The sequence below is a fragment of the Streptomyces stelliscabiei genome, from assembly GCF_014873495.1.
Taxonomy (GTDB): Bacteria; Actinomycetota; Actinomycetes; order Streptomycetales; family Streptomycetaceae; genus Streptomyces; species Streptomyces bottropensis.
Map to the genome: position 1 here is coordinate 6753807 of NZ_JADBGF010000001.1, position 461373 is coordinate 7215179.

The window sequence follows — 461373 nt, forward strand, 5'->3', positions numbered from 1 at the left end:
CTGCGGTGGTGGCGGTGTCGGTGTCGGCGGTGGTGTGATCGGCGAGGGCGTCGATGTGGGGGAGCAGGGTGCGCCAGGTGGGCCAGGTGGCGGGGGTTTCCCAGGTGGCGGGCAGGGCGGTGCGCAGGTTGGCGGTGGCCTGTTCGCGGGCCTGGGCAATGTGGTGCGGGGTGCGGTGAGGATCCTCGGGGTCGGGGGTGCGGGCGAGGGCCTGGACGAGCCGGTGGACGGCCAGGGTGCCGGTGACGTTGTCGGGGGTGATCATGCTGTAGGCGGTCAGCAGGCCGAGTGCCGCGTGTAGCGCAGGCGGGTCGGCGGGGCCGCCGTCGGCCAGGGTGGTGGGGATGAGGTTGGGGGCGTACCAGGCCAGGGTGCGCAGCAGGTCGGCGGCCTGAGGCTGGAGTTCGGTGATGCGATTGAGGGTGACGTTCCAGATGCGGGCGATGGTGCGCTCGGCCGGGGTGGTGGCCGCGCCGTGGCGGTACATCGCCGCCGGGTGCTCAGCGAGCAGGCGCAGGTAGGCGCGGGGGGTGATGAGCGGGTTCTGCGCGAGGTAGGCCGCCGCCTGCTCGATGGCCAGGGGCAGGTGGCCGAGTTCTTCGCACACGTCGGCGGCGCCGTCCAGGTCCCGCCCGGGGTTTGTGGCGGTGGTGATGCGGGTGAACAGGTCCAGGGACTCGTCCGGGGCCAGGATGTCCAGGCGGACCACGGTGGTGGCGATGGTCCAGGCGGCGGCGAGCCGGCTGGTGATCAGGAAGCGTCCGCCGGGGGCGCGGGCGAGTAAGCCGGTGATGTCGGCGGGATCGTTGACGTTGTCCAGGACGATCAGCCAGCCGGTGTGCGTGGCCAGCCACTGTGCGGCGCGTTCGGCGAGTGCTTCGGCGGTCAGGGCTTTGGCCAGGGCGGGTTGCAGGGCGGTGGCGAGGTCGGCCAGGCCCTGCTGGACGGCGACGGGGCTCTCGGCGTTGATCCACCGGACCGGGGCACGGCCGTGGGGGTGGGTGGCGGCCCAGTGCGCGGCCAGAGTGCTCTTGCCGATCCCGCCCAGCCCATGTACCGCCTGGACGACCGTTTGGCCCCCGAACGAGAGTGCGGCATCCAACCGCTCCAGCTCACGGGCGCGGCCCACGAACGTATCCGGGCGTATCGGCAAGTTGTCCAGTCCTGGTGGGGCCTGGATCTCAGCCGGGGGCACGAGCGCCTCGGGCGGCAACTGAATGGCTGTGGCGTTGTCCCCGGTCAGGGCGGTCCCCAGGAAGTCGCCGCCGCCGGTGTCGATTGCTACGGACCGCGTCCCGGATGCCTCGACGCTGGGGAGGACATCGGGCTCTGATGCCTGCGGCTGCGCGGGCTGCTTCTTGAAAGGCCACTTCACGCGGGGTCCTCGCCGAGTTGGTCGCCGGTGGAGATGGTGCCCCCGGGGTTGCCGTTGATGGCGATCGACCGTTCTCCGGACGCGGCCACCGAGCCAGGCCCAGGCTCGGGCTGGGGTGCAGGGGGGGCCGGGGCCTGGGGCTCCGGGCGGGCCGGAGAGCTGTCCGGGGCACTGCGCACCCCGGTGTCCCCGGTGGAGATATTGCCCGTCGGGCTGCCTTTGACGGCGACGCTGCGCGGGCCGGACGCTGTGACCGGACCGTCGGACGGCGGAGGCGGGGCGTCTTCCGGGTGGGCGCGGGTGGCGAAGCTCTGGCCCCACGCGACGGCCAGCGTGGCCAGCACCACCCCTAGCGCCGACGAGAGCCCCCAGCGGACCGCGGCATCTGTGACCATCGACGGCAGGAACACGGCACCGCACAGCCACGTGGGTACCGCGAAGACCACGGCCGTGACCAGTCCCGCAGTCGCCCAGCGGAGATTTCGCCGCATACTTCCCCCTCGATCCGAGCCGTCACATCCACGACCACAATGGCAGTAACTCCCCTGCCCTGGGGGCTGATCGCGTACGGTCCCCCTCCGCCGACGAGGCTGGACAGCCACGTCGCGGGCGCTGCGGGCAGCGCAACCGTCGGCCGGCTGGACGCTCGGCGAAACCGACGCCACAGAGTGAACAGGCTGACCAGTGTCCTGTCGAAGTGCAGCTGGCAGATAACAGTTCCCTGGCCTGCGGAGGAGTCAAGTTGTTTGAGAACGCCGGTGGTCTTTGTTCTCAAACAACTTGGCTTTCGCAGAAGTCTCGTACGTGGCGGGGCGGAAGACCGGGCCTGGAAAAACAACTCGAACCCCGTAAACGAAGCAAACGCCGCCGCTCGGCACGCGCCGCGATGAGAATCCGCCAACACGAACGACAACGGGGGAGAATCCGACAGCTTGAATGTGACAGGGCAACCATCCGGTCTCTGAATCGTGGCCAATCGGCCGCCGAGTGGCCATCGGCCGTGAGATTCGGCCACGGAATCTGAGATCCCACACTTCGCCTGTAGGGTCTCGCCGCTCGTGACATGTCGATCTTGCGTGACCTGGGCGTTCTTGGCTGTCTCACGGCCTTGTCACCCATGACCAGTCTCAAATCCGTTGCAATTCCTCGCGAGGGCGAGGGCGAGGTCGAGATCGGGCGGCTTGTCCGAGTCGGCCGAGTACGCCACGCGGAGCCCCGAGCACGAGGACTACATGTGAGCTCAGATCGCGCACCGATGAGTTTCCCGCGCCGCGCCGGTCTGTACGCGTGAGACCGACTCACGGAAGGCTGGCGCCATGCGGAAACTGATCTACGGCATGAACCTGACCCTGGACGGCTACATCGCCGCGCCCGGCGACGACATCGGCTGGGGCGTGCCGAGCGACGAGCTGTTCCAATTCTGGTCCGACCAGTTGCAGGCGACCGACCTGACGCTGTACGTGCGCAAGCTGTGGCAGACGATGAGCTCCCACTGGCCGCCGGCGACCAGCAGCCGGGCGCCACCCCGGCGGAGATCGAGTTCGCGCGCCGCTGGCGGGACATGTCGAAGGTGGTGTTCTCCTCGACGATCGACAAGGTCGACTGGAACACCCGCCTGGTCACCGGTGACGCGGTCGCCGAGATCACCCGGCTCAAGGCCGCCTGTCCGTTCTCATCCATCGTGTCAGGGAGCCATGTCGGCGAGCTGCGCACTGGCAACTGCCTTGAGACAAGACGGGCGAGCGATCCGGCTGGGGATCAATGGGCTTGGCCGTCACGGGGTCAATGTCCCAATGGTCTTGTCAGCTCCGGTGAGCGCCGACCAGGCAAGTGACAGAACTACAGAGAGCCCGCGCGGTGGAATCTCATCGATCTTGTCAGTTTTCCGAGCTGACACCGCCTCATCGGAACGTGGCCTGGCCGCCGAACGGGCGCTCCAACGCCGAGATCTCCGCGTTCGACATGACCCTGCTGGTGGTGCAGAAGAACCTCGACCTGTTCCGACACCGCTTCAACCGCGATGACACGGCTGAGGACATCACGCGCCTCGTCCTCGCCTCGAAGCCGTCCCGGCTCGTCGACCTGATCCGGATGGCCGAGTTCGACCTCGAACAGGCCCTGACGGTCGCCCGCCAGCGGCAGTTCTCCCTGTCGAGCCCGTTCGAGGGCTTGGGAATTCCGTAGTGGTGCCCGCCGTATGAAGGAAGCCCTGGACGATGCGTCCGGGGCTTCCTCGCTGGTCTGGCTATTGGGCAGGCGGCAGGTTGTTGATCTGGTTCTGCAGCCGGACGATGTCCTCTTCGGCCTTCGCGAGACGGGTACGAATCTTCTCGACCACGTTGTCCGGCGCCTTCGCCAAGAACGCCTCGTTACCGAGCTTGGCCTCCGCCTGGGCCTTCTCCTTCTCCGCCGAAGCCAAGTCCTTGGCCAGCCGCTTGCGCTCGGCCGCGACATCGATCGTGCCGGACAAGTCGAGCGCGACCGTGGCGCCGGCAACCGGGAGGGTCGCCGTGGCACTGAAGCCGTCACCCTCCGGCTGGAGCCGGAGCAGCTGACGGATGGCCGCCTCGTGGGCAGCGAGCTGCGTACCCGCCAGGTCCAGGCGGGCAGGGACCTTCTGGCCGGGCTGCAGGCCCTGGTCCGAGCGGAAGCGCCGAACCTCGGTGATCACCTGCTGGAGGCTCTCGATCTCCGCCTCGGCGGCGGCATCGCGGAACCCGCTGTCCGCCGGCCAGTCGGCGATCACGACGGACTCGCGGCCGGTGAGCGTGGTCCACAGCGTCTCCGTCACGAACGGAACGATCGGGTGGAGCAGCTTCAGCGTCACGTCCAGGACCTCGCCCAGGACGCGGGCCGAGACCTTGGCCGCGTCGCCGCCGGCCATGAACGTCGTCTTGGACAGCTCGACGTACCAGTCGAAGACCTCGTCCCACGCGAAGTGGTACAGGGCGTCGGCGAGCTTCGCGAACTGGTAGTCGTCGTAGTACGCGTCCGCCTCGGCCACGACGGTGTTCAGCCGGGACAGGATCCAGCGGTCCGTGGCCGACAGCTGCTCGGTCGGGGGCAGTTCGCCCTCGATCGTGGCGCCGTTCATCATCGCGAACCGGGTCGCGTTCCAGATCTTGTTGGCGAAGTTCCGGGACGCCTGGACCCAGTCCTCGCCGATCGGCACGTCGGTACCGGGGTTGGCGCCCCGCGCGAGCGTGAACCGCAGAGCGTCGGAGCCGTACTTGTCCATCCAGTCCAGCGGATTGACCGTGTTGCCGAACGACTTCGACATCTTCTTGCCGTGCTCGTCACGGACCATGCCGTGGAACGCGATGGTATGGAAGGGGATCTCGCCGTCCATCGCGTACAGGCCGAACATCATCATCCGCGCGACCCAGAAGAACATCAGGTCGTAACCGGTGACCATGGCCGAGTTCGGATAGAACTTGGCCAGGTCCGCGGTCTTCTCCGGCCAGCCCAGCGTGGAGAAGGGCCACAGGCCTGACGAGAACCAGGTGTCTAGGACGTCGGTGTCCTGCTCCCAGCCCTCGCCGGTCGGCGGCTGCTCGTCGGGGCCGACGCACACGGTCTCACCGTTCGGGCCGTGCCAGACGGGGATACGGTGGCCCCACCACAACTGCCGTGAGATACACCAGTCGTTGAGGTTGTCGACCCAGTCGAAGTAGCGCTGCGACAAGTCGGCGGGGTGGATGTTCACCCGGCCGTCGCGGACCGCGTCTCCCGCGGCCTTGGCGAGCGTCTCGACCTTCACCCACCACTGCAGGGACAGCCGCGGCTCCAGGGTCGTCTTGCAGCGCGAGCAGTGGCCCACCGAGTGGACGTACGGCCGCTTCTCCGCGACGATCCGGCCGTCGGCGCGCAGCGCGGCGACGATCGCGGAACGTGCCTCGAATCGGTCGAGCCCCTCGAACGGCCCGTGGGCCGTGATGACACCGCGCTCGTCCATGACGGTCAGCGACTCCAGGTCGTGCCGCTGGCCGATGGCGAAGTCGTTGGGGTCGTGGGCGGGCGTGACCTTGACGGCGCCGGTGCCGAACTCGGGGTCGACGTGTGTGTCGGCGACGACGGGAATCGTGCGGCCCGTCAGCGGCAGCTTGATGCGCCGGCCGACGAGGTGCTTGTAGCGCTCGTCGTCGGGGTGAACGGCGACGGCGGTGTCACCGAGCATGGTCTCGGCACGGGTGGTGGCGACGACGACCGTGTCGTCCCCCTCGCCGTACTTGATGGAGACGATCTCGCCGTCGTCGTCCTGGTAGTCGACCTCGATGTCCGAGATGGCCGTCAGACAGCGCGGACACCAGTTGATGATGCGCTCGGCGCGGTAGATCAGGCCGTCGTCGAACATCTTCTTGAAGACGGTTTGAACGGCACGGGACAGGCCCTCGTCCATGGTGAAGCGGTCGCGGCTCCACGCGACGCCGTTGCCCAGGCGCCGCATCTGCCCGGCGATCTGGCCGCCGGACTCGGCCTTCCACTGCCAGACCCGCTCGACGAACGCCTCGCGGCCCAGGTCGTGGCGGGACTTGCCTTCCTTGGCGAGTTCCCGCTCGACGACGTTCTGCGTGGCGATGCCGGCGTGGTCCATGCCGGGCTGCCACAGCGTCTCGTAGCCCTGCATGCGCTTACGGCGGGTGAGGGCATCGATCAGCGTGTGCTCGAAGGCGTGCCCCAGGTGCAGGGAGCCGGTGACATTGGGCGGTGGGATGACGATGGTGTACGCGGGCTTGTCGCTCTTCGCGTCAGCCTCGAAGTAACCGCGCTCTACCCAGCGCTCGTACAGCGTTCCCTCTACCTCGGCCGGCGCATATTGGGTCGGCAGTTCGGGGGCGCTGTTCGGCCCGCTGTCGGGGCGCTGAGTGTTGTCGGTCACGACGGCCATTCTATGGGCCCGGCGTCCCTGCACTTGCCTGGCTTTTCGTCTCAAGATCGACAGGGGGCAGGCCATGCAAAAGGCCGCACGGATACGATTCAAGTGTGACCAAGAACGCTCCCGTACGGCCACTCTCAGTTTACCGCCTTCGGGGCCGTCCTTCTGCAGGGTGGTGGCGACTCACATAGTTGGAGGAGCTCGTCGGCGGCTGCGGCTGCACGCTGTGATCCACTTGGTTCATGGGGCGGACGTGGTCGCCTCTGTTGTTCTCCTCGGCCGCTGACGCGCAGGACTGCTGCCGTGACCCCGGTCGTCAGGGCCGGGGCCCGAACAGGATCTGCGCGAGGCGCTGCCGCACCTCTGGTCGAGCGAGAGCGTTGCCGGCGCTGAAGAACGTGATGTTGCCCGAGTCGCTGATGAGCTGGGGTGCGAAGTGCTCAAGCCCAGGGTGTTTCCGCATCACGGGGCACGTCGGTTCGTGTGGCAGGCGGTGGCCTCCCCGCCTAGCGCACGACGTGCACCGGCCGGTGGCGTCTCGTCGTCGCCCGTCTTCAGGCAGCGGCGTCACTCACCCTTCGCCTTTGCAGTCCTGACAGAAGCTGCCCTTCGCAGTGCAGCTACAAGCTTCGGTGGTTTCGGCGACCTGTGACTTCATCGGGGGACGGTAGCCAACACGACTTGGCCAGAGGTGGCAGATCCGGAGAACGGTTATGACGATCTATGACAGAGGGCAAAGTTGTCCGTTCTCACCCAAGCCAGCCGCCGTCTCATCGAATCCAGTCGGCTGACCTGAAGGGCGGGCATCATGTTGCGTCATCACAGGCTCCGCAGCAGACGGTCCCGCTCGTACGCGGCCTGTTCCTCCTCACGCCGACGTGCGTACTCCGCCGAGCTCGCGACTTCTGAGGCGTCGAGGTGCACGAGATAGTCCCAGCGGCCCCGGTCGTAGCCGTCGGTGTTCTCCCAGGGCTCTGCGAGGCCGCGCAGTCGGTTCCAGTGACGCATCCGAGCCCGGAGGAGTTCGGGCGAGCCGTCGTCGTAGCGGAACGAGGCGCGCACCGGCTTGACTAGGTCCCGCAGGACACGCGCCAGAGCGGCCGCCGCGTTGTACGCGTCGCTGGAGAAGTGGTTCGCAGACCGCATCGCGTCGAACCGCGCGCTGAGGAAGGCTTCCAGTGCGTCGACGTCAGCTTTGGTGAGCGCGGCGGCATGGGTCAGCTCGCCAGCCGGGGCCGCGGACTCAGTGACGGTGCTCATCAATCCCCTATCGGAAGGACCGGCACGGACCGGCCGTCATTTCGCGATTGTCGCGTTGGGAGGTTATCCGACGCAATTGTCCGTGACTCGTGGACGCGTTCCGGGCAAGTCGGCGACGGACGTCCTCTGCGCGGCCGGACATCAATGAGACGGCGGCTGACTTGAGTGTAGGGTCCACGACTTCGTGAGCAGTGCGTCCTGCGACGATGCCGAAATCCGAGCTCCGTGAGCACTGGCTGAGTCGGTCTGGCATGAGCAATCTCGCATGTGAACGGCCGCTGGCAGTCACGGTCGGTAGGGATGCCGGTTCCGCTCACAGCTGTTCAGCAGAGAAGGCTGGTTCGGGCGGGCGGGGTAGTGTCGGACGGGTACGGCTCGGCTCATCTACAGGGATGGGGCCGAAGCTCGCTGTCCGCGCCGAGACGGGCTGTTTACACGACAGGAGTGCCGGGCTCGGCGCGCCACGGTTCGTCAGGTCCGGGGAGGCGGCAGTCGAGGACTTTCGCCGCGACGATGGCGCCATGCTGATCGCGTTGTTCCTGGGCGCTCGCATCCTGTTCGTGTTGCACGGACAGGATCGTGTGTGCCCGGTGTCGCTTCCTTCGCTCTCTTTCGTTCCAGCGGTCGCAGTCGAAGTAGCCGATGAGGTAAATGCCTGCGGTTCGGGGGGTGCGCAGGTAGTCGCGGACGAGTTGGTTGGCCAGCGCGGTGGGCAGGTCCTGGTTCCAACATCCTTTGCATTCGATGACGACGGTCAGCGGGTCGTCACCGTCGGCGGGCGGAGCGGTGGCCTGGATCTGGATGTCGGTGCGTCTGCCGGCCAATCCGGGACGGGCAACTTGGACCTCGCGGTTGATCACTACGCGGTGGCCACCGATGTCTTGGCGCAGGAAGGCGGCGACCAGGTCGCTGAAGTCTTCTTCCCAGCACGGCCACCATTCAGCGTGGTCCACTTGCCCCTTCTGGCGGTTCCACAGGGCCACTACCAGGCCGTTGGGACCTTGGAGGACCGCTTCGAGTCTTTGCAGGCTGGCCACCACGATGTCCAGAAGGTGGCGTTCATCGGAGATGATCCGGAGGCTGGCGTCCCTGGCCAGGCGCAGAAGAGTGGACGGGGCCACGGGAACGGCTTGACGGTCGGCGGCAGAGTAGGCGACCTCCTTGGCGCGCCTGCGCAGATAAGCAAGATCCGGAAAACGGGTTGCAAGGGCATCCAATTGCCGGGCTGCTGCCATGGTGTTCTTGTCGATTAGCAGGACAAGCAGGCTGTTTTGCAGCTCGCGGTTCCAGTCACGGACGGCCCCTGTTACGGAGGCACGGGTATCGGGTGATGGGCCGACGTGGTCGGTGACCATGGCATACAGGTCCGCCAGGTCAGCCTCCGGGAGGCTTGCCACCTCGGGCGGCCATTTGTCAAAGGTCGCAAAGAACTGATCCAGCAGAGCCGCCAGGACACCTGGCCGTAGCAGAATGTTCTTGAGGGTGGGCCAGAGGCTGTGCAGCCGGGGGCTTGCCAAGACTGCGGTGGCGGCACAGATCCACCGTGGGGACTCGGCGGCGCTGCGTTGCAATTCCGAGTCCGCCACGATTGCGCCCAAGGCTTCGTCGGCCTGCTGGTTGCCAGCGAGGGCGAGAGACATGAGGACCGTGTTCCACTGCCAGACCTCACGTCCGGAAGCCTGTGCCCACGTGAGCACAGCCTCGACGGCAGAGGTCGCGTCCGCTCTCTCGTAGACGTGGGTGAGGTAGCTGAGGACTGAGTAATCGCATCCGTCCAGCGCCTGCGTAAGCAGAATCGAGAGCTCTCGGCCGGCCAGGTTGTTGCAGCGGTTGATCAGCGTACGCCGCAGGGCGACGTCGTCCTCTGTATAACAGGGGCTGGCCGCAGCCGCGATCGAGGCTGCGGCCGCGCGGCGGGGATCGTTCAATGCGTCCGCCAGACGGGATGGGTTCAGCACGGCGAGCGCCGTAAGTGTGGTGACGGCCTGGCTCCAGGTGTTGACGTCCTGACTCCATTCCGTGCCGACTGGGTCGGAGGCACCTGCGCTGAGTAGCGGTGAGCGGTGAACGACAGTCGTAGCCGCGTCGAGTAGCAGGTGATGCAGCTCGCTGCCCTTGGACGGGAACGACGGAGCCGCCGCCACGAGACCCAGCCAACCGTGGTGCGTCGCCGCCTCACTGCCGTCCGAGGTGCGGTACAGCTCAGCGACAATCTCCCGCCACCGGAGCTCCGGTGACTCCTCGCTGGCGCTGATTGCGGTGAGTGCCTGCCGCATTCGGGTCTCGTCGAATGCCGAGCGGTGGTGCTGTTCTTCCTGCTCGCGCCGGTGCTCGGTTTCTTCTGCCGCGCGGGTGTCCCACCGTACGGTGGCGGCTTTAAGCTGCGGGTCGCACTCGCGCAGTTCAAGAGCGCGCGGCAGGTCCGGGTCCGCCAGGTCCGGCGATTTCTCTACGAGGAGTGCAGCGTGTCGGCGAGCCTTGGGGGCGAGCGTGGGCCATTGCAGGGCCCAGTACACCGGCTCGTCCGTGGCGAACAAGGCGGGACTGCCCGGCCGGGATATGAGCCGGGCGACCTGGTGGTCGTCGGCGCGTTCTAGGACGCGGCGGCCAAGTTCCCGGCGCAGTTTCGGCTGGTCCTCCAGTACCTCGGCCAGTTGGTGCCGGTCATCGAAATCGGCACGTCCTGCCAGGGTGAGCAGGGCCTCGGCGATCTGGGCGAGCCGCCGGTCGCGCGGTGCGTGATCGGTATTTGCGGCGTCGTCGAGGAGCGCGATCGCCCTGGCGAGTACACGCACTGGAAGCTGCACGGACAGCTGTGATTCACCGGCGGGGGTCAGGCCGGCTCGGGGGTGCCGGGAACCCAAAACCCGTGTCGCCCAGCCCACAGCATCGTCGATATCCTCCGGCCTCAGCCGGTGCAGAGCTCGCTCGATCAGAAGCCACGCGGCATGGAACTGGGTGGGCTCGCCTGAGGGCGGGATCAAGTCCAAGAAGTCGGGCAGCCGCAGGTACTGCGGCCACAACCGCTCGAGCGCGGTCGCGACAAGGTCTGCATCACCGCGCCAGGCCAACGCCCTCAGCCAAGCCACTCGCTCCGGGGCCAGCTCCTGGACCGGCGTCCGGCCCAGGTCCGCGTCGTTACGCTCGGCCAGCGCCCTCAGCCGGGTCGCGTGGCTCGCTTCGAGGTCCTCACTCAGTGCCTGGATAGCTAGCTGGCGCAACTTCGAATCGACCGTCTGCTCCTCTGCCACGGTCAGCAACTGATCGTTGACCTCCGACAGTCGGCAGGCGCGGGCAATACTGAGCGCGGCGGAAAGCACAGGACCAGCTGTATCGGGGCGTAGAAGGGGCCGCAGCTGGGCGGACAGCCCTCGATGATCCAGTCGGTGCAGCAGCCACCGGTCCAGACCCACCGTGTCATCGCTGCGCACCAGGTCGAGGAGCCGGTCCACCACATACTCGCGTTGCCCATCGGGGAGCGCGGTAAGGTCCGCCAGCAACAGCACCTCAGGGTCGTCCTGCAGGACCTCTGCGAACAGCTCAGGATCGTCCACCACCCGCCAGGCAGCGACCTCACGATGCCGCGTCACTACGTGCCGGGACGCTCCGTCACCGATCCACAGAAGCTGCCGCTGCGCCTCCCTGCCTATGCCGTGCCGAGCCAAGAACTGGGCGGCAAGGTATTCCTGGTAGCTGTCGTGGGCGAAGGCCCAGCGCCGCAGCCCGACCTCGACCATCAACCCGGAATCCACCAGCGCCAGCAGTTCCTCCGCCCCACAGCGAAACGACGTACCGGCAGAGCCCGGCTCGTTACCGCCCTCCAGGTCATGCAGCGCCACGTCGTTCAGCTTGGGGTCACCCTGGGTGTCATGCACTGCCTCGCAGTGGCCGAACTGCAGGGCCGCGGCAACGCGGGTGGCGAGTGCGGTCAGATGATCGGGCCCCACCCGGCACCTGTCGCGGTGGCCATGTGAGCACAGCTGCCTGCAAGCATGCCTGTAAGCGTCCGCCACCGTGGCGGGCAGGGCGCGTCCTGCCCGTTCCGCTTCCAGCAGCGGCTTCAAGGTGATCGGGGACCGGGCCAGGGCCACCGCGCCTTTCTGCTGGAGGCGTCGGGTGACCGTACGGCCGTCGAGGCCATCGCAGGCGGCAGCCATCTCCACGTCGGATCGGCTCAGCGGTGTCACACCTACCACCCGCACGGCTCTAGGCGCCCACAGCCGCTCAAGATCTTCTTCAAGACCCCTGGGCCACCGGCCCGAACGGCAGGCGATACGCAACCGAAGTCTCCCTCGCCGCTCCCGGCCGAGTTCCTCCAGGCAGGCGACCAGGACCTCATGCAAGACCCCGAGCCGGTCCAGGCCCTCATCAAGGCTGTCTAACAGGACGTACCCTGGCTCGGCCTCTGAAGCCTGCTCGAAAACGGCGCCCAACTCCTGGCGCGCACCACCCGCTTCGTAGAACCGGCCCCGCACTTTCAGATCGATCAGGTCCACGGTGTGTCCCTCGGACTTCAGCGCCGCGGCTTCCTGGATGAACAGGTCGCTCTTACCGCATCCCCGCTCGCCCAGTACCACGAGCAGTGGGTCCTCGCGTCGCTTGGTCAGCGGGACTTCGGCCCGCGCCCACGGAGACTCGACCACCCACCCGAAGTGGTCGACTTCGGGTGGAGAGCTGATCTCATGCACACGACGTATCCAGGGGTACCGGCTCCCGCCTCTGCTTACCTCGGCTACAGCACCCACGCCGTTCATGTCGGCCGAGAGTACGCGCCTTGTGACCCACCATGGAAGCGAGGTAGGCCGAGACTGGGAGTGCCGCACAGTCGATCACTACCGACCGTAACGGTTGCTAAGGCGGTCAGGGATTTGCTAATCCACTGCTAACGAACGGCCTTCATTGCTAACTAAGTCGCGGATCCTAGATTGAGTGAGAACGGACAAAAGTTCGCCTGGGGCAGACAGGAAAGATCACGGAAGGACTGGCCAACGCTTCCGAAGCATGTCAACGTGGACGTCTTCCCGGAAAAGCTGCAGGTCAGAGAGGTGTCGCCAGTGACCGTGGAGGTTGCCCAGTCCGGGTTCGCTACGACCGTCCATGCCCTACGCCTGCGCTCCTGGAAACTCGGTCCAGGTCAGCCGGCGCTGGTGACCGACCAGTTCACCGATGCCGACTTCAAGCTGGTCGTGGACGACCGCGCCGATGTTCATGTGAACAGCATGGACGGCCGGTTCTACCTCGGCTGGTTCCCGACGGGCCGTCCAGGCACCGATGGTGAGGGATGGGTGATCGCGGTCACCGGCACTGCTAAGACCCGCGGGTACCGGATGTCGTTCGACATCGAGACCCCGGCGGACATCGTCGCCGCCGCCGTGGCGCAAGTCCTGGCCACATCCCAGCCGTGCTGATCGGCGTACAGCCATCGCCCCACGCCTAACGGGGCGCTCGTACGCACTGCATACCCTGCCCTGCCCGACCCTTGGGGCACCCGTGTGTCCGCTACCGCAAGGAGTACCACCGTGGATCAACCGCCCATCCCGGAGATTACCGTCGGCGAACTCATCGAGCTTCTGTCCGCCTGCGACCGCGACGCGCCGGCCCAACTCGCCATCAACCCTCTCTTCCCTATGGCCCACCGCATCGGCGCAGTGATCCCTTCGCGGGACGAGAATGGCACACCGCTGGTCTTCATCGCGGAGGCCAATGACGCCGAACAGATCGGCCATCTCCCGCCCGACGTCGCCGTCGCCCTCGCCTGGCACGAGCCGACCGAGGCTCCCGCCCGCCGCCGACGCAAGGCGACCGGGCCTGACAACGGCAGCTGAACCACCCCCGAGCCCATGGAGGCGCCCCTGAACCCCTATCACCCCCTCGATCCTTCCCACCCCGATTCGCCAGACCCGGTGTACTGGGTCACCCCGCGCCATCTGGCCGGTGACGACGGCGCTCTCGCCGAGCGGATCTGCGACCTCCTGGCCGGCATGGGCTGGCGTATGTGGCCGACGTCCCGTCACACCCTGCTGTACGTGAGCCCGGATGAGCTGCGTGGAGCCGAGTGGATCCTGGCGGGCTATCCGTTCGAACTCGGCGGACTGCCCGTCGCCTGGCAACTCTCCGCCCGGACCCACTCCTTCAGCGCCATGACGGAATGGAACGCCTACTTCACCGCGGGCGTCCCGCACGAGGCGCTTGCCGACCTCCTCCTCGCGCTCGACGCCGGCGAGAGCCCCGACGCCGGATTCGACGAGCCGGAGACGGTCCTGACCGCGCTGGTCGCCCGGGGCTGGATACGGGACGTGGACCGCCCTCGCACGACGGTCACCGACCCCGGCTTCTCCTCCAGCGTGTCGCTGGAGGAGGTGCCGCCTCTGATCCAGGACGCGGACCCGCGCCCCGATCTTGCGGGCTGGCAGGCGTGGGCGGAACCCGTTCTGGGCGCCCCGTATCTGTGGTGCGCCAGCTTCAGCTCCAGCGTCCCCCACGACCTGGTCGCGGTCTTCGCCTCTTCGCTCGCCTCCTCGGCCCCCGTGCCACGGCGCACCCTGCCGGACGGCGCGGAGGGCCGCCTGACCGTCGTCCGCCGAAGCTGACGACGGCACCCTCCGCAGGCGCCCCTTTCAGGAAAGGTCACTTGACCCTGTCTGTTTCACCCATGTCCCCGGGACGCCGTGCGATCGCAGATGCCATCGCGGCGGCCGGACCGGGACGGCACTACCTGCACATTGTCCGACCAGTGATTGCCCGGGAGGTACTTGCCGAAGTCCTCTACCTGGGCGGTAACCGCCTGGCCCTCGGCCCTGTGAGCGCACAGCGGCTCGACCGCCTGGCCCACCTGGTGGATATGGCCTTGTCGGACACGACGAGTCGGTGCGGATCATTTGTGCTGTCGCTGGTCTCGGATGTGCCCACCGACACGGGCCCGGTCCGCAAGGTAACCCGCTACGTCCTCGAAGACGGCCGGTGTACGGAGGCCGGGGAGCTGAACCGGCGCGAGTACGGCGCCTGCTCCGTGACCCTCGCCCGAATGGAAGCCGAACGAGCCGCCGAGGACGTACGGGTGCTTACCACTCTGCCCAGCCGCTTCCCGACCCTCTGACGACACCACCGTCGTCACCCCATCCCACGCCCGACTCCCGGAGGTCCGCTTGCCCCTGCCCTTGATCCGGCTCGCCATCAGTGCCACCACCGGCACGGCCCACCACGGTGTGCTGCTTGACTCCGAGCCCTTGACGGCCTGCGCCACGCACTCACCCGACTTGGCGCCGATCGCCCCGGACACTGCGCACTCCCTGTGCCAGAGCTGCACCCGGGCCCGTCTCATCCTCACTACGCCGCCGCACTCCGGCGGCGAACCCGAGACCCGGCCCGCCGCCGGCACCGGCAAGGGCGCTGCCGCGCATCTGCCGATCCCGGGCCACCTGATGGGCTACTGCGGCAAATCCCTCGATTGCCGCCGGAGCATGGCCCGACGGGTGTGCGCCAACTGCACCAGCTTGCGCGCTGCCCTCGACCGCTTCCGACGGCGTGCGGGTCAGCTCCTCTTGCCCGATGCCGACCCTTGCCATGGTGACGACACCTTGCTGTGGACTGCCAAGGGGAGAGTGAACCTGGTGACAGGGCACCGGCGCAACTCCGTCACGGGCAACGCCTACTGCGAGCGGCACCTCGCCGGCCCCAACCCTGGGGCCCCGAACGAATGCGCACCGTGCCGACGCCACTATCGGGAAGCCCAGGCCGGACGCCACGCCCACACCCTGCCCCACATGCAGACGCACGCTGCAGGCTGGGCGCAGCGCGCCCTCGATGTCTTCGATGCCCCTGCCTGCTCCCTGCGCTCCGGGGACGCCTACACCCTCTCCGGCTGCTCCCAGACTCACTTCGTGGTCGCCATGACCGACCGTGCCGGTGAGAGCCACACCGACGTCCTCCTCTACCTCCCCGCCGAGGAACGCGTCACCGACGTCCGCGTACGCAGGGACCGTCTGGTCACCATCCAGCGGCCACGGCCCGGCGCCGTGCCGAACCCGCCTGCCTCATAGGCGAATTCCGCTGTCCGCCGTTCAACCGTCGTGCTCGGCAGGCCTATTCGGCCTGCCGGGCTTTTGCGTATCGGGGACCTGCGGGGCACGCTGAACGAAGCGGGCGACGCCCTCACCGGCGGCGATGTGGATGTGCAGGTGACGGTTGTGCTGCTCGTCGCCGATGCTGGTGATCGCCTGACACCCGCCGTGGCGGTCGATGACCTCCGCCGCCACGGTCTGCTGCACCGCAAGGAGCTTCACGGCGGTGTCCGCGTCCAGCTCCAGCAGCGAGCGGACGTGCTGTTTGGGGATGACGATGATGTGCTCGGCGCCGAATCCCGGCACGGGAGGGCGGAAGGCCAGCACGTCATCCGTCTCGCACACCACGTCCACAGCGATATGCCCGGGCAGAACCTGCGCGCAGTACCAGTCCAGTCCGTCTGCCATGACCTGCACCGTAGAGCCGTCACGGCGGCGCCGCGAGCACCGGATACGACAGTGCCCTCTGCCGAAGACAGAGGGCACTGCGGGTGGAAGGTGGTCAGCGTGCGGACTGGGCCTTGTCGAGCGCCTTCTTCAGGTTGGCGTCCACGAGCCCCGGCGAGCCGGAGACGATCACCACAACGGTGCCCGAGCGGAGTGCCGTCTGCTTGACGATGCTGCGCTGCCCGCCAGCGGAGAACGTGAGTAGCTGGCTCCACTGCTCGTCGCCCAGTGCCGGCGCGGCCGTCTCCTGGGTGCGCATGTCGATGGCCGTACTGCCCGACAGCACCTGATAGGCGGGGCATGACACCATCGCGTCGAAGATCTCGCCGATGCCCTTCGACAGCTTCGCCGCGGTGTCGCTGTAGAGCTCCTCGCTCAACTCGGAGCCCGTGGCGCCAGCGTAGGTGAAGGACGCCTTCGCCTTGCGCGGGAAGGCGAGGCTCGTGCCGGTGGCGGTGTCGCCGCCGAGCTTTTCCAGCGTCGGGCAGCCGATCACGGTGACGTCGTCGTGTGCCGCAGGCCGCTGCGGCACACGGGTGTAGTCCTCGCCCAGGTCGCTCTCGTCGAGGAGCCGCTTGTCCAGTGCGGCCGAGGACAACGGCGCGGGCGCGGAGGCGCTCGTGCCGTCCTGCCCTGCTGGGGAGTGGGCCGAGTGCGCCGGGCTGGTGGAGCAGCTCGCCACGGTCAGGACGGCGAGGGCGCTGAGGCTGAGGACGGTCGTGGTGGGAAGGCGCATGCGAAAACCCCTAAGTGGCCTGCGAACGGTCTGACTGGGCCGGCCCTCCGGGCGCCGACGTACGCGGGAATAAGGGGGTTGGGGTTTCGCGGGCTTTAGTGACCGAGGTGGCGCAGGCCCTCTTCGAGGGTGGGGTGGAAGTGGTCCACCGGACCGGAGTTGCGGTTGTACCAGGCCGGGTCTAGGCCGGGCTCCTTCGTCTCGTGTCCGGCGCGGCAGCGCAGCCAGATCGAGTCGTCGCGCATGCTGAAGATGATCCAGTCCCGGTACGCGCCGCACTGCGGGCAGGCACGGACCTCGCCGTCGATGACGAGCGGACGCTGCCAGCGCATCATCAGCCCCGCCACCTCCGTCCGCGACGGCACCCGCAGGTCCGGCGGCAGGAAGTCGGGCACCACCGTCTCGGCGGCCGGGGCAGGCGCGGGCGGCTCGAAGGACTGAACGGCTTCCAGCAGCGCTTGGCCCGCCTGCTGGGCCTCACGGAACTCACGGTCGGCACGACCACGTTGGAATCCGAACACCCGGTGCCCTTCTTTCGTCTGACAGGCCACAGCGAGAGTGCCTTATACGCCTGACCTGCTTCAACTCTCAGACTCCGTAATCAGCGGGCCTTGCCCGGCCCCTCGCTGCGGCTCGCCCTGGGCGTCGTCCGCCGCGGGGAGCTGGTCGAGGCGCTGCTGGTGTGGTCGGGCATCGTCGAGGCGTCGGCGGGCAGGCCGGCCGTGCGGCGCAGCCGCCACACCAGGACGTCGCTGACCGAGTCGGCGGTGTCCAGTTCCCGCCGCTCGGCGGCCTCGGTCAGGAGCGCGGCCGGGTCGTGGCCGGCGTTCTCGGCGTCGGCGAGGGTGGCCGCCAGCGCGTACCAGCCCGGCTCGGCCAGGATCTGCTCGGCCAGATGCGGCACGGTCGCCCGCAGGTAGGCGGCTTGCTTGTGCCGAAGAGGCTGCGACAGGCGTCGGCCGCGCTGGAACAGCACGCCCAGCGGAACCTCGGCCGCGGCTTGGTAGGCGACGCGCAGATACTCGGTGGCCTGGCGTGCGGCGGCGGCCTGCTGGGCATGCTGCTTCTTGTCATGCCAGTGGGCGGCGGCGGTGACCAGAAAGAACGCCATGTCGATCAGCATCGCCGTGGTCGCCCCGTCCTCTCCGCGGCCGAGCGCGGGGCCGCTGTAGACGAGGTCGCGGGCGGCCTGGCGGAGGGCGCGGTCGTGTCCGCGTTCGGCCTGGATGTGGGAGCGGGTGGCCCGCTCGAACGCGAAGGCCGCCTCGCGCAGTTGGGCACGGGTGTGTGCGGCGGAGGTCTGGGCGAGCGCGTCCAGGACTTCCCCGGCTGCCGCGATCTGCGCCGCCACGAGCGTGTCCTCACCGCCATCGATGACCAGCACCGCCTGCCACGCCGCCGCAGCGGCCCGCCGGCGTGCCGTGGCCGGTCCGCTCGGCGCGGGAGCTGCGGTGGTCGGGTCAGACAGGCCGTCGGCGTTCTGGGGTGGGGCGTCGGACGACCAGCGTTTGCGGATGCGGGGCAGGGAGAGGTCGGGGGAGAGGGTGGAGCCCGCGTAGTAGACCGGTTCCTTGTTCCCGTTGCGGTCATCGGGGAGGGCGACCTTGTATCCGAGCAGGTTGCCGGAGGGCGCGACGCGTTTGCGGATCAGCACGCCGGCGGCGGTCAGCCGGTCGAAGAACTCCTTCTCGCTGGTGGCGCCGGCGACCGCGCGGCGCACGGTTTCCCTCAACTCCTCGCGGGAGGCACGGTCCTTGCCCTGGCGTTCGGCCTTGTGGCGTTCGGCGCTGGTGGGGCGCTTGGCGGCGGTGCCGTCCCCCTTGTTGAGACGGCGCAGTCCTAGCTCGGCCTCCAGGAGGCGAGCCTCGGCCTGGACGCGGGCGGCGTCGTGGTCGAGGTCGGGCTTGTAGCCGTCTTCGCGCACCAGGGTGGCGATGATGTGGATGTGGTCGTCGGCGTGCCGTACGGCCGCCCACCGGCAGCCCGCGCCCTGGGCGGGGTCGTCGATGCCGGCGGCGGCAACCATGCGGCGGGCGATGTCGCCCCACTGCTTGTCGCTGAGCAGGGGGTCTTCGGGGGCGTTACGGACGGACAGGTGCCACACGTGCTTCTTCGGCCGGTCGTCCTGGTCGATGGCGTCCAGGGGCTGGTCCAGCAGCCGCTGCAGGTCCTTGTACGTGGCCTGCGGATCGCGTCCGGGATCGGGGGCGTTGTTGTCCCAGGACGCCACGAGGTGCGGGTCGATGTGTTCTTCGTGGGTGCCCGGCCCGTACAAGTAATACAGCAGGCCGATGGTCCGCTTCCCGCGGGCGTGGATCTTGGGAACCATTCGGTGAGGCGACTTTCTAGGACTGGGCGAGGAACTGGTCGGTGGCGTGCTGGACGCGTTGGACGGCGTGTTCGGTGGCGGCGATGACGGCATCGAGTTCGGCAGGCTGGGCACCAGAGTTGAGGGCGCGGGCGACCTGGTTGAGGTTGTTACCGACGTGGCCGAGGTGCCGGCGGGCGGCGAAGAGTTCCGTGATCAGTTCGCGGCGCCCGGCGATGGCGGCGGCACTGGCGTCGAGGTCACTGGCGGCGGCCAGCCCGCTGCGGGCGAGGAAGGCGGGCAGGCTGGTGCGCGTGGCGGTGGCGGCTGCGGTGAGCACGTACTTCTCGTCGTCGTTGAGGCGGACGCTGCACACGTGAACGCGCTTGTTGGCGTGGGACTTCGGGGAGCGTTTGCGTGAACGGTTCTTCGTGGCACGGCGCTTGCGCTGCGGCGCGGGCTTTTCCTGCTGCGATCCGCCCTCGGTCGCTGCCTGTCCGACCTGCGCCCCCCGGTGCCGGTCGGCTCCCGCCACCCCTGGGGCGGGCAAGGCCAAGGACGCCTTCCCCAACGGGGAAGAGTGTCTTGGCCGATAACTTGCTCGCACTGGGAGCGAGTTGGAGACCGGCTCACCAGGGGTGGGGGCGGGGCTTGAGCTCGGGTTCGTCACTGCCCACCGTCCTGAGCGTCGTGGATGATCTCCAGGATGTCGAGGACGAAGTCGAAGGCGTCCTCAACGTCGGTGAGGTGATGGATCTGCTCGGTGGGGGAGATCTGGACGAACCACTGTCCCTCGGGGCCGTCCACGGCCGAGTGGATCAGCCGGTACTGGAGGAAGGCGTGCAGGAACGCCCAGATCAGGCGGTTTCCGAAATGGTTGGGCGCGGATGCGCGTGTCATGGTGTTTTCCTTTTGTGGCGGGAGCGGTGGCCCGGCACGATGCCGGGCCACCGGATCGATTCAGTGGAATGGAGTCGCCTGACCTGCTTCTTTGCAGGTGTCAGCCGCACTCGCGGCAGCGTGCGAAGTGCCGACTCATCGCGCGGGCCATGTTGTGCTTGACCGTGATCGCCTGCTTCGCGCTGGTCTTGGCCGGTGGGGTGCCGGCGTTGCGCTCCGCATAGCTGATCAGGAAGCAGATGTCCTTCTCGAAGTCGGACTTGATGCGCGACATGCGCGGGCACGACTTCACCGTGCACTCCTCTTCTTCGTGGTGGACGTGGCCGTTTCACGGCGCAGACGTTCTAGGACAGGCGTCAGGCGGTCGTTGCGGATGCCGATGTTGTGGGCGCGCATGATCTCCCTGAGCTGGGTGCGCGTGACCTCGGCGTTCCCGTCCCGTTCCAGCAACCCGGGTACGTGGGGGCGGAGCTGGGCGACGAGTTGGTCCACGCTCGGCCGCGGCTGCTTCAGGGACGGCTTGCCTTGCCCGCCTCGGGACCGGTTCCGGGTCGCCTTCGGCCTCCTGCGCGTGGGGACCGCGTGGGGACGGTCCCCAGTCGGGTCGGTCCCCGTCTCGGAGCCGGAGTCTGCGGGGTCCCCATCCCTGTCGTCGGGGACCGGTCGGGGACGGTTCTCGGCGGGCTCGGTCCCCGTGTCGGAGTCGGGGGCACCACGGTCCCTGGTGGTGGGGACCGGCGTCAGGGACGAGCTATCCGCGCTTTGAGCTGCAGTTTTGTCCCCGTCGATCCGCCGGTCCCCGTGGTCCCCGGCCTCGTAATCCTCGTCCCCGTGGTCCCGGTCCCCGCCTGCGTCTGCCCGGTCCCCGGTAGCGTCGATGTCGGGGACTGGGTGCTCCTCTTGGTCCCCGTTCTGTGCGGGCGCCGTCCCCGCGACCTGATCAGGACGGTCCCCATGGGGACCGTCCCCGGCCGGTGCGGTGTCTGCGTCGGGGACCGTGCGTGGCTGGCTCGTCTGGTCCCCGGCTGCCGTCCCGTCAAGGGCGGGCCGGCCGAGGGGAGTGTGGTCCGCGCCCGGTGAGGGCTGCGTCCAGGGCGAGGGCAGGTCGATCGTGGCGAGCGCGGTGGCATGTCGGCGGGCGGCGAGCTGGTTCAGGAGCATGCGGAGCTGCTGGGGATCGCTGCCCACGCCGGAGCGTTCGAGGGCCGACTCAAGTCGGCGTGCGATCCATCGGCTCCGCCAACTGTCGCCCTGCTTCGGGGACCGTCCGGCCAGGCGGGTAGCCAGGGTGACCGCGCGGGCGGTGGCGCGGTCGCGGGTGATCTGGGCTGCGTCGCGGTCGCGCTCGGCGATGCCGAGGCGGGACAGCAGGCGCTCGCGTGCTTCCCGTCCGAGGACGGCCAGGATGCCGTGCGAGGCGGCGCCGGGCTTGCGCAGGCGCAGCTCGATCCCCATGGCCTGGTGCCACAGCATCGCCGCCATGACGGGCCCGACGAACGCCCGTACGGTGCCCCCGACCGGGCCGGATTCGGCGTAGGCGGGGATCACCTGGACGCCGGTGATCATCCAGACCAGGATCCCCGGCAGGCCCGGAGCGCCCTGGATGGTGAGGTTCTGGCGGGCCATCAGCGCGGTGGCGAACAGCGCCAGTTCGGCAGCGCCGAACATGGCGGCACGCTCGGCGGTGCCGGCCATGTCGAGGTAGTCGGCGGCGAACCGCCAGCTGGTGTCGGCGCTGTAGGCGGTGCAGCCGAGCGCGGCGAGCGCCGCGACCCACACCGCTGGGGCGGACGAGCGAACCCTGCCCGCGCGGGCACCACGGCGCAGGACCAGCCAGCCGCCCGCCAGCACGGCGAGGCCCGACAGTGCAACGGCGCCGGTGATCAGGTGCGATAGCTCGATGGAGACGCCGGCCAGACGTATGGCGGTGGGGTGGGTCATGCTGCCTTTCCTAGAGCGGTGATCAGCGCGCGGGTCTGCACCTGCCGGGGCACGGGCGAGGAGATGGCCTCGTCCTCGTCTTCGTCGGCGGTGGGGGCGGTCTCGTCGTACAGGCCCCAGTAGCGGTCGCGGTCGGCGACGGCATGGGCCGCCCGGCGCATCAGGTCGCGCGCCCAGTCGAGTTCGAGCTGGAGGGTGTACGCGAGGCGCTCAGGGCTCCATCCGCGGACGTAGGCGTGTCGGACGACGGCCTCGCGTTCGGCGTCGCTGAGGTGCACGTCGCGGCCCTGGAAGGCCGCCTTGACCCGGGCGTAGTCGAGGCGCTTGCTGACCCGGGCGTGCCAGGGGCGGCGCTCGATCTCAGTCAGCCCGCCCCACATCCCGTGGCGGATGTCGTTGTCCAGGGCGTAGTTGAAGCAGTCCTTCTTGACCGGGCACCGGCCGCAGATGGACTTGGCCTCCGCGGCGGCCTCGTGGTCGCGCGGGGCGTGGAAGAACAGCTCGTCGGCGTCCTCGGCGGGCATCCCGTGGCACAGGCCCCGGGCATGCCAGCTGTGGTCGGCGATCCCGCGCAGCGTCGGGCGCGCGGTGTCGTTCGTGGTGATAGTGCGCAAGAGGATCTCCGGGTACGCCTCAGCACTCGCGCGGCGCCGGCGTGGGTGAGGGCGGCGTGGCGCGGAGGTGAGGCGGGGCGAGGGCACGGCGATGCCGCACCGGAGGTGAGGGAGGTGTGCGAGAAGGGCCGGTTCAGCGGCGCTGGAAGCGGCGGTCCGGGCCGTCGAAGTGAACCGGGGTGCACATGCCGGACAGGCGGGACAAGATCCGGTCGCCGATCACGTCGCGCAGGACCGGCTGCCGTGGGGGCATGCCAGGCTCGCGTACGGGCGGCAGGTTCGTGGTGAAGATCGTCGGCAGGCGGTTCTGGCAGCGCCAGTTCACCAGCCGGAAGGTGATCTCCTCCGTCCACGTGCTGCTCTTGGCGGCGCCGAGGTCGTCGAGCAGCAGCAGCGGCACCCGTACGATCCGGCGCAACATGTGCTCCGGGTCCACGCCGGACTTCGGGCGCATGTCGGCGTACATGTCGGCGGCGGTGGTCGCGTGCCAGGACACACCGCATCCGGCGCCGGTCAGGGCGCGGATCGCGCCGTACGCCTGGTGGGTCTTGCCCGCCCCGGTGCTGCCCCACAGCAGCAGCGACGGGCCGTGTGCGATCCGCCGGCGTCCAGCCGTGCCGAAGTGCGGATTGAGCCCGCCGGCGTTCGGTTCGACCGCCGCCTCGGTGATGGAGCGGACCCAGGCCGTGACCTCAGGGTGCTCGACCACGGCGTGGCGGTAGTCGACCGGGATGCGCGCCTGTGCGGCCTCCAGGGCCGGGATCGGCTCCGGGGTGTCCGGCAGCGGCGCGGTCGGGTCGATGCCGCGTTCGGCCAGCTTGGCCTCCAGGCGGGCGCGGAGCCGCTCGCCGATGGCGGGCTGGGGGTCGGCGAGATGCGCGCGGGTCACAGGCGGCCTCCAAACGTCGTCGGCTCGGTCGGATTGAGGTAGGGCGTGTAACCGGAGGTGCTGGCCCATGGCCCCGCGCCGGAGGCGGACGACGGCACCGAGGCGGCCTGCGGGGCGGCGTTGACGACCTCGTTCACCAGGCTCGGCAGGACGCTCGGGTGCAGGCCCTTGGCCCGCAGCCGCTCCAGCGCGGTGCCGATGTCCTGCGGGTCGAAGCGCTCGTCCAGGAGCGCCTTGATCTTGCGCCCCAGGAGCCCGAGGAAGTCCTCAGGCGGTCGGCGCTGGCAGTCCCGGATGTACTCGGCCACCAGCTCCTTGGCGGAGACCGATCCGGGGACGGCGTCGGGTGCGGGCGCCTCGCGCCCCGTAAGGAATGATCCAGGATCCAAGATCCTAGATCCAGAGCGGGAGTCCTCCCGTAGTCCTCCGGTAGTCCTCAGTGAGTCCTCCGGGAGATCCCTCTGAGCTGGGCTTTTCGTTGGCGTTGCCGCAGTGGGGGCAGCTAGGCCAGCCAGCGGCACGGACACCGGCTCTCCAGGGTCCGCCGTGGTCCCCGCTGGCTGCGTGGCGGTCGGAACCGGGCGGTGCACCCCGCGCTGAGGGCTCCCGGAGTCATTCGGGAGGGTTCCGGGAGGCGTCATGGATGGCACTATGCGCGTGGGGCAGTCCCGGGTCTGGCACTTGCCGCAGGGGTGGTGGCCCTGGTGGCTGGGGCAGCGCGGCACTCGGGACGCCGTGGGCTTGTTGATCTTCTGGTGCTGCTCCCACGTCATCACGTGGAGCCACGTGCGCCCGTCACAGCCGGTGTAGCGGCAGATCAGCCCAGCGGCGGCCAGTTCCTCCAGGTCCTGGGCGACGTGGGCGGCGGTGTGCTCCGGGCGCAGGGCCCACAGCCGTCCGGCGATGATCGCCGGGTGGTCACGGTGTCGGCCGGAGTCATCGGCCTGCGTCAGCAGCCCGATGAAGGTGAGCATGGCGGTCACCGAGCACTCGGCCAGCGACTCCGACTCGAACATCTCGGGCTTGACGGTGCGGATGCGTGCCATCAGGCATCACCCCCACACTGCCGCACCGACGGTTGATCCGTTGCCAGCCCTTGGCGGATGGAGGTGGAGGGGGCACAGGCTGCCGCGCAGGCAAGGCCGTCGGGCCTTTTGCGCAGGGCAGATCGCATGCGAGAATCTCCTTTGGTGTTGCCGCGCTGAAACGCCCCGTGGAAGGGATCAGCGTGGTGATGGTGGCGATATCCGCCCTTGCCGGGGCGGTTTGTGCCGTGAGGCGTTCGGCGTCCGCGAGTTGCGTCTCTCGGGCGCCGTCGCTGTATGCGGGCTTAGGGAGCCCGAAGTGTGGGCATGCCGCTGCTCCTCGTGTTCGACGTGCCGGGCGGGCTGCCCGGAGGGACGACGAACATACGCACGACCCTGCGTCAAGATCCAGACTTGGCTCTTAAACCCTCTACAAGTCGCACGGTTGGGCGCGACGCGGGGCGGGTGATCATGAGTGGTCCTCGTGCCTAGGGGTGCAGCGAACGCCACGGGTAGCGATGCGAGCAGCATCCCTCGCCACGGCTGCAACACTTTGGTGTTGCCGTACCTGGAACATACGCCAAAGTGATCCCGAGCTGTCAACACCGTAGTGTTCCGTCTCGCGGGTTGGTCTCACGTCAACACTGGAGTATCGTCGGCGCCTCAGGGTGTAGATGGGAGGAGCCGAGTGATGGTGGAGTCCAGCGGATCGGCGGAGGTGCCCTCGGGGGCGTCCGGCGGTCGGCAGCTGAGCCTCGCCGACAAGCTGAACCACCTCTTCGAAACGGTGAAAAACCCGGCGACGGGCAAGAAGTTCACCAATGCGGAGGTGTCTCGCGCGATTCGTGAGGCCGGCGAGGCGGATGGCCTCACTGTCTCGGAGAGCGCCATTTCGCAGCTACGCTCCGGAGCCAAGCCGAACCCGACCGTGAATACCGTCGAAGCGCTGGCGCGCCACTTCAATGTCACGCCCCAATACTTCTTCCCTGACTTCGACGCCGAGGAGTCCGAGAAGATCCGGGCCTCCATGGAGTTGATCGCGGCCGTGGGAGACACCAAGGTGCGAGGGCTCGCACTGCGAGCCAATGGGCTCTCGGCTGACAGCCTCAAAATGATCACGACGGTAATTGAACAGGCGCGTCGCCTAGAGGGCCTTGATAAGCCTGATAATCCCTCAGTAACGTGACCTCTCTCACCCGCTATCCCGTTTTGACGGATATGCCTTCAAGATCCTCTTGGTCGCCCGGCGAGGCTGTGTAAAGCTCCGCTTGGTCGCGGGGGATTCTCCGCATGTCAGTGAGTAAGAGTCGAGTGAGAACCGCGTACTGCGCTTGCTCGGGGGTCATAGCGAGGATCTCGTTCATGTTCAATCGGCGTTATGCGCGGAAAGAAGCGCAGCTGAGGCGACTGTGCGAGGAGCAACTGCGGGGAATCGAAATATCTGACCCCTACGCGGTGGATGAAGTATGCCGCCAGTTGGCGGTCAGGCGTGGGCGCCCGCTGCACCTCCACGAATTGCCCGACCTGGGGGGTGTCAATGCACCGTGCGGTCTCATGATCTCCTTCGAAAGTGGAGATCACATATTTCATGTGACGGCCACAAGTGAGCGGCATCGCGCGCAAATAGTCCGCCATGAATTGGCGCACCTACTCCTCGGGCATGCAAGCGAGAACACGAGCGTCGTGGAGTCGCTCCTGTCGATCATGCCGCAGGGCGTCGACCCCTCGGCCGTGCTCACAGCGCTCGGACGGACCAGCTACGACAGTGAGACCGAGTATGACGCCGAGATGGCTGCCTCGTCCCTCGGTGAGCTGTTCGAGGAACTGGCCTACTCAGGCCGAGAACCAGGGCGGCCGGGCGCCATGACGCGTCTTGACGACGCCCTCGTCCATCCCCGGAGGAACCGCCGCTCATGAACACCCCGACCCTCGTCGCCGGTTCCCTGTGGCTCGTGACCGTGTGGCGTCTGCCGTCCATCCGTCACTCCCACAAGCAGCGGAGCCTTGCGCTCACGTTCGCGGCCCTGGCTGCGGCCATGACCTTCGAGGTGCCCGCCGTCAAAGCCGCTATCAGCGACAACGCCGGCGTCACCAGCCTTACTCCGCTGCTGAAGCACCTGCTCGGCGTTACCTCCGCGGCCTTCCTCCTGGACTTCATCGTCGCCGTCGTCCGCCCGCAGGGCCTGGCCCGCCGCACCAGGCTGGCAGCGATCGCAGCCACGCTCCCCCTCATGGTCCTCTTCTATACGCTGGCCAACTGGATGCCAGGTGGGCCAGTACGGGTCGGCGAGGGCGAGCGCGCCATCTATCCGGTTCTCTACACGGCGGTCTTCACGCTGTACATCGGCATCGCCATGTTCGTCGCCACCTGGCTTTTCCTCAGCGGCGTCCGGCACAGCCGCACCCTCCTGGGCAGGGCCGGCCTCGGCCTCATGGGGCTCGGCACGCTGCTCGGCAGCCTCTATGCCCTGCAGCGCATCGGCTTCGTCACGCTGGACCTCACCACCGGAGTCCGGTATTCGACGCTGGAGTACCAGATCTCCACCGTACTCAAGCAACTGGCGATTCTGTCGATCGCGCTCGGCAGTTGCCTGCCACCGCTCTCCGTGGCCGTGGAGTACGTCAGATCCTGGATCATGCTCAGGCGGCTCCAGCCTTTGTGGAAGCGCCTGACAGACGCCGCTCCCCACGTGGTGCTCTCCACATCGGTTCCAAAGCAGCGTGTCGGCTTCCGACTTGAACGATGCGTCATCGAAATCGAGGACGCGTGCCTGGCCCTACGTGAATACGTGTCAGTAGATGTCCGCGAGCGTGCTCGCGCGCTCGCCTTCCAAAAAGGCGTAAGTGAGCAGGAAGTTGATGCGGTGACAGAAGCCGCCTGGCTGCACGTGGCCGCTAGCGCCGCTCGAACAGGAAACCAACTTGAAGGTGTTGAGTACCCGCCCCTCGGTGTCACTGGAAGGGACCGGCCGAGTGAACTCGCGTGGCTCCACGCGGTATCCCGCGCCTACGCTTCTTCACCCGTCGTAACAGAATTCACCCGCCAGGAAGTCGCGCTTGCCTCCTTGCCGACAGGCGGACCGGAAAAGGACTCCTCCCATGACAACTGACGTGCACCCCGCGGAGTCCAAACTGGCGCGCCGCATCACCGACTGGCTTGAGCCGAAAAACTGGATTATCGCCGTCACCCTCCTGATCGGCTGGCACACGGCGCAATGGACCGGCGTGGCTTGGGGAGCGGTCGGCGCACTCTTCGCCGCCATCATTCCCATCACCTTCATCAAGTACGGAATTCGGAAGGGCCACTGGGGCGATCGACACGTCGGGGCCAAGCCTGCACGGCTCGTCGTCATGGCCGTCATCCTGCTCTCCGTGGCCACCGGAATCCTCCTCATGGCCGCTGCAGGCGCCCCGCGGACGATGACCGCCCTCATCGTGTCGATGCTGGTCACCCTCGCGATCCTCGCCGTGATCACGTTCGTCTGGAAGATATCCGTGCACCAGGCCGTCTCGGCAGGTGCCTGCGCGATGCTCGTACAGACCTACGGTGCGTGGATGACCCTCGGGTTCCTCCTGGTCGTCATCGTCGGATGGTCCAGGGTCGAGCTGCGGGACCACACACGCAACCAGGTCATCGCGGGCACAATCCTCGGCACCGTCGTGGCCGCCGCCGTGTTCCAGCTGGCACGCTGATCAGCCCGCCGTCGGTCTGACGGCGGGCGGTCGGCGCCCGCTACCCCACGCTCGGCGAATCTCAGGTGCCGCGGACGTCGCGTCCCAAAGCGGCCGAGATAGCGCGCTGATGGACAAGTCCGGTGCGTACCAGCCGGGCCTCCGGCGTGAAGCAGTCGACGATCGTCATGTGGTTGGCGGCCGGGCAGATGCCGCCATCCACGATCACGGATGCGCCCACGCCCGTTGTTGTCAGGAAGTGGTTGACCTCGTCGACGGTGATGGCAGGACCGGGGTCGTCCGGGCCTGCGTCGCCGGAGATGTTGACCGTGGTGGCGGCGACGGGTGCGGTGGAGAGGGACGCCAGGCGGCCGAGGAGACCGGAGTCGTAGGTGGTCAGAGCGGGGGAGCCGACGGCTGTGTACCCGGCGGCGTCGGCCGGATCGCGCCACGGCAGGAGGAGCGCGAGATCTCCGGGCCAGAACGCGTCGGCGAGCCGCCTGGCCTCCGCCGTGAGCTGGAAGCGTTGCTCGCATGCCTCAAGGGAGGGCAGGACGAACGCCAGAGACTTGCCGGGCGGGCGTTTCTTGCCGTCGAAGATGCGCTTGCAAGCATCCGCGTTTCCGGCGTCGGCGCAGATCATGTACCAGCGCTTGGTCGGCACGATCACCAACTCGCCGGCCTCGATCGCGCGTGCGGCGATGTCGAGGTCGGTGGGGTGGATCAGACGCATGGACGTGCTCCTCACGAGATGGCGGTCGGCTTTCATCGGGCGGTCGGCGCGGTAGCCGTGACGGTGGCGAGGGGCGGGTAGTCGAGCCACGGGTCGCGGAGGGCTTCGAGGCGGCGTTGGGCGTGGCTGGAATGCGACACACGGAAGTACGCCATGACTCTGGGTGTCGAGGTGTAGTTGCGGCCCACCGAGTGCGGAACGAGGTGGTGCATGAGCAGGACGTCGCCAGGCTTGCCCAGAAAGGCTGTTCCGCTCTCGGTATCGATCTGCGGGGGGACCTGCTCGGTGACGCCGAGGGACCACTCGGAACGGAACCACCGGGCCATGGCCTGGTGCCCACCGGGCAGGTACCGCAACGCCCCGCCATCCGGATCGCTGATGTCGGATAGCACCACGCCGACGAGCAGTGAGAAGGTGCGCAGTTCATCAGGATCGAGATGCGGGCAGGCGACTCCGTCGACGTGCATCGCCTTCTCGGGCTGTGACGTTGGCAGTGCGTCCTCGGGTATCCGGATCTGGATCTGCGTCGTGGTGACCGGCTGGATGTCACCGAGTAGATCGGTCGCCAGTTCCTCCGCTCCCGAATCCGAGAACAGGCCCAGCAGGTCCGGGTGTTGGCCGAGTTCGGGTGCGAAGGTGCGTTGCGTGTACGCGGAGATCTGCGAGGCGTCCATCTCCTCGCGGAACCAGGCGTCGATGAGGGACGAGGCTCGGGCGATCAGGGCATCGGGTACGAGGCCGCGTCGGACGGCAACGCCGTCCCTTGCGAAACCGGCCTTCTCTTCATAGGTGAGGGACATTGGTCCTCCGAAGGGTGTCCGGGACATCGGTATTGGGGGCCGCAAGGCGGGCGAGTACCTCCGCGCCAGCGTCCACGGCGCTCGCGATGATCGAGTGGCCGGCGGCGGCGCTGGCTTTTCGGGGATCGCCGCCGATGATGCCGAGTGAGGAGATCGCCGGGTCGCAGGATGACCACGGCCACGCGGTGCCGCGTCGGAGTATGAGCCGCTGAATCTCCTCGCGTCGGCCCGGATCGGGGGTGTGGTCGGCAGGGATTCGGCCGAGGTGCACCATGTCCGGGGCGAGGGCGAGCATCATCGAGGTCTCGCGGACACCCGCGTGGATCTCGGGCAACTCGCTGACGGTGGCCTCGGGCGACAGCGAGACGGGGTTGATGACGCAGACGGCGATGCCGTAGGTCTGCTGGAGTTCGTAGGCCAGCGTTTCGAGGACGCCGCGGTTTCCGCCGTGCCCGTTGACGATGAGCAGCCGACGGGCGGTGGTGGCGCTGACGTACTGACCGACGATGGTGTCAAGCAGGCTGCTGAATGTCGTGGTCTTCAACGAGACGACGCCGGCCGACCACGCGTGCTCCGGGGAGAGCCCGTACGGCAGGGCGGGCAGGGCCCACAGGTCGTGGTGGTCGCCGTAGCGTCCGACCAGCATCTGGGCGAATCGTTCGGCTATGACGGTGTCGGTATTGAGCGGCAGGTGTGGGCCGTGCTGCTCCGTCGAGCCGATCGGCAGGACCAGGACCGAGTGGCGGCTGAGCCGCGCCGAGACGTCCGGCGCGGTCAGCTGGTCATACGTGCGCGGTCTCCCGGTTTCCCTCATGTCCGGTTCCTGCGGCCGATCCTGAGGAGGAATTCGTTCTCCTCGCCGAACGTGTCGTCGTCGCTGAACTCGGCCAGCGTCGTCTTCACCCTCGACTCGAACTCGCCCAGGCGGGCGCCGAACAGGTGCGGAGCCGCGAAGGAGGTCGAGTACAGGTATCCGAGGATGCTGTCGGTCGTCCAGGTGCGCTCGACCGGAACCCGTACCTCCTCGACCTGGTTGAAGGGTGACTCCTCCATGATCTCGCTGTACGGCCGGTTGTGGTGCTGGAAGGTCCCCTGACCAGCGCGCCGTTCCTCGCCGAGGAACTCCTTGATGACGCTGCGGACGGCTTCCTTCCAGGGACTTCCCGCCGCCCAGAAGCTGTTGTCGCCGAAGATGGCGACAGCTCCGTCCGGGGCGACCTGCGCGTCAAGACCGGAGAGAACCGCTGCCTGGTCGAGCCAGTGGAATGCCCGGCAGATCGTCACAAGGTCCGCGCGCCAGCCGGACGGCGGCGTGAACTCCTCGGCCGTGCATTCGACGAGCGACAGACTCGCGCCTTCCGGAAGCGCCGGGCGGAGCGCCGACTCGGCGGCGGCGAGCATGTCGGCGTCGTTGTCGATGGCGATGATGTCGTCGAAGCGGTCCAGCAGCGCTTCCACGACAAGGCCCGTTCCGGTACCGACGTCCAGCAGGCGGCGCGGGCGGTCGGTGGCCGTCGCCCGGTTCAGGACGTCGGCCACCTCGGCCGGGATGCCCGGACGGTACTGCCGGTAGAAGCCGACGGTGCCGGTGAACAGGCTGCTCATGGGATTTCCTCCGTGCGTGAGAATGCTTGGACGTGCTTGGCTGCGGCCGAGAGGTCGTCGGCGACGAGCACGCCGTGATCAACGATTAGATCCGGCTCGGGAGTTGGTCGGCCACGCGATATCCAGACGGCCCCAAATCCGGCGTTGACGGCCCCGACCACGTCACAGGCCCAGTCGTCACCGATGTGGAGGATGCGCGCAGGATCCACCGCGCAGTGTTCGGCGACCGCGAGGAACGCCCGCCGGTCCGGCTTGGCGTAGCCGATACGGCACGAGGGGAAGAAGTCGCTCACCCACGGCGCTGTGCGACGCCGGAGCCCGTCGGTGTCCGCGTCCGCGCAGGTCACGTTGGACAGGGTCACGACCGTCGCCACCTCGCTCAGCACGCGCAGGGCGTCCATGGTCCCGGGGAACAGCGTGAGGGGAGCCGGTGGTAGATCCCGGGGGAAGTCGGCGGGTGCGACCTGCAGGGCCTCGCACACGTCGGCCACGACGGCGTCGCCGAGCGACGGTTGCGTGTGCAGGCGGTCGCGCATGATCTCGCGCGCCTGCTTCGCCGGCAGGGGGGATGCCGCGGTCAGCCGCATCGTGAGGCCGGGGCCTTCCGCGGTTCCCAGCGTTCCGCCGACGTCGACGCTGATGAGGTGGGGGCGCCGGCGGGTCACGCGGCACTCCTCGCGGGAGGCAGTGCGGAGACGATGGCCGCGATGCGGGCGCTACGGATCTCACGCGTCGTGGCCTCGGACAGGAAGGTGAGGGCGTAGCGCAGTTCCGCGTCGTCCAAGGCCTCGAGGATCCGCCCCTCGGCTTCGGCGGCCGACTCCAAGTCCCCTGGTGCCGTTTGCGGACGCAGGCCGTGCGGTAGGTGCAGTGTCCCGGACCAGCGTGCTCGGAGCGCGGGTACGGTTCCGGGGTTCGTGGGGTGCAGGACGGTGACGTCGTCCAGGGTCATGATGCGTACGGGGATGTTCGTACCGTCCAGGTCGAGACGTCCGGACAGGAAGGTGTCGTGCCCGCCGAGGCGTTCGGTCAGCACCAGGAGCGGTCCGTCGGGCGTGCGCCCCACGGATCCCTCGACAGGGAGGCTTACTGATGTTCGCGGCATGGTGTCCTCCTCGGGATGGTGCCGAGACCGGGAGATTCCGGCAGGCGTAGGTGTCCGTGTTCGGGGAGCCAGGTGTGGTCGTAGAGTCGCTGCCGGCCCGGCTCCCACTGAAGGCGGTACTCGATCGCGGGGGCGGCCTCGGGGAACGCGGCGGCAAGGTGGATGCCGGGGACCAGCGAGCGGCCATGCGGATAGACCGGCACCTTGCGGGCGCGAGCAGCTGCCAGGACTTCGACAGCCCTGGTGAGACCGCCGCATCCGACGACGTCGAGTGTCAGGGCCACAGGGCGGGTCGTGTCGAGCACGGTGGCGGGGTCCTCGCGGAGCGAGAGGCGCTCGCCTATGGCCACGGGCACGGGCGTCGATGCCAGTCGGTCGTATGCCCGTAGATCGTGACGTGGCAGAGGATCCTCCAGCCAGATCAAGGCGGACGGATCGACCAGTCCAGCAAATGCCATGGCCAGGGAGGGAGTCCACGTACCCACAGCGTCCACGGCGATCCGGACCCCTGTTTCCTCGGCCGCGTGTTCCACAGCCCTGGCGAGAGTCCGCGCTGCCCCCGTCGCGTCGTGTGGTGTTCGGCAGCGGAGCCCCCACTTGGTGAAGGCCCAACCGCCTGCCAGGACTTCGCTCAGGACGTCCGACTCGACAGGGCCGGTCAGCTCCTGTGTCAGCCACGACGCGTACGCCGGTACGGATCGGCGCGCGGTCTTCGGAGTCAGGAGGTCCGCCACCGGACGACCGTCAAGGCGCCCGTGCAAATCCCACGCCGCGCAGTCGATGGCACCCATGGCCCACCGGGCATGCGGGTGCGGACTCGCGATCGCAGGCCCCAACAGGCGTCGGCAGAGCGCCTGATGGTCTGTGGCATCAGCGCCGATCACGGTCGGCGCGAGGACCTTGTCCGCGTAGGAGGCGATGGCAGCGCTGACGGGGCCGTACCAGCCCGTCTCCCCAGCAGCGTGAAGCGCGATGAACGCCGTGTCATCCCCCGCAGGTTCGGCATCCCGTACGTCGACGACTTCGATCCGGTCAATGCGGATCGCGCTCATCAGGCCGCCTCCCGGGCCGCGAGAAGGCGATTCGCCACCTGGACCAGGCCGGCGGGGGTCAGACCCAGAGTGTCGGCGAGTTGCGCCTGGGGCGTCGGCCCGGTCGGCTCCTGCCAGCCGATGACCTCGGCCGGACGGCGAAGCCTTCCCGCCAGTAGGCCCCAAACCGCGGCCGGATGGCCGAGGGTGACCACGAGAACAGCGGCGTGCTGGCCGAAGTATTGATCGATGTCCGCGTCGGACAACCCTCGCGGCCATGTCGTGGGATCACCGAGCACGGTCAGGTCGAGGAGATTCACGGCCCGGACGCGGCATCCGCGGTTTCCGCGAAGCAGCGGGATGGCCTCAGCGGCGACGGCGGCCGGGAGGTCGCCCGCGGTGACGATGGTGATGTCCGGTTCGCCGTCATCGCTCAGATGCGGCCAGATGGCGAGCCCGTACGCCTGCTCTTCGTGCACCGTGTCAGTGGGGTGGGCGGTCGCGGTGTGCTTGCCCGCCACGACGACGTTGACACCTCCATCCGAATGGAGAGCCTCTTCCAATGCGACTGCGGTACGGGTCGGATCGGCGGGTGTGAGCACTCGGACAGCGGGGTCGCCCATGGCCAGGAGTGCTGTGGCGAAGGACGGATCTCCGTGCGTGAAGACGTTGTTCCAGCCGTACGACGTCAGAAGCAGGTTCAGGCTGGGCAGAACCGGCGCCCCCGCGAGGCGGCGCTGTTTGAGGTGAGCGGCGACTCCGCTCAGCAGCAGCGGAGCGAAGGCTTCGTAGGAGACCAGGACTCCGCGACGGCCGCTGGCTGTCCAGCCGGCGAGCCACTCCAGCAGGACCTCCTCGGCCAGCAACTCCTTCGTCCAGGGTTCTCTGGCCAAGCCCCCGAGACGGTTGGAGGCCAGCTCGTCCGGGCTGAACACCTGGAACCCGCCGTCCGCGGCGTGGTCGCGGATCACGGTGGTCACGGCGTCGGCGAACGTGCCAAAGCCCTTGTAACCGAGCGGCGTTCGGTGATCGGCCGGCCTCTGTTCGGCGTGCGTCGGGCGTAGCCGGCACCACCGGGCCGCTGCCATCGCACGAGCCAGTCCGCCTAGCGGGCGCCCGTCGGGATCGAACAGCTCGTGTGGCGAGTACCGGGCGAGCCACCGTTCCAGGAGTTCCAGTTGGTCGGCCACGCGTCCGGGGGCTGACAGCGGGGTCTTGTGGGCGCGCGGGGTGCCGAGAATCCGGCGGCCTTCCACCGTCTCCGGTCCACCCCAGCCCTTCGTGCACCGTAGGAAGACGGCGACACGGCGGCTACGGCTGGTCGTGTCCAGGGCCTGCTGGAACACCTCGTGAAAGGCCGCGTGCTCCTCCTGGGAGCCCTCGACGACATGCACCACTCGGGCGTCCCAGCCCTGGCCGATGGCGTACGCGCGCAGTTGGTCGTCGGTCATTCCTCCCAGCAGGCTTTGGCCGCCCATCCGGAATCCGTTGACGTGGATGACGGGGAGAACCTGTGCGCCCGGCACGACGCCTGTCGCCAGCCACGAGGCCGCCGTCGTGGGCGTCTCGCATTCACCGTCCCCGACGACGGGGACCAGAACGCGGTCGGGCGCGTCGAGCGCGGCACCCTGGGCGAACGCCAGCGCACCGCCGAGCCGTCCTCCGAGGTAGTCACCGGCCCACAGGGCGGGATGTACCTCGGCGCCGAGTCCGTCGACATGTGGGAACGCCCGTGAAAGCCGGATCAGGCCGTCCACGTCAGGCGTGAACTGGGGGCGGATCGCCTGGAGTTCTCCGCTGAGCCAGGCCATCGACAGCTGGACGATCCCCGCATGGCCGGCGCCGAGGATCGGCACCACGTCCCGCTCGGGGGACGTCTGGCCCGCGGCCAGCGCGACATGCGCCAGTGCCCAGGCCGTGCCCGGAACGGTGCCCCAGTGACCGGAGGGGTCGGGCTTCACGTGTTCGTGGGACAGGGGCTCGGAGAGCAGTACGTTCCCGCGGAGGTGCAGCTGGCACACCGAGGCGTATGTCGTGGCTCGCCAGAGGGCGTCGGCCAGGACCGCGACGCCGGTCATCGCCCACCGACCAGGCTCTCGCCGGCGAAGGTGAAGTACCACAAGGGCCGGTAGCACTCCCACGCCACGGGACGCAGGCCGCTGGAGCCCATGATTTCCTCGATGGCCCGGCGAGCCTGGAGGTAGAACTCCAGGTCCTGGGCACCCTCGGACCGCAACCCGGCCATGATCGAGTTGTGGGCCTGGTACACCTGGAAGTTCGGGAACTCCGTGACGTACGGCGCGAGAGCCGCGACACCCTCGCGGAGTGCTTTGAGGCCGTCCAGGCCGACGATGTACGTGAACGAGGTGCCGTGGCCGACGCGCAGCGCGCGCTGGAGTACCTGCGCCATCTCGGAGGTCGCGAGTGTGGCCTTGCTGGCCTTGAGCAGCAGGTCGCGCCGGGTGAAGCACTCGGCGGTGAGGCGCAGCACGAAGGGGGACGCGTGCTTGGCGAGGTCCTCGAACGCTTCCTCGGTGCGCAGCACCGAAGTGAGGAAGCCGATCCGTGCGTTGATGTTGTGCTCGGTGAGCACGCTCCGGAGCGATCGGAGGTGGTCGGTCGCTGCCCGCTCGCGTTCGAAGCAACCGGTCGAGACAGTGATCTCACGAAGTTCGGTCAGGTCGCCGTGGGGATGCTGTTCCAACATCGCGGCCAGCAGTTCGTTCAGCTCCCGCTCTTCCGACAGGCGGGGATCAGCGGCGGCCTCCAGGGTGTTGGGGCAGAAGGCGCATCCGACACAGCGGCTCCGGGCGTTCGGGTTGAGCGTCGCGGCTCGGCCGCCGTCACGGAAGTACCCGCCAACGGCCTCGTCGGCATCGATGCGTTCAATGCTCCCGATCGGCTCACCGCCGATCGTCAGCTGTCCGTCCTCCAGACGGAACGGCGAACGAGCCGCGTTCAGAGGGACGATGACCTGCCAGGGCACGGACGGAGCGGTGGCAAGGCGCACCAGCACGCGTGCCCGGTGGCGTGGGAGGTCCGACGAGATCCCGTGCAGGTTGATGGAAATGAGCAGCGCGTCCTCGACGGGAACCGCGTATCGGGCCGCGAGGCGCTCAACAGACGTGAGCGAAGCCGTCGATGCGGGTAGTTCACCAAGCACTGCGGACATGCGCACACTCCATCCCAGCCAGCTGTATGGGGGTTCTGGTACTGCATCGGCGGCCCGTTCCACCTCGGGGCCGATGAGAGAAGAGCGTGCTGGAGAACACCGGGACGGCAGAACCGCATCCCGGGACGATCCGAGGACGTCTTGGGACGTTTCAGGGGCGAGCGAACTCGCGAAGCTGAACCATGAGGGCGTCGACGTCGCTCAGGTCAGGGAGAACAAGGTGGGCGCCGGCTTGTCGTAGCTCGTCTTCGCTGTTGACTCCGGATGCCACCGCCACGATGTGCGCGCCTGATGTGATGGCGGCATCGACATCGCGGGGGGTGTCGCCGACGAGCACCACGGCGGTGTCGTCCGGAAGGTCGTAGACGGCCCGGACCCTGCTCCGCGCCACGTCCACCAACGCCGCCCTGTCAGCGGAGTCGGCACCGTAGGCGCCGACTCCGAGGTCCACGAGGGCGTCCAGTCCGAAGGCGCCGAGTTTCACCCGCGCGTTCGCAGCGATGTTCCCCGTAAGGACGGAGGAGACCATGCCGTCCTCCTCTGCCACGGCCTTGAGGGCTTGGCGAACTCCTGGCAGAACCCGGCCCCGCTGGTTGAGGTCCGCTTCACGGCCTGCCCCTGCCGCCTCCAGCGCGACCAGCGCGTCTTCCCACTCAGGCGGTTCCAGGCCGTGATCGTGGAACATGCCCGCGATGATCAACCGGTCTGTCCGACCCTCCGTGCGTGCGGGACGTACCGGCGCCCGACCGGCGAGAGCCGTGAACGCGGCGGCATAAATCTCTTTGCTGACACCGGCGTTGTCGATGAGGGTGTGGTCGATGTCCCAGAGCACGATGAGCGGCATCCTGCCAGCGTAAGCACACCGCTCGCGTACTCTCGCTGAGCCGGTCGTCCTTGCGAGTGTGACCATGGGTGCGATTGGATTATCCGAGTGAATGAACGATTGCGCTCGGCACTCGTCCAGCGGGGGATCACCGAAGAAGATCTCGCCAAGCTCTGTTCCGTCGACCCGAAGACCGTGGGCCGCTGGCTCTCCGGACGGGTGCCCCACCGCCGGCACCGCTTCGTCGTCGCGAAACACCTGCAGGTGGACGAGGTGTACCTCTGGCCGAACGATCGCCAGCGACCCGTGCACCTCGAAGCCCTGCGGTCGGAGATCGTCGAGGTCTACCCGAACCGCGCCAGCGTCCCCAGGGACGTCTGGATCTCCCTCCTGCTCGGCGCCGTGAAGCACATCGACGTCCTCGTCTTCTCCGGTACCTTCTTCGCCCAGACCAACCCACGCATCGCCCGCATGCTGCAGGAACGCGCACAGGCCGGAGTCAAGGTCCGACTGTGCTTCGGCGATCCATATGGAGAAGCGGTAGCCGTCCGGGGCCGCGAGGAAGGGATCGGCGACACCCTCGCCGCGAAGATCCGGGCCTCTCTGACGTACTACCGCGGCCTGGTCGGCGCCCCCGGCTGCGAGGTCCGACTGCACGACACGACGCTGTACAACTCGATCTTCCGGTACGACGACCAGTTACTGGTCAACCCGCACATCTGGGGCCAGCCAGCGAGCGCCAACCCTCTCTTCCAGCTCCGGCGCACGGACGGCACCGACTGGTGCGACCGCTACACCGAGAGCTTCGAAGCCGTATGGAACACCGCGCGCCCCTGGGCGCCCAACCGTCAGGAGCACCACCAGCGTGGGCAGGACTGAGTACTACAACGACCCGATGGCACCCAAGGCCAACACCCTGATCCCAGCCAGCAACCTCCTCGTCGTCAACAGCGAAGGCGCGATCCTGCTCCAGCGGCGCCGCGACACCGGACAGTGGGCCCTGCCAGGTGGCGCCCAGGACATCGGGGAGAGCCCCGCGCAGTGCGCCGTGCGCGAATGCGAGGAGGAGACCGGCATCGTCGCCGAAGTCACCGGGTTCCTCGGTGTCTACTCCAACCCGGCGCACATCATCGAGTACACCGATGGAGAGATCCGGCAGCAGTACGAAGCCGCCTACATCGGCCGCCCGGTCGGTGGCGCTCCGACGGTGAACGACGAGGCCGACGGCGTGCGCTGGGTACTGCCGGAAGAACTCGACGGCCTCGACATCCACGCCAGCATGCGGGAGCAGATCGGCCACTACCTCTCCGGCGAATACCCGTATCTGGGCTGAGCCGGGCCTATACCGTCAGCCCAGCCGCGTCGGCTCGCGCCTGCACCCGCGCCACACTCTCGTGGATGGCGGGTGCGGCTCTGCGGATGAAGCGTCCGACCACGCTGTCCGTTCCGTAGCGACCGAGGATCTCGCCCACCCGCGCATACGACGTCGTTGGCGATCCGTCGGGAGTGGTGGTCATGTCGCAGTACACCAGGGCATCCACCAGGACTTCGTCGTCCAGCTGCGGAAACTCCGCCGCCAGGATCTCCCGCAGCCCACGTTCCTCGGCTTCGAGCGGGGCGAAGGAATGGTTGGCCACCAGCCGCACGACCCGCTCTTCCACCCCAGGCAGCGTTCGCAGGTGGCGAGCCCCGTCCAGAGGGTGGAAGCCCGTCAGCGCCACGACCGGCGCATACCCGATGTCGTGCAGCACCGCGGCTGCGACCAGCGCCTCGCCATCATCTCCGAGTGCCGGCGCCAGCCACTCGGCACGGGCCGCCACCCCGCGAGTGTGAGCCCACCGGCGAGGCAGGGACTCAGCGAGCAGGGACTCCGCGAGTTCGTATGCCCAACCGACCACAGCCATGGCGCGAGCGTACCTTCCGATCACGCGGCGGAGCAGGGATCAGGTGTGTCGGCTCCGTCGTCAACCTTGCACGGGATGTCGCGCCTGGCGGGAGACGTCGTGTCTGCTCACCTCTGGGTCCTTCTCTCGGATGTCGAATCGTTCAGAACAAGGCTGGCTGGTTCAGCGGCACGTTCTCTTCGGAGTCGGCCGGGGCTGGTACACGCCCGGAGCGCTCGTTCTGCAGGTCCCACAGTTCACGGAACAAGCCGTCACGCTGGGCCAGCAGCTCGTCGGGAGTGCCCTGCTGGATCACACGCCCCTTGTCCAATACAACGACGCGGTCTGCGACGGTCACGTTGGTGAGCCTGTGGGTGACCAAGACGACTGCGCGGTCGGCGGCGAGGCGGCGCAGTCCGGTGAAGATGCGGTGCTCGGCCCTCGGGTCGAGGGCAGCCGTCGGCTCGTCCATGACGAGCAGTCCGGCCGGCCGATGGAACGCCCGGGCGAGCGCGATCCTCTGCCACTGCCCACCGGACAGTTCCTGACCGCCCCACCACTCCTTGGCCAGCAGGGTGTTCAACCCGCTGCGCAACCCATCGACGACCTCGTCGGCACCTGCGGCACGCGCTGCGGCGAGCACCGCGTCGTCTCCTTCCTCGGTGGACTGGCCGAGGGTGATGTTCTCCCTCGCAGACAGAGGCCAGTTCGCGTAGGACTGCGGTACGACCGCGACACGGTTCCAGGCGGCATACGCGTCCAAGTCCCTGGTGTCGGTGCCGTCCCAGGAGACGGCTCCTTGATCAGGTAGGTACAGCGCTGAGAGGATCTTGCTAAGGGTGGTCTTGCCTGAGCCGTTCTCGCCGACCAGCGCGACGACTTCGCCTCGCCGGACCTCCAGGGACACGTCGTGGAGAGCAGGTCGGTCGGCGCTCGGGTACTTGAAGGTGATGTTCTCGGCGCGGACGACCATGGGCGCGGTCGGCACCCGAGGGCCGCGGTCGATGCGGTGGCCGCCGGCTTCGTCGATGAAGTCCGCCCAGTCGTCCAAGTACATTCCCGTGCGGAAGAGTTGGGCTCCGTAGCCGACGATCCCGTCCAGTCCCGCGCTGACGCGGCCCAGCGCGAGGAAAGCGGTGCCGAGCGCGGCGACCGTGATCTGACCGGCGGACACCAACAACGCCAACGCCACCCACACGACCGCGTGGGCGAGACCTCCCGCGGCCCCACCCACAAGGGAGATCCTGGCAGAGCGCCAGCTGGCCTGGTCGGTCGTCGCGTCAATCCGCGACCCAGCCGTGCGGTACTTGTCGAGCAGGAACGGCGCCATGGTGCCCGAGCGGACCTGGTCGGCGGTCTGCTTGTCGACCATGTACCAGCGCAGCATGCCCAGTAGCCGCCGGTCCTTCGACGTGGCAAGCGAGGCGATGTAGCTGATACGTGCTGCCCTCACGCTGGCCAGGCCCTTCGGCAGGGCCGCCGTGACGAGCAGAGGCAGAAGGATCGGGTGCACAGCGGTCAGAACGGACGCTGAGGCGATCAGCGATGCCGATGCGGCGAGGATGTACTGGGCTTGGGTGAGAAGGTCCCTGGACACCTCCACTCCCCGGTCGGCCGCGTCCCAGCGGTCGTTGTATCCGGGGTTGTCGTACGCGGCCAGTTCCGCCTTCGTCGCCGCGTCCAGGAGCTTGAGTTCGGCCTCCCGGGCGATACGCGGGGCCAATCGGGCCGACAGCGCGGTGGAGGCAATACCCAGCAGGGCGCGCAGACCGATGGCACCCGACAGGACGACAAGGGAAGGTACGGCGGCGCGGAGCTGGTCGCCGCTGATGTGCTGCGAGGCGATCAGCGGCTTGATCACCCCGGTTGTGGCCATCAGCCCGAACGCCTCCAGCACGCCGGAGAGGAGCTGAACGCCGAGCAGCGCGATGACCGCGGTGCGGTCCACCTGCCAGCCCAATGCGAGGGAGCGGCGGATCAGCTGGGGCAGACGCTTGGCCATCGAGCGGGTCGTGATCGCGTTGGCAGCCTCGATGCGGCGATCGCCGGGGATGACGAACTTCAGTTCCTCGTCCGAGACCTCCGACTCGTCCGTCGGCGCGGTTGTCCCGGCGGGCTTTGGGATGGTTGTCATCAGCTCCAGCCCTCCATGGACTTGCGGTGCCCGACCAGGGGAGTACGGGATCCCAGCGCCGCACGCCGTTCGCGGATGAGTAACGGGTGCGGGCCGGTCACGGTTCGATGCGCCAAGACGTCCCCCTGTGTGGTGTAGGTGGTTGAGGTCGTCGCTCGTCGGTCGTTTCGTTCGGCACGGTCGGAAGCAGACGGATGGTCACGCCGTGCCTCCGCTCGCTCCGAGGGCGGTGAGCTCGTCTTCGAGGCCCTCAAGGTCACCGAGCAGGTGGCGGATTGCGATCTGGCGCTCACGCCAGTAGCGCTTCAGATCCGTCTCCGCCTCTCCGGGCAGGTCGAACTCGGCCGTGGTGGCCCCATAGAGGCTGGACAGCATGTACAGCAGGGCGATCCGAGCGGAGGCCCGCACTTCCCGAATCGGAAGGCTGGGGTGCTCCGAGCGGTAGGCCCTGGCCATGGCCAGGGCGCAAGCGGCCCACTCGGTGCTGGTCGCGACGGTGCGCGGGTCGAACGCCGCCCGCCCCAGCTCCCAGGCCGGCAGCGCGCCGGCGCAGCGGAAGTCGATTACACCGGTGACGGCATCGGCGAGGGTGATCAGATTGGTGCGGGTCAGGTCCGCGTGCAGCGCCTGTTCGACCAGCGTCTCGGGGAGATGAGCCCTCAACCGGGGGACGTGTGTGCGCAGGTCCTCACGCCGCTGGCCGAGGTCGACACGCAGTTCATCCAGATGGTCGTGGCCTTGGCGCCTGGCCCTGGCCATCACGGTGTCGCATCTCGCTACCGCGTCCTCGACGGGCTCGGTCCGCCAGCGGGTGTGCTGCACGCGCCTGGGCATCGGATACGCGGCGAGCGCACGGTGCATGCGCCCCATAACGACGCCGATGTGCTCGGCGAGCCGGATCGTCATCGCCGACGAGGTCACCCGGCCGGGAGCCTCGTCGACAACGGCCCATGCGCTGCCTCCCGCGATGGTGACCAGGTTGTCGTCGGCATCGGGCCACACCCGTGGAACGGGAAGCCTCGCGGCCCGGCAGTACTCCGACATGTCCCACGCGTTGCGTGCCGCGTCCAGGTCGGCCATCGAGCGGTACTGCTTGACGAACAGCCGCACCCCGTCGTCCGTCAGGACTCGCCGGTTGATGGTGTCCGTGCCTATGTGCACCGGTTCGACGACATCAACGACCAGCCCGTACCTTTCCTCCAACACTTCAGCGGCGAGCGTCTCGCCCCAGCCTGCTGCGTCCATTCAGATCACCGACCGCCGTGCACAAGGAGACAGCGGTCCGTGCGAACCGTTCCCGAGAAGGTGTTCACGCACGCCACCCGCCCCACACGCTCTTGCCGATCTCCAGACGCAGGTTCTCCAGCATGGTGTGTGCCTCGTCGACCAGTCCGATGGCGCGCTGCCTGATCCCCCAGTCCAGGCAGTCCAGGGCATCCAGTGCCCCGTACGTCCGGCACGCGATCTGTTCCTCCTCGGTGAGTGGGCGGCCGTATCCCTGGTGGAAGGCGGCGTTGAGGTCGGGGCGGTTGCACAGGATCCGGTAGCGCAGTCGGCTCAGGTCACGGTAGGCGGCGGGCCGAAGTTCGGCGCGTTCGAAGTCGATGACCCGCAGGCACTGCTCGGTCTCGTCCCACATCCAGTTCTTGGGCATGTAGTCGCCGTGTTGCGATACCGAAGGAAGGCGGGGAGGAGCCTCCCCGGCGAGCGTGCGCACCATCGCGACGTCGTGTTCCGGCGCGTTCCTCGCCGTACGGCCCAGCAGTCGGGCGACCGTCTCGTCCCAGGCCTCCTCGGTCACTTCCGGCATCGACTCGTCGGCCGCCGCGGTGTGGAACCGGGCGAGCAGTTCGCCGGCCTGCTCGTAGGCCGCCCGTTCCTGCTCGGCCGGCAGTCGCAGCGTGTCGAGGCCGCGTCCGGGCACGGCCGTGACCAGGACGGTGCGCGTCTGCGTGTCCGCGGAGACCAGCTCGGGGGCGCGGTCTGCGCCCAGGGCCACGGTCCACTTCTCGTACGCGGTCACCTCGCGTCGGTGGAGCTTCGCGCCCGCGTGGCACTTCCCGAACCACCTTTGGCCGCCAGGCCCGTTGACCTCCCAAACGGAAGGCCGGATGTCTCCGGGCCGGCAATGCTCGGCGACCACCGCGTACGTGTCGGTCGCCGACTCCACCAGGTGGTGGAGCGCGCTGGGCATGTCGGTCAACGGTGCGCCCTTCCGCTCGCCGGGCCGCCCGACCGCGCCACGACGAGTGACAGGTCGGACGCGCTCAGTGTCCTGTTGTGGGTGGGTAGCTTGCCAAGTGCCACTGACAATGCGCTCTGAGCTGGTCATTTGCCTGCCCGGAGGCGAAGGACGGCGCCGGAGGCCATCTCGAGGAGGGACTCGCTCAGAACTCCGTACCTCCAGCCGAGCGTCACCAGGTGCGGGTCGTTTTCCGCCTCGACGCGCTGCCGCAACGCCCGTACTCGTCCCAGGGCTTCTTCGTGGCTGATGCGGGCGCGCACCGCGTACTCCTTTGACGTCGCACCGATGGCGACCATCCGCCACGTCTCGATCTCCGCCTCCGAGAAGGCTCCCGGGAGGGTGGCCATCTCGGGGCGCCGGAGCTGCTCGGTGACAAAGCAGGCGTGGACGACTGCGGCCCGGCCACGGGTGCCGAACTTCTGTCCGCAGTGCTTCAACTGCACGTTGATCGTGCCAGCCGTGATCGTGAGGTCGGAGGCGATCGCGTCGGTGCTCTTGCCCTCCGCGACCTGGTGGACGATCCGGATCTGCGCTGGTGTCAGGTCGAGCGACGTCGGGGACGGGCGCGCCGGTCGGGCACTCACGGGAGCTCTCGGTCCTTTCGGGGAGGAACGGCGGTCAGGCGCGGGCCAGCCACCGACGCCGCTCGGCGTCGGTGACCAGGCTCCGCTCGTGCTCCAGTTCCAGTTGGGCAAGACGGGTGTAGTGCTCGACCACATCGGTTCCGAAGGCTTTCTGCGCGAGGGCGCTGTTCTGGAAGAGGACGAGGGCGTCGGCCAGGGTGGGCGGGACGGAGGTGCCGCCCACCCGGTAGGAGTTGCCCGTCTCCGCCGGACCGGGGGTGAGTTTCTGTTCGATGCCGTGGTCGATGGCCGCCAGGACCGCGGACAACGCCAGGTACGGGTTGGCATCCGCCCCCGGCACGCGGATCTCCAGATGGAGACCCTCGCCGTGGCCGACGACGCGGACAGCACAGGTGCGGTTGTCGTAGCCCCAGCTGAACGTGGTTGGCGCGAACGAGCCAGGCGTGAACCGCTTGTAGGAGTTGGTGTTCGGGGCGTAGAGGGGGACCAGCTCCGGCAGGCCGGCGAGCAGGCCCGCGATGGCGTGCCGCCCTGTCTGGGACAGTCCACCGCCGGGCTCGTCGAGCTGGCTGATGGCCTTCGACCACAGCGACACGTGGAGGTGCAGACCGTTGGCACGGCCGGTTTCCGGGGCTGCCATGAAGGTGGGCGCCAGTCCGGTACGCGAGCCGAGGGTGCGCACCGCGTGCTTGAAGAGCAGGTGCCGGTCGCAGGCGGTGAGGGCAGGCCCGTACGGGAAGGTCACCTCGACCTGGCCGGGACCGGCCTCCGTCTTGATCGCTTCCACAGGCATTCCGGCGCCCGCGAGCGCGCGCTGAAGGCGGCGGAAGAACCGGTCGGAGACCGGATCATGCTCGAGGGCGTAGTCCAGGTTCTCCGTGGCCACCGGCCGTAGGCCCTGATATCCGGCCTGCTCCGCTTCCCCGTATGTCCCCCTGTAGAGGACGAACTCGGTCTCGATCCCCGCCTTGGGGTGCAGCCCGTGCCTGGACAGCCGGGTCAGCTGCTGGTGGAGAACCTGGCGGGGCGCGATCTCGATGGGCGTTCCGTCGTGGGTCACGGCGTCGCCGAGCACGACGGCGGTACGCGGATGCCACGGCACCACCCGCAGGGTCGACAGAGCCGGCTGCACGGACAGGTCCTGAAAGCCGGTCTCCCACGAACTCAGCGCGAAGCCGTCCGCCGGGCTCATGTCGACGTCAGTGGCCAGGACGTAGGCACACACCTCGGCGCCGTGGTGCGCGACGCGCTTGAGGAAGTGGTTCGCGTCGTAGCGCTTCCCCTTCAGCCTCCCCTGCATATCGGGGACGGCGAGCAGCACCGTGTCGATGGCACCCGCTTTGACGAGGTTGCGCAGGTCCGACAAGGAGAACGCCTTGTCGGGGCGCCCGCTCCGCTCGGGTCCGGAAGCGACAGCCAGACGCGCCACGGTGCTGTCGCCGCTCGTGGTGCCCGGCATCAGACGACCTCGTCTTCGTACGCGCTCGTCGAGCGGTCGAAGTGCTGTGCCGGCACTTCGTACGAGCTGCCCTTCGCCCGCCACCACCCCCAGGCCAGGGCGAGGACCACGAGCAGAGCGACCGGCGCGTAGTTGAAGGTCTCCACCGACACGAAGCCGCCCTTGGCGGGGCGCGTCTGGGGCAGACAGAACAACACCGTCACGAACGCCACCCAGAGAACCGCGATCGTGCCCACGATCACGCCCCAGTTGCCGAGGTTCCACGGTCCGGGCCGGAACCGCCGGCGGTTCTTGACGCGCAGGAAGATCGGGATCGCGTAGGCCGGGGTGATGCCGACCACGTTGATGCTGGTGATCGCCGCGTAGGCGACCGGGCTGTACAGGCTCGGCAGGGCCAGCACAGCGGCGCACACCACGGAGAGCAGCACCGCCATGCGCGGGGTGCCGGTGCGACGGTCCACCCGTCGCCACAGGTGCGAGCCCGGCAGCGCCCCGTCACGCGAGAACGCGAAGACCATCCGGCTGGCCGCGGCGGTCTCGGCGTTGCCACAGCACAACTGCGCGACGATGACGACCAGGAGCAGTGCCTTCGCCCCGGCCACTCCGAGCGCGTCCAGGAAGATCTGCGCCGGCGGCACTCCGGTCGCGGTGCCGACGGTGCCCGTGTAGTCCTGGATCGCGAAGGTGAGTCCCGCCAGCAGGACGAACCCGGCCAGCCACGACCAGCCTATGGAATGGATGATTCCGCGGGACGCGGACACCTGGGCGTCGGTGGTCTCCTCCGACAGGTGCGCGGAGGCGTCGTAACCGCAGAACGTGTACTGGGCCAGGAGCAGACCCAGCACGGCCACGTAGAGCGGGCTCGACCAGCCCGTCTTGTTGACGAACTCGCCGAACACGAAGTCGGCGGACCGGTGGTGGGAGGGCACGATCGCGAGCGCACCGACGATCACCGTGACGCCGGCGAGGTGCCACCAGACGCTGATGCTGTTGAGGATGCTGACCAGCCGGACCCCGAACAGGTTCAGGGTGAGATGCAGGGCGAGGATGCACAGGAAGATCGCCATGATCCTGCCCGGCGTCGGCTCGAACCCCCACTGCAGGTTGAACAGGGCGCCCGTGAAGAGCGCGGCCCCGTAGTCGATGCCGGCGATCGCGCCGAGCAGGCCCAGCAGGTTCAACCAGCCCGTGTACCAGCCCCACTTCCGCCCGCCGAGTTGCTCCGCCTGGTAGTACAGGGCTCCGGAGGTCGGGTAGGCGGAGGTCACCTCGGCGAGCGAGGCGCCGATGAACATGACCATGGCACCGACGACCAGCCAGCCCCACAGCATCACCGACGGGCCACCGGTGTTCAGGCCGAAGCCGTAGAGGGTCATGCAGCCGGACAGGACGCTGATGACGCTGAAGGAGATCGCGAAGTTCCCGAACGGCCCCATACGTCGGGTGAGCACGGGCTCGTAGCCCAGTTCGCGCAGGTAGGTGTCATCGGACTTCCGTGGTGTCGCGTGGCGGTTCGGACTCAGACGGGACATAGATCGGCCTCCAGGACTCGGAGAAGTGGGCAAACTAGACAGGTTCATGCCAATAGGTTGTTGTGGTGGCGGCTGTAGATCACGGGTGCGGCCCGGCGCGTGGCCTACGGGTACGGGCATAGGAGAGGGACTCGGCACGCGCCCGAAGGAGCAGCGCCTCACCGGGATCCGGCCCAGCGGCTCCGTCATGCACCGATGCCCATGGCTCACGAGCCGCGTACGAGCCCATCGCCTCGAACACCTCGGCGGCCTCCAGGTATCGGTGTCCCGCCCACAACGCGTATGCGAGGAGGTGTAGATCGGCCACCGAACGGTGCCCGACGGATGCCTTGTGGAACCAGTCGTGGAAGGCGGTCAGTGTGTAGTCGAGCGTCGACTCCTGCGCCCACTGCCGCCGCCACAGCGGATCGGCGCGCGACTGTCGTCGCTGCTCGACCTGCGCGTACGCCGGCAGAAGCAGCAGCGGCGATCCGACCGGTCGCTGCGAGGCCACGGACCGGCCGAAGTCGAAGACCGCGGCCAGCGAGGCGCCTGACGGCCCCTCAAGACCGAGCATGCACTGTGTCACTCGGTGGTAGGCCTCGCGGTTGTACGGATCACGCTGGTTGACCTCATAGAGCAGTCCCCACGGGCCGCTCGGCAGCATCGGTTCGGCGGACGTCACGCGATGTTCGGGCCGCAGTTGGCGGGTGTCGACCTGGGCCAGGGCGACAAGACATACCCACGGCACGGGATCGTGGGGCGCACGACGGGCCGCCAGCAGCGCCGCACGCCGCGCTCGCATCTCGAACTCCAGGGTCTGCGGGTGGCGTTGGCGATGGGCACGCAACGCCCTCTCGACGGCGACACGTACAGCCATCAGCTGCGCGTCGTAGCTGTCGGGCTCCTCGGCGACCCACACGTCGACGACGTCCGACCGGGCGGCTGCCACGGCCAGCAGCTGGGTGCGGGCCGTGCGCAGTGCCCAGTGCGTACCCGTCTTCCAGAGCAGCTCCCGCGACTGCCTCCAGCGCCCCGCCTGCAGTTCGACCAAGGCCACACGAAGGTCGTCGTCGTGACCTGCCGGGTGGTAGACGAGACGCATCAGAGTCCCTCGGAGGGAACCGTGTGCCGTCGGCAAGCGGGGTCGGGCCAGTTCCTCAGCTGCGGGCGGACCGTGGGGGTTAACGTGCTCTGCGAGCTGGACGGGAAGGTCATCGGGAGCCTCTGGCAGGTTGGAGGGAGGGCCGTGAAACGCATGAAGGCGGACCGTCGGCCGAGCGGGGGGATGGGCCTCGCACGCCGGTTTCAGCTCGCTAGAAACGGATCTGTCCGATCATGTCGGCGACGCCGGTCATGAACCGGTTGATGCTCGGGGCCATGGAAGTACTCGCCAGGAAGAACCCAAAGAGCACACAGACGATCGCGGGACCGGGTTTCACGGACTTGCTGCGAATCAAAACGACCACGACGATGCCGAGCAGCACCACGAAGGAGATACTCAGAGCCATCAGGAGGCCACTTCCTCCGCGGGCCCTCGCCGCTCCCGGCGAGCCTGACTCAGGGCTCGGCGCAGAGCATCGGGCCGTGTCAGCGATCGCGGGCCTTGGGGGAAGACGTGCCAGTGCATCCCCGGAGGCGTCGTGCTCTCGGCGGACGGCACGACGACGTGGCACTTCTGCCCCAGCGCGACAGTACCCGGTTCCTCCCAGCGGGCCGCGGTGCCCACGGGAACCAGGAAGTACAGCCGGGGCTCCGGACCTCCGTGGTCCAGGATCACCGGGCCTACCGGTTCGTCACCCTCGCCGAGGATCTCGATCGCGCGTCGGCCCACGGCCTCCACGGCGCGTACGGCATCCCACCACTCCCCCGCCGAGCACAGCTCGGGCTCCTCGCCGATAGGCATCCAGCGCGGCGGGTTCGCACGGGCTGCGGGATTGTCGTCGGACATGGAAAAGGCCTCCTCACCACTGCGTGTGAAGAGACCATTCCATTCAGCAAGGTGCCCTGCGCGGACAGTCTGTCCGTGGGGTCCGTTCGCCAAAGTCCTTGACTGAGGCTCAGGTTGTGCTAATGCCCGTCCAACTACCAAACGCGGAAAGCTCGTTGGAGGGATGGGCGTCCATCCTCAGCAGTGCGGCGGTCGTCTCGCGAACGGACGGGTGGAACCGCGTGTGGTTGGGTGCGACCTTCCGTGCGCGCTTGAGGTCCGCGAAGGCACCCTCCCGGTCGTTCTCCGCGAGCTTGGCGGACGCCACGTCGATGAAATGGTGGCTCGACCGCTCGCCGACAGTCGTGATGGGCGGCGCCCACTCGCCGCCGGGAACCGAAGACCACTCGGTGAGGCGGGCGAGGGCCTGCTCCGTGTCGCCCGTGTCGATCATCGCGTGCACCTCGTGGATGCGGATGTTCGTCGGGCCGAAGGACATCTCGTACGCCAGGGAGTCGCGGTTGCCAGCCATGGCCGCGACCTGCTCCGCCTCCCTCAGGTAGTCGTCGGCGCGATCGGCGTTGTTCTCGCGGGCTTCAAGAACGGCAAGCTTCAGCAGTAGCGCGCCGTCGACGGCGAGCGAGTCCTCCGTGAAGGAGCGTTCGGGCTGGAACCGCTCCAACTCGGTCCGCAGTCCGAGGAGCTTGCGGCGCGCCGGCGAGTACGCGCCCTGGCGCAGCATCGCTCCGGCGACGAGGTAGCCGGCGGTGAACTGCAGCAGCGGATCGCCGGAGCGGTCCGCTGCCCAACGGACGCGCTCCAACGCCGTGTTCGACAGATCGTGGTGACCCATCTTGTGGGCGAGGGAGTTAACGGCGCGATAGGCGCGCGCCAGGTGCCAGAACGCCTTGGCCCGGTCGCCGTTGTCGCCGCCGAGGGCGACGTGCGTGAGTTCGGTGATGATCGGCGGCAGCAGGGGGCCCATCGGGGCGTAACGGGCGTCACGGCGCAGGGCCGCCACCTGGTCGACCTCCGAGGCGAGCACGGGAAGCGCCCGCGGAGCGACATCCAGGTCGTCGGGGCTGTCGTAGCAGAGCAGGAGACGGCGGAGCTCGGGTATGACGGCGTGGACGCCGTCCTCCGCCTCCGGCTCGCCGTAGTACGGCTGGCCGGTCAGGACCTCGGGGCCGAAGCGCAGGGCCTTGGCGAGAGCCAGCACCAGCGAGGGTGAAGCCTTGCGCGCGCCCGACTCCAACTTCTGCACGTAGCTCGGGGAGACCGCGATCTTCTGTGCCAGTTGGGCGGCAGACAGTTTCCGTGTCCTACGAGCGATACGGAGACGGTCTCCCAGCGTCAGGTTTTCACTCATCGGTGGACCTGTCCCTTCGCGATGAAGCACTTGGATCAGAGTACGGATAATGTCCAAGCCTGCGCCCTTGGTCGCCAACTGTTAACAGAGTCGATGGCCCTGCGCCCACGACGTGGATCCGCGGCACGGGCCCGAAGCGGTTTGTCGCTCCCTCCTGACCCTCCGATCGCATGAACGAATCGAGGCATATCGCCACGAAGTGGGCGAGAGATGAGTAGGTTTGTCGCCATCTTGTCAATAGGTCGGCGTCGAAATACCTACGGACAGTTTGTCCGCGCGAATTCCGCAAGTGCCCGAAACCCGCCTTCGGTATCCGGCTGCAGACAGTAGCCAAGCGCTCACGTCGACATGATGGACGGGCGTGACCCACGTACGCTCGCCGCTCCAGAGTGGTCCCGGTCAAGGGCAAGGAGTCGGGAGTGGCTGAAGCCGAACGGTCCCTCGTGTTGTGGGACATCGACCGCACGCTGCTGTACGTCGGTGAGATCGATCGGCAGGTCTACCGCGAGGCCTTCGCCGAGATCGTTGGGCGCCCCGCGGAGCGCCTTCCAGCCCGGGGAACTGGCGTCACCATGCCCCTCGCGATCCGATCCCTGCTCCTGGACAACGGCGTGTCGGCATCGGACGTCCCCCAACTGCTGCCGCGCCTGGTCGAACTCCTGCCGCAACGCCTCGCCGCGCATGAGGAAAACCTGCGCGAGCAGGGCGTCCTCATGCCCGGTGCCGTGTCGGCGCTGAAGGCGGTGCACGAGCAGACGCATTGCGTGCCGACCGTCGTCACAGGGAACCTCAAGCCCAACGCACTGTTGAAGCTCGAAGCGTTTGGCCTCGACGACTTCCTGGACACCGAAATCGGCGGGTACTCCTCCGACGACGAGCACCGTCCTGCTCTCGTCGCCGTCGCGCAAAAGCGAGCTCAGGCCAAACTCGGGGCAGCCTTCACTCGATCCAACACCGTCATCATCGGAGACTCCCTCGAAGATGTCCGCACAGGAGTTGAAGGCGGCGCTTCGGTGATTGGAATCGCGTCCGGCAAGACCACGGCTCGTGAACTGGCCTCAGCGGGCGCCGATGTGGTGCTCGACAGTCTCGAGGACGTACCGCAGCTCTTGGAGGAGATCACGACAGTGATCTCCTCCAAGAGCTGACGGTCAATCAATCATGGCTACGACTCCCCGCGCTGCCGCGTGCTCTCGTCTCCCCGCCGTTCCACGGCTCCTCCACCGGAGCGCGACTGGCCGAGAAGCGTTCGCGGTCGGGCCTCGGGCCGGTGTGCGGGGTGCCCGAGGGAGTTGCGCAGCCGGATGCCGTTGAACCCGCACGTGCTGGAGGTGATGGTCTCCCAGTACGGCCACAGGATGTCCAGAACCCGCAGCTGGATGCCGGCCTCGGCGTGCAGGGCAAGGAGGTCACCGACGGGCTCGGGTGGGCCCAGCGGCTGGACGGGTTCCTCCGCCACGTGGGCGCGTGGGACGGGCTCCCCGATGGGTCGGAAGGGTGTGGAGTCGAACCGGTAGGCGTAGAGGCGAACGTCGCGGATCTCCTCCAGCCAGTCGTACTCGATCGCGTGTACTCGATCTCCCCCGCCCGGGCCGATGATCCGCTCGCGGTCCGACGGGGACGTGTCGGGTGTCATCCATGCCATCGCCCGGGGACACTGCTTGGGGAACCAGTAGTCGGGGGAACGGACCGCGTCGACGGCCCAGACAAAGGCCCCCCGGTCCTTCGACGTCGGGGAGGCGCGCGGGACGAAGCGGGTGATCGTGGGATCCTCGGAGAAGTGCAGTAACTGTCCAGGCTCTGGCCGCATCGGGGCATCGTAAGTCCCCACGCGCGGTACTCGCCTTCCGCGTTTCCAGGCGCACCACTGCGACGCACCAGAACGAGCCGCCGGGTAACCGGTACAGGAAGCGCCGAGCGTCAGGCGCAACCAACGAGATCCGCTTCAACGACTCCGGGCTGGGCCCCTCCATCGTGATGGGCGGCAGGGTGCGGATCGATGGCAGGGCGACCGCACCATGGACGCGCGTCCCCGTAGGAGATCGTTGAGCACGCGCACCGGAGAAGTCGGGGACAGGACCAGTCGGGCGTCGAGCGCTGCCTCCCACTGCCCGGTCAGCCCGACCATCAGTCGTTTGCGCATGCCGGGCGTGACGTGGGCGTAGCGCGCCGAGACGGAGCCGTCGATGTGGCCCATCCTCTGGTCCATCAGGACCCGCTCAGTGCCGAGGTCCTCCATCACGGTCCGGTGGGTGTGGCGGAGGCCGTGGGGTGTGAGGCCCTTGGCGATCGGGAGCCAGCAGGCCTCGGCCCGATCGCTGGCCGCGCGGCCTCGGGCCGGGACGCCGGGCCACGGCTCTCCGAGCAGGGGTACGGGGCGGGCCGGCTGCGGAGCCTTCTTCGGGTACCAGCCGGAGACCGCAGGGGTGAACAGCCACGTCGCGAAGCCGTTTCGGCGCCAGTGGGCGGCGTGCTCTGGCACCGCACCGCCGCGCACGAATCCCAGGTCTGCGATGGCCTGCTCCACCCTCATCCGCTTGGCTTCGGTGACGCGGTCGGGGTGGTTGAGGACGTTGGACACCGTACCCGCGGAGACTTCTGCATGGCGTGCGACGTCGACGAGTTTCGCGCCTTGGTGGCCGCTGCCGCGAGCCGCGCCCTGCCCGCGGAAAACATAGGTCTTGCCGTGACACAGGCAGGGTCTCGGCTTCGTGCGGGTGACGTGGTTAGCGACCAGGGCCGACAGCCAGTCCATCGAGTCGATGGTCCGGTAGCTGTCGTCCTTGGGCGGGCAGCGCACCAGCTCGCCGGTGTCGAGTTCGTACAGCTGCCACTCGACACGGACGGAGCTCGGGCGGGCGAATTCCGTTTCCAGGCCGACGATTTCGCCCCAACGCATGCCGGTGTACCCCTTCAGGACGACGGCGACGAACTCGTCATCGCGGCCGGCGAGCAGGGCGGCGCGTTCGGCGGTCAGTAGGATGCCGAGCGCGTCGGTGACGACCTTCTCCGGGCCGCGGTTGCGGGAGCGGCCGGCGCGCTTGCCGCGTCCGCGCCGTCTGGCAGCTGGGTTGGTCGTGATCAAACCCTCGTAGATCGCGTCTTCGAAGATCACGTGGAGTGTCGAGCGCCAGGTTCTGACACTGGAGGCCGCGTAGACGGCCTTCTCCTTTTTCTCCCACAGGTCGACGTCCGTGTGCAGGATGCCGGCGAGCGCCTTGTCCTCGAAGGCTGGGAGCAGGTGCTCCTCGATGTGGCGCTTGTAGTTCTGCATGGTCGAGGCGGCCAGGTCCTGTGCCTCGTACCAGCGGTTCGCGTATTCGCCGAAGGTCTCCTGGCCGAGTGCCGGGTCGGGCCAACCACCGCCCCGGCCCTTGCTCTCGGCGACGGCCGCGGCCCGTCGCACCTCGCCCTCGTCCCTGGCGATTCCGAGCGTGAGCACCTACGTCCTCCTCCCGCGCGAACTTCATGGCTCACGCAGGCTCCCCGCGGAACTCCAAGGTCAACTCGACGCGCCGGAGAAGATCACGCGAAAAGACCGCCCAAGGTCACACGAAGGGTGCGGAGATCAGCCGAGCAGGTTTGCTGGCGGTTTCCAGCACTCTCTGCCTTCGGCCTGCCGAGTTCGTCCAGGCAGCCCGATAGGACCTCGTCGCGCCTGCGGAGCGCATTCGCGCGGGGTGGCGGGCGTACGCCCGAGCAATCCCTACCGGCCCGAAGCGATCATTCAGGACCTCGGTAACCCTCAACGCTCCGGGAAACAAAGCCTGTTGCTGTCAATAGGTCGTCGGCGAATTCCTGCGGACACTTTGTCCGCTCGTCGCACTCGCGGAATGGAATCGTCTCTTCACGCTCCGTTGCGCGAATCCCCGACGGACCGCACCACCAATGCGCGACCCGGGTGCCTCTCTACCCGAGCCATCGCTCTCCCCCCGCCTATCCCGCACTGGAGGAGTCTTCCCATGGCAACCCGTACGCGCAGTTCAGACGACGTAGCCTCCGTTCCGACCGCCAACACGGTCCCCCTCCAGCGTCAGCGAGGTACCGAGGGAACCGTCGAGCCGGCCGCAACCACGATCTCGCCGAAGATCGCCGTCGCACTGCATGACGGCTACTACGGGTGCACCTCGGGCACGGGCTTCAGCAACAGGGCCTTCCTTGAGGTACTCGCGCGGACGCTGCCGCGAGGACGCCTCCTGGTCATGCCCGTTCACATCTCACGCTCCGACCCCAGTTACGACCCCGTGTGGGGAGCCGAGACGGAGGAAATGCTGCGGCAGGCCGGGGCCAAGGTCGTTCCGGTTCCGGGTGGCCGAGCGGCGACCGCCACCCTCGCGGGCTGCGAAGCACTGTGCGAGCAGGTCACGGAAGCCGCCCGGGAACGTCTCGCCGACGCGCCCATGGCCCAACTGATCGGCCTGGATATCCCCTTCCTCGGGCTCGGCCCCTATCGGCGCGCCGATGATCCGTTCAGCCTCCTTCTCCTGCCTCGGTCGACGAGCGAACTCGCCTCCCCGGAGGACCGGCGACGCATCCGATGGGAGCACAAGGGGCTGACAGCGGCAGTGCGTGGCGGTGCACGCGTAGCCTCCATCTCGCACCACATGCGCGGCCATCTTGAGCAGGTCTACGGCGTCCCGCGGCACGTGGTGGTCGATCTCCCCAACGGCCTGCTCCTGAGCGACCACGAGGACATGGCCCCGGCTCCGCTGCCGCCGCAGGCCGAAGCGGGGTTCCTGCTGGCCATGGGCCGGGCGGTGGAGAGCAAGGGCTTCGAGGACCTGCTTGAGGCCGTCCGCATCCTCGGTATGCAGGGCGAACGGGTGCCGCACCTCCTACTCGCGCCCACGACGCACACAGAGACTCTGACCGGCTACCAGCAACGACTCCAGACGATGGTCCGCGACTACGCGATCGACGCGACGTTCCTGCCGCGGTTCTCCCCTCAGTACCGCTCATGGCTGCGGAGCCCGGCCCTCCGTGGAGTCGTGGTGCCCTCCCGAGCCGAACCGTTCGGGAGGATTCCTCTCGAAGCCTTCGCCTCGGGGGCCGCGCCGGTAGTGGCGACTCGGGCGGGCGGGCTCATGGAGACCGTCGTCGACGGGGTGACCGGGTTCACGGCGGAAGCTGGTGACCCCATGGACCTCACCCACGCGATCAGGCGGGCGCTTCACATCAGCGCCCAAGAACGTGAGCAGATGCGTGAACGCGGCAGGGCCCTGCTCATGGCCCGGCACGACTACGAGGCCACGATCCACTCCTACCTGCGCCAGTACGTCCCTTGGGCGATGGCCCTCAGCGCCTCCTCGAGGAGTGGAGCGTGACAACCACCGCGCTGGTCGCCATCAATTCCCCTTACCCTTTCTGGCGGTTATCCGATCGGCACGCCGGACAGTTACGGTCCGCCTTTCCCGACGTCCGCTTCCTGATCGCCCACGAGCACGACGTCCCCGTCGAGATCCGCACCGCTGACGTCTATTTCGGCTGGTCCTTCGACGCCGAGTGGTTGAAGACCTCCCCACGGCTCCGCTGGACGGCCACCCCGTCGGCCGGCGTCGATCACTGGCCGGCCGCCGCGCTCGATGCCGCGGGCATCACGCTCACCCGCGGGTACGGCTACCACGGGAGGCCGATGGCCGAGCACGCGATCGGCCTGCTTCTCGGATTCTCGCGGGGCCTGTTCACGAGTGCACGACTTCAGACCTGGTCCGTCTGGTGGAAGGACCTCCTCGCAGACAGCTTCTTCGACCTCTACGGCGAGACGCTCACGATCGTCGGCTGCGGCTCCGTCGGCCTCCGCCTCGCGGAGGTGGCGCAGGCATTCGGAATGCATGTCATAGGAGTACGCCGCAGCGCTCCTCGCTCCGAACCCGACGGGATCGAATGGGTGCCGGCACACCGCGTTCGTGAAGCACTCCCGCGCTCACGCGCCGTCGTCAACCTGCTTCCCGCGACCGACGAGACGCACGGCTTCTTCAACGAGAGCACCTTCAAGGCGTGCCACCCCGGGACGGTCTTCATCAACCTAGGGCGGGCCAGCACAGTCGACCACGACGCGCTCCTCGGCGCCCTCGATCAAGGCCCGCTGGTCGGCGCCGCCCTCGACGTACAGCCGCGTAAGCCGCCAGCGCTCGACGATCCGCTCCGCCACCACCCGCGGATCGTGCTCACACCGAAAAGCGCCGTCTTCAGCCACGCCTACATGGACCAGGCGGTCGCCTTCTTCGTCGACAACCTCCGGCTTCACCTCGCCGGCCAGCCCCTCAACGGTGCTGTCACCCCAACCCACGGAGGGACACATGCCCCCCACTGACCAGCAGTCGTCCAGGAACGACCTGTTGCGGCGGTTCGCCGAGTCGGGCCGGAACCATCCCTACCTGGCATTCACTCTCAACTCGATCTGCAATCTCGACTGCGTCTTCTGCAAGCCACGGTGCATGCCCGACTACGGGCACAAGGACAAGACGCTCACCGTCTCCGACTACGCGGGCATCGCGAACGAGGCCGGGCTCTGGGGCATCCGCAAGGCGCACTGCTCAGGCGGGGAGCCGACGCTGCGTGCCGACATCCTCGACATCATCGGAGCGCTCTCCGACGGGCTCGGCGACGAGGCGACCGTCGGCATGACCAGCCACGGCAACCTGCGCCGCGGCCTGACCGTGGACGAGTTGCACAATGCCGGGCTCACGTACCTGAACATCAGTCTGCACAGCCTCGATCCCGCACGGTCTACCGAGATCATGGGCGGCGGCGACCCACGAGTCGCCCGCGCAACGATCGGCCGCGCACTCGAACTCGGCCTCAAAGTCAAGATCAACTGTGTGCTCCAGCGGTCGTACCTGGACGACGCCTTCGGTGTCGCTGAACTCGCCAAGCGACTCCCCATCGCCGTACGGCTGATCGAACTGCAGCGCATCGGACCGGCGGAGGCGCTGTTCCCCACGGAGTTCGTGTCTGAGGCGGAGGTCCGCGAACGCCTCCACGCCTGGTTCGAGAAGGCCGGCGAGATCTCCCGGACCGAGTTGGGAGTGCGAAGCCCGGGCCAGTACCTGCGGCCGCCCGGCTGGGCGGGCTCCATCGGGTTCATCTCCAACTCCTCCTGCGCCACCTGCTCCGACGCCAACCGCATCAAGGTCACGCCCACCGGCATCGCCCGGCCCTGCATCCTGCACAACCGCGACATCGCCCTGAAGCAGCACCTCGCGGACGGCACCATGGCCGACGCCTACGCCCACCTCTTCAACGCCATGCTCGAACGGGACAGCAACGAGGCCTGGCAGGGCTTCCACTACGTCGACTACGACCTTCGCTGGGACCGCATGGAGCGACCGCAGGGCGTGCCCGTCCTTCCCTTGCTGCCCGTGGCCAGCGGTACGGGTGGGGGCTGCTCACTTCGCCGACCCGGAGGTGAATCCGAGTGACCACGGCTCGTTCCACCGCGTCGTACGCGCAGCTCGGCGTCGTCTACGCCGAGCAGTTGGCCGCCCAGGACGTCACCGCGAGCATGCTCACGCACAAGTGGCAGGCCGACGACCTCATCGCACCGCACTCGGACATCGACATCCGCGTCGTCCTCGACGAGACCCCTGCCTCATGGTGGGAGTGGAATGAGCGGCTGGCCACCGCCCACCACCGGGCGGTACTCCTGGATCCATCCCACAGCCGACTGCTCGAACATCCACCCGGGTTCGCGTTCACTACGGGCGAGCTCGATCGGAACCAGGTGTCACCAGCCGAGACCTCCACCTGGAGCCTGGTCACGGGCAGCGCGGCCACTCTCGGGCGGTGGCAGTCCCGTGCGCAGATGATGCCCTGGAGCCGCGCGGACGAGAGGTTCTATCGCGGGATCCTCGACGCACGGATCGGAGGCCGCTACCAACTCGACAAGGACAGCGCCGACAACGTCCACCACGACCTCGACGGCTACCGAAGGCACTGCGTCGCCTGGCACTACGTGGCGCCGTGCTGGTTCGCGTCGGCGGCCCTCGCCACCCGTACCCGCGGCCCCGGGAAGACGGCAGCCCTCAGCCAGTGGCATCCTGGCGAACTCGAGGTCCTTGCCGAGGCGATCCTCCGCCTGTCCGCCACGTCCTCGGATCCGGAGCCTTCTCCCACGCAGCTACTGCGCTCGGCCCACGTCGCCGTGGACGCCGTACTGCGACGCACACCGCGCCCCAGGCCGCTGCCGGAGGGGTCGGAAGCGGAGGCGGAGGCCTGGACCACCACCGCCGGCATGCTCCGCGTACGTGCCGCACGCTGGATCTACTACCTGGATCCTCCGCCGGAGACCGCGACCGGCTACTTGATCGCTCGCGAGGAGAAGGAACTCCGTTCCGCCAGGAACACCTTGACCCGCCTCGCCGACCGGACCTCCGGTGACGACGCGCTGCTCGTGAAGGCCATGACGGAGCTGCTGCCACCAGGCCCGACCACGGCGAGCACCCTTCACGACCTCCTCGCCCTGTGGAGTCGTCACCGCTCCGTCGTCGAGGACTTCCTCTCCGCCCACTCCACGTGACCAAAGGGGCTCTCCATGACGTCCTCCGTGCTGTCCAACGCGCAAAGGACCCTCAAGACCGCGAAAATCAAGATCACGACCAAGTGCAACCGCCACTGCGACTTCTGCATCTTCGCCGAAGGCGGCCAAGGCGAGAACATGCCGCTGGACACGTTCAGGCAGGTCCTCGACCGCCTCGGACAGATCCCATTCCGACAGCTGCACATCAACGGCGGAGAACCCACCGTCCACCGCGACTTCAGCGAGCTCAGCGGCCTGGCCCGTGACTGCTTCCCGGAGCAGATCATGGTGCTCGGCTCCAACGCGATCACCCTGGCCCGCAACGAGCGCCTCCTCCAGGCGACCCTCGCGCACTACGACCAAGTCCTGATCGGCTGCGACGAGGAGCACGACAACTACGACGAGGTCAGCGCCGTCGTCCCCGTACTCCGTGACGCCGGAAAGACCGTCGTCATCAACAGCGTGCTGGAGGCCATCGCCCCCGACCGCCTCAGCCAACTGGCCGCCCTGTGCGACGAGTACGGCGCCATCCACGTCACCAACCACGTCCACCACATCGACGTCGGCCAGCCCGCCAACGATCTCGGCGGCCTCTGCGACCGCAACGTCGACCAGCACCTCATGATCGAGGTCGACGGCGACTGCTACCGGTGCTTCAACGCCATGGCCAAGAACGACAGCGAGTTCACGGTCTGGGACGACGACTTCGCCACCAAGGTCTTCGCGCCGCGCCGCGAGCACTACGACTTCTGCCTGAAGTGCCATGAGTACAGGGACTCGGGCCTTCAGGTCGTCCCCTCCCTCGCCCATCGCACGGCTTCCGTCTGACCACCCTCTTCCCGGAGGTCCCCATGCCCGCAGCGCTCGGTCTGAACTTCCACCACGACACCTCCGCCTGCCTCGTCGTCGACGGGCGCATCTACGCGGCCGAGGAAGAGCGATGGAGCGGCGTCAAACACAACCGCACCACACGCAAGGGCATCCTCAGCACCCCCACCCATGCCCTCGACTGGTGCCTGCGGTCCGCCGGCATCAGCGTCGACGACATCGACCACGTGTGGACCCCGTCCATGCGGCCTTCCCCCCGGCATGGATCGTGGGTGTCCACGGAACAGACCGAACTCGCCGCCCTGCTCCCCGAGACGCTCGGGCAGCGGCTGCAGCTCATCTCCCACCACACCGCCCACGTCCTGGCCGGCTATCTGCTCTCCGGCCAGGAACACGCCGCCGGACTGGTTATCGACGCGGGCGGTTCCGTCCTCGGCACGGACATCGCATCGGGACGCGAACGGATCACCGGCTACGACCTGACGCCGGACAGCATCGACCGCGTCCACCAGGTCGCACCAGCCATCGCCCCCGGCCCGTCCGGACCCGTGCGCACCCACCCGTCCCTCGGCCACTTCTACCGCAACCTCGCGCTGCGGGTGATTCCGCCAGGCAACGAAGTCGAGGGCAGCATGATGGCCCTGGCCGCGTTCGGGGATCCGGACCGCTACTACAAGGAACTCCGCGACCTCGTCCATCTCGGCGAGCACGGACACGTACACATCGTGGCGCCTTGGGGCTCGTACGACGCCGACACCCCGCTCAGGATCGAAGGCACCATCTGGACCGCGCGGTCTGCCGACTCGAAGCCGCTGGACACCCGCGCCGACCTGGCCGCGGCGGCACAGCGGGTCTTCGCAGAGGCGGTCATCCACGTGGCCCGTCATCTGCGCCACCTCACGGCCGCCCACACACTGGTCTTCTCCGGCGGCTGCGCCCTGAACTCCCATCTCAACGGCACCCTCACCGAGGAATCCGGCTTCGAGAACCTGTTCGTCGCCCCGGCGCCGCACGACGCCGGCACCGCGGTCGGCGCCGCCCTTTACGCCTGGAACTACATCCTCCGACAACCCCTTCTGCCGAAGCCCGAGGACGCCGACTGGGGCCCGCTCCCCGGTCCGGTGCCCGACGGAGCGCTGGCGGGCGGCTACCGCAGCGTCTCCGGCCTCGGTGAACGGCTGATCCCCACCGTCGCCGCGCTCCTCGCAGACCACCACGTCGTCGGCTGGGTACGGGGCGGCATGGAGTTCGGGCCGAGGGCCCTCGGTCACCGCTCGATCCTCGCCCACCCCGGCAAGGCGGAAACCAAGACCCGCCTGAACGCCCTCAAACAGCGAGCCGACTACCGCCCGTTGGCGCCCTTGGCACTGGCCGAGGAAGCCGACGCGTGGTTTCTCGGCGACGGCGACCCGTTCATGAACCGCGTCGTACGCGCAAGGCACTGCAAGTCCGACCGGATGCCCGCGGTTGTCCACCACGACGGAACCGCCCGTCTCCAGACCGTGGGCCGAGGGCACTCGGGCGTGCGCCCGCTCCTGGAGGATTTCCACCGGCTCACCGGCGTGCCCGTCCTCCTGAACACCTCCCTGAATTTCAAGGGAACGCCCATCCTCCGCACTGCCGAGCAGGCCGTCACCGCCGCGGTCGAGCTCGGTCTCGACGCCTTGGTCGTGGAGGACACGCTGGTCCTCGCCCCACATGTGCGGCTCGACACGGCCCTGACGGCCCCCGACGGAACGGACCGCGCATGACCAGTACCCCCGCCGTGACAGACGAACTCGGCTTCAAGGACTGGCCGGAGCCGGAACGAGCACGTGGGCGGCTCGCCGCGATCCTCGCCACGACGGTCTACGCCGGTCACGTCCGTGACCAGGGATCGCCCTACATCAACCACCCAGTGCGCGTCGTGACCGTCCTGAAGGACGAACTGGGTGTCACCGATCCCCAACTGCTCATCCTCGGCTTGCTGCACGACGCGCTGGAGATCGCGCCGTCGGCTGAGCGCCTCATAGCGTCCCAGCTGGGCCCAGCCCTCACACAACGGCTGCGTTCCATGACCCCCGATCACCGGCTGGAGCAGCGCCCCAAGCAGCCGTGGGACTCGGACGTCTGGCACAACAAGATCAGGTGCCTCGGCCCGGAGGAACTGCTCATCCGTCTCGCCGACCGCATCGACAACCTGCGCGACCTTCGACACTCGCCGGACCCTGACCGCCGGGCGCGCTTCCTTGACAGCCTGACCAGCACCTACCTGCCGCTCGCCGAGGCGTCCCGCGATGTGAGTCCACCACTACGAGCCGCGTACGAGGTGCTCCACGCCGACTACCGACAGCAAGCGGAGGCGAGCAGGTGACCCCAGTCGTCCACTCCATGTCGCCGCAGGGCCGCACCGGAGGCCGCGTCTACCTCCGCATGATCCATGAGGTCACAGCCAACTCGATCGAATGGCGCACGGTGCCGGACTACAAACGCACCTACACGGTCCGCCGAGGACGGAAGGTGCGCCACCTGGCCCGCCTCGCCCCCCGCGTCCGCGAACTCAGAGACGAGCCGGGCGCGTTCCTCTGGGACGACCTGAGCATCCTGTTCTTCACCCCGGAGATGCGGGCCCGGACCGTCTTCGTCTTCCACCACTACGAGCCCCTCCAGTTTGACTCCTGGCCCCTCGAACCGCTGCTGTGGCGCAGGCTCTTCGCGGTTCTGCCCTTTTGCCGTGCGGTGGTGTGCGTCGCCCCATCCTGGGCGGCATTCCTGAGGGAGCACGGAGTGGACAACGTCCAGGTGATCTACAACGCCTTCGACCTCGCCGAGATCGACGGAGTCCGCGGCATGGACCCGGCCGAAAGTAAGGCCCGCCTCGGTCTCCCGCAGGACGAGATCATCGTCTACGCGGGCAAAGCTGTGCACTGGAAAGGCATCGAGACGGTCGCCACGGCCATCGAGGGCGAACCCGGGCTCCGTCTCGTGACCACCGGGAGCAACACTATGGGCTCCCCGGGACTCCACTTCGACCTGCCTCGTCCCCGGTACCTCGAACTGCTGCGGGCCTGCGACGTCGGGGTCTTCACCCCGCGCATGCGGGAAGGGTGGAGCCGGTGCGCCGCAGAAGCGCTGCTCCTGGGCATGCCGTGCCTCATCCAGCCGATCGCCGGACTCGGTGACCTCGCGCGTCTGACCGAGCAGCCGCCCCTGGATCCGCGTCGGCTCGCTCAGCAGATACGGGATCGGGCGGACGCTGCGCCCGCCGAGTCGAAGACCGTGTACGAGACGCTGGCTCGCTTCGACACGACGTACTTCCGCGACGCATGGTCCCGCCTCCTCGCGCAGGCGGCGGGACCATGATCAGGAAGTGATCAGCCGGCGAGCTTCGCCAGCGCGGCGTCGATCCGGGCGAGTGTGCGGTCCTTGCCGAGGACCTCCAGGGACTCGAAGAGGGGCAGACCGACCGTGCGGCCCGTGACCGCGACGCGCACCGGGGCCTGGGCCTTACCCAGCTTCAGGCCGTGCTCCTCGCCCGCGGCCAGGACCGCCTCCTTGAGGGACTCGGGGCTGGTCCAGTCGGCCGTCTCCAGCTTGGCTCGGGCCGTGGTGAGGAGAGCCACAGGGTCGCCCTTCATCGCCTTGTCCCAGGACGCCTCGTCCTCCACCGGCTCCTTCAGGAACAGGAAGTCGACGTTGGCCGTGATGTCCGACAGGACGGCCACGCGTGTCTGGGCGTGAGGGGCGATCGCCTCCCACGCGGCCTGGTCGAAGTTTTCGGGCGCCCAGTTGGCGTACGGGGCGAGCAGCCACGGCTCGCATGCCTCGACGAACTTCTCCAGCGGCAGGGCGCGGATGTACTCGCCGTTGAAGGCGGTCAGCTTCTTGATGTCGAAGAAGGCCGGCGAGGTGTTCACGTCCTCGACGCGGAACTTCTGCTCCAGCTCCTTGTACGGGCGGAGCTCGATGTCGTCCCCAGGGCCCCAGCCGAGCAGCATCAGGTAGTTGGTCATTGCCTCCGGCAGGTAACCCTCGGCGAGGTAGTCCTCAAGAGCGACCTTGTCCCGGCGCTTGGACAGCTTCTGCCGCTTCTCGTTCACGATCACCGGCAGGTGCGCCCACACTGGGGCCTTCGCGCCGAGCGCCTCCCACAGCAGCTGCTGCTTGGGCGTGTTCGACAGGTGCTCGTCGCCACGGATGACCAGGGTGATGCCCTCGTCGAGGTCGTCGACCACGTTGGCGATAAGGAAGACCGGGGAGCCGTCGCCGCGGGCGATGACGAAGTCCTCGATCGCCGAGTTCGGGAAGGAGGGCTCACCCCGGATCAGGTCCACGACGACCGTCTCGCCCTCAGTGGGCGTGCGGAACCGCAGCGCCCGGCCCTGCACGTACTCCAGACCCCGGTCCCGGCAGAAGCCGTCGTAGCCGAGGTGCTGCGAACCGGTGCGCTCCTGGAGCTGCTCACGGGTGCAGTCGCAGTAGTACGCGCGGCCCTGCGTGTAGAGCTGCTGGGCGGCCTCGCTGTGACGGTCGGCGTTCTGCGACTGGAAGTACGGACCCTCGAAGGCGGGATCGTCCTTGGAGATCCCGATGGACGCGAGCGCGCTGATGATGCCGTCGATCCACTCCGGCTTGTTGCGGGCCGCGTCGGTGTCCTCGATCCGCAGAACGAACTTGCCCCCTGACTGTCGTGCGACGGCCCAGTTGTAGAGAGCCGACCGGGCCCCGCCAACATGGAACATTCCAGTCGGGGACGGGGCGAAACGCACGCGTGTGGAGGCTGTAGACATGCCTGCAAGCCTACCGATTTCCAACGGCTGCTCGGCCGCTGCAGACGATCACATTATTCGGCCCGTCGGAGATCTTGTGATGCCGTCCGGCTGAGGTGGGCATCCACCGCGCGCGTGATGCTGCGTCCTGTGGCGATCTGCTTGTTGCTGAGCACGTCGGGAATCACCGTGAAGCCCTGCTGACGGAAGGAAGTCCTCGTCTCGTCAGTGATGGTTCGGCATGCCGTTCAGTTCACCAGGCAGCGTCTTGCCCAGCAACCAAATTGCCCTGGCTGTCCGCGCCGACAGAATCGCTCCACACAGCGCGACCCGGCACATGCATGTTCAGTCTGGAGCTGATCCACGACAGCGTTTGTAGACGTGCCAAGCCGTGGACTCACTGATGCCGAACGCGGCGCCGAGTTGGGCGTACGTGGACCCGCTCTGCTCACGCATCCCTACGAGGTCAGCTTCCTGTTCACTGGTGAGTGCATGTCGTCCGCCCCGCCCGGTGGCTGGAACAGGGGGCGGATCGGTGAGGTGACGCCAGGTTGCCCCCCGTACTGCCGCTCGGACCGTTGCGTACTCCAGGCGAAACTTGTCAGCAAGCGATCGCAAGGAAGCGCCTCCAGCATGCGCCCGCCGCATCTCTCCCACTGACGCCGCGGTCAGGAGCACACCTGGGCGACGCGGCTCTCCGGGGAGGTCCTCCGGGACCTGACCACCGACATGTCCCCAGGTGACGCCCCTGATCGCATCGTGAACAGTGTTGTAGGGAAGGCCGTTTCTCGTTGCGAGATAGCGCACCGACGCGCCATCAGCGTGCTCGCGCCTCAACCTACGCACGTGATCTTCATTCAGGACGGTCGGGCTGGGCTGATCCGGATCAGCGGGCATGGGCCGGCTGATCGGCGGTGGATCGTCCACGCGCCGCCAGGTGGCGCCATAGACCGCCTTTGAGAGCGCTCTACTGCTCACTCCGATCGCACGTGCGAGGTGATCTACCGAAGCCCCGCTTCGTACCTGCCGCCGGGCGTCACGAACCAGCTCCTCCGTGAGAACCCTTCGACCGCCGAGGTGCTCCCGCGGTGAGCCGTCGGAATGCCCATCCGAAGCATGTGGCGACACGTAAACACTCCCCACTCCCAATGCCTGAGCTGGGCAGGAGGACTCGGGCTGCGGCAGTATCGCCGTGGAGAGCGATGTGCGGCCGGAGGTCTCCGCCGCGATCAGATGTACGCAGACAACGTCTACGGGCCTACTCCGACCGTATGCGTCTTCTGCCCACGGCCGGCCACCCTGCTGGCGATGGGCGCGTTTACCGACGCACTTGCGTGATGGGGATCTCTGAAATTCGCACAGTCTCATCATCGATCAACTGGAAGGAAGTCCCAATTTGTCGAAGAATGCGCGGTTTCGCTCGGTGGCCGCGTTGACGAGACGGTTGAAGTTTATGACCTCGATGTAGGCCTTGTTCGCCTCGTTGAAGCCGAAGTAGCCCATTCCGTCGTGAGTCGCCCGCAGGTTCGCGTACTCGCAACGGCTAACCATCGTCGGCGTGAGGTCGGCGACGATATAGCAGAACGCGGGCGGCTCTTGGGACGGGGGGATCGGACGACCGAACGCGGTCCTCACCCCGCCTTTCCGTACCCGCTTCACGTAGTCAAGGCATTGCTGGATCGGATCCTTGTCTTCTGACGCGTCGTTACGCATCGGCCTCTTGATCTCGACTACGACGATGGACGGCAGGGGTAGCCTCTCGCCCTCCGCGGCTAGCATCGGGGAGTCGACGAGCCGAGTCGCGAGCACGTCGGGCTCCCTGGTCGACTCGGATCCGGTAATGGGCATGCTCTTGAGCGTCTTGTCGGAGGCGAGGTATTCGTGGAACGCAAGCCGCTCGTCGATGATCCAAAGATTCGAGGCGTCGGTGCCGATCTTGTTGGAGTCGGTCCGCATCGGGATGAGCAGGGAGTGGATTGCGTCCTCCCTGCTGTAGTTGCCCTGGTCGTCGGACCTGATCAGTCTGTCGAGGGCATCGAGCATCACTCGTCTGCGCGAGACGTACGCGGCCAGGTCGGACTGGTTGATGTCCGTCACCGTGTCGAGATACCGGGTGAGCCGTTCGGCGTAGTCCTCCGGCTGTGTGGAGCCCGCTTCGGCGAAGACGGCTTGGCCCTCGGCGATCGCGGCGGCTTCGAGCTTCTGCAGTTTGCCGTGCAGCAACAACTCAAGGTCCTGGTCCTTGATGGACGGATCCACGGTCACGCCGAGCGACTCTAGCCGCGACAGAACGGGCCGGTACCTCGGAGCACGGTTGCTCACGAAATCGTTGACCCGAGCCTTGCCCTCCTCGCGCGCCGCGCTGAGCGGGACGGCCAGGATCCTCTCGACTTCCTCCAGCACGCCCGCGCGGATGTCGTCCAGCGAAACATCTTCGGTTAGTGTCGCGCCCTGCACGTCCTCGGCGATGTCGAAGGCCGTGCGGTCGGCGCGGACGTGATCGTCGAGGAAGCTGGAGGACAGGTAGCAGACATACGTAAACTCGGTGGACGCTTCGTCCTTGAGCTTCCCGTAGAGCCCCGGCACCTTGCTCGTGAGGTTCTCCTCCACGACAACGCGGCTCGCGGCGCACCAGTGCAGCCGTGGGGCGGGATTGCGCGTCGAGGACTTGAGGCAGAGGTTGACCATGTCGAACTTCTCACCCTTGACGTCGATCGTGGTCGCCGGCATCTCGGAGTACACGAAGTCGGCCATGAGGTTGTTGAGCGAGACGGTCTCGTCGCCGTCGGTCACCGTAACGTCAGGTGCGCCGCCTGGGCGGAGGAAGTACCAGATGCAGTGCTCGAACATCTCGCGAGCGATGGCGTCGACGGTCTTCACCGCGCTTTGCTGGAAGGGCTTCTTGAACCCGTCGAGGCTCACGATCGTGCCGGCGTCTCCGAGGGCGTGCGCTTCCCCGTCCGGCTCGACATCCCGCTCGACCGAGAACCGGAACTGCTGTCCGTGGAGGCCGCCGGCGTCATCCTCATACGTGCTGCGGATCGCAACCCTGTCGAACGCCTTGAGCCAGAGCAGGCGTCCCACACCACGGCAGCCGAGGGTCTCCTTGTGGTCGCTGTCCAGTGTCTCGAACGAGGTCATGTTCTCCGGGGTGAAGCCCTCCCCGTTGTCCTCAACGCTGAAGCCGACGATGGGCTTCAGCGCCACTCGTCCGGGGCCAGCGGGACCGAGGTCGAGTTCCTCCTGCGGGCTGCGCTGGATCCTGACGCTCAGACGGCCACGCTCCACGTCGTCGCCGAATCGGGCGTCGATCGCCTGGATGCCGTTAACGACGGCCTCAAGGAGCGGCAAGAGGGCATGGCTCTTCGGCAGGCTCGTGTTCCGGACCCGGCCAGCCAGCGACGTGGTCAGCGCCATGGTTTTCCTCCTCGCTCCGACGCCGCCAACCCTATCGGCGGGCGCGGTGGGGAGGGTGCTCGGCGACGGAGATGCTCACGGAGTGGCCTCGATGTCCTCGCGGCTGCGGCTGCGGCTGCGGCTGCGGGTGCGGGTGCGCCGGTGACGGTGGGCCGGGCCGGCCGAGCCTTGACGGGTCTTCATGTTCTGCCAGGTGACACGCCTTGCACTGCAGTCAGATGAGTTGCCAGCGTCCTCGGCGGACGGATCAAGGCATGGCCGGCCTTCGAGATTGACCGCCGGAACTATGCCATCGCCGCTGGCGCCGTAGCCCTGTGGCACGGCGGCACTGGGACCCCACGTCCCTCGGCAGCACAACGGCGGAGAAAGCTCACTTCGTATGACCTCGCGCTGAGTGCCAGCGCGGGTTGGTGCCGGTCTACCTACCAGGCCGCCTGCCTCTCGCCTGCACGTCGATACAGCGGGAGCCCGCCGCCCCTTCCGGGGCGGTGGTCAAGGACGATCGCAACTGAAGCAGCCCCCAGGCAGTTCCCTGTTCGAGCGTACGAAATGCCGGCTTGGCAGAAGCGCAGGGCCCCGCGTCGTGCGGGGCCCTGCGGCTAGAACTGCCGAAGGATGAAGTCCGTCACCGCGCGGCCGGCGCCTGCGCAGAGGCCCTTCACCGCTGCCGTCACGACCCAGGAGCTGGTGGCGGAGGGGGACTTCGAGGTGTTCACTTCAGACTCTGAGCTAGATGATGAAAGCCCCGGTGGGCGGGGCTCCGGAATGCTGGGTGCGGACTCCGGCTCGGCTGGCTGCGCCTTGGGCATGTTGCCCCTCCGTAGTAGGGAGGAGCGGGATTACAACGGCCTCTGATGCGTTCCCACGGGACGGCACGCGTCGTCATCCCGCCCGAGTGAATCAGCGCGAAGACCTGAGATCCGCGCTGACGAGCGAGCGGGAAGGGCCTATGCCTCGGTAGCCCATCGCGGTCGAATCAGCGATGGTGCATCGTCCGGGGCTGTGGCTGAACATGGCCGATACGTTAGCCCGTACGGGCGACAGATCGCACAAGCAAGCGAGAGTTGAGTGTCGCGATTTACGCCACAGGCCCGTGACGGAACTCGGCCACCCAGTTGGCCGTTGTTATTTGGGCGAGTTCGTCAAGTGCGCCGGGTTGGGACTCAGCGGTGGCCCGCCAGGTGATCGTCCTTGATGCCGACGAGGCGGGGTTCCTCGACCGTCCCCAGGCAATGGGGTGGCTTGTTCCTCGGCTCAGGGCCACTCGCCCCCGCATCCACCGCTGTCCGATAGGGAGGCTGAAAGGGCACCAGAGGGCGGCTCTTCGGGACGGGCCGGAGGGACGGCAACGGCCACTGCGGCCACATGAGTCGGCGCGTTCCGGCTCCCAATACCCTCTTCCTGCCTGCGTGCCTCTCGGTCGGGCACCGCTTCCTGTTACCGATGGTGCGCGACGCGACCATCGCAGAGCCGTCCGGCTTCTCAAAGAGGTGCGCTGGCGCACCTCCCGGGCACCTGCGCCAGGGGGTGACATCAACTCACTGGCGATTGATCACGAAGGACATCGCGACTCCCACAGAAACGTACGCAGTCATGCAGGGGTCGGCAGCGTCAGGCAGCTTGATGCTGCCTCCCCGCACTTGTTGGCACGAAGGTCGACCGGGAGGTGGCCGGCGATGCCAAGCGGGCTTGGCGCTCGGTTCGTCGCGCGACATCTGCCGCCGTAGGAGGCGAAGGAGGTGCATCCGTGGAGTTGCGCTCGCCGTCGGTCGAAGGCTCCTGCGTGATCTCGAACCAGGTCGTCTTGCCCGTGGGTGCTGGTTGTGTCCCCCAGGCGTCCGCCAAGGCATCAACGAGCAGGAGGCCGCGGCCACTCTCGTCGTTGGGCCCAGCGTCGACAGCGCTCGGCAGCGATGGATCGGTGTCCGTCACTTCGACACGAAGCCGTTCGTCGGTCCGTGTCACAGCGACATCGCACGGAGCATCTGTGTAGAGGACAGCGTTGGCGATCACCTCGCTGGCCAGCAACTCGATGGTCTCCAGCATCTGGTCCGACATGGGAAGACCCAGATTCTTGGCCAGTGCAACGACTTGGCGGCGTGCCGCCGGGACGGCCTCGACAGCAGCCACAACCGTGAATCCATACGTCGGACGTTCGGGATTGCGACGCGCCATGACGACAACCTCACCTTGGGAGCGGCCTCAGAGAATGAAGCCTTCCACCCGGCAAGAGCCCTGTGAGGACAATCTGTCCACAGGTACGGAACGCAGGAGCCTTGACGTTTCGGCGAGTTGTGATGCAAGCAAGCTATCGAGCCAGTCGATACGGGGCGACCAAACGTCGCTGACACCGTACCCCGCTGAGACTCCTATCAGACCTTCTCCTTGTCCGCTCGCGACTCATGATTCGCTGTCAGTCCTCACCAGTCCAGGTCCTGAGTGACGTCAGGGTCGGGCGAGACGCACCGCGACGTCCATGCCCGTGTCCGTCCGTTGGGGACCGGGTTGCGCAAGGCTGGGCGGCAGCGCTCAGTTGAGGGGGCGTCGGCTGGTGCAGCCCCCCAGCAACTGCTCGGCCAGAGCGCCAAGAAACTGATCCAAGGGGCAAGTCGGTGCAGCCACCAGGGCTCACCAGCCGTGCGGGAAATCGATTTCGCCCACGGCAGACGAAAAAGGGGCTCACAAGACTGGAACGTTCTTGCAACGCATGTCAACGTACTATGCCCCCGAAAACACCAGGTCAGGGCACAGGGAAGGCGTGCGGGCTGTCGTCAAAAAGATCGCCAGGTCTGTCCGTGGTGCCTACCCGCGAGCCGACCCCCTGCCACTTCCGAGGCCCAACTCAAGGAGTCCCACCCCGCTGAATGCTCGACTTCGTCATCGCCTGGACGGCCTAACGGAGCTACGACTTGGTCATCCTGTCCACTATGCGCTGCCTGTGCGTGCCGTATCCGGCCTGCTCGCGGGGGACCTTCTCAACCCGACTACCGTCGTGACGGCTTCATCCTCGTCCATGTCGCGATCACCCGGTGCCTCGACCGATCCCCCTCCTCTTCGGACTCCAGGTAGTCCGGGCAAGCTGCGAGCGATATATAGCCCATGATCCCCGGTTAGCAAAACCGGGGATCGTCCAGAGCATTGATGGTGTTCGCACTCGGCTGTGCTTGGCGGTGGAGCCGTAGCGGACTCAGTAGGCAGTGCCGCAAAGACACCGAGGAGGTATTCGCGGCCCACGCCCGCTGCTGACCTGAAATCCGCAGCGCCTGTTCGCTGAAGTTCAGCGGGTCTCCGCTGAGTCGGCGTGGGATGCAGGCGTTGTTGGTTCCGCTCTGTCGCCCCGCGCGCTCCCTTGCAAGGAACACCCAGCCCATGCGCCGATCCGCAATACCCCCTACCCATTCTCGCCCCGGGATGTCAGGCCCGTATGTCTCGCTCGCCGATTTCGAGCCCACCCGCAATCGCGAGGTGGCGCCTTGACCGCCGGGGGGAGCAACCGGCTGCTCACCCCGGAAGAAGTGGCCGCGTGGTTGAAGGTCAGCGACATCACGGTGCGGAACAAGTACCGCCACTGGGGGCTGAAGGCCCAAAAGGTCGGGCGGCTCCTGAGATTCCGCGAGCGCGACATCGTCGCGTACCTCGAAGACCACTACGGATGACGGCAGCCCGCTGCCTGAACTGAGATAGGAGGCCACATGGCCGCGGTGTTTCAGAAATGCAAGACTGACCCGCAGAACAATGACTACCCCTGCGAAAAGGGGCGATGCGGACACAAGTGGACGGTCCGCTACCGAGAGCCGGGCGGGCGGACCGCGCGCCAGCGGGAGAAGACCTTCGACAAGAAGACCGGCCCGGACGGCGCTGATGCCTTCGCCTCCAAGGTTGAGCACGACAAAGGGATGGGGATCTACCTCGATCCCCAGCGCGGCGCTATTACCCTTCGCGCCTGGTCGCGGGAGTGGCTCGACAGGCAGATCCTTGCCGAGGGCACCATGCGTAACTACGAGGGGTTCACGAAGAACCACCTTGTTCCCCACCTCGGCCGTAAGACCCTGGCTGGGCTCGCGACGGGCGACTTCGAGCGCTTCATCGCCACGCTTCACCGCAACGGTGAGGGCATGGCTGCCTCCACGATCAACGACCGCCTGAAGTTCGTGGCGGCCATGCTTGAGTCCGCCGTCACCGAGAAGCGCATATCTGAAAACCCTGCGAGGGGCATCAAGATCCCTCGGACGAGTTCGCTCGCTGTGGACGAGGACGAGATCCCCGACCTCGGAGAGGTCGAGTTGCTCGCGAAGCACATCTCGCCCCAGTATCGGCTGACCGTCTACTTGCAGTCGGGGGCCGGGCTCCGGATCAGCGAGTGCCTCGGATTCGCGAGCGAGTGCCGGCGGCCGGAGTTCATCCGTGTCCGCTGGCAGGTCAGCTCGAAGGCGAACCGTGGAGACTGCCGCACCACCTTCGTGCCGCTGAAGCACCGGGCCGAGGGGGAGTACCGAGACATCCCGATCGCCCCCTTCATCGACGAGGAGATTGACGCCCACTTGGAGCTGTGGGACCCGATTCCCGTGACGTTCAAGGATCAGGCGGGCAAGGATCGGCAGCTCGACGTCTACTTCGCACCCCGCGAACGAGGCAAGGGCACCATGCCCACGGCCACGACGTACGCGTACCACTTCAGGAAGGCGTGCAAGGCTGCGGGCCTAGTCGACGTCAACGGTAAGCCGAAGTACACCCCGCACTCGCTGAGGCACTTCTTCGCCTCGACAGCCCTGGCGAACGGCATCCCGATCCACGAGGTCTCGCGCTGGCTCGGCCACAAGTCGATCAAGACCACGGTGGACATCTATGGACACCTCGTGCCAGGCGCCTGGCATCGCTGCCGAGAGGTCATGCAGAACGCCATGCGGCCCGTGCCGGTGGAACTGGCGGCCGAGGCATCCGAGTCGCCCGAGGGGTACGACAGGGCGGTGTGACGGTGGTCCGCGCTCGGCTCACCGAATTGGCCCACCCCAAGGGGCGGAGGGGGGCTAGCGCGCCTAGGTTGATCCGAGACCTGCGGCATCGGAGCACCCATGGCCCTGAGCATTGCGGAACAGCGCGACGCAGCGAACATCGTTGCAACCTGCACCCGCCTTCTGGAGCTGGACGTGATTTGGACGACCAACTTGGAGCAGGGTGTCCCGGAGGGGAAGACAGATGCTTCACGCGCCCTGATCAAAGTTGGTCTGGACATGGCGACTGGCCTGGGGCGAGTTCACGAGCGAGTGTCGCTTCTGCATCGGTTCGCCGATGAGCTTGAGGTGCTCTTTCTGGAGGAGTTCGATCACTTCAAGGGCTGGACTCTCGACATCAGCCCCACGGACGTACCCGCACTGCTCCACGATGCGGCGAAGGGGCTGGATGGGCATGCATCCGCGGAGATCAGAACCCTCCTGACCAAGATCGAAGGCCTGGAGGGTGGGCAGGCTGTGCAAGGTGATCTACCCAGAAAAATGCGCGGATGGATCTACATCGTGTGTGCAGCTGTGTCGCTGGGCTTGGGGACCCTCGCCGCCGCGGGTGGCGGCCCGCTCGGTATTGCGCTTGGCGCGGCGGGTCTGGGGGTGGCACTCGTGCTGTTGCAGCAGGGGCTCTCCGACGTACACGCGTGACGCGCCTCGGAGCTTGAGTGCTGACCTTGTGTTTCCGTGCTGATTCTGTGCTGACTTGGACCTCTCGGAACCGCGTTTCCGCAGGTGGGAGCGTTGTAGTCAACGTTCCGCTTCAATGTGTAGCGGGTGACGTACCGCCACGTCACTGATCTGGCAAACATGCAGGTCAATAGGGGTTCGGCTCTTCGGGGTCGGGCCCCTGGTTTTTTTCCGTGCTGGGATGGTGCCAGGAAACCTGACCCGTCGTCACCTGCCGTCACCCCTACTCATCCCTACCGTGCTGCGGTTGTGCCGGGATGGCGGTCGGCTCCGGTGCCGAGTCCCAGGCGCGGGCCGCAGCGCTTTTCCTACTCGTTTGACACGCTTGGGGTCATGGCTGAGACGACGTACGGCATCGCGGAGGGGCCAGCGACGCGGGTAAACCTGTCGCTGCCGGAGGGGACCGCCGAGGCGATCCGGGCGCGGGTGGGCAAGCGGGAGTTCTCCGCGTACATCGCCGCGGCGGTCGAGCGTGAGCTGCGCGGCCAGGTGCTGGACGAGTACCTGGCGGACTACGAGAACCGTAAGGAGCCGGGCTCCGAGCAAGCCCGGCAGCGGGCGCGGCACGTCTTCGACGAGGTGTTCGCCGAGGAGGCCGAGTGGCCCGCCGCAAGCTGAGTCACGAGGGGACGCTGGTCCTCGGCAGCGGGGGGTTTCGAAGCTGCTCGCCGACGACGAGCAAGTGGTGGCTCTGGTTGCCGAGGCCCGCTCGCGCGGCATGGAGGTCGTTATCAGCGCGCTCACCATCATCGAGGCCGTCCACGCCCGTACGAACATGTCTTGCCTGAACCGGGTGCTTTCCGGACTGCGCGTAGTCCCGGTGGGCGACGAGGAGGCGCGGGCGGCCTCGAAGCTGTTGATGGATGCCGGCTTGCGCGGGCACACCTACGCGATTGATGCGGCGGTCGCCGAAGCCGCGCTGCGACAGCACCGCCCTGTGGTCATGTTGACGGCCCCGGCGATGTGCTGGCTGCTTGGCCGCTGGGAGTGGTGGATTGCAGGCGGTACGGGAGTTGGTGAGCGCGATCAGGCTGCAGACGTTGCGCTTTGACCAGTGGGCGCCATGTCCGACGCCGCCGGGTTCGGCATTCAGGTGCCCGCCCATCTGCCCTGGTCCGCTACGGTGACTCGCATCTGGTCAGGCAGTGCGCGCCATAGCTGACCAGCGTCGACGCCGACGCCGACGGGATTGGCTGGCGACCGCCCAGCTGCTGCTAGAGCGAATCGAGTCACGGTGAGGGCGCGCAGGCTCCGGCCTTGGGAGACGTCGTCAGCCACACCTGCGGCCATTCCCACCTCGTCTTCCTGGAGGAGTTCGACAGCCGCCGGCACTGGCGGCCGTCGAGCAGATGCTGCGGGGCGGGGTTGTAGACGCCTCATCACTTCACTGGTGGGGGTAGAAGTTGGGGCGCTGGTCGACGTTGTCGTAGTAACGGTGGAACACGGGGGTGATGCCGCCGGAGAGCGGGGGGACGATCCAGCTCCAGTCTGCGGATACGGTGCGGCCCTGGCGTTCCTCCTTGGCCAGGTGGGCGAGGAAGCGCCGGGACTCCTCGTGGTGGTCGCTGATCCGGACACCTGCGGCCTCGAAGGAGTGCAGGACGGCGACGTTGAGCTCGACCAGGGCGCGGTCGCGCCACAGGGTTGACTCGCTGGTGGTGTCCAGCTGGAGGCAGGCGGCGACGGCGGGGAGCATGTTGTAGCGGTCCTCGTCGACGAGGTTGCGGGCGCCGATCTCCGTGCCCATGTACCAGCCGTTGAACGGGGCGAGCGGGTAGTCCATCCCGCCGATGCGTAGGCGCATGTTGGAGATGACGGGTACGGCGTGCCAGCGCAGGCCCAGTTCGGCCAGGCGTGGGACGTCGGGGTGGGTGATAGGGACCTCCAAGACCAGCTCCCGCGGCAGCTCGAAGAACCGGGGTTTGTCGTCGGGGGTGTCGATGACCAGGGGCAGGACGTCGAACGGCCCTTGGGGGCAGCCCTGCCAGCCGAGGCGGAGGATGGCCTCGGTGAGGTCGGCGGTGCGCGGGTCACCGAGCACGGTGCCGTCGTCGCGGCGGTAGCCGGCGTACCGGATGAGCTGCTCGTTCCACACCTGCGGGCCGGGCCGGCCGGGGGAGTCCGGGGCGAAGACCGAAATCACCGGCCTGATGCGCCCGCCGTTGGTCGCCTGGCGCAGGTGCGTGCACAAGTGCCGGTGGATCTCATCGGGGGCTGTGGCGTCCCGGCGGTCCAGGACGCGCAGGCTGTTCCAGTACAGGCGGCCGATGCAGCGACTGGAGTTGCGCCACGCGACGCGGGCACCGTACACGAGCTCGGCGGTGGTGTGCCGGTAGGTGCCCGTGGCGTCGATGGCGGCGCGGACCTGCTCCAGGCGCCGGGCGAGCGGGACGGGCTGATCGGACTGCTCCGCGTGGAACTGGCGCAGGAACTCCTCAGCCTCATTTGGATCGGCGACGCCGCAGGACTGCGGCGTCGCCGGTTCCGCCGACGGGACCGGGCCAAGGGACGAATCGGGCCCCAGTGCCGGGCACGCTGTCGGGGACGGGGCGGGCAAGGAAGGGCCCAGAGCGACTTCGGAGGTCACGATTCCTCGCAGGGGAGTAGAGCGCTGACCTCGTCAGCGGAGGCTGAGCGGCAGGGAGCGAAGGGAGCGGAATTCGAGGTTCTCGTTCCAGATCGGCTCGCCCGCCGTCCGGATGCCCGGGAAGCGGTTCAGCAGGGCGACGTAGAACCACTTCAGCTGCAGGGAGATGAGCTGCGCGGCGAGACAGGCGTGCACCCCTTGGCCGAACGACAGGTGCCGAGCGCTGTTGGGACGGTCGAGGTCGAAGTCGTTCGGTCGCTCGAACATGTTGGCGTCCCGGTTGGCCGAGCCCAGGAACAGGGCGAGAGTCTGCCCGGCCTCGATCCGTACGCCGCCCATCTCGACGTCCTTGGCCGCGACGCGCCAGGTGAACTGGTTCGAGGCGTTGTAGCGGAGGACCTCGTTCGCCGTGTTGTCCACGCACGCCTGGTCCGCCAGGAAGCGTTCGACCTGCCGCGGGTTGCGGGCGAACGCGAGCGTGCCGCTGCTGAGAGAGCCCGGCGTCGTGGGCGCGAACAACGCGATGAACACCAGCGCCAGCTGGTGCACGGTCTGTTCCGGCGTGGTCTCGGTCAGGCCGTCCTGGGCGGCTGCCAGGCGGGCGATGACGGTGTCCGGCAGGACCTTGCCCCGCATGCCCTGGAGGAGTTCGGAGGCGTACGTGTGCAGGTCGGTGAGCTTTTCCAGGATTATCTCCTGCGTCACCGGCTGATCCTTCGGACCGGAGTGGTACGTCATGATCGTATTCACGCGCGGGATGAGGAATCCGAGGTCCTCCTCGGGGACCCCGAAGGCGTGCACGGCGGAGCGTACGGGGAGTTCGGCAGCCAGGGCGGGGACGGCGTCGATCTCGGTGGCACCGGCCGGGATGGAAGCGACCAGGTCGTGCGCGACCTTCTGGAGGACTTGGTCGTAGTGCTGGTGCGCGGCACGGGTGAAGCCTGCGCGGACGGACCGGCGTAGCGCGTCGTGGAGCGGCGGGTCCGTGTACATCACCACGTTCTTGGTCCAGCGGTGGAAGATGTTGTCCGGCGGCAGCGGCTGTCCGGGGAACTTCGCGGCCAGCACTTCCGTCCCCCGGTCGGCGGTGAGCCGGGGATCCTTCAGCCCGGCGGCGCAGTCGGCGTACGTCAAGACCGCCCAGGCGTTCAGGCGCTCGACCCAGTGGACGGGGCGGCGCTGGGCCAGGTCGGCGTAGACAGGGTAGGGGTCGGGCACGATGGACGGGTCGGCGAGCGGCGAGGGGACGGTCACAGGGGCTTCCTTGGGGTAGTCGAAAAGGGATGCGGAGCCGGGGATCGCGGCAGGAATTCCGGGATGGGAGGCGAGCCCTCGATCCCGTGGTTGTCAGTCGCGGCGCATACGTGTTGACAGGGCGGGCGGCGCGGCATCGCCGGGCGGGATCTCCGGCGACGGGGCGAGCCCGGCCACGGAGCGGAGGAATCCTGTGGCGAGCGGCGGTGATTCGCAGGTGCCGTTCGGCGCGGAGATCGGCTTCTCCGACGAGGACCTGAGCTACTGCGTGCGAGCAACGGGGCTGCTGGATCAAGAAGCGGCCCACAGGAGAACCACGCTCACATGTGTTGCCTGTCCTGGTGACGGAGGCGCCGTGGCACCGGAATTCCTCTCTCTTGAAGATCGTGCGCCGGCACACCTTCATCATGGATAGGCATCCCCGACGAAATCTTGTCGATCGGTGACTGATCCTTAGCTGTTGGATGCCAGTTCCGCTATGCACCTTTCGATACCTTCGCGGACAGGGGACCTGCGCATGGCGCGAGGTGCCGACGAAAGCTGCCGCACCACGAGGCGCCTTGTCATATCCCGGTAAAGCCGGGAGGGAATTGGAGGTTTTCCCTCGTCCTGACAGCGACTGAGCTTGTGAGGTCGTTGGCGTGAGGGACGGACCGGTTCCGGCGAGGCATCCGTCGATGAGTGGGAAACATACCGGATTTCCTCATTCCGTTTCGATGGTCCGGCTGAGGTGCTCGGAGAGTGGTGAAAGCGGTGCGGGACCGCAGCGGCGACCAGAAGCCTTCCGCCGGGTTGAGGCCGGGTGCGTAGGAGACCAGCCGGTAGCGGGTCGGCCAGTCCTGCCGGGCGATGAACTGCCGCATTCCATAAGCGAGATGAACGTTCAGGATGCCCCGATGTTGCGGCAGGCGGCAGAAGACGAGGCGGCGAGGAAGGTGGCGGTTGCATCTGACCGTATATCTCACGGGTGACGTAGCGTCTGAGACGCCGGATGTCGATGGACCGGCTCAGCCTGGGAACACGCAAGCCGCAGTCCGGCCGCACTTTCCCCGGCCGACCCGCAGACCGGGCTCTCCTGGGTCGAGTTGGTCCGTGCCGTCGTGGCTCGTTCCGCCCTTCTGCCCGGCCCGCCGCCGGGGAAGTCGCCGCTGGTCGCCCTGCACAGGCCGGCGGTCGCGGACGAGGTGTTCCGGACGCGACCGCCGGAACCTTCCGGCCTGAGACCTGGCACCGAAGGCACTCACCGTGTGTATCCGGCCGGGCCAGGCCCTCCGGCTCCGCCGAACCGGCCCACCTGGTAGGCGCCGGCCGGCTGCCGGGTGATGACCAAGGGATCGCCGTGGAGGACCTGTCGGTGGCGGGACTGGCCCGCACGAAGCTGACCAAGTCCGTGCACGACGCCGGGTGGCCATCGTTCCTCAGCATGCTGGAGTACAAAGCGGAACGGTACGGCCGCACCCTGGTCAGGATCGGCCGGTTCACACCGACCTCCCAGACCTGCTCCAGGCCGCGAGGGAGTTGCCGTAGCAGTCGAGATGCGGATCCATGGGGATCCCCTGACCGAGTCGCAGTTACGCCCTACTGACCGCGCAGCCCCGCAACGTGGGACACCGAAGGCTGTGTGATGTGGCGGGAGTTCGCGACCGGCCCGCAGGCGGTCGGCAGTGCATGAGCTGCATGACGGCTGTGCCCAGGGCCATCGATCCGTGCCGCCTAGCCCCGGGCCGCGTAGTGGCACAGCAACGATCGAGAAGGCGGGAACCCTCCGGCTTCAGCCCGAGGTGCAAGTCACATCACCTGGCCAGGAGTGCTCGTAAGTTGCGTGCGTGCCGGTGGAGGCGTCCACGGTGTCCGATGCTTCGCGCAGTGCGGGCACGTCCCGGGTGGGCGACCGAAGAGCGCACGCGAGGAGGTGCGGCGTCGGCACTCCGGTGACCAGGACGCTCCCCTTCGGCCCGGTGGAGTGACCGAGGTGTGTCGTGTGGTGGCGTCTGAGCTGCATGGTGCGGGGGCAGGCCTCCCGTGCCGGGACCGTGCTGACTCGGCTCGTCCACGACCACGTTTCGGGGCCCTGGTCCTTTCTCGGGCCGGGGTGGCGCCGGGAACCCCGTGCCGAACCTTGGGCGACACGTCGTCCCTGCCGCCGTCATGCCCTCGCCGTTTCAGGTGAAACAGTGCTGCTTCCGGTAATCGCGGGGCGACATTCCGTAGGCGCAGCGGAAGTGTCTGCTCAGCATCGCGGCATCCAGCATCCCCCAGTCCGCCGCCAGCTCATTGATCTTCCGGTGCCCCAGGCTCGGATCCCTCAGATCGCATGCGAAACGCTCCAGGCGACGGCGTTTGACATAGCTCATAACGCTTTCCCCGATCGGTCCGAAAACTCGATGTAACTGACGCACCGATATGTTGTGTTCGGCCGCGAGGGTCGCCGGGCTGATCTCGGGGTCGGCCAACTGCCGGTCGATCGACTCCTGAACCGCGATCAGAAGTGGATCGCATCCCCCAGAGTAATGCTTTCCGAGCTCGGCATATGCGATTCGCGTCGCGGAGATCGCCAGGATGCGCACGACCTCCTCCATATACGAGGACAGAATCCCATCGGTTTTCATCATCTCCACAGCCAGGGTATTCAAGAACGAAAAAAGAAATCCGGATCCGGGACCCTTGGCAGCATCCGTCACGATAAAAGTCCCCCGAGGCGACACCGGGAGTCCATCCTTCGCTTCGTCGGCGAAACGCAGTACGAGGAGTCGCGAAGCAACGGGCACATTCATCGAAAAGGGAACGTCGCCGTCCGTCATGACCAGCGTCCCCGCGTCGATCTCCGTACCATTTCCGGTACCAGCGATGAACGCCATTCCTGACAGTACGCATATGACTGTTCTCTGCGGCGTCAAGGCCGCCTCCGAGTTGATTGCCTCGAACTCGATGACGGCTGGACCGGAATCTATGATCGTCACCTTGACCCCGCCGGCCTTGAAAGACTTTATCTGCATGCTTGAGCTCGACAAAAGGCAGTACCTTGCGCTCGGCGCGTCGGCCGGAAATCGAGTGAAGCAAGATGCTTCCCCCTTCTCGGCTCCGAGCGCGACAAACAGTTCAGAACAGGCCACGGCGAGATCCTCCGCAAGGAACGAACCCAGTCGTTCACCCGCTTAGTTTGATTGAAATTTCAACTACCAGGTCAATCGGGTCTGGCGTCGGAGGCGGGAGAACCCTGGTCACAACCCGCGGGTGCGATCGATGCTCCTCGCGCGCCGCAGACGGGTCAGGTGTGCTGACATTCCGCTGCGGACGTCTCCATCGTGGGTGCGTGGACCCTCGGATCCACGTTGGGTGACTTGCTCACCCGCTGCGTCGACCGAGGGGAGGTGTGATCTGGCAGGCCTGTGGCCAGCCGTCTCCGCCGGCTGGCGTCAGGCAGTCACCCGGGTCACTCCATCGCACCGCATAAACGCTCCTGCGCCGGAGTCCGTGGCGACGCCCGAGCGAGCCTCGCTCGCACGGCATGCCGCCGCCCGGGCCAGGGTGGCCGTAACGGTCGCGCCCCGTTTCTCCATGCCGTGGCCAGCGCCTCCGGAAACAGTGCGGAGAGAGAAACTCCGTCGCCGCGATCGGGTTTCCAGGTCTGTCCGAGGCCAATTTGTCCATCAGGTTTTCCTCACTCATCACGAGGCCACGAACGGCCGTAAGGGGAAGGGGCCGTGCGCGTCTTCGCTTACTGAGTCCGTGCGAGTCCGTCACTGCTCATCAGGAGGTGCTGCGCTGTACAAGAGAGCGCTGTGGGAGCGCTCCCGCTTATTGACAGTGCCCTGCGGGTGGCAGTCCAGTCAAGTACCTACTGATTGACCGGAGTTGTGTGTTGGCTCCTGAGGGTGCGCACACAGGAGCATTGTCTTGGCGGGCGGTGCGCAAGCCACCTGCGGGATTGTCGGCGCAGCCGTACGTGCGTTCATCGAACTCGCCCGTTGGGTTTACCTCACCAGCTACCCGCTCAACTGCACTCACTCGCTACGCCGGGGTGGTTGACTGAGGCGACGGCCCGCCGGACGGACGGAGTCGTCGAGCGCGAGCGCTGCCGACGCGGGAAGTCACAGGCAGCTCCCTGCGCTTTCCTCCGGTCGCGGAAGTCTGGTCTTCCTGTGTCGAATTTGTTTGTCGAAATTTTGCGAGGTGGCGGGGGCTGCAGGACCCCGGGCGCGGATCACCACCTCACCGTTGCCCGACCCCGCTGGATCGTCGGCACGTGGCCTCCTCGCAGTAGCTCCCGCTGCAAACGGAAGCCTGGCGTCCAGAGGCAACGACGCGGTCACTGACCGACAAGACTGCGCCGCGGAAACAACCCCATGATGCTTATGTTCCAACGTGCGAGAACCATTCACAGGGGGATTCCCGGTGCTACGACACCTGCTTCATCGGGACGGACAACACATTCTGAGAACGGTTCTCCTGCAACCGCTTCTCGATCCGGCGGCCCGTCGGCCGCACGCGGTGGCTCGGGTTCTCGTAGGAGAAGCCGGCACCCGTACCCCGTGGCCCCCCGAACCGTCGTCGCTCACCACTCCTGGCGCCACTCGGCCCCACGTAGGCCCGACGTCTTTCCCCTCCCCTGCTTCCGCTTTCCATGCCATCGGCTTGAGCACGCCCACGGGCGGCTCGACGACAGAGAGGAACGGATACCTGTGTCGCACCTGACCGGTGAAGATCTCCCGGAGGGAGCGCTCGCCACGACGTGGCCGAGTCTCCTCGAAGCGCGGGTGGCCGACACACCTGACGCCATCGCGCTCGTCGCCGGGGACACGGCGCTCACGTACGCGCAGTTCAATGCCCGTGCGAACCGGCTCGCCCGGTGGCTGAAGTACCTCGGCGCCGGGCCGGAGCGGTCGGTCGGGCTGGTGCTGGGCAGGTCCGCGGACTTCTTCCTGTGCGCGACGGCCGTGCTCAAGTGCGGGGCCGCGTACCTGCCGCTGGATCCGAACTACCCCGTGGAGCGACTGTCCTTCATGGCCCGGGACGCAGCACCCGTGGTGCTGGTGACGACGTCGGACGTCCGGGGCGACCTTCTGGGCCAGCTGCCCACCGGCAGCCTCGTGGTTCTGGACGACGAGGCCACCGAAGACGTACTGCGCCGTCTGCCGGACCACGACATGGAGGACGGGGAACGTTTGGAGCCACTGCGCCCCGCGAGTCCCGCCTACATCATCTACACCTCCGGCTCCACGGGGATCCCCAAGGGAGTCGTCGTCACCCACCAAGGCGTCGCGAGCCTGATCGCGACCCAGCGTCGTCGCCTCGCCGTCACCGGCGCCTCACGCGTGCTCGCCTTCTCGTCCCCGAGTTTCGACGCCAGTTTCTGGGAGATGTCGATGGCGCTGCTGGCCGGGGCCGCGCTCGTGGTCGGCAGGCCGGGGCGGCTGCTGCCCGACGCCGAACTGGCCGCGTTGATCGCGGACCACGGAGTCACTCATGTCACTCTCCCGCCCTCGGTCGCGGGTGCGCTGGGCCCCGACATGCTGCCTCCGAGCGTGACGCTGGTCGTCGCGGGCGAAGCGTGCCCGGCGGCTCTCGTGCAGCGCTGGCGCCCGCACCGGACGATGGTGAACGCCTACGGCCCGACGGAGTCCACCGTCTGTGCCACCATGAGCGATCCGCTGGCCGACGACGTGGCGCCGCCGGTCGGCCGGGCGGTGGACGGCACCCGGATCCATGTCCTCGACGACCGCCTCGCACCGGTTGTGCCGGGAGCGGTCGGCGAGATCTACATCGCGGGGCACAGCCTGGCACGCGGGTACCTCGAGCGGCCGGGTCTGACCGCGCAGCGGTTCGTGGCGGACCCCTTCGGCCCGGCCGGCAGCCGTATGTACCGCAGCGGTGACCTCGGCCGCTGGACCCGTTCAGGAGACCTGGAGTTCGTCGGCAGGGCGGACGACCAGGTCAAGGTACGCGGCTTCCGTATCGAGCCGGGCGAGATCGAATCCGTCATCGCCGGGTGCCGCGGGGTCCGGCAGGCCGCCGTCGTCCTGCGTGAGGACCGGCCCGGAGAGCCATACCTCGCCGCCTACGTCATACCCGAGAACGCGGCCGCCGACGAGGCGGCCGGCGAGGAACCGGACGGTCAACTCGATGCCTGGCGACGGCTCTACGACGATCTGTACGGCCGAGCCGACACCGCCGACTTCGGCGAGGACTTCTCCGGCTGGGTGAGCAGTTATGGCGGGCGGCCGATCGAGGGGATGCGCGAATGGCGTGAGCAGACCGTGCGGCAGATCCGCGAACTGGCTCCGCGCCGCGTACTGGAGATCGGCTGCGGTTCCGGTCTGCTGCTCTCGCAGCTGGCGGGTGACTGCGAAAGCTACTGGGGCACCGACATCTCCGGGGCCCTGATCGAGCGGCTGCGCGGGCAGGTCGCCGAGCGCCCCGGCCTCGCGGACCGGGTCGTCCTGCAACAGCTCTCCGCCCATGAGCTGGGGAGTCTGCCCAGCGGCGGCTTCGACACCGTCGTGCTCAACTCCGTGATCCAGTACTTTCCCTCAGGCGATTACCTGTTCGACATACTGCGCGAGGTGTCCCGGCTCCTGGTACCCGGGGGCGCGGTGTTCCTCGGCGACGTCCGTAACCTTCGTCTGCTGCGCACCTTCCACGCCGGGGGGCTGCTGGCGGCGGCCACGCACACCGACACTCCGCAGACGGTCTGCGCGGCGATCGACCGGGCCATGGCGCAGGAGAAGGAACTGCTCGTGGACCCGGAGTTCTTCACGACGGCCGTCGGCGCGCTGCCCGGTATGACGCTGGAGTCGTGCACGCTCAAACGGGGCGGGTACGACAACGAACTCAGCCGCTATCGCTACGAGGTGGTGCTGCGCAAGCATGCCGGGCCTGCCGATGACACCGGGCCCACGGACGACGCGGGGCCGGTCGTGCGACTGCGGTGGGACGGCGAGATGGCGAGCCTGGCCGACGTCGCCGATCGGCTGCGTCGTGGGAAACCGGAGCGGTTGTGCGTCACCGGGATCCCCAACGGCCGGGTGGCCGGCGAGCATGCCGCGACACTCGCGCTGTTCGACCGGCGCCCCCTGCACGAGGTGCTGTCCCTGGGGCAGGCTCCGGCGGGCGTGGCACCGGAGGACCTGCGCCGGCTGGGCGCGGAACTGGGCTACCGGGTCGACTGCACCTGGTCGTCCGAGGACGACGCCCTGATCGACGCTTCCTTCACACGCGCCGGAGCGCTCGTGCCGCGTCCCGCCCCCCGGACCGACGCGGAGCCGGACGGTTTCTCCCCGGCCCGGTTCACCAACAGGCCGGCGTTCGCCCGTCCCGACTCCCAGACGATGGCCTCTCTTCCCGGGCAGGTCGCGGCGAAGCTGCCGGCCTTCATGGTCCCGGAGGTCTTCGTCCCGCTCGACAGGCTGCCGGTCACGGTGAACGGAAAGCTCGACCGCGGCGCCCTGCCCCGGCCGCGGCGCGCCGCCCATGCCTCGGGACGTCCGCCCAGGACCGCCCGCGAGGAGGTACTGGCGGCGATCTTCGCCGACGTACTCGCGACAGCCGACGTCACAGCCGACAGCGACTTCTTCGCCGTCGGCGGCAACTCCCTGCTGGCCACCCGACTCGCCGCCGAGGTCCGGCGGCGCCTGAACACCGAGATGCCGCTGTCGTGGCTGTTCGAGTCGCCCACCGTCGGCGCGCTCGCCGCCCGCTTCGACGCGGGGGACGAGGCCAGGCCGCTGCCCGTGCCGAGCGAGTACGCCTCCGGCAGCACGGCGCCGTTGTCGGCCCAGCAGATGCAGATGTGGCACGAGTACCGCCGAAGCCTGTGTCGCGACATGTTCAACGTGCCGCTGTCGCAGCGGCTGACCGGTGCCGTCGACGCCGAGGCACTGCGCGCCGCCCTCGCCGATGTCGTCACCCGGCACGTTCCGCTGCGCACGCTCGTCCAGGACGACGGCAGCGGTCCGTGTGCGGTGATCACGGAAGCCACCGCGGACGACATCCCATGGACGGAGACCAGGACCACGCCCGAGCGGCTGTCCGAGGATCTCGCGCACGCCGCCCGCCGCCACTTCGACCTCGAGACCGAGATCCCGCTGCGGGCCGTACTGTTCACGCTCGGCCCGGACGAGTCCGTACTGCTGCTGGTCATGCATCACATCGCCGCCGACGGCTGGTCCTTCGGCCCCCTGCTGGAGGACCTGGTCCGCGCCTACCGCGCCCGGACCGAGGGGCGCGCACCACAGTGGGAGCCGCTGTCCTTCGGCTACCTCGACTACGTCGCCTGGCAGCGCCGGCTGCTCGGCGCCACGGACGACCCGAGCGACGTCGCGCTGCGCCAGGCGGAGTACTGGAGGAAGACGCTGCACGGTGCCGACGACAGGCCGGTCCTGGAGACCGACAGCCCGGCGCCGGCCCAGCAGGACTTTGCCGGCAGGTCCCTCGATCTTCCGCTCGAAGTCGGCGGCCACCGGGTGCTGACAGCCGCGGCCCGTGAGCACGGTGTCACCGTCTTCATGATCCTGCACGCCGCGCTCGTCGCACTGCTCGCCCGCAGGGGAGCAGGAGGGGACGTCACCGTCGTGACCGCGGTGGCCGGCCGGACCGACACCCAGTTCGAACCGCTGGTGGGCCTCTTCGCCAACACCTTGGCGCTGCGCACCGACACGTCGGGCAACCCCACCTTCCGCGAACTGCTGGACCGGGTCCGCGTGACCGATCTCGGTGCCTATGCCCACCAGGACCTGCTCTTCGAGCGCCTGGCCGACGTGCCACCGCCCCAGGTGTCACTCGTCCTGCGCACGGTCGCAGCTCCGCCGGCCGACCTGCCGGGCCTCACCATCAGTCCCGGCCCACGGCCGGCGAGCGAATCCGCCCGCTATCCGGTGCTGTGGACCGTGGAGCATCTGGCCTCCGCCGCGGACGGCGGGACGCTGCGCAGCCACATCCAGTACCAGAGCGGGCTGCTGCGCGACGACACGGTCGTCCGGCTCGCCCAGCAGTACGAAGTCGTGCTGTCCCTGTTGTTGAAGGATCCCGATCTCCGCGTCCAGGACCTCCCACTGCAGTGACTCCCAGGGCCAGCCCGTCCGATCCCATCATCTGTGAGGTCCACTCGATGTCCATGCTGCCGCCGGGGCGAAGCCGCACCACGGCCTCGCCCGCCGGGGCCCAGGCCGGCCCCGAGTTCACCCCCGGCCTATGGGGACGGCTCTTCGAAGCCCGTGTCGACGCCGCCCCCGAATCCACCGCGATCAACTCCGCGAGCGAGCGGCTGAGTTACGCCGAACTGAACCGGCGGGCCAACCGCCTCGCCAGGTTGCTCATCGCACGTGGCGCCGGCCCGGAGAGCCTGGTCGGTCTCGCCCTGCCGCGCTCGACCGACTTCGTGGTGGCCGTGGCGGCCGTACTGAAATCGGGCGCCGGCTACTTCCCGATGGATCCGGACTATCCTCCGCAGCGGCTGGCGTTCATGCTCGCCGACGCCGCTCCCATGCTGGTGCTGACCAGGAGTGACATCGAGCCTGAGCTGCCGGCCGAGGCGGCCTCCCGCACGGTGGTGCTGGACGACCCGGCCGTCGTACGGACCCTGGCCGACTGCTCCGCGGCGGATGTGGCGGACGACGAACGCGGCGCCCCGCTCCGGACCCGGCATCCGGCCTATGTCATCTACACCTCGGGTTCCACCGGTACTCCCAAAGGAGTGGTCCTCACCCACCACGGCATCGCCAGCCTGGTGGGCAGCCATGCGCGGGACCTGGGGATCGGGCCGTCCAGCCGGTTGCTGCTCTTTTCCTCGCCGAGTTTCGACGGCGCCTTCTGGGACGTGTCGATGGCCTTGCTCACTGGCGCCACGCTGGTGGTCGCACCGCGTGAACGGCTCCTGCCCGGACCGGAGTTCAGTGCGCTCGCCGCCGAGGAGGGCATCACCCACTTCACCCTGCCGGCCTCCACGCTCGCCGCCCTGCCGGACGGCGCTCTGCCCGCCGGGGCCACCGTCGTCAATGTGGGCGAGGCCTGCAACAGCGAGCTGGTGCGCCGCTGGTCGCCGGGCCGGCTGCTGGTGAACGCGTACGGACCGACCGAATCGACCGTCTCCGCGACCATGAGCGGACCGTTGGCCGGGGCAGGCATCCCGCCCATCGGCCGTCCGCTCTCGGACACCCGCATCCACGTCCTCGACGAGCGGCTCCGGCCGGTACCGCCGGGAGCGGTCGGAGAGATCCACATCGCCGGAGCGGGGCTGGCCCGCGGGTACCTGGGGCGGCCCGCGCTGACCGCCGAGCGGTTCGTGGCCGACCCCTTCGGGACGCCGGGCGAGCGGATGTACCGGACCGGCGACCGGGTGAGGGTGCGTGACGACGGGCAACTGGAGTTCGTGGGCCGGGTCGACGACCAGGCGAAGATACGGGGTTTCCGAGTGGAGCCCGGCGAGGTCGAAGCCGTGCTGCGCGACCATCCCGAGGTCGCGCAGGCCGCGGTGGTGGTCCGGGAGGACACTCCGGGAGACCAGAGGCTCGTCGCCTATGTCGTGCCGGACCACCCGGCCGTGCGGCAGGCCGACGACACCACCTCGGAGCACGTCGAGGAATGGCAACGGCTCTACGACGAGGTCTACAGCGCAGTGGGAGCGCTCCCCCTGGGGGAGGACTTCAGCGGCTGGAACAGCACCTACGACGGCGAGCCCATTCCCGTGCCTCAGATGCAAGCCTGGCGGGACGCCACGGTCGACAGCATCCGTGCCCTGCGACCGCGCCGGGTACTGGAGATCGGCGTGGGCACCGGGCTGCTGCTGTCCCGCCTCGCCGGTGACTGCGAGGCGTACTGGGCCACCGACTTCTCCGCCGAGGTGATCGAGACACTCGGCAAGAAGGTGGACGTCGACCCGGTGCTGCGGGAGAAGGTCCACCTGCTGCACGGTCCCGCACACGACCTCCCCGGCCTCCCCGAGGGGTACTTCGACACCGTTGTCCTCAACTCGGTGATCCAGTACTTTCCGTCGGCCGACTACCTGGTGAGCGTCCTGCGCGAGGCGGCACGCCTGCTGGCGCCGGGCGGCCGGGTGTTCGTCGGCGACATCCGGCACCTGCGTCTGCTGCGCCCGCTGCGCAGCGCCGTCCGGCTGCGCTCCGCCACCCGGCGGGAAGCCTCTGCCTCCGCCGTCCGCGCGGCGGTCGAGCAGGACCTGGTGGATGAGAAGGAGTTGCTCCTCGACCCCGCGTTCTTCGCCGCGGTACCCCGGTGGATCCCGCAGCTCCGCGGGGTACGCACAGCGGTGCAGCGCGGCACGCACCACAACGAACTGACCCGCTACCGGTACGACGCGGTGCTCATCAAGGAGCCGGTGGAAACCGGTACCGCTGCGCCGGACGCGCAGACACTGACCTGGGGCACGGATGTAAGCGGACTGCAGGAGTTGTCCGGCCTGCTGGCCCGCACCCGCACGTCGCTGCTGCTGCGCGGCGTGCCGAACAGCCGGATCCTCGGTGAGGCATCGGCCGCGACGGCGCTGACCACGGCCCGGTCGCTCGACGAGCCGTTGCGGTTGCTGCAAGAACCGGCGGCAGGGATCGACCCCGAGGAACTGCACGCCCTGGGCGGGGGCGCCGGCTGCGAGGTCCACCTCACGTGGTCGGCGCAGGACCCCACGCGACTGGACGCCTGTTTCACACCCGTGGGCGGTGAACCGGGCGCCGTCCCGCTGGCGGAGTCCGCCGACAGCGGCAGGACGTCGCCCGGTGACCACGCCAACCAGCCGACCACGCACCGGACCGGCAACGCCCTGATGGGCAAGCTCCCCGGCTATCTGGCCGCCAGGCTCCCCGCGTACCTGCGGCCCAGCGCCGTGGTACGCATCGCGTCGCTCCCCCTCACCGTCAACGGCAAGCTCGACCGCGCGGCGCTGCCCCCTCCCGCCCTGTTCCCGCGGGCTGACGGGCAGGCGCCCCGCACTCCGCGCGAGGAGATCCTCGCCAATCTCTTCGCCGATGTGCTCGGCCTGCCCGGGGTGCCGAGGGACGCCGACTTCTTCGCCCTGGGCGGCAACTCGCTACTGGCCACGCGCCTCGTCGGCCGTATCGCGAAACACCTCGAAGTCGATGTTCCGATCGCCTGGATCTTCGAGACACCGACCGTCGAGGGCCTGGCCGGGCGTACCGCTCCGGCGAGCAGGCTCCGCCCGCTGTTGCTCTGCCGCGACGAGTACCACGCGGCGGTGCCGCTCTCGCACAGCCAGTACGGCATGTGGTTCATCAACCAACTCGGCGGACCCGCGAGCCGGATCTACAACGTGCCGTACTGCCTGCGGATCACGGGCCGGGTGGACACCGGGGCGCTGCGGACCGCACTCGATGACGTCGTGGCTCGTCACGAACCCCTGCGTACCGTCTTCCCCGATGACGGTGACGGCCCCCGCCAACGGGTCCTCGCCCCCGAGGACGCCGCGGTGGTCCTTCATGAGACCGACGCCGCCGAAGACCGTCTGGCCGGCCACCTGGCGCGGGCCGCGGCGGAACCCTTCGAGCTCAGGACGGACCTTCCCCTGCGCGCACGCCTGTTCCGGCACGGACAGGACCGGTACACGCTCCTGCTCCTGATGCACCACATCACCGTGGACGCCTGGTCGCTGGCCCCCCTGACGGCGGACCTGGCGCACGCCTACCGGGCGCGGCTGGGGCAGCGGGCCCCGCAGTGGCAGCCGCTGCCGGTTCACTATCGCGACTACGCCGTATGGCACAACGAGCAAGCAGCCGAGGCGCAGGACCGCGGCAGCGGCTTCGGGCGCCAGCTCGCCTTCTGGGAGCGGACGCTGCGCGGTCTTCCGGTCGAGACGCGGCTGCCGGCCGACCGGAGCCGTCCGGCCAGACCTACCTATCGTGGCGACACCGTCCACACCCACGTCGAAGCCTCCCTCCATCAGGAACTGCTCAACTGCGCGCGGGAGACGGGCGCGACGCTCTTCATGGTGCTGCACGCCGCGCTCGCGGCACTGCTGACCCGGCTGGGCGGCGGCACCGACATCGTCGTCGGCACCGCTGCCGCGGCGCGCACGGACCCCGCGCTGGACGACCTCGTCGGGCTGTTCGCCAACAGTGTCGTCCTTCGCGTCGACACCTCGGGCGACCCGACGTTCCGCACCCTGCTCGCTCGGACCCGGGCCGTGGACCTCGACGCCTTCACCCACCAGGAGGTCCCGTTCGACCAGGTGGTGGATCGCGTCAACCCGGCACGCCACCCGGCACGTCACCCGCTCTACCAGACGGCCCTCGTCCTGCACGCACCGCCCGGCGACGGCCATCGGGCCGACTCCGTCACCCTCACCCCCGAACCGCCCCCGAACACCGGAACGGCCCGCTTCGATCTGATGTTCAACTGGGACGAGAGCCGGGACAGCGCCGGCCTCGCCCAGGGCCTCACCGGCCGTACCGAGTACAGCTCGGACCTCTTCTCCCAGGAGACAGTCGAACTGCTCCTGGAGCGGTATCTCCTGCTGCTGTCCGCCGCGGTCCGCGACCCGGACGCACGCCTTCACACCCTGGACATCCTCACCGAGCCGGAACGGCGGGCCTTCTCACCACGGCCGTAGCCGTCCGACCCCGAATCATCGCGAAAGCCACCGAAAGCACCGTCAATTCCCGGTGCCGGGCCCTCTTTGCCGACTAGGAGAAATTCACCGTGCCCTCACCCTTCGACGACCATGACGGGCAGTTCCATGTGCTCCGCAACGAGGAAGGCCAGTTCTCACTCTGGCCGAATTTCGCCGACATCCCCTCCGGGTGGCGTTCCGTGAGCGGGCCGAGCCCCCGCGGAAGCGCCCTTGAGTACATCGAGAAGGAATGGACGGACATGCGCCCGGCGTCCGTCCGTGAATGACCCGGCCAATAACATCGAGCGGGGCCACGGGTCGCCGAGAACCGGGCCGTTTACGGCTGGCTCGGCTGGGCGACCGCCGATTCCGAGGACGTGGTGTCCCTGCCGATGGTCTCGTACGGCACCGACGCCGCACCGGCTCCGGTGGTGGTCCCGAAGGCCGGCCGGGGCCGGGCGAAGCGCTTGGGCGGTGCTGGACCGGCTGGGTGGGGCACGTCGGTGCCCCACCCAGCCGAACGCCGGACGACGGAGACGGACTGTCTCGGCGCGATGCTGGAGACCTTCCGGAAACCCGGCGAGTCCGGCGTAGGTGCCGACGAGGGTTCGTGCCTGCCATCGGGTGGGCACCCGGGAAGGAGCGCGCCTGCCACGTGTCGGCTCCGCCGCCATCAAGGGTGACCTCCATTCCGCACCCGTCGCCGGTTCTGTCGTAGACGCCGTCCTCGGCGTGTTCACGGACGGCGCGCGCAGCGGTCACAAGCGTGTGATGGCCGCGTCGACCCGGCCGCGACGGCGTCCTGGCACCTGGGCGCGCAGTACTTCCTGGGCAGCCGACCGCGTCGCACAGCGCCGGCGTCTGCGGCACCTACGGCGGATTCACCGAGCCGGACCTGCAGGACTGACGTGAGTACTACCGCGACAACGCCGCCCGGCTCTCCCGGGTCAAGGCGGCCTGTGACCCGGACCGCTTCTTCAGTTTCGACCAGGCGGTATGACGCGAGACGCCGTCACGACGCCGCACGGCCCAGGCCTGCGGTCTTGGAAAGGAAACGACACCATGGAATCTCCGGCCACCCAGGTCGACCCGGCGAACTCGCCGTTGGAGCCCTATCACATCTACCCGGAGGCCAAGTCCTGCCCGGTGGCGAAGGTCGGTCTGTGGAACGGCACGCCGGCGCACGTGTTCTCCGGGTATGAGGATGTGCGGACCGTGCTGCAGGACAGGCGGTTCAGCTCGGACTCGCGCCGACCCAACTTCACCGAACTCACTCCGACGCTCCAGTCGCAGGCCGCGGCACCGCCGTTCGTACGCACCGACAATCCTGATCACCGGCGCCTGCGGGGCACCATCGCACGCGAGTTCCTGCCCAAGCACATCGAGCTGCTGCGCCCCGCGATCCGCGAGATCGTCCAGGGTGTGCTCGACGGGCTCGCCGAGACCGCGCCTCCCCAGGACATGCTCGAGGCCTTCGCCGTACCGGTCGCGTCCGCGACCGTCTTCCGGCTGCTGGGGATTCCGGCCGAGGACCGCGCGTTGCTCACCCGATGCGTCAAGGGCGTGGTCTCGGCGGTGGGGAGCGAGGACGAAGGTGCCGAGGTGTTCCGGACACTCGGCGAGTACATCGGCGGGCTCGTCCAGGACCCCTCCGAACTGCCCGAGGACAGCCTGATCCGGCGCCTGGTGACGGGCCCGTACCAGGAGAAGCAGCTCACCTTCCACGAGACCATCGGCGTGATCCTCATGCTCATCGTCGGGGGCTACGACACGACGGCCAGCACCATCTCGCTGTCCTTGGTGAGTTATGCACTGCAGCCGGAGAAGTTCTCCGTCGTCCACGAACACCCGGAGCGGATACCCCTGCTCGTCGAGGAGTTGCTGCGCTATCACACCGTCTCGCAGCTCGGACTGGGCAGGATCGCCACCGAGGACGTCGAGGTGGGCGGCGTCACGGTGCGGGCCGGCCAGATGGTGGTGGCGGCACTCCCCCTGGCCAACCGGGACGAGAGTGTCTTCCCGAACCCGGACGAACTCGACTTCGACCGCCCGTCCGTGCCCCATGTCGGCTTCGGTTACGGACCCCACCAGTGCGTCGGCCAGGCACTGGCCCGAGTCGAACTCCAGGAGGCCATTCCCGCGGTGATCCGACGGCTGCCCGGCATGCGGCTCGCCTGCGCTCTGGAAGACCTGCCGTTCCGGCACGACATGGCCACCTACGGCATCCATGAGCTGCCCATGACCTGGTGACCGGGCCTGCCGCGAGGCGAGCACCAGTGTCACGTGCCTACGACGCGTCGGCCGAGGGAGCGGCGCAGCGGGCGGTCATACCGGCGCGCCCGCCTCTCGGCGTCGCTCGAATCCTGGTTCTGGATCACTATCAGTGCCAGGGCCACGGAGGGCCGACAGTGACCCACTTGGTGATCTTCGCCCGAACCTGATCTTGATCTGAGGTCAGGAGGGAGAGGGTGATCTGCGTGGAGGACTGGGCGGAGATTCGCAGGCTGCACCGGGCCGAGCAGATGCAGGTCCGGGCGATCGCGAGGCATCTGGGCATCTCGAAGAACACGGTCAAGCGGGCATTGGCCAGCGACCGGCCGCCGAAGTGCGAGCGTCCGGCCAAGGGCTCGGTGGTCGACGCCGTCGAGGTAGAAGACGGTCCTCGGGGGGCCGTGCTGATTCTGTGCTGACTGGAATCTCTCAGAACCCCGTTTACGCAGGTGAGAGCCTTACTGTTAACGTTCCGCTTCAATGTGTAGCGGGTGACGCAACACCACTTCGCTGATCTGACAGACATGCAGGTCAGAAGGGGTCCGACTCTTAGGGGACGGGCCCCTTATTCTTTCCCGTGCTGGGATGGTGCTGGGGCGGGACGAGAACGGTGCTCACGCCGGCGAGCCGAGGGACCTCCTCGCGGCGCAGCCCCGGGGACGCGGCGCTCACCGCCGAAGACCGTCACGCCGGCCTCCTCGGGGCTGATCCGGCCTGGAGCGTGTTGGTTGGTCGGCTGTCTCAGGCACCGCTGTTCCTGGTCGGCTTCCAGAGGGTTTGATGTCCGGAACCGGGCGGGTGGTATTCCTCTGCACTGTGGTGGCGACTCGTCCGGAAGATCCGTCGGCTTGCGCGGTCCCTTCCCATGATCCGCATCCCGCCCGGGGCGGGGAGGCAACCAGCGGCGAACCCCTCTGTCCTGCGACTCCGCGCTACCGGAAGGGGCTGGCGCCGGGGCTTACTGCTGTGAGGGGTAATGACAGGGTCTCTCAGTTGGTGAGCGGCGAACCTACCCTGACCTCATGGACAACCGCGCCGAAATCAGTGCGTTTCTGAAGTCTCGCCGTGACAAGATCACGCCCGAGCAGGCCGGTCTGCCCGTGTACGGCCAACGCCGGGTGGCCGGGCTGCGCAGGAACGAGGTCGCGACGCTCGCGGGCGTCAGCGTCGAGTACTACACGCGTCTGGAGCGCGGCAATCTCAGCGGTGTCTCCGACAGCGTCCTGGAGGCGCTGGCCCAGGCTCTGCGGCTCGACGACACGGAGCGCACGCACTTGTACGACCTGGCCCGAGCGGCGAACAAGACGCCCGCCCGTGTGCGGCGCCGGACTGCCCGGCCGGCTGTGCGGCCCAGCGTGCAGCGCATCGTTGACGGGATGCCGGGGATGCCGGCGTTCGTGAAGAACCACCGATTCGACATTCTGGTCGCCAACCCGCTCGGTCGCGCACTGTTCTCGGAGATGTACGCCGATCCGGTCTGCGGGGCGAACACCGTGCGGTTCGTGTTCCTCAGCCCCGCGGCCCGGCGGTTCTACGTCGACTGGGAACGCATCGCCAGGGGCGCTGTGGGTGCGCTGCGGATCGAGGCGGGCAAGAACCCGTACGACCGCGAGTTGTCGAACCTGATCGGTGAGCTGTCGACCCGCAGCGACGCCTTCCGCGTGATGTGGGGGGCCCACGACGTACACGTCTTCCATGAGGGGACGAAACGCCTTAGGCATCCGGTCGTCGGTGAGCTGGAGCTCGACTTCGAATCGATGAACCTGCCGGACGGCTCGGGGCTGGTCGTGGCGTTGTACAACGCGGCCCCCGGCTCCGCGGACGCGGACGCCCTGAACCTGCTGGCGAGCTGGTCCGCCACGGCCGAGGCCGCGGATGTGCAGGCCGCCGAGGCGGACTCCGAGAACTGAACCGACGTCCACGACCCCGCCTTCTCCGGCTGCCGCCGGCAGTAAGGGCGGGGCTATGGCCTGCGCATATGCCGCTGGGGGTCCCTGCTGTTACCCCTCACAGCGAAGACTCCCTCATCGTGCCCGTTCCCGGTTGCATGGTCAGTGCCCCGCTTTGGGGCCGACCGGTATCGAACCTCGGCCTGATTCCCCTGCTCGTCCTCGCCGCGATACGCGCCACCCGCACCGCCGTACCTCGGGTGTCCCTGCCTGCGGCGGACGAGGGGACCTCGCACAAGGCTCAGGCCCGCCGCGTGGCGGCCTGATCACGGGACACCACGGGGTGTTCCTGCAACAAACCCACCGAATCGGTTGATTACGTTTTGTAACGGATCAAATACATAGAAAGGATGAAAGGTATGGCTGAAGAACAGACCGCCGCACAGAAGCTGCTCGGCGACTTCGCGCCCGAACTGGTCCGGCTCACCGACGACGTCCTCTTCGGCGAGGTGTGGGCGAGCGAGAGCCTGTCCCAGCGGGACCGCAGCCTGATCACCGTTGCCACCCTGGTCGCCCTCTACCGCGCCGACCAGCTCGCCTTCCACCTGCCGAAGGCGCTGGAGAACGGGGTGACGAAGGGCGAGCTGGTCGAGGCCATCACCCACATCGCGTTCTACGCCGGATGGCCCAATGCGATGTCCGCGATCACCCAGCTGAAGAACATCGTCGAGGGCGCCGACGCGAGCTGACCCCGCGCCGCCCGTCGGGAGCAACACCCCATGCGACGACGCGGACTGACCACATGTCTGGCACGCCTCACGACCATCAGGACCACACCGGCCAGGGCGTCGTCGTCGCTCGTGGCCACTCGATAAGGAGAACGGAATGAAGAAGCGTGAACTGGGAAACAGCGGGCTCGAAGTGTCGTCGATCGGGCTCGGCTGCATGGGAATGACCTTCGGCTACGGCCCGGCCGCAGACACGGGTGAGGCCATCAAGCTGATCCGGGCGGCCGCCGAGCGCGGTGTGACGCTCTTCGACACCGCGGAGGGGTACGGAGAGGCGAACGAAAGGCTGGTGGGCGAGGCCTTGGCGCCGGTGCGCGACCAGGTCTCCATCGCCACGAAGTTCGGGTTCAAGGACGGCAACCCCACCGCGGGGCTGGACAGTCGGCCGGAGCGGATCCGGCTGGTCGCCGAGCAGTCCCTGCAGCGTCTGGGGACCGACCGCATCGATCTGTTCTACCAGCACCGGGTGGACCCCGACGTGCCGATCGAAGAGGTCGCCGGCACGGTCAAGGACCTCATCCAGGAAGGCAAGGTCAAGCACTTCGGCCTGTCCGAAGCGGGTGAGGACGTCATCCGCAGGGCCCACGCGGTCCAGCCGGTCACGGCCCTGCAGAGCGAGTACTCGCTGTGGTGGCGCGAGCCCGAGGAGACCATCCTGCCGACCCTGGAAGAACTGGGCATCGGCTTCGTGCCGTTCAGCCCGCTCGGCAAGGGCTTCCTCACCGGCGCGATCAGTCAGGACACGAAGTTCGAGGCCAACGACATCCGTAACGTGCTGCCGCGCTTCGAGGAAGAGGCGCGTGAGGCCAACCTCGCACTGATCGCGCTGCTGGGCGAGATCGCGGACGCCAAGCAGGCGACCCGGGCTCAGACCGCCATCGCGTGGCTGCTGGCGCAGAAGCCGTGGATCGCACCGATCCCGGGCACGACGAAGCTGCACCGCCTCGAAGAGAACATCGGCGCCGACACCGTGGAACTGACCTGCGAGGACCTCAGGCGCATCGAAGAGGCCGTTGCCCAGGTGCAGATCAAGGGCGAGCGGTACACCGCAGCGCAGCAGAAGACCATCAACCGGTAAGTCACCAGCCTTAATCGGCCCGTTCCTGACGGAGCGTCGTTCAAGACGCTTCGTCAGGAGGGTCCTGCCCATCCCCGTCATCACCGCCCTGGCCGACAAGTACGCGAAGACACCCGCGCAGGTCGTGCTGCGCTGGCACCTCGACCACGGCTTCTGTGCGATCCCCAAGTCCGTCAGGGCCCATCGCATCGCCGAGAACTTCGACGTCTTCGACTTCGCCCTGACCCTCGACGAGGTGGCCGCGATCGACGCCCTCGACACCGGCGTACGCGGCGGACCCGACCCGGACTCGCTCAACCTGGAGAACGCCGGCTTCCCGATCCCCGACCAGGGGCTCCCCAGCCGATCAGGCAGGTCGTCAGCGCAGCTGACGCTCCACTCCGGCCGGGCCTGCGGCGCCGATGGAAAGAACGAAAGAGCGCAATGATCACGAAAGGCATTTCCATGAAGAAGTCGTTCAAGCTCGCGGCGATCTCCGCGACCGCAGCCGTCATCGTCTCGGCACCGTACGCGTCCGCCGAGACCGGACACGCGGACGCGCGGCCCGCCGTCACCCACGTGAAGACCGTGGCCGCCTTCGACTTCGCCACCGGCGACGTGCCCGAGAACATCACCGTCGCCCCGGACAATTCGCTGACCGTCTCGATGGTGGGCACGCCCGCGGGCGAACGGCCGGCACTGGTGCGGATCGCACCGTCCGGGCACCGCACGGTGCTGGTCACCGGGCAGAAGGGCGACGGAATCACCGGCAACACCCGCGGCCACGACGGCACCGTCTACTACAACGTGTGGTCCTCCGACGCCTCCCGGAACGGGGTGTGGAAACTGCCGCCCGGCGGCACTCCTCACCGCATCGCGGCATTGCCCGCGGGCGGAGTCCCCAACGGTCTGGCCATCGATCCGGCCGGGCGCACCTTGTACGTGGCCGACAGCCAGATGGGCACCGTCTGGGCCGTCCCGGTCTCCGGCGGTCCCGCGACCGCGTGGCTGGCCGACCCCGCCCTCGCGATCAAGGCGTCCGCACCCGTGCCGTACGGCGCGAACGGACTCCGTTTCCACAACGGCGCCGTATGGGTCTCCAACCTCAGCAAAGGCACCCTGCTGCGGATCCCCGTCACCGCCACCGGAGCTCCGGGCCGGGTCCACACCGTCGCCAGCGGCCTCACTGGCATCGATGACTTCAACTTCCTCAGCGACCACTCCAACGTCGTGTTCGCCGCGCTGAACACACAGAACCAGATCGCGGTCGTCTACCCGAACGGCACCACCAGGACCGTGCTGACCGCCTCGGATGGCCTCGCCTCGCCCACCGCCACCGCGGTGCGCGGCAAGCGGCTGTACATCACCGACGGCGGACTCAACGAGCCCCACGACGCGCAAGTGCAGAGCGGGAAGATCGACCTCGGCGCGCTGCTCTCCCGCTGAGCGCCCGGCAGCTCCCAGTAATGCAGAGGGCGTGGCCTGCAGGGATGCCACCTGGGGGTCCCTGCGTGTCACTGTGCGCCAAGTGGTTCGTCGAGCGTGCGGTTCAGAAGGGGTCGTCTCCTCCCGGGGGGCGGCCCCTTCGTGGTCACCGTGCCGGATGGGCGCTGGATGTGCTGACGCCGGATCGGCCGGCGTCTCCCTCGTGACGTGGGCCGCGAACGCGCGTCGAGGCCGGTGCGGGCGGTGGCAGGATGCGGGGAGGGCCGGAGAGGGGCGGGGCGTGTGGGGCGTGGCGAGCGGGACACCATCGCGAGGGGAGCACGACTCCACGAGGCCGCGCGGTCCGTGGTCGATGACCACGGAAGGGCGGTGGAGGCGGTACGGGCGGCACTGAAGCCGATCCACGACGAGGCGGTGAAGCGGGAGCTCGACGCCATCCCCGTGGCCCGGCTGCAGGACGTCACCGAAGGTCGGCTGCGCCTGGGGAGCGTCGAGAAGAGCGGACTGCGCACCCTGGGCAGCGTTCTCGAAGCGGGCCCCTACCGGTTGCGGCAGATTCCGGGTGTCGGGCAGCGCACCGTCGACCACATGCTCGCCGCCGCCCGTCGGCTCTCCGAGGCTGTGCACGAGACCGTGGCCGTCCATATCGACGTGGACCGGCCGGAACCGCGCACCACAGCGCTCGTCATGGCTCTGCACGTCCTGGTGGAGGCCGGCCCGGACGCACGGCGTGCGGTCGACAAGGCCACCGCCCTGACGCAACGGCTCGGTCCGTTGCTGGCCGACGCGAGGCCCGCCGCCGGCAGGGTCCGGATGCTCCTGGCCGGCCAGGAGAAGAAGGCTCGCGCGCGGGCGGCGGTCGCCGAAACCCGGTCGCTGGTGGACGAGGCGGACCGGGCGGGCCTGCCGGAGCTGCTCGCCCAGGCGTCGGTGGACCTGCTCCGGGGGCTCTCGTCCGACGTCGCGGCCTGGGTGGACTTCGAACTCCGTTCCGCCGAGTACTACAGCTTGCTCGCCGAGATCTCGGGGCGGCTGCCGGACGAGGCCGCCGCCGAGGGCTTCCTGCCGGACGAGGTCGCGGAGCGGGTACGGACCCAGCACCTCGACGACACGCACCGGCGCGTCTCCTTGCGCGGTTACCAGGCGTTCGGCGCACGGTTCGCGCTCGCGCAGCGCAAGGTGCTGCTCGGCGACGAGATGGGCCTCGGGAAGACCATCCAGGCGATCGCCGTCCTCGCCCACCTGGCCGCCGAGGGGCAGAGCCGGTTCATGGTCGTCTGCCCGGCGAGCGTCCTCGTGAACTGGACACGGGAGATCGAGGCCCGCAGCGCCCTGCGCGTCACGGTGCTCCACGGCCCCGACCGGCACTACGCGTTCGCCGACTGGAAGGGGCGGGGCGGCGTCGGGGTGACCACGTTCGACGCGCTGCGCGGCTTTCCCGCTCCGGACGGCGGGGAGGTCGGACTGCTCGTGGTGGACGAAGCGCACTCGGTGAAGAACCCGCAGGCCAAGCGGTCCCAAGCGGTCGCCCTGTGGGCCGAGCGTTGCGGGCGCGCCCTTTTCATGACCGGAACCCCGATGGAGAACAGGGTCGTGGAGTTCCGCAACCTGGTCCGGATGCTCGACGGCGACGTCGCGGACTCGCTCGGCGAACGTGACGCGTTGGCCGGATCGGTCGCCTTCCGCAAGGCCGTGGCCCCGGTCTACCTGCGGCGCAACCAGGAGGACGTGCTGACGGAACTCCCGAGTCTCCAGCAGACCGACGAGTGGGAGGAGTTGAGCGCGTCGGACGAGGAGGCGTACCGCGAAGCCGTGCGCGCGGGCAACTTCATGGCCATGCGCAGGGCCGCGTACACGCGTCCCGAGAAGTCGGCCAAGCTGGGCCGGCTCCGGGAGATCGTTCAGGAGGCGTGCGAGAACGGTCAGAAGACGGTGGTCTTCTCCAATTTCAAGGACGTACTGGGTGTGGTGAAGGAGGCTCTCGCGGCCGGAACCAGCGGGGCCGTTCCGGTGTTCGGTCCGCTGACCGGTGGCGTCCCGGCCGAGCGTCGCCAGGAGATCGTGGACGACTTCGCCGCTGTCCAGGGCCCCGCGGTGCTTCTGGGGCAGATCCAGGCAGCGGGTGTCGGCCTCAACATGCAGGCCGCCTCGGTGGTCGTCATCTGCGAACCCCAGATCAAGCCGACCATCGAACATCAGGCGGTGGCCCGGGCCCACCGTATGGGACAGGTCAGGCCGGTTCGCGTGCACCGTCTCCTCGCCATCGGCGGCGTGGACGAACGCCTGGTGAAGATGCTGGAGGCCAAGACGCGCCTGTTCGATGCCTACGCCCGTCGCAGCGCGGTGGCCGAAGCCACCTCGGACGCGGTCGACGTGTCGGACACCGAGCTGGCACGCCGGATCGTCGAGGAGGAACAGGCTCGTCTGGGTATGACGGACGAGAGGCTCATGCCGGCCGAGTGAACCGGGCGCAGGTCGGTACGGTCGATCAGGTGGGGCGACGAAGATGTCGTCGCAGGCGTGGGCACTTCACCGTCTGAGCGGGTGGCACCAGTCCGTCGCCGATCCGGCAGTCATGCGGGTGAGAGCGGGGGCCCGGCCTTTCGACGGCGGCCGGCGGATGTGCGTGAGCGGTGACCGCACGGGCGTCCGGGGGGTGTCGATCTCCCGGCGCGGGCAGTCCTTCAGCAGGTGGTCCGCATCGGGCTGGGAGGGGAATCCCATGTGGGTGGCACTGGCGATACTCGGCGTGCTCGTGGTGTTCAACGGTGAGTTCCGGGTGCTGGCGGTCGCCGCCGGGGCACTCCTGCTGTGGGTCGGTCACAAGCGGAGCAACACGTTGCTGACGGCGATCGGCGCGGGCTTCCTGGCGCTGATGCTGTACGCGGCGTACTGACCGCTACCGATGCCGCGACCGCGACCGCGACCGATGCCGATACCGATGCCGATACCGATGCCGGGCCCCGGTTCCGGCCCGGTCCGGCCCGGTCCGGCCCGGTTCCGGCCCGGGCGAAGTCCCGGCCCCTCAACTCCCCGCCAACCCTGTCTTCACCCCCGCGCCGCACAACGGCACCACCGCCGAGCGCGCCCCCAGCGCCCCCTCTCGTACGGCAGCCCAGCACGCCACGCCCGTGGACTCGACGTACAGGCCCCGGGAGGCCAGGTCGCGTTGGGCGTGGCGGAGTTGGTCCTCCGTGACGGTGAGGAAGGTGCCGCCGGAGTCGCGGACCGCGCGGAGGATCTGGCGGGCCCGGGGCGGGCGGGGGATGGCGATGCCCTCGGCCAGGGTGGGGGCCGTGGAGGTGTCCCCCACGAGGTCGTCGGCGCCCTCGGTCCAGGCGTGGGCCAGCGGTGCCACGGCCGCCGCCTGGACGGCACAGAGGGCCGGGCGGCGGTCGATGAGACCCGCCGCGTGCAGTTCGGCGACGGCGAGGGCCGCGCCCAGCAGCAGCGTGCCGTTGCCGACGGGGACGACGAGCACCTCGGGGAGCCGGCCGCCGAGGTCCTCCCACAGTTCGTGGACGTAGGTCTTGGTGCCGTGCAGGAAGTACGGGTTGTAGACGTGCGAGGCGTAGAAGACGCCGTCCGCGTCCGCCGCCTCCCGGGCCGCGCGGGCCGTCGCCTCGCGGCCGCCGTCGACGAGGTGGAGCTGAGCGCCGTGCGCCCCGATCTGCTCCAGCTTCTTGTCCGAGGTGCCGAGCGGGGCGTACACCGTGCAGGGCAGCGCGGCCCGGGCGCAGTACGCGGCGAGGGCCGTGCCCGCGTTGCCGCTGCTGTCGGCGATCACCCGCCGGGGCCCCAGTCGCAGCGCCAGCTCGGCGAGGAGCACCGCGCCCCGGTCCTTGAAGGAGAGCGTCGGCATCAGGAAGTCGAGCTTGGCCCGGATGCCGTCCTTCAGTTCGACGAGCGGCGTCCGGCCCTCGCCGAGGGAGACGGTGGGAGAGGCCAGGGGGAGGCATTCCGCGTAGCGCCAGAGCGAGTTCACCCGGCCGGTCAGGGATTTGAGCGGCGCCGGTGTGGGCGCGAAGTCCAGATCGAGAGGGCCGCGGCAGGCCGGGCAGCACCAGGCGAGGGAGGCGGTGGGGACGCGCGTGCCGTCCGTCGGGCAGAAGCGATCCGGCAGAGGGGTCATGGGCGAAGGGTAGTGGCGTCGGTCCGGTTGTCCGGGACGGTCGGTGACGGTGCGTCATGGCGCTGCGGTGGTCGGTGGCACGTCCGCAGCCGGTGATCCGGCCGCCGGGGCAGGGCACGATGGCGCGCCCCCGCTTTCTTCCCCGGGCCGTCCTTTCTGCGTATCGCCCACCTTCGCCGTCCGCTTACGATGCGCCAAGTCGTACGTCAGTTCCCACCCACTCGGCGCAAGGAGCAGCTGTACTCGTGGCCACACCCCCGCCCCTCGGGCCCCAGCCACCTCAGGGCGGTGGCCCGTTCCCGCCCCCGGGGCAGCCGTACCCGTACCAGGCGCCGCACCAGGTCCCGGGTCAGGCCTGGGGACAGGCCTGGGGGCGGGCGTACCCGGCGCCGAGGCCCGCGCCGCCCGTCAACGGGCTCGCGATCGCCGCGCTCGTGCTCGGGGTGCTGTGCTTCCTGCCGGGCGTCGGGCTGCTCCTGGGGCTCCTCGCGCTGGCGCAGATCCGGAAGAAGGGGGAGCGCGGCAAGGGCATGGCGGTGGCCGGAATCGTGCTCTCGACGGTCGGCGCGCTGCTGACGACGCTCGCGTTCACCACGGGTGGCGCGCGCGGCGCGTGGGAGGGCCTGCGTGACGCGGCGAACGGTGTGGGCGGCACCTTCTCGGTGGCCACGGGCGAGTGCTTCGACACGCCGAGCGGCTCCTTGGAGGGGTACACGGACGACGTCGACGTCGTGCCGTGCGACGGCGAGCACGATGCCGAGGTGTTCGCCGGCTTCTCGCTGCCGGACGGCCCCTACCCGGGCGACGACGCGGTCACCGAGGCCGCCGACGGCCGGTGCTACGCGCGCTCGGCGTCCTACGTGATGGACCCCTGGGGTCTCCCGGCCGACGTCGACGTCTACTACTTCACGCCGACCCGGGAGAGCTGGCGGTACGGCGACCGCGAGATCACCTGCATGTTCGGCAACACGGACCCCGAGGGCGGCCTGACCGGCTCGCTGCGGCAGGACGAGACCACCCTCGACGACGACCAGCTCGCCTTCCTGAAGGCCGACGCGATCCTGGACGACGCCTTCGACGGGATACCCGACACGGAGTACGTCGAGGACGACCTGGCCGGGCACAAGGCGTGGGCGTCGCAGGTGGCCGCGGCCCTGGAACGGCAGACGAGGGCGTTGCGCGCGCACGACTGGGAGCCGGGCGCCGAGCAGGCGGTCACCGACTACGCCGAGGCGCTGGACCGCGCACGCGAGGAGTGGCGGGCGGCGCACGGGGCCGACGACGCCGGGGACTTCACCGACCACTGGGACAAGGCGCACCGGCTGACCGACGGCCCGAAGGCGGTCACCGCCCGCGAGGCTCTGGGGCTGGCCACCGAGGCGCCGACGGGCGACGACGAGGGCACCGGCAGGGGCGGAGACGACGGCGAGACCGAAGCGGAGGTGTGACGGTACCCATAGTGGGGAGAAAGTGCCTGCGTAAAGCCCTCCGCGGACACATGTCATCACATCGAGTGATTCTCTGGCCTTTGCTTGCATGGCCGAACCCACGGTTGCCACGCTGTTGCTGTCTGTACATCCAGAGGGGAGCGGCCAGTGACTTTCGGTGAGCAGCCGGCGTACTTGCGTGTCGCGGGTGATCTCCGCAGGAAGATCGTGAACGGATCGCTGCCGCCGCACACCCGCCTTCCCTCGCAGGCCCGTATCCGCGAGGAGTACGGCGTTTCGGACACGGTCGCGCTGGAGGCCCGAAAGGTGCTCATGGCCGAGGGGCTGGTGGAAGGCCGCTCCGGTTCGGGGACGTACGTGCGAGAGCGGCCGGTGCCGCGCCGGGTCGCCCGCTCCGGGTTCCGGCCCGCCGGCGGCGCCACACCCTTCCGCCAGGAGCAGGCCGACATCGCGGCGCGCGGCACCTGGGAGTCGCGCAGCGATCAGGTCGAGGCGGGCCGGACGGTCGCGGAGCGGCTCGCGATCCAGACCGGCGACCGTGTGATGTGCACCCGGTACACCTTCCGGGACGCGGGGGAGGCCATGATGCTCTCCACCTCCTGGGAGCCCCTCGCCGTCACGGGCCGCACCCCCGTGATGCTTCCCGAGGAGGGGCCCCTCGGGGGCATGGGCGTCGTCGAGCGCATGGCGGCGATCGACATCGTCGTCGACAACGTCACCGAGGAGGTCGGCGCCCGCCCCGGCCTCGCCGAGGAGCTGCTCGCCCTCGGCGGCGTCCCCGGGCATGTCGTCCTGGTCGTCCAGCGCACGTACTTCGCCTCCGGCCGGCCGGTCGAGACGGCGGACGTGGTGGTCCCGGCGGATCGCTACCAGGTGGCGTATCACCTGCCGGTGAAGTGAGGTCGTGCCGCTGCCCGTTCGGAAATCGGGCTCATCGCGGGAGTAGGGGGCGGTGGTGCGGGCATGGGGCAAGTGGCCTTTGCCGGAGGGAAGTTGGGCATGTGGGGGCTTCGGGGGTACATCCGAACGTAGTTCGAATTCGGTCGTTCTTGCCGCCGGGGCGCGAGGACGTCCGGTAGCTGCCCGTTTCGTGCGACGGGCGCGGGACCGCTGCTCGTCGGAGCGCTGCGGGGCGCGCGGGTGGTGATCGGCGGCGCGCGCGACGGAGTGCGCCCCCCTCGTCTTGGCTGGTTGCGTACCTCTTTGTGAAAAGACAGATTCGCTGCGTGAAGGTTAGGCGTACGCTCGGGCATATGCGGATTGCGGTTTCCTTAGGTGACGGGGCGCGGCGGCATCCGGGGGCGGGACCTGGGCGGGCCGGGGCGGGAAGGAGCGGTGGGGGTCGATGAACGACGGCACGATCACTCTTCCCTGGCTCGTGGTGCGGCAGGACGACAACGGCAATCGCTACCGGGTGGGCCGGTACGCGACGCGCGCCGAGGCGCAGCAGATCGCGGACAGCCTCGACAGTCGCGGTCACAAGCAGCTCTACTGGGTCGAACGCATCGGGCAGAACGGGCACAACGGGCAGAACGGCCACGGTGGGAGCAACTGATCCACCCCGCCCGGCGTCCGTGTCCGCTCCCGTAGGCTCCCGCGCATGACCGAACCGATCGTGGTGGTGGGAGCCGCTCTGCTGAATGACGGGCGCCTGCTCGCGGCACGCCGCAGCGCACCGCCTGAGCTGGCCGGACGCTGGGAACTGCCCGGCGGCAAGGTGGAGCCCGACGAGTCGCCCGAACAGGCGCTCGTGCGTGAGTTGCGCGAGGAGTTGGGCGTCGAGGCGAAGTCCGCGGAGCGGGTGCCCGGCGAGTGGCCGGTGCGGCCGGGGTATGTCCTCCAGGTCTGGATCGCGCATCTGCTGTCCGGTGAGCCGCGGCCGCTGGAGGACCACGACGAGCTGCGGTGGCTGACCGTGGACGAGGTGTGGGACGTCGACTGGCTGGACCAGGACGTGCCGGCCGTGATGGAGGCGGCGCGGGTGGCCTGGGGCGACGCCGGCTGAGCAGTCGATCCCCGGGTGTCATGGCCCGTCGGGGGTCAGTGCCGGCCCCGGGTGCGGGGTGTGTTCGTCGGCCCGCTGACTGCCCGTACGAGCCGCCCGGGACACCCGCGCCACCCGCGCGGTCCGGGAGTGTCGCCCGGGAGTGCCGCCACTTCGCCCCCGGGATGCCGCGGCGGTGAGTATCGTGGCTGCGGGTCGAGTGCGGCCGATCGCGCGGTTCTCCGCGCTCCCTGCGGGCCCGTCCTGGGTGCGCTCCCTACGCCGTTCGTGCCACAGTGCGCCCTCGTGCGCGGTACTTCGGCAGGGATATCGGGTATGTGCCCATTAACCCCATGAAACCGGACAGGGTCTGCTTCTGGACTGGGAAGTGATCGGCGTGATCGACAGCGGAGACGACTGCGCCGAGTGGACCTTTCCGGCGGAGCCGGGGGCGGTGCGGGACGCGCGCGCCGTGGTCCGGAGGCAACTGCGCGAGTGGGGCCTCGATGTGCTCGGGGACATCACCGTCCTGTTGGTGAGCGAGCTGGTGACCAATGCGCTGCGGCACGCCACCGGACCCATCGGGGTGCGGCTCGTGCGTCCCTCCGGCCCCTCGGGCGCACTCCTGGTCGAGGTTTCCGATCCACTGCCCGATCCGCCCCGCGAACGCGCGGCCGATGTCGACGACGAGAGCGGCCGGGGTCTGCAGTTGGTGGCCTGTTCCTCACGGGCCTGGGGTACCCGCCCCGGCGAAGCGGGCAAGACCGTGTGGTTCGAACTCGCGGTTCCCGGCTGAGCGGGCCTGTCGGCGTACGGGCCGAAGAACCCGGTGCACGGCGGGAGTCCACGGCGTACGGTTCGAGCGGGGGCGGCTCCCCGGGGCGCGCGTGCGACCGACTTATTCAAGCCAGTAGCGCTGGCTGGAGTCTTTGATTCGAGAGGGCACCGCCTGGTTAGAAGACTTGGGAGTATGTTCCGGCCGGTCCAAAAATGATCGGGACCGTGCTGTGATCGTGAACACCGTGTTGTGCGGCGCCGTAGTGCTGGATACTGCGGGCAGCCGCCCCTGGTGACCGAAGCCGGACGCGGTGAGCTGGAGGGGACGGTTCGCGTGAGCGAGATACCAGCGAAGGCCACGGAGTCCACGGGTTCCCGGAACCCGTCGGACCGCGCGAGGCCCGAGGCCGCAGAAGATTCCGGCCTGGGCGGAGCCACGCGCGACAGCGGGGCCGCACGCGGCGAAGCGGGCGACGGCCGCCCGGGTCGCAGGTCCGGGAACCCAGGGCCACAGGGGCGGCCGTCCGGGGAGCGAACGCCCGAGGGGCGACCGTCCGACGCGCGCGCCGGTGATGCCGGCGGTTCCAGCGGTGCCGAGGGTGGCGCGAGTGTCATGGGTGGTCACGGCACCGGGGACTCGATGTGGCAGACCAGCGCGCCGGGATCCATCTACGACTACATCAAGGTCGCCTCGTTCTCGATCGGCGCCGACGGGCTCGTCGACCAGTGGAGCCTGCGCGCCGAGCAGTTGTTCGGCATATCCGCCGAGCGGGCCGTGGGGATGGACCCCATCGAGGCGTTCATCGACCCCGACCGGCGTGAAGAGGGCCAGCGGAAAATGGCCGAGGTCCTCGACGGCCGGGAGTGGACCGGTGTGGTCCCCTTCCGTGTGCCGGGTCCCGACGGGGCTGAGGGGCTGGCCGAGGTCTATGTGATGCCCACCACCGTGGACGGCGGTGAACGGGCCGCGGTGTGCATCGTCGTGGACGTCCGGACCCTGCGCCGGATCGAGACCGATCTTGCCGCTTCGCAGTCGATTTTCGGCCAATCCCCGTTCGGTTTCATTCTGATCGACACCGATCTCCAAGTGAGGCGCGCCAACCAGCGTTTCGCCGCCATCTACGGCGGCGAGGTGGACGACCACCGCGGCCGGGGCGTCCGCGACTATCTGCAGTCCCCGGAGGCCGAGCGGGTCGAGGCCACCCTGCGCCGCGTCCTGGAGACCGGCGAGTCGATCACCGACATGCACATCACGGGCTTCGTGCCCGGCTCCGAGGAACGCCGCCACTGGTCCATCAACCTCTACCGCGTGCACAGCGGCACCGGCCGCCCCATCGGCATCGCCTGGCTCGGCACCGACATCACGGCCCGTCGCTCCGCCGCCCGTGAGGCCGCCGCCGCCCGCCGCAACCTCGCCCTCCTCAACGAGGCCGGCGCACGCATCGGCAACTCCCTCGATTTGGAGACGACCGCCCGCGAACTGCTCGACGTCGTCGTCCCCGGCTTCTGCGACCTGGCCACCGTCGACCTCTACCAGGGCCTCCTGGTGGGCGACGAGACCCCGCCCGGCCTCGCCGACGGCAGCGCCGAACTGCGCCGCGTCGCCTTCGCCAGCGCCGTCTCCGACGCGCCCTTCGTCGGCGGACCCGCCCCCGTGCGGGTCGGCGCGGTCCACCACTACCCGTTCAACTCCCCTTGCGCGGACGCCCTGCGCACCGCCCGCCCCCAGGAGGTGCCGGAGGAGGGCAACCTCATCCAGTCGACGCTCGCCGTGCCGATGGTCGCGCACGACACCGTCGTCGGACTCGTGCAGTTCTCCCGCACGAAGGGCAGCGAGCCGTTCGGCGAACGCGACCGGGGCCTGGCCGTCGAACTGGCCGCACGCGCCGCCGTCTGTATCGACAACGCGCGCCTGTACCGCCGCGAGCACGAGCGCGCCCTCATCCTCCAGCGCTCCCTGCTGCCGCCGGGCGACCCCGAGGCCTCCGGGCTCGACATCGCCTGCCGCTATCTGCCGGGCAACGCGGCCACCGAGGTCGGCGGCGACTGGTTCGACGTCATCGAACTCCCCGGCCACCGCACGGCACTCGTCGTCGGCGACGTGATGGGCCGCGGACTGCGGGCGGCGGTGGCGATGGGCGAACTGCGCACGGCTGTGCGCACGTTGGCCCTGCTGGACCTCGAACCGGCAGAGGTCCTCTCGGCACTCGACGAGATCGCCCGCGGCCTCGGCACCCCCGGCGGCGGCCAGTCGGCCTCCCGCACCTCAGCCAGCCGCCCCCGCGACAAGGATCTCTCCGAGGTCTACCTCGCCACCTGCGTCTACGCCGTCTACGACTCGGTGACCCGCCGCTGCACCTTCGCCAACGCGGGCCATCTGCCGCCGGTGCTGGTCGAGCCCGGCGAGAGCGCGCTGATGCTCGACGTGCCGCCCGGCATGCCGCTCGGCGTCGGCGGCGAGCCCTTCGAGGAGGTGGAGGTCGAACTACCCGAAGGCGCACTGTTGGCGCTCTACACGGATGGACTGGTCGAATCCCGCGACCATCCCCTCGACGAGGGCCTCCAGGCGTTCGTCGGCGCGCTCACGGACCCCGCACAGCCGCCGACCGCGCTGCGCGGCGACGCCCCCCGGTCGCTGGAGGACGTCTGCGACCACGTCCTCAACACCCTCGACACCCACCACGGCGAGGACGACATCGCGCTGCTGATGGCCCGTGTCCAGGGGCTGCCGGAGGACTCCGTCGGCGACTGGACCCTGCCGCGTGAGCCGCGCAGCGTGGGCCGCGCCCGCGAGCACGCCCGCGGCCGGTTGCAGGCCTGGGACCTGGAACCCCTCATCGACACGGCGGAACTGCTGGTCAGCGAGCTTGTCACCAACGCGCTGCGGTACGGCGAGGGCGAGATACGGCTGCGGCTCCTGCTCGACAGAACGCTTGTCTGCGAGGTGTGGGACGCGGGTCTCGTGCAGCCCCGGCGGCGCCGGGCGCGTGACACCGACGAGGGCGGGCGAGGGCTCCAGCTCGTCGGCCTGCTGTCCGCCGCGTGGGGGTCCCGCCGGACGCCTCGCGGCAAGACCGTGTGGTTCGAACTGCCGCTGCCGGGTGGGGAGCACGGGCTGACGGATCCGGCGGAGGCGTTGCTGAGCCTGTTCTAGGGCGGAGTGCCGGGGACCGGGACTCGCCCGGTCAGAACTGGCCGCCCGCCGTTCTGCGGGCGCGGGTCGCCGTCCCGCCGTAGCAGGCGGGGCCCCGCAGGTCGGCCCGGCCGTCGCCGCCGGGGGGCTCGCCGAGGACGATGCCGCCCAGCAGAGCACCGGCCAGGCCGTCGCCGACGGGGCCGCCGTACGGATTGCCGTACGCCCGGACGTCCTGCTCGGCGAGGTGCCGGGCCTCCTGGGCGAGGGCGTGGGCGCGCCGGGTGTCCGCCGCCGTTTCCACGTTCTCGTCCTGCCCGGCGGAGTCCGTCGGCATCGCCTGCGTCAGATGCCGTTCCGCCTCCCACAGCCGGGTCCTGGCCCGCGCGCCCACCGCTCCCCGGTGCGTGGTGACGAAGTCCGCCGCGGTGGCGACCGCGCTGTGGGCCGGGAGGAACCAGCGGTCCTGACGGCGCAGGACGTCGAAGGGGTCGTCGTACGGGCCGGTGGAACGGCCAGCCTGCCCGGCGGTCACCGTGGCGTGCGCCAGCTCGGCGGCGAGCCGTTCCACCCCGGTCACGAACAGGTCCGCCTGGTCGATGGCGCCCTCGGCGGCCCGCAGGTGTGCGGCCGCGGTGTGCAGGTCGCCCGGATAGGCGGCCTGGCGGGCCCGGTTCAGCTCGGTGGTGGCGAAGACCAGGCGGTCCTTGGCCTGTTCGACATGGCCGGCGACGGGGAGCGAGACGGCCGGGGTGTAGTCCTCGCGCAGGGTGGTGAGGGTGGTGGCCGCTGTCGCCGTGCGGCCGGCCAGCTCGCGGAAGCGGGTCTCCGCGCACTCCAGGGCGGGGGTGATGTCCCGCTCCAGGGCTCGGAGTTGGTCGAAGGCGGGCGTCGCCGTGTCGAGCCGCCGCTGTGCGGTCGTGCACCGGGTGAGGATCTCTTCCAGCAGCGCGCGTTCCTCGTCGGGCGGCAGGGCGCCGCGCTCCTCGTCCAGCCGCAGATCCGCCCGGCAGGCCCCCGCCAGCTCCCGCCGCGCGTCCGCCAACGCCTCCACGAACGGCTGTACCGCGTCCCGGCCCGCAGGGGTCTCGGCGAAGGGCATGGCCGGGTCGAGGGGGATCGCGGCCTCCGAGCGGGGCTCGGCCGAGTCGACTGTGGGGGGTCCGGCGTCCGCGTCGGTGGGGCCGGTCGGTTGCGCCGCGTGGGGTGTGGGTGGGGCGGCGTCGGGATCGGGTGGGGTGGGGTCGGGCGGGCCTTGTTCCTCGGGTGGGGCGGAGTCGGAGACCGCCGGGCCTTCTCCGTGCGGCTGCGGCCGAGGCACGGCTTCCGGCTGCGGATCGGGCTCGGCGTCTTCGGCGGGGCCGGCCGGGGTCTTTGCGGAGGGCTCGGTGTCGTCGTGGTCCGTGGGCCGGTCCGGGGGCGGCTCGGCGGCGACGTGACCCGGGCGGGCCGCCGCGAAGCGGAGTTCCTCGGCGCTGGTACGGACACTGTCGTCGGTCTCGACGAGCAGCCGCTGGGCCCGGAGGTGGAGGTCGGACAGGGGGCTGGTCGGCGGTTCGTACGTGCCGGTCGGCGTCGTGCGCAGCTGGGCGCGGCGTCGGCGTCGTACGAGCGAGTACGCGGCCACGGCGACGGCCGCGCCCGCGGCGGCCACCGGCAGGATCAGGTCCGCCCCGGAGGCCTCGTCACCGACCGGCGCCGCCGCGCCGATGCCGGGCGCCACCGGCCGTGCGCCGGTGGCCGGGGGCGCGAGTGGCACCGCGACGGCCGGGTCGCCGGGTCCGACGCCGGCACCCTGCCCCAGGGGCCACCCGTCGATGACCGGGATCGCGGACGCTGCGGGATCGACCGGATGTGCGGGGCGACTTCTCGTACGGTCTGTCGCCCCGGGGGAGCCGTCGCTGTCCGGAGTGCCGGGAGGCCGGTCGGCGATGGGGCCGACGGTTGTCGTGCCTGCGTACTGCGTCCCGGACGGCTTGTTGTCGTGGGGTGGGGCGGGTTGTCGGTCGGCGGTGGGGTCGACGGGTGTCGTGCTTGTGTCCTGCGTCGGGGACGGCTTGTCGTCGTGGGGTGGGGCGGATTGTCTCTCGGCAGCCGGTCCGACGGCTGTCCTTCCCGCGTCCGGCGGCGCCTCGGTCGGCTCGTCGCCGTGCGCGGGCGCCGGGGGTCCGGTGGCGGTACCCCTTGCCGCTGTCCCGTTCCCGGACGGTGTTCCGGACAGCTCGCCGCCGACCGCGGGCACCACCTGGGGCGCACCCGGGGCCGTGTCGCCCGCGTGGCGTGTGTCGGCGGGGCGGTCCGTGGATCGTTGTTCGGCCGGTTGCGTGGTCGTGGGGAGCAGGAGCCAGGCCAAGGCTGCGAGCACCCCGAAGGCGGTGTGGGCCAGGCGCACGGCTATGTGCGACGTGGCGCCCCGCGCTCGGCTCCTTCTCAGACGCGACGTCACATTGGGGAGCGTATGGCCGGACTCGCGCGGTCGCGAGCGGGGTGCGGCGGAGTGGGGGAGACGAGGGCCGGCGCCGACGGCGTAGGCCTGTCAGGACCGCTTCCCTCGCGAGGCTGGTCCTGATCGTCGCCGGCTCGGTGCGGTCGTACCTCGCGAGCCGTCCCGGCCGCGTCGCCACCCGGTGACGCCCGGATGGTGACGCGCGGCGACCGCGATGCCCCGGATGACGACCCGCACAACCCCCGAGGGCCGGCCCTCACCCCGCCGAGGACCGCCTCCTGATCTTCGACCCCAGCCACACCAGCGGGTCGTACTTGCGGTCCACGGCACGTTCCTTCAACGGGATCAGCGCGTTGTCCGTGATCTTGATGCCTTCGGGGCAGACCTCGGTGCAGCACTTGGTGATGTTGCAGTAGCCGAGGCCGTGTTCGTCCTGGGCCGTCCTCTTGCGGTCCAGGCCGGTGTCCTCCGCCGCGTCCAGCGGGTGCATGTCCAGCTCCGCGACGCGCATGAGGAAGCGCGGGCCCGCGAAGGCCGGCTTGTTCTCCTCGTGGTCGCGGACGACGTGGCAGGTGTCCTGGCACAGGAAGCACTCGATGCACTTGCGGAACTCCTGCGGACGGTCCACGTCCTCCTGCATCATGCGGTACTCGCCGGGACCGAGCTTCTCCGGCGGCACGAAGGCCGGGACCTCGCGCGCCTTGGTGTAGTTGAACCCCACGTCCGTGACCAGGTCACGCACGACGGGGAAGGCCCGCAGCGGCGTGACGGTGATCGTCTCGTCCCGCTCGAACACCGACATCCGGGTCATGCACATCAGCCGGGGACGGCCGTTGATCTCGGCGGAACACGAACCGCACTTGCCCGCCTTGCAGTTCCAGCGGACGGCGAGGTCGGGCGTCCGGGTCGCCTGGAGCCGGTGGATGATGTCGAGCACCACCTCGCCCTCGTTCACCTCGACCTCGAAGTCCTCCAGGGCGCCGCCCCGGACATCGCCCCGCCACACCCTGAAGCGCGCCTCGTAGCCGCTCATGACCGCGCCTCCTCGTGGCTGTCGTAGCCGCTCACTCGTACAGCTCCTCTTCGGCGAGGTACTTGACCAGCTCCTCCTTGTCGAACAGGGCGAGCAGGTCGGGACGGATGGCTTCGGTGGTCTCCCGGGTGAGGGCGATCTGGCCGACGACGGGGTCCCAGGTCTCCGGCCCGCCCGTCGGATCGGAGAGCCGGCACAACAGATTGATCCGGCGCCAGTCGCGGTCCATCGTCGGATGGTCCTCGCGGGTGTGGCCGCCACGCGACTCGGTGCGCTCCAGCGCGGCCCGGGCCACACACTCGCTGACCAGCAGCATGTTCCGCAGGTCGAGGGCGAGGTGCCAGCCCGGGTTGAACTGCCGGTGTCCCTCCACACCCGCCCGCCGCGCCCGCACCCGCAGGTCGGCCAGCTTCTCCAGCGCCTGCTCCATCTCGCCCTCGCGGCGGATGATGCCGACCAGGTCGTTCATGGCCTGCTGCAGTTCCTGGTGGAGGGTGTACGGGTTCTCCGGCGGCCGGCCGGCCTCCAGACCCGGCTCCGGACCCTCGGCGGAGAACGGCCGCAGTGCCTCGGCGGCGGCCGTGTCCACCTCGATGTCGTCCACCGGGGGCCGGGCCCCGCTCAGGCCCGCCGTGTACGCGGCCGCGTGCTGCCCCGCCCGGCGGCCGAACACGAGGAGGTCGGACAGGGAGTTGCCGCCCAGCCGGTTCGAGCCGTGCATCCCGCCGGCCACCTCACCGGCCGCGAACAGGCCCGGCACCCCGCGCGCCGCCGCCGTGTCCGACTCGACCGCGATCCCGCCCATCACGTAGTGACAGGTGGGCCCGACCTCCATCGCCTCCGCCGTGATGTCGACGTCCGCCAGCTCCTTGAACTGGTGGTACATCGACGGCAGCCGGCGCCGGATGGTCTCCGCGGGCATCCGCGTGGACACGTCCAGGAAGACCCCGCCGTGCGGCGAGCCCCGGCCCGCCTTCACCTCGGCGTTGATGGCCCGAGCCACCTCGTCGCGCGGCAGCAGTTCGGGCGGGCGGCGGTTGTGGTCCGGGTCCTCGTACCAGCGGTCGCCCTCCTCCTCGGACTCCGCGTACTTCTCCTTGAAGACGTCCGGGACGTAGTCGAACATGAACCGCTCGCCCTCGGAATTGCGCAGGACACCGCCGTCCCCGCGCACCGACTCCGTGACGAGGATGCCCTTGACCGAGGGTGGCCAGACCATGCCCGTGGGATGGAACTGCACGAACTCCATGTTCAGCAGCGGCGCCCCCGCGAGCAGTGCCAGCGCGTGGCCGTCGCCCGTGTACTCCCACGAGTTCGACGTCACCTTGAACGACTTGCCGATCCCGCCGGTGGCGAGGACCACGGCCGGCGCTTCGAGGACGAAGAAGCGCCCGGATTCGCGCTCGTAACCGAAGACGCCGCAGACGCGGCCGCCGTCCTTCAGCACCCGGGTGACCGTGCACTCCTGGAAGACCTTCAACCGGGACTCGTAGTCGCCGGTCTCCTTGTGGTCCTCCTGCTGGAGCGCGACGATCTTCTGCTGGAGCGTGCGGATCAGCTCCAGGCCCGTACGGTCGCCGACGTGTGCCAGCCGCGGGTACTCGTGGCCGCCGAAGTTGCGCTGCGAGATCCTGCCGTCCTTCGTACGGTCGAAGAGGGCGCCCCAGGTCTCCAGCTCCCACACCCGGTCGGGGGCCTCGCGCGCGTGCAGCTCGGCCATCCGCCACTGGTTGAGGAACTTGCCGCCGCGCATGGTGTCGCGGAAGTGGACCTGCCAGTTGTCGCCGGAGTTGACGTTGCCCATGGCGGCCGCGATGCCGCCCTCCGCCATCACCGTGTGCGCCTTGCCGAACAGGGACTTGCAGATCACGGCCGTACGGGCGCCCCGCTCACGGGCCTCGATCGCGGCGCGGAGCCCGGCGCCGCCGGCGCCGATCACGACGACGTCCCACTCCTGTCGTTCGACCACGGACATCAGAAGCACCCTTTGTCTGTTAGAAGAGGGCCGGATCGTCGAAGACGCCGGACGCGACCAGGTACACGTAGAAGTCGGCGAGCGCCACGCTCACCAACGACGCCCAGGCCAGCTGCATGTGGCGGGCGTTGAGCTTCCCGACCCAACTCCACATCCGGTAGCGCACGGGATGCTTGGAGAAGTGCTTGAGCTTGCCGCCGACGATGTGCCGGCAGGAGTGGCAGGAGAGGGTGTACGCCCAGATCAGCACGATGTTCACGAGGAACACGAGGGTGCCGAGGCCCATGTGGCCCCACGCGTAGTTCTCGTCGCGGAAGGCCAGGACCGTGTCGTAGGTGAGGATGCAGGCGACGAGCAGGGCCGCGTAGAAGAAGTACCGGTGCAGGTTCTGCAGGATCAGCGGGAACCGGGTCTCGCCGGAGTACTTCTGGTGCGGCTCGGCGACCGCGCAGGCGGGCGGGGAGGCCCAGAAGCCGCGGTAGTAGGCCTTGCGGTAGTAGTAGCAGGTCAGGCGGAAACCGAGCGGGAAGATCAGGATGATGATCGCCGGTGAGATGCCCCACCAGCCGCCGAAGATCTCCCAGTTGGGGCCCCCGCGCATGGGCTCGCAGCGTTCCGCCAGACAGGGCGAGTAGAACGGCGAGACGTACGGGGCCGCGTAGTAGTGCGCGTCGGCGAAGGCCCGCCACGTCGAGTACACGATGAAGGCCAGCAGGCCGGCGGCCGTCGCGGCGGGGGCGAGCCACCAGCGGTCGGTGCGCAGGTGCGGGGCGGAGATCGCGGCGCGCGTACGGGTCCGTACGCCGCCGCGCCGGGGATGGGGTTCTGTTGCCGGTGGTTCCGTACCAGTGGCCAACGGGGGACTCCCGGTCGGGTTCTTGGCGTGTCGGGGACGAGGGCGGGGGCTGGGCTTTCGGGGTCGTGGGGTGGTCGGTTACGGCGGTCAGGGGGCGCGGCGGTCGCGGGCGCCGAGGCCCTCGTCGTCCGAGTCCGTCCACAGTGAGCTGTCGTACGGGGTGTCGGAGATCGGGACCAGGTCCGGGCGGCGTGGCTTCGCCAGGGCGGGGGCGGCCTCGCCGAGCAGCGCGACGCTTTCGCGCAGGTGGTCGGCGTCGGTTCGGACGCGGCGTATCTCCAGGCCGCTGCCGCCGAGTTGTTGCTCCAGGCGGCGTACGGAACGGGTCAGTTCGTCCAGGCAACGCCGGACTGCCGTCAAGTCGTCGTGCACGGACATGACTTGCCCTCGCTTTCAGGGGGTGGTGACCCCAAGGCGGCAATGTTCATGCGCCTGCGAGTGTCGCGCGTCACACGTGTCGCTGGGAAGTCGTGTGCGGTGTTCTTTTGCGCCGGGGGAGGGGCGGGGAGCGCGGGCGCGTTGTCGGGTGCGTTGTCGGGTGCGGCCCGGTGGGGCTTCTCGCGCAGTTCCCCGCGCCCCTAAAAACCCAGGCCCTGCGGGCCTGAAAGCCCAGGCCTCCGGCCTTGAAAGCCCAGCCCCTGCTTTCAGGGGCGCGGGGAACTGCGCGAGAAGTCCCACCGGACGAGCACCCGCCGAACAACAGAACCCACCGGGTCCCGAGGCGCCCCATCCCACTTCATGGCGCCCAAACGGGTGGGTTCAGCGGCCCCCTCGTCGTGTCGCCACCCCCACGAGAACCCCGTCCTCTTCAGTGGGCCGCATCCGTCTGATCAGCTCCATATACCGCCGAACGTGATCAGAGCCACCCCCGTCCCCGTTCTCCCACCGCGGAGCGAGGAGGTCGCAGTGATGCCGATTCCCCACGACCGCGTTCGACCGCGCGCCCGGCGCCGCACCCTGGCGTTCCTGGCCGCAGGCGTGCTCACCGTGCCCGGCCTGAGCGGCTGCAGCGAGGAGGATCCGGCGGGCAGACCCCTGGCCGGACAGGACATCGCGCCCGCCGCACGCGACCGCGTCGCCGACGGCGGCACCCTGCGCTGGGCCGTGGACGCCGTACCGGAGACGCTGAACACCTTCCAGTCGGACGCCGACCCGACCACGGCACGCATCGCCGGTGCCGTCCTGCCGTCGATGTACCGCCTCGACGCCGGCGGACGCCCCCAGCTCAACGCCGACTTCCTGGAGTCCGCGAAGGTCGTCGAACGCGAGCCCCGGCAGGTCGTCCTCTACAAGCTCAACCAACAGGCGGTGTGGAGCGACGGCCGCGAGATCGGCGCCGCCGACTTCGCCGCGCAGTGGCGGGCCCTGTCCGGCAAGGACGCCGCGTACTGGACCGCCAGGAACTCCGGCTACGAGCGCATCGAGAAGATCGAGCGCGGCGACAACGACCTGGAGGTCCGGGTCACCTTCGCCCGCCCGTACGCCGACTGGAAGTCGCTGTTCTCGCCGCTGTACCCGAAGCAGGTGATGGGCACCCCCGACTCCTTCAACGACGGCGCCCGCAAGAAGCTCAAGGTCACCGCCGGCCCGTTCGCGCTGAAGGAGGTCGACCGCAAGGCCGGCGAGGTCACGCTGGCCCGCAACCCCCGCTGGTGGGGACGGACGGCCAAGCTCTCCGAGCTGGTCCTGCGCGCCGTACCGCGCGCCGAGCGGGCCGAGGCGCTGGCCGAGGACAAGATCGACATCGCCGAGATCGACTCCGCGCAGGCCGAGCGGATCATGCTCGCCTCCCGTGACAAGAAGAAGACGCAGGGCGCCGGTCCGCCGCTCTCGCGGAGCGGCCCGCTCGGCCGGGAGGCCGGCGCGCACGGCCCCGAGTCCGGCCTGACCCCCGCGAAGTCGCTGCGGTCCTGGGCCCTCGCGCACGGCTCGGACGAGAAGGCCGCCGACGGCGAGACCCGCGCCCGTGAGAAGCGGCGCGCGGCGCTCGCCGAGTACCTCTCGCAGCAGTCCGCCCTGCGCGGCTTCGCCGTCCGCCGGTCCCTGGAACCCGCCTTCACCCAGCTCGCGCTGAACGGCTCCGACGGTCCCCTCGCCGACGAGCGCGTCCGCCGCGCCGTGGCCCGCGCGATCGACCGCGAGAAGCTCGCCGCCCTCGTCCTCGAACCGCTCGGTCTGCCCGCCGAGCCCGTCGGCAGCCACCTCGCCCTCGCCGGTCAGGCCGCCTACGCGGACAACAGCGGCGCCCTCGGCGGCCAGGACGCCGACGAGGCGCGGGCCCTCCTCGCCGACGCCGGCTGGGAACAGGGCGGCCCGCTCGAACCCCGCGAGCCCGTGGCGGAGAGCAAGAAGGCGGCCGGCGCGGAGAGGGAGAAGCGGGGTACGAAGAACGGCTCCGGTTCCGACAAGCCCGGCTCCGAGAAGTCCGGCTCCTCCGCGGACGACAGCACGTACGTCGTCGGCGGGGACGACAAGCCCTACGACGCCGACGAGAACCTCGCCCAGGACGGCAAGCAGTTCAAGCCGGGCGGCGCGCCCGGCGCGTACGCCCCGCAGGGGACGCGGGCGCCGGCCGAGGCCGCGCGAGGGCCGCTCGCCAAGAACGGCAAGCTGCTGACGCTGCGGTTCGTGCTGCCGTCGGGACCGGGGACGGAGTCGCTGCGGACCGTCGGCGAGCGGATCGCGGTGATGCTGGAGCGCGTCGGGATCCGGACGGAGATCACGAAGGTCCCGGACGAGAGCTACTTCAAGGACCACATCGCGAACGGACAGTACGACCTCGCGCTGTACTCCTGGCCGACCTCCGCGTACCCCGCCACCGACGCCCGGCCGATCTACGCCAAGCCGGTCCCGGCGGCCGACGGCTCGCTGAACGTCGAGCAGAACTACACGCGCGTCGGCACGGACCGCGTCGACCAGCTGTTCGACCAGGCCGTCTCCACCCTCGACGAGTCGAAGACCCGCTCACTGATCCGGAAGGCGGACGCCCGCATCTGGGCCGCCGCCGGGTCCATCCCCCTGTACCAGCGGCCCCAGCTCGTCGCCGCCCGCACCACCCTCGCGAACGCGGGCGCCTTCGGCTTCCAGACCCCGGTCTACGAGGACATGGGCTTCCTGAAGAAGGGCGCGAAGGGACCGGCGCGGCCCTCGCACACGTAGGCGATCACGCCCCCTCGAACCCCGGCCGCCGCCCCCGTGACGAAACGGGGGCGGCGGCCGGGGTTCGAGGGCGGCCGAGGCGGCCCGAGCCACCGCGAAAGGGTCCTGAGCTGGGGCTGAGCCGGGCTGAGCTGGGCCGGAACGGCCCGGGGAGCCTCGGTGCCCGCGGCCCCGTACCATGGGGTGAGGCCGTGGCATGTCCAGCCCGGCAGGGTCCGCGCGACACAGATGTCAGCGCAGGCCGTCCTCACACTCCGGGAGAAGCGCCTCAATATGGCCACGCGCCACGACATCCGCAACGTCGCCATCGTCGCCCACGTCGACCACGGCAAGACCACTCTGGTCGACGCCATGCTCAAGCAGGCCGGTGCCTTCGCCGCGCACGCCGCCGAGTCGCTCGACGACCGCATGATGGACTCGAACGACCTGGAGCGTGAGAAGGGCATCACGATCCTCGCCAAGAACACGGCGGTGAAGTACCACCCGAAGGATGGCGGCGACGTCATCACCATCAACATCATCGACACCCCCGGTCACGCCGACTTCGGTGGCGAGGTCGAGCGCGGTCTGTCGATGGTCGACGCGGTGGTCCTGCTCGTCGACGCCTCCGAGGGCCCGCTGCCGCAGACCCGCTTCGTGCTCCGCAAGGCGCTTCAGCAGCGCCTGCCGGTCATTCTGTGCATCAACAAGACGGACCGCGCGGACTCGCGCATCGACGAGGTCGTCAACGAGACCTACGACCTCTTCCTCGACCTCGACGCCGACGAGGACCAGATCGAGTTCCCCATCGTCTACGCGTGTGCGCGTGACGGTGTCGCCTCGCTGACCAAGCCGGAGGACGGCACCGTCCCGGCCGACAGCAACAGCCTGGAGCCGTTCTTCTCCACGATCCTGTCGCACGTCCCGGCCCCGTCGTACGACGAGGAGGCCCCGCTCCAGGCGCACGTCACCAACCTGGACGCCGACAACTTCCTCGGCCGTATCGCGCTGCTCCGCGTCGAGCAGGGCGAGCTGCGCAAGGGCCAGACGGTCACGTGGATCAAGCGTGACGGCACGATGGCCAACGTCCGCATCACCGAGCTGATGATGACCGAGGCGCTCACCCGCAAGCCCGCCGAGGTGGCCGGCCCCGGTGACATCTGTGCCGTCGCCGGTATCCCGGACATCATGATCGGCGAGACCCTCGCCGACACCGAGAACCCGATCGCGCTGCCGCTGATCACGGTCGACGAGCCGGCGATCTCGATGACCATCGGCACCAACACCTCGCCGCTGGTCGGCCGTGGTGGCACCGGCAAGGGCGCGGACAACAAGGCCGCGGTCAAGGACCGCAAGGTCACCGCCCGCCAGGTCAAGGACCGCCTCGACCGCGAGCTGGTCGGTAACGTCAGCCTCCGTGTCCTCGACACCGAGCGTCCCGACGCCTGGGAGGTCCAGGGGCGTGGTGAGCTGGCGCTGGCCATCCTGGTCGAGCAGATGCGCCGTGAGGGCTTCGAGCTGACCATCGGCAAGCCGCAGGTGGTCACCAAGATCGTCGACGGCAAGGTCTACGAGCCGGTCGAGCGCATGACGATCGACGTCCCCGAGGAGCACATGGGCGCGGTCACGCAGCTCATGGGCGTCCGCAAGGGCCGGATGGACAACATGTCCAACCACGGCTCCGGCTGGGTCCGCATGGAGTTCGTCGTCCCGTCCCGCGGCCTGATCGGCTTCCGTACGGAGTTCCTGACCGGCACGCGCGGCACGGGCATCGCCCACTCCATCCACGAGGGCCACGAGCCGTGGTTCGGCACGCTGACGACCCGCAACAACGGATCGCTCGTCGCCGACCGCTCCGGCGCCGTCACCGCGTTCGCGATGACGAACCTCCAGGAGCGCGGTGTGCTGTTCACCGACCCCGGCACCGAGGTCTACGAGGGCATGATCGTCGGTGAGAACTCGCGCTCCGACGACATGGACGTGAACATCACCAAGGAGAAGAAGCTCACGAACATGCGGTCCTCCTCGGCCGACTCGTTCGAGGCGATCGTCCCGCCGCGCAAGCTCTCCCTGGAGCAGTCCCTGGAGTTCTGCCGCGACGACGAGTGCGTCGAGGTGACCCCGGAGGCCGTGCGCATCCGCAAGGTCAACCTGGACGCCCGCGAGCGCGCCCGCGCCGCGAGCCGCGCCAAGCACGGCTGACGTTCCGTCAATTGCCTTCTGCGAAGCCCCGGTTCTCCGCCCTCGGAGGACCGGGCTTCCGGCCTGCCCGCCTGATGGGGAGGTCTTGTGGGGATACTGGGGCTTCCGGGTGATGTGTGAAGGGCCTGCGGGGGAGGCCGGCCTTCCGTCGCCGACTGTCCGATTGGCTGTCTTCGGGCTGTGAACCGCTGTTCGGATATCGGTGTCGCAGCGATCAAGTTTCGGACATGTAAACAAAAATCGTAGCGGGAATGTCCGATTCGCCGGTATCCGTTGCGGCTTGTCAAGCGCGACCAGGTGTCAATCTTTGCAATTTTTGCTCAAAATATGGACGGTAGGGAGATCCCTATGCCTTCCGCCCTTGACGCGCGTTGACCCGTTTGGCGAAAGTTCCCCCAAACCACAGAACCTGCCGGTATCTGTGCTGCGCTCAACTCTCCAACCCCCCGGGGGAAGAACAGACATGACCAGTCCAACCAAGGCCGAGGGCTCCGGGTCCGCGGTCGCCTTGGACCCCGAGCTCGAGACGGCCGCCGAGGCCGCCAAGGGTGAGCAGAAGCTTGAGGGTCGTTCCCCCGGCCAGTTGATGTGGCAACGGTTCAAGCGGGACCGTACGGGAGTCATCTCCGCGTGCGTAGTGATTTTCTTCTTCGTGATCTCCGCCCTCGCGCCGGTCATCGCGAGCCTGTACGGCAAGAACCCCTACACGCTGTACGCGCAGGAGCCGGACTTCCCGTTCCTGCTCGACGACTTCGCGATGCCCACCGGTTCCTTCGGTGGCATGTCGGGTGACTTCTGGTTCGGCGTCGAGCCGAAGCTCGGCCGCGACGTCTTCACGATGCTGCTGTACGGCATGCGGACCTCGCTGTACATGGCGGTGCTCATCACCCTGATCAGCGTGGTCACCGGCGTACTCATCGGCATGGTCGGGGGCTACTTCGGCGGCCGCGTGGACTACTGGGTGGGCCGGATCACCGACTTCTTCCTGGGCTTCCCGCAGCAGCTCTTCTTCATCGCCTTCATGCCCGTGGTCACCGCGCTGTTCGTCGACCCGAAGGACGAGACGCCGACGTATCTGCGCGCCCTGGCCATCATCCTGGTGATGTGGTTCCTCGGCTGGATGGGCCTGGCCCGCCTGGTCCGCAGCTCCGTGCTCTCGCTCCGTGAGCGTGAGTTCGTGGAGGCGGCGAAGGTCTCCGGCGCCTCGCCCTGGCGCATCGTGCGCAAGGAGATCCTCCCGAACATCGTCACCCCGATCCTCGTGCAGGGCACGTACATCCTGCCCAGCACGATCCTCTCCATCGCCTTCCTCTCCTTCGTCGGTGTCGGCTTCGTCGAGCCCACCCCCGACTGGGGCCGCATGTTCGCCATCGGCGCCGGCGTCTATGAGCAGGACCCGATGTTCATGATCTTCCCGGGCGTGGCGATGGTGGTCTTCGTTCTCTGCTTCAACCTTCTCGGCGACTCCGTCCGGGACGCATTCGACCCCAAGACCGGACGCTAATCGTCCATTGGTGGGTGGGGGGACTGCCACCCCCGATCCGGGTTCGGCCCGGACCGTCAGGCAGTACTCGTGGACAACAATCGACAGGTAGGTGCATAGGCATCATGAAGCCCATCAGAACCCGCACCACGCGCGCCGTGGCCGTCGCCATCGTGGCCGGCTCGCTGGCGCTCACCGGGTGCTCGGACAACGGCAAGACGGACACGAAGGACACTTCCAAGTCCCAGGACGACGCCGCCGAGCAGTCGAAGCCTGTCGCCTACGGTGACGCCGCCGCCTCCACCGGCCCCGCCGAGCCGGTCAAGGGCGCCAAGCCCGGCGGTGTCATCAACGTCTACGCGCAGTCGGACATGACCCACATGGACCCGGGTCAGATCTACGTCTCCGACGCCGGTCAGCTCGCCAACCTGCTCCACCGGGGTCTGACGAACTACCAGGAGGACGACAAGGGCAACCTGACGGTCGTCGGTGACATCGCCACCGACTCCGGCAAGTCCTCCGACGGCGGCAAGACCTGGACGTACACGCTCAAGGACGGCATCAAGGACGAGGACGGCAACGCCATCACCTCGGCCGACGTCCGCCACACCATCGAGCGCCAGTACTCCAAGGTCATCTTCGACGGCCCGACGTACATCCAGAGCTGGCTGTCGGGCTCCGACTACCGCAAGGCGCTGCCGGACGGCCCCTACAAGGGCAAGCACCTGCCGGACTCCGTCCTGGAGACCCCGGACGCCAAGACGGTCGTCTTCCACTTCGACCAGGCGCGCCCGGACCTCCCGCAGGCCCTCGCCATGGCCGGTTACGCCGTCGTGCCCGAGAAGCAGGACACGAAGGAGAAGTACGACAAGGCCCCCGCGGCCCTCGGCCCGTACAAGGTCTCCGAGTACAAGGCCGGCAAGTCGCTGACCCTGGTCAAGAACGACCAGTGGGACCCGAAGACGGACTCGGTGCGCCACCAGTACGTCGACGGCTACAACTTCACCACCACCATCGACCAGGCCAGCCAGACCAAGCGTCTGATCGCCGACCAGGGCGAGGCCAAGAACGCCATCCAGTTCACGGACTCGGTGGACCCGGCCCAGCTGTCGACGGTCATCGGCAACGCCGGTGCCAAGAAGCGCACCATCCAGGGCTACCAGCCCTACGTGTGGCAGATGACCTTCAACCTCGACAGCGCCAACATGAAGGACAAGAAGGTCCGCGACGCGATCACCTACGCGCTCCCGTCGCAGGCCATGGTCCAGGCCGACGGTGGCCGCTACGGCGGTGAGATCGCCGGTGGTCTGATGGCGCCGACCCTGCCGGGCTACGACAAGTCCTACGACCCGTTCGGCAAGCTGAAGAAGCCCAACGGTGACCTGGCGAAGGCCAAGGAGCTGCTGAAGGAGGCGGGTGTCAAGGACGGCACCAAGCTGACCTACGCCTACTCCAACACCCCGCGTGGCCAGGCCCAGATGGTCATCGTCAAGGACACGCTGAAGAAGATCGGCTTCGACGTCCAGGCCAAGGAGATCGACCGGGCCAGCTTCTACGAGCAGATCGGCAAGCTGGACAACCCGTTCGACCTCTACATGACCGGCTGGGGCCAGGACTGGTCCTCCCCGTCCACGGTCATCACCCCGGTCTACGACGGCACCCTGGTCGCCGACGGTGCGTCGAACTACTCGCACATCAAGGACGCCAAGGTCGACGCGCTGATCAAGAAGGCGCTGACCGAGGAGCCCGAGGCCGCGGCCAAGACGTGGGAAGAGGCTCACCACCGCATCGTGGAGGAGATCAACCCGGCCGCCCCGGTCTACTACTCGAAGCAGATCCAGCTCTTCGGATCGAACATCGGTGGTGCCCGGTACAGCACGGAGTCGAGCTACATCGACATCAACGACCTGTTCGTGAAGCAGCCGTAATCCGTCAGTCCGGCTGATCCGCGGGGGTGTGCGCCAGGCGGAGCGCACCCCCGCGGTCGGTTCCACCCCCTCCGACCGCCGCGTTTTCGAAGAGAGCATCCACCCGCCATGCTTCAGTTCCTCATCCGCAGGCTGATCGGCGCTGTCGTCATCATGTTCCTGATCGGCGCCTTCACGTTCTTCCTGTTCTATACGATCCCCCAAGACTTCGCGCAGCTGTCCTGCGGCAAGAACTGCTCCCCCGAGAACATCGCGGTCATCAGAGAGAACCTCGGCCTCGACAAGCCCATCACCACGCAGTTCTGGGACTTCATGTCCGGCATCGTCGTCGGCCGGGACTTCGCGGTGGGTCACTGCCCTGCGCCGTGCCTGGGCATGTCCTTCCAGAGCGGTGAGTTCGTCTGGGACTCCATCATCGACCGTTTCCCGCTCACGCTGTCGCTGACCATCGGCGGCCTGGTGATCTTCCTGGTGCTGGGCCTCGGCTCCGGCCTGCTCGCCGCCTGGAAGCGCGGCACCATCGTCGACAAGATCGTCAGTGGCGCCTCGATGGTGCTCAGCTCGTTCCAGATCTACTTCCTCGGTCCGATCGTCCTCGGCATCTTCGTCTACAGCACCGGCTGGATGGAGAGCCCGAAGTACGTCCCGTTCACCGAGGACCCGGTCGGCTGGGCCCTGGGCATGCTGATCCCCTGGGCCGTCATGGCGACGATCTTCACCGCCCAGTACACCCGTATGGCCCGCTCGACCATGATCGAGCAGCTGTCGGAGGAGCACGTCCGCACGGCCCGGGCGAAGGGCATGAAGCAGCGGTACGTATTCTTCCGTTATGCCTGGCGTGGTTCACTCATTCCGATCGTCACCATCATCGGCATGGACCTGAGCGCACTGCTGTCGGGCGCGGTGGTCACTGAGTTCACGTTCGACCTGGCCGGCATCGGGCGTCTGGCGGTCGAGTCCTCGACCGACAAGGACATCCCGCTGACCATGGGCGTGATGCTGTTCGGGGCCTTCTTCATCCTGCTTCTGAACATCGTCGTGGACATCGCCTACGCCTACATCGACCCGCGCGTGCGCCTCAGCTAGGAGAAATACCGTGACCACTCTGACCAAGACCGAAGGTGAGAAGGCCCCGACCGGGCCGGAGGCCTTCCTCTCGGTCCGCGACCTGCGGGTGCGGTTCTCCACCGAGGACGGCATAGTCAAGGCCGTCGACGGGCTCTCCTTCGACGTCGAGCGCGGCAAGACGCTGGGCATCGTGGGCGAGTCGGGCTCCGGCAAGTCCGTGACCAACCTGACCGTCCTCGGTCTGCACAACCCCAAGACCACCACCGTCGAGGGCGAGATCATCCTCGACGGCAAGGAACTCGTCACCGCCAAGGAGAAGGAGCTGGAGCAGCTCCGCGGCAACAAGGTGGCGATGATCTTCCAGGACCCGCTGACGGCGCTCTCGCCGTACTACACGGTGGGCCGGCAGATCGCCGAGCCGTTCATGAAGCACACCGGCGCCTCCAAGAAGGAGGCCCGGCAGCGGACGATCGAGATGCTGGCCAAGGTCGGCATCCCGCACCCGCAGACGCGCGTGGACGACTACCCGCACCAGTTCTCCGGCGGTATGCGCCAGCGCGCCATGATCGCCATGGCCCTGGTCTGCGACCCCGACCTGCTGATCGCGGACGAGCCGACCACCGCCCTCGACGTGACCGTCCAGGCGCAGATCCTCGACCTGCTCAAGGACCTCCAGCAGGAGTTCGGCTCCGCGATCATCTTCATCACGCACGACCTCGGCGTCATCTCCGACATGGCCGACGACCTGCTGGTGATGTACTCGGGCCGGGCCGTGGAGCGCGGCAGCGTCCGCGAGGTGCTGCGCAACCCCACGCACCCCTACACCTGGGGTCTGCTCAGCTCGATGCCCCGTCTCGGCGGTGACACCAGTCAGGCACTCACACCGATCCCCGGCTCCCCGCCCAGCCTGCTCAACCCGCCCACCGGCTGCCCGTTCCACCCGCGTTGCGCGTTCACCGGCGAGGTCGGCGGCAACCGCTGCAGCACCGAGCGGCCGTCGCTCGGCCAGGGGCGCGACTCCGCCTGCCATCTGACGGCGGAGCAGAAGCAGACCATCTTCATCGACAAGATCCAGCCTCGGCTGCGCTAGGGAGAACCGAGACATGAGCGACAACCTCACCCTCCCCGCGCAGCAGGGCTCCAAGGACACCCCGGCCGAGACCCTCCTCAAGGTCGAGGGCCTGGCGAAGCACTTCCCCATCTACGGCGGCTTCCCCATCAAGCGCAAGGTCGGGGCCGTCCAGGCGGTGGACGGCATCGACCTGTCCGTCGGCGTCGGCGAGAGCGTCGGCCTCGTCGGTGAGTCGGGCTGCGGCAAGTCGACCACCGGCCGGCTGATCACCAAGCTGATGGAGCCCACCGGCGGGAAGATCACCTACAAGGACCAGGACATCACCCACGCCTCGCGCAAGCAGCTGGCGCCGGTGCGGTCCGAGATCCAGATGATCTTCCAGGACCCCTACTCCTCGCTGAACCCGCGGCAGACCGTCGGCACGATCATCAAGTCGCCGATGGAGGTCAACGGGATCAACCCCGAGGGCGGCCGGGAGAACAAGGTCCGCGAGCTGCTGGAGCTGGTCGGTCTCAACCCCGAGCACTACAACCGCTTCCCGCACGAGTTCTCCGGCGGTCAGCGCCAGCGCATCGGGGTCGCCCGCGCGCTCGCCCTGAACCCGAAGCTGATCGTGGCGGACGAGCCGGTCTCGGCGCTGGACGTGTCGATCCAGGCGCAGGTCGTCAACCTGCTCCAGAAGGTCCAGGACGAGCTGGGCATCGCGTTCCTGTTCATCGCCCACGACCTCGCCATCGTCCGGCACTTCTCGAAGCGCGTCGCGGTGATGTACCTCGGCAAGATCGTCGAGGTCGCCGACCGTGACTCGCTCTACAACCGGCCCCGCCACCCGTACACCCACGCCCTCCTCTCGGCGGTGCCCGAGGTCGCGATCGACGACGAGGTCGAGGCCAAGGAGCGGATCCGGCTCGCCGGTGACGTGCCCTCGCCGATCTCGCCGCCGTCCGGCTGCCGCTTCCGTACCCGCTGCTGGAAGGCGCAGGACAAGTGCGCCTCGGAGGAGCCGCCGCTCATCCAGCTCTCCGGCAACCTGGCCGGCCACCTGACGGCCTGCCACTTCCCGGAGGACCCGACGACCGAGGCCCGCGCCGAGGACGTCGTGCTGGACCCGGCGCTCAAGGCGCTGGAGGACAGTACTTCGGACGAGTCCGGGGCGAAGATCGCCAAGGACTGACCCGACCGAGTCGTCATGGGCCCGTCGTACGACGGTGACGTTCCCGCTCGCCGGGGCCGTCACCGCCGTACGGCGGGCCCTGTCGTGTGCGGTGGGCCGCCGGTGGCGGTGGGGGCCGGGCTGCCGCGCGGGCGGTCCGTGTGTGTCATGGGGCGTCCCGTGGCGTGGCGTGGCGTCGAGGCGGGTCTCTCCTGCGTGGTCGTCGCCTTCAACCGCCCCAGCCCCTCCGACCGCCGCCCAGGAGGCCGTACGGGGCGGGGGCGCCGGTGGGGCCGCGTCTGCGCCGATGACCTGGGTGAGGGCGAGGCGTCGCCCGACGGTCGCCTGGCGTGGCGACCCGGCGGCTGACGGGACCGTGGGGCGAGGGCGGGGCCCGCAGCGAAATCGGTGGCGGCCCGTGTCCGGGGGCGGCAACCTGGGCTGTTGATCTCGGCCACTGCCGAGCGCCTCACCCAACGACTCACGACGGAGCCCCTGTTGAGCCCCACGCGCCCCGCCATCCACAGCGTCACCTTCGACTGCACCGGCGACCCCTACGACGTCGCCCTCTTCTGGAGCGAGTTGCTCGGCCGTCCGCTGGCCGACGACGACAAGCCCGGCGACCCGGAGGCGCTGATCGCGGACCCGGCGGGTGGGCCGAGGCTGCTCTTCGTGCGGGTGCCCGAGGGCAAGTCCGCGAAGAACCGGGTCCACTTCGACCTCAAGCCGCACGGCCGCACCCGCGCCGAGGAGGTCGAGCGGGCGGTCGCGCTCGGCGCCCGGGTGATCGCCGACCACACCCGTCCCGACGGTGGTGGTTGGGTGCTCATGGCCGACCCCGAGGGCAACGAATTCTGTGTGGAGCGGGGAGAGTCGGGCTGACGAGGGGCGTGCCTGGTCGTCAGGTCCGGCCCGGCGGCAGTCGGCTCGGGCCGGACCGGCGGGCTCGTGAGCGAGCCCCGGTCCGGCGGAGCGTGCAGGTGTCCGGCCGGGTGCGGTCAGGGCCGCTGGACCGGCCCCGGCCGCCCCGGCTCGCCCCCAGCTCCACCTAGCCCCCCCGCCTAGGCCAACCGCACCCGCGGATCGATCAGCGCGTACACCGCGTCCACCACGATGTTCGCGACCACGATCGCGGCGGCGGCGACCAGGACCACTCCGAGGAGCAGGGGGAGGTCGTTGTCGCGGACGGCCTTGATGGACAGGGCGCCGATGCCGTGGAGGCCGAAGGTCTCCTCGGTGATGATGGCACCGCCGAGGAGGTAGCCGATGTCGAGGCCGAGGATGGTGACGATGGGGCCCATCGCGCCGCGCCAGGCGTAGCGGAAGAAGACCGTGGACCGGGACATGCCCTTGGCGCGGGCCGTGCGGACGTAGTCCTCGGCGAGGGTCTCCACGAGCTGGGAGCGGGTCATCCGGGTGTAGTTGGCGGTGAAGATGATCGCGAGGACCAGCCAGGGGAGGAGGAGCCCCTTGAACCAGGCCGGCGGGTCCTGGGTGAAGCCGACGGCGTCCGAGGGGCGGGGCAGCAGGCCCCACTGGTCGGAGAGGTAGTACATCGCCACGACCCCGACGATGTAGATCTGGAGCGAGGAGCCCACCAGGGATGCCGAGGACGCGATCTTGTCCAGGGCACGGCCCTGTGCCACCGCCGCGACCATGCCGGTGCCCACGCCGAAGACGACGAACACGACCGTGCTGCCGAGCGCGAGCGACAGCGTGGTGGGGAAGCGGTCGGTGATCAGGCCGAGGACCGGCTCGTGGTTGGTGAAGGAGTAGCCGAGGCAGGGGGCCGGGCAGTGGCCGAGGCCGGCGTAGTCCCGGCCGGTGAACACCCCCGCCAGCCAGTGCCCGTACTGCACGGGCAGCGGGTCGGCGATACCGAGGTTGTGCCGGACCAGCGCGAGCGTCTGCGGGGTGCACAGCTTGCCGCAGGCGGAGCGGGCGGGGTCGCGCGGGGCGACGTAGAAGAGGAGGAAGGTGATGGCGCTGATGATCAGCAGGATCAGCAGCGCGCTCAGCGTCCTGCGGGCGACGAAGCGGAGCATGGCGGTTCGGGTCCCGGTCCGGTTCAGGCCTTGGCGTACAGCTTGTGGATGAGGAACGCCGAGAACAGCGGGTCGAACTGGGCGCCGCCCACCTTGGACCCGTACAGGTAGTACCGCCGCTGGTAGGTCTCCGGGATGATCGGCGCCTCCTTCGCCATGATCGACTTGTCCAGCGCGGCCCAGGCCGCGTTCTCCTTCGCGGTGTCGGTGACGGCCGCGTCCTTCTTGATCGCCGTGTTGACCCAGCCCACGTTCAGCTGGGAGACGTTGGGGGCGTTGTCCGCGATCGTGGTGCCGTCGAAGAGCGGCTGGAGGAGGGTGTAGGCGGCGGGCCAGTCCGGTGACCAGCCGTACCACATCACGTCGAACTGGTTGTCGATCTGGCCGACCTGGTCGTAGTAGCTCGTCGACTCCACGGGCTTGACCACCGGGTCGAAGCCCGCCTCCTTCAGGGCGTTGGCGATGACGACCTTGGTCTTCTCGTAGGCGTCGTTGCCGCCCTGCGGATACGTGTAGACGATCTTCTGGCCGAGCTTGCCGGCCTCCTTCAGCAGGGACTTCGCCTTCGCCGTGTCGCCGCGCGGGTTCTTCAGCTTGCCGTAGACGTCGAACTTCACCCGGCCCGCGATGTCCGGGCTGAGGATGGTGGTCGCGTAGTCGCCGGCCGACGGGCCGCCGTAGATGGAACGGATCTGCTCCAGCGGCCAGGCGTAGTTGAGGGCCTGGCGGACCCGGACGTCCTTGATGCGGCGGCAGTTGATGGCGTAGTAGTACAGGCCGGTCAGCAGGCCGTCGATGGTGCGGGACTCCAGGGCGGAGTCGCTGATCACCTTCTGGATGCGCTCGGCCGGCACCCCGCTGTACGCCATGACCGCGTACCGGTCCGTCCCCGAGTCGGCGATCAGCCGGTCGGTGGCCGGCAGGGCCTCGGGGCCGAACTCGAAGACGACGGAGTCCGGGTAGGCGTTGCGGATCGGGTCGGTCGCCGGGTCCCAGTGGGTGTTGCGCACCAGGGTCAGGGACTTGTCGACGGAGTGCTGCCTGATCCGGTACGGGCCGCAGGAGACGGGGTCCTTGTCGTACTTCTCCTTGCTGTCGTGCGCGACCGGCACGGCACCGTAGGAGTGCATCGCCAGTGCCCAGTTGAGGTCGGGGCGGGCCGTCTTCAGGTGGAAGGTGACGGTCTTCCTCGCGGTGTCCGTGACGACGGAGGAGAGGTGCTTGCCGCCGTACGGGCCCTTGTAGACCGACCGGAAGTCGTTCGAGCCGGTGAGCCAGGTCTGGACGTAGGTGGCGCCCTCGGTGGTGAAGCTCGCGAAGCCGCGCTCGATGCCGTGGCGTACGTCGTCGACGGTCAGCTCGCTGCCGTCCTCCCACTTCAGGCCGTCCTTGAGGGTGAACGTCCAGGTCCTGCCGCCGTCCGTCATGGTGCCGGTGTCGGTGGCGAGGTCGCCGACGAGCCTCATCGAGCCGTCGGAGGCGATCTTGTAGCCGGTGAGGCAGCGGACGTAGAGGTTCGCGACCGTGGAGTTCCAGGCGAAGTAGATCCGCTGCGGGTCCAGGTGCGAGAAGTCGTCCGGGCCGATCGGGCGGATCGTGCCGCCCTTGCGCGCACCCGGGACCTTCGGCGCGGGGCCGGTGGAGTCCGCCGCGGTGCCCACGGTGACCTTGGCGTACGTGGCGCCGGAGCCGGAGGCCGCGCCGCCACCCGCCGTACCGCCCCCGCCGCCGCTGCTGCACGCACTGAGGACGAGGGCGCCGCCGGCCGTCGCGACCGAGCTTGCGATGACGAAGTTTCTGCGGGAGAGCGACATGGGTGTCCTGCCTGAATCAGGGAGAGGGGTTTCGTGAGAAGGGGGAGGAGGGTGGGGCGGGCCTCCGCGGAGGGGTTCAGCGTCTGGTCTTCGGGTCGAGCGCGTCGCGGACCGAGTCGCCGAGGAGGTTGAAGGCGATCACGAAGATCACCATCGAGAGGCCGGGGAAGAGCATGTAGGTGATGTCGCTCTGGTAGACCTGCGCGCCGCGCTGGATCATCACGCCCCAGTCGGGGGTGGGGTCGCTGAGGCCGACGCCGAGGAAGGCGAGGGCCGCCTCCGTGGTGACGTACATGGGCAGCGCGAGGGTCGCCTGGATGAGGACCGGGGTCCACAGGTTGGGGAGCAGTTCCCGGAAGACGATCCGGGCGGCGGAGGCGCCGGTGACCTTGGCGGCCTCCACGAACTCCCGCTCGCGCAGGGCCAGTACCTCGCCGCGCAGCAGCCGCGCGATGGGCGCCCAGCCGAACGCGGTCATCACCGAGATCAGGCTCACGACCGTCAGCCAGGTCGGGGTGTTCTCGTCGGGCGGCACCAGGATCGAGATGAGCACCGGCCACATGGCGATGAAGAAGAGGGTGGAGGGGAAGGCCAGCAGGATGTCGACGATCCGGCCCACGAAGCTGTCGACGCGGCCGCCGAGATAGCCGGCCGTCACGCCGACCACGATGCCGAGGCCGGTGACCAGCAGGGTCGTCACCGTGGCGATCAGCAGCGAGTTGCGGATGCCGTAGAGGAGGAGGGTGAAGACGTCCCGGCCCAGCTGCGGCTCGATGCCGAACCAGAAGTCGCCGCTGACCCCGCCGTTCGGTGCGACCGGGAAACCGAACTGGTTCAGCAGGCCGGGCTGGTTCTGGCCGTACGTCGTGTACGGGTTCCTGCCGTAGAGCTTCGCGATCAGGGGGGCGGCGATCGCGGCGGTGAAGAACAGCAGCACGATGTACGCCGATACGGTGCCGGCGCGGTCGCGGCGGAAGCGGCGCCAGGCGATGCGGCCGGGTGAGCTGGTGCCGTGGCCTCCGGCGGGGCGGGGCGGGGTGGTGGGCGGCGCCTCGAAGGGTGCGGCCGTCGTGGATGCGGGCGAGGTCCCCATGACGTGACCCTTCAACTCGTCCGCGGCCGGGGTCAATGCGTTGCCGGTGCCCTTGACCAAGGGGAGGGTGATTGCCGAACCCGCTCTTACTGGGTGGAGGCTGCTCTTACCGGGTCCTCGGGGTTTCCTGGCTTTCGCGGTGGGGTGGGGTGGGGTGGGGTGGGGCGGGGCTCGGGGCTCGGGGTGCCTGGGTTCGTCGGCGGGTGCGCGACCAGCCCCCACCGAACCCGCACCCGACAACGCACCCATCCCGCCCGAACGCACCCGCACCCGACCCGCCCGCCCGCCCGCCCGAACGCACCCACCCCCAACAACGCACCCACCCCCACAACCACAACCCACCCCCCAACCCCCATCCGGCCCCCTCAGACATGCACCCTCCCCCACCCCGGCCGATATTGGCCGGTAACGGATCACTCACGAGGAGGCACCCCATGCGCGGAGCCACGCACGCTCGATGGATCGCCGGCGCGGCCGCGGTGGCTCTCACCGCGACCGCGTGCGGGGGCGGGGACGACAGCAGTGGCGGCAGCAGCGGCAGCGGTGACACCGGCGCCGTGCTCAGCTCCTCGTGGGGCGACCCGCAGAACCCCCTGGAGCCGGCCAACACCAACGAGGTGCAGGGCGGCAAGGTGCTGTCGATGATCTTCCGGGGGCTGAAGCAGTACGACCCCAAGACCGGCGAGGCCGAGGACATGCTCGCCGAGAAGATCGAGACGACCGACTCGCAGAACTTCACCATCACCGTCAAGGACGGCTGGACCTTCAGCAACGGCGAGAAGGTCACCGCCAAGTCCTTCGTGGACGCCTGGAACTACGGGGCGAGCCTGAAGAACAACCAGAAGAACGCGTACTTCTTCGAGTACATCCAGGGCTACGACAAGACGCACCCCGACGACGGCAGCAAGCAGACCGCCGACACCCTCTCCGGGCTGAAGGTCACCGACGAGAACACCTTCACCGTCAAGCTCACCCAGAAGTTCTCGACCTTCCCCGACACCCTCGGCTACAACGCCTACGCCCCGCTCCCGCAGTCGTTCTTCACCGACCACGACGCCTGGCTCGCCAAGCCCGTCGGCAACGGCCCGTACGCCGTCGACTCGTACACCAAGGGCTCCCAGCTGTCGGTCCGCAAGTGGGACGACTACCCCGGCGAGGACAAGGCGCAGAACGGCGGCGTGGACCTGAAGGTCTACACCGACAACAACACCGCCTACACCGACCTGATGGCGGGCAACCTCGACCTCGTCGACGACGTCCCCGCCGCCCAGCTGAAGAACGTCAAGGCCGACCTCGGCGACCGGTACATCAACACCCCGGCCGGCATCATCCAGACCCTGTCCTTCCCGTTCTACGACGCGGACTGGAACAAGGACGGCTCGGAGAAGGTCCGCCAGGGGCTGTCCCGGGCCATCGACCGCGACCAGATCACCGACACCATCTTCCAGAAGACCCGCACCCCCGCCACCGACTGGACCTCCCCGGTCCTCGGTGAGGAGGGCGGCTACAAGAAGGGGCTGTGCGGGGACGCCTGCGAGTACGACGCGGACGCGGCCAAGAAGCTGATCAAGGAGGGCGGCGGCCTCCCCGGCGGCCAGGTCAAGATCACGTACAACGCGGACACCGGCTCCCACAAGCAGTGGGTCGACGCCGTCTGCAACTCCATCAACAACGCCCTCGACAACGACAAGGCGTGCGTCGGCAACCCGGTCGGCACCTTCGCCGACTACCGCAACCAGATCACCCAGCGGAAGATGAGCGGCCCGTTCCGGGCCGGCTGGCAGATGGACTACCCGCTCATCCAGAACTTCCTGCAGCCGCTCTACTACACCAACGCCTCCTCCAACGACGGCAAGTGGTCCAACGCCGACTTCGACAAGCTCGTCGACGAGGCCAACGCCGAGTCGGACACGGCGAAGGCCGTGGAGACGTTCCAGAAGGCCGAGGAGGTCGTCCGGGACAACATGGCCGCCATCCCGCTCTGGTACCAGAACGGCAGCGCGGGCTACTCGGCGCGGCTGTCCGATGTCTCCCTGAACCCGTTCAGCGTGCCGGTGTACGACCAGATCAAGGTCGGCTGATCCTCCGTGGGACGGTACGTCGTCCGGCGCCTGCTCCAGATGATCCCGGTCTTCGTGGGCGCCACCCTCCTGATCTTCCTGATGGTGAACGTGATGGGCGACCCCATCGCGGGCCTCTGCGGCGACCGGGAGTGCAGTCCGGCGACGGCCGCCCAGCTGCGTCACGAGTTCGGCCTCGACCAGCCCGTCTGGCAGCAGTACCTGACCTACATGGGGAACGTCTTCACCGGCGACTTCGGCACCGCGTTCAACGGGCAGGAGGTCACCGAGCTGATGGCCTCCGCCTTCCCGGTCACCATCCGGCTGACGATCGTCGCGATCCTCTTCGAGATCGTCATCGGCGTCACCCTCGGTGTCGTCACCGGCCTGCGGCGCGGGCGGCCCGTCGACACCGGGGCGCTGGTGGTCACCCTGGTCGTCATCTCCGTCCCCACCTTCGTCACCGGTCTTCTGCTGCAACTGCTGCTCGGTGTGGAGTGGGGCTGGATCAGTCCCTCGGTCTCCTCCGACGCGCCCTTCGGCGAACTGATCGTCCCCGGGCTCGTCCTCGCCTCCGTCTCCCTCGCCTACGTCACCCGTCTGACCCGGACGTCCATCGCGGAGAACGCCCGCGCCGACTACGTCCGCACCGCCGTCGCCAAGGGACTGCCCCGGCACCGGGTGATCCGCAAACACCTGCTGCGGAACTCCCTGATCCCCGTGGTCACCTTCATCGGCACCGACATCGGTGCCCTCATGGGCGGCGCGATCGTCACCGAGCGGATCTTCAACATCCACGGCGTCGGCTACCAGCTCTACCAGGGCATCCTCCGCCAGAACACCCAGACCGTCGTCGGCTTCGTGACCGTCCTCGTCCTGGTGTTCCTGCTCGCCAACCTGCTCGTCGACCTCCTCTACGCCGTACTCGACCCGAGGATCCGCTATGCCTGAGCCGCTGCCCGAGGAGCCGCACGTGTCGGGCGGCCAGCGCGCCCCCGAGGGCGGGGCGATCGCCGCGACCGGGCAGGACGGCACGATGGACCTGGCCACCACCGAGGGGGAGACCCTGGAGAAGCGACTGGGCGACGGTCCGGCCGGCGGCGGTCCGGACGACAAGGCCCGCAGCCTCTGGTCCGACGCCTGGCGCGACCTGCGGCGCAACCCCGTCTTCATCATCTCGGCGCTGGTGATCCTCTTCCTGGTCGTCATCTCCCTGTGGCCGTCGCTGATCGCCTCCGGCAACCCGCTCAAGTGCGACCTCTCCAAGGCCCAGGAGGGCGCGCAGCCCGGCCACCCCTTCGGCTACGACGGCCAGGGCTGTGACGTGTACACCCGGACCGTCTACGGGGCGCGGATCTCCATCTCCGTCGGCGTCTGCGCCACGCTCGGTGTCGCGCTGCTCGGGTCGGTGCTCGGCGGGCTCGCCGGGTTCTTCGGCGGCCACCCGGACTCGTTCCTGTCCCGGATCACCGACGTCTTCTTCGCGATCCCGGTGGTGCTCGGCGGCCTGGTGCTGCTCTCCGTGGTCACCAGCAACTCCATCTGGCCGGTGATCGGCTTCATGGTGCTGCTGGGCTGGCCGCAGATCTCCCGCATCGCCCGCGGCTCGGTCATCACGGCCAAACAGAACGACTACGTCCAGGCCGCCCGCGCCCTGGGCGCCTCCAACTCCCGCATGCTGCTGCGGCACATCACCCCGAACGCCGTCGCCCCGGTCATCGTCGTGGCCACCATCGCGCTGGGCACCTACATCGCCCTGGAGGCGACCCTCTCCTACCTGGGCGTCGGCCTGAAACCGCCCAGCGTCTCCTGGGGCATCGACATCTCCGCCGCCTCCCCGTACATCCGCAACGCCCCGCACGCCCTGCTGTGGCCCTCGGGAGCGCTGGCGATCACCGTCCTGGCGTTCATCATGCTCGGCGACGCGGTCCGCGACGCCCTCGACCCGAAGCTGAGGTGAACCGCCGTCATGCTGCTCGAAGTGCGTGATCTGCACGTGGAGTTCCGGACGCGGGACGGGGTCGCCAAGGCGGTCAACGGGGTCGACTACGGGGTGGACGAGGGGCAGACGCTGGCCGTGCTCGGGGAGTCCGGCTCGGGGAAGTCGGTCACCGCGCAGGCGATCATGGGCATCCTCGACATGCCGCCGGGGAGGATCACCGGCGGCGAGATCCTCTTCAAGGGCCAGGACCTGCTGAAGCTCAAGGAGGACGAGCGCCGGAAGATCCGGGGCGCCGAGATGGCGATGATCTTCCAGGACGCGCTGTCGTCCCTCAACCCCGTCCTCTCCGTCGGCGACCAGCTCGGCGAGATGTTCGTCGTCCACCGGGGCATGACGAAGAAGGACGCCCGCGCCAGAGCCGTGGAGCTGATGGACCGCGTCCGCATCCCGGCCGCGAGGGAACGCGTACGGGACTACCCGCACCAGTTCTCGGGCGGCATGCGCCAGCGCATCATGATCGCCATGGCGCTGGCCCTCGAACCCGCGCTGATCATCGCCGACGAGCCCACGACCGCGCTGGACGTCACGGTCCAGGCCCAGGTCATGGACCTCCTCGCCGAACTGCAGCGCGAACTCCGCATGGGACTGGTCCTCATCACCCACGACCTCGGAGTCGTCGCCGACGTCGCCGACCGCATCGCCGTGATGTACGCGGGCCGCATCGTGGAGTCCGCCCCGGTCCACGACATCTACAAGGCCCCGGCGCACCCGTACACCCGGGGCCTGCTCGACTCCATCCCCCGCCTGGACCAGAAGGGCCAGGAGCTGTACGCGATCAAGGGCCTGCCGCCCAACCTGATGAACATCCCGCCCGGCTGCGCCTTCAACCCCCGCTGCCCGATGGCCCGCGACGTGTGCCGCACCGACGTGCCCCCGCTGTACGACGTGGAGCCGGCGGACGGGATCCGGACGAGCGCCTGCCACTTCTGGAGGGAGTGCCTCGATGACCACCACCACGGCTGAGGCCGAACCGATCCTGGAGGTCAGCGGCCTGGTCAAGCACTACCCGCTCACCGAGGGCGTCCTCTTCAAGAAGCAGGTCGGCGCCGTGAAGGCGGTCGACGGCGTCGACTTCGCGCTCGGCCGGGGCGAGACCCTCGGCATCGTCGGCGAGTCCGGCTGCGGCAAGTCCACGGTCGCCAAGATGCTGGTCCACTTGGAACGGCCCACCGCCGGCACGATCCGCTACAAGGGCGAGGACGTCACCAAGCTGTCCGGCAAGGCCCTCAAGACCGTCCGCCGCAACATCCAGATGGTGTTCCAGGACCCGTACACCTCCCTCAACCCCCGCATGACCGTGGGCGACATCATCGGGGAGCCGTACGACATCCACCCCGAGGTCGCGCCCAAGGGCGACCGCCGCCGCCGGGTGCAGGAACTTCTCGACGTGGTCGGCCTCAACCCCGAGTACATCAACCGCTACCCGCACCAGTTCTCCGGCGGCCAGCGCCAACGCATCGGCATCGCGCGCGGGTTGGCGCTCCGTCCCGAGGTCATCGTCGCCGACGAGCCCGTCTCCGCCCTCGACGTCTCCGTCCAGGCCCAGGTCATCAACCTGCTGGACCGGCTCCAGGGCGAGTTCGGACTGAGTTACGTGTTCATCGCGCACGATCTGTCGATCGTGCGGCACATCTCCGACCGGGTCGGCGTGATGTACCTCGGGCGGATCGTGGAGATCGGCCGCGACGCCGAGATCTACGACCACCCGACGCATCCCTACACCCAGGCGCTGCTGTCCGCCGTGCCCGTCCCGGACCCCGAGGCCCGCGAGCACCGGGAGCGGATCATCCTGTTCGGGGACGTGCCCTCCCCGACGAACATCCCCTCGGGCTGCCGCTTCCGCACCCGCTGCTGGAAGGCCCGCGAGCGGTGCGCGCTGGAGGTGCCGCTGCTCGCGGTCCCGGCCGAGTTCCGGCTCACCAGCGGCCCGGCGGCCCATGACTCGGCCTGCCACTTCGCTGAGGAGAAGCGGGTGGTGCCGCCCGAGGAAGCGACGGAGGATTCCGCGGGGGAATCCACGGGGGAATCGACGGATGATCATGTGAATGAGGCGGAATAAGCCTACAAATCAACACCAACCGCGTTAACACACAGGCAACTTGACCGACCCCGTTCCGATATACGGACGCGGGAATCTACTACGCGTACGGCCGTGCGGGTGCCGTAAACGGGCCGGGGCTCGCCATGTAGCCCCGGCCCGTTGCCGTGCCCGGCCGCCGTATCGGGCCGCCGCGCCTACGCCGGTCCCAGCGAGCGCTTCAGGAAGTCCACCTGGAGCAGCAGCAGGTTCTCCGCGACCTGTTCCTGCGGGGTGATGTGGGTGACCCCGGAGAGTGGCAGGACCTCGTGGGGGCGGCCGGCGGCGAGGAGCGCGGAGGACAGACGCAGGGCGTGGGCGAAGACCACGTTGTCGTCGGCGGTGCCGTGCACGATCATCAGCGGGCGGTGCGGCTCGGCGGGTGCGGACAGCCCCTCGCCCGTGATCAGCGAACTCTTGGCGTACGCGGCCGGGTCCGCCGCCGGATCGCCCAGGTACCGCTCGGTGTAGTGCGTGTCGTACAGCCGCCAGTCGGTGACCGGGGCGCCCGCGATCCCCGCGTGGAACACGTCCGGGCGGCGCAGCACCGCGAGGGCCGCCAGCCAGCCGCCGTAGGACCAGCCGCGGATCGCCACCCGGGACAGATCCAGCGGGTGCGAGGTCGCCAGGTCGTGCAGCGCGTCCACCTGGTCGTCCAGGGAGAGCGTGAAGTCGCCGTCGATCGCCTTCTCCCAGGCGGGGGAACGGCCGGGGGTGCCGCGCCCGTCGGCGACCACCACCGCGAAGCCCTGGTCGGCGAACCACTGCGAGGTGAGGTGCGCGTTGTGCGCGGCGAGCACCCGGGGGCCGTGCGGTCCGCCGTAGGGGTCCATGAGCACCGGCAGGGGGGTGACCCCGTCGTAGTCCCTCGGCATAAGCAGGGCGCACGGTACGCGACGTGCGCCCCCCTGTGTGAACCGTACGCGCGGGGACATACCGGGATCTTCCGCAAAGGACGCCACGGTCGCCACCCTCCCCCAGCCTCCGGCCGGGGGGACCCTCATCCCCCTTCGGTCGCCGTCCCGCAGTACCTGCACGCGGGTGCCCGCCCGGTCCGGAACGGCCGAGACCAGCACGGTGACGCCCCCGGCGCGCACCGCCGAGTGCACGCCGGGCTCCTGCGAGACGCGCTCCACGCCCAGCTCGTTCACGCGGTAGACGTGGATCTCCCCGGTCTCCGGGTCGGCCGCCGACGCGCCGGCCGACGCGGAGACCAGCACGTCGGCGTCGGCCACGTCGAGCACCGCGCGGACGTGCAACTGCGGTCCCGTCAGCGGGCGTTCGCCGACCGCGAGCACCCGCGCGCCGCCCTCGTCCGCGACACGCACGAGCTGCCCCGACGGACTCCACGAGGGCACCCCGGGGAAAAGATCAAGCCAATGTGGATCTTCGTCGGCGTGCACCATCCGGGTCGCCCCCGTGTCCGGGTCGACGGCCAGGAACAGCTGGCCGCACTGGTCCCGCGCCTGCACCAGGATCAGCGGGGCACCCGCCGCTGACCAGTGCACATGCGCCAGGTACGGGTAGCGCACCCGGTCCCACACGACCTCCGTGCGGGTCCCGGAGAGGTCGATCACGAAGAGGCGTACGTCCGCGTTGGCGGTGCCGGCGGCCGGATACGCCACCCGCTGCGGGTCCCGTTCCGGCTGCGCGGGGTCCGAGATCCACCAGCGGCGCACCGGCGTGTCGTCCACGCGCGCCACCAGCAGGCGGTCCGACTCGGGCGCCCACCAGAAGCCGCGCGAGCGGCCCATCTCCTCGGCCGCGATGAACTCCGCCAGACCGTGGGTGACGTTCTCCGACTCCTCCTCGGTGAGCGCCACGTCGTCGCCGCTCTGCGTCCCCACGACCCGCAGCGCGCCCCGGGCGACGTACGCCACGTACCGGCCGTCGGGGGAGGGGCGGGGGTCGATCACCGGGCCGGGAACGTCCAGTTCACGGGCTGTGCCGGCCCGCAGCTCGGCCACGAAAAGCCGCCCCGACAAGGCGAAGGAGGCCAACTCCACGGCCGCGTCGGTGGCGTGGCCGACGATCCCGGCGCCGCCCTCACGCAGCCGCTCGCGGCGTGCGCGCTCCTCGGCCGACAACTCCTCCGAGGAGCCGGCGAGCAGCGTGCCCGGGTCGGCCGCGACGCGCTCCTCGCCGTCCGCGAGGTCCAGAACCCACAGCTTCTGGGCCCGGTCGGTGCCGGACGAGGACCGAAGGAACACGACACGAGAACCGTCCGGCGCGACGGAGAACGCCCGTGGCGCGCCGAGGGTGAAACGTTGTGTCCGGGCGTGTCGGCGGGGAAAGGACTCGGGCTGGGTCGTCATGCTCCGACCATATTGGCCATGCGCCCCCTTGTGCGGCCGTGCGCCGATCGATGCGCGCGTATGGATAGTTATGATCACTACCGCTGGGTGGGTATGAACCTGCTGGCCGCTGTACGGATTCACAACTGCGTCACCCACGTCACCGGTTGACGACGGCTCCGCCGTCAGCCCTCGACAACTGCTTCGCTCCCCAGGTCCCAGGGAACTTTTGGAGGTGAGCCGCCGTGGCACTCTCGATTTCGGCGGTGGTGCTGCTGGCGATCATCGTCTTCATCCTGATCAAGAAGTCAGGGCTGAAGGCACCACACGCGATCATCTGCATCCTGCTCGGGTTCTACCTCGCCTCCTCGACCATCGCGCCGACGATCAGCGAGCTGACGACCAACATCGCGGGCATGATCGGCAGTATCAAGTTCTGACGCCTCCGGCCGCATGGACGCGTCCGGGCCCGTCCCGCCGGGCCCCGGACCCTCGCGGCCGACCGTCCCTGTGAACGGCCGCGCCCGGCACGGGCGCGGTCCGGGCGCCTCGTAGGGTGGGTCCATGACGGATCTGCCCTCCTCCGGCCCCCGGCCGGGGGGAACCCCTTCGCGCGTCGCTCGTCGACTGCTCCTGGTGCACGCGCACCCGGACGACGAGTCGATCAACAACGGCGCGACCATGGCCAGGTACGCGGCCGAGGGGGCGCGGGTGACGCTGGTGACCTGCACCCTCGGCGAGGAGGGCGAGGTCATCCCGCCCGGTCTCGCTCACCTCGCGCCCGACCGAGACGACACGCTGGGCCCGTACCGCGTGGACGAACTGGCCGCGGCCATGAAGGAACTCGGCGTCACCGACCACCGCTTCCTCGGCGGCCCCGGCCGCTACCGCGACTCCGGGATGATGGGCGTCGAACAGAACGAGCGCCCCGGCGCCTTCTGGTCCGCCGACGTCGACGAGGCCGCCGCCCACCTGGTCCGGGTGATCCGCGAGGTCCGCCCCCAGGTCCTCGTCACCTACGACCCGGCCGGCGGGTACGGCCACCCCGACCACATCCAGGCCCACCGCGTCGCCATGCGCGCCGCCGACCTGACCGCGGACCCTGCCTACCGACCCGACCTCGGCGAACCCTGGGAGATCGCCAAGGTCTACTGGAACCGGGTGCCGCGCGGGGTGCTCCTGGAGGGCTTCAGCCGGCTGCGCCGCGACCTCGCCGAGCCCGGACGGCTGCCGTTCCGGCAGGCCGCGAGCGTCACCGACGTGCCCGGAGTGGTGGACGACCACATCGTCACCACCGAGATCGACGGCACCTCCTTCGCGGCAGCGAAGGCCGCCGCGATGCGCGCCCACGCCACCCAGATCGAGGTCGCCGAGCCCTACTTCGCCCTCTCCAACGCGCTGGCCCAGCCCTTCCTGAGCACCGAGTACTACGAGTTGGTGCGCGGCAGACGCGAAGGGGGGAGCCGGGAGAGCGACCTGTTCGAGGGGATTCCCGGTATTTCTTTCGAGGAACGCCAGACTTTCGGGGAACAGCAGAACGGAACGGCCCTGTGATGCGTACGCATGGGTATGACACACGAGTGGTGCGCGCGCACGACCCCCGAGGGGCGGTCCGGCGATGAAGCGGACGGATCGGCCGACGGGCGGGCAAGGCGGCGCGCTCGCCCAGCCATTGACGTTTCCCGCGCCGGCGCGCGCCGCCGCCCACCTGGGACTCTTCGTGCTGGGAGCGGTGGTGGGGGCGGCCGGAGGGCTGCTCCAAGCTGCGTGGTTCCCCGGCGGATTGCTGCTCGCGCTGCTGGGTGCGGCCGGGCTCTTCCTGGGCGGGGCACGGGCGACGGCAAGCCGCGCGGGGGCCGTTGCGCCGGCCGTCGGCTGGATGATCTCCGTCGTCCTGCTGACGTCCACGCGTCCGGAGGGGGACTTCCTGTTCGGCGTGGGAGTCGGCTCGTATCTCTTCCTGCTCGGTGGCATGGCTGTGGCTGTGATGTGCGCCACCCTTGGAGGGGGGCGGCAACCGACCGGGCCCGACGCCCGACTTGGGAAGTGACCACCGCTTCGCCGCGGTACGCGGGTGCGGGTCCGGTGTGGGTTTCCCACGCGGTCGTGGGATACGCGCCGGAAGTGGCCAGTATGGTGGTGCGCGCCGCCGAGCTGCCCGCTGAGTTGAGGTCGTGACGGGCGGCGGAGCAAACCGGGAGAACCTGCCTTGAGTCGTGAAACTGACACTTCGTCCTCCGGGGCCAATGGGCGCGGCAGCACCGCGTACCCGTCGGGGACACCGCCGTACGGCACGCCCATGGCCACCGAGGCCGGTGCCGAGGCGGCCCGGTCGGCCGCCGCCGAGCGCCCGGACGGACCCAGGACCGAGACCACGCTGACCACACGGGTCCGGATCAACATCCCCGGCTCGCGCCCGATCCCGCCGGTCGTCGTCCGCACGCCGGTCGGCGACGGCGAAGGCGCCCCGGACGACACCGGGTCCGAGTCGGAGACCACCGGCACCACCGCCATGCCCGTGTTCACGGACACCCCCGCGCCCGCGCCGGAACCGGCCGCGCCGGGCGACGACAAGCCCACCAGCGACTGGTTCGCGCCGCGCAAGGGCGCCACCCCGGCCAAGGGCACGAGCACCGGCGGCACCAACGGCGCCGGGTTCTCCGTCGGAACGCTCGGCGGCCAGAGCGCCGCCGCGCCGGGCGTCCCCGCCACGGGCCCCCGCCCCGGCGGTACGGGCGGCACGAGCCCGCTGGCCGGCAACTCCGGTGGCACACAGCCCGGTGGTCCGCGCCCCGGCGCGAGCCCGGGCCCCAGGCCCGGCGGGACGAACGGCGCCGGCCTCCCCGGTGCCACCGGCGGTCAGCCCGTCGCTCCCGGCCACGGCGGCGGCACCGGCTCCTTCGACGTCTCGGCCGCGCTGGCCGGCACCAAGCCGGAGCGCGACGACCTGCCGTACTTCTCCGACAACGGCGGCCGCCCCGACGGCCGTCCCGGTCCGGCGGGCCCCACCGGCGGCCCCGTCACCGGTGACAGCCCGCTCGGCCCGCCGCCCGTCCAGGGCGGTCCCGGTGGCCCCGGCTACCAGGGCAACCCCTTCGGCGGCCCCGATGCCGACTTCTCGGCGCCCGGTGCCTCCAGCCCCTACGCCCGCCCCGGTGGCGGCATCAGCGACGACACCGCCGTCCTCACCCCGCAGCGCCAGGCCCCCGAGCCGGGCTACGGCGGCTCCGGCCCCGTCGTCGACAACCCCTCCGGGCACACCCTGACCAGTGGTATCCCGGTCGTGCCCCCCGGCACCCAGGGCACGCCGTTCGGCGCGGACGGCGCCGACGGAGCGGTGCGGCACACCCCGCCGAAGCTGCCCGACCCCGGTCCGCAAGCGAAGACCGCCCCGGCGAAGAACGCGAAGAACACCAAGTCCGCCAAGCCGGCCAAGAAGAAGGGCCGCAGCAAGCTCGGGCTGCTCATCGGCGGTGTGGTCGTCCTCGGCGGCGGTGTCTACGGCGCCGGTCTGCTGATGAACCACTCCGACGTCCCCAAGGGCACCACCGTCCTCGGTGTCGACATCGGCGGCGGCACCCGTGACGAGGCCGTCAACAAGCTCGACGCGGCCTTCGGCAAGCGCACCGTCCAGGCCCTGAAGCTCTCGGTCGACGGCGAGACCGTCTCCCTCACCCCCGACCAGGCCGGACTCCAGTTCGACAAGCAGGCCACGGTCAGCGCCGCCGCCGTGAGCGACTACAACCCCGTCTCGGTGATCGGCTCGCTCTTCGGCCAGCAGCGGGTCGTCTCGCCGGTCATGCCGGTCGACGAGGAGAAGCTGCGGGCCGCGCTGGAGCGCGCGGCCGGGGGCGCCGGCTCGGCGAGCGACGGCACGGTCAAGTACGAGGCCGGCAAGGCCGTCGCCGTCTACGGCAAGGCGGGCAAGGGCATCGCCGTCGGCGAGTCCACCGCCGCCGTCGAGGAGGCCTACCTCACCCAGGTCGAGACCGGCAGCACCACGCCGGTGCGGCTCCCGACCACGGCGAAGGAGCCGTCCGTCGGCAAGGCCGAGGTCGACCGGTTCATGAAGGAGTTCGCAGAGCCGGCCATGTCGGCCAGCGTCACCGTCCAGACGGACCCCGCGCACTCCGTCCTGCTCAGCCCGCAGAACTCCCTGTGGAAGTTCCTCACCGTCAAGGCCGTCGACGGCAAGCTCGTCGACTCCTACGACGAGAAGGCGCTCAAGGATCTCTACGGCGGCGCCTTCGACGGCGTGCTCATCACCCGGGGCAACGGCGAGAAGACCCCGGTCACCGTCGAGGACGTCTACGGCGCCCTCCGCCAGGCCCTGAAGAGCACGACGAACCGTACGGCCACCATCGAGACCGACCCGAGCTAGCCGGTCCGACAGCAGCGCCCAGGGGGCACCCGGCACACGCCGGGTGCCCCCTCGGCGTACACCGGTGCGGCCCGGTCACCCTCCCCGGTATGACTTCTGTCATGCCGGGGTCAGGACCGCCGACACTGCCGCGAGTGCCCCCCGCGCGCCGACGATGGTGCCCATGACGACCACGACGAGGGCCACCGACACCACGGTGGTGGGATTCGACAAGGTGACGAAGGCGTACGGCGACGTCCGGGCCGTGGACGGCCTCACGCTCGCCCTGCACCCGGGGGAGACCGTGGCCCTACTGGGCCCGAACGGCGCCGGCAAGTCCACCACCCTGGACCTCCTGCTCGGCCTGAAGAACGCGGACAGCGGCACGATTCGCGTCTTCGGCACCACCCCGCGCGAGGCGATCGTCGCCGGACGTGTGGGCGCGATGCTGCAGAGCGGCGGTCTGATGGACGAGGTGACGGTCGCCGAGCTGGTCCGGCTCGCCTGCGACCTGCACCCGAGGCCGTACCCGGTCTCCGACGTCCTCGCCCGCTCCGGCATCACCCAGATCGCCGACCGCAAGGTCCACAAGCTCTCCGGCGGCCAGGCCCAGCGCGTCCGCTTCGCCCTCGCCACGGCCGGCGACAGCGACCTCATCGTCCTGGACGAGCCCACCACCGGCATGGACGTCACCGCCCGCCAGGCCTTCTGGGCCACCATGCGCGAACAGGCCGACCAGGGCCGCACCGTCCTCTTCGCCACCCACTACCTCGAAGAGGCCGACGCCATCGCCGACCGGGTGCTCGTGCTGCACCGGGGCCGTCTGCTGGCCGACGGCACGGCCGCCGAGATCAAGGCCAAGGCCGGAGCGCGCAGGATCTCCTTCGACCTGCCCGACGGCGGGGCCGACGAGTCCGCGCTGCGGGCCCTCCCCTTCCTGACCACCCTCACGTTGTCCCACAGCGGCTCCGCAGAGGGGTCCGGCCGTACCGTCCGCATCCAGTCCACCGACGCCGACGCGACCGTCCACGCCCTCTACGGCCTCGGCGTCTACCCCCGCAACCTCGAAGTCACCGGCCTCGGCCTGGAGCAGGCCTTCGTCGCCATCACCGCCGCCGAGGAGGCGAAGACCAGGTGAACAGCCTCATCAAGCTCGAACTCACCCGTGCCCTGCGCAACCGCAAGTCCATGTTCTTCTCGGTGCTCTACCCCTCGCTGCTGTTCCTGCTGATCGCGGGCAGCGCGAGCAGCACCGAGAAACTCGGCGACACCGGGCTGACCCTGCCGACCTACATGATGGTCTCCATGGCCTCCTTCGGCGCCCTGACGGCCGTCCTGATGGGCAACAGCGAGCGCATCGCCAAGGAGCGCGAGGGCGGCTGGGTACGGCAGTTGCGGCTCACCGCGCTGCCGGGGCGCGGCTACGTGTTCGCCAAGACGGCCAGCGCGGCCGTGGTCAGCCTGCCGTCCATCGTGATCGTCTTCCTGGTCGCCGCCGGCGTGAAGGGCGTACGCCTGGACGCCTGGCAGTGGCTCGCCCTCACCGGGGCGATATGGGCCGGCAGTCTCGTCTTCGCCGCCCTCGGCGTCGCCATCGGCTACCTCGCCACCGGGGACGCGGTCCGCCCGATCACCATGATCGTCTACTTCGGCCTGTCGATGCTCGGCGGCCTGTGGATGCCGACCACGACGTTCCCCGGGTGGTTGCAGGACATCGCGAAGTGGGTGCCGACCCACGCGTACGCTGCCCTGGGGCAGGCCATCGAACAGAGCCAGGCCCCGCACGCCAAGGACATCGCCGTCCTGGCCGTCTACTTCGCCCTGTTCGCGGGCGGCGCGGCCTGGCTCTACCGGAAGGACACGCGGAAGGCGTGAGCGGCGTCGGTATCGGGCAGCGCCCGCGGAACGGCAGACAGCGGGCGATCAAGTTCCTCTGGACCGGTATCTGGCTCGCCTATCTGAGCGCCCCCGTCAGCGACCTGCTGCACGGGGGCCACAGCGACGGTGTCGTCGTCCTCGGCTGGATCGGCCTGGTGGCCTTCGTCGCCTGGTACTTCCTCCTGATCTTCCGCACCGGTCGCCGCGACACCAGCCGGACGGTGCTCGGCGCGCTCGCCGTCCTCGCCGCCCAGTCCTCGGTGCTGTCGCTCAGCCTCGGCCGCGAGTGGCTCGTCCTGTTCGTGTACGTGTCGGTCGCGTCCGGCGCGGCCCTCCCGCTGCGGTTCGCCCGCTTCACGATCCCGGCGGTGTCGGCCCTGCTCACGGCCATCGCCTTCGCGGTGCCGGACGGCGAGGCCTATCTCGCCTCCCTGCTCCTGCCGGCCCTCCTCGGCGGCTTCTCCATGACCGGGGTCCGCGAACTGATCCGGACGACGCAGGAACTCCGCGAGGCCAGGGCGACGGTCGCCCAGCTGGCCGCGAACGAGGAGCGACTGCGTCTCGCCCGCGACCTGCACGACCTCCTCGGCCACTCCCTCTCCCTGATCACGCTCAAGAGCGAGCTGGCGGGCCGGATGCTCCCCGGTCAGCCCGAGAAGGCCGCCCAGCAGGTCGCCGACATCGAACAGGTCAGCCGTCAGGCCCTGGTCGACGTCCGCGAGGCCGTCACCGGCTACCGGCGCCCCCGCCTCGGCGCGGAACTGGCGGGCGCCCGGGACGCGTTGACGGCGGCCGGCATCACGGCCGACCTGCCCGCCGACCCCGGCCCCACCCTCGCCGACGCGTCCGAGGACAGCGAGTCCGCCCTCGCCTGGGCACTGCGCGAGGCCGTCACCAACGTCGTACGGCACAGCGGCGCCCACCGCTGCACGGTGGACCTCGTCCGCCGCCAGACCCTCGACGGCCCGCTTCTCGAACTGACCGTCGACGACGACGGAACGGGCGCCCCCGGTGGCCCGGCCGGGAGCCCGGGGGACGCCTCCGGCAGCGGTCTGGCGGGACTCACCGAGCGGCTGGAGAAGGTCGGCGGCACCCTGGAGGCGGGCCGCTCCCGGCACGGCTTCCGCCTGGTGGCCAGGGCCCCTGCCACGCCCCCGGACCCGGACCCGGACCCGGACGTAGGATCCGGCGCATGACGCGCACGATCAAGGTCCTGCTCGCCGAGGACCAGTCCATGGTCCGCGAGGCCCTGGCGGCCCTGCTCGGTCTGGAGGACGACATCGAGGTCGTGGTCCAGGTGGCCCGCGGCGACGAGGTCCTGGCCGCCGCCCGCGCCCACGCCGTCGACGTGGCCCTGCTCGACATCGAGATGCCGGGCGCGACGGGCATCGAGGCGGCCGCCGAGCTGCACCGGGCCCTGCCGGGGGTGAAACTGGTCGTCCTCACCACCTTCGGCCGCCCCGGCTACCTCCGCAGCGCCATGGAGGCCGGCGCCGACGCGTTCCTGGTCAAGGACGCCCCCGCCGCCCAACTCGCGGACGCGGTACGCCGGGTCCTCGCGGGCGACCGGGTCATCGACCCCACGCTCGCCGCGGCGGCCCTGGCCGGGGGAGCGAACCCCCTGACGGACCGGGAACGCGAGGTCCTGCGCGCGGCGGCCGACGGCTCCACGAACGCGGAACTCGCCCGCACCCTCCACCTCTCCCCGGGCACGGTCCGCAACTACCTGTCCACGGCGATACAGAAACTGGCGGTGCGCAACAGGACGGAGGCGGTCAGAACAGCGAGGGAGAAAGGCTGGCTGTGACCGCTCCACCGGCGGACGGGCCCCACCGGCACCGGGGACCCCGCCCTCAGTTGAGCAGCGCCCGAGCCGCCCCCGCCTGTCGCCGCACCTTCTCGGCCGCCCCCTCGTCCACCCCGCCCACCACCTCGGCGTACTCCTCCAGTGCGGCGGCGCCCCGCACGTACTCCCCCCGCTGCACGAGCAACCGCGCCCACTCGTACCGCAGCCGCGCCGGATGCGAGGGCATCGCCAACGACAACTCCAGCGCCCACAGCGCGACATCCGTCCGCTCGGGGCGGGCGGCGGCCCACGCCCGTACGTTGTTGAGGACCCGCACCACCACGTCCAGCGGATCGGCCGGCGTCAGCATCGCGGGATCCAACGGGGCACCCGTCGCCCCCGCGACCAACAGCTCCGCATCGCTCCCGGTCAGCACGCGCCCCCCGTCGAACGGATCGGCGAGCACCTGCTCCTCGGGCGGCCCGAACCCCACCACGAAGTGCCCCGGCAGCGCGACCCCGCAGACGGGCGCGCCCGCCCGCCGGGCCACCTCCATCCACACCACCGACAGCAGGATCGGCAGCCCCCGCCGCCGTTCGAGCACCTGGTGGAGCAGCGATGACTCCAGTCGCTGGTAGTCGCCGGGCGAGCCCCGGAACCCGTAGCGCTCCCCGAGCAGTCCGGCCGTCGCGACCGCCCACGCGCGGGGTTCACCGGGCCGGTACGGCATCAGCCCCGCCAGCCGGTCCAGTTCGATCCCGGCGGCGTCGATCCCCGCCTCGTCGAGCGCCCCGTCACCCGCCGCGCCGACCAGCAGACACAGCAGGGCCAGGTCGGGCCGCTCGGCCCGCGCCTCCTCGGCGAACCGCCGCCGCACCTCGTCGGCCCGCCCCGGCTCCGGAGGACGCGGGGCCGGCACAGCCGGCTGATGCCCGCTCACGACGCCCTGTCCGGCTCGGAGCCGGAGCCGGAGCCGGAGCCCGTGCCGGTACGGGCACCCGAGGCACCACCCCGCCCGGCGTCCTCCGGCCCCGGCTCCCGGTAGTGGTGGTACGCGTGATGCGCCGAGAACCCCATCCCCCCGTACATCGCCCGCGCCCCCGCGTTGTCCGTCTCCACCTGCAGCCAGCCCGCCGAGGCGCCCTCGTCCAGGGCCCGCTGCGCCAGCGCCGCCATCACGGTCGTCGCGAGCCCCCGCCGCCGCTGGGCGGGATCGACCTCGACGGCGGAGAACCCGGCCCACCGCCCGTCCACGACGCACCGCCCGATGGCCGCGGGCCCCGCGCCCTCCGCCCCGGGCACGGTCGCGAACCACACCGAGGGCCCGCTCCCGAGCACCTTCAGCGCGACCTCGCCGAGGCCCTTGCGCTGGTAGCGGCCGAGCCACGCCTCGTCCGCGCTCCGGGACAGCACGACCCCGCCCGCCTCCCGGTCGGCGACCGGCGCGAGCGCCCCGGTCCACACCTCGGCGGTGACGGCGCTGACCCAGCCGCGCGCCGCCACCTCGGCGCAGAGCATCTCGTGGGTGCCCTCGGCGCCCGTGGCCAGTTGGAGGAACGCGGGCAGCCCACGGGCGGCGTACCAGCGGCGTACGGCCGTCAGGGCCTCGTCCAGGGGCATTCCGGGGTCGCCGAGGGGCAGCACCGAGTTGGCGCGCCGGGTGAATCCGGCGGCGGCCCGCAGCTCCCACTCACCGAGCGACTCCCGCTCGACCGGCTGCCAGGAGCGTGCCGCGACCCGCGCCAGTTCCGCGAACGAGGCGGCGGGGCCGCGTCGGCGGGCGGGGGCGGGGGGGACCACCTTCCCGGCCACCAGCGACGACTCCTCGATCCGCACCCGCTCCCCGTCCCGCCGGGTGATCAGTAGTGCGCCCTCGTCCCATGATGTGAGAACACCAACCGTGTCGGTGAATTTCCCACCCCCGGCGGGATCGTCGTCGACGCGCCGCACGGACACGCGTTTGCCCACGTCAGCGGCGGAGACACGGATCGTGAGACGTCCACCGGCAGAGATTTCCACAGGTCTGTCCACCCCTCCTGTTCGGATCATGCCCAGGAACGGAGATACTAGGTGCGGGCATCGACGACGCCGCGCTCCCGCGCGCCAGGCGGCGGAGCCTGAGGAGGCCCGCCGGCGCCCTATCGAGGAGGAACGACAGCGTGACCTACGTCATCGCGCAGCCTTGTGTCGACGTGAAGGACAAGGCGTGCATCGAGGAGTGCCCGGTCGACTGCATCTACGAGGGCCAGCGGTCCCTCTACATCCACCCGGATGAATGCGTCGACTGCGGTGCCTGCGAGCCGGTGTGCCCGGTCGAGGCGATCTTCTACGAGGACGACACCCCGGAGGAGTGGAAGGACTACTACAAGGCGAACGTCGAGTTCTTCGACGAACTCGGCTCGCCCGGTGGTGCCAGCAAGCTCGGCCTGATCGAGCGCGACCACCCCTTCGTCGCCGCACTCCCGCCGCAGGCCTGAGAGCGACGCCGCGGACGCCGGGGGTGATGCCCCGGCGGCCCGCGTCCGCGCCGCCTCGGTCCCGTACGGCCCGGTCACCATGATCGCCGTACGGGACCGAGGCGTTCGCCGTACGGGCGGTACCTACGCGCCCGTCCCACCGCCCGGGAACGCACGGACGAGACCGCACGAGAAAGCGAGCCAGATTTCGTGTCCGCAGTCAGCGACCGCCTCCCCACCTTTCCCTGGGACAAGCTGGAGCCGTACAAGGCGACGGCCGCCGCCCACCCCGGCGGCATCGTCGACCTGTCCGTCGGCACGCCGGTCGACCCGGTGCCCGAGCTGATCCAGAAGGCGCTGGTCGCGGCGGCGGACTCGCCGGGCTATCCGACGGTCTGGGGCACCGTCGAGCTGCGCGACGCGATCACGAACTGGCTGGAGCGCCGCCTCGGTGCCCGCGACGTCACCCACCACCACGTCCTGCCGATCGTGGGCTCCAAGGAACTCGTCGCCTGGCTCCCCACCCAGCTGGGCCTCGGCCCCGGCGACCGGGTCGCGTTCCCGCGTCTGGCCTACCCGACGTACGAGGTGGGAGCCCGCCTGGCCCGCGCCGAGCACGTGGCCTACGACGACCCGACGTCCCTGGACCCGGCCGGCCTGGGGCTCCTCTGGCTGAACTCGCCGTCCAACCCCACCGGCAGGGTCCTGTCGAAGGCCGAGCTGACCCGCACCGTCGCCTGGGCCCGCGAGCACGGCGTGCTGCTGTTCTCCGACGAGTGCTACCTGGAGCTGGGCTGGGACGCCGACCCGGTCTCGGTCCTCCACCCGGACGTCAACGGCGGCTCGTACGAGGGCATCGTCGCCGTCCACTCCCTCTCCAAGCGCTCCAACCTGGCGGGCTACCGCGCGGCCTTCCTCGCCGGCGACCCGGCCGTCCTCGGCCCGCTCCTGCAGATCCGCAAGCACGGCGGCATGATGACCTCGGCCCCCACCCAGGCCGCCGTCGTCGCCGCCCTCGGGGACGACGCCCACGTCCACGAACAGCGTGCCCGGTACGCCGCCCGCCGCGCGGCCCTGGGCGAGGCCCTTCGGGCGCACGGCTTCCGCATCGAGCACAGCGAGGCCAGCCTCTACCTCTGGGCCACCCGGGGCGAGTCCTGCTGGACCACCGTCGCCCACCTGGCCGACCTGGGCATCCTCGTGGCCCCCGGCGACTTCTACGGCCCGGCGGGCGACCACCACGTCCGCGTGGCCTTCACGGCGACGGACGAGCGGGTGGCGGCGGCCGTGGAGCGCCTGGCCGGGGCGTAGCGCCCGCGCCCCGCACGGCCTCGGCCGTGATGACCTCACCGCGCCAGCGGACAGCCCGAAGGGGCCCGGGAAACCCCGGGCCCCTTCGGACGGTTCGGCCGGGCGTCAGCCGAGCGGGCTCTGGGCCGGCAGCTGTCCCGTGGGCAGCCCGCCCTTGGTCGCGGTCTTCGTCGTGTCACCCAGCACGGTCCCGGCGGACCCGGCGGTCTGCCCGGCGGCCTTCTGCGCGACGGGCGTCGTCGTCTTGACGGCCTTGCCGCCGGTCTTGCTCACGGTCGGCAGCGTCTGCTTGGCCGCCTTGGTGCCGGTGTCGCTCGCGACCCCGGTGACGTTCTGCGTCGCGCCGTCCACGGTGGAGCCGGCGTTGGCCCCGTCCACGGCGGACAGACCGCCGAGGTTCGGGGTGGCCGGGAGTTCGGGCGCCGCACTCGCGGAGCCGGCCGCACCGACCACGGAGGCCGCTCCCGCTGCGGTCAGCAGCGCGGCACGGGCGATCCGGCGGGTCAGGGGGAGGGACATGGTGCTCCTTTGACGGAAGAGAACGTTGAAGTGTCCGACCGTGCCCGGGAGTTGACCGTTCCGGGCTCGGACGCAGTGACTACCGCTCGAAGCCCCTGAAGGTTGCGGCGACCCGACGTAAAGAGTTTGCAATGCGTCGCATTATCAAATGCGGATTCAGTCGGACAAACGCCACCCGGTCCGACAGTCTGCCGAATCCTTACGGCCCTGTGGCCCCAAGGCATCCCACGACATGGGGGTGAGCAGCCGGCATCCCGCGCACCCCGTCCACCCCGCGCGCCGCGCGTCCCCCGCACGGGTGAGGCTCGCGGCCTACTGTCCAGTGACGATTCGGACCTCGGTGGCGGAGCCCGCCGCCTCGCCGGCCGTCCCGCGGGCCTTGCGCCACGCACCGGCCCGGCCCTCGGCGACCCACTCCCGGCCCGCGAACGTGACGCGCTCGACGCCCAGCCGGGAGGAGTTGGCCACGGCCCAGTGCGCCAGCTCCCAGCCGCGCCGCCGGACCTGTCCGGCGTCCCCGGCGTCGGTGAGGGGGATGGTGACCGTCCCGGAGCCGGGGGAGACGCTCGGACTCGGCGACGGGCTCGACTCGGCCGAGGCGCCGCCCTCGGAACTCACCACCGCCGCGGCCGACTCGAACGCGTCGTCCCCGAAGTCCCGCGCGAGCGCGCCGCGCACCGCGGCCGGTCCGCCCGCCGCTGCCGTGCCGGTGCCGGTCGTCTCCCGGCGCCCCTCGCAGGTCAGCGAGGCCGCCGACCGTCCGGTCAGCGCGGCGGCGAGCAGCGTGGCGTCCGGCTCGTGCTTGGCGTACGCCTCCGGGTAGCCGCTGCGCTGCACCTTCTGGGCGGCGACCGTCAGCGGCAGCCGCTCGTAGTCGGCGACCTTGACGAGGTGCTCGTAGAACTCGCCCGCCGCGTACACCGGGTCCTGGATCTGCCGCTCGGTGCCCCAGCCCATCGAGGGCCGCTGCTGGAAGAGGCCGAGGGAGTCCCGGTCGCCGTGCGCGATGTTGCGCAGGCCCGACTCCTGCAGCGCGGTCGCCAGGGCTATGGTCACGGCCCGCTCGGGCAGCTTCCGCGAGGTGCCGACCGCCGAGATCGTCGCGGCGTTCGCCGCCTGCTCGGGGGTGAACTCGTACGACTGCCCGTCGTCCGTCCCGGACACGACCACGCACCGCGGTGTGCCGTTCCCCCCGGTCAGATACTGCACGGTGAGATACGCCCCGATCGCGGCGAGCACCACGAAAGCCGCCATGCACTGCAGCACGCGACGGCCGCGACGGCGGGGACGGGGACCTGGGGGGAAGGGGTACGGCTCCGACACGCGGTCCAAGGTACTGGACGGTAATGGCCCTCGTGCAGGTCTTGTGAACAGTGATGTGAACAGCGGGGCGGGAGTGACGGAGTCCCCTCGCCGGGCGGCCCCGTCCCGGCGGCGCGTTAGGGTCGGGGACATGGCCGAGACCCCCATTGACCTCACGCTGGACGCCGCGCGGCTCACCGCGCGCCTCGTCGACCTCCCCTCCGAGAGCGGCACCGAGAAGCCCCTCGCGGACGCGATCGAGACCGCCCTGCGTGCCCTGCCGCACCTCACGGTCGACCGGTACGGCAACAACGTCGTCGCCCGGACGAACCTGGGCCGGGCGGAGCGCGTGATCCTGGCCGGCCACATCGACACCGTCCCCATCGCGGACAACGTCCCCTCCCGCCTCGACGAGGACGGCGTCCTGTGGGGCTGCGGCACCTGCGACATGAAGTCCGGCGTCGCGGTCCAGCTGCGCATCGCGGCCACGGTCCCGGCCCCCAACCGCGACCTGACCTTCGTCTTCTACGACAACGAGGAGGTCGCCGCGGACCTGAACGGCCTGAAGCACGTCTCCGAGGCCCACCCCGAGTGGCTGGAGGGCGACTTCGCCGTCCTCCTGGAGCCCACGAACGGCGAGGTCGAGGGCGGCTGCCAGGGCACCCTGCGGGTCCTGCTGACGACCAGGGGCGAGCGCGCCCACTCCGCCCGTGGCTGGATGGGCTCCAACGCCATCCACGCGGCGGCCCCCATCCTGGCCAGGCTGGCGTCCTACGAGCCGCGGTACCCGGTCATCGACGGCCTGGAGTACCGCGAGGGCCTCAACGCGGTCGGCATCTCCGGCGGCGTCGCCGGCAACGTCATCCCCGACGCGTGCGTGGTGACGGTCAACTTCCGCTACGCGCCCGACCGCACCGAGGAGGAGGCCGTCGCCCACGTCCGCGAGGTCTTCGCCGACTGCGGGGTCGAGGAGTTCACCGTCGACGACCACAGCCCCGGCGCGCTGCCCGGCCTGTCCCACCCGGCGGCCGCGGCCTTCATCGAGGCGGTCGGCGGCACGGCCCAGCCCAAGTACGGCTGGACGGACGTCTCCCGCTTCAGCGCGCTCGGCGTCCCGGCCGTCAACTACGGCCCCGGCAACCCGCACCTGGCGCACCGCCGCGACGAACGCGTGGACCCGGCGCTGATCCTGGCGGGCGAGGAACGCCTGAGGTCCTGGCTGACGGCGTGAGGCGTCCCGGGTGACGGATCAGGGGCGGACACGCTCACGTCCCCCGTCCGTAACCCGTATGGATCTACGCTGAGGTGAACCACCAGCACGGCGGAGGGAGCGGACATGGCGACCGGCAACCCCGAGGGCAAGAAGCAGCCACCGGACGAGCAGCGGCTGGGGCCGGTGCTGCGCAGACGCGGTCAGGTCCAGGCGAGCACCACGGACCAGCGGCTGCTGGACGCGGGCGGCCCCTCGGACTGGGTCCACACGGACCCGTGGCGCGTCCTGCGCATCCAGTCCGAGTTCATCGAGGGCTTCGGTACGCTCGCCGAACTCCCGCCCGCGATCAGCGTCTTCGGCTCCGCCCGCACCCCGGCCGACTCACCGGAGTACGAGGCGGGCATCCGGCTCGGCCGCGGCCTGGTGGAGGCCGGCTTCGCCGTCATCACCGGCGGCGGCCCGGGCGCGATGGAGGCGGCCAACAAGGGCGCCCTCGAAGCGGGCGGCACCTCCGTCGGCCTCGGCATCGAGCTTCCCTTCGAACAGGGCCTCAACCCCTACGTCGACATCGGCCTGAACTTCCGCTACTTCTTCGTCCGGAAGATGATGTTCGTCAAGTACGCCCAGGGCTTCGTGGTCCTTCCCGGCGGCCTCGGCACCCTCGACGAACTCTTCGAGGCCCTCACCCTCGTCCAGACCCAGAAGGTCACCCGCTTCCCCATCGTCCTGTTCGGCGAGTCCTACTGGAGCGGCCTCGTCGACTGGCTCACCCACACCCTGATCGCCCAGGGCAAGGCGGCGGAGAAGGACCTGACCCTCTTCCACGTCACGGACGACGTGGACGAGGCGGTGGCGTTGGTGTCGAAGGAGGCGGGCAGGTAATCCGCGGGTTCTCCCACGCGCCCCGAAAGGGGCGCGGGGAACTGCGCGAACGGGGTCCGGGGCGGAGCCCCGAGTCCGTGACGGGGGTCGAAGGGGCGCAGCCCTTTCAGGAGGGGACGGGGAGGGGCGGCGGGGGCGAGAGAACTAGGCAAGCCCCCGCCGGGCGACGGCCGGCACCCGGTTCCCCGCGAGGGAAGCCACCATGTCCAGCACCTGCCGGGTCTCCGCCACCTCGTGCACCCGGTACACCTGAGCCCCCAGCCAGGCCGAGACCGCCGTGGTCGCGAGCGTCCCCACCACCCGCTCCTTCACCGGCCTGTCCAACGTCTCGCCCACGAAGTCCTTGTTGGACAGCGACACCAGCACCGGCCACCCCGTGGCGACCATCTCCCCGAGCCGCCGGGTCGCCTCCAGACTGTGCCGCGTGTTCTTCCCGAAGTCGTGCCCCGGATCGATCATCACGGACTCCCGGGGCACCCCCAGCGACACCGCCCGCTCGGCCAGCCCCACGGTGACCCGGAGAATGTCGGCCATCACGTCGTCGTACTCGACCCGATGCGGCCGCGTACGAGGCTCGGCCCCACCCGCGTGCGTACACACCAGCCCCACCCGGTACCGCCCCGCGACCTCCGCGAGCCGGGGATCGACCCCGCCCCACGCGTCGTTGAGGACATCCGCCCCGGCCTCGCACACGGCCTCGCCGACGTCGTGCCGCCAGGTGTCGACGCTGATGACGACCTCGGGGAACCGCCGCCGCACCTCCGCGACGAATCCCACGGTCCGCCGCGCCTCCTCCGCCGCGCTGACGTCCTCCCCGGGCCCCGCCTTCACCCCGCCGATGTCGATGACGGCCGCGCCCTCGGCGACCGCCTGCTCCACGCGCGCGAGCGCCGGCTCGTCCTGGAAGGTGGCCCCCTGGTCGTAGAACGAGTCGGGGGTCCGGTTCACGATCGCCATGATCACCGGCTCGTGCGGGCCGAACTCCCGCTTGCCCAGCCTGAGCATCCGCTGTGCCCTCCCCCCGTACGTCCCGCCGATCGGCGGTCTTGCCCGAACGCCTGCGACCTTAACTGTCAGACTCGCATGGCACGATCGGAGCCGAACACATTCGAGGGGACCCAGCGATGTTCATGTTCTTGTTCCTGGTCGTCGCGCTCGCCGTCGTGGTCGCCGCGGTGACGCTCGCCGTCGTGGGCGGCGGCGACAACGCGGTGCTGCCGGAGGCCGAGGGCGAGCGGCTCCAGGACCCGCTTCCGGCGGACCGCCCGGTCAACCGCGCGGACGTCGAGGCGCTCCGCTTCCCGGTCGCCGTCCGCGGCTACCGCATGGCGGACGTGGACGACGCCCTCGGCCGGCTCAGCGCCGAGATCGCCGAGCGGGACGCCCGGATCGCCGACCTGGAGTCCGCCCTCGCGGGCGCCCACGCGTCCTCCGTGACCTCGCTGCACAAGCCGGAGGAGGGTGAGCACCGGTGACCGACGGCACCGCCCTGGCCGGCCCCGACGGCGCACCGCGCTGCCCGTGGGCCCTGTCCACCGAGGACTACATCGCGTACCACGACGAGGAGTGGGGCCGCCCGGTCCACGGCGACGACGCGCTGTACGAGCGGCTCTGCCTGGAGGCGTTCCAGTCCGGTCTCTCCTGGATCACCATCCTGCGCCGCCGCGAGGGCTTCCGCTCCGCCTTCGCCGACTTCAAGATCGCCTCGGTCGCCGTGTTCACGGAGGCCGACCAGGAGCGACTCCTCGGCGACCCCGGCATCATCCGCAACCGCGCCAAGATCGAGGCCACGATCGCCAACGCGCGCGAGCTGTCCGGCTGGGCCCCGGGCGAGCTGGACGAGCTGATCTGGTCGCACGCCCCGGACCCCGCGACCCGCCCGGTCCCGAGGACCCTCGCGGACGTCCCGGCGGTCACCCCCGAGTCCACCGCCCTGTCGAAGTCCCTCAAGAAGCGCGGCATCCGCTTCGTCGGCCCGACGACGGCGTACGCGCTGATGCAGGCCTGCGGCCTGGTCGACGACCACCTGGAGACCTGCGTCGCCAGAAGCGCCCCCTGAGGGGCCCGGGGAACCGCGCGACCTACCGCTCGGACCGCGGTTCCCCCGCTCGCCGAGCGGTCAGCGCCCCCGGTACTCCGGCGTCTCCTTGTTCACGAACGCCCGCACCGCGATCCCGTGGTCCTCGGAGGCCCCTGCCCGCGTCTGCAGCTCGTCCTCCTTCTCCAGGGTCTCAGCCAGCGAGTGGGAGAACCCGAAGGCCATCGCCTCCTTGATCGCCGCGTACGCCACCGTCGGCCCCTCGGCCAGCATCCGCGCCACCTGCTCGGCGGCCGTGGGCAGCGAGGCCGCCGGCACGATCCGGTTCGCGATCCCCAGCTCGTGCGCCTCCTGGGCCTTGATGCTGCGCGGGAAGAGCAGCAGATCGGCGGCCCGGCCGGGGCCGATCACCCGGGGCAGGGTCCAGGACACCCCGGAGTCGGCGGTGAGCGCGACCCCGGCGAAGGATGTGTTGAAGGAGGCGGAGTCGGCGACCACGCGGTAGTCCGCCGCGAGCGCGAAGCCCAGGCCGGCGCCGGCGGCCACCCCGTTCACCCCGGCCACCACGGGCTTCGGCATCTCGGTGAGGGCCTTCACCACGGGGTTGTAGTGCTCCCTGACCGTGCTCATGACCTGCCCCGAGCCCTCGGCCAGCAGCCCGATGTGCTCCTTGAGGTCCTGCCCCACGCAGAAGGCCCGCTCCCCGGCGGCGGTCAGCAGCACCGCGCGCACCGCGTCGTCCCCGGCGGCCGCCTCCACGGCCTGCCGCAGGGCCACCTTCGTCGCGATGTCCAGCGCGTTCATCGCCTCGGGGCGGTTGAGCGTGATCGTCGCGAGTCCGTCGTGCACCTCGTAGAGCACGGTGTCGGCCATGGGGGTTCCCCTCCGGTGTCGCGGCAGGCGACGTACTGGTCAGTACGCCCTCGTCACAGCACAGCATGGCGGAGATCACGGGGGACGGCCGGGGCCGGACGTGTGACCTGCGTCAAAGAATCACCAATGGCCGAGCACCGGCCCGGGACCGTGCGGTGGCGCAGTATCGCAGTCACACCGCCGAATTGGGTGGTTTTGCTCGCGCGCGTTGCCCAAGCGATGCCGACCGATGTTGGTCATCGGGTCATGAGATGCGGGATAATGGCCTGGAAGCAATGTGTTCGATGCCGGTGTCGCGTGTCCCCAGGTGGGCCCGCGCCTGCCCTCCCGGGCCGTCGGCTTAGGCGATGAGCTGGTTTCAGGAAGGGGTACGAGCATGGCGGCCATGAAGCCGCGGACGGGCGATGGCCCGCTCGAGGTGACCAAGGAGGGGCGGGGCATCGTCATGCGAGTTCCGCTCGAAGGCGGCGGACGGCTCGTCGTCGAGCTGACCCCGGACGAGGCAGACGCCCTCGGCGACGCCCTCAAGAAGGTCGTCGGCTGACGCGCGTAGCGACCATACCCTTTCAGTCGCCCCGGCACCGCCCCACTCGGCGGTGCCGGGGCGCTGTTGTGCCGGAAGGTCCGCGGGGGCCGGACGGGCCCCGCGGGGGCGTCCCTCAGCGCTTGACCGCGCAGAGCAGACCGTCGCCCACCGGGAGCAGGGACGGCACGAGTTCGGAGCTCTCCCGGACCGTGCGCAGCAGCTCCCGCAGCCGTATGACCTCGGTCGGCTGGGGGTTGGAGTCCACGGTGCGTCCGCTGGCGAAGACACCCTCGAAGGCGACGAGCCCGCCGGGTCTGAGAAGCCGCAACGATTCAGCGAGGTAGTCGAGGCACTCCAGCCGGTCGCCGTCGCAGAAGACCAGGTCGTAGCCCGCGTCCGCGAGCCGTGGCAGCACGTCCAGCGCGTGGCCCGGGATGAAGCGCGCGCGGTTGCTGGCGAAGCCGGCCGCGCGGAACGCCTGCCGGGCGAACTGCTGGTGGTCCGGCTCCGGATCCACGGTGGTCAGCACCCCGTCCGGCCGCATACCGTGCAGCAGATGGATCCCGGAGACACCGGTCCCGGTCCCGATCTCCGCCACCGCCTTCGCGTCCACGGTGGCGGCGAGCACCCGCAGCGCGGCGCCCGTGCCGGGCGACACCGAGCGCAGCCCTGCCTCCCGGGCCCGGTCGCGGGCCCAGCGCAGCGCCTCGTCCTCGGCGACAAAGGCGTCGGCGAACGCCCAGCTCGTCAGCCGGTTGCCGGTAATGGCCCTCTCCTTATGTCCCCGTGGTTGCCTGGGCGTGACTGTATCCGTTGCCGTCGGGAACCTCCTGATGGGACCGGTCGTTTAAAGGGATGAGTGAGTGACGGGGGCCGCGACGGGGGGCACGGGATGGATCGGTCCGACGAGCGGGCGCGTGCTTCGGGGCTGGTGCTGACGGAGCCACCTGGGCCGCGTCAGCGAAATGAGCCATATCGGCGCACATCAATTTCTTATAAAACCGCTTATCCGGAGCTAACGGGCGAGGTGGCTATGGTAGGGGCTCCACTGGACACCACCAGAGCCGACAGGGGAGGTGCGGCCGCGCCCGGGGATCGGGGAGGAGTGCTACGGCGCTTCCTCGGATCGGCGGGCAAGCCGAAATCCGTGAACGACACCGCTGACCACAGCCACGCCGCCGTCGCCCAGACCGCGACCTTCACCACGGACGCGCACGCGCAGGCGTGGACTCCCCCCACCTGGGAGGAGATCGTCAGCACCCACAGCGGCCGCGTCTACCGGCTCGCCTACCGTCTGACCGGCAACCAGCACGACGCCGAGGACCTCACCCAGGAAGTCTTCGTCCGCGTCTTCCGCTCCCTGTCGACGTACACGCCCGGCACCTTCGAGGGCTGGCTGCACCGCATCACCACCAACCTCTTCCTGGACATGGTCCGGCGCAAGCAGCGCATCCGCTTCGACGCCCTCGGGGACGACGCGGCCGAGCGCCTGCCCAGCCGCGAGCCCACCCCGCAGCAGCTCTTCAACGACGCGCACTTCGACGCCGACGTCCAGCAGGCCCTCGACACCCTGGCGCCCGAGTTCCGCGCCGCCGTCGTCCTGTGCGACATCGAGGGACTGTCCTACGAGGAGATCGCCGCGACCCTGGGCGTCAAGCTCGGCACGGTCCGCTCGCGTATCCACCGCGGCCGCTCCCAGCTCCGCAAGGCCCTGGCGCACCGCTCCCCGGAGGCCCGGGCCGAGCAGCGCCGCGGGTTCACGGTGCCGCGGGTGCCCGTGCTGGGAGGAGGGGGCGCGACCGCGTGAGTGGATCCCGTCCTACGCCTGCCGAGCAGCACCTGGGAGACCGTCTCTCCGCCCTGGTCGACGGAGAGCTCGGTCATGAGGCGCGTGACCGCGTCCTGGCACATCTCGCCACCTGCGGGAAGTGCAAGACGGAGGCGGACGAGCAGCGCCGTCTGAAGAACGTCTTCGCGGAGGTCGCCCCGCCGCCCCCCTCCGAGAGCTTTCTGGCCCGCCTCCAGATGCTTCCGGCGGGCGGCGACAGCGGTTCACCGCTGTCCGGTGGCTTCGCGGGAAGAATCGGGAGCGCGGTCGGCGGGCCGGGTCTGCCCGATCCCTCCGACTCCCGTGACTTCGCGGGCTTCGGCGTCTACGGAGTCGGCGGCGACTCCTTCGGATACGTCCCGTCGGGACCTCACGGCGGCGCTCTGACACCCTCGGAGGGCCGTGGGGCACTGGGCGGCCGGGGTCTGACCAGCGGCCGTGGCTTCCTCGGTGACCGTGGCTTCCTGGGCGGGCGGGGTTTCCTCGGCGACCGCGGGACGCCGGGCGACCGAGGTTTCCTGGGCGGCGGACGCGATCTCCCCGGCGACGGGGACGCGGACGACCGTGCGGACCGGGAGGAGAGAGCCACCGACGGCACCCGGCGCACGGGTGAACGGGGCTTCCGGATCCACGCCGTGAGCCGGCCGGAGTCCGAGCGTTCGGCCTCGCGCGGCATGCGGTTCGCCTTCGTGGCGGCGGGCGCGGTGTCGCTGGCCGCGATCGCCCTCGGCGGTGTGACCGGCGGGGCTCCCGTCGAGACGGCGGACGCCCGGGGCGGTCCCGGCTCCGGCAGCAATGTCACCCCGCTGCGGACGCAGGCCGCGGGCACGGTCCCGACCCCCGAGTCGCAGCGCCGCCGGGGATCCACCATGGGGCCGCTGCTGGGGCAAGGGCAACAGTCCCTGGGCGAGACGCCCGTCGCCCCGACGGAGATCGCCGCGCCCCTGCTGCCCGGAGTTCCTGCTCCGGCCGGCCGGGACCGTCAGGGCGTACACCCGCTGAACGCGCCGGTGCCGGTCGGCGCGGCCGTCCTGTCCCCGCTCATAGGTCCGCTCACCGCCGTACCGCCGCTGCAGCTGACCGACTGGTCCTCCGCACCGGAGCTCACGGGACCGGGCCTGCTGGCGGCCCCCGACTCCACCTCGTCTCCCACACCCACCTCCCCCGTCCTCCGCTGACACCCGAGTTCTGCGCGCCGGCCCGTGAACCTGGTTGAATCCGGGGTGGGCCGTGTCCGCTCGGGCCGCTCCCGGCCCGAGGCACTCGGCGAGCGGTGGGCGGCGGGCCGGTCCTCGGGACGGGCCCTAGGTGTGGGGAGAGCATGAACGAGGGGAAGCCCACGAAGGCGAAATGGTGGAGCCGCCCCCGAGCGCACGGCCCGGGGGCCGACACGGCGGGGGACCACAAAGACGCCCAGGGTTCTGACGGACTGACGGAAATCCCCGTCGCCACGGGGACCGCCGGGGCGGGGCTCGGGGGAGCTGCGCTGCGTGCTGACTCCGCGGGGCCCGACGGGTCCACGGAGGCCGGCGGCGTCCCGGGGAGCACCGGGGCGACGACGGGGACTGTCGACGCGGTCCGTGGGGAAAACACCGAGGGTGACTTCGAGTTGGAGCGGCCGGTGACGATGACCGATCCCGGCAGGGGCGACGCCCGGGGCGACTCCCACGCCTCTTCCCGTGCGCACCGTGCGAACTCCGACAGCGAGTCCGACTTCGAACTGGCCCGCCCGGCTGCCGAAGCCACGCTCCGGGCGCGCACATCGACGGCCCCCCACCCCGCGCGCGACCCGGACGGCGACTTCGAACTGGAGCGACCGGCAAGCGCGGGCGGGAGCGGTGCGGTGGGCGAGCCGGGCGGTTCGTCCGCGGAGTCCGGGTCCGGCGAGCGGAAAACCGCCGAGCCCGGATCCGCCGTTTCCGCGAGCGCCTCGGCCGACACCGCTGTCGTCGCGTCCCGGCCCTCGGGCGCAACACGGCCCCTGGGCGCCTCTGACGCGCCCTCTGAGGGCCCCAAGCCGCTGCACGACCCCGATCCCTACAGCACCCCTCCCTACGGCGAGCCCGGCCCCTGGGCGCCCGCTCCGCCGGTCCAGCACCCGGCGACGACTCCCCCACACGGGACGACCGCCGAGACGGGACGCCCGGCACCAGCCGTGCCCACGGCAGCGGGGGCCCAGCCGCACGACGAGGTGGCTCCGGCCGAAGCGCCGACGCGCATGGTGCCGACCGCCGCGACGCTCATCGAAGCGGCCTCGGCGACACCGCTGCCCGCTCCGGTGCCGCCGGCCCACGAGACCCCCGTACCGGCGGCCGCCCAGCAGCCCGCGACGGCCGCCCTGTACGCGGACGCGCCCGGGCCCGGCGCGGCCGCGCATCCTCCGGGCGCCTCCTACGCGTATCCCTCCCAGCCGGGGCCGCCGCCTTTCGGTGACTCCGCGCAGGCCGTGCCGCCGCCCTACGCGGGCGGGGCCACGCCCGCGCCGGCCGTCTACGCGGACGGATCTCCACCGGCGCCGGCCGCCTACGCCGATCCCGCCCGGCCGCACCCCACCGCCCCGCAGGGGCCCTGGCGGAACTACGACCCGTGGGCCGGGTCGGGGTCGTTGCAGCAGAACGGTGCCGCGGTGGACGGCGGGGCGCGGCGTCGCCGACGGAGGGGACGGAGTCTGTTGGTGGGGGCCGTGCTGATCGCCGTCGTGGCCGGTGGCATCGGCGGAGCCGTGGGCGCGTATCTGGAGCGCAACGGCGGGGTCGGGGCGGTCGAGCTGCCGCAGACCGGTGACGGGGTGACCGGGCGGGCGCCCGACAGCGTCGCCGGTATCGCCGCCGGCGCGCTGCCCGGTGTCGTGACCCTGCATGTGAGCGGGGCGAGCGCACAGGGCACGGGCACCGGCTTCGTGCTCGACGAGCGGGGTCACATCCTCACGAACAACCACGTCGTCGACCCCGCCGGCACGGACGGCGAGATAACGGTGACCTTCAGCGGCGGCGAGACCGCCAAGGCCACCGTCGTCGGCCGGGACACCGGCTACGACCTGGCCGTCGTCAGGGTGTCCGGCGTCAGAGGCCTCGAACCCCTTCCCCTGGGCAACTCCGAAGAGGTGCGGGTCGGCGACCCGGTCGTCGCCATCGGCGCCCCCTTCGACCTGGCCAACACCGTCACCTCCGGCATCATCAGCGCCAAGGAGCGGCCCATCACGGCCGGCGGCGAGAGCGGCGACGTGAGCGACGTGTCGTACGTGGACGCGCTGCAGACGGACGCGCCGATCAACCCCGGCAACTCCGGCGGACCGCTCCTCGACGGCAAGGGCCGGGTGATCGGCATCAACAGCGCCATCCGGTCCGCGGGCGGCGGCTCCGAGTCGGACGGCGGCCAGGCCGGGTCGATCGGGCTCGGCTTCGCGATCCCCATCAACCAGGGCAAGCGCGTCGCCGAGGAGCTGATCAACACCGGTAAGGCGAGCCACCCGGTGATCGGTGTCACCCTCGACATGGACTACTCCGGCGACGGCGCCCGGATCGGCGCCAAGGGCGACTCGGGCGCGGCCGGGGTCACCGAGGGCGGCCCCGCCGACCGGGCGGGCATCCGGCCGGGTGACGTCATCACCGAGGTCGACGGCCAGCGGGTCCACTCCGGCGACGAGCTGATCGTCAAGGTCCGTGCCCACCGGCCCGGCGACCGGCTGGAGCTGACCCTTCTGCGGGACGGCAGCCGGCGGACGGTCACGCTCACTCTCGGTTCGTCCGGCGGCGACTGACCGTCGGCCGGCGGCCGGGCCGCCGGCGCCGTACTGACAGCAACGTCACAGGCGGGAGCCCCGCCCGGTCTCCCGCCCGGCCCCCGGCAGGCAAACAGCTGGGAAAACCGTCGTGCGGGCGCGGTCCGAAGCCGTGCGAAGGTACCGGATCGCGGGGATGGCCGGGTACCGTGGATCCGGCCCGGACCGCGGAAGACCTGCCGAGGCCCGCGAATCGGGACCGAGGACATCGCAAGGAGCTTCAGGTGTTCAATGACATAGGTGCGCTCGAGGTGGTGACGCTCGTCGTCCTCGCCGTGCTCGTCTTCGGCCCGGACAAGCTCCCGAAGGTGATCCAGGACATCACGCGGACGATCCGTAAGATCCGCGAGTTCTCGGACAGCGCCAAGGCGGACATCCGCAGCGAACTCGGCCCGGAGTTCAAGGACTTCGAGTTCGAGGACCTCAACCCCAAGACGTTCCTGCGCAAGCAGATGGACAACGACGAGCTGGGGCTGAAGGAGATCCGCAACGGCTTCGACCTGAAGAAGGAGATGGCCGAGCTGACCGACGCGGTCCACGGCCGCGAGTCGGAGTCGTCGTCCTCGCCCACCTCTTCCACCGCCGCCATCGGCTCCGGCTCCGACGGCTCCGTGTCCGGCTCGTCCGGCGGAACCATCGACATGACGAAGAAGTCCGAGCCGGCCGAGCGTCCGCCCTACGACCTGGACGCCACCTGAGCCGTACGGGCGACGCCCGTACGCAGGTCACCGCACGTCCGCTCGGCGCCCGCACCCGCTCCGGCCTGGCCTTCCGTGCCCAGGGGCCCCGGTGCCGCCGCACCCTCTGCACGTGACGCGTTTCATACCGCCGCGCACCCGCGTAGGGCCTCCGGCCGCCCGTACGCCGTCCTACGCGCCGGGCGCTTTCCCTGCTGCTCGGAGAGCTGTGGCTATGCTGCCCAGTTGTTGTGCGGACCGTAAGGAGAGCGAGCGACGACGCCCGTGGGGGGCGGGCCGCTCCGGTCCGTCGAGAGCTAGGAGGCGTCCGGCATGGAGACGACGAGTCGGGTAGGCGCGCAGGCGTCGGCCGCGGAGGGCGGACAACAGGTCCCCTCCGCCCGCCGAACGGTCGAGGGTTACCTGCTGGCGCACTTCCCTTGGTACGGCCTCGACGAGGCCTTCACGGGGCCGCGCTGGCTGATGCAGGTGGGTATGTCGGCGGAGGGAGCCGTCGAGCACGGCTCGATCGGACACGGTGACGAGCCCTCGGTGCGCAACGAGTACACGGCCTCGGCGGACGACGAGACCAAGGAGCGGTTCGCGGTCGTGGTGACCGTCGCCGCGAACGACGTACGGCGCAGCGCGGACGGCACGGGTGTGCTGGAGGCCACGTCGGTCTCCTCGGCGGCCTGGCTGGCGGGCGTCGGACTGCTGTCCTTCACCTGGCCGGGGCAGCTGGACCACACCCTGCGGGACGACTGGCTGGACCAGCAGACCGAGACGGCGTGGGTCCTGGCGGACGATCTGGCCGGGCCCGACTGGTCGACGCTGTCCCTGCCCGTGGACGGGGTGCCCACGACGTTCCACTACCGCGAGTCCGAGTTCGGCTGGGTGCTCGCCGGGTCGACCTCGGAAGGGGTGCACGTGGGGGCGTACGGGAGAGGGATGAGCGCCTACGGTCTGGGCTTCGCCGTGATCAAGGACATCGAGGCGTACGCGTAGGGGTGGAGGGCACCGCCGTGTGGTGCTGCGGTGCCCTCCCCCGCCGTAAGGGCTTCGGTGGTTCGGGGGCCAGGGGTGCCTGGCGGGCCGGCGCGCGGTTCCCCGCGCGCCCGAGAGGCGGCCCCCGCCCCCGACAGGCGTCCTAGAACTTGTTCCTCGGGGTGATTCCCAGGCTCATGCCCGACAGGCCCCGCTGGCGGCCGCCCAGCTTGCCCGCGATGGCGCGCAGGGCCGCGCCGGCGGGGGAGTCGGGGTCGGAGAGGACGACCGGGCGGCCGTCGTCGCCGCCCTCGCGCAGGCGGACGTCGATGGGGATGCTGCCGAGGACCGGGACGGTGGCGCCGGTGGTGCGGGTGAGGCCGTCGGCGACGGTCTGGCCGCCGCCGGTGCCGAAGACGTCGACCATCTCGTCGCAGTGCGGGCAGGGCAGGCCCGCCATGTTCTCGACGACGCCGACGATCTTCTGGTGGGTCTGCACGGCGATGGACCCGGCGCGCTCGGCCACCTCGGCCGCCGCCTGCTGGGGCGTGGTGACGACGAGGATCTCGGCGTTCGGGACCAGCTGGGCCACCGAGATGGCGATGTCGCCCGTGCCCGGCGGGAGGTCCAGGAGCAGCACGTCCAGGTCGCCCCAGTACACGTCCGCGAGGAACTGCTGGAGAGCGCGGTGGAGCATCGGACCGCGCCAGACCACCGGGGCGTTGCCCGGGGTGAACATGCCGATCGAGATGACCTTCACGCCGTTCGCGGACGGCGGCATGATCATGTTCTCGACCTGGGTGGGGCGGCCGTCGGCGCCCAGCATCCGGGGCACGGAGTGGCCGTAGATGTCGGCGTCGACGACACCCACCTTGAGGCCGTCGGCGGCCATGGCCGCCGCCAGGTTCACCGTGACCGAGGACTTGCCGACACCGCCCTTGCCGGAGGCGACGGCGTACACGCGTGTGAGGGAGCCCGGCTTGGCGAACGGGACCTCGCGCTCCGCCTGGCCGCCGCGCAGGGCACCCGCCAGCTCCTTGCGCTGCTCGTCGCTCATGACGTCCAGCTCGACGGTGACGCCGGTGACGCCCTCCACGGCCGCGACCGCGTCCGTCACCCGCTGGGTGATCGTGTCGCGCATGGGGCAGCCGGAGACCGTCAGGTACACGGCGACCGCGACCGCTCCGTCCGCGCCGATCTCCACCGACTTGACCATCCCCAGTTCGGTGATGGGACGGTTGATCTCGGGGTCGTTCACCGTCGACAGTGCCTCGCGCACCGCGTCTTCCGTAACCATAGGGACGATGGTACGGCGACCCGCGTGGCCCCTGGGAGCCCCGTCAGCGGTCGCCCTTGTCACGTCCGCGCGGGTGTTCCGGCGGGAATACCTTCCGGGTTCCGCGCGGACCCTCCCCGTCGTGCTCCTGCAGCTCCCTGACCAGGTCGTGCAGCTCGGAACGCAGCCAGTCACGGGTGGCGACCTCGCCGAGGCCGATGCGCAGCGCGGCGATCTCCCTGGTCAGGTACTCGGTGTCGGCGATCGAGCGCTCGTTCTGCTTGCGGTCCTGCTCCAGGTTGACCCGGTCGCGGTCGTCCTGGCGGTTCTGCGCGAGCAGGATCAGCGGGGCGGCGTAGGAGGCCTGCAGGGAGAGCATCAGGGTCAGGAAGATGAAGGGGTAGTTGTCGAAGCGCAGGTCACGCGGGGCGGAGACGTTCCACACCACCCACAGGATGATGGCGACCGTCATCCACACCAGGAACGTGCCCGTGCCCAGGAACCGCGCGATCCGCTCCGACAGCCGTCCGAACGCCTCCGGGTCCCACTCGGGCAGGAACCTGGCCCGGCGCGGCAGCGGCTGGTCGAGACGGGTCCGGGGGCGGGCGGTGGCCCCGGAGAGCGCGCGCTCCCGCTGAGGCCCTCCGGAGGAGGCCGTGCGCTCCCGGGCGCCCCCGCCGGAGTGCGCCCGCTCACGCCCCGTGTGCCGGCTCTCACGGGCTCCCGGCCGCCCTTCGCGCCCGTCCCGGTCAGGAGCCATCGGACGCTCCCTCCCCCCGGGCGGTGACGGAGTCGTCCTCGTGCAGATGGAACTCCGTCTCCCGCCAGTCCTCGGGCAGCATGTGGTCCAGCACGTCGTCCACGGTCACCGCGCCCAGCAGCGAGCCGCTCTCGTCCACCACGGGCGCCGCGACCATGTCGTACGTCGCGAAGAACCCGGCGACGGCGCGCAGCGCGGCCTCCGGGTCCAGCGGCTGGAGATCGTCGTCGAGGATCGAACCGACGAGGGTGTACGGCGGGTCCCGCAGCAGGCGCTGGAAGTGGACCGTGCCCAGGTACTTGCCGGTCGGGGTCTCGTCGGGCGGCCGGCACACGTAGACCTGGGCGGCCAGCGCGGGGGACAGGTCGGCGTTGCGGACCCGCGCGAGCGCGTCGGCGACGGTCGCGTCCGGGCGCAGCACGATCGGCTCGGTGGTCATCAGACCGCCGGCCGTCTTCTCCTCGTACGCCATGAGCCGCCGTACGTCCGCGGCGTCGGCCGGCTGCATCAGGGTCAGCAGCCGCTCCTGCTCCTCCTCCGGGAGTTCGGCGAGGAGGTCGGCGGCGTCGTCGGGGTCCATGGCCTCCAGGACGTCGGCGGCCCGCTCCTCCTTGAGCTTGCCGAGGATCTCGATCTGGTCGTCCTCGGGCAGCTCCTCCAGGACGTCGGCGAGCCGGTCGTCGTCGAGGGCGGCGGCGACCTCGGCCCGGCGCTTGGGGGAGAGGTGGTGCAGCACGTTCGCGAGGTCGGCCGGGCGGAGCTGCTCGAAGGTCGCGAGGAGGCTCTCGGCGCCCTGCCCGTGCTCCTCCAGCGAGAACCCGGTGACCGCCGACCACTCCACCGTCAGCGTCTCCCCCTTGTGGCGCCGGAACGCGCCGCCCTTGCCCTTGCGGACGAACACCCGGTCGATCTCCCAGTCCCGGCGGGCCGGCAGTTGCTGGACGGAGACGTCGAGGACCGTCACCTCCTCGCCCGTGTCCACGAGTTGTACCCGGCGGTCCAGCAGTTCGCCGACGACGAGACGCTCGGTGGGGCGCTGCTCGAACCGGCGCACGTTCAGCACACCGGTGGTGATGACCTGGCCCGACTCGATGCCGGTGACCCGGGTCATGGGCAGGAAGATCCGGCGGCGGGTGGACAGTTCGACGACCAGACCGAGCAGCCTCGGCGGCTTCCGGCCCACCCGCAGGATGGCGACGAGGTCGCGGACGCGGCCCACCTGATCGCCGCTCGGATCGAAGACGGCGACGCCGGAGAGGTGGGAGACGAAGATCCGGGGCGCCACCGCCGCCATGAGCCGCCCCTTTCCTTCGCGTCGAGAGGGGAATGTCCGCCGAGGAGGGCTTCAGGCTAGCCCGTCCCGATCGGATATGCCCTGGTGAGCGGTGCGGACGGACTGGCTCCCAGGTGCGCCGGGAGCCCCGGTACTCTGCGGTACGCCTGGACTCCCCACGAAGAGGTGCATCGCCTGTGACTGTGATTCCCCGTACCCGAAGGGCCGCACTGGTGAGCGCCGTCTGCACCCTCGTGGCCTGCGGGCTGGGGCTCACCGGATGCGGCGAGGATCCCGACGAGGGCACCAACGGGGTCGGCAAGCTGGAGCCGGCGAAGATCCAGAGCACGACCCTGGCGGCGGCCACCGCGGCGGACACGGTCCGGCTGTCGGGAGCGGTGGTGACCAGCGGCAAGACGTACCGGCTGGACATGCGCCTGAAGGAGGACGGCGGCACGGGCTCGGTGACGTCCGAGGGGTCCACCTTCCGGCTGCTGAAGGTCGGCGAGCACCTCTTCCTCAAGGCCGACAAGGACTTCTGGAAGCACCAGGACTCCGGGAAGAACGGCGGCGACCACGACGGCTCGGAGGCGGGCGCGGCGGACAAGCTGGACGGCATGTACGTGAAGGTGCCGACCGGGGACCCCGCCTACAAGCGCCTCAGCGGCTTCACCGACAAGGACGTCCTGCTCAACAGCCTGCTCACCCTGCACGGCTCGCTGTCCAAGGACGGCCACCACGAACAGTCCGGCACCCGCACGATCCGCATCACCGGCGACAAGGGGTCCGGCGGCACCCTCGACGTCTCCCTGAAGGGCACCCCCTACCCCCTGCGCCTCGTCCGCGCCGGTGACGCCGGCACCATCCTCCTCACCGACTGGGGCAAGGACTTCGCCCTGGAGGAGCCGGACGAGAAGTCGGTGGTGGACTACGGGCGGCAACTGCCGACGTCGTAGGGCCGCCCGAAGCCGCAGGCGTGCCCGGAGCCGCAGGCGTGCCCGGATCGGCAGGTCAGCCCCGGTGCGCAGGTCGGCCGGCCCGGCCCCGTCGGTCGGCCCGGCCCTCGCGGGTCAGCCCGAAGCTCCGCCCGTCACCTCAGCTCCGCCTGCGGCGGCCGAAGAGCAGGCGGGGGACCGCCGCCGGAACGGGCCGGCGCGTCGTCGCGGGGGTCGGAACCGGAGCCTGCGCCAGGTCGCCGTCGGGCACCGGCAGGGTCGATCCGGTCGGCTCCAGGCGGAGCACCCGGCACTCACGGGCCCAGCGGCCCGGCATCGCCTCGCCGTCGGGGGCGTTGAGGCGCTTGCCCTTCAGCTCGGCCACGGCGGCCTCCCACTCGGCGGACCCGGGGGCCAACTCGACCACCCGCGCGGCCCAGGCGACCAGCCGCCCGCCCTTGTCCTTGCTGCGGACGGTCACCACGGCCGGGCCCCCGTCGACCAGATCCGGCAACGGCTGCTCACCGGGCCCGTCACCGACCAGGCACGCCGCACCCTCGTGCCAGACGTGCCACAGCGCGCGCGACGGCCCCTCCCGGCCCTGGAGCGCCCCGCCACCGCGCACCCAGACGAGCCCGGACTTCTTGGTGGCCTCCTCGACGAGGGCCCGATCGAGCAGCGCGTCGCCGGTCGACGCGTCGTCCGTCGACGAACCACCCGTCGGCGCATCGGCGGTCGGCGCATCGGAGGCCTGGGAGTCGGAAGTCATGGGGGCAGCCTAACCGCGCGCTCCCCGAAGATCCCCGGCCCCGCCGCCCCGCCCCGCCCCGGCCTACAGCCACCCGTTGCGCTTCAGCGTGCGGTGGATGCCGAGGCAGAGCGCGACCGTGACGCCGAGGACCACCGGATAGCCGAACTTCCAGTGCGTCTCCGGCATGTAGTCGAAGTTCATGCCGTAGACGCCGCAGACCATCGTCGGGACGGCGATGATGGCCGCCCACGACGTGATCTTGCGCATGTCCTCGTTCTGCGCGACGGAGGCCTGCGCCAGGTTCGCCTGGAGGATCGAGTTGAGCAGCTCGTCGAAGCCGACGACCTGCTCCTGGACGCGGGCGAGGTGGTCGGCCACGTCGCGGAAGTACTTCTGGATGTCCGGGTCGATCAGCCGCATCGGCCGCTCGCTCAGCAGCTGCATGGGCCGCACCAGCGGCAGCACCGCGCGCTTGAACTCCATGACCTCGCGCTTGAGTTGGTAGATCCGGCCGGCGTCGGTGCCCCGGGGCGTGCCCTTGCGCCCGGGGGAGAACACCTCCGTCTCCACCTCGTCGATGTCGTCCTGCACGGCGTCCGCGACCGCCACGTACCCGTCGACGACGTGGTCGGCGATGGCGTGCAGCACGGCCGAGGGGCCCTTGCCGAGCAACTCCGGGTCGTCCTGCAGCCGGTGACGCAGCGCCCGCAACGAGCCCTGCCCGCCGTGCCGGACGGTGATGAAGAAGTCCCGCCCGGTGAAGCACATGACCTCGCCGGACTCCACGACCTCGCTGGTGGCGGTGAGTTCGTCGTGCTCCACGTAGTGGATCGTCTTGAAGACGGTGAAGAGGGTGTCGTCGTAGCGCTCCAGCTTGGGCCGCTGGTGCGCGTGCACCGCGTCCTCCACGGCCAGCGGGTGCAGCCCGAACTCGGCGGCGATACCGGCGAATTCGGCCTCCGAGGGCTCGTGCAGACCGATCCAGACGAATCCGCCGTCGCGGCGCGCCTGACGGATCGCCTCGTGCGGCGTCAGGTCGCGCTCGAACGTGACACGCGCGCCGTCGCGGTACACGCCGCAGTCGACCACGGCCGTAGGCGCCTCCGCCGGACGCGTGGCGTCGTACACGCCACCGTCCTTGCGCAGAGACAGCCGGGAGGGACGGGACGGGCGGACCGCGGCACGCAGGTTGTGGATCATCGACATGAGCAGGCTCCTTCGCAACGAAAGGCCGCCGACGACGGTTGGAACTACCCGGAATGGGGACGTTTTGACTTCGAATGTTTGGCACGTCCACAAAGCGGGGAGCACCGCACCGTCGCGGTGACAGCTTCGCTTGACTCGGACCGGGCGACGCCCGACTGGTGAGAGCCGGAGACGTCCGATCGGCGATGTAGATCAAGACGGGAAAGAAGTGCTCTTCCGATGCGCGACGACCGGCGAGCGGCACGACGCGGGACGAGGGTGGTAGCCGGCGGAGCGAGAAATACGGCTACGGCAGGAGCTACGGAACTCGGCGAGCGGAAGAGCGGGTGGTACTGCCAGGTCGACTTCGGTCCATCGCAGCCCCACCTCCTCCGGCCGGTCCCCCGTGAGGGACGTTCCATACCCCGTTCGGGGTTCCCCGTAGGGGAGTCAGTCTTTTCGGTCCGGGACGCGAAGGCGTGAGAAGCCTTGTGCGCGAGGCCGCTGCGTGCTGCCCGCATGCTGTCCCGACCGGCGGCCCAGACTAACAGTCGGCCGTGGTGTCAAGGTGCCCGTTTGCCGGTTCCTGACGAGTTCTATGCTCGGATCATGGCTGATGTTCTTCCGTTGGTGGAGGCCCGTCTGCGCACCGCGCTGGGCGAACCCGACGCGCGCGCCGCGGTGACCTTCCTCGGCACGGACCGTATCGAGGTGCTCCGTTTCGTCGACGGAGACGTCGTCCGGTACACCACGCTCGGCATGTCGGCCCAGCCGATGGCCGACCCCACCGCGGTCCTCGCCGACCCCGTGAAGGGCCCCCGCGCGGAACTCGTCCTGTCCGTGCGGCACGGCATCGCCGACACCGACAAGGTGCTCCGCCCGCTCGCCGTGCTCGCCGCGTCACCCCAGGTCGAGGGGGTGATCGTGGCCCCCGGTGCCTCTCTCGACGTGGGCGGCCCGCTCTGGCCGGGAGCCCCCTTCACCTCCGTCCTCGTCGCCGAGTCGGGCGGCCTGGTCGAGGACCTCGAACTCGACGCGCCCGCCGACCCCGTACGGTTCCTGCCCCTGCTGCCGATGACCGCCAACGAGGCGGCCTGGAAGCGCGTGCACGGCGCCCAGGCCCTCCAGGAGCGCTGGCTCACCCGGGGGACCGACCTGCGCGACCCGTCCCGCAGGTCGGTCTCCCTGGACTGACCGGACGGCCCCGCGCGACTTCCCCGTGTGACGGACGGCACGCCATACGTGACCGGAGGCGGCCCGAGAGGTGGCCGAAAACCGCCGCTTCCCTTGGCCGTGTGGGTAGTTGATTCCGTTGGCCGGTCCGACGGACCGGCCGGCGCCCGAAGGCCGGTGCGCGTGCGCGGAATGTGACGCGCACACGCCGGTCGGGTGATCGTCCTTGACGCGAGGAAGCACGGGGAGGACCGTTGGGCCCTATGAGGGGCGAACCCAGTTGCCCGAAGTGTGGTGGCCGGGTCAGGGCTCCCGGCCTCTTTGCCGACTCCTGGCAGTGCGCCGCGCACGGGACGGTGCACCCGCTGCAGCCCGTGATCCCGCCCAGCGTCGAGGCACTCGGCGTCGTGGTGCACCGTGCCAAGGTGCCCGTCTGGATGCCGTGGCCGCTGCCCGTGGGCTGGCTGTTCACGGGCGCCGCGTTCGCCGGTGACGACCGCAGCGGCGGACGCGCCACCGCCGTGGCCTGTTCGGGTCCCGGGCCGCTCGGCGGCGTCGGCGAACTCGTCCTCATCGCGGAGGAACTCGGCGTGGGTCTCGGTGCGCGGTACGCGGGTATCGACGGTCCCGACCCGGGGCCCTACCTGAGCGTCGAGAAACCACCCCAGGCCAAGGTGCTCGCCGCCGGCCGGCCCACGCCGCTGTGGCATGTCACCGGTACGCCGGACGACCGCGCCGTCTTCGCGGGGGAGGCGCTCGGCCTGTGGCTCTGGGCCGTCGTGTGGCCCGAGCAGACCGGGCTCCTGATGTACGACGAACTGGTCCTGACGGATCTGCGGGACGCGGGCGCGGAGGTGGAACTGCTGCCGTGCGGGGCGCTCTCTCCGCGCATCCTGGAACCGTAGGGCGCCTGCGGGCGAAGGGCGTGCGGACTCCGTAGGGCGTCTGTGGGTGAAGGGCGTGCGGACCTGCGCAGGACGTCCGCGGGCGAAGGGTGTGCGACCTCTGTAGGACGTCTGTGGGTGGGCGGGCGGACCTGCGCCCCCGGCTTTCGCCGTCCGGGGAGTCGTCGACGCGACCGGATGTCCCAGGCTGCGAGGCGTCGCCTCGGTAGGGGGCGCTCACCGGTTTCGGGTGTGACAGGTGCAGGCCGCAGGGACGCTATCCTTGACCGTCCGCTTCCGTTCCGTCTGCCCTGGAGTCCCAGTCGTGCGTATCGATCTGCACTGCCACTCCACGGCCTCCGACGGTACGGACACCCCGGCCGAGCTGGTGCGGAAGGCGCGGGCGACCGGGCTGGACGTCGTCGCGCTGACCGACCACGACACGACGCGCGGGCACGCCGAGGCGATCGCCGCGCTGCCGGAGGGGCTCACGCTGGTCACCGGCGCCGAGCTGTCGTGCCGGCTGGACGGCGTCAGCATGCACATGCTGGCCTACCTGTTCGACCCCGAGGAGCCCGAACTGCTCGCCGAGCGTGAGCTGGTCCGGGACGACCGCGTGCCGCGGGCCCGCGCGATGATCGTCAAGCTGAACGAACTGGGTGTGCCGGTGACCTGGGAGCAGGTCGCGCGGATCGCCGGCGGCGGTTCCGTGGGGCGCCCGCACGTGGCCACCGCGCTGGTCGACCTCGGCGTCGTACCGACGGTGGACGACGCCTTCGCCGAGCAGTGGCTCGCCGACGGCGGCCGCGCCCACGTGGCGAAGCACGAGACGGATCCCTTCGAGGCGCTCCGGCTGATCAAGGGCGCCGGCGGTGTCGCGGTCTTCGCCCACCCCGCCGCCGCCAAGCGCGGCCGGACCGTACCGGAATCCGCCGTCGCGGACCTCGCCGCCGCCGGGCTCGACGGCATCGAGGTGGACCACATGGAGCACGACACGGCGACCCGGGCGCGGTTGCGGGGCCTGGCGAAGGAGCTGGGACTGCTCACCACGGGCTCCTCGGACTACCACGGCAGCCGTAAGACCTGTGTGCTCGGCGAGTACACGACCGACCCCGAGGTGTACGGGGAGATCACGCGCCGGGCCACCGGAGCGTTCCCCGTCCCCGGGACCGGCGGAGCCCGCTAGCCCTCTCTCGCCCTCATCTGCGTTTGCGTCTGCGTCGCACGGCATCCGGCGGCTGCCGGCTCTGCCCGTCTTCCTCTGCGGAAACGATTGCCCACGATGGTCACCGGCCATCACACTGGGCTGCCCTCTCCCCCTCTCCCCCTCTCCCCGCGCCCCCGTCTTCCTCCGTTCGTCACTTCCCCAAGGCACCCCTGTGTTCGATCTCGCCGTTTTCGGTTCCCTCTTCCTCACCCTCTTCGTGATCATGGATCCCCCCGGGATCACCCCGATCTTCCTCGGGCTCACCGCCGGGCGGCCCGCTCGGACGCAGAAGCGCATGGCGTTCCAGGCCGTCTGCGTGGCGGGGGGTGTGATCACGGTCTTCGGGCTGCTCGGGCACCAGATCCTGGACTATCTGCATGTGTCCGTGCCGGCGCTGATGATCGCGGGTGGGCTGCTGCTCCTGCTGATCGCGCTCGATCTGCTGACCGGCAAGAGCGACGAGCCGGCTCAGACGAAGGACGTGAACGTCGCCCTCGTCCCGCTGGGGATGCCGTTGCTGGCCGGACCCGGTGCGATCGTCTCGGTGATCCTGGCGGTGCAGAAGGCGGACGGGGTGGCCGGTCAGGTGTCCGTGTGGATGGCGATCCTGGCGATCCACGTCGTGCTGTGGCTGACCATGCGGTACTCGCTGCTGATCATCCGGGTCATCAAGGACGGCGGCGTGGTGCTGGTGACCCGGCTCGCGGGCATGATGCTCTCCGCGATCGCCGTGCAGCAGATCATCAACGGGGTCACCCAGGTCGTGCGGGCCTCGTAGGCCACCACACCCGGCCCGGAACGTTGCCGAGCCCCGTACGGCGCGATGCCGTACGGGGCTCGGAAGTGTGAACGGATCCGCGTACTACGAGGCGGTCACGTCGGCCGGGCGGATCCAGAGGCGCTGCCCGATGGCGGCGGCCTGCTGCACGATCCGGTTGACGGAGGCGGCTTCCACGACGGTGCTGTCCACGGGCGTGCCGCTGACATCGTCGAGTCGTAGGATTTCGAAGCGCAAGGGCTTCTCCCTTCGTCTGGTCATCCTCCTGAGGAGAACTACTGATGGTGGTTCGCGGGTCATCGGTGCCCGTGTTCCATGAGTAGTCAACGGTATGCGTGTTACAAACATTCCTTACGCTAAGGAAATTTTTCGAGAACCTAATTACTAGCCGGTAAGCGGTGTGCACGTCTGTCTACCGGCAGGCAGGAAGACTGATTGGGACCGGTTGTGTTCGCAGCGTGACCGCCGGGACAATGGACGTGATGAACGACGACCTCACGGCGCTCGGCGCCCGCATCGACCGAACGAACGAGTTGCTGTACCGCATGCTCGCCGAGGTGGCGAAGACACCCTCGACACACGCGATCTTCGTCGATGCCGGGTACCTGTACGCGGCCGTGGGGCGGCTCGTCGCGGGGACGGAGGACCGGCGGTCCTTCGACCTCGACGCTGAGGGGCTCATCGACGCGCTGATCGACAAGGCGCGCACGATCTTCGCGGACAGCCGGCTGCTGCGGGTCTACTGGTACGACGGGGCGCGCCGCCGCATCCATACGGCCGAACAGCAGTCGATCGCCGAGCTGCCGGACGTGAAGGTGCGCCTCGGCAACCTCAACGCCAACAACCAGCAGAAGGGCGTCGACTCCCTCATCCGCAGCGACCTGGAGTCACTGGCCCGGCAGCGCGCGATCAGTGACGCCGCCCTCATCGGCGGCGACGAGGACCTGGTCTCGGCGGTCGAGGCCGCCCAGGGGTACGGGGCGCGGGTCCATCTGTGGGGCATCGAGGCGCCCGAGGGCCGCAACCAGGCCGAGCCGCTGCTCTGGGAGGTCGACAGTCAGCGGACCTTCGACCTCGACTTCTTCAAGCCGTACGTGTCACGGCGGGCCGCCGCCACCTACGACGCGCCCACCGGTGCCCGTCCCAGCCGCGAGGACGTCCGCTTCGTCGGCGCCCAGATCGCCGCGAAGTGGCTCGCCTCCCGGGGCCGGGAAACCCTCCAGGAGCTTCTCCACAGCCACCCCTACCTGCCCGGCTCCGTCGACCAGGACCTGCTCGTCGAGGCGGAGGGACTGCTCCAGTACTCGCTGCGGGGCCAGGCCGACCTGCGACGCGCACTGCGGGACGGCTTCTGGGAGCACCTGCGGGCGCAGTACTAGCGAGCGTCCCACTCGGTGTCGCGGGGCGTGCCGGTGCCGGTCCTCAGCTGGCGATCCGGTCCCAGAAGCCGATCAGGGCGTCGGCCGTCGCCTGCGGCTGATCGGTGTTCGGGGAGTGCTCGGCGTCGTGGACGACGGTGCGGTGGGCGTTCAGCCGTACGGCCATGTCGTCGAGGACCGGGATCGGCCAGGTGTCGTCCCGTTCGCCGGACAGGACGTGCTTGGGCAGGTCCAGGGCGGCGAGTTCGGCGACGCGGTCGGGCTCCGCGCAGAGCTGGCGGCCCGTGGCGATGAGCTGGGCGGGGCTGGTGGCGAGCCAGCGGCGCCGCAGGTCGGCGCGGTCGTCCAGGCCTTCGTCGAGGGCGCCCGTCTCGGCCTCCTCCGGCTCCGGCGCGTCCATCGCCTGGATGGCGTCCCAGACCTGCTCCATGTCCATCACGGCGAGGGCGTCCCGCAACAGCTTCACGCGCTCCTGCTGGCCCACCGAGATCTGGGCGGGGCCCGAGGCCATCAGGGTGAGCGAGGCGAAGGGGGAGGCGTCCAGCAGCAGGGCGGCGCGGGAGATCTGACCGCCGAGGGAGTGGCCGACGAGGTGCAGCGGGGTGCCGTCGCCCACGGCCTCCGCCTGGGCGAGCAGATCCTTCGCCAACTCCTCCTGCGCGTACGGGGCTTCGTCGTCCTCTGCACCAGGGCTCTCGTACTGCCCGCGCCCGTCCACCGCCACCGACCGGTACCCGGCGGCCGCCAACGGCTCGTGCAGCGCGATGAAGTCCTCCTTGCTCCCGGTGAACCCCGGCACGAGCAGCACGGTGCCCTTCACCGGCGCCCCCGCCTCGATCACGGCGAACTCCCCACGCGCGGTACGCAAGAGGTACGCCCTGGCATCGGCGGGCGGGGTGAAGGTAGGCGGACGGCTCATGGGGGGGAGCGTAACCGCCTTTCCTCCACTCCTCCTGGGCGCCCCTTGAGGGGCGCGAGGAACGGCGCGAACAACCGGGAGGACCGCGCCCGAAACGCCGAAGGCCCGGCCCCCGAAAGGGGACCGGGCCTTCACTCGGCCGGACGGGCTCAGCTCTCCGCGGCCTCCACGGCGGCGGCGGCCTTACGTGCGCGACGACGCGGGGCCGGGGCCTCGGTCACCGCCTCCTTGCCGACGGCCGCAGGCGCGGCCACCGCGGCCTTGCGCGTACGACGCGGCTTCGTGGCCTGCTCCTCCGTCGGCTGGGCCGGAACCGCCGCCTCGGCGGCTTCCGCCACGGTCTTGCGGGCGCGGCGGCGCGGCTTGGGCTCCTCGACGGTGTCGACGACGGTCTCGGCGGCGCTGTCGGTGGCCTCGACGGGGGCGGTGGCGGCCTTGCGGGTGCGGCGTCGGGGCGTGGCCGGGGCCTCCTCGGCGGTGGTCTCCTCGGCCACGGCCTCGGCGGGCGCGGCGACCTTGCGGGTCCGGCGACGCGGCTTGGCGGGAGCCTCCTCGGCGGCCGTCCCCACGGCGGTGTCGAGCGCGGCCTCGGCGGCGGGCGCCACGGCGGGCGCGGCGGCCTTACGGGTCCGACGACGCGGCGCGGGCGCGGCCTCCTCGGCGACGGCCTCCACCACGGCCTCGGCGGCTTCCGCCACGGTCTTGCGGGTCCGGCGGCGCGGCTTGGGCTCCTCGACGGTGTCGAGGGTGGCTTCGGCGGCGCTGTCGGTGGCCTCGACGGGGGCGGTGGCGGCCTTGCGGGTGCGGCGTCGGGGCGTGGCCGGGGCCTCCTCGGCGGTGGTCTCCTCGGCCACGGCCTCGGCGGGCGCGGCGACCTTGCGGGTCCGGCGACGCGGCTTGGCGGGAGCCTCCTCGGCGGCCGTCCCCTCGGCGGTGTCGAGCGCGGCCTCGGCGGCGGGCGCGGCCTCGGCGACGGGGGCCTCGACGGCCTCCACCGACTTGCGGGTGCGGCGGCGACGCGGCTTGGCCGCCTCCTCCACCGGCTCGGCGGGAGCGCCCGCGACGCTCTCCATCACGGCCTCGGCCGGCGTGCTCTCGACCGTCCCGGCCACGGCTTCGGCACCGGGGTTCGCCCCGGCGCGGGTGCGACGGCGACGGCGAGGCGTACGGCTCTCGCCCTCGGACTCCACGGAACCGGCGTCCGGCGTCGGCGCGGACTCCGAGGGCTGCGTGACGGCTGCGGCCTCCGGGGACACCCCGTCCACGGTGGCTCCGTTGCGCGTCCGGCGGCGACGACGCGGCGTACGCGCCGGGCGCTCACGCTCGCGCTCGGCGGACGGCGACGGAGCGGAGGAACGGCCGCCACGACCGCGCGGTCCGCGCCCGCCCGGCTCGCCCAGGTCTTCCATCTCCTCGGCGTCCAGCCCGGCACGAGTGCGCTCGGAGCGCGGCAGGACACCCTTGGTGCCGGCCGGGATGCTCAGCTCCTCGAAGAGGTGCGGGGAGGTGGAGTAGGTCTCCGGCGGGTCGTTGAACCCGAGGTCCAGTGCCTTGTTGATCAGCTGCCAGCGCGGGATGTCGTCCCAGTCGACGAGGGTGATCGCGATGCCCTTGGCACCCGCGCGGCCCGTACGGCCGATGCGGTGCAGGTACGTCTTCTCGTCCTCGGGGGACTGGTAGTTGATGACGTGGGTGACACCCTCGACGTCGATGCCGCGGGCGGCGACGTCGGTGCAGACGAGGACGTCCACCTTGCCGTTGCGGAAGGCACGCAGGGCCTGCTCGCGCGCGCCCTGGCCGAGGTCGCCGTGGACCGCGCCGGAGGCGAAGCCCCGCTGCTTGAGCTGGTCGGCGAGGTCGGCGGCCGTCCGCTTCGTGCGGCAGAAGACCATGACCAGTCCCCGGCCTTCGGCCTGCAGTATGCGCGCGACCAGCTCGGGCTTGTCCATGTTGTGCGCGCGGTAGATGTGCTGCGAGGTGTTGCGGACCGTGGCGCCCTCGTCGTCCGGGGACGTGGCGCGGATGTGGGTCGGCTGGGACATGTAACGGCGGGCCAGGCCGATGACCGCGCCCGGCATGGTGGCCGAGAACAGCATCGTCTGGCGGCGGGCCGGAAGCATGTTGATGATCTTCTCGACGTCGGGCAGGAAGCCCAGGTCGAGCATCTCGTCGGCCTCGTCGAGGACCAGGCACTTGACGTTCTTCAGGTTCAGCTTCTTCTGGCCCGCGAGGTCGAGGAGCCGCCCCGGCGTACCGATGACGACGTCGACGCCCTTCTTGAGGGCCTCGACCTGGGGCTCGTAGGCGCGGCCGCCGTAGATCGCGGTGACGCGCACGTTGCGCACCTTGCCGGCGGTCAGCAGGTCGTTGGTGACCTGTGTGCACAGCTCGCGCGTGGGGACGACGACGAGTGCCTGCGGCGAGTCGACGAGGTCCTCGGGCTTGGCGCGGCCGGCCTCGACGTCGGCGGGGACGACGACGCGCTCCAGGAGCGGGAGGCCGAAGCCCAGCGTCTTGCCGGTGCCGGTCTTGGCCTGGCCGATGATGTCGGTGCCGGTGAGGGCGACCGGGAGCGTCATCTCCTGGATGGGGAAGGGGTTGATGATGCCGACGGCCTCAAGCGCCTCGGCGGTCTCGGGGAAGATTCCGAGATCTCGGAAAGTCGTAGTCAGGGTGCTGCCTCTTCTGTGTACGCGGTGTGAGGCGAGCGCGGGGGTCGTGTCGGACCGTGCCGGGGACGTCGGCCGCCTCACGGGCGGACCGTGTGGCACGGGACCACTGCCGACGCTCTAGCGCTCATACCGCTGAGGGGTTCCCTCCGGACGCCGTACGCGATGTGCCGTACGGAGAAGGAGGGCTGTCGGGTCGGAGCCGATCGGGCCACCGACCGGGCATCCTCATGCGTGCGGCCTGTCGAGATACGGTCGAACGAGCGAACTACGTCGACGTACCAGCAGGCGCATTACCACCATACCCCGGAATCGCGCATATGCGATGGCCGATTTGGTCACGTAGTGGGTGTCACACCGAAGGCCACGCGAAATGACCGGGCCCTCCCGCGTCGCGCGGAGCGGGCTATTGTGCGCTTCATGACCACGTCTGACAAGCCTGAGAACGCCACCGGCGGCGAGCCCGCCGACACCGCCGAGGTCACCGGGATCGCAGCCCAGGACTGGCCCCGGGCAGCCGCCGACCCGCAGTACCGCGCGGCGGTGGTGGATCTGCTGGGCGCGCTGGCGTACGGGGAACTGGCGGCGTTCGAACGGCTCGCGGAGGACGCGAAGCTGGCGCCGACCCTCGCCGACAAGGCGGAGCTGGCGAAGATGGCGTCGGCCGAGTTCCACCACTTCGAGAGGCTCGCCGGCCGGCTCACCGAGATCGGCGAGGAGCCGACGCGGGCCATGGAGCCGTTCGTCGAGGCGCTCGACGGCTTCCACCGGCAGACCGCGCCGTCGGACTGGCTGGAGGGGCTCGTCAAGGCGTACGTCGGCGACTCGATCGCCAGCGACTTCTACCGGGAGGTCGCGGCGCACCTCGACTCGGACACGCGCGGGCTGGTGCTCGCCGTCCTCGACGACACGGGGCACGCCGGTTTCGCCGTGGAGAAGGTGCGCGCCGCGATCGACGAGGACCCGCGGGTGGGCGGCCGACTGGCTCTGTGGGCACGGCGGTTGATGGGGGAGGCGCTGTCGCAGTCGCAGCGGGTGGTGGCCGACCGCGACGCCCTGTCCACGATGCTCGTGGGCGGTGTCGCCGACGGGTTCGATCTGGCCGAGGTGGGGCGGATGTTCTCGCGGATCACCGAGGCGCACACGAAGCGGATGGCCGCGCTGGGCCTGGCCGCGTGAGCGGCTGCGCCTGAAGTCCTGCCCGTGAGCGCCTAGTCGCCGTGGGGTGAGGTGCCGTCCTGTGGGTGCGGGTCTCGTCGTGGCCGGTCGTCGCGCAGTTCCCCGCGTCCCTGGACGGGCGGCTTCGCCGCCGTCAGGGGGTTTTCCGCACCGGGTGGGTCCTCCGCGCGGGGTGGGTCCTCCGCACCGGGTGGGCCTTCCTCACGCCGTCGCCGAGCTGCTGTGTCGAAAGCGTTCCGTCGGGCGCAGCAGCAGGGACAGGGAGGCCGCCGCCACGACCAGGGCGCCGGTGAGGATCAGCGGGTAGTTCGCCGAGCCCAGTGCCGTGTGGGTCAGGAAGGCGCCGAAGAGGGCGCCCGCGGTGCCGGTCGGAAGGACCAGGGTGCGGGACGGCAGGCGGTGCGGGAGCCGGTAGGCGGCGGCACAGGCCAGGGCGAAACCGAGCAGTGCGGATCCGAGTGCTTCCAAGAACATGATCGGGTTCCCTCCCGCACGGCCTGGCCTGGGCAGATCGGTCGTAGCCCGTACTACCCGTGAGCCGTGGGACGCAATCATCGTCGGCGACCGGGATGTGCCGGTCGGGCACGCCTCGGCCGGTGGGAGCCATGAGAAGCGGACGTACGGAGGGGCCCGGTGGTTTTCACACCACCGGGCCCCTCCGTACGTCTCCAGAGCCTCGCGACTACAGCGCGCTGAAGCCCACCTTGCGGACGGCCGACTCGCCGATGTCGACGTAGGCGAGACGGTCGGCCGGGATCAGCACCTTGCGGCCGTGCTCGTCCGTGAGGCTGAGCAGCGCCGACTTGCCGGTCAGCGCCTCGGCAACGGCACGCTCGACCTCCTCGGCACTCTGACCGCTCTCCAGAACGATCTCGCGAGGCGCGTGCTGCACGCCGATCTTGACCTCCACGGCTATGTCCCTCCGACGGTCAGTGAAGTGCGCGGGCTTCCGCGCCGTACCCAGCACACATTAGCCCGGTGAGGGGACGTACACGCTCCGCCCGAGAACGCCAGGAGCGAACAGAGCGTGGGAACAAAATCCCGGACCGGAGCCGAGCCGCGGTGGCCGGCCCGGGGTCGTACGGCCGGTGCCGTCGACCGGGCCGACGGTCGGCGTCGTCGGTCGGCGGTGCCGATCGGTGTTGACCGGCGGTGTTGCTCAGCCGCGCCGATCAGTGCTGGTCGAGGCCGTGCAGGGGGAAGCCGGCGATACCGCGCCAGGCCAGCGAGGCGAGCAACTGGACGGCCTGCTCGCGCGGGACGCTGCGGTCGCTGTGCAGCCAGGACCGCGCCACCACCTGGGAGAGACCGCCCAGTCCCGAGGCGAGGAGCATCGACTCCGCGCGCGAGAGGCCGGTGTCCTCCGCGATGACGTCGCGGATGGCCTCGGCGCACTCGTTGGTGACCTTGTCGACGCGCTCGCGCACGGCGGGCTCGTTCGTCAGGTCGGACTCGAAGACCAGCCGGAAGGCACCGCCCTCGTCCTCGACGTACGCGAAATAGGCGTCCATCGTCGCCAGGACCCGCTGCTTGTTGTCGGTCGTCGACGCCAGCGCACCCCGCACGGCCTGGATCAGGGATTCGCAGTGCTGGTCCAGCAGTGCCAGGTAGAGGTCGAGCTTGCCGGGGAAGTGCTGGTAGAGCACCGGCTTGCTGACTCCGGCGCGCTCGGCGATGTCGTCCATCGCGGCGGAGTGGTAGCCCTGGGCCACGAAGACTTCCTGGGCGGCGCCCAGCAACTGGTTCCGCCGGGCTCGGCGGGGCAGCCGTGTGCCTCGCGGGCGCGCCGCCTCTGTCTGCTCGATGGCTGTCACGCCGCCTCCCAAGATCGTCCACGTGCGGGTGTGCGCCGCGCCGCCATCGTACTTTTCGGTAACCCGGGTGTGCGCGGTGCGAGCGCAGAATTTCACGGACCGGACGCCGGGGAAAGTGCCGCGGACCGCACCAAACAGGGGCATGGCGGGCAGAAGGAAGCCCTTTCTCGTCACCGGTCGTCGTCCCTGGTGGGGATCGGGTTACCGGTAGTCCTCCTCGTCGAGCGAGACCACGCGGGCCTGTTCGGCCAGATCGGCCTCGTTGGCGGCACCCGGGTCGGCGTCGGTCAAGGGGTCGTCCCGGTGCTGCGCGATGTCCTTGTGCTGCTCGGCGGCATCGGCCTCCGGGGCCTCGACGTCGTCGAACTCCGTGGGGTCCTCCTCGGTGAAGGTGTCGGGATCGGTCGGGTCGAAGGTCATCGTGGGTCCCCTTCCTGGTGCTGCTGTCCTGATGTCGCTCCTGGTCCCTGGCGCCGCCGGACGTCCCCCGGGCGGCCGGGTCATGTACGGGTGCCCTCTTCGCGAGCCTGGATGCCCTGTTTATGAGCCTAGGAGAAGGGTGATCGTGGCGCTATGCGATCACCGGCGGCCTCGCCGTGAGTGCGGTGGTGAGGGATCGGTGGTCCGTCCCGCACAAACGGCTGGTTCAAGTCCGTACCTGTGACGGCGAACACATGAGTCACTGCGTGATCGTCTCGTAACATTGCCCGCATGTCCTCGACCGAGCTGCCGTCCCTGCTGACCGCCACCGCGTCGCCGAAGGCGAGTGCCGTGCGTGTGGCGCCCGGCGAGCGGCTGAGAACGGTCCGCCTGCCGGGGATCACGCTGTCGGTGCGGTCGAGACCGCCGGCGCGCGAAGGGCTGCCGCCCGCCCTCTTTGTGCACGGCCTGGGCGGTTCCTCGCAGAACTGGTCCGCGCTGATGCCGCTGCTCGACGGCCTCGTGGACGGCGAGGCCGTCGATCTGCCCGGCTTCGGCGACTCGCCGCCGCCGGACGACGGCAACTACTCCGTCACGGGACACGCGCGCGCGGTCATCCGCCACCTCGACGCGGCGGGGCGCGGCCCCGTACACCTCTTCGGCAATTCCCTCGGCGGCGCGATCGCGACCCGTGTCGCCGCCCTCCGCCCCGATCTCGTCCGCACCCTGACCCTGGTGTCGCCCGCCCTGCCCGAGCTGCGCGTGCAGCGGACCGCCGTGCCGACCGCGCTGCTGGCGCTGCCGGGCATGTCGGCGCTCTTCACCCGCTTCACCAAGGGCTGGAGCGCCGAGCAGCGCGTGCGGGGCGTCACGGCGCTCTGTTACGGCGACCCCGGCCGCGTCACGGACGAGGGTTTCCGCAACGCCGTCGAGGAGATGGAGCGGCGCCTTCAACTCCCGTACATGTGGGACGCGTTGACACGTTCCGCTCGTGGGCTCGTGGACGCGTACACCCTGGGCGGGCAGCACTCGCTCTGGCGTCAGGCCGAGCGGGTCCTCGCCCCGACCCTCCTCGTCTACGGCCGTCGCGACCAGCTCGTCGGCTACCGCATGGCCCAGCGCGCCGCCCGCTCCTTCCGCGACTCCCGCCTCGTCTGCCTGCCGGACGCGGGGCACGTGGCGATGATGGAGTATCCGGAGGCTGTGGCGGCCGCGTTCCGGGATCTGCTCGCGGATGCCGGGGCGAGGGGGCCGGGGGCGGGGGGCTGGGGTGCGGACGTGTATCCGGAGTTGGACTCGTACTCGCCGGGGCAGGGGCAGGGGCAGGGGCAGGGGCAGGGGCAGGGGCGGGTGAGTGGCGTGCGTGCGGAGTCTGGCGCGGCTTCGGCTTCGGCTTCCGGTTCGGCTTCAGATCCCGGTTCGGGTTCAGATCCCGGTTCGGGTTCGGGTTCGGTCGACTCTTCGGGTGTGGGTGGTTCGGTGGCCGGTGGTGGTTCGGCCGGTGCCGACAGTGCGGGTTCGGTCGCCGACGGCCCTCCACCGGGTAACCCCGGAGGGGGGAGCTGAGGCGCGGCGTGGGACGGCACAGCCGCAAGGGGCGGGCGCCGAAAGGCGACACAAACGAAACAGAGGCGAGCCGGGCGGCGACTTCCGCCGGGTCGAGCGATCGCGTACCGGCCGCGCGCCGAGCGTCGGATGCTCAGGGGGCGCAGCGGCCCCAAGTCGGCCGGGGTGGCCGGGATGGCCAGGGCGGCCGGGACGGCCAGGGCGGCCGGGGTGGCCAGGACGGCCGGGGTGTGGGCGGGTCGGCGGCTGCTTCGGCTGCCGGAACCGCTCGGGCCGCGGCGACGGCGCAGGCGGGTGTGCGGCAGGCTGGCGGCCCGCCGCTGCCGACGCGTGGATACGACCGGGCCGGTGGCCAGGGGGCGCCGCGGTTCACCGGTAGCGCGCTCGGGCAACCGGGCGCACGTCTTCCTGAGGGCACCCCCGCCCATGGCTTCCCGCGCCTCGCTGACGGCACTCCCGCGCACGGGATGCCGCGCCTTTCCGACGGCACGCCCGCGCACGGCTTTCCCCGCCTGCCTGACGGCGCCCCCGCCCGGGGGTATCCGCCGAGTCGTGGTGAGCACCCCGAGCAGCGTGAAGCGGGCGGCGGATGGGGGCACTTGGGTGGTGACCAGCGCCGGACGGGTGCCGGGCACGGCGTGGCGCGAGGGGCTCCCACGGGGGCCCCGTATGGTGTGCCGGGCGAGGCGTCACCCCCCGGCGCCCCGTACGGCGAGCCTCCGGAGGGTTCCGGGCGCCGCATTCCCATTCCCCGGCAGCGGCAGGAGACCATGCCCCCCGGTGGCCCCCGCCAGGCATATCTGGACGCCTTCGACCAGGTCGACGACGCCTTCGACGACGTCCGCGCACCCCGTCGGACACAGCGTGCGGCGTCGGGTGCCGATGGCGGTGCCGACGGCCGGACGGATACGGCCTTCGAGGAGAAGCCGCCCCTGCGGGGGGCGCGGAAGAAGCCGCAGCGGCAGGAGGAGTCGCGGGAGCGGCCTCCGGGCGCGGAGGCCGGGGCCGTGGAGACGGCGAAGGGCGGCAAGGGGCGGGCGTTCGCCGGGATCGCGGCAGCCGCGGTCACTACTGTGCTGGTGGTCGTCGCGGTCGGCCAGATGGCCGTCGGGCAGGACGAGACCGCCCCGCAGCCGAGGGCCGCCGACGCCGGCGAGCGCGACGTGCGCGGTGCCTCACGCAGCGACAACCGGCCCACGCCGGCCCGTCCGCCGAGCCCGAGCGCGACCCCGTTGTCGTACGACGAGAAGATGGGCCGGACGTACCCGCTGGCCGCGGACCTGGAGGGCGGCGGGAAGTTCGAGGCGGTCAAGGGCTTCGACAGGGCGCCGGGGACGGGACAGAAGTTCCGGTACCGCGTCGACGTCGAGCAGGGAATCGGACTGGATCCCGCACTGTTCGCCGAGGCGGTGCAGAAGACCCTGAACGACGAGCGGAGTTGGGCCCACAGCGGCGGCCGTACGTTCGAGCGGATCTCCTCGGGCACGCCCGACTTCGTGATCACGCTGGCCAGCCCGGGGACCACCGCGACCTGGTGTGCCAAGTCGGGGCTCGACACGACCGTGGACAACGTGTCCTGTGATTCGGCCGCCACCGAGCGGGTGATGATCAACGCGTACCGCTGGGCCCAGGGGTCGGAGACGTACGGCGATCAGATCCACGCGTACCGGCAGATGCTGATCAATCACGAGATCGGTCACCGACTCGGCTATCCCCACGAGACGTGTGACAAGGCCGGGGAACTCGCGCCCGTCATGCAGCAGCAGAGCAAGTTCCTGACGTACGACGGGATCACGTGCAAGGCCAATCCCTGGCCGTATCCCGGTAGTTGACGAAGGCCGCCGGGCCACTCTTCCCCTGACACCGCGTGATCGAGTGATCCCCTAGCGCGACAAAACGCGCCCCGCTAGGGAAAGTTACGACCGTTCACCCCTTTTGGTGGTGTGACGGACAACCGTCCGTCACACCCCCGCCTTGTCCGCATACGTTCGTCCCGCTGCGAGCCGCCGGGTGAACGGCGGCTCCTCAAACGGGAGATCGGGGGTGCACGCGTGCGCATCGGACTGCTTACGGAGGGTGGCTATCCGTATGTGAGCGGTGACGCCAGGCTCTGGTGCGACCGACTCGTACGTGGGTTGGAGCGACACGAGTTCCACATCTACGCGCTCAGCCGGAGCGAGCGGCAGGAGGACGAGGGCTGGATCCCGTTGCCGTCCCAGGTCAGGCGGGTCCGTACGGCGCCGCTGTGGGCGGCGGAGGACGACGGCGTCGTCCACGGGCGCCGGGCGCGGAGGCGCTTCGCGGAGGCGTACGGCGAACTGGTGTCGGCGGTGTGCTCGGGGAGCGCGAGCGGTGCCGATGGTGGGGCCGCCCGGCCCGGTGGGTTCGGGGCGGCTTCCGACGGTGGGGCCGACGCTGAGGCGGACCGTTTCGGCAGCGCGCTGTACGGGCTCGCCGAGTTGGGCCGCGACGAAGGTGGGCTGGTCGGTGCACTGCGCTCCGAGGTCGCCGTACGCACGCTGGAGCGCGCTTGTCGCGCGCCGGGCGCCCTGCGAGGGGCGCGCGAGGCGCGCGTACCGGATCTGCTGACGGTCGCCGCCCATCTCGAACGCGCCCTGCGCCCCCTCTCGCTCGACTGGTACGAGGACGACGGGCTCGGCTCGGTCGACCTGTGCCACGCGGCGGCCGGTGGCTCGGCCGCGCTTCCCGGGCTGCTGGCCCGGTACTTCCACGGGGTGCCGCTGCTGGTCACCGAGTACGGCGTGCCGCTGCGAGCGCACTACCTCGGGGCCTCGGGAGAAGCGCCGGTGCGCGCCCTGCTCGCGGCCTTCCACCGGCGGCTGACCGCCGAGGTCTACCGGCAGGCCGCCTGCCTCACCCCCGGCAACACCCACGCCCGACGCTGGCAGGAGCGCTGCGGCGCCGACCGGGCCAGGATCCGGACGGTCTACCCCGGCATGGACGCCGCCCGCTTCGCGGAGGTCGGCGAGTCGCCGGAGTACGCCGATCCGTACACACTGGTCTGGGTCGGCCGCATCGAGCCCGCCAAGGACCTGATCTCGCTGCTGCACGCCTTCGCCGAGATCCGCCGGGCGGAACCCAAGGCGCGACTCAGGATCGTCGGCGCGGCAGCGGGCTCCGAGGCCACCGCCTACCTGGGCCACTGCCGCGCGCTGGCCGCGCAGCTCTTTCCCGACCGGGCGGACGGCGTGCACGCCGTCGGCGACAACCCCGTCTCCTTCGAGGAGATCGGCGACCCGGCCGTCCCTGACCTTGCCGAGGCCTACGCGGCGGGTGCGGTGGTCGTGCTGTCCAGCGTCGTCGAGGGCTTCCCGATCAGCCTGGTCGAGGCCATGTTCTGCGCCCGGCCGACGGTCTCCACCGACGTGGGCGCGGTCGTGGAGGTCATCGGCGGCACGGGCCTGGTCGTCCCTCCGCGCAATCCGCGGGCGCTGGCCGAGGCGTGCGTGGCACTGCTACGAGAACCCGAGCGCCGCGCGCGCCTCGGCGCGGCCGCCCGCGCACGCGCTCTCGAACTCTTCACGGTGGAACAGAACGTCGAGGCATTTCGTGGCATCTACCTGGACGTCGTCTCCCAGGCCCCGGTGCGCAAGGTCGTTGTCGACGGCACCGGTGAGCCACGTCCCTTCGGAGCCCCCGCCGAGGCCCGCGTGCCCGGCCACTGGACCGATTCCCGACTGGTGACGGGCGGCCTCGGGGTCGCCGGCGTGGCAGGGGTTGCGGGGGGCGCCGGTGTCGCGGGTCTCGCTGGGGGTGTTCCCGGGCGGCCGCGCTGGGCCGTCGACACACCTGGGCGGGCGACGACACCTGTGGTGGGAACCACGGCATCGGAGCCGGCCGCGACGCCGGCTCCGGTTACCGCACGCGCCTCGACGCCCGACGCCGCATCCGGCATGGCCCCGGGTTCTCCATCCGATCCCGCACAGGACCATGCAGCGGGCGCGACTCCGGCGGCGGCGACGCCCGCCCCGACTCCCGCCTCCACCACGGACTCTCCCTCCACCACGGACTCTCCCTCCACCGCGGACACTTCCTCCGGTTCCGCTGCGGCATCGTCCACCGCTTCGGCGGCGGACGCGGTCCCGGCCGCGGAAAGTTCTCCGGGTACGGCGGCCGGGGAGCCCGTGCCCGCGGGGGAGGGCGCGCGATGAGCGAGTCGCGATGGGACGGGCCGGACGGACCGGGTGAGCTGGACGGCTTGGACGGACGTGAAGGGCTGAACGGCTGGGAAGGGCTGAACGGACGTGAAGGGCTGAATGGACGTGAAGGGCTGAATGGACGTGAGGGGCTGGAGCGCTTGGACGGAGCCCCCGGCGCGGTCGATGTGAAGAGGTTGTCCGGCCCGGATCCCCTTCTCGGGGCCATGACTTCGGCCGATTTCCGGACGGCACATGACCTGGTCGCCTCACTCGACCCGGTCCACCGACCAGGCGACTACGACACCGCCGCGGCCGTCCCCAAGTCCTCTCCCCGCCAGGGGGCCGCCGACCCCGTGAAGGCATTGATGCACCGGCACCGGGACCTCTGCGAGCGGGCGGTGGACCCCTTGGAGATCGCCGCCGGGCTGGAGGCGCACGGGGTGACCGACCGCACGGCTGCCCGCTTTCGGCACCGGGACGTGTTCTCACTCGCCGAAGAGATGTACGCGCGTGTGTCGCGGGACGGGGAGGAGCCCACGGCGCGCGAGCCGGTGCCGCGCGCGCCCGGCGCACGAGGTGGGTGGGCCGTGCTCGCCCTCCTGCCGGGTGCCCTGTGTGCGGCGGCCGTCGTCGGCGTGCGCCTCACCCACGGCCAACCCCGTCTCGCGGTCGCAGCCGTCGGAGCCCTCGTGGTGGCGCTCGGCCTCCGTGTCGCCCTCGGCCGCGGTCCCCTGCGCGCGCCGTCGGACGCGGCGGGCCGTACCCGTGCCTGGACCTGCTGGCTGATCGCGTACGCGCTCCTCGGCGACGGCCTGCTCGCCGCCGGCCTCGACGGCGGTCCCCACGGGCCGTGGCCCCTGGCGGTCGCGCCCGTGCTCGCGCTGGCCCTGTCCTGCGCCCCCGCCGTCTGGTGCGCCGGGCTCCTCGGCGCTCGAGCTCGCCGCAAACTCGCCGCCAGCCGAGGACTCGCGGAGTTCGCCGACTGCGTGAAGCCCCTGATCCTCGGCGTGGTCGCGCTCCACCTCTGTGCCCTGGCCGCCCTGCTCGCGCTGTGCGGTGAGGTCCTGCACGAGCCCTCCGGGTACGCCGGCGCGGGCGCCCTCGGCGCCCTCCTCCTGCTCGCCCGCCTCCTCATCGCCCACGGAGCCGCCCAGGCCCCGGTCGTCGCCCTGCGCGCAGCCGCCCTGGCCGAGGCGCTCGCGCTGGGCACCGTCTTCGCGAGCCGCCTGCCCGGCTGCTCCTTCCTGGCCGTCCCCGTCGAGGCGGTCGTGGACGCCTGGGGCGCCTGGACCGTCCCCGCCCTCGTGTGCGGCACCGCCGCGCTCGTCCTGCTCGTCCACGCCACCCGCACGCTGACCCGGGCCTCGGCCCACGCCCTGCCCTCCGGGGCGCCCTGACCCACCCGGGCCCTTCGTCCGGCGGCCACACGTCGCCGTACGAAGTCCGGGCCCGACCGACGCACGGGGCTCATGTCCCGGGCACCCGTCCCGCGGGGCCGACACCGCGGGCCACCTCATCACCCACGGCACCACCCCAGAAGGAGAACGCCAGATGATCACCTCCCGAACCGGAGAACCCGCCCCGGGAGCCGCCCGATGAGGGTCCTGCTGATCGGAGCCAACGGATACCTCGGCCGCTTCGTCGCCGAACGTCTGCTCGCCGACCCGGCCGTGCAGCTCACCGCGCTCGGCCGCGGCGACGACGCCGACGTCCGGTTCGACCTCGCCACCGGCAGCCCGGGCGCGCTCACCCGCTTCCTGGACGCCGTCCACCCCGGAGTCGTCGTCAACTGCGCCGGGGCCACCCGCGGCGGCGCCCGCGAACTCACCCGGCACAACACCGTCGCCGTCGCCACCGTCTGCGAGGCCCTGCGCCGCAGCGGTTGCGGGGCCCGCCTGGTGCAGCTCGGCTGCGGCGCCGAGTACGGGCCCAGCCAGCCCGGGTCCTCCACCGCCGAGGACGCCGTGCCCCGCCCTGGCGGCCCGTACGGCGTCAGCAAGCTCGCCGCCACCGAACTCGTCCTCGGCTCCGGCCTGGACGCCGTGGTTCTGCGCGTCTTCTCGCCCGCCGGCCCCGGCACACCGGCCGGCTCACCGCTCGGCCGCCTCGCCGAGGCCATGCGCCGCGCCATGCAGTCCGGCGACGGCGAACTCAAACTCGGCGGTCTCGGTGTCCAGCGCGACTTCGTCGACGTCCGCGACGTCGCCCGCGCCGTGCACGCCGCCTCGCTCTCCGCGGCCCAGGGCGTGATCAACATCGGCTCGGGCCGCGCCGTGCGTCTTCGCGACGCCGCGGCGGTCCTCGCCCGTGTGGCCGGCTATGGCGGCGCCCTCCACGAACTCGACGCTCCACCCGGTCCCCTCAGGTCCACCATCGGCCACCCCCGCCCCGAACCGGACCACGCCGGCCCCGTCTCCTATCCGTACCCGGACGGCTGCGGCAGCTGGCAGCAGGCCGACGTCCGCACCGCCCGTGACCGCCTCGGCTGGCGGCCCAGGATCAACCTCGAGGAGTCCCTCGCCGACATCTGGATGGAGGCGGCATGCCGTATCTGACCCCGGCCCCGTCCGCCATCGCGAGCACCGGCTTAAGCCTCGGTTTCGGCATCCCCGGCTATGCCCACCCCCTCGTCGCCCCTCTGGAATGGGGTGAACTCGCCCGCCCCGGGACCCCCCTTCACTGGGTCGTCCTGAACGTCTCCGGAGGCCCCGGCACCCGCCCCGACCCGCACTGCCTCGAAGCCGCCGGACGGCTGCGGAACGCAGGGGTCCAGGTCCTCGGCCACCTGGACACGGCCTACGGGGGGCGCGCCTTCGCCGAGATCGCCTCCGACGCGCGTCGGTATCTCGACTGGTACCGGGTCGGCGGGTTCTTCCTGGACCGCTGCCCGACCGAGCGTGGTGCCCTGCCCGACATCGACCGCACGGTCACCGCGCTGCGCGCGCTCCTCGGCGGCGGCCACATCGTCCTCGGCCAGGGCACCCACCCACACCCCGGCTATGTCGAGACCGCCGACCAACTGGTGACCTTCGCCGGGCCCTGGAACGACTACCGCTGGTCGCAAGTGGCGGAGTGGACCGCCGACCATCCGCCCGAGCGCTTCTGCCACTTCGTCCACGGTGTCCCGCGCGGCCACCTCGACGAGGCGTTGCGCATCGCCCGCTGGCAGGGCGCCGCCACGATCTACTTCACCGACCGCACGGATCGCAGCGGCCGGACCGACCCCTGGGAGACGATGCCCGGCTACTGGGACGACATCGTCTCGCTGGTTGGAACGGGTGTCTCGGAATGAAAAAGGGCGTGGCAGTGTTACGCGGAGAACAACCGTAGTGATTGACCGACCAACGGAGTCCCCGTGTCGCTGCCACCCCTGGTCGAGCCCGCTTCCGAGCTCACCGTAGACGAGGTCCGCAGGTACTCCCGCCACCTGATCATTCCCGACGTGGGGATGGACGGGCAGAAGCGGCTGAAGAACGCCAAGGTGCTCTGTGTGGGCGCCGGCGGCCTCGGTTCGCCGGCGCTGATGTACCTGGCCGCGGCGGGCGTCGGGACGCTCGGCATCGTGGAGTTCGACGAGGTCGACGAGTCGAACCTGCAGCGCCAGATCATCCACAGCCAGGCCGACATCGGCCGCTCCAAGGCCGCGTCCGCGCGGGACTCCGTGCTCGGCATCAACCCGTACGTGAACGTGATCCTCCACGAAGAGCGGCTCGAAGCCGAGAACGTGATGGACATCTTCAGCCAGTACGACCTGATCGTCGACGGCACGGACAACTTCGCGACCCGCTACCTGGTCAACGACGCGGCCGTGCTGCTGAACAAGCCGTACGTCTGGGGCTCGATCTACCGTTTCGACGGCCAGGCCTCCGTCTTCTGGTCCGAGCACGGCCCCTGCTACCGCTGCCTCTACCCCGAGCCCCCGCCGCCGGGCATGGTCCCCTCCTGCGCCGAGGGCGGCGTCCTCGGCGTGCTGTGCGCCTCCATTGGCTCCATCCAGGTCACCGAGGCCATCAAGGTCCTCACCGGCACGGGCGAGCCGCTGGTCGGCCGCCTGATGATCTACGACGCCCTGGAGATGCAGTACCGCCAGGTCAAGGTCCGCAAGGACCCCGACTGCGCGGTCTGCGGCGAGAACCCCACCGTCACCGAGCTCATCGACTACGAGGCCTTCTGCGGCGTCGTGTCCGAGGAGGCCCAGGAGGCGGCGGCCGGCTCGACGATCACTCCCAAGCAGCTCAAGGAGTGGATCGACGACGGCGAGAACATCGAGATCATCGACGTCCGCGAGATCAACGAGTACGAGATCGTCTCCATCCCGGGCGCCAAGCTGATCCCGAAGAACGAGTTCCTCATGGGCACCGCCCTGGAGGCCCTCCCGCAGGACAAGAAGATCGTCCTGCACTGCAAGACGGGTGTCCGCAGTGCGGAAGTCCTCGCGGTCCTGAAGTCGGCGGGCTTCTCCGACGCGGTCCACGTCGGTGGCGGCGTGATCGGCTGGGTCAACCAGATCGAGCCGAGCAAGCCGGTCTACTAGGCACACGCCTTCCAGGGAGGGGCTCGGCATCGTGGGTGCCGGGCCCCTCTCCGCTGCGCCCGGTAGAGACGCGCGGCGGCCGTCCCGGCCTACGCGCAGACCTTGCCGTCCTTCGGCACCGTCCCGTTGAGCAGATACGCGTTCACCGTCGAGTCGACGCAGTCGCTGCCGCTGCCGTACGCGCCATGGCCCTCGCCCTTCCAGGTGAGCATCACACCGACGTCCTCGCCCAGTTCCGCGGCCATCTTCCGCGCGCCCTCGTAGGGCGTCGCCGGGTCCCCGGTGTTCCCCACCACGAGAACGGGCGCCGCTCCCGGTGCACTCACCTCCGGAGAGTCGGTCAGGCCCGGTACCGGCCAGTCGTGGCACCAGCCCGCGGTGTCCCAGCCCAGGAACTCGCCGAAGACGGGCGAGATCTCCCGGAACTCGGGCAGCAGCTTCTTCGTCTCCTCGACGCTCGGCCGCTGCTTCTGGTCCAAGCACGATATGACCCGTTGGGAGTGGGTCGTCGTGCCGTAGCGGCCCGCCGGATCACGCTCGTTGTATCCGTCGGCCAACGCGAGCAGCTCGGTGCCGTCGCCGTCCTCGGCGGCGTCGAGCGCGCTGGTCAGCGTGGGCCAGCTCTGCTCGCTGTAGAGCGGCAGGACGATGCCGGTGGTCGCCAGTGTCTGCGTGAGTTCGCGGCCGGACGTCGTCGCCAGCGGTTCGGCGTCGATCCGCTCCAGCATCTTCTCGATCTTCCTTGTGCCTGCCTCGGGGTCCTGACCGGTGGATTTCAGGTAGTTGTCGAGAGCGCGCTGGAAGCCCAGGGTCTGGTTCTTCGCGTGGCCCACCGTGTCGGCGGTCGGGTCGACCACCGCGTCCAAAACCAGGCGTCCCACGTTCCGGGGGAACAGATGGGCGTAGACCCCGCCGAGTTCGGTGCCGTAGGAGATGCCGAAGTAATGCATCTTCTCGTCGCCGAGAGCCTGGCGCATGAGGTCCATGTCGCGGGCGGTCTCGGCGGTCGAGACGTGTGACAGCAGCTTGCCCGCGGCCTTCTCGCAGCCCGCGCCGAAGTCGGCCGCGTCCTGGAGGAAAGCCGTCTCCTCTTGGGCGTCGTCGGGTGTGGCGTCCACCGACTCGCCCGCCAGGATCTCCTTGTCGCTGCGGCAGCGCACCCCCTCGCTCTCGGCCACCCCGCGCGGGTCCCAGCTCACCAGGTCGTACCGCTGGTGCAGTTCGCTCGTCAGTCCCGCGTACGACGGCAGCATGGACACGCCGGAACCGCCGGGCCCGCCGAAGTTGAACAGGAGGGAGCCGATGCGATCGTCCGCGTCGCCGGTCGCCCTGCTGCGGATCAGTGCGAGCCCGATCGTCCCGTCGTCCGGGTTCCCGTAGTCCAGCGGCACCTTCAGCGTCGCGCACTGCCAGTCGCCGCCCGGTGCCGGCCCCTCCGAAGTCGCCTCGCAGCGCCCCCAATCGAGCTTCTGGGGTGGTGCCGGTGGCGCCGACGCCGCCGGTGCGGAGGACGAGGCCTTTCCGTCGTCCGCTTCCTCACCCGCCCTGTCGCCCGTGCCCCCGCTGCAACCGGTGACCAGCACCACAGCGGCGGCCAGTGCGGCCCCCCGTACAAAGCGCGCCATGCGTACGTCCCCCCTCTGGCGGTTCCTTCCGCCGGATGTCCCGAATGGCGGTCATGCCATGGTATGCGGACTGTCGCCTCAACCGAGACTGCCTGTGGATAACGTTCTGACCTGCGAATTCACGCACAGACCCGGCCGGATTTCGGTACCTTCCCCGTGAGCAGGTAACCGTCCACGGCCGTCTGTACGCAGGCATTCCCGCTGTTGTACGCACCGTGGCCCTGCCCCTTGTACGTCAGCTCGATCCCGACCCCCGCCCCGAGCGCCTCGACCATCTTCCGGGCGCCTTCGTACGGTGTGGCCGGGTCACCCGTGTTGCCGATCACGAGGATCGGAGCCGAGCCCGGGGCCCGCACGTCGGGGTGGTCCGCCGCACCGGCGACGGCCCAGTCGGTGCAGGAGAGCAGGGACCAGGCCAGCCATTCACCGAAGACGGGGGAGGCCGCCCGGAACGTGCCCAGCCCCGCTTCCACATCCGCGGTCGTGTAGCGCGGCTTGGCGTCCGCGCAGTTGATGGAGACGTTCGCCGCCGTGAGGTTGCTGTACTCGCCGTTCTCGCCGCGCCCGTTCATCGAGTCGGACAGCGACATCAGCAGGCTGCCGTCCCCGCCGTACGCCATTTCGAGGCCTTCGGTCAGATACGGCCAGAGGTCGTGGGAGTAGAGGGCCTGGGCGATACCGCTCGTGGCGGCGGTCTGCGTCAGATCGCGGGGGAAGATCCCGTCGATCGGCCGGGTGTCGAGGTCGTCGAGCAGCTTGGTGATCCGGTTCTCGACGTCCTGTTCGGTGTCGCCGACCGGGCAGTCCTCCGCCTTCGACACGCAGTCCCGGGCGTAGTTTCCGAGTGCCAGCTGGAAGCCCTCGGCCTGTCCGAGCGTGCCCTGCTCCGACGTCCGCGTCGGGTCGACGACCGCGTCGAACACCGCGCGTCCGACCTTCTCGGGGAACAGGTGGGCGTAGACGCCGCCGAGTTCGGTGCCGTAGGAGATGCCGAAGTAGTGGAGTCTGTCGTCGCGGAGGACCTGGCGCATGAGGTCCATGTCGCGGGCCGCGTCGGTGGTGCGGACGTGCGGGAGGGTCTTGGCGGAGTTCTTCTCGCAGGCCGAGTTGAAGGCCTTGGTCGAGTCGAGGAGGTCGGTCCGTTCGGCCGCGTCGTCCGGGGTCCCGTCCTGCTGGAAGTACTCGTCGAGTTCCTCGTCGTCCTCGCACCGGACGCCCGCGCTGCGGCCGACCCCACGCGGATCGAAGCTGACCAGGTCGTAGCGGGTGCGCAGTTTCGCGTAGTCCTGGGCGGAGGCGGGCAGCGCCTTGACGCCGGAGCCGCCGGGGCCGCCGAAGTTGAACACGAGCGAGCCGATGCGCCGGCTCTCGGGGCCGCTGGTCCGCACCCGGATCAGCGCGATGTCGATGGTGTCGCCGTCGGGTTCGTCCCAGTCGAGCGGGGCCTTCATGGTCGCGCACTGCCATTTGTCGCCGTCGGGCAGCGGTGAGGGCGCGGTGCCGCCGCCCTCGGACTCGGACGGGGCCTCGCAGGTCTTCCAGTGCGGTTTCTGGGTGGTCAGGTCGCTGTCGTCCCCCTGGGCGTCGTCGCCGCAGGCGGCCGCCGACAGGGACAGCAGGACGGCGATCGTGGCCGCGGTCACGGCACGGGTCCGGGGCGAGGTGGGCATGCCCCCATGGTGGAGGTGTCCGCGGCGATGTGCCCCGGGGCACGGGCCGTGCGGGTGAGGGGGACGGGCAGCCACGCAGGCGGAGGCGAGGCGAGGACGCTGGCGCCGCCACGCGCGCGTGGGCCGAGCGAGCGGGGAGCGGGGATCCACGCGCGCGTGCACCCCTCCTACAGCGCGCCCTTGCGTGACAACTGGTTGAAGGCCAGCCAACCCGGAAGGACCGGCAGCCACAGGGTGAGCAGGCGGAACAGCAGCACCGCCGGTGCGGCGACCTCCTTGGGAAGGCCCACAGCGATCAGACCCACCGTCAGGGTGGCCTCCACCGCTCCCACACCGCCCGGGGTCGGTGCCGCGGACCCCAGCGCGTTGCCCGCGAGGAAGACGACGGCGACGCTGGCGATGCTGATCGAGACGTCCTCGTTGCCGAAGGCGCGGATCGAGGCGTCCAGGCACATCACGAAGCAGCCCGTGAGAAGCAGCATGCCGCCGATGCCGGTGACCAGCTTCTGCGGCCGCTGCAGCACGTCGAGCATGCGCGGCACGACACCGGCGAAGAGCGACCGCACGCGCGTGACGACGAACTTGCGCAGGAACGGGATCGACGTGACCACCAGGACGAGCACCGCGACCGTCAGCAGACCGGCGATGACGGTGCGGGACGGCGACAGGGACGGCGTCTTCTCCGTGCCGGTCAGGTAGCCGAAGGCGAGCAGCATCAGGATGTGGCAGCCGAGTCCGAAGAGCTGCGAAGCGCCGACACTCGCCACCGCGAGACCGGGCCGCACTCCCGCGCGCTGCAGGAAGCGTGTGTTGAGTGCCACACCGCCCACCGCCGCCGGCGCCACGATCTTGACGAAGGAGCCGGCGACCTGTGCCCCGATCGTCCGCAGGAACGGCACCCGCTCCGGCACGAATCCCAGCAGGCTCATCGCCGCCGCGACGTAGCTCAGCGCGGAGAAGAACACGGCCGCGGCGACCCAGCCCCACTCGGCGTTCTCGATGAGCGGTCCGAACTCGATGTGGGTCAGCTGGGTCAGCAGGAAGTACGCGCCGATCGCGCCGGCGAAGAGACTGATCAGGGTGCGCGGCTTGACCCGCTCCAGCCGGGCCGGTTCGACCGGTGCCTGCGGTCTGATCAGCAGCACCTGGTGGCGGATCTGGGTGAGCAGGTCTTCTTCGCGGGCCTCTTCCAGCGCCTCGTCGATCGCCCGCTTCTCGGCCCGCTGTTCGGCTCGTACGGCCTTCTTGTCAGCCTTGTCGGGCTCGGTCGCCGCCTTGCTGTGTTCCTCCGCGCGGGCCTGCTTGGCCAGGTGGGAGGCCTCCAGGACGGCCTCGCGCTCGCGTTCGGCGCGCTCCCTGGCCAGTCTGCGCAGGGTCGCGCGCGTGGAGCGCGAGAGGGCGATGGGCTGCAGCAGCGGCAGGCAGTCGGCCACGGCGTCCGGGCCGAGCACGCTCACCGCCGAGGCCACCGCGCGTTCGGCCCCCACGCGCAGGCCCAAGGTCGTCAGCAGCTGGGAGACGTCCATGCGCAGGACCAGGTCGCCGGCCGCGATCTCGCCGACGCGCAGGTCGGTCAGGATCACCGTGCCGGAACGATCCACCAGAACCGCGTCACCCACGAGCCTGCGGTGCGCGATGCGCCGCGACTGCAGTGCCTTCACCTGGTGCCAGGTGTCGGACATCAGCGCGTCGGTGACCTCGTCGTCCGCCAGGGAGTCCAGGGTGCGGCCGCCGGTGTGCTCGTAGACGAGCATCACGGCGTCCGGTCCGAGTTCGGAGGTCGCGATCAGCTTGGGGGCGTTGGCACCCGCCGCGATGGCCGCGTACGCCAGGAGGGCCTCCTGCTCCAGCGCCTGGCGCAACGACTGCAGGCTGCGGCGCGTGGTGATGCCGCGCAGCGTCAGCCGCCGCCAGACGCGGTAGAAGAACCCCTGCGCCTGCTGCTCCCGGTCGACGACGGTGACGTCCAGGGGCGGGCCGTCCTCCAGCGTCACGAAGTACCGGCGGCCCCGGTCCCCGCCCTCCACCGTGTCCGGGATCTCCTCGCGGGCCGCGCTCACCGGCTTGAAGCCGACCCGCCTGAGGCCGGCCATCAGGGTCCGGCCGGTCGGGCGTACGTTCGGGGAGCCGACCGCGTACAGCGTCCCGTAGGCGACGGTCCAGCCGATGAGCACCGTCAGGATGATCGAGAACGGTGTGGTGTAGCCGGTGACCAGCATCGAGAAGGCGTCCAGCAGCAGCACGATCCACAGCACGGCCCGCCAGCGGGGTCTGCGTGACATGCCGACGGCGGTCATGTACGCGATGACCGGCGCGAGATAGCCGTGCACGGGGTCGGTGAGGGCGTGGATGTCGCCGGGTGAGGGTTGGGTGAGAGCTTCCTGGATCGAGTCCGGCGCCCCCCTGGCGACCCACAGGTCGGTCGCCAGCGTCACCCCGTGCGCCAGGACCGCCGCGAGCACGCCGTCGGCGATGCGCAGCCCGTCCCGCTTGATCAGGCGTTCGATCGCGAAGGCGACCGGCACCAGCAGGATCGCGATGCTCGACCCGAGGCCCGCGAGTTTGATCAGCAGATCGGGCGCCTGGCCCGTGCCCTTGTTGATGTCCTGTTCGAGCCCGGAGGTGGTGCCGTGGGCGAACGCGGCGATCGCCAGCAGCAGGACGATGCCGAGGATGCCGACCGACAGTCGCATGAGGTCGGAGGGGCGGTGCACGCGCGCGGGGAGCAGCGGTTCGTCGCCCTCGACCTCCTCGGCGTGGGCCTCCCCCGGGTCGTCGCCCTCCTCGACCTGCTGCTCCTCGTCCTCGGGCTCCCCTGGGGCGGCTGTTTCGGCCACGGGAGGGGCGGTCTCGGAGGCCTTGTTCGAGACGCCTTCGGTACCCCCGTCGCCTTCCTCGGGGGTGTCCGGGCGCGACGAGGCGTCAGAGGTGCCCGCCGCGTCATCGGGGTGCACGCTCTGCTGCTTCATCGTCTCTTCTTGGTCTCGTATCACCAGTCACCGCCCGCACGATGGTGGCATGCCGGGTGGGCACACAGGGGCATCAGGGTGCAATGCGGGGGCGCACAGTCTGCCCGAAGACCGCCCCCGGAGCGAGGGACGCACGCGTCGGCCGCCTGGTCCCATTGTCGGTGGGGTGGGGCAGGATGGGGCGGATGAGCGAGGAGAGCCTTCCGGCGGACGCCCTGCCGGAGTACGCGGAGCGGGTCCTCGAGGTCACCGACCTGATCCCGCCCGGACGGGTCATGACATACGGGGACGTCGCCGAATGGCTGGGGGAGGGCGGCCCGCGCCAGGTGGGCCGTGTGATGGCCCTCTACGGGGGCGCGGTCGCGTGGTGGCGGGTCGTCCGCGCCGACGGCGTCCTGCTGCCCGGACACGAGCTGAGAGCCCTGGACCGCTACCGCGTGGAGGGCACCCCCCTGCGCGAGGCGAGCCGCACGGCCGAGGGTCATGTGCCGCGCGTCGACATGAGACGGGCACGCTGGGACGGCGGAGAGCACGCGGAAGGGCCCACCTGACGGCCGTCGGCCGCCGGCGGACCGCGGTGCGCCCGCTGCTCCGAACGGGGGAGGCGTGGCACGTCGGTGCCATGCCGTACGTTCGTGGGGCGAGGGGCGCACGTGTCGCGCGAGCCGGAAGGGAACAAGAGGAAGCCCCGCTTCCGTACCACCGGTCGGCGTAGCGTCGGCTGCGCGTGTCCCTCTCACCCCGCGGCCACCGGCCTCCCCGAGCGGCAGGCCGCGCACCCGTCTCCCGACCACCACTCCTCGGCGTCGGCGCACCGCGTCGGCAGTGACCTCTCGCACACCCACCAGGACCGGCGAACCACGTGAGCTCCTCTTTCTCCACCAGGCGCCTGTCGCACCCCCAGGTGCGACCGGGGAGCCGTGGCGCTTACCGACTGGTGCGTACCCCACCGGCCCGCAGGAACCCCCCTCGTCTGGACGCCGAGCAGCGCGGCGTGGTTGACCACCGGAGCGGCCCTCTGCTCGTCCTCGCGGGTCCGGGGACCGGCAAGACCACCACCCTCGTCGAGTCCGTGACGGCCCGCATCGCCGGGGGAGCCGATCCCGCGCGGGTGCTCGTCCTGACCTTCAGCCGCAAGGCCGCCGTGGAGCTGCGCGACCGGATGGCCCTGCGCATGGGCGCCGCCCGCGCCCCGCAGGCCACCACCTTCCACTCCTTCTGCTACGCCCTGATCCGCGCCCACCAGGACAGCGACCTGTTCGTCGAACCCCTGCGGCTGCTGTCCGGCCCCGAACAGGACGTGGCCGTGCGCGCACTGCTCGCGGGCCAGCCCGACCTGGAGCGCCTGGGTCTCGCACATGTGCGCTGGCCGGACGAACTGCGTGCCTGCCTGACCACGCGCGGGTTCGCCGACGAGGTCCGCGCGGTCCTCGCCCGCAGCCGCGAACTGGGCCTGGCCCCCGAGGACCTGCGGGCCTTCGCCGCGCGCATCGGCCGACCGGACTGGCTCGCGGCCTCCGCCTTCCTCGCCGAGTACCTCGACGTCCTCGACCTGCAAGGAGTGCTCGACTACGCGGAACTGGTCCACCGGGCCGTGCTCCTCGCCGGCCGGCCGGCGGTCGCCGAGCGGCTGGCCGCCCAGTACGACGCGGTCTACGTCGACGAGTACCAGGACACGGACCCCGCACAGGTACGACTCCTGAGGGCCCTCGCGGGCGGCGGCCGCACCCTGGTGGCGTTCGGCGACCCCGACCAGTCGATCTACACCTTCCGGGGCGCCGACGTGAACGGCATCCTGGAGTTCCCCTCGGCCTTCCCGCGCGTTGACGGCCGCCAGGCCCCGGTGGCGGTCCTGAGGAACTCCCGCCGCTCGGGAGCGGACCTGCTCGCCGCCACCCGGCTGCTCACCCAGCGGATGCCGCTCACCCGCCTCCCCGCCGAGAAGGTGCGGGCCCACCGCGAGCTCCGGCCCGTGCAGGACGGCGGCCGCGTCGAGGTCTACACGTACCCGACCTCGGGCACCGAGCTGGACAACATCGCCGACGTCCTGCGGCGGGCCCACCTGGAGGACGGCGTCGCGTGGAGCGAGATGGCCGTCCTGGTGCGCGCCGGCGCCCGTACGATCCCCTCGATGCGGCGCGCCCTCACCGCCGCGGGCGTCCCTCTGGAGATCGACGGCGACGACCTGCCCCTGCGCCACGAACCGGCCGTACAGCCCCTTCTGACGGCGCTGCGGGCGGTCGCGCGGGCGGAGCTGGAGGCGGCGAACCGCGCTGCCTCGGCCGAGGAGGGCGACGACTTGTCCGACGCCCCCGCCCACGGGCCCGACGTGTCGTCCGACGCCCCCGCCCACGGGCCCGACGTGTCGTCCGACACTCCCGACCACCCGTCCGACGCGCCCGAGTCGCAGCCCTCCTGGCTGGACACCGAGACCGCTCTCACGCTCCTCGCCTCGCCCCTCGCGGGCATGGACACCGCCGATCTGCGGCGCCTCGGCCGCGCGCTGCGCGAGGAGGAGCGCGCCGGCGGCAACCCCGTACCACCGCCCTCGGACGAACTGCTCACGCGCGCGCTGGCGGAACCGGAGCGACTGGTGGCGCACGATCCGGTGTACGCGCGGGGAGCGCAACGCCTGGGCGCGTTGCTGCGCAAGGCCCGCGAGCGACTCGCGGGCGGCGGCACCGCCGAGGAGGCGCTGTGGGAGCTGTGGGACGGCACCCCGTGGCCCAGGCGACTGGAGCGGGCCGCGCGGCGCGGTGGCGCGGCCGGGCGCAACGCGGACCGTGACCTCGACGCCGTGTGCGCGCTGTTCGCCACCGCCGCGCGCGCGGAGGAGCGCACCGGCGGCCTCGGCGCCCTCAACTTCCTGGCCGAGATCGAGGCCGAGGACATCGCCGCCGACACGCTCACCGGGCGGGCCGTGCGTCCCGACGCGGTACGCCTGATGACCGCGCACCGCTCCAAGGGCCTCCAATGGCGCCTGGTCGTCGTCGCCGGCGTTCAGGAGGGCCTGTGGCCGGACCTGCGGCGACGCGGCTCGCTCCTGGAGGCCGACCGCATCGGCCGCGACGGTCTCGCCGAACCGCTCACCCCGGGCGCCCTGCTCGCCGAGGAACGCCGGCTGTTCTACGTGGCCGCCACGCGCGCGCGTGAACGCCTCGTCGTCACCGCGGTGAAGGCACCGGCCGACGACGGCGACCAGCCCTCCCGCTTCCTCGCCGAACTCGGCGTCGAGCCCAGGGACGTCACCGGCCGCCCCCGCCGCCCGCTGTCCGTCGCCTCCCTCGTCGCCGAACTGCGCGCCACCACGGTGGACCCGCGCGTGTCGGACCCCCTGCGCGAGGCCGCGGCCCTGCGCCTGGCCAGGCTGGCCGCGCTGAGCGACGAGGACGGCCGCCCTCTGGTGCCGTCGGCGCACCCGTACCGCTGGTGGGGGATGTTCGAGCCCACCGAGAGCAAGGTGCCGCTCAGGAATCGCGACCAGCCCGTCGTGCTGTCCGGCAGCGCCCTCGACCAGCTCGCCAACACCTGTGCCCTGCAGTGGTTCCTCGGCCGCGAGGTGAAGGCGGACGCGCCCGCGACCGCCGCCCAGGGCTTCGGCAACGTCGTGCACGTCCTCGCCGACGAGGTCGCCTCCGGCCGTACCCCCGCCGACCTCGACGTCCTCATGGAGCGCCTCGACTCCGTGTGGAACGCGCTCGCCTTCGACGCGCCCTGGAAGTCGGAACAGGAGAAGCAGCACGCGCGCGTGGCGCTCGAACGCTTCCTGAAGTGGCATGTCATGGACCGCACGGGACGTACCCCGGTGGCCAGCGAGCACGACTTCGACGTCACCCTCGAAGCGGGCGACTACGAGGTGCGCATCCGCGGTTCCATGGACCGGGTGGAGACCGACGCCGAGGGCCGCGCGTACGTCGTCGACTTCAAGACGGGCAAGCAGGCCGTCAGTTCGGCCGAGGTCACCCGGCACCCCCAGCTCGCCGTGTACCAGCTCGCGGTCCGGGAGGGAGCCGTCGACGAGCCCTTCGGCGGCGTCCGGCCGGAACCGGGCGGCGCCGAACTCGTCCAGCTGAGGCAGGGCGCCGCCAAGAAGAACGGCGGCGAGGCCGTCCCCAAGGTGCAGGCACAGGAACCTTTGCAGGGGGAGTGGGTGGGCGATCTCCTGGCCACGGCCGCCGGCAAGGTCCTGGACGAACGCTTCTCCCCCACCGCGGGACAACACTGTGCACACTGCGCTTTCCGGGCATCGTGCAGTGCCCGCGCGGAGGGCCGTCACGTGGTCGAGTGAGGCCGCCCGAGGGTGACCCGGCATCCGCTGTCAGTGGCCGGCGCTAGCCTCTGTGGAATGTCCGCCCGTATCAGCGATCCCGAGCAGCTCAAGGAGCTCCTCGGCATCCCGTTCACCCCGGAGCAGACGGCCTGCATCATCGCGCCGCCCGCCCCGCAGGTGATCGTCGCCGGAGCCGGGTCGGGCAAGACCACGGTGATGGCCGCGCGCGTGGTGTGGCTGGTCGGCACCGGACAGGTCGCGCCCGAACAGGTCCTCGGCCTGACGTTCACCAACAAGGCGGCGGGCGAACTCGCCGAGCGCGTACGCAAGGCCCTGGTCAGGGCGGGCATCACCGACCCGGACGCGATCGACCCCGACCACCCGCCCGGCGAGCCGGTCATCTCCACCTACCACGCCTTCGCGGGCCGCCTCCTGACCGACCACGGCCTGCGCATCGGCCTGGAACCCACCTCCCGGCTCCTCGCCGACGCCACCCGCTACCAGCTCGCCGCCCGCGTGCTCCGGGAATCCCCGGGCCCGTACCCGGCGCTGACCCGCTCCTTCCCGGACCTGGTCGGCGACCTGCTGACCCTCGACTCCGAACTCGCCGAGCACCTCGTACGACCCGAGGACCTGACCGCCTACGACACCGCACTGCTGCGCGAACTGGAGAGCGTCAAGCTCACCAACGCGGACCTTCGCAAGGTCCCCGAGGCGGCCGCCGCCCGCCGCGAACTCACCGGACTGGTAATCCGCTACCGGGCGGCCAAGCGCGAGCGGGACCTCCTCGACTTCGGCGACCAGATCGCCCTGTCCGCCGGTCTCGCCGGGCTCCCCGAGGTGGGCCGCATCCTGCGGGACGAGTTCCGGGTGGTCCTGCTCGACGAGTACCAGGACACCTCGGTCGCCCAACGCGTCCTGCTGGCCGGCCTGTTCGGCGGCGGCACCGGCCACCCCGTGACCGCGGTCGGTGACCCCTGCCAGGCCATCTACGGCTGGCGCGGCGCCTCCGTCGCCAACCTCGACGACTTCCCCGACCACTTCGCCCCCCCCGACGGCCGGCGCGCGACCCGCCAGGCGCTCAGCGAGAACCGCCGCAGCGGCGGACGTCTCCTCGACCTCGCCAACGGCCTCGCGGAGCCCCTGCGGGCCATGCACGCGGGCGTGGAGGCCCTCCGGCCCGCCCCCGGCGCCGAACGCGACGGCGTGGTCCGCTGCGCCCTGTTGCACACGCACGCCGAGGAAGTCGACTGGCTCGCCGATTCGATCGCCCACCTCGTGCGCACCGGCAAGGAACCCGGCGAGATCGCCGTCCTGTGCCGTACCGCCACCGACTTCGCCGAGATCCAGGGCGCGCTCGTGGCCCGTGACATCCCCGTCGAGGTCGTCGGCCTCTCCGGACTGCTCCACCTCCCCGAGGTCGCCGATCTCGTCGCCGTCTGCGAGGTCCTCCAGGACCCCGGCGCCAACGCCTCCCTCGTCCGCCTCCTGACCGGCCCGCGCTGGCGGATCGGCCCGCGCGACCTCGCCCTCCTCGGCCGCCGGGCCAGGCTTCTCGTCTCCCACGCGCGCGTGGGAGACGACGACCCGGACCGCAGGCTCGCCGCGGCCGTCGAGGGCGTCGACCCGTCCGAGGTGATCTCACTGGCGGACGCGCTGGACACGTTCCTGGAAATGCCGCTCGAAGCCGAGAGGGAGGACGACGGGCTGCCGTTCTCGCCCGACGCGCGCGTGCGATTCGCCCGGCTCGCCGCCGAACTGCGCGACCTGCGTCGTTCGCTCGCCGACCCGCTCATGGACGTCCTGCACCGCGTGCTGGCCGTCACCGGCCTGGAGGTGGAACTCTCCGCGTCCCCGCACGCGCTCGCCGCTCGCCGCCGCGAGACCCTGTCGAACTTCCTGGACATCGCCGCCTCCTTCGCCGCCAACAGCGCCGGCGAGGCCACCCTGCTCGCCTTCCTCGGCTTCCTGCGGACGGCCGCCCAGTACGAGAAGGGGCTCGACAACGCGCTGCCGGGCGGCGAGAACACCGTCAAGGTGCTCACCGCCCACCGGTCCAAGGGCCTGGAATGGGATGTCGTCGCCGTCCCCGGCCTGGTCACCGGTACCTTCCCCAGCACGCAGGGCCGCGAGAAGTGGACGGCACAGGGCAAGGTCCTGCCCCACGAGCTGCGCGGCGACGCCGACACCCTCCCCGACGTCGAATCGTGGGACTCGCGCGGCCTGAAGGCCTTCCAGGAGGCCATGAAGGACCACCAGCACACCGAGGAACTCCGCCTCGGCTACGTCACCTTCACCCGCCCCCGCTCCCTGCTCCTCGGCTCGGGGCACTGGTGGGGCCCGTCCCAGAAGCGCCCGCGCGGGCCGTCCGACTTCCTCACAGCCCTCCACGACCACTGCGCGGCCGGGTACGGCGAGATCGAGGCCTGGGCCGACGAGCCCGAGGAGGACGCCGAGAACCCGGCCCTCCACGAGTCGGCGGCCGACCACGCCTGGCCACTCCCGCTCGACGACACGGCCCTGCGGCGCCGCCGCGCCGCCGCCGCGACCGTACTGGCCCACCTGGAGCGGGCCGCGTCCCACGAGGACGCACACCCGGGCGCCGACCACGCCCCGGACCCCCACTCAGCGGACCACCCGGACTGGCCACCACCGCCGGACGACGAGGAACTCCTGTACGAGGACGACGCCTTCCCGGACGACGTGCCCCCTGAGGACGACGGCCCTGCGGCGGACGACTTCGGCGGCCCCGACGAGGAGGACACCAGCGGCTGGGACTCCTGGTCGGCGGACCGCCCCGCACGGGCCGTGCACGCGCGCGTGGAGCACCCCGCGCGGGACGCGCGAACGCCGGCCGTGCCGCACGCTCGCAGGCACCCCGCCGCGTCCGGTCTCACCCCCGAGGAAGCCCGCACCGTCGCCTCGTGGGACCGCGACCTGGACGCCCTCGCCGGAGAACTCGTGCGGGCCCGCGCCAAGGTCACCGACGTACCGCTGCCCGCGTCGCTCACGGCCTCGCAGCTGATGCGTCTGGCGGCCGATCCGGACGGCTTCGCGCAGGAGCTCGCCCGCCCCATGCCCCGCCCGCCGCAGCCCGCGGCCCGCCGCGGCACGCGCTTCCACGCCTGGGTCGAGGCCCGCTTCGAAGAGCTGCGACTGCCTATGCTGGAGCCCGAGGAACTGCCGGGCAGCGAGGCCGAGATCGCCGACGAGCTGGACCTGGAGGCACTCAAGGAGGCCTTCGAACGCACCCCCTACGCGCAGCGCACGCCGTACCGCGTCGAGGAACCCTTCCAGCTGGGGATCGCCGGCCGCGTCGTGCGCGGCCGCATCGACGCCGTCTACCGCCAGAGCGACGCCGCCGGGACGACGACGTACGAGATCGTCGACTGGAAGACCGGCCGCACCCGCACCGCCGACCCGCTCCAGCTCGCGATCTACCGGCTCGCCTGGGCCGAACAACAGGGCGTGCCCCTGGAAGCCGTCGGAGCGGCCTTCCTGTACGTCCGCACCGGCGACGTCGTACGACCCGAAGGCCTCCCCGGCCGGGACGCGCTGGAACGGCTCCTCCTGGAGGATCCCGGCGCCGACGGGACCCCGGATCCCGAGGCGGAGCGGCCGGAACCGGCGGCGGACGGGCCCGGGGCGTCCATGGACGAACCGCCGGACGAGCGCGTCGGTGCGGGCCGATAGGCTCGTGAGCATGAGCCAGTCCGTTGACAGCGACGTCAGCGTCGTCCGTACGTACATCCGGAACCACCGTGCCGCCTTCCTCGACGACCTCGTGGAGTGGCTGCGCATCCCGTCGGTGTCGGCGCAGCCCGAGCACGCGCCGGACGTACGGCGCAGCGCCGACTGGCTGGCCGCCAAGCTGAAGGAGACCGGCTTCCCCACCGCCGAGGTCTGGGAGACGCCGGGCGCCCCCGCCGTCTTCGCGGAATGGCCCGCCGCGGACGCCGACGCCCCCACCGTCCTGGTCTACGGTCACCACGACGTGCAGCCCGCGGCCCTCGCGGACGGCTGGGACACCGAGCCCTTCGAACCGGTGATCCGCGGAAACCGGCTCCACGCGCGCGGAGCGGCCGACGACAAGGGGCAGGTGTTCTTCCACACACTCGGTGTCCGCGCCCACCTCGCCGCGACCGGCCGGACCGCCCCCGCCGTCCACCTGAAGATGCTGATCGAGGGCGAGGAGGAGTCCGGCTCCCCCAACTTCCGCGCCCTCGTCGAAGTGCACGCCGAGCGGCTCGCCGCCGACGCGGTCGTCGTCTCCGACACCGGCATGTGGGCCGAGGACACCCCCACCGTGTGCACCGGCATGCGCGGCCTCGCCGAGTGCGAGATCCGGCTGCACGGCCCCGACCAGGACATCCACTCCGGCTCCTTCGGCGGCGCCGTACCGAACCCGGCCACCGAGATCGCCCGCCTCGTCGCCGCCCTGCACGACGAGCACGCGCGCGTGACGATCCCCGGCTTCTACGACGGCATCGCCGAACTCACCGAGCGCGAGCGCGAACTCTTCGCCGAACTTCCTTTCGACGAGGAGCGCTGGCTGCGCACGGCCAGGTCCACGGCGGCGCACGGCGAAACCGGACACACCACTCTGGAACGGGTCTGGGCCCGCCCGACCGCCGAGGTCAACGGCATCGGCGGCGGCTACCAGGGCGCGGGCAGCAAGACGGTCATCCCGTCCTCTGCCATGGTGAAGCTGTCCTTCCGCCTGGTCGCCGGACAGGACCCGGACCACATTCGCAAGGCCGTCACCGCCTGGGCCGCCGAGCGCGTCCCCGCCGGGATCCGTCACGAGATCACGTTCAGCGGTTCCACCCGCCCCTGCCTGACACCGCTGGACCACCCGGCCCTGCGATCGCTGGTGCGGGCCATGGGCCGTGCCTTCGAACAGCCGGTCCGCTACACGCGCGAGGGCGGCTCCGGGCCCGCCGCCGACCTCCAGGAGGTCCTCGGCGCACCCGTGCTCTTCCTGGGCATCTCCGTCCCCTCCGACGGCTGGCACGCCCCCAACGAGAAGGTCGAACTCGATCTGCTCCTCAAAGGTGTCGAGACCAGCGCGTACCTCTGGGGCGAGCTGGCCCGAGGCCCTCGCGAGGCACACTGAAGAAGACTCCGCACGCCCCAGCCCGCCCGCCCGCCGCACGCCCCGCCGAACCGCCCGCCCAATCAACCGTTTCACCGGGGGAGTTGGAAGCACCCGTGACCACCTGGACCGACCACACCGCTGACCGCCCCATCGCGCTCACCGCGCCCAGCGGCATCGACCGGGCCGCCCACCACCGGCTCGACGAGGCCTGGCTCGCCGCGGCGTGGAGCCACCCCACGACCCGCTGCTTCGTGGTCTCCGGCGGCCAGGTCCTCATCGACGAGACCCCGGACGGCACCACCGAACTCGTCATGATCCCCTCGTTCGAGGCCCCGCTCACCGAGGCGCACCGCTACTTCCTGGGCACCGACACCGACGGTGTGAGCTATTTCGCACTGCAGAAGGACGCGCTCCCCGGCCGCATGGACCAGTCCGCGCGCCCGGCAGGTCTGCGCGAGGCGGGCATGCTGCTGTCACCGCGTGACACGGGTCTCATGGTGCACGCGGTCGGTCTGGAGAACTGGCAGCGCACCCACCGCTTCTGCTCCCGCTGCGGCGAGCGCACGGTCATCGCGGCGGCCGGTCACATCCGCCGCTGCCAGGCCTGCGGCGCCGAGCACTACCCGCGCACCGACCCCGCGGTGATCATGGCGGTCACGGACGACGACGACCGCATCCTGCTCGGCCGCCAGGTCCACTGGCCCGAGGGACGCTTCTCCACCCTCGCGGGCTTCGTGGAACCCGGCGAGTCCATCGAGCAGTCCGTGCGGCGCGAGGTCCACGAGGAGGTCGGCGTCACCGTCGGCCAGGTCGAGTACGTCGCCAGCCAGCCCTGGCCCTTCCCCTCCAGCCTCATGCTGGGCTTCATGGCCCGCGCCACCTCGACCGTCGTGAACGTCGACGGCGACGAGATCCACGAGGCCCGCTGGTTCTCCCGCGAAGAGCTGCGGGCCGCGTTCGAGTCCGGGGAGGTCCTGCCTCCCTACGGCATCTCGATCGCGGCCCGACTGATCGAACTCTGGTACGGCAAGCCCCTGCCGACGCGAAGTCACATCGGTTAGACCCGGTCCGCAGCGGCTACAACCCGCCGCCGTTACGCGCCGATCTTCTGCTTGACCTGCGCCAGCGAGGGGTTCGTCAGCGTCGAGCCGTCCGGGAAGAGGACGGTGGGGACCGTCTGGTTCCCGCCGTTCGCCTTCTCCACGAAGGCGGCCGAATCCGGGTCGTGCTCGATGTTGATCTCGTCGTACGTGATGCCCTCGCGGTCCATCTGGCTCTTCAGCCGACGGCAGTAGCCGCACCACGTGGTGCTGTACATCGTCACAGTGCCCGGCATGTCCCTGGCGCTCCTTCACGGTCTGAGGGGTGCTGCTCGCAGTGAGTGGAACGTACGCGACACGCCCGCCATTCCCTGACGCGGGTGGCGTCCACCACCCCGCGCGGTGCGTCCGCCGCACCGGAGACAGGGTGCCCGCCGCACCGTTACGCGAAGGCGCCTGTCGTATTGATACGACCGCAGAGGTCTGCCTGTGGACAACGCGCTCAGCCGTCTCCGGCGACCTGGCAGCATGGCCATGTGACAGCAGCAACGCACTCCACCCTCTTCCCGCGGGTCCCTGACTCGGCCGACGCGGTGCTCGACGGGCTCGACCCCGAGCAACGCGCGGTGGCGACGGCCCTGCACGGTCCGGTGTGCGTGCTGGCGGGCGCCGGCACGGGCAAGACCCGGGCGATCACCCACCGGATCGCCTACGGGGTGCGCGCCGGGATGCTCCAGCCCGCCGGCGTGCTGGCCGTCACCTTCACCAACCGCGCCGCCGGCGAGATGCGCGGCCGTCTGCGCCAGCTCGGTGCCTCCGGGGTCCAGGCCCGGACGTTCCACTCGGCCGCGCTGCGCCAGCTCCAGTACTTCTGGCCGAAGGCCGTCGGCGGCGCCATGCCACGCATCATCGACCGCAAGATCCCCCTCGTCGCGGACGCGGCCGCCGCCTGCCGCATCCGTCTCGATCGCAATGAACTCCGCGACACCGCGGCGGAGATCGAGTGGTCCAAGGTCACCCGGACCGTGCCCTCCGACTACGCCGCCGCGACCGCCAAGCACGGCCGCGACGCCCCCCGTGACCCGGCCGAGATCGCCAAGATCTACGCGACGTACGAGGACCTGAAGCGTGAGCGGGGAGTCATCGACTTCGAGGACGTCCTGCTGCTCACGGTCGGCATCCTCCAGGACCGCCAGGACATCGCCGAGCACGTCCGCTCCCAGTACCAGCACTTCGTGGTCGACGAGTACCAGGACGTCAGCCCCCTCCAGCAGCGTCTCCTGGAGCTGTGGCTGGGCGACCGGGACGACCTGTGCGTCGTGGGCGACGCCAGCCAGACGATCTACTCGTTCACTGGCGCAACTCCCGACCACCTGCTCGACTTTCGTCACCGCCACCCCGGGGCCACCGTCGTCAAGCTGGTCCGCGACTACCGCTCCACCCCGCAGGTCGTCCACCTCGCCAACGGTCTGCTCTCCCAGGCGCGCGGCCGCGCCGCCGACCATCGACTCGAACTGATCTCCCAGCGCCCCCCGGGCCCCGAGCCCCGCTACACCGAATACACGGACGAACCCGCCGAGGCCGAAGGTGCCGCCCGCCGCATCCGAGATCTCGTCGCCGCCGGTGTGCCCGCCGGCGAGATCGCCATCCTGTTCCGTACGAACTCCCAGTCCGAGATCTACGAGCAGGCCCTCGCGGACGCCGGAGTGCCCTACCAGCTGCGCGGCGCGGAACGCTTCTTCGACCGCCCCGAGGTGCGCAAGGCAGGGGCGGCGCTGAGAGCCGCCGCCCGCTTCGGGGGCAACGACACCGCCCTCGAGGACGCCGTGGACCTTCCCTCGCAGGTACGGGCCGTGCTGTCCGGCGAGGGATGGACCGGTGAACCGCCGGCGGGGTCCGGCGCGGTCAGGGAACGCTGGGAGTCGCTGGCAGCCCTGGTGAGCCTGGCTCACGACTTCGCCGCGGCCAAGCCCGACGCCACACTCGGCGACCTCGTGGCGGAACTCGACGAACGCGCGAACGCCCAGCACGCCCCGACCGTCCAGGGCGTCACCCTCGCCTCCCTGCACTCCGCGAAGGGGCTGGAGTGGGACGTCGTCTTCCTGGTCGGTGTCGCCGAGGGCATGATGCCGATCACCTACGCGCGAACGGACGAACAGATCGAGGAGGAGAGACGGCTCCTCTACGTGGGGGTCACCCGCGCCCGCGAACGGCTCTCGGTCTCCTGGGCCCTGTCCCGGTCGCCCGGCGGCCGCCCCAACCGCCGTCCCAGCCGCTTCCTCGACGGACTGCGCCCCGGTTCCACCGCCAGGGCGGGCCGGACCGGCAGCAGCGGCGCCGGGAGCGTCGAACTGGGATCGGGGGGCGGCCGGACGGGTGACGTCACGGGCGGCACCGAGGCGGTCGCGCGACGCACCAGCCGAACCCCTGCCCGCTGCCGTGTCTGCGGGCGCACCCTGCGCGACGCCGGCGACATGAAGCTGATGCGCTGCGAGGACTGCCCCTCGGACATGGACGAAGGCCTCTACGAGCGACTGCGCGAGTGGCGCGCGGCCCAGGCCCGACGCAGCGGCCAGCCGGACTTCTGCGTCTTCACCGACCGGACCCTGATGGCGATCGCAGAAGCGGGGCCGAGCACTCCGGTTGAACTGGGTCGCATCCCTGGCGTCCGTGCCCGCAAGCTGCAGCGGTACGGGGCCGATGTTCTGGACATCTGCGCAGGTCGGGAGCCTGCATGCGAGGACGGGGACGACTGATACGAACTCGTCGAAAAAATAGTTTGCGCATGCCCCAGGAATCCCCATAGGTTCTTAGGCACGAGAGCAGCGGCCTTCTCGAAGGCCCTGGTTTCGTGGTGTACTTCATATCCGTCGGATTGGCTCATGCCGGTCCCCATAGACGCCGAGAGGAGGCGAGTCCAGTGATCAGCATCAACACCAGCTTCATCAGCACGGTCAAAATGACCGATCGCTCGGCCGTCTCCCTGTGCATGCTCGGTGTCTCCAACCTGGGTACCGGTCTGTCCGCCATCAGTGGCGGCCGTCCGGCCACCTCCGTGTCTCTGGCGGGTCTCCCCGTCCGTGAGCGCAATGAGCGACCGACCAAGGCACTGGAAGCAGCAGTAGAGGCACAGGCCCAGGCCTATGCCTTCGCGGCGGCCGGTGCCGGATTCCGGAAGCAGACGACGCAGCACCACCTGATGTGGGCCTTCCGTGGGCCTGAACCCTGGAGTGATCCAGCCTGATCGACGATCAGGCCGGCGCCTTCAGGGCCGCGGAACCCCACCCGGGATCCGCGGCCCTTCTGTTTGTCCCCGACCGGGGGCTACAGAGCGAAGGGGCCTCGGGACAAGAAAAGAACCCGGTACCAGCCGCCACCGGCCAACAGGCCGGAACGACCAGACGAGGAAGACGAACCGTGCAACTCGAAGCGCACGCCCCGTCCGTACCGCCTTCCGAAACGATCCCCCCGCCCGGCCTCACGGAGGACTCCACCTTGACCCCGCTCACCGCGCTCACCGCGCTCGACGACGCCATCGAGAACCTCGGCGTACCCGTCCCCTGCCGTTCCTACGACCCGGAGGTCTTCTTCGCCGAGTCGCCGGCCGACGTCGAGTACGCCAAATCCCTCTGCCGCACCTGCCCGCTGATGGAGGCCTGCCTCGCCGGCGCCAAGGAGCGGCGTGAGCCCTGGGGTGTCTGGGGTGGCGAGCTCTTCGTCCAGGGTGTTGTCGTGGCCCGCAAGCGGCCTCGTGGTCGCCCGCGCAAGAACCCGGTCACAGCATGAACATCACCGGAACGATCGACCGCCCCCTCACGCACGACCCCAAGAAGCAGGCCCCGATGAAGCCGCCCACGAGCGAGCCCCTCGGCTCCGTGACTCCAGACTGCACCACCACCGGCGCGAACGCCTCGCGTCAGAACAGGACCCGAGAAATGCATCTCATGCCAGAAGCCCTGGCTCGTGCGCATATGCACGAGCGCCTGCACCAGGCCGAGCAGGAACGCCGGGCCATGCGCCTGGCGGTCGCCCGCCGGATGCAGCGCCGGGCCGAGCGCGCGTCGATGCGCGCCCGCCGTGCGCTCGCCATGGCGGTCATGCAGTAGCCGCCACGCGGCGACCGGCATCACCAGCCTGACCAGGCACATCAGAACCACCGAAAGCAGTCGCTCCCCGCGGGGGCCGGTCCGAACGGGCCGGCCCCCGCGGCGCGTGGTGACCCCGGATCCGTCGACCGCGGGGCTATCGTCGCCGGGTGACGAGTCTTTCCGGAGACAGCGACAACGGCGGCTCCGCCGCAGAACCTCAGACCCTCATGTGCGCCCGCTGCGGCACCACCGCCGAAGCCCCTCAGCCCCTGTGGATCTGCTCCGTGGAGAACGGCCGACGGCACTACTTCTGCGCCGCCTGCGCCCGCGAGAACCTGCGAGCCATCGAGGGCCGCCTGGACTCCGCCTGGTGGTGAGCCCCGGGCAGGGCCTCGGCGCGAGGACGGCTTCCCGGCGCCCGCCCCTGTTCCGTCGACCGCGCGAACCGGTCACGCCTCCGCGGCAGACTCGCCCTCCTCATCGTCGAGCAGGAACCCCGGCAGCCACTCCTCCAGCTCGTCGCGCATGCGGACGGTCGCGCCGAGCTGGCACAGCACGCCGATGGTGCTCAGCGTCACCCGGTGGATGAGGAGGTAGGACGGAGGCAGGTTCAGCTGCTTGCCCAACTGGTGGGCCGGGGAACGGGGGTCGGCGATGCGGGCGGCCTGGCTGCGCATCCAGCCGCGGGCGAAGGAGAACTCGTCGGCGCGGACCGGTTCGATGATGGGGTGCAGATAGTCGAGGACCGCGTCCGGGTCGAGGTCTATCGACTCCTTCACGAAGCCCTCCGTGCGGAGCATCTCGTAGACGGCCTCGGCCTCGCCCTCGATCGTCAGCCGCAGGGCCGCACCGATCGGGGCCGGCAGCCCGCCCGGCAGACGGTCCACCGTGCCGAAGTCCAGGACTCCGAGACGCCAGCCGAGCTTCTCGTCCGGCAGCAGACGGAAGTTGCCCGGATGCGGGTCGGCGTGCAGCAGACCGGTGCGGGCCGGACCGGAGAAGAGGAAGCGGGTCAGCAACTGGCCCGCCCGGTCACGCTGCTCCTGCGTGCCGTCGGTGATCACCTCGGAAAGAGGGGTGCCCTCCATCCACTCGGTCACCAGCACCTGATCGCACTGGTGCACCACGGCGGGAACGACGACGTCCGGGTCGCCCGCGAACTCCTCAGCGTGGGCCTGCTGGGCCTGCGCCTCCAAGCCGTAGTCGAGCTCTTCGGAGACGCGGTCCCGCAGCTCCGCGATGAGCGGTTTGACGTCCATCCCGGGGATCAGCGGACCCAGCAGACGAGCGAACCGGCTGAGCTGGCCGAGATCGGAGAGCAGAGCCTCGCCCGCGCCCGGGTACTGCACCTTCACCGCGACAGTGCGTCCGTCGTGCCACACCGCGCGGTGCACCTGGCCGATCGAGGCCGCGGCGGCCGGTTTCTCCTCGAACTCCAGGAACAACTCCTGCCAGTTCTCACCGATGCGTTCTCGCAGTACGGAGTGCACCGTGCTGGTCGGCATCGGGGGAGCGGCGTCCTGGAGCTTCGTCAGGGCCGCGCGGTACGGGCCCGCGACCTCCTCGGGGAGCGCCGACTCGAAGACGGACAGGGCCTGCCCGAACTTCATCGCGCCGCCCTTCAGCTCGCCCAGCACCTTGAACAGCTGCTCCGCCGTGCGCTGCTGGAGTTCACGGCCCACGAGCTCCGCCGACTCACCGACGATTCGCTTGCCGAGTCCCCAGGTGGCCCGGCCTGCGATGCCGAGCGGAAGCGCGGCGAGCTTGGCGGTCCGGGTGACCGCCTTCCGGGGAAGATCAGACATGCGCCCTCCAAGTCCCAGCAGGCCGTGCCGCGTGTGCCTTGCGGGACAACCTCGTTGACCGCTGTTGCTCCGCCATTGTCGCGCGCGCCTGCCCCTTCTTTGGGGTGTGTTCCCCGTTACCTTTCGCCGCGCCGCCCTTTTCCGCGGCTGAGCAGGAACATGCCGGGTGGGGCCACACCGGACGAGAATGCCAGTCGAACCCCGGTGCCGAGACCTCCCAGCGAGCACCCGCGCTGGACGGCAGCTGCCCGTCGAGGAACGCCAGGGCATGCCCCGCGGCCAGTCCGGCGACGGTCGCGGCCAGCGTGACATCGCAGGCCTCGAGCTGATGAGGGCGTCCGGAACGCCACTGGGCGACCAGCCGCGGCCACGTCTCGTCGCGGTCGGCACGGCTCTGGTCGAGGCAGCCCGCGCACCCCGTCTCGCCCGGCAGGACGAGGGGGCCGATCACACCCGTCCCCTCCACGACGCCGGCATAGAGGTGAGGCGTGCCCGAGTCGATGAGCGGTTCGGCGGCCGCGGGCTTCGGGGCGTGGACGTCGACACCGGCCCGCGGGGCGAGGACCACCAGGGAGAAGCCCGGCTCCTCGCGCAGGCGGTCCAGCGACAGGTCCTCGGACGGGTCCGCGGGCTTCCCGGGACCGCGGCGACGACGCGGCGGGCGATCGGGTGCCGCGTGCCGGGCGGCTCGGCGTGCCGCCATGTCCCTGCGCTCACCGATCGACTCGGCCGGCAGACCACCGGGCGTCACATCCCACGGCTCGACCCGGCCGACATCGCGTACGTCCACCTCGCCGACGCCGGCCGCCGAGAGCACGGATGCGATCATCGCTCCCACGCGGCCCGCGCCCCGAACCTGCACTCTCAGTGATCGGCGGGCCGCCAGACGTTTCAAGGCGTCTCCCGGCTCGGGCGCGATCAACGAGAGTGCGGCGGCGTCAGGACGCAGCCGCTCCATGACCTCGCGTTTGCCGCGCAGCTCGTCCGCGGCCGGACCGCCGCCCGTCGCGTCGTCCAGCAGGCCGGATCGGGTGAGGCGGTCCACCAAGCCGTCCACATGACCGTCCGGCAGGCCCATCCGTCGTCCCTCCTCCCGCAGGAGCGGCAGTCCGCGTGTCCCGTCGAGCAGGGAGAGAAAACTGCCTGTCGTCGTGTCCATCGGACCCAGCACCATGGCGTGCGCCGGTACCAGACCGAACTGCACGGTGTTGAGATCCCGCCAGCCGCGCCGGAGCGCGGGCTTCACCATCGGATGCATGATCGGCCCCCGTCAGCCTTGGATAGGTCCCTGTGTGTCGACGGTGCGTGGGCACGGTCCGCCGACGAGTGCCAGCATGCACGGACCGCGACGAAGCCTGTCGAGAGTTGTCCACAGGCGGCGGCATCCGTATGACAAATCGGCGCTCGGAGTGCGGATCGATATCGAACCCTTCCGGAGGCGGGACTTCCCCCGTGTGCAGCGGGTAACGTCGGGACGTGCCCGCCGACCCACTGCACCGCGCCGGAAAGCCACAGCGCAGCACGACGAGCCAGCCGCCGAGCGGCTCACGAGCGAGCGCGATCGAGGTCCGCAGGAGCGCGCGACGGCGTAGAACCGTCTCCGCGTACCGCGAGGGCGATCGCACCGTCGTGCTCATCCCCGCCCGGATGTCCGAGGCGGAGGAGCAACGCTGGGTGACCGTCATGCTCGACAAGCTGGCCGCGCAGGAAAGCAAACGGCGCCTCGGCGACTCCGAGCTGACGGAGCGCGCAGCGCTGCTCTCGGACCAGTACTTCGGTGGCCGCGCCCGGCCCGCCTCCGTCCGGTGGGTCACCAACCAGAACACCCGCTGGGGCTCGTGCACCCCCGCCGAGGGCAGTATCCGCCTGTCGCACCGGCTGCAGGGCATGCCCGAGTACGTCGTCGACTACGTCCTCCTCCACGAACTCGCACACCTGCTCGTACCGGGGCACGGGCCCGGGTTCTGGCGGCTGCTGGAGGCCTATCCGCGCACCGAGCGGGCGCGCGGCTACCTCGAAGGAGTGGTCGCCGCCGACCGGCTGCCGCATCTGCCGGTCGCCCCGGACGAGTGACACGACCCACCGGCCGACATGGCGCACACGGGCCGACCCGGCGCACGGCCGGTGGCCGTAAGGCGCGAGGGGGCCCGCGGCCCCAGGTGAGGACCGCGGAAGGGGGGATCCACGCGCGTGTGTGTGCGTTTGTGAGATCGGTGACCGAAGTCGCGCTTTTGTACCGGCTCTGTACCAGCCTCGTACGCTTCACGACTTTGCGGTTAGCCTGACGCGACGCACTCGCAGGCGCACGCACATTCGGGATGGGGGACGGTCGTAACGCATGGCCAGGGAATTCCAACGCGGCCACAAGGCCAAGATCAGTGACCTCACCGCGGGCACGGATCTGTACGTAGGCGTACAGATCTCCGGCCCCGGGCTGACCTTCGACATCAGTTGCTTCGGTCTGGACGCCGACGAACGGCTGTCCGATGATCGCTACTTCGTCTTCTTCAACCAGCCGAAGTCCCCCGAGGAGTCGATCCAGCTCCTGGGTGCCCAGTCGGGTGACACGGAGTCCTTCCGCGTCACTCTGGACAGGATCCCGCCCCGGATCCAGAAGCTGTCCTTCACGGCGACCCTCGACGGCAACGGCCAGATGTCGCAGATCAGCCCCGGTTACGTCCGTATCGTCGCAGGTGGCGAGGAGGTGGCCCGGTACCCGTTCGACGGTTCGGAGTTCTCCACCGAGCGTGCCGTGATGCTGGGCGACTTCTACCTGAAGGACGTGTGGCGGTTCGCGGCCGTCGGACAGGGTTTCGACGGAGGCCTCGACGCGCTGCTGAAGAACTTCGGCGGCGAGGTCGCCGAGGAGGAGCCCGCCCCCGCACCGCAGCAGCCGCCGACCGGCGCCGCGCCAGGCTTCGCCCCGCCCGCGTTCGGTGCCCCCGCCGCTCCGGCGCCCGCACCGGCCCCGGCGCCCCCGCAGGGATACGCGCCCCCGGCGCCCGCGCAGGGTTACGCGCCCCCGGCGCCCCCACCCTCCGTGCACGCCGCGCCGACCATCGTCGCTCCCCTGCACACGCCGCCCGGCGGCACTGTTCCGCCCCCGGCACCGCCCGCCCCGTTCACCCCGCCCGGCGCGCCGCCCCAGGGCGGACCCTTCACTCCTCCGGGTGCCGCGCCCCAGGGCGGACCCTTCACACCTCCCGCCGCGCCCCCGCAAGGCGGACCGTTCACGTCCCCCGGCGCTCCCGGAGCCTTCCCGGGGCAGGCCCAGCCCTTCGGCGGCGGCACCCAGCTCGCGCCGGTTCCGCCGGAAGCGGGACTGCGGGCCGTACTGACGAAGTACTCCGAGGCACCCGTCGGCGACCGCTGGACCGAGCAGAACCCGCAGCTGGTTCGGACGACCCTCACCAAGGGCGCCAACATCCTCGCCAAGCAGGGCAGCATGGTCGCCTACCAGGGCGACATCGACTTCGCCCACAAGGGTTCCGGCCTGCTCGGCAAGTTGACGGGCCAGCTGACCGGTCAGGGCATGTCCCTCATGCGCTGTTCCGGAGACGGTGAGGTGTTCCTCGCGGACGAGGGCAGCCGCCTCTTCGTCATCCGCCTGGAGAACGAGCAGCTCTACACCAGCGCGCCGGGCGTCCTCGCCTTCGACGAGTCCCTGGACACGGAGGTCCGCCGGATCGAGGGCGCGGGCCTGCCGGGCGGTGGCCTGTTCAGCATGCTCTTCTCCGGCACGGGAGCGGTCGTCGTCAAGACGCGCGGCGTTCCCGTCGTCCTGCCCGTCGGCCCGGCCACCTACGTCGACGGCAACGCCGTCATCGCCTGGTCCGCCGGCGCGCAGGCCGTCACCACCACCTCGCTCAGGCTGCGCCGCTCCGGGTACGCCCGGCAGACGCAGGAGGCCATCAACCTCCAGTTCCGCGGCGCTCCCGGCAACTTCGTCGTCGTCCAGCCCTTCGAGGTGTGAGGCAGAGCATGGACCTCCAGACACTCAACGCACACCGCTCCACCGCCACCGGCGTCCGCATGAGCGTGCACAGCTCCAAGACGCTCAAGGTCACCATGGTCACCGGCCAGGACCTCCTGGCCAAGGCCGGCTCGATGATCGCGTACGACGGCTACGTGCAGTTCGACGGGCCGCCCGCCACGCTGCGGCGCAGCGCGGAGGAGATGGTCAGCGGCGAGGGCGGCAAGCTCATGCTCTGCCGGGGCGACGGGGACCTGTACCTCGCCGACTACGGCGGTGACGTCCTCATCCTCCATCTGAACAACGAGGCGCTGTCCGTCAACGGCCCCACCCTCCTGGCCTGCGACGCCTCGCTCCAGCTCTCCATCGAGCCGGTCAAGGGCCTCGCCAAGCTCTCCGGCTCGGGCCTGACCAACCTCGTGATCCGCGGCACCGGGTGGGTCGCCCTGGTCAGCCGGGGCGTGCCGATCTCCCTCGACTGCGCCGAACGGGAGACGTACGTCGACCCGGACGCGCTGATCGCCTGGACCGACGGGCTCGACATGAAGGCCCGTCGCACGATCAAGGCCAGTGCGCTCATCGGCCGGGGCAGCGGCGAGGCGTTCCAGATCGGTTTCAAGGGACGTGGCTTCGTGGTCGTCCAGCCCAGCGAGGACTCCGGCGACCGTTTCAAGATCCGTGGCTGACCGGGGCTGAGAGGAGAACAGCACACCATGCACAGCACGCTCTTCGCGCACATCCCGGTGAACCACACCGAGCGCTACACGCTGCAGAACCCACAGCTGCTCAAGACCGACGTCACCATCGGCAGCAGCCCCGTCCTGGCCCGCCAGGGCGCGATGGTCGCCTTCGAGGGGCAGGTCGACTTCGACAGCCAGTACCGCAACCGCAGCTGGCGCAACGCCGAGCGGATGACCGGCGAGCGCCTCGAACTCATGCGCTGCAAGGGCAACGGGATCGTGTATCTCGCCAACTTCGCGCAGTACCTGCACATCATGGAGGTCGGCAGCGGCGTGACCGTCGACTCCTCCGCCGTCCTCGCCTTCGACGGCTCCCTGAACGTCGGCATCGTCGCCGTGGACAGCGCCGTCGAGGTGGCCTCGGCCGGGGCGTACAACCTGGAGCTGTCCGGTGGCGGCAAGGTCGTCCTGATGACCTCGGGGGAGCCGCTCGCCCTGGAGGTGACGCCGGAGAAGAACATCTGCGTCGACTCGGATGCCGTCATCGCCTGGTCCACCTCGCTGCGGACCCAGTTGCAGGCGCCGACCTCGACGTCCGCCGTATGGCGCCGCAGGGGCTCCACCGGTGAGGGCTGGGAGATGCACTTCGGGGGCCATGGGCACGTCCTGGTGCAGCCGAGCGAGCTGCTGCCGCCGCAGCATCTGCGCACGTCCGGAGTGCTCGGACAGTTCGGCATGGGGGGCGGCGGACTGAGCGGGAACTCCCTCGGGGGCAGTCGCAACTGATCAGCGGGCACGTGTGCCGGCACATGGGTAAGGGGCGTCCGCCATTGGCGGACGCCCCTTACCGCGTCCGTCCCCCCGGCGGGGGCCTTCCCCACCCCCGGCGGCAGCACACCGCCCGACCGCGCACTCCCCGCGAAAGAGCGAGGTCAGAGCCGTGCTCGTGTGGCTTCCAGCAGGCGTACGACCGAGTCGTCGGCCACGGTGGGCACCTCGTCGTAGGCGAACCAGCGCAGGTCCAGGGACTCGTCGCTGATCGCCTCGACGGCGCCCACGGGGGCGAGGGCCGCGTACTGGACGTCGAGGTGCCAGGCGCACGGAGTGTGGTGGCGGTCGAGACGGACCGGCCCGCCGGGCAGCAGCGTCAGGCCCGCGATGCCGGACTCCTCCGTGACCTCGCGCAGGGCCGAACCCGCGAGGGTGCCGTCCCCGGGCTCGCAGTGGCCACCCATCTGGAGCCACATGCGCAGCTTCCGGTGGAGAGTGAGCAGTACCCGGCCGCGCTCGGGGTCGATCACCAGGCCGCTCGCCGTGATGTGCCCGTCGCCGCACGCCTTCCACATGCCGTCCGGGTGGGCCGCCAGATGGTCGAGGTACGCCTGACGCAGCTCAACCTGGTCCTCGTAGCTCTTCAGTACGAGGACCGCGTCGTCGTGCAGGCTCACTCGGTGTCGTCGTCCTTCTTCTTGAGGTCCGGCTTCTCGGTGGAGCCGCCCGCGGCCTCGCCGAGCATCTTGTCCAGCTCGGAGAAGTCCAGCTGCTCCCGGTGGACGAAGCCGTCCGGGTCGTCCAGGTCGGAGGCGGTGGGCAGCATGTCGGGGTGGGCCCACAGGGCGTCGCGGCCGTCGACACCGCGCGCGTCCGTGAGGGACGCCCACAGCCGGGAGGCGTCGCGCAGGCGGCGAGGGCGCAGCTCCAGCCCGATCAGTGTCGCGAAGGTCTGCTCGGCCGGGCCGCCCGTGGCGCGACGGCGGCGCAGCGTCTCGCGCAGCGCGTCCGCGGACGCCAGGCGCGGCTTCGCGGCGGCGTGCACCACCGCGTCCACCCAGCCCTCCACCAGCGCCAGAGCGGTCTCCAGACGGGCCAGGGCGGCCTTCTGGGCCGGGGTGTCCTCCGGCTGGAACATGCCCTGCTGGAGCGCCTGCTGCAGCTCCTCCGGGTTCTGCGGGTCGAACTGGCCGACCACGTCCTCCAGCTTGGCCGTGTCGACCTTGATCCCGCGCGCGTAGCCCTCGACCGCGCCGAACAGGTGCGAGCGCAGCCAGGGGACGTGGGCGAAGAGACGCTGGTGGGCTGCCTCGCGCAGGGCCAGGTAGAGGCGTACCTCGTCCTTGCCGACGCCCAGGTCCTTGCCGAACGCCTCCACGTTGATCGGCAGCAGCGCGGCCTTGCCGGCCGGGCCGAGCGGCAGGCCGACGTCGGTGGAGCCGACGACCTCGCCCGCGAGCACGCCCACGGCCTGCCCGATCTGCTGGCCGAACATGGCGCCGCCCATCGACTTCATCATGCCGATCAGCGGGCCGGCCATGGCCTGCATCTCCTCCGGAAGGATGTCGCCCATGGCGCCGCCGACACGCTCGGCCACCGGATCGACGAGCTCCTTCCAGGCGGGCAGGGTGGCCTCCACCCACTCCGCGCGGCTCCACGCCACGGCGGAGCCCGCGCCGGACGGCAGGGAGGTGGCGTCGTCGAGCCACAGGTCGGCCAGGCGGACGGCCTCCTCGACGGCGGTGCGCTCCGCGGGGCCGACACTCGCGTCCTTGGTGCCGTCGGTGGTGCCCTGGGCGACCGTCTGGCGGGCGATCTGCTTGGCCATGTCCCAGTTCACCGGGCCGCCCTCGTACGAGAGCATCTGGCCCAGCTGCTGGAAGGCGGCGCCCAGGTCGGTGGGGTTCATGGAACCGAACATCGCGGCGAACGGATTGTCGGCGCCGGGGCCGCCGGCCCCGGGAAACCCGAAGCCGAACGGGTTGGCCGGTCCCTGACCACCACCGCTCTCCTGGTCCTTCTTCTTGCCCTCGTCGCCGTCGTCCGGCTCCTCCGGCGGAAGGCCGAATCCGAATGGGGTGTCACTCACGGGATTCCTCGGCTGATAGGGCCATCGGTTTTCTCCGACGGCACGGCTGCCCGAACACCACCCAGCCTAGACACCACGGCGGGTTAAGGCCTCGGTGCTCCGCCGATCGATGGCCTGCGGCAGGATGGATGCCACCTGGTACGCACGCGTCGCCCGCGTTCGTACTGAAGACAACCGCTGGAGACGCCCGGTGAGTTCCCCAGATCCACAGGTTCGCGCAGCGCGAAACCACTCAACCAGTCCCGCCGCGCGCGGGCCCGTCGTCGCGGTCACCGGTGCCGCGTCCGGCGTCGGAGCGCTGCTCACCGAGCGGCTCGCCGAGTCCGACGAGATCCGGCAGGTCATCGCCATCGACGAGCGGCGCGGCGAGTGCGCGGCCGCGCAGTGGCACATCCTGGACGTGCGGGACCCGGCGATCGCCGAGAAGCTGCGCGGAGCGGACGTCGTGGTGCACCTCGCCGTCGACCTCGACCTGGGCACCGATGCGGCGGCCCGCAGCGCGTACAACGTGCGTGGCACGCAGACCGTGCTGACGGCGGCCGCCGCGGCCGGGGTGCACCGGGTCGTGCTGTGCACCTCGGCGATGGTCTACGGCGCGCTGCCCGAGAACGAGCTGCCGCTCTCGGAGGACGCCGAGCTGCGGGCGACCGCCGAGGCCACCGGGGTCGGCGACCTGCTGGAGATCGAGCGCCTCGCACGCCGGGCACCGCGCGCCCATCCGGGCCTCAATGTCACCGTCGTCCGCCCGGCGACTCTTGTCGGGGGCACGGACACGGCCCTGACCAGGTACTTCGAGTCGCCTCGGCTGCTGGTGGTGGCCGGGTCGCGGCCCGCCTGGCAGTTCTGCCATGTCGAGGATCTGTGCGGTGCGCTGGAGTACGCCGTGCTGGAGAAGGTCGACGGGGAGCTGGCCGTCGGGTGCGAGGGGTGGCTGGAGCAGGAGGAGGTCGAGGAGCTCAGCGGGATCCGGCGCATGGAGCTGCCCTCCGCCGTCGCCCTCGGGGCCGCCGCCCGGCTCCACCGGATCGGGCTGACGCCGTCGCCGGCCGGGGATCTCGCCTACACGATGTATCCGTGGGTCGTCAGCGGGAGCCGGCTGCACGACGCCGGGTGGCGGCCCCTGTGGACGAACGAGGAAGTGCTGGCGGAGCTGCTGGAGGAGGTCGCCGGGCGGCACACCGTGGTCGGGCGGCGGCTGGGGCGCAAGGACGCGACCGCGGCGGGTGCCGCGGGGGCGACGGTCGCGTTGCTGGGTACGGCGGCGTTGGTGCGGCAGGTCCGGAGGGCTCGGGGGCGGCGCTGAGGTCGGCCCTGTGCCCATGGAGGTCGCGCCAAGTCGCCACGCGCGCGTGACGGCGTTATCGACCAAGTCGGTCGGGAGACGAGTGGGGCACGATGGGGGTATGGCAGTGAATGAGGATCATCCCGGTGAGCAGGGGGCCGAGGAGCCCGTCAAGCTGATCGGGATTCGGGAGACGGCGCTCTCCCTGGACGAGGTGTTCCGGGCGGTCGGGGACGACGCCGCCGGGGGGACCGCGCTGTTCGTGGGGACCGTGCGGAACCACGACGGGGGAGCGGATGTCGACGAGCTGGGCTATTCGTGTCACCCGACGGCCGAGGCCGAGATGCGGCGGATCGCGGAGAAGGTGGTCGCCGACTACCCGGTGCGGGCCCTCGCGGCCGTGCACAGGGTGGGAAACCTGAAGGTCGGGGACCTGGCGGTGGTCGTCGCCGTGTCGTGTCCGCACCGGGGCGAGGCCTTCGAGGCGTGTCGGAAACTGATCGACGACCTGAAGCACGAAGTGCCCATCTGGAAGCACCAGAAGTTCTCGGACGGTACGGAGGAGTGGGTGGGAGCCTGCTGAGGCGGGACCGGAACGCGCCTGTACGCGTTCCGGTTGCGTAACCTGCCCCCCGGCGCGAGCGTTGACGGAGCGGACGGATAATCTGCTGATCAGTCAGTTGTGGTTGTTTGATAGGGGTTGGGAGGCCGGCATGGCGGCGCTCGCCTGGTTGCTGATTCCGCTCGTGGCCGCGATCGGTGCCGGACTGTGGGGCGGCTGGGCCGGCCGGAACCGCAGGAGCATCGAGGACGGCACCGAGCTCGCGGGGTACTCCCGCTTCCGCGAGGCCATGGAGCGGTCCCACTCCGGCGGCTAGCGGCCGCTTCGCCCGCGCCCCGGACGGACGGCCCCGACAGTGCTCCTACAGGCCTGTCCCGTACTGTCGTTCCATGCCACGCCGCACCGCGACGATGCTCGCCTCCACCCTGATGCTGATCGCGCTCCTGTGCGCGGGTGTGATCATTCCCGTGCCCTATTCGGAGATGTCACCGGGGCCGACGGTGAACACGCTCGGCAAGCACGACGGGGAGCCGGTGCTGCAGATCTCCGGGCGCAAGACGTACGCGACGACCGGCCATCTGAACATGACCACGGTCCGCGTCACCAGCGCCGACTACCGGATGAACCTCGTCGAGGCCGTGTACGGCTGGCTGGCGCACGACAACAAGGTCGTCCCGCACGACACGCTCTACCCGGACGGCAAGACCAAGGAGCAGTCGACGCAGGAGAACGCCGAGGAGTTCAGCCAGTCCCAGGAGAGCGCCAAGGTCGCGGCCCTGAAGGAGCTGGACATCCCGGTGCGGTCCTGGGTGATCGTCTCCACCGTCCTCAAGGACTCCCCGGCCGAGGGCAAGCTGCACGCCGGTGACGTGATCAAGTCCGTCGACGGTACGGCGGTCAAGGTGCCCGAGGACGTGGCGAAACTGGTCACCAAGCACAAGCCGGGTGAGAACGTCGACTTCGTGATCGTGCCCGCCAAGGCCCAGGCCGCCGCGGAGAAGGCGAACAGGACGGCGACCGAGACCCGGAAGGTCACCATCACCACGGGCACGTCCGACGACACGGGCGAGGAGCGGGCGATCGTCGGCATCTCCGCAGGGACCGACCACACCTTCCCCTTCACCATCGACATCAAGCTGGCCGACGTCGGCGGCCCGAGCGCCGGACTGATGTTCGCCCTCGGTATCTACGACAAGCTCACGCCGGGCAACCTGACGGGCGGCAAGTTCGTGGCCGGCACCGGCACGATCGACGACCAGGGCAAGGTCGGCCCCATCGGCGGCATCGAGATGAAGACGGTCGGCGCGCGCGCCAAGGGCGCCCAGTACTTCCTGACGCCCGAGGACAACTGCGTCACGGCCGCCGGGGACGTCCCCGACGGACTCACCCTCGTCAAGGTCGGCACCATCGAGGACGCGCTGGGAGCCCTGAAGGACATCCGCGCCGGCGACACCGCCGACCTGCCGAAGTGCACCACCAAGGGCTGACGGAAACGGACGTACGCGCGCGTGGGGGCGCTCCCGAGGACCCGGGGGCGCCCCCACCGCCGTACGGCGGGGATCAGTCCACGAAGGTCGCGGACAGGGCCTCCGCGAGGCCCGGTACCAGTTCGGGGCCGGTGAGGACCTCGGTCGGAGAGTCCTTCTCGCGCAGACGCAGGGCCGCGTCGCGGGAGCCGTCGCGGAGAACGGCGACGGTCATACGGACCTCCTGGCGCTCCGGGTGGGAGGCGACCCACTTGGCGAGACGGGCCTCGTCGAGGTTCTCGGGGACGGACGCCTCGGCGGACGGCGGCAGCATCAGCCGCTCCACGGTCAGCGCGCAGCCGACCACCGCGTCGGGCCAGGCGATGGTGCCGAGGAACTCGTCGAGGGCCTTGCCCGCGGGAATCTCGTCCTGCTCGATCGGGGTGAGACCGACGGTCTCGGACTCGTCCTGCAGACCGAGCTGAGCCGCGAGGGCGGGTTCCTGGGACCGCAGACGCGCGGTATCCACCAGGGCGAAGAGGCGAGCGGGCTGGTCCCAGCCGAGGCCCGAGGCGTACTCGTCGATCTCGAGGACGGCCCGGGTGAGGGGGTTCGCTGCCATGGGAGTGTTGGACATGGTCACAATCCTGCCTCGTTCGTTCCCCGAAGCGGGAACCGAGTAAAGCGTGAGTAAGTTGCATAGGTGAGGCCCCTGCGATCACGGGGCCCGCTGGAGGGTCCGTAGACGCGGGCCTGACGTATCGACAGCGAACTTCGAGGTGCGCACCTTGGCTTTCCAGATGCCGGACCGCGGCGGAGGCCCGACGGGGCCGCGGATCAGAGTGGGCCGACCGTCCCGACGTGTCCGGACGCTGCTCATGACGTTGGGCGTCCTTGCCGTCCTCGGCATGGCGTTCGTCATGTTCGCGGGATTCTGGACGGACTGGCTCTGGTACCGGTCGGTGAAGTATTCGTCCGTCTTCACCACCACACTCTGGACGAAGATCGGGCTCTTCTTCGTCTTCGGCCTGCTGATGTCGGCCTCGGTCGGCTTCAACATCTGGCTCGCGCACCGGCTGCGGCCACCGCTGAGCGCCATGTCGATGGAGCAGCAGAGCCTCGACAGGTACCGCATGGGCATCGCGCCCTACAAGAAATGGCTGCTCCTCGGGATCACCTCCCTGGTGGGCCTCATCGCCGGCGCCTCCGCCTCCGGGCAGTGGCGCACCTGGCTGATGTGGGTCAACGGTGTGTCGTTCGGCCAGAAGGACCCCCAGTTCGACCTGGACGTCTCCTTCTACGCCTTCGACCTGCCCTGGTACCGCTTCCTGCTCGGCTTCGGCTTCGCCGCCGCCGTGCTCTCGGTGATCGCCGCCGCCCTCACGCACTACCTGTACGGCGGCCTCAGGGTCACCTCCCCGGGTGCGCGGGCCACCGCCGCGGCCACCGGACACCTGTCGGTGCTCCTCGGCATCTTCGTCGCCCTGAAGGCGGTCGCCTACTGGCTCGACCGGTACGGGCTGGCCGTGAAGTCCAGCGACTTCAAGGCGACGGGGAACTGGACGGGCCTGAGGTACGTCGACGCGAACGCGTACCTGCCGGCCAAGACGATCCTGTTCTGCATCGCGGTGATCTGCGCGCTGCTGTTCTTCGCCACCATCTGGCGGCGCACCTGGCAGCTGCCGGTCATCGGCTTCGGCCTGATGGTGCTCTCCGCCATCCTCATCGGCGGGCTGTATCCGGCGATCGTCCAGAAGTTCCAGGTCCAGCCGAACGAGCAGGCCAAGGAGGCGCCGTACGTCGAGAAGAACCTGGCGGCGACCCGCCAGGCCTACGGCATCGACGGGACCGACGTCGAGGAGTACTCGGGCGTCAGCGACACGGACAAGGCCCAGCTCCGCAAGGACGCCGACACCACGGCCAGCATCCGCATGCTCGACCCGAACATCGTCTCGCCGACCTTCCAGCAGCTCCAGCAGATGAGGAACTACTACGCGTTCCCCACGAACCTGGACGTCGACCGGTACAGCAACGAGGACGGCGCCGAGCAGGACACCGTCATCGGTCTGCGCGAGCTGAACCTGGCGGGCATCCCGAAGAACAACTGGATCAACGACCACTTCCGCTACACCCACGGCTACGGCGTGGTCGCCGCCAAGGGCACCGAGGCCACCTCCGGCGGCCGCCCGGTGTTCACCGAGTCCGACCTGCCGTCCAAGGGCGATCTGGGCAAGTACCAGCAGCGGGTCTACTACGGCGAGAAGACCACGCAGTACTCGATCGTCGGCGGTCCCCAGAAGGAGATCGACTACTCCGACGACAGCGGGGAGAAGACCACCAGCTACAAGGGCAAGAGCGGGGTCAACCTCTCCAGCCCGGTCAACCGGGCCGCGTACGCGGTGGCGTTCAACGAGCCGCAGATCCTCTACTCCGGTGCCATCGGCGAGGGTTCGCGGATCCTGTACAACCGCACGCCCAAGGAGCGCGTGGAGGCGGTCGCCCCCTGGCTGACCATCGACGGTGACGCCTACCCGGCCGTCGTCGACGGGAAGATCCAGTGGATCGTCGACGCGTACACCACCACCAACGGCTACCCGTACGCCTCCCGCACCACCCTGGGCGACACGACGGCCGACTCGCTGACCGCCGACAACAGCCAGCGCGCGGTGGTGGCCCAGCAGAACCAGGTCAACTACATCCGCAACTCGGTGAAGGCGACCGTCGACGCGTACACGGGTCAGGTCAAGCTCTACCAGTGGGACACCGAGGACCCGGTCCTGAAGACCTGGATGAAGGCCTTCCCGAACACGGTGGAGCCGAAGGGCGACATCTCCGACTCGCTGCTGGCCCATCTGCGGTACCCGCAGGACCTCTTCAAGGTCCAGCGCGAGCTGCTCACCCGCTACCACGTGAAGGACGCCGAGACGTTCCTCAGCGGCAGCGAGGTGTGGCAGGTCCCGGACGACCCGACCAACACCTCGGGCAACGCGGTGCCGCCGTACTACCTGAGCATGAAGCTGCCGGGCCAGACGGCACAGGCGTTCTCGCTGACCACCACGCTCACGCCGAACGGCCGCGACAACCTCAGTGCCTTCGTGGCGGTCAACGCCGAGGCGGGCACCAAGGACTACGGCGAGATCAGAATTCTGAAACTGCCGACGAGCGAACCGATCGACGGACCGAAACAGGTCCAGAGCCAGTTCAACTCCGAACAGGACATCGCCGAGACCATCAGCCTCCTCAAGAGAGGTGACTCACAGGTCGAGTACGGCAACCTCCTGACGGTCCCGCTCGACGGGGGGCTGCTCTACGTGGAACCCGTCTATGTGCGAGGCGGCGGACTCAAGTACCCGCTGCTGCGCAAGGTCCTGGTCACCTACGGCGGCAACACGGCCTTCGAGGACACCCTCGACGCCGCGCTCAACAAGGTGTTCGAGACCGAGGGTCCGCCCACGGAGCCACCCGTGGACGACGGCGACGAGGGCACCGACGAGCCGCCGAAGTCCGGCGACCCGACGGTCCAACAGGCCCTGGAGGAAGCCCAGAAGGCGTTCGACGAGGGCCAGCAGGCACTCAAGGACGGCGACTGGGAGGCGTACGGCCGGGCCCAACAGGACCTGGAGGACGCGCTGAAGCGTGCCGAGGACGCCCAGGCCAAGGCCGGCGGGACCGGCGGCAGCGGCAGTGCGGACAGCGACAAGAGCGGCGACGGAGGCTCCGGAAGCGGCTGATGCAAGGCTCCCTCCCGCGCCGTGGTACGGTTGCAACACAACGGCGCGGGGTGGAGCAGCTCGGTAGCTCGCTGGGCTCATAACCCAGAGGTCGCAGGTTCAAATCCTGTCCCCGCTACTGAAGTTGAAGGCCCGGATCCTCCAAAGGATCCGGGCCTTCGACGTGTTGGCGGGGGGATCCGGGAAATCTGTGTTTGACTTGTCGCTCTGTGGGCAAGTCGACAAAACGCTGTAGTGACCTCAATGGCTGCGGTATACCAGGTGTACCCAGGTTGCAGGTGGTGCGACGATGGACGTTATGGGGGACAAGGCAACTCTGTTGGAGACAGGGCGGTTTGCGCAGCCTGCCGACTTTGCGCTGCCTGCCGACTTTGTGGTGCCCGCCGAGTCCGCCGCGTCGGTCGAGTCCGTGCGGGCGGAGGACGAGGACGAGACGGGGGACGCCGTAGAGGAGGCGCGTCAGCGGCTCGCCGCCGAAGCCGGTGACGCCGAGGCGATGAGCGTCCTCGGAGCCATGCTGCTGCGCCGAGGCGACCTCGACGGGGCCGAGCCCTACCTGCGGGGCGCCACCGCCGCCGGAGACCGTGCGGCCGCCAACAACCTGGGTGTCCTGCTGCACCAGCGCGGATACGCCGACGACGCCGCCGGCTGGTGGCGGGTCGCGGCCGTCGCCGGTTCGGCCGCCGCCGCGCACGCGCTCGGCCGGCACCACCGCGAGCGCGGTGACGAACCGGCCGCCGAGTACTGGCTGCGCCAGTCCGCCGAGCAGGGCCATGCCCTCGGTGCGTACGCCCTCGCCGACCTGCTGGAACACCGCAGCGACCCCGCCGCGGAGCGGTGGATGCGGGTCGCCGCCGAGCGGGGGCACCGCGAGGCCGCCTACCGGCTCGCCCGGGCGCTGGACCGGCTCGCCGAGCTGGAGGAGCGCGCCGCGGTGCGTGAGGGGCGCAGAATCGCGCGCGCGGCGTTCGAGAGTGCAGGCGCGGGCCGTGAGGCCGCCCGTGAGGGCCGTCCCGTCGTACGGGAGGGCCGCGTCGGCGTGCGCGCGGGGGAGTCCGGTGCCGACAACGGTGTCGGGGCCGCCGCCGAGGAGGCCGAGCAGTGGTACCGCCAGGCCGCCGCGCGCGGGCACCGGCGGGCCGCGCTGCACCTGGGGGCGATCCTGGAGCGGCGCGGGGAACTCAAGGAGGCCGGCCGCTGGTATCTGACCTCCGCCAAGGACGGTGAGCCGCGCGCCGCGTGCGCGCTCGGGTTCCTGCTGCGGGACGCGGGCGACACCGAGAGCGCGGCCGTGTGGTGGCTGCGGGCCGCCCAGGACGGAGACGGCAACGCGGCGAACGCGCTGGGCGCGCTGCACGCCGAGCGCGGTGAGACGCAGACCGCGGAGCGGTGGTACCGCGCCGCGATGGACGCCGGTGACGTCAACGGGGCGTACAACCTCGGGCTGCTCTGCGCCGAGCAGGGACGGACCGCCCAGGCCGAGCAGTGGTACCGGCGGGCCGCGTACGCCGGGCACCGCGAGGCGGCGAACGCCCTGGCCATCCTGCTGCTGCAGGTGGGGGACGCGGCCGGGGCCGAGCCGTGGTTCTCCAAGGCCGCGGAGGCCGGCAGCGTGGACGCCGCCTTCAACCTGGGCATCCTGTTCGCCGGGCGGGGCGACGACGTGACGGCGCTCGTCTGGTACGAGCGGGCGGCTGCCGCCGGGCACACCGAGGCGGCGCTCCAGGTCGCCATAGCGCGGCTGCGGGACGGCGACGAGCGGGCCGCCGAGCGGCATCTGCGGCGTGCCGCCGGCGGGGGCAGCGCGGAGGCCGCGTATCGCCTGGCCGCCGTGCTCGACGCCCGCCGGCCGCCTGTTCCCGCGCATGAGCTGGGGGAGCCGGTGCGGGAGAAGAACGAGTGCGAGGAGTGGTACGAGAGGGCTGCCTCCCAGGGCCACCGGCGGGCGCAGGTGCGGGTCGGGATGCTGGCGGCCGGGAGGGGTGACGTGGCCGAGGCGGCTCGGTGGTACCGGGCCGCGGCGGAGTCCGGGTCGCGCAACGGGGCGTTCAACCTGGGGCTGCTGCTCGCCCGCGAGGGGAGTGAGCCGGAGGCCGCGTTGTGGTGGGCCCGGGCCGCCGACGCGGGGCACGGGCGGGCGGCTTTGCGGCTCGCCCTCGTCTACGCGCGTCGGGGGGAGCTGGTGGAGGGCAAGCGGTGGGCCGACCGGGCCGTGGCGCTCGGGCCGGCGGAGGTCACCAAGCGCGCGGCGCGGTTGCGGGACGCGTTGCGGGACGAGTTGTCGGCGTAGTCGCCGGCCGGCTCCGGACAGGGTCCGCAGGCTGGTCCTTCAATGGATTTGCGCTGGTCGATGGGCGTGACGTAGTGTTCTGTTCATCGCCGCGGGGTGGAGCAGCTCGGTAGCTCGCTGGGCTCATAACCCAGAGGTCGCAGGTTCAAATCCTGTCCCCGCTACTGAAAACCCAGGGCCCGGAACCGATCAGGTTCCGGGCCCTGGGTGTATGCCCCCGGCCGCTCGGCGCCGGGGGCTTTGTCATGTGTCGCCGGGGGCTAGGCCGTCGCGCAGGTCGGGCACACGCCTCGGTAGGTGACCTCCACGTCGGAGACGGTGAAGCCGAAGCGCTCGGCGGCGGGGAGGTCGGCGAGGGGATTGCCGGTGGGGTGGACGTCCCGGATCGTGCCGCACCGGGCGCAGACCAGGTGGTGGTGCGGGCGGTGCGCGTTGGGGTCGTACCGCTTGGCCCGCTTGTCCGTGGCGACTTCGAGCACCTCACCGAGGACGACCAGCTCACCCAGGGTGTTGTAGACGGTGGCCCGGGAGATCTCCGGCAGCTTGGCGACAGCTCGCGTGTGCACCTCGTCGGCCGTCAGGTGGACGTGTTCGCCGTCGAGGACCTCGGCCACGACACGCCGCTGTGCGGTCATGCGCCATCCGCGTCCGCGCAGCCGCTCCAGAAGGTCACTCATACCGGTCAGCGTAACAGTCTGGGCGAACAGTTCCCGAACAGGTGTGACTTTAGAGCTTGCCTTGACCTGGAATTGGTCCAATGTAGGATCGGACGCGATGTGAGCAGGATTCTGCTCGGCCGAGGTGCTCGTCGACGCGTCGGCCAAGGCTTCGGCAAGCGCCTGGAGGCCGCCGTCCAGGCCCTGTGCGGCCCACCGGGGTTGGACCGCTTGTCGTGGGGGAGGGGCCGGGATCTCGTCCGAGGTCCTGGCCCCTTCGCGCGTGCGGGGGCCGGTCAGGCCGTCGCGTGCTGTCGGGCCGGGGTCCAGCAACGGATGATGTCGCGGACCGAGACGATGCCGATCGGGGCGCCCTCGTCGAGGACGATCAGATGGCGGAAGCCGCCGTGGGTCATGGCGCGGGCCGCTTCCTCCAGAGTCCAGGACGGCGTGGCGAACACCACGTCGGTGGTGGTGTGGGCGTGGGCGCGCTCGGCGTCGGGGCTCTGGCCCAGGCCGACGGAGTTGAGGACGTCGCGTTCGGTCAGTATCCCGAGTCCGCCGGCGTCCGGGTCGAGGACCACGGCCGCACCGATCCGGCGGGCCGACATCAGTGCGGCGGCCTGCCGGAGAGTGTGATCGGGACCGATGGTGAGGACCACTGTGCTCATGGCGTCGCGGACGAGCATGGAGTTCAGCCACCTCCTAGGGCACCCCGGTGACGATGAGTTCAGGCCCGGCGCCGGAGGCGCCAATTGAGCACTGCACAAGTTCACAAGTGGGGGGACTCTCAATGTGGCAGGTAAAGCGGAGGTCAACAAGGGGGCGTGCGTGGTCAGTTCGGGGCGCTCCGGGATCACTCCGGGATCCCGGAGCGCGCCGGACGGTGACGGCGGGAGGGGACAGGAAGCGACAGAAGGCGGCGGGCCGTGGCACGACGTGGGAGGAGGCCGGAGGGCGCGGCAGAGCCGGACGAGGGCGGCGGAAGGGGTCTAGTAGCGCTGGTTCAGGTACCCCAGCAACTCGTCGTGGAGCAGACCGTTCGAGGCCGCGGCGTTGCCGCTGTGCGGGCCGGGACGGCCGTCGAGGCCGGTGAAGGTGCCGCCCGACTCGGTGACGATGATCGCGTTGGCGGACATGTCCCAGAGGGACAGTTCGGGTTCGGCGCAGATGTCCACCGAGCCTTCGGCGACCATCATGTACGGCCAGAAATCGCCGTACGCGCGCGTCCGCCACACCTCGCGGGTCAGGTCCAGGAAGCCGTTGAGGCTGCCGCGCTCCTCCCAGCCGCTGAGGGAGGAGTATGCGAAGGACGCGTCCGACAGCTCGGCGACGCAGGAGACACGCAGGCGGGAGGCCGAGCTGAGGCTGCGGCCCGTGAAGGCGCCGTGCCCCTTCGCCGCCCACCAGCGGCGGCCCAGGGCCGGTGCCGAGACGACGCCGACGACGGGCTGGTAGCCGCCCTCGGCCGCCTCCATCAGGGAGATCAGGGTGGCCCAGACGGGGACGCCCCGGACGTAGTTCTTGGTGCCGTCGATCGGGTCGACGACCCAGCGGCGGGGGCCGGTGCCGGCGAGCCCGAACTCCTCGCCGAGGATGGCGTCCCGGGGGCGGGCGCGCTGGAGCTGGCCGCGGATGAGTTCCTCGGCGGCCTTGTCGGCCTCGCTGACCGGGGTCATGTCCGGCTTCGTCTCGACCTTCAGGTCGAGGGCCTTGAAGCGGGCCATGGTGGTCGCGTCGGCGGCGTCCGCGAGGACGTGGGCGAAGCGGAGGTCGTCGAGGTAGTCGGCCATGTGGCGAACGGTATCTGTCGAGGTCGGTACGGGGCTACAGGGGGCCGGGGGTCGCTCGGGGCAAGGGGGCGGGGCGGCCGATCGGCCGGCGCTCCGGCGGGCGGGAGCGGGGGTGGGCGCGGTCGGTTCGCCGGCCCGCAAGCATGGTCGGCCCGCGAGGGAGGAGGCCGATGCCCCGTTCCGGGGTAGGGCCGGGTCCGTGATCATGTGGGCTCCGGCGTGAATGTTCCCCCGTGGCCGTGGGCACACGAGGGGGAGCCGCCGACGGGGGTGGAGGTGGCTTTGTCGAGGTGGGGTCGGTGCGTGCCGCGCGCGCCGGCCGACGCGCGCCCCAGCGGGCCGCCGCGAACTCTTGACAGTGACTTGATGCGCGTCAAATCTGAGGGCCAGAGCCGCCCGCTCGCTTGGTAGGGAGGCGATGATGCCTGCAGCGCGGGAATCCTTGTTGGACGCCGCTTACACGGCGCTGATGCGCCGGCCGTGGTCCGCCGTGCGCATGGTGGACGTGGCGGCGGTGGCCGGAGTGTCACGTCAGACGCTGTACAACGAGTTCGGCAGCAAGGACGGACTCGCCAGGGCGCTGGTCCGCAGGGAGGCGGACGGCTATCTGGCGGGAGTCGACCGGGCGCTGGCCCTGCCCGCGGACACCCGGGACAGGCTGGCCGCGACCGCCGAGTGGACCGTGCGGGCCTGCCGTACCAACGTGCTGGTGCGGGCCATGCTCACCGGTTGCTGGAGCGAGCGGCTGCCCTCGCCGTCGCTCACGGCGGTGGCCTCGTCCTCCATCGTGCCCGCCCAGCGTCGCGCGGACGGACCGTTGCCCGCGCCCGCCGACTTCGTGGCACTGGTGCGCGAGCGGGCCGTCGCCGCCCTGGCCACGCCCGGCACTCCCCGGTCGGACGCGGGGGAGTTGGCCCGATCCTGCGAACTCGCCGTGCGGCTCGCCCTGTCCTGTGTGGCGGCGCCCCCGGGAGAGGGCGGGGTCGCCGAGCTCGTGCGGACCGCGCTGCCCCGCCAGCCCAGCAGGTCCCTCAACCACCTGTAGCCGACGCGGGATCGGGCCCGCCCCGTCGCGAACTACTGCGCGGATCCCGACAGTTGCAGACCCACGACCCCCACGATCACCAGGCTGATCGAGACGATCTTCAGGGTCGAGACGAGGTCGCCGAGGAAGACCATTCCGTAGATCGCGGTACCGGCCGCGCCGATGCCGGTCCAGACGGCGTAGGCGGGGCCGACGTCGAGCTTCTTCAGGGAGAGGGTCAGCAGACCGAAGCTGCCGAGGGCGAAGACGCAGAAGGCGACCGTGGGCCAGAGTCTGGTGAAGCCGTGCGAGAGTTTCAGACAGACGGCGAATCCGGTCTCCAGGAACCCCGCCACGACCACCAGCAGCCACGCCATGTCTCGTCCTCCCGTGTCCCCACGTTCCGTGACCGCTTGGTCCGTTCCCGGCCGATCTCGTCTGGTCCGGGTCCGACTTGGTGCGATTATGCACTTACCGGGTGGGCGCGGGCGCAAACAACGCGGAGGTCAGTCGCCTTCCCGTCGTTCGCGTGTCGCGAGGAGCCTGCGCAGGGAGTAGAGCCGGGCCGGGTCCGCGTGTCCGTCCGCCACCCACTGGTCCAGGGCGCAGTCCTGCTCGTCGTGACTGCACGCGCGCGGGCAGCCCTCCGTGCCCGGGACCAGGTCCGGGAAGGCGTTGATGACGCGGGACGGGTCGACGTGGGCGAGGCCGAACGAACGGACGCCCGGGGTGTCCACCACCCAGCCGCCGCCGGAGTCCGCCAGGGGCAGCGCCAGCGCCGAGGTGGTGGTGTGCCGGCCGCGGCCCGTCACCGCGTTCACATGGCCCGTCGTACGGCGGAGGTCCGCGGGGACGAGGGCGTTCACCAGGGTCGTCTTGCCGACGCCGGAGTGGCCGACGAACGCCGTGACCTTGCCGTCGAGGTGTTCGCGTACGCGGTCGGCGGCGCCGCCCGTCTCCAGCTCCTCGCGGCTCGTCACGACGTGCGGGAGGTCGATGTGGCCGTAGGCCTCCAGGAGTTTGTCGGGAGAGGCCAGGTCCGACTTCGTGAGCACGAGCAGGGGGGCCAGACCCGCGTCGTACGCCGCCACCAGGCAGCGGTCGATCAACCGGGGGCGGGGTTCGGGGTCGGCGAGGGCCGTGACGATGGCGAGCTGGTCGGCGTTGGCGACGACGACGCGCTCGTAGGGGTCGTCGTCGTCGGCCGTGCGCCGCAGGACCGAGGTGCGGTCGGCGATGCGGACGATCCGGGCGAGGGTGTCCTTCTTGCCGGAGAGGTCACCGACGAGGGCGACGTTGTCGCCGACGACCGCTGCCTTGCGGCCCAGTTCCCGGGCCTTCATCGCGAGGACGACGCGGTCCTCGACGAGACAGGTCAGCCGGCCCCGGTCGACGGTGAGGACCATGCCCTCGGCGGCGTCCTCGTGCTTCGGACGGATGTGCGTACGGGGACGGTTGCCCTTGCGGTTGGGGCGGCTGCGGATGTCGTCCTCGTCGGTGTGCTTGCCGTAACGGCGCATGATCCCGGTCCGCCCGTCAGTTCTTCCCGAGCATCCCGGTCCACAGGTCGGGGAAGTCCGGCAGGGTCTTGGCCGTCGTCTCCACGTTCTCGATGCGCACACCCTCCACGGCCAGGCCGATGATCGCACCGGCCGTGGCCATGCGGTGGTCGTCGTACGTGTGGAAGACACCGCCGTGCAGGGTGCGGGGGCGGATGTGGAGGCCGTCGGCGGTCTCGGTGACGTCGCCGCCGAGTTCGTTGATCTCCTTGGTGAGGGCGGCCAGCCGGTCCGTCTCGTGCAGGCGCAGGTGGGCCACGCCGCGCAGCGTCGAGGGGGAGTCGGCGAGGGCGGCGACCGCCGCGATGCCCGGGGTCAGCTCGCCGACCTCGCTCAGGTCCACGTCGATGCCGTGGACCGAACCGGAGCCGGTGAACACCAGGCCGTACTCGGTGAGTTCGCAGGTGCCGCCCATCTCCGTGAAGATCTCGCGGAGTTGGTCGCCGGGCTGGGTGGTGCGCGAGGGCCAGTCCGGGACGACGACCTTGCCGCCGGTCACCAGGGCCGCCGCCAGGAACGGCTGGGCGTTGGACAGGTCCGGCTCGATCGTCAGGTCGCGGCCGAGCAGCGCGCCCGGCGTGACCCGCCAGACGTTCGGCTCGCCGCCCGACTCCGGGGTGTCCACCTGCGCGCCGACCGAGCGCAGCATGTCGACGGTCATGCGGATGTGGGGCAGGGAGGGGAGGGTCGCGCCGGTGTGGCGGACCTCCACGCCCTGGTTGAAGCGGGGGGCCGACAGCAGGAGCGCCGAGACGAACTGCGACGACGAGGACGCGTCGATCGCCACCGGGCCGCCGTCCAGCGCGCCGCTGCCGTGGACCGTCAGCGGAAGGGCGCCGCGGCCGTCGTCGTCGATCCGGGCGCCGAGGACGCGCAGGGCGTCGATCACACCGTGCAGCGGGCGCTCGTAGGACCGGGGATCGCCGTCGAAGCGGATGGGGCCGTCGGCGAGGGCGGCGACCGGGGGGAGGAAGCGCATGACCGTGCCGGCGTTGCCGACGTCCACCGTGGCCGGGCCCTGCAGGCCGGTGGGCAGGACGCGCCAGGCCTCGCCGGAACCGCCCGCGCCGGAGGAGCTGGACGACACGGTCTCCTCGATGCCGACGCCCATCGCGCGCAGCGCGGCGGCCATCAGGAGCGTGTCGCGGGAGCGCAGGGGGCGGCGCAGCCAGCCGGGCTCGCTCGCGAGCGCGGCGAGGACGAGGGCGCGATTGGTGACGGACTTGGACCCCGGGACGTGGACCGTCGCGTCGACGGCTCCGCTCGCGTAGGGGGCGGGCCAGAGGGCGGGCTGTGCGTTCAGGGCCATGCGGCCCACTTTAATGGGGGTTGGCTCCGCCCGGATCCGCCGGTTGACATGCGTCGCGGGTCCGGTGCGCCTCCGTCGTGGCAGGTCGGGTGGTTCCCCGCCGCCCGCGCGCCCCCCGGCCGCCGGGGTCACAGGTTCAGCAGCCAGCGGCCGCCGCCCGTCAGTGCGCACAGCGACACCACGTGGAACATCACGAGCCACACGGTCGCCGGGACGTGGGTCAGGCGGGAGAGCTGGTCCGCGTCGGAGTCACCGGCGCCTCCCCGACGGCGCTTGGCCTGGAGTTCGAACGCCGGGCGTACGCCTCCCAGCAGCAGGAACCAGACCACCGCGTAGGCGAACGCCGCCTGGATCTGGGGGCCCGCCAGCCAGGAGACGACCACGAAGGTGCCGCCGGTGAGGACGACCGTGAGGGCGCCGTAGGCGTTGCGGATCATGACCAGCATGGCGATCAGCAGGATCGTGGCGAGCCACAGGAGGAGGGTGATGCGGCCCGATCCGAGGAGGGCGGCGCCGCCGAGGCCGAGGAGCGGGGGAGCGGTGTAGCCGGCGGCCGCGGTGAGGATCATGCCGATGCCGGTGGGCCTGCCCCGGCTCACCGTGAGGCCGCTGGTGTCGGAGTGCAGCCGGATGCCGGTCAGGGTGCGGCCGGTGAGCAGCGCGACCAGACCGTGGCCGCCCTCGTGCGCGATGGTGATGGCGTTGCGCGAGAGCCGCCAGACGCCGTGCGGGACGATCGCCGCGAGCGCGGCGACCGCGGTGGCTATGACGACCCAGAGGTCGGGGTCGGGCTGGGTGCCGAAGACCTCGTCCCACAGGCCGGCCAGCGAGGTGGCTGCGGTGCTTTCCATGTTCTGCGGTGGCTCCTCGGGGTCGCGATCGACGGGGGCCGGCGGGTGGCGCCGTCGTCGGGGTGGTGGTCGGGTGACGGGTGGGCCTGGCAGTGTGGCACTTATGTGCGGACGGTATGCGTCGAGTCGTAGGCCCGAGGATCTCGCAGGAGTCTTCGAGATCGAGAAGTGGGAGCCGGAGGAGTCCTTGGAGCCCGACTACAACGTGGCTCCCACCAAGGAGGTCTACGCGGTTCTGGACCGTCCTGTGAAGGACGCCGACGACAAGCGGCCGGTTCGCCAGCTGCGGAAGCTGAAGTGGGGGCTCGTCCCCTCCTGGTCCAAGAGCCCCGAGGGCGCCGCCCGGATGATCAACGCCCGCGCGGAGACCGTGCACGAGAAGCCGTCGTACCGGCGGGCCTTCGCCACCCGGCGCTGCATCCTGCCCGCCGACGGGTACTTCGAGTGGGTCACCGGCACGGGGGAGCGGGAGCTGGAGGTCGAGGGGAAGAAGAAGCGGCCGCGCAAGCAGCCCTACTTCGTGCTCCCGGCCGACGGGTCGGTCTTCGCGATGGCCGGGCTGTACGAGTTCTGGCGGGACCGGACGCTGCCGGACGACCATCCGCGGGCCTGGTGGGCGACCTGTTCGGTGATCACGACGGAGGCCGAGACGTCCCCGCTCGCCGTGTCCCCCGAGGACGGCCCGCGCGCGCTGGCCGAGATCCACCCCCGGATGCCGCTGATGCTCACCCCGGACCGCTGGGACGGCTGGCTCGATCCGGCCCGTACGGATCTGGACGATCTGCGCCGGCTGCTGGAACCGCCGCCCGCCGGGCTGATGCGCGCCTACCCCGTCTCCACCGCGGTCAGCAACGTCCGCAACAACGGGCCGGAGCTGCTGAAGGAGCTGGAGGGGCCGGAGGAGGGCACACTCTTCTGACGTGAGCGAGATCGAGGCAGCGGCGAAGGAAGAGATCGACACGGAGGCCGGTACCGGCCGCGTCAGCTGGTACGAGGCGGAGTCACCGACCTGCGTCCTCGCTGTCGGCCACGGTGCCGGCGGTGGTGTCGAGGCCCGTGATCTGCGGGCCCTGGCCGCCGTGCTCCCCGCGCACGGAGTGAGCGTCGCCCTGGTGGAGCAGCCGTGGCGGGTGGCCGGGAAGAAGCTGGCGCCCGCGCCGAAGACGCTGGACGTGGGCTGGCGGGGACTGTGGCCGGCGCTGGCGGAGCCGGGACTCCCGGTGATCGCGGGCGGGCGCAGCGCCGGGGCCCGGGTGGCCTGCCGGACGGCGACGGAGCTGGGCGCGGTGGCCGTACTGGCGCTGAGCTTTCCGCTGCACCCGCCGGGCCGGCCGGAGAAGTCGCGGGCCGACGAGCTGCTCGGTGCCGGAGTGCCCACCCTCGTGGTCCAGGGCGGGAACGATCCGTTCGGGAAGCCGGAGGAGTTCCCGGAGGGCTCCTACGGGCTCGTGGAGGTGCCGTACGGCGATCACGGGTTCGCCGTGCCGAAGCGGGCGCCCCTCGGGCAGGAGGAGGCGCTGACGGTGATCACGGACGGCGTCGTGGAGTGGATCGCGTCACTCGGATGACGGTGCGGATGGGGGGCGGGAATGCCGAGCGGCGTGCCCCTGTTGTGCGGATCAGACAGCGCGAAAAGACCGTGCTGACCGCCGTAGGAGAGGAAGTCCGCCGCATGGGTTCGACCTATTGCCCGAGCCGCAGCAGCCGCGCTGACCTGGACTGGACGGTGCTGCACGCGGCCAAGAGCGGCCCTGTTCGGGCGGCGGCGGGCATGGATCGTCGTCTATCCTCCGATTCTGGTGGTACCGGTTTCGGTATCGCACAGACGCTGGAGGAGGTGGGTCCGGTCACTGGGACCGACGCAGGGACCGAACGGGGCCAGGCGGAGCAGCCCGAGGGCACCGAGACCGCCGCGGAGCGCAGCGCCCGGTTCGAGCGGGACGCCCTGGAATTCCTCGACCAGATGTACTCGGCCGCGCTGCGCATGACGCGCAACCCGGCCGATGCCGAGGACCTGGTGCAGGAGACGTACGCGAAGGCGTACGCGTCCTTCCATCAGTTCCGTGAGGGCACCAACCTGAAGGCCTGGCTGTACCGCATCCTCACGAACACCTTCATCAACTCGTACCGCAAGAAGCAGCGCGAACCCCAGCGCTCCGCGGCCGAGGAGATCGAGGACTGGCAGCTGGCGCGCGCCGAGTCGCACATGTCGACCGGCCTGCGTTCGGCCGAGTCACAGGCGCTCGATCACCTGCCCGACTCGGACGTGAAGTCGGCGTTGCAGGCGATCCCCGAGGAGTTCCGCATCGCGGTCTATCTCGCGGATGTCGAGGGCTTTGCGTACAAGGAGATCGCCGACATCATGGGGACACCCATCGGTACGGTGATGTCCCGGCTGCACCGGGGCCGCCGTCAACTGCGCGGCATGCTCGAGGACTACGCCCGTGACCGCGGGCTCGTCCCGGCCGGCGCCGGAGAGTCGAACGAATCGAAAGGCTCGGGCTCATGAGCTGCGGAGAGCCGCATGAGACGGATTGCAGCGAGATCCTCGATCATCTCTACGAGTTCCTCGACCGGGAGATGCCCGACGCCGACTGCACCAAGTTCGAGCACCACTTCGAGGAGTGCTCGCCCTGTCTGGAGAAGTACGGGCTCGAACAGGCCGTCAAGAAGCTGGTGAAGCGGTGCTGCGGGCAGGACGACGTGCCCACGGATCTGCGCGCCAAGGTGATGGGCCGGATCGATCTGATCCGGTCGGGGCACACCGTGCCCGAGCACGACGTGACGGCGGCCTCGCCGGTCACACCGCGGGAGAGCTGAGCACGCGAGCCCGCCTCGCGCACGGCCGTGGGGCCGTTCGCGAGGCGGGCTCCGTCATGGGCACGCGGTGGGGTGGAGCGGGCTCAGACCTCCAGGCCGTTCTCGATGCGCTTCAGGCCGTGCCGGGCCAGTGCCAGGTTGCTGCGGGAGCGGTCCAGTGCCAGGTAGAGGAAGAGCGATCCCTTGCTGCTGGTCAGCGGGCGGATCAGGTGGTACTGCCGGCCGAGTGTGATCAGGATGTCCTCGATCACGTCGTTCATGTCCAGCGAGGCCAGCGTGCGCATCTTGGCGCGCACCACCTCGGTGTTGCCGGCCGCCGCGAGCTCCAGGTCGAGGTGCTGCCCGCCGCCGAGGGTGCCGAGCGACATGCCGCTCTCGTAGTCGACCAGCGCGACACCGACCGCACCGTCGAGAGCCATGGCTTCCTTGAGCGCCGTCTCGATGTTCATATTGCTGCCCCAATTCCTCAGTGCTGCTGACCGGTCACTGTCCGGCCAACTACGATCGACGCCAGTGACCTACCGGTCACAAACATCAACTTTTCGCCTTGTTACGGAAGTTGGCGTTCAAAGTACTGCGCGGCGCGTGAACGTGGAGGGCGAATGGGGGGACTTGAGGAAACGAAGCCTGCGCTTCAGACCTCCTTGGACCGGCTTCTCGACTCTCCCGGCGTCGTCGGCGTCGCCCTCGTCGACGCGGTCACGGGTCTCACCTATGCCACGGCGGGTGACGCCGCCGAGACGGGGACGGGGGCGGAGTGCTCCGATCTCGCCTCCCTCATCTCCGAGCGCCTCGGCGCGGCGGGAGCCGAGGGGGAGTTCGAGAGCGTGGTCATGACCAGCGGACGTCGCCATCAGGTGCTGCTCACCGTGGACCGGTCGGCCGGAGACCCGCTGTTGCTGGCGGCCGGTCTCGACCGCGACCGGGCGAACGTGGCCCTGGCGCTGCGCAGCCTCGGCGACCGGGCCCGTGAGGTGCTGGCGTGAAAACACCCTCGGCGCGCAACGTACCCGCGCTTCTGCAGGCCCTGCACCAGGAGGGCCATACCGGCACGGTCCGGGTCTCGGGCTCCCCCGGTGGCACGATTCACCTGCGGGACGGCCTGATCGGCGCGATCGAGACACCGGGCGCGCCGACCGCGACATCCGCGCTGCTCTCCTCGGGCCGGATCGACGACGACGCCTGGCTGGCGGCCTGCGCGGCCGAACCCGACGCCGACCTGCTCGACGCGCACCTGGCGGCCGCCGGTCTGATCGGCGCCGCCGAACTGGAGGTCGTCTGCACGGCGGCCGTGTTCGACGGGGCCTTCGCGATGGCGCTCAGCCCGCCCGGCGGCTGGGAGTTGACCGAACGGCAGCCCACACTCCTCGCCCGGCCCGGCATCGAGCCGCGACGGCTGGCGGAGGAGACCACCCGCCGCATGGCGCTGCTGACGCGTATCTGGGGCCCCGCGAGCGAACTGGCGCGTGCCCGGCCCGAGCCGGTCACCGGCCGCGGCTTCGCGGAACACGACGGCCGGCTGACCCGGCGCCGTCGCGACCTTGTCGAGAGCGCGAACGGCCGCCGTACTCCGCGTGACATCGCCTTCGCCCGGGGGCGCGGCCTCTACGCGGTCATGCTGGACCTCGTCCGGCTGGAATCGCTGCAGGCGATCCGCTGGCAGCACAGGGCCGAGCCCGACGGCCGGCCCAGCACGGCGCCCCGGATCCCGCAGGGTCCGTCGGCGTCCGAGGAGCCGTCACCGAGAGCCGGCCCCCTGCCCAGACGCAGGCCCGGCGGAGGCTCTCCGATCGGAGACCTCGGAGCGAAGGACGGGTAGTGAGCCCCGACAAAGACCCGGCCCGCAAGCGCCGCATACGCAGCAAGGCCGCACGCCTCCGACGGCGTTCGGCCCCCGGAGCGGCCGCGGACGACCGCCCACCACCTGCCGGAGCCCGGCCGGCCACCGCACCCGTCCCCACGACCGCTGGACGACCGCCGGCCGCCGAACCGGGTGGCGCGACGGCCGGCCGGCCGCCCGACGTGTCCGTCCCCGCGACGGCGGAGACCGGCGCCGGTGGTGGCGCCACGACCCCGGCGACCGGCGCCGGTGGATCCGCCACGGCCGCGCGGACCGACGCCGGTGGCGGTGCGGCGCAATCGCCCCCGTCACCCGTGCGGGGGGCTGCCGCGGGACCGCCCCCGTCACCCGTGCGGGGCGCTGCCGCCGGACTGCCCCCGTTACCCGTACGGGGCGCCGTGCCGGGCCCCGTGAACGCCGGGGAGGGGGCGCCGGACGACCCGGCCGTACCGCCGCCCTTCCCACCCCTGTCCCTGCTGTCGGCCGAGGAACTGCTCGCCGACCAACCCTCCGTCGACATGCTGCGGCGCGTCCGCCGCGGGCTGCGGGCTCTCCCCGAGTCCGACGGGCACCTCTCCGACTGAGGGGTGCCGTGACCCTCCCGCACGGCACCCACCGTGCCCGGCACACCCCTGCCGGCCGGACCGCACACCCACCGCAGACATCTGGACCAAGGAGCACGTGCCCATGACCGCACACGCATCGACCGAATCGCTGACCGGCATCCTGGCCTCGCTGCGTGACCGGGTGATGGGCGTCGCCGAGAGCGTCCTGTCCACCGTGGACGGACTCCTCGTCGTCGCCGACGTGGACAAGGTCCACCCCGAGTCCGTCGCGGCTCTCGCCGCCGCCACCCTCGGCGTCAGCCGCCGCATGGCCGACCAGTCCGGCGTGGGCGCGCTCCGCGAGGTCGTCGTCCGCTGCGGCTCCGGGCACGTCATCGTGGTCGCGGTCGGTGAGCGCACGCTCCTGACCGTCATGGGCGACGACGGCCTCGACTTCGCCGCCTTCCAGCGCGAGTCCCCGGCGACCGTGGAACAGCTCACCAAGGTGCTCGCGGCGGATGTGGCGCACTGAGACGAGCGGTGTCGACGGTGTCGTCGACCGCCGGTGCGGTGCCGGCCGTCGGATCCCGTCGTCGCCCGCGGGGACCGGCCGCGCGCGCCGCCGGTCCTGAGCGCTTCCCTCCCGCTCACCGAACGGCGGTCGTTTCGCAGGCATACGAGGCGAACGTCCGGGCAGCAGGGCCGGAGGGCCGCTCGCCGCGGGTGAGGGAGGGCCGTCGCCGACGGGAGGCGCGCGACTTTCACCCGGACGTGGTGGAATCGCTCGCGCGGTACGGTCGAGAGACTGTCTGACCCTTCCCGCGGTGGGGTAACCCATGGGTAATGAGCGGCCCTCCACGCGGTCGTGGTTGGATGCGAGGGAGAGGGTGTACCGGGGGCGACGGCCAGCCCACTCCGACGGAACTGGCAGGCGGGAACCGTAACTGGCAGGCGGGAATCGTGAGGATCTTCGGCAAGGGACGGCATCGGCCCTCCGCCTCTTGGCGGCAGGCCACCGATCGTGCGTTCACGCTGATCGGTGACGGTCGGTACGAGGACGCGGGCGCACTGTTGACACGTGCCGCGGACCTGGAGCCGTGGCTGTCCGAGTCCTGGTTCAACCTGGCCCTGCTGCACAAGTTCCGGCACGACTGGGAACAGGCGCGGGCCGCCGGTCTCAGGGCGGTCGCGCTGCTCGACCGGGAGACCGGGGCGCCCGACTGGTGGAACGTGGGCATCGCCGCGACCGCGCTGCAGGACTGGCCGCTGGCCCGCCGCGCCTGGCAGGCGTACGGCCTGCGGGTGCCCGGTGGCGCGTCCCGGCCGAGGCCCGGCAGCGGCCCCGGGGACAACGGCGAGCCGGTGGGCATGGACCTCGGCAGCGCGGCCGTACGGCTGTCACCGGAAGGTGAGGCCGAGGTCGTGTGGGGGCGGCGGCTCGACCCCGCCCGGATCGAGGTGCTCTCCATTCCGCTGCCGTCGTCCGGGCGGCGCTGGGGCGAGGTCGTCCTGCACGACGGGGTGCCGCACGGGGAGCGGACCACGGCCGTGGGGCACGCGTATCCGGTGTTCGACGAGATCGAGTTGTGGGCGCCCTCTCCCGTGCCGACGTGGGTGGTGCTGCTGGAGGCCGCGACCGAGGCGGACCGGGACGCGCTGGAGCGGCTCGCGGCGGACGCCGGGTTCGCGGCGGAGGACTGGTCGTCGTCGGTGCGGTTGTTGTGCCGGCTGTGCTCGGAGTCGCGGATGCCGTCCGACGAGGGGGACGGGGAGCATCTCGATCCGCACGACCACAGTGAGCCGGGGCATCCCGGGCCGCTCGGGCATGTGACGGACGGGCAGCTGTGGGCGCCCGAACGGGAGTGCGGGGTGGCCGCGCCGGCCTCGCTGGTGCGGGGGCTGCTGGACGGGTGGGTGGCCGACAGCCCGGATTCCCGGGACTGGCGGGATCTGGAAGAGGTTTGCTAGGGGCTTGGCTGGCGGTTCACTTTCGGCCACGGGTTCGTCGTGGTCGCTCGCGCGGTTCTCCGCGCCCTTACGGGGCGCCCCCCTGAGCGGCGCGATCCCCGTACCCTGTATCAGCATCACCACCCCCTGTTTTTCTAGGAAGGCGTACGTCTGTCATGGCCCAGCAGGACACCGATCAGCAGCGCGAGGGCGTGCTCCCCGTCGACGACGAGGGGTTCGTCATCGACACGGAGGACTGCGAGGAGCGCGAGCAGGCGTACCGCGAGCGCGGCACCTCGCTGCCGATCACCGTGGTCGGGAACCCGGTGCTGCACAAGGAGTGCAAGGACGTCACGGAGTTCGGTGACGAGCTGGCGAAGCTGGTGGACGACATGTTCGCCAGCCAGCGCACGGCGGAGGGCGTGGGCCTGGCCGCCAACCAGGTCGGCGTCGACCTGAAGGTGTTCGTCTACGACTGCCCGGACGACGAGGGCAAGCGGCACACCGGTGTGATCTGCAACCCCAAGCTGGTCGAACTGCCCGCCGAGACGCGCCGGTTGGACGACAGCAACGAGGGCTGCCTGTCGGTGCCGACCGCGTACATGCCGCTCGCCCGCCCCGACTACGCCGAGGTCACCGGGCAGGACGAGAAGGGCAACCCGATCAAGGTGCGCGGCACCGGGTACTTCGCGCGCTGCCTGCAGCACGAGACCGACCACCTGTACGGCTACCTGTACATCGACCGGCTCTCCAAGCGCGACCGCAAGGACGCGCTGCGGCAGATGGCCGAGAACGAGCCCCGCTACCCCGTGGTCGCGAACGACTGAGCCGTGCGCTGGGCCCGCACCGTGTGCCGGTCCCGGTCCTCAGGCCGCCTCCGGGCCCCGGAAGGTCCGGCGGTACGCCTGCGGGGTCGTGCCCAGCGACTGCACGAACTGATGGCGCAGGGCGGCGGCGGTACCGAAGCCGGCGCGCCAGGCGATGCCGTCCACCGTCTCGTCCGTCGCCTCCAGCAACCGCTGGGCCAGCAGCACCCGTTGACGCAGGATCCAGCGGTACGGCGTGGTCCCGGTCTCCTGCTGGAAGCGGCGGGCGAACGTGCGGGGGGACATGTGCGCGCGGGCGGCGAGCTGCTCGACGGTGACCTCCTCGTCGAGGTGCTGATCCATCCAGACGAGCACCTCGCCCACCGTGTCGCACTGAGAGCGGGGCAGCGGTCGCTCGATGTACTGCGCCTGACCGCCGTCCCGGTGCGGCGGCACCACCATCCGCCGGGCGATCTTGTTGGCCACCTCCGGCCCCTGCTCCTTGCGGACGATGTGCAGACACGCGTCGATGCCGGCCGCCGTGCCCGCCGAGGTGATCACCGGATCCGCGTCCACGTACAGCACGTCCGGCTCGACCACCGCCCGCGGATACTGCCGGGCCAGCTCCTCGGCGTGCTTCCAGTGCACCGCGCAGGGCCGTCCGTCCAGCAGCCCGGCCGCGCCGAGCACGAACACCCCCGAACACACGCTCAGCACCCGCGCGCCCCGGTCGGTGGCCCGCCGCAGCGCGTCCAGCAGTTCCGGCGGGTAGTCCCGGTGCACATAGCTGTCGCCCGCCGGTACGACGACCAGGTCGGCCTCTTCGAGCCGGTCCAGCCCGTACGGCGTGGAGACCGTGAACCCGGCGGGCGTCCGCAGGGTGGCGCCCTCCGCCGAGGCGACCGCGAAGTCGTACACCGGCAGGCCGTCGTCGCTGCGGTCGAGGCCGAAGACCTCGCAGACGACGCCCAGTTCGAAGGGATGCACGCCCTCCATGAGGACGGTGGCCACGTTTTTCAGCATGCTGCCAGTGTGCATCGGAAGTGGCAGGAATTCGAGGGGGTGCGGCAGTCCTGCCACTGTTTGCCAGGAGCGTTCGGCGCGAAAGTGGTGTCCATGGATACGACACAGCTGCAAGGACTCATCGGAACACTGGCCGTCATCGGACTGCTCGCCCTGGTCGCACTGCCCGCGATCGTCGGCGTGGTGCACGACCGTCGCGTCGACCGCCAGCTCAGGCGGGCGCAGGAACGACGGGCGTCGCACCACGTCGCCCGCGCCGCCTGAGCGGCGGCCCGGTGCCGCTGATACGTCCCCGGCACGACGACGACCGCGCGGGTCACGCCGGCCGGGGACGAGGTCACAGCGCTGACCCGGGCGGCCTAGAAGTCCTCGTCCAGGTCGACGGTGCCCTCCACCGCCACCTGGTAGGCCGAGGGACGCCGCTCGAAGAAGTTGGTCAGCTCCTGGACACCCTGTAGCTCCATGAAGGAGAACGGGTTCTGCGAGCCGTAGACCGGCGCGAAACCGAGCCGCGTGAGCCGCTGGTCGGCGACGCACTCCAGGTACTGCCGCATCGACTCGGTGTTCATGCCCGGCAGACCGTCACCGCACAGGTCGCGCCCGAACTGCAGCTCGGCCTCGACGGCCTCCTTGAGCATGTCGGTGACCTGCTGCTGGAGCAGATCGTCGAAGAGCTCCGGCTCCTCCTTGCGGACGGTGTCCACCACCTCGAAGGCGAAGGACATGTGCATGGTCTCGTCGCGGAACACCCAGTTGGTGCCCGTCGCCAGACCGTGCAGCAGCCCCCGGCTGCGGAACCAGTAGACGTACGCGAAGGCGCCGTAGAAGAACAGGCCCTCGATGCAGGCGGCGAAGCAGATCAGGTTGAGCAGGAAGCGGCGGCGGTCGGCCTTGGACTCCAGGCGGTCCAGCTTCTCCACCGAGTCCATCCATTTGAAGCAGAACTCCGCCTTCTCCCGGATGGACGGGATGTTCTCCACCGCCGCGAAGGCCGCCGCCCGGTCCGCCGGGTCGGGCAGGTAGGTGTCCAGCAGGGTCAGATAGAACTGGACGTGCACGGCCTCCTCGAAGAGCTGACGGCTCAGATAGAGCCGCGCCTCGGGGGAGTTGATGTGCTTGTAGAGGGTCAGCACGAGGTTGTTCGCCACGATCGAGTCGCCCGTCGCGAAGAACGCGACCAGGCGGCCGATCATGTGCTGCTCGCCCTCGGACAGCTTCGCGAGGTCCGCGACGTCCGAGTGGAGGTCGACCTCCTCGACGGTCCAGGTGTTCTTGATCGCGTCCCGGTAACGCTCGTAGAAGTCCGGGTAGCGCATGGGGCGGAGAGTCAGCTCGAAGCCGGGGTCGAGCAGGTTCTGGTTGCTGGGCATCACTGGCAGGCCTCGCAGGACTCGGGGTTCTCAAGGGAGCAGGCGACGGCCTCTTCGGAGGTGGCCTGCTGCAGGGGGATGGTCGTCTCGGGCTGCCGGGCCTGGCCCTGCGCCGCGCGGGCGATCCGGGTCGCCGGGCGCGAGCGCAGGTAGTACGTGGTCTTCAGACCCGACTTCCAGGCGTACGCGTACATCGAGGAGAGCTTGCCGATGGTCGGCGTCTCCAGGAACAGGTTCAGCGACTGCGACTGGTCGAGATACGGGGTGCGGGCGGCGGCCATGTCGATCAGGCCGCGCTGCGGGATCTCCCAGGCCGTCCGGTACAGGGCCCTGACGTCCTCCGGGATCCACGCGAAGTCCTGCACCGAGCCGCCCGACTCGCGCAGCGCCTCCCGGGTGCGCGCGTCCCAGACGCCCAGCTCCTTCAGGTCCTTCACCAGATACGAGTTGACCTGGAGGAACTCACCGGACAGCGTCTCGCGCTTGAACAGGTTGGACACCTGCGGCTCGATGCACTCGTACACACCGGCGATCGAGGCGATGGTGGCCGTCGGCGCGATGGCGAGGAGCAGCGAGTTGCGCATGCCGGTCGCCGCGACGCGCTCGCGCAGGGCCGCCCAGCGCTCCGGCCAGGCCGGCTCGACGTCGTAGTGGTCGGGGTGCAGCACACCACGGGCCGTGCGGGTCTTCTCCCAGGCCGGCAGCGGGCCGTTGCGCTCGGCGAGGTCGGCGGAGGCCTCGTACGCGGCGAGCATGATCCGTTCGGCGATCCGGGTGGACAGTGCCTTCGCCTCGGGGGAGTCGAAGGGCAGGCGCAGCTGGAAGAAGACGTCCTGGAGGCCCATCGCGCCGAGGCCGACCGGGCGCCACCTGGCGTTGGAGCGGCCCGCCTGCTCGGTGGGGTAGAAGTTGATGTCGACGACGCGGTCGAGGAAGGTGACGGCGGTGCGGACGGTCTCGTCCAGCCGCTGCCAGTCCATGTCGCCGGCCGCCCGGTCGACGAACGCGCCCAGGTTCACCGAGCCCAGGTTGCAGACCGCCGTCTCCCCGTCGTCCGTGACCTCCAGGATCTCCGTGCAGAGGTTGGAGGAGTGGACGACGTGGCCCCGCTCGGCCGTCTGGTTGGCCGTGCGGTTGGCCGCGTCCTTGAAGGTCATCCAGCCGTTGCCGGTCTGCGCGAGGGTGCGCATCATGCGGCCGTACAGATCACGGGCGGCGATCGTCTTCCTCGCCAGGCCGTTCGCCTCCGCCTTGCGGTAGGCCGCCTCGAACTCCTCGCCCCACAGGTCGACCAGCTCGGGCACGTCGGCCGGGGAGAACAGCGACCACTGCTCGTCGGCGTTCACCCGGCGCATGAACTCGTCCGGGATCCAGTGCGCCAGGTTCAGGTTGTGCGTACGGCGGGCGTCCTCGCCGGTGTTGTCGCGCAGCTCCAGGAACTCCTCGATGTCGGAGTGCCAGGTCTCCAGGTACACCGCGGCCGCGCCCTTGCGCCGCCCGCCCTGGTTCACGGCGGCGACCGAGGCGTCCAGCGTCTTCAGGAACGGCACGATGCCGTTGGAGTGCCCGTTGGTGCCCCGGATCAGCGAACCGCGCGAGCGGATGCGGGAGTAGGACAGACCGATGCCGCCGGCGTGCTTCGAGAGGCGGGCGACCTGGTGGTAGCGGTCGTAGATGGAGTCCAGCTCGTCCAGCGGGGAGTCGAGGAGGTAGCAGGACGACATCTGGGGGTGGCGGGTGCCGGAGTTGAAGAGTGTGGGGGAGGAGGGGAGGTAGTCGAGGCGGCTCATGAGGCGGTAGAGCGCGGCGACCTCGTCCACGGCCCTCGTGGTGTCGTCCTCGGCCAGGCCGCTCGCCACCCGCAGCATGAAGTGCTGGGGCGTCTCGACGACCTTGCGGGTGAGGGGGTGCCGGAGCAGATAGCGGCTGTGCAGGGTACGGAGGCCGAAGTAGCCGAAGCGGTCGTCGCCGTCCGGGTCGACCAGGGCGTCGAGACGCTCGGCGTGCACGCGCGCGAACTCCGCGGTGCGGTCGGCGACGAGACCCTCCCGGTGGCCCACGGTGATGGACTCGGTGAACGTGGTGACGCCCTGCGAGGCGGCCTCGTCGCGGATGCCGATGGCCAGCAGCCGCGCGGCGAGCTTGGAGTAGGCGGGGTCCTCGGAGATCAGACCGGCGGCCGCCTCCGTGGCCAGCTCGCGCAGCTCCACGACCATCTCGGCGGAGGCACCGCGTGAGGACCGGCCGCGCAGCGCGGCGGCGACGACCCGGCCGGGGTCGGCGTCGGGGAGGTCGACGGTCAGCTCGGTCAGGATCCGCAGCAACGCGGAACCGGGACTGTCGGTCTCCGTCGCCGGGTCGGCTGAAGCCAGGTCGGCTGCAACCGGGTCGGCTGGCGCGATGGTCACGTGGGGCTCTCCCTCGCTCGGCAAGAGGCCTGGCGGAGGGCGGGCGGCAGCTCACGAGCGCACGGGGGCGTCGCGTCCACCGGCCCATTCCACGAGGCCCGGACGTCAGGCACCCGGACCGGACGGCCGGGCGCGCTGTCGACAGGTGTTCGGACTGAACAGGCGTGCGCGAAAGGGCATGAACGCACGCGAGTACACCGTTGCGGGACAGTTCCGGATTCGCACCGGATTCCCCTGTGGCGACAGCGAGCATGAGCATACATCTAGTGCCGGTGCGCGGTGTCACCCCCACATGTTGTGTCGCATTCGGCTGCGCAGGGTGTCGGAGCGTCAACTCATAGGTGATCGGAGTGATGTCGGGGGCCTCGGGGATGGGGCTCCGTTCGCGCTCGGGTGTGCGGGTGAAGCCCGGGCGTTCGTGGAGGCGATGGCCTCTCCCGCGTAAGTGATCGTGATGTCCATGCGTCGCAGTGTGCATCAGGGACGCCTTGGCGCGGCCCGGGTTGTCCACAGAGGCTGTCGCCTGTCGGATGATCTGATCCGGCGGCCCACGGCGCCCGGTCGGGAGGGGACGAGCCGGTCAGGCCACCGCCGGCCACAGCGGCAGCGTCGCCACGAAGTCCTCGCTGAAATCGCGGGTGCCCGGCCCCAGGGCCACGCGGCCGGTGGCGCGCAGGCGGGCGGTCAGGGCGGGGGACTCGGAGTAATAGACGCGCCGGGCGGTGGCCGGCACGAACACGGTCTGACCCCGGGTGAGTTCGCTCGCGCATTCGACGACGACGGCGCCCTCGGCGGCCGCCACGAACGCCTCGTCCCCGCACACCCCCACGGCCAGCGGATCGTGCAGCGGACAGGTGCCGTCTCCGCCGTGGCGGGTGTAGGCGTCCATGTACGTGCGCATCAGCCGGGCGGCGAGTGCCGTGCCCGGGCCTGCCGCCTCCAGCGCGGCGAGGTCGGCGGGGCGGAACAGCCAGCGGTGCGAGGCGTCCAGGTCGACCATGGTGAACGGGATGCCGGAGGAGAGCACGATCTCGGCCGCGTCGGGGTCGGCCCAGATGTTGAACTCGGCGACCGGGGTGATGTTTCCCGGCACCTGGGCGGCGCCGCCCATGAACACGAATCTGGCGACGCGGTGGGCGAAGTGGGGGTCTTCGAGCAGGGCGACGGCGATGTTCGTGAGGGGGCCGGTGGCGCACACCGTCAGCTCGCCCTCGTACGCGCGGGAGAGGCGGAGCAGGGCCTGTGCGGACGACTCCGTCGGGTGCGGGGCCGTGGAGTCGGGCAGCGTCTCGTCGCCGAGGCCCGCCGGGCCGTGGAAGGCGGATGCCTCTCGGTAGGGGAGGGAGGAGAGGGGGCGGCCCGCGCCTCGGTGCACGGGGATGTCGCCGTCGATGCGGAGGGCTCGGGAGAGGGCTCGGGCGTTGGCGTAGGTCGCTTCGGCGGGGAGGTTGCCGCCTACCGAGGTGTAGGCCTTGAGGTCCCACAGGCCTGTGCCGAGGAGGTACTGCAGGGCTACGGCGTCGTCGATACCGGGGTCGCTGTCCAGGACGATCGGTGCGCGAACGGTCACGTCGTCAGCGTAGCCGGGCGTTGTGCGCCCCCGCCGCCCCTACCCGTCCCTTCACCAGGGGCGCTGCCCCTTCGACCCCGAGGTGAGTTCCACGGGTGCGGGTGGGTGGGGGCTGGTCGCGCAGTTCCCCGCCCCCCTGACAAACCAGGCCCTGCGGGCCGGGGGCGAAAGGGCAACCTTCCCGCCCCGCGCCCCCGCCCCGACCTAGTGGCTCGTCCCCGCCGTCGCCGGAGGCAGTTCCACCTGGACGCCACGGTCGCCCGCGTCCGCCGTGTAGTCCTCGGGGCTGGTCTCGTCGATGCCGTCCGGGGCGTTGAACGCGCGCAGGGCGAAGGTGAGGACCACCGTGACCACGACGTTGAGGACGAAGGCGGTCAGGCCGATGTAGCCGATCTCGCCGATGCCGGGGATCTCCGCGGACGAGCCGCCGAAGTGCTTCTGCGTGGGGGAGGCCACGCCGTACGCGGCGATCGTCCCGTACAGCATGCCGACGGCCCAGCCCGCGAGCAGGGCCCAGCGGTGGCACCAGCGGGTGAACAGGCCGCCCACGAGCGCCGGGAAGGTCTGGAGGATCCAGATGCCGCCGAGGAGCTGGAAGTTGATGGCGACGGTCTTGTCCATGGTGAGGACGAAGGCCAGGGCGCCCACCTTCACCAGCAGGGACACCAGCTTGGAGACCTTGGTCTCCTGCGCGGGTGTGGCGTCCGGCTTGATGAAGTCCTTGTAGATGTTGCGGGTGAAGAGGTTCGCCGCCGCGATGGACATGATCGCCGCGGGGACCAGCGCGCCGATGCCGATGGCCGCGAAGGCCACGCCCGCGAACCAGTCGGGGAACATCGTCTCGAACAGCTGCGGGATCGCCAGTTGGCCGTTCTGCACCTGGATGCCGGCCGCGATCGCCATGAAGCCCAGCAGGGCGAGCAGGCCCAGCATCAGCGAGTACAGCGGCAGGATCGTCGTGTTGCGGCGGATGACCTCGCGGCTCCTGGACGACAGCGTCGCCGTGATCGAGTGCGGGTACATGAAGAGCGCCAGCGCGGAGCCGAGGGCCAGCGTCGCGTACGTCCACTGGTTGGCGTCGCCGGGGACGAGGGCCCCGCGGGGTTTGTCCGTCGCCGGGTTGGTCTGGCTGTACGCCTCGCCGGCCTTGGCGAAGATGTCGTCGAAGCCGCCGAGCTTGATCGGGATGTAGATGATCGCCACCGCGATGACGAGGTAGATCAGGGTGTCCTTCACGAACGCGATCAGGGCGGGCGCCCGGAGGCCGGAGGAGTAGGTGTAGGCCGCCAGGACGCCGAACGCGATCAGCAGCGGCAGGTCCTTCACGAACCAGTTCGTGTTCTCGCCGCCGCCCACGCCCATCACGTCCAGTACGGCCTGGATGCCGACGAGTTGGAGGGCGATGTACGGCATCGTCGCCAGGATGCCGGTGAGGGCCACCGCCAGCGACAGGCCCTTGGACCCGAAGCGGCCGCGCACGAAGTCCGAGGTCGTCACATAGCCGTGCTTGTGGGAGACCGACCACAGGCGCGGCAGGAACGTGAAGATCAGCGGGTAGACCAGGATCGTGTACGGCACGGCGAAGAAGCCGGCCGCGCCCGCCGCGTAGATCGCCGCGGGGACGGCGACGAAGGTGTACGCCGTGTAGAGGTCGCCGCCGAGCAGGAACCAGGTGACCCAGGTGCCGAACGACCGGCCGCCGAGGCCCCATTCGTCGAGGCTGTGCTCGTTCTCGGCCTTGCGCCAGCGCGCGGCCAGGAAGCCCATGACCGTGACGGCCAGGAAGAAGAAGATGAAGACGGCGAGTGCCACGCCGTTCACGCCGTCCTTCACTTCGCGACACCCCCGCCCCGCGTCGCGGACCTGCGGGCGCGCTGGTCACGCTGCCACAGCACGTACGCGGTGGCCGTGAGCGCGGTGGAGACGAGCACCCAGGCCATCTGGTACCAGTAGAAGAACGGGATGCCGATGAACGCCGGGTCCGTCTTCGCGTACGAGCCGACCCAGAGCATCGCCACGAACGGGGCGAGCAGACACAGGGCGATGACGACTCTGACAGGTGTCACCACCGGTGGTCCCACTTCAGGCGCTTCTGACATGTCCCGGTTCCGTCCCCTCGCTGGTCGCCATTGATCGCCACTGATCACGTGCTCGACGCGCAGGAAATGTAAGGGACAGGTTCCGTCGTCCGGAACCCCTTGTCCGGATAACGGATGCGGAGGTTGTGTGTTCAGCGGCGGCGGAACTCCTGGCCGGGGCCCGTTTCCTGGCGATCCGTCCGCGGACGCTCGGACTGCCCTCGGGGCGCGACACCACCGTGCCGGGATCGCGCGCGGGTATACGCACAGCGGGGCCTCCGTGTCGGTGGGGCGACGCAAGGACCGTAGAACAGGAGCGGCGCTCGCGCCACACCGCGTGCACCACCTGTGGCGCGCGCTGCCGGGCACCACCGGTCACGCGCGCCGCCGGGGACCCGAGAGGCTCAGCCAGGCGGGCGCCCCGAGGGGCTCAGCCGGGCGGGCGCCCCGAGGGGCTCAGCCAGGCGGCGCGCCCAAAGACTCAGCCACCGCGGCCGCCCCGACCGGTTCAGTCCTGCGGGCGCTTGAGCCTCGCCACGAACTTGTAGCGGTCGCCCCGGTACACCGACCGCACCCACTCCACCGGCTGGCCCTCCATGTCCAGCGAGTGCCGGGAGAGCATCAGCATCGGCAGGCCGACGTCCGTGCCCAGCAGGCCGGCCTCGCGCGGGGTGGCCAGCGAGGTCTCGATGGTCTCCTCGGCCTCGGCGAGACGGACGTCGTACACCTCGGCGAGCGCGGTGTACAGGGAGGTGTACTTGACCAGTGATCTGCGCAGGGCCGGAAAGCGCTTGGCGCTCAGGTGGGTCGTCTCGATGGCCATCGGCTCGCCGTTGGCCATGCGGAGGCGCTCGATGCGCAGGACCCGGCCGCCGGCGGTGATGTCGAGCTGCCCCGCGAGCGTGTCGTCGGCGGTGATGTAGCCGATGTCGAGCAGCTGGGACGTCGGTTCGAGGCCCTGGGCGCGCATGTCCTCCGTGTACGAGGTGAGTTGCAGTGCCTGGGAGACCTTCGGCTTCGCGACGAACGTGCCTTTGCCCTGGATGCGCTCCAGCCGCCCCTCGACCACCAGCTCCTGCAGCGCCTGCCGCACGGTCGTGCGCGAGGTGTCGAACTCGGCGGCGAGGGTGCGCTCCGGCGGCACCGGCGTGCCGGGCGGAAGCGTCTCGGTCATGTCGAGCAGGTGCTTCTTCAGGCGGTAGTACTTGGGCACGCGTGCGGTACGGACGGTCGCCCCGTTCTCGTTCTCCGCACTGCTGACGTCGGTGCTCATGCTCCGCCTTCCCGGTCTTCGTGGCGTGATCCCTCTGTATACCCCTGCGGGCCCCGCTGGTCTAGTCCACGAAGGAGTCCTGACTGGTCCACTCCGCAGCGGTGCAGTGGTCTACCCGAAGAGTGTGGCTCAAGCGGCGCTGTTTTCGCTGGCTTATTACATAAAGGTTCCTGCATATGTAGGTCGCATAACGGCTGGTGAGAGGGGGTTCGAGCGCTCTTGACACAGCGAATGGTCTGAGCCAAGCTCCGCCTACTGGTCTACACCATTGGTCCAGGTCCTGGCCCCAGGGGCGGTACGTCCTGTCACCGCGGGGAGCAGGGGGGTTTGTGGCATCCCTGAGCAATGGCATCCCTGAGGAGGGTGGCGTGAAGAGGAAGCTGACGACCGCGATCTGTGTCGCGGGCATGATGGTCTCCATCGCGGCGTGCGGGGGCGGCGAGAAGAAGAGCTCGGACACCGGCGCCGACACCAAGGAGCTGACGGTCTGGCTCACGGTGGACGCGCAGAACAACTGGCCCGAGCTGGTCAAGGCCGCCGACGCGGCGATCGAGAAGAAGCACCCCGGCATCACCATCACGCACGAGTACTACGGCTGGCCCGACAAGAACGCCAAGCTCGACGCCGTCCTCGCCACCGACAAGGCCCCCGACGTGGTCGAGATGGGCAACACGGAGATGCTCGCCTACATGGTCAAGGGTGCCTTCGCCCCCCTCGACGCGGCGAAGTTCGACAACGCGGACGCCTGGCTCGACGGCCTCAAGGCCTCCGTCACCTACGAGGGCAAGACCTACGGCGTCCCGTACTACGCCGGTGGCCGCGTCGCCAACTGGCGCAAGGACGTCTTCGCCGCCGCGGGCGTCAAGTCCCCGCCGAAGACGTACGCCGAACTCACCGCCGCCCTCGACAAGGTGCAGAAGAAGCAGGGCGCCAAGTTCAGCGCCTGGTACCAGCCCACCCGCGACTGGTACGCGGCCATGTCCTTCGTGTACGACGCCGGCGGCTCCATCGCCGTCGAGTCGGGCGGCAAGTGGAAGGCCAACCTCTCCTCGCCCGAATCCCGCAAGGGGCTCGGCGAGTTCAAGAACGTCGTCGACACGTACATGCACGGCGACAAGACCAAGGACGAGTCCGACCGGTACATCGTCTACGGGCAGGGCAAGTCCGGCATGATCTTCGCCCCCGCCTGGGAGGGCGCGACCGCCGCGGCCAAGGAGAACGACAAGACCGGCAAGCTCGAAGGCAACGTCGAGAACTTCGTGATGCCCGGCCCGTCCGGGAAGAACCTGCCCGTCTTCCTCGGCGGCAGCGACCTCGCCGTCCCGGTGAAGTCCGACGCGCAGACCGTCGCCGCCGAGTGGATCAACGCCTTCACCGGGCCCGCCGGCCAGAAGGGGCTGATGGGGAAGGGCAACCTGCCCAACAACAAGACCGACCTCGCCACGCTGAAGGACGACCCGGCGACGGCGGTTCCGGCCACCGCGGCCGAGTCCAACTGGTTCGTCCCGATGGCGCCCGGCTGGGGACAGGTCGAGAAGGCCCAGATCCTGCAGACGATGCTGCAGTCCATCGGCACCGGCAAGAAGTCGGTCGAGGAGGCCGCGAAGGAAGCGGACGCCGAGATCGACAAGGTCATCAACAACGAGTGACGGTGACCCGTCGGTCGGGGCCCGGCCGTGGTGGCCGGGCCCGGCCGGGGGTGGCCCGGCGGTCGGCCGGTGGGGGACACCGGGTTGGCCGCCGGTCGAAGACATCAGGTCGCCCGGTCGAAGACATCGGGTCGCCCGGTCGAAGACATCGGGTCCGCCGGTTGCGGACACCGGGTCGACCGGTTGCAGACACCGGTTCGGCCGGTGGGTGATCTACGAAAGTGCCGCGATGGGGTGTCGGTTCGGTGCCGGTGCGTCGTGGCTGGTCGCGCAGTTTCCCGCGCCCCTTCGGGGGCGCTGCTGCCGGCCCCTCCTTCATCTGCTTAGGAGTGCGCGATGAGTGCCGCAGACACGACCGCCCCCGCGAAGGTGCCGCCCGCGCGGCCGGCGCCGCCCGCGCCACCTCCGCCGGTGGTCACCGGGCGTTCGGCCAGACGTTCGGCGGGAGGAGCCGCGGTCCCCTGGGCCCTCCTCGCCCCCTGCCTGCTGATTCTCGCCGTCGTCCTCGGCTACCCGCTGGTCCGCCTCGTCACCCTGTCCTTCCAGGAGTTCGGCCAGTCCCAGCTGTGGGGGTTCAAGCCCGCCGAGTCGGTCGGGTTCGACAACTTCTCCAAGGTGCTGGAGGACGGCGAGTTCTGGTCGGTGGTCGTCCGGACCATCGTCTTCGCCGCCGCCTGCGTCGTGTTCACGATGGTCATCGGCATGGCGGTCGCCCTGCTGCTCCAGCGCGTCTCCGGCTGGGTCAAGACGCTCGTCAACATCGCGCTCGTGGCGAGCTGGGGCATGCCCATCATCGTCGCCACCACCGTCTTCAAGTGGCTGTTCGACTCCGACTACGGCATCTTCAACGCCCTCCTCAGCAAGCTCCCCGGCGTCGACATGATCGGCCACAACTGGTTCGCCAGCGGCCCCGAGGGCCTGGCCGTCATCACGCTCCTCGTGGTGTGGGGCGCGGTGCCGTTCGTCGTCATCACCCTCAGCGCCGGACTCACCCAGGTCCCCAAGGAGTTGGAGGAGGCCGCCCGCCTCGACGGCGCCGGCGCGTGGGGCGTGTTCCGCTACGTCACGCTCCCCATCCTCAAGCCCATCATCGTGATGCTCACGACCCTCTCCGTCATCTGGGACATGGGCGTCTTCCCCCAGGTCTTCGTCATGCGCAACGGCCACCCGGAGGCCGAGTTCCAGTTGCTCACGACCTACTCGTACGACAGGGCGTTCGTGGTCAACGACTACGCGCAGGGCTCGGCCATCGCACTGCTGACCGTGCTGCTGCTGCTCGGCGTGATCGGTGTCTACATGCGCCAGATGCTGAAGATCGGAGAGGTCGAATGAGCGGCACGAGCGCGATCGCCCCCACGAAGGGCCGCTCCGGCCCCCGGAAGCCGAAGCTCGGCTGGAACCTCCTCGGGCTGTTCGTCTTCGTCACCGCGGGCTTCCCCGTCTACTGGATGCTCAACACGGCGTTCAAGCCCGCCAAGGACGCGATCGACCCCGACCCCAGCCTGCTGCCGACGTCGATCACCTTCGCCAACTTCGGCCGGGCGCTGGACATCGCCGACTTCTGGGGCCCGGTCGGCCGCAGCCTCATCGTGTCCCTGACCGTGGTCGTGATCGGCATCGTCGTGGGCATGCTGGCCGCCCTCGCCATCTCCCGGTTCGCCTTCCGCGGCCGCAAGGTGGTCATCGTCGGCATCCTGGCGGTGCAGATGGTCCCGCTGGTCGCGATGATCATCCCGGTCTTCCTGCTCCTGAACGACCTCGGCCAGTACGACCGCCTCACCGGCCTGATCATCACCTACCTGACGTTCATCCTCCCGTTCACCGTGTGGACCCTGCGCGGCTTCATCGTCAACATCCCGCGCGAACTGGAGGAGGCGGCCATGGTCGACGGCTGCTCCCGCACCACCGCCTTCCTCCGCGTCGTGTTCCCCCTGCTCGCGCCGGGCATGGTGGCGACCTCGGTCTACGGCTTCATCCAGGCGTGGAACGAGTACCTCTACGCCCTGATGCTGATGAGCCAGCAGAACCAGACCGCGACCGTCTGGCTCGGCAACTTCACCACCAAGCACGGCACCGAATACGCCCCGATGATGGCCGGCTCCACCATGATGGCCGTGCCGATCGTCGTCCTCTTCCTCCTCGTCCAGCGCAAGATGGCCGCGGGCCTCACCGCGGGCGCCGTGAAGGGATAACCGCCCCGATGACGACATTCGCCACCGGCTCGCCCGGCTCGCCCGGCTCGCCCTCCGGACAGGACGCCCTCGCGCGCGACGCGCTGACGGTTCTGCAGCCCGGTTTCACGGGCACCACCGCCCCCGACTGGCTGCTGCGCCGCCTCGGCGAGGGCCTCGCCTCCGTCGGCCTCTTCGGCCGCAACATCACCTCGCCCGGACAGCTGGCGGCCCTCACCGCCCAGTTGCGCGCCGAGCACGAGGACGTGCTGGTCGCGATCGACGAGGAGGGCGGCGACGTCACGCGCCTGGAGGTGCGCACCGGCTCCTCCTTCCCGGGCAACCACGCCCTGGGCGCGGTCGACGACGTGGACCTGACCAGGGGCGTCGCCTTCGCCCTGGGCCGCCGCCTGGCGGAGTGCGGCGTGAACCTCAACTGGGCCCCCTCGGCCGACGTGAACGCCAACCCGTCCAACCCGGTCATCGGGGTCCGCTCCTTCGGCGCCGACCCCGACCTGGTCGCCCGCCACACGGCCGCCTACGTCACCGGTCTCCAGAACGCGGGCGTCGCCGCCTGCACCAAGCACTTCCCGGGCCACGGCGACACCGCCGTCGACTCCCACCACTTCCTGCCCCGGATCGACGCGGACCGCTCGCTCGTGGACTCCCGGGACCTGGCCCCCTTCCGCGCCGCCATCGCCGCCGGTTCGCGCGCGATGATGAGCGCCCACATCCTGGTCCCGGCCCTGGACCCCGACCTTCCGGCGACGCTGTCCCCCGGCATCCTCACCGGCCTCCTCCGCGGCGAACTCGGCTACGACGGCCTCATCGTCACCGACGGCATGGAGATGCGGGCCATCGCGGACACCTACGGCATCGAACGAGGCAGCGTGCTCGCCCTGGCCGCGGGCGCCGACGCCATCTGCGTCGGCGGCGGGCTCGCCGACGAGGAGACCGTCCGCCGCCTGCGCGACGCCCTGGTCACGGCGGTCCGCGACGGCGACCTCGCCGAGGAACGCCTGGCGGACGCGGCGAGGCGGGTCCGGTCCCTGGCGAAGTGGACCCGGTCGGCGGCCGGGGGAACGGGAGACGGCGGTGGCGGCCACGAGACCGACGACGCCACCGGGGACGTCGGTCTCGTGGCCGCCCGCCGCGCCCTGACCACCACCCGCGCCCGGCCCTACGAGCCGCCGACCCAGTCCCTCTACGTCGCGGCCTTCACCCCGGTCGCGAACATCGCGGTGGGCGACGAGACCCCGTGGGGCGTCGGGGCGGAACTGGCCCGCCTCCTTCCCGGCACCGAGACGGGCACCTTCGCCGGCGACAGCGCCGGAGCCTCGGCCCTGTCGGTCGCCGGCACCCGTCGCGTCGTCGCCGTCGTCCGCGACGAACACCGTCACCCGTGGATGACCGCGGCCCTCGACCTGCTCCTCGCCACCCGCCCCGACACGATCGTCGTGGAGATGGGCGTCCCGCAGGCCCCGCCCCGGGGCGCCCTCCACATCGCGACCCACGGCGCGGCGAGGGTCTGCGGAAGGGCGGCGGCCGAGATCATCGCCGGGACGCGCTAGCGACTCCCGACAAACCCGGCCCGTCCGGCGAACCCCCACGCACAAAGGCGCCACGGCCCCCACCGGGCCGTGGCGCCGTCGTGTACCCCCGCCGCCTAGATCCCCTGCCAGTCGGGCTTGTTGTCGAACGTGTGCCGGAAGTAGTCCGCCAGCTTCAGCTTCGACGCGGCGCCCTCGTCCACCACGACCGTCGCGTGGCGATGGAGCTGCAGCGCCGAGGCCGGGCAGACCGCCGCCACCGGCCCCTCCACGGTCGCCGCGACGGCGTCGGCCTTGCCCTCGCCCGTGGCGAGCAGGACCAGGTGCCGTGCCTCCAGGATCGTGCCGATGCCCTGGGTGATGACGTGGTGCGGCACCTGCTCGATGTCGCCGCCGAAGAACCGCGCGTTGTCGATCCGGGTCTGCTGGGTGAGCGTCTTGATCCGTGTCCGGGAGGCGAGCGAGGAGCAGGGCTCGTTGAACCCGATGTGCCCGTCGGTCCCGATGCCGAGCAGTTGCAGATCCACGCCCCCGGCCTCGGCCAGCGCCCTGTCGTACGCCTCGCACGCCCCCGTCACGTCCTCGGCGGTCCCGTCGGGTCCCATGAAGGCGTCCGGATCCAGCCCCAGCGGCTCCAGCACCTCCCGCCGCAGCACCGAGCGGTACGACTCGGGGTGCTCGGCCGGCAGACCCACGTACTCGTCGAGCTGGGCGACCCGCGCCCGGGAGGCGTCCACGGCACCGGATCGCACCTTCGCCGTGAGCGCCGTGTAGATGGGCAGCGGGGTCGAGCCCGTGGCCACCCCGAGCAGCGCCTCGGGCTTGCGCCGGAGCAACTGCGCCATCGCCTCGGCTATGAGTTCGCCACCCGCCTTGGCATCCGGAACGATGACAACTTCCACGCTGGGCCTGCCGATCTGGAAAGAAGGACTCTAGGGGAACCCGACCCGGAGCGGCCAGGTAGCCTCGTATGTGGTGTAGACCAATCTAGCAGGGGTGTCCCCGACGCCACAGGGGTCGCCGGGCAGGTACCTGAGGCGGCCACCGCGGTCGCCACCGTCGTCCGGCGTTCCGGCCCGCCCCCGGCCGGAAGCGGGCTACTCTGCGTGTGGGTCGTCGGCGGATGTCGGACAATGGAACAACAACAAACATCCGCCAACGCATGGACACACGCAGTGGTCTAGTCAACAATGCGTGGTAGGCATGTGATCGATCAACGGCTCCGGCCGCCGACGATCGCCCGTCAAGAAGAAAAAGCCTCCGTCTTCCCCGCACAGGAAGGCGGACCGAGGACCCGGCGCTCTCTGCCCTGACTGCTCCGGATCCTCGCCTTCGGCCGACTGGGACCGCACACCCCACGGCCGATGTTGCTCCGGGCTGCGGTGCCGGGAGGGTTGAGGGTCCCTCTCAGGCGCCGCGGCCCGCGGGTGTTCTCCGGAGCCGACCACGACGGCCACCGGCCCTTTCCGGTCATCTTCGTATCGCCAGGTACGCTCGCACACGTGCCCTCCATGAACGAACTCGTCCGCCAGCACACCGCTCTCAGCGACTCCGACCTGGAGTGGCTGCATCTGCTGGTGTCGGAGTGGCAGCTGCTGTCCGACCTCTCCTTCGCCGACCTGGTCCTCTGGGTCCCCACGCGCGACGGCACCCGCTATGTCTCCGTGGCCCAGATGCGCCCCAACACCGGCCCCACCTCCTACCAGGACGACATGGTCGGCCACTTGGTCCCCCGAGGTCGCCGCCCCCTGCTGGACGCCGCCCACGACGAGGGCCGCATCGTCCGTGAGGGCGACCCCGAGTGGCGGGAGGAGGTGCCCGTACGGGTCGAGTCCATCCCCGTGCGCAGGGAGGGGCGGGTGCTCGGCGTCATCGCGCGCAACACCAATCTGCTGACCGTGCGGACCCCCAGCCGGCTGGAGCTGACGTATCTCCAGAGCGCCTCCGACCTGGCCCAGATGATCGCCGGGGGCGCGTTCCCGTTCCCCGACCAGCAGGTCGACATGGACGCCTCACCGCGCGTCGGCGACGGCCTCATCAGGCTCGACGCCGACGGGATCGTCCAGTACGCCTCGCCGAACGCCCTCTCGGCCTACCACCGCCTCGGCCTCGCCGCCGATCTCGTCGGTTGCCATCTCGGCCGGACGACCGCCGAACTCGCCCCCTCCCGGGGCCCGGTGGACGAGGCGCTGGCCAAGGTGGCGAGCGGATGGGCGCCGCGTGAGTTCGAGATCGAGTCCGTGGAAGGCGTGATCCAGTTCCGGGCGATCCCCCTCAAGCCCAAGGGGCCGCGCATCGGTTCGCTGGTGCTGCTGCGGGACGTGACGGAACTGCGGCGGCGCGAGCGCGAGTTGATCACCAAGGACGCGACCATCCGGGAGATCCACCACCGGGTGAAGAACAACCTCCAGACCGTCGCCGCGCTGCTGCGCCTCCAGGCGCGGCGCATCGAGTCCGAGCGGGGCCGCGAGGCACTGGAGGAGGCGGTGCGACGGGTCGGATCGATCGCGATCGTGCATGAGACGCTGTCCCAGAACCTGGACGAGCGGGTGGAGTTCGACGAGATCGCCGACCGGGTGCTCGCCATGGTCGCCGAGATCTCACCGGGCAAGGTCGTCGGCCGGCGCACCGGACGCTTCGGCATCCTGGACGCGGAGGTCGCGACCCCGCTCTCGATGGTCCTCACCGAGATCCTGCAGAACGCCCTCGAACACGGTTTCCGTGAGGGCGACACCGGCACCGTCGAGGTCTCGGCCGTGCGCGGCGGCACCAGCAAGGAGACCCGCCTCCTCGTCACCGTCCAGGACGACGGCGTCGGCCTCCCCGAGGGCTTCGACCCGCACCGCTCGGGCAACCTCGGCCTGCAGATCGTACGGACGCTGGTCGAGGGCGAGTTGGGCGGCACGTTCGACATGGTCCCCGCCCCGGAGCGGGGCACCCAGGTGATCCTGGACCTCCCCGTGCGGGCCCAGAAGTAGCGGCGGACACGACAGCCGCGGTCGTCGTGACGACCGCGGCTTTCCTACGGCGGACAGCACAGAGCCCCGGACCACCATGTGGTCCGGGGCTCGGCTCGTGGCTGATTAAGCGCACCGGGGGTACTGCGCGCTGCGGCTCGGGGGCGGGAGAAGCGCACTCGCTGTGCGCGCCGCCAAGCTCAGGCTATTGCTGGGGTGGGATGTCAGGCGGATGCCTGACGGGCCCGGTTGCGGGCGGCGCGGCGCTTCATGGCGCGGCGCTCGTCCTCGCTGAGACCACCCCAGACGCCGGAGTCCTGGCCGGACTCAAGCGCCCACTGCAGACACTGCTCGATAACCGGGCAGCGACGGCAGACAGCCTTGGCTTCCTCGATCTGCAGCAGCGCAGGACCGGTGTTGCCGATGGGGAAGAAGAGCTCGGGGTCTTCCTCGCGGCAAACGGCGTTGTGACGCCAGTCCATGGCTGCTACCTCTCCTTGGTATTACTTGCACGTTGCTTGTGAATGTGAACGCTTTCACGAATCCCTCAACAAGTGAAGGGCCGATCACCAGACGGACTGGTGTGGTCCTGTGGATTGAGGAGGGGTTCTGGCGCTTGCTTGAGCCGGGTGTTGCGGGCTGTCCCGAGCGCCACGTAGAGACTCGCAAACCTCAGCGGCGGATACAACCCCTTCCGGAAAGTTTTTTTTGATTCCTCGGTGTCGACTGTGTCACAGCCGTACTTCCATGGGGTGGACCCTGGCCTAAACGTTCGAGTGGAAGGACTTTTGCCCGTTCCGCTCACACAATCACACGCAGTGCACGGCGTACGCCTGTGAACGTCACGCTCGTACGCAGTCCGAGGTGGTCGCCGTCCATCTGGAGGGGGAGAGGGACCTTCGAATGCAAGGTGAAGTCGGTCAGGTCGTGCAGGGTGGTGGCGTGCTTGCCGCGGGGTCCCCGCTCGGGGGACGAAGTGAGCAACTGTGTGCCATATCGGGCGAGCGCGGGCGTCGACATGCGGGTCAGGCCGAGCACGTCGAGGCCTTTATCGAACGAGGCCTTAGGCGACGCGTACACCGGGCGATTACCCAGAAACGTCCACGGGGACGTGTTGCAGACTATGGACAGCACAAGATCGGAAATCGGATCCCGGCCCGGCTGCTCCACGGTGATCGTGCCGAGTCTGCGATGCGGCTCTTCCAGGAACTGCCGAAATGCCTGACGCAGGTAAAGGGCGTGTGTGGATTTCCGTCCGCGTTCCCGTTGTTGCTCGACACGGCCGATCACACCCGCGTCGAATCCGAGGCCGGCGCAGAAGGTGAACCAGCGGGACGGCACCGCCTCGTCCTCCGTACCCGGGGTGCCCGAGGCCATGCCCAGTCCGACCGTGCGCTCCCGGCTCTCGCGCAGGGCGTCGAGCAGGACGCCGGTCGCCTCCACGGCGTCGTTGGGCAGTCCCAGCGCACGGGCGAAGACGTTGGTGGAGCCGCCGGGGACCACGGCGAGACGGGGGAGGCGGTCGGGATCGGGGCCGTGGTGCAACAGGCCGTTGACGACCTCGTTGACCGTGCCGTCGCCGCCGAGCGCGACGACCAGTTCGATGTCGTCCTTGCCCTCCGCGGCCTGCCGGGCGAGGTCCCGGGCGTGACCCCGGTACTCCGTCGTGACCGCCTCGAGCTTCATCTCGCTCGCGAGGGCGTGGATCAGGACATCGCGCGTACGTGCGCTTGTGGTGGTTGCCGCCGGATTGACCACGAGAAGTGCACGCATGGGTTGCAGCGTACCTACTGGGTGGTACCCGGCCCATACCGAGGTGCGGATCAAGGGGGAGATCGGGTAGTGACGATGAGCACGCGGGGGCGTGTGGAGGGGCGGCTACCCTTCACGGGTGAGCCCTGAGCAGACCCCCACGCCGGACACCTCCGACGCCGAGCCCCGTCCCGGGCGGCTGACCGCCGCCGCGGCGCTGGCCGCGCTGGAGGGGGTGGCCCTGCTGGTGGGCGGCGGTGCCATGCTCGTCCTGGGCCTCGGTGGCGACTCCGACGACCTGAGCACCGGCGTCACCGGAGGGATCACCCTCTTCGCGCTGGCCCTGCTGCCGCTGATCGCCGCGCGCGGGCTGCTGCTGCGCCGGAGCTGGAGCCGGGGGCCCGCCGTGATCACCCAGATCATGGCGCTGCCGGTGGCCTACAACCTGCTGCGCGCCGACAGTGTGGCGATCTGGGCGGGCATCGTCCTGGCCGTGGTCGCCGTCGCCGCGCTGGTCCTGCTGATCAATCCCGCTACGACCCAGGCCCTGGGAATCCAGGGGCCGGGCCGGGCGGAGGAGACGAAGCGGTAGGTCCTGACGGGGCGCGGGAGCTACTCCTCCACGAGCAGCTTCTCGCGGAGCTGGGCCAGCGTCCGCGCCAGCAGCCGTGAGACGTGCATCTGCGAGATGCCGACCTCCTGGGCGATCTGCGACTGGGTCATGTTGCCGAAGAAGCGCAGCAGCAGGATCCGCTTCTCGCGCGGCGGGAGGTCCTCCAGGAGCGGCTTGAGGGACTCCCGGTACTCGACGCCCTCCAGCGCCTCGTCCTCGGCGCCGAGGGTGTCCGCGACGGCCGGGGACTCGTCGTCGGTGTCGGGGACGTCCAGGGACAGCGTGGAGTACGCGTTGGCCGACTCCAGGCCCTCCAGGACCTCCTCCTCCGAGATGGCCAGCTTCTCGGCCAGCTCGTGCACCGTCGGCGAGCGGCCGTGCTGCTGGGACAGCTCGGCCGTGGCCGTGGTCAGCGAGAGTCGCAGCTCCTGCAGCCGGCGCGGGACCCGCACCGCCCAGCCCTTGTCACGGAAATGCCTCTTGATCTCGCCGACGACCGTCGGGGTCGCGTACGTCGAGAACTCCACGCCGCGGTCCGGGTCGAAGCGGTCCACCGACTTGATCAGCCCGATGGTGGCGACCTGCGTCAGGTCGTCCAGCGGCTCCCCGCGATTGCGGAAACGGCGCGCGAGGTGCTCCACGAGCGGCAGATGCATCCGGACCAGCCGGTTGCGCAGCTCCGCGTACTCGACACTGCCGTCCGGCAGGGCGCGCAGCTCGATGAACAGGGCTCGCGCCCCGCTGCGGTCCTGCGGATGGTGCTGGGTGCTGCGCACGGTCTGCGCGTGCTGCGCGGCCGTCTCGTCGTGTCGCTCGTGCTCGCTCATAGTCCCGCCCGCCGTCACCGTTCCCCCAGCTCCCGACTGTGCTCGTCGAGCGGGGGAGGCCCCAGTCCGCCCTCGTGAGGACGTGGTGATCCGCAGGGCACCCTCCGGATCCCGTTGCCCGCCGGAGGGCGCCTCGCGCTCCTCGCCGTCGGCCGGCTCCGTCCACCGAGACGCTCCGGCCGCCGAGGACTCGTCCTCCGGGTGCGGCCTGGCCTGCTCGGGGATGCCGTCGACGCCGTCCGCCAGAGGCGCCGGCCCACTCGGACCGCCGTCGTCCTCCGCGGGAAGTTCCCGTGTGCCGCGTTCTTCGTCCCGCACCGGCCCGTCCCCGTTCCTCACGCCGGCCCGGGTCCCGCGCCGCGCTGTTTGTAGAGGCTGATCGAAACGGTTTTGTCGTCGGCCACCGCGGAGGAGACCTTCCCCGCCAGGGCCGACAGCACGGTCCAGGCGAAGGTGTCGCGCGCGGGGGCGTGACCGTCCGTGGTGGGGGCCGAGACCGTGACCTCCAGTGAATCGTCGACCAGACGGAAGACACAGCTGAGCACCGAGCCGGGCACGGCCTGCTGAAGCAGGATCGCGCAGGCCTCGTCGACCGCGATGCGCAAATCCTCGATCTCGTCGAGGGTGAAGTCCAAACGGGCCGCGAGGCCGGCCGTCGCCGTACGCAGCACCGACAGGTAGGCACCCGCGGCCGGCAGCCGGACTTCCACGAAGTCCTGGATCCCGGGCTCGCCTGCGATCTGGGACACCCTCACCTCCAAGGTGGTACAAGCTTTTTCGGGGGCCGAGGGTCGCCCCCCGGGGTAACGCGCTACGTGGTTCAGCGGTGACGCTATCGCGCTACCGAGCGTCGTGTCCTCGGGGTCCTGAGGACCCCACCCCATGCTGTCACTCATAGTAAGCCTATGAATACGCTCGGTGGCTAGAGGTCTGCGGGCCTCAAATAGGAAGAGCGCGCGCCGGATTGACGTACCCAGGCGTCGGACTGCCGAACCGTGTCACACGAGTACGTCGACGTGTCACGGGGTGACATGGTTCCGTCGTGCGACGACTCCGCTCCGGTAGTCATATCGGCACAGGGGCTGTCATACGAGTACATGGTCGACGAAGCACCAGCGCCAGGTCTCGCCCGCCTCGAACGTACGCATGATGGGATGGCCGCTCTCCTTGTGGTGCTCGGTCGCGTGCCGCATCGGCGAGGAGTCGCAGCAGCCCACGTGCCCGCACTCCAGGCACATCCGCAACTGCACCGGATGACTCCCGGCGGCCAGGCACTCCGGGCAGGTGTCGCTCAGCGGTTCGGGCTCGGGGTGCGGCAGCGCCTCCGTGTGCGTGCACTGTTTCATGATTGCCAGGTTACGACGGGTGCGCGGAACCCCGCGCGGAAACGAAGGCGGCGCAAGCGATGCACTTCCTGCCCTTGCTGTTGCTGGTCGCCGGGAGCGCGACGGTGGCCGGGGCCGCCCGGCGTACGCCGGTGCCCGCCCCGCTGCTGCTGGTCGCGGCGGGGCTCGCGGTGTCGTATCTGCCCGGAGTGCCGCACTACGAACTCGATCCCGAGATCGTCCTGCCGCTGATCCTGCCCCCGCTGCTGTACACGGCCGCCAGCGACAGCTCGTACCTCGACCTGCGGGCCCAGCTGCGACCCGTGGCGCTGCTGTCGGTCGGCTACGTGCTCTTCGCGACCCTCGCGGTCGGCTGGGCCGCCTACCTGCTCGTGCCGGGGATGCCGCTGCCCGCGGCCCTGGTGCTCGGCGCGGTGGTGGCCCCGCCGGACGCGGTCGCGGCCACGGCGGTCGCCCGGCGGGTGGGCCTGCCCTCGCGGATCACCACCATCCTGCAGGGCGAGTCCCTGGTGAACGACGCGACCGCGATCACCGCCTACCGGGTGGCCCTCGCGGCCACCATCGGCGAGGGCGCGAGCTGGTCGGGCGGGACGGTCGACTTCCTGGTGGCGGCGGTCGGCGGCGTCGCGGTGGGCCTGCTGCTGATGGTGCCGATCCACTGGCTGCGCACGCACCTGAAGGAGGCACTGCTCCAGAACACCCTCTCCCTGCTGATCCCGTTCGTCGCCTACGGCCTCGCCGAGTGGGTGCACGCCTCCGGGGTGCTCGCCGTGGTCGTCGTCGGCCTGTACCTCGGCTACCGCAACTGGCAGGTCGACTTCGCCACCCGCCTCCAGGAGGAGGCCGTCTGGAAGATGGTCGCCTTCCTGCTGGAGTCCGCCGTGTTCGCCCTCATCGGCCTGCAGCTCCCGGTCGTCCTCGAAGGGCTGGGCGAGTACGAGGGGGTCCGCGCCTCCTGGTACGCCGTGGCCGTCTTCCTCGTCGTGGTCGCGACCCGGTTCGCGTGGGTCTATCCGGCCACCTTCCTGCCCCGCTTGCTGTCGCGGCGCATCCGGGAGCGGGAGGCCAACCCCACCTGGAAGGCGCCCTTCGTCATCGCCTGGGCCGGCATGCGCGGTGTCGTATCGCTGGCCATCGCCTTCTCGATCCCGCTCACGGTGAACGGCGGGGACGACTTCCCCGGACGGAACCTGATCCTCTTCCTGACCTTCACGACGGTCATCGGGACGCTCGTCATCCAGGGGCTGACCCTCCCGCCGCTCATCCGCGTCCTGAAGCTGCCGGGACGCGACCAGCAGGCCGAGACCCTCGCCGAGGCCAACGCCCAGGCCCAGGCGTCCCGCGCCGCCGAGGCCCGCCTCGACGAACTCCTCGCCGACGAGCGCAACGAGCTGCCGCCCCCGCTCGTCGACCGCCTCCACACCGTCCTGGAACGCCGCCGCAACGCCGTCTGGGAACGGCTCGGCGCGGTCAACCCGGTGACCGGGGAGAGCGTCGACGACACCTACAGCCGCCTCTCCCGCGAGATGATCGGCGCCGAACGCGAGGTCTTCGTGAAACTGCGGGACGGCCGGTACATCGACGACGAGATGCTGCGCACCCTGCTGCGCAGGCTGGACCTGGAGGAGGCGGCGGTCTTCCGGGAGGCGTCCTGAGACGGTCCCGGGGCGTCGGTCCGCCTAGGGCGCGTGGTCCTCGAAAGGGCGTCCGGTGATCACCGCGGCGAGCGTCGTCCCGCGCGCGAAGGCGCCCTCCGACACCAGGGCGACAAGTCCGTAGAGCGACTTGGCGACATAGAGACGCTCCACGGGCAGGGCGTGGCGGGCCTCGAAGTCGACGGCGAAGGCGTCCAGTTCGGGGGTGGTGCGCGCGTAGCCGCCGCAGTGGAAGCGGTCGTCGAGACGCCAGTCGCCGCGCGGTCCGCCGAAGGCCCGCTCCTGCAGCCTTCGTATCTCCTCGTCGAGGAAGCCCCCCTTGAGGACCGGAATTCCGAGGGCGCGCTGGCCGGGGGCCAGACCGGCGGCCAGACCCGCGAGCGTGCCACCGGTGCCGCAGGCGAGGGCCACGACGTCGGCCCGGCCGCGCAGTTCCGCGCCGAGGTCCTGGCAGCCGCGCACCGCGAGACTGTTGCTGCCGCCCTCGGGGACGACGTACGCGTCCCCCGCGTCGGCGGCGCGCAGGACGGCGGCCAGGGTGGCGGGGTCGGACTTGCGGCGATACGTCGATCTGTCGACGAAGTGCAGCCGCATGCCGTCCGCCGCGCAGCGGGCCAGGGACGCGTTGAGCGGGCGGTCGGCCAGTTCCTGGCCGCGGACCACGCCGATGGTGGGCAGGCCCAGGAGGCGGCCCGCCGCCGCGGTGGCGCGCAGGTGGTTGGAGTAGGCGCCGCCGAACGTGAGCACCGGCCGGCCGGCCGCCGCGCGCAGGTTGGGGGCCAGCTTGCGCCACTTGTTGCCGACGAGCCGCGGATGGATCAGGTCGTCGCGCTTGAGGAGCAGCCGGACGCCGTGGCGGGCGAAGCGCTCGTCCACCACCTCCTGCAGAGGGGACGGCAGCACGGGGTCCAGGGCGGCGACGGGGTCGGGGGCGGAGGGCTGGCCGGTCACGTGCCCATTGTCGGACACATGACCGGTCGGCGTCGGGTGCGCCGGCGCTCCTGCCCTATTTCAGGCGGTCCCGTACCCGGTCTCTCATGTGGGCCATGGTGAAGCCCCGGGGGTCGACCTTGCCGGGCTGCCATTCGAGGTGGCCGATGACGGACCGCTGGTTCCAGCCGTGGTGGCGGCAGATCGCGGCGGAGACCCGCTCGATGGCTTCGAGCTGGGCCGCCGGCCAGGGGTCCTGGCCGTCGCCCAGGTTCTCGCACTCGAAGCCGTAGAAGTGGCGGTTGCCGTCGGTGTTGGACTCGTTGTCCGGCGGGAGCGCCTTCTCGGCGATCACGGCCCGCAGTACGTCGTCGTCGCCGAGGCCGGCGTGGTTGGCGCGGCCGTAGCCGACGAGATGCACCCGGCCGTCCTTGGTGATGACGCCGTGGCACAACGGGCCGGGCAGGCCCTCGTAGCCGTTGCGGCAGACGCGCACGGTGCGTTCGCTGCCGGAGGTGACGGTGTGGTGGATCATCACGCCGTGGACGGGGCCCCAGGGGCCCACGTGGTTGCGGTTGTGATGCTCCCAGTCGCCGACCTCGACGACCTGGACGCCCTCGTTCCTGAGGACGGTGAGGAACCTGCTCGCGGACATGGGTGGGGCCATGGCCGACTCCTTCGTGCTGTCCGGCGGCCGCTGGTCGTGGCCGCCTCGTACGCAGGCTTGTACCCCCCTCGCGCGGCGCGGGCGAGTTGTCGGCGGGGCGTGCGGGTGGATCCGGTCAGATTCGCGCGGCGCTCGGACAGACGCGCGAACGGGTCGACAGCGGCGACGGACATGCCCAGTCTCCCTAAGATCCATTCCCGCTCTTTCGGGTAATAGCACCAACACGCTCCGTGATGCGAGGCTGGTCGGGAGATCGGTGACCGCGATATCAGTGCACACCCGGAGGGGAAATCCGTATGTCGGTAGGCGAAGAGGTTCGCTCGCAGCAGGACAAGCCGCAGCAGAGTCTCGGCACGGCGGCTGCAAGGAACCTGGCCACCACCACGAAGTCCACACCCCAGATGCAGGAGATCAGCTCGCGCTGGCTGCTGCGCACCCTGCCCTGGGTGAATGTGCAGGGTGGCACGTACCGGGTGAACAGGCGGCTCACCTACGCGGTCGGCGACGGCCGCGTCACCTTCGTGAAGACCGGCGACCGGGTCGCCGTCATCCCCGCGGAGCTGGGCGAACTGCCCGCCCTGCGGACGTACGAGGACATCGAGGTGCTGGGCGAGCTGGCCCAGCGGTGCGAACAGCGGGAGTTCGCCTCCGGTGACGTACTGGCCGAATTCGGCAGCCAGGCGGAGGAGGTGTTCCTCCTAGCCCACGGCAAGGTCGAGAAGATCGGGACGGGCCCCTACGGCGACGACGCGGTCCTCGGCGTACTGGCGGACGGCGCCTACTTCGGCGACCAGGCCCTGCTCGACCCCGAGGCGATCTGGGAGTACACGGCCCGCGCGGTCACCGCGTGCACGGTGCTCGTCCTGCCCCGTCGCGCCGTCGAGCAGCTCGCCGAGCGGGCCGAGACCCTGAGCGAGCACCTTCAGGAGCTGCGCGCGATCCCGTCGCAGCGCACCAACAAGTACGGCGAGAAGGAGATCGACCTCGCCGCCGGCCACAGCGGTGAGCCGGACATCCCGCACACCTTCGTCGACTACGAGGCCGCGCCGCGCGAGTACGAACTCAGCGTCGCCCAGACCGTCCTGCGCATCCACACGCGCGTGGCCGACCTGTACAACCAGCCGATGAACCAGACCGAGCAGCAGATCCGGCTGACGGTCGAGGCGTTGAAGGAGCGCCAGGAGCACGAGCTCGTCAACAACCGCGAGTTCGGCCTCCTGCACAACTGCGAGTACGACCAGCGGCTCCAGCCGCACGACGGTGTGCCCAGCCCGGACGACCTGGACGAACTGCTCAGCCGCCGCCGGGGCACCAAGCTGCTGCTCGCCCACCCGCGCGCGATCTCCGCGTTCGGACGCGAGCTGAACAAGCGCGGGCTGGTCCCGGAGACCATCGACATCGCCGGAAACCGCATTCCCACCTGGCGCGGTGTGCCGATCTACCCGTGCAACAAGATCCCGGTGACCGAGGCCAGGACCACGTCGATCATCGCCATGCGTACGGGCGAGGACGACCAGGGCGTGATCGGTCTGCGGGCCGCGAGCATCCCGGACGAGATCGAGCCCAGCCTGTCCGTGCGCTTCATGGGCATCAACGAACAGGCGATCATCAAGTACCTCGTGACGGCCTACTACTCGGCCGCGGTCCTGGTCCCCGACGCGCTCGGCGTTCTGGAGAACGTCGAGATCGGCCGCTGGCGGTGACCCTGTCCGACCGGGTTCCGTGTCCCCGTCCCCCAGGGCGGGTGCACTCCGGGACGCGCCCCTCGGCAGCGACACCACCACCGACCGCCGGCTCTCCGGGGCGGCCCCATGGGTGAGTTCCTGACGGAGACGAAGCGGGGCCCCGCCGAGACTCCGGCGAGGACGGCGACGCCGGCGTACGCCGAGGAGACGGCGTGCGCCGACGGGGCGGCCGGGGCCGGGGGGCTCGCGGGAGCGAGGGCCCCGGTGCGGGTCGTGCCACCGGCGGGAGTCGTCCGGCCGGCGGGTCCGGCGGGCGACCGGGGCCGCGAGCGGAGGGGAGTGCTGGAGCCGAAGGGGGGCGGGGAGCCGGTGAGGGCTGGGTCTCCCGGCGGTGACCGGGCCACGGTCGGCCCGGCGGGCGGGCGGAATCCGCTCGACGGGCGGGAGGCGGCGGGAATCCTGGAGCAGGCCCGGGTGTCCGTCGACCCCGAACTGCGCCGGGCCGTGGAGACCCTGCCCCTGTCGATGCGCAGGGTCGCGCGCTACCACTTCGGCTGGGAGGACGCGCACGGCACCCCGGCCGCCGGGAACGCGGGCAAGGCGATACGTCCGGCGCTGGTCCTGGCCGCCGTCTCCGCGCTCGGCGGGCACGAGTCCACCGCCGTGCGGGCCGCCGCCGCGGTGGAACTGGTGCACAACTTCACCCTGCTGCACGACGACGTGATGGACCGGGACACCACCCGTCGGCACCGGGCGACCGCGTGGACCGTGTTCGGTGTCCCCGACGCGATCCTCGCCGGGGACGCGATGCAGGCCCTCGCCCAGCAACTGCTCGCCGAGGACCCGCACCCGGCGTCCGCCGCGGCCTCCGCACGGCTCGCGTCCTGCGTCATCGAACTCTGCGCGGGTCAGCACACCGACACCGAGATGGAGGGACGCCGGCCCGAGGAGGTCACTCTCGACGAGGTGCTCGCCATGGCCGAGGCGAAGACGGGCGCGCTACTCGGCTGCGCCTGTGCCGTGGGAGCGCTGTACGCGGGCGCCGGCGAGGAGGACGTCGAGGCTCTCGACGCGTTCGGGCGGGAGGCCGGGCTCGCCTTCCAGCTCATCGACGACGTGATCGGCATCTGGGGGGACCCGAGCCGTACCGGAAAGCCTGCCGGGGCGGATCTCATGGTCCGCAAGAAGTCCCTCCCGGTGGTCGCCGCGCTCGCCTCCGGCACCCCGGAGGCGACCGAACTCGCCGAGCTGTACGGACTGCCGTACGAAGAGGGAGATCTGGAGCGCACGGCACGCGTGGTGGAGCGGGCCGGCGGTCGCGACTGGGCGCAGGTCCAGGCCGCCGACCGGATGGCCCGCGCCATGCAGGAACTGTCCCGGGCGGTCCCGGACCCGGAGTCGGCCGGCGGACTCCTCGCGCTGGCCGAGTTCGTGACGCGCCGCAGCAGCTGAGACCCGGCTCCCGGGGCCGGCCGATGCTCCGGAGGTGTCGGCGCCGTGCCGACCTGACCCCGCGTGGTTCCGGCGCCTCCGGTCGACCGGCGGGTCCCGCACATCCCCACGGTGTGCGGGGCCCGTCGGTCTTTTCGCGCGGTCAGTGGTCCGCGCGGGTCAGTGCTCGGGGACGATCGTTTCCACGAGGCGTTCCATCAGGCCCCCGGGGGCCCGCACGCCGGGAAGGGCGCCGTCGAGGACGTCCGGCAGGGTGAGGTGTTCGAGGAGAAGGCCCTGCATGGCCAGGTAGAGGACCATGACCGTCTCGTCGCCGCCGGGGAGACCGGCCTCGCGGTGGAAGCGCATCCCGAACTCCAGCTCTCCGCGCACCGACTCGGTGTACGAGGCGTACAGGGCGGGGCGGCGGGTGGCTTCGAGGCGCAGTTCCAGATGGGCGAGGTAACCGGTGCGGTCCCCGGTGACGCGGGCCAGCAGGTCGCGCATGAAGGCGGTGACCAGGGTCCGGTCCTTCGGTGACGCGAGCAGGTCCTCGACCACGGCCGGGTCGGGTGCCAGGCGTTCCTTCAGCCGGGCGTCGATCTGGTGGAGAAGGGCGTCGCGGTCGGCGAAGTAGTTCGAGGCGGTGCCCACCGGCACCCGGGCCTCGGCGTCCACCGCCCGGAACGTCAGCCCGCGCGCCCCCTCACGCGCCAGCACCTCCACCGCCGCGTCCAGCAGAGCGGCCCTGCGCTCCGGGTTCCTGACCATCCGGGCTCCCTCGTATCCGAAACCGTCTTGCAACCACTACGACTGAAGTACTATAACTGAAGTGGTTGCATGGTGGTCACGCGGTGATCCACCTGTCGGACGAGGAAAAGAGACCGGTTTGCGCAAGCTCACGTACGCCATCGCCTGTTCCATCGACGGCTTCATCGGGGACCCGGAGGGTGACGCGTCGTACATGTATCCCTTTGTGGTGGGGGAGTACGCCGAGTACCTCCTCACGGAGCACCCGGACATCAACCCGAGCCATGTGCGTCGGCTCGTCGGCACGGACGGCCTGCCGAACAAGCACTACGACACGATCGTCCAGGGCCGCGCCAGCTACGACGTGGCACTGAAGGACGGCATCACCAGCCCCTTCGCCCACCTGCGCGAGTACGTGGCCTCGCGCACGCTGAAGGAGTCGCCCGATCCGCACGTCGAGATCATCTCGGACGACCTGGTCGGCAAGGTCCGTGAACTCAAGGCGGAGGACGGCGAACTCGGCATCTACCTCTGCGGTGGCGCGGCCGTCGCGGGCGCGCTGATCGACGAGGTCGACGAGCTGATCATCAAGACGTACCCGGTGGTGCAGGGCAGCGGGACGCCGATGTTCGGCTCCGGCTTCGACATCCGCGAGTTCACGCTCGACGAGGTGCGCGGCTTCGACAACGGGGTGGTCGTCCGCAAGTACACCAGGAAGCGCTGACGGGCGGACCCCGCGCGGTGGAGGCCCGACGCGGTGGAGGCCCGCGCGGTCCGTCCGGGCGCCGTGCGCGCGTGACCGGTCGCCGATCGCCCGCGCACGCGGGGAGCGCCCCGGCCCTGTCGGTCATACCCTGAGGGCATGGGCATCGACGAGCATGTCTGCCCGGTCTGCGGACAGCCTGTGGCCACGGTCGTACGGCGGCACAAGACGCTGGGCGCGTGGGTACCCGTATGGAGTCCGGGTCCGTGCAGGAATCACGAGTGTGCGGCGTACGTCGACGAGGCCGTCGAGGCCGAGGAGGCCGCCGCGGAGAAGCCCCGGGCGGTGGCCCGGCGCACGCACGGCAGCCATGGAGCGCACGGTGGTCATGACGCGCACGGTGGTCATGACGCGCGGGCGGGCGGAGCGGGTGAGACCGCCGAGGTGAGGGCCGAGGAGAAGGCCGAGGAGAAGGCATGACGGGTGCGGCCGCCACCGAGGCAGAGCGGCTCCGACGTCTCCTGCGCGAGCTGCCTGGACCGGGGGCCGAAGGAGCGGACGCATGAAGTACCTGCTGATGGTCCTGGGCACACAGGCGGACTACGAGGGCATGCGCGGCAAGGCGTCCGCGGGCTCCCCGGCCTGGACGGGGGAGCAGTTGCAGGCCATGTACGCGTACATGGGCGCGATCAACGAGGACCTCGCCCGTACCGGGGAGATGATCGACGGGCAGGGACTGGCGGAGCCGGCGCGGACCCGTTTCGTCACGGCCGGCACCGACGGCGAGCCGGTGGTCACGGACGGGCCGTACCCGCGGACCGAGGTGCTGCTCGCCGGCTACTGGCTCCTGGACTGTGCCGATCTGGACCGGGCCACGGAGATCGCGGCCCGCGTCGCCCGGTGCCCCGGCCCCGCGGGGCTCACGGAGTATCCGGTGGTCATCCGGCCGGTGCTCGACGGCGCGGGGGACGTCTGAGCCGTTCGTCCCTGTCCCCGCTCCGCTGAGTCACCCTGTCGTCGGTGGCAGTCCGCCCGTCTCCGGGGACCGGCCCGTCAGGCAGTACGTGCCGCCCGCCGGGTCGCGCATCACCGTCCAGTGGGAGTGGCGGGCCACGACGGTGGCGCCGAGGGCTTCGTGACGGGCTCGGACGGTGTCGATGTCGGCGCAGGCCAGGTCGAGGTGGGCGGAGGCGGGGCGAGGGGCGTCCAGACGTTGGAGGAGGACACGGAAGGGGAGACCGGCCGGCGGGCGCAGGACATGGAACTCCGGGAGTGAGCCCGGGTGCGAGTCCCAGCCCGACAGGGCCGCCCAGAACGCGACCTCGCCCGCGAAGTCGGCCGGCGCCATGTCCAGACACACCTGGTCCAGCCGGCTCCCGTCGACCACTGGCGGCCGCATGGACTCCCCGTGCCACGGCACCGCGCAGAAGAGGTGCCCGGCGGGGGAGCGCAGCACCGCCCAGCCGTCGTTCGGGGCGACCACCTCGGCGCCGAGCCGGACCGCCCGGTCGACCAGGGCGGGGACGTCGTCGACGGCCAGATCCAGGTGGGCGCCGCCGTCGCCGGACGTCACACCCTGCGCCTTCACGCACGCGTCGCCGGTCTCGGGCAGCAGGGTCACGAACTCACCCCGGTCGCCCCGGGGTGCGGACAGCCGGGTGGCCGTCACCGCCGTCCAGAAGGCGCACGCCCGCTCGAACCCGGCCGTCGGCCGGTCGGCGAAGGCATACGTCCACCGAATCGCCCCGCGCGCCGCGTCCGCCCCCTCTCCCTGCGAGCCTCCCTGCGAGCCGACGCCCGCGCCGCCGCCGCTGCCGTCCCCGCGCACTCCGCCCACAGCACCGTTCCCTCTCGGACTCCGGCCCCGCGGCCGAACGACTCGTACGTTCTCCCGCCCAGCCGCCGACCGTCTACCCCCGGCGCTCCATGAAGCGCAGCATGTTCCCCGCCGGGTCGCGGAAGGCGCAGTCGCGGACACCGTAGGGCTGGTCCATGGGCTCCTGGAGGACATCGGCGCCGGAGGCCTCGACACGGGCGTAGAGGGCGTCGCAGTCGGTGGTGGTGAAGTTGACGCCGCGCAGGACGCCCTTGGCGAGGAGCGTGGCGATGGTCTCGCGGTCGGCGGGGGAGATGTCGGGGTCGGCGGCCGGGGGTTCCAGGACGATCTCGACGTCCGGCTGGAGCGGGGAGCCCACGGTCACCCAGCGCATGCCCTCGAAGCCCACGTCACCGCGGACCTCCATGCCCAGCACGTCACGGTAGAAGGCGAGCGCCTTGTCGTGGTCGTCGACGGCGAGGAAGCACTGGGCGAGCCGCACTTCCGGGGCCGGAGGTCTGTTCGGGGCGTGTGTGACGTTCGGATCGTTCGTGGCCATGCCTTCACGCTAGGGCGCTTCGCCCGGCACCGCCGTGCGTACGCGGTGCCGGGACGGGCGGGTCAGGCGTTTCGCCACGCACGCGGGGATCGCCGCGCTCTCCTCGTGCGAGCGCGCCCGGTACGCGCTCGGTGTCTCGCCGACCAGCTCGGTGAAGCGCGAGCTGAAGGACCCCAGGGACGTGCACCCGACCGCGATGCACACCTCGGTCACCGTCAGGTCGCCGCGGCGCAGCAACGCCTTGGCACGCTCCGTCCTGCGGGTCATGAGATAGCCGTACGGGGTCTCGCCGTAGGCCGCGCGGAAGCTGCGCTGGAAGTGTCCGGGGGACATCAGCGCGGTGCGGGCGAGGGCGGTCATGTCCAGCGGCTCGGCGTACTCGCGGTCCATACGGTCCCGCGCCCGCCGCAGCCGCACCAGGTCGTCCCGGTTCATGCCGCCCAGCATCGCACCGACCCCGGACAACGGGCCACGCGCCGCCCGGCCCCCGTGATCACCCCTTCACCGCCGAGTTGGCCACCCCCTGGACGAACCACCGCTGGAAGAAGGCGAAGACGATCAGGACCGGGAGGACGAGGAGGACGCCGAAGGCGAGGATCTGACCCCAGTCCGGGGGCTGCTGGCCCTGGAAGACGCTCATCTCCAGCGGCAGCGGGCGCACCGACGGGTCCGAGACCATCAGCACGGGCCACAGGAACGAACCCCACTGGGTGAGGAAGGTCAGGATCGCGACCGACGCGAACGCCGGCTTCGACATCGGGACGATGATCGCGAAGAAGGTGCGCCAGGGGCCCGCGCCGTCCAGCCGGGCCGCCTCCTCGATGCTCGGCGGGATCGAGCGGAAGAACGTGTGGAACTGGTAGACCGAGAACGCGTTGGCGATGAACGGGAGCGCCTGGATGAAGAGCGTGTTGCGCTGGTCGTTGAACAGGTAGAACAACGGCACGGCCACCGACTCGAACGGCACCAGCATCAGCAGCAGGACCAGGGTGAACACGGCCTCCCGCCCCCGCCACCGCAGCCGCGAGAGCCCGTACGCCGCCATCGAGTTGACGAAGAGACCGCCCGTCACCACCACGAACGCCAGCAGCAGCGAGACGCCCATGAACTGCCAGAAGTGACCCGTGCTGTCGGAGTTCAGGCTGTCCAGGACGGCGGCGTAGTTGTCGAAGGACAGATGGGTGGGCAGGAAGCCGGACAGACCGTTCAGGACCTCGTCGGACGGCTTGAGGCTGCCGAGGAGGAGGTAGAGGACCGGCAGTGTGAAGACGAAGGCCAGGACGGAGAGGACGGCGTAGTCGAGGAACCGGCGCAGCCCGGTGCGGGACGGGCCGGCCCCCGCGCTCGTCCCGGCCCGCGTGCTCGTCCGCGTACGCAGACTCGTGCTCGTGGTGGTGCTCATGCTCAGTCCTCGTTGTCGGGCCGGACGACGCGGCGCTGGATCAGGGTCAGGACGACGACGATCAGGAAGAAGACGACGGTGATCGCGGACGCCTGACCGACGTTGTTCTGGTCGAAGGCCGTCGTGACCGCCTGGTACATCACCGTGCGCGCGGCGTCCTCGTCGAGGCCGCCGCCCTTGACCAGCACGTACACCTGGTCGAAGACCCGGAAGGACAGCACCGAGGTGAGCATGGCGACGAAGACGAGCGTGCCGCGTATGCCGGGCAGCGTGATGTGCCGGAACTGCTGCCAGGCGGAGGCCCGGTCGAGCCGGGCGGCCTCGTAGCGCTCGCCCGGGATCTGCTGGAGGCCGGCGAGCAGGATGACCATCTGGAAGCCGACACCCTGCCAGACGGAGAGCACGATGATCGAGGCCATCGCCGTCAGCCCGTCGCCGAGCCAGTCGAACGCGCCCCAGTTGCCGAGACTCACCGCCTCCAGCACCGAGTTGAGCATGCCCTGGTCGCTGCGGGCGAGGATCAGCCGCCAGATCACGGCCACGAGTGCCATCGGGAAGACGACCGGCAGGAAGAACAGCGAGCGGAACAGGCCGATCGCCTTCAGCTTGCGGTTCAGCAGGATCGCCAGGCCCAGGGCGAGACCCGTCTGCAGGGGGACGACGACCACGGCGAAGGTCAGGTTGTTGAGCAGCGCCCGCAGGAACGGGCCGGAGAGGTCGGGGTCGGTGAGCAGCCGCCGGTACTGCTCGATCCCGAAGAAGGTGGGTTCCAGCGGGGAGCCGAGGCGCACGTTGTAGAAGGAGAGCACCACGGCGTAGCAGAAGGGGATGCCGACGAAGGCGATGAGCCCGGCGACGGCCGGCGCGGACATGAGCAGTCCGTGCAGCCATTCGCGGTTGTGGCGGGACGGCCGCCGGGCGGCCGGGTCACCGACGGGGGAGGCCTGCTTCCGGCCTGGCGCCGCCGCGGGCGCGGGTTCCACGGCTTTCACGGTTTTCACGGGAGGGTCCTCTTCCCTGCGGGGCGGGCGGCCACGTGGTGTGCGCCCGCCCCGGCCGATGGGTTCGACTGAACCCGATGGGTCGTGTGGGTCCTGTAGGTCGTGTGGCTACGGGTGCTACGGGTGCTACGGGTTCCAAGGGGCTACGGGATCGCGTAACCCGCGTTGTCCGCGAAGTCGCGGTCGATGGCGCGGGCGGCCTCGGCCAGGGCGTCCTCGGGATCGGCGCCCCCGTAGATCGAGTTGAGCGCCTCGCCGAACTTCGCGGTCACCACCGGGTATCCGGCGGTCACCGGGCGGGTGACGGCGACACAGGACTTGCTGATGTCGATGTCGCCGCAGGGCTTGGCGAGCTGGTCCGCGAAGAGCTGGAGCGGGCCGCCCTTCTTGTACAGCTCGCTGGCGGCGAGCGCCGACTTGGTCGCGGGCGGGGCCCCGTTGGCCTTCGTCATCGCGCCGACGTTGGTGTCGTCGAGGAGGAAGTCCAGGAAGGCGCCGGAGGCCTTGGCGTTCTTGGAGTTCGCGCCGACGCCCCAGGCCCACGAGCCCTGGCCGGTCTTCGGGCCGTCGCCGAAGTCGGGCAGCGGCAGCACGACCAGGTCGTCGCCGAGCGCCTCGCTGTAGGCGGGGTACATCCAGTGCCCGACCCAGCTGAGGGCGACCCGGCCCTTGGCGAAGGCGTTGCCGTCGGTGTTGGCGTCGACGGTGCTCTTCCAGGACTGGAAGGTCTTCATGGCCGAGACCACCGCCGGGGTGTCGAGGGCGCCCGCGGCCTTGCCGTCCTTGAGCAGGGAACCGCCGGCCGACCAGACCACCGGGGCGAAGCCGTAGGTGCCCCACTCGGTGGCGTAACCGTTGCCCTCCTGCAGGTCGAGGACCTTCCCGTCGGAGTCCTTCGCCTTCAGCGCCTTCAGCGCCGCGTCGAACTCCTGCGCGGTCCAGGCGTCGTCCACACCCTTCGGATACGTCACCCCGGCCGCGTCCAGCAGCTTCTTGCTGCCGTACATGCCGAGCCCGGAGTCGAACATGCCCAGGCCGTAGTGCTTGCCGTCGATCTCGCCCTGCGCCTTGCTCGCGTCCGTGGCGTTGTCGAGGGTCCCGGCGGAGACGTAGTCGTCGATCGGGGCGAGCTTCTTGGTGTAGACGAAGTTGGCCATGGTCGGGCCGTCGAACTCCATGACGTCCGGCAGCTTGTCGGCGTTCGTCGCGGTGATCGTCTTGGTGTAGTCGGTCTCCGGTATCAGCTTCAGCTCGACCTTCACCTTGTCCTGCGAGGAGTTGAACGACTTCACCGCGTTCTGCAGCGCCTCCGACTCGCTCTTCTGCCCCTGGTGGGCCCAGACGCTGATGGTCCCCTCACCGCTGCCGGCCTCGGCGGACGTGTCGCCGCCGCCACCGCCGCAGGCGGCCAGGGCTGCCAGGGGGAGGGCCAGGGCCAGGCCCGCACGGGCCGTGCGGCGGAACCTCTTGCTGGTCGAGCTGGGGGTCGGGCTCATGGTGTGTGCCTCCGTGCGGGATGAGGGTGCGAGGAGCGGGTGGCGCCGAGAGGTGCGAGGTGTGGGGTATTCGGGGGGTGGGGCCGGCGGGGGTGTCGCGGCGTGCGGGTGCGCGGCCCCGGGGGTGAGGGCGCCGGTGGATGGGGGCGTGGATGGGGGCGTGCGTGGCCGGGTAGGCCGGGGCGGACGGGAGGTCACCGCGGTCCGGCCGGAGGTCACTGGGGTCCGCGTGGGCGGGGCGGTGCCGTCGTCTCGCGCAGGACCAGCCGGATGGGCATCTGCACATGGCCGGGCTGTTCGGTGTCCGGCTCGTCCAGCCGGCGCAGCAGCAGCCGGGCCGCCTCCGCGCCCTGGCCGGCGACGGGTTGGGCGACGGTGGTCAGGCCGACCACGTCGGCGAGTTCGTGGTCGTCGAAGCCGACCACGGACACGTCGTCCGGCACCCGCAGCCGATGCCGCCTGAGCGCGCGCAGCGCGCCCATCGCCATCTCGTCGGACTGGGCGAACACGGCGGTCGGCGGCCGGGACGCGGCCAGCAGCTCGGTCATCGCCCGCTCCCCGCCGTCGACGGTGTAGTCGCCGTCCGCGACCAGGGCCGCGTCGTGCTCGATCCCGGCCTCGGCGAGGACGTGCAGATAGGCGGCGCGACGGTCGAGGGGCGTGGTCCAGTGCAGCGGACCGCTGGCCCCGGAGATCATGCCGATCCGCCGGTGACCGAGGTTCACCAGATGCCGTACGGCGCTCTCCGCGCCCGCCCGGTCGTCGATGCCGACCACGGTGAAGCCGGGCCGGGGACCCCCGACCGTGGAGGCCAGCGGCACCCCGAGCGAGCGCAGGGCCGCCGACTCGTCCTCGTCCGGGATGAGCAGCGAGAGCACCGCGTCGACCCGCTTGCGCACGGGCAGCTTGGTGAAGAAGCGCTTGCGTGCCTCGGGCGAACCCAGGTTGTACAGCAGGACGTCGTACCCGGCCGCGCTGAACACCTGCTCGGCGGCGTCCAGCACGGTGCCGAAGAACCAGCGGCCGATGTACGGGGCGACGACCCCGATCGTGTACGTCCGCCCGCTGGCCAGGCTGGACGCCGAACGGGAGGCCGTATAGCCGAGTTGCGCGGCGACGGCCGCGATCTGCGCCCGCACCTCGTCCGAGACTCCCGGCCGGCCGCGCAGCGCGCGGGACACGGTGGACGCCGAGACCCCGGCGGCGGTGGCGACATCGGTGATGCTGACCGTCACGGCGGTCTTCTCCCGTCGGTAGGGCGTGGGTCGGCGTCTCGCGTGGAATCCCGCGCCGGTTTCACGTCGGTGTGAGCTGTTGGGGTGACGTGACCGTAAACCCGCCTCCTCTGTTGCGCAAGCGTTTGCGTTCAGATTTACTTGCGCTGATTCTCCAGCGACACCCTCCGGAATCATGGTCAGCGCACGCGTTTGGGCGCTGTGAGCGACAGGACTGCTGCGCATGCGATACGCCCCGCCCGGCCTCTGCGTGAACGACTTCGCCCTGCTCCGCGACGACGACGGCACCTACTCCGTGCTGCACCTCCAGGGCCCCTGGACCGACGACTTCGACCACCTGCGCATGGAGACCTCCTACGGCCGGGCCACCTCGGCCGACCTGGTCGCCTGGTTGCCCGAGGGCAGCGTGTTCGGCAACGGCCTGCCCGGCCGCTTCGACCAGCGGGCGGTCTGGACGATGCACCCGTTCCGCCACGGCACCGGTATGGCGATGCTCTACACGGGCGTGCGCGGGCTGACGCCGGAGGGCTGGCCGTTGCAGGCGGTGGGCCTCGCGTACTCCGACCGCACGGACGGCACGGGCTGGCGACGCCACGGCACGACGCCCGTCGTCGAGGCGGACCCCCGCTGGTACCGCACCGCCGACCGCATGGGCTGGCGGGACCCGTTCGTCGTGCGCGACGACGAGGGCGACGGCTGGGCGATGGTGATCTGCGCGAGCGACGCCTCCCTCCCCGTGGAGACCGGCGGCTGCGTCGCCCTCGCCACCTCCGACGACCTGGAGCACTGGACGGTCCACCCGCCCCTGATCTCCCCCGGCGACGTCGACGAACTCGAATGCCCGGTCCTGGAACGCCTCGACGACGGAACCTGGCTTCTCCTCGGCTCCATCGGCGCGACCCGGGGCTTCGAGGCGTGGACGGCCCCGCGCCTGCGCGGCCCGTGGACCCGCCGGGGCGTGCTCGGCCCGACGGGGGCGTACGCCCCGCGCGTCATCCTCGCCCCCGACGGCTCCCGGGTCGTCCTGCACACCACCCCCCGCCGCGTCGGCCTGACCGACACCGGCGACCACTGCCGAGGCATGCTCGCCCAGCCCAAGTCCCTGGTGACGGGCGAGGATTCGGCCCCGCGGCTGGAGTGGTGGCCCGGCCTGGACGCCTGGCTGGGCGAGGAGACGTACGCCCCGACCCCGCATGCCGTCGGCGACGTCGAGGTCTCCGGCCACCCCGTCGAAGTCACCCTGCGCACCGACTCCTTCGGCCCCGACCGCGCGCACCCCGAGCACGCGGAGAGCCCCGAGCACGCGGAGAGCCCCGACCGCGCCGAGAGCCCCGCCCTGACCGTAGGCTGCGACGGCAAGAACCTGCGGATCACCGGCGCCGCCGGTACCCCCCTCGCCGAGACCGTCCTCCCCGAAGCGGCCGACACCCTGCGCATCCTGACCGTCGGGGAGTACGTCGAGATCTACGCCGACGGGGTCTTCGCCCTCACCACGCTCTCCTACACGGGCCGCCCCGCCCCCTGGACGGCGGTCACCGAGGACGGCACGAGGACCGTCCCCGTCCGCCCCCTCCGTCTCCCGGCCCCCGAGCGCGACGACGCCTCCGCCATCTGGCCCGGCCCCGACGGGAGTTGACCGGCGCGCCGGCCCACGCGCCACCGACGTCCGCCGGCCACTCCTGCGAGTGCGTCCGGCCCTGCGGGTGAGCGGTCGGCGAGAGCCCCTCCCCACTCAGGTGCCGTTGCACGCCGCCGACGGGATTCCCGAGCGGTACGTCTGCTCGTACACCACCACGCTGAGATCCCTGGCCCGGGCACGGCGGCGGCAGAACGACGGGGGCCCGTCGACGGGGCCCACGGCCGACGGGTCCTGCGAAGTGCAGGCAGGAGTGGTTCGGCAGGGCCCGGCGGACGGTGCGGCACGCCCGCCACGATCCGGTGCGTCCGGGCCCGGGTCGAGGCCCGGGGCCTCGGCTCGGCCCCGGGTGTCCCGGCCTCGCGGCCCGCGGCAGAGGGTAGTGGGTGATCCATCCGCTGGTCGCCCTCACGACACCGGACGACCGGACGGTCCAGCGCGCCGTCGACGGCCACGGTGTGCGCGGCCGCGCCTGCTCCGCACTCGACTTCGGCGTCTCGCTGACCGTCATCGCCCTGCTGTCGCTGAGCCGGGTCACCTGAGCCGGCCGCCGCCGCGGTCCGGGCTCCGGCCCCCGGACCTCACCGGACGGCTCCGGAACACCACCAGGGCCGCGGAACCCCACCGCACGGCCCCGGAACACAACCGCACCCGGCCCGTGACACCGCCGTGCGGGACGGCGGCATAAGGACCGGGTGCGGTCGAGAGGGGCCGGGTCAGGCCTTCTTGGTCTCCCAGAAGATCTTGTCGATCTGGGCGATGTAGTCCAGCGCCTTCTGGCCCGTCGCCGGGTCGGTGGACGCCTTGGCGGCCGAGAGGGCCTTGAGGGCGTCGTTGACCAGCTGGTGCAGCTCCGGGTACTTCTCGAAGTGCGGGGGCTTGAAGTAGTCGCTCCACAGCACCGAGACGTGGTGCTTGGCGAGCTCGGCGCGCTGCTCCTTGATGACGGTCGCGCGAGCCTGGAAGTGAGGGTCGTCGTTGGCGGCCATCTTGTCCTGCACGGCCTTCACCGACTCCGCCTCGATGCGGGCCTGGGCCGGGTCGTACACACCGCAGGGCAGGTCGCAGTGGGCGCTGACCTTGACCTTGGGGGCAAACAGGCGGGAAAGCATGGAGCGTTCCTTCCTCGTGATCGTCTTCTCAGGTGGGACATTACTCCCTGCGAGAGTGGTTTTCTCGGGTGCCCCCATGGGCTTAGGACAAAAGTCCGGGGTCAGACTGGGACTGGTGGAGGAACGAACCGGGGAGGTGCCGGGGATGCCGGAGCTGTCGCAGGAGAGCGAGCGGGAGCGGGCCCTCCTGCCCTTCGGAGTGGCCGAGGTCACAGGACCGTCCATGGTCCCGACACTGCGCCACGGGGACCAGCTGCTCGTCCACTACGGGGCCCGCCTCAGGGTCGGCGACGTCCTGGTGCTGCGGCACCCCTTCCAGCAGGACCTGCTCGTCGTCAAGCGGGTCGCCGAACGGCGCGACGGCGGCTGGTGGGTGCTCGGGGACAACGCGTACGCGGGCGGGGACAGCACCGACTACGGGGTCGTGCCCGACGAACTCGTCCTCGGCAAGGTGCGGTTCCGCTACCGGCCCCGGCCCGGCGGTCAGCGCTCGCCGTTCGCGCTCGCCCGCTGGGTGGTCTCGGCCGCCCGGCCCGTGTTCGGCGACCGGTCCGCCTCCAGGCGCTTGCGGGCCCGATAGGCCGCCACGTTGGCGCGGGTCGCGCAGCGGTCCGAGCAGTAGCGCCGGGAGCGGTTGGTGGAGGTGTCGAGGTAGGCGTTGCGGCAGGGCGCCGCCTCGCACAGGCCGAGCCGGTCCACGCCGTACTCGGTGAGGTGGAAGGCCAGGCCCATCGCCGCGATCGCCGCGTAGCCGGCCGTCGCGTTCGAGGGGTGGTCCGCCAGGTGCATGTGCCACAGCGGGCGGCCGTCGTCGTCGCGGAAGTCGTGGCCGGAGATCTGCGGGTTCACCGGGAACTCCAGCAGCAGTGAGTTCAGCAGGTCCACGGCGAGGGTCTCGTCCCCGTCGTTCGCCGCCTCGAAGACCGAGCGCAGCCGGGCCCGTACCGACCGGAACCGGGTCACGTCGGCGTCCGTCGCCCGCCGGGCCGCCTGCCGGCTGGGCCCGAAGAGATCACGGACGGCCTCGACCGAGGTGAGCGTGTCCTTGCCCCGGTCCGGTTCCTCGGTGTTCACGAGGCGTACGGCGTAGTCCGAGTAATGGGCCAGTTCCACTTGTAGTCCTTACGAGGGCGCTCTATTGTCGTGATGCGGGTCAGGTAATGGCTGCTCGTGCTTACAGGGTATTACGCAGTGGCGGACAACGCGGTACACGGAAGAAGGGGCCTCATGACCACCACGGCCGGCACCGACTGGCATGCCTGGCAGGAGAGCTGGGACCGGCAGCAGGAGTGGTACCTGCCGGACCGTGAGGAGCGGTTCCGGGTGATGCTGGACATGGTCGAGGCCTTCGCCGGACCCGAGCCCCGCGTCCTGGACCTCGCCTGCGGTACGGGTTCCATCACGTCCAGACTGTTCGCGCGGTTCCCGAAGGCCGTCAGCACCGGTGTGGACCTCGACCCCGCGCTCCTGGCGATCGCCGAGGGCACGTTCGAGGGCGACCCCCGGGTCACCTTCGTCACCGCCGACCTCACCGACCCCGACTGGACGACCCGGCTGCCGTACGACTCGTACGACGCCGTGCTGACGGCCACGGCCCTGCACTGGCTGCACAGCGAACCCCTCGCCGCCCTCTACGGTCAGGTCGCGGAACTCGTCCGCGACGGCGGTGTCTTCATGAACGCGGACCACATGATCGACGAGTCGACGCCCCGGATCAACGCGGCGGAGCGGGCGCACCGGCACGCGGGTATGGAACAGGCCAAGGCGCGCGGCGCCGTCGACTGGGCCGCATGGTGGCAGCTCGCCGCCCAGGACCCCGTGCTCGCCGAGCCGACGGCCCGCCGTTTCGAGATCTACGGGGAGCACGCCGACGGCGACGTCCAGAGCGTCGACTGGCACGCCCGCGTCCTGCGCGAGAAGGGCTTCGCCGAGGCCCGCGCGGTCTGGTGCTCGCCCTCCGACTCACTGGTGCTGGCGGTGAGGTAGACCGCCGCGCGCACGGACGGGTGCACGAGCGAGGGGCGGTACGGAGATCCGTACCGCCCCTGCCTGTCGTGCCGCGGCGCTACAGCACCTTGGACAGGAACGACTGGGTGCGCTCCTCCTGGGGGTTGGTCAGCACGTCACGGGGGTTGCCGGACTCGACCACCACACCGCCGTCCATGAAGACCAGGCTGTCGCCGACCTCGCGGGCGAAGCCCATCTCGTGGGTGACGACGACCATCGTCATGCCGGACTCGGCCAGGTCGCGCATGACGTCGAGGACGTCGCCGACCAGCTCCGGGTCGAGCGCCGAGGTCGGCTCGTCGAAGAGCATCAGCTTCGGCTCCATGGCCAGCGCCCGGGCGATGGCCACGCGCTGCTGCTGGCCGCCGGAGAGCTGGGACGGGTAGTTGCCCGCCTTGTCGCCGAGGCCGACGCGCTCCAGCAGCTCACGGGCGCGGTCGCGGGCCTGGGCCCGGCTGACGCCCTTGACCTGGACCGGCGCCTCCATGACGTTCTCGGCGGCCGTCATGTGCGGGAACAGGTTGAAGCGCTGGAAGACCATGCCGATGTCACGGCGCTTGAGCGCGACCTCGCTGTCCTTCAGCTCGTACAGCTTGTCGCCCTTCTGGCGGTAGCCGACCAGCTCGCCGTCGACGTACAGCCGTCCGGAGTTGATCTTCTCCAGGTGGTTGATGCACCTGAGGAACGTGCTCTTGCCGGAGCCGGACGGGCCGATGAGGCAGAACACCTCGCCCGTCTGCACCTCCAGCTCGATGCCCTTGAGGACCTCGACGGGGCCGAACGACTTGTGGATGCCCTCGGCCTTCACCATGGCGGTCATGCCGAGACTCCCTTCGGGCGGCGCACGGGCAGCACGGCCGTCTTGAAACGCTGCATCGGTGTCGGCGGAAGGGTCCGGGAGGAACCCTTCGCGTAGTGCCGCTCCAGGTAGTACTGCCCGACGCTGAAGACGCTGGTCAGGATCAGATACCAGGCGGCGGCGAGGAACAGCATCTCCACGGTGGAGCCGGAGCCCTGGCCGATGTCCGTGGCTGCCTTGAGCAGATCCACGTACTGCACCGTCGAGACGAGCGACGTGGTCTTCAGCATGTTGATGACCTCGTTGCCCGTGGGCGGCACGATCACGCGCATCGCCTGCGGGATGACGATCCGGCGCAGCGTCTTGGAGTGGCTCATGCCGAGCGCGTGCGACGCCTCGGTCTGGCCCTCGTCGACCGAGAGCAGACCGGCGCGGCAGATCTCCGCCATGTACGCGGCCTCGTTGAGACCGAGGCCGAGCAGCGCCGTCAGCAGCGGCGTCATGAAGGAGGACCAGTAGTCCTTGTAGATCGGGCCGAGGTTGATGTACTCGAAGACCAGACCCAGGTTGAACCAGACGAAGAGCTGGACCAGGACCGGCGTGCCGCGGAAGAACCAGATGTAGAACCACGCGACCGACGAGGTCACCGGGTTGTTCGACAGCCGCATCACGGCGAGCAGGATGCCGCCGACGATGCCGATCACCATGGACAGCACGGTGAGCAGGAGGGTGTTCAGAACGCCCTCGATGATGCGGTCGTCGAAGAAGTAGTCGGGGACGGCGCCCCAGTTGATCTTCTTCGCCTGCGCGAACGCGTAGATGATCGAGCCGAGCAGAGCGAGCGCGATGGCCGCGGACACATAACGCCCCGGGTGCCGGACCGGAACGGCCTTGAGGGCCTCCGGGCCGGCGGGGGGAGTGTCCGAGGGACCGTCCGTCTTGCTGACGTCAACAGTCACGGGTGGAGCCTTTGCCTTTCAGAACCGAGCCGAGAATCAGGAGCCGCCGTTGACCTTGGCCTCGGTGATGGCGCCGTCCTCGACGCCCCACTTCTTGATGATCTTCTCGTACTCACCGTTGTCGATGATCGCCTGGACGGCGGCCTCCAGCGCGTCACGCAGCTCGGTGTTGTCCTTGGCGACGGCGATGCCGTACGGGCCGGCCTCGACCTGGTCGCCTACGATCTCGAAGTACTTGCCGCCGCCCGAGGTCTTCACCGAGTACGCGGCGACCGGGTAGTCGGCGGAGACGACGTCCGCGCCCTTGGAACGCATCCGGGTCTCGGCCTCGGGGTTGGTGGCGAAGTCCTCGATCTTGAGGGCCTTGCCGCCGTCCTTCTTGCACTTCGCCGCCTGGTCCTTGGCGAGGTCGTGCGAGAACGTGTTGCGCTGCACGGCGATCGTCTTGCCGCACAGGTCGTCCCAGGTCTTGATGCCCTGGTCGTCGCCCTTGTTGGTGTACAGCGAAACGCCCGCGGTGAAGTAGTCGACGAAGTCGACGCCGGCGCCGACCTTCTTGCCGGTGTCGGCGTCGATGCCCTCCTGGCGGTCCTTGGTGTCCGTCATGGCCGACATGGCGATGTCGTACCGCTTGGCCGCGAGACCACCGATGAGGGTGTCGAAGGTGGCGTTCTGGAACTTGAAGTCCACGCCGAGCTGCTTGCCCATCGCCGCGGCGATGTCGAGGTCGATGCCGACGACCTTGCCGGACTCGTCCTTGTACTCCACCGGGGCGTACGCGATGTCCGAACCGACGTTGATCACGCCCTTGTCCCGGAGGGCCGCGGGCAGCTTGTCGGCCAGCGGGGCACCGCTGGCCGAGGCGGTCTCCGAACCGTTGTCCTTGCTCTTGGTCTGGTCACCGCAGCCGGTGAGCAGCAGGGCGCCCGCGACCGCGATCGCTCCGACGGCGGCGGTACGGGAACGCAGGCCGGTCGTACGACAGGTGGTGCTTGCGGTCATGGTGGGTTCCTCCGGCGGGGGTGGTGTGGAGTTGCCGACAGGTCGACGATTAACACGCGTCTTCGAGTGTGGCGACCTCGTGTGATTACGGCATCTTGCCATTCGGGCATGTGCAATCAGATGACCGGCCATGTCAAAATCGGATAACGGGTGACCCCCCGATGACCTACGAACCGCCGCGGACCAGGTGATCACACCGGATCCTGTGCGGGAATTCCTCCTTCCGGCCGGAAGATCTTCGGCGCATCTCAGGATGCGGTCGGCCCCGAACTCCGCACACGTGGCTGTACGGGACTTGTCGTGACGTGTACCGACTTGCCCCGTTATCCGTCGATGAATCGAACGGTCCATGATCGTCTTCAAATGACCTACGAGTTGTGACCTTCGAGGTATCAAGACGTGTGGACTCGTCGTCGGCACCGTCCGTCCGGTAAGAAGGTTCCTTACACCCCTCATCCGGGGCCCAGGGCGCGTGTGCGGCGCGCCCGTCGCGTCTGAGCCCGCAGGCGTCGCCGTACGTATCGGTGACCTGGGACTTACGCGGTGCCCGCCCGCTTGCGAACCGGAAGCGGAACACCCTCAAACCATGAAGACCTAAGGGGTAACACCAGTGGCAGCGGAGATTGTCAATCCTCGCACCGACAGTGGCGACGGCAGTACGGGTCAGGAGGGCGGGGGGGAGCCTCTCAATTCCCTCGACTCCTTCGATCCCGCCTTCGCCCTGCACCGCGGCGGCAAGATGGCCGTGCAGGCCACCGTGCCGATCCGGGACAAGGACGACCTGTCCCTCGCCTACACGCCCGGCGTCGCGCGGGTGTGCACCGCCATCGCCGAGCAGCCCGACCTGGTCAACGACTACACGTGGAAGTCGTCGGTCGTCGCCGTCGTGACGGACGGTACGGCGGTCCTCGGACTCGGCGACATCGGCCCCGAGGCCTCCCTCCCCGTGATGGAGGGCAAGGCGATCCTGTTCAAGCAGTTCGGCGGCGTCGACGCGGTGCCGATCGCGCTCGCCTGCACCGACGTCGACGAGATCATCGAGACCGTCGTCCGGATGGCGCCCTCCTTCGGCGGCGTGAACCTGGAGGACATCTCCGCGCCCCGCTGCTTCGAGATCGAGAAGCGGCTCCAGGAAGCCCTCGACATCCCCGTCTTCCACGACGACCAGCACGGCACGGCGGTCGTGACGCTGGCGGCGCTGCGCAACGCGGCGAAGCTGACCGGGCGCGGGCTGGGCGATCTGCGGGCCGTCATCTCGGGCGCGGGCGCGGCCGGTGTGGCCATCGCCAAGATGCTGCTGGAGGCCGGTCTCGGCGACGTCGCGGTCGCCGACCGCAAGGGTATCGTCTCCGCGGACCGCGAGGACCTCACGCCGGTCAAGCGGGAACTCGCCGAACTCACCAACCGGGCCGGGCTCTCGGGCTCCCTGGAGGACGCCCTCGCGGGCGCGGACGTCTTCATCGGCGTCTCCGGCGGTACGGTCCCGGAGGCGGCGGTGGCCTCGATGGCCAAGAACGCGTTCGTCTTCGCCATGGCCAACCCCAACCCCGAGGTGCACCCGGACGTCGCGCACAAGTACGCGGCGGTCGTCGCCACCGGGCGGTCCGACTACCCGAACCAGATCAACAACGTCCTCGCCTTCCCGGGGATCTTCGCGGGGGCCCTTCAGGTGCGGGCGTCCCGGATCACCGAGGGGATGAAGATCGCGGCGGCCGAGGCGCTGGCGTCGGTCGTCGGGGACGACCTCGCCGCGGACTATGTCATTCCGTCGCCGTTCGACGAGCGGGTCGCTCCTGCCGTGACCGCGGCGGTCGCCGCGGCGGCTCGGGCGGAGGGTGTGGCTCGGCGCTGAGCCGAGTGCCGGGGCGGTGTGGGGTGGTCTCGCCCCCGCCGCCCCTCTACCCGTCCCCTCATCAGGGGCGGTGCCCCTTCGCCCCCCCGTGCAGGTCCGGTGGGGGCTGGTCGCGCAGTTCCCCGCGCCCCTGAAAAGCAGGGGCTGCGCCCCGTGTTTCCAGGCCCGCAGGGCCGTGGCTTCCAGGCCCGCAGGGCCTGGGCTTCTAGGGGCGCGGGGAACTGCGCGAGAAGCCCCACCGGACCCGCGCCCGACAACGCACCCCGACGTCCGCATCCGACACGCGGGAGTCCGGGCGACGGGACGCGTGTCACAGTCGGTGGCGGTTCCATCGCCTCCGGCGTCCCCCTATGGTCAGGCGCATGTTCGCTGCCTACGCCGCCCGTATCGACCGTGATCGACCGCTCGACGGACTGGAGTTGGGTGACCGCCCGGCCCCGGAACCGAGGCCCGGCTGGACGACCGTGAGGGTGAAGGCCGCCTCGCTGAACCACCACGACCTGTGGTCCCTGCGCGGGGTCGGCCTCGCCGAGGACAAGCTGCCCATGATCCTCGGCTGTGACGCCGCCGGTGTGGACGAGAACGGCAACGAGGTCGTCCTGCACTCGGTGATCGGCCAGACCGGTCACGGGGTCGGCCCCGACGAGCCCCGCTCGATCCTCACCGAGCGCTACCAGGGCACCTTCGCCGAACTCGTCTCCGTCCCCACCTGGAACGTCCTCCCCAAGCCCGCGGAACTCTCCTTCGCGGAGGCCGCCTGTCTGCCCACCGCCTGGCTGACGGCCTACCGCATGCTCTTCACCAACGCCGGCGTACGGCCCGGTGACTCCGTCCTCGTGCAGGGCGCCGGCGGCGGTGTCGCCACCGCCGCGATCGTGCTGGGCAAGGCGGCCGGACTGCGGGTCTTCGCCACCAGCCGGGACGAGGCCAAGCGCAAGCGCGCCCTGGAGCTGGGCGCGGTGGAGGCGCTGGAGTCGGGGGCCCGGCTGCCGCAGCGTGTCGACGCGGTCATCGAGACCGTCGGTGCCGCCACCTGGTCCCACTCGGTGAAGTCGCTGCGCCCCGGCGGCAGCCTCGTCATCTCGGGCGCCACCAGCGGCGACCGCCCCTCCCACGCCGAACTGACCCGCATCTTCTTCCTCGAACTCAAGGTCGTCGGCTCCACCATGGGCACCAAGGACGAACTGGAGGACCTCCTCTCCTTCTGCGCCGCGACCGGCGTCCGTCCCGTCATCGACGAGGTGCTTCCCCTGGACCGTGCCCGCGAGGGCTTCGAACGACTGGCGGCGGGCGACCAGTTCGGCAAGATCGTGCTCACCAACCCCTGACGAACTCTCTCGCTACAGCTACAGCTACAGCTACAGCTACAGCTAGAGCTACAGCTACAGCGACGGCGACGGCGACGGCGACGGCCGGCCCGGATCTCCGGGCCGGCCGTCGTCATGTCAACCGGGGTTGACGCGACAGCGGATGTCAACATAGGTTGACATCATGACCGAAGCAACGGATCTCGCCGAGCGCGCGGGCGACGGCGACCCCCGGGTCGGGCTGCGGGCCGTCGCCGCGCTGCGGAGGCTGCTGGAGCGACTGGAGTCGGTGCAGGTGCGCAGCGCCCGTCGGCAGGGCTGGTCGTGGCAGGAGATCGCCACGGAACTCGGAGTGAGCAGGCAGGCCGTGCACAAGAAGTACGGGAGGCATTGATGTTCGAACGGTTCACGAAAGACGCCCGTGCCGTGGTTCTGGGAGCGGTGGACCACGCCGAACGCACCCGTGCGACGGAGGTGACCGAGGAGCACCTCCTTCTCTCCTTGCTGGACCGCGAGGCCAGCCGCGCCTCGTTCGCCCTGGCCGCGCTGGGGCTCGCCGGGGCGGACCGCCGGGAGACCGTCGAGCGTGCCCTCGCCGAGGCCCGCCGCCGGGGTGGGCTCTCCCGCGCCGACGTCGACGCCCTCTCCGGCCTCGGCATCGACCTCTCCGAGATCGTCTCCCGCGTCGAAGAGGCTCACGGCGTGGGGGCGTTGGCGTCGGAGCGGAAGGGCTTCGGGAGCGGCTGGGCACGCCGCTCCGGCCACCGGCCCTTCACCCGCGACGCCAAGGACGTCCTGACCCGCTCCCTGCGCGCCGCCCACGCCCACCGCGACCGGCCCATCGGCGACGAACACCTCCTTCTGGCCCTCACCACCCGCCCCGGCATCCCGGCCGAGGTCCTCGCGGACCACGGGGTGACGTACGCGGCGCTGGAGCGGGTGCTGTACGGGGCGGGGGAGGCCAAAGCGGGGTGAGGGCGCCGGTGAGTGCACCCGGGTGAGCCGCTGGGTGAGCGCGCCGGGGTGCGGCGAGTGCCGCCCCGCCTCACCCCTTGGGTGCCCGCAGCACCACACCGATGTGGGCCGCCGCCGTCGACAGATGGCGTCGGGCGTCGCGGAGCTGCTCCTCGGTCACGCCGTGGTCGCGGGCCGCGTCGCGAATGTCGTCGCGGAAGCGGTCCAGGAGACGGTCGAGGTCACGGGCCGGTTCACCCGTGGGCGGCTCGTGCACCCAGGCGGGTTCGTAGCCGGCCGGGAACTCCTCGGAGGTGGCCGAGTACTCGGGCTCCCCGGCGCCGGTCGCCGCGCCCGTGCGCCCGAAGCCGAAGTCCTTTCCGAACTCCTTTCCGAAGTCCTTCCCGAACTCGCCGAACTCCTTGGCCAGTTCGGTCAGCCCCTCCCGGACGCCCGTCGGCCAGTCGCCCCGGGTGAAGTGGTCCTGCACGTGGTCCTGGACTCGTTTGGCGATGCGCTGCAGCTCCTCCTGGGCCTGGGTGCGGGCATGCTCCTGCGCCTCCTTGGCCTGGCGGCGGGCACGCTGGGCCTCCTCACGGGCACGCCGGCTCTCGTCCTTCGCACGGCGTGCCTGCTCCTTCCACTCCTGCTTGACGCGGCGCATCTCCTCCTTGGCGGCCCGCCAGGACGCGTTGTCGGCATACCCCCCGAACTCCCCGGGCGTCCCCTGCTCCCCCTCGCCCGTCCCGCCGCCCCTGCGGGCCTCGGACGCGGCCGCCCGCATCTCGCGGCGCAGGTCGCCCGCCGCGCCCCGTACGTCGGCCCGGATCTCGGCGGCCAGCTCCGCCACCGATTCGCGGATCTCCAGCTCCAGATCGGCCAGCTCGCCGCCGCGGTCGGCCAGTTCGGCGCGGCCCGCGTCCGTGATCGCGTACACCTTGCGGCCGCCCTCGGTGGTGTGGGTGACCAGTCCCTCCGCCTCCAGCTTGGCCAGACGGGGGTAGACGGTGCCGGCGGACGGGGCGTACAGGCCCTGGAAGCGTTCCTCCAGCAGTCGGATCACCTCGTAGCCGTGGCGCGGCGCCTCGTCCAGCAGCTTCAGCAGGTACAGCCGCAGGCGTCCGTGGGCGAAGACGGGAGGCATGTCAGAACACCTTCTTGTCGGTCGTGCGGTCGGTCGCGGCGTCGGCCGGCCGGTCGGCCCCGGGGGCGTCCGGTCCGTCGTCCGGGGCGGGCGCGTGGCCGGACGGCTCCTCCGCCGGGGCGGAGGAGCCGTCCGACGGATGGTCGCTCATGCCCTCGGGCCGGTGGGCGGGCGGGGGGCCGCCGTGGCCGTCGGTCGGGTCGGTGGGCGAGGGCTCGCCCTCGTCATCGGGTCGGTCGGCGGCCGGGAGGCCGGTGGAGACGGACCCGCTCGGTGTCGCGTCCGGTGTGCCCGGAGGTGGGTCCTGCCGCGCTCCCGGGTTCCGCCCCGCCTCCGCCGCCTTCTCCGCGCTGTCGCCCCGCTGAGGCCCACCGGTCTCCGCCCGGCCCCCGCTGCCCGGCTCCCATGGTTCGTCCTCCGACGGGGGCCTGCGCAGGAGGGCGATGGACCCGGAGACCGTGGTGGCCCTGAGGCGGCCGTTGCCCGCGCCCAGGCGGCCGGTGATCTTGTGGGCGCCCCAGGGCCCGCTGACGCGGAGGTCCTCGAAGGCGTTGGAGATGGTGCCGCTGGCGGTGTTGGCCTCGACCTGGGCGTCGGTGGGGTGGGGGAGACGGATGGCGATCTCACCGGAGACGCTGGTGAGGCCGACGTCGGTGGGGCCGCCCGTGGGATCGAGGTCGAGGATGATGGAGCCGCTCACCGAGTCGGCCTTCACGGTGGGGCAGGACCCCTCTATGACGGTCAGGTCTCCGGAGACGGAGCTGAGCCGGAGGTCGCCGCTGAGGGACTGCGCCTCCACGTTCCCCGACACCGTCGTGGCGCGCACCGGGCCCGCCAGACCGACCAGGGTGGCGTCGCCCGAGACGCCCTTCACCTCGGTGTGCCCCTCCAGCCCGGTCACCACCGCTGTCGCGCCGACCACGCCCACCTCCACACGGGTGGCCGCCGGGACGGCCAGCGACACCAGGACGTTGCGACGCCAGCCCTTCCGGTCGAGCCACTTGAGGAAGCCCTTCCAGGGCAGGTCGTCGTAGGCGACGGTCAGGGTGCCGCCCTTCTGTGTCACCGTCAGGGGCGGGCCCTCGACGGCGGACACCTCCAGACGGGCGGAACTCTCGTCGGTGCCCACCACGTTGACCGTTCCGTTGACGACGCGCACATGCAGTGCCGTCACCGGTTCGTCGAACGTGAGCCTTTGCGGCTCGGCGACGGACCACTCGGACATGGTGCTGACCCCCTCGGCATGACAGACGGGCAGGACGAGAAGGCGTAGGACCACACACGCACTATCGCGTTCTCGTTATTCACGATATATCGCGGTCACGGAAAGTCAAGACACCCGTTCTGGTGACTCCGCACGTACATAGGGGGCAAATCGGCCTAGCGTGGAGGTCATGTCGACGGAACGCTCCCCGGGACCCCGTGCCCCCCGGCCCACCCCCGCCCCCGGCGCGCTCCTGCTCTGCCGGACGGATCCCGACTCCGTCGCCCCCGTCGCCCAACTGCTCCGCGAGCGCATGCTGCTCACCCCCGCCGGAGCCGAGTGGACCGCGCTCGTGCCCGAGGGAAAGCCCTGGCTGCAGGGCGGAGAACCCGTCGACCGCGTGCTCACCGGCTGGGCGACCGCCCTGGCCGTCGGCGTCCCCTGGCCCGTGCTCGCGCTGTGGTGGGACGCGGACCGCAGCGGCTACACCCTCGCCGCCGGCTTCCGCCGCACCGTCGGCTACGTGTGGCTCGCGAACGGCACCCCGGTCGGCGAGGACGAGGCGATGCGTACCTTCGCGGCCCGTCTGGGCCTGGACCCGGTGCTCGACGCGCAGGCTCTGGACGGCCTCACACGACCCGATCCGGCGGCGGACGCCCGCTCCCGGCTGCTGGGCCTCCTCGCCGTCCTCGCCCGCGCGGGCGTGACGCTCCCCGCCGGCCTCGGCCCGGGCGAACCCGCCGACCGGCTCCGCGAGGTCGCCCGTGTCCAGCCCGGCGTCCAGCGCATCGAATGGACCGGCTGGCGCGGTGCCGTGCGTACGGAGCTGGACGCGCTCGAACGCGGCCGCCTCGGCCCCTGGCTCCCCTGGGCCGGCACCCCCAGAGCCCGCGCCCTGGCCGCCGCGCAACTCCTCGCCGGGCTACCGCTCACGGCCTGGGGCCTGCACCGCCGGAGCCTCGGCTGGCTGACCGCGGGCAGCCTGCTGATCGCGCACGGCGCCGTGGGCCTGCTGTACGACCTGTCCCACCCGCGCGACTGAGTGCCCTCGCTCCTGACCGAGTGCTCCCACTCCTGCCGAAGGGGGCGGCTACTCGTCCTCGTCCTCGTCGTCCAGCCGCGCCAGCCAGGTCGCCAGCCGCTCCACCGGCACCTCGAAGTCCGGATTCAGATCGACGAACGTCCGCAGCTGCTCGGCCAGCCACTCGAAGGTGACCTCCTCCTCGCCGCGCCGCTTCTCCAGTTCCTCGATGCCACGGTCCGTGAAGTACATGGGTCAAGGATAAGTGCGGGGAAACGGCCGGGCCGCACCCCTGGGGAGGGGTGCGGCCCGGTTGCGTACGGTCGTCGAGGGCTGTTACGCCTCGAACACCTCACGCACCAACTGCTCCTGCTCGGCCTGGTGCCGCTTGGCCGAACCCACCGCCGGCGACGAGCCGTGCGGGCGGGAGATGCGGCGGAGCCGCTCGCCGTGCGGGACGTCCGCGCCGACCGCGAGGTCGAGGTGGTCGATCAGGTTGAGCGCGATGAACGGCCAGGCACCCTGGTTCGCCGGCTCCTCCTGGGTCCACAGGTACTTCTCGGCGTTCGGGTACTTGTTGACCTCCGCCTGGACCTCGGCACCCGGCAGCGGGTAGAGGCGCTCGATGCGGATGATCGCCGTGTCCGTGATGCCGCGCTTCTGCCGCTCGGCCTCCAGGTCGTAGTAGACCTTGCCGGCGCAGAAGACGACCTTCTTGACCGCGTTCGGGTCGACCGAGCTGTCGCCGATGACCGGGCGGAACTCACCGCTCGTGAACTCCTCCGCCTTCGACGCGGCGGCCTTCAGGCGCAGCATCGACTTCGGGGTGAAGACGACCAGCGGCTTGTGGTGCGGGTTGTGCACCTGCCACCGCAGGAGGTGGAAGTAGTTCGACGGGGAGGTCGGCATGGCGACCGTCATGTTGTTCTGCGCGCACATCTGCAGGAAGCGCTCCGGGCGGGCGGACGAGTGGTCCGGGCCCTGGCCCTCGTAACCGTGCGGGAGCAGCAGGGTGACGCCGGACGTCTGGCCCCACTTCTGCTCCGCCGACGAGATGAACTCGTCCACGACCGTCTGGGCGCCGTTGACGAAGTCGCCGAACTGGGCCTCCCACATCACCAGGGACTCGGGACGGGCGAGCGAGTAGCCGTACTCGAAGCCCATCGCCGCGTACTCGGAGAGCAGGGAGTTGTAGACGTTCAGTCGCGCCTGGTCCTCGGAGAGGTACATCAGCGGCGTGAACTCCTCGCCCGTCTCACGGTCGATGATCACCGCGTGACGCTGGCCGAAGGTGCCGCGCTGCGAGTCCTGGCCGGCCAGGCGGACCGGGGTGCCCTCCAGGAGGAGGGAGCCGACCGCGAGGGTCTCGCCCATGCCCCAGTCGATCGTGCCGTCCTCGACCATGGCCGCCCGGCGCTGCAGCTGCGGCAGCAGACGCGGGTGGGCGGTGATGTGGTCGGGGACGTTGACCTGGGACGCGGCGATGCGCTTGACGGTCTCCGCGGTGATCGCGGTGTCCACCGCGACCGGGAAGCCGTCCTGCGGGTCGTGGACCTCGCCGGACACCGGTTGCGAGGTGGCCTCGCGGACCTCGGTGAAGACCTTCTCCAGCTGGCCCTGGTAGTCCTGCAGGGCCTGCTCGGCCTCTTCCAGGGTGATGTCGCCGCGACCGATGAGGGACTCGGTGTAGAGCTTGCGCACCGAGCGCTTCTTGTCGATCAGGTCGTACATCAGCGGCTGGGTGAAGGCCGGGTTGTCCGACTCGTTGTGACCGCGGCGGCGGTAGCAGATGAGGTCGATCACCACGTCCTTGTTGAACGCCTGGCGGAACTCGAAGGCCAGCCGCGCGACGCGGACCACGGCCTCCGGGTCGTCGCCGTTCACGTGGAAGATCGGGGCCTCGATCATGCGCGCCACGTCGGTGGCGTACATCGACGAGCGCGAGGACTCCGGGGCGGCCGTGAAGCCGACCTGGTTGTTGATGACGATGTGGACCGTGCCGCCGGTGCGGTAGCCGCGCAGCTGCGACATGTTCAGGGTCTCGGCCACCACGCCCTGGCCCGCGAAGGCCGCGTCGCCGTGGATCGCCACCGGCATGACCGTGAAGTCCGTGCCGCCCTTGTTGATGATGTCCTGCTTGGCACGGACGATGCCCTCCAGGACCGGGTCGACCGCCTCCAGGTGGGAGGGGTTGGCGGCCAAGGAGACCTTGATCTGCTCGCCGTCGAGGCCCGTGAAGGTGCCCTCGGCGCCCAGGTGGTACTTCACGTCGCCGGAGCCGTGCATCGACTTCGGGTCGAGGTTGCCCTCGAACTCGCGGAAGATCTGGGCGTACGACTTGCCGACGATGTTCGCCAGGACGTTCAGGCGGCCGCGGTGGGCCATGCCGATGACGACCTCGTCGAGACGGGACTCCGCCGCGCTGTCGATGACCGCGTCGAGCAGCGGGATGACCGACTCGCCGCCTTCGAGGCTGAAGCGCTTCTGGCCGACGTACTTCGTCTGCAGGAAGGTCTCGAAGGCCTCCGCCGCGTTCAGCCGGCGCAGGATGCGCAGCTGCTCCTCGCGCTCCGGCTTGCTGTGCGGGCGCTCGATGCGGTCCTGGATCCAGCGGCGCTGCTTCGGGTCCTGGATGTGCATGAACTCGACGCCGGTCGTACGGCAGTACGAGTCGCGCAGGACGCCGAGGATGTCGCGGAGCTTCATCAGGGACTTGCCCGAGAAGCCGCCGACCGCGAACTCCCGCTCCAGGTCCCACAGGGTGAGTCCGTGCTCGGTGATGTCCAGGTCGGGGTGCTTGCGCTGGCGGTACTCCAGCGGGTCGGTGTCGGCCATGACGTGGCCGCGGACCCGGTAGGAGTGGATCAGCTCGAAGACGCGGGCGGCCTTGGTGACGTCGTCGTCGTGCGAGGCGTCGATGTCCTTGAGCCAGCGGACCGGCTCGTAGGGGATGCGCAGGGCCTCGAAGATGTCGTCGTAGAACCCGCCCTCGCCGAGCAGGTAGTTGGCGACGACCCGCAGGAACTCGCCGGAGGCGGCGCCCTGGATGACCCGGTGGTCGTACGTCGAGGTCAGGGTCATGACCTTCGAGATGCCCAGCTTGTTCAGGGTGTCCTGCGAGGTGCCCTGGAACTCGGCCGGGTAGTCCATGGATCCGACGCCCATGATGACCGACTGACCGGGCATCAGACGCGGGACCGAGTGGACGGTGCCGAGGCCGCCGGGGTTGGTCAGGGAGACCGTGACACCGGTGAAGTCGTCCATCGTCAGCTTGCCGTCACGGGCGCGGCGGACGATGTCCTCGTAGGCCTGCCAGAACTCGAAGAAGTTCAGCGTCTCGGCCTTCTTGATGCCCGCGACGACCAGCTGGCGGTCGCCGTTGGGCTTCACCAGGTCGATGGCGAGGCCGAAGTTGACGTGCGGCGGCTTGACGAGGGTGGGCTTCCCGTCCTTCTCCGCGTAGTGCCAGTTCATCGACGGCATCGTCTTGATGGCCTGCACCATCGCGTAGCCGATCAGGTGCGTGAAGGAGATCTTCCCGCCCCGGGCGCGCTTCAGGTGGTTGTTGATGACGATGCGGTTGTCGAACAGCAGCTTCACCGGGACGGCGCGCACGGACGTGGCCGTGGGCAGCTCCAGGGAGGCGTTCATGTTCTTCGCGACCGCGGCGGCGGGGCCGCGCAGCGTGATGAACTCCGGGCCCTCGGTGGCGGTGGCCTGCTTCGCGGGGGCCACGGCCGCCGGCTTGGCGGGCGCGGCCGGAGCGGCGGCGGGCTTCGCGGCGGCCGGGGCCGGTGGCGCCGCGGCGGGCTTCGGGGCAGCCGCCGGGGCGGGCGCGGCCGCCTTGGCGGGGGCGGCCTGGGCCGGAGCGGCGGGTGCCGCGGGCGTGGTGGTCGCTGCGGCCCCCGCGGCCGCAGTGCTCGCCGGAGCCGAGGCGGCAGCGGCGCCCGGCTTGTAGTCGGCGAAGAAGTCCCACCAGGCTCGGTCTACCGAGTTCGGGTCCTGGAGGTACTGCTGATAGATCTCGTCGACGAGCCACTCGTTCGGACCGAAGGCCGCGGCGGGGTTCTTACCCGCTTGGTCTGCGTCGGTCGAGATGCTCGAGTTACTGGGGGACTGTGGCGACACGGCGGCAACCGCCCTCTTCCGCTTCACAAGGTGATGGACAGCGGGAATCAAGGCTACGCCCCCGGGGCCGGGTAGGTCAGGCCGAGTCCGCTCTTCGTCGCGTAAGTCACATCGGAAAGCGCGTTTCGGGGGTGGAAATGGCGGGAAACAAGCGTGGTTCCGGTCCGGAATGGGGGTGGGGGGTGTGTGCCGGGCATGCGTCGGGCGGGGCCTGCGGGTATGTGTCCGCGGCCCTCTGCCTGAACGCACCTGATCACACGTGTCCGGCTGGGCGGAACGGGCGTGGATCTTGTGGCTCCGCTTCGAACTTTACGTCAACTTGGGGGAGATGTAAGCACCGGGAGGATGAGCGATATTCGGCAATGGTGGGGGGATTCAGCCATGTGTGATGTGGGTACCGGGGGATTTTTGCGCCCCCGCCGCCCCTACCCGTCCCATCCCGTTCCTTGGGGGCTGCGCCCCCAGGCCCCCGGGGGGTGCGTGGGCGGGGGTGCGGGTCGGGTGGGGTTGCTCGCGCAGTTCCCCGCGCCCCTGAAAAGCCGACGCCCGGCCCGCTGCCACAGAACCCCCGTCAGCCTGTTGCGTACGCCGCCGGTCATCCCGCTGCCGCAGGCTGCCAGTCGGCCTGCTGTCACGGGCCCCAGCCATCCTGCTGCCGAAGGTCCCCGTCGGATTGCTGCCACAAGCCCCCGTCAGCCGTCAGCCGTCAGCCGGCCCGCTGCCGCAGCCCCCGGTCAGCCCGCTGCGGAAGCGTGCGGGCGGTGTTGCTGAAAGTGTGCGGGCTGCCTCTGCTTTCGCCCGGGGAGCCGGCGTTCTGGAGCGGGGGGCTCAGGTTCAGGTCTGCAGCTGGCGTTGTGTGGCCTGGGGCGGGACGCCTGGCAGGAGTACTCGGATGCGGCAGCCCTTCGGGGACTCGGCCACTCCGATGCGGCCGCCGTGCAGGTCCACGGCCCAGCGGGCGATGGCGAGGCCCAGGCCGGTGCCGCCGTCGCTGCCGGGACCGTGGGGGGAGCTGACGGCGCCGCGGTTGAAGCGTTCGAAGACGCGGTGCCATTCGGATTCGGGGATGCCGGGGCCCTCGTCCAGGACTTCCAGGTCCAGGGACTCGGGGCTGGGGCCGCGGCGGGCCTTCACCGTGACGCGGCCGTGCGCCGGGCTGTGCTTGACGGCGTTGTCGATGAGGTTGGCGACGACCTGGTGGATGCGCTCCGGGTCGGCGTTGGCGGTGAGCTCCGGCGGGTGGACGTCCAGGTGCAGGTGGACGTCCTTACGGGTGTGGTTGCCGGAGCCCGAGGCGATGCCGCCCCGGGCCGAGGAGACCATCTGGGCCTCCTTGAGGACGCCCGAGAGGTACGGCCACACCTCGAAGCGGCGCCGGCGCAGCGGGACCACGCCGTTGTCCAGGCGCGAGAGGTCGAGCAGGGTCTCCACCAGGCGGCCCAGGCGCTCGGTCTGCTTCAGGGCCGTCCGCATCGTCTCGGGGTCGGCCTGGGTGACGCCGTCGACGATGTTCTCCAGGACCGCGCGCAGACCGGCGATGGGCGTACGGACCTCGTGGGAGACGTTCGCCACGAGCTCCTTGCGCTGACGGTCCTGCGCCTCCAGCTCGTCGGCCATGAGATTGATCGTGTGGGCGAGGTCGCCCAGCTCGTCGCGGCGGTTCTCGCTGACCCTGCGGGTGTAGTCGCCGCGGGAGATGGACCGGGCGACCGCGTTCATCTCGTCCAGGGGGGCGGTGAGCGAATGCGCGACGAACTGCGTAATCAGAAGTGTGGCGATCATCGAGAACACCGTGATGAAGCGCAGCTCCGTCTTGGTGTGCACGGCGATCATCGACAGACCGGTCGTGATCAGGACCGAGATGACGACGAGCGCGCCGAGCTTCGTCTTGATCGAGAAGGGGCGCAGACCGCTGAGCGGTCCCGCGCCCTTCCGCGACCCCGGGTCACCGACTCCGCTCATGACGCCACCAGCCCTCTGTCCCTCTGTGCCTGCGTGTGCCCCGCGCGCACGGTGCGGGCACGGGATCAGGGAGTCGGGGTCTCCAGGGCGTACCCCACGCCGTGCACCGTGCGGATCCGCTCCGCGCCGATCTTCCGCCGCAGCGCCTTGATGTGGCTGTCCACGGTCCGCGTCCCGGACGCGTCCGCCCAGTCCCACACCTCGGTGAGCAACTGTTCGCGCGAGAGTACGGCACGCGGGGTGTTCGCGAGACACACGAGGAGGTCGAACTCGGTGGGCGTGAGGTGCACGTCCTCGCTGCGCACCCGCACGCGGCGCTGCGCGTGGTCGATCTCCAGCTCGCCCAGGCGCAGGATGCCCGAGCGCGGCGTGGTCGCGGCCAGCGCGGCCCGCTCCACCCGGCGCAGCAGGACGTGCACGCGGGCGGCCAGCTCACGCATGGAGAACGGCTTGGTCATGTAGTCGTCGGCGCCTACGCCGAGCCCGACCAGCATGTCCGTCTCGTCGTCCCGGGCGGTGAGCATCAGCACGGGGACGGGCCGCTGGGCCTGGACGCGCCTGCACACCTCCAGGCCGTCGAAGCCGGGCAGCATGATGTCGAGGATCAGCAGGTCGGGCTGCCAGGCCTCCGCGGTGTCGACCGCGGCCGGCCCGTCGGTCGCGGTCTGCACGACGAAACCCTCGGCGCGCAGGCGGGCCGCGATGGCGTCGACGATCGTCGGGTCGTCCTCGACCACGAGGACCCGGCGCTGTGCGCCCGGGGTCGCCGTGGTGCTGCTGTGGGTGGTGTGTGTCTGCTCCATCGCCCGCCCCTGTGTTGCTTTCCGGAATCAGTGGGGTGATCCCTTGACTACGCATGGCTGCGCATGACTGCGATTGACGCTTGAATGATCGGCGTCAGGCAAGCAGGGTACGGGCAGTCGCCGCACCACGGCTATCCAGGTCGGATCGCGAGGTGCACCACGTCCGGAACTCCCCGGGCAACCTCGATCTCTTCGGTACGCACCTGTTGGAACCCGGCATTCCGCAAGGTTTCCTCGAATTCCGCAGAAGGCTGCGCAGACCATACGGCGAGCACCCCACCCTGCCTCAACACCCGTGCGCAGCTTGCCAGTCCGGCAGGTGAGTACAGGTTTCCGTTGGCCTCCGAGACGGTCCAGCCTGGTCCGTTGTCGATGTCCAGGCAGAGTGCGTCGAACGTGGCGGATGTCTCATTGACGTACGCCACGAGATCGGCTTCCACGATCTCCGTACGAGGATCCGCGAGCGCTTCGGCGGACACCTCTGCCAAGGGACCCGCGCGGTGCCACTCGATCACGGAGGGTTCGCGTTCGACAACTGTGATCGTTCCCCAGCGCCGATCCGCGGCGGCGTGGGCGAGCGAGAAGCCGACGCCCAGGCCCCCGATCAGCACACTCGGCCGGGAACGCCCGCCCAGCGCGTCGAGGGCGGCGTCGACCAGCAGCCGTTCCGAGCGGCCGTCCGAAGTGTCCATCAGGAAGCAGCCGTTGGCGATGATCTGCAGCAGCTCCCCGTGCCGCCGCAGCACGACCTCGCCGTAGGGGCCCTCGCGCCGGTCGATGACTTCGGGTTCGTCGGTGATGGGCATCCGCCCATCCTTACCCGACCGGGGCGCCGGCGGCCGCCGAATTACGTCGGCCCGGCGTCGGCCCGGTGACGACCTGGCGTGATCGGAGTGGGGCGGGCGGGGGCTCAGAGCGTCAGACCGTGGCCGTAGGGGAAGACCGGGTCCTCGGTGTCGTTGGGCACGTCCGGGCGGGACGCCGCCACCGCCGCCATGGAGCGCGGCAGTTCGAAGGGCAGCCGCCCCTCGGCCCGCGCCCGTCCGAAGGCCACGTCGAGCAGGGCCTCGTCGTGGGCCCCGTAGTCGGCGACGAGCGCGGCCGCCTTCGCCGCGATCTCCGGGAGTACGGCGGGCCGCTCCAGATTGACGCAGACCAGCGTGGGCACGGCCGCCAGCAGGGCCAGGATCTCCTTCAGCCGTTCCTCGCCGAACGCCAGTGACCCGGCGTGGAAGAAGGACTCGAAGAGCCCGGGCCGCTCCTCGTACGGCGTGCGCAGCCGCAGCACGGCCACGTCCGCGTGGGCGGGGTCGTCCACGACGTTGCCGTACAGGGACGCCGTCTGCGCGCACACGCCCTCGACGTACAGGTTGGGGCGGTCGGTGAGCGGGAGGAGGGAGTGGTTGGTCAGGACGGTGAGGGAACGGCGCTGGGCCGCTTCGCCGAGGGCCGTGAACTCGCTCGCGCCGACGGTCTCCTCGGCGCGGTCCGGATCGACGTAGCGCCGCTCGAAGAGGCCGAGGACGAACTTCTCGCGCAGGAGGCGGCGTACGGAGGCGTCGATCCGCTCCTCGGGGATCCGGCCGGAACGGACCAGTTCGACGATCACCTCGGGGCACTGCTCGCCCCCGAACTGGTCGGCGCCCGCGTCCAGGGCCTTGGCCGCGCGTTCGGCGACGGTGAGGTGTTCGACGCCCCAGGCGTGCGCCTCGTGCGGTTCGCCGCCGATGGACGCGTCGGTGAGCAGGCCCCAGTCGGTGCAGACGATGCCGTCGAAGGCGAGCCGTTCGCGCAGCAGGCCGGTGAGGACGTCCCGGTTGAAGCCGAAGCCGACCTCCTCCCAGTCCTCGACGCCGATCGGCTGACCGTAGTACGGCATCATCTGCGAGCAGCCCGCCTCGACGGCCGCCCGGAAGGGCGCGAGGTGGTAGTCGCGCATGCCGCCGGGATAGACCTGCTCCTTGCCGTACGGGAAGTGCGGGTCCTCGCCGTCCCGCTGCGGGCCGCCGCCGGGGAAGTGCTTGACCATGGCGGCGACCGAGCGCGGGCCGAGCCGGGGTCCCTGCAGACCGCGTACGTACGCCCGGACCAGCGCGCTCGTGACCTCGGCGGACGAGCCGAAGGTGCCGGACTGGCGCGACCAGCGGGGCTCGGTGGCGAGGTCGATCTGCGGGTGCAGGGCGACGCGGAAGCCGACGGCGAGGTACTCGCGGCGGACCGTGTCGGCGAACCGCTCCACCAGCTCCGGTTCGCCGATCGCGGCCAGCCCCAGGGGTTCGGGCCAGGCCGAGAAGGCACCGTGGCCGGACGCCGTGCCCGGGTGGTCGGTGAACGAGTGGCGCGGGTCGGTGGACAGGGTGACCGGGATACCCAGCCGGGTGTCCGCCGCGAGCGCCTGGAGCCGGTTGACCCACTCGGCGGTCTCGCGGACCCCGTACTGGCCCAGGAGGTTGAAGTGGCTCAGATGCCCGTCCGTGACCAGTTCGGCGGTGCCGCGACGCGGGGGCGTTCCGTCGGCGGCCCCGGTGAGTGACCCGTCGGGGTTCATGGTCAGCATGGAGTGGAAGAGCTGGCCCGCCTTCTCCGCGAGGGTCATCCGGCTCAGGAGGTCCGCCACGCGCTCGGCGGCGGGGCGGCTGGGGTCGCGGTACGGGAGCATGCGAGGGGCTTCCTTGTGCGGGGGCTCTGGCGGGGCTACTCGACCGAACGGACGAACTGGACGGCGAGGGCGCCCGCGATCGAGGCGACGGCGCCGAAGAGGAACAGGGCGCTGTAGTTGGAGCCGCCGCCGACGGCCAGCAGGCCCGGGGCGATGATCGGCACGAGGGACTGGGGCAGGGCGTTGCCGATGTTGAGGACGCCCATGTCCTTGGCGGACTCCTCCGGGTCGGGCAGTACCGCGGCGGCCAGCGCCATGTCCACGGAGAGATAGAGCCCCTCGGCGAAGCCGAACACGACCATGGCGAGGAGATACGCCCCGAAGGTCTGGGCGGTCGCCACGAGCGCGAGACCGACGGCCATCCCGAGCGAGGAGCCGAGGACGTAGGGCTTGCGGCGGCCCGACCGGTCGGAGAGCCGGCCGCCGACGATCGAGCCGACGACGGTCGCGGCGACCATGACGAGGGTGCCGACGAAGAACCGGTCGGCGACCTCGACCCCGTCGTAACCCATGCGGTCCATCAGGAAGTAGACGGAGTAGCTGGTCACGCAGGCGGCGCCGGTGAAGACCAGGAAGCGGCCGACGAAGTTCCACATGAAGTCGGGGTGCCGGCGCGGATCGACCCAGAAGCTGCGCAGGAACTCCTTGACGCCGTACGGCTCGAAAGCGCCGGCGCGCGCCGGGCGGTCGCGGTCCTTGATGACCACGGTCAGGAAACCGACGGAGGCCAGCCCGATCAGCCCCGGCACCAGGAACGCCAGGAAGAGCGAGCCGCTGAACAGCCGGGCGAGGCCCGCGCCGGCGACCAGGGACAGCGACAGGGTCATGCCGACGATCCCGGAGACCGTGGCCCGCTGCCGGTCCGGGATCAGGTCCGGCACGCAGGAGGTGAGCGCGGCGAGGGTCGCGTTGATGCCGAGCTGCGCGAGCGCCCAGCCCAGCATCAGGGCGGGGAGGCCGGTGCCGAGGGCGACCACCAGCAGACCGGCGAGCCCGGCCGTCATACCGCCGAGCAGCCAGGGGCGGCGCCGGCCGAAACGGCTGGTCGTGCGGTCGGACAGCGCGCCGAACACCGGGTTGCCGACCATGGCGAGCAGCGCGCCGACGGACAGCACCCGGCCGAGGGCCGCACCCCGGTCCGCCTCCGGCACGATCTGGTTCACGCGCAGGGCGAGGGTGACGACGACGGGGGTGAGGACCGCGAGATAGGTGCCGAACTGGGCCAGGGCGAGGCCGAACACGAGTCGGGCGGGAGCCGTCTCGCTCCGGTCGGCGGGGCGGGGGGACGCGGGGGGCAGGGGGGACGCGGGGGAGTGAGCGGTCGCCTCGCCGAGCGGGACGGCGTCCGGGGTGACGGCCATGGGCTCTCCTGGGGGACGAGGGCGGCGGCGTCGCCGCGCAGGCCCGTTCAGGGAAGCAGCAAAACCGAGTGGGTACTAGGTTTTGGACAAGTGGCCACCATCACGCGGCAGATGGCTTGAACGGACGGGTTGATTACTCGTGTAACCGTCGGTCCGCGAGGGACCTGGGGGCGGTCGGGCGGGGGCTAGGGTGACGGCCATGGTGCGGAACCGGAGGTCAGCGGGGTCCGGCGAGGGTGGGTCGGCGGAGGCCGGCGGGGGCGGGCCGGAGGGGCCCGGCGCGCGGGGCTCGTACGCGGTCGGGGACGAGCGGAGGCTGCGCATCCTGGACGCCGCCGTCGAGAACTTCGCCCGGCGGGGGTTCCACGCCGCCTCGCTCGCCCGCATCGCCAAGGACGTCGGGATCACCCAGGGCGGGCTGCTGCACCACTTCCGCAACAAGGAGGATCTGCTCGTCCAGGTGCTGGAGCGCATAGACGAGAGCGACCGGGAGCGGTTCTTCTCCCGGCGGTTCGAGTCGGCGGCCCAGATGTTCGCGGCGCTCGTGAAGCTCGCCGAGTACAACGGCACACGGTGGGGCCGCACCCGGATGTTCAACGTCCTCGCCGCGGAGGCGGGTGACCCCGAACATCCCGCCCACGGGTACTTCGTCCGGCGGTACGCCGAGGTCGTGGACACCGTGGGCGGGGTGCTGCGGCGGGGGGTGGCCTCCGGTGAACTGCGGGCCGGCACGGATGTCGTGGCCGTGGCGCAGGAGTTGGCCGCCGTGATGGACGGGCTGCAGATCCAGTGGGTGCTGGATCCGCGGGGGTTCGACATGGCGGGGCGGTTCCGGGCGTACGTGGAGCGGGTGTCACGGGGGATCGGCGCGGAGGGTTCGTAGGGCGGGCGGGCACGGGCGCGGGGCCGGGGTGCGAGGGCGTCGCTGCTGTCGAGTAGCTGTGAATCGGGCCGAGGGTGGCGGAGGTCACAGACAGGGGCGTATCGGAACGTCGAGGGTGGAGCGCAACGGAAGGAGCGCCTCGCTTTGGATGCCACCGAGGCCGTGAAGCCCGTGAAGCCCGTGAAGCCCGTGGAGTTCCTGAAGTCCGCTGAGCCCTTGGAACCCTTGGAGCCCTTGGAACCCGTGCGGCCCGTGCGGTCCGTGGGGCCGGACGAGACCGTGGCGACCGGGGCGGGCGTGGCGCGGGCCGGCGTGCCCCAGTCGGTGAACGGGCCTGCCCTCGACGGCATCCCGAGGCAGCCCGGCGCGGCAGCCGCCCGCGCCCGGGTGCCGGAACGGGACGCGGAGCCCACGGGGCGGCAAGAACCCGCGCCCACCCCGCTCCCGCGTTCCCGGCTCCCGCGCCTGCCGCTCCCGCGTTCCCGGCTCCCGCGCCTGCCGCTCCCGCGTTCCCGGCTCCCGCGCCTGCCGCTCCCGCGTTCCCGGCTCCCGCGTCCCTGGCGTCTGCTCCCCACCCCCGTCGCCACGCCCTTCACCTTCTTCTACGCCTCCGTCCTGGTGGTCACCTCGATCGTCGCCGAGCACGCCGGCCCCGCCCTGGTGCACGCGCTCCACCAGGGCTCCAGCACGGATGTGGCCCACCTGGTGCGGGCCCCGGCGCTCGTGCTGTTCGCAAGCGCGTTGTGGGTGGCGGGCGGGGTCGCGTCCGTCTATGCCGTGGGGTTCCTGCTGGTGCTGACCGCGCTGGAACGCCGGATCGGCGGGTGGCGCACGGCCGGGGTCTTCCTGCTCGGCCACGTCCTCGCCACCCTGGCCACGGAGCTTCCGGTGGGCCTCGCCGTCCTGGCCGGCCGTCTTCCCGGCAGCTCCCTCCACCGCCTCGACTACGGCATCAGCTTCGGGGTGGCGGCGAGCGCGGGCGCGCTGGCGGGGCTGCTGTCACCGTGGCTGCGGTGGCCGATGCTGCTGCTGTTCGGCGGGATGCTGCTGAACGACCTGCTCGCCTTCACGGACCCGATGACGAACTGGGGGCACCTGCTGGCCCTGGCGATCGGGGTGGCGACGTGGCCGGTCGTGCGGCGGTGGGGCCGGGCGGCGGACCGGGGAGACCGGGGACGCCGGGGTCTGCCGGAGGCGGATGCGGGGCGGTCCGGGGCCACGACGGTCGGCGGCGCGTAGCCGGGTCGGTCGCGTCGTGCGTGGCCCCGCCGGGCGTCGGCGCGTTCCCGTGGCCCGACCGCCGGGAGGCGCCGCGCTGATCGCCCACAGCGAACGCCCCGCCCCTCGGGGAACATTCCTCGGCTCATGTGCATTGAGTCGGCATAGCTCAACTTGACTGCCGAGGGAGAGATCATGGCTTCGACGTCCGCACCGCTCACCCTGCCCGTGTTGCCGCTCGACGGGGAGGTCGTGCTGCCGGGAATGGTGGTGCCGCTGGACCTCAATGACACGGATGTACGGGCCGCGGTGGAGGCCGCGCAGGCGGCGGCGCGGGCGGAGCCCGGGAAGCCGAAGGTGCTGCTGGTGCCGCGGATCGACGGGTCGTACGCGGCCACCGGTGTGCTCGGGACCGTCGAGCAGGTCGGACGGCTGGCCGACGGGGACCCCGGCGCGCTCATCCGCGCGGTCCGCCGGGTGCGGATCGGGGCCGGCACCACCGGGCCCGGCGCCGCGCTGTGGGTCGAGGGGACGAGCATCGACGAGAGCGTGCCGGAGCCGCTGCCCGGCCAGGTCGCCGAACTCGCCAAGGAGTACAAGGCACTTGCCACCAGCTGGCTGCGCAAGCGCGGCGCCTGGCAGGTCGTGGACCGGGTGCAGGCCATCGACGACGTCTCCGCGCTCGCCGACAATTCCGGTTACTCGCCCTTCCTCACCGTCGAGCAGAAGATCCAGCTCCTGGAGACCGGCGACCCCGTCGCCCGGCTGAAGCTCGCCACCCAGCAGCTGCGGGACCACCTCGCCGAGCAGGACGTCGCCGAGACCATCGCCAAGGACGTCCAGGAGGGCGTCGAGAAGCAGCAGCGCGAGTTCCTGCTGCGGCGTCAGCTCGAAGCCGTCCGCAAGGAACTGCGCGAGCTGAACGGCGAACAGGACGGCGAGGAGTCCGACGACTACCGGGCCCGCGTCGAGGCCGCCGATCTGCCGGAGACCGTGCGGGAGGCCGCGCTCAAGGAGGTCGACAAGCTGGAGCGGTCGAGCGACCAGTCCCCCGAGGGCGGGTGGATCAGGACCTGGCTCGACACCGTGCTCGAACTCCCCTGGAACGAGCGGACCGAGGACGCCTACGACATCCGGGGCGCCCAGCGGGTACTCGACGCCGAGCACGCCGGCCTGGAGGACGTGAAGGAACGCATCACCGAGTACCTCGCCGTGCGCAAGCGGCGTGCGGACCGGGGGCTGGGCGTCGTCGGCGGGCGGCGCGGCGGCGCCGTGCTCGCGCTCGTCGGGCCGCCCGGCGTCGGCAAGACCAGCCTCGGCGAGTCCGTGGCCCACGCGATGGGGCGCAAGTTCGTCCGGGTCGCGCTCGGCGGCGTACGGGACGAGGCGGAGATCCGCGGGCACCGGCGTACGTACGTGGGTGCGCTCCCCGGCCGGATCGTGCGGGCCATCAAGGAGGCCGGGTCCATGAACCCCGTCGTCCTGCTCGACGAGATCGACAAGGTCGGCTCCGACTTCCGGGGCGACCCGGCGGCGGCCCTGCTCGAAGTCCTCGACCCCGCGCAGAACCACACCTTCCGGGACCACTACCTGGAGGTCGAGCTGGACCTGAGCGACGTCGTCTTCCTGGCCACGGCCAACGTGCTGGAGTCGATCCCCGAGGCGCTGCTCGACCGCATGGAGCTGGTCCGGCTGGACGGATACACGGAGGACGAGAAGGTCGTCATCGCGCGGGACCACCTGCTGCCCCGTCAGCTGGACCGGGCCGGGCTCGGCGCCGACGAGGTCGTCCTCGACGAGAGCGCGCTGCGCAGGCTGGCCGGTGAGTACACACGTGAGGCGGGCGTCCGCAACCTGGAGCGGTCCGTGGCGCGGCTGCTGCGCAAGGTCGCGGCCCAGCACGAACTGGGGCAGCGCGAACTGCCGTTCACCGTCACCGACGAGGATCTGCGCGGGCTCATCGGGCGCCCGCACCACGTGCCCGAGTCGGCCCAGGACCCGGCGGAGCGGCGTACGGCGGTGCCGGGTGTCGCGACCGGGCTCGCGGTCACCGGCGCGGGCGGCGACGTGCTCTACGTCGAGGCGTCCCTCGCCGACCCGGAGACGGGCGCCGCGGGGCTGACCCTCACCGGCCAGCTGGGCGACGTGATGAAGGAGTCCGCGCAGATCGCCCTCTCCTTCCTCCGCTCGCACGGCGCGGAGCTGGAGCTGCCCGTCGCCGACCTCAAGGACCGGGGCGTGCACATCCACTTCCCGGCGGGCGCGGTGCCCAAGGACGGGCCGAGCGCCGGCATCACCATGACGACGGCCCTCGCCTCGCTCCTGTCCGGGCGGCTGGTCCGCACGGACGTGGCGATGACCGGGGAGGTCTCGCTGACCGGGCGGGTGCTGCCCATCGGCGGCGTCAAGCAGAAGCTGCTCGCCGCGCACCGGGCGGGCGTGACGACCGTCATCATCCCGAAGCGGAACGAGGCCGACCTCGACGACGTGCCTGCCGAGGTGCTCGACAAGCTCGACGTCCACGCCGTCACCGATGTCCGCCAGGTGCTGGAACTGGCGCTCGCCCCGGCGGGTGTGGAGGTGCCGCTGGCGGCGTGACGGGTGGGGTGCGTTGTCGGGTGCGGGTCCGGTGGGGCTTCGCGCAGTTCCCCGGCCTCTGCTCGTCAGGGGCCGGGGAACTGCGCGACCGGCCCCCACCGGGCCCGCGGGCGACCTGGACGGTGTCCACTCCCCACCTGCGAAATACTGACCGGTGCTGCCCCAAGGCGGCCCTCGCAGGTACCCGGAATCAGAATCAGGAGCACCCACGTGCACGACGTAGGCGGAAACGGCGACGGCGGCGACGGCAGTGTCGGTGCCGACCTGCCGGCGAGCGGCATGGACCAGGCGTTCCTGGCGCTGGAACGGGAGCTGACGGTCCTGCTGCGGCGCGCCCGCGCCAAGTCCGGGGAGATGGCCCGTGCCGTCCACCCCGACCTGGAGTCCGCCGCCTACGGCCTCCTCGCCCGCCTCGACGAGACCGGCCGCCTGCGTGCCACCGAACTCGCCGCCTACATCGGCGTCGGCAAGGCCACCATGTCCCGTCAGCTCCGTGCCCTGGAGCACCTCGGCCTCATCGCCCGCGAGCCCGACCCCGCCGACGGCCGCGCCTGGCTCGTCCACCTCACGGAGGAGGGCCGGGCCCGCTTCCGGGCGGTCCGGGACGCCCGCCGGGTCGCGTACGTACGGCAGCTCGCGGGCTGGGACCGGGACGAGGTGGCCCAACTGGCGCATCTGCTGCACCAGTTGAACCGCGGAGTGGAGAGCTGAGCGGCGCGGCGCCCCTCACTCCCGCACGAAGACCACGCTCGCGTCGTCGTGCCGCTTGCCCCGGCCCAGGAACTCGCGTTCCGCGTCGGTGGTCTCCAGCTCCCGCACCCGCTGCACCAGGCCGTGCGCCCCGGTCTTGCGGACGAGGGTGAGGCAGGCCGTCCAGTCGCCCTCGCGGAACGTCTCCACCCACCGGCTCGCGCCGTCCGTCATCGCCAGGAGCGAACGGACCTCCTCGCGGGGCAGGGTTCCCGTCACCGCCCGTGCCGCCACGGCCGGGTCGGCGGCCGCCGTCCAGAAGCCGCCCTCCCTGTTGCGCACGGTCGAGTCGACGATCGCGGCCGAGGCCAGGGCGGCCCGGGGCAGTCGGGACAGACGGTCGTCCAGGACGGCCGTCACCGTGCCGTCCGGCCGTTCGAGCAGCAGGGCGGAGTCCGACAGCACCAGGTACTCCACGGCCGTCGGCGACCAGCGGGCGAGGGTCACTGTGGCCTGTGGGGTTCGTGGGTGAGAAAGGTCACAGGTTCGGACGTGGGCCCGGGCGGTACGGGAAATGGCCTGTGAGAGCACGTCGGGCAAGGGTGAATCCCGTTCCGAAACGGACAGTTCGGTCAGGGTGCCGCCGAGGCGGGAAGTGAACCATGCGACCGAATGTCGACAGCCGTAGCCGTCGGGCGGCGGAGTCACGCCGTCGAGGACGACGAGGGCGCCGCCCTGTCCCCCCGCGGGCAGGGCCACCGACGCGAAGTCCTCGTTGGGGCGGAGCGGGTCGCCGGGCTCCGAGACCAGTTCGGTGCGCATTCGGCCAGTCTGCACGAGCCCGCCACAGGATCCGCGACAGGCCGACGACGGCCGCCGTACGGTCCCGACCCTCCTGAAGGGCCGCCGGGTTTGGCATGGAATGATCGTGAGCGGTGAAGCGCGGCGGCGAATACTGTCAAAGCGCGTCGCCGACGTCCAACCGGCCCGACGCGCGGGGCCTTCCCGCGAGCCGGAGGAACTTGCCCGCCAACTCCCCGGGGATGTTCACTCCTTCGGGTGGCGGGACTGATGATGCGGGACCGCTGCCCACCGGCACTGGGAGGGTCGGGAGCCGTACCGGGGGGACGGCCGTATTCGACGAGTTGACGGATCGTCACCCGGGCCCATGGGTACACGAGTCAGGAATGCGAGCACCGGTGCAGAAGACGCGGCCTCGGCGCGCAGACAAGCAGGCAGCTTCGAAGGCCTCCGCGGCCTCCCCGAACCAGCAGGGGACGGCGCAGGCCCCGGCCGTCGGCACCGGGCGGAAGGCGCACGTACGCAACCGGCTCATCGTCGCCGTGGCAGTCGTGGCCGCCGCCATAGCGGGTGCCGGGGCACCGTCGATCCTCGCCGCCTCGGAGCAACTGCGCGACACCCAGAGCCTGGTCACGCTCGCCGGGCAGACCCAGGAGACGCTCACCCTCGCGCACGCGCTCGCCGACGAGCGGGACGAGGTCACCGCCTACATCGCCGCCGGGCGGCCCGGTTCGGCCGCGCCCAGCAAGCAGCGCAGCGACCGCGTCGACACCCAGGTCGCGGAACTGAGCGCGGACCCCGGCACCTCCGCCGCGATGCGGAGGACCGTCGAGACCGCCGAGTCCATCGCCGGTGTACGGCAGGCGGCACTCACCGGGAAGAGCAGCGCCCTCGAAGCGCACACGGCGTACACCGCCGTCGTCACCGAACTCCACGCCCTCGCCGAGGAGCTGGCCGAGCGGCTGCCGCCCCGCGCCGGCGGCGGCGCCCACGCGCTCGCCGAACTCGACACCGCCGTCCAGCAGGCCGCCGCCGCCCGCGGGCTGCTCGTCGCCGCGCTCAGCGTCCCGACGACCACCCGGACCGTCGTCGACCCCGTCACCGGGCTGCCCACCACCACGACCGGCACCTCGGGCGCCGACGCCAAGCAGCGCGACGCCCTCACCGTCGCCGCCCAGCAGGCCCGCGTGCGCTCCGACGCCGCCCTCGCCGACTTCCGCGAGACGGCGCCCGCCACCGGCCGCTCCTCGTACGACGCCACGGTCACCGGCCCCGAGGCCGGTACCGCCGACACGTACCTGGCCGACCTCACCGACCAGCCCACGCTCTCCGACAGCGAGGCCGGCACCAGCGCCAAGAAGGTCGACGCCGCGCTCTCCGCCCGCGTGGACCTGATGCGCGGCGCCGAGTCCTCCCTGTACGACCGGCGCACCAAGGACCTCGCCCGGCTGCGTGACGAGGACGTCACCGCGCTGGAGATCCGGGTCGCCGTGCTCGGCGCCCTGATGCTCCTCGCCGTCGGCGTCGCCACCGGCATGGCCCGCTCCCTCACCCGCCCGCTCGCGGTGCTGCGCATCGGCTCCGCCCGCGTCGCCGGCGACCCGGCCACCGAGGAACCGGTCAAGTTCACCGGCCGCAACGACGAGTTCGCCCAGGTCGTACGCTCGGTCAACACGCTCCACGCGCACGCCCTCGCCCTGCACGAGCGCCTCGCGCCCCTGGAGGGCGACCGCAAGCACCTCATCGGCCAGCGCCAGACGATGGCCGACGACCGGGACCGGCTGCGCGCCGAACTCGCCGACGCCACCGCGTATCTGACGAAGGTGCAGCACAGCGTCCACGCGACCTTCGTGAACCTCGCGCTGCGCACCCTCGGCCTGGTCGAGCGGCAGCTGGCCGTCATCGAGTCGCTGGAGGAGCGCGAGCAGGACCCCGACCGGCTCGCCACACTGTTCCGGCTCGACCACTTCGCGACCGTCATGCGCCGCCACAGCGAGAACCTCCTCGTCCTGGCCGGCCACGAGCACATCCAGCACCACGCCGGACCCGTCCCGCTCGTCGACGTCGTCCGGGCCGCGGTCAGCGAGATCGAGCGCTACGAACGCGTCCGCATCGCCGCGCTGCCGCCCGGCGCGCACGTCGCCGGGTTCGCCGCCGACGACCTCAGCCACCTGCTCGCCGAACTCCTGGAGAACGGCACGTCGTTCTCGCCGCCGGAGATGTCCGTCGAGGTCTCGGGCCGGCTGCTGGACAGCGGCGAGATCGCCCTCTCCGTCCAGGACGGCGGCATCGGCGTCGCCCCCGACCGGCTCGACCGGCTCAACGCCCGCCTCACCGACTTCGACCCCGAGGCGCCCTACGAGCAGGAGGACGGTCAGGGCCTCGGCCTCGGCCTGTACGTCGTCGCCCGCCTCGCCCACCGGCTCGGCACCCCCGTGCGGCTCCAGCCGCACGGCTCGGGCGGCACCGCCGCGGTCGTCGTCCTGCCCAAGGCGCTGCTGGCCCCCACGCCCGCCGTGCCCGTGGGAAGCCCGGTCTCGATCACGCCCTCGCTCTCCCTGCCGGGCGCCGACGCCGAGGCCAACTCCCATGTCCTGCCCGGCCGTTCCGTCGCCGTCCGTGAACCGGAAGGCGCGGGAGACCCGCTCATCGAGGCGGCCGAGCGGGCACTGCTGGCGAGGGAGGCCGTGGGGACGGCCGCCGACGCCGCCGAGGCCACCGGGAACGTCGTACCGGAAGACGACGAACCCGGGGCCGACCCCGCGAGCGGGGCCGAGTCCGTGTCCGAGACGACGATGGAGCTCTTCGCTCCGGTGGCCCCGGGGAAGGGCACCGGCGAGGAGAGCGACGCGAGCGTCGCCGCCGACGACACCGACGCCGACGATCCGGACACGATCGAACCCGACACCCACGAACGTGCCGCCGACGAAGGGAACACGGCGCGCACGGCGGAGGTGTCACGGGCCGGGACGGAGGGGCCACGGGACGAGGAGACCCCGCGCCTCACCGACAAGGGGCTGCCCAAGCGCACGCCCCGGATCACCGCGCCCACCCCGACGGCGCCCCGGCCCCGCGCCGGGGGCGTGAACGCCGAGGAACTGCGCCGTCGGCTGGGCGGGTTCCACCAGGGGGCCAAGGAGGGGCGCCGCGACGTCGAGGCGGAGATCGCCGAGCAGTCGGGCGAGACACGGATCCCCGTGGCGCACGAGTACCGGACAGAGGCAGTTGACACCACGGGGGGCACTTCCGAGGAGGAAAGCAGTTGACCGCGCCCATGACCTTCGGACTGAGCAGTGAAGCCCGCAACCTGCACTGGCTCCTGACCAACCTCGTCGAGGAGGTGCCGGGACTGCTGTCGGTCGCGGTGGTCTCCTCCGACGGCCTGCTGCTGCTCTCCTCCGACCCCGGCAGAAACGCCGAGGCCCGCCAGGTCCGCGAGGAGCGGCCCCAGGGTCCCCGGGGCTCCGCCGCCGACCTGGCCACCATCGTCTCCGGCATCGGCAGCCTCACCATCGGCGCCGCCAAGCTGATGGAGTCCGGCGGGGTCAAGCAGACGATGGTCGCGATGGAGGCGGGCAGCCTCTTCGTGATGTCGATCAGCGACGGCTCGCTGCTCGGCGTGCACGGTGCCCCCGACTGCGACATGAGCGTGGTGGCGTACCACATGGCGCTCTTCGTCGGCCGCGCCGGACACGTCCTCACCCCGGAACTCCGCAGCGAACTCCGCAAGTCCCTGGAGGCCGAGGCGGCCGGGAGCCCCCGATGAACAGCGGCCAGAGCCAGAGCCCGGGGCACGGGCGGAAGCGGAAGAACAAGGCACGCGCCCATGAGCCCGGCCAGGCCAAGCGGCCGGTTCTGCCGAAGGCCGGCGCGACGAGGCAGTCCGTGAAGCTCCCGGTGCGCGGCGGTGACCGTAAACCCGCTCGCGTACGCCCCTACTCGCTCACCGGCGGCCGTACCCGCTTCGGGCACGTCCTGCTCGTGGAGACGTTCGTCGCGGTTCTCGAAGCCCCGGCCGAGCGACGGGAGTTGCCTGGGGGCACCGCCCACATGTTGAGTAGTGGGGGAGGGTCAACCCACTCCAAGGTGATGCCCGAGATGCGGGCCATCGTCGAACTCTGCCGCCGTATGCGGACAGTGGCGGAGATCTCCGCGCTGCTGAAGATGCCGCTCGGTGTGGTCCGCGTCCTCCTCAGCGATCTCGCGGACCAGGGAAAGATCCGTGTGTACGGAACAGGTCACGGACCGGGACAGCCGGACCGCGCTCTGCTGGAAAGGGTGCTGAGTGGACTCCGCCGTCTCTGACGCCGCCTCGGCCGGCGTCACCTCCGACGCCCCGGCCGGCGTCACCCCGGGCGTCGACGACGACGCCCCCCGCGTCGAGGTCGACGCGAACGCTCCCCGCCTCGACGAGGACACCGTGCGCGCCGGGCTCGGCGCACCCGGCGTCGACGTGGGCGTGCCCCCGCCCGGGGGCTACGCCCGCGCCGCCTCCCGCGGACCCGACCGGCTCGCCGACACCGCGGCGGCCGGGCCCGGGGCGGAGCCCGAGGAGGAGCCCGAGGAGGAGCTGAAACCCTGGCAGTCCGACCTCAGCCGGGCCCCCATCGCCACGAAGATCGTGGTGGCGGGCGGCTTCGGCGTCGGCAAGACCACCTTCGTCGGCGCGGTCTCCGAGATCACCCCGCTGCGGACCGAGGCGCTCATGACCGAGGCCAGCGCCGGTACGGACGACCTCTCCGCGACCCCGGACAAGCTCACCACCACGGTGGCCATGGACTACGGCCGCATCACCCTCGACGACGACCTCGTCCTGTACCTGTTCGGCACGCCCGGCCAGGAGCGGTTCTGGTTCATGTGGGACGACATGGTGCGCGGCGCGATCGGCGCCGTCGTCCTCGCCGACACCCGCCGCCTCGACGACTGCTTCCCCGCGCTCGACTACTTCGAGAGCTGCGGACTGCCGTACGTCGTCGCGGTCAACGCGTTCGACGGCAGCGTGCGCTACGAACCCGAGGACGTCCGGGACGCGTTGACCGTACCCGCGCACGTACCTGTCATGATCATGGACGCACGCAAGCGGGCCTCGGCGATGGAGACCCTGCTGGCGCTGTGCGGGCACGCGATATCCCTCAGCCCCGAGTAGTCCCTCCCCCGCGGGAGGCACACGGGACGCCACGGACGAACCAGGAGACCTGTCCGGATGCGGAAGATTCTCGTCGTCGGAGCAGGCCAGTCCGGGCTGCACCTGGCCCTCGGACTCCAGTCGCACGGGTACGAGGTCACACTGATGTCCAATCGGACCCCCGACGAGATACGCGCCGGCCGGATCATGTCCACCCAGTGCATGTTCGACTCGGCGCTGCGCCACGAGCGCGACCTCGACCTGAACTTCTGGGAGTCGCAGGCTCCGAGGATCGAGGGCGTCGGCGTCTCCGTCGCCGGACCGGACGGGGAGCGCGCCGTCGACTGGGTCGGCCGGCTGCGGGGATACGCGCAGGCCGTCGACCAGCGGGTCAAGATGGCCGGCTGGCTGGAGACGTTCGCCCGGCGCGGCGGTCAGCTGGTCGTCCACGGCGCCGCGGTCTCCGACCTCGACTGGTTCTCCCGCGCCTACGACCTCGTGCTCGTCACCGCGGGCAAGGGCGAGCTGGTGCGGATGTTCCCCCGTGACGCCGCCCGCTCGCCCCACACCGAGCCGCAGCGCGCGCTCGCCGCCGTGTACGTGCACGGCCTCGGCCCCCGTCCTGAGCACCCGGAGTTCGACGCGGCCCGCTGCAACCTGGTGCCCGGTCTCGGCGAACTCATCGTCCAGCCGGTCCTCACCACCTCCGGCCGCGCCGACGCCCTGTTCTGGCTGGGCCTGCCCGGCGGCCCGCTCGACGTCTTCGACGGCGTCCGCGGCGCCGAGGAGCAGCTCGCCCTGACCCTGGACCTCATGAAGCGCTACGTCCCCTGGGAGTACGCGCGCGCCGCCGGGGCCGAGGTGACCGACGCGGGAGCGGCGCTGACCGGCCGCTACACCCCCGTGGTCCGGCACCCCGTCGCGGAACTCCCCGGCGGCGGTCTGGTCCTGGGCGCCGGGGACGTCGTCGTGGCCAACGATCCGCTGACCGGGCAGGGCGCGAACTCGGCGACCAAGTGCGCGGCCGTCTACCTCGCGGCGATCCTCGACCACGGGGACGGGGACTTCGACGAGGCGTGGATGCGGCGGACGTTCGCACGGTTCTGGCAGGTCGCGGGGCCCGTCACCAAGTGGACCAACACGATGCTGGCACCGCCGGCCGAGCATGTGCGCGGGCTGGTGGGGGCGGCCGAGGCGCTGCCGGTGGTGGCGGATCGTTTTGCCAATGGGTTCGACGATCCTGCGGATTTCGAGGGCTACTTCTACGAGGCGGAGAAGACGCGGGCCTACCTCGCGGAGGTCGCCGGTTCGTAGGCGCGGTTCCCCTCCGACTTCCTGATGCCCGCCAGCTGTTCCGGGGTCAACGAGGCGAGGAGCCGCTCGATCTCGGACAGGCGGTCGCGGGCGGTGTCGTGTTCGCGTCGGCGGCGCTCGGCGAGCGTGAGCTGACGGTCCAGGGCCACCCGGGCCCTGCGGGCGAGGGCGTCGGTGTCCTGTTCGTCGCCGACCAGCCGTTCGACCGTGTCGGCGCGGTCCCGGGCGACCTGTCCGATCACATGACCCTGCTCCAGGGCCCGGTGCGGGTCATCGGTCATCAGCAGCCGTACGTACGGGGAGAGCGCGGTGCTGCTGTTCTGGTACTGCTGCCGGGCCAGCCGGCCGGCCGCGCCCCGGCTGTCGTGCAGGGAGAGGCGGGCCGTCACGAGCCGCCGGTCGAGGCCCGCCACGACGGCCCGCTGCTTCGTCAGCTCGCGGTCGGTCGCGGTGTACGCCTCGGTGGCCCTTACGGTCTCGTGGTGCAGACGCCGGAGATCGGTGAGGAGGTCGGCGACCGGGCGTTCGCCGGGGGGTTCCGCCGCCGCCACGAGCGGTGCATGGGCCGCGGTGAGGAGGGCGCCGGTCGTGAGCGCCGTCACCGTCGCCGTACCGAACAGGCGCAGCAGCCTTCCTGACATGTCATCACCTCCCGTGCGCAGGTGGGCCGTCCACCTCGCACCGGCAGGATGGGAGGAGCCGGGGGAGGGCGCGCGCCGGGTGGACCGTTCGGCGCGCGGGTGTCACTCGTCGGTGGGGCGCGGCCGCGCGGGCGGCGTGGCGGATTGCCCGGCGGCCGAGGAGCCCGGCTTGGACCAGGGCCACCTCGGGCGGCGGCTCGGGTCCGCGTCCGGGGCGTACTCGTACTTCCACAGCTGGTGCATGAAGCCGCCCCGGCCGGCGTCGACCCGGCGGTAGACGAGCACGGTCGGTGGACCGCCCGCCGTGCCCGGGACCGGGACCCGGTACGTCTTCGGGGGGTGGCCGGTGATGCCGAGCAGCACGGGCAGGACGCGCCCGTCGAGGGGGCCGCCCACGAAGGGGGTGTCTTGGCTCTTCACCGGACCAGTGTCACAGCAGGTGCCCGGCGTCGGCGACGACGGGCAGGACGCGGCGGGCCAGTGTGCCGACGGCGCCGGCGGAGGTCTCGACGGTCAGGGCCCGCCGTACGGCGGCGGCGGTCTGGGGGTCGCGGCCGGCGGTCGCGGTCAGGCAGGCGACGAACTGCTCGACGAGCCAGTCGCGGAGTTCGCCGACGTCCGGCTGCTTGCCCTCGTCGAGCCAGATGAGGGAGGCGGCCTCCACGGAGGTGATCCACATCCGGACGGTCATCCGCAGCCGCAGGCCCGGTTCGGCCACGTCCAGGTGCCGCAGGATGTGGTCGGCGGCGGCCCGCCGGACCCCGTCCACGATGGCCGTGGCCCGGGAGGTCTCCACGACGCTGCCGCCCTGGAGGAGGGCGCTGAAACCGGTGCCGTGCTCGTCCACGAAGGTCAGGTAGCGGTCGAGGGCGCGGGCCAGGCGGCTGGTGAGGGGGCCCTCGGCGGGCTCGTCGAAGCAGTGCTCCAGCTCCTCGGCGGCCGAGCGCAGGGCCGCCTCGTAGAGCTGCTGCTTGCCGCCGGGGAAGTAGCGGTAGACGAGGGGGCGGGAGACGCCGGCCGCCTCCGCCACGTCGTCGAGGGAGACGTCCTCCGGCGCGTTGTGCGCGAACAGCTCCAGTGCGGCGTCCAGCAGCTGACTGCGCCGCTCTTCCACGCTGAGCCGGCGGTACGCGCGGGTGGGGGCCTCGGACGTCATACCTCGCAGAGTAGTCGTGCCCGGGGGCACGCCGCCCTCTTCGCGTCAGGGGGCGGGACCCCGGGTGTGCCTACGGGTGCGGGCCGGGTGGGGCTTCTCGCGCAGTTCCCCGCGCCTCTGAAGGACCAGGCACTGAGGGCCTGGAGCCGCGGTGCCGGGGGTATGGGGGCGGGTGCGGGTCCGGTGGGGCTTTTCGCGCAGTTCCCCGCGCCCCTGAAGACCAGGCCCTGCGGGCCTGGAGGCCGAAGTGCCCGGAGGCGACGGGATCACGGGTTCGGCCGAAAAGCACGGGGCGCAGCCCCGGCTTTTCGGGGGCGCGGGAACGGCGCGAGAAGCCCCACCGGGCCTGCACACACCCATGTGCCGAACCCCCACCACCCCGTCGCGACCGGAGCCGCACCGCTACGCCAGCAGTCCCGACGACCTCCACATCCGCCGCCCCACCCCCTGCAGAACCCCGATGTCGTCCAGGAAGTCCGTCAACCGCTTCGCCCCGGTCTGCATGATGTCCCGCCGATGCGCACTCGCCCGCACCTGCGCGACGGCCACCCGCCGGTCGAGGCCGACGTTCGTGTAGACCTCGGGGTTGATGAACGCCACCGCGAAGACGCGGGCGAACTCCCCGGAGGTGACCCGCGTGAAGCTCCGGGACAGTCGCGGAGCGGTCACCATCTGGCGCCGCAGCTCCTCGCGGGCGTACCGCACGTGCCGGGCCTCCTCGACGACATGGATCCGGGTGACGCCCCGGACGAGCGGCTGGACCCGCTCGTCCGGGAAGGTCAGCCGCTGCATCCAGTCGAGGATCTCCTCACCGAGGAGGGTGGAGGTGAAGGACCCGGGGGTCGTCGAGATCGTCTTGAAGAGGCGGCCCAGATTGTGGTGCAGCCGGCTCACCGGGTAGTACGGGGTGTCCCCCTTGCTGATCAGCCGGGCGAACATCTTCGAGTGCCGGCACTCGTCCTCGATCTCCGTCAGCGCGTAGCGGACGTGCGCACTCGTCGCGGCCTTGTCGTAGATGTGCCGCACGAGCAGCTGCATGAGGATGATCTCGAACCAGATGCCGAGGGAGGCCAGCGCCGCCGCCTCGTGCTGGGACAGCGCGATCCGCTGCTCCTGCGACATCTTCCGCCACATCGGCGTCCCGTACAGGGACACCAGCTCCGGCGGCCAGAACCACTTCCCCTCCTCGAAGGGGGCGTCCCAGTCCAGCTCCTTGTCCGGGTCGAAGGAGTGCTTCGCGGAGGACACGAGCAGCCGCTCGGCCACCTGTTCCCGGTCCTTGAGGAGCCCGAGCGCGTCGCGCAGCACCTCCGCCTCCGACACCGGGTTCGTCGTGTTCACCGAGGGCACCGTGGTCATGGCTGTCGCAGCTCCTCGTACGGAAGTTCGTACCGTTACCGGCGGTCATCGCTTATGAGACTACTTGTCAGCAAGGCCGTCAATCCTTTGCGCGCCACTTGTCGACGACCGACGGACCGATCGGCCGGTTCCCCGCCATGACGGCCCGTGCAGTAGCGTGCTGGCGTGTCCATGCCTCCACCGCAGCACCAGCCCCAGCCCTACGGCCGGCAGCCCCAGCCGTACGGTCAGCAGCCGCAGCCAGGCCCGTACGGCCAGCAGCCGTACCCGTCGCAGCCGCAGCCGTACGGCCAGCAGCCCTACCCGCCGCAGCAGCCCGGCCCGCCGCCCCCCGGCGGCTGGCAGCCCCCGCCGCCGCCCAAGAGCCGCGTGGGTCTGATCCTCGGGATCGTCGGCGGGGTCGTCGCGCTCGTGGTGGTCGCCGCGGTGGGGCTGTGGGTCGTCGGGACGCAGAGCACGAGCGGATTCCCGGAGGCCGAGTACAGGCTGACGCTGCCCGACACCGTGCTGGACGACGAGTACAAGCTCGCCCAGGACCTGTCCGACACCTCGGGGCAGCAGGTGGCCGAGGAGGCGGAGGGTGCCTGGGACGCCCGGGACGTCAAGGCCGCCGTCGGGCAGTACACCTCGGCGGACGGGGCCCAGGGCGCCCTGGTCGTCTCGGGCATGTACGGCAGGTTCAAGAACACCGACGCCGCCCGCGACAACATGCTGAAGGGCGCGGCCGAGGTCGACTCGATCACGGTCGTCGTACCGCCGAAGGACTACACCCCCGGTGACGGTGACCTCACCATCAGCTGCCAGGTCGTCACCCAGAAGCAGGCCGGCAGCGAGATCACGTACCCGATGTGCGCCTGGGCCGACGGCAACACCGGGGCGTCCATCGCGGAACTCGGCGCGTCGAGCGTCGGGCAGGACCCCTCGAAGGTGGACGTGAAGGCCTTCGCGGAGCGGACCCTGGAGGTCCGCTCCGAGATCCGGCAGCGGATCAGCTGACGGCGGCGTCCGGCACGACCGGCACGTCCGGCACGTCCGCCACGACCGGTCCCGCCGGGAACGACGTGCGCAGCGTGAAGGCGTAGGGCGTAGGACCGTGGGTGCGCAGGTGGAGGAGCCGTTCCTCCGCCTCGGCCACGGTGGGGCGGTGACCGGCCGGCACCCACCACAGGGTGGCCATCGCCTCGGCCACCTGCTCGAAGAACTCCCGCCTGCGGGCCAGCAGTTCCCGGTGCTGCCCCTGGTACATGAAGGCGGTCAGGGCGTCGGTGTCCCGCCACACCGACATGTTGATGATCAGCCACTCGTCGCCGAGGACGGGCACGTCCGTGGCGTTGCCGGAGTCGCTCTGCAGACGCCAGACGAAGCCGGCGGAGGAGTCGGCGACCGCGTTCACGGGATCGAGCCCGTCAACGAAGTCCTTCAACCGCGGTGAGTCCAGCGGGGCTTTGAGACGGGCGATGTTGACCTGGGCGAGTTCGTACGGGGCGGTCGTCATGGCCGCACGATAGGTCGGGGCCGCTCGGGGATCACACCCCTTATCTCACCTGGTGGTCGCGCGGGGAGGCCACCGTGTGCCCCCGTCAGCCGGAGGCCCCGAGCACCGCCCGCATCACCTCCCGCGCGATCGGCGCCGCGTCCCCGCCCCCGCTGATCTCCCCCCGTACCGCCTCCGCGTCCTCCACCACCACCGCCACGGCCACCTCGGGTTCGAGCGCGTCGTCGGACTGGGCCCAGCCGATGAACCAGGCGAAGGGGGTGCCGGAGTTGCCGATGCCGTGCTGGGCGGTGCCGGTCTTGCCCCCGACGGTGGCATGGCGCAGGGCGGCGTTGGCGCCGGTGCCGTCCTCGACGACGCCCCGCATGAGGTCACGCAGCTGCCGCGCGGTGGCCGGGTCCATGGCCCGACGCAGGGTGCGCGTGCCCGAGCCGGCGACCGTGCGGCCGTCGGCCGTGGTGGTGCGTTCGACGAGGTACGGCGCCCGCACCGAACCCCCGTTGGCGACGGCCGCCGTGACGAGCGCCATCTGCAGGGGCGTGGCCCGGGTGTCGTACTGGCCGATGGAGGAGAGCGCGAGCTGCGCCCGGTCCATCTCGGTGTCGAAGGTGCTGGGCGCCACCCGGAACGGGATGCGCAGGCCCGCGCCGTCGAAGCCGAAGGCGCGCGCCGTGTCCGTCATGGCGCCGAGGCCGACGTCCACGCCCAGCTTCGCGAAGACCGTGTTGCAGGACCACTCGAAGGCATAGCGCAGGGAGGCGTTCTCGCACCCCTCGACCTCGTTGGACAGGGACGTCGTGGTGCCCGGCAGGGTGTACGGGGCGGGGGAGCGTGTGGGGGCGTCCACGTCCCCGACCACCCCGGCGTCCAGCGCGGCGGCGGCCGTCACCACCTTGAACGTCGAACCCGGCGGATAGGTCTGCCGCACCGCCCGGTTGAGCATCGGTCTGCTCGCGTCCGCGTTCAGCCGGGCCCACGCCTCGGTCACCTCGGGGCCGTTGCCGGAGAGCACCCCGGGGTCGTACGACGGGCGTGAGACCAGCGCCAGGACGCGCCCGGTGGCCGGTTCGAGCGCGGCGACCGCTCCCCGGCGGGCGCCGAGCCCGAGGTACGCCGCCCGCTGGGCGCCGTCCTGGAGGGTGGTGACGACCTCGCCGCCGGCGTTCCGGTCGCGGGTGAGGTCGTTCCACAGGGGGAGGAAGGACAGCAGCGGGTCGCTGCCGTCGAGGAGGGAGTCCTCCGCGTTCTCCAGGAAGGTCGTGCCGTACACCTGGGAGGCGAAGCCCGTGACCGGCGCGTACAACGGGCCGTCCCGGTAGGTCCGTTCGAAGCGGAGCTGTTCGCCGGTGTCCGTCGAGCCGGTGACCGGGCGCCCCTCGACCACGATGTCCCCGCGCGGCTGGCCCCAACGGGCGATCACCGGGCGGCGGTTGGCGGGACTGTCGTCGTAGGCCCGGGACTGCAGGACCTGGACGCGGGTGGCGTTGACGAGGAGCGCGACCAGCAGCAGGGCGCAGAGGGCGGCGGCGCGGCGGATGTACTTGGTCATGTGCCCCGGACCTCCGGGCCGGTGCGGGGGTTCTGGGGGAGGGTTCCGGGGTCGTCCTGCCTCCTGGCCGAGTCGCTCAGCCGGATCAGCAGGGCCACGATGATCCAGTTGGTGACGACGGAGGAGCCGCCCTGGGCGAGGAAGGGCATCGGCATACCGGTCAGGGGGATGAGGCCGGTGACACCGCCCGCGATCACGAAGACCTGGAGGGCGATGATCGAGGCGAGGCCGGTGGCCAGGAGACGGCCGAAGGGGTCGCGCAGGGCGAGGCCGGTGCGGAAGCCGCGCTCCACCAGCAGGGCGTAGAGCAGGAAGATCGCGGCGAGGCCGGCCAGGCCCAGCTCCTCGCCCGCGGTGGCCAGGATGAAGTCCGACTTGACGGCGAAGCCGATCAGGACGGAGTGGCCGAGTCCGAGGCCGGTGCCGAGCAGGCCGCCGGCGGCGAACGAGAAGAGGGACTGGGCGAGTTGGTTGGGGCCCCGGCCCGCCTCGATCGAGGCGAAGGGGTGCAGCCAGTCCTCGACGCGGCTGTGCACGTGCGGTTCGAGCCAGCCGACGGCCACGGCGCCCACACACGCCAGCAGCAGCCCCACCGCGATCCAGCCGGTGCGGCCCGTGGCGACGTAGAGCATGATCACGAACAGTCCGAAGAACAGCAGTGAGGTGCCCAGGTCCCGTTCGAGGACCAGTACACCGACGCTCAGCAGCCAGATGGTGACGATCGGGCCGAGCACGCGCCCGGTGGGCAGCTGGAGGCGCTTGAACCGCCAGATCTGACGCCCGGCGTACGCAAGCGCGTTGCGGTTCGCCGCGAGATAGCTGGCGAAGAACAGCGCGAGCAGCACCTTCGCGAACTCGCCCGGCTGGAGGGAGAACCCGGCGAGCCGCACCCAGATCCGGGCCCCGTTGACCGGCGGGAACAGGATCGGCAGCGCCAGCAGGGCCAGCGCGGCCACCACCGAGACGTACGCGTACCGCTGCAGCACCCGGTGGTCGCGCAGCAGGGTCACCACCGTGAGGAACAGCGCCACCCCGAGCGTCGACCAGTTCAGCTGCGCGGGCGCCGCGTGGTCGGCCGGGGTCTCCAGGTCGAGCCGGTGGATCAGCACCAGGCCCAGGCCGTTGAGGAGCACCGCGATCGGCAGCAGCAGCGGATCGGCGTACGGCGCCCGCAGCCGGACCACCAGATGGGCCAGCAGCGCGAGCACGCCGAGCCCGGCGCCGTAGTCGGTGGCGCCGGGCGGGACGGTGCCGTTCTTCGCCAGACCGACAGCGCAGTAGCCGTACACGGAGAGCAGGACGGCCACCACGGTGAGGGTGAACTCGACGCCTCGGCGCCGGAGCGGGCGTGCGGCGGGCGGGGACGGGTCCGAGGGACCCGCCGCCAGGGTCGTTCCGGCCTTGGTGGTCATGCCCGGAACTTACCCAAAGGGGATGCCTTGCGGGTCTTGTCGCTCAGGCGCACGTGCGTGGCGTTCTGAAGGCGTCGATGTAGCGGGCCGACCCCCAGGCCCAGGTGCCGTCGACGAGCAGGTACCACTGCCTGTTGCCGTTGACGGTCTGCCCGTCGGCCCGGCAGTAGATCTTGACGATCTCCCCGTAGGGCGCGACCCGGACGACCGCGCCGCCGCGGGTCGGCGCGCTGCGCAGGATCAGACCGGTACGGGCGACGACCTCGCCCTTGACGATCTGCTTGCTCTTCCGGGGGTCCTCCTGTCCGGCGCCCACGGCGGGGGTCGTGGCCGCGAACGCCACGAGGGCGCCACCGGCAGCCGCTATACCGAACCGCATGAGCAGAATCCGCAGGGACATCTGACGCTCCTCCAGGAAAAATGGGGGTGAAGCTGACTATTCGCCACGTTAGGAGGAGGGAGGGTGGGGCGCCTTCTGCGATGGTCCATCAGGGCGGGCCCGGCTTCCGGGGCGCGGCAGCCCGGCCTTCAGGGGCGCGGGGGAACTGCTCCGCCAGCCCCTACCGACCCGTCCACCAGCCCCTACCGACCCGCAGCCGACACCGAACGCTCTTGCCGGCCAGGAACGCTCATGTCGACCGACACCGTGCGCCCTTGTCGACCGACACCGTGCGCCCTTGTCGACCGACACCGTGCGCCCTTGTCGACCGACACCGTGCGCCCTTGTCGACCGACACCGTGCGCCCTTGCCGGCCGACACCGTGCGCCCTTGTCGGCCGACACCGTGCGCCCTTGCCGGCCGACGACGAAGGCCCTTGCGTGCGGACCCAGGTGGCTTCGTCGCGCGGGTGCGATCAGTCCCCGCCGACCGGCAGCCGCAGAACGGCCGACGCGCCCCCGCCCTCCGCGTTCTCGAACGCCAGCCGCGCCCCCAGCACCTCCGCCTGCCCCACCGCGATCGTCAGCCCCAGCCCATGTCCCTTGCGGGAACCCTCCGTACGGAACCGCTGCGGCCCCTCCGCCATCAGGTACTCCGGAAACCCGCCGCCGTGGTCCCGCACGGTCACCACCGCCTCCTCGGCCGTCGCCTCCACGGTCAGCACCACCGGAGGCCGCCCGTGCTTGTGCGCGTTGGCCACCAGGTTCCCGAGCACCCGCTCCAGGCGCCGCCGGTCCGTCTCCACGCACGCGTCCGCGACGACCCGCACCACCGTCTCGCCGCTCGCGTGCGCGGCCACCCGCTCCGCCAGCCCCCCGAGCCGGATCGCGTCGGGGTCCAGCCGCTCGCCGCCCGCGTCCAGCCGTGAGATCTCCAGCAGATCCTCGGTCAGCGTCCGCAACGCGGCGACCCGGTTCCGCACCAGTTCCGTCGGCCGCCCCGGCGGCAGCAGTTCGGCCGCCGCGTGCAGCCCGGTCAGCGGTGTCCGCAGCTCGTGCGCGACGTCCGCGGTGAACCGCTGTTCACCGATCAGCTTGCGCTGCAGCGTGGACGCCATCGTGTCGAGCGCGGCGGCCACCGCGGCCACCTCGTCGCGGTACCGCGCCGGGTCCGTCGTGCGGGGGTCGCCGACCCGCGCGTCGAGGTCGCCCGCGCTGATCCGCCGGGCCACCTGCGAGGTCGTCCGCAGCCGCCGGGTCACCCCGGTGACGCCGATCGCGCCCACGATCAGCGTCACTCCGATCGCCAGCGCCGAGGAACCCAGGATGGCCCGGTCGAGGTTCTCGATCGTGGTCGCGCTCTGCGCGTAGTCGATCCGCACGGCGAGGGCGCGGCCGTCGGCGGGGGCGGCCGCCCACATCGCGGGGTATCCGCCCGCGACCCCGACCATCGTGCCGCGCCGCCCGCTCATCGCCAGCTCGCGCAGCGACCCCGGCAGCTCCGGCGCGTCGATGCCGGCCTCCGGCGGCAGCCGGTTCCCGGCCTCGTACGCCCGCGCAGCCTCGTCGAGCCGGTCCAGCGCCCGGGAGCGGGCGTCGCTCACGGTCCGGTCGGTGACGGAGACATGCACGAGGGCGCCGAGCAGCGCGGCCAGCCCGCAGCACATGACGGTGATGGAGGCCAGCGCCTTCCAGGTGAGCGAGGACGTCCAGCGGCGCAGGCCGAACCGTTTCCGCGCGGTCTTCGCCGCGGTCCTCGCCGCGCTCTCGCGCTGCACCGTGCTCATCGTGGGCCGCCGGACGACGAGGGCCGGGGCGTGGCGGCCGACGTCGTCCCGCCGCCGGGGGACGGGCGCGCCGATCTGCCCACGCGCAGGATCTCGTCGCGGGTGAGGAGCATCGCCAACTGGTCCTCGTCCCAGGTCCACTGGGTGCGGTACTCGTAGCCGACGATCGCCGCGGGCGAGCGGATGATCACGGTCCGGCCCGCCAGCTCGACCGCGAGCACCGCGTCGTCACTGGCCAGCACCTGCACCAGCCGGTCCGTCCGGACGGTGTACATCCGCACCGCCGTCTGATTGCCGGGCAGCAGCCGGAAGCCGAGCACCATGTCCTCGCGCCCGTCGCCGGTGAGGTCCCGGTAGTAGGCGTCGAGCACCGGGCACCGGGAGCGCTCCGCGCCCCCGCCGCAGTCCGCCATGCGCGCGGTCGTGCCGGCGTAGACCGCGTCGGACCCGGAGTACATCTCGGGATGCGCGGCGATCTCGGCGCGTACGACCGCGACCGGGTCCACCTGGCGGATGTTCCCGCCGGGAGCCTTGACGCCCTTGACGACCTCCGTCTCGGCCTCGCCGTAGTCGTAGGCGGGGGAGGAGGCGGGCGGTTCCCCGGGCCACAGCCGGGTCGGCCCGCTCGCGGTGGCCGTCGCGCCCGCGCTCACCAGGCCACCGGAGTCGCCACAGGCAGCCAGGAGCAGGCCGGCGGCCAGGGCGAGCGAGGCGCCGGCGACCGCACGCGCGGGGCGGCTGGGGAACACGGGACTCCTGAGGGTGTCGATTCGGTCCAGTACACCCTATTCGTGCGGAAGTACCGCACCCGCCCGCCCCGCTACTCGGCCAGTTCCTCCAGCTCCTCCAGGAACCGGACGGTCGCCAGCCCCGTGCGCAGATACTCCACGAACAGCTCGTTGTGCAGCGCCCACGGTGAACGGCGGGTACGGATCAGCCGGATCGCCTCCTCGGCGGAGTGTCCGTCGCGGATCAGCGCGTGCGCCACCACCAGACCCGACCGGTTGTACCCGCTGTAGCAGCGGACGAGGACCCGCTTGCCGTCCTCCAGCGCGTCGCACGCCGCCTGCCCCAGCCGCATCACACCCGCCAGCTGCGTACCGTCCAGCGGCCCGTCCGGGATCGGCCACACATGGTGCTCGACGCCGTCGTCCGGCCCGTACCCCGGCAGCCGCAGCAGGGTCAGCACCAGATCGAACTCGTCGCGTACGACCGCGAACTCGATGTCCCCGGTGCCGGTCCGCCCCGCGAACTCGTGCCCGCCCATCCACAGACCGGGCACGATCTCGCTCCACGGTTCGCCCGGAGCCGGCACGTCGGGTTGCTTCCTGCGCGTCCGCAACGGCGCCTCCCCAAGCCCCTGACGACAGGTCGTCACCCCAAAGGTAACCGGGTTCTTGCCGATGGAGCACCCCGCCTGTTCCCATGGTCGTGGGGTGATGGTGCATGAGCGGACTGCGCGTCGTACCGACCTGGCGGCACGGACAGCGACGCCTGTACGTGTGCCGGACCGACGGGAGGAACGTCGCCTGGTACGACCGTGAGACGGGCCGGGTGAACCTCCTCAGCGAGGAGCTGAGGCAGGACGTGCTGGCCGTGCTCGCCCCCTTCGTCACCGGCCCGGTCGCCGTCGGCCCGCCGCCCGTCCCCACCCCCGCCGAACTGGCCCGGCTGAGCCTCCACCCGGACGACGACCTCGCCCCCAACCGCCCCGGCGAGGCGCTGCTGATCGCCCTCGACCGTGCCCCCGGACCACCGCGTCGGCTGCGCCCGGACCCGCGCCGCCGCGCCCTGGCCGCCGAGCGGACGGTCGGTGACGCCCTGGACCGGCTGGAGGGTGCGGGCTGGCACACCCTGCACTCCGTGCCGCTGCCCGGCGGCGACCGCATCCACCATCTGCTGATCGGCCCCGGGGGCCTGTTCTGCGTCAGGTCCCTGCCCGCCCGCAGGCAGCGCGTCGTCGTCACCGACCCGATGGTCGCCGTCGGCCGCCACGAACCCCGCGCCCTGCTGCGCGCGCTCCGCGCCGACGCCGACCGCGCCTCCTACGCCCTCACCGCCGAGGTCCGTCCCGTCCTGGCCCTCGCCGAACCCGCCGGCCTCGACATCACCACGCCCCCGCGCGAGGTCCGCGTCCTGTGCGACACGGACCTCGCCGAACTCGCGCGCACGGGCGGGCTGCTCAAGCCGGCCGACGTGGAGGGCCTGCACGCGATGGCCCGGGACCGGCGGACGTGGACCCGCGTGTAGACCGTCACGGCGCAGCCACGGTATGGACCGCCATGGTGCGGACCGCCATGGTGCGGACCGCCATGGTGCGGACCGCCGCGGTGCGGACCGTCACGGCAGGGAGTGCGCGGCCTCCGGGTCGAGGAGCGGCGCCAGCAGGTCGCCGTGCTCCCGGAGGCGGGGGGCGATGTCCGGGGCGCGGAACACCAGCTGCGCGGGTGAGACGCACTCCTCGACCTCGGCCCAGGTCACCGGGGCGGAGACGGTCGGCTCGGCGCGGGCGCGCAGCGTGTAGGGCGCGGCCGTGGTCTTGCGGGCGGCGTTCTGGCTCCAGTCGACGAAGACCTTGCCGGGGCGCAGGCTGCGGTTCATCCGGTGGACGACCTGGCGGGGCAGCGCCGTCTCGGCCTCGACGGCGAGTTCCTTCGCGTACTCCGACACCCGCTCCGAGGACGCCCCGCGCACCGCCGCCAGCAGATGCAGTCCCTTCGACCCGGACGTCTTCACGTACGCCTCGATCCCGTCCGCCGCGAGCCGCTCCCGCAGCCAGCGGGCGACCTCGCAGCACTCGACGATCGTCGCGGGCGCCCCCGGGTCCAGGTCGAAGACCAGCCGGTCCGCCTCGTCGGAGGAGTCGACGGTCCACTGCGGTGTGTGGAACTCGGCGACCTGGTTCGACGCCCACATCAGGCTCGCCAGGTCCTGCACCAGCACCATCCGGGCCGGGCCCTCCATCCGCCGCACCTCGGCGGTGGTGACCCAGTCGGGCGTGCCCGGGGGCACGTTCTTGGTGAAGAAGACCTGTCCCCCCGGCCCGTCCGGGTAACGGAGGAACGAGACCGGCCGGTCACGCAGATGCGGCAGCAGGGCGTCCGCGGCCGTGGCGTAGTAGTGCAGCAACTCACCCTTGGTGAATCCCGTCGCCGGGTGGAGCACCTTCTCCAGATTGGAGAGGACGACCCTGCGGCCCTCCACCTCGGTGATCGGTGTCATGGCAACAAGAATCCCATGATTCGGGGGCAGAACGGTCACGACGTCCGGGGGTGAGCGATGAGGGGCACGCCGGGCGCCCGCGCGGGGGTCGGGGACCCGCACGGCCGTCCGCCTGCGGGGTGTGGGGGGTGTCCGGGGTGTGCGTGTGCGGGGGGTGATCGCGTACGCGGTGGGGCGCCCGTACGCGATGGTGTCCGCCCCGTCGGCGTACGCGAGCGCCCGCATGCCCCCGCATGCCCCCGCGCACGTCTGGCAACGGCGGACGCCGCCCGCGCGACCCGGCACCGGGCGCCCGCCCGCGTGCGCGGCCGGGCGACCCGTACGCAGGCAGCCCCGCGTCCGCGCGCTCACGCCCCCACGTACGCCGCCAGGTGTTCGCCGGTGACGGTCGAACGGGCCGCGACGAGGTCCGCCGGCGTGCCCTCGAAGACGACGCGGCCGCCGTCGTGGCCGGCGCCCGGGCCGAGGTCGACGATCCAGTCGGCGTGGGCCATGACCGCCTGGTGGTGCTCGATGACGATCACCGACTTGCCCGCGTCGACCAGCCGGTCGAGCAGCCCCAGCAGTTGCTCCACGTCGGCGAGGTGCAGACCCGTGGTCGGCTCGTCGAGAACGTAGACCCCGCCCTTCTCGCCCATGTGCGTGGCCAGCTTCAGCCGCTGCCGCTCGCCGCCGGAGAGCGTGGTGAGCGGCTGGCCGAGGGTGAGATAGCCGAGCCCCACGTCCGCCATCCGCTCGATGATCCGGTGGGCCGCCGGCGTACGCGCCTCCCCGGCGCCGAAGAACTCCTCCGCCTCGGCCACCGACATCGCGAGCACCTCGCTGATGTCCCGCCCGCCGAAGCGGTACTCCAGCACCGACGCCTCGAACCGCTTGCCCTCGCACTCCTCGCACGTGGTGGCGACGCTCTGCATGATCGCCAGGTCGGTGTAGATGACGCCGGCGCCGTTGCAGGTCGGACAGGCCCCCTCGGAGTTGGCGCTGAACAGCGCCGGCTTCACCCCGTTGGCCTTGGCGAAGGCCCTGCGGATCGGGTCGGCCAGCCCGGTGTACGTCGCCGGGTTGCTGCGCCGGGACCCGCGGATCGCGGTCTGGTCGATCGAGACCACACCCTCGGCCCCTGCCTGGCGGGCCATCGAGCCGTGCACGAGCGAACTCTTGCCGGAGCCGGCCACCCCGGTGATGACGGTGAGCACGCCGAGCGGGATGTCGACGTCGACGTCCTGGAGGTTGTTCGCGTTCGCCCCCCGGATCTCCAGCGCACCGGTGGGCTCGCGCACCGACTCCTTCAGGGCGGCCCGGTCCCCGAGATGACGGCCGGTGACGGTGTCGCTCGCCCGCAGCCCCTCCAGCGTCCCCTCGAAGCAGACGGTGCCGCCCGCCGTACCGGCACCGGGGCCGAGGTCCACCACATGGTCGGCGATCGCGATCGTCTCCGGCTTGTGCTCCACGACGAGCACGGTGTTGCCCTTGTCGCGCAGCCGCAGCAGCAGGTTGTTCATCCGCTCGATGTCATGCGGGTGCAGCCCGATGGTCGGCTCGTCGAAGACGTACGTGACATCGGTGAGCGAGGAGCCGAGGTGACGGATCATCTTGGTCCGCTGCGCCTCGCCGCCGGAGAGCGTGCCCGAGGCCCGGTCGAGGGAGAGATAGCCGAGGCCGATCTCCACGAACGAGTCGAGGGTGTAGTGGAGCTTCGCGAGCAGCGGCGCCACCGACGCGTCCTCGATCCCGCGGGCCCATTCCGCCAGGTCCCGGATCTCCATCGCGCAGGCGTCGGCGATGCTGACCTTGCCGATCCGTGAGGAGCGGGCCAGCTCGCTGAGCCGGGTGCCGTCGCAGTCGGGGCACTCGGTGAAGGTGACCGCCCGGTCCACGAAGGCCCGGATGTGCGGCTGCATCGACTCGCGGTCCTTGGCGAGGAAGGACTTCTGCAGCTTCGGGATCAGCCCCTCGTACGTGAGGTTGACGCCGTTGATCTTCACCTTGGTCGGCTCGCGGTACAGGAAGTCGTGCCGCTCCTTCTTGGTGTACTGGCGGATCGGCTTCTCCTTGTCGAAGAAGCCCGACTCCGCGATGACCCGCACCACCCAGCCGTCCCCGGTGTACGTGGGGATGGTGAACGGGTCCTCGGAGAGCGACTTGGAGTCGTCGAACAGCTGGGTGAGGTCGATGTCGGAGACCTTGCCCCGGCCCTCGCAGTGCGTGCACATTCCGCCGGTGCGGCTGAAGCTGACCTTCTCCGTCTTGGTCTTGTCGGCACCGCGGTCGACCGTGAGCCCGCCGGTCGCCGAGACCGAGGCGACGTTGAAGGAGAACGCGCCGGGCGGCCCGATGTGCGGCTTGCCCAGCCGGCTGAACAGGATGCGCAGCATCGCGTTGGCGTCGGTGGCGGTGCCCACGGTGGAGCGCGGGTCGGACCCCATCCGCTGCTGGTCGACGGTGATCGCGGTGGTCAGCCCGTCGAGCACGTCCACCTCGGGCCGCGCCAGGTTCGCCATGAAGCCCTGCAGGAAGGCGCTGTACGTCTCGTTGATCAGCCGCTGCGACTCCGCGGCGATCGTGTCGAACACCAGCGAGCTCTTCCCCGAGCCGGAGACCCCCGTGAACACCGTCAGCCGGCGCTTCGGGATCTCGATGCTGACGTCCTTGAGATTGTTCTCCCGCGCCCCGTGCACCCGGATCAGATCATGGCTGTCGGCGGCGTGCGGCCCGGGAGACTGCGCCTGCGTCCCCGCCCTCGTGGCCTTGGTCATCGTTCCTCCATCTGTCGTGCGGAGCCGCGCCCGCGGCCCCGCCGGCGTCGCCCGACCGGGTCCGATCCGCTGGGAAGGGTATGTGCGGTGGTGTGGGTTCCGGATGTATTTCCGCGGGGTCATGACGAAGCGGGCGCTCACCCCGCCGGGGGGTCACAGCTCACGCCGCCGGGTGTCATCGGGCCAGGGCCCACGCTAGGCGCGCCCCACCCACCCGCGCTTCTCGAATCCTGACCGACCCGCCGACCGGCGCGCACGGGCTCACCGACAAGGCTTCCGGCAGCCGACGCGCAGCCCACATCGGTCCGCGTTACGGTGTGGACAAACCGGAAGCAGGGACCCGAAAGGTGCGTGCTGCCCGTGCGATCGATCTGGAACGGCGCCATCTCCTTCGGCCTGGTCAGCATCCCCATCAAGCTGGTGAACGCGACCGAGAGCCACTCCGTCTCCTTCCGCCAGGTCCACCTGGAGGACGGCGGCCGCATCCGTTACCGCAAGGTCTGCGAGCTGGAGGACCGTGAGGTGACGCAGGGGGAGATCGGCAAGGCGTACGAGGACGCGGACGGCACGATGATCCCGATCACGGACGAGGACCTCGCGTCGCTGCCCATCCCGACGGCCAAGACCATCGAGATCGAGGGCTTCGTCCCGGCCGAGAGCGTCGACCCGCTCCAGGTGGACGCCGCGTACTACCTCGCGGCGAACGGTGTTCCCGCCGCCAAGCCGTACACCCTTCTGCGCGAGGCGCTCAAGCGCAGCGGAAAGGTCGCCATCTGCAAGTACGCGCTGCGCGGGCGCGAGCGGCTGGGCATGCTGCGGGTCGTGGACGACGTCCTCGCCATGCACGGGCTGCTCTGGCCCGACGAGATCCGTACGACGGACGGGGTGGCCCCCGACGCGAGTGTCACCGTGCGCGACAAGGAACTCGACCTCGCGGACGCCCTCATGGACACCCTCGGCGAGGTCGACTTCGAGTCCCTGCACGACGACTACCGCGAGGCCGTCGAGGAACTCATCGCCGCGAAGGCCTCCGGCGAGGAACCGCCCACCGCTCCCGCCCCGGCCCCGGGCGGCAAGGTCCTCGACCTCATGGCCGCGCTGGAGAAGAGCGTCCGCGAGGCCAAGGAGTCCCGGGGCGAGGACGTCGCCGACATCACCCACCTCGCGTCCCGCCCCACCCCGAAGCAGCCCCCGGGCAAGAAGTCCACCACGACGACCCGCAAGACGGCCGCCTCGCCGAAGAAGTCCGCGACCGGGTCCGCCGAGCCCGCGAAGAAGACGGCCGCGAAGAAATCGACGGCCAAGAAGACGACGACGGCGGCGACCAGAACGGCGGCGACGAAGTCCACCTCGGCGAAGTCCACCCCGGCCAAGGCCACGACGGCGAAGAGCACCGCGAAGAAGACCCCGGCGAAGAAGACGACGCCCCGCAAACGCTCCGCCTGACGGGCGCCGTCCAGCCTGACCGGCCCGCACACAGTTCGAGCACGGGCACGACTCCCCGAGCCGGACGCCCGAGGTGTGTGCGTCTGGGGTGCGCCCCTGCTTTTAAGGGGCGCGGGGAACCGCGCGACAAGCCCCCACCGGAGCGGCGGCCGGGGACCGACGGCCCGGACCCGCGGCCGGGACCAGCCGCCGAGAGCCGTGCAGCCGGGATCCGGGGGCGGCCCGGGGGCCGACGGGGGCGCCCCTAGGGGCACGCCGGAGGCCCCCGCTCAGAGCACCTTCGCGCGCACCAGTGCCGACAGGACGAGCGTGCCCGGGAGGAGGGGGATCCAGACGGTGAGGACCCGGTAGCCGATGACCGTGGTGGTGGCGAGGCTCGCCGGCGCCCCGAAGGCGACGAGGGCGAAGACGAGCGCCGCGTCCATGGGACCGAGGCCGCCCGGCGCGGGCACCGCCCCGGCGGCGGTGCTGGCGACGAGGTACGCGAAGAGCATCTGCGTCCAGGACACCGGCAGCCCCAGCGAGGTGCCGACCGAGGCGACCACGGCCCCCTGGCACAGAGGGAAGGCGGCGGCCCCGCCCCACAGGGAGAGCGCGCGGACGGGACGGCTGTGCACCCGCCGTGTGTCGGTGAGGGCGGACCGCAATCCGCCGATGAGGGGGCGCCGCAACGGCCGTACGGTCGTGATCAGTGTGACCACGGCGGCGAGGCTGACGCCGGTGATCGCACCGGCCAGGGCGAGGGTCTCGCCCTCGGGGAGGAGTTCGGTCAGGCGGAGCGTGCCCGGGAACGCGACGACGAAGGCGACGATCACCAGTGTCTTGGCCACCGGCTTGACCGCCGAGTACAGGGCGAGCGAGGAGGTCGCCCGGGACAGGGGGATGCCCCGGCGTCGCAGGAAGCGCAGAACGACCGCGTGGGCGCCGATGTTGCCCGGCAGGGCGTGTCCGGCGGCACCGGCGGCGAACTGCGTCGCCAGCAACTGCCCCGGTGGCAGCCGCTCCGGCACGGCCCCCTGGCGTACGCAGGCGGAGGCCACCGAGCACAGGGCCGTGAAGAACGCGCCGGCCAGCAGCCACCAGGGGTTGGCCGAGGCCAGTCGGACGGCCCCGTCGTGGACCGTCCGCCAGTCGAAGGCCGCCCAGCCCGCGAGCAGCACGAGCGGCAGCAGCGTCAGCGCGAACCGCAGCCGCCGGGCGTTGACGGCCGACCGGGCGGGGAGCAGCGCCCGCAGCCTGGGGGGCAGGAACCCCCCGGGACCGGCGGCGCAGACAGGCTCCGCGAGCGGCTCGGGCTCGGTGTCAGGGCCGCCGGCCGTGGGGCGGGCCGGGACGTGGGTGAGGTCCGGGGGCCGGGCCGGGCTCGGTATCAGGGGGAGGGGGTCGGTGACCGGGGACGGGGTGGGCCGCGAGGGGGGCGGCGCGTCGAGCGGGAGCGGGAACAAAGGGCACGTCGTCCTTCCGCGTCGCGTCGGTACGGCGGGGGACCGCTCCGACGGAGGCAGGGCAAGTCAAGAACGAAGGGAACCCCAGGACCGTTCCCACCCCAAATGACTCCCCGGTATGCACCACCCGAACTCCTGCCACCGCCAGAACGACGACACCGCTTCCCAGCAGCGACTCTGCCGTCGGCGCCGACCCGGACCCCACCGCCCCTCGTGAGACACAAGTCACTTCCCTGCCACCCCCGGCGCCCGTTCTCCATCAAGATCACACGTCGCCCTCACTGTTTGCCCCCCGACCCGCTCACTCCCGCACGCCCCTGCGCACGCCCCTGCCTCACTGTTGTGATGCGCGTCACCCCGGGTCTACGGTTGTAGCGCCTGGCAGGAGACCCCAGGAGTGCGTCCGGGTGGCGGTGCGCGGCGGGGCCGTCCACAGGCGAGGGAAGTGATCCCGTTGTCCGTCTCCTGGGACGACATCGGCGGTCTCGTCGATGCCCACGAGCGCTTTCTGGCCGGCGCGCGGGTCGACTCGGATGTCCGGCACCCGGTGCTCGACTCCTGGAAGCGCTGCCGTTCCGCCGGGCTGGAACCCCACCGGCTGGTGAGCCCCTACGCCCCCGACCTGGCCCTGGAGGAACCCTTCCTGCGCGCCGCCGACCCCGTGCTCGCACGGCTCACCGCCTCCCTCGCGAACGTGAGCATGAGCATCGTGCTCTGCGACGGACAGGCCCGCATGGTGCAGCGGCACGGCGGCGACCGGCACCTCCTCACCCGCCTCGACGAGGTCAACTTCGCCCCCGGCTTCTGCGCCTCCGAGGCCGCCGCGGGCACCAACGGCGTCGGCACCGCCCTCGCCGAGCGCCGACCCGTCCACGTCCTCGGCCGCGAACACTTCGCCGACTGTCTCTCCCCGTTCGCCTGCGCCGGCGCCCCCGTCCGCAACCCGCTCAGCGGCCGCGTCGAGGCCGTACTCGACCTGACCTGCCTGCGCGACGACGCCGACCCCGCGATGCTGCGGTTGGTCCGCGATGCCGCCCACGACATCGAGGCGGGTCTCCTGGAACAGGCCACGGAACGGGAACGGGCCCTCCTCGCCGCGTACCGCCGAGCCCCCGCCCTCACCGCCGACACCTGGCCCCGACAGCCCGGACGGCAACCGGTACGGCAGTCCGAACGACAGTCCGAGCGGCAGGCCTGGGCGCGGGGCGACGACGGCCGGTACGGCGCCGACCTCGGCCGCGTCGACCTGGCCGTCCTCCGCGAGAAGGCCGAGGAACTCATCGCCTCGCCCCACCGCACCCTCGACGAGGTCACCCTCTCCGCCGGCCGCGTCGCCACCCTGCTCCGCCGCGCGATCATGGGCGAGTCCGGCGAGACCGGGGTGGTCATCGAGGCCCGTCTCCTCGGCGGCCCCCGTCTCCACCACACCCGGCCGACGGCCCAGCCCACGCCCCGAACCACGCGGCAGCCGACGACCGCACCCCCTCCGCCCGGCACCCCGTCGCGACCCGCACCACCCCCGACCGTCGTCCTCCGCACGGTGGTGCCCGCGTCCCCGCCCCAGCCGAGAGGCAAGGGGCCGCTCGAAACGGACGAGCCGCCCGACTCGGCCGCCGACACGTGGCTGCTCCTCGTCGGCGAACCCGGCGTCGGCCGGCTCGCCGTGCTCGCCCGCCGTCGACTGGAACTGCTGCACGACGCCGGAACCCGCATCGGCACCACCCTGGACGTCACCCGCACCGCCGAGGAACTGACGGACATGGCCGTCCCCCGCTTCGCCGACTTCGCGGCCGTGGATCTTCCGGTCCCCGTCCTCCTCGGCGAGGAACCGGAACCCCTCGGCCCCGGCACGGCACTGAGCCGCGTCGCACTGGGCGCCGTACACGAGCAGTCGCATCTCTACGAGGTGGGGGACCCGGTGCGCTACGTCCCCTCCACCCCGCAGGCGCGCAGCTGGGAGAGCGGACGTCCGGTACTCGAACCGGTGCTGGCGGAAGCCGGCGGCTGGCTCGCGCAGGACCCGGCCCGGCTGCGACGCGCCCTCGCCGCAGGCATCCACTCCCTGATCACCGTGCCGCTGCGGGCACGCGGCGCGACCCTCGGCGTCGTCAGCTTCTACCGAGCCGAACGCCCCGAACCGTTCGAGGACGACGACCTCGCCCTCGCTCAGGAACTGGTCGGCCGCGCGGCGATCTGCATCGACAACGCCCGCCGCTACACCCGTGAGCACAACACCGCCCTCGCGCTGCAGCGCAGCCTGCTGCCGCGCGGCCGGTCCGAACAGGGCGCGGTCGAAGTCGCCTACCGCTACCTCCCCGCTCAGGCGGGCGTCGGCGGCGACTGGTTCGACGTCATCCCGCTCTCCGGCGCCCGTGTCGCACTGGTCGTCGGCGACGTGGTCGGCCACGGCCTGCACGCCGCCGCGACCATGGGACGGCTGCGCACCGCCGTGCACAACTTCTGCGCCCTCGACCTGCCCCCGGACGAACTGCTCACCCAGCTCGACGACCTCGTCGGCCGCCTCGACCGGGGCGAGGGCTGGGCGGTGGAGAACACCCACCGGGACTCCGGCATCGTCGGCGCGACCTGTCTGTACGCCGTCTACGACCCGGTGTCCCGGCGCTGCGTCCTCACCCGCGCCGGACACCCGCTGCCGGCGGTCGTCGCCCCCGACGGAACGGTGGACTACGTCGACCTGCCCTCGGGACCCCCGCTGGGCCTCGGCGGCATGCCCTTCGAGACCGCCGAACTCGAACTGGCCGAGGGCAGCCGACTGGTCCTCTACACCGACGGCCTCGTCGAGGACCGGCACCGCGACATCGACATCGGCCTCGACAAGCTCCGTACCGTCCTGGCCCGCACCGACCGCGCCCCCGAGGCCACCTGCGAGGCGATCCTCGCCGCCCTGCTCCCGGCCCGGCCGGCCGACGACGTGGCACTCCTCGTGGCCCGTACCCACGTCCTGGGCCCGGACCGGGTCGCCCAGTGGGACCTGCCCGGCGACCCGGCCGTCGTCTCCCTCGCCCGGCGCGCCGTCACCGGCCAACTGGCCGACTGGGGCCTGGACGACCTGGCCGTCACCACGGAACTGGTGGCCAGCGAACTGGTCACCAACGCCATCCGCCACGCCACCGGCCCCGTCCGGCTCCGCCTCCTGCGCGACCGCGCCCTGATCTGCGAGGTCCACGACGGCAGCAACACCTCACCCCACATGCGCCGCGCCCACACCGAGGACGAGGACGGCCGCGGCCTCTACCTGGTGGCCCGCCTCACCGAACGCTGGGGCACCCGCTACACCCCCCACGGCAAAACGATCTGGACAGAACAGCCGCTGCCCCGGCCCACCCCGCCGAGGCCATGATCCGCATGGCGAACGAAACAGCGACGCTAGGGGTGCTGCCTCACCCGGTCGACGACCGCCCCGTCGGACGACGAGCCCCGCTGAGGGCGGGCTCTCCCTTACACGCTCCACGGCATGCTCGGTGCTCTGTGGGCCCGGTTCACCACCTACCTGCGCCAACAGCTCGCGGCGGGACGCAGCCCCTGGGGAAGCACCGGCCGTTTCAGGAGCTCACCGAGCATGAAGTAGGCGTTGAACCATGCGTCTGTGGTGAAGTCGCTGATCGACCTGCTCGACGGCCCGGCGCCGGCGATGTACGGAACGAGTTTCTCCGGGCCGGTGGGCGGCTTCTTCAGCTTTCTCCACTCCCGAGGCGGCCACACGCTCTCGCCCTTCTTCAAGGGCGCCTCCCGGATCACCCGGCCGAGTTCCATGGTCAAGGAGCTGCCGAAGGTGACCAAGGAAGTAGAACCGCCGAGTCGTGGTGAACCCGCGGCAGGCTGCTGAACTCCCACCGTCGGCAAGCGTTGGACCGGAACGGGTGAGGTGCACGACAACCGAGGGCTCAAGAACCGGCCCACGAACGAGACCCGCATCGTCCGTCAGACACTCCTGTTGACCGTCGCTGACCGGTGCATCTGGCACGGCAGGCACGAACCTCAGCCAACGACAGCCAGCGCCACGACAGCGGGTGCGCTGGCGGACCAATCGCGAGTAAGCCTCGCTGCACCCCCACAGGTCTCAGCCACGCTACCTGTTGCGTTGTCGACCGTTTGCCGTACCTGTGCGCCAGTGCCGTAGCCATGAGTTCCTCGCAGGGCATCCGACCTGAGCGGCCCCGCTCGCGTGGGCGACCCTAGACATCGCCCAGAACTCCTGCATCGGGGTCTGGGCGACGACGATCAGCATAGCTACTATGAGCATGTGAACAGTTACGAGGCGCTACTGTGGGCGCTGGGTGGGGCTGTATTGGTCGAAGCGCAATCCGCCTTTACTGTCTATCTGCGAGGAGATGACTATCTCCCTGCACTCCGCACGCGTGCAACGGGCTTGGCGTTCTTCTCGCTGGCCATCTTGCTTCGCCTGGGCGTGGGTGTTGGACTTGGATTCGCCTTGTGGGCCTCCGAGCAGATTCAGGGTGCATTCGCTCTTTTGGTCACGGGGGCTACAGGGCCGCTGATTATCGAACAGTGGGCGCGAGCGGGATTCTCTGCCGTGAATGACGGACATGGCGAGGTTTCAGTAAGGGGCGTCACTGTCACTGGTCGGTCAAACAGTATCGACCAGGTCATTTCAAATAGTGCATTTATTCATAGTAGTCAGATCGAGCGCCGCCCACCACCTGCAATTTCCCGTGACGGCGAGGTGGATGCCTCAGGGCGATCGGGGATCGACAGTGACTGACTGGGCTTTCTCGGCGCTACTTGGTGCACTCGTGGGAATCGTTGAGCTGCTTAGCCGCTACAAGGATGACCCAGCCCGACTTCTGGCGATCTTCAGCGCCTACATCTATGCCGCACTCAACGCGCTCGCCAGCGTGGCGTCCTTCTATGCCATTCGAGCGCTGAACTGGGACTTTGGGGCGACTGAGCCTGGCACTGCAGAGATGTTGCAGGTGTTGGTTTCCGGGATAGCAGGGATGGCGGTGTTGCGAAGCTCGGTATTCAATCTAAGGATTGGAAACAGCTTCGTCCCGATTGGCCCGAGTGTGATGCTCATCACGCTTCTCGCTGTTGCCGATAACGGCGTCGGCAGAGCCCGCGTTCAGCGGCGCGCACCCATCGCACAAGAAATCATGCAGGGAATTTCTTTCAGCGACAGCGCTAACGCTCTGGTCTCATACTGTGTCAGATTGATGCAGAACCTGACGCCGGAAGACGAGGCCGATATCAGGAAAGGTGTTGAAGCAATCGCAAAAGAGACTGTCGATGATAGCGACAAGGCGGTCATGTTGGGGCTTTTCCTCCTTGATTATCTTGGCCCAGACGCCCTTAAAGCCGCAGTGAAGCTTGTAAGGAGCAGAGAAATCGCGTGAAGACCTTTCGAGCATGACCGCACCGAGGGGCGACCTAGGCCTCCAGAGTGGCTCGCTATCGGCCCCGATATCCAAGGGGGCGCGGTCTGCAAGGCGACTGTCGTCAAACGGTGCCGTTAAAACAGTCCGGACCATGATCGGTCCGGACCGCTTGGTTGGTGCCCCCGGCAGGATTCGAACCTGTGACACCTGCTTTAGGAGTTCGATCCAGGGCCGATCGTACTTCGGCCAGCACCAAGGGCGTCGGTCGTCGCTGGTGGCTCAAGTCTGCCGATGTCCGCTGTCGTTGATGTCAGGTGTGGCTGTCAGCCGTCCATCAGGTCCGGGTAGGGACAGAGTTCCAAGGGGGCGGTCGGACGGTCGGCCCACTTCCACCAGACGTGTTGGTGAGGAACTGACCGCGTCCCGGACAATGGGACAGGGAGGGCGGCAGCGCCTGATCACACCCTCGACCGACTGGTGCTTCACGCTGCGCCCGGCCGTCGGCCCGCCGGCGTCCGGTCAGAACTCCAGCACCTCGCGGTCGAGCGGATACCGCGCACGGTGACGGCCGTCGTGCGGCGAGGGCGTGATCGGCAGGACACCGGTCTGCTGCAGGCCCAGGTTGTCGTCCCAGATCCGGGGTTCGACGTGTCCGACGACGTGGAAGTGCCGGAAGGTGAACGGCGGGCTGTCGGTCGGGAAGGACTCGGCTGTGGTCATCACCTGGAAGTGCAGGTGCGGCGTGGCGGAGTTGCCGCTGTTGCCGATCAGCCCGAGGACCTGGCCGGGTTCGACCCGGTCCCCCTCCCGGACCCTGAGCGAGCCGGGTGTCAGGTGGGCGTAGAGCAGGTAGCGGCCCGGCGCGACTTCCACGGTGACGTGGTTGCCGACGGTGTCCTCGATCGGCGGGGTGGGCGGTGTGACGGGTGGCGTTTGGTCCGGGAGTCCGTCCTGGACCTCCACCACTCTGCCGCCGGCCGAGGCCACGACCGGCTGACGGTAGCTCAGGTAGCTGGTGAGCCGTGCGGGGTCGCCCTCCCAGGTCTGCCCCTGCTCGCCGACCCGGTACCAGTCGATCGCGAAGCGCTGCGGCACATAGAAGCGGCCGTTGATCGGGGCGAGGCCGCGCCGGTGGTGGGTGTTGCCGCAGCACGACTCGCTGGAGTACCAGGTGCCGGGACGGACCGGCGGGCTCAGGTTCACCGGCGGAGTGCGGGCGATCCGGGTGGCCTGCACCGTCTCCTCGAAGGCGGCGGAGGGGCCGGAGGGGGGCAGGACGGCACCCGAGAGCTGGTGTTCGAGGACCTTGGGCACCCGCTGACCACGGTCGAGGATCAGGTCGAGCCAGATGATCCACTGCTGGGAGCCCTGAATGACGGTCGGCGTCGGTCCCGGAGGCGCCGGGGTGTCCCCGTCTGCACCCGTCAGCGGATCACCCACCGGATTGGCGGCATCGGCCAGCGCCTGCCCGCTCAGCGAGCCGACGACCTGGTGCGTGCGGGCGTCGCGGACGTCGACACGGTCGAGCCGCAACGGCGTGCTGCTGGGCAGGGAACTCGTGGTGAGCAGTTCGTACGAGATGTGCGTCTTGCCGTCCGTGGCGACGAACGGCGTCGGTTTGGTCAGCACAGCTGCCGTCAACGGCGTGAACTCTGCGCCGGGCGCCGGAGTGGCCGCGCCGGTTGCGTGTCCTTGTCCCGCTGAGGTCACCAGCATGCTGGCCGCGAGCACGGCAGCGGCGAGCCCGCGAAGTAGCGGGCGGCGGCCAGTGCGGTTGCGAGGGTCGCGCTCTGCCATTGCGCTCTTTCGTTCGTTGGATCCGGGGCCGTGAAGGACGCCGGCACGCCCCGCGCCGAGACGCAGGCCTATGTAATCCGGCGGCACACCGCTCCGGGCGGAGGGCGCCGGAGTCAGGTGCCGAACTGCACCCGTCCAGCCGCACCGACCACCGAGTTCTCGCCTCACGGCAGCTTCGCGACGCTGCACGTACGGTCAACGAGGTCCGGAAAATGTCGAACAGTGGGACCCGTCGACATCGTGCCCGGTGAAGCACTGGCGGAGGATACGACCGTCTCAACCTCAGCCGACGAAAGCCCGCCACGACGGCGCGTCAGCCGACCGACCAGGCGCGCGTGTGCCTCGCTGGCGGCGCTTCTCCATCTACCTCCGCCGTGAGGTCGCCAAGCGTGCCGGCCTCACCCAACGCGCCTTCCGCGACCATGCCCGCACCTCCTTCGCCAAGGTCGCCGAATACCAGAAGCGCGGGGCCGTCCACTTCCACCACGCCGCCGCGACTGCCGCGCGTGTGAGCGGTCCGACCGTCGACGGCCGGGCACACCGCTTCGTCTTCGGCCGTCAGCTCGATGTCCGTGCGATCCGTTCCGCCGACTTCGACAGCGGCCAGGAGCTGACCGACCGGGCCGTAGCGGCGTACATCGCCAAGTACGCCACCAAGGGCGCCGAGACGGCGACCGGCACCCTTGACCGGCCGATCCGCTTCCTTGCCGAGCTGGCCGGGGCCCGGATCACCGACCACGCCCGCCGCATGATCCGAACCGCCTGGACCCTCGGCGCACGCCCCGAGCTGGCAGACCTCCGCCTACGGGCCTGGGCCCACATGCTCGGCTTCCGCGGCCACTTCTCCACCAAGTCCCGCCGCTACTCCACCACCCTCGGCGCCCTCCGCGACGCCCGCGCCGACTGGCGCCGCGCTCAAGCCGCCCCGCCCGCGCCCCAGGACGGCGGAAGCACGCTCGTCCTCGCCCACTGGGTCTTCGCCGGAACCGGCCTCAGCGCGGGCGAGACCTGGCTCGCTGCATCCCTCGAACCTGCCCCCGGAACGGAAGGAGAGCCGACATGGACCACCGCCGCGACGAACTCATGACTGTCCCGCAGGTCCTCGACGAACTTGGCGGCGTGTCCCGGCGGACGTTCTACCGATGGCGCGAACTGGGCTTGGGGCCTGCCGCTTTCAAGCTCCCCAACGGTGAGCTGAGGGTGTGGCGGAGTGATTTCACGACGTGGCTGCGGCAGTTGGAGGCAGCGGCGTGAAGTCTCTCGACGTGAAGGTCTGGGGCGTTCGAAAGCGTGACACCAAGACGCCCTCGTACGGTGTGCGCTGGTCTGTCGCGGGCAACGTCTTCTCCGACAGCTTCCGGACCAAGGTGCTCGCCGATCATTACCGCGCGAAGCTGATGCGGGCCATGCGGGCCATGCGGGCCATGCGGGACGGCGCGGAGTTCGACACGGAATCCGGGCTCCCGGCGTCCATGGAGCAGCAGAAAGCCACCGTGTCTTGGTACGACTTCGCTCTCAGGTATCTGGCGATGAAGTGGCCGCACGCCGCTCCGAACACGCGTGATGGCATCAACGAGTCACTGACGAGTGTGACCGTGTGTCTCCTCGATGAGCGCGCGGGCCGACCGTCTGATGAGGCGCTCCGCAGGGCGCTGCGGAACTGGGCATTCGTACTGCCGGGCCCCTCTGGTCGGGAGCTCCCGGACGACGTGCGGAACGTGCTCCACTGGGTGTCCAGGGCTTCTCGACCGCTCGCTGATCTTGCTGAGCCCGCTTCGGCCCGCGCGGTCCTGGACTCGCTGAAACTGAAGCTCGACGGCACGGCAGCCGCGGCGGAAACCGTTCGGCGTAAGCGTCGGACACTGGTCAACGCCGCCAACTATGCGGTCGACCTGGGGGAGTTGCGCGAGAAACCCGTCACTGCTGTCCGCTGGCAGAAACCGAAGGTGTCCAATCAGGTGGACCCCCGCATCGTCGCCAACCCTGAGCAGGCTCGCAACCTCCTGGCGGCCGTCTCCTATGTGGGCGGATTTCGGCGTTCCCGCGGCCGTCGCCTCGTGGGTCTGTTCGCTGCCATGTATTTCGGTGGCCTTCGGCCGGCGGAAGCTGTCGGCCTCGTCGAGACGGACCTGGCCTTACCCGAACGGGGCTGGGGCTCGGCTCTCCTCCACCGGACTCGCCCCTCGGTCGGCAAGCAGTGGACCGATTCGGGGGAGACCCACGACGACCGCGGGCTGAAGAACCGGCCGACCGATGACGTGAGGAGGGTGCCGATCCCGCCTCACCTCGTCGCCGTGTTCCGCGAACACCTGGTCACCTTCGGCACGGCGGACGATGGACGGCTCTTCTGCAGCGAGAAGGGCTCGGTCGTCCCGTCCTCGACCTACTACCGCGTGTGGCAGGAGGCCCGGCTCCTCGCGCTTCCGCCGGCCGTCGCGTCCTCGCCGCTCGCGAGTCGGCCGTACGACCTCCGTCACTCGGCGCTGTCGACGTGGCTCAACGCGGGGGTCGACCCGACCGAGGTGGCCGAACGCGCCGGCAACAGCGTGGAGGTCCTGCTGACCCGCTACGCGAAGTGCCTCGACGGAGGGCAGGACGTTGCCAACCGGCGTATTGAGGAGCTCCTTCGCGAATACGAGTGAGACACCCTGCATCCCACTTGAGGCTCCGGACATCTTGTCCGGGGCCTCTCTCGTCTTTACGCCTTACCTGCTGCGATGCTTCGGCCGAGAGCGGACGAGGGGGCTCGTGGAGCTGAAGGCCACGCGCTGGAAGCGGTACGGACATGATCGCCTGTATGCGAATGTGCCGGACGGAACCGCGGTCGGCTGGGCGGACTTGATTACGGGGGACATCACCGTCTTAGTCGACGAGTATCGCGACGACGTGATCGCCGTGCTGGCACACCACTTACGGAACTACCCCAAGCCGGTCTTGCCGCAGGAGGCACCTGAAGCTGAAGCCCGCCCGATGCTGCCGCCTCTGACGCCGGCAGACGACCTGTCCACCAACCGTGCACTGGCGCCGCTTTCAGGGGTGCTGACGGCTGAGCAGGTTGAGCGGGTGTACGGCGTCGCTTGTCATCGTCAGGCTTGGAGTCTGGCCTGAGCCGGTTCTCTCAGAAGGTCCCGGTCTTCCTCGCGGGGGCTGTGGGAACCCCCAGGGGGTGACCGTCGCCTGGGTGGCCTGTCAGTGCCGTCTCTTACTCTCCGCTCCTGAGTAAACAGTTCGAATGGAGAGGGGACGCGGATGGGCGGCGACGCATGGACCCACACGGGCCCGTACCAGCGTGATCTGGCGGCAGCGTTCCGGCAGGCTCAGGAAGACGAGCTGGCGCGGGACAACCACGGCTTCGAGGGCCGGTCCGTCGAGCAACTGTGGCGCGACCCGGAGTGGCAGGAGTACATCTTCACCGGTGGCACGGGCACCGTGCTGGACTTTCCTCTCATGATCGAGGCCGCGGACACCGACGACGGTCCGTTCATGCGGCCGCTGACCGATGATGAGGTGCGTGCGTGGGCTCCTCACGGCCGGCCCACCTACGAGGAGTGGGACGCCGCTCTCGATTCCGAGCAGTTGGACTTCCCGAGCCGCGCCCAGGGGAACTGCACAGTGCTCTACCGCGACGGCAGGCCCGTACAAATCGGTTACTGGGGGGTCACCGCCGATTAGGAGGGAACCGCTACCGACTCGCGACGTGGTCCCTGCGTCTGACCCGGGCCACATCGATTTGCGGGCCTCACCTGGCGTGATGCTTCAAGATCCCGTCCACGCCTCGTCCACAGGCGCCGACATACGGCCGCTCCGAGCGGCACACGTCTGCACACGTCTGCACATACGCGAAGACCCCGTCCTCAGCGAAACCGCTGATGGCGGGGTCTTTGGGCACCTCGTGCAAGGTGCCCCCGGCAGGATTCGAACCTGCGCACACGGCTCCGGAGGCCGCTTCACTCCCAGGGAACGTTGCTGGTCAGAGCTTGGAAGCTGATCGGTCGGTTGGGAGCAGTCCACAGATAGTCCACAAGAATCTGACCACCTCTACCAGCAGAACCCACGGCGGGAGGCACCGAAAAGGACACTGGCCCCTCTCCCAGCACCCTACGGATGACCGCCTCGGGGCGACGAGCGCGAGGTGTGAGCGATCCACGCGTGATTGCGGCGCTGAGCTGCTAAGAAGCACCGCTGCAACTAGGTTGGACACAGTGTCGGAGGTGTTGTCGGGAGCCCATGCAACTCGCCCTGATGATCCGTGGCGCGCCACCAGATTCCCTTGGTCCCACCGCTCCTGTTTGTCAGTGGTTACGGATAGGTTCGCGGCATACAGCGTGAGAGGACATGCCTTGGGCGAGAGTTCGCCGGCTAGATCGGACGTGGGTGGGAGCGCGGGGGCCGGAGGCTTCCGCTATCAAGACCGTGTGGCTGCATGGTTCGCCGTGGCAGCTCTAGCCGGCCAAGCTGCTGCTGCGGTTCCTGGTCTCTGGTCGGGCCAAGTACGACGGATTGCGTGCGAAACCGGCGATCCTGTGGACGACTGTCGGGTGGAAACAGCTGACGGTACCGCGCTGGCGATTCAGGCAAAACGCACCATCCGCCTCTCCGCCAAGGACAAGAGTGAGTTCGCTAAGACGGTCAAGCAGTTCGTGCAACAGCACCTCCTCCCTGACCATGAGGACGACCGGCTTGTTCTCGTAACGACATCCGAAGCCTCCGGTTCGGTCAGAAACGACCTGAGGAGAGTCCTGGAACTCATCCAGGGCGCGGCACCGAGCACCAGCACGGCTGACTTGCGGTTCACAAAAGGCCAACAGACCGCCTATGACACTTTTGTCACTCATGCCTACAAGGAATGGGAGCAGCGGTGTGGTGCACTGCCGACCTCTGCTGAACTCGAGAGCCTCCTGCGGGTGAGCCACGTATGGGTTTCGGACGTGGAAAAGGGCATGTTGGGCGAGCGGGAGGCGTTGGACCGGCTTCGCGCCATGGTGATCATGGAACCCGGCCAAGCTGGCGCCGCGTGGGAAGTGTTGGTGGGTATATGCGCCGAACTGGCCATCTCCCGGACAGACTCCGATCAGCGGCGGTTGCAGGCATCGCTCATTGAGTCCGGTATCGCACTGGCAACGGTACGAGACTTCACTGCGGACGTGGAGCGACTGTCGGACTGGACCAGGGAGAACCTGGACCGGTTGGAGGACGGACTCACAACCATTCCGACGCCCCAGGGACCGGTAGAAATTCAGCGCGGAGCGTCGGCGGACCTAATCTCACGGTCAGTGCAGGAATCCTTCCTTGTGGAAGGAGATCCGGGCGTGGGGAAAACTGTGGTTCTGCATGATCTCGCCCGTGCAGGGCTTGCTGGGCAGCGCCCTGTGCTGTTTCTCGCGGTGGGCGGACTTGCCGCCACCAGTAATGGGTCGCTGCAGGCTGAGCTTGGACTGCGGCACGCGTTGATTGACGTGCTGGCTCAGTGGTCGCCGGGGAGCAACGGACTTCTGGTTATCGACGCCTTGGATGCGGCACGCACTGATTCAACAGCTGAGCTGTGGCGCACGGTGATTGCGGACGTACGCAGGCGATGTCCCGACTGGCGTGTGGTGGCCTCGATTCGTACGTGGGATCTGCGTCATTCCAGGCAATGGCGCGCTTTGTTCCCTGCTTCAGCGGCGTCGGTGGGAGACCTGAGCGATCAAGAGCTTGAGCAGGCCGGAATTTCTTTCCAGCAACTGGGCGACGTGCTCGGCAGCACCACTGCCGCACAGCGGCAACTCCTTCGCAACTCATTCAATCTGCGCTTGGCGGCCGAACTTCTGTTGGACGGCGCCACAGCACGTGAGTTGACTGGGGTGGGAAGTCGACTGGATTTGCTGGAACGTTACTGGGAGGCACGGGTTATGAGCGGTGAGGGAGGATTCGCGCGAGCTAATGTCCTTTCCCGTTTCTGCGCCTTGGCGGCGTCCGATCGCCGCTTGCGAGTTCCTTCCTTGCAACTGCTACAGGGCGACTCCGCCGCTGAGAGCGCCATGCAGACACTCCTGTCCAGATCGGTATTGGTTCCCGTGCCCGGCATCGCGGCCGGTGCCGGGTTGGGGCCAGTGCAGTTCGCCCACCACGTGCTGTTCGACTACGCGGTGGCCGTGACACACCTCGCGTCGTTCAGTGATGCATCGTCCGGAGAAGGCTTGGTCGGCTGTCTGAGCGTCGATCCAAATCTGATGCTGTTCGCCCGTCCCAGTGTGGGAATTTACCTCCAACTGGCTTGGGAGCGGGGGCCCGAAGTGTTCTGCGCCTTGGCCATGCAATTGGCTGATGCACAGATTCCGTCGATGGCGGTAACCGCCATGGCGGACGTACTGGCTCGTGGTACCAAAGACGTCGCTGACCTGGAACCTCTCCTTGCAAGTGTTGACGAGGGTTCTGCGGAGGCACAACGCATCCTCGGAATGGCAGCAGTTGCGGTGTCATTGGCGTTGAAAAAAAACGCGCCGACAGATCGAGACGTGTGGGCCGCTATTGCCGAGCGGCTCTCTCGAAGGGCAAACAGCGCCGGTGCTGCCTTGCGTATCCTGGTATACGACCTGTCCGCTGAGGCGGACAGTCTGGGCGGCGAGGCATTGGGTTTGTGTGGGGTGGCGGCTCGACGGCTGCTGGAACAGCTGTGGGGGCAGCCGTCCTCAGTACTGACCCGCCTGGCGATCACAGCAGTGATTGCCACGAGTTCTAGTGACCAGGAAGCCGTCTACTCCCTCCTTCGTCGTGCGTTGGAACCCGCGCAGTTGCAAGAGCGTGGCTACAACGACCTTTTTGCCCTTTCAGACGGCGTCTCCCGGCTGATTGCTCAACTTCCGGATATGGTGTCGGAGTTGTATGTCGCGACGATGAGCTACGAGGAGGAATCAACCGAAGCAACTCTGCTGGGCTCAGGTGTGGTGCTGTCCATGCGGTCCAACCGTCGCCAAGACTTCGGTGCCTCCAAATATCATCTCGTTAAGGCTTTCCCTGATGTCCTGCGCTGGGATACGGGGAAGGCGGCAGCGATTCTGACCGAGCTGAGTCGGCACGGACGACCGGAGCTGCTCATGCACCAGGCGGATCTTGCCGGCGGAACGGCGGAGATCCTTCTCGACGACTCACGCGCCTGGGACTACGGGAGCAGCTACACCGATGAGGACCTGCTTGCACTGCTTGATGCATTCCAGAGTCACGTTTCTGCCACGGAGAGCGCTGACTTTCCAGCTTTGATCCAGGCAGTCATCTCTGCCCCCCAAGCGGCATGCGTTTGGCGTCGACTCCTCAAGACTGCTGTCAGTAATCCGGCCCTGCGGGAGACTCTATTTCCTCAGCCCGAGGCTATCGTCACCCAACTGCTGGTTCCTGACCTTCTCGGATATGCCGTCGAACTCGTTCACCAGGTGCACCCTGACCTAGAGCCCCATGTGCGGACGGCATTTGAAGCGGCACTCCTTACTCTTAAACCGCCTGTCCCGGAGGTTGAGAACACAAAGGAGGGGCGGCTCGCCTTCCGGCGGTACCGCAGGTTTGTAGAAGCACTGTCTCCCGACCACGTCGCGACGCCGGCACTTCGAGCCGACCGGTCCTCTCGCCCCTACGTTCAACCCGTCCAGGATTGGGAGTGGCAGGTGGGCACCGACCAGGACGTGGACGCGAACCAGGATGAGGGTGGCGCGGGATCTGTTGTGCGATCCCTGACCGCACAGCTCAAGAAGTTCGCCGATGCCCACCTCAACGAGACACCGGACGCCGCCGCAATCACCACGTGTGAGAATGCAGTCACCGAACTCCAAAATGCCGTGCCCGAAGTCAGCGGCCAGCTCAGTTCCGATGCAGAGGACGTCATCGCACTCGCGGTAGAAATCTGGACCCGCAATACTCAAGCCCCAGTGGAAGTACTAACCCGTGCACGCGATATTTTGCTGACGATGGCAGCTAGCCCCCGGCCCCAACCGACTGACCAGAACTCCAATTTCGACATGCTCATCCCGGCGGGGCCCCGGGGGGAAGCAGCACGTGGGCTACTTCAAGTAAGCCGCGTTCCTGAGGCATACTCTCCTTCGGTCGCAGACGCCCTCAAGGCGCTGGCCGTGGACCCCGTTGCCTATGTAAGGCATGTCATTGCTCGCGCGGCCGGATACCTCCGCGGCACTGAACCCGAAACTGCTTGGGAAGTGCTAGACGGCATTGCAGATTGTGACGGCGACGAGGCGGTGCTTGCCGCCGCCGTGACCTCGGCTTGCTTCTACATGGGCGACCCGGAGCGCGGCATTGTGCTCCTTGCCAAGGTCATGGAACGCGTCGCGCCGAATCAGCATCGCGACTCCGCTGCCGCAGCTTGTGCAACCGCTGCTGGGGCGTTGTGGGTCTACCACGCCACGCCCGGAGCGGATACCGCACTCACCTACATGACTAATACTTGGTCGGGCGTCAATGCCTGGTCGTCCTGCCTTCACCAGCTCCGCGACTCCGGTGCACTCACCAGTGCTGACGATTCCGTTCGCCTGCGTGCACTGGGCTTGTTCACCAGCATCAGCCAACCTGCATTGGCCACCACCGAGCGTCTTATCAGCTTGCAGCCATCATTGGCTGAAGCCGACACCGTGCGTCTCAAGGATGAGCTGCATCTGCTCGACACCCTCGCCTTCCAGCTGTACGCCGCGAGCGGGGCCATCGACCACGCCAAACAAGAGCCCCTCGCCGAACAGGTCCGGCTCGTCGACGAAGCCTCTAATTTGCTTCAAAATCTTGCAGCGGTGCCCGTCCCGACAGTCGTGCACCACCTCGTTGAGCTCTATGAACATGTCCTCGACTTTCGTCCCCAGATTGCCCTGCTCGCCGTCCGTGACATACTGACCCAGGTTGGCACATCCAGCGGTTACACCGGTGACTCCCTCGGTATCGCCATCTGCGTGCGCTTCGTCGAACGCCTTGTCGCCGATCACCGCGGAATCCTTCAAGTGCCCAGCAACCTCACCGCGCTCCGTGAAATCTGCGACACCTTCATTGACGTAGGTTGGCCGCAGGCGTACAGCCTTGTCTTTGGGATTGAACAGATCTTCCGCTAGTCAGTCCCTATATCCGACACGGAGAATCTCGGGGCAGGGCTAATCACCTCGGAAGTCGCCTTCGGCTTGCTGCAGCTGCGCTCTTTTCTGCTCCCAATCATGCGCCCGAGTTCTCAGCAACACAGACGTACGTGGGGGCTGCGCACCGCCCTCGTTCGGAAAATCGAGGACGCCCGGGTAGGTCATCCTGGTGCCTGGGTAGGACCTCGCAGGACTGTGGACCGTCCGAGAATACCGAAATGCCGTCCGCTTGGATCGCCTGTCCGTCTGAGCCGACCAGATACGCATCACTTTGATAACCCGGCCGCGTTCATCAGAAGGGCGGCGCCCCTTCTTGTGCCGTCGCTGTTGCCCGTCCACGCGAGACAGCGGGGTGGGGGCACCCTTGGTTGCCGACTGTCAGCATTGGTCAACCTCGCACGGCCCAGGGACGGCCAAGGAGGCTCGGGGTGCCGCGATCACTGCGTCAGTTCAGTGACCTCGCCAGTCATGAAGGAGTGGAGCGTGACACGGCGAAGATACGTACAGCTAGGTCGATATTCCTGAGCGAATCGACAAAGGAATTCCTCCCCCGGGTAAATATATCCCTCACGGTCCGGACCGCCCACTGTAATCAACAGATGATCAATGTTCTCTTGATCATGCTGGCCGATCACCCGAGACAGTTCCTCGAAGGTGGCCTCCTGTGTCACCTCGAAGGTCATGCCTAGGGCGCACTCGAATCCAGTTGCCTCGTAGAATGAACCAGCTAGGGACCCATTCGGAACTACATTGACGGAAAATGAAGCCAGGCCATCTGCCGATTCGGCCGTCATCATTTCGAGAGGCAAGCGCTCCGGCATCCCCCCTTGCGCCACAATACCCTGGACAAATTGAACTACTTCGTGACGCCGGTCCGGAAATTCCGAAATTGCCTGCACAACCTTAGCTAGAGCTTTCTTGTCTCCACGTCTTGGCGGAAGTCCAAGGCCCTCACTGAAGGTGATTTGCAGAACGCATCCGCCCACATTCCCAAAATCGATCGAGTCAGCGCTCTGCATAATCTCAGTACGAAGACTGCGGAATAGCCTGTAAGCCATACGCCTCGTCTGAAGAGTAAGTGCTGCGCAGTCCAGGCGACTTTCCTGCCCATTGACGAGAACGGCAAAGTCAGGAGGATCTGAGCCTTTGAGTACATCCTCAAACGGCACTTCACCAGACTTAAGCACGGAATCGAATCGAAATTTCTCCAATTGGATGCGTTCCAAGGAGTCCTTGCTTATCGGCGAGTCATTCCTGAAAATCTGCATTGGAACATCACAGCCTAGGATGATTACAGAGTTACCGCTTTCAAGCGTTCCATCCAGAGCAACGGTTACGCCCGGTCCGCTCAATCCGACGTCCATGCACTCGCCTCTCAGTTAGCAGTGAGAGCACATTAGCGGATGGGTCTCGTGCGGATGGGGTCATTTTCAGCACAGGGAAACCGTCAAATCATGCGCGGCTCGCAGCCGCTTGGATTGAGGGTGTTCCTGCGCCAAGGCCGCCAGGTCGGCGGAGTCTCAATGGGCGAGTCATGACCTGTCTTCTTGCCCTGGGTCTTGCCGGGGATCTTGGTGAGCTGGGTTTTTGCCGGTCAGGGACGCTGGGATCGTGCGCCTGGTGGTCGTCGTTGGTCGTCATTGGCCACTGTTGAGCGGCCTTGGACGGCCCAGGGACGGCCCAGCTGTGCCCGGTGCGGGCCTCGTTCGGCTGACGCCGGCACCTTCGTCGCGGTCCGTCTCAGCCTCAGCCGACGAAAGCCCGCCACGACGGTGCGTCAGCCGGCCGACCAGGCGCGCGTGTGCCTCGCTGCACCCCCACCGGCCTCAGCCACGCTATTGGTGCCGTCGACCAGAGCAAGCCGCGACTGCCGGCCCGTGACGACGGTGCGCGCCCTCAGCTTGGGAAGCTAAGGGCATTGAGGGCCTACTCCGTGGCTGATCTGCGGCTCAGCGGTCTTGGCGCATGGTGCGAGGTCGGCTGACTCCCTGGTGTTCCCCGTGGTTCTCTGCACGATCTGGCACGGGTCTGGCACGACCTTTTCGTCCGGAGCTACTGACTTGAGATGGCCCGTCACTGCCGCGTATGCCCGCCCGACCTCGCCCAGGTACTGCTCCAGGCGGAAGCGAACCTCCTCGACTGGCCTGTCATCGGGGCCTGGGTACATCAGCTCAGACCAGATGACTGTCTTGCCCCCGGAGCCGGACCTGGATGCTCAGCCTGTCCGGCCCTGGCTCGGGTTGCTCTTGCGTTGCCACATCCACCGTGCAGGGCATATCGGTCGGATAGAGCGGTCCGCCTGGGCGGAGTAGTCGACTTGGATCGCGGCCGGCCATTCTGCTGTCGCTGCGCGCGACTACGTCGAGGCCATCGACGAAGAGCCGACCGTGAGAGGGGGTGATTCGCCGACGGCGGTTCAGAGGTTAAGTGTGCGTCCAAATGGGCCAACACTGCAGGCCGACGACTCTGATCTCAGAGAGAGTAGGAGCGTGAACGGAACGGATGAGACCGGGGCGGAGCCTCGAAGAGCACGATTCGAGCATGTGCACACGTGGGCCGCCACGCTGGCCGCTGTTGTCGCACTTGCTTTGTCGATCTATAACTTCACTGAAGTCCAAAAGAAGCCAAGAATCGATGTGTCACTACCTCACCTTTTGCGCACTGGACCAGTGGATAACGGAACCGTCTTTCAAATTCAGCCGACGGTGTCCACCAGGTTCAAGACCCAGGATGTCGAAGTGATTCGTGACGCACGTTTGCAACTGGCTCCCGTCGGCTCAATTTCGTCTCAAAAGAAACCAATTTTTTACTGGCACGAGACCGGAACATATGTATATGATTTCGATTCGGATCAGGTCAACTATAGCTGGAGCAGTGATCCTGCCCCATTCATCGTCAGTCAAGATAAACCTCAGCAACCGACGCTCGTATTCTGGGCGGATAACTGGAGATTCGAACCCGGCCAGTACGAGGGATCACTTCATTTGAGCCGGTCAGGGAATCGTAGCCCTTTGATCAGGAAATTCTGCCTCACTGTTTCAAGGAGAGCCATTGACGAAATCAACGGCGCAGACCAAAGGCAGATCTTCTTTTTCCGTGATGATCTGCCCAAGTTCCACTCCTCTAACAGCTCTTCAGGCTGCTACCGGAGGGAAACTGATTAGGACTATTACTTGGTTGCTCTGAACAGGCGGCTGATGTCATCACGGGTCCGCACCCTGGCATCGTCGAGTTCTGGTCTGCTGTATGTCTTGGACAGCAGACGCAACGTCTGCGAGCACGTCCGCGGCTGGCTCAGCGTCGCGTCCTCGGTGAGTATCTGTACCCGAAGGAGTGCCTCTTGGGCGTTGCAACGTAGGTCGTAGGCGCCTCCACGGACGGCTAAGGGCTGTCCCGTAGCTGCTGGTCACGGGTGAGACGATCTAGCGAGTACTACATGGTTCGCTCCGCCTGGTCACGATTTAGGCACGACCTGCACGAGAAGGCCTCTCCCGAACCCTCAGGGGCCTACACAATGTGTCCATGCCTGGTCCCAGCGAACGCACCGAGAAGCGATTGGTTTTCCAGAACTGTCGGCTCGGTAATAGCGAACTGAAGCGTGTTTTCGCTGTTGCTGTTGAAGGGATTCCCGGCGATCGGGTTGAGGTTTCCACGCAGAGAAACGTCACACGCTATCGAGCGCAGGATCTCGATGAGTTGATAGACTCGCTCAACTCTTCGACCGCGCCGGGGGACTTGAGTCGCTGGACGAACCTTCGCCTGAAGGCTGATGACACAAATGGCACTCGCAGTGTCGTGATCAACATTGACCTTCAGCGAACAGAGGTTAATCTATCCGGTGAAGATGCGACGTGGGCCCTAGGTCAAGCTGCTCGACTACAGATCCTTCTAGAGGGTGCAGGTGGGCGAGTTCCGGTAGTCAGTCAGGTCAGTCCGTGGTTTTACATATCGACACTTATTGGATTCTTCTGGTTCATGCTGGTGCTCTGGGCCACGCGAGATATCTCTCGCAAAAACGATGTCGGGCCGGACTTTTGGTTTTACGTAATGCTTCCCTCTTTTGGTCCCGTTATTGTAGCCCTAGTCACCTATGAATCTGTCAGGCGCAGGTCAGCGCGGCCTGTACTTCTCGTGGCAGGGGAAGTGCCAGCTGGATCTCTGTGGCAGCGTATGGCGACTGGAGAACGAATCGCAGTGATCTCGGTATCAGTCTCCACTGTGCTCGGGCTCGCGGGACTAGCTCTCAGCATCTTTAAGTAGTTTTCGCGTCGCGCAACTTCCAGTTCAGGTATTGAACGAGATGCTTCAAGGTCGCGGTCGGTGGAGCGGCTTTGGGGTAGCGCTGCTTTAGCGCGAGGGGTCATGGCCCCGTAGGCTTCCGGCGCGTCGGGCAGTCTGTGGAACTGCCCGGTAAAGCACGACGTTGGGGCCATGATCTTCGAGGCTCGTGCCAAAGTGGCTCCGTAAAGCCGTGGAGCCGACCGCCCCAGCCACGACGTACCCCTTCTCTGGCGTCAGGTGGCCGATTGCTCAGTGCGCGGCACGGGCGCCGGCCGGGCTGGAGCGGGACGAAGGCAGGAGCGCAGGCCCGGCCGGGGGCCGGGCCGCGCGCGGGGAGCGGAGCGAGCCGCCTTGAACCAGTAGAGAAAGTTTGAATCACGCGCTCCTGGCACTTTGTTGATCTTGGTCGTTGCTCCTGCGCTGGAGGCCTCGCCCTCGTGGTGTAGAACCCTGGGTATGGGGAGTGTGCGGCGGGAGCGAATGAGTGCGCTTGGGGCGCGTCTTCGTGCTCTGCGGGCGGATGCCGGTCTGACGGGTGCTGTTCTGGCGCAGCGAGCCGGTGTTGGGCAACCGACTGTGTCCAAGGTCGAGACCGGGCGGATGGTACCCAGCACTGATGTACTCGACCGGCTCTCTCGGGCCCTCGGTCTAGATGAAGCGACCTCGGGTGAGGTGCGGGAGCTCCTGGCCGCTGTGGAGACGGCAGTTGACGAGGTCCTGCAGCCCGAAGCGAGTGTGCTCCCTGGCGTGGCATTGGATGATGCGATCCGCGGGGCCCGGCTCGTGCGGTCGTTTCAGTGCGTGGTTCTGCCAGCCATGCTTCAGAGTGCCGAGTACGCCCGTCACGTCTTCGCGAGTGCTCCCGATGCTGACCCCGAGTCCGTCGGCCGCGCCGTCGCCGCCCGGGTGGAGCGGCAGAGCGTTCTCTACGAGCCGGGACGTGAGTCCGTATTCGTCGTCACCGAGGGCGTGTTGCGGACCTGGCCCGGAACCCCGTCGCTCATGCTCGCCCAACTTGACCGTCTGCTCGCTGTCGAGAGCCTGACTACCGTGCGGCTCGGAGTGATCCCATGGGATCGGCCGGTACCGGTCATGCCCCGGCATGGCTTCACCCTGTGCGACCGGGGGGCCGTCGCGGTGGAGGCGTTTCGGGATGAGCGGGTCTCGCACGACCCGGATGAAGTCGCCTCGTACGAGGAAGTGTTCGGTTCCTTCGACGGCGCGGCCGTCTTCGGTGGTGAGGTGCGGGAACTGCTGTTGCGGGTGATGAAGGAGTTTCGCGGTCTGGCGGACGCCGTCACTCCATAGAGGAATAATTCCTATGGATGCCTTGGTTGTTGGTTCACTCGAGGAATACTCTGCCTCTGTGCTGTCTAGCCCTCTAGACAAGGAGTCTTCCCATGTTCACCAAGTGGTGCCGCGCTTTCCCCGGGCTGCCGGATCAGGTAGCCGAAGCCCGTCACTTCGTCGCCGCCCTCCTCCACGAACGGGGCGTTGCCGATGACGCGGTCCTGGTCGTGAGCGAGCTGGCGACCAATGCCGTCCGGCACACCCTCAGCGGTTCGGCCGGCGGCTGGTTCCTGGTGGTCGTCGCCTTCAGGGCGGACGGCGTGCGACTCGAAGTGGTCGACCAGGGCGGCGACAACGTCCCCGAAATGTGCGACGTGGTCAGCCAAGGCAACGGCGGTCGCGGCTTGTGGCTCGTCTCGGCCTGCGCAAAGGACTGGGGTGTGAAGGATGTCCCGAGCGGGCGCACCGTGTGGGCCGACCTGATTGGGGACGGCGCCTGATGGGAGTCGGCCTGGCTCCCGCCATCCGCTGCGGCGTCGGTGGTAGCGGGTGAGCCCTCGGGGTGTACCTCGACGCAGATCCGGCTTCTACGTGATCGGCGCTCACTCGGGCCGCCTGCTTCCGCCTTTTCTGTCTAGGGGCCTAGACTTCGGAGGAGTCCTAGGAGGTGAAGGCATGTCGGACGAGTTGCGACGGATCATGTCGATTGATGATCCGTACCTGCTCCTGCGTGAGGTCACGACCCGGTTGGCAGACGCTCAGCGGGAGGTGACAGAGCTGGCGCGGCTTCGCCGGCGGGTGGTTCAGGACCTTCACGCGCAAGGGCTCTCGTACGCGCAGATCGCCGAGAAGGCTGGTCTGAGCCGTGGCCGGATTCACCAGATCCGCCACACTGGCCCGGCCCCCGAAGGTGCCTTCTTCGGCGCGGGCATCGTCACGGTGGTCACTCCGCTGCGGGCGGACGACGCGAAGAAGCGCACGGTCGTCGCCATGGACGACATGAACTCGGGCAAGCGTCTTGAGGACCTGGCGAAGTCGTACAGCCTCGATGTCGCCACCGGCAACGTGCTCGTGAGCGGTGAAGTCAACCTCAACCGAGACGGCCTGATCGTCGTCTGCGGTCCAGGCATGTCCGAGGACATGCGTGAGCTGTACGCCCAGGACCCGGTACTCAGCTGGCAGCACGACGACGGCGAGCCCTGGACGCTGCTGGACCGGCGCACTGGCACCATTCACCGCTCTGGGCAGGACGGTGATCCGGCTCGCCCGCACGACGTGGGATACCTCGGCCGGCTGCCCCGCCCGGACGGCAAGGGGTCGGTGCTCGCCATTGCCGGTATCCACACCCAAGGCTCCCTCGGCGCGGTCCAGTTGCTGGCATCGGATCTCAATGCCCTGTGGGGGCAGGTGGGGGAGCGCCGGTTCTCCACGCTGGTCGGAGTCGAGTACGACCCTGAGACCAGCGAGCCGCAGTCCGTAGAGCTGGTCTGCCCCCTGTACCTGCACGACGAGGAGACCGGGGCGTGAGAGTCGCCCTCGGCTCCCTCCCCTCCGAACCCGGCAAGGAGAGCGAGGATTTCGCCGCTCTCGCTCCCGGTGCTGCCGTCCTCCTCGACGGCGCCGGGGTGGCGGGGGCTGAGACCGGATGCGTGCACAGCATCGCGTGGTTCTCTGGGAACCTGGGCGCGCTGTTGCTGCGAGCCGTCACCGCGGATCCGCGCCGCCCCCTCGCCGACTGCTTGGCCGACTCCATCGCCGCGGTTCGAGCCCTGCATGGCGACAGTTGTGACCTGACCTATCGGGCCAGTCCGACCAGCACAGTCGTGGCGGTCCGGGCCGGTGACAAGGAACTGGAGTACCTCGTTCTAGGCGACTCCTCCCTACTGCTCGAAGAGAAGAGCGGGGGCTGCGCGGTCGTCACTGACCGCCGCCTGGACGAGGTCGGCAAGTCGCTTCGGGGCCCGGTCGACGCGCATCCCACCGGCTCACCCGAGCACGCTGCCGCACTTGCCGAGTACCGCGACGCGCTGACCGGTCTGCGTAACAGGCCGGGCGGCTTCTGGATCGCCGGCCCCGACCCCCGGGCGGCTGAGCACGCACTGACCGGGTCCGTGCCGCTCGACTCCCTCAACTCCGTGAGTCTCCTGAGCGACGGGGCCACGCGACTCGTGGACCGCTTCGAACTCGCCGACTGGGCAACGGTGTTGGACACCCTCAACACGTCAGGGCCGAACGAGTTGATCCGCATGGTCCGGGACGCTGAGGCCGGGGACCCGCATGGTCGGCGCTGGCCGCGTGGCAAGGCTCAGGATGATGCGACGGCCCTTCACTGGGTGCTGACGTAGGGCCGTTCGGGTCTGGCCGCAGCTCTCCTCGTATACCCCCCTAGACAGTTGATGGATCGTCGGGTTACTGTTGGCGTCAACCCCCCTAGACAGTTCGGGTGGGGCCTCCTCCTGCTGTCTAGGGGGGTATCCAGGCCGGATCGGCGTCGAGAAAGACGCCACCAACCAAGTGAGGTTCGAAGAATGCGTGTCATCCCCGTAGACACTTCCGCCGCGACGCTGCTTGTCACCAAGCTGCCCGAGACCAAGGTCAAGGACCGTCAGACCGGTGAGATCGCCGTGGACCCGGTGACCAACGCCCGGCTCATGGTGCTGGAACTGGTGTTCATCGCGTCGGGCGGTTCCGACATGATCAAGGTGACGGTGCCGGAGCCGGGCATCGGTGAGGGTCTGGTCATGGGCGCCCCGGTCGTCCTGTCCGGCCTGGTGGCCCGGCCCTGGGAGAGCGAGTTCGGCGGCCGGGCCCGCCACGGCATCGCCTACCGGGCCGACGCCGTCATGGTCAACGTTCCGACCTCGGTGCAGGGCTGAGCACCATGACCGATTCCGTCTGGACACTGATCCTGGTGCTGCTGGCACTGGCCGCGCTGCTCGTGATGCGTCGGCGGACGCCGGTCCTGTTCTGGTGGCTCATCGGGTACCCGGTCATCGCCCTGCGCGTACTCGCCTCGTACCGGGCGACCATGGACGCCTGCGGCCTGACGGTTCCGGCTTCGGCCGTCCGTCGGGCCACGGCCCGGATGATCGGGCGGGAAGCGGCTCCGGTGCCGCCTCGCCGGTCTCTGCCCCGCCCGACCGGGGCCGGCCTCGTGATGCAGTTGCGTATGGCGGCCGGGCAGGCGCCCGAAGACTTCACCGCCTCGGCCGACCGGCTACGCCACGCCTGGGGCGCGCACGCCGTGCACATCCGCCCCACCAAGCCGGGACGGCTCGAACTGCGCCTGATCGGCTGGGATGTGCTCTCCGACGTACGCCCCGCCCGTCGCTGGCGGGGGAGTGGACCGCTCACTCTCCCGCTGGCATTGCGGGAAGACGGTCACTGGCACGTACGGGACTTCCGCACCGTGCCGCACGAACTGATCCTCGGCGCCACGCAGTCCGGCAAGTCTGTCTACCTGCGCAACCTGTTGTGCGGACTGGCCCGGCAACCCGTCGCCCTCGTCGGCATCGACTGCAAGTGGGGTGTCGAACTGGCGCCTTTCGCGCCCCGCCTGTCGGCCCTCGCCGACACCTCGGACCGTGCCAACGACATCCTTGACGCCCTCCTGGAGGAGATGGAGGCACGGTTCCGGCTCATCGGCCTGTCGAGCGTGGCCGGTCCGGACGCCGTGCTCACCTCCGACGTGTGGGGGCTGCCGGACGAGGTACGGCCGGTGCCGGTCGTGGTCGTCGTCGACGAGGTCGCGGAACTCTTCCTCGCCGCCAGTCGCGACGACGAGAAGCGACGCGATGCCATGGTCACCAAGCTCATCCGCCTCGCCCAGCTCGGCCGCGCGGCCGGCATCTACCTGGAGGTCTGCGGGCAGCGCTTCGGCTCCGAACTCGGCAAGGGCGCCACGATGCTCCGCGCCCAGCTCACCGGCCGTGTCTGCCACCGCGTCAACGACGAGACCTCCGCCAATATGGCGCTCGCCGACATTGCCCCCGAAGCGGCCCTCGCCGCCACGTCCATTCCGGCCGTACGGCCTGGGGTCGCGGTCGTCGGCGACTCCTCCGGCGGCTGGTGCCGCGTCCGCTCGCCCCACCTCACCCTCGACGAAGCGGCGGCCATCTGCCGCGACACCTCGGCCCTGGTCCCGGACCTGCCCCGGCTCGCCTCCTTCCGCCCCGCCCTCGCCGCGACGCCGGTCGAGTCGGCCCCGGCCGCCGTACCTGCCCCGCCCACCACGCGCCCGGTCACCGAGTAGCGCACCCCCTCCTCCCACGGTCGGCGTGACCGCCTCACGCCAAGGTCCCTACCCCTCCCATGCCGAAAACAGGAAGGAAGACGAGCCGATGCGCGCCCAACTTGCCCGCCTGGACGCCGTGATCGTCCAAGCCGTCATCGCGGGCGCCCTGTCCTTCTCCCACCTCCACGACCTCGCCGAAGCGGCCGGACAGGGCGGCTGGAAGGCATGGGCCTACCCGATCAGCGTTGACCTCCTGCTGGTCGCCGCCTGGCGTCGGATGCGCGAACAACAGGGGGCCGGACAACCAGCCGGGGGCCCACGCCTGTGGTTCCTCGTCGCCCTCGCCGCATCCCTCGGCGCCAACGTCGCCACCGCCGGGCTCCTCGACCTGGACCACGTACCCGCCTGGCTCCGCGTCGTGGTCGCGGGCTGGCCGGCCGTCGCCTTCTTCGGCGGAACCCTCCTCGCCCACGCACCACACCACCCCAAGGAAGCACCAGAGGTCCCGGCCCCGTCGACGACCGGCCTGCACGACCAATCGACCACCGCCCCCGTCGCCGTCGACATGGCCGACCGGGACGCGCTCCCGGCATTGCCCACTGAGCCCGACCCCACCCCTCAGCCCACCGCCGAACCGGTGACCGATCTCGTCCCCGCTCCGGCCCCGGCGCCCGTGCCCGCCGTCGCGCTCCCTCCCGCCCTCGTCGACCGCGTCCGCGCCCTGGCCGACGAACACCACTCGGCCACCGGCCACCCGGCCGACCCCGACGCCGTACGCGCCCGACTCGGCCTGCCCCCGTCCATGACCGCGTCCGTCGCCGCCCACCTCTGACGAAGGGACACCGCCATGAACCGCCGCTTCCGCAACGTCCGCCGTATCGGCCCCGTGAACGTCGCCTCGTTCGTCGAGCGCGGCAAGAACCGCCACTTGGCCGCCTGTACCGCGCCCCGCTGCGACTTCTCTGCCGAGTACGACTCCCGCGCCGCCGCCGAACTCGCCGCCCGAACCCACCGCTGCTCGCCCTGACCTGACAGGAGATCAATCCCATGGACGTTCCGCTCTGGCTCGCCCTGCTCTGCGTCGGGGTCCTGGGCGTCAAGCTCATCCGCCCGCCCTGGTGGCTCATCACCGTGCTGCTCCTCGGCGGCTACCTCATCGCAGACAGCCTGCTCGCCCCCGTCATCAACTCCCTCGTCAAGTAGCCACCGAAGGAGACCCGCCCATGTTCCAGCCGAAGATCCCGACCATGCCTCAGCCGACCGGCCTGGTAACTCCGCCCGCAGTCGTCGAGCCGGCCACCGTCACCCCCGCCGCCCATATCCCGCAGCTGGCTCCCGGCGCCGCTCCGGCCCTCTCCCGGCCCGCTATCCAGCTCACCCCCGGGACCGCACTCGCCCTCGTCGGCGGCGGCACCGCCGTGGTCCTAGTCGTCGGCGCCGTCCTCGTCTCCATGCTCCTCGCCGTCGCCGTCACGGCCACCTCGACCGCCGTCTGTGCCGTCGTCATCCGCTCCCTCCTCACCCGTCGCTGACTCAACGGCTCCACCTGTGCTCAGCCTGCCCACACTGTCTAGCCCCCTGGACGGCGTGGGCGGCGGGCGCGAAGACCCTGATCCCTGGCAGGAGGAACCCGCGCATGCACCCCCCGGCTCCCCTCGGAGCCATCCGTCACCTGACCACCCTCGCCCGACACGGCGACCTCGGCGCCTACGCCCGCCAGATTCAGCGCCTCGGCGGCTGCGAGCGGCCCGTACGGATGGAGGGCCACCGGCTCGACGTCCACGCCGCCACGGGTGAGATCGTCCGCGAGATCGTTGACACCGACCTTCCGGCCGGACAGCTCCTCATCCGCTGCAACAACCGCCGTGCCACCCGGTGCGCCACCTGCGCCGAGGTGTACCGCAAGGACACATTCCAACTCGTCACGGCCGGGCTCAGTGGCGGCAAGGGCATCGGTCCCGCCGTCGCAGAACACCCCCGCGTCTTCGCCACCTTCACCGCCCCCTCGTTCGGTCCTGTGCACAACCGCCCCGGCGGCGGCCGGTGTCGCTGCGGCCGACTCCACCCCGACGACGACCCCGCACTCGGCACACCCCTGGACCCCGACCGCTACGACTACCGCGCCGCAGTCCTCTGGAACGCCCACGCTGGCGCGCTCTGGGCCCGCTTCACCACCTACCTGCGCCAGCAACTCGCCGCCCGTGCGGGCCTCACCCGCTCGGAGCTCCGCGACAGCCTCAAGGTCTCGTACGCCAAGGTCGCCGAGTACCAGCAACGCGGTGCCGTCCACTTCCATGCCGTCATCCGCCTCGACGGCCCCGACGGCGCTGAAGACACCCCACCGCCCTGGGCGACGACCGAACTCCTCACCGACACAATCCGCACGTCGGCGCGCCTCGCCGAAGCCCCCGGCCCTGTCCTCGACGCACGCCCCTACACCTTCCGCTTCGGCAAACAGCTCGACGTCCGCCCCATCCACTCGGCCGACTTCGCGGGCACCTCGGAACTCTCCAGCCGCGCCGTCGCCTCGTACATCGCGAAGTACGCCACCAAGGGCGCCGAGACGGCCGGCACCCTCGACCGCCCCATTCGCAACCCGATCACCGACCTGATCGGATCCGGCGTCACCGACCACGCCCGACAGCTGATCCTCACCTGCTGGCACCTCGGAGCCCGCCCCGAACTCGAAGACCTACGCCTGCGCAAGTGGGCCCACATGCTCGGCTTCCGCGGCCACTTCTCCACCAAGTCCCGCGCCTACTCCGTCACCCTCGGCGCCCTCCGCCAGGAACGCGCCGACCACAACGAAGCACTCACCCGCGCACGCGCTGCCGAAGCAGGCCACCCCCTGCCCGACCCGGACACCGTGCTCGTCCTCTCCCACTGGCGCTTTGCCGGAACCGGCCTGACCGCTGCTGAGACCTGGTTCGCCACCTCACGGCGACCCGCTGTCCCCGACACCGACACGGAAGGAGACTCGGCGTGGATCGCCGACGAGACGAACTGATGACTGTCCCGCAGGTCCTCACCGAGCTGGGCGGAATCTCTCGCCGCACCTTCTACCGCTGGCGTGAGCTGGGACAGGCTCCAGAAGCGATCAAGCTTCCGAACGGTGAACTCCGCTTCTGGCGCAGTGACTTCACTGCCTGGCTTCACGGACTCGGGGAGGCGGCGTGAAGTCGCATGACGTGAAGGTGTGGAGCATCCGTAAGCGGCCGTACAAGACGCCGTCCTACGACGTGCGATGGAAAGTCGGCGATGTCCCGCCGTTCTCCGAGACCTTCCGGACGAAGGCGCTCGCCGACAACTTCCGCGCGAAGCTTCTCCGGGCTGCTCAGAAGGGCGAGGCGTTCGACACGGAAACCGGGCTGCCGGACTCCATGGCACCTGCCAAAGAGTCCCGCACCTGGTACGACTTCGCGCGGGCGTACGTCGCCATGAAGTGGCCGCACGCCGCTCCGAACTCCCGCGACAGTCTGAACGAGACCATGACCCTCGTCACGACTGAACTCCTGGGTGATCGGCCTGGGCGTCCGGCCGACGACATCTTGCGGCGTGCTCTGCGCGGCTGGGCCTTCGTCGTCCAGGCCGGGGACGAGGACGAGCCCCCGGTGGACATCGCGAACGCTCTTCGATGGGTGGCCAAAGCCTCGCTGCCGCTTGCCATGCTCAAGAATCCGGCGGACATCCGCCGTGTCCTCGACTCGCTCAAGCTCAGGCTTTCCGGGGATCCGGCGGCTGCCGAAACGGTGCGGCGAAAGCGAGCGGTCCTCTTCAACGCCCTCGCCTACGCGGTCGAACTGGGGGAGCTGCCTGAGAACCCCGTGACGCTCGTGAAGTGGAAGCTGCCCAAGGTCACCAAGGAAGTGGACCGCCGGGTTGTGGTGAACCCTCAGCAAGCCCGGGACCTCCTCGCTGCGGTCTCGTACGTGGGCGGCTACCGCCGGGCCCGTGGGCGCCGCCTCGTCGCTCTCTTCGCCTGTATGTACTTCGGTGGGCTGCGGCCGGCGGAAGCCGTGGGTCTGCGACGCCCGGACTGCACATTGCCGGATGCGGGTTGGGGTTCGCTGATTCTGGAGAAGACCCGCCCGACCGTCGGAAAGCGCTGGACCGGGACGGGGGAAGTGCACGACAACCGGGGCCTCAAGAACCGCCCCGCGAACGAAACCCGGATCGTCCCCATCCCGCCTCGCCTCGTCCGCATACTCCTCGCCCACATCAAGGAGTTCGGCACCGCCAAGGACGGACGGATGTTCGCAAACGAACGCGGGGGAGTGGTCGCTTCCACTACCTACTGGCGCGTCTGGGACGAGGCTCGGCACCTGGCGCTCACGCCCGAGCAGGTGGCCTCGCCGTTGGCCGCTCGACCGTACGACCTGCGGCACGCCGCGCTCTCCTCCTGGCTCAACGCTGGTGTGGACCCCACCGAGGTAGCGGAGCGCGCGGGCAACAGCGTCGAAGTGCTCCTGAGCCGGTACGCCAAGTGCCTCGACGGTCGGCAGGACGTCGCCAACCGTCGGATCGCCGAACTCCTCGGCGAGGATGACGGCCAGGAGGACCGGCCCGGCGTCGGGCCCTGACCCACGCACTCCTCACGCACACCTGCGGCATGATGGCCCCTGGACTCCGGTCCGGGGGCCTCGTCGTTTCCCGGGCCCCACCTGCGGATTCGTGCTCTGCGGCCAGTCCACACATAGTCCACAGCCCCCGACATACGGCCGCTCCGAGCGGCACACGGCTGCACATACGCGAAGACCCCGTTCTCAGCGAAAGCGCTGATGGCGGGGTCTTTGGGCACCTCATGCAAGGTGCCCCCGGCAGGATTCGAACCTGCGCACACGGCTCCGGAGGCCGTTGCTCTATCCCCTGAGCTACGGGGGCGTGTCGGGCGCCTTGTGGGGCGGCGACGGGTAGAACCCTACCAGCTCTCCGAGGGAGATCATGAACGGTTTTTGGTGGGTGGAGGGTGGGGTTGAGCTGGGGGAGACCGCCCGCAGGGGGTGGAAGTGGGGAAAACCCGGACGCGGCGGTGGGGGCGGACCTACTCTCGAGTTGTGTCAGGCGCGTCCGGCCGGGTGCTTGTTGTAGACGACAACAAGGTCATCCGGCAGCTGATCAGGGTCAATCTCGAGCTGGAGGGCTTCGAGGTGGTGACCGCGGCCGATGGTGCCGAGTGCCTGGACGTCGTTCACCAGGTGCGGCCAGACCTCATCACCCTCGACGTGGTCATGCCCCGTCTCGACGGCCTCCGCACCGCCGCACGGCTGCGCAGTGACCCCCGGACGCGGCGCCTTCCGCTCGTCATCGTCAGTGCCTGCTCGCAGTACGAGGTCGAGGCCGGGCTCGACGTCGGCGTCGACGCGTTCCTTGCCAAGCCCTTCGAGCCAGCCGAACTCGTAGCCCTGGTACGGCAGTTGGTGGAGAGTGGGACCTCCGGCGACGGTGAGGCCGAGCCGTCGTACGGGATCGGTGGCGACGGTCCCGCCCCAGTCGGTGGCACCGAGCACGCCGAGCACGCCGAGCACACCGAGTGCGCGGAGCGGGCCGGTCGCACCGGCAGCTGAACTCCGCGTGCATGGGAGTTTTCGGGACTGCGGGACTGCGGGACGGCGGGTTGCGGGGCCTCGGAACCTCCGGGAGCCGTGGACACCTCGAAACGCCGGCCCTGCCCGTCAGCCAATGACGCGTCGCCCCGTCGCCGTCCCCTCGTAGACGCCTCAGCCGCAGGCGCCCCACCCCACCCTGTCCACATCCCGGACCTCAGGCCAAACCGGCTCGCATACCCACCCCCCTCCTCCCATACCCTTGTCCCGTGACCCCCGTCGAGCTCTCCCGTACCGTGCTGCGCGCGGTGCGTCGTGCTGTGGACGAAGGGGAGCTGAGCGTCGCCGTGCCCGCACATGCCGTCGTGACTCCCCCCGGGCCCGGGGGGAGCGGGGACTACGCGACGAACATCGCGTTGCAGCTGGCCAGGCCCGCCGGGCGGCCGCCGTTGCGGGTCGCCGAGATACTGCGGCCCCACCTCAGTGAGACCGCGGGCGTCGCCGCCGTCGAGATCACCGGCCCCGGGTTCCTCAACTTCCATCTCGAACGGGTGGCCGTCACCACGCTGGTACGCCGGATCCGAGGGACGGCGGGCAGCGTTCAGGGAGCCGGGGCCACCCAGGGCGGCGAGGGCTCCGATCCCCTCCCGTACGGCCACGGCGACGCCCTCGCCGGGCAGGTCGTCCGGCTGCGGATCCCGTACGACATCCGTGCGGAGGTCATCGCCGACGCGCTCGTGCGGATCGTCGCCAGCCAGGGCGGTCGCGTCGAGGTCGATCACATCCGGTCCCAGGCCGTCGCCGACGAGGGCAAGTTCGACGGTCCCCAGAGCCCCGACGGCCCCGCGAACGCCGACGATCCAGACCTCGCGCACGAACCCCCCGCCCCTGATCGCCCCGGCGGGACCATCACCCCCACCCCCAGCCCCACCCCCAGCCCCACCCCCAGCCTCACCCCCATCGACCTCCGCCCCGTCCCCGCCCCCGAGGACCCCACCCCCCTCGGCCCCGACGCCCTCCGCTGGGCCCTCCTGCATCCGGCCGCCCACGACCGCCCCCGGATCACCGCCGACCTCCTCGTGCAGCGGGCCGCGAACCCCCTCTTCCGGGTCCGTTACGCCCACGCCCGAGCCCGCGCGCTCACCCGCAACGCCGCGGCCCTCGGCTTCACCGCCGCTCCGGGGCCCCTGGACACCCCCTGCGCCCCGGGCGACCTCCGTACCTCCTCCATCAACACCAAGCGCACCGCCGACCCCACCGACCCCACCGCCACCCCCGACACAGCCACCCCCCTCGTCACCGCCCTCACCACCTACCCCTCCGCCCTCACCCGAGCCGCCACCCTCCGCGCTCCCGATCGACTCGCCCGGCACCTGGTCGTCCTCGCCGACGCCCTGCTCGCCTTCCAGCACACGGTGCTGCCGCGCGGCGACGAGAAACCCTCGGCCGCCCACCGGGCCCGGCTGGCGCTCGCCGAAGCCGCCGGGACGGTGCTGGCCGGCGGCCTGTCCCTGCTCGGCATCGACGCACCCGAATATCTCTGAGCGAGCCCGCGAAGCCCCAAGCCACCGAGCAGACAGCCGAGAGCAGACAGCCGAAAGCCGAAAGCCGAAAGCCGAAAGCCGAGAGCCGAGAGCCGAACGGCGACGCCCACCGCCGAAGGCCCACCGCCCCCAGCGGAAGCCCGAGCCGAAGCCCAAGCCCAGGCCCGGCCCGAAGCCAAGGCCCAGCCAAGGCCACGCCCCGGTCGCCGGCCCTCCGCGCCGCAGCCCAGAGTTCACAGAAAGCCGTACTGACATGAGCCGTTCCGCACACCCCGCCGGTCCCCGTCACGCCGACGTGCTTCCCGAGGGGCACTACGCCGCCCCGCCCGCCGACCTGAACACGCTGGACCCGAAGGTGTGGGCGCAGACCGTCACCCGCGCGGACGACGGGGTCGTCAGCGTCGGTGGGATCGATGTGAAGGCGCTCGCGGAGGAGTTCGGTACGCCGGCGTACTTCGTCGACGAGGCCGACTTCCGGGCGCGGGCGCGCGCCTGGCGTACGGCGTTCGGGCAGGACGCCGACGTGTTCTACGCGGGGAAGGCGTTCCTGTCCCGGGCCGTCGTGCGCTGGCTGCACGAGGAGGGGCTCAACCTCGACGTGTGCTCAGGCGGTGAGCTGGCGACCGCCCTGTCCGCCGGGATGCCCGCCGACCGCATCGCCTTCCACGGCAACAACAAGTCCACCGACGAGATCCACCGGGCCATCGAGGCCGGCGTCGGCCGTATCGTGCTCGACTCCTTCCAGGAGATCGTCCGGGTCGCCCACATCGCGCAGTCGCTCGGCCGGCGCCAGCGGGTGCAGATCCGGGTCACCGTCGGCGTCGAGGCCCACACGCACGAGTTCATCGCCACCGCCCACGAGGACCAGAAGTTCGGGATCCCGCTCGCCGGCGGACAGGCCGCGGAGGCCGTGCGGCGGGCGCTCAAGCTGGACGGGCTCGAACTCATCGGGATCCACTCGCACATCGGGTCGCAGATCTTCGACACGTCCGGGTTCGAGGTCGCCGCCCACCGTGTCGTCGGCCTGCTCAGGGACATCCGTGACGAGCACGGCGTCGAGCTGCCCGAGATCGACCTCGGCGGCGGCCTCGGCATCGCCTACACCAGCGCCGACGACCCCCGCGAGCCCCACGAGATCGCCAAGGCACTCACCGAGATCGTCAACCGTGAGTGCGACGCCGCGAAGCTCCGCACTCCCCGGATCTCCGTCGAGCCGGGACGCGCGATCGTCGGGCCCACCGCGTTCACGCTGTACGAGGTCGGCACCATCAAGCCGCTGGACGGGCTGCGGACGTACGTCTCCGTGGACGGGGGCATGTCCGACAACATCCGCACCGCGCTGTACGACGCCGAGTACAGCGTCGCGCTGGTGTCCCGGACCTCCGACGCCGAGCCGATGCTCGCGCGCGTGGTCGGCAAGCACTGCGAGAGCGGTGACATCGTGGTGCGGGACGCGTTCCTGCCGGCGGACCTGGCACCGGGTGACCTGATCGCCGTGCCGGCGACCGGCGCGTACTGCCGTTCGATGGCGAGCAATTACAACCACGTCCTGCGCCCGCCGGTCGTCGCCGTCAATGATGGACAGGCCCGGGTCATCGTCCGCCGGGAGACGGAGGAGGATCTCCTCCGTCTCGACGTCGGCTGAACGGCTCCTTCGGGCAGGAAAAGCACCGGGCCGAAAGAGTTCCGCGGGCCGAAAGATCTCCGTCTTCCGGCCCGGTGAAAATGAAATAGATGTCTCACGATCCGGACGAGGGATAGAAACTCCCGTCCGGTGAGTGAGACTGGTTCCACCGTATTCGGTATGTCGGTATGTGAGGAAACGAGGTCGGATGATGCGTACGCGTCCGCTGAAGGTGGCGCTGCTGGGCTGTGGGGTAGTCGGCTCAGAGGTGGCGCGCATCATGACGACGCACGCCGACGACCTCGCCGCCCGCATCGGTGCCCCGGTCGAACTCGCGGGCGTGGCCGTCCGGCGGCCCTCGCGGGTGCGTGCGGGCATCGACCCGGCACTCGTCACCACCGACGCGACCGCCCTGGTCAAACGGGGGGACATCGACGTCGTCGTCGAGGTCATCGGTGGTATCGAGCCCGCCCGCACCCTCATCACCACCGCGTTCGAGCACGGTGCCTCCGTCGTCTCCGCCAACAAGGCGCTGCTCGCCCAGGACGGCGCCGCGCTGCACGCCGCGGCCGGCGAGGCCGGCAAGGACCTCTATTACGAGGCCGCCGTCGCCGGCGCCATCCCGCTGATCCGTCCGCTGCGCGAGTCCCTCGCCGGCGACAAGATCAACCGGGTGATGGGCATCGTCAACGGCACCACCAATTTCATCCTCGACAAGATGGATTCCACGGGCGCCGGGTATCAGGAGGCCCTCGACGAGGCCACCGCCCTCGGATACGCGGAAGCCGACCCGACCGCCGATGTCGAGGGGTTCGACGCCGCCGCCAAGGCCGCGATCCTCGCCGGCATCGCCTTCCACTCGCGTGTGCGGCTCGACGACGTGTACCGCGAGGGCATGACCGAGGTGACGTCGGCCGACTTCGCCTCCGCCCGGAACATGGGCTGCACCATCAAGCTGCTCGCCATCTGCGAGCGGGCCGCGGACGGTGGCTCCGTCACGGCGCGCGTGCACCCCGCGATGATCCCGCTGACCCACCCCCTCGCCTCCGTGCGCGGCGCCTACAACGCCGTGTTCGTGGAGTCGGACGCCGCCGGGCAGCTGATGTTCTACGGGCCGGGCGCGGGCGGCGCCCCCACGGCCTCCGCCGTGCTCGGCGACCTCGTGGCCGTGTGCCGCAACCGGCTCGCGGGCGCCACCGGCCCCGGCGAGTCCGCGTACGCCGCCCTGCCGGTCTCGCCGATGGGTGACGTGGTCACCCGCTACCACATCAGCCTTGACGTCGCCGACAAACCGGGTGTTCTCGCCCAGGTGGCGACCGTGTTCGCGGAGCACGGCGTATCGATCGATACGGTGCGGCAGCAAGGACGGCCGGACGGCGGCGGCGAGGCCTCTCTCGTCGTCGTCACGCATCGCGCCTCCGACGCCTCCCTCAGCGGGACCGTCGAGGCACTGCGCAATCTCGACACCGTGCGGGGTGTCGCCAGCATCATGCGGGTTGAAGGAGAGTAACCAGCAATGACCCACCAGTGGCGCGGAATCATCGAGGAGTACCGGGACAGGCTGCCCGTCTCCGCCAGCACGCCGGTCGTGACGCTCCGCGAGGGCGGCACGCCCCTCGTGCCCGCGCAGGTGCTCTCCGAGCGCACGGGCTGCGAGGTCCACCTCAAGGTCGAGGGTGCCAACCCGACCGGGTCCTTCAAGGACCGCGGCATGACCATGGCCATCACGCGGGCGAAGGAGGAGGGTGCGAAGGCGGTCATCTGTGCCTCCACGGGCAACACCTCCGCCTCCGCGGCCGCCTACGCCGTCCGCGCGGGCATGGTCTCCGCCGTGCTCGTCCCGCGCGGGAAGATCGCGCTGGGCAAGATGGGCCAGGCCCTGGTGCACGGCGCGAAGATCCTCCAGGTCGACGGCAACTTCGACGACTGCCTCACCCTCGCGCGTGAACTGAGCGACAACTACCCGGTGGCGCTGGTCAATTCGGTGAACCCGGTGCGCATCGAGGGCCAGAAGACCGCCGCGTTCGAGATCGTGGACATGCTGGGCGACGCCCCCGACATCCATGTCCTGCCGGTGGGCAACGCGGGCAACATCACGGCGTACTGGAAGGGCTATACGGAGTACGCGGCCGACGGCATCGCGGCCAGGACCCCGCGCATGTGGGGATTCCAGGCTTCCGGTTCCGCGCCCATCGTGCGCGGCGAGATCGTCAAGGACCCGTCGACGATCGCCACCGCGATCCGCATCGGCAACCCCGCGTCCTGGAACTACGCCCTGGCGGCGCGGGACGAGTCGGGCGGCTTCATCGACGAGGTGACGGACCGTGAGATCCTGCGCGCCTACCGCCTGTTGGCCGCTCAGGAGGGTGTCTTCGTGGAGCCCGCCTCCGCCGCTTCCGTGGCCGGTCTGCTGAAGGCCGCGGAGAACGGCAAGGTCGACCCGGGCCAGACCATCGTCTGCACGGTCACCGGCAACGGACTCAAGGACCCCGACTGGGCCGTCGCGGGCGCCCCGCAGCCCGTCACCGTCCCGGTGGACGCGGCGACGGCGGCCGAGCGCCTCGGCCTGGCGTAACCTTCGTCCAGCCGTTCGAAAAGACCTGGGAGTCGCGCGTAGACGACGATTCCCGGGGGATAACCCTGACAGGACCCGACAGGGGGTGCACGGGGGGCTTACGACACGCATCGTGCGCCTCTTGTGCGCCCTATGTCGCCACAGAACCTTCCTTCGATAGGCTGTAGTGAACCCGCCCGCCGCATATGCCCCCCAGGGGTGCGGCGCCGCGCCGTCCTGAACGGCCGCAGGGGCCTCACGTACGCATCGAATGTCATTCGACAATCGTCAATCCCGCAGTTCAAGGAGAGTCATCGAGCGATGGCCGGTCCAGCGTTCCGCGCCGCCGCCGTACGGGTGCGCGTCCCCGCCACCAGCGCCAACCTCGGTCCGGGCTTCGACGCCCTGGGCCTGTCGCTGGGGCTCTACGACGACGTGGTCGTCCGGGTGGCCGACTCCGGCCTGCACGTCGACATCGCGGGGGAGGGCGGCGAGACCCTCCCGCGCGACGAGCGGCACCTGCTCGTCCGCTCCCTGCGCACCGCCTTCGACCTGCTGGGCGGACAGCCCCGGGGCCTGGAAATCGTCTGCGCCAACCGTATTCCGCACGGCCGCGGCCTCGGCTCCTCCTCCGCCGCCATCTGTGCCGGCATCGTCGCCGCCCGCGCCGTGACCATAGGCGGCGACAACCGGCTCGACGACGCCGCGCTGCTCGAACTGGCCACCGAGATCGAGGGGCACCCCGACAACGTGGCGGCCTGTCTCCTCGGCGGCTTCACGCTCTCCTGGATGGAGGGCGGCGCCGCGCGGGCGATCAGGATGAAGCCCGCGGATTCCATCGTTCCGGTGGTTTTCGTGCCCGGGAAGCCCGTTCTGACCGAGACGGCGCGCGGACTGCTCCCGCGCACCGTCCCGCACGTCGATGCAGCGGCCAACGCGGGCCGGGCGGCCCTCCTCGTGGAAGCCCTGACCAGGCGCCCCGAGCTGCTGCTGCCCGCCACCGAGGACCGGCTGCACCAGGAGTACCGGGCGCCCGCCATGCCGGAGAGCGCGGCCCTGGTCGAGCGACTGCGGGCCGACGGCATTCCCGCCGTCATCTCCGGCGCGGGACCCACCGTCCTGGCCCTGGCCGACCACGCGAGCGCCGACAAGGTGGCCGATCTCGCGGGTGCGGGCTGGGCCGCGAACCGGCTGGACCTCGACGCCCGAGGGGCGTGCGTCCTGCCGCTCACCACCACCGTCACCGGACCCGGCGCCGACGGTGCCGAGGAATAGCGGAGTCCGGTTGCGGGATTTCGAGAGGGGGAATGTTTGTTGGATCCGGTAGTGTTAACCTCAAGTCTGCACCTGCCCCAGCCATGGCGAGGTGCTTATCGTCCCCGTCAGGGACAACCTTTCTTCCGGGAGTCTCCCAAGCCGCACTGTGCTTCGTACGTCAAGCTGTACGCCGTACGCAGGCACTGAGCGGTCTGCCGAGCAGGCTCCGGAACCGGCGCGTTGCCGAGCCGCGTGACACAGACACTCAGTGCCACGGCCCGGAAAGCGCCGAATCATCAGAAATTTCCTCCGCCGCCTTTGGCGGACCACCGCCCCGGCACGGTCCACCCGAACAGGGCCGAAGCCGGACAGCACAAACGGTCGCCGAGCCAGAAGGCCGACGTCCGCTCCAGGGAAGGACCCTTCGTGAGCGACACCACCGATCTGATGGGCGCACGTGTCGAGGACACCGCTGCCGCGCCCGCCACGGACGCCGCGCCTGCCAGCGGTGCCGGCTCCCGGCGGCGCCGCGGCACCGGCCTAGAGGGCATGGTGCTGGCCGAGCTGCAGCAGGTCGCATCCGGCCTCGGCATCAGGGGCACCGCGCGTATGCGCAAGAGCCAGCTGATCGAGGTCATCAAGGACGCGCAGGCGGGAGGGGGCGCCCCGGCCAAGGCCGAGGCGGCCACCGAGACCAAGCCGAAGCGCCGCGCCACCTCCAAGGCGCGCACGGGCGACGACGCCGCGCCGGCCGAGAAGGCCGCCGCCAAGAAGGCCGAGGCGCCCGCCGAGAAGGCCGTGGCCCAGCAGCAGATCGAGATCCCCGGCCAGCCGGCCGGCGGTGACGAGGCGCCCACCGAGCGCCGTCGACGCCGTGCCACCGCCGACGCGGGCAGCCCGGAGACGGTCACCGCCGAGGCGAAGACCGAGCCCAAGGCCGAGACGCCGGCCCAGGCCGAGGTCAAGGCCGACGCCGGTGACCAGGGCGAGGGCCGTCAGGGCCGCCGCGAGCGCGGCCGTGACCGCGGTGAGCGCACCGACCGCACCGACCGCACCGACCGCACCGAGCGCGGCCGTCGGGGCAAGGGCGACGAGCAGCAGGGCGGCGGCGGTCAGCCGCAGCGTGACCGCGGCCAGCAGCAGGGCCAGCAGCAGGGCGGCGGCCGCCAGGACCGTGACCGTCAGCGTGACAACGGCCCGCAGGACGACGACGACTTCGACGGCGGACGCCGTGGGCGTCGCGGCCGTTACCGGGACCGTCGTGGCCGTCGCGGCCGTGACGAGATCGGCACCCCCGAGCCGCAGCTCGCCGACGACGACGTCCTGATCCCCGTCGCGGGCATCCTGGACATCCTCGACAACTACGCGTTCATTCGGACCTCCGGCTACCTGCCGGGCCCGAACGACGTGTACGTGTCGCTCGCCCAGGTCCGCAAGAACGGCCTGCGCAAGGGTGACCACGTCACCGGTGCGGTCCGGCAGCCCAAGGACGGCGAGCGCCGCGAGAAGTTCAACGCGCTGGTCCGGTTGGACTCCACCAACGGCATGGCGCCCGAACACGGCCGTGGCCGCCCGGAGTTCAACAAGCTGACGCCGCTCTACCCGCAGGACCGGCTCCGTCTGGAGACCGACCCGGGCGTGCTCACCACCCGCATCATCGACCTCGTCGCGCCGATCGGTAAGGGCCAGCGCGGTCTGATCGTGGCCCCGCCGAAGACCGGCAAGACCATGATCATGCAGGCGATCGCCAACGCGATCACGCACAACAACCCCGAGTGCCACCTGATGGTCGTCCTCGTCGACGAGCGTCCGGAAGAGGTCACCGACATGCAGCGGTCGGTGAAGGGCGAGGTCATCTCCTCGACCTTCGACCGCCCGGCCGAGGACCACACGACGGTCGCCGAGCTGGCCATCGAGCGGGCCAAGCGGCTCGTCGAGCTGGGCCACGACGTGGTCGTGCTGCTCGACTCGATCACGCGTCTGGGCCGTGCGTACAACCTGGCGGCGCCGGCCTCCGGCCGCATCCTGTCCGGTGGTGTCGACTCGACCGCCCTGTACCCGCCGAAGCGCTTCTTCGGTGCGGCCCGCAACATCGAGGACGGCGGTTCGCTGACCATCCTCGCCACCGCGCTGGTGGACACCGGGTCACGCATGGACGAGGTCATCTTCGAGGAGTTCAAGGGCACGGGCAACGCCGAGCTGAAGCTCGACCGGAAGCTCGCCGACAAGCGCATCTTCCCGGCGGTGGACGTGGACGCGTCCGGTACCCGTAAGGAAGAGATCCTGCTCGGCAGCGACGAGCTCGCCATCACCTGGAAGCTGCGCCGTGTGCTGCACGCGCTCGACTCCCAGCAGGCGATCGAACTGCTCCTCGACAAGATGAAGCAGACGAAGTCGAACGGCGAGTTCCTGCTGCAGATCCAGAAGACGACGCCGATGCCGGGTAACGGCGACTAGTCGATCCGTCGACCGGACGAAGCGCTGGGGCCACCCTCCATGTGAGGGTGGCCCCAGTTTTCCGTAGGGGACACGTGTACGATCACGGTCTTCATGCTCTGAACAAACGTTGCACTCCCAGGGGGGAATCGAGTGGCTAGACCCTTGTCCGGAGCCATTGCCGCCGCGATAGCGGGGGCGTTGCTGCTGACGTCGGCGAGCGGGGTCTCCGCCGACACCGGCACGACGCCCGACGCGTTGGACGTGCGGATCGCCAAGGCCATGGCCGCGGACGACACCGCGAACGCGAACCTGCCGGAGCGGGAGCCGTCGTCGAGCACGAGCTCCGACAGTGGCCTGCAGCAGTCCGCCCAGATCATCGGCGGCTCGACGACCACGATCGGCTCGGCGCCGTGGATGGCGCAGCTCTGGTACTACGACCCGACCCAGGACCTCGGCTTCTTCTGCGGCGGCTCGGTCGTCTCGCCGACGAAGATCCTCACCGCCGCGCACTGCGTCGACAAGGACTACTACAACTGGGTCGAGTACGGCGAGATCATCACCGGCACCGACCAGCTGCCCACGGCCGTCTACAACGACGACGGCACCCTCGACCACGTCGACTACCACGGCGGCACCCGCAGCACGCTGTCGCGCCAGTGGAACCACTCCTCGTGGAACGAGGACGAGATCGACAACGACGTCGCCGTCCTGACGCTGTCGGCGCCGGTCAGTGCCACGCCGATCAAGATGACGTCGTCGGACGACACCGCCTCGTACAAGGCCGGCACCTCGGCCAAGGCCTACGGCTGGGGCCGCACCAGCTCCAAGACCGAGGACATCTCGCAGACGCTGAAGACGGCCACGCTGCCGATCGTCAGCGACACGACCTGCGGGAACACGTGGGGCGACTACTTCATCAAGGGGCACATGGTCTGCGCGGGCAAGCCCGCCGGCGGCACCGACGCCACGACCACGGCCACCTGCAACGGTGACTCCGGCGGCCCGCTCGTCGTCAACAACAAGGTGGTCGGCGTCGTCTCCTGGGGCGTCACGGACTGCGTCTACAAGGGCGCCTACCCGGTCTTCGCCAAGGTCAGCAAGTACACCGGCGCGGCCTACCCGCGCGTCGACGACGCCGCCATCACCCGTGACGGCAAGGCCGACGTCTTCCTGCGCAACAAGGAGACCGGCACGGGCTACGTCCGCGCCTCCACGGGCTCCAAGCTCGGCGACCGCCAGTCGCTGAGCTCCAACGGCAGCTGGACCGGCTACAACCTCGTCCAGCAGACCGACCTGAACCGGGACGGCTACCAGGACTTCGTGCTGCGCCGCTCCTCCGACGGTGACGTCTTCTGGCGGCGGTACGTGCCCTCGTCCAAGACCTGGACGACGACGCAGATCTTCGACGACTGGAAGACCCGCACCCGGATCGTCACCCCCGGTGACGTCACCGGTGACGCCCTGCCCGACCTGCTCTCGGTCGACTCGGCGGGCGCCCTGTGGATCTACCCGGGCAAGGGCACCGGTTCCTTCGGTACCCGCGTCAAGGTCGGCACCGGCTGGAGCCAGTACAACGCGGTCGTCGGTCACGGCGACTTCAACGGCGACGGCAAGGCCGACCTGATCGCGCGCACCAAGACCGGCTCGAACGTCTACCTCTACAAGGGCACCGGCAAGTCCGGTACGGGCGCCTTCGCCACCCGGATCAAGGTCCGCTCGGACTGGAGCGCCTACAACACGCTCCTCACCCCCGGTGACGTGAGCGGCGACGGCAGGGCGGACCTCCTGGCCCGTACGCCGGCCGGCACGCTGTACCTCTACAAGGGCACCGGCAAGGCCACGAGCGAGATCTTCGGCACACGGGGCTCGGTCGGAACCAGCTACGCCCAGTACGACCTGCTCGGCTGAAACACCAGGTGAGCCCGGCTCCTCGGGCGCACCGGTCACCCACGGTGCCCATCGCGTTCCACGCGATGGGCACCGTTCGTCGTGCAACCCTTTCCCGGATTACTCCGTCTGACCGAACGGAGTGACCATGGAGCGGTATGGCCACATCCGTCCCGGCAGGCCTGGGCCTGAGCGCAGGGGGTATCCGACCGGAAAGAGAACCGAGGAGCAGATGTCCGCCGAGAACACGCCGGCAACCGGCAACCTGGGCAGTCCCGGCACCAGCGGCCCGCGCCATCGCGCGACCGGGCGCCGCCGCCGCACCACACGCGGCGGGCACAGCAGGGCGGCGGTCGCCGTCGTCTGGACCGCGGCGGGCGTGCTCGTGCTGGGCGGCACGGGCATCGGATACCTGTACTTCAAGCTCAACGGCAACATCAAGAGCGTCGACATCAACCAGGCCCTCGGCACCGACCGACCCCTCGACGTCGACAACGGCTCGCAGGACATCCTCGTCCTCGGCTCCGACACCCGCTCGGGCAGCAACAAGAAGCTCGGCGGCGGTGTCGACGACGGCAGTGCCCGCTCCGACACGGCGATGGTCGTGCACGTCTACGAGGGCCACAAGCGGGCCAGCGTGGTCTCCATACCCCGGGACACCCTCGTCGAGCGGCCGGAGTGCACCGACGCGGACGGCAAGACGCACCCGGCCGCCTCGTACGCCATGTTCAACTCCGCGTACTCCACGGGAGGCGCGGCCTGTGCGGTGAAGACCGTCGAGTCCATGACCGGTATCCGCATGGACCACTACGTCGAGGTCGACTTCGCGGGCTTCGAGAAGCTGATCAACGTCCTCGACGGGGTCGACATCACGACGACCAAGGACATCAAGGACCCGGACAGCCATCTGAACCTGAAGGCGGGGGAGCACACGCTCACCGGCAAGCAGGCGCTGGGCCTCGTCCGTACCCGGCACGGGGTCGGCGACGGGTCCGACCTCGGGCGCATCCAGCTCCAGCAGGCGTTCATCAAGGCCCTCATCGAGCAGGTCAAGGACGTCGGCATCCTCAGCGACCCGAAGAAGGCCTACGAGCTCGCGGTCTCCGCGACCGACGCCATCACCACGGACTCCGACCTGAACACGGTCAAGGACCTCGCGTCCTTCGCGAGTGGTCTCAAGGGCATCGGATCCAAGAACATGACCATGGTCACGATGCCGGTCCAGTACGACCCCGCCGACCCCAACCGCGTCCTGGTGGACGAGCCGAAGTCGAAGCAGGTCTGGGCGGCCCTGAAGGCCGACAGGGCCATCCCGAAGTCGGCCGTCAAGGGAACGGCGACAGGTACCGCCGAGGGCGTCGTCACCGCCGGCCGAGGCTAGTCAGGGGGCCCGCGGAACCACGCGCCCGGCCACGACGGTCCCGCAGCCGCCATGACGGCCGTCGGCGCACCCCGTGGCGCGTGCCGGGGACGGCGGTGCGGGAAACCCGGTGGGAATACCTGAGCCCACCCCCTGGTTTGGGGAGATGGCACCAGTGCTGGCAGACTGGTACGTCGGCTCCGGTTCACGCCCTCGCATCCCGCGGCGGCGACCCGGCGCCCTCCCGAACCTAGGAGACACCTTGAAGCGCGACATCCACCCCGAGTACGTCGAGACGCAGGTCAGCTGCACCTGTGGCGCGTCGTTCACCACCCGTAGCACGATCGAGAGCGGCACCATCCGCGCCGAGGTCTGCTCCGAGTGCCACCCGTTCTACACGGGCAAGCAGAAGATCCTCGACACCGGTGGCCGCGTGGCCCGCTTCGAGGCCCGCTTCGGCAAGGCCGCCGCTGCCTCGAAGTAGCGAGCCCCCAGCGCCGGTCCGCGGTGCCCCTCACGGGGGCATCGGGACCGGCGCTTTGCGGTGCAGCGCACAGGCACGGCCCACGGGCGACGCCCACGGGAGCGGCCCACTCACAACGTTCGTACAGGGAGCCGGAGAGATGTTCGAGGCGGTCGAGGAACTGGTCGGGGAACACGCCGATCTGGAGAAGAAGCTCGCCGACCCGTCGGTCCACGCCGACCAGGCCAACGCGCGCAAGCTGAACAAGCGCTACGCGGAGCTGACCCCGATCGTCGGCACGTACCGCACCTGGAAGCAGACCGGCGACGACATCGACACGGCCCGCGAATTCGCCGCGGACGACCCGGACTTCGCCGCCGAGGTCAAGGAGCTGGAGAAGCAGCGCGAGGAGCTGACGGAGAAGCTGCGGCTGCTCCTCGTCCCCCGCGACCCCAGCGACGACAAGGACGTCATCCTGGAGATCAAGGCCGGCGCGGGCGGCGACGAGTCCGCCCTCTTCGCCGGTGACCTCCTGCGCATGTACCTCCGGTACGCCGAGCGCGTCGGCTGGAAGACCGAGATCATCGACGCCACCGAGTCCGAACTGGGCGGCTACAAGGACGTCCAGGTCGCCGTGAAGACCAAGGGCGGCCAGGGCGCCACCGAGCCCGGCCAGGGCGTCTGGGCCCGGCTGAAGTACGAGGGCGGGGTGCACCGCGTCCAGCGGGTGCCCGCGACCGAGTCCCAGGGCCGGATCCACACCTCCGCGGCCGGTGTGCTCGTCACCCCCGAGGCCGAGGAGGTCGACGTCGAGATCAACGCCAACGACCTGCGGATCGACGTCTACCGCTCCTCCGGGCCCGGCGGGCAGTCCGTCAACACCACCGACTCCGCCGTGCGCATCACGCACATTCCGACCGGAGTCGTCGCCTCCTGCCAGAACGAGAAGAGCCAGCTGCAGAACAAGGAGCAGGCGATGCGTATCCTGCGCTCCAGGCTGCTCGCGGCGGCACAGGAGGAGGCGGAGCGGGAGGCCGCCGACGCCCGCCGCAGCCAGGTCCGCACCGTCGACCGCTCCGAGAAGATCCGCACGTACAACTTCCCGGAGAACCGCATCTCGGACCACCGCGTCGGATTCAAGTCGTACAACCTGGACCAGGTCCTGGACGGCGAACTCGACGCGGTGATCCAGGCCTGCGTCGACGCGGACTCGGCCGCGAAGCTGGCAGCCGCGTAAGGCACGTACGAGCACGAAGAAGTACGACGGAGGACTTGCGTGAACCTGCTGCTCGCGGAAGTGGCCCAGGCCACCCAGCGCCTGGCCGACGCCGGCGTGCCCTCGCCGCGCAACGACGCGGAGGAGCTCGCCGCGTTCGTGCACGGTGTCAAGCGGGGCGAGCTGCACACCGTCAAGAACTCCGACTTCGACGCCCGCTACTGGGAGGTCATCGCCCGGCGCGAGCAGCGTGAACCGCTCCAGCACATCACCGGACGGGCGTACTTCCGCTACCTCGAACTTCAGGTCGGGCCGGGGGTGTTCGTGCCCCGGCCGGAGACCGAGTCGGTGGTCGGCTGGGCCATAGACGCCGTGCGCGCGATGGACGTCGTCGAGCCGCTCATCGTCGATCTGTGCACCGGGTCCGGCGCCATCGCGCTCGCCCTCGCCCAGGAGGTGCCGCGCTCGCGGGTGCACGCCGTGGAGCTGTCCGAGGACGCCCTGACGTGGACCCGCAAGAACATGGCGGGCTCCCGCGTCGACCTGCGCCAGGGCAACGCCCTGGACGCCTTCCGCGACCTCGACGGCCAGGTCGACCTGGTCGTCTCCAACCCGCCGTACATCCCGCTCACGGAGTGGGAGTACGTGGCGCCCGAGGCCCGCGACTACGATCCCGAACTCGCCCTGTTCTCGGGGGAGGACGGCCTGGACCTCATCCGGGGCATCGAGCGCACCGCACACCGGCTCCTGCGTCCCGGAGGTGTCGTCGTCATCGAGCACGCCGACACCCAGGGCGGCCAGGTGCCCTGGATCTTCACCGAGGAGCGGGGCTGGGCCGACGCGGCCGACCACCCGGACCTCAACAACCGGCCGCGGTTCGCGACCGCCCGCAAGGCGCTGCCCTGATGAGCACGAGCACGAGCACGAGCACGGGCACGCGCCCCACGACAACCCCCCAGCAGCAGTACGTGTACGAGGAGGCCCGCTAGATGGCACGGCGATACGACACCAACGACGCGACCGACCGCGCCACCGGTCTGCGCGAGGCCGCGTCCGCCATCCGCCGGGGCGAGCTCGTCGTGCTGCCGACGGACACCGTGTACGGCATCGGCGCGGACGCCTTCACCTCCGAGGCCGTCGCCGACCTCCTGGAGGCCAAGGGCCGGGGCCGCAGCATGCCCACGCCCGTGCTCATCGGCTCCCCGAACACGCTGCACGGCCTCGTCACGGACTTCTCCGAGATGGCCTGGGAACTCGTCGACGCCTTCTGGCCGGGCGCGCTGACCCTCGTCGCCAAGCACCAGCCGTCGCTGCAGTGGGACCTCGGCGACACCCGCGGCACCGTCGCCGTGCGCATGCCGCTGCACCCGGTCGCCATCGAACTGCTGACCGAGGTCGGCCCGATGGCGGTCTCCTCGGCCAACCTGACCGGGCACCCGGCGCCGGAGAACTGCGACGCCGCCGAGGCGATGCTGGGCGACTCCGTCTCCGTGTACCTCGACGGCGGCCCGACCCCCGGCAACGAGCCGTCCTCCATCGTCGACGTCACGGGCAAGGTGCCGGTCCTGCTGCGTGCGGGCGCCCTGTCGGCGGAGGAGCTGCGCAAGGTCGTACCCGACCTCGAGGTGGCGAATTGACGGCCCCTGACGCGGGGCGTGGCATATGGGACGGGGAAGAGACGCGGACCTTCACGGGGCTGCCGCGGGACACCTTCCGCATCCTCCACGTCAGCACAGGCAACGTGTGCCGCTCGCCGATCACCGAGCGGCTGACCCGGCACGCCCTGGCCGACCGGCTCGGGGACCCGCTGTGGGGCGGTCTCGTCGTCGAGAGCGCCGGGACCTGGGGGCACGAGGGGGCGCCCATGGAGGCGAACGCGGAGGCGGTCCTCGCCGACTTCGGCGCGGACGCCTCCGGCTTCACGGGGCGTGAGCTGCTCGACGAGCACGTCATCCGCGCCGACCTCGTGCTGACGGCCACCCGGGACCACCGGGCCCAGGTCATCTCCATGGGGCACTCCGCCGGGCTGCGCACCTTCACCCTGAAGGAGTTCACCCGCCTGGTCCGCGCCATCGACCCCACCACCCTGCCCTCCCTGGAGGAGGGCATGGTCGTCCGCGCACGCGCCCTGGTCCGCGCCGCCGCCGCTCTACGCGGGTGGCTCCTCGCCCCCACCGCCGAGGCCGACGAGGTCTACGACCCCTACGGGGCACCCCTGCCGTTCTTCCGCTCGGTGGGCGACGAGATAAACCAGGCCCTCGATCCGGTGGTCACCGCTCTCACCGGGGTGCCCGCGCGGGCTTGATCCCGGGCACGGGGTGGGTCGGCGGACGGAGTCCGGCGCAGCGTCTCGAAGCCGGGAGGCCCGCCGGGGTGCCCGTCCGGGCGTAACAGCACCGGCGACACCGGGCGCCCGGAGCACGGCGGGCCTACATTGGTCGTACGTCACCGTCGACGCCCCGGAGCCCATCATGTCGGTCACCCCTGTCCTAGAGGCCGATGTCCTGCGACGGCAGGACCCCGAGCTGGCCGACATCCTGCTCGGTGAGCAGGATCGGCAGGCGACGACGCTGCAGCTCGTCGCCGCGGAGAACTTCACCTCGCCCGCCGTGCTGGCCGCCCTGGGCTCGCCGCTCGCCAACAAGTACGCGGAGGGCTATCCGGGGGCCCGGCACCACGGCGGCTGCGAGATGGTGGACGTAGCCGAGCGGCTGGCCGTGGAGCGGGCGAGGTCGCTGTTCGGGGCCGAGCACGCCAACGTCCAGTCCCACTCCGGCTCCTCGGCCGTGCTCGCCGCGTACGCCGCCCTGCTGCGCCCCGGTGACACCGTGCTCGCGATGGGCCTGCACTTCGGCGGCCACCTCACCCACGGGTCGCCCGCGAACTTCTCCGGCCGCTGGTTCGACTTCGTCGGATACGGGGTCGAGGCGGAATCCGGCCTCATCGACCGCGAACAGGTGCGGACCCTGGCCCGCACGCACCGCCCCAAGGCCATCGTCTGCGGGTCGATCTCCTACCCCCGGCACATCGACTACGCCTTCTTCCGCGAGGTCGCCGACGAGGTGGGCGCCTATCTCATCGCCGACGCGGCCCACCCGATCGGGCTGGTCGCCGGGGGAGCGGCGCCCAACCCGGTGCCGTACGCCGACATCGTGTGCGCCACCACGCACAAGGTGCTGCGCGGGCCGCGCGGCGGAATGCTGCTGTGCGGGGACGAGCTGGCCGAACGCGTGGACCGGGCGGTGTTCCCGTTCACGCAGGGCGGCGCGCAGATGCACACCATCGCCGCGAAGGCCGTCGCGTTCGGCGAGGCGGCGACACCCGCGTTCACCGCGTACGCCCATCAGGTGGTCGCGAACGCCCGCGTACTGGCCCGGGGGCTGGCCGAGGAGGGGCTCGTGGTCGTCACCGGCGGCACCGACACCCACCTGCTCACCGTCGATCCCGCGCCACTCGGCGTCGAGGGGCGCACTGCCCGAGGACGGCTCGCGGCCGCCGGGATGGTCCTCGACTGCTGCGCCCTGCCCCACGGCGACGCCCGTGGCCTGCGGCTCGGTACGGCCGCGCTGACCACCCAGGGCATGGGCGAGACGGAGATGGCCCGGCTCGCCGTGCTGTTCGCGGGGGCCCTGCGCGACGGCGGGGACGGCAGGCGGACACGTGAGGAAGTGCGGGAGCTGGCCGGAAGATTTCCGCCGTATCCGCGCTGAGGTGGGGTAGACGCACCACCAGGCACAGCATCACGTGCAACCATCGTCGCTACCCGGATGTCCTCACCCTTATGCGCGCCTCGCTAGGGTGTGGGGCTGTGATGGCCAGCGAGACCTGTGGGGAAGCCCGTGCGTGAATACCTCCTGACGCTCTGCATCACGGCCGCGGTGACGTACCTGTTGACAGGACCGGTACGGAAGTTCGCGATCGTGGCCGGAGCCATGCCGGAGATCCGTGCGCGTGATGTCCACCGAGAACCGACACCGCGCCTCGGCGGCATCGCGATGTTCTTCGGGCTCTGCGCCGGTCTGCTGGTCGCCGACCATCTGACCAACCTCAGCGAGGTCTTCGCCAAGTCCGACGAACCGCGCGCACTGCTCTCCGGGGCCGCGCTGATCTGGCTCATCGGCGTCCTGGACGACAAGTTCGAGATCGACGCCCTGATCAAGCTAGGTGGCCAGATGATCGCCGCCGGCGTGATGGTCATGCAGGGTCTGACGATCCTCTGGCTGCCCGTCCCCGGTGTCGGCATCGTCGCGCTGACCCAGTGGCAGGGCACGCTGCTCACGGTCGCCCTGGTCGTCATCACCATCAACGCGGTCAACTTCGTCGACGGCCTCGACGGTCTCGCGGCAGGCATGGTGTGCATCGCCTCCGCCGCGTTCTTCATGTACGCCTACCGCCTCTGGTACAGCTACGGCATCGAGGCCGCGGCCCCCGCCACCCTCTTCGCGGCGGTCCTGATGGGCATGTGCCTGGGCTTCCTGCCGCACAACATGCATCCCGCCCGGATCTTCATGGGCGACTCCGGCTCGATGATGATCGGCCTGGTGCTGGCGGCCGGCGCGATCTCGGTCACCGGGCAGGTGGACCCGGACCTGATGAACCTGTACGGCTCGGAGCGCAGCACGGTCTACTCGATGGTCCCCGTCTACATCCCGCTGCTGATGCCGCTGACCATCATCGCGATCCCGGCCGCCGACCTGATCCTCGCGATCGTGCGCCGCACCTGGCGTGGCCAGTCGCCGTTCGCCGCGGACCGGGGACATCTGCACCACCGGTTGCTGGAGGTCGGGCACTCGCACAGCCGGGCCGTGCTGATCATGTACTTCTGGTCGGCGGTGATCGCCTTCGGCACCCTCGCCTACACCGTGAACGCGGCGTCCATGTGGATCGTCCTCGCCATCGCCATGCTCAGCGGGGTCGGTCTCTTCCTCCTGCTGCTGCCGCGCTTCACCCCGCGTGCCCCGCGCTGGGCGCAGCGCTTCGTCCCGCCGCGCTACCGCCGCCGCGCGGTCGTGCCGGCGACCTCGGAGCCGGTCGCGGACTGGACCCCGTCCCTCAACGGCGCGACGGCGATCGGCGGGCGCGCCCACGACCACGACCACGAAGCGGAACGCAGCCCGGCGGGTGCGCGCCACTGAGGCGCGGCCCGCTGTGGCGCGCGCCGTCGCGGTGCGCCGAGGATCTTCGGGAAGCGGCCGGGGGCCGTGTGCGTACGTCGCACACGGCCCCCGGCCGTCCGTCGTGCGGGCGCCGGGGCCGGGCGTCGTGCTGACGGCAAGGTAAGAATCTGACTAACGCTTTGCCGACGCCATGCAAGAACCTGACGGTGCAAAACGGCCTTATACCAGACAAGTCGGCCTGGATTTTGCACAGACGGGCGGGTTCACTCTCATGTGTGACACCTGGCACAGCATTCAGGTAAAGACCTCATCAAATAGTTTGTGATACGGTTCACGAGAACCCGGGACAGAGTCGAAGGACCGCAATAAGACGGTCCGACGGCGCGAGATTTCCGCTCGCCCCCGGGGTCTACGCTCGTCCATGACGACACCCTGCCCCCTCAGTAAGCGGAGTTGCCGCCATGCCGTCCAATGACGTCCGGACCCTCCTTCAGGCTGCCGTACCCACGGCCGCCGCCGGCGCGATCGCCGCTGTCATCAGCGCTGTGGTCGTCGGAGGCAAGGGGGCTCTCGGTGCCGTCGTCGCGGCAGTGATCACGATCGTCTTCATGGGGATCGGGTTCTACGTTCTGCAGCGCACCGCCAAATCGCTTCCTCATCTGTTCCAGATGATGGGCTTGATGCTCTACGCGGCACAGATTCTGCTGTTGTTCATCTTCTTGTCCGCGTTCAAGAACACCACGCTGTTCCATCCCAAGGCTTTCGCGTTCACGCTCGTCGCCACCACGCTCGTGTGGATCGCGGCACAGACGCGCGCACATATGAAGGCCAAGATCCTCTATGTCGAACCCGATGCGTCCACGGGCAACAAGCCCGAAAAATCGGGGCACTCGTCGTGAGGAGTAGGGCCGGGATAAGGGCGTGTACGAACTCCTGCTATCGTCCGGTGCCAACTGCGGCATCGCGGGCGCGGGCATCTGAGCTGACGCCTGCTCAATCGCGAGGCTTGATGCCCCCCAGCCGCCCCCACATCCGTAACACCAGTCCAGTGCCGACCCGCGGCTGCGCGCCGCGCCGACACAACGAGGTTGCCGTACCCATGCGTCACGCCGAAGGAGCCCGTGGTGAGTGCTGACCAGACCCAGCTCGCCTTTGACTGGAGCTGTCGGATCATGTCCGACAACGGCTGTGGCTTCCCGGCTCCGGGCCTGCACTCGTTCCTCTTCAAGCCGATCGCCACGGTCGGGGGGTTCGAGTTCAACAAGGTGATGCTGCTCGCGCTCATCACCACTCTCCTGGTGATCACCTTCTTCACGCTCGCCTTCGGCAAGGCGAAGGTGGTGCCGGGCAAGCTGCAGATGATCGGTGAGGCGGGCTACGACTTCGTACGCCGCGGCATCGTCTACGAGACGCTGGGCCGGCGCGAGGGCGAGAAGTACGTCCCGCTCATGGTCTCGCTGTTCTTCTTCATCTGGGTCATGAACATCTGGTCCGTGATTCCGCTGGCCCAGTTCCCGGTGTCGTCGATCATCGCGTATCCGATGGTCCTGGCGGCCATCGTGTACGTGGTCTGGGTCTCGCTGACCTTCAAGAGGCACGGCTTCGTCGGCTTCTTCAAGAACGTCACCGGCTACGACAAGTCGCTCGGCCCGGTGCTGCCCCTCGTGATGGTCATCGAGTTCTTCTCGAACCTGTTGGTCCGCCCGTTCACCCACGCGGTGCGACTGTTCGCCAACATGTTCGCCGGCCACCTGATGCTCGTCATGTTCACCGTTGCCTCCTGGTACCTGCTGAACAGCTGGATGATCCCGGCGGCCGGTGTCTCCTTCGTCATGACCATCGTCATGATCCTCTTCGAGCTCTTCGTGCAGGCCGTCCAGGCGTACGTCTTCGTGCTCCTCGCCTGCTCGTACATCCAGGGCGCGCTCGCCGAGCACCACTGAGCCCCGCGCGCCACCAGCCCCCAGAACGTCCGGTGGCCAACCCCCGCCGGTCCATGAAAGAGAAGGAAGAATCAGCATGGCTGCCATGGAGACCCTCGCCGCCCTTGAAGGCAACATCGGTTCCGTCGGCTACGGCCTCGCCGCCATCGGCCCCGGCGTCGGCGTCGGCATCATCTTCGGCAACGGCACCCAGGCCCTGGCCCGTCAGCCCGAGGCTGCCGGTCTGATCCGTGCCAACCAGATCCTCGGCTTCGCCTTCTGTGAGGCGCTCGCCCTCATCGGCATCGTCATGCCGTTCGTCTACAACTGACGAGCCCTGACGAGCAAACCTTTCAACGAAAGGCACTGATGTGATCGCCAACCTGGTACAGCTGGCGGCCGAGGAAGAGCAGAACCCGCTCATCCCGCCCGGCCCCGAGCTGCTCGTGGGCGCCATCGCCTTCGCCATCGTGTTCTTCTTCTTCTGGAAGAAGCTCCTCCCGAACATCAACAAGGTTCTGGAAGAGCGTCGCGCGGCGATCGAAGGCGGTATCGAAGAGGCCGAGGCCATGAAGGTCGAGGCCCAGAGCGTGCTCGAGCAGTACAAGGCTCAGCTCGCCGAAGCCCGGCACGAGGCCGCGCGTCTGCGCCAGGAGGCGCAGGAGCAGGGCGCCACGCTCATCGCCGAGATGCGGGCCGAGGGCCAGCGGCAGCGCGAGGAGATCATCGCCGCCGGTCACTCGCAGCTGGAGGCCGACCGCAAGGCCGCCTCTTCGGCGCTGCGTCAGGACGTGGGCAAGCTCGCCACCGACCTGGCCGGCAAGCTCGTCGGCGAGTCCCTGGAGGACCACGCCCGGCAGAGCCGCGTCATCGACCGATTCCTCGATGATCTCGAGGAGAAGGCCGAGGCCGCGCGATGAACGGAGCGAGCCGCGAGGCCCTGGCAGCCGCACGTGAGCGTCTCGACGCGCTGACGGACTCCACGTCCGTCGACGCGGCGCGGCTCGCCGACGAGCTGGCCGCCGTCACCGCTCTGCTCCACCGCGAGGTGTCCCTGCGTCGGGTCCTCACCGACCCGGCGCAGTCCGGCGAGGCCAAGGCCGAGCTGGTCGGCCGTATCCTCGGCGGCCAGGTCGGTGCGACCACCGCCGACCTGGTGTCAGGACTGGTGCGTTCCCGCTGGTCGCAGCCCCGCGACCTGGTGGACGCGCTGGAGCAGCTCGCCGACGTCGCCGACCTCACGGCCGCGCAGCAGGCGGGCACGCTCGACGACGTCGAGGACGAGCTGTTCCGGTTCGGCCGGATCGTCGCCTCGAACACCGAGCTGCGGGCCGCGCTGACCGACCGTGCCGCGGGCGCCTCGGCCAAGAGCGAGCTGCTGCGCAGCCTGCTCGGCGGCCGTGCCAAGGCCACCACCGAGCGTCTGGTGACGCGCCTCGTGGCCGCGCCGCGTGGACGTAGCCTGGAAGCGGGACTCGACTCCCTGTCCAAGCTCGCCGCCGAGCGCCGGGACCGCATGGTCGCCACCGTCACCTCGGCGGTTCCGCTGAGCGACCCGCAGAAGCGACGCCTCGGCGCCGCCCTCGCGAAGCTCTACGGCCGTGCCATGCACCTCAACCTGGACGTGGACCCCGAGGTCCTCGGCGGGATCAGGGTCCAGGTCGGCGACGAGATCATCAACGGCTCGATCGCGGACCGACTCGAGGACGCCGGCCGCCGCCTGGCGAGCTAGCACCAAACTTCATAGCAGTACGTACGTATGTCTGCGGCCCGGTTGGGCCGTGCAGAGGATTCACCTCTTTCAGGGGGGAGTCCCCATCCCCCCAAAGTGAAACTTCGGGCCCAACAAGGAGAGCAGGGAACCCAGATGGCGGAGCTCACGATCCGGCCGGAGGAGATCCGGGACGCGCTGGAGAACTTCGTCCAGTCGTACAAGCCGGACGCGGCCTCGCGCGAGGAGGTCGGTACGGTCACCCTTGCCGGCGACGGCATCGCGAAGGTCGAGGGTCTTCCCTCGGCCATGGCCAACGAACTGCTGAAGTTCGAGGACGGCACCCTCGGCCTCGCGCTCAACCTGGAAGAGCGCGAGATCGGCGCCATCGTCCTCGGTGAGTTCAGCGGCATCGAGGAGGGCCAGCCGGTCACCCGTACCGGCGAGGTCCTGTCGGTCGCCGTGGGCGAGGGCTACCTCGGCCGCGTGGTCGACCCGCTCGGCAACCCGATCGACGGCCTCGGCGAGATCGAGACGTCCGGCCGCCGTGCCCTGGAGCTGCAGGCTCCCGGTGTCATGGCCCGTAAGTCGGTGCACGAGCCGATGGAGACCGGCTACAAGGCCGTCGACGCCATGACCCCGGTCGGCCGCGGCCAGCGTCAGCTGATCATCGGTGACCGCCAGACCGGCAAGACCGCCCTGGCCGTCGACACGATCATCAACCAGCGCGACAACTGGCGCTCCGGTGACGTGAACAAGCAGGTCCGCTGCGTCTACGTCGCCATCGGCCAGAAGGGCTCGACCATCGCCTCCGTGCGTGGCGCCCTCGAAGAGGCCGGCGCGCTGGAGTACACGACCATCGTCGCCGCCCCGGCGTCCGACCCGGCCGGCTTCAAGTACCTGGCGCCGTACACCGGTTCGGCCATCGGTCAGCAGTGGATGTACGAGGGCAAGCACGTCCTCATCATCTTCGACGACCTCTCGAAGCAGGCCGACGCCTACCGCGCCGTGTCGCTGCTGCTGCGCCGCCCGCCGGGCCGTGAGGCCTACCCGGGTGACGTCTTCTACCTGCACTCCCGTCTGCTGGAGCGCTGCGCGAAGCTCTCCGACGAGCTGGGTGCCGGCTCGATGACCGGTCTGCCGATCGTCGAGACGAAGGCCAACGACGTCTCGGCGTTCATCCCGACCAACGTCATCTCCATCACCGACGGCCAGTGCTTCCTGGAGTCGGACCTCTTCAACGCCGGTCAGCGCCCCGCGCTGAACGTCGGTATCTCCGTCTCCCGAGTCGGTGGTTCCGCGCAGCACAAGGCGATGAAGCAGGTCTCCGGCCGTCTGCGCCTCGACCTCGCCCAGTACCGTGAGCTGGAGGCGTTCGCCGCCTTCGGTTCCGACCTGGACGCCGCGTCGAAGTCGCAGCTGGAGCGCGGTCAGCGTCTGGTCGAGCTGCTCAAGCAGCCGCAGTACCAGCCGATGCCGACCGAGGACCAGGTCGTCTCCGTGTGGGCCGGTACCACCGGCAAGATGGACGACGTTCCGGTCGCCGACGTGCGCCGCTTCGAGAAGGAGCTGCTGGAGTACCTGCACCGCAAGGAGCAGGGCCTCATGACCTCCATCAAGGAGGGCGGCAAGATGTCGGACGACACCCTCACCGCTGTCGCCGACGCGATCGCCGAGTTCAAGAAGCAGTTCGAGACCTCGGACGGCAAGCTGCTCGGCGAGGACGCCCCGGCCGTCAACGTCTCCAAGTGACGTAAGGAAGGGACCTGACTCATGGGAGCCCAGCTCCGGGTCTACAAGCGTCGCATCCGATCCGTCACCGCGACCAAGAAGATCACCAAGGCGATGGAGATGATCGCCGCCTCGCGTGTCGTCAAGGCGCAGCGCAAGGTGGCGGCCTCCGCGCCGTACGCGGCCGAGCTCACCCGCGCGGTCACGGCGGTCGGTACCGGTTCGAACACCAAGCACCCGCTGACCACGGAGGCGGAGACGGCGACCCGTTCCGCGGTGCTGCTCCTCACGAGCGACCGCGGACTGGCCGGCGCCTTCAACTCCAACGCCATCAAGGTCGCCGAGCAGTTGACGGCGCGCCTCCAGGCGGAGGGCAAGGAGGTCGACACGTACATCGTCGGCCGCCGCGGTCTGGCCCACTACAACTTCCGCGAGCGCAAGGTCGTGGAGTCGTGGTCGGGCTTCACCGACGAGCCCACCTACGCGGACGCGAAGAAGGTCGCGGGTCCGCTGATCGAGGCCATCGAGAAGGACACGGCTGACGGCGGCGTGGACGAACTCCACATCGTCTTCACCGAGTTCGTCTCGATGATGACGCAGTCGGCGCTCGACGCCCGTCTGCTGCCGCTCAGCCTCGACGAGGTGGCGAAGGAGGCGGCGCCGAAGGGCGAGATCCTTCCGCTGTACGACTTCGAGCCGTCGGCGGAGGACGTCCTCGACGCCCTGCTGCCGCGCTATGTCGAGAGCCGTATCTACAACGCGATGCTTCAGTCGGCCGCTTCCAAGCACGCCGCCACCCGCCGCGCGATGAAGTCGGCCACCGACAACGCGGGCGAGCTGATCAACACGCTCTCCCGCCTTGCCAACGCGGCCCGCCAGGCCGAAATCACCCAGGAAATCAGCGAGATCGTCGGTGGCTCCGCAGCCCTCGCCGACGCGAACGCGGGGAGTGACAGGTAATGACGACGACAGTTGAGACGGCCGCTGCCACGGGCCGCGTCGCCCGGGTCATCGGCCCGGTCGTCGACGTGGAATTCCCCGTCGACGCCATGCCGGAGATCTACAACGCCCTTCACGTCGAGGTGGCCGACCCGGCCCTCGACGGTGCGAGGAAGACGCTGACCCTGGAGGTCGCCCAGCACCTGGGTGACGGCCTGGTCCGCACCATCTCCATGCAGCCCACCGACGGTCTGGTCCGCCAGGCCGCCGTCACCGACACCGGCACGGGAATCTCCGTCCCGGTCGGCGACTTCACCAAGGGCAAGGTGTTCAACACCCTCGGTGAGGTGCTGAACACCGACGAGCAGTACGAGGGCGAGCGCTGGACCATCCACCGCAAGGCCCCCAACTTCGACGAGCTCGAGTCGAAGACCGAGATGTTCGAGACCGGCGTCAAGGTCATCGACCTTCTCACCCCGTACGTCAAGGGTGGAAAGATCGGCCTGTTCGGTGGTGCCGGCGTCGGCAAGACGGTGCTCATCCAGGAGATGATCTACCGCGTCGCCAACAACCACGACGGTGTCTCCGTGTTCGCCGGTGTCGGTGAGCGCACCCGTGAGGGCAACGACCTCATCGAGGAGATGGCGGAGTCGGGCGTCATCGACAAGACCGCCCTGGTCTTCGGCCAGATGGACGAGCCCCCGGGCACCCGTCTGCGCGTGGCACTCGCCGGTCTGACCATGGCGGAGTACTTCCGCGATGTGCAGAAGCAGGACGTGCTGTTCTTCATCGACAACATCTTCCGCTTCACCCAGGCCGGTTCCGAGGTGTCGACCCTGCTCGGCCGTATGCCCTCCGCGGTGGGCTACCAGCCGAACCTGGCCGACGAGATGGGTCTCCTCCAGGAGCGCATCACCTCGACCCGCGGTCACTCGATCACCTCGATGCAGGCGATCTACGTCCCCGCGGACGACCTGACCGACCCGGCCCCGGCCACCACCTTCGCCCACCTCGACGCGACGACGGTTCTCTCCCGTCCGATCTCCGAGAAGGGCATCTACCCGGCCGTGGACCCGCTGGACTCCACGTCCCGCATCCTGGACCCCCGCTACATCGCGGCGGACCACTACAACACCGCGATGCGCGTCAAGACGGTCCTGCAGAAGTACAAGGACCTCCAGGACATCATCGCGATCCTCGGTATCGACGAGCTCGGCGAGGAGGACAAGCTCACCGTCCACCGTGCCCGTCGTGTGGAGCGCTTCCTCTCCCAGAACACCCACGTCGCCAAGCAGTTCACCGGCGTCGACGGGTCGGACGTGCCGCTGGACGAGTCGATCACCGCGTTCAACGCGATCATCGACGGTGAGTACGACCACTTCCCGGAGCAGGCGTTCTTCCTCTGCGGTGGTATCGAGGACCTGAAGAAGAACGCGAAGGAGCTCGGCGTCTCCTGACGCCCGGCGACTCGTGAACAGTGGGGGGCGAGGCCACACCTCATGGGGTGCGTCCCGCCCCCCTCTGTACTCCCACTAGAATTGAACCCAACACCCGGCCAAGGAGCCGGGTGGTGACCCGAGGAGCCATCTTGGCTGCTGAGCTGCACGTCGCGCTGGTCGCGGCCGACCGAGAGGTCTGGTCGGGCCAGGCCACCCTGGTCGTCGCCCGTACCACGTCCGGCGACATCGGCGTCATGCCCGGTCACCAGCCGCTGCTCGGTGTGCTGGAGTCGGGCCCGGTGACCATCCGTACGAGTGAGGGCGGCACCGTCGTCGTCGCCGTGCACGGCGGTTTCATCTCGTTCGCGGACAACAAGCTGTCCCTGCTGGCCGAGGTCGCCGAGCTGGCCGACGAGATCGACGTCCAGAGCGCGGAGCGGGAGCTGGAGCGCGCGAAGGCGGCGGGCGACGCCGCCGCCGAGCGCCGCGCGGATGTACGACTGCGTACGGCGGCGGCGCGCTGAGCCCGCACGTCGTGTGATGCTGTACCTCAGCCGCGGCTGGGTCTGGATGTCTTCATCCTGATCCGGCCGCGGCTGAGGCAAATGTGGGTGTTTTTTACGTTCCATTACCTAGCAGTGGCATTACCTAGGAGACGAGGAGGTCGGTGTCGATGGTCCTCGCTCTGACTGTGTGCGGGTCGGTGATCGCGCTCGTGGTGGTGGGGCTCTTCGTCTTCGGACTGCGCCGGCGCCTCATCCAGCGCTCCGGCGGCACCTTCGACTGCAGCCTGCGGTGGAACGCACCCGAGAAACCCGGGGACGACAAGAACGGCAAGGGCTGGGGCTACGGGGTCGCCCGCTACAACGGCGACCGCATCGAGTGGTACCGCGTCTTCTCGTACTCCATCCGCCCCCGCCGCGTCCTGGAGCGTTCGTCGATCGAGGTCGCCGGGCGCCGCACCCCCGAGGGCGAGGAGGAGCTGGCGCTCCTCTCCGACGCCGTGATCCTCGCGTGTCTGCACCGCGGGACCCGGCTGGAACTGGCGATGAGCGACGACGCGCTGACCGGTTTCCTCGCGTGGCTGGAGGCAGCCCCGCCCGGACAGCGAGTGAATGTGGCGTAGTCACATCCACTCGCTGGGTGGGGGTCCCCCCGGACGAAGTCCGGGGGGAGCGTCAACGTGGCGTGATCCTTCAGTCGGTCACTTCAGCCCGTTGCTGATCGCGCTCACCAGCTCCCCGTTGCCCGTGTCGCCGCTGAACTCCCAGAAGAAGGCGCCGCCCAGGCCCTGGTTCTTGGCCCAGGTCATCTTGGAGCCGATCGTGGCCGGGGTGTCGTAGGACCACCACTGGTTGCCGCAGTGCGCGTACGCCGTGCCGCCGACGGTTCCGTTGGCCGGGCAGGAGTTCTTCAGGACCTTGTAGTCCTCGATGCCGGCCTCGTACGTGCCGGGTGCCGCCCCGGTCGCCGTGCCGCCGGGGGCGGACTGGGTGACACCGGTCCAGCCGCGTCCGTAGAAGCCGATGCCGAGCAGCAGCTTCGAGCCGGGGACGCCCTTCGACTTCAGCTTGGCGATCGCGTCGGCGGAGTTGAAGCCCGCCGCCGGGATGCCGGGGTACGAGGTCAGCGGCGAGTGCGGGGCGGTCGGACCGTCCGCGTCGAAGGCGCCGAAGTAGTCGTAGGTCATCACGTTGTACCAGTTCAGGTGGGTCGCGGCGCCGCCGTAGTCAGCCGCGTCGAGCTTGCCGCCGGAGGAGCCGTCGGCGGTGATCGCGGCGGTGACCAGGTAGTTCGAGCCGAACTCGGTGCGCAGGGCCGACATCAGGTTCTTGAAGGCCGCGGATCCGCTGGTGTCGCAGGTCAGCCCGCAGGCGTTCGGGTACTCCCAGTCGATGTCGATGCCGTCGAAGACGTCGGCCCAGCGCGGGTCCTCCACGACGGCCTTGCAGGACTTGGCGAAGGCGGCCGGGTTCTGCGCGGCCTGACCGAAGCCGCCGGAGTAGGTCCAGCCGCCGAACGAGTACAGCACCTTGATGTGCGGGTACTTGGCCTTGAGCTGCCGGAGTTGGTTGAAGTTGCCCCGCAGCGGCTGGTCCCAGGTGTCGGCGGTGCCGCTGACGGACTGGTCGGCGGTGTAGGCCTTGTCGTAGGCGGCGAAGGTGTCGTCGACCGTGCACTGGCCGTTCTTGACGTTGCCGAACGCGTAGTTGATGTGGGTGATCTTGGACGCGGAGCCCGAGGTCACCAGGTTCTTGACGTGGTAGTTCCGGCCGTAGACGCCCCACTCGGTGAAGTAGCCGAGGTTGACCTTCGAGCCGGGGTTCGGGTTCGTGCCGCCGGTGGTCCGTACGGCCGTCGCGCCGCTCACGGGGCCGGTCTGGTCGGCGGTGTCGCGGGCCTGGACGGTGTACGAGTAGTCGGTGCCGGCGCTCAGGCCGGTGTCCGTGTAGGTGGTGCCGGTGACGGTGGCGACCTTGGTGCCGCCCCGCAGGACGTCGTAGTTCTTGATGCCCTTGTCGTCGGTGGCGGCGCTCCAGCTCAGCTTCACCGAGGTGTTGGTGACGTCCGAGGTGGTCGGGGTGCCCGGGGCGGAGGGTGCCGCGTCCCCGGGGACGCTGGGGCCGCCGTCGCAACTCCCGCCGTTGAGCTTGCAGTTGGCCGGGGAGCCTGAGCCGCTCCCGTTGAAACCGAAGGAGACGGAGGCGCCCGGGGCGAGGGTGCCGTTCCAGGACTTGTTCTTGGCGGTCCAGTGGGTGCCGGAGGAGGTGACGTCCGCGTCCCAGGCGGAGGTGACGGAGGTGCCGGAGGGGAAGTCCCATTCGACGGTCCAGGAGCTGATCGTGGTCGTCCCGGTGTTCTTGACGGTCCACTTGCCTTCGAAGCCGGTGCCCCAGTCCTGGGGCTTGGCGTAGGTGGCGGTCGCTTGCGTGGCCGCCTGCGCGGGGCCGGCGAGGCCGACCAGTCCGGCGAGGGGGAGGAGGAGGGTGGCGAGACCCGCTATGGCTCTGTGCCTGAAGCGCATGTGCGCCTCCTTGTGGGGTGTCTTGAGCATGAGGCTCTTGAGCATGAGCATGACGTGGCGCAGTGTGGCGAGAATAGAAAGGTCTGGACCATAGGTCAATGGGTCTGGACCAGTGCGCTCATGCGGGACACCCCGGTGAGGTCAGACCCCCAACTCCTGGGCCAGCACCGCCGCCTGCACCCGGCTGCGCAGATCGAGCTTCCCCAGCAGACGGCTGACGTGCGTCTTCACCGTCGCCTCGGCCATGTCCAGCCGCCCGGCGATCTCCGCGTTCGACAGCCCTTCACCCAGACAGGACAGGACCTCCCGCTCGCGCCGGGTGAGCGAGTCCAGGACGGACGGATCGACGGCGGGCTCGCGTACGGGCTTGGCGGCGAACTCGGCGATCAGCCGCCGGGTGACGGCCGGGGCGATCAGACCCTCGCCGCGCCCCACCGCCCGTACCGCCTCGATGAGGTCCCTCGCCTCCGTGTTCTTCAGCAGGAAGCCGGCGGCACCGGCCCGCAGCGCCCCGAAGACGTACTCGTCGAGGTCGAACGTGGTGAGCACCAGCACATCGGCCAGACCCTCGGCGACGACCTGGCGGGTCGCGGACACCCCGTCCAGCCTCGGCATCTGCACGTCCATCAGCACCAGGTCGGGCCGCAGCTCCCGGGCGAGCGCCACCGCCCGCTCGCCGTCCGGCGCCTCGCCGACCACCTCGATGTCCGGCGCGCTGCGCAGGATGAGGACCAGTCCGGCCCGTACGGCGGACTGGTCCTCGGCGACGAGCACACGGATCACGCGGGTTCTCCTTCGATGACGGGGAGGGCGGCACGGACGCTCCAGACCTTGCCGTGGGCCATGCTCTCGGGGCCCGCCTCGAACGTGCCGCCCAGCAGGGCGACCCGCTCCCGCATCCCGACCAGACCGGCGCCGGAACCGGGGGCGCTCGGGCGGTCGCGGTCGCCGTACGGGCTGGTCACGGCGATGCCGAGGGCTCCGTCCGTCTGGCGCAGGGCGACGGTGACCCGGCCGGGGCAGGCGTGCTTGAGGGCGTTGGTCAGCGATTCCTGGACGATGCGGTAGGCCGCCATCTCGACGGGGGCGGGGAGGGGACCGTCGTGTTCGGCGTCGAGGGTGACGTCGAGGCCGTTGGTGCGGGCGCCGTCGACGAGGGAGCCGAGCCCGTCGAGCGTGGGCGCGACGGACGGCTCGGTGTCGTCGCCTGCGTCCCGCAGGATGCCGATCAGCCTGCGCATCTCGGCCAGGCCCTCGACGCTGTTCTCGCGGATGACCCCGAGGGCCTTCTGGGAGGTGTCCGGGTCGTCTATGGAGAGCGCGGCCGTGGAGTGGATCGCGATCGCCGAGAGGTGGTTGGCGACCATGTCGTGCAACTCCCTTGCCATGCGCGCCCGTTCGGACACCACCGCCTGCGCGCGGTCCATCTCCGCCAGCAGGGCGGTCTGTTCGGCGCGCAGCCGGGCGGCCTCGGCGGCGTCGCGGTGGTTGCGGACGATCCAGCCGGTGGCGGCGGGGGTGAAGCCGACCAGCCCGACCACCACACCGGTGAGCAGTGCCTCCGGCCGCCGCCACACGGCGAGGGGGACGACCGTGGCGGCCACGGTCATCAGTCCGGCGATCCAGGGGACCCGGCGGGCCGTGGCGGGTGAGCCGTACAGCACGGCCGAGTACACCAGATCGGTGAACATCAGCACGGTGAGCAGACTGCCCCGGGTGATGGTGTCCACGGTCAGCGCGGCCCATCCGACCAGCAGGGCCGTGCGCGGCATGGCGCGGCGCAGCGTCTCGCAGCCGGCGGTCACAACGAGCGGCAGCAGGATCCACCACTGGCCGTGGAGCAGCACGATCGCCTCGTCGGAGGGGCGGGTGTAGAGGCCCAGTCCCCACAGCAGCAGGCCCCCGAGCAGTCCGGCGAGGGCCGCGTACAGGTCGAAGCGGTGCGGGCGGGGCGGTCGTACGGCCATGACTCCATCCAACACGTCACGGATGCCCGGCGCCTGATCCCCGCGAACGGTCCTGGACTGCATCCTTCGATGTACCGCGACTTCCTCACCACCGACGACGCGTCGGCGGCCGCCCGCCGGGAGCCTGGAAGGGTGACCGAGAGGAGCGAGTCGTGATCGTCGCGTTGATCATCGCCTGTGAGGTCGGCTTCTGGGTGCTGCTGGCGCTGGCCCTGGCCGTCCGCTACCTGCTGAAGAGGCGCCGGACCAGTGTCGTGCTGCTGCTCTGCGAGCCCGTGCTGGAGCTGGTGCTGTTCGTCGTGACCGCGATCGACCTGAAGAACGGGGCCGAACCGAGCTGGGAGCACGGGGTCGCGGCCCTCTACATCGGCTTCACCGTGGGCTACGGCCACTACATGATCAGTCGGCTGGACGCCTGGGCGGCGCACCGGCTGGGCGGCGGGCCCAGGCCGCCGGCACCGCCGAAGTACGGCCTGGCCCGCGCCCGGCACGAGGGGAAGCTGTGGACGCGGACGGTGGTGTCGGCCGCGGTGGCGCTGGCACTCCTGCAACTGGCCGTCTGGTACGTGGGCGACGACGGGAACGTCGATTCGCTGAGGTCGTTCCAGTGGGTCGCGCTCCGGGCCGCGGGCATCCACGGCCTGGTCGCCCTCACCTACACGATCTGGCCGAAGAAGGACCCGGGCGTCGCGGAGGGCGAGGACCGGGTCACCGTCGCGAAGGAGAGGGCCGGGCGATGAGCGGGACGGCGGTCGGGGCGTCGAGGAACGTGTGGGAAGGGGCCGGCACCTTCGTGATCGGCCTGGTGCTGTGGCTGTTCACGGAGGGGGTGGAGGTGCCGTTCGTCACTCTGACCAAGGTAGGCGTGGTGATGATGTGCGTGGGTGGCGTCCTCGTCGCGACGGGCCTCTACCAGCGGGCCCGCGGCACGACGGGCGGGTAGCGCCCCGGCGCGGCGGTCACCGCTGCCCGCCCGGCACCCACAGCACGTCGCCGACCTCCTTGTTCGCCGTCCTCGCCAGGATGAACAGGAGGTCGGAGAGTCGGTTGAGATAGGTCGCGGTGAGGGGGTTCATGTCCTCGCCGTGGGCCTCCAGGGCCGCCCACGTCGAGCGCTCGGCGCGCCGGACCACCGTGCAGGCCTGGTGCAGCAGGGCCGCTCCGGGGGTGCCGCCGGGCAGGATGAAGGAGCGGAGCTTGTCCAGCCGCTCGTTGAAGTGGTCGCAGTCCGCCTCCAGCTTGTCGACGTAGAACTGCTCGACGCGCAGCGGCGGGAACTCGGGGTTCTCGACGACGGGAGTGGAGAGGTCGGCGCCCACGTCGAACAGGTCGTTCTGGACGCGGGTGAGGACCTTGACGATCTCCTCGTCCAGCCCGCCGAGCGCGATCGCCGTCCCGATGGCCGCGTTGGCCTCGTTGGCGTCCGCGTACGCCGAGATCCGCGGATCGGTCTTGGGCACCCGGCTCATGTCGCCGAGGTTGGTGGTGCCCTTGTCGCCGGTCCTGGTGTAGATGCGCGTCAGATTGACCATGCGACCAGCGTAGTTATGCCCCGGCCGTCCGGAAGACACGTGTGCCCACCGTCACGGCGAGCCCCGCGAGACCGACGGCGACCAGGACGCCGTACAGCATGGCAGGGGTGGTGTAGGCGCCGACGTACGCGTCGCGCACGGCGTCCACCAGGTAGCGGAACGGGACCAGGTGGGAGAGGATGTCGAGCCAGGCGGGCGCCAGGGACATCGGCAGCATCAGGCCCGACAGCAGCATCGACGGCATGGTGAGGGCGTTCACCGTCGGGCCGAACTCGTGCTGGGAGCGCGCCTTCATGGCGAGCGCGTACGACAGCGAGGCGAGCGAGACCGTCAGCAGGGCCACGAAGGCGAAGCCGATCAGGACGCCCGCGAGCGGTGCGCGCAGGCCCATGAGCAGGGCCGCGAGGACGAGCAGGACCGCCTGGAACACGAAGACCGCCGCGTCGCGCAGCACCCGGCCCAGCAGCAGGGCGAGCCGGCTCACCGGAGTGACCCGCATCCGCTCGATCACCCCCGTCTGCTTTTCGAGGATCACCATGAAGCCCGCGAACGAGGCCCCGAACAGGCTCAGTTGAAGCAGCAGGCCCGGCACCAGCACCTGCCAGGAACTGCCCCGCGAGCCGAGCGGGACGCCGGTGAGCAGGGGGCCGAAGAAGAGCAGATACAGCAGCGGCATCAGCACGCCGAACAGCATCGCGAAGCGGGAGCGCAGGGTCTGGCGGGCGTATCGCCCGAAGATCAGCGCGGTGTCGTGAAGAAGCATCGAAGTCCTCGGACCGGTTCTAGACGGCTACGGGGGTGGTGTCGGCGGGGGAGGGCCCGCGCCCGGTGATGGCCAGGAAGGCGTCCTGGAGCGTGGCGTCGGCCGAGCCGCCGTGTCGCAGTTTGAGCGCGCTCGGGGTGTCGTCCGCCACGACCCGCCCGTGGTCGACGACGACGATCCGGTCGGCGAGGGCGTCCGCCTCGTCGAGGTAGTGCGTCGTCAGGAAGACGGTGGTGCCGTGCTCGTCGCGCAGCCGCCGGACCAGCTCCCACAGACCGGCGCGGCTGCCGGGGTCGAGTCCGGTCGTCGGCTCGTCCAGGAAGAGGACCTGGGGGCGGTGGGTGAGCGCCATCGCGATGTCGAGGCGGCGCCGCTGCCCGCCGGAGAGGGCGGCGCACGTGCGGTCGAGCAGTTCGGTCAGGTCCAGCTCGCGGGCCAACTCCTCGGCGCGCTCGACGGCCCGGCTTCTCGTCAGGCGGTAGAGCCGCCCCTGGGTGACCAGCTCCTCCCGCACGGTGATCTGCGGGTCCACCCCGCCCGTCTGGGCCACGTATCCGCAGGCCCGGCGCACCCCTGCCGGGTCGGTCGCCAGGTCGTGGCCCGCGACCGTGGCCGCGCCGCCGGTCGGCGGGAGCAGGGTCGTGAGCATCCGCAGGAACGTCGTCTTCCCCGCGCCGTTCGGTCCGAGGAACCCGAGGATCTCGCCGGGCAGGACGGTGAGATCGATACCGCGCACGGCCTCCAGGGGGCCGCGTTTCGTCCGGAAGGTGTGGGCCAGGCCGGCCGTACTGATGATGGGCATGACCTCAGAAAAACAGAGTCTCCCAAATTTTGCAATGGCCCCAAACTTTAAGAGACTGCAGGGAAATCCCGTCGGCCGACGCGGCGACCTACGATGTGGCCATGGCAGAGGGGCTCAGGGAGCGCAAGAAGCGCGAGACGCGGCAGCGGATCTCGGACATCGCCACCGGGCTGTTCCTGGAGCACGGCTTCGTGACCGTCACCATCGCGGAGGTGGCCGAGGCGGCCGACGTCTCCGTGAACACGGTCTACAACTACTTCCCGGCCAAGGAGGACCTCTTCTTCGACCGCAGCGCGGGCATCGTCGAACGCCTCGCCCGCTGGGTGCGCGCCCGCGACCGGGGCGAGTCGGCCGTCGCCGCCGTCCTGCGCGAACTGCGTGCCGAGGTCGAGGCGGTCTCGCCGCGCGTCGGCCTGATGGAGGGCTACGACCGCTTCATGCGCGCCATCCACGAGGCGCCCGCCCTGCGGTCCCGGCTCTGGAGCATCCAGCAGGAGGTCCAGGACAACCTGGAGGCGGCCCTGCGGGAGGAGACCGGAGCGGCCCCCGACGACTCGATGCCCACCCTGATCGCGGGTCAGATCAACTGGGTCCACCAGACGGTGATGGCCGTCATCGGGCGTGAGATGCTCGCCGGGCGCAATCCGGGCGAAGTGTCCCGAGAGGTACTTCTTCTCCTGGACGGGATGGAGGGCCTGTTGAGCGAGACGGTACTCAACTACGCCGTACGACCCTCTGAGTGAGCGCTGCCGGTGTGACGTCCGCCCCTTGAGACGTGACTCGCGTTACTAAGCGGTCACACGACCCCTCACGAGCGCTAGTGTCCGCCGGAGAGGTAACCCATCGACAGCGCGTACCAGGGGAGTCGCACAGTGGCACGGAAGCTCGCCGTCATCGGAGCCGGGCTCATGGGGTCCGGCATCGCCCAGGTGTCCGCGCAGGCGGGCTGGGACGTCGTCCTGCGCGACGTCACCGACGAGGCGCTGAACCGTGGCATCGGCGGCATCACGGCGTCGTACGACAAGTTCGTGAGCAAGGGCAAGTTGGCCGCCGAGGACGCCGAGGCGGCGCTGGGCCGGATCACCGCCACCACGGACCTCGACGCGGCGGCCGACGCGGACATCGTCGTCGAGGCCGTCTTCGAGAAGCTGGAGGTGAAGCACGAGATCTTCCGGGCGCTCGACAAGGTCGTCCGCGAGGACACCGTGCTCGCCTCGAACACCTCCGCGATCCCGATCACCAAGATCGCGGCGGCCACCGAGCGCCCCGAGCGCGTCGTCGGCGTCCACTTCTTCTCGCCGGTGCCGATGATGCAGCTGTGCGAACTGGTGCGCGGCTACAAGACGAGCGACGAGACGCTCGCCACCGCGCGGGAGTTCGCCGAGTCGGTCGGCAAGACCTGCATCGTCGTCAACCGTGACGTCGCCGGCTTCGTGACGACCCGTCTCATCTCCGCCCTCGTCGTGGAGGCCGCGAAGCTGTACGAGTCGGGCGTCGCCACCGCCGAGGACATCGACCTCGCCTGCAAGCTGGGCTTCGGCCACGCGATGGGGCCGCTGGCCACCGCCGACCTGACGGGCGTCGACATCCTGCTGCACGCCACGAGCAACATCTACACCGAGTCCCAGGACGAGAAGTTCGCCCCTCCGGAGCTGATGCGCCGGATGGTGGACGCCGGTGACATCGGACGCAAGAGCGGGCAGGGCTTCTACACCTACTGACGCCGATCCACGCGTCACGGGCGGCACTTCCCACGCATGTGAACGCATGAGCCTCTCCGGCCTCACCCCTTGAGGTGAATTCGGTATCGGTTCGCTCACAGACGGCAACCTGACGGTGTCAAACGCCGTCAGACGTTGCATCACCCACATCACGGAGTACGAGACGCACTCACGGGGAGCGCTTATGTACATCAGGGGCGACCACGCCGAGCTGGTCGTCGGGGGCCGCCTCGACGTACGCAGCGCGGCGGACGCCCGTACGGTCCTGCACTCGGCCGTCGACGACGGAGCCGGCGACCTGGTGCTCGACCTGTCAGAGCTGGACTCCTGGGACGCCACCGGACTCGGGGTGATCATGGGAGCCCACCGGCGGGCGGGACGGTGCGGACGGCGGCTGGTGCTGCGCGACGTGCCACCGCAGATGCAGCGGCTGCTCGTGGCCACCCGGCTGCACCGCATCCTGGCGATCGAGGGCGGCATCGGTCTGGAGTCGTTGCCCAGAGTCTGAACGCGTGTGCGGGTCTCTACGTATGCGTCGGTGTGTGCGGGACACCCGGTCGGCATGACCCACCGGTCGGCACGGCCCTTCGGCCGGTTTGAACCCTTCCGTCGTCACGGACCCCGAGGGCTGTGGAGACGCAGGGGGCCATGGGGACATGAGGACCATGAGGGCGAAACGCACCACACGCGCAATCCTCACGAGACCGTGATGTCTCGGACGGCGCGGGACCCCGGACTGTCGGAGATACTGTGCAAAGGTTTAGGGTTCGGCTGCCCGCTGCCAGCTACCCTCGCGCGGGTTCCGGACCAGAAGCGACAGCGCGGTGTGCGGCAAGGCCGGGAGGGGCTCCAGCACACGAGACGCTTTTGGGGGGCTTGAACCGATGGACCCGAACAACCGGGGACCCGAAGAGCACGGCCACGACGACGGACAGGCGCAGAGCAAGCGTCCACCACGGGACGCGCTGACGCAGGACTTCGACCGGCACGCTCCGGCACTCGCCCGCACCGTCCAGCTCGTCTCGGGCGACTTCCTGCTCACCGTCAACCCCGTCGACGGCAGTGAGATAGAGACCTGCCCACCGGCCGAACTGCCTGGTCGGCCCGTGAAGCACACGCCGGACGAGCGCGCCGCGCTCGACCGCGCAGCCCGTCCGCCGGTGCCCCCGGGCCCCTCGCTGCCCCGGCTCCCCCTGCTCCAGCGCGACGAGGAGAGAGACCGGCTCGTACGGCTCCTCGCCCGCGGCCGCTCCGTCCGCCTCACCGGATCCCCCGGCTCCGGTCGCACCACCCTCCTCGACACGGTCGCCGAGGACTGCGCGGACCTGGCCCCCGACGGCGTCGTCCGGCTGAGCGGTTTCCGGCGTACGGCCGACGACCTGCTGTACGAACTGTTCGCAGCCGTGTACAGCACACCCCTGTTCCGGCCCGCCCGGCAGCAGATCATCGACATCGTGCGGGACATCGGCGCGGTCGTCGTCCTGGACGACCTGGAGTTCGGCGGCATCGCGCTCGACGAGCTGCTCGACGCGACCCCCGAGTGCGCCTTCCTCGTCGCCGCCACTCCAGACACCCCCCTGCCGTCCCCCGACGCGCCCCTGGAGGAGATCGTCCTCGGCGGTCTCGACCGGGCCGGCAGCGAGCAGCTTCTGGAGCGCGCCGTCGGGCGGCCGCTCACCGAGGACGAGTCGAACTGGGCCGGCGACCTCTGGTTCGAGTCCGAGGGGCTGCCGCTGCGCTTCACCCAGGCCGGGGCGCTGCTCAGGCAGCGGGACCGGCAGCGGGCCGGCGAGGACGCCGTCGACGAGTTCGGGGTCTTCCAGGAGGCACCGCCCGTCGACGCCCCCTACGACGCCGCGGGCGAGCACGACGTCCCCCTGCCCTCGCTCGCCGAGGGAGCCGCCCCCGCCGCGCTGCTCGCCTCCCGGCTGGGCGCCTCGGCCCGCGAGACCCTCAGGTTCGCGGTCGCCCTCGGCGGGGAGATCCCGCACCAGGCGCACCTGCCCGCGCTCGTGGGCGACACCCACGCCGACGCGGCCCTCGGCGAGCTGGTCGGCTGCGCGCTGGTGACACCTGTCGGTACCCGCTACCGGCTCGCCGCCGGGGTGCGCACCCAGCTGGAGGCCGCCGGGTACGCCGACGACGCCGAGACACGCGCCGGCGCCGCCGCCCAGCACTACGCCTGGTGGGCCGGGCACCCCTCGGTCACTCCCGAGCGGGTCTCGGCCGAGGCGGACGCCGTACTGGCCGCCCTCGCCGCGCTCGTCCCGGGCACGACCCCGCCCGGCGAGGACGACGAGAGCGCCGCCCTGGTGCTGGCCCGGCAGGCCGCGCCCGCGTTCGCGGCGGGGCAGCGCTGGAGCGCCTGGGAGCGGGCGCTGCGGGCCGGCGCCGAAGCGGCGGCCCTCGCCGCCGAGACCGGCGAACAGGCCTACTTCCACCACGAGCTGGGTGTCCTCGCGCTCTGCTGCGGGCAGCTGGAGCGCGCCCGGGCCGAGCTGGAGGCCTCCATCGGGCTGCGCAACGTCCTCGCGGACAAGCGCGGCACCGTCGCCGGCCGCCGGGCACTCGCCCTGGTCGCCGACCGCTCCGGGGCGACCCCGCCCGGCGGGCGTACGGCGGCGGGGGAGGAGGTGCCGGGCGCCCGGCACGAGGAGTCGGCCTCACCGCCCGGGGGCGTGCCGTCCGCCTACACGCCGATGGGCTTCGGCGTGGTCGGCCCGGGGGCGACGGGCGCGGCAGCGGCGACCGGCGGCGGTGGACCGTCGTCGCGTCCCCCGGCCCACGACAGCACGCTCGTCACGCACCGGTCCGACGGCGCCTCGCCCGCCCTCCGGTTCGGCGGCTTCAAGAGCCTCGTGGGCGGCGCCCGGCGCAACCTGGTCGCCACGGGCGCGGGGGCCCTGCTCGCCGCCGTCCTGGGCACCGTGGTGATGCTCGGCGCGACCTCCGACCGGGGCGGCGACACCCCGGCGGAGAGGGTCGGCGTCAACCCCTCCGCCAGCGCGGGCGTCGACGACGGCGGGCTCGTCGCGGACCGCCCCAAGACGGGCGAGGACGGGGACGCCCCGGGTGCCGTGCCCGAGCCGACCGATCCGGGCCCCGACGGCACGTACGGCACGTCGGACGACCCGACACCCACGGACAGCGCCGACCCGTCGGACGACCCGAGCGATACGGAGGGGCCGACGGGCAAGCCGACGCCGTCCCCGACGAAGTCGTCGCCGAAGCCGACGCCGTCGGAGTCCGAGGACGAGTCCGGCTCGCCCACGCCGACCCCGACACCCACCCCGACGCCGACTCCCACGCCCACCCCGACGCCGACCGGTGGCGGGAGCCAGGATCCGCCGCCGCCGGACGACACCAACAGCGCCAGTGCGCCGACCTCCGGGCGGGCCGTCGAGTCCACCGGCGCCGCGGGCACTCCGGTGGCCACCGCCGAGTCACGGGGCGGGACGCCCGCCTGAGCTTCCGTGCCGTCCGTCCGACGCCTCGACGGCTCGTTCCAATGCTTCGTTCGACGCGGGAGGGCCGGGTCCGTCCACCGGACCCGGCCCTCCCGCGTGTTCCTCGAAGGCGCTCAGAACAGCCGCAGCTTGTCGTCCTCGATGCCGCGCAGGGCGTCGTAGTCGAGGACCGCGCAGCCGATGCCGCGGTCGGTGGCGAGGACGCGGGCCTGGGGCTTGATCTCCTGGGCGGCGAAGATGCCGCGGACCGGCGCGAGATGCGGGTCGCGGTTCAACAGCTCCAGGTAGCGGGTGAGTTGCTCCACCCCGTCGATCTCGCCGCGCCGCTTGATCTCGACCGCGACGGTCGCGCCGTCGGCGTCCCGGCACAGGATGTCGACGGGGCCGATGGCCGTCATGTACTCGCGGCGGATGAGCGTGTAGCCCTCGCCGAGGGTGTCGATGCGGTCGGCGAGGAGTTCCTGGAGGTGCGCCTCGACGCCGTCCTTGATCAGGCCCGGGTCGACGCCCAGTTCGTGCGAGGAGTCGTGGAGGACCTCCTCCATCGTGATGATGAGCTTCTCGCCCGCCTTGTTGACGACGGTCCAGACGCCCTGCTCGTCCCCCGACCCCTCCTTCAGGGTGCAGGGCGGCGACATCCAGTTGAGGGGCTTGTAGGCCCGGTCGTCCGCGTGGATAGACACGCTGCCGTCCGCCTTCACGAGGATCAGACGGGGGGCCGAGGGGAGATGGGCGGTGAGCCGGCCCGCGTAGTCGACGGAGCAGCGGGCAATGACGAGACGCATGGTCGGCAACGCTACTCGACGCCGACGGGTGCGCGCGATTCGACCGTCGTGAGGGCTCGGCCGGAGGTCACCCCGCCGCCGACGCGTCCGGCAGGGGTCCGTTCGACCGTCAGGCCGATCCCGTGCGGTCGCTGTCGCCCTCCGTCACCTTCCTCAACCCCCTCACGTGGGCTTCCGTCGTCCTCCGGCATGTGCCTCTGTCAACTCCTGTTCGGCATTGGCTGATTGTGTGCGTCTCGCGCCGTGTCGGTGCGCGCAATCTCCTGGTGCGGCCCCGTTCGGTTCCTTACCGTAGAAACTGGAGGTCGCGAACCATGCACTCTGCGTGTTCGGCGTGCGCCCTCCGCCCTTGTCCGTCAACCCCTGTTGTTGTGGGGGTGCGAGAGGAGAACCCATGTCGCTCGACGTCTCACCGGCCCTACTCGAACAGGCCGAGCGAGGCGAGGTCGACGAAGCCCACTTCGTCGACTGCGTCCGGACCTCCCTGCCCTACGCGTGGGAGATGATCAGCTCTCTGGTGGCCCAGCTGAAGGTCGACGGCGGAGAGTTCGCCGACAACCAGACGCCCCCGCCGGACGAGCAGGCACGCGGACAACTGCTGCGCGCGCTCGCCAGCGACGCGATCCGCGGCGCGCTGCAGCGGCACTTCGGTGTACGGCTGGCCTTCCAGAACTGCCACCGTGTGGCGGTGTTCCCTCTGGACCCGTCCGTGGACGACAGGCTGGCCCGCTTCACCTCGATCCGCGGCCAACTCCTCAACCAGTCCCCGGAACTCAGGGACTGCTGAGGTCGTGACGCAGCACGGCTTGCCGCTCCAACCGCGGGAGGTGCATCAGTGACCGGGGCGGCAAGCTCCCCGTAGTGGCTCAGCCGAGGTGAGGCAGCACCTCGGCACCGAGTCGTCGTACGTTCTCCTCCGTCGCCGCCAGATCGCCGGAGCCCTCGACGAGCAGGGCGAAGCGGGAGATGCCCGTCCGTTCGCTGGTGGCCGCGAGGCGGTCGGCGCACAGCCGGGGGGTCCCCACCGGGTGCAGCCCGCAGAGCAGTTCGGTGTACGCCAGCGGGTCGCGCATGGCGCGGGCGCGGCCGTCGACGGTCACATGGGCGTCGAGGCCCTGCTTCAGCCAGCCCGGCATCGCCTTGGTGAGCGCCTCCACGGCGTCGGTGCGCCGGTCCGCGATCTGGCAGACGCCGGCCGACACATGGGCCGCGCCGGAGATCTCCTCCGGTGAACGGCCCGCCGTCCGGGCGTGCTCGCGCCACAGGGCGACCATCTCGGACTTCTCCTCGTCCCCGACGTGCATCCCGAGGAGCATCGACAGCCCCCGCTCGGCGGCCAGCCGTACGCTCGTCGGTGAGGTGCAGGCGACGACGACCTCCGGGCCGGGCGTCTCGTCCAGGTCCTCGGCGGGCCTCGGGACGACCGGGACCTCGCGGAAGCTGAATCGTTCCCCCGACGCCGACACCGACGGCTCACGCAGCCAGCGCATGAGCAGATCGAGTGATTCCGGGAACCCCTTCTCGTAGGCCTCCAGTCCGGCGCCGAACACCTCCAGGTCGACCCACGGGCCACCGCGTCCGACGCCCAGGGAGAAGCGTCCGCCGGACGTCACATGCAGCAGGGCGGCCTGCTCGCCCAGGGCCACGGGATGGACGGTGGGCAGCACGCTGACCGCCGTGCCGACCCGGATGCGCCGGGTGCGGCCCAGCAGCAGCGCGGCGAGGGTGATCGCCGACGGGCAGGTGCCGTACGGCACGAAGTGGTGCTCGGCCAGCCAGACCGCGTCCAGCCCGGCCTCCTCGGCCACTTCCGCGGTCCGTACCGCCCGGTGGAGCGCCTCCCCCTGGCCCTGGCCGGGGAACTGGGCGCCCAGTACAAATGTTCCTACGTGCATCGCTCTTCCTGCTTCCTCGGCTCCGAATCGGGAGCTCCCCCACCGGCATAACCGTGTGACACGTGCCGAAGTCACGGCCTGGCGGCGAGATTTGCCGATTGTCTGCAGAATGGGCCGAGCGGAGGGCGATCTGGGGGGTTTGGTGACGTACGCGTACCCCTGCCGGGCGCGCGTAGGCTGGACACCAATCCTGCTCCCTGTATAGCCCCGTGAGGTGTCCCGTGTCCCCGCGTCGCAACCGCCCCAAGGACCAGGGTCCGTCGGGTCCGTCAGGCCGCAGCGCGGAGGACGACCGGTCGGACCGCTACGGCGGCTGGCAGACCAGCGAGCCCTGGCGGGGCGAGGAGTGGAGCGTGCGTCATGTGGCGGGCGCGAGCGCGGCGGGCAAGACCTACCGCTGCCCCGGCTGCGACCAGATGATCCCCTCCGGGGTGCCGCACGTCGTCGCCTGGCCCGAGCACTCGGGTGTCGACGAGCGCCGCCACTGGCACAAGGCGTGCTGGAACGCGAAGGACCGCCGCACCTCGCGGGTGCAGCGGTCCCGTAACGCGCCGAGGTTCTGACACCCCTCGGTCCCCGGTCACACGTCCCGCTGCTCCAGCAGCGCGTAGGCCCCGACGAACGCCGCCCCCGTCAGCGCGAGCATGATCCACAGAGGCTCCCAGCCGGACGGGCCGGACTGGCTGAGCTCCGCGCCGTAGAAGACGCTCAGCTGGCTCGGGATCGAGTACTCCAGCAGGAACTCCTGGACCTCCTTCAGCGACTCCGAGAACATGAAGATCGCGATGACCAGCGGGGCGAGGAAGACGCCGAGCATGAGGGTGATCGCGCCCGCGGAGTGCCGGATCAGCGAGCCCATCAGCAGCGCCAGCAGCCCGAACAGCGCGAGGAACAGGCTCACGCCGACGGTGGCCTTGAACCACTCCTGGCCGTCGGGGCTCGTGGCGCCGTTGCCCTCCAGGATCGCCACCTGGGCGAAACCGACGAACGCGGTGGTGACCAGGGTGACCGTGAACGTGAGCGCGAAGAACACGATCGCCTTCGCGGCCAGGACCCGGCCGCGGTTCGGGCACGCGGTCATCGTGGTCCGGATCATGCCCGTGCCGTACTCGGAGGCGGTGGTCAGCACCCCGAGCGTGAGGATGCAGACGCTGCCGATCATCAGTCCGAACAGACCGAGGCCCAGCGGGGACTCGCCCTCCAGGTTCATGTCCGTGGAGGAGGCGATCAGGGCGAAGAGCAGACCCAGGCCGATCACCAGGACGACGAAGACGCCGAGCGTCCAGATCGTCGAGCGGACCGACTTGATCTTCGTCCACTCGGAGGAGATCGCGTGCCCGAGGTGGGTGCGCACCACCGGGATCGGCGAGGTGTACGACGTGCCCGGCGCGCCCTGCCACTGGGGGGCGGGCGGCTGCTGCGTGAGGGGCGGCTGGGGCGTGCTCATCGGGCGTCCTCGGACTTCGTCAGGTCGGCGGCGGGCGCGGCGGGGGCGGCCGGTGCCGGGGCCGGCGCGGCGGCGGGCTGCGCGGGGGCCTGGGGCGCGGCCTGGACGTACGGGTTGGGCGGGGACTGGCCGGGCGCCGGAGCCGGGGCGACGGGCGCAGGAGCCCCGTAGGGACCGGCAGGCGGCAGGCCCTGCTGCCCGGGCGCCACGGGCTGGCCCTGCGGCGCGTACGGCTGGCCGTTCTGGGGCGCCGGCGGGGCGTACCAGCCCGGCTGGCCCTGTCCGGGCACCGGCATCGGCGGCTGCGCGCCGGGCGGCAGGGGCTGCTGGAGGCCGGCCTTCTGGTCGGTGGTCGAGCGGTAGTCGACGGCGCCCTGCGTCATCCGCATGTACGCCTCCTCCAGCGACGCCTGGTGCGGCGACAGCTCCCACAGGCGTACGTCGGCGCCGTGCGCGAGATCGCTGATGCGGGGGAGCGGCAGCCCCATGACCCGCAGCGCGCCGTCCTGCTCGGGCAGCACCTGGCCGCCCGCCTCGGTCAGCGCGGACGTCAGCTTCTCGCGCTGCTGCGGCTCGGCGTCCGGCGTCCGGACCCGCGCGAAGTCGGCGGAGTTGGCCGAGATGAAGTCCTTGATGCTCATGTCGGAGAGCAGCTGTCCGCGCCCGATCACGATGAGGTGGTCGGCGGTCAGCGCCATCTCGCTCATGAGGTGCGAGGAGACGAAGACCGTACGGCCCTCGGCGGCCAGCGCCTTCATCAGGTTGCGGACCCAGAGGATGCCCTCGGGGTCGAGGCCGTTGACCGGCTCGTCGAAGAGGAGCACCTGCGGGTCGCCGAGCAGGGCGGCGGCGATGCCGAGCCGCTGGCCCATGCCGAGGGAGAAGCCCTTGGAGCGCTTCTTGGCCACGTCCTGGAGGCCGACGACACCGAGCACCTCGTCCACCCGGCGGGCCGGGATGCCGGACAGCTGGGCCAGGGACAGCAGGTGGTTCCGGGCGTGGCGGCCGCCGTGCACCGCCTTGGCGTCGAGGAGGGCGCCGACCTGCCGGGCCGCGTTCGGCAGTTTGCGGTACGGATAGCCGCCGATCGTCACCTGCCCGGAGGTGGGGTTGTCCAGGCCCAGGATCATGCGCATCGTCGTCGACTTGCCGGAGCCGTTGGGCCCCAGGAAGCCGGTGACGGCACCCGGCCGCACCTGGAAGGAAAGGTTGTACACGGCCGTCTTGGCGCCGTAGCGCTTTGTCAGGCCGACTGCCTCGATCATGCTCCGCACCCATCGAACGGTTCAGGACGTCCGAGGACGTCGGGGCGCACGCCCCCGTATGGATGAGGAGCTTATCGGGGCGTTGACGGTTCCGCCCAAGAGCGAGTAAAACCTCGCAGGTCACCGCGGCATCGGCTTGGCATGTGCGTAACCGCTGGTCAGGCCGCCGGTCAGGTCGCCGGCTACGGGGGACGGCCGGTGCGCGACGCTCACGCGTCCCGTTGCCTCAGCATCAGATACCCGCCGAGCAGGGCCGCGGCCACCCACAGCGCCATGATGGCGAGACCGCCCCACGGGCCGTACGGTGTGTCGTCGTCCAGGGGGGTGACGACCTGCATGATCTTGCTGCCGGCCTGGTCGGGCAGGTACCGGCCGACCTTCTCGGTGGCGCCGACGTTGCCGAGGATGTTGGAGATCAGGAAGAAGAACGGCATCAGGATGCCGAGCGACAGCATCGGGCTGCGCAGCATCGCCGCGACGCCCATGGAGAACATGGCGATGAGGGTCATGTAGAGCCCGCCGCCGAGGACCGCGCGCAGGACGCCCGGATCACCGATCCCGGCGCGGTGCGAACCGAGCATCGCCTGCCCCAGGAAGAAGGTCACGAAGCTGGTCACGAGCCCCACCGCGAAGGCGAGGGCGGTGGCCACCGCGATCTTGCCGAAGAGGAAGGTGCCGCGCTGCGGGACGGCGGCCAGTGAGGTCCGGATCATGCCGGTGCTGTACTCGTTCGACACGACCAGCACCCCGAACACGATCATGGCCAGCTGTCCGAGGGTCATTCCCGCGAAGCTGATGAACGTCGGGTCGAACGACAACCTGTCCTGGCGGCTCAGGTTGTCGAACTCGTTCTTCGACAGCAGCGAGATCAGCACGCCGAGGACGACGGTGACGACCCCGGCCAGCGACAGCGTCCACACCGTGGACGCCACCGACCGGATCTTGGTCCACTCCGAGCGGACCACCTGGGTCGCGGCCATGGTCAGCCCTCCCGCTTCCAGGTGCCGCCCCAGCCGGCGACGGGGGCCGGGGTCCGCGCCGGGGTGCCGTCGTGCGCGTGGTACTCCACCGACTCGGCCGTCAGCCGCATGAACGCCTCCTCCAACGAGGCCTGTTGGGGGCTCAGCTCGTGCAGCACGATCTGGTGCTGGGCGGCCAGCTCGCCGATCTCCTCAGGTTTCCCGCCGTCCACCTCCAGCGTCCCGTTGCCCGTCTCCACGACCATCAGGCCGACCGCGTGCAGCACGTCGAGCAGCCGCTCTCGCTGAGGTGTGCGAATGCGTACGTACGAGCGTGAGTTCTGCCGGATGAACTCCGCCATCGAGGTGTCGGCGAGCAGCCGGCCCTGCCCGATGACGACGAGGTGGTCGGCGGTCAGCGTCATCTCGCTCATCAGATGCGATGACACGAAGACGGTCCGGCCCTGTGCCGCGAGGGACTTCATCAGGTTCCGGATCCAGTGGATGCCCTCGGGGTCGAGGCCGTTGACCGGTTCGTCGAACATCAGGATGCGGGGGTCGCCGAGCAGCGCGCCGGCGATCCCGAGCCGCTGCCCCATCCCGAGGGAGAACCCCTTGGCCTTCTTCCGCGCGACCGTGGTGAGGCCGACCGTGTCCAGCACCTCGTGCACCCGTGCCCGGGGGATCCCGTTGCTCTGGGCCAGACAGAGCAGGTGATGGAAGGCGCTGCGGCCGCCGTGCACCGCCTTGGCGTCCAGCAGCGCGCCGATGCGGGTGAGCGGATCGCGGAGACCGGCATAGTGCGTGCCGTCGATCCGTACGTCCCCCGCGGTGGGCCGGTCGAGCCCCAGGATCATCCGCATCGTCGTCGACTTCCCGGCCCCGTTCGGCCCGAGAAACCCGGTCACGATCCCGGGCCGCACGGCGAAGGTCAGATTGTTCACCGCCACCTTCTCGCCGTACCGCTTGGTCAGCCGGTCGATCTCGATCATGTGGCCACGCTAGAACGGGCCCCGGAGCCCTGCCACCGGAGCACCTGCCGCCCACCGCCCAGCCCTCCAGGGGCTTGCACGGCCCAGCGACTCCGCCGCCCCGCCCCCCGGGGGGCGCGAGGAACCGCGCGCCCAGCCACACACGACAGTCACCCGCGAGACAACAGACACCCCCGACCGCACAGGCGCAGCACGACGCCGGCAGCAGAGGTACAGGTCTTCGCCGCCGGGACACCAAAGACCCGCGCCCCCCGGAGGGGAGACGCGGGTCCGTTGCCTCGTCCGGCCGCTGCCGACAGGCGAAGGCGTTACCGGGACTGCTGCGCCGGAACCCCACGCGAGATCGGCTCGTCGTCGGCGACCGGCGTGCCGGCCGCGGCGACGGCCGCACCCGTGAGGGTCGCCAGCATCTCGCGCACGTTCGTCAGCTGGGCGTTGATCGAGTCGCGGCGGTTGGTGAGCGCCGCCAGCTCGCGCTCGGATTCCGAACGGATCCGGTCGGCCTTGGCGTTCGCGTCCGCGACGATGTCCTCGGCCTGACGCTGCGCGGTCTCCACCGTCTGGCGGGCGCGGCGCTCGGCGTCGGTGCGCAGCTTCTCGGCCTCCAGGCGGAGCTGCTCCGCGCGGTGCTCGATCTCGGCGAGACGCTTCTCCGCCTTCTGCTGACGCGACGCCAGGTCCCGCTCGGACTGCTCGCGGCGCTTGGCGAGGTTCGTCTCGAAGTCTGCGGCGGCCTGCGCGGCCTTGGCGCGGGTCTCCTCGAAGAGGGCGTCCGCCTCCTCGCGCTTGGACTGAGCGTCCTTCTGCGCCTCGGCACGCAGCTGCGAAGCGTCGCTCTTGGCCTTCTCGACGATCCGGACGCCCTCGTCCTCCGCCTTGGCCTTGCGCTCCGCGGAGAAGGACTCCGCGTCGTTGCGCACCTGCTGGGCCGCCGACTCGGCGAGCTCGCGGTGCTGCTCGGCGGCGCGGCGGGCCTCTTCGCGCAGGTCCTTGGCCTCCTCCTCGGCGAGGCGGAGGATCTTCTCGACGCGCGCGCCGAGACCGGCGTAGGACGGCTCGGCGTCGGTCACCGCGGCCTGGGCGTTCTGCGTCTCGAGGTGGAGCTCCTCGATGCGCTTCTCCAGAGCGGTGATGCGGGCGAGAGCGGAGTCACGGTCGGAGACGAGCTTGGAGATACGGTCGTCCACCTGAGCGCGGTCGTATCCACGCCGCACAAGCTCGAAGCCGTAGGGGGAAGTGTCGCTCATGGGGTTCCTGTCGAATGAGACCGGTGAGGTGATAGGTGGAATCCTAGGGGGCGAAGCGGCGTGTCATCGAGCAGATGCACGTTTGATCTGGAGAATGACACCCCTTTTGGGTGGCCGACCATCGGAATACTTGCCAGAAACTTTGCATAACCGCCTTGGCAAGCACAGAACGGGCACGAACAGGTGTCCGTAGCGCCCGAGGAGGGGCGGGCATATACCCGCAACGCCTCGGTATCGCTAGCCGTCTGACGACTTGCCACCCGAACGGGTCGCACCCGCCGTGGCACCCGTCTTGACTCCACCGTCCTTGCCGCCCGACGGGGCCTCAAAAGACTCCAACGCCACCAGGACGTCCTGGACACGGGAGATCTCCGCATTGATGTCCTCGCGGCGCCGGACCAGCACCTCCAGCTCGCGCTTGCCCTCCTCGACCGTGCGGCGCGCCTCGCGGATCGCCTCGGCCTTCAGCTCCTCGGCCTCGCGGATGAGCGTGGACTTCTTCTGCTCGGCCTCCTTGAGGAGACCCTCGGCCTTCTTCACCGCGGCGATACGGACCTTGCCCGCCTCGGAGTTGGCCTCGGAAACGATCTCCTTGGCCTTCGACGTCGCCTTCTCCAACTGCTCCTCGGCCGCCTTGATGAGCGCGTCACAGCGGTCGCCGGTCGATTTCATCGTCTCGGCGGCCTCGCGGCGGGCCCGTGTGTGCAGCGCCTCGATCTCGGCGGTGATGCGGTCCCGCAGCTCCTCGGCCCGCTCCCTGATGGCGGTCGCGTCCCGGCGCGCCCCGACCAGCAGCTCGTCGGCGTCCGTGCGGGCCTTCTCCACCGTGGAGTTGCCCTCGACGGTCGCCTCGGCGACCAGCCGGTCGGCCTCCTGGCGGGCCGCGCCGACCATGGAGTCGGCCTGCCCCTCGGCGTCCGCGGTGGTCTTCAGGGCCTGCGACTGCGCCTCGGCGAGCAGCTTGTCGGCCTCGGCCGCCGTCTCGGTGATGAGCGTGTCGACCTGCTCGGCGGCCTCGGAGCGCCGCTTGTTGGCGTCCTTGCGGGCCGCGTCGAGCGTGTTGTCGGCCTCCTCACGGGCATGCGCCATGAGCCGGTCGGCCTCCGCCTCCGCCTCGGCCCGCACGCGCGCGGCGTCGGCCCGTACCCGCTCGGCGTGCTGCTGTGCGGAGCCCACCGTCGCGGCGGCCTCGGCCCGCAGCCGCTCGGCCTCGTCGGTGGCCTCGCCCATCAGTCGGTCGGCCTTGGCGACGGACTCGGCCCGGACGCGCTCGGCCTCCTCGTTGGTCTCCCGCGTCAGCCGCTCCGCCTCGGCCGTCACCTCGGTGATGAGGGTGTCGGCCTGGGTGGCCGCGTCCGACCGCATGCGGTTGGCGTCGTCGCGGGCCTCCGCCCGGGTGCGCGAGGCGTCCTGGTCGGCCCGCGCGATGGCGTCCGAGGCCTCCGTACGGACCCGCTGGGCGTGCTCGGACGCCTCCGAACGGATGCGCTCCGCCTCGCTGATGGCCTCGCCGACCGTGCGCTCGGCGAGCGCCTTGGCGGCGTCCGTCTCGTCCCGCGCCTCCCGGCGGACCCGGTTGGCGTCCTCGGTGGCCCGCTCCCGCTCCGCGTAGGCGTCGGCGCGGACCCGGTCGGACTCCTCCTCGGCCTCCCGGCGCATACGGTCCGCCACGTGCTCGGCGGTGTTGCGCAGCCCGGCGATCTCCTCCTGGGCCTGCTCGTGCAGCCCGGCGACCGACTCCCGCACCTGCTGGGCGTGCTGCTCGGCCGCCGACACCATCTCGCCGGCGCGCCGCTCGGACTCCTCGACCAGCCGTACGGCCTCGGCCTGGGCCTCCTCCACGCGGGTGCGCGCCGAGGCCAGCAGCTCCTCGCTCTGCTCGCGGGCCCGACGGCGCTCCTGGTCGGCCTCCTGCCGGGCCGCGCCGAGCAGCTCCTCGGCCTCGCGGCGGCGCCGGGCGGCCTCCTCCTGCGCGGCGGCCAGGGTCTCCGAGGCCTCCGTGGCGAGTCGCTCGGCCGCGGCCTGCGCCTCCGCCCGTACCCGGTCGGCGGTGTCCTTCGCCTCGGACTTGAGCCGCTCCGCCTCGGCCGCGGCCTCGGAGCGCAGCCGTACGGCGACGGACTCGCCCTCGGCGCGGGACACGGACGCGTCGGCCGCGGCCTCGTCGCGCAGCCGCTCGGCCTCGGCCTCGGCCTGCGCCTGGAGCGTACGGATGCGCTCGGCGGCCTCGGAACGCAGCCGGTCGCTCTCCTCGCCGGCCTCGCGGCGGATCCGCTCGGCCTCGGCGCGGGCGTCGGCGAGCGCCTCCTCGGCCGAGGCCAGACGGCCCTCGGCCTCGGTGTGCAGTCGGGTCAGTTCCTCGGCGGCCTCGGCCTTGCGGGCCTCGACGCCCCGCTCGGTCTCCTCGCGCAGCTCACGGGCGGCGCGCTCGGCCTCGGCCTTCAGCTCCTCGGTCTGCTCGGCGGCCTCGGCGCGGTAGCGCTCGGCCTCCTTGCGGGTGCGCTCCAGGGTCTCCTCGGCCTGGCGGCGCAGCGTGGACGCGCGTTCGATGGCCTCGGTGCGGACCTTCTCGCTGTCCGCGGTGGCCGTCTGCCGCAGTTCGTCGGCGTCCGTGCGGGCCTTGGCGAGCAGCTCCTCGGCGGTCTTGGCCGCCTCCTCGATCTGCTGGACGGCCTCGCGCCGGGCCTCGGAGCGGATCCGCTCGCCCTCGGCGACCGCGTCGGAGCGCAGCTGCTCGGCCTCGCCGCGCAGCCGGCGCGCCTCCTCCTGCAGCTCGACCGTCTTGGCGCGGTACTCCTCGGTGTCGTCCTTCGCCGTGCCCTTGAGCTGCTCGGCGAGGTCGTGGGCCTCGGCGCGCAGCCGGTCGGCCTCGGCCTCGGCCTCCGCGCGGATGCGCTCGGCCTCCTCGACGGCGGCCTTGGTGGTGCTCCTGGCCTCCTCGGACGCCTTGTTCAGCACGTCCTCGGCGGTCTTGGCCGTCTTGGCGAGCTGGGAGGCGGACTCCTCCGCCGTGATCGAGCGGGCCTTCTCGGAGGCCTCGGCGACGATCTTCTCGGCCTGGGCCCTGGCGTCCGCGACGGCTTCCTCGGCGGCCGCCTTGGTGGCCTCGGCCTCCTTCGTGGCCTCCGTGACCAGCCGGGCGACCTGCTCCTTGGCCGTACGCGTGCGCTGCTCGTTGGTCGACTCGGCGCCGGCGACGGCCTTGGCCGCGTTCTCCTTCGCCTCCGTGACCAGTTTCTCGGCCTCGGCGCGAGCCTCGCGCAGGGCCGTCTCGGCCTCCGCCATGCGCTGCTCGGCGGTCCGGCTCAGCTCGGAGGCCTGACGGCGGGCCGAGTCCGACTCGGTGGCGGTGGAGGTGCGCAGCTGCTCGGCGTGCTCGGTGGCCTCCTGGGCCTGGGAGGAGGCCGCGTTCAGCAGCCGCTCCGCCTCGGCACGGGCCCGGCGCAGGATCTGGTCGGCCTCGCCGCGGGCGGCCTCGGCATCGCTCTGCAGCCGCTGGCGGGCCTCGGTGGCGAGCCGCTCGGCCTCGGCGCGGGCGGCGGCCAGCGCCTGCTCGGCCTCCGCGCGGGACTCGTCGACGAGCCGGCGGGCCTGGGCCTCGCTGCGGGCGCGCAGCTGCTCGGCCCACGCCACGTTCTCGTTGACGTGCGACTCGACCGTCTGGCGGCGCTCGGAGAGCTCCTGGTCCAGCTGCTGGCGGCGGGTGACGGCCTCCTGGTGCAGCTCCGCCTGGAGCCGCGCGGCCTGCTCGGCGTGCTCCTGCAGGATCCGCTGGGTCTGCGCCCGCGCCTGGCTCAGCTCGCGCTCGGCGTCCGTGCGCAGCTGGTCGGCCTGCATCTGGGCCTGGCGGAGCATCTGCTCGGCCTGGTACCCGAGGTCGCCCCCGGTGTCGTAGGCGGGCCGGGACATGAGGGTGCGGCGCGCCTCGTGCAGCTTGGCGCGCAGCACCTCGACCTGGTAGCCGAGGTCCTCGGCGTGCTGGATCGCCTTTTCCCGCTCGGTCTTCAGCCGCTCCATCTCGGCCTCGAACCGAGAGAGGTGGTCGACGTCAGCCGCCGGCTCTCGCTCCTGGCGTTCGTAGCCCCGCACTGCGCGGTCCCATCCGTCCCCTGGTCGCAACCTCTGGCAAACGGGCTCCGTCCAACCGCCGAACGGTGCCCCCCGGGGAATGGTGTCAGATCAACGGCGGAGCACGGGCTGCCGCCCTCACCCTCGTCCCCCGAAACCTGGACCCCGGCCCTCGGGCAGCCGCTGATGGATCGCCGCGGTGCCCTTGGATCCCGCTCGTCGGAAGGCGGCGGAACCCGGGCCGTCCCCCTCGAAGGCGACGGCCGACCCCAACCCTACCGGCCCATATGTACGGGGGTCAGTGCTCAGGTGACTCAACTGGCGCCGAAGTGACCAGTTCTGTCAGTACGCCATGGCAATCCTTGGGGTGCAGAAACGTGATCCGTGACCCCATGGAGCCGATGCGCGGCTCCTCGTACAGGACGCGTACGCCCTTGTCCTTGATCGCGGCCGCCTCGCCGTCGACGTCCGCCGTGCCGAAGGCGATGTGGTGGACCCCCTCGCCGTTCTTGGCCAGCCACTTCGCGACGGTGGAGTCCTCGCGGGTGGGCTCCAGGAGCTGCAGGTAGGAGGCGCCGCCGTCGTCCGTGCTGTTGATCCTGAGCATGGCCTCGCGCACGCCCTGCTCCTCGTTGACCTCGGAGTGGTACACCTCGAAGCCGTAGGTGGCCCGGTAGAACTCGACAGTCCTGTCCAGGTCGAAACAGGCGATCCCGATGTGGTCGATTCGCGTCAGCATGGTGTCAGTGCAGCGCCCCGGCGCCGGTTACGCAACGTGCGCGCGATCACACCGACAGCCCGGTGACGGCACGGAGTGCCACTCAGTACATTCGAAGTAAACCCTCGTTCACTCACTTCTCGGCTGTGCAAGCTGGAAGGGGATCGCACCTCATGACTGGAACGAACGGCAGGACCTCGGTCATCGTCGCGGGCGCCCGTACGCCCATGGGACGACTGCTCGGTTCGCTGAAGTCCTTCTCCGGAGCCGACCTCGGCGGATTCGCGATCAAGGCCGCGCTGGACCGCGCGGGCATCGGCGGCGACCAGGTGCAGTACGTGATCATGGGCCAGGTGCTCCAGGCCGGGGCCGGGCAGATCCCGGCGCGCCAGGCCGCCGTCAAGGCGGGCATCCCCATGAACGTGCCCGCGCTCACGATCAACAAGGTCTGTCTCTCGGGCCTCGACGCCATCGCCCTGGCCGACCAGCTGATCCGCGCCGGCGAGTTCGACGTGATCGTGGCCGGCGGCCAGGAGTCCATGACGAACGCCCCGCACCTGCTCCCGAAGTCCCGTGAGGGCTACAAGTACGGGGCGATCCAGATGCTCGACGCGATGGCGCACGACGGGCTCACGGACTCCTTCGAGAACATCGCCATGGGCGAGTCCACGGAGAAGCACAACACGCGCCTCGGCATCCTGCGCCCCGAGCAGGACGAGATCGCCGCCCTGTCCCACCAGCGGGCCGCCGCCGCCCAGAAGAACGGCCTCTTCGAGGCGGAGATCACGCCGGTGGAGATCCCGCAGCGCAAGGGCGAGCCGGTCGTCTTCAGCCAGGACGAGGGCATCCGCGGCGAGACGACCGCCGAGTCCCTCGGCAGGCTGCGGCCGGCCTTCGCCAAGGACGGCACGATCACGGCCGGGTCGGCCTCGCAGATCTCCGACGGCGCGGCGGCCGTGGTCGTCATGAGCAAGGAGAAGGCGCAGGAGCTGGGCCTCACATGGCTCGCCGAGATCGGCGCCCACGGCAACGTCGCGGGCCCGGACAACTCCCTGCAGTCGCAGCCCTCGAACGCGATCCTGCACGCCCTGAAGAAGGACGGCCTGGACGTCGCCGATCTCGACCTGATCGAGATCAACGAGGCCTTCGCCGCGGTCGCCGTGCAGTCAATGAAGGACCTCGGCGTTTCCCCGGAAAAGGTGAACGTCAACGGTGGCGCGATCGCCCTCGGGCACCCCATCGGCATGTCCGGCGCCCGTCTCGTCCTGCACCTGGCCCTGGAGCTGAAGCGGCGCGGCGGCGGTGTCGGCGCGGCCGCGCTGTGCGGTGGCGGCGGGCAGGGTGACGCGCTGGTCGTGCGGGTGCCCAAGGCCTGAGCCTCGGTGCACGACGTACGGCCTTCCTCGTGAACGGAGCTGTGATGCAGGACGTCTCCACTCTGGTGGCCCAGGCCCGGGAAGGCCGGCCGCGGGCCGTGGCCCGGCTGATCTCCCTGGTGGAGGGGGCGTCCCCGCAGCTCCGTGAGGTCATGGCGGCGCTGGCCCCGCTGACCGGCGGGGCGTACGTCGTCGGTCTCACCGGCTCGCCCGGCGTGGGCAAGTCCACGTCCACGTCGGCGCTGGTGACGGCGTACCGGCGGGCCGGGAGGAGGGTGGGCGTGCTCGCCGTCGACCCCTCGTCGCCCTTCTCGGGCGGCGCCCTCCTCGGCGACCGGGTCCGGATGTCGGAGCACGCCTCCGACCCCGGCGTGTACATCCGTTCGATGGCGACGCGCGGCCATCTGGGTGGTCTGGCGTGGTCGGCCCCGCAGGCGATCCGGGTGCTGGACGCGGCCGGGTGCGAGGTGATCCTGGTCGAGACGGTCGGCGTGGGCCAGTCCGAGGTGGAGATCGCCTCGCAGGCGGACACGTCCGTGGTGCTGCTGGCGCCCGGCATGGGGGACGGCATCCAGGCGGCCAAGGCCGGAATCCTGGAGATCGGTGACGTCTACGTCGTCAACAAGGCCGACCGGGACGGCGCCGACGCGACCGCGCGCGAGCTGAACCACATGCTGGGGCTGGGCGAGTCCCGCCGTCCCGGGGACTGGCGCCCGCCGATCGTCAAGACGGTCGCGGCGCGGGCCGAGGGGATCGACGAGGTCGTCCAGGCCCTGGAGAAGCACCGGGCCTGGATGGAGGAGCGCGGGGTCCTCGCGGACCGCCGGCGGGCCCGGGCCGCGCGCGAGGTGGAGACCATCGCGGTGACCGCGCTGCGGGAGCGGATCGGGGACCTGCACGGCGATCGCCGCCTGTCGGCTCTCGCCGAGCGGATCGTGGCGGGGGAGCTGGATCCGTACCGGGCGGCGGACGAACTGGTGGCGGGCCTGACGGAGGGCTGAGCCCGGCCGTCGCCCGCCCCGCACCCACCCGAAATCCCCTGGGCCGTGTCGTGGGCGGCTGCTAGTTTGCCCGCATGTTCCTTCACCGTGCGTAGAGGCGGACCCTCCCGCCGGCGACGTGTCGTCGCCGCGCGGGACATCGGTGTCCCCCTTTTCGCCTCCAGGTGAGGAACATTTCGCATGTCCGCGACCATTCCGCGGCCGTCGTACGCCTCGGTGCTCCGCATCCCGTACGCCCGCCGCACCTTCGCCGCCGTGCTCGTCGGCCGGCTCTCCTACGGCACGGTGTCCATCGCCGTGCTGCTCGCCGTGACCCGGACGACCGGGTCGTACGCCGTCGCCGGCACGGTGATGGCCCTGTTCGGGGCCACCAGTGTCCTGCTGTCGCCCGTGCGCGCGGCGCTCGTCGACCGCTTCGGCCCCCGCCGCGCGCTGCTGCCCATGGCCTCGCTGTACGCCGCGCTGCTCGGGGCGCTGGCCGTGGCGAGCTGGCGGCCGGGGGCGTCGGGGCCGGTGCTGGGGGCCGTCGCGGTGGCGGCGGGGGCCTGTACGCCGCCGCTCGGCCCGACGATGCGGACGGTGTGGAGCGAGATCGCCCCGGACCCGGGGCTGCTGCGGCGCGCGTACAGCCTCGACGGGGTCGCGGAGGAACTGCTGTTCGTGTCGGGGCCGCTGGTGGTGGGCGGGATCGTGCAGGTCGCCGCCCCGGCCGCCGCCGTGGCCGTGGCGGCGCTGCTGGTCGTGGCGGGAACGTTCGGGTTCGTGACCTCCCCCGCCGTGGCGCGTGTGCCGGGGCGGGCGCCCGCGCCGCAGAAGGGGGCCCGGAAACGGACGCCCCGGACGGTGACCGGGATCGTGCCGCCCGTCGTCGCGGCCGGCGGGGTCGGCCTGTCGCTCGGCGCACTCGACCTGCTGGTGCTGGCCTTCGCCGAGCATCAGGGGCGCGGGGACACCGTCGTGGCCTGGATCTTCGCCGCGCTGTCCGCCGGAAGCGCGGTGGGCGGCCTGGCGTACGGCGCGATCGAGTGGCGCTCCGGCGCCCGCGTACGGCTGTCGCTGCTCACGGGAGGCCTCGGCCTCGCCCTCGCCGCCGCCGGGCTCGCCCCGAACCTCGCGGCACTCACCGGCGCCGTCGTCTGTGCCGGCCTCTTCGTCGCACCGGCCCTGACCACCGCGTACCTCGTCGCCGACGCCTCCGCCCCGTCCACCGCACGTACCCAGGCCGGTGCCTGGGTCAACACGGCCGTGAACGCCGGTATCTCGGCGGGCGCGGCCGCCTCGGGCCTGCTGGTGGCCCACTTCCCCCCGGCCCTCGGCTTCGCCCTCGCGGGCGGCGCGGCCCTGCTCGCGGCGACCGCCGTCGGCCTCGGGCTCCGTACGGCGGGGGAATCCGGCTGAAACGGCGGTAGGGGCACCCGGTGCCATGCGCCGGGTGCCCCTACCTGTGGGGGGAGAGTGAAGCCTGGTGGCCGAAGGGTGCGGGAGGTCAGTCCTCGGTGCGGTCGGCGGTGAGCTTGCCGGAGTCGAGGGCGACCCTCCAGTCGCTGCCGGTGCCGTCGGCGGCGGTGGTGTCGACCTCCCACGCCCGGTCCGTGCTCTCCTCGTCGAGGTCGACGGAGGTCACGGTGCCCTTCGCGGCGGCGGCCTCGGCGGCCTCCGCTGCGGTCACCTCGCTGCCCTTCAGCGCGGCGCGGATCTGCCGGGTCTCGGCGGCGTCGTCACCGTCGTCGTCGCGGTCGGCGTGCGAGCCGAGGACCTTGCCGTTGCCGGGGTCGACCTGGACGCTGAACCACTTGCCGCCGTCGGTCAGCACGTCGACGTCCCACACCAGGGTCGTGCCCTCGTCGTCGAGGTCGGCGGAGACCGCCGTACCGGACTTGTGCTTCAGGGCCTTCGCGATCGCGTCGGCGGCCGTGACCTGACCCGCCTTCGCCTCGGCGGCGTTCTCGGCCTTGTCCTCGGCGTCCTGGTCCGTGTCGCGGGCGGCCTTGTCCTCGGCCCTGTCCTCCGCCTTGTCCCGGGCCGAGTCGTCGCGGTCGTCCGGGTCGTTGACGTCGTCGCGGTCGTTGTCGTCGTTCGCCACCGACACGGTCTTCTTCGCCGGCGCCTCGTCGTCACCCGCCACCGCGATGGCGGTCGCGGTGCCGCCGCCGATCAGCGCGACGGCCGTGAGGGTGGCGATGACGATGTTGCGCTTCATGGGTTTCCTCCAGAATGCGACTGGCTGCAACCAGTTACGGATGATCTCGCCGGTTGCAGGCGGCTTGTCGGCCTCGTCTGCTTTCGACGAGGACCAATCTGGCGGACCGACGCTGAAGCGGACCTGAAGCCCCCTGAAGACCGCTTCAGGTTCGGTTTGCCAAGCTGAAGGCATGCGCCTGTTGATCGTGGAAGATGAGAAGCGGCTCGCGGTGTCGCTGGCCAAGGGGCTGACGGCCGAGGGGTACGCCGTGGACGTCGTCCACGACGGAGTCGAGGGCCTGCACCGGGCGAGCGAGGGGGCGTACGACCTCGTGATCCTCGACATCATGCTGCCCGGCATGAACGGCTACCGCGTGTGCGCCGCCCTGCGCGCCGCCGGCCACGACGTACCGATCCTGATGCTCACCGCGAAGGACGGGGAGTACGACGAGGCGGAGGGCCTGGACACGGGCGCCGACGACTATCTGACCAAGCCGTTCTCCTACGTCGTCCTCGTCGCCCGGGTGAAGGCGCTGCTGCGGCGGCGCAACGCCTCGGACGGCGCCTCGCCCGTGCACGAGGTCGGCGAGCTGAGGCTCGACACCGCCGCCCGGCGCGTGTTCCTCGCCGAGGAGGAGATCACCCTCACGACCAAGGAGTTCTCCGTCCTGGAGCAGCTCGTGCTGAGAGCCGGTGAGGTCGTCTCGAAGGCCGACATCCTGGAGCACGTCTGGGACTTCGCCTACGACGGCGATCCGAACATCGTCGAGGTCTACATCAGCACCCTGCGCCGCAAGCTCGGCCCCACGCTCATCAAGACCGTGCGCGGGGCCGGTTACCGACTGGAGGCCCGCCCGTGAGACGCCGCCTGGGTTCGGTGCGGGCCCGCGCCACCCTCGCCGCGACCGTCGTCGTCGCCGTCGCCCTGGTCGCGGCGGGCACCGCCGTCCTGCTCTCGCTGCGGTTCACCCTCGTCGACAAGGCGGACACCGAGGCCGACTCCGTGGCCCGCAACGCCGCCTCGGCGCTGGCGAACGGGTTCGCCTACGACGAGCTGAGGCTGCCGGACGGCGACGAGAACCCCGTCGAGGTCCTGGACCGCGCGGAGAAGCCCGTCGTGGTCGGCGAGGACGTCGAGGGCATGAACGTGACCGCCGTCGCCTCGGACCGGCTGAACTCCGAGAGCAACGACGACGCCGACGACCGGGCGGAGGGCGACCGGGACGCCGAGGACGACGGCACGCTCGGCGCCCGCGAGGTCGCCGACGAGACCTGGTACGGCGAGGGCACCGCGACCGTCGAGGGGGTGACGGCGGACTACCGGTTCGCCGCCGTCGACGTGGTCACGCCCGCCGGCGTGCCGCTCACCGTCTACGCGGGCGCCCCGCTCTCCACCGAGGAGGACGCCGTCGGCACCACGCTGACCACGATGCTCATCGGGCTGCCGCTGCTGCTGCTCACCGTCGGCGGGGTGACGTACGCCGTCACCCGGCGGGCGCTGCGCCCCGTGGAGGGCATCCGGTCCGAGATGGCCGCCATCACCGCCTCCGAGGACCTCTCCCGACGCGTCCCCGAGCCGGACACGCACGACGAGATCGCCCGGCTGGCGCGGACGACGAACGAGACGCTGGCCGCGTTGGAGACCTCCGTGGAGCGGCAGCGGGCGTTCGTCGCGGACGCCTCGCACGAGCTGCGCAGCCCGATCGCGTCCCTGCGCACCCAGCTCGAAGTGGGCGCGGCACACCCGGAGCTGCTGGATCTGGAGGGGGCGGTCGAGGACACCGTACGGCTGCAGAGCCTCGCCGCCGACCTGCTGCTGCTCGCCCGGCTGGACGCGGGGGAGAAGCCGCCGCCGGAGGCGCGGTTCGACCTGGCGGAGGTCGTACGGGAGGAGGTGGCGTCCCGGGAGGGCGTGACCTGGGACGGCGAGGAGTCCGTCGAACTGCGCGGCTCGCGCACCCAGATCTGCCGCGTCCTCGGCAACCTCCTGGACAACGCCCGCCGTCACGCCCACGACCGGGTCGCCGTCACCCTGCGCACCACCCCGCAGTGGGCGATTCTCCAGGTCACGGACGACGGCGCGGGCGTCCCCGAGGCCGACCGCGAGCGGGTCTTCGAACGCTTCGTCCGGCTGGACGAGTCCCGGGCGAGGGACGACGGCGGCGCGGGCCTCGGCCTGGCCATCGCCAGGGACATCGCCCTGCGCCACTCGGGCACCCTGACGATCGGGGACGCGCCCGGCGGGGGAGCGCTGTTCGAACTCCGGCTGCCCCGCGAGAGCCAGGGGCGCGGGGCGGCGACACAGGAGGCTCCGCCCCGGGGGCGCGAGCGGCGACGGGGGACCCGCGGCCGAAGCTGAGGCCGCGGTCCCCGGCGTCTCACCGAAGGAGGGTCACGGCCTGCCGCGATGGCTCCGGAGGTGATCCGCGATCGGTGTCAGCGACTTGTGCAGTTCCTCCAGCGACTCCTCCGGCAGCAGGTCGATGAAGTGCCGTCGTACGGAGGCGACATGATGCGGCGCGACCCGCTGCATCGTCTCCAGGCCGTGCTCCGTCAGCACGGCGAACAGTCCGCGCCGGTCGGACTCGCAGTTCTCCCGGCGCACCAGGTCCGCGTTCTCCATGCGGGTGACCTGGTGCGAGAGACGGCTCTTGGACTGGAGGGTGGCGGCGGCGAGGTCGCTCATCCGCATCCGGCGGCCCTCCGACTCGGAGAGGTTCACCAGGATCTCGTAGTCGTTCATCGTCAGGCCGAACGGCTGCAGGTCCCTTTCGAGCTGGTGGGTCAGCAGCCTGTTGACGTCCAGATGGGTGCGCCAGGCGCACTGCTCCGCATCGGTCAGCCAGCGTGTGGCCGTTTCGGTCTCCATGAATGAAGTCTACCTAAAATGTTGAAAGGCGAACTAGTGAGGGTGGGGTCGTTCCGGTCGTACGGACAGGTCGGGTCTTACGGGGGTGGAGCATGACAACGCGCACACGTTCGACGTCACACTCCGCAGACTACCGCTCACAGCCCGAAGCGACGCTGGAGGTCCCCCAGCTGTCCGGGAAGGCGCGGTGCCCCCGCCGGCTGTCCGTGGTGACCGGGCACCCCACCGCCACCGGGTACGCCCGGCTCGTGCGGAACCACGCCCGTGGCCTGCTCGGCCATGAGGGTCTCGGAGGACTGGAGCAGGACCGTGCCCGCCCCGACGAACTCGAACTGGTGCTCCTCCCCGGAGGCGCCGCCGAGGCCCGTCATCGCACGTAGACCGCCCATGAGACCCGCCATGTAGCCGTGGTCGTAGTGGTGGCAGGGCGAGGGGCAGTCGGCCCACCCGACCAGGGCCTGCGGATCCACCCGGATGGGGGGTTCCATGAACACCACCGGGCCGTTGGAGGCCGCCACGAACTTGCCCGTTCCGATGAGGGTCAGGAAGCCCGGAACGATCGACTGCTTGAGCGCGAGACTTGGCTGAAAAGCGAGGAGATTGCCCGAGCGAATGGTCAGGTTGCCGTCCTCCAAGTCATACGAATTGACGTCGAAGGCCCGGTCGGCGAGGAGCATCTTGCCCGACCCCTCCGCCACGACCCAGTCGCTCGCGTGCAGAGGCGAATGGAACGACGTACGGACGAGACCGCCGAAACGGCCGTGCCCGATGCCGTTGAACTCCATCTGGCCGTAGTAGGCGATCATCTTGCCCTTCTGCAGGAACCACTGGCTCCCCTTGAGCTCCACGCAGAAGGTGTAGTTGTTGACGTTGTCGTCGGACGGCAGCGTCATCGGGTCGAAGACGGTCGGGCCGGCGACCGGGGCCCCGTACATGCTCACAGCTTCTCCTCCGAGGCCTGGACGTACACCGCACCACTGCCGCTCAGCTCCAGCTGGAACGCCTCGCCGGAGCCCCGGCCCACCATGTCGCGCCAGCCGAGCGCGGTGGAGAGCTTGTTGCGTACGTCGCCGTGGTGCGCCACGTACGCCTGCGGGTCCACGTGGACCGGGCGCTGGGGGGTGATCGGCACCTCGATGACCCCGCCGTGCGCCATGACCGCGACCGCCCCGTGCCCCTTGAGGGTGGTCGTGAACAGGCCCTGGCCCGTCACCTGGCCGCGCACCATGCCCATGACGCCGCCCTGGGAGCCCATGAACATCGTGCCCTGCTGGAGGGTGCCGTCGAAGGCCAGCAGACGGTCGGCCTCCACGTACAGGGTCTCGCCCGTCAGGCTGATCACCTGGATGTGGTGGCCGCCGTGCCCGAACAGCACCGTGCCGCTGCCCTCGACGGTCATCAGCGGGGTCGCCTCGCCCGCCACCCGGCGGCCGATCATCGAGGCGATACCGCCCTGACCGCCCTGCACGTTCGGAGTGAAGGACACCTCGCCCTTGTAGGCGAGCATCGCGCCGCGCTGGCTGAACAGCCGCTGGCCCGGCATCACGGTCGCCTCGATCATCTTCGAGTTGATCTCACGGAAGGCCATGTCACACGTCTCCCGCCACCGTGTTGCGCTCGCTGGGCTGGACGTAGACGAGTCCGTCGCCCTCGAAGCGGATCTGGAAGGCCTCGCCGCCGCCCTCGCCCATGAGCGTGCGGAACGTCACGCCGGACTGGAAGGACTGCTGGAGATTGCCCTGGTGCGCGATGTACGCCCCCGGGTCGACCGTCAGCGGGTACTGGTGACTGACCCGCAGCACCACCGCCGGGCCGTCGGACATGATCGCCGCCTGGCCGTGGCCCTCTATGGTCGTCGTGAACAGGCCGTTGCCCTGCGAGGCGCCGCGCAGCCCCGTGAAGCTCGTGCCCGTCCGCAGCCCGGAGTCCGTCGCGAGCAGATTGCTCGACTCCACGAACAGCTTGTCCCCCTGAAGATTCACCAGGTTGATCTCGGACGCCCGGTCCGCGAACCAACAGGTCCCCTGGCCGGTCACCTCCATCAACGTCATCTGTTCACCCGTGAGGCGCCGCGTCACCATCCCGCGCAGACCCTCACCGCCGCCGCTCAGTTTCTTGAACGACATCTGACCGTCGTAGGCGACCATCGAGCCGGTCTTCGCCTTCACGGCGTCCCCGGTCATGTCGACGGCCAGCACTTTGCTGCCTTGAAGTCGGAACATTGCCACGGGGTGACGGTAACCGGCCGAAGGGGGGACAGGACAGGTCCCAGAGGAGGATCTCGACCCTCAAGGGACCCCTGGGACATCCGGAGGTCGGCGGATGCCAGAATGGACGTCGCTTGTGCTTCCTTTCACAAGGATCCCCGGGCGACGCGACGACTCCACCCGCCGACCCCGCCGACCTCACCGAAGGTGACCCGTGGACATACAGACCGCCTCCGCCCTCCGCCGCCTGCGCCTCGTCTCCGCCCCCGAGGCCGTCTCCTTCCTGCTGCTGCTCGTGTGCTCGGTGCTCAAGCGCACCACGGAGTTCAACGCGGTGCCGGTGATGGGCTGGGTCCACGCCGTCCTCTTCCTCCTGTACCTGCTCTTCTGGGCCGACGCCTGGAACCGCACCAAGTGGCCGCTGAAGACCGCCGCGCTCTACTTCGCCCTCTCCGTCCTGCCCACCGGTGGCTTCTTCGCCGACCGCAGGCTCCGCCGCGAGGCCGAGAGCGCGGTCGGCGTGGCGCTCGCGTCCCGCGCGCGCGGCGACGAGAGCGAAGGAGCCGTGAAAGCGTGATCGTCGCCTTCTCCGTGACCCCGCTGGGCGTCGGCGAGGACGTGGGTGAGTACGTCGCCGACGCCGTCCGGGTCGTCCGTGACTCCGGTCTGCCGAACCGGACCGACGCCATGTTCACCTCGATCGAAGGTGAGTGGGACGAGGTGATGGACGTCGTGCGGCGCGCCGTCGCCGCCGTCGAGGAGCGCGCGCCCCGCGTCTCGCTCGTCCTCAAGGCCGACATCCGGGCCGGTGTGACGGACGGCCTCACGTCGAAGGTGGAGACGGTGGAGCGCCACCTGTCGGCGTAGCCGCCGTCCCGCTGCCGCGAGACCCCGGTCCTTGTGGGCCGGGGTTTTTTGCGCGCCCGCTGTTTGAGCGATCGCTCAAAACCGTGTACCGTCCTGTGCCAGAGGGGTTGAGCAGTCGCTCAAAAACGTCACCGACCTGGGGGAACGGGCATGGGGCTCTATGTGGAGGTACGGGTACGGGCCGATCTGGAGGAGCTGTGGGCACGCAGCCAGGACCCGGCCCGCCATCAGCGCTGGGACCTGCGCTTCACCGAGATCCGCTACCTCCCGCGCGCGCAGGGCGAGCCGCAGCACTTCCGGTACGCCACCCGCGTCCTGCCAGGCCTCGCGATCGCAGGGACCGGGATCTCGGCCGGCGAGCGGGAGCGGCCGGACGGCACCCGGACCTCGGCGCTGCGGTTCGCCTCCCCGCACCCCCTCTCCCTGATCGCCGAGGGCAGCGGCTACTGGCGTTACGTACCCGACGGCGACGGGGTCCGCTTCCTCACCGGCTACGACTACCGCCCCCGCTGGGGCCGCACCGGCGCCCTCGCCGACCGGCTGCTGTTCCGCCCGCTCATGGGCTGGGCCACCGCCTGGTCCTTCGACCGCCTGCGCCTCTGGCTGGAGCGGGACATCACCCCCGAGCGGGCCCTGCGGCGCTGGCTCGCCGAGGCCGCCGTCCGCGCGCTGACGATCGTGGCCGCCTGCGCGGGGCTGGCGTACGGGGCGCTGGTGGACCCGGCCGGACCCCTCGCTCCCCTGGCACTGTTCGCCACGCCGGTCCTGGCCGTGTCGGCGGTCCTGGCCGCCCTGATCGTGCCCCCGCTGCCCGGCACCCCGTCCGCCCGCCGCTGTCTGCGGACCCCGCCCCCGCGCGCGCGTGCGCCGCGTCTGCTCGCGACCCTGAAGGGATAGCCGCCATGCACGGAACGGCTGCGAGGACCTCTCCCTCCTCTCCCTCCTCTCCCTCCTCTCCGTCCTCGATCTTCCGGACGGTCATGGGCGCGGACTTCGACCGGCTCCATCCCGAGCTGCGCCGCCGTTTCTCGGTGGGGCTGGCGAGCGGTGAGGCCTGCACCGGCCGGGGCACGATGGAACGGATCTGGCACGGCCGGGGCCTGGTGAAGCCGTTCCTCGCGCTCGGCGGCACCCGCAACATCCTGGTCCCGCGCGAGGGGCGGAACGTCCCCTTCACCATCGAGAACGTGCCGTACGCCGACCGCTTCGGGCGTGAGACGGTGACCTTCGTGCGTACCTTCGACCTGCCCGGCCGCTCCCGCCGGTTCGACGCCCAGATGGTGCTGAGCCCGAAGGGCGACCGTGTCCTCGACTATCTCGGCACCCACCAGCACCTGGCCAGCGACCTGTACTTCGGCGCGGAGGCCGACGGGTCGCTGCTGATCCGCTCCGGGGAACACCGGTTCCGGGAGGGGCCCGTCGACGTCCGGGTCCCGGAACTCGTCGGCGGCCAGGCGGATGTGCGGGAGCGGTTCGACGAGCGGACGGGGCGTTTCCGGATCCGGGTGCGGGTGGTGAACCGGCACTTCGGGCCGCTCTTCGGTTACGAGGGGTCGTTCGCCGCGACCTACGAGGACGTCCGGGTGCGCGGGGTCCGGGCGGGGCTGCGGCCGGTCCGTGAGGAGGCGCGGGCGTGAGCGAGGCGACCCGGGCGAAGCTGCTGGAGGGCGCGCTGCGCACGCTCGTCGAGCAGGGGATCGCCAAGACGTCCGCCCGCTCGATCGCCGCCACCGCCGGGGTGAACCAGGCGCTCGTCTTCTACCACTTCGGGTCCGTGGACGAACTCCTCGCGGCGGCCTGCCGGTTCGGGGCCGAGCAGCGGGTCGCCCGCCACCGGGAGCGGCTGGCGGCGATCGGCTCGCTCGGCGAACTGCTGGCCTTCGGGCGGGAGATGCACGCGGAGGAGCGGGCGCAGGGGCATGTGGCCGTGCTGGGGCAGCTTCTCGCGGGGGCGCAGACCCAGCCGCGGCTGGCGCCGGCCACGGCGGCGGGGCTGGAGCTGTGGATCACGGAGGTGGAGGGGGTGCTGCGGCGGGTCCTGTCGGGCTCGCCGCTCGGGGAGTTCGCGGACGCGGGCGGGCTGGCCCGGGCCGTGGCGGCGTCGTTCGTGGGTCTTGAGCTGTACGAGGGGGTCGATCCGGAGGGTGCGGAGGCCGCCCTCGGCGCGCTCGAACAGCTCGCGGCGCTCGCGGCCGCGCTCGACGGTCTGGGACCCGTGGCCCAGCGGGCGGTCCGTCACCACCTCCGGAAGACCGCGGGGCGATGAGGTCCGGAAGGGCTGACCGCAGGGGTCTGGACGTCGGCCGGAAGCGGTGGTGCGGGGGCCAGGTGTACCGAAAGGCGAGACGGGGCTGACCAGCATGTGACCGGCCGGTAAGGTCGATGCCGTGCCGAAGCCGCTCAGCCTCTCCTTCGACCCCATCTCGCGCGCCGACGAGCACTGGAAGCAGCGCTGGGGAAGCGTCCCGTCCATGGCCGCGATCACCTCGATCATGCGCGCCCAGCAGATCCTGCTGGCGGAGGTCGACGCGGTGGTCAAGCCGTACGGGCTGACGTTCGCGCGCTACGAGGCCCTCGTGCTGCTCACCTTCTCCCAGAAGGGCGAGCTGCCGATGTCCAAGATCGGCGAGCGGCTGATGGTGCACCCCACGTCGGTGACGAACACCGTCGACCGTCTGGTGAGGTCCGGCCTCGTGGACAAACGCCCCAACCCCAACGACGGCCGCGGCACCCTCGCCTCCATCACCGACAAGGGCCGTGAGGTCTGCGACGCGGCGACCCGCGACCTCATGTCCATGGACTTCGGCCTGGGCGCCTACGACGCCGAGGAATGCGCGGAGATCTTCGCGATGCTGCGACCGCTGCGGGTGGCCGCGGGGGACTTCGAGGAGAGCTGACCGCCCCCGTCGACGGGCGGATTTTCTGGCAACGGCAGGCCGAGCGCCCTCGGGTCCGTCCCGGCTCAGGCCGCGGCGGGGTCCGGGACCGCTTCCTTGATGATCAGCGGCTCGACCTCGCGGCTCACCTGGCGTTCCACGAAGAAGGCGGCCGTGGGGACGGTGCCGGCGAGCAGCACCCAGGCGAGGCGGCCCAGCGGCATCTTCGCCTTGCTGCCGAGGTCGAAGGCGAAGACCAGGTACAGCACGTACAGCCAGCCGTGCGCGAAGCCGACCACCGTGACGAAGCTGTCGAAGCCGTCCAGGTCCAGCAGACGCTTCCCGATCACGCCCGCCGTCAGCAGGATCAGCAGGACGGCGGTGACGTAGGCCATCACCCGGTAGCGGGTCAAGACGCTCTTCTTCATGGCGTCGAGCGTAACGGGTGCTTTTCGGTGCCCCGCGCGCGCGTCCCGGCCCGCGTCCCCGGCGTTTACTAGGACGTCCTAGTAAATTGGAGGCATGGACGCTGACGCCATCGAAGAGGGACGCCGACGCTGGCAGGCACGTTATGACTCCGCCCGGAAGCGGGAGGGGGACTTCACGAGCCTTTCCGGGGAGCGGGTGGAGCCCGTGTACGGGCCCCGGGGCGGGGACGTGTACGAGGGCTTCGAGCGGATCGGATGGCCGGGGGAGTATCCGTTCACGCGGGGGCTGTATCCGACGGGCTACCGGGGGCGGACCTGGACGATCCGGCAGTTCGCGGGGTTCGGGAACGCGGAGGGGACGAACGAGCGGTACCGGTCGATCCTCGCCAACGGGGGCGGGGGACTGTCCGTCGCGTTCGACATGCCGACGCTCATGGGGCGGGACTCGGACGATCCGCGCTCGCTCGGTGAGGTCGGGCACTGCGGGGTGGCCGTCGACTCCGCCGCCGACATGGAGGTGCTGTTCCGGGGGATCCCGCTCGCGGACGTCACCACGTCGATGACGATCAGCGGGCCCGCCGTCCCGGTCTTCTGCATGTACGTCGTCGCCGCCGAGCGGCAGGGTGTCGACCCGGCCGTCCTCGACGGCACCCTCCAGACCGACATCTTCAAGGAGTACATCGCGCAGAAGGAGTGGCTCTTCCCGCCCGAGCCCCATCTGCGCCTCATCGGCGATCTGATGGAGTACTGCGCGGCCCGGATCCCCGCCTACAAGCCGTTGTCCGTCTCCGGCTACCACATCCGCGAGGCCGGGGCCACGGCCGCGCAGGAGCTGGCGTACACGCTGGCGGACGGGTTCGGGTACGTGGAGCTGGGGCTCAGCCGTGGGCTGGACGTGGACGTGTTCGCGCCGGGGCTGTCGTTCTTCTTCGACGCGCACCTCGACTTCTTCGAGGAGATCGCCAAGTTCCGCGCGGCCAGGCGGATCTGGGCGCGGTGGATGCGGGACGTGTACGGGGCGCGGACCGACAAGGCGCAGTGGCTGCGCTTCCACACCCAGACCGCCGGGGTCTCGCTGACCGCGCAGCAGCCGTACAACAACGTGGTGCGTACGGCCGTGGAGGCGCTGTCCGCGGTGCTCGGCGGGACCAACTCCCTGCACACCAACGCCCTGGACGAGACGCTGGCGCTGCCGAGCGAGCGGGCGGCGGAGATCGCGCTCAGGACGCAACAGGTGCTGATGGAGGAGACCGGGGTCGCCAACGTGGCCGATCCGCTGGGTGGTTCGTGGTACGTCGAGCAGCTGACGGACCGCATCGAGGCCGACGCCGAGAAGATCTTCGACCGGATCAGGGAGCGGGGTCTGCGCGCGCGTCCCGACGGGGTGCATCCGGTCGGGCCGATGACGTCCGGGATCCTGCGGGGGATCGAGGACGGGTGGTTCACCGGGGAGATCGCGGAGGCCGCGTTCCGGTATCAGCAGGCCCTGGAGAAGGGGGAGAAGCGAGTGGTCGGGGTCAACGTCCACCAGGGGTCGGTGACCGGGGATCTGGAGATCCTGCGGGTCGGGCACGAGGTGGAGCGGGAGCAGGTGCGGGTGCTGGACGGGCGGAAGGCGCGGCGGGACGGTGGGGCCGTGCGGGCGGGGCTCGACGCGATGGTCGCCGCCGCTCGGGAGGGGGGCGACATGATCGGACCGATGCTCGACGCGGTGCGGGCCGAGGCGACGTTGGGGGAGATCTGTGGGGTGTTGCGGGAGGAGTGGGGGGTGTATACGGAGCCGGCGGGTTTCTAGCGGGGCTTCTTCAGGCGGGCTTCACAGGCGGGGTGGGGGTCGGTGGGCGTCACGGACCCGGGGCTCCGTCCCGGACCCCGTTCGCGCAGTTCCCGCGCCCCTGCTCAGTCCTCGGCCGGAGTCGCTGCCGTGCCGTTCAGGCCCGTCAGCAGCAGCCTGGTGAAGTCGTGTACCCATTGTTCGTCCGCCGGGCCCGCGCTGATCAGGGTGCGGTGGACCACCGCGCCGGCCACGACGTCGAAGATGAGGTCGACGGTGCGGGAGGCGGTGGTGGGGTCGGGTTCGGGGGGCAGTTCGCCGCGGGTCTGGGCGCGGGTGCGGCCCTCCAGGACGAGGCGTTTCTGGCGGTCGACGATGGACGCGCGGATGCGTTCGCGCAGGGCGTCGTCGCGGGTGGACTCGGCGATGACCGCCATCAGGCCGCTCCTGGCCTCGGGCCGGGCCAGGAGCGCCGCGAACTGGAGCACGACGCCCTCGATGTCGGCCGCGAGGCTGCCCCGGTCGGGAAGGCGCAGTTCGTCGAAGAGTTCCGCGACCGCGTCCACGACCAGTTCGTTCTTGCCCGCCCAGCGGCGGTAGAGCGTCGTCTTCGCGACGCCGGCCCGCGTGGCCACGTCACCCAGGGTCAGCTTCGACCAGCCGAGGTCGACCAGCGCCTCCCGGGTCGCCGCCAGGATCGCGGCGTCCGCGGCGGCACTGCGCGGTCGGCCGCCCGTGGCGCGGGAGGCGGGGGTGCGGCTCTGCATCCGCCGACCATATCCGGCCGTTGTCGAAATCCTGGGTGGTGGCGTGAGACAGATCACTGCGGAGTGGGTAGTGAGGGGTGCAGGGAGGCGTCCGGGGCAGTTACGCTACGAGTCGTAGCGAAAGCCGGGGGCGGACACCTGGCTCTCGGGACGCTTTTCACCCGCGTGCTCGGAAGGGGGAGGATGTACTCATGCAGCCACGGAACATGTCCATGAGCGGAGTCGTCGACCTCGCCGCGGTGAAGGCGGCCCAGGAGGCCAAGGCGAAGGCGGAGCAGGCGCGCGCCGAAGCGGCACGGCAGGGCGGCGGAGGGGCGGTCTCCCCGGCCGACCTGGTCATCGACGTCGATGAGGCCGGGTTCGAGAGCGAGGTTCTGCAGCGGTCCACCGAAGTGCCCGTCGTCATCGACTTCTGGGCCGAGTGGTGCCAGCCCTGCAAGCAGCTCAGCCCGGTGCTGGAGCGGCTGGCCGTCGAGTACGCCGGCAAGTTCGTCCTCGCCAAGATCGATGTCGACGCCAACCAGATGTTGATGCAGCAGTTCGGTATCCAGGGGATCCCGGCTGTGTTCGCCGTAGTAGCCGGGCAGGCGCTGCCCCTCTTCCAGGGAGCCGCCCCCGAGCAGCAGATCCGCTCGACCCTCGACCAGCTCGTGCAGGTCGCCGAGGAGCGCTTCGGGCTCACCGGCCTCGTGGTGGACCCGGACGCCGAGGCCGGCGCCCCCGTCCAGGCGGCCCCGCAGATCCCGGCCGGCCCGTACGACCACCTGCTCGAAGCCGCCGTGCACGCCCTGGACGCGGGCGACTTCGGCGGCGCGGTGCAGGCGTACAAGAACGTGCTCAGCGACGACCCGGGCAACACCGAGGCCAAACTGGGTCTCGCGCAGGCCGAGTTGCTGCAGCGTGTCCAGGGAGCCGACCCGCAGGACGTGCGCAAGGCGGCCGCCGACAACCCGGGTGACGCGCAGGCGCAGATCGCCGCGGCGGACCTCGACCTCGTCGGCGGACATGTGGAGGACGCGTTCGGTCGACTCATCGACACCGTGCGGGTCACCGCGGGGGACGACCGGGAGGCCGTACGGACGCGGCTGCTGGAGCTGTTCGAAGTGGTCGGCGGTGACGATCCGCGGGTGGCCACGGCGCGGCGCGCGCTGGCGCGGGCGCTGTTCTGACCCGCTGGTGAACCCCCGTCCCGGCCGAGCGCCGGCTCCGCCGGGCGGGGGGGTTCGGGGGGCCGGGGGGCCTTCGTCCCGGAGTGCCGGGACGTGTGTGGCGCGAGTGAGAGATTTGGCGACACAGCGACACCGCGGCCGCGTTTTGCCAAATCTTGGTAAACGCGGCCGCTGTTACTGGCAGTAAGAGAATCTCGTCGATCTGTCGGACTCTGTCCATCTGTCAGCCGATGTGTCACCTCACTCGGCGACACCCTGGGTCGCTGGTCGATGCCGATGGGTCGTTGTTCGGTTATCCGTCCGTTACTAGCCAGTAACGACCCCCCTTGCGGGGGCGGCGAGAATGCACCACGATCGGCGACGCTCGGTCCTTCCCCGTACCCCGCCAACCAGTCGGGTCAACGGGTTTTCTGGGTCCCCACCGAGTAGAGCGGGCGACAGTGGCGCCCTGCTCTTGGACAGGGGGGTCTCCGCCCGAGGGTGGAGCCTGTCCAGCAGGTTGTGCGTGATGCGTGTCAGGCGCGACCAGTGGTTGTCGCTCGGGGGTGATCGCCGGTGAGTTCGGGCGCTGTTCGCGCCACCGAGCGCGGGCGCTCTCCTTCCCGAGGACGTAGCACTTCTCCCATCCCTGCCTGGCTGAGCCGCCGTGCCTATGGGGGCGAGTCGGTGTCAGGAGATGTACGTCCGAGAAGGAGGAAATATGGAGTCCCAGGTGCGTGGCGGGACCAGATGGAAGCGGTTCGCTGTGGTCATGGTGCCCAGCGTCGCCGCCACGGCAGCGATAGGTGTCGCCCTCGCGCAGGGTGCTCTCGCAGCGTCGTTCAGTGTGTCGGGCCAGTCGTTCAAGGTATCGGCTGACCAGCTCGACGGTACGGGCTTCTCGCAGTACGGAGCGCTCGACGAGGGGTACACCCTCAAGGGCGAGAAGACGGTTCACCCCGTCGCCGTCTCGGCGTTCAAGTCCGCGTCGATCACCAACATGTGCCAGTCGGTCGTCACCCCGGGCGTCCCGTTCCTCGGTAGCGTCAGCCTCAAGCTGACCGCCGGTACGGGCGGCAAGAAGGTCGAGGCCGAGAACCTCTACATCGACGTCGAGGACCTCTCGGCCGATGCCGTCTTCCGCGGCATCGACATCGGTGTGGCGGCCAAGGACGCCAACAAGGGTCCGGGCATGAAGGGTGGCTCGGAGCAGGCCAACCCCTACGGGTTCGCCCAGCAGGCCGACTCGGCCACGCTGACCGACGTGAAGCAGACGGCGTGGGCCACCACTGCCGGAACCTTCAAGCTGAGCAACCTGAAGATGTCGCTCCACAAGGGCACGGTGGAGTGCTACTAGGCACTCCCTGGGCGGGTGAGGGGGCCTGTGCTTCTTCGCCCGCCCGTCCCTCAGCGCCGTGCGCTCCGCCGCGCACGCGCAGTCCGTACGTGAATTCCGTACGCGCGCTTCGGCGTACGTGAACTTGTCACAGCAACACCGTTCCAGGGAGCTGTTGTCCATGAGCGCCGAGTCAACGGGGCAGAACGAAGACTATCTCCGCGTCCTCCGGCGGCGCTTCCGCGACTGGAGGGGCAGCCGTCCCTTCTGGGCGGGCCTGTTGGTACTGCTCAGCGGCTTCCCGATCATGTACTTCCCGTACGCGAACCTGCAGCTCGGTCACCTCACACTCGCCATGGCGACGACGGGCGGTTCGGGCTCCCTCATCATCGGCGTGCTGCTGGTGGTGCTCGGGGTCAGCCTGTGGTTCCAGCGGCATGTACGCACCTTCGCCGGTACGGCGGCGATCCTCCTGGCGCTCGTGTCCATCCCCGTCTCCAACCTCGGGGGCTTCGGCTTCGGCTTCCTGCTCGCCCTGATCGGCGGTGCGCTGGCCATCGCCTGGGCGCCCGGTCACGACGAGGCGACGGTGCCGTCCACGTACCGCACCCCGGCTCAGGCCGGGGCCGCCCAGGACGCGACCGCCGGGAACACGACGGCTGAGAACACGGCACAGCAAGGTGCGGTCCTCCTGCACAAGGGCGACGCCCCCGAGCCCGCGACAGCGGGTTCCATGAGCGGGGCGGCGAACGGCGAGGGCGACGACCTGTCAGGTACCACCCCCACGAACGGGACGAACGGGAGGCACAGTGCCGGCTGACGAGGTGACCCACGGGACTTCGGTGGGAGAGTCCCGTGCGAGATCCGGACCGCGGCACGCGGCACCCAGGAAGCCCCTTCTCACCCGGCTGAACATGCCGGCGGGCAAGGCGATAGCCCTGGCGGCCATGCCTACGGCGGTCCTCATGGGCATGGGCTTCACCCCCACTCTGGCACTCGCCGAGGACCCCGCGTCCAAGAGCCTGACGGCCGACGAGTACAAGGACTGCGTGACGGCCCTGGAGGCCGCCGAGGACGGCAAGGACACCTCCGCCTCCCCGACCCCGACGCCGTCCGCCTCCGCCACGGAGAGCGCCGACTCCTCGGACGACGAGGCGAAGGACGAGGACAAGCCCGCGGGCGACGACGCCGCGGACGACTCCGCCTCCGACGACACGTCCTCGGACGACTCCTCTTCGTCGGATTCAGGTTCCGACGACAAGGACACGGGGGACGACTCCGCGCCGACGGACACCTCCGACAAGCCGGCCTCGGACGACGCGGCCTCCGACAAGGCGGCCGCGGACACGGCGTCGGACTCCGCCCCGGAGAGCGGCAGCGACGGCAACGTCCTGGAGGACATCGGCAGCGCGCTCGAGGACCTGTTCACGCCGGACGACAAGGAGTCGGGGAGCGACACCCCGTCCCCGTCCACCAGCCCGTCCCCCTCGCCCTCGGCGGCGGACGGCGGCTCCGGCGAGGACAAGGGCGACGACAAGGACTCCGGCAAGGACGGCAAGGGCTCCGTCGACGTCACCGACAAGGTCGAGGACTCCGCCAAGGACGTCACCGGCACCGCCGACGACAAGACCGACGGCAAGGCCGACAAGGCCGACGACGCCGAGGACACGGCGAAGGACACCGCCGCCGACGCCACCGCCACGCCGAGCCCGTCCCCGAGCGAGAGCACGGACCTGGACGACTGCTTCGTCGCCACGGACGACGAGAGCGGCGTCGAGAAGGGCATCCCCGCGCTGCCCTCCGACCCCTGGTACCTGAACGCCAGCTCGCTGACGCTGAAGGGCGCCGACTACAAGGGCGTCGTCAAGGTGCGGACCGCCGACGGCAAGGTCAAGGAGGTGCTGAAGTACGTCATCTCCGACGGCACCGACATCGGCGACCTCCACCAGACGGTCGACGACAAGCAGGCCGGCGTGACCTACCACGTGCAGGCCGGCAAGGGCACGACGTCCACCATCCGCGGTGGCCAGACGATCATGTACACCGAGAGCATCTCCGGCAACCTGCTCGGTCTGATCCCGGTGACCTTCGACCCGAAGCACCCGCCGCCGCTGAACATCCCGCTGATCTACTTCACCAAGGTGAAGGTCGTCCAGGCGGGCCAGTTCGGCGGGACGCTCACGGTGCCGGGGCTGCACCAGTTCACCACCAAGTGAGCACCCGTCTCCCCGCGGCCCGCTGAGCGCCGCACAGGACCCTTCCGGGAGCCGCACAGACCGAGGGCGCCCCCTGTTCCAGGGGGCGCCCTCGGCGCTCTTCCGGACGGCCTCCGGCCCGCGTCAGTCGCGGGCGCCGCCGCCCAGGTGGTGCACCCGGACCATGTTGGTGGTGCCCGGGACACCGGGGGGCGAGCCGGCGGTGATGACCGCGATGTCGCCCTCCTGGAAGCGCTTGAGCTTGACCATCTCCTGGTCCACCAGGTCGACCATCTCGTCGGTGCTGTTCACGAACGGCACGACGTGCGACTCGACACCCCAGCTGAGCGCCAGCTGGTTGCGGGTGGACTCGTCGGTGGTGAACGCGACGATCGGCTGGGAGGCGCGGTAGCGCGACAGCCGGCGGGCGGTGTCACCGGACTGCGTGAAGGCGACCAGGGCCCGGCCGCCGAGGAAGTCGGCGATCTCGCAGGCGGCACGGGCGATGGAACCACCCTGCGTCCGCGGCTTCTTGCCCGGCACCAGCGGCTGCAGGCCCTTGGAGAGCAGCTCCTGCTCGGCCGCCGTGACGATCTTCGACATCGTGCGGACCGTCTCCAGCGGGTACGCGCCCACGCTGGACTCCGCCGACAGCATGACCGCGTCCGCGCCGTCCAGGATGGCGTTGGCGACATCGGACGCCTCGGCGCGCGTGGGGCGGGAGTTGGTGATCATCGACTCCATCATCTGGGTCGCCACGATCACCGGCTTGGCGTTGCGGCGGCACAGCTCGATGAGCCGCTTCTGCACCATGGGGACCTTTTCGAGCGGGTACTCGACGGCCAGGTCGCCACGGGCGACCATCACGCCGTCGAACGCCATCACGACGTCCTCCATGTTCTCCACGGCCTGCGGCTTCTCCACCTTGGCGATGACGGGGACCCGGCGGCCCACCTCGTCCATCACCTTGTGGACGTCCCGCACGTCCTCGGCGTCCCGCACGAAGGACAGCGCCACCAGGTCGCAGCCCATCCGCAGCGCGAAGCGCAGGTCCTCGACGTCCTTCTCGGACAGCGCCGGCACGTTGACGGCCGCGCCGGGCAGGTTGATGCCCTTGTGGTCGGAGATGACCCCGCCCTCGATGACCTCGGTCCGCACCCGCGGGCCGTCGATCTCCAGGACCTTCAGCTCGACGTTGCCGTCGTTGATGAGGATCTGGTCGCCGGGGGAGACGTCACCGGGCAGACCCTTGTACGTCGTACCGCAGATCTGCTTGTCGCCCGGCACGTCCTCGGCGGTGATGGTGAACTCGTCACCGCGCACCAGCTCCACCGGGCCCTCGGCGAAGGTCTCCAGGCGGATCTTGGGGCCCTGCAGGTCGGCGAGGACACCGAGTGCCACGCCGGTCTCGGCGGAGGCGGCCCGGACCCGGTCGTAGCGACCCTGGTGCTCGGCGTGGCTGCCGTGGCTGAAATTGAAACGGGCCACGTTCATGCCGGCCTCGATGAGGGCGACCAGTTGCTCGTGGGAGTCGACCGCGGGGCCGAGAGTACAGACGATTTTCGAACGGCGCATGGGACGATCCTATCGGTTTGTTTCGCTGCGGAATATTCCGTCTGATGGAATAGCAAATGTGCGGCTATGCGCTCAGGCGTGTTACCGGTGTGTATTTCTCGGCTGTTCTCCGCTCGCTCACGTCCTCTTCGCTCATGTGACGACCAGGGCATACGTTTGTGTCGCGATCTCCAGCTCCTCGTCCGTCGGCACCACCGCGACCGCGACCCGGGCGCCGGGCGGCGAGATCAGCCGGGGCTCCCCACCGCGTACGGCGTTCAGCTCGCCGTCGACCGCGAGGCCCAGCCCCTCCAGGCCCGCCACGGCGGCCTCCCGCACGGGCGCCGCGTTCTCGCCGACACCGGCGGTGAAGGCGAGGGCGTCCACCCGGCCGAGCACCGCGCAGTAGGCACCGATGTACTTCTTCAGCCGGTGAATGTAGATGTCGAAGGCCAGCTTCGCCCGCTCGTCGCCCTCGTCGACGCGGCGGCGAATTTCCCTCATGTCGTTGTCGCCGCACAGTCCGATCAGACCGCTCTTCTTGTTGAGGAGAGTGTCGATCTCGTCCGTGGACATTTCGCCAACGCGCATCAAATGAAAGATGACGGCCGGGTCCAGGTCCCCGGAGCGCGTACCCATCACCAGTCCCTCCAAGGGCGTGAGCCCCATGGAGGTGTCCACGCACCGCCCGCCCTCGACCGCCGAGGCGGACGCCCCGTTGCCGAGGTGCAGCACGATCACGTTCACGTCCTCGGGCGCCCTGCCGAGCAGTGCGGCCGTGGCCCGGGAGACGTACGCGTGCGAGGTGCCGTGGAAGCCGTAGCGCCGGATGCGGTGGGCGTCGGCGGTCTCCACGTCGATCGCGTAACGGGCCGCGGACTCCGGCATCGTCGTGTGGAACGCGGTGTCGAAGACGGCGACCTGGGGGAGGTCGGGCCGCAGGGCCCGGGCGGTGCGGATACCGGTGAGGTTGGCCGGGTTGTGCAGCGGCGCCACCGGGATCAGACGCTCGATCTCGGCGAGGACGGTGTCGTCGACGACCGTCGGCTGCGTGAAGCTCTGCCCGCCGTGCACGACACGGTGCCCGATGGCGGCCAGCTCGGGGGAGTCGAGGCCGAGCCCGTCGGCCGCCAGCTCCTCGGCGACGGCCTTCAGGGCGGCCTCGTGGTCGGCGATCGGGCCGGTGCGCTCGCGGGAGACGCCGCCGCCGGTGAGCGGGGTGTGCTTCAGCCGGGAGTTCTCCTCGCCGATCCGCTCGACCAGCCCCACGGCCAGCCGGTCCCTGTCGCGCATGTCGAGCAGCTGGTACTTCACCGAGGAGGAGCCGGAGTTGAGGACGAGTACGCGGGTGGCGGTCACGGTCTGCTTCCTGACGGGGTTCACTTGCCGGGGGTGCCGAGGGCGGCGGTGGTCTGCGCCTGGATCGCCGTGATGGCGACCGTGGTGACGATGTCCTGGACGAGCGCGCCCCGGGACAGGTCGTTGACCGGCTTGCGCAGCCCCTGGAGGACCGGCCCGACCGCGAGCGCGCCCGCCGACCGCTGCACGGCCTTGTAGGTGTTGTTGCCGGTGTTGAGGTCCGGGAAGATCAGCACCGTCGCCTGGCCCGCGACCTCGGAGTCCGGCAGCTTCGTCGCCGCGACACTCGGCTCGACGGCGGCGTCGTACTGGATCGGCCCCTCGATCAGCAGATCGGGCCGCCGCGCCCGCACCAGCTCGGTGGCCTGGCGCACCTTGTCGACGTCGGCGCCCGAGCCGGAGGACCCCGTGGAGTACGACAGCATCGCGATCCGCGGTTCGACCCCGAACTGCCGTGCGGTGGCGGCCGACTGGACGGCGATGTCGGCGAGCTGCTCGGCGTTCGGGTCCGGGTTGACCGCGCAGTCCCCGTAGACCAGCACCTTGTCGGCGAGGCACATGAAGAACACGGACGAGACGATGTCCGCGTCCGGCCTGGTCTTGATGATCTCGAAGGCCGGGCGGATGGTGGCGGCGGTGGAGTGCACCGACCCCGACACCATCCCGTCGGCGAGCCCCTCCTGGACCATGAGCGTGCCGAAGTAGTTCACATCGGACACCACGTCGTACGCCAGCTCGACGCTGATGTTCTTGTGGGCGCGGAACCGGGCGTACTTCTCGGCGAACATGTCCCGCCACGTGGAGGTCGCCGGGTCCACCAACTGGCTGTCGCCCAGGTCGATGCCGAGGTCGGCGGCCTTCTTGCGGATCTGCTCGACCGGGCCGAGCAGCGTGAGGTCGCAGACCCCGCGCCGCAGCAGCACCTCGGCGGCGTGCAGGACGCGTTCCTCGGTGCCCTCGGGCAGCACGACGCGGCGCTTGTCGGAGCGGGCCTGTTCGAGGAGCGTGTGCTCGAACATCATCGGCGTGACCCGGTCGCTGCTCGGCGCGGAGACCCGGCCCCGCAGCTCGGCGGTGTCCACGTACCGCTCGAACAGGCCGAGCGCGGTCTCCGCCTTGCGCGGTGTCACCGCGCTCAACTTGCCCTCCATGGAGAACAGTTCGGAGGCGGTGAGGAAGGAACCCGTCTCGACGGCGACCACGGGGGTGCCGGGCGCGAGCCGGGACGCGAGGGTCAGCACCTCCTCGCTGGGCCGCTCGTTCAGGGTGAGCAGCACACCGGCGATCGGCGGGGTGCCGGCGCTGTGGGCGGCGAGGGCGCCGACGACGAGGTCCGCGCGGTCGCCGGGGGTGACGACCATGCAGCCCGGGGTCAGGGCGTTGAGGAAGTTCGGCAGCATGGCCCCGCCGAAGACGAAGTTCAGCGCGTCGCGGGCGAGGCCCGCGTCGTCGCCGAGGAGGACCTTGCCGCCGAGGGCGTGGGTGATCTGGGCGACGGTGGGCGCGGAGAGCGCCGGCTCGTCGGGCAGGACGTAACAGGGCACGGGCAGGGGCAGCCGGGAGTCGCCGAGCCGCTCGGCTATCTCGGTGCGGTCGGCGGGCGCGACCCGGTTGACGACCATGGCGAGCACGTCGCAGCCGAGGCTCTCGTAGGCGCGGAACGCGTTGTGCGTCTCGGCGGCCACCGAATCGGCGGGCTGCTTGCGGCCGCCGACGACCGGGATGACGGAGGCGCCGAACTCGTTGGCGAGCCGGGCGTTGAGGGAGAGCTCGTCCGGGAACTGGGTGTCGGCGAAGTCCGTACCGAGGACGAGGACGACGTCGAAGTCGCGCGCGACGGCGTGGAACCGGTCGACCAGCGTCGACACCAGCTCGCCCGTGCCGTGCTCGGCCTGGAGCGTGGACGCCTCGTGGTAGTCCATGCCGTACACGGTCGCCGGGTCCTGGGTGAGCCGGTACCGTGCGCGCAGCAGATCGAAGAGGCGGTCCGGTCCGTGGTGCAACAGCGGCCGGAACACCCCCACCCGGTCGACCTGGCGGGTCAGGAGCTCCATGACCCCCAGCTCGACGACCTGGCGGCCGTCGCCGCGGTCGATCCCGGTCACGTACACGCTGCGCGTCACGTGTGCTCTCCGTTTCATGTGGGACGTGTAGGACGTGTGGTGCGGTTGGTGGGGGTTCGGTCGGCAGGGGTGAAAATCACCGTCGCGGCGGACAGAAACCCTCTTGACAATACCCTTGGCCATGGATAAGGCGCCCATCAGCCCGTCGTGGTGCCGGGCGGGGGCGGACGGGCGCGGCGACCCCCTGGGAGCCGTGAAACAATCGGACTGGCTCATCAGTACCAGCACCGAGCAGGACCGATCAGGACGATCAGGAGACACAGCACGATGCGTATCGGAGTTCTCACCGCAGGCGGCGACTGTCCGGGCCTGAACGCAGTGATCCGGTCGGTCGTGCACCGAGCGGTCGCCCAGTACGGCGACGAGGTCATCGGCTTCGAGGACGGCTACGCCGGCCTGCTCGACGGCCGCTACCGCGGCCTCGACCTGGAGTCCGTCAGCGGCATCCTCGCCCGCGGCGGCACCATCCTCGGTTCCTCCCGCCTCCAGCGCGACCGCCTCCGCGAGGCCTGCGAGAACGCGCAGGACATGGCGAACCAGTTCGGGATCGACGTACTGATCCCGATCGGCGGCGAGGGCACGCTGACGGCGGCGCGGATGCTGTCGGACGCGGGCCTGCCGGTGGTCGGCGTCCCGAAGACCATCGACAACGACATCTCCTCGACGGACCGCACGTTCGGCTTCGACACGGCGGTCGGGGTCGCCACGGAGGCGATGGACCGCCTGAAGACGACCGCCGAGTCCCACCAGCGCGTGATGGTGGTCGAGGTCATGGGCCGCCACGCGGGCTGGATCGCGCTGGAGTCGGGGATGGCGGCGGGTGCGCACGGCATCTGCCTGCCCGAGCGCGCGTTCGACCCGGCCGATCTGGTGAAGATGGTCGAGGAGCGCTTCGCGCGCGGCAAGAAGTTCGCGGTCATCTGTGTCGCCGAGGGCGCCCACCCCGCCGAGGGCTCGATGGACTACGGCCACGGCGCGATCGACCAGTTCGGCCACGAGCGCTTCCAGGGCATCGGCGCCGCGCTGGCGTACGAGCTGGAGCGCCGCCTCGGCAAGGAGGCCAAGCCGGTCATCCTCGGTCACATCCAGCGGGGCGGCACCCCGACCGCGTACGACAGGGTGCTCGCCACGCGCTTCGGCTGGCACGCGGTCGAGGCCGCGCACCGCGCCGACTACGGCCGGATGACCGCGCTGCGCGGCACCGACGTGGTGATGGTGCCGCTGGCGGAGGCCGTGACCGAGCTGAAGACGGTGCCGAAGGACCGGATGGACGAGGCGGAGTCGGTGTTCTAGACCGGTTGCCGGTGAGGAGGGCGTCCCGGCCCCTTCAGTGGGCCGCCGTTCTCCGCACGAGTGCCCAGAAATGGCCGACGACGTGGTCCAGGTAGTCACGGCCCGCGTCGCCCGAGTCGGTGGCGGCGGTGCCGTTGGCCCAGGTGAGGGTGGCGGTCATCAGGTTCTGGTAGTCGGTGTGCATCTCCCGCAGGACGTCCTCCAGCAGACGCCGGTCGAGGTGTCTGTCGAGGGACAGCAGCTTGAGGGCGGGCCGCACACACGCCTGCCAGCGGGTGGTCACCGCGCTGTGCAGCAGTTCCCTGAGCCGTTCCTCGCGTCCGGTGGCGACGACGAGTTCGGGGATCGTGAGGTCGAGTGCGACGCCGAGGGCGGCGGACTGGCGGTCGGTGCCGCGCCACTCCTCGCCCTCCTCCATCCCCAGATAGGCGGAGAGTTCGAGCCCGACCGCGCGGGCGACGTCCTCGGCGGCGACGCCCCGCGCCGTGCGGTGCTCGCGCACGGTCCGGGGCGTGCCGATGAGTTCGCTGGTCGAGCACCACAACACACCGGCGAGCGCGGTGAGTTCGGGGCCGGTGGGCGCGATGCCGCCGCGCTCCCAGGCGGCGACCAGGTCCGGGGTGACATGGGGGAGCCCGTACGAGGAGCGCATGCCGTACGCGACCTGCTCGGGCCCCATGCCGAGGGCGATACGCAGTCGCCGGGCCGCGGGGGCGTTGAAGGGCGGAGTGGGGGTGTCGGCTGTCCGGAATTCCGGGGGCGGCTGGTGGAGCTGCCGTTCGGGTTCGTGGGCTGAACGTCGGTGCACGCGCACACCGTAGGACCGCCGCGGCGCCGATGACTACGGGCTGTTCGGCCACAATCACGGATGGTGGGAAGCCATGCCCGGTGAGAAGTCCGTGACTCGTGGGTTCCGGGGCGCCCCGGCGAGGATGCCCGGGTAGGAATGAGCGCATGACGAAGCTGGACGGACACATGCGCGAGCGCCTACTGGCGCCGAACTTCTGGCACTTGGCGACGGTCGGGCCGGACGGCGCGCCTCAGGTATCACCCATGTGGGTGGACATCGAGGCCGCCGGCGACACCGAACACGTCATGGTCAACACCTCCGTCGGGCGGGTGAAGGAGGAGAACCTGCGCCGCAACCCGCTGGTGTCCCTGTCCCATCACGACCCCGAGAACCCCTACGACCGGGCCGAGATCCGGGGGCGGGTGGTGCGCTTCGTGGAGGGTGACGAGGCGCTGCGTGCCATGGACCGGCTCACCCGCAAGTACATCGGGCAGGAGCGGTATCCGTGGCTGCTGCCCGGGGAGCGGCGCCTGATGATCCTGATCGAGCCGGTTCGGGTGCGGCGGGTGGTGGGGGTGGAGCCGTTCCGGGCGGGGGTGCTGCCGCAGGGGTGAGGGAGGGGACCTGAGGCCGGCCGCGGAAGCCGGCCGGCCTCACCCCTTGACCGCCCCGCCCAGCGCGAACCCGCCGCCCAGCCGCCGGGCCACCGCCACGTACAGCAGGATCACCGGCGTCGAGTAGATCACCGAGAACGCCGCCAACTGGCCGTAGACCACCGTCCCCCGGTTCCCGAAGAACTCGTTGACGCTGACGGCCGCCGGCATCTGTTCCGGGGTGAGCAGCAGCATGAACGGGACGAAGAAGTTCCCCCACATCATCACGAAGGAGAAGACGGTCACCACGGCGACGCCCGGTCCCATCAGCGGGAGCACCACCCGCAGCAGCGACTGGAACGACGACGCGCCGTCCGTCCACGCCGCCTCCTCCAGTTCCTTCGGCACTCCGTCCATGAAGTTCTTCATCAGCCAGATCGCGAACGGCAGTTGAGATGCGGCGAAGAAGAAGATCGT

400 protein-coding genes, 3 tRNA genes, 8 pseudogenes and 1 riboswitch (2 of these 412 running past the window's edge) are annotated in these 461373 nt (G+C 70.2%); of the genes and pseudogenes, 238 read left to right on the top strand and 173 right to left on the bottom strand.

Going from position 1 to position 461373, the window contains the following annotated elements:
* Together fxsT and H4687_RS30150 are read right to left on the bottom strand one after the other, a co-directional pair.
* Positions 1–1213, bottom strand: partial view of an FxSxx-COOH system tetratricopeptide repeat protein gene (gene fxsT / locus H4687_RS30145; RefSeq protein ID WP_159392240.1) — the 5' portion only. 1061 nt of this gene lie to the left of the window's left edge; only the first 1213 of its 2274 coding nucleotides appear in the window; its start codon is at positions 1211–1213; its stop codon lies beyond the left edge, outside the window.
* Positions 1214–1371: 158 nt separating this feature from the next.
* Entirely contained in the window at positions 1372–1866 is a 495-nt protein-coding gene (locus tag H4687_RS30150) for a hypothetical protein (protein ID WP_050399601.1), read from the bottom strand.
* Positions 1867–2691: 825 nt separating this feature from the next.
* Here H4687_RS30150 and H4687_RS30155 point away from each other — a divergent pair.
* Both H4687_RS30155 and H4687_RS30160 read left to right on the top strand, forming a co-directional pair.
* Positions 2692–3035, top strand: a pseudogene (locus tag H4687_RS30155) (dihydrofolate reductase family protein); the annotation flags it as partial.
* 251 nt (positions 3036–3286) lie between these two features.
* Positions 3287–3559 (top strand): hypothetical protein, encoded by a 273-nt coding sequence (locus tag H4687_RS30160; RefSeq protein ID WP_046912673.1) that lies wholly within the window; start codon positions 3287–3289, stop codon positions 3557–3559.
* A 61-nt stretch (positions 3560–3620) separates the two neighbouring features.
* On the opposite strand, the gene H4687_RS30165 is transcribed toward H4687_RS30160, so the two are convergent.
* The 3 genes from H4687_RS30165 to H4687_RS30175 all read right to left on the bottom strand — a co-directional run bounded on the left by H4687_RS30165 (position 3621) and on the right by H4687_RS30175 (position 12199).
* Positions 3621–6254, bottom strand: a complete 2634-nt coding sequence (locus H4687_RS30165) for a valine--tRNA ligase (RefSeq protein WP_046912688.1) — start codon at positions 6252–6254, stop codon at positions 3621–3623.
* A gap of 816 nt (positions 6255–7070) precedes the next feature.
* Entirely contained in the window at positions 7071–7511 is a 441-nt protein-coding gene (locus tag H4687_RS30170) for a hypothetical protein (protein WP_050399602.1), read from the bottom strand.
* 431 nt (positions 7512–7942) lie between these two features.
* Positions 7943–12199: an NACHT domain-containing protein gene (locus H4687_RS30175; RefSeq protein WP_046912671.1), complete on the bottom strand. Its 4257-nt coding sequence runs from the start codon at positions 12197–12199 to the stop codon at positions 7943–7945.
* A gap of 366 nt (positions 12200–12565) precedes the next feature.
* Here H4687_RS30175 and H4687_RS30180 point away from each other — a divergent pair, with 366 nt between their 5' ends.
* The 5 genes from H4687_RS30180 to H4687_RS30200 all read left to right on the top strand — a co-directional run bounded on the left by H4687_RS30180 (position 12566) and on the right by H4687_RS30200 (position 15550).
* Positions 12566–12919, top strand: a complete 354-nt coding sequence (locus H4687_RS30180; RefSeq protein WP_046912687.1) for a DUF317 domain-containing protein — start codon at positions 12566–12568, stop codon at positions 12917–12919.
* A gap of 111 nt (positions 12920–13030) precedes the next feature.
* Positions 13031–13336, top strand: a complete 306-nt coding sequence (locus H4687_RS30185; RefSeq protein WP_233443721.1) for a hypothetical protein — start codon at positions 13031–13033, stop codon at positions 13334–13336.
* A 15-nt stretch (positions 13337–13351) separates the two neighbouring features.
* Complete coding sequence (locus H4687_RS30190; protein ID WP_046912670.1) at positions 13352–14101, top strand: DUF317 domain-containing protein; 750 nt, start codon at positions 13352–13354, stop codon at positions 14099–14101.
* 41 nt (positions 14102–14142) lie between these two features.
* Positions 14143–14607, top strand: a complete 465-nt coding sequence (locus tag H4687_RS30195; protein WP_159392241.1) for a hypothetical protein — start codon at positions 14143–14145, stop codon at positions 14605–14607.
* A gap of 667 nt (positions 14608–15274) precedes the next feature.
* Positions 15275–15550 carry a hypothetical protein gene (locus H4687_RS30200; protein ID WP_159026059.1) on the top strand — a complete coding sequence of 92 codons (276 nt, stop codon included), beginning with the start codon at positions 15275–15277 and terminating at the stop codon, positions 15548–15550.
* A 21-nt stretch (positions 15551–15571) separates the two neighbouring features.
* On the opposite strand, the gene H4687_RS30205 is transcribed toward H4687_RS30200, so the two are convergent.
* The 11 genes from H4687_RS30205 to H4687_RS46730 form a co-directional block, all read right to left on the bottom strand.
* The gene (locus H4687_RS30205) at positions 15572–15979 is read right to left on the bottom strand and encodes an HIT family protein (protein WP_052768265.1); all 408 of its coding nucleotides are present in this window, start codon (positions 15977–15979) and stop codon (positions 15572–15574) included.
* Between the two features lie 94 nt (positions 15980–16073).
* Positions 16074–16754, bottom strand: coding sequence for a hypothetical protein (locus H4687_RS30210; protein ID WP_046912667.1), 681 nt, complete (start codon positions 16752–16754; stop codon positions 16074–16076).
* 95 nt (positions 16755–16849) lie between these two features.
* Entirely contained in the window at positions 16850–17275 is a 426-nt protein-coding gene (locus tag H4687_RS30215) for a hypothetical protein (RefSeq protein ID WP_233443722.1), read from the bottom strand.
* Positions 17276–17355: 80 nt separating this feature from the next.
* The gene (locus tag H4687_RS30220) at positions 17356–19083 is read right to left on the bottom strand and encodes a relaxase/mobilization nuclease domain-containing protein (RefSeq protein WP_046912666.1); all 1728 of its coding nucleotides are present in this window, start codon (positions 19081–19083) and stop codon (positions 17356–17358) included.
* Between the two features lie 16 nt (positions 19084–19099).
* A complete protein-coding gene (gene mobC, locus H4687_RS30225) occupies positions 19100–19612 on the bottom strand; it encodes a plasmid mobilization relaxosome protein MobC (RefSeq protein WP_225966876.1) in 513 nt (170 codons plus the stop codon).
* Between the two features lie 116 nt (positions 19613–19728).
* Positions 19729–19962 carry a hypothetical protein gene (locus tag H4687_RS30230; RefSeq protein ID WP_046912664.1) on the bottom strand — a complete coding sequence of 78 codons (234 nt, stop codon included), beginning with the start codon at positions 19960–19962 and terminating at the stop codon, positions 19729–19731.
* A 100-nt stretch (positions 19963–20062) separates the two neighbouring features.
* Entirely contained in the window at positions 20063–20254 is a 192-nt protein-coding gene (locus tag H4687_RS30235; RefSeq protein ID WP_046912663.1) for a hypothetical protein, read from the bottom strand.
* Complete coding sequence (locus H4687_RS30240; protein WP_046912662.1) at positions 20251–21903, bottom strand: hypothetical protein; 1653 nt, start codon at positions 21901–21903, stop codon at positions 20251–20253. Before H4687_RS30240 ends, H4687_RS30235 begins: the two co-directional genes overlap by 4 nt.
* Positions 21900–22517, bottom strand: coding sequence for a WhiB family transcriptional regulator (locus tag H4687_RS30245; RefSeq protein WP_046912661.1), 618 nt, complete (start codon positions 22515–22517; stop codon positions 21900–21902). Before H4687_RS30245 ends, H4687_RS30240 begins: the two co-directional genes overlap by 4 nt.
* A 133-nt stretch (positions 22518–22650) precedes the next feature.
* A complete protein-coding gene (locus H4687_RS30250; protein ID WP_046912660.1) occupies positions 22651–23406 on the bottom strand; it encodes an ATP-binding protein in 756 nt (251 codons plus the stop codon).
* Positions 23403–24452 carry a hypothetical protein gene (locus H4687_RS46730; RefSeq protein WP_046912659.1) on the bottom strand — a complete coding sequence of 350 codons (1050 nt, stop codon included), beginning with the start codon at positions 24450–24452 and terminating at the stop codon, positions 23403–23405. The genes H4687_RS30250 and H4687_RS46730 overlap by 4 nt, the downstream gene beginning before the upstream one ends.
* A gap of 670 nt (positions 24453–25122) precedes the next feature.
* On the opposite strand from H4687_RS46730, the gene H4687_RS30260 reads away from it, so the two are divergent.
* From H4687_RS30260 to H4687_RS30275, 4 genes are all read left to right on the top strand, one after another.
* Positions 25123–25617: a helix-turn-helix domain-containing protein gene (locus H4687_RS30260; protein WP_046912658.1), complete on the top strand. Its 495-nt coding sequence runs from the start codon at positions 25123–25125 to the stop codon at positions 25615–25617.
* A gap of 368 nt (positions 25618–25985) precedes the next feature.
* Positions 25986–26348 (top strand): hypothetical protein, encoded by a 363-nt coding sequence (locus H4687_RS30265; protein ID WP_225966877.1) that lies wholly within the window; start codon positions 25986–25988, stop codon positions 26346–26348.
* A complete protein-coding gene (locus H4687_RS30270; protein ID WP_046912657.1) occupies positions 26345–27541 on the top strand; it encodes an MAB_1171c family putative transporter in 1197 nt (398 codons plus the stop codon). The genes H4687_RS30265 and H4687_RS30270 overlap by 4 nt, the downstream gene beginning before the upstream one ends.
* Positions 27531–28124: a phosphatase PAP2 family protein gene (locus tag H4687_RS30275; protein WP_046912656.1), complete on the top strand. Its 594-nt coding sequence runs from the start codon at positions 27531–27533 to the stop codon at positions 28122–28124. The genes H4687_RS30270 and H4687_RS30275 overlap by 11 nt, the downstream gene beginning before the upstream one ends.
* Positions 28125–28185: 61 nt before the next feature.
* Here H4687_RS30275 and H4687_RS30280 read toward each other — a convergent pair whose 3' ends face one another.
* The 10 genes from H4687_RS30280 to H4687_RS30325 all read right to left on the bottom strand — a co-directional run bounded on the left by H4687_RS30280 (position 28186) and on the right by H4687_RS30325 (position 37393).
* Positions 28186–28836 (bottom strand): L-threonylcarbamoyladenylate synthase, encoded by a 651-nt coding sequence (locus H4687_RS30280; protein WP_046912655.1) that lies wholly within the window; start codon positions 28834–28836, stop codon positions 28186–28188.
* A gap of 32 nt (positions 28837–28868) precedes the next feature.
* Positions 28869–29636 carry a phytanoyl-CoA dioxygenase family protein gene (locus tag H4687_RS30285; RefSeq protein ID WP_046912654.1) on the bottom strand — a complete coding sequence of 256 codons (768 nt, stop codon included), beginning with the start codon at positions 29634–29636 and terminating at the stop codon, positions 28869–28871.
* Positions 29620–30450, bottom strand: a complete 831-nt coding sequence (locus H4687_RS30290) for a creatininase family protein (RefSeq protein ID WP_050399606.1) — start codon at positions 30448–30450, stop codon at positions 29620–29622. Before H4687_RS30290 ends, H4687_RS30285 begins: the two co-directional genes overlap by 17 nt.
* Positions 30447–31241, bottom strand: a complete 795-nt coding sequence (locus tag H4687_RS30295) for a class I SAM-dependent methyltransferase (protein WP_046912653.1) — start codon at positions 31239–31241, stop codon at positions 30447–30449. The genes H4687_RS30290 and H4687_RS30295 overlap by 4 nt, the downstream gene beginning before the upstream one ends.
* Positions 31238–31906, bottom strand: a complete 669-nt coding sequence (locus H4687_RS48165; RefSeq protein ID WP_050399607.1) for an HAD family hydrolase — start codon at positions 31904–31906, stop codon at positions 31238–31240. The genes H4687_RS30295 and H4687_RS48165 overlap by 4 nt, the downstream gene beginning before the upstream one ends.
* The gene (locus tag H4687_RS30305) at positions 31903–32307 is read right to left on the bottom strand and encodes a hypothetical protein (RefSeq protein WP_050399608.1); all 405 of its coding nucleotides are present in this window, start codon (positions 32305–32307) and stop codon (positions 31903–31905) included. The genes H4687_RS48165 and H4687_RS30305 overlap by 4 nt, the downstream gene beginning before the upstream one ends.
* Before the next feature lie 20 nt (positions 32308–32327).
* A complete protein-coding gene (locus H4687_RS30310) occupies positions 32328–33398 on the bottom strand; it encodes an enolase C-terminal domain-like protein (protein ID WP_046912651.1) in 1071 nt (356 codons plus the stop codon).
* Positions 33398–35455 carry a phosphoketolase family protein gene (locus H4687_RS30315; RefSeq protein ID WP_046912650.1) on the bottom strand — a complete coding sequence of 686 codons (2058 nt, stop codon included), beginning with the start codon at positions 35453–35455 and terminating at the stop codon, positions 33398–33400. Before H4687_RS30315 ends, H4687_RS30310 begins: the two co-directional genes overlap by 1 nt.
* Positions 35452–36549, bottom strand: a complete 1098-nt coding sequence (locus H4687_RS30320; RefSeq protein WP_046912649.1) for a hypothetical protein — start codon at positions 36547–36549, stop codon at positions 35452–35454. Before H4687_RS30320 ends, H4687_RS30315 begins: the two co-directional genes overlap by 4 nt.
* A 151-nt stretch (positions 36550–36700) precedes the next feature.
* Positions 36701–37393 (bottom strand): HAD family hydrolase, encoded by a 693-nt coding sequence (locus H4687_RS30325; RefSeq protein WP_046912648.1) that lies wholly within the window; start codon positions 37391–37393, stop codon positions 36701–36703.
* A gap of 87 nt (positions 37394–37480) precedes the next feature.
* Between H4687_RS30325 and H4687_RS30330 the strand changes: the two genes are divergently transcribed.
* Complete coding sequence (locus H4687_RS30330) at positions 37481–38251, top strand: helix-turn-helix transcriptional regulator (RefSeq protein WP_046912647.1); 771 nt, start codon at positions 37481–37483, stop codon at positions 38249–38251.
* On the top strand, positions 38238–38705 hold the full coding sequence (locus H4687_RS30335) for an NUDIX hydrolase (protein WP_046912646.1): 468 nt from the start codon (positions 38238–38240) through the stop codon (positions 38703–38705). The genes H4687_RS30330 and H4687_RS30335 overlap by 14 nt, the downstream gene beginning before the upstream one ends.
* 7 nt (positions 38706–38712) lie before the next feature.
* Here the strand turns inward: H4687_RS30335 and H4687_RS30340 are convergent, their stop codons facing one another.
* From H4687_RS30340 to H4687_RS30390, 11 genes are all read right to left on the bottom strand, one after another.
* Positions 38713–39276, bottom strand: a complete 564-nt coding sequence (locus H4687_RS30340; RefSeq protein WP_046912645.1) for an HD domain-containing protein — start codon at positions 39274–39276, stop codon at positions 38713–38715.
* 142 nt (positions 39277–39418) lie between these two features.
* Complete coding sequence (locus tag H4687_RS30345; protein ID WP_046912644.1) at positions 39419–41389, bottom strand: ABC transporter ATP-binding protein; 1971 nt, start codon at positions 41387–41389, stop codon at positions 39419–39421.
* A gap of 198 nt (positions 41390–41587) precedes the next feature.
* Entirely contained in the window at positions 41588–42634 is a 1047-nt protein-coding gene (locus H4687_RS30350) for a phosphotransferase enzyme family protein (RefSeq protein WP_046912643.1), read from the bottom strand.
* A gap of 64 nt (positions 42635–42698) precedes the next feature.
* Entirely contained in the window at positions 42699–43583 is an 885-nt protein-coding gene (locus H4687_RS30355; RefSeq protein WP_078907665.1) for a phosphotransferase enzyme family protein, read from the bottom strand.
* 134 nt (positions 43584–43717) lie between these two features.
* Positions 43718–44218: a LuxR C-terminal-related transcriptional regulator gene (locus H4687_RS30360; RefSeq protein WP_046912641.1), complete on the bottom strand. Its 501-nt coding sequence runs from the start codon at positions 44216–44218 to the stop codon at positions 43718–43720.
* A 34-nt stretch (positions 44219–44252) separates the two neighbouring features.
* Entirely contained in the window at positions 44253–45677 is a 1425-nt protein-coding gene (locus H4687_RS30365) for a glutamine synthetase family protein (protein WP_167358677.1), read from the bottom strand.
* Positions 45677–47209, bottom strand: coding sequence for an amino acid permease (locus H4687_RS30370; protein WP_046912640.1), 1533 nt, complete (start codon positions 47207–47209; stop codon positions 45677–45679). Before H4687_RS30370 ends, H4687_RS30365 begins: the two co-directional genes overlap by 1 nt.
* 79 nt (positions 47210–47288) lie before the next feature.
* Positions 47289–48293 carry a hypothetical protein gene (locus tag H4687_RS30375; protein WP_046912639.1) on the bottom strand — a complete coding sequence of 335 codons (1005 nt, stop codon included), beginning with the start codon at positions 48291–48293 and terminating at the stop codon, positions 47289–47291.
* 211 nt (positions 48294–48504) lie between these two features.
* Entirely contained in the window at positions 48505–48699 is a 195-nt protein-coding gene (locus tag H4687_RS30380; protein WP_046912638.1) for a hypothetical protein, read from the bottom strand.
* On the bottom strand, positions 48699–49139 hold the full coding sequence (locus H4687_RS30385; RefSeq protein ID WP_046912637.1) for a hypothetical protein: 441 nt from the start codon (positions 49137–49139) through the stop codon (positions 48699–48701). Before H4687_RS30385 ends, H4687_RS30380 begins: the two co-directional genes overlap by 1 nt.
* A gap of 109 nt (positions 49140–49248) precedes the next feature.
* On the bottom strand, positions 49249–50487 hold the full coding sequence (locus tag H4687_RS30390) for a helix-turn-helix domain-containing protein (protein WP_046912636.1): 1239 nt from the start codon (positions 50485–50487) through the stop codon (positions 49249–49251).
* A gap of 419 nt (positions 50488–50906) precedes the next feature.
* On the opposite strand from H4687_RS30390, the gene H4687_RS30395 reads away from it, so the two are divergent.
* Positions 50907–51635, top strand: a complete 729-nt coding sequence (locus tag H4687_RS30395; RefSeq protein WP_046912679.1) for an HAD family hydrolase — start codon at positions 50907–50909, stop codon at positions 51633–51635.
* 17 nt (positions 51636–51652) lie between these two features.
* Here the strand turns inward: H4687_RS30395 and H4687_RS30400 are convergent, their stop codons facing one another.
* Together H4687_RS30400 and H4687_RS30405 are read right to left on the bottom strand one after the other, a co-directional pair.
* On the bottom strand, positions 51653–52297 hold the full coding sequence (locus H4687_RS30400; RefSeq protein WP_063778502.1) for a DUF6886 family protein: 645 nt from the start codon (positions 52295–52297) through the stop codon (positions 51653–51655).
* A gap of 135 nt (positions 52298–52432) precedes the next feature.
* A pseudogene (locus tag H4687_RS30405) lies at positions 52433–53902 on the bottom strand (LacI family DNA-binding transcriptional regulator); the annotation flags it as partial.
* 547 nt (positions 53903–54449) lie between these two features.
* On the opposite strand from H4687_RS30405, the gene H4687_RS30410 reads away from it, so the two are divergent.
* From H4687_RS30410 to H4687_RS30445, 8 genes are read left to right on the top strand one after another with little or no spacing between them, the layout of a single operon-like run.
* Positions 54450–55811: a glycosyltransferase family 4 protein gene (locus H4687_RS30410; protein WP_050399609.1), complete on the top strand. Its 1362-nt coding sequence runs from the start codon at positions 54450–54452 to the stop codon at positions 55809–55811.
* Complete coding sequence (locus tag H4687_RS30415; RefSeq protein ID WP_046912635.1) at positions 55808–56800, top strand: D-2-hydroxyacid dehydrogenase; 993 nt, start codon at positions 55808–55810, stop codon at positions 56798–56800. Before H4687_RS30410 ends, H4687_RS30415 begins: the two co-directional genes overlap by 4 nt.
* The gene (locus H4687_RS30420; RefSeq protein WP_046912634.1) at positions 56787–57908 is read left to right on the top strand and encodes a radical SAM protein; all 1122 of its coding nucleotides are present in this window, start codon (positions 56787–56789) and stop codon (positions 57906–57908) included. Before H4687_RS30415 ends, H4687_RS30420 begins: the two co-directional genes overlap by 14 nt.
* Positions 57905–59005, top strand: coding sequence for a hypothetical protein (locus H4687_RS30425; protein ID WP_046912633.1), 1101 nt, complete (start codon positions 57905–57907; stop codon positions 59003–59005). The genes H4687_RS30420 and H4687_RS30425 overlap by 4 nt, the downstream gene beginning before the upstream one ends.
* A gap of 15 nt (positions 59006–59020) precedes the next feature.
* Positions 59021–59833 carry a radical SAM protein gene (locus H4687_RS30430; RefSeq protein ID WP_046912632.1) on the top strand — a complete coding sequence of 271 codons (813 nt, stop codon included), beginning with the start codon at positions 59021–59023 and terminating at the stop codon, positions 59831–59833.
* A 23-nt stretch (positions 59834–59856) separates the two neighbouring features.
* The gene (locus H4687_RS30435) at positions 59857–61584 is read left to right on the top strand and encodes a carbamoyltransferase C-terminal domain-containing protein (protein WP_046912631.1); all 1728 of its coding nucleotides are present in this window, start codon (positions 59857–59859) and stop codon (positions 61582–61584) included.
* Positions 61581–62186: an HD domain-containing protein gene (locus H4687_RS30440; RefSeq protein WP_046912630.1), complete on the top strand. Its 606-nt coding sequence runs from the start codon at positions 61581–61583 to the stop codon at positions 62184–62186. The genes H4687_RS30435 and H4687_RS30440 overlap by 4 nt, the downstream gene beginning before the upstream one ends.
* Positions 62183–63175, top strand: coding sequence for a glycosyltransferase (locus tag H4687_RS30445; protein ID WP_107082285.1), 993 nt, complete (start codon positions 62183–62185; stop codon positions 63173–63175). Before H4687_RS30440 ends, H4687_RS30445 begins: the two co-directional genes overlap by 4 nt.
* Positions 63176–63186: 11 nt before the next feature.
* Here the strand turns inward: H4687_RS30445 and gltX are convergent, their stop codons facing one another.
* The 3 genes from gltX to H4687_RS30460 form a co-directional block, all read right to left on the bottom strand.
* Positions 63187–64554, bottom strand: a complete 1368-nt coding sequence (gltX, locus tag H4687_RS30450; RefSeq protein WP_046912628.1) for a glutamate--tRNA ligase — start codon at positions 64552–64554, stop codon at positions 63187–63189.
* 1401 nt (positions 64555–65955) lie between these two features.
* Positions 65956–67998 carry a hypothetical protein gene (locus tag H4687_RS30455; protein ID WP_046912627.1) on the bottom strand — a complete coding sequence of 681 codons (2043 nt, stop codon included), beginning with the start codon at positions 67996–67998 and terminating at the stop codon, positions 65956–65958.
* Positions 67999–69609: 1611 nt separating this feature from the next.
* On the bottom strand, positions 69610–70173 hold the full coding sequence (locus H4687_RS30460) for an ATP-binding protein (RefSeq protein ID WP_078907631.1): 564 nt from the start codon (positions 70171–70173) through the stop codon (positions 69610–69612).
* Positions 70174–71471: 1298 nt separating this feature from the next.
* Between H4687_RS30460 and H4687_RS30465 the strand changes: the two genes are divergently transcribed.
* The 5 genes and pseudogenes from H4687_RS30465 (at position 71472) to H4687_RS30485 (ending at position 74739) form a co-directional block, all read left to right on the top strand.
* Positions 71472–71654, top strand: coding sequence for a helix-turn-helix domain-containing protein (locus H4687_RS30465; RefSeq protein WP_046912625.1), 183 nt, complete (start codon positions 71472–71474; stop codon positions 71652–71654).
* A 36-nt stretch (positions 71655–71690) separates the two neighbouring features.
* On the top strand, positions 71691–72971 hold the full coding sequence (locus H4687_RS30470) for a tyrosine-type recombinase/integrase (RefSeq protein ID WP_050399610.1): 1281 nt from the start codon (positions 71691–71693) through the stop codon (positions 72969–72971).
* Positions 72972–73070: 99 nt separating this feature from the next.
* Positions 73071–73649, top strand: a complete 579-nt coding sequence (locus H4687_RS30475) for a hypothetical protein (RefSeq protein ID WP_046912624.1) — start codon at positions 73071–73073, stop codon at positions 73647–73649.
* A 372-nt stretch (positions 73650–74021) separates the two neighbouring features.
* The gene (locus tag H4687_RS30480) at positions 74022–74306 is read left to right on the top strand and encodes a hypothetical protein (protein WP_010352781.1); all 285 of its coding nucleotides are present in this window, start codon (positions 74022–74024) and stop codon (positions 74304–74306) included.
* Positions 74288–74739, top strand: a pseudogene (locus H4687_RS30485) (hypothetical protein). The gene H4687_RS30480 and the pseudogene H4687_RS30485 overlap by 19 nt, the downstream one beginning before the upstream one ends.
* A gap of 333 nt (positions 74740–75072) precedes the next feature.
* Here H4687_RS30485 and H4687_RS30490 read toward each other — a convergent pair.
* Both H4687_RS30490 and txtE read right to left on the bottom strand, forming a co-directional pair.
* A complete protein-coding gene (locus tag H4687_RS30490) occupies positions 75073–76245 on the bottom strand; it encodes a nitric oxide synthase oxygenase (protein ID WP_013000941.1) in 1173 nt (390 codons plus the stop codon).
* A 63-nt stretch (positions 76246–76308) separates the two neighbouring features.
* Positions 76309–77529: a 4-nitrotryptophan synthase gene (gene txtE, locus H4687_RS30495; protein ID WP_010352784.1), complete on the bottom strand. Its 1221-nt coding sequence runs from the start codon at positions 77527–77529 to the stop codon at positions 76309–76311.
* Positions 77530–78856: 1327 nt separating this feature from the next.
* Between txtE and H4687_RS46740 the strand changes: the two are divergent.
* Positions 78857–79114 (top strand): annotated as a pseudogene (locus H4687_RS46740) (zinc ribbon domain-containing protein); the annotation flags it as partial.
* Positions 79115–79691: 577 nt separating this feature from the next.
* On the opposite strand, the gene txtR reads toward H4687_RS46740, so the two are convergent.
* Positions 79692–80642, bottom strand: coding sequence for a cellobiose-binding transcriptional regulator TxtR (gene txtR / locus H4687_RS30500; protein ID WP_233443724.1), 951 nt, complete (start codon positions 80640–80642; stop codon positions 79692–79694).
* A gap of 1569 nt (positions 80643–82211) precedes the next feature.
* Here txtR and txtA point away from each other — a divergent pair.
* The 13 genes and pseudogenes from txtA to H4687_RS30565 all read left to right on the top strand — a co-directional run bounded on the left by txtA (position 82212) and on the right by H4687_RS30565 (position 101449).
* Complete coding sequence (gene txtA, locus H4687_RS30505) at positions 82212–86588, top strand: thaxtomin non-ribosomal peptide synthetase TxtA (protein ID WP_046912623.1); 4377 nt, start codon at positions 82212–82214, stop codon at positions 86586–86588.
* Between the two features lie 47 nt (positions 86589–86635).
* The gene (gene txtB / locus H4687_RS30510; protein ID WP_046912674.1) at positions 86636–91102 is read left to right on the top strand and encodes a thaxtomin non-ribosomal peptide synthetase TxtB; all 4467 of its coding nucleotides are present in this window, start codon (positions 86636–86638) and stop codon (positions 91100–91102) included.
* Positions 91103–91191: 89 nt separating this feature from the next.
* Positions 91192–91389 (top strand): thaxtomin biosynthesis NRPS accessory protein TxtH, encoded by a 198-nt coding sequence (txtH, locus tag H4687_RS30515; protein WP_010350602.1) that lies wholly within the window; start codon positions 91192–91194, stop codon positions 91387–91389.
* A 635-nt stretch (positions 91390–92024) separates the two neighbouring features.
* Positions 92025–92102, top strand: a pseudogene (locus H4687_RS48525) (BBE domain-containing protein); the annotation flags it as partial.
* A 62-nt stretch (positions 92103–92164) separates the two neighbouring features.
* Complete coding sequence (gene txtC / locus H4687_RS30525) at positions 92165–93352, top strand: thaxtomin biosynthesis cytochrome P450 TxtC (protein WP_010350601.1); 1188 nt, start codon at positions 92165–92167, stop codon at positions 93350–93352.
* Positions 93353–93570: 218 nt separating this feature from the next.
* Positions 93571–93750: pseudogene (locus H4687_RS30530) on the top strand (helix-turn-helix domain-containing protein); the annotation flags it as partial.
* 645 nt (positions 93751–94395) lie between these two features.
* The gene (locus tag H4687_RS30535) at positions 94396–95283 is read left to right on the top strand and encodes a helix-turn-helix transcriptional regulator (protein WP_046912622.1); all 888 of its coding nucleotides are present in this window, start codon (positions 94396–94398) and stop codon (positions 95281–95283) included.
* A gap of 398 nt (positions 95284–95681) precedes the next feature.
* Positions 95682–96011 carry a carboxymuconolactone decarboxylase family protein gene (locus H4687_RS30540; protein WP_046912621.1) on the top strand — a complete coding sequence of 110 codons (330 nt, stop codon included), beginning with the start codon at positions 95682–95684 and terminating at the stop codon, positions 96009–96011.
* A 136-nt stretch (positions 96012–96147) separates the two neighbouring features.
* Entirely contained in the window at positions 96148–97128 is a 981-nt protein-coding gene (locus tag H4687_RS30545; RefSeq protein ID WP_046912620.1) for an aldo/keto reductase, read from the top strand.
* On the top strand, positions 97064–97555 hold the full coding sequence (locus tag H4687_RS48530; RefSeq protein WP_373560620.1) for an aldo/keto reductase: 492 nt from the start codon (positions 97064–97066) through the stop codon (positions 97553–97555). Before H4687_RS30545 ends, H4687_RS48530 begins: the two co-directional genes overlap by 65 nt.
* A 17-nt stretch (positions 97556–97572) precedes the next feature.
* A complete protein-coding gene (locus tag H4687_RS30555; RefSeq protein WP_225966878.1) occupies positions 97573–98553 on the top strand; it encodes an SMP-30/gluconolactonase/LRE family protein in 981 nt (326 codons plus the stop codon).
* A gap of 282 nt (positions 98554–98835) precedes the next feature.
* Positions 98836–101016 carry a DEAD/DEAH box helicase gene (locus tag H4687_RS30560; protein WP_192781737.1) on the top strand — a complete coding sequence of 727 codons (2181 nt, stop codon included), beginning with the start codon at positions 98836–98838 and terminating at the stop codon, positions 101014–101016.
* Between the two features lie 259 nt (positions 101017–101275).
* On the top strand, positions 101276–101449 hold the full coding sequence (locus H4687_RS30565; protein ID WP_167358678.1) for a hypothetical protein: 174 nt from the start codon (positions 101276–101278) through the stop codon (positions 101447–101449).
* A 129-nt stretch (positions 101450–101578) separates the two neighbouring features.
* On the opposite strand, the gene H4687_RS30570 is transcribed toward H4687_RS30565, so the two are convergent.
* Complete coding sequence (locus H4687_RS30570) at positions 101579–102685, bottom strand: pyridoxal-phosphate dependent enzyme (RefSeq protein ID WP_050399611.1); 1107 nt, start codon at positions 102683–102685, stop codon at positions 101579–101581.
* A gap of 245 nt (positions 102686–102930) precedes the next feature.
* Between H4687_RS30570 and H4687_RS30575 the strand changes: the two genes are divergently transcribed.
* From H4687_RS30575 to H4687_RS30600, 6 genes are all read left to right on the top strand, one after another.
* Positions 102931–104133 (top strand): DUF4190 domain-containing protein, encoded by a 1203-nt coding sequence (locus tag H4687_RS30575; protein WP_179860019.1) that lies wholly within the window; start codon positions 102931–102933, stop codon positions 104131–104133.
* Between the two features lie 147 nt (positions 104134–104280).
* Entirely contained in the window at positions 104281–105033 is a 753-nt protein-coding gene (locus H4687_RS30580) for a GntR family transcriptional regulator (protein ID WP_046920102.1), read from the top strand.
* Between the two features lie 445 nt (positions 105034–105478).
* Positions 105479–105688, top strand: coding sequence for an SPOR domain-containing protein (locus H4687_RS30585; protein WP_046912981.1), 210 nt, complete (start codon positions 105479–105481; stop codon positions 105686–105688).
* Positions 105689–105733: 45 nt separating this feature from the next.
* Entirely contained in the window at positions 105734–106138 is a 405-nt protein-coding gene (locus H4687_RS30590) for a (deoxy)nucleoside triphosphate pyrophosphohydrolase (RefSeq protein ID WP_046912980.1), read from the top strand.
* 367 nt (positions 106139–106505) lie between these two features.
* Positions 106506–106913: an ATP-binding protein gene (locus tag H4687_RS30595; protein WP_046912979.1), complete on the top strand. Its 408-nt coding sequence runs from the start codon at positions 106506–106508 to the stop codon at positions 106911–106913.
* Positions 106914–107186: 273 nt separating this feature from the next.
* Positions 107187–110048: a SpoIIE family protein phosphatase gene (locus tag H4687_RS30600; RefSeq protein WP_373560619.1), complete on the top strand. Its 2862-nt coding sequence runs from the start codon at positions 107187–107189 to the stop codon at positions 110046–110048.
* Between the two features lie 31 nt (positions 110049–110079).
* Here H4687_RS30600 and H4687_RS30605 read toward each other — a convergent pair whose 3' ends face one another.
* The 5 genes from H4687_RS30605 to H4687_RS30625 all read right to left on the bottom strand — a co-directional run bounded on the left by H4687_RS30605 (position 110080) and on the right by H4687_RS30625 (position 116715).
* On the bottom strand, positions 110080–112473 hold the full coding sequence (locus H4687_RS30605; protein ID WP_318787717.1) for a hypothetical protein: 2394 nt from the start codon (positions 112471–112473) through the stop codon (positions 110080–110082).
* A gap of 256 nt (positions 112474–112729) precedes the next feature.
* The gene (locus H4687_RS30610; protein ID WP_046918485.1) at positions 112730–113506 is read right to left on the bottom strand and encodes a succinate dehydrogenase/fumarate reductase iron-sulfur subunit; all 777 of its coding nucleotides are present in this window, start codon (positions 113504–113506) and stop codon (positions 112730–112732) included.
* 31 nt (positions 113507–113537) lie between these two features.
* On the bottom strand, positions 113538–115481 hold the full coding sequence (locus tag H4687_RS30615) for a fumarate reductase/succinate dehydrogenase flavoprotein subunit (RefSeq protein WP_046918486.1): 1944 nt from the start codon (positions 115479–115481) through the stop codon (positions 113538–113540).
* Between the two features lie 19 nt (positions 115482–115500).
* Positions 115501–116337: a hypothetical protein gene (locus H4687_RS30620; protein WP_005480661.1), complete on the bottom strand. Its 837-nt coding sequence runs from the start codon at positions 116335–116337 to the stop codon at positions 115501–115503.
* An 87-nt stretch (positions 116338–116424) separates the two neighbouring features.
* Positions 116425–116715, bottom strand: coding sequence for a hypothetical protein (locus H4687_RS30625; protein ID WP_050399612.1), 291 nt, complete (start codon positions 116713–116715; stop codon positions 116425–116427).
* A 531-nt stretch (positions 116716–117246) separates the two neighbouring features.
* On the opposite strand from H4687_RS30625, the gene H4687_RS30630 reads away from it, so the two are divergent.
* From H4687_RS30630 to H4687_RS30665, 8 genes are all read left to right on the top strand, one after another.
* Entirely contained in the window at positions 117247–119496 is a 2250-nt protein-coding gene (locus H4687_RS30630; protein ID WP_046918125.1) for an ABC transporter family substrate-binding protein, read from the top strand.
* Positions 119497–119769: 273 nt separating this feature from the next.
* A complete protein-coding gene (typA, locus tag H4687_RS30635) occupies positions 119770–121677 on the top strand; it encodes a translational GTPase TypA (protein WP_033525542.1) in 1908 nt (635 codons plus the stop codon).
* A gap of 463 nt (positions 121678–122140) precedes the next feature.
* Positions 122141–123181 carry an ABC transporter permease gene (locus H4687_RS30640; protein WP_046918126.1) on the top strand — a complete coding sequence of 347 codons (1041 nt, stop codon included), beginning with the start codon at positions 122141–122143 and terminating at the stop codon, positions 123179–123181.
* 104 nt (positions 123182–123285) lie between these two features.
* Positions 123286–125088, top strand: coding sequence for an ABC transporter substrate-binding protein (locus H4687_RS30645; RefSeq protein WP_046918127.1), 1803 nt, complete (start codon positions 123286–123288; stop codon positions 125086–125088).
* Between the two features lie 108 nt (positions 125089–125196).
* A complete protein-coding gene (locus H4687_RS30650; protein ID WP_046918128.1) occupies positions 125197–126174 on the top strand; it encodes an ABC transporter permease in 978 nt (325 codons plus the stop codon).
* A 10-nt stretch (positions 126175–126184) separates the two neighbouring features.
* Complete coding sequence (locus tag H4687_RS30655; RefSeq protein WP_046918129.1) at positions 126185–127246, top strand: ABC transporter ATP-binding protein; 1062 nt, start codon at positions 126185–126187, stop codon at positions 127244–127246.
* Between the two features lie 13 nt (positions 127247–127259).
* Positions 127260–128402 carry an ABC transporter ATP-binding protein gene (locus H4687_RS30660; RefSeq protein WP_046918130.1) on the top strand — a complete coding sequence of 381 codons (1143 nt, stop codon included), beginning with the start codon at positions 127260–127262 and terminating at the stop codon, positions 128400–128402.
* Positions 128403–128879: 477 nt separating this feature from the next.
* The gene (locus H4687_RS30665) at positions 128880–129263 is read left to right on the top strand and encodes a VOC family protein (RefSeq protein WP_046918131.1); all 384 of its coding nucleotides are present in this window, start codon (positions 128880–128882) and stop codon (positions 129261–129263) included.
* A 179-nt stretch (positions 129264–129442) separates the two neighbouring features.
* Here the strand turns inward: H4687_RS30665 and H4687_RS30670 are convergent, their stop codons facing one another.
* The 3 genes from H4687_RS30670 to H4687_RS30680 all read right to left on the bottom strand — a co-directional run bounded on the left by H4687_RS30670 (position 129443) and on the right by H4687_RS30680 (position 133333).
* Positions 129443–130426 (bottom strand): ABC transporter permease, encoded by a 984-nt coding sequence (locus tag H4687_RS30670; protein WP_005480642.1) that lies wholly within the window; start codon positions 130424–130426, stop codon positions 129443–129445.
* A 23-nt stretch (positions 130427–130449) separates the two neighbouring features.
* The gene (locus tag H4687_RS30675) at positions 130450–132240 is read right to left on the bottom strand and encodes an ABC transporter substrate-binding protein (RefSeq protein WP_046918625.1); all 1791 of its coding nucleotides are present in this window, start codon (positions 132238–132240) and stop codon (positions 130450–130452) included.
* A 76-nt stretch (positions 132241–132316) separates the two neighbouring features.
* Complete coding sequence (locus H4687_RS30680) at positions 132317–133333, bottom strand: ABC transporter permease (RefSeq protein WP_046918626.1); 1017 nt, start codon at positions 133331–133333, stop codon at positions 132317–132319.
* 434 nt (positions 133334–133767) lie between these two features.
* Here H4687_RS30680 and H4687_RS30685 point away from each other — a divergent pair, with 434 nt between their 5' ends.
* From H4687_RS30685 to H4687_RS30705, 5 genes are read left to right on the top strand one after another with little or no spacing between them, the layout of a single operon-like run.
* Positions 133768–135414, top strand: a complete 1647-nt coding sequence (locus H4687_RS30685; protein ID WP_097249415.1) for a peptide ABC transporter substrate-binding protein — start codon at positions 133768–133770, stop codon at positions 135412–135414.
* A 6-nt stretch (positions 135415–135420) separates the two neighbouring features.
* Entirely contained in the window at positions 135421–136344 is a 924-nt protein-coding gene (locus H4687_RS30690; protein WP_046915584.1) for an ABC transporter permease, read from the top strand.
* Positions 136337–137353 (top strand): ABC transporter permease, encoded by a 1017-nt coding sequence (locus H4687_RS30695; RefSeq protein ID WP_046915583.1) that lies wholly within the window; start codon positions 136337–136339, stop codon positions 137351–137353. The genes H4687_RS30690 and H4687_RS30695 overlap by 8 nt, the downstream gene beginning before the upstream one ends.
* 9 nt (positions 137354–137362) lie before the next feature.
* On the top strand, positions 137363–138358 hold the full coding sequence (locus H4687_RS30700) for an ABC transporter ATP-binding protein (RefSeq protein WP_046915582.1): 996 nt from the start codon (positions 137363–137365) through the stop codon (positions 138356–138358).
* On the top strand, positions 138339–139454 hold the full coding sequence (locus H4687_RS30705; RefSeq protein WP_046915581.1) for an ABC transporter ATP-binding protein: 1116 nt from the start codon (positions 138339–138341) through the stop codon (positions 139452–139454). The genes H4687_RS30700 and H4687_RS30705 overlap by 20 nt, the downstream gene beginning before the upstream one ends.
* A gap of 176 nt (positions 139455–139630) precedes the next feature.
* Here H4687_RS30705 and H4687_RS30710 read toward each other — a convergent pair whose 3' ends face one another.
* The gene (locus tag H4687_RS30710; RefSeq protein ID WP_046915580.1) at positions 139631–141787 is read right to left on the bottom strand and encodes a prolyl oligopeptidase family serine peptidase; all 2157 of its coding nucleotides are present in this window, start codon (positions 141785–141787) and stop codon (positions 139631–139633) included.
* Between the two features lie 224 nt (positions 141788–142011).
* On the opposite strand from H4687_RS30710, the gene H4687_RS30715 reads away from it, so the two are divergent.
* The 8 genes from H4687_RS30715 to H4687_RS30750 all read left to right on the top strand — a co-directional run bounded on the left by H4687_RS30715 (position 142012) and on the right by H4687_RS30750 (position 149811).
* Entirely contained in the window at positions 142012–142206 is a 195-nt protein-coding gene (locus tag H4687_RS30715) for a hypothetical protein (protein WP_005480627.1), read from the top strand.
* 124 nt (positions 142207–142330) lie between these two features.
* A complete protein-coding gene (gene mshB, locus H4687_RS30720; RefSeq protein ID WP_179860018.1) occupies positions 142331–143320 on the top strand; it encodes an N-acetyl-1-D-myo-inositol-2-amino-2-deoxy-alpha-D-glucopyranoside deacetylase in 990 nt (329 codons plus the stop codon).
* A 64-nt stretch (positions 143321–143384) separates the two neighbouring features.
* Positions 143385–143816 carry a DUF6113 family protein gene (locus H4687_RS30725; protein ID WP_046915578.1) on the top strand — a complete coding sequence of 144 codons (432 nt, stop codon included), beginning with the start codon at positions 143385–143387 and terminating at the stop codon, positions 143814–143816.
* Positions 143817–143975: 159 nt separating this feature from the next.
* On the top strand, positions 143976–146147 hold the full coding sequence (locus tag H4687_RS30730; protein WP_192781738.1) for a hypothetical protein: 2172 nt from the start codon (positions 143976–143978) through the stop codon (positions 146145–146147).
* 163 nt (positions 146148–146310) lie between these two features.
* The gene (locus H4687_RS30735; RefSeq protein WP_373560618.1) at positions 146311–147264 is read left to right on the top strand and encodes an ABC transporter ATP-binding protein; all 954 of its coding nucleotides are present in this window, start codon (positions 146311–146313) and stop codon (positions 147262–147264) included.
* Positions 147261–148001: an ABC transporter permease gene (locus H4687_RS30740; protein ID WP_046915575.1), complete on the top strand. Its 741-nt coding sequence runs from the start codon at positions 147261–147263 to the stop codon at positions 147999–148001. The genes H4687_RS30735 and H4687_RS30740 overlap by 4 nt, the downstream gene beginning before the upstream one ends.
* Positions 147998–149200 carry a sensor histidine kinase gene (locus H4687_RS30745; protein ID WP_046915574.1) on the top strand — a complete coding sequence of 401 codons (1203 nt, stop codon included), beginning with the start codon at positions 147998–148000 and terminating at the stop codon, positions 149198–149200. The genes H4687_RS30740 and H4687_RS30745 overlap by 4 nt, the downstream gene beginning before the upstream one ends.
* Positions 149197–149811, top strand: coding sequence for a response regulator transcription factor (locus H4687_RS30750; protein ID WP_046915573.1), 615 nt, complete (start codon positions 149197–149199; stop codon positions 149809–149811). The genes H4687_RS30745 and H4687_RS30750 overlap by 4 nt, the downstream gene beginning before the upstream one ends.
* 46 nt (positions 149812–149857) lie before the next feature.
* Here H4687_RS30750 and H4687_RS30755 read toward each other — a convergent pair whose 3' ends face one another.
* Together H4687_RS30755 and H4687_RS30760 are read right to left on the bottom strand one after the other, a co-directional pair.
* Entirely contained in the window at positions 149858–150709 is an 852-nt protein-coding gene (locus H4687_RS30755) for a transglutaminase-like domain-containing protein (RefSeq protein WP_078907632.1), read from the bottom strand.
* Between the two features lie 17 nt (positions 150710–150726).
* Positions 150727–151809 (bottom strand): GNAT family N-acetyltransferase, encoded by a 1083-nt coding sequence (locus tag H4687_RS30760; RefSeq protein ID WP_046915571.1) that lies wholly within the window; start codon positions 151807–151809, stop codon positions 150727–150729.
* Between the two features lie 140 nt (positions 151810–151949).
* On the opposite strand from H4687_RS30760, the gene fdxA reads away from it, so the two are divergent.
* A complete protein-coding gene (gene fdxA, locus H4687_RS30765; protein WP_005480604.1) occupies positions 151950–152267 on the top strand; it encodes a ferredoxin in 318 nt (105 codons plus the stop codon).
* Positions 152268–152456: 189 nt separating this feature from the next.
* On the top strand, positions 152457–153557 hold the full coding sequence (locus H4687_RS30770; RefSeq protein ID WP_046915570.1) for a bifunctional succinyldiaminopimelate transaminase/glutamate-prephenate aminotransferase: 1101 nt from the start codon (positions 152457–152459) through the stop codon (positions 153555–153557).
* A gap of 105 nt (positions 153558–153662) precedes the next feature.
* Here the strand turns inward: H4687_RS30770 and H4687_RS30775 are convergent, their stop codons facing one another.
* Positions 153663–154076 carry a hypothetical protein gene (locus H4687_RS30775; protein ID WP_046915569.1) on the bottom strand — a complete coding sequence of 138 codons (414 nt, stop codon included), beginning with the start codon at positions 154074–154076 and terminating at the stop codon, positions 153663–153665.
* A gap of 312 nt (positions 154077–154388) precedes the next feature.
* The gene (locus H4687_RS30780; protein WP_417183592.1) at positions 154389–155399 is read right to left on the bottom strand and encodes a heavy metal transporter; all 1011 of its coding nucleotides are present in this window, start codon (positions 155397–155399) and stop codon (positions 154389–154391) included.
* Positions 155400–155529: 130 nt separating this feature from the next.
* Here H4687_RS30780 and dapE point away from each other — a divergent pair, with 130 nt between their 5' ends.
* Positions 155530–156609, top strand: a complete 1080-nt coding sequence (gene dapE / locus H4687_RS30785; protein WP_046915567.1) for a succinyl-diaminopimelate desuccinylase — start codon at positions 155530–155532, stop codon at positions 156607–156609.
* A 105-nt stretch (positions 156610–156714) separates the two neighbouring features.
* Complete coding sequence (locus H4687_RS30790; protein WP_046915566.1) at positions 156715–157473, top strand: LOG family protein; 759 nt, start codon at positions 156715–156717, stop codon at positions 157471–157473.
* A 144-nt stretch (positions 157474–157617) separates the two neighbouring features.
* Here the strand turns inward: H4687_RS30790 and folP are convergent, their stop codons facing one another.
* Positions 157618–158478 carry a dihydropteroate synthase gene (gene folP, locus H4687_RS30795; protein ID WP_046913418.1) on the bottom strand — a complete coding sequence of 287 codons (861 nt, stop codon included), beginning with the start codon at positions 158476–158478 and terminating at the stop codon, positions 157618–157620.
* 119 nt (positions 158479–158597) lie between these two features.
* Between folP and H4687_RS30800 the strand changes: the two genes are divergently transcribed.
* On the top strand, positions 158598–158948 hold the full coding sequence (locus tag H4687_RS30800) for a DivIVA domain-containing protein (protein ID WP_005480592.1): 351 nt from the start codon (positions 158598–158600) through the stop codon (positions 158946–158948).
* A complete protein-coding gene (locus H4687_RS30805; protein WP_046913419.1) occupies positions 158945–159532 on the top strand; it encodes a DNA-3-methyladenine glycosylase I in 588 nt (195 codons plus the stop codon). Before H4687_RS30800 ends, H4687_RS30805 begins: the two co-directional genes overlap by 4 nt.
* 60 nt (positions 159533–159592) lie before the next feature.
* Here H4687_RS30805 and chcB read toward each other — a convergent pair whose 3' ends face one another.
* Positions 159593–160384, bottom strand: a complete 792-nt coding sequence (gene chcB, locus H4687_RS30810; protein WP_046913420.1) for a 2-cyclohexenylcarbonyl CoA isomerase — start codon at positions 160382–160384, stop codon at positions 159593–159595.
* 376 nt (positions 160385–160760) lie between these two features.
* Here chcB and H4687_RS30815 point away from each other — a divergent pair, with 376 nt between their 5' ends.
* Positions 160761–160928, top strand: coding sequence for a DUF3117 domain-containing protein (locus H4687_RS30815; RefSeq protein ID WP_003966491.1), 168 nt, complete (start codon positions 160761–160763; stop codon positions 160926–160928).
* 115 nt (positions 160929–161043) lie between these two features.
* Here H4687_RS30815 and H4687_RS30820 read toward each other — a convergent pair whose 3' ends face one another.
* The gene (locus H4687_RS30820) at positions 161044–161745 is read right to left on the bottom strand and encodes an O-methyltransferase (protein ID WP_280634026.1); all 702 of its coding nucleotides are present in this window, start codon (positions 161743–161745) and stop codon (positions 161044–161046) included.
* 270 nt (positions 161746–162015) lie between these two features.
* Between H4687_RS30820 and sigE the strand changes: the two genes are divergently transcribed.
* From sigE to H4687_RS30845, 5 genes are all read left to right on the top strand, one after another.
* Positions 162016–162717 (top strand): RNA polymerase sigma factor SigE, encoded by a 702-nt coding sequence (gene sigE, locus H4687_RS30825; RefSeq protein ID WP_046913421.1) that lies wholly within the window; start codon positions 162016–162018, stop codon positions 162715–162717.
* Positions 162714–163916 carry an anti-sigma factor family protein gene (locus H4687_RS30830; RefSeq protein WP_046913422.1) on the top strand — a complete coding sequence of 401 codons (1203 nt, stop codon included), beginning with the start codon at positions 162714–162716 and terminating at the stop codon, positions 163914–163916. The genes sigE and H4687_RS30830 overlap by 4 nt, the downstream gene beginning before the upstream one ends.
* 449 nt (positions 163917–164365) lie before the next feature.
* Positions 164366–166498 (top strand): S1C family serine protease, encoded by a 2133-nt coding sequence (locus H4687_RS30835; protein WP_225968007.1) that lies wholly within the window; start codon positions 164366–164368, stop codon positions 166496–166498.
* Positions 166499–166743: 245 nt separating this feature from the next.
* Positions 166744–167217, top strand: coding sequence for a sec-independent translocase (locus tag H4687_RS30840; protein ID WP_046913423.1), 474 nt, complete (start codon positions 166744–166746; stop codon positions 167215–167217).
* 312 nt (positions 167218–167529) lie between these two features.
* Entirely contained in the window at positions 167530–168201 is a 672-nt protein-coding gene (locus H4687_RS30845) for a hypothetical protein (RefSeq protein WP_046913424.1), read from the top strand.
* Positions 168202–168343: 142 nt separating this feature from the next.
* Here H4687_RS30845 and H4687_RS30850 read toward each other — a convergent pair whose 3' ends face one another.
* From H4687_RS30850 to H4687_RS30860, 3 genes are read right to left on the bottom strand one after another with little or no spacing between them, the layout of a single operon-like run.
* The gene (locus tag H4687_RS30850; protein WP_046913425.1) at positions 168344–169477 is read right to left on the bottom strand and encodes an Mrp/NBP35 family ATP-binding protein; all 1134 of its coding nucleotides are present in this window, start codon (positions 169475–169477) and stop codon (positions 168344–168346) included.
* A 43-nt stretch (positions 169478–169520) separates the two neighbouring features.
* Complete coding sequence (locus H4687_RS30855) at positions 169521–170216, bottom strand: DUF1003 domain-containing protein (RefSeq protein WP_046913426.1); 696 nt, start codon at positions 170214–170216, stop codon at positions 169521–169523.
* Complete coding sequence (locus tag H4687_RS30860; RefSeq protein WP_046913427.1) at positions 170206–171510, bottom strand: magnesium transporter MgtE N-terminal domain-containing protein; 1305 nt, start codon at positions 171508–171510, stop codon at positions 170206–170208. The genes H4687_RS30855 and H4687_RS30860 overlap by 11 nt, the downstream gene beginning before the upstream one ends.
* Positions 171511–171686: 176 nt before the next feature.
* Between H4687_RS30860 and H4687_RS30865 the strand changes: the two genes are divergently transcribed.
* Positions 171687–172445, top strand: a complete 759-nt coding sequence (locus H4687_RS30865; RefSeq protein WP_046913428.1) for a hypothetical protein — start codon at positions 171687–171689, stop codon at positions 172443–172445.
* 139 nt (positions 172446–172584) lie between these two features.
* Here H4687_RS30865 and H4687_RS30870 read toward each other — a convergent pair whose 3' ends face one another.
* Together H4687_RS30870 and H4687_RS30875 are read right to left on the bottom strand one after the other, a co-directional pair.
* Entirely contained in the window at positions 172585–173193 is a 609-nt protein-coding gene (locus tag H4687_RS30870) for a hypothetical protein (RefSeq protein ID WP_078907633.1), read from the bottom strand.
* Between the two features lie 63 nt (positions 173194–173256).
* Entirely contained in the window at positions 173257–174381 is a 1125-nt protein-coding gene (locus H4687_RS30875) for a magnesium and cobalt transport protein CorA (RefSeq protein ID WP_005480555.1), read from the bottom strand.
* A 588-nt stretch (positions 174382–174969) separates the two neighbouring features.
* Here H4687_RS30875 and H4687_RS30880 point away from each other — a divergent pair.
* From H4687_RS30880 to H4687_RS30895, 4 genes are all read left to right on the top strand, one after another.
* Positions 174970–175554 carry a suppressor of fused domain protein gene (locus tag H4687_RS30880; protein ID WP_046918800.1) on the top strand — a complete coding sequence of 195 codons (585 nt, stop codon included), beginning with the start codon at positions 174970–174972 and terminating at the stop codon, positions 175552–175554.
* Positions 175555–175796: 242 nt separating this feature from the next.
* On the top strand, positions 175797–176438 hold the full coding sequence (locus H4687_RS30885) for a DUF6758 family protein (RefSeq protein ID WP_028796513.1): 642 nt from the start codon (positions 175797–175799) through the stop codon (positions 176436–176438).
* 304 nt (positions 176439–176742) lie between these two features.
* Positions 176743–177603: a PHP domain-containing protein gene (locus H4687_RS30890; RefSeq protein ID WP_046918799.1), complete on the top strand. Its 861-nt coding sequence runs from the start codon at positions 176743–176745 to the stop codon at positions 177601–177603.
* A gap of 193 nt (positions 177604–177796) precedes the next feature.
* Complete coding sequence (locus tag H4687_RS30895) at positions 177797–178402, top strand: MarC family protein (RefSeq protein WP_046914604.1); 606 nt, start codon at positions 177797–177799, stop codon at positions 178400–178402.
* A gap of 84 nt (positions 178403–178486) precedes the next feature.
* Here H4687_RS30895 and H4687_RS30900 read toward each other — a convergent pair whose 3' ends face one another.
* Complete coding sequence (locus H4687_RS30900; RefSeq protein WP_020113966.1) at positions 178487–178639, bottom strand: hypothetical protein; 153 nt, start codon at positions 178637–178639, stop codon at positions 178487–178489.
* 236 nt (positions 178640–178875) lie between these two features.
* On the opposite strand from H4687_RS30900, the gene H4687_RS30905 reads away from it, so the two are divergent.
* Positions 178876–179781: an NYN domain-containing protein gene (locus H4687_RS30905; protein ID WP_179860265.1), complete on the top strand. Its 906-nt coding sequence runs from the start codon at positions 178876–178878 to the stop codon at positions 179779–179781.
* A gap of 43 nt (positions 179782–179824) precedes the next feature.
* Here the strand turns inward: H4687_RS30905 and H4687_RS30910 are convergent, their stop codons facing one another.
* Both H4687_RS30910 and H4687_RS30915 read right to left on the bottom strand, forming a co-directional pair.
* Positions 179825–180700 carry an alpha/beta fold hydrolase gene (locus tag H4687_RS30910; RefSeq protein ID WP_046914605.1) on the bottom strand — a complete coding sequence of 292 codons (876 nt, stop codon included), beginning with the start codon at positions 180698–180700 and terminating at the stop codon, positions 179825–179827.
* Positions 180701–180849: 149 nt separating this feature from the next.
* Positions 180850–183279, bottom strand: a complete 2430-nt coding sequence (locus H4687_RS30915) for a DEAD/DEAH box helicase (RefSeq protein ID WP_046914606.1) — start codon at positions 183277–183279, stop codon at positions 180850–180852.
* A gap of 501 nt (positions 183280–183780) precedes the next feature.
* Here H4687_RS30915 and H4687_RS30920 point away from each other — a divergent pair.
* Positions 183781–184548, top strand: a complete 768-nt coding sequence (locus H4687_RS30920; RefSeq protein WP_046914607.1) for a ferritin-like fold-containing protein — start codon at positions 183781–183783, stop codon at positions 184546–184548.
* 201 nt (positions 184549–184749) lie between these two features.
* Here the strand turns inward: H4687_RS30920 and H4687_RS30925 are convergent, their stop codons facing one another.
* From H4687_RS30925 to H4687_RS30940, 4 genes are all read right to left on the bottom strand, one after another.
* On the bottom strand, positions 184750–185022 hold the full coding sequence (locus tag H4687_RS30925; RefSeq protein WP_046914608.1) for a hypothetical protein: 273 nt from the start codon (positions 185020–185022) through the stop codon (positions 184750–184752).
* A gap of 208 nt (positions 185023–185230) precedes the next feature.
* Complete coding sequence (locus H4687_RS30930) at positions 185231–185458, bottom strand: DUF3107 domain-containing protein (RefSeq protein ID WP_005480533.1); 228 nt, start codon at positions 185456–185458, stop codon at positions 185231–185233.
* A 262-nt stretch (positions 185459–185720) separates the two neighbouring features.
* A complete protein-coding gene (locus H4687_RS30935; protein ID WP_005480530.1) occupies positions 185721–186362 on the bottom strand; it encodes a TetR/AcrR family transcriptional regulator in 642 nt (213 codons plus the stop codon).
* Between the two features lie 201 nt (positions 186363–186563).
* On the bottom strand, positions 186564–186782 hold the full coding sequence (locus tag H4687_RS30940; RefSeq protein ID WP_046914609.1) for a hypothetical protein: 219 nt from the start codon (positions 186780–186782) through the stop codon (positions 186564–186566).
* Between the two features lie 291 nt (positions 186783–187073).
* On the opposite strand from H4687_RS30940, the gene H4687_RS30945 reads away from it, so the two are divergent.
* From H4687_RS30945 to moeZ, 7 genes are all read left to right on the top strand, one after another.
* Positions 187074–188348 carry an alpha/beta fold hydrolase gene (locus H4687_RS30945; RefSeq protein ID WP_050399615.1) on the top strand — a complete coding sequence of 425 codons (1275 nt, stop codon included), beginning with the start codon at positions 187074–187076 and terminating at the stop codon, positions 188346–188348.
* Between the two features lie 8 nt (positions 188349–188356).
* Positions 188357–190180 carry a DUF3152 domain-containing protein gene (locus tag H4687_RS46745; protein WP_233443729.1) on the top strand — a complete coding sequence of 608 codons (1824 nt, stop codon included), beginning with the start codon at positions 188357–188359 and terminating at the stop codon, positions 190178–190180.
* Between the two features lie 219 nt (positions 190181–190399).
* Positions 190400–192520 carry a DUF3492 domain-containing protein gene (locus H4687_RS30955; protein WP_046916941.1) on the top strand — a complete coding sequence of 707 codons (2121 nt, stop codon included), beginning with the start codon at positions 190400–190402 and terminating at the stop codon, positions 192518–192520.
* Positions 192517–193905, top strand: coding sequence for a hypothetical protein (locus tag H4687_RS30960; protein WP_225966884.1), 1389 nt, complete (start codon positions 192517–192519; stop codon positions 193903–193905). The genes H4687_RS30955 and H4687_RS30960 overlap by 4 nt, the downstream gene beginning before the upstream one ends.
* A gap of 198 nt (positions 193906–194103) precedes the next feature.
* Positions 194104–195063 carry an NAD-dependent epimerase/dehydratase family protein gene (locus H4687_RS30965; protein WP_046916942.1) on the top strand — a complete coding sequence of 320 codons (960 nt, stop codon included), beginning with the start codon at positions 194104–194106 and terminating at the stop codon, positions 195061–195063.
* Positions 195051–195800, top strand: coding sequence for a spherulation-specific family 4 protein (locus tag H4687_RS30970; protein ID WP_046916943.1), 750 nt, complete (start codon positions 195051–195053; stop codon positions 195798–195800). Before H4687_RS30965 ends, H4687_RS30970 begins: the two co-directional genes overlap by 13 nt.
* Positions 195801–195863: 63 nt before the next feature.
* Positions 195864–197042: an adenylyltransferase/sulfurtransferase MoeZ gene (moeZ, locus tag H4687_RS30975; RefSeq protein ID WP_046916944.1), complete on the top strand. Its 1179-nt coding sequence runs from the start codon at positions 195864–195866 to the stop codon at positions 197040–197042.
* A gap of 89 nt (positions 197043–197131) precedes the next feature.
* On the opposite strand, the gene H4687_RS30980 is transcribed toward moeZ, so the two are convergent.
* The 3 genes from H4687_RS30980 to H4687_RS30990 all read right to left on the bottom strand — a co-directional run bounded on the left by H4687_RS30980 (position 197132) and on the right by H4687_RS30990 (position 203306).
* On the bottom strand, positions 197132–198667 hold the full coding sequence (locus tag H4687_RS30980; protein ID WP_046916945.1) for an alpha/beta hydrolase: 1536 nt from the start codon (positions 198665–198667) through the stop codon (positions 197132–197134).
* A gap of 119 nt (positions 198668–198786) precedes the next feature.
* Positions 198787–200337, bottom strand: coding sequence for an alpha/beta hydrolase (locus H4687_RS30985; protein ID WP_046916946.1), 1551 nt, complete (start codon positions 200335–200337; stop codon positions 198787–198789).
* A 167-nt stretch (positions 200338–200504) separates the two neighbouring features.
* Entirely contained in the window at positions 200505–203306 is a 2802-nt protein-coding gene (locus tag H4687_RS30990; protein WP_046916947.1) for a lysylphosphatidylglycerol synthase transmembrane domain-containing protein, read from the bottom strand.
* A 185-nt stretch (positions 203307–203491) separates the two neighbouring features.
* Here H4687_RS30990 and H4687_RS30995 point away from each other — a divergent pair, with 185 nt between their 5' ends.
* From H4687_RS30995 to nudC, 5 genes are all read left to right on the top strand, one after another.
* Complete coding sequence (locus H4687_RS30995; RefSeq protein WP_046916948.1) at positions 203492–203857, top strand: MGMT family protein; 366 nt, start codon at positions 203492–203494, stop codon at positions 203855–203857.
* A 311-nt stretch (positions 203858–204168) separates the two neighbouring features.
* Positions 204169–207594 (top strand): ATP-dependent helicase, encoded by a 3426-nt coding sequence (locus tag H4687_RS31000; RefSeq protein WP_107086308.1) that lies wholly within the window; start codon positions 204169–204171, stop codon positions 207592–207594.
* Between the two features lie 57 nt (positions 207595–207651).
* Entirely contained in the window at positions 207652–211269 is a 3618-nt protein-coding gene (locus H4687_RS31005) for an ATP-dependent DNA helicase (RefSeq protein ID WP_046917155.1), read from the top strand.
* Between the two features lie 10 nt (positions 211270–211279).
* Positions 211280–212692, top strand: coding sequence for a dipeptidase (locus tag H4687_RS31010; RefSeq protein ID WP_046917154.1), 1413 nt, complete (start codon positions 211280–211282; stop codon positions 212690–212692).
* Positions 212693–212787: 95 nt separating this feature from the next.
* Entirely contained in the window at positions 212788–213735 is a 948-nt protein-coding gene (gene nudC / locus H4687_RS31015) for an NAD(+) diphosphatase (protein WP_046919468.1), read from the top strand.
* A gap of 32 nt (positions 213736–213767) precedes the next feature.
* Here nudC and H4687_RS31020 read toward each other — a convergent pair whose 3' ends face one another.
* Positions 213768–214010 carry a mycoredoxin gene (locus H4687_RS31020; RefSeq protein ID WP_020113977.1) on the bottom strand — a complete coding sequence of 81 codons (243 nt, stop codon included), beginning with the start codon at positions 214008–214010 and terminating at the stop codon, positions 213768–213770.
* Positions 214011–214250: 240 nt separating this feature from the next.
* Here H4687_RS31020 and H4687_RS31025 point away from each other — a divergent pair, with 240 nt between their 5' ends.
* The 5 genes from H4687_RS31025 (at position 214251) to H4687_RS31045 (ending at position 218179) form a co-directional block, all read left to right on the top strand.
* Complete coding sequence (locus tag H4687_RS31025) at positions 214251–216470, top strand: ATP-dependent DNA helicase UvrD2 (RefSeq protein WP_046919469.1); 2220 nt, start codon at positions 214251–214253, stop codon at positions 216468–216470.
* 164 nt (positions 216471–216634) lie between these two features.
* Entirely contained in the window at positions 216635–216958 is a 324-nt protein-coding gene (locus tag H4687_RS31030; RefSeq protein ID WP_046919470.1) for a hypothetical protein, read from the top strand.
* 173 nt (positions 216959–217131) lie between these two features.
* Positions 217132–217500, top strand: coding sequence for a WhiB family transcriptional regulator (locus tag H4687_RS31035; protein ID WP_005480495.1), 369 nt, complete (start codon positions 217132–217134; stop codon positions 217498–217500).
* Positions 217497–217820, top strand: a complete 324-nt coding sequence (locus H4687_RS31040) for a hypothetical protein (protein WP_046919471.1) — start codon at positions 217497–217499, stop codon at positions 217818–217820. The genes H4687_RS31035 and H4687_RS31040 overlap by 4 nt, the downstream gene beginning before the upstream one ends.
* A gap of 149 nt (positions 217821–217969) precedes the next feature.
* The gene (locus H4687_RS31045) at positions 217970–218179 is read left to right on the top strand and encodes a hypothetical protein (protein ID WP_005480493.1); all 210 of its coding nucleotides are present in this window, start codon (positions 217970–217972) and stop codon (positions 218177–218179) included.
* A 72-nt stretch (positions 218180–218251) separates the two neighbouring features.
* On the opposite strand, the gene H4687_RS31050 is transcribed toward H4687_RS31045, so the two are convergent.
* Together H4687_RS31050 and H4687_RS31055 are read right to left on the bottom strand one after the other, a co-directional pair.
* The gene (locus H4687_RS31050) at positions 218252–219607 is read right to left on the bottom strand and encodes an ABC1 kinase family protein (RefSeq protein ID WP_046919472.1); all 1356 of its coding nucleotides are present in this window, start codon (positions 219605–219607) and stop codon (positions 218252–218254) included.
* Positions 219600–220865, bottom strand: coding sequence for a TOMM precursor leader peptide-binding protein (locus H4687_RS31055; RefSeq protein ID WP_046919473.1), 1266 nt, complete (start codon positions 220863–220865; stop codon positions 219600–219602). Before H4687_RS31055 ends, H4687_RS31050 begins: the two co-directional genes overlap by 8 nt.
* A gap of 218 nt (positions 220866–221083) precedes the next feature.
* Here H4687_RS31055 and H4687_RS31060 point away from each other — a divergent pair, with 218 nt between their 5' ends.
* From H4687_RS31060 to H4687_RS31075, 4 genes are all read left to right on the top strand, one after another.
* Complete coding sequence (locus tag H4687_RS31060) at positions 221084–221680, top strand: M48 metallopeptidase family protein (protein WP_046919474.1); 597 nt, start codon at positions 221084–221086, stop codon at positions 221678–221680.
* Positions 221681–221945: 265 nt separating this feature from the next.
* Complete coding sequence (locus H4687_RS31065; RefSeq protein ID WP_050399618.1) at positions 221946–223580, top strand: TerD family protein; 1635 nt, start codon at positions 221946–221948, stop codon at positions 223578–223580.
* 8 nt (positions 223581–223588) lie between these two features.
* Positions 223589–224266, top strand: a complete 678-nt coding sequence (locus tag H4687_RS31070) for an AIM24 family protein (protein ID WP_046913066.1) — start codon at positions 223589–223591, stop codon at positions 224264–224266.
* A 27-nt stretch (positions 224267–224293) separates the two neighbouring features.
* Positions 224294–225046: an AIM24 family protein gene (locus H4687_RS31075; RefSeq protein ID WP_046913065.1), complete on the top strand. Its 753-nt coding sequence runs from the start codon at positions 224294–224296 to the stop codon at positions 225044–225046.
* Between the two features lie 146 nt (positions 225047–225192).
* Here H4687_RS31075 and H4687_RS31080 read toward each other — a convergent pair whose 3' ends face one another.
* Positions 225193–225708 carry an NUDIX hydrolase gene (locus tag H4687_RS31080; protein ID WP_046913064.1) on the bottom strand — a complete coding sequence of 172 codons (516 nt, stop codon included), beginning with the start codon at positions 225706–225708 and terminating at the stop codon, positions 225193–225195.
* The gene (locus tag H4687_RS31085; protein ID WP_046913063.1) at positions 225705–227120 is read right to left on the bottom strand and encodes a zinc-dependent metalloprotease; all 1416 of its coding nucleotides are present in this window, start codon (positions 227118–227120) and stop codon (positions 225705–225707) included. The genes H4687_RS31080 and H4687_RS31085 overlap by 4 nt, the downstream gene beginning before the upstream one ends.
* 190 nt (positions 227121–227310) lie before the next feature.
* On the opposite strand from H4687_RS31085, the gene H4687_RS31090 reads away from it, so the two are divergent.
* The 4 genes from H4687_RS31090 (at position 227311) to H4687_RS31105 (ending at position 230451) form a co-directional block, all read left to right on the top strand.
* Positions 227311–228423: an SDR family oxidoreductase gene (locus tag H4687_RS31090; RefSeq protein WP_046913062.1), complete on the top strand. Its 1113-nt coding sequence runs from the start codon at positions 227311–227313 to the stop codon at positions 228421–228423.
* Between the two features lie 100 nt (positions 228424–228523).
* Positions 228524–228985 (top strand): molybdenum cofactor biosynthesis protein MoaE, encoded by a 462-nt coding sequence (locus H4687_RS31095; protein WP_046913061.1) that lies wholly within the window; start codon positions 228524–228526, stop codon positions 228983–228985.
* A gap of 130 nt (positions 228986–229115) precedes the next feature.
* Positions 229116–229280, top strand: coding sequence for a hypothetical protein (locus H4687_RS31100; protein WP_167358679.1), 165 nt, complete (start codon positions 229116–229118; stop codon positions 229278–229280).
* 73 nt (positions 229281–229353) lie between these two features.
* Positions 229354–230451: a YlbL family protein gene (locus H4687_RS31105; protein WP_046913060.1), complete on the top strand. Its 1098-nt coding sequence runs from the start codon at positions 229354–229356 to the stop codon at positions 230449–230451.
* A gap of 73 nt (positions 230452–230524) precedes the next feature.
* Here the strand turns inward: H4687_RS31105 and H4687_RS31110 are convergent, their stop codons facing one another.
* Positions 230525–231067 carry a PPA1309 family protein gene (locus H4687_RS31110; protein ID WP_046913059.1) on the bottom strand — a complete coding sequence of 181 codons (543 nt, stop codon included), beginning with the start codon at positions 231065–231067 and terminating at the stop codon, positions 230525–230527.
* Between the two features lie 163 nt (positions 231068–231230).
* On the opposite strand from H4687_RS31110, the gene H4687_RS31115 reads away from it, so the two are divergent.
* From H4687_RS31115 to H4687_RS31130, 4 genes are all read left to right on the top strand, one after another.
* Entirely contained in the window at positions 231231–234161 is a 2931-nt protein-coding gene (locus H4687_RS31115) for a UPF0182 family membrane protein (RefSeq protein ID WP_078907670.1), read from the top strand.
* 44 nt (positions 234162–234205) lie between these two features.
* A tRNA-Met gene (locus tag H4687_RS31120) sits at positions 234206–234279 on the top strand.
* Positions 234280–234450: 171 nt separating this feature from the next.
* The gene (locus H4687_RS31125; RefSeq protein WP_179860016.1) at positions 234451–236451 is read left to right on the top strand and encodes a tetratricopeptide repeat protein; all 2001 of its coding nucleotides are present in this window, start codon (positions 234451–234453) and stop codon (positions 236449–236451) included.
* Between the two features lie 90 nt (positions 236452–236541).
* Positions 236542–236615, top strand: a tRNA-Met gene (locus tag H4687_RS31130).
* Between the two features lie 96 nt (positions 236616–236711).
* Here H4687_RS31130 and H4687_RS31135 read toward each other — a convergent pair.
* The 3 genes from H4687_RS31135 to hisN all read right to left on the bottom strand — a co-directional run bounded on the left by H4687_RS31135 (position 236712) and on the right by hisN (position 238900).
* Positions 236712–237128: a Fur family transcriptional regulator gene (locus H4687_RS31135; RefSeq protein ID WP_046913056.1), complete on the bottom strand. Its 417-nt coding sequence runs from the start codon at positions 237126–237128 to the stop codon at positions 236712–236714.
* 275 nt (positions 237129–237403) lie between these two features.
* Positions 237404–237796 carry a CBS domain-containing protein gene (locus tag H4687_RS31140; RefSeq protein WP_005480464.1) on the bottom strand — a complete coding sequence of 131 codons (393 nt, stop codon included), beginning with the start codon at positions 237794–237796 and terminating at the stop codon, positions 237404–237406.
* Between the two features lie 303 nt (positions 237797–238099).
* Complete coding sequence (gene hisN / locus H4687_RS31145) at positions 238100–238900, bottom strand: histidinol-phosphatase (RefSeq protein WP_046913055.1); 801 nt, start codon at positions 238898–238900, stop codon at positions 238100–238102.
* Positions 238901–239318: 418 nt separating this feature from the next.
* Between hisN and H4687_RS31150 the strand changes: the two genes are divergently transcribed.
* Entirely contained in the window at positions 239319–239945 is a 627-nt protein-coding gene (locus H4687_RS31150) for a TetR/AcrR family transcriptional regulator (RefSeq protein ID WP_046918093.1), read from the top strand.
* 32 nt (positions 239946–239977) lie between these two features.
* On the opposite strand, the gene H4687_RS31155 is transcribed toward H4687_RS31150, so the two are convergent.
* The 4 genes from H4687_RS31155 to H4687_RS31170 all read right to left on the bottom strand — a co-directional run bounded on the left by H4687_RS31155 (position 239978) and on the right by H4687_RS31170 (position 243643).
* The gene (locus H4687_RS31155; RefSeq protein ID WP_046918094.1) at positions 239978–240301 is read right to left on the bottom strand and encodes a DMT family transporter; all 324 of its coding nucleotides are present in this window, start codon (positions 240299–240301) and stop codon (positions 239978–239980) included.
* 129 nt (positions 240302–240430) lie between these two features.
* Positions 240431–241444, bottom strand: coding sequence for a ribosome small subunit-dependent GTPase A (rsgA, locus tag H4687_RS31160; RefSeq protein WP_046918095.1), 1014 nt, complete (start codon positions 241442–241444; stop codon positions 240431–240433).
* Positions 241445–241460: 16 nt separating this feature from the next.
* Positions 241461–242792, bottom strand: coding sequence for a 3-phosphoshikimate 1-carboxyvinyltransferase (gene aroA, locus H4687_RS31165; protein ID WP_046918096.1), 1332 nt, complete (start codon positions 242790–242792; stop codon positions 241461–241463).
* Positions 242793–242920: 128 nt separating this feature from the next.
* Positions 242921–243643, bottom strand: a complete 723-nt coding sequence (locus H4687_RS31170; RefSeq protein ID WP_046918097.1) for a M50 family metallopeptidase — start codon at positions 243641–243643, stop codon at positions 242921–242923.
* Positions 243644–243746: 103 nt separating this feature from the next.
* Between H4687_RS31170 and H4687_RS31175 the strand changes: the two genes are divergently transcribed.
* The 4 genes from H4687_RS31175 to rsrA all read left to right on the top strand — a co-directional run bounded on the left by H4687_RS31175 (position 243747) and on the right by rsrA (position 246463).
* Entirely contained in the window at positions 243747–244562 is an 816-nt protein-coding gene (locus H4687_RS31175; protein WP_046918098.1) for an SOS response-associated peptidase, read from the top strand.
* Position 244563: 1 nt separating this feature from the next.
* Positions 244564–245211, top strand: coding sequence for an alpha/beta hydrolase family protein (locus tag H4687_RS31180; RefSeq protein WP_046918099.1), 648 nt, complete (start codon positions 244564–244566; stop codon positions 245209–245211).
* 269 nt (positions 245212–245480) lie between these two features.
* Positions 245481–246152 carry an RNA polymerase sigma factor SigR gene (sigR, locus tag H4687_RS31185; protein ID WP_020113984.1) on the top strand — a complete coding sequence of 224 codons (672 nt, stop codon included), beginning with the start codon at positions 245481–245483 and terminating at the stop codon, positions 246150–246152.
* Positions 246149–246463 carry a mycothiol system anti-sigma-R factor gene (rsrA, locus tag H4687_RS31190; protein WP_046918100.1) on the top strand — a complete coding sequence of 105 codons (315 nt, stop codon included), beginning with the start codon at positions 246149–246151 and terminating at the stop codon, positions 246461–246463. Before sigR ends, rsrA begins: the two co-directional genes overlap by 4 nt.
* A gap of 83 nt (positions 246464–246546) precedes the next feature.
* Here the strand turns inward: rsrA and H4687_RS31195 are convergent, their stop codons facing one another.
* Positions 246547–246912 carry a hypothetical protein gene (locus H4687_RS31195; RefSeq protein WP_013000814.1) on the bottom strand — a complete coding sequence of 122 codons (366 nt, stop codon included), beginning with the start codon at positions 246910–246912 and terminating at the stop codon, positions 246547–246549.
* Between the two features lie 195 nt (positions 246913–247107).
* Between H4687_RS31195 and H4687_RS31200 the strand changes: the two genes are divergently transcribed.
* The 6 genes from H4687_RS31200 (at position 247108) to def (ending at position 251622) form a co-directional block, all read left to right on the top strand.
* Complete coding sequence (locus H4687_RS31200; RefSeq protein ID WP_046918101.1) at positions 247108–247449, top strand: hypothetical protein; 342 nt, start codon at positions 247108–247110, stop codon at positions 247447–247449.
* Positions 247446–248282, top strand: a complete 837-nt coding sequence (locus tag H4687_RS31205) for a DUF4388 domain-containing protein (protein WP_046918102.1) — start codon at positions 247446–247448, stop codon at positions 248280–248282. Before H4687_RS31200 ends, H4687_RS31205 begins: the two co-directional genes overlap by 4 nt.
* Entirely contained in the window at positions 248282–248887 is a 606-nt protein-coding gene (locus tag H4687_RS31210) for a hypothetical protein (RefSeq protein WP_159026235.1), read from the top strand. The genes H4687_RS31205 and H4687_RS31210 overlap by 1 nt, the downstream gene beginning before the upstream one ends.
* A 103-nt stretch (positions 248888–248990) precedes the next feature.
* A complete protein-coding gene (locus tag H4687_RS31215) occupies positions 248991–249380 on the top strand; it encodes a roadblock/LC7 domain-containing protein (protein WP_020113986.1) in 390 nt (129 codons plus the stop codon).
* A 428-nt stretch (positions 249381–249808) separates the two neighbouring features.
* Positions 249809–250816: a tetratricopeptide repeat protein gene (locus H4687_RS31220; protein WP_005480435.1), complete on the top strand. Its 1008-nt coding sequence runs from the start codon at positions 249809–249811 to the stop codon at positions 250814–250816.
* A 155-nt stretch (positions 250817–250971) separates the two neighbouring features.
* Positions 250972–251622, top strand: coding sequence for a peptide deformylase (def, locus tag H4687_RS31225; RefSeq protein WP_005480434.1), 651 nt, complete (start codon positions 250972–250974; stop codon positions 251620–251622).
* 39 nt (positions 251623–251661) lie between these two features.
* Here the strand turns inward: def and H4687_RS31230 are convergent, their stop codons facing one another.
* Entirely contained in the window at positions 251662–252624 is a 963-nt protein-coding gene (locus tag H4687_RS31230) for a GlxA family transcriptional regulator (RefSeq protein WP_046918108.1), read from the bottom strand.
* A gap of 93 nt (positions 252625–252717) precedes the next feature.
* Between H4687_RS31230 and H4687_RS31235 the strand changes: the two genes are divergently transcribed.
* Positions 252718–252888: a hypothetical protein gene (locus tag H4687_RS31235; RefSeq protein ID WP_167358680.1), complete on the top strand. Its 171-nt coding sequence runs from the start codon at positions 252718–252720 to the stop codon at positions 252886–252888.
* A 95-nt stretch (positions 252889–252983) separates the two neighbouring features.
* On the opposite strand, the gene H4687_RS31240 is transcribed toward H4687_RS31235, so the two are convergent.
* The 6 genes from H4687_RS31240 to H4687_RS31265 form a co-directional block, all read right to left on the bottom strand.
* Positions 252984–253994 (bottom strand): ribonucleotide-diphosphate reductase subunit beta, encoded by a 1011-nt coding sequence (locus H4687_RS31240; RefSeq protein WP_046918105.1) that lies wholly within the window; start codon positions 253992–253994, stop codon positions 252984–252986.
* Complete coding sequence (locus tag H4687_RS31245) at positions 253994–256402, bottom strand: ribonucleoside-diphosphate reductase subunit alpha (protein ID WP_046918106.1); 2409 nt, start codon at positions 256400–256402, stop codon at positions 253994–253996. The genes H4687_RS31240 and H4687_RS31245 overlap by 1 nt, the downstream gene beginning before the upstream one ends.
* Before the next feature lie 123 nt (positions 256403–256525).
* Positions 256526–256661: riboswitch (cobalamin riboswitch) on the bottom strand.
* Between the two features lie 321 nt (positions 256662–256982).
* Entirely contained in the window at positions 256983–257972 is a 990-nt protein-coding gene (locus H4687_RS31250; RefSeq protein ID WP_046918107.1) for a nucleoside hydrolase, read from the bottom strand.
* A 204-nt stretch (positions 257973–258176) separates the two neighbouring features.
* The gene (gene mctP / locus H4687_RS31255; protein WP_046915170.1) at positions 258177–259805 is read right to left on the bottom strand and encodes a monocarboxylate uptake permease MctP; all 1629 of its coding nucleotides are present in this window, start codon (positions 259803–259805) and stop codon (positions 258177–258179) included.
* Positions 259802–260071, bottom strand: a complete 270-nt coding sequence (locus H4687_RS31260) for a DUF3311 domain-containing protein (protein WP_107082340.1) — start codon at positions 260069–260071, stop codon at positions 259802–259804. The genes mctP and H4687_RS31260 overlap by 4 nt, the downstream gene beginning before the upstream one ends.
* 487 nt (positions 260072–260558) lie before the next feature.
* Positions 260559–261323: a GntR family transcriptional regulator gene (locus H4687_RS31265; protein WP_005480427.1), complete on the bottom strand. Its 765-nt coding sequence runs from the start codon at positions 261321–261323 to the stop codon at positions 260559–260561.
* Between the two features lie 368 nt (positions 261324–261691).
* Between H4687_RS31265 and H4687_RS31270 the strand changes: the two genes are divergently transcribed.
* From H4687_RS31270 to H4687_RS31285, 4 genes are all read left to right on the top strand, one after another.
* The gene (locus H4687_RS31270) at positions 261692–262972 is read left to right on the top strand and encodes an extracellular solute-binding protein (RefSeq protein ID WP_046915168.1); all 1281 of its coding nucleotides are present in this window, start codon (positions 261692–261694) and stop codon (positions 262970–262972) included.
* Between the two features lie 336 nt (positions 262973–263308).
* A complete protein-coding gene (locus H4687_RS31275; RefSeq protein WP_046915167.1) occupies positions 263309–264304 on the top strand; it encodes a carbohydrate ABC transporter permease in 996 nt (331 codons plus the stop codon).
* Positions 264301–265164, top strand: coding sequence for a carbohydrate ABC transporter permease (locus tag H4687_RS31280; protein ID WP_046915166.1), 864 nt, complete (start codon positions 264301–264303; stop codon positions 265162–265164). The genes H4687_RS31275 and H4687_RS31280 overlap by 4 nt, the downstream gene beginning before the upstream one ends.
* Positions 265165–265172: 8 nt before the next feature.
* Positions 265173–266714, top strand: coding sequence for a glycoside hydrolase family 3 protein (locus tag H4687_RS31285; RefSeq protein WP_046915165.1), 1542 nt, complete (start codon positions 265173–265175; stop codon positions 266712–266714).
* A gap of 95 nt (positions 266715–266809) precedes the next feature.
* Here the strand turns inward: H4687_RS31285 and nagB are convergent, their stop codons facing one another.
* Positions 266810–267595, bottom strand: a complete 786-nt coding sequence (gene nagB, locus H4687_RS31290; RefSeq protein ID WP_046915164.1) for a glucosamine-6-phosphate deaminase — start codon at positions 267593–267595, stop codon at positions 266810–266812.
* Between the two features lie 609 nt (positions 267596–268204).
* Here nagB and H4687_RS31295 point away from each other — a divergent pair.
* On the top strand, positions 268205–269671 hold the full coding sequence (locus H4687_RS31295; RefSeq protein ID WP_046915172.1) for a sensor histidine kinase: 1467 nt from the start codon (positions 268205–268207) through the stop codon (positions 269669–269671).
* Positions 269672–269874: 203 nt separating this feature from the next.
* On the opposite strand, the gene H4687_RS31300 is transcribed toward H4687_RS31295, so the two are convergent.
* Positions 269875–270132, bottom strand: coding sequence for a WhiB family transcriptional regulator (locus H4687_RS31300; RefSeq protein ID WP_003992873.1), 258 nt, complete (start codon positions 270130–270132; stop codon positions 269875–269877).
* 319 nt (positions 270133–270451) lie between these two features.
* Positions 270452–271423 (bottom strand): diacylglycerol/lipid kinase family protein, encoded by a 972-nt coding sequence (locus tag H4687_RS31305; RefSeq protein ID WP_046915163.1) that lies wholly within the window; start codon positions 271421–271423, stop codon positions 270452–270454.
* 118 nt (positions 271424–271541) lie between these two features.
* Between H4687_RS31305 and H4687_RS31310 the strand changes: the two genes are divergently transcribed.
* Complete coding sequence (locus H4687_RS31310; RefSeq protein WP_046915162.1) at positions 271542–271994, top strand: hypothetical protein; 453 nt, start codon at positions 271542–271544, stop codon at positions 271992–271994.
* Positions 271995–272014: 20 nt separating this feature from the next.
* Here H4687_RS31310 and H4687_RS31315 read toward each other — a convergent pair whose 3' ends face one another.
* From H4687_RS31315 to H4687_RS31325, 3 genes are all read right to left on the bottom strand, one after another.
* Complete coding sequence (locus H4687_RS31315) at positions 272015–273181, bottom strand: RNA polymerase sigma factor SigF (RefSeq protein ID WP_078907635.1); 1167 nt, start codon at positions 273179–273181, stop codon at positions 272015–272017.
* A complete protein-coding gene (locus H4687_RS31320) occupies positions 273178–273591 on the bottom strand; it encodes an ATP-binding protein (RefSeq protein ID WP_005480408.1) in 414 nt (137 codons plus the stop codon). Before H4687_RS31320 ends, H4687_RS31315 begins: the two co-directional genes overlap by 4 nt.
* Positions 273592–273927: 336 nt before the next feature.
* The gene (locus tag H4687_RS31325; RefSeq protein WP_005480407.1) at positions 273928–274188 is read right to left on the bottom strand and encodes a UBP-type zinc finger domain-containing protein; all 261 of its coding nucleotides are present in this window, start codon (positions 274186–274188) and stop codon (positions 273928–273930) included.
* A gap of 59 nt (positions 274189–274247) precedes the next feature.
* Between H4687_RS31325 and H4687_RS31330 the strand changes: the two genes are divergently transcribed.
* On the top strand, positions 274248–275843 hold the full coding sequence (locus tag H4687_RS31330; protein ID WP_046915161.1) for a Na+/H+ antiporter: 1596 nt from the start codon (positions 274248–274250) through the stop codon (positions 275841–275843).
* Positions 275844–275867: 24 nt separating this feature from the next.
* Here the strand turns inward: H4687_RS31330 and H4687_RS31335 are convergent, their stop codons facing one another.
* A complete protein-coding gene (locus tag H4687_RS31335) occupies positions 275868–276794 on the bottom strand; it encodes a 1-aminocyclopropane-1-carboxylate deaminase/D-cysteine desulfhydrase (RefSeq protein ID WP_046915171.1) in 927 nt (308 codons plus the stop codon).
* Between the two features lie 55 nt (positions 276795–276849).
* Positions 276850–277440 carry an N-acetylmuramoyl-L-alanine amidase gene (locus H4687_RS31340; RefSeq protein WP_179860015.1) on the bottom strand — a complete coding sequence of 197 codons (591 nt, stop codon included), beginning with the start codon at positions 277438–277440 and terminating at the stop codon, positions 276850–276852.
* Positions 277441–277736: 296 nt separating this feature from the next.
* Here H4687_RS31340 and H4687_RS31345 point away from each other — a divergent pair, with 296 nt between their 5' ends.
* Both H4687_RS31345 and H4687_RS31350 read left to right on the top strand, forming a co-directional pair.
* Positions 277737–279143: a family 2B encapsulin nanocompartment shell protein gene (locus H4687_RS31345; protein ID WP_046915159.1), complete on the top strand. Its 1407-nt coding sequence runs from the start codon at positions 277737–277739 to the stop codon at positions 279141–279143.
* A 108-nt stretch (positions 279144–279251) separates the two neighbouring features.
* The gene (locus H4687_RS31350; protein ID WP_192781739.1) at positions 279252–280577 is read left to right on the top strand and encodes a family 2 encapsulin nanocompartment cargo protein polyprenyl transferase; all 1326 of its coding nucleotides are present in this window, start codon (positions 279252–279254) and stop codon (positions 280575–280577) included.
* 159 nt (positions 280578–280736) lie between these two features.
* On the opposite strand, the gene H4687_RS31355 is transcribed toward H4687_RS31350, so the two are convergent.
* Complete coding sequence (locus tag H4687_RS31355; RefSeq protein ID WP_046919058.1) at positions 280737–281327, bottom strand: TetR/AcrR family transcriptional regulator; 591 nt, start codon at positions 281325–281327, stop codon at positions 280737–280739.
* Between the two features lie 118 nt (positions 281328–281445).
* Between H4687_RS31355 and H4687_RS31360 the strand changes: the two genes are divergently transcribed.
* The 3 genes from H4687_RS31360 to H4687_RS31370 all read left to right on the top strand — a co-directional run bounded on the left by H4687_RS31360 (position 281446) and on the right by H4687_RS31370 (position 282985).
* Complete coding sequence (locus H4687_RS31360; RefSeq protein ID WP_046919059.1) at positions 281446–282030, top strand: dihydrofolate reductase family protein; 585 nt, start codon at positions 281446–281448, stop codon at positions 282028–282030.
* A 138-nt stretch (positions 282031–282168) separates the two neighbouring features.
* Positions 282169–282489 (top strand): hypothetical protein, encoded by a 321-nt coding sequence (locus H4687_RS31365; protein ID WP_046919060.1) that lies wholly within the window; start codon positions 282169–282171, stop codon positions 282487–282489.
* Positions 282490–282571: 82 nt separating this feature from the next.
* Positions 282572–282985, top strand: coding sequence for a YciI family protein (locus tag H4687_RS31370; RefSeq protein ID WP_046919061.1), 414 nt, complete (start codon positions 282572–282574; stop codon positions 282983–282985).
* Positions 282986–283015: 30 nt separating this feature from the next.
* Here the strand turns inward: H4687_RS31370 and H4687_RS31375 are convergent, their stop codons facing one another.
* From H4687_RS31375 to H4687_RS31405, 7 genes are all read right to left on the bottom strand, one after another.
* Positions 283016–283846, bottom strand: coding sequence for a VOC family protein (locus tag H4687_RS31375; RefSeq protein ID WP_046919062.1), 831 nt, complete (start codon positions 283844–283846; stop codon positions 283016–283018).
* A 73-nt stretch (positions 283847–283919) separates the two neighbouring features.
* The gene (locus H4687_RS31380; protein WP_046919063.1) at positions 283920–284384 is read right to left on the bottom strand and encodes a VOC family protein; all 465 of its coding nucleotides are present in this window, start codon (positions 284382–284384) and stop codon (positions 283920–283922) included.
* Between the two features lie 9 nt (positions 284385–284393).
* Positions 284394–284819, bottom strand: coding sequence for a helix-turn-helix transcriptional regulator (locus H4687_RS31385; protein ID WP_046919066.1), 426 nt, complete (start codon positions 284817–284819; stop codon positions 284394–284396).
* Between the two features lie 58 nt (positions 284820–284877).
* Entirely contained in the window at positions 284878–285786 is a 909-nt protein-coding gene (locus tag H4687_RS31390; protein WP_046919064.1) for a carbohydrate ABC transporter permease, read from the bottom strand.
* Between the two features lie 2 nt (positions 285787–285788).
* A complete protein-coding gene (locus H4687_RS31395) occupies positions 285789–286778 on the bottom strand; it encodes a carbohydrate ABC transporter permease (protein WP_046919067.1) in 990 nt (329 codons plus the stop codon).
* Positions 286779–286930: 152 nt separating this feature from the next.
* Entirely contained in the window at positions 286931–288283 is a 1353-nt protein-coding gene (locus H4687_RS31400; protein WP_046919065.1) for an ABC transporter substrate-binding protein, read from the bottom strand.
* 215 nt (positions 288284–288498) lie between these two features.
* Positions 288499–289518 carry a LacI family DNA-binding transcriptional regulator gene (locus H4687_RS31405; protein ID WP_005480384.1) on the bottom strand — a complete coding sequence of 340 codons (1020 nt, stop codon included), beginning with the start codon at positions 289516–289518 and terminating at the stop codon, positions 288499–288501.
* A gap of 223 nt (positions 289519–289741) precedes the next feature.
* Between H4687_RS31405 and H4687_RS31410 the strand changes: the two genes are divergently transcribed.
* Positions 289742–291154 (top strand): glycoside hydrolase family protein, encoded by a 1413-nt coding sequence (locus H4687_RS31410; RefSeq protein ID WP_050399621.1) that lies wholly within the window; start codon positions 289742–289744, stop codon positions 291152–291154.
* 386 nt (positions 291155–291540) lie between these two features.
* Positions 291541–291696 (top strand): hypothetical protein, encoded by a 156-nt coding sequence (locus H4687_RS31415; protein ID WP_159026279.1) that lies wholly within the window; start codon positions 291541–291543, stop codon positions 291694–291696.
* Between the two features lie 174 nt (positions 291697–291870).
* Here H4687_RS31415 and sodN read toward each other — a convergent pair whose 3' ends face one another.
* Entirely contained in the window at positions 291871–292266 is a 396-nt protein-coding gene (sodN, locus tag H4687_RS31420) for a superoxide dismutase, Ni (RefSeq protein WP_005480378.1), read from the bottom strand.
* Between the two features lie 145 nt (positions 292267–292411).
* Here sodN and sodX point away from each other — a divergent pair, with 145 nt between their 5' ends.
* Entirely contained in the window at positions 292412–292846 is a 435-nt protein-coding gene (gene sodX / locus H4687_RS31425; RefSeq protein WP_046919959.1) for a nickel-type superoxide dismutase maturation protease, read from the top strand.
* Here sodX and H4687_RS31430 read toward each other — a convergent pair.
* Entirely contained in the window at positions 292750–293379 is a 630-nt protein-coding gene (locus H4687_RS31430; protein ID WP_046919958.1) for a CGNR zinc finger domain-containing protein, read from the bottom strand. The two genes, sodX and H4687_RS31430, sit on opposite strands and share 97 nt — an antisense overlap.
* A gap of 114 nt (positions 293380–293493) precedes the next feature.
* Between H4687_RS31430 and H4687_RS31435 the strand changes: the two genes are divergently transcribed.
* Complete coding sequence (locus H4687_RS31435; protein WP_046919957.1) at positions 293494–294252, top strand: class I SAM-dependent methyltransferase; 759 nt, start codon at positions 293494–293496, stop codon at positions 294250–294252.
* Between the two features lie 79 nt (positions 294253–294331).
* Here H4687_RS31435 and H4687_RS31440 read toward each other — a convergent pair whose 3' ends face one another.
* The 3 genes from H4687_RS31440 to H4687_RS31450 are packed head-to-tail and all read right to left on the bottom strand — an operon-like array spanning position 294332 to position 297033.
* Positions 294332–295093, bottom strand: a complete 762-nt coding sequence (locus tag H4687_RS31440) for an amino acid ABC transporter ATP-binding protein (RefSeq protein ID WP_046919956.1) — start codon at positions 295091–295093, stop codon at positions 294332–294334.
* Positions 295090–296031: an amino acid ABC transporter permease gene (locus tag H4687_RS31445; protein WP_046919955.1), complete on the bottom strand. Its 942-nt coding sequence runs from the start codon at positions 296029–296031 to the stop codon at positions 295090–295092. Before H4687_RS31445 ends, H4687_RS31440 begins: the two co-directional genes overlap by 4 nt.
* A 36-nt stretch (positions 296032–296067) precedes the next feature.
* Positions 296068–297033 (bottom strand): ABC transporter substrate-binding protein, encoded by a 966-nt coding sequence (locus H4687_RS31450; protein ID WP_046919954.1) that lies wholly within the window; start codon positions 297031–297033, stop codon positions 296068–296070.
* Positions 297034–297643: 610 nt separating this feature from the next.
* Between H4687_RS31450 and H4687_RS31455 the strand changes: the two genes are divergently transcribed.
* The 4 genes from H4687_RS31455 (at position 297644) to H4687_RS31470 (ending at position 301167) form a co-directional block, all read left to right on the top strand.
* Complete coding sequence (locus H4687_RS31455; RefSeq protein ID WP_046919953.1) at positions 297644–298885, top strand: NAD(P)-dependent malic enzyme; 1242 nt, start codon at positions 297644–297646, stop codon at positions 298883–298885.
* A gap of 362 nt (positions 298886–299247) precedes the next feature.
* Positions 299248–300213, top strand: coding sequence for a zinc-binding dehydrogenase (locus H4687_RS31460; RefSeq protein ID WP_046919952.1), 966 nt, complete (start codon positions 299248–299250; stop codon positions 300211–300213).
* A 163-nt stretch (positions 300214–300376) separates the two neighbouring features.
* Entirely contained in the window at positions 300377–300586 is a 210-nt protein-coding gene (locus H4687_RS31465; RefSeq protein ID WP_005480368.1) for a helix-turn-helix domain-containing protein, read from the top strand.
* A complete protein-coding gene (locus H4687_RS31470) occupies positions 300586–301167 on the top strand; it encodes a Clp protease N-terminal domain-containing protein (protein WP_046919951.1) in 582 nt (193 codons plus the stop codon). The genes H4687_RS31465 and H4687_RS31470 overlap by 1 nt, the downstream gene beginning before the upstream one ends.
* Positions 301168–301237: 70 nt before the next feature.
* Here H4687_RS31470 and H4687_RS31475 read toward each other — a convergent pair whose 3' ends face one another.
* Entirely contained in the window at positions 301238–302290 is a 1053-nt protein-coding gene (locus tag H4687_RS31475; protein WP_046920152.1) for a PadR family transcriptional regulator, read from the bottom strand.
* Position 302291: 1 nt separating this feature from the next.
* Positions 302292–303515 (bottom strand): DUF4097 family beta strand repeat-containing protein, encoded by a 1224-nt coding sequence (locus H4687_RS31480; protein ID WP_046920153.1) that lies wholly within the window; start codon positions 303513–303515, stop codon positions 302292–302294.
* Positions 303516–303684: 169 nt separating this feature from the next.
* Here H4687_RS31480 and H4687_RS31485 point away from each other — a divergent pair, with 169 nt between their 5' ends.
* Positions 303685–304536 (top strand): hypothetical protein, encoded by an 852-nt coding sequence (locus H4687_RS31485; RefSeq protein WP_050399623.1) that lies wholly within the window; start codon positions 303685–303687, stop codon positions 304534–304536.
* Positions 304537–304584: 48 nt separating this feature from the next.
* Here the strand turns inward: H4687_RS31485 and H4687_RS31490 are convergent, their stop codons facing one another.
* From H4687_RS31490 to H4687_RS31520, 7 genes are all read right to left on the bottom strand, one after another.
* Complete coding sequence (locus tag H4687_RS31490; protein ID WP_003961784.1) at positions 304585–304767, bottom strand: DUF6104 family protein; 183 nt, start codon at positions 304765–304767, stop codon at positions 304585–304587.
* Between the two features lie 84 nt (positions 304768–304851).
* On the bottom strand, positions 304852–308643 hold the full coding sequence (locus H4687_RS31495; RefSeq protein ID WP_046918570.1) for a multifunctional oxoglutarate decarboxylase/oxoglutarate dehydrogenase thiamine pyrophosphate-binding subunit/dihydrolipoyllysine-residue succinyltransferase subunit: 3792 nt from the start codon (positions 308641–308643) through the stop codon (positions 304852–304854).
* Between the two features lie 834 nt (positions 308644–309477).
* The gene (locus tag H4687_RS31500; RefSeq protein WP_046919031.1) at positions 309478–310605 is read right to left on the bottom strand and encodes a HAMP domain-containing sensor histidine kinase; all 1128 of its coding nucleotides are present in this window, start codon (positions 310603–310605) and stop codon (positions 309478–309480) included.
* 65 nt (positions 310606–310670) lie between these two features.
* Positions 310671–311408 (bottom strand): response regulator transcription factor, encoded by a 738-nt coding sequence (locus tag H4687_RS31505; RefSeq protein WP_046919030.1) that lies wholly within the window; start codon positions 311406–311408, stop codon positions 310671–310673.
* Positions 311409–311539: 131 nt separating this feature from the next.
* The gene (locus tag H4687_RS31510) at positions 311540–312214 is read right to left on the bottom strand and encodes a spermine/spermidine synthase domain-containing protein (RefSeq protein WP_046919029.1); all 675 of its coding nucleotides are present in this window, start codon (positions 312212–312214) and stop codon (positions 311540–311542) included.
* A gap of 104 nt (positions 312215–312318) precedes the next feature.
* The gene (locus tag H4687_RS31515; RefSeq protein WP_046919028.1) at positions 312319–314067 is read right to left on the bottom strand and encodes a glycoside hydrolase family 3 protein; all 1749 of its coding nucleotides are present in this window, start codon (positions 314065–314067) and stop codon (positions 312319–312321) included.
* A gap of 35 nt (positions 314068–314102) precedes the next feature.
* Entirely contained in the window at positions 314103–315428 is a 1326-nt protein-coding gene (locus tag H4687_RS31520) for an MFS transporter (protein ID WP_050399625.1), read from the bottom strand.
* A 199-nt stretch (positions 315429–315627) separates the two neighbouring features.
* On the opposite strand from H4687_RS31520, the gene H4687_RS31525 reads away from it, so the two are divergent.
* From H4687_RS31525 to H4687_RS31540, 4 genes are all read left to right on the top strand, one after another.
* Complete coding sequence (locus tag H4687_RS31525) at positions 315628–316311, top strand: TetR/AcrR family transcriptional regulator (RefSeq protein WP_050399626.1); 684 nt, start codon at positions 315628–315630, stop codon at positions 316309–316311.
* Between the two features lie 144 nt (positions 316312–316455).
* Positions 316456–317550, top strand: coding sequence for a rhomboid-like protein (locus H4687_RS31530; RefSeq protein WP_050399628.1), 1095 nt, complete (start codon positions 316456–316458; stop codon positions 317548–317550).
* A 174-nt stretch (positions 317551–317724) separates the two neighbouring features.
* On the top strand, positions 317725–320127 hold the full coding sequence (gene lon / locus H4687_RS31535) for an endopeptidase La (RefSeq protein WP_046915835.1): 2403 nt from the start codon (positions 317725–317727) through the stop codon (positions 320125–320127).
* 210 nt (positions 320128–320337) lie between these two features.
* Entirely contained in the window at positions 320338–320838 is a 501-nt protein-coding gene (locus H4687_RS31540; RefSeq protein WP_046915836.1) for a MarR family winged helix-turn-helix transcriptional regulator, read from the top strand.
* A gap of 15 nt (positions 320839–320853) precedes the next feature.
* Here H4687_RS31540 and H4687_RS31545 read toward each other — a convergent pair whose 3' ends face one another.
* The gene (locus tag H4687_RS31545; protein ID WP_046915837.1) at positions 320854–321639 is read right to left on the bottom strand and encodes a protein phosphatase 2C domain-containing protein; all 786 of its coding nucleotides are present in this window, start codon (positions 321637–321639) and stop codon (positions 320854–320856) included.
* Between the two features lie 377 nt (positions 321640–322016).
* On the opposite strand from H4687_RS31545, the gene H4687_RS31550 reads away from it, so the two are divergent.
* From H4687_RS31550 to H4687_RS31570, 5 genes are all read left to right on the top strand, one after another.
* Complete coding sequence (locus tag H4687_RS31550; protein WP_046915838.1) at positions 322017–324884, top strand: sensor histidine kinase; 2868 nt, start codon at positions 322017–322019, stop codon at positions 324882–324884.
* Entirely contained in the window at positions 324881–325384 is a 504-nt protein-coding gene (locus tag H4687_RS31555) for a roadblock/LC7 domain-containing protein (protein WP_046915839.1), read from the top strand. Before H4687_RS31550 ends, H4687_RS31555 begins: the two co-directional genes overlap by 4 nt.
* Positions 325381–325923 carry a DUF742 domain-containing protein gene (locus tag H4687_RS31560; RefSeq protein ID WP_046915840.1) on the top strand — a complete coding sequence of 181 codons (543 nt, stop codon included), beginning with the start codon at positions 325381–325383 and terminating at the stop codon, positions 325921–325923. Before H4687_RS31555 ends, H4687_RS31560 begins: the two co-directional genes overlap by 4 nt.
* A 265-nt stretch (positions 325924–326188) precedes the next feature.
* Entirely contained in the window at positions 326189–326764 is a 576-nt protein-coding gene (locus H4687_RS31565) for a GTP-binding protein (RefSeq protein ID WP_202499809.1), read from the top strand.
* 57 nt (positions 326765–326821) lie between these two features.
* A complete protein-coding gene (locus H4687_RS31570) occupies positions 326822–328057 on the top strand; it encodes a styrene monooxygenase/indole monooxygenase family protein (protein ID WP_046915842.1) in 1236 nt (411 codons plus the stop codon).
* On the opposite strand, the gene H4687_RS31575 is transcribed toward H4687_RS31570, so the two are convergent.
* The 4 genes from H4687_RS31575 to H4687_RS31590 all read right to left on the bottom strand — a co-directional run bounded on the left by H4687_RS31575 (position 328030) and on the right by H4687_RS31590 (position 331213).
* Complete coding sequence (locus H4687_RS31575) at positions 328030–328698, bottom strand: coiled-coil domain-containing protein (protein ID WP_046915843.1); 669 nt, start codon at positions 328696–328698, stop codon at positions 328030–328032. The genes H4687_RS31570 and H4687_RS31575 overlap by 28 nt on opposite strands.
* Positions 328699–328800: 102 nt before the next feature.
* The gene (locus H4687_RS31580) at positions 328801–329118 is read right to left on the bottom strand and encodes a hypothetical protein (RefSeq protein WP_046915844.1); all 318 of its coding nucleotides are present in this window, start codon (positions 329116–329118) and stop codon (positions 328801–328803) included.
* 10 nt (positions 329119–329128) lie between these two features.
* Entirely contained in the window at positions 329129–329854 is a 726-nt protein-coding gene (locus tag H4687_RS31585; protein ID WP_046915845.1) for a TetR/AcrR family transcriptional regulator, read from the bottom strand.
* Positions 329855–330256: 402 nt separating this feature from the next.
* Positions 330257–331213: an AurF N-oxygenase family protein gene (locus H4687_RS31590; RefSeq protein WP_050399630.1), complete on the bottom strand. Its 957-nt coding sequence runs from the start codon at positions 331211–331213 to the stop codon at positions 330257–330259.
* 171 nt (positions 331214–331384) lie between these two features.
* Between H4687_RS31590 and H4687_RS31595 the strand changes: the two genes are divergently transcribed.
* A complete protein-coding gene (locus H4687_RS31595; RefSeq protein WP_225968034.1) occupies positions 331385–332209 on the top strand; it encodes a hypothetical protein in 825 nt (274 codons plus the stop codon).
* On the opposite strand, the gene H4687_RS31600 is transcribed toward H4687_RS31595, so the two are convergent.
* The 7 genes from H4687_RS31600 to H4687_RS31630 all read right to left on the bottom strand — a co-directional run bounded on the left by H4687_RS31600 (position 332202) and on the right by H4687_RS31630 (position 339176).
* Positions 332202–332708, bottom strand: a complete 507-nt coding sequence (locus tag H4687_RS31600) for a DUF3291 domain-containing protein (RefSeq protein WP_046914469.1) — start codon at positions 332706–332708, stop codon at positions 332202–332204. The two genes, H4687_RS31595 and H4687_RS31600, sit on opposite strands and share 8 nt — an antisense overlap.
* Positions 332709–332793: 85 nt before the next feature.
* Complete coding sequence (locus H4687_RS31605) at positions 332794–334257, bottom strand: penicillin-binding transpeptidase domain-containing protein (protein ID WP_046914468.1); 1464 nt, start codon at positions 334255–334257, stop codon at positions 332794–332796.
* Positions 334254–335669, bottom strand: coding sequence for an FtsW/RodA/SpoVE family cell cycle protein (locus H4687_RS31610; protein WP_046914467.1), 1416 nt, complete (start codon positions 335667–335669; stop codon positions 334254–334256). The genes H4687_RS31605 and H4687_RS31610 overlap by 4 nt, the downstream gene beginning before the upstream one ends.
* 43 nt (positions 335670–335712) lie before the next feature.
* Positions 335713–336069, bottom strand: coding sequence for an SH3 domain-containing protein (locus tag H4687_RS31615; protein WP_046914466.1), 357 nt, complete (start codon positions 336067–336069; stop codon positions 335713–335715).
* Between the two features lie 454 nt (positions 336070–336523).
* Positions 336524–337834, bottom strand: a complete 1311-nt coding sequence (locus tag H4687_RS31620) for a sensor histidine kinase (protein ID WP_046914465.1) — start codon at positions 337832–337834, stop codon at positions 336524–336526.
* Positions 337831–338583 (bottom strand): hypothetical protein, encoded by a 753-nt coding sequence (locus H4687_RS31625; RefSeq protein ID WP_046914464.1) that lies wholly within the window; start codon positions 338581–338583, stop codon positions 337831–337833. Before H4687_RS31625 ends, H4687_RS31620 begins: the two co-directional genes overlap by 4 nt.
* A gap of 71 nt (positions 338584–338654) precedes the next feature.
* Positions 338655–339176 (bottom strand): protein-tyrosine phosphatase family protein, encoded by a 522-nt coding sequence (locus H4687_RS31630; protein ID WP_225966891.1) that lies wholly within the window; start codon positions 339174–339176, stop codon positions 338655–338657.
* A 104-nt stretch (positions 339177–339280) separates the two neighbouring features.
* Here H4687_RS31630 and H4687_RS31635 point away from each other — a divergent pair, with 104 nt between their 5' ends.
* Positions 339281–340084: a nuclease-related domain-containing protein gene (locus tag H4687_RS31635; RefSeq protein ID WP_050399634.1), complete on the top strand. Its 804-nt coding sequence runs from the start codon at positions 339281–339283 to the stop codon at positions 340082–340084.
* 90 nt (positions 340085–340174) lie between these two features.
* Here H4687_RS31635 and ligD read toward each other — a convergent pair whose 3' ends face one another.
* Both ligD and H4687_RS31645 read right to left on the bottom strand, forming a co-directional pair.
* Positions 340175–341056 (bottom strand): non-homologous end-joining DNA ligase, encoded by an 882-nt coding sequence (gene ligD / locus H4687_RS31640; protein ID WP_046920259.1) that lies wholly within the window; start codon positions 341054–341056, stop codon positions 340175–340177.
* A gap of 347 nt (positions 341057–341403) precedes the next feature.
* Positions 341404–343812, bottom strand: coding sequence for an ATP-binding cassette domain-containing protein (locus H4687_RS31645; protein WP_046914858.1), 2409 nt, complete (start codon positions 343810–343812; stop codon positions 341404–341406).
* Between the two features lie 360 nt (positions 343813–344172).
* Here H4687_RS31645 and ku point away from each other — a divergent pair, with 360 nt between their 5' ends.
* The gene (gene ku / locus H4687_RS31650; protein WP_451682042.1) at positions 344173–345258 is read left to right on the top strand and encodes a non-homologous end joining protein Ku; all 1086 of its coding nucleotides are present in this window, start codon (positions 344173–344175) and stop codon (positions 345256–345258) included.
* A gap of 269 nt (positions 345259–345527) precedes the next feature.
* Here the strand turns inward: ku and H4687_RS31655 are convergent, their stop codons facing one another.
* The gene (locus H4687_RS31655; RefSeq protein ID WP_050399635.1) at positions 345528–346703 is read right to left on the bottom strand and encodes a lysylphosphatidylglycerol synthase transmembrane domain-containing protein; all 1176 of its coding nucleotides are present in this window, start codon (positions 346701–346703) and stop codon (positions 345528–345530) included.
* Positions 346704–347148: 445 nt separating this feature from the next.
* On the opposite strand from H4687_RS31655, the gene H4687_RS31660 reads away from it, so the two are divergent.
* The 4 genes from H4687_RS31660 (at position 347149) to H4687_RS31675 (ending at position 352078) form a co-directional block, all read left to right on the top strand.
* Positions 347149–350064: a SpoIIE family protein phosphatase gene (locus H4687_RS31660; protein ID WP_323131874.1), complete on the top strand. Its 2916-nt coding sequence runs from the start codon at positions 347149–347151 to the stop codon at positions 350062–350064.
* Positions 350065–350295: 231 nt separating this feature from the next.
* Positions 350296–350550, top strand: a complete 255-nt coding sequence (locus H4687_RS31665; RefSeq protein ID WP_159026070.1) for a hypothetical protein — start codon at positions 350296–350298, stop codon at positions 350548–350550.
* Between the two features lie 417 nt (positions 350551–350967).
* Positions 350968–351447 (top strand): hypothetical protein, encoded by a 480-nt coding sequence (locus H4687_RS31670; protein ID WP_159026071.1) that lies wholly within the window; start codon positions 350968–350970, stop codon positions 351445–351447.
* Entirely contained in the window at positions 351440–352078 is a 639-nt protein-coding gene (locus H4687_RS31675) for a hypothetical protein (RefSeq protein ID WP_046913262.1), read from the top strand. The genes H4687_RS31670 and H4687_RS31675 overlap by 8 nt, the downstream gene beginning before the upstream one ends.
* Before the next feature lie 501 nt (positions 352079–352579).
* On the opposite strand, the gene H4687_RS31680 is transcribed toward H4687_RS31675, so the two are convergent.
* A complete protein-coding gene (locus H4687_RS31680) occupies positions 352580–353701 on the bottom strand; it encodes a M23 family metallopeptidase (RefSeq protein ID WP_225966892.1) in 1122 nt (373 codons plus the stop codon).
* 502 nt (positions 353702–354203) lie between these two features.
* On the opposite strand from H4687_RS31680, the pseudogene H4687_RS31685 reads away from it, so the two are divergent.
* The 6 genes and pseudogenes from H4687_RS31685 to H4687_RS31710 form a co-directional block, all read left to right on the top strand.
* Positions 354204–354944 (top strand): annotated as a pseudogene (locus tag H4687_RS31685) (replication initiator); the annotation flags it as partial.
* A complete protein-coding gene (locus tag H4687_RS31690; RefSeq protein WP_046913264.1) occupies positions 354917–355111 on the top strand; it encodes a helix-turn-helix transcriptional regulator in 195 nt (64 codons plus the stop codon). The pseudogene H4687_RS31685 and the gene H4687_RS31690, both read left to right, overlap by 28 nt.
* Positions 355108–356499 carry a tyrosine-type recombinase/integrase gene (locus tag H4687_RS31695; RefSeq protein WP_046913265.1) on the top strand — a complete coding sequence of 464 codons (1392 nt, stop codon included), beginning with the start codon at positions 355108–355110 and terminating at the stop codon, positions 356497–356499. The genes H4687_RS31690 and H4687_RS31695 overlap by 4 nt, the downstream gene beginning before the upstream one ends.
* Positions 356500–356605: 106 nt before the next feature.
* A complete protein-coding gene (locus tag H4687_RS31700; protein ID WP_225966893.1) occupies positions 356606–356965 on the top strand; it encodes a hypothetical protein in 360 nt (119 codons plus the stop codon).
* 141 nt (positions 356966–357106) lie between these two features.
* Positions 357107–357529, top strand: a complete 423-nt coding sequence (locus H4687_RS31705; RefSeq protein ID WP_046913266.1) for a hypothetical protein — start codon at positions 357107–357109, stop codon at positions 357527–357529.
* Positions 357530–358272: 743 nt separating this feature from the next.
* Positions 358273–362934, top strand: a complete 4662-nt coding sequence (locus H4687_RS31710) for an ATP-binding protein (RefSeq protein ID WP_192781740.1) — start codon at positions 358273–358275, stop codon at positions 362932–362934.
* Between the two features lie 458 nt (positions 362935–363392).
* Here the strand turns inward: H4687_RS31710 and H4687_RS31715 are convergent, their stop codons facing one another.
* On the bottom strand, positions 363393–364319 hold the full coding sequence (locus tag H4687_RS31715) for a hypothetical protein (RefSeq protein WP_159026072.1): 927 nt from the start codon (positions 364317–364319) through the stop codon (positions 363393–363395).
* A gap of 1125 nt (positions 364320–365444) precedes the next feature.
* On the opposite strand from H4687_RS31715, the gene H4687_RS31720 reads away from it, so the two are divergent.
* The 15 genes and pseudogenes from H4687_RS31720 to H4687_RS31785 all read left to right on the top strand — a co-directional run bounded on the left by H4687_RS31720 (position 365445) and on the right by H4687_RS31785 (position 377340).
* Entirely contained in the window at positions 365445–366119 is a 675-nt protein-coding gene (locus H4687_RS31720; protein ID WP_078907636.1) for a hypothetical protein, read from the top strand.
* A 1597-nt stretch (positions 366120–367716) separates the two neighbouring features.
* Positions 367717–367839 (top strand): annotated as a pseudogene (locus H4687_RS46755) (helix-turn-helix domain-containing protein); the annotation flags it as partial.
* 144 nt (positions 367840–367983) lie between these two features.
* Positions 367984–368544: a DUF5753 domain-containing protein gene (locus H4687_RS31725; protein WP_318787740.1), complete on the top strand. Its 561-nt coding sequence runs from the start codon at positions 367984–367986 to the stop codon at positions 368542–368544.
* A gap of 92 nt (positions 368545–368636) precedes the next feature.
* Complete coding sequence (locus H4687_RS31730) at positions 368637–369026, top strand: ATP-binding protein (RefSeq protein WP_046913269.1); 390 nt, start codon at positions 368637–368639, stop codon at positions 369024–369026.
* 175 nt (positions 369027–369201) lie between these two features.
* A complete protein-coding gene (locus H4687_RS31735; protein WP_046913270.1) occupies positions 369202–370053 on the top strand; it encodes a sigma factor-like helix-turn-helix DNA-binding protein in 852 nt (283 codons plus the stop codon).
* Positions 370050–370871, top strand: coding sequence for a hypothetical protein (locus tag H4687_RS31740; protein ID WP_046913271.1), 822 nt, complete (start codon positions 370050–370052; stop codon positions 370869–370871). Before H4687_RS31735 ends, H4687_RS31740 begins: the two co-directional genes overlap by 4 nt.
* 183 nt (positions 370872–371054) lie before the next feature.
* On the top strand, positions 371055–371402 hold the full coding sequence (locus H4687_RS31745; RefSeq protein WP_046913272.1) for an SCO3933 family regulatory protein: 348 nt from the start codon (positions 371055–371057) through the stop codon (positions 371400–371402).
* A gap of 5 nt (positions 371403–371407) precedes the next feature.
* A complete protein-coding gene (locus H4687_RS31750) occupies positions 371408–372778 on the top strand; it encodes an FtsK/SpoIIIE domain-containing protein (protein WP_046913273.1) in 1371 nt (456 codons plus the stop codon).
* Between the two features lie 88 nt (positions 372779–372866).
* A complete protein-coding gene (locus tag H4687_RS31755) occupies positions 372867–373592 on the top strand; it encodes a DUF2637 domain-containing protein (protein WP_046913274.1) in 726 nt (241 codons plus the stop codon).
* A gap of 15 nt (positions 373593–373607) precedes the next feature.
* Positions 373608–373787 carry a mobile element transfer protein gene (locus H4687_RS31760; RefSeq protein WP_037728579.1) on the top strand — a complete coding sequence of 60 codons (180 nt, stop codon included), beginning with the start codon at positions 373608–373610 and terminating at the stop codon, positions 373785–373787.
* Positions 373788–373807: 20 nt separating this feature from the next.
* Positions 373808–373963, top strand: a complete 156-nt coding sequence (locus H4687_RS31765; RefSeq protein WP_005476066.1) for a hypothetical protein — start codon at positions 373808–373810, stop codon at positions 373961–373963.
* 20 nt (positions 373964–373983) lie between these two features.
* The gene (locus tag H4687_RS31770; protein ID WP_046913275.1) at positions 373984–374292 is read left to right on the top strand and encodes a hypothetical protein; all 309 of its coding nucleotides are present in this window, start codon (positions 373984–373986) and stop codon (positions 374290–374292) included.
* 104 nt (positions 374293–374396) lie between these two features.
* Positions 374397–375767 carry a replication initiator gene (locus H4687_RS31775; protein ID WP_046913276.1) on the top strand — a complete coding sequence of 457 codons (1371 nt, stop codon included), beginning with the start codon at positions 374397–374399 and terminating at the stop codon, positions 375765–375767.
* Entirely contained in the window at positions 375767–375937 is a 171-nt protein-coding gene (locus H4687_RS31780) for a helix-turn-helix transcriptional regulator (protein ID WP_005480293.1), read from the top strand. Before H4687_RS31775 ends, H4687_RS31780 begins: the two co-directional genes overlap by 1 nt.
* Positions 375934–377340 carry a tyrosine-type recombinase/integrase gene (locus H4687_RS31785; RefSeq protein WP_046913277.1) on the top strand — a complete coding sequence of 469 codons (1407 nt, stop codon included), beginning with the start codon at positions 375934–375936 and terminating at the stop codon, positions 377338–377340. Before H4687_RS31780 ends, H4687_RS31785 begins: the two co-directional genes overlap by 4 nt.
* Before the next feature lie 229 nt (positions 377341–377569).
* Here H4687_RS31785 and H4687_RS31790 read toward each other — a convergent pair.
* Positions 377570–377641 (bottom strand) — tRNA-Arg (locus tag H4687_RS31790).
* A gap of 194 nt (positions 377642–377835) precedes the next feature.
* Here H4687_RS31790 and H4687_RS31795 point away from each other — a divergent pair.
* The 26 genes from H4687_RS31795 to H4687_RS31920 all read left to right on the top strand — a co-directional run bounded on the left by H4687_RS31795 (position 377836) and on the right by H4687_RS31920 (position 406632).
* Positions 377836–378324 carry a response regulator gene (locus H4687_RS31795; protein ID WP_050399638.1) on the top strand — a complete coding sequence of 163 codons (489 nt, stop codon included), beginning with the start codon at positions 377836–377838 and terminating at the stop codon, positions 378322–378324.
* Positions 378325–378572: 248 nt separating this feature from the next.
* A complete protein-coding gene (gene nrtL / locus H4687_RS31800) occupies positions 378573–379847 on the top strand; it encodes an ArgS-related anticodon-binding protein NrtL (RefSeq protein ID WP_192781741.1) in 1275 nt (424 codons plus the stop codon).
* Positions 379848–380100: 253 nt separating this feature from the next.
* The gene (lysA, locus tag H4687_RS31805) at positions 380101–381492 is read left to right on the top strand and encodes a diaminopimelate decarboxylase (protein WP_046917292.1); all 1392 of its coding nucleotides are present in this window, start codon (positions 380101–380103) and stop codon (positions 381490–381492) included.
* 190 nt (positions 381493–381682) lie between these two features.
* The gene (locus H4687_RS31810) at positions 381683–382981 is read left to right on the top strand and encodes a homoserine dehydrogenase (protein WP_028796530.1); all 1299 of its coding nucleotides are present in this window, start codon (positions 381683–381685) and stop codon (positions 382979–382981) included.
* Positions 382982–382987: 6 nt separating this feature from the next.
* On the top strand, positions 382988–384046 hold the full coding sequence (gene thrC, locus H4687_RS31815; protein WP_046917291.1) for a threonine synthase: 1059 nt from the start codon (positions 382988–382990) through the stop codon (positions 384044–384046).
* 300 nt (positions 384047–384346) lie between these two features.
* Entirely contained in the window at positions 384347–385300 is a 954-nt protein-coding gene (gene thrB / locus H4687_RS31820; protein WP_046917290.1) for a homoserine kinase, read from the top strand.
* A gap of 408 nt (positions 385301–385708) precedes the next feature.
* Positions 385709–387739, top strand: a complete 2031-nt coding sequence (gene rho, locus H4687_RS31825) for a transcription termination factor Rho (protein ID WP_192781742.1) — start codon at positions 385709–385711, stop codon at positions 387737–387739.
* 180 nt (positions 387740–387919) lie between these two features.
* On the top strand, positions 387920–389629 hold the full coding sequence (locus H4687_RS31830; protein WP_046917288.1) for a trypsin-like serine protease: 1710 nt from the start codon (positions 387920–387922) through the stop codon (positions 389627–389629).
* A gap of 211 nt (positions 389630–389840) precedes the next feature.
* Positions 389841–390989, top strand: coding sequence for an LCP family protein (locus H4687_RS31835; protein ID WP_046917287.1), 1149 nt, complete (start codon positions 389841–389843; stop codon positions 390987–390989).
* A gap of 241 nt (positions 390990–391230) precedes the next feature.
* Complete coding sequence (rpmE, locus tag H4687_RS31840; protein WP_046917286.1) at positions 391231–391452, top strand: 50S ribosomal protein L31; 222 nt, start codon at positions 391231–391233, stop codon at positions 391450–391452.
* Positions 391453–391591: 139 nt separating this feature from the next.
* Positions 391592–392668 (top strand): peptide chain release factor 1, encoded by a 1077-nt coding sequence (prfA, locus tag H4687_RS31845; protein ID WP_046917285.1) that lies wholly within the window; start codon positions 391592–391594, stop codon positions 392666–392668.
* Positions 392669–392707: 39 nt separating this feature from the next.
* Positions 392708–393553 carry a peptide chain release factor N(5)-glutamine methyltransferase gene (gene prmC / locus H4687_RS31850; protein WP_046917284.1) on the top strand — a complete coding sequence of 282 codons (846 nt, stop codon included), beginning with the start codon at positions 392708–392710 and terminating at the stop codon, positions 393551–393553.
* Positions 393554–393636: 83 nt separating this feature from the next.
* Positions 393637–394284, top strand: coding sequence for an L-threonylcarbamoyladenylate synthase (locus tag H4687_RS31855; RefSeq protein WP_046917283.1), 648 nt, complete (start codon positions 393637–393639; stop codon positions 394282–394284).
* Entirely contained in the window at positions 394281–394952 is a 672-nt protein-coding gene (locus tag H4687_RS31860; RefSeq protein WP_046917282.1) for an arsenate reductase/protein-tyrosine-phosphatase family protein, read from the top strand. Before H4687_RS31855 ends, H4687_RS31860 begins: the two co-directional genes overlap by 4 nt.
* Positions 394953–395118: 166 nt before the next feature.
* Complete coding sequence (locus tag H4687_RS31865; RefSeq protein WP_046917281.1) at positions 395119–396357, top strand: serine hydroxymethyltransferase; 1239 nt, start codon at positions 395119–395121, stop codon at positions 396355–396357.
* Positions 396358–396486: 129 nt separating this feature from the next.
* Positions 396487–397782, top strand: coding sequence for an MraY family glycosyltransferase (locus tag H4687_RS31870; protein WP_046917280.1), 1296 nt, complete (start codon positions 396487–396489; stop codon positions 397780–397782).
* A 443-nt stretch (positions 397783–398225) separates the two neighbouring features.
* Entirely contained in the window at positions 398226–398663 is a 438-nt protein-coding gene (locus H4687_RS31875) for a hypothetical protein (RefSeq protein WP_005480260.1), read from the top strand.
* A 273-nt stretch (positions 398664–398936) separates the two neighbouring features.
* Positions 398937–399707, top strand: coding sequence for a F0F1 ATP synthase subunit A (gene atpB / locus H4687_RS31880; RefSeq protein ID WP_013000661.1), 771 nt, complete (start codon positions 398937–398939; stop codon positions 399705–399707).
* Positions 399708–399783: 76 nt separating this feature from the next.
* Positions 399784–400017: an ATP synthase F0 subunit C gene (gene atpE / locus H4687_RS31885; RefSeq protein WP_013000660.1), complete on the top strand. Its 234-nt coding sequence runs from the start codon at positions 399784–399786 to the stop codon at positions 400015–400017.
* Between the two features lie 40 nt (positions 400018–400057).
* Positions 400058–400606 (top strand): F0F1 ATP synthase subunit B, encoded by a 549-nt coding sequence (locus H4687_RS31890; RefSeq protein WP_046917279.1) that lies wholly within the window; start codon positions 400058–400060, stop codon positions 400604–400606.
* Complete coding sequence (locus H4687_RS31895) at positions 400603–401418, top strand: F0F1 ATP synthase subunit delta (protein WP_046917278.1); 816 nt, start codon at positions 400603–400605, stop codon at positions 401416–401418. Before H4687_RS31890 ends, H4687_RS31895 begins: the two co-directional genes overlap by 4 nt.
* A gap of 135 nt (positions 401419–401553) precedes the next feature.
* The gene (gene atpA, locus H4687_RS31900; protein WP_005480248.1) at positions 401554–403149 is read left to right on the top strand and encodes a F0F1 ATP synthase subunit alpha; all 1596 of its coding nucleotides are present in this window, start codon (positions 401554–401556) and stop codon (positions 403147–403149) included.
* A gap of 21 nt (positions 403150–403170) precedes the next feature.
* Positions 403171–404088: a F0F1 ATP synthase subunit gamma gene (locus tag H4687_RS31905; protein WP_013000656.1), complete on the top strand. Its 918-nt coding sequence runs from the start codon at positions 403171–403173 to the stop codon at positions 404086–404088.
* Complete coding sequence (gene atpD, locus H4687_RS31910) at positions 404088–405524, top strand: F0F1 ATP synthase subunit beta (protein ID WP_046917277.1); 1437 nt, start codon at positions 404088–404090, stop codon at positions 405522–405524. The genes H4687_RS31905 and atpD overlap by 1 nt, the downstream gene beginning before the upstream one ends.
* A gap of 131 nt (positions 405525–405655) precedes the next feature.
* Positions 405656–406030, top strand: coding sequence for a F0F1 ATP synthase subunit epsilon (locus H4687_RS31915; protein ID WP_005480240.1), 375 nt, complete (start codon positions 405656–405658; stop codon positions 406028–406030).
* A gap of 149 nt (positions 406031–406179) precedes the next feature.
* Positions 406180–406632 (top strand): DUF2550 domain-containing protein, encoded by a 453-nt coding sequence (locus H4687_RS31920; protein WP_005480238.1) that lies wholly within the window; start codon positions 406180–406182, stop codon positions 406630–406632.
* A gap of 78 nt (positions 406633–406710) precedes the next feature.
* Here H4687_RS31920 and H4687_RS31925 read toward each other — a convergent pair whose 3' ends face one another.
* The 3 genes from H4687_RS31925 to H4687_RS31935 form a co-directional block, all read right to left on the bottom strand.
* Complete coding sequence (locus H4687_RS31925; RefSeq protein ID WP_046917295.1) at positions 406711–408531, bottom strand: glycoside hydrolase family 18 chitinase; 1821 nt, start codon at positions 408529–408531, stop codon at positions 406711–406713.
* Positions 408532–408672: 141 nt separating this feature from the next.
* The gene (locus tag H4687_RS31930) at positions 408673–409314 is read right to left on the bottom strand and encodes a response regulator (RefSeq protein ID WP_046917276.1); all 642 of its coding nucleotides are present in this window, start codon (positions 409312–409314) and stop codon (positions 408673–408675) included.
* Positions 409311–410498, bottom strand: a complete 1188-nt coding sequence (locus H4687_RS31935) for a sensor histidine kinase (RefSeq protein WP_046917275.1) — start codon at positions 410496–410498, stop codon at positions 409311–409313. Before H4687_RS31935 ends, H4687_RS31930 begins: the two co-directional genes overlap by 4 nt.
* A 152-nt stretch (positions 410499–410650) precedes the next feature.
* Here H4687_RS31935 and H4687_RS31940 point away from each other — a divergent pair, with 152 nt between their 5' ends.
* Together H4687_RS31940 and H4687_RS31945 are read left to right on the top strand one after the other, a co-directional pair.
* A complete protein-coding gene (locus tag H4687_RS31940) occupies positions 410651–411238 on the top strand; it encodes a hypothetical protein (protein WP_046917274.1) in 588 nt (195 codons plus the stop codon).
* A complete protein-coding gene (locus tag H4687_RS31945) occupies positions 411235–411441 on the top strand; it encodes a DUF5708 family protein (protein ID WP_046917273.1) in 207 nt (68 codons plus the stop codon). Before H4687_RS31940 ends, H4687_RS31945 begins: the two co-directional genes overlap by 4 nt.
* 16 nt (positions 411442–411457) lie before the next feature.
* On the opposite strand, the gene H4687_RS31950 is transcribed toward H4687_RS31945, so the two are convergent.
* Genes H4687_RS31950 through H4687_RS31960 form a run of 3 tightly spaced genes read right to left on the bottom strand, consistent with a single transcriptional unit; the run spans position 411458 to position 413595 of the window.
* On the bottom strand, positions 411458–412030 hold the full coding sequence (locus H4687_RS31950; RefSeq protein ID WP_046917272.1) for a cob(I)yrinic acid a,c-diamide adenosyltransferase: 573 nt from the start codon (positions 412028–412030) through the stop codon (positions 411458–411460).
* 13 nt (positions 412031–412043) lie between these two features.
* The gene (locus H4687_RS31955; protein ID WP_046917271.1) at positions 412044–412793 is read right to left on the bottom strand and encodes an ABC transporter permease; all 750 of its coding nucleotides are present in this window, start codon (positions 412791–412793) and stop codon (positions 412044–412046) included.
* Between the two features lie 19 nt (positions 412794–412812).
* Positions 412813–413595 carry an ABC transporter ATP-binding protein gene (locus tag H4687_RS31960; protein WP_046917270.1) on the bottom strand — a complete coding sequence of 261 codons (783 nt, stop codon included), beginning with the start codon at positions 413593–413595 and terminating at the stop codon, positions 412813–412815.
* Between the two features lie 101 nt (positions 413596–413696).
* Between H4687_RS31960 and H4687_RS31965 the strand changes: the two genes are divergently transcribed.
* The 4 genes from H4687_RS31965 to H4687_RS31980 all read left to right on the top strand — a co-directional run bounded on the left by H4687_RS31965 (position 413697) and on the right by H4687_RS31980 (position 418783).
* Positions 413697–414338, top strand: coding sequence for a TetR/AcrR family transcriptional regulator (locus tag H4687_RS31965; RefSeq protein WP_046917294.1), 642 nt, complete (start codon positions 413697–413699; stop codon positions 414336–414338).
* A gap of 129 nt (positions 414339–414467) precedes the next feature.
* Positions 414468–415316 (top strand): 3-hydroxyacyl-CoA dehydrogenase family protein, encoded by an 849-nt coding sequence (locus H4687_RS31970; RefSeq protein WP_046917269.1) that lies wholly within the window; start codon positions 414468–414470, stop codon positions 415314–415316.
* A 184-nt stretch (positions 415317–415500) separates the two neighbouring features.
* Positions 415501–415824, top strand: a complete 324-nt coding sequence (locus tag H4687_RS31975; RefSeq protein WP_033526497.1) for an STAS domain-containing protein — start codon at positions 415501–415503, stop codon at positions 415822–415824.
* 376 nt (positions 415825–416200) lie between these two features.
* Positions 416201–418783 (top strand): ATPase AAA, encoded by a 2583-nt coding sequence (locus tag H4687_RS31980; RefSeq protein ID WP_046917268.1) that lies wholly within the window; start codon positions 416201–416203, stop codon positions 418781–418783.
* A gap of 113 nt (positions 418784–418896) precedes the next feature.
* On the opposite strand, the gene nucS is transcribed toward H4687_RS31980, so the two are convergent.
* Positions 418897–419568, bottom strand: coding sequence for an endonuclease NucS (gene nucS, locus H4687_RS31985; RefSeq protein ID WP_046917293.1), 672 nt, complete (start codon positions 419566–419568; stop codon positions 418897–418899).
* Between the two features lie 394 nt (positions 419569–419962).
* Here nucS and H4687_RS31990 point away from each other — a divergent pair, with 394 nt between their 5' ends.
* Positions 419963–420355, top strand: coding sequence for an SCO5389 family protein (locus H4687_RS31990; RefSeq protein ID WP_046917266.1), 393 nt, complete (start codon positions 419963–419965; stop codon positions 420353–420355).
* Between the two features lie 79 nt (positions 420356–420434).
* Here the strand turns inward: H4687_RS31990 and H4687_RS31995 are convergent, their stop codons facing one another.
* Positions 420435–421463 (bottom strand): LLM class flavin-dependent oxidoreductase, encoded by a 1029-nt coding sequence (locus H4687_RS31995; RefSeq protein WP_046917265.1) that lies wholly within the window; start codon positions 421461–421463, stop codon positions 420435–420437.
* A 221-nt stretch (positions 421464–421684) separates the two neighbouring features.
* Here H4687_RS31995 and H4687_RS32000 point away from each other — a divergent pair, with 221 nt between their 5' ends.
* Positions 421685–422026 carry a hypothetical protein gene (locus H4687_RS32000; RefSeq protein ID WP_046917264.1) on the top strand — a complete coding sequence of 114 codons (342 nt, stop codon included), beginning with the start codon at positions 421685–421687 and terminating at the stop codon, positions 422024–422026.
* Positions 422027–422043: 17 nt separating this feature from the next.
* Here the strand turns inward: H4687_RS32000 and H4687_RS32005 are convergent, their stop codons facing one another.
* The 7 genes from H4687_RS32005 to mce all read right to left on the bottom strand — a co-directional run bounded on the left by H4687_RS32005 (position 422044) and on the right by mce (position 432180).
* A complete protein-coding gene (locus H4687_RS32005) occupies positions 422044–422910 on the bottom strand; it encodes an ABC transporter permease subunit (RefSeq protein ID WP_050399641.1) in 867 nt (288 codons plus the stop codon).
* Positions 422907–424175, bottom strand: coding sequence for an ABC transporter ATP-binding protein (locus H4687_RS32010; protein WP_050399643.1), 1269 nt, complete (start codon positions 424173–424175; stop codon positions 422907–422909). Before H4687_RS32010 ends, H4687_RS32005 begins: the two co-directional genes overlap by 4 nt.
* 209 nt (positions 424176–424384) lie before the next feature.
* Positions 424385–425155, bottom strand: coding sequence for an ABC transporter permease (locus H4687_RS32015; RefSeq protein ID WP_050399645.1), 771 nt, complete (start codon positions 425153–425155; stop codon positions 424385–424387).
* 2 nt (positions 425156–425157) lie between these two features.
* The gene (locus H4687_RS32020; protein ID WP_050399646.1) at positions 425158–426126 is read right to left on the bottom strand and encodes an ABC transporter ATP-binding protein; all 969 of its coding nucleotides are present in this window, start codon (positions 426124–426126) and stop codon (positions 425158–425160) included.
* A 308-nt stretch (positions 426127–426434) separates the two neighbouring features.
* Positions 426435–427373 carry a coiled-coil domain-containing protein gene (locus H4687_RS32025; protein WP_046914785.1) on the bottom strand — a complete coding sequence of 313 codons (939 nt, stop codon included), beginning with the start codon at positions 427371–427373 and terminating at the stop codon, positions 426435–426437.
* A 237-nt stretch (positions 427374–427610) separates the two neighbouring features.
* Positions 427611–431462, bottom strand: a complete 3852-nt coding sequence (gene scy / locus H4687_RS32030; protein ID WP_046914786.1) for a polarized growth protein Scy — start codon at positions 431460–431462, stop codon at positions 427611–427613.
* Between the two features lie 277 nt (positions 431463–431739).
* Positions 431740–432180 carry a methylmalonyl-CoA epimerase gene (mce, locus tag H4687_RS32035; RefSeq protein ID WP_046914787.1) on the bottom strand — a complete coding sequence of 147 codons (441 nt, stop codon included), beginning with the start codon at positions 432178–432180 and terminating at the stop codon, positions 431740–431742.
* 152 nt (positions 432181–432332) lie between these two features.
* On the opposite strand from mce, the gene H4687_RS32040 reads away from it, so the two are divergent.
* The 3 genes from H4687_RS32040 (at position 432333) to H4687_RS32050 (ending at position 435934) form a co-directional block, all read left to right on the top strand.
* Complete coding sequence (locus tag H4687_RS32040) at positions 432333–433535, top strand: acetyl-CoA C-acetyltransferase (RefSeq protein WP_046914788.1); 1203 nt, start codon at positions 432333–432335, stop codon at positions 433533–433535.
* Positions 433536–433579: 44 nt separating this feature from the next.
* Positions 433580–434536, top strand: coding sequence for a methylmalonyl Co-A mutase-associated GTPase MeaB (gene meaB / locus H4687_RS32045; RefSeq protein WP_046914789.1), 957 nt, complete (start codon positions 433580–433582; stop codon positions 434534–434536).
* A gap of 180 nt (positions 434537–434716) precedes the next feature.
* A complete protein-coding gene (locus tag H4687_RS32050) occupies positions 434717–435934 on the top strand; it encodes an MFS transporter (RefSeq protein WP_046914790.1) in 1218 nt (405 codons plus the stop codon).
* An 88-nt stretch (positions 435935–436022) separates the two neighbouring features.
* Here the strand turns inward: H4687_RS32050 and H4687_RS32055 are convergent, their stop codons facing one another.
* Positions 436023–436736 carry a PepSY domain-containing protein gene (locus H4687_RS32055; protein ID WP_046914791.1) on the bottom strand — a complete coding sequence of 238 codons (714 nt, stop codon included), beginning with the start codon at positions 436734–436736 and terminating at the stop codon, positions 436023–436025.
* Positions 436737–436908: 172 nt separating this feature from the next.
* Here H4687_RS32055 and H4687_RS32060 point away from each other — a divergent pair, with 172 nt between their 5' ends.
* Together H4687_RS32060 and H4687_RS32065 are read left to right on the top strand one after the other, a co-directional pair.
* Positions 436909–437577, top strand: a complete 669-nt coding sequence (locus tag H4687_RS32060; protein ID WP_046914792.1) for a response regulator transcription factor — start codon at positions 436909–436911, stop codon at positions 437575–437577.
* Positions 437574–439076 (top strand): sensor histidine kinase, encoded by a 1503-nt coding sequence (locus H4687_RS32065; RefSeq protein ID WP_046914793.1) that lies wholly within the window; start codon positions 437574–437576, stop codon positions 439074–439076. The genes H4687_RS32060 and H4687_RS32065 overlap by 4 nt, the downstream gene beginning before the upstream one ends.
* Before the next feature lie 33 nt (positions 439077–439109).
* Here H4687_RS32065 and H4687_RS32070 read toward each other — a convergent pair whose 3' ends face one another.
* From H4687_RS32070 to H4687_RS32085, 4 genes are all read right to left on the bottom strand, one after another.
* Positions 439110–439586 (bottom strand): MarR family winged helix-turn-helix transcriptional regulator, encoded by a 477-nt coding sequence (locus tag H4687_RS32070; protein WP_005480174.1) that lies wholly within the window; start codon positions 439584–439586, stop codon positions 439110–439112.
* A 137-nt stretch (positions 439587–439723) separates the two neighbouring features.
* Positions 439724–440521 (bottom strand): AIM24 family protein, encoded by a 798-nt coding sequence (locus H4687_RS32075; protein WP_046914794.1) that lies wholly within the window; start codon positions 440519–440521, stop codon positions 439724–439726.
* Positions 440522–440523: 2 nt separating this feature from the next.
* Positions 440524–441174 (bottom strand): AIM24 family protein, encoded by a 651-nt coding sequence (locus H4687_RS32080; protein ID WP_005480172.1) that lies wholly within the window; start codon positions 441172–441174, stop codon positions 440524–440526.
* Between the two features lies 1 nt (position 441175).
* Positions 441176–441808, bottom strand: a complete 633-nt coding sequence (locus H4687_RS32085) for an AIM24 family protein (protein ID WP_046914795.1) — start codon at positions 441806–441808, stop codon at positions 441176–441178.
* A 199-nt stretch (positions 441809–442007) separates the two neighbouring features.
* On the opposite strand from H4687_RS32085, the gene H4687_RS32090 reads away from it, so the two are divergent.
* The 6 genes from H4687_RS32090 (at position 442008) to H4687_RS32115 (ending at position 445557) form a co-directional block, all read left to right on the top strand.
* Positions 442008–442370, top strand: coding sequence for a DUF3817 domain-containing protein (locus H4687_RS32090; protein ID WP_005480169.1), 363 nt, complete (start codon positions 442008–442010; stop codon positions 442368–442370).
* Positions 442367–442660: an MTH1187 family thiamine-binding protein gene (locus H4687_RS32095; RefSeq protein WP_046914796.1), complete on the top strand. Its 294-nt coding sequence runs from the start codon at positions 442367–442369 to the stop codon at positions 442658–442660. The genes H4687_RS32090 and H4687_RS32095 overlap by 4 nt, the downstream gene beginning before the upstream one ends.
* 150 nt (positions 442661–442810) lie before the next feature.
* On the top strand, positions 442811–443557 hold the full coding sequence (locus H4687_RS32100) for a hypothetical protein (protein WP_046914797.1): 747 nt from the start codon (positions 442811–442813) through the stop codon (positions 443555–443557).
* 5 nt (positions 443558–443562) lie between these two features.
* The gene (locus H4687_RS32105; RefSeq protein WP_046914798.1) at positions 443563–444297 is read left to right on the top strand and encodes a DUF4166 domain-containing protein; all 735 of its coding nucleotides are present in this window, start codon (positions 443563–443565) and stop codon (positions 444295–444297) included.
* Positions 444294–444926, top strand: coding sequence for a TetR/AcrR family transcriptional regulator (locus H4687_RS32110; protein ID WP_046914799.1), 633 nt, complete (start codon positions 444294–444296; stop codon positions 444924–444926). The genes H4687_RS32105 and H4687_RS32110 overlap by 4 nt, the downstream gene beginning before the upstream one ends.
* A 121-nt stretch (positions 444927–445047) precedes the next feature.
* Entirely contained in the window at positions 445048–445557 is a 510-nt protein-coding gene (locus H4687_RS32115; RefSeq protein ID WP_046914800.1) for a MarR family winged helix-turn-helix transcriptional regulator, read from the top strand.
* Positions 445558–445622: 65 nt separating this feature from the next.
* Here the strand turns inward: H4687_RS32115 and H4687_RS32120 are convergent, their stop codons facing one another.
* Complete coding sequence (locus H4687_RS32120; RefSeq protein WP_046914801.1) at positions 445623–445964, bottom strand: DUF3817 domain-containing protein; 342 nt, start codon at positions 445962–445964, stop codon at positions 445623–445625.
* Between the two features lie 94 nt (positions 445965–446058).
* Between H4687_RS32120 and H4687_RS32125 the strand changes: the two genes are divergently transcribed.
* Positions 446059–447759 (top strand): acyl-CoA mutase large subunit family protein, encoded by a 1701-nt coding sequence (locus H4687_RS32125; RefSeq protein WP_050399647.1) that lies wholly within the window; start codon positions 446059–446061, stop codon positions 447757–447759.
* Positions 447760–447863: 104 nt separating this feature from the next.
* Here the strand turns inward: H4687_RS32125 and H4687_RS32130 are convergent, their stop codons facing one another.
* Positions 447864–448505: a TetR/AcrR family transcriptional regulator gene (locus H4687_RS32130; protein ID WP_050399648.1), complete on the bottom strand. Its 642-nt coding sequence runs from the start codon at positions 448503–448505 to the stop codon at positions 447864–447866.
* A gap of 191 nt (positions 448506–448696) precedes the next feature.
* On the opposite strand from H4687_RS32130, the gene H4687_RS32135 reads away from it, so the two are divergent.
* The 4 genes from H4687_RS32135 to H4687_RS32150 all read left to right on the top strand — a co-directional run bounded on the left by H4687_RS32135 (position 448697) and on the right by H4687_RS32150 (position 453205).
* A complete protein-coding gene (locus H4687_RS32135) occupies positions 448697–449674 on the top strand; it encodes a tetratricopeptide repeat protein (RefSeq protein WP_005480146.1) in 978 nt (325 codons plus the stop codon).
* 700 nt (positions 449675–450374) lie between these two features.
* A complete protein-coding gene (locus H4687_RS32140) occupies positions 450375–451010 on the top strand; it encodes a DUF6230 family protein (protein WP_046918304.1) in 636 nt (211 codons plus the stop codon).
* Positions 451011–451170: 160 nt separating this feature from the next.
* A complete protein-coding gene (locus H4687_RS32145; protein ID WP_046918303.1) occupies positions 451171–451809 on the top strand; it encodes a DUF6114 domain-containing protein in 639 nt (212 codons plus the stop codon).
* Between the two features lie 94 nt (positions 451810–451903).
* Entirely contained in the window at positions 451904–453205 is a 1302-nt protein-coding gene (locus H4687_RS32150) for a hypothetical protein (RefSeq protein ID WP_046918302.1), read from the top strand.
* Positions 453206–453328: 123 nt separating this feature from the next.
* Here H4687_RS32150 and pyk read toward each other — a convergent pair whose 3' ends face one another.
* From pyk to pta, 3 genes are all read right to left on the bottom strand, one after another.
* Positions 453329–454759, bottom strand: coding sequence for a pyruvate kinase (gene pyk / locus H4687_RS32155; RefSeq protein WP_046918301.1), 1431 nt, complete (start codon positions 454757–454759; stop codon positions 453329–453331).
* Between the two features lie 132 nt (positions 454760–454891).
* Positions 454892–456097, bottom strand: a complete 1206-nt coding sequence (locus tag H4687_RS32160; protein WP_046918300.1) for an acetate kinase — start codon at positions 456095–456097, stop codon at positions 454892–454894.
* Positions 456098–456117: 20 nt separating this feature from the next.
* The gene (pta, locus tag H4687_RS32165) at positions 456118–458220 is read right to left on the bottom strand and encodes a phosphate acetyltransferase (protein ID WP_046918299.1); all 2103 of its coding nucleotides are present in this window, start codon (positions 458218–458220) and stop codon (positions 456118–456120) included.
* Positions 458221–458487: 267 nt separating this feature from the next.
* Between pta and H4687_RS32170 the strand changes: the two genes are divergently transcribed.
* Entirely contained in the window at positions 458488–459513 is a 1026-nt protein-coding gene (locus tag H4687_RS32170) for an ATP-dependent 6-phosphofructokinase (protein WP_046918298.1), read from the top strand.
* A 34-nt stretch (positions 459514–459547) separates the two neighbouring features.
* Here H4687_RS32170 and H4687_RS32175 read toward each other — a convergent pair whose 3' ends face one another.
* Positions 459548–460321 carry a helix-turn-helix domain-containing protein gene (locus H4687_RS32175; RefSeq protein ID WP_046918297.1) on the bottom strand — a complete coding sequence of 258 codons (774 nt, stop codon included), beginning with the start codon at positions 460319–460321 and terminating at the stop codon, positions 459548–459550.
* 146 nt (positions 460322–460467) lie between these two features.
* Here H4687_RS32175 and H4687_RS32180 point away from each other — a divergent pair, with 146 nt between their 5' ends.
* Positions 460468–460917, top strand: a complete 450-nt coding sequence (locus tag H4687_RS32180; RefSeq protein WP_046918296.1) for a PPOX class F420-dependent oxidoreductase — start codon at positions 460468–460470, stop codon at positions 460915–460917.
* Positions 460918–460956: 39 nt separating this feature from the next.
* Here H4687_RS32180 and H4687_RS32185 read toward each other — a convergent pair whose 3' ends face one another.
* A protein-coding gene (locus H4687_RS32185; protein WP_046919770.1) for a carbohydrate ABC transporter permease crosses the window boundary here: on the bottom strand, positions 460957–461373 show its 3' portion. It continues 435 nt past the right edge of the window; the window shows 417 of its 852 coding nt (coding positions 436–852); the start codon falls outside the window, past its right edge — the gene reads right to left on this strand; the stop codon is at positions 460957–460959.

What these genes read in the sequence shown, in the direction of transcription:
- H4687_RS31440 (WP_046919956.1), bottom strand. Translation starts at nt 295,093, where the DNA reads ATGACCGCCATGGTGAAGGCCGAGGGCATCCACAAGTCGTTCGGCCCC.
- rsrA (WP_046918100.1), top strand. Translation starts at nt 246,149, where the DNA reads ATGAGCTGCGGAGAGCCGCATGAGACGGATTGCAGCGAGATCCTCGAT.
- H4687_RS30590 (WP_046912980.1), top strand. Translation starts at nt 105,734, where the DNA reads ATGACCGAACCGATCGTGGTGGTGGGAGCCGCTCTGCTGAATGACGGG.
- H4687_RS30790 (WP_046915566.1), top strand. Translation starts at nt 156,715, where the DNA reads ATGGCGACCGGCAACCCCGAGGGCAAGAAGCAGCCACCGGACGAGCAG.
- H4687_RS30435 (WP_046912631.1), top strand. Translation starts at nt 59,857, where the DNA reads ATGCCCGCAGCGCTCGGTCTGAACTTCCACCACGACACCTCCGCCTGC.
- H4687_RS31835 (WP_046917287.1), top strand. Translation starts at nt 389,841, where the DNA reads ATGTCCGCCGAGAACACGCCGGCAACCGGCAACCTGGGCAGTCCCGGC.
- H4687_RS32060 (WP_046914792.1), top strand. Translation starts at nt 436,909, where the DNA reads ATGCGCCTGTTGATCGTGGAAGATGAGAAGCGGCTCGCGGTGTCGCTG.
- H4687_RS30775 (WP_046915569.1), bottom strand. Translation starts at nt 154,076, where the DNA reads ATGTCCCTCCCCCTGACCCGCCGGATCGCCCGTGCCGCGCTGCTGACC.
- H4687_RS30430 (WP_046912632.1), top strand. Translation starts at nt 59,021, where the DNA reads ATGACGTCCTCCGTGCTGTCCAACGCGCAAAGGACCCTCAAGACCGCG.
- H4687_RS30210 (WP_046912667.1), bottom strand. Translation starts at nt 16,754, where the DNA reads ATGCGCCTTCCCACCACGACCGTCCTCAGCCTCAGCGCCCTCGCCGTC.
- H4687_RS31235 (WP_167358680.1), top strand. Translation starts at nt 252,718, where the DNA reads ATGGATACGACACAGCTGCAAGGACTCATCGGAACACTGGCCGTCATC.
- H4687_RS31750 (WP_046913273.1), top strand. Translation starts at nt 371,408, where the DNA reads ATGACCGATTCCGTCTGGACACTGATCCTGGTGCTGCTGGCACTGGCC.
- H4687_RS31775 (WP_046913276.1), top strand. Translation starts at nt 374,397, where the DNA reads ATGCACCCCCCGGCTCCCCTCGGAGCCATCCGTCACCTGACCACCCTC.
- H4687_RS46730 (WP_046912659.1), bottom strand. Translation starts at nt 24,452, where the DNA reads ATGGCACGCATCCGCACCGTCAAGCCCGAGATGTTCGAGTCGGAGTCG.
- H4687_RS31275 (WP_046915167.1), top strand. Translation starts at nt 263,309, where the DNA reads ATGAGTGCCGCAGACACGACCGCCCCCGCGAAGGTGCCGCCCGCGCGG.
- H4687_RS31590 (WP_050399630.1), bottom strand. Translation starts at nt 331,213, where the DNA reads ATGACCACGGTGCCCTCGGTGAACACGACGAACCCGGTGTCGGAGGCG.
- H4687_RS32050 (WP_046914790.1), top strand. Translation starts at nt 434,717, where the DNA reads ATGTCCGCGACCATTCCGCGGCCGTCGTACGCCTCGGTGCTCCGCATC.
- H4687_RS32040 (WP_046914788.1), top strand. Translation starts at nt 432,333, where the DNA reads ATGACTGGAACGAACGGCAGGACCTCGGTCATCGTCGCGGGCGCCCGT.
- ligD (WP_046920259.1), bottom strand. Translation starts at nt 341,056, where the DNA reads ATGACACCGATCACCGAGGTGGAGGGCCGCAGGGTCGTCCTCTCCAAT.
- H4687_RS30200 (WP_159026059.1), top strand. Translation starts at nt 15,275, where the DNA reads ATGCAGACGCACGCTGCAGGCTGGGCGCAGCGCGCCCTCGATGTCTTC.
- H4687_RS30685 (WP_097249415.1), top strand. Translation starts at nt 133,768, where the DNA reads ATGCGCGGAGCCACGCACGCTCGATGGATCGCCGGCGCGGCCGCGGTG.
- H4687_RS32130 (WP_050399648.1), bottom strand. Translation starts at nt 448,505, where the DNA reads ATGCAGAGCCGCACCCCCGCCTCCCGCGCCACGGGCGGCCGACCGCGC.
- H4687_RS30680 (WP_046918626.1), bottom strand. Translation starts at nt 133,333, where the DNA reads ATGGGGACCTCGCCCGCATCCACGACGGCCGCACCCTTCGAGGCGCCG.
- H4687_RS32075 (WP_046914794.1), bottom strand. Translation starts at nt 440,521, where the DNA reads ATGTACGGGGCCCCGGTCGCCGGCCCGACCGTCTTCGACCCGATGACG.
- H4687_RS32180 (WP_046918296.1), top strand. Translation starts at nt 460,468, where the DNA reads ATGACGAAGCTGGACGGACACATGCGCGAGCGCCTACTGGCGCCGAAC.
- H4687_RS31295 (WP_046915172.1), top strand. Translation starts at nt 268,205, where the DNA reads ATGAACGAACTCGTCCGCCAGCACACCGCTCTCAGCGACTCCGACCTG.
- H4687_RS31480 (WP_046920153.1), bottom strand. Translation starts at nt 303,515, where the DNA reads ATGTCCGAGTGGTCCGTCGCCGAGCCGCAAAGGCTCACGTTCGACGAA.
- H4687_RS30670 (WP_005480642.1), bottom strand. Translation starts at nt 130,426, where the DNA reads ATGCTCCGCTTCGTCGCCCGCAGGACGCTGAGCGCGCTGCTGATCCTG.
- H4687_RS30645 (WP_046918127.1), top strand. Translation starts at nt 123,286, where the DNA reads ATGAAGCCCATCAGAACCCGCACCACGCGCGCCGTGGCCGTCGCCATC.
- typA (WP_033525542.1), top strand. Translation starts at nt 119,770, where the DNA reads ATGGCCACGCGCCACGACATCCGCAACGTCGCCATCGTCGCCCACGTC.
- H4687_RS30985 (WP_046916946.1), bottom strand. Translation starts at nt 200,337, where the DNA reads ATGCCCACCTCGCCCCGGACCCGTGCCGTGACCGCGGCCACGATCGCC.
- H4687_RS31450 (WP_046919954.1), bottom strand. Translation starts at nt 297,033, where the DNA reads ATGACCGCAAGCACCACCTGTCGTACGACCGGCCTGCGTTCCCGTACC.
- H4687_RS31195 (WP_013000814.1), bottom strand. Translation starts at nt 246,912, where the DNA reads ATGAACATCGAGACGGCGCTCAAGGAAGCCATGGCTCTCGACGGTGCG.
- H4687_RS31620 (WP_046914465.1), bottom strand. Translation starts at nt 337,834, where the DNA reads ATGAGCACGGTGCAGCGCGAGAGCGCGGCGAGGACCGCGGCGAAGACC.
- H4687_RS31990 (WP_046917266.1), top strand. Translation starts at nt 419,963, where the DNA reads ATGTCGCTCGACGTCTCACCGGCCCTACTCGAACAGGCCGAGCGAGGC.
- H4687_RS30355 (WP_078907665.1), bottom strand. Translation starts at nt 43,583, where the DNA reads ATGCCCAGCGCGCTCCACCACCTGGTGGAGTCGGCGACCGACACGTAC.
- H4687_RS31170 (WP_046918097.1), bottom strand. Translation starts at nt 243,643, where the DNA reads ATGGAAAGCACCGCAGCCACCTCGCTGGCCGGCCTGTGGGACGAGGTC.
- H4687_RS30370 (WP_046912640.1), bottom strand. Translation starts at nt 47,209, where the DNA reads ATGTCCCGTCTGAGTCCGAACCGCCACGCGACACCACGGAAGTCCGAT.
- H4687_RS32070 (WP_005480174.1), bottom strand. Translation starts at nt 439,586, where the DNA reads ATGGAGACCGAAACGGCCACACGCTGGCTGACCGATGCGGAGCAGTGC.
- atpD (WP_046917277.1), top strand. Translation starts at nt 404,088, where the DNA reads ATGACGACGACAGTTGAGACGGCCGCTGCCACGGGCCGCGTCGCCCGG.
- H4687_RS31010 (WP_046917154.1), top strand. Translation starts at nt 211,280, where the DNA reads ATGAGCCAGTCCGTTGACAGCGACGTCAGCGTCGTCCGTACGTACATC.
- atpE (WP_013000660.1), top strand. Translation starts at nt 399,784, where the DNA reads ATGGCTGCCATGGAGACCCTCGCCGCCCTTGAAGGCAACATCGGTTCC.
- H4687_RS30390 (WP_046912636.1), bottom strand. Translation starts at nt 50,487, where the DNA reads ATGAGTGAAAACCTGACGCTGGGAGACCGTCTCCGTATCGCTCGTAGG.
- H4687_RS31385 (WP_046919066.1), bottom strand. Translation starts at nt 284,819, where the DNA reads ATGAACCGGGACGACCTGGTGCGGCTGCGGCGGGCGCGGGACCGTATG.
- H4687_RS30855 (WP_046913426.1), bottom strand. Translation starts at nt 170,216, where the DNA reads ATGGCTCCTGACCGGGACGGGCGCGAAGGGCGGCCGGGAGCCCGTGAG.
- H4687_RS31855 (WP_046917283.1), top strand. Translation starts at nt 393,637, where the DNA reads ATGGCACGGCGATACGACACCAACGACGCGACCGACCGCGCCACCGGT.
- H4687_RS30345 (WP_046912644.1), bottom strand. Translation starts at nt 41,389, where the DNA reads ATGACAACCATCCCAAAGCCCGCCGGGACAACCGCGCCGACGGACGAG.
- H4687_RS32100 (WP_046914797.1), top strand. Translation starts at nt 442,811, where the DNA reads ATGGGGCTCTATGTGGAGGTACGGGTACGGGCCGATCTGGAGGAGCTG.
- H4687_RS31875 (WP_005480260.1), top strand. Translation starts at nt 398,226, where the DNA reads ATGCCGTCCAATGACGTCCGGACCCTCCTTCAGGCTGCCGTACCCACG.
- H4687_RS31765 (WP_005476066.1), top strand. Translation starts at nt 373,808, where the DNA reads ATGGACGTTCCGCTCTGGCTCGCCCTGCTCTGCGTCGGGGTCCTGGGC.
- gltX (WP_046912628.1), bottom strand. Translation starts at nt 64,554, where the DNA reads ATGTTCCATGTTGGCGGGGCCCGGTCGGCTCTCTACAACTGGGCCGTC.
- H4687_RS30815 (WP_003966491.1), top strand. Translation starts at nt 160,761, where the DNA reads ATGGCGGCCATGAAGCCGCGGACGGGCGATGGCCCGCTCGAGGTGACC.
- H4687_RS31605 (WP_046914468.1), bottom strand. Translation starts at nt 334,257, where the DNA reads ATGACCAAGTACATCCGCCGCGCCGCCGCCCTCTGCGCCCTGCTGCTG.
- H4687_RS32010 (WP_050399643.1), bottom strand. Translation starts at nt 424,175, where the DNA reads ATGATCGAGGCAGTCGGCCTGACAAAGCGCTACGGCGCCAAGACGGCC.
- chcB (WP_046913420.1), bottom strand. Translation starts at nt 160,384, where the DNA reads ATGGCCGACACCGTGCTCTACGAGGTGCACGACGGACTCGCGACGATC.
- H4687_RS30455 (WP_046912627.1), bottom strand. Translation starts at nt 67,998, where the DNA reads ATGGCGCTGACCACGTCGCTGGCTGGCCGGGTCCGGAACACGAGCCTG.
- H4687_RS32120 (WP_046914801.1), bottom strand. Translation starts at nt 445,964, where the DNA reads ATGAAGAAGAGCGTCTTGACCCGCTACCGGGTGATGGCCTACGTCACC.
- H4687_RS31780 (WP_005480293.1), top strand. Translation starts at nt 375,767, where the DNA reads ATGACTGTCCCGCAGGTCCTCACCGAGCTGGGCGGAATCTCTCGCCGC.
- H4687_RS30220 (WP_046912666.1), bottom strand. Translation starts at nt 19,083, where the DNA reads ATGGTTCCCAAGATCCACGCCCGCGGGAAGCGGACCATCGGCCTGCTG.
- H4687_RS31690 (WP_046913264.1), top strand. Translation starts at nt 354,917, where the DNA reads ATGGACCACCGCCGCGACGAACTCATGACTGTCCCGCAGGTCCTCGAC.
- H4687_RS30570 (WP_050399611.1), bottom strand. Translation starts at nt 102,685, where the DNA reads ATGACCCCTCTGCCGGATCGCTTCTGCCCGACGGACGGCACGCGCGTC.
- meaB (WP_046914789.1), top strand. Translation starts at nt 433,580, where the DNA reads ATGCAGGACGTCTCCACTCTGGTGGCCCAGGCCCGGGAAGGCCGGCCG.
- H4687_RS32025 (WP_046914785.1), bottom strand. Translation starts at nt 427,373, where the DNA reads ATGAGCGACACTTCCCCCTACGGCTTCGAGCTTGTGCGGCGTGGATAC.
- H4687_RS32125 (WP_050399647.1), top strand. Translation starts at nt 446,059, where the DNA reads ATGGACGCTGACGCCATCGAAGAGGGACGCCGACGCTGGCAGGCACGT.
- H4687_RS31615 (WP_046914466.1), bottom strand. Translation starts at nt 336,069, where the DNA reads ATGTCCCTGCGGATTCTGCTCATGCGGTTCGGTATAGCGGCTGCCGGT.
- H4687_RS30995 (WP_046916948.1), top strand. Translation starts at nt 203,492, where the DNA reads ATGAGCGAGGAGAGCCTTCCGGCGGACGCCCTGCCGGAGTACGCGGAG.
- H4687_RS31950 (WP_046917272.1), bottom strand. Translation starts at nt 412,030, where the DNA reads ATGGTCAATCTGACGCGCATCTACACCAGGACCGGCGACAAGGGCACC.
- H4687_RS30695 (WP_046915583.1), top strand. Translation starts at nt 136,337, where the DNA reads ATGCCTGAGCCGCTGCCCGAGGAGCCGCACGTGTCGGGCGGCCAGCGC.
- H4687_RS30915 (WP_046914606.1), bottom strand. Translation starts at nt 183,279, where the DNA reads ATGACGCTCCCGGTCGCCCTCACCGGCACCGACATCATCGGCCAGGCC.
- H4687_RS32150 (WP_046918302.1), top strand. Translation starts at nt 451,904, where the DNA reads ATGCCGGCGGGCAAGGCGATAGCCCTGGCGGCCATGCCTACGGCGGTC.
- H4687_RS30295 (WP_046912653.1), bottom strand. Translation starts at nt 31,241, where the DNA reads ATGAGCAGCCTGTTCACCGGCACCGTCGGCTTCTACCGGCAGTACCGT.
- H4687_RS30410 (WP_050399609.1), top strand. Translation starts at nt 54,450, where the DNA reads ATGGCAACCCGTACGCGCAGTTCAGACGACGTAGCCTCCGTTCCGACC.
- H4687_RS31365 (WP_046919060.1), top strand. Translation starts at nt 282,169, where the DNA reads ATGGGCATCGACGAGCATGTCTGCCCGGTCTGCGGACAGCCTGTGGCC.
- H4687_RS30325 (WP_046912648.1), bottom strand. Translation starts at nt 37,393, where the DNA reads ATGCCGCTCATCGTGCTCTGGGACATCGACCACACCCTCATCGACAAC.
- H4687_RS31485 (WP_050399623.1), top strand. Translation starts at nt 303,685, where the DNA reads ATGTCGACGGAACGCTCCCCGGGACCCCGTGCCCCCCGGCCCACCCCC.
- H4687_RS31920 (WP_005480238.1), top strand. Translation starts at nt 406,180, where the DNA reads ATGGTCCTCGCTCTGACTGTGTGCGGGTCGGTGATCGCGCTCGTGGTG.
- atpA (WP_005480248.1), top strand. Translation starts at nt 401,554, where the DNA reads ATGGCGGAGCTCACGATCCGGCCGGAGGAGATCCGGGACGCGCTGGAG.
- H4687_RS31645 (WP_046914858.1), bottom strand. Translation starts at nt 343,812, where the DNA reads ATGACCAAGGCCACGAGGGCGGGGACGCAGGCGCAGTCTCCCGGGCCG.
- H4687_RS30150 (WP_050399601.1), bottom strand. Translation starts at nt 1,866, where the DNA reads ATGCGGCGAAATCTCCGCTGGGCGACTGCGGGACTGGTCACGGCCGTG.
- H4687_RS31770 (WP_046913275.1), top strand. Translation starts at nt 373,984, where the DNA reads ATGTTCCAGCCGAAGATCCCGACCATGCCTCAGCCGACCGGCCTGGTA.
- H4687_RS30375 (WP_046912639.1), bottom strand. Translation starts at nt 48,293, where the DNA reads ATGCGTCTCGTCTACCACCCGGCAGGTCACGACGACGACCTTCGTGTG.
- mce (WP_046914787.1), bottom strand. Translation starts at nt 432,180, where the DNA reads ATGCTGACGCGAATCGACCACATCGGGATCGCCTGTTTCGACCTGGAC.
- H4687_RS31575 (WP_046915843.1), bottom strand. Translation starts at nt 328,698, where the DNA reads ATGTCAGGAAGGCTGCTGCGCCTGTTCGGTACGGCGACGGTGACGGCG.
- H4687_RS30700 (WP_046915582.1), top strand. Translation starts at nt 137,363, where the DNA reads ATGCTGCTCGAAGTGCGTGATCTGCACGTGGAGTTCCGGACGCGGGAC.
- H4687_RS30420 (WP_046912634.1), top strand. Translation starts at nt 56,787, where the DNA reads ATGCCCCCCACTGACCAGCAGTCGTCCAGGAACGACCTGTTGCGGCGG.
- txtB (WP_046912674.1), top strand. Translation starts at nt 86,636, where the DNA reads ATGTCCATGCTGCCGCCGGGGCGAAGCCGCACCACGGCCTCGCCCGCC.
- H4687_RS30205 (WP_052768265.1), bottom strand. Translation starts at nt 15,979, where the DNA reads ATGGCAGACGGACTGGACTGGTACTGCGCGCAGGTTCTGCCCGGGCAT.
- H4687_RS31810 (WP_028796530.1), top strand. Translation starts at nt 381,683, where the DNA reads ATGCGTACGCGTCCGCTGAAGGTGGCGCTGCTGGGCTGTGGGGTAGTC.
- H4687_RS31600 (WP_046914469.1), bottom strand. Translation starts at nt 332,708, where the DNA reads ATGACGACCGCCCCGTACGAACTCGCCCAGGTCAACATCGCCCGTCTC.
- H4687_RS31500 (WP_046919031.1), bottom strand. Translation starts at nt 310,605, where the DNA reads ATGAGCGGAGTCGGTGACCCGGGGTCGCGGAAGGGCGCGGGACCGCTC.
- H4687_RS31240 (WP_046918105.1), bottom strand. Translation starts at nt 253,994, where the DNA reads ATGCCCAGCAACCAGAACCTGCTCGACCCCGGCTTCGAGCTGACTCTC.
- txtC (WP_010350601.1), top strand. Translation starts at nt 92,165, where the DNA reads ATGGAATCTCCGGCCACCCAGGTCGACCCGGCGAACTCGCCGTTGGAG.
- H4687_RS30870 (WP_078907633.1), bottom strand. Translation starts at nt 173,193, where the DNA reads ATGACTTCCGACTCCCAGGCCTCCGATGCGCCGACCGCCGATGCGCCG.
- H4687_RS31995 (WP_046917265.1), bottom strand. Translation starts at nt 421,463, where the DNA reads ATGCACGTAGGAACATTTGTACTGGGCGCCCAGTTCCCCGGCCAGGGC.
- H4687_RS30320 (WP_046912649.1), bottom strand. Translation starts at nt 36,549, where the DNA reads ATGTCCGCAGTGCTTGGTGAACTACCCGCATCGACGGCTTCGCTCACG.
- H4687_RS31215 (WP_020113986.1), top strand. Translation starts at nt 248,991, where the DNA reads ATGACCGCACACGCATCGACCGAATCGCTGACCGGCATCCTGGCCTCG.
- H4687_RS30885 (WP_028796513.1), top strand. Translation starts at nt 175,797, where the DNA reads ATGAGGGGCGAACCCAGTTGCCCGAAGTGTGGTGGCCGGGTCAGGGCT.
- H4687_RS31065 (WP_050399618.1), top strand. Translation starts at nt 221,946, where the DNA reads ATGGCCAGGGAATTCCAACGCGGCCACAAGGCCAAGATCAGTGACCTC.
- H4687_RS31490 (WP_003961784.1), bottom strand. Translation starts at nt 304,767, where the DNA reads ATGTACTTCACGGACCGTGGCATCGAGGAACTGGAGAAGCGGCGCGGC.
- H4687_RS31525 (WP_050399626.1), top strand. Translation starts at nt 315,628, where the DNA reads ATGGTGCGGAACCGGAGGTCAGCGGGGTCCGGCGAGGGTGGGTCGGCG.
- H4687_RS31755 (WP_046913274.1), top strand. Translation starts at nt 372,867, where the DNA reads ATGCGCGCCCAACTTGCCCGCCTGGACGCCGTGATCGTCCAAGCCGTC.
- H4687_RS31345 (WP_046915159.1), top strand. Translation starts at nt 277,737, where the DNA reads ATGTCGGTAGGCGAAGAGGTTCGCTCGCAGCAGGACAAGCCGCAGCAG.
- H4687_RS30610 (WP_046918485.1), bottom strand. Translation starts at nt 113,506, where the DNA reads ATGAGCGGCTACGAGGCGCGCTTCAGGGTGTGGCGGGGCGATGTCCGG.
- nucS (WP_046917293.1), bottom strand. Translation starts at nt 419,568, where the DNA reads ATGCGTCTCGTCATTGCCCGCTGCTCCGTCGACTACGCGGGCCGGCTC.
- H4687_RS30860 (WP_046913427.1), bottom strand. Translation starts at nt 171,510, where the DNA reads ATGGCGGCGGTGGCGCCCCGGATCTTCGTCTCCCACCTCTCCGGCGTC.
- H4687_RS31410 (WP_050399621.1), top strand. Translation starts at nt 289,742, where the DNA reads ATGCGATACGCCCCGCCCGGCCTCTGCGTGAACGACTTCGCCCTGCTC.
- H4687_RS31935 (WP_046917275.1), bottom strand. Translation starts at nt 410,498, where the DNA reads ATGGCCGTACGACCGCCCCGCCCGCACCGCTTCGACCTGTACGCGGCC.
- dapE (WP_046915567.1), top strand. Translation starts at nt 155,530, where the DNA reads ATGGCCGAGACCCCCATTGACCTCACGCTGGACGCCGCGCGGCTCACC.
- H4687_RS30945 (WP_050399615.1), top strand. Translation starts at nt 187,074, where the DNA reads ATGTCCTCGACCGAGCTGCCGTCCCTGCTGACCGCCACCGCGTCGCCG.
- H4687_RS32055 (WP_046914791.1), bottom strand. Translation starts at nt 436,736, where the DNA reads ATGAAGCGCAACATCGTCATCGCCACCCTCACGGCCGTCGCGCTGATC.
- def (WP_005480434.1), top strand. Translation starts at nt 250,972, where the DNA reads ATGGCCCAGCAGGACACCGATCAGCAGCGCGAGGGCGTGCTCCCCGTC.
- H4687_RS30965 (WP_046916942.1), top strand. Translation starts at nt 194,104, where the DNA reads ATGAGGGTCCTGCTGATCGGAGCCAACGGATACCTCGGCCGCTTCGTC.
- H4687_RS31595 (WP_225968034.1), top strand. Translation starts at nt 331,385, where the DNA reads ATGCCTCCACCGCAGCACCAGCCCCAGCCCTACGGCCGGCAGCCCCAG.
- H4687_RS30705 (WP_046915581.1), top strand. Translation starts at nt 138,339, where the DNA reads ATGACCACCACCACGGCTGAGGCCGAACCGATCCTGGAGGTCAGCGGC.
- H4687_RS31285 (WP_046915165.1), top strand. Translation starts at nt 265,173, where the DNA reads ATGACGACATTCGCCACCGGCTCGCCCGGCTCGCCCGGCTCGCCCTCC.
- H4687_RS31560 (WP_046915840.1), top strand. Translation starts at nt 325,381, where the DNA reads ATGAACAGCGGCCAGAGCCAGAGCCCGGGGCACGGGCGGAAGCGGAAG.
- H4687_RS30280 (WP_046912655.1), bottom strand. Translation starts at nt 28,836, where the DNA reads ATGCGTCTGATCCACCCCACCGACCTCGACATCGCCGCACGCGCGATC.
- H4687_RS32080 (WP_005480172.1), bottom strand. Translation starts at nt 441,174, where the DNA reads ATGGCCTTCCGTGAGATCAACTCGAAGATGATCGAGGCGACCGTGATG.
- H4687_RS31380 (WP_046919063.1), bottom strand. Translation starts at nt 284,384, where the DNA reads ATGGCCACGAACGATCCGAACGTCACACACGCCCCGAACAGACCTCCG.
- H4687_RS30400 (WP_063778502.1), bottom strand. Translation starts at nt 52,297, where the DNA reads ATGCGGCCAGAGCCTGGACAGTTACTGCACTTCTCCGAGGATCCCACG.
- H4687_RS31635 (WP_050399634.1), top strand. Translation starts at nt 339,281, where the DNA reads ATGAGCGGACTGCGCGTCGTACCGACCTGGCGGCACGGACAGCGACGC.
- H4687_RS32170 (WP_046918298.1), top strand. Translation starts at nt 458,488, where the DNA reads ATGCGTATCGGAGTTCTCACCGCAGGCGGCGACTGTCCGGGCCTGAAC.
- H4687_RS31050 (WP_046919472.1), bottom strand. Translation starts at nt 219,607, where the DNA reads ATGTCTGATCTTCCCCGGAAGGCGGTCACCCGGACCGCCAAGCTCGCC.
- H4687_RS30615 (WP_046918486.1), bottom strand. Translation starts at nt 115,481, where the DNA reads ATGTCCGTGGTCGAACGACAGGAGTGGGACGTCGTCGTGATCGGCGCC.
- H4687_RS30675 (WP_046918625.1), bottom strand. Translation starts at nt 132,240, where the DNA reads ATGTCGCTCTCCCGCAGAAACTTCGTCATCGCAAGCTCGGTCGCGACG.
- H4687_RS30875 (WP_005480555.1), bottom strand. Translation starts at nt 174,381, where the DNA reads ATGTCGATGATCCACAACCTGCGTGCCGCGGTCCGCCCGTCCCGTCCC.
- H4687_RS30290 (WP_050399606.1), bottom strand. Translation starts at nt 30,450, where the DNA reads ATGAGGGAAACCGGGAGACCGCGCACGTATGACCAGCTGACCGCGCCG.
- H4687_RS32145 (WP_046918303.1), top strand. Translation starts at nt 451,171, where the DNA reads ATGAGCGCCGAGTCAACGGGGCAGAACGAAGACTATCTCCGCGTCCTC.
- H4687_RS31040 (WP_046919471.1), top strand. Translation starts at nt 217,497, where the DNA reads ATGAACATCACCGGAACGATCGACCGCCCCCTCACGCACGACCCCAAG.
- H4687_RS31265 (WP_005480427.1), bottom strand. Translation starts at nt 261,323, where the DNA reads ATGAGCACCGACGTCAGCAGTGCGGAGAACGAGAACGGGGCGACCGTC.
- H4687_RS31465 (WP_005480368.1), top strand. Translation starts at nt 300,377, where the DNA reads ATGACCGAAGCAACGGATCTCGCCGAGCGCGCGGGCGACGGCGACCCC.
- H4687_RS30960 (WP_225966884.1), top strand. Translation starts at nt 192,517, where the DNA reads ATGAGCGAGTCGCGATGGGACGGGCCGGACGGACCGGGTGAGCTGGAC.
- H4687_RS30640 (WP_046918126.1), top strand. Translation starts at nt 122,141, where the DNA reads ATGACCAGTCCAACCAAGGCCGAGGGCTCCGGGTCCGCGGTCGCCTTG.
- H4687_RS32015 (WP_050399645.1), bottom strand. Translation starts at nt 425,155, where the DNA reads ATGGCCGCGACCCAGGTGGTCCGCTCGGAGTGGACCAAGATCCGGTCG.
- H4687_RS30190 (WP_046912670.1), top strand. Translation starts at nt 13,352, where the DNA reads ATGGAGGCGCCCCTGAACCCCTATCACCCCCTCGATCCTTCCCACCCC.
- H4687_RS30265 (WP_225966877.1), top strand. Translation starts at nt 25,986, where the DNA reads ATGATCTCCTTCGAAAGTGGAGATCACATATTTCATGTGACGGCCACA.
- sodN (WP_005480378.1), bottom strand. Translation starts at nt 292,266, where the DNA reads ATGCTTTCCCGCCTGTTTGCCCCCAAGGTCAAGGTCAGCGCCCACTGC.
- H4687_RS30585 (WP_046912981.1), top strand. Translation starts at nt 105,479, where the DNA reads ATGAACGACGGCACGATCACTCTTCCCTGGCTCGTGGTGCGGCAGGAC.
- H4687_RS30710 (WP_046915580.1), bottom strand. Translation starts at nt 141,787, where the DNA reads ATGACGACCCAGCCCGAGTCCTTTCCCCGCCGACACGCCCGGACACAA.
- H4687_RS31305 (WP_046915163.1), bottom strand. Translation starts at nt 271,423, where the DNA reads ATGCGTGCACTTCTCGTGGTCAATCCGGCGGCAACCACCACAAGCGCA.
- H4687_RS31715 (WP_159026072.1), bottom strand. Translation starts at nt 364,319, where the DNA reads ATGGACGTCGGATTGAGCGGACCGGGCGTAACCGTTGCTCTGGATGGA.
- H4687_RS30385 (WP_046912637.1), bottom strand. Translation starts at nt 49,139, where the DNA reads ATGTCCGACGACAATCCCGCAGCCCGTGCGAACCCGCCGCGCTGGATG.
- H4687_RS30545 (WP_046912620.1), top strand. Translation starts at nt 96,148, where the DNA reads ATGAAGAAGCGTGAACTGGGAAACAGCGGGCTCGAAGTGTCGTCGATC.
- H4687_RS31175 (WP_046918098.1), top strand. Translation starts at nt 243,747, where the DNA reads ATGTGCGGACGGTATGCGTCGAGTCGTAGGCCCGAGGATCTCGCAGGA.
- H4687_RS30315 (WP_046912650.1), bottom strand. Translation starts at nt 35,455, where the DNA reads ATGACCGGCGTCGCGGTCCTGGCCGACGCCCTCTGGCGAGCCACGACA.
- H4687_RS31020 (WP_020113977.1), bottom strand. Translation starts at nt 214,010, where the DNA reads ATGCCGGGCACTGTGACGATGTACAGCACCACGTGGTGCGGCTACTGC.
- H4687_RS31905 (WP_013000656.1), top strand. Translation starts at nt 403,171, where the DNA reads ATGGGAGCCCAGCTCCGGGTCTACAAGCGTCGCATCCGATCCGTCACC.
- H4687_RS30625 (WP_050399612.1), bottom strand. Translation starts at nt 116,715, where the DNA reads ATGTCCGTGCACGACGACTTGACGGCAGTCCGGCGTTGCCTGGACGAA.
- H4687_RS31460 (WP_046919952.1), top strand. Translation starts at nt 299,248, where the DNA reads ATGTTCGCTGCCTACGCCGCCCGTATCGACCGTGATCGACCGCTCGAC.
- H4687_RS30480 (WP_010352781.1), top strand. Translation starts at nt 74,022, where the DNA reads ATGGCTGAGACGACGTACGGCATCGCGGAGGGGCCAGCGACGCGGGTA.
- H4687_RS31610 (WP_046914467.1), bottom strand. Translation starts at nt 335,669, where the DNA reads ATGACCACCAAGGCCGGAACGACCCTGGCGGCGGGTCCCTCGGACCCG.
- H4687_RS31945 (WP_046917273.1), top strand. Translation starts at nt 411,235, where the DNA reads ATGAGCGGGACGGCGGTCGGGGCGTCGAGGAACGTGTGGGAAGGGGCC.
- H4687_RS31230 (WP_046918108.1), bottom strand. Translation starts at nt 252,624, where the DNA reads ATGCTGAAAAACGTGGCCACCGTCCTCATGGAGGGCGTGCATCCCTTC.
- H4687_RS30230 (WP_046912664.1), bottom strand. Translation starts at nt 19,962, where the DNA reads ATGACACGCGCATCCGCGCCCAACCATTTCGGAAACCGCCTGATCTGG.
- H4687_RS31510 (WP_046919029.1), bottom strand. Translation starts at nt 312,214, where the DNA reads ATGCCCATCACCGACGAACCCGAAGTCATCGACCGGCGCGAGGGCCCC.
- H4687_RS30380 (WP_046912638.1), bottom strand. Translation starts at nt 48,699, where the DNA reads ATGGCTCTGAGTATCTCCTTCGTGGTGCTGCTCGGCATCGTCGTGGTC.
- lysA (WP_046917292.1), top strand. Translation starts at nt 380,101, where the DNA reads ATGAGCCGTTCCGCACACCCCGCCGGTCCCCGTCACGCCGACGTGCTT.
- H4687_RS30310 (WP_046912651.1), bottom strand. Translation starts at nt 33,398, where the DNA reads ATGAGCGCGATCCGCATTGACCGGATCGAAGTCGTCGACGTACGGGAT.
- H4687_RS30240 (WP_046912662.1), bottom strand. Translation starts at nt 21,903, where the DNA reads ATGACCCACCCCACCGCCATACGTCTGGCCGGCGTCTCCATCGAGCTA.
- H4687_RS31135 (WP_046913056.1), bottom strand. Translation starts at nt 237,128, where the DNA reads ATGAGTGACCTTCTGGAGCGGCTGCGCGGACGCGGATGGCGCATGACC.
- H4687_RS30660 (WP_046918130.1), top strand. Translation starts at nt 127,260, where the DNA reads ATGAGCGACAACCTCACCCTCCCCGCGCAGCAGGGCTCCAAGGACACC.
- H4687_RS30880 (WP_046918800.1), top strand. Translation starts at nt 174,970, where the DNA reads ATGGCTGATGTTCTTCCGTTGGTGGAGGCCCGTCTGCGCACCGCGCTG.
- H4687_RS31155 (WP_046918094.1), bottom strand. Translation starts at nt 240,301, where the DNA reads ATGGCGTGGCTGCTGGTGGTCGTGGCGGGGTTCCTGGAGACCGGATTC.
- H4687_RS30555 (WP_225966878.1), top strand. Translation starts at nt 97,573, where the DNA reads ATGAAGAAGTCGTTCAAGCTCGCGGCGATCTCCGCGACCGCAGCCGTC.
- H4687_RS31300 (WP_003992873.1), bottom strand. Translation starts at nt 270,132, where the DNA reads ATGGACTGGCGTCACAACGCCGTTTGCCGCGAGGAAGACCCCGAGCTC.
- H4687_RS30970 (WP_046916943.1), top strand. Translation starts at nt 195,051, where the DNA reads ATGCCGTATCTGACCCCGGCCCCGTCCGCCATCGCGAGCACCGGCTTA.
- H4687_RS32085 (WP_046914795.1), bottom strand. Translation starts at nt 441,808, where the DNA reads ATGTTCCGACTTCAAGGCAGCAAAGTGCTGGCCGTCGACATGACCGGG.
- H4687_RS32105 (WP_046914798.1), top strand. Translation starts at nt 443,563, where the DNA reads ATGCACGGAACGGCTGCGAGGACCTCTCCCTCCTCTCCCTCCTCTCCC.
- H4687_RS31735 (WP_046913270.1), top strand. Translation starts at nt 369,202, where the DNA reads ATGTCGGACGAGTTGCGACGGATCATGTCGATTGATGATCCGTACCTG.
- H4687_RS31925 (WP_046917295.1), bottom strand. Translation starts at nt 408,531, where the DNA reads ATGCGCTTCAGGCACAGAGCCATAGCGGGTCTCGCCACCCTCCTCCTC.
- H4687_RS31975 (WP_033526497.1), top strand. Translation starts at nt 415,501, where the DNA reads ATGTACATCAGGGGCGACCACGCCGAGCTGGTCGTCGGGGGCCGCCTC.
- H4687_RS31125 (WP_179860016.1), top strand. Translation starts at nt 234,451, where the DNA reads ATGGACGTTATGGGGGACAAGGCAACTCTGTTGGAGACAGGGCGGTTT.
- H4687_RS31470 (WP_046919951.1), top strand. Translation starts at nt 300,586, where the DNA reads ATGTTCGAACGGTTCACGAAAGACGCCCGTGCCGTGGTTCTGGGAGCG.
- H4687_RS30725 (WP_046915578.1), top strand. Translation starts at nt 143,385, where the DNA reads ATGAAGCGGACGGATCGGCCGACGGGCGGGCAAGGCGGCGCGCTCGCC.
- H4687_RS31005 (WP_046917155.1), top strand. Translation starts at nt 207,652, where the DNA reads ATGTCCGCCCGTATCAGCGATCCCGAGCAGCTCAAGGAGCTCCTCGGC.
- H4687_RS32140 (WP_046918304.1), top strand. Translation starts at nt 450,375, where the DNA reads ATGGAGTCCCAGGTGCGTGGCGGGACCAGATGGAAGCGGTTCGCTGTG.
- H4687_RS31955 (WP_046917271.1), bottom strand. Translation starts at nt 412,793, where the DNA reads ATGCTTCTTCACGACACCGCGCTGATCTTCGGGCGATACGCCCGCCAG.
- H4687_RS31075 (WP_046913065.1), top strand. Translation starts at nt 224,294, where the DNA reads ATGCACAGCACGCTCTTCGCGCACATCCCGGTGAACCACACCGAGCGC.
- H4687_RS32135 (WP_005480146.1), top strand. Translation starts at nt 448,697, where the DNA reads ATGCAGCCACGGAACATGTCCATGAGCGGAGTCGTCGACCTCGCCGCG.
- H4687_RS30630 (WP_046918125.1), top strand. Translation starts at nt 117,247, where the DNA reads ATGCCGATTCCCCACGACCGCGTTCGACCGCGCGCCCGGCGCCGCACC.
- H4687_RS31505 (WP_046919030.1), bottom strand. Translation starts at nt 311,408, where the DNA reads ATGGAGCAGACACACACCACCCACAGCAGCACCACGGCGACCCCGGGC.
- thrC (WP_046917291.1), top strand. Translation starts at nt 382,988, where the DNA reads ATGACCCACCAGTGGCGCGGAATCATCGAGGAGTACCGGGACAGGCTG.
- H4687_RS30940 (WP_046914609.1), bottom strand. Translation starts at nt 186,782, where the DNA reads ATGACCTTCGACCCGACCGATCCCGACACCTTCACCGAGGAGGACCCC.
- H4687_RS30340 (WP_046912645.1), bottom strand. Translation starts at nt 39,276, where the DNA reads ATGGCTGTGGTCGGTTGGGCATACGAACTCGCGGAGTCCCTGCTCGCT.
- folP (WP_046913418.1), bottom strand. Translation starts at nt 158,478, where the DNA reads ATGCTCAGGCTGGGCAAGCGGGAGTTCGGCCCGCACGAGCCGGTGATC.
- rsgA (WP_046918095.1), bottom strand. Translation starts at nt 241,444, where the DNA reads ATGCGCCGTTACGGCAAGCACACCGACGAGGACGACATCCGCAGCCGC.
- H4687_RS30460 (WP_078907631.1), bottom strand. Translation starts at nt 70,173, where the DNA reads ATGGCGCGTCGCAATCCCGAACGTCCGACGTATGGATTCACGGTTGTG.
- H4687_RS30845 (WP_046913424.1), top strand. Translation starts at nt 167,530, where the DNA reads ATGGAGACGACGAGTCGGGTAGGCGCGCAGGCGTCGGCCGCGGAGGGC.
- prfA (WP_046917285.1), top strand. Translation starts at nt 391,592, where the DNA reads ATGTTCGAGGCGGTCGAGGAACTGGTCGGGGAACACGCCGATCTGGAG.
- H4687_RS31730 (WP_046913269.1), top strand. Translation starts at nt 368,637, where the DNA reads ATGTTCACCAAGTGGTGCCGCGCTTTCCCCGGGCTGCCGGATCAGGTA.
- thrB (WP_046917290.1), top strand. Translation starts at nt 384,347, where the DNA reads ATGGCCGGTCCAGCGTTCCGCGCCGCCGCCGTACGGGTGCGCGTCCCC.
- H4687_RS31070 (WP_046913066.1), top strand. Translation starts at nt 223,589, where the DNA reads ATGGACCTCCAGACACTCAACGCACACCGCTCCACCGCCACCGGCGTC.
- H4687_RS32020 (WP_050399646.1), bottom strand. Translation starts at nt 426,126, where the DNA reads ATGATCGAGATCGACCGGCTGACCAAGCGGTACGGCGAGAAGGTGGCG.
- H4687_RS31110 (WP_046913059.1), bottom strand. Translation starts at nt 231,067, where the DNA reads ATGTCCAACACTCCCATGGCAGCGAACCCCCTCACCCGGGCCGTCCTC.
- H4687_RS30365 (WP_167358677.1), bottom strand. Translation starts at nt 45,677, where the DNA reads ATGCCGGGCACCACGAGCGGCGACAGCACCGTGGCGCGTCTGGCTGTC.
- H4687_RS31115 (WP_078907670.1), top strand. Translation starts at nt 231,231, where the DNA reads ATGCCGGACCGCGGCGGAGGCCCGACGGGGCCGCGGATCAGAGTGGGC.
- H4687_RS30850 (WP_046913425.1), bottom strand. Translation starts at nt 169,477, where the DNA reads ATGGTTACGGAAGACGCGGTGCGCGAGGCACTGTCGACGGTGAACGAC.
- H4687_RS31960 (WP_046917270.1), bottom strand. Translation starts at nt 413,595, where the DNA reads ATGCCCATCATCAGTACGGCCGGCCTGGCCCACACCTTCCGGACGAAA.
- lon (WP_046915835.1), top strand. Translation starts at nt 317,725, where the DNA reads ATGGCTTCGACGTCCGCACCGCTCACCCTGCCCGTGTTGCCGCTCGAC.
- H4687_RS30170 (WP_050399602.1), bottom strand. Translation starts at nt 7,511, where the DNA reads ATGAGCACCGTCACTGAGTCCGCGGCCCCGGCTGGCGAGCTGACCCAT.
- H4687_RS30470 (WP_050399610.1), top strand. Translation starts at nt 71,691, where the DNA reads ATGGCCGCGGTGTTTCAGAAATGCAAGACTGACCCGCAGAACAATGAC.
- atpB (WP_013000661.1), top strand. Translation starts at nt 398,937, where the DNA reads ATGTCCGACAACGGCTGTGGCTTCCCGGCTCCGGGCCTGCACTCGTTC.
- H4687_RS31570 (WP_046915842.1), top strand. Translation starts at nt 326,822, where the DNA reads ATGCGGAAGATTCTCGTCGTCGGAGCAGGCCAGTCCGGGCTGCACCTG.
- H4687_RS31760 (WP_037728579.1), top strand. Translation starts at nt 373,608, where the DNA reads ATGAACCGCCGCTTCCGCAACGTCCGCCGTATCGGCCCCGTGAACGTC.
- H4687_RS31260 (WP_107082340.1), bottom strand. Translation starts at nt 260,071, where the DNA reads ATGTCAGAAGCGCCTGAAGTGGGACCACCGGTGGTGACACCTGTCAGA.
- H4687_RS32005 (WP_050399641.1), bottom strand. Translation starts at nt 422,910, where the DNA reads ATGAGCACGCCCCAGCCGCCCCTCACGCAGCAGCCGCCCGCCCCCCAG.
- H4687_RS31055 (WP_046919473.1), bottom strand. Translation starts at nt 220,865, where the DNA reads ATGCATCCGATGGTGAAGCCCGCGCTCCGGCGCGGCTGGCGGGATCTC.
- H4687_RS30800 (WP_005480592.1), top strand. Translation starts at nt 158,598, where the DNA reads ATGTTCATGTTCTTGTTCCTGGTCGTCGCGCTCGCCGTCGTGGTCGCC.
- H4687_RS31520 (WP_050399625.1), bottom strand. Translation starts at nt 315,428, where the DNA reads ATGGCCGTCACCCCGGACGCCGTCCCGCTCGGCGAGGCGACCGCTCAC.
- H4687_RS31390 (WP_046919064.1), bottom strand. Translation starts at nt 285,786, where the DNA reads ATGAGCACCACCACGAGCACGAGTCTGCGTACGCGGACGAGCACGCGG.
- H4687_RS31330 (WP_046915161.1), top strand. Translation starts at nt 274,248, where the DNA reads ATGCACTTCCTGCCCTTGCTGTTGCTGGTCGCCGGGAGCGCGACGGTG.
- H4687_RS30835 (WP_225968007.1), top strand. Translation starts at nt 164,366, where the DNA reads ATGACCGATCCCGGCAGGGGCGACGCCCGGGGCGACTCCCACGCCTCT.
- H4687_RS31865 (WP_046917281.1), top strand. Translation starts at nt 395,119, where the DNA reads ATGTCGGTCACCCCTGTCCTAGAGGCCGATGTCCTGCGACGGCAGGAC.
- hisN (WP_046913055.1), bottom strand. Translation starts at nt 238,900, where the DNA reads ATGGCCGACTACCTCGACGACCTCCGCTTCGCCCACGTCCTCGCGGAC.
- H4687_RS30925 (WP_046914608.1), bottom strand. Translation starts at nt 185,022, where the DNA reads ATGTTCTTGGAAGCACTCGGATCCGCACTGCTCGGTTTCGCCCTGGCC.
- H4687_RS30350 (WP_046912643.1), bottom strand. Translation starts at nt 42,634, where the DNA reads ATGGACGCAGCAGGCTGGGGCGAGACGCTCGCCGCTGAAGTGTTGGAG.
- H4687_RS31515 (WP_046919028.1), bottom strand. Translation starts at nt 314,067, where the DNA reads ATGCTCCCGTACCGCGACCCCAGCCGCCCCGCCGCCGAGCGCGTGGCG.
- H4687_RS30260 (WP_046912658.1), top strand. Translation starts at nt 25,123, where the DNA reads ATGGTGGAGTCCAGCGGATCGGCGGAGGTGCCCTCGGGGGCGTCCGGC.
- H4687_RS30735 (WP_373560618.1), top strand. Translation starts at nt 146,311, where the DNA reads ATGACGACCACGACGAGGGCCACCGACACCACGGTGGTGGGATTCGAC.
- H4687_RS30535 (WP_046912622.1), top strand. Translation starts at nt 94,396, where the DNA reads ATGGACAACCGCGCCGAAATCAGTGCGTTTCTGAAGTCTCGCCGTGAC.
- H4687_RS31355 (WP_046919058.1), bottom strand. Translation starts at nt 281,327, where the DNA reads ATGGTCAGGAACCCGGAGCGCAGGGCCGCTCTGCTGGACGCGGCGGTG.
- H4687_RS31150 (WP_046918093.1), top strand. Translation starts at nt 239,319, where the DNA reads ATGATGCCTGCAGCGCGGGAATCCTTGTTGGACGCCGCTTACACGGCG.
- H4687_RS31350 (WP_192781739.1), top strand. Translation starts at nt 279,252, where the DNA reads ATGGGTGAGTTCCTGACGGAGACGAAGCGGGGCCCCGCCGAGACTCCG.
- H4687_RS31280 (WP_046915166.1), top strand. Translation starts at nt 264,301, where the DNA reads ATGAGCGGCACGAGCGCGATCGCCCCCACGAAGGGCCGCTCCGGCCCC.
- H4687_RS30990 (WP_046916947.1), bottom strand. Translation starts at nt 203,306, where the DNA reads ATGAAGCAGCAGAGCGTGCACCCCGATGACGCGGCGGGCACCTCTGAC.
- H4687_RS31585 (WP_046915845.1), bottom strand. Translation starts at nt 329,854, where the DNA reads ATGACGTCCGAGGCCCCCACCCGCGCGTACCGCCGGCTCAGCGTGGAA.
- pyk (WP_046918301.1), bottom strand. Translation starts at nt 454,759, where the DNA reads ATGCGCCGTTCGAAAATCGTCTGTACTCTCGGCCCCGCGGTCGACTCC.
- H4687_RS31100 (WP_167358679.1), top strand. Translation starts at nt 229,116, where the DNA reads ATGGCGGCGCTCGCCTGGTTGCTGATTCCGCTCGTGGCCGCGATCGGT.
- H4687_RS30750 (WP_046915573.1), top strand. Translation starts at nt 149,197, where the DNA reads ATGACGCGCACGATCAAGGTCCTGCTCGCCGAGGACCAGTCCATGGTC.
- H4687_RS30440 (WP_046912630.1), top strand. Translation starts at nt 61,581, where the DNA reads ATGACCAGTACCCCCGCCGTGACAGACGAACTCGGCTTCAAGGACTGG.
- H4687_RS30285 (WP_046912654.1), bottom strand. Translation starts at nt 29,636, where the DNA reads ATGTCCCTCACCTATGAAGAGAAGGCCGGTTTCGCAAGGGACGGCGTT.
- aroA (WP_046918096.1), bottom strand. Translation starts at nt 242,792, where the DNA reads ATGGCCCTGAACGCACAGCCCGCCCTCTGGCCCGCCCCCTACGCGAGC.
- H4687_RS31895 (WP_046917278.1), top strand. Translation starts at nt 400,603, where the DNA reads ATGAACGGAGCGAGCCGCGAGGCCCTGGCAGCCGCACGTGAGCGTCTC.
- H4687_RS30540 (WP_046912621.1), top strand. Translation starts at nt 95,682, where the DNA reads ATGGCTGAAGAACAGACCGCCGCACAGAAGCTGCTCGGCGACTTCGCG.
- H4687_RS31545 (WP_046915837.1), bottom strand. Translation starts at nt 321,639, where the DNA reads ATGCGCACCGAACTGGTCTCGGAGCCCGGCGACCCGCTCCGCCCCAAC.
- H4687_RS31325 (WP_005480407.1), bottom strand. Translation starts at nt 274,188, where the DNA reads ATGAAACAGTGCACGCACACGGAGGCGCTGCCGCACCCCGAGCCCGAA.
- H4687_RS31400 (WP_046919065.1), bottom strand. Translation starts at nt 288,283, where the DNA reads ATGAGCCCGACCCCCAGCTCGACCAGCAAGAGGTTCCGCCGCACGGCC.
- H4687_RS31965 (WP_046917294.1), top strand. Translation starts at nt 413,697, where the DNA reads ATGGCAGAGGGGCTCAGGGAGCGCAAGAAGCGCGAGACGCGGCAGCGG.
- H4687_RS30905 (WP_179860265.1), top strand. Translation starts at nt 178,876, where the DNA reads ATGGACGTGATGAACGACGACCTCACGGCGCTCGGCGCCCGCATCGAC.
- H4687_RS31370 (WP_046919061.1), top strand. Translation starts at nt 282,572, where the DNA reads ATGAAGTACCTGCTGATGGTCCTGGGCACACAGGCGGACTACGAGGGC.
- H4687_RS31105 (WP_046913060.1), top strand. Translation starts at nt 229,354, where the DNA reads ATGCCACGCCGCACCGCGACGATGCTCGCCTCCACCCTGATGCTGATC.
- H4687_RS30980 (WP_046916945.1), bottom strand. Translation starts at nt 198,667, where the DNA reads ATGGCGCGCTTTGTACGGGGGGCCGCACTGGCCGCCGCTGTGGTGCTG.
- mshB (WP_179860018.1), top strand. Translation starts at nt 142,331, where the DNA reads ATGACGGATCTGCCCTCCTCCGGCCCCCGGCCGGGGGGAACCCCTTCG.
- H4687_RS31705 (WP_046913266.1), top strand. Translation starts at nt 357,107, where the DNA reads ATGGGCGGCGACGCATGGACCCACACGGGCCCGTACCAGCGTGATCTG.
- H4687_RS30650 (WP_046918128.1), top strand. Translation starts at nt 125,197, where the DNA reads ATGCTTCAGTTCCTCATCCGCAGGCTGATCGGCGCTGTCGTCATCATG.
- H4687_RS31095 (WP_046913061.1), top strand. Translation starts at nt 228,524, where the DNA reads ATGGCAGTGAATGAGGATCATCCCGGTGAGCAGGGGGCCGAGGAGCCC.
- H4687_RS31340 (WP_179860015.1), bottom strand. Translation starts at nt 277,440, where the DNA reads ATGGCCCCACCCATGTCCGCGAGCAGGTTCCTCACCGTCCTCAGGAAC.
- H4687_RS30270 (WP_046912657.1), top strand. Translation starts at nt 26,345, where the DNA reads ATGAACACCCCGACCCTCGTCGCCGGTTCCCTGTGGCTCGTGACCGTG.
- H4687_RS30475 (WP_046912624.1), top strand. Translation starts at nt 73,071, where the DNA reads ATGGCCCTGAGCATTGCGGAACAGCGCGACGCAGCGAACATCGTTGCA.
- sodX (WP_046919959.1), top strand. Translation starts at nt 292,412, where the DNA reads ATGCCGGAGCTGTCGCAGGAGAGCGAGCGGGAGCGGGCCCTCCTGCCC.
- H4687_RS30275 (WP_046912656.1), top strand. Translation starts at nt 27,531, where the DNA reads ATGACAACTGACGTGCACCCCGCGGAGTCCAAACTGGCGCGCCGCATC.
- H4687_RS31435 (WP_046919957.1), top strand. Translation starts at nt 293,494, where the DNA reads ATGACCACCACGGCCGGCACCGACTGGCATGCCTGGCAGGAGAGCTGG.
- H4687_RS31745 (WP_046913272.1), top strand. Translation starts at nt 371,055, where the DNA reads ATGCGTGTCATCCCCGTAGACACTTCCGCCGCGACGCTGCTTGTCACC.
- H4687_RS31140 (WP_005480464.1), bottom strand. Translation starts at nt 237,796, where the DNA reads ATGCTCGTCCGCGACGCCATGAGCACAGTGGTCCTCACCATCGGTCCC.
- H4687_RS31980 (WP_046917268.1), top strand. Translation starts at nt 416,201, where the DNA reads ATGGACCCGAACAACCGGGGACCCGAAGAGCACGGCCACGACGACGGA.
- H4687_RS31475 (WP_046920152.1), bottom strand. Translation starts at nt 302,290, where the DNA reads ATGCCTCCCGTCTTCGCCCACGGACGCCTGCGGCTGTACCTGCTGAAG.
- H4687_RS30910 (WP_046914605.1), bottom strand. Translation starts at nt 180,700, where the DNA reads ATGAGCCGTCCGCCTACCTTCACCCCGCCCGCCGATGCCAGGGCGTAC.
- H4687_RS30565 (WP_167358678.1), top strand. Translation starts at nt 101,276, where the DNA reads ATGTGGGTGGCACTGGCGATACTCGGCGTGCTCGTGGTGTTCAACGGT.